At 69.7% G+C, this 406,097-nt stretch carries 367 protein-coding genes, 6 tRNA genes, 1 rRNA gene, 2 pseudogenes and 5 riboswitches (1 of these 381 cut by a window edge); of the genes and pseudogenes, 124 read left to right on the forward strand and 252 right to left on the reverse strand.

Annotated features, from left to right (window positions below):
- Window positions 1-558: the 5' portion of a hypothetical protein gene (locus CLV67_RS01990; protein WP_106315383.1), read on the reverse strand. Its footprint begins 318 nt before the window's first position; only the first 558 of its 876 coding nucleotides appear in the window; it begins with the start codon at window positions 556-558; the stop codon falls past the left edge of the window.
- Between the two features lie 141 nt (window positions 559-699).
- On the opposite strand from CLV67_RS01990, the gene cofD reads away from it, so the two are divergent.
- From cofD to CLV67_RS02005, 3 genes are read left to right on the forward strand one after another with little or no spacing between them, the layout of a single operon-like run.
- Entirely contained in the window at window positions 700-1,650 is a 951-nt protein-coding gene (cofD, locus tag CLV67_RS01995; RefSeq protein ID WP_106315384.1) for a 2-phospho-L-lactate transferase, read from the forward strand.
- On the forward strand, window positions 1,647-2,933 hold the full coding sequence (locus tag CLV67_RS53085; RefSeq protein ID WP_239166139.1) for a coenzyme F420-0:L-glutamate ligase: 1,287 nt from the start codon (window positions 1,647-1,649) through the stop codon (window positions 2,931-2,933). Before cofD ends, CLV67_RS53085 begins: the two co-directional genes overlap by 4 nt.
- On the forward strand, window positions 2,930-3,487 hold the full coding sequence (locus CLV67_RS02005) for an NUDIX hydrolase (protein WP_106315385.1): 558 nt from the start codon (window positions 2,930-2,932) through the stop codon (window positions 3,485-3,487). Before CLV67_RS53085 ends, CLV67_RS02005 begins: the two co-directional genes overlap by 4 nt.
- Before the next feature lie 1,299 nt (window positions 3,488-4,786).
- On the opposite strand, the gene CLV67_RS02010 is transcribed toward CLV67_RS02005, so the two are convergent.
- A complete protein-coding gene (locus CLV67_RS02010; RefSeq protein WP_106315722.1) occupies window positions 4,787-5,887 on the reverse strand; it encodes a mannose-1-phosphate guanylyltransferase in 1,101 nt (366 codons plus the stop codon).
- Window positions 5,888-5,927: 40 nt separating this feature from the next.
- On the reverse strand, window positions 5,928-7,073 hold the full coding sequence (locus tag CLV67_RS02015; protein ID WP_106315386.1) for a glycosyltransferase family 4 protein: 1,146 nt from the start codon (window positions 7,071-7,073) through the stop codon (window positions 5,928-5,930).
- A 182-nt stretch (window positions 7,074-7,255) separates the two neighbouring features.
- Between CLV67_RS02015 and CLV67_RS02020 the strand changes: the two genes are divergently transcribed.
- Window positions 7,256-7,981 carry a TIGR03089 family protein gene (locus CLV67_RS02020; RefSeq protein ID WP_106315387.1) on the forward strand — a complete coding sequence of 242 codons (726 nt, stop codon included), beginning with the start codon at window positions 7,256-7,258 and terminating at the stop codon, window positions 7,979-7,981.
- Here the strand turns inward: CLV67_RS02020 and CLV67_RS02025 are convergent.
- Together CLV67_RS02025 and CLV67_RS02030 are read right to left on the reverse strand one after the other, a co-directional pair.
- Entirely contained in the window at window positions 7,962-9,920 is a 1,959-nt protein-coding gene (locus CLV67_RS02025; protein ID WP_106315388.1) for an acetoacetate--CoA ligase, read from the reverse strand. The two genes, CLV67_RS02020 and CLV67_RS02025, sit on opposite strands and share 20 nt — an antisense overlap.
- A 20-nt stretch (window positions 9,921-9,940) precedes the next feature.
- Window positions 9,941-10,465: an acyl-CoA thioesterase gene (locus CLV67_RS02030; protein ID WP_106315389.1), complete on the reverse strand. Its 525-nt coding sequence runs from the start codon at window positions 10,463-10,465 to the stop codon at window positions 9,941-9,943.
- Between the two features lie 45 nt (window positions 10,466-10,510).
- Between CLV67_RS02030 and CLV67_RS02035 the strand changes: the two genes are divergently transcribed.
- Entirely contained in the window at window positions 10,511-11,659 is a 1,149-nt protein-coding gene (locus CLV67_RS02035; RefSeq protein WP_146168967.1) for a hypothetical protein, read from the forward strand.
- A 54-nt stretch (window positions 11,660-11,713) separates the two neighbouring features.
- On the opposite strand, the gene CLV67_RS02040 is transcribed toward CLV67_RS02035, so the two are convergent.
- From CLV67_RS02040 to CLV67_RS02055, 4 genes are all read right to left on the reverse strand, one after another.
- Window positions 11,714-13,555 (reverse strand): RICIN domain-containing protein, encoded by a 1,842-nt coding sequence (locus CLV67_RS02040; protein ID WP_106315391.1) that lies wholly within the window; start codon window positions 13,553-13,555, stop codon window positions 11,714-11,716.
- Between the two features lie 117 nt (window positions 13,556-13,672).
- The gene (locus tag CLV67_RS02045) at window positions 13,673-14,689 is read right to left on the reverse strand and encodes a LacI family DNA-binding transcriptional regulator (RefSeq protein ID WP_106315392.1); all 1,017 of its coding nucleotides are present in this window, start codon (window positions 14,687-14,689) and stop codon (window positions 13,673-13,675) included.
- Window positions 14,673-14,924, reverse strand: coding sequence for a hypothetical protein (locus CLV67_RS02050; RefSeq protein ID WP_106315393.1), 252 nt, complete (start codon window positions 14,922-14,924; stop codon window positions 14,673-14,675). Before CLV67_RS02050 ends, CLV67_RS02045 begins: the two co-directional genes overlap by 17 nt.
- 92 nt (window positions 14,925-15,016) lie before the next feature.
- Window positions 15,017-15,241, reverse strand: coding sequence for a hypothetical protein (locus tag CLV67_RS02055; protein ID WP_106315394.1), 225 nt, complete (start codon window positions 15,239-15,241; stop codon window positions 15,017-15,019).
- A gap of 99 nt (window positions 15,242-15,340) precedes the next feature.
- On the opposite strand from CLV67_RS02055, the gene CLV67_RS02060 reads away from it, so the two are divergent.
- Entirely contained in the window at window positions 15,341-15,715 is a 375-nt protein-coding gene (locus CLV67_RS02060; RefSeq protein ID WP_106315395.1) for a ribosomal maturation YjgA family protein, read from the forward strand.
- A gap of 93 nt (window positions 15,716-15,808) precedes the next feature.
- Window positions 15,809-16,258 (forward strand): MarR family winged helix-turn-helix transcriptional regulator, encoded by a 450-nt coding sequence (locus tag CLV67_RS02065; RefSeq protein ID WP_106315396.1) that lies wholly within the window; start codon window positions 15,809-15,811, stop codon window positions 16,256-16,258.
- A gap of 86 nt (window positions 16,259-16,344) precedes the next feature.
- Here CLV67_RS02065 and CLV67_RS02070 read toward each other — a convergent pair whose 3' ends face one another.
- Window positions 16,345-19,719, reverse strand: a complete 3,375-nt coding sequence (locus CLV67_RS02070; protein WP_106315397.1) for a CARDB domain-containing protein — start codon at window positions 19,717-19,719, stop codon at window positions 16,345-16,347.
- Window positions 19,720-20,266: 547 nt separating this feature from the next.
- On the opposite strand from CLV67_RS02070, the gene CLV67_RS02075 reads away from it, so the two are divergent.
- Window positions 20,267-21,697 (forward strand): ATP-binding protein, encoded by a 1,431-nt coding sequence (locus CLV67_RS02075; protein ID WP_106315398.1) that lies wholly within the window; start codon window positions 20,267-20,269, stop codon window positions 21,695-21,697.
- A gap of 44 nt (window positions 21,698-21,741) precedes the next feature.
- On the opposite strand, the gene CLV67_RS02080 is transcribed toward CLV67_RS02075, so the two are convergent.
- Entirely contained in the window at window positions 21,742-22,896 is a 1,155-nt protein-coding gene (locus CLV67_RS02080) for an acyl-CoA dehydrogenase family protein (RefSeq protein WP_106315399.1), read from the reverse strand.
- Window positions 22,897-23,124: 228 nt separating this feature from the next.
- Between CLV67_RS02080 and CLV67_RS02085 the strand changes: the two genes are divergently transcribed.
- From CLV67_RS02085 to CLV67_RS02110, 6 genes are all read left to right on the forward strand, one after another.
- The gene (locus tag CLV67_RS02085) at window positions 23,125-28,257 is read left to right on the forward strand and encodes an SCO7613 C-terminal domain-containing membrane protein (protein WP_106315400.1); all 5,133 of its coding nucleotides are present in this window, start codon (window positions 23,125-23,127) and stop codon (window positions 28,255-28,257) included.
- Between the two features lie 68 nt (window positions 28,258-28,325).
- Complete coding sequence (locus CLV67_RS02090; protein WP_106315401.1) at window positions 28,326-28,862, forward strand: RNA polymerase sigma factor; 537 nt, start codon at window positions 28,326-28,328, stop codon at window positions 28,860-28,862.
- A complete protein-coding gene (locus tag CLV67_RS02095) occupies window positions 28,859-29,620 on the forward strand; it encodes an anti-sigma factor (RefSeq protein ID WP_146168968.1) in 762 nt (253 codons plus the stop codon). The genes CLV67_RS02090 and CLV67_RS02095 overlap by 4 nt, the downstream gene beginning before the upstream one ends.
- Complete coding sequence (locus CLV67_RS02100) at window positions 29,617-30,360, forward strand: ATP-binding cassette domain-containing protein (RefSeq protein WP_106315403.1); 744 nt, start codon at window positions 29,617-29,619, stop codon at window positions 30,358-30,360. The genes CLV67_RS02095 and CLV67_RS02100 overlap by 4 nt, the downstream gene beginning before the upstream one ends.
- Window positions 30,357-31,652 (forward strand): hypothetical protein, encoded by a 1,296-nt coding sequence (locus tag CLV67_RS02105; RefSeq protein WP_106315404.1) that lies wholly within the window; start codon window positions 30,357-30,359, stop codon window positions 31,650-31,652. Before CLV67_RS02100 ends, CLV67_RS02105 begins: the two co-directional genes overlap by 4 nt.
- Window positions 31,649-32,221, forward strand: coding sequence for a hypothetical protein (locus CLV67_RS02110; protein ID WP_106315405.1), 573 nt, complete (start codon window positions 31,649-31,651; stop codon window positions 32,219-32,221). The genes CLV67_RS02105 and CLV67_RS02110 overlap by 4 nt, the downstream gene beginning before the upstream one ends.
- On the opposite strand, the gene purE is transcribed toward CLV67_RS02110, so the two are convergent.
- The 6 genes from purE to mca all read right to left on the reverse strand — a co-directional run bounded on the left by purE (window position 32,218) and on the right by mca (window position 40,314).
- Window positions 32,218-32,715 (reverse strand): 5-(carboxyamino)imidazole ribonucleotide mutase, encoded by a 498-nt coding sequence (gene purE / locus CLV67_RS02115; protein ID WP_106315406.1) that lies wholly within the window; start codon window positions 32,713-32,715, stop codon window positions 32,218-32,220. The two genes, CLV67_RS02110 and purE, sit on opposite strands and share 4 nt — an antisense overlap.
- A complete protein-coding gene (locus CLV67_RS02120; RefSeq protein ID WP_106315407.1) occupies window positions 32,716-33,858 on the reverse strand; it encodes a 5-(carboxyamino)imidazole ribonucleotide synthase in 1,143 nt (380 codons plus the stop codon).
- Window positions 33,859-34,102: 244 nt separating this feature from the next.
- Window positions 34,103-36,082: a thioredoxin domain-containing protein gene (locus tag CLV67_RS02125; protein ID WP_106315408.1), complete on the reverse strand. Its 1,980-nt coding sequence runs from the start codon at window positions 36,080-36,082 to the stop codon at window positions 34,103-34,105.
- Window positions 36,083-36,342: 260 nt separating this feature from the next.
- A complete protein-coding gene (locus CLV67_RS02130) occupies window positions 36,343-38,829 on the reverse strand; it encodes a bifunctional diguanylate cyclase/phosphodiesterase (protein WP_106315409.1) in 2,487 nt (828 codons plus the stop codon).
- A gap of 232 nt (window positions 38,830-39,061) precedes the next feature.
- Window positions 39,062-39,352: a hypothetical protein gene (locus tag CLV67_RS02135; RefSeq protein WP_239166143.1), complete on the reverse strand. Its 291-nt coding sequence runs from the start codon at window positions 39,350-39,352 to the stop codon at window positions 39,062-39,064.
- Window positions 39,353-39,432: 80 nt separating this feature from the next.
- Complete coding sequence (gene mca / locus CLV67_RS02140) at window positions 39,433-40,314, reverse strand: mycothiol conjugate amidase Mca (RefSeq protein ID WP_106315411.1); 882 nt, start codon at window positions 40,312-40,314, stop codon at window positions 39,433-39,435.
- Between the two features lie 116 nt (window positions 40,315-40,430).
- On the opposite strand from mca, the gene CLV67_RS02145 reads away from it, so the two are divergent.
- Both CLV67_RS02145 and greA read left to right on the forward strand, forming a co-directional pair.
- Entirely contained in the window at window positions 40,431-40,847 is a 417-nt protein-coding gene (locus CLV67_RS02145) for a DUF4307 domain-containing protein (protein WP_106315412.1), read from the forward strand.
- Between the two features lie 87 nt (window positions 40,848-40,934).
- Window positions 40,935-41,486, forward strand: a complete 552-nt coding sequence (greA, locus tag CLV67_RS02150; protein ID WP_428839477.1) for a transcription elongation factor GreA — start codon at window positions 40,935-40,937, stop codon at window positions 41,484-41,486.
- A gap of 68 nt (window positions 41,487-41,554) precedes the next feature.
- Here greA and ilvA read toward each other — a convergent pair whose 3' ends face one another.
- The 3 genes from ilvA to CLV67_RS02165 form a co-directional block, all read right to left on the reverse strand.
- The gene (gene ilvA, locus CLV67_RS02155) at window positions 41,555-42,805 is read right to left on the reverse strand and encodes a threonine ammonia-lyase (RefSeq protein ID WP_106315723.1); all 1,251 of its coding nucleotides are present in this window, start codon (window positions 42,803-42,805) and stop codon (window positions 41,555-41,557) included.
- A 68-nt stretch (window positions 42,806-42,873) separates the two neighbouring features.
- Complete coding sequence (locus CLV67_RS02160) at window positions 42,874-44,232, reverse strand: amidase (protein WP_106315414.1); 1,359 nt, start codon at window positions 44,230-44,232, stop codon at window positions 42,874-42,876.
- Window positions 44,233-44,256: 24 nt separating this feature from the next.
- Window positions 44,257-45,408: a cystathionine gamma-synthase gene (locus CLV67_RS02165; RefSeq protein WP_106315415.1), complete on the reverse strand. Its 1,152-nt coding sequence runs from the start codon at window positions 45,406-45,408 to the stop codon at window positions 44,257-44,259.
- A 24-nt stretch (window positions 45,409-45,432) separates the two neighbouring features.
- Between CLV67_RS02165 and CLV67_RS02170 the strand changes: the two genes are divergently transcribed.
- The 4 genes and pseudogenes from CLV67_RS02170 to CLV67_RS02185 form a co-directional block, all read left to right on the forward strand.
- Window positions 45,433-45,879 (forward strand): HIT family protein, encoded by a 447-nt coding sequence (locus tag CLV67_RS02170; protein WP_106315416.1) that lies wholly within the window; start codon window positions 45,433-45,435, stop codon window positions 45,877-45,879.
- 2 nt (window positions 45,880-45,881) lie between these two features.
- The gene (msrA, locus tag CLV67_RS02175; RefSeq protein WP_373873130.1) at window positions 45,882-46,496 is read left to right on the forward strand and encodes a peptide-methionine (S)-S-oxide reductase MsrA; all 615 of its coding nucleotides are present in this window, start codon (window positions 45,882-45,884) and stop codon (window positions 46,494-46,496) included.
- Between the two features lie 72 nt (window positions 46,497-46,568).
- The gene (locus CLV67_RS02180; RefSeq protein WP_239166138.1) at window positions 46,569-46,892 is read left to right on the forward strand and encodes a hypothetical protein; all 324 of its coding nucleotides are present in this window, start codon (window positions 46,569-46,571) and stop codon (window positions 46,890-46,892) included.
- A 278-nt stretch (window positions 46,893-47,170) separates the two neighbouring features.
- Window positions 47,171-47,266, forward strand: a pseudogene (locus CLV67_RS02185) (peptide-methionine (S)-S-oxide reductase MsrA); the annotation flags it as partial.
- 8 nt (window positions 47,267-47,274) lie between these two features.
- On the opposite strand, the gene CLV67_RS02190 reads toward CLV67_RS02185, so the two are convergent.
- Window positions 47,275-47,886, reverse strand: coding sequence for a hypothetical protein (locus tag CLV67_RS02190; RefSeq protein ID WP_146168969.1), 612 nt, complete (start codon window positions 47,884-47,886; stop codon window positions 47,275-47,277).
- A gap of 166 nt (window positions 47,887-48,052) precedes the next feature.
- On the opposite strand from CLV67_RS02190, the gene CLV67_RS02195 reads away from it, so the two are divergent.
- The gene (locus CLV67_RS02195) at window positions 48,053-48,382 is read left to right on the forward strand and encodes a hypothetical protein (protein ID WP_106315419.1); all 330 of its coding nucleotides are present in this window, start codon (window positions 48,053-48,055) and stop codon (window positions 48,380-48,382) included.
- A 97-nt stretch (window positions 48,383-48,479) separates the two neighbouring features.
- Here CLV67_RS02195 and CLV67_RS51660 read toward each other — a convergent pair whose 3' ends face one another.
- On the reverse strand, window positions 48,480-48,653 hold the full coding sequence (locus tag CLV67_RS51660) for a hypothetical protein (RefSeq protein ID WP_170153724.1): 174 nt from the start codon (window positions 48,651-48,653) through the stop codon (window positions 48,480-48,482).
- Window positions 48,654-48,769: 116 nt separating this feature from the next.
- On the opposite strand from CLV67_RS51660, the gene CLV67_RS02200 reads away from it, so the two are divergent.
- From CLV67_RS02200 to CLV67_RS02215, 4 genes are all read left to right on the forward strand, one after another.
- Window positions 48,770-50,191: a CYTH and CHAD domain-containing protein gene (locus tag CLV67_RS02200; RefSeq protein ID WP_106315725.1), complete on the forward strand. Its 1,422-nt coding sequence runs from the start codon at window positions 48,770-48,772 to the stop codon at window positions 50,189-50,191.
- A 45-nt stretch (window positions 50,192-50,236) separates the two neighbouring features.
- Window positions 50,237-51,178 carry a polyphosphate kinase 2 gene (ppk2, locus tag CLV67_RS02205; RefSeq protein ID WP_106315420.1) on the forward strand — a complete coding sequence of 314 codons (942 nt, stop codon included), beginning with the start codon at window positions 50,237-50,239 and terminating at the stop codon, window positions 51,176-51,178.
- A 284-nt stretch (window positions 51,179-51,462) separates the two neighbouring features.
- Window positions 51,463-52,374 carry a ribonuclease Z gene (locus CLV67_RS02210; protein WP_170153725.1) on the forward strand — a complete coding sequence of 304 codons (912 nt, stop codon included), beginning with the start codon at window positions 51,463-51,465 and terminating at the stop codon, window positions 52,372-52,374.
- The gene (locus tag CLV67_RS02215) at window positions 52,371-52,880 is read left to right on the forward strand and encodes a GNAT family N-acetyltransferase (RefSeq protein WP_106315421.1); all 510 of its coding nucleotides are present in this window, start codon (window positions 52,371-52,373) and stop codon (window positions 52,878-52,880) included. Before CLV67_RS02210 ends, CLV67_RS02215 begins: the two co-directional genes overlap by 4 nt.
- Window positions 52,881-53,257: 377 nt before the next feature.
- On the opposite strand, the gene CLV67_RS02220 is transcribed toward CLV67_RS02215, so the two are convergent.
- On the reverse strand, window positions 53,258-53,590 hold the full coding sequence (locus CLV67_RS02220) for a hypothetical protein (protein ID WP_239166137.1): 333 nt from the start codon (window positions 53,588-53,590) through the stop codon (window positions 53,258-53,260).
- Between the two features lie 157 nt (window positions 53,591-53,747).
- On the opposite strand from CLV67_RS02220, the gene CLV67_RS02225 reads away from it, so the two are divergent.
- Window positions 53,748-54,767, forward strand: coding sequence for a DUF695 domain-containing protein (locus tag CLV67_RS02225; RefSeq protein ID WP_170153726.1), 1,020 nt, complete (start codon window positions 53,748-53,750; stop codon window positions 54,765-54,767).
- Window positions 54,768-54,772: 5 nt separating this feature from the next.
- On the opposite strand, the gene CLV67_RS02230 is transcribed toward CLV67_RS02225, so the two are convergent.
- Together CLV67_RS02230 and CLV67_RS02235 are read right to left on the reverse strand one after the other, a co-directional pair.
- The gene (locus CLV67_RS02230) at window positions 54,773-56,131 is read right to left on the reverse strand and encodes a cystathionine beta-synthase (protein ID WP_106315423.1); all 1,359 of its coding nucleotides are present in this window, start codon (window positions 56,129-56,131) and stop codon (window positions 54,773-54,775) included.
- A 3-nt stretch (window positions 56,132-56,134) separates the two neighbouring features.
- The gene (locus CLV67_RS02235; RefSeq protein ID WP_106315424.1) at window positions 56,135-56,479 is read right to left on the reverse strand and encodes a YkvA family protein; all 345 of its coding nucleotides are present in this window, start codon (window positions 56,477-56,479) and stop codon (window positions 56,135-56,137) included.
- Window positions 56,480-56,622: 143 nt separating this feature from the next.
- Between CLV67_RS02235 and CLV67_RS02240 the strand changes: the two genes are divergently transcribed.
- The 3 genes from CLV67_RS02240 to CLV67_RS02250 all read left to right on the forward strand — a co-directional run bounded on the left by CLV67_RS02240 (window position 56,623) and on the right by CLV67_RS02250 (window position 59,903).
- A complete protein-coding gene (locus tag CLV67_RS02240; protein WP_106315425.1) occupies window positions 56,623-57,645 on the forward strand; it encodes an SGNH/GDSL hydrolase family protein in 1,023 nt (340 codons plus the stop codon).
- Between the two features lie 130 nt (window positions 57,646-57,775).
- On the forward strand, window positions 57,776-58,573 hold the full coding sequence (locus CLV67_RS02245; RefSeq protein ID WP_106315426.1) for an SGNH/GDSL hydrolase family protein: 798 nt from the start codon (window positions 57,776-57,778) through the stop codon (window positions 58,571-58,573).
- 88 nt (window positions 58,574-58,661) lie between these two features.
- Window positions 58,662-59,903, forward strand: a complete 1,242-nt coding sequence (locus CLV67_RS02250) for an acetyl-CoA C-acetyltransferase (protein WP_106315427.1) — start codon at window positions 58,662-58,664, stop codon at window positions 59,901-59,903.
- Between the two features lie 654 nt (window positions 59,904-60,557).
- Here CLV67_RS02250 and CLV67_RS02255 read toward each other — a convergent pair.
- The 17 genes from CLV67_RS02255 to eno form a co-directional block, all read right to left on the reverse strand.
- Window positions 60,558-60,869: a hypothetical protein gene (locus tag CLV67_RS02255; RefSeq protein WP_106315428.1), complete on the reverse strand. Its 312-nt coding sequence runs from the start codon at window positions 60,867-60,869 to the stop codon at window positions 60,558-60,560.
- A gap of 301 nt (window positions 60,870-61,170) precedes the next feature.
- Window positions 61,171-62,007 carry a Bax inhibitor-1/YccA family protein gene (locus CLV67_RS02260; protein WP_106315429.1) on the reverse strand — a complete coding sequence of 279 codons (837 nt, stop codon included), beginning with the start codon at window positions 62,005-62,007 and terminating at the stop codon, window positions 61,171-61,173.
- Window positions 62,008-62,190: 183 nt separating this feature from the next.
- Window positions 62,191-62,272, reverse strand: a tRNA-Leu gene (locus tag CLV67_RS02265).
- A gap of 56 nt (window positions 62,273-62,328) precedes the next feature.
- Window positions 62,329-63,687: an NAD(P)/FAD-dependent oxidoreductase gene (locus CLV67_RS02270; RefSeq protein WP_106315430.1), complete on the reverse strand. Its 1,359-nt coding sequence runs from the start codon at window positions 63,685-63,687 to the stop codon at window positions 62,329-62,331.
- An 87-nt stretch (window positions 63,688-63,774) separates the two neighbouring features.
- Complete coding sequence (locus CLV67_RS02275; protein WP_106315431.1) at window positions 63,775-64,341, reverse strand: hypothetical protein; 567 nt, start codon at window positions 64,339-64,341, stop codon at window positions 63,775-63,777.
- Between the two features lies 1 nt (window position 64,342).
- A complete protein-coding gene (locus tag CLV67_RS02280; RefSeq protein WP_106315432.1) occupies window positions 64,343-65,698 on the reverse strand; it encodes a DUF58 domain-containing protein in 1,356 nt (451 codons plus the stop codon).
- Window positions 65,691-66,680 carry an AAA family ATPase gene (locus CLV67_RS02285; protein ID WP_106315433.1) on the reverse strand — a complete coding sequence of 330 codons (990 nt, stop codon included), beginning with the start codon at window positions 66,678-66,680 and terminating at the stop codon, window positions 65,691-65,693. Before CLV67_RS02285 ends, CLV67_RS02280 begins: the two co-directional genes overlap by 8 nt.
- A 27-nt stretch (window positions 66,681-66,707) precedes the next feature.
- Entirely contained in the window at window positions 66,708-67,286 is a 579-nt protein-coding gene (locus CLV67_RS02290; RefSeq protein ID WP_106315434.1) for a hypothetical protein, read from the reverse strand.
- Window positions 67,283-67,984, reverse strand: coding sequence for a DUF4129 domain-containing protein (locus CLV67_RS02295; RefSeq protein WP_106315435.1), 702 nt, complete (start codon window positions 67,982-67,984; stop codon window positions 67,283-67,285). The genes CLV67_RS02290 and CLV67_RS02295 overlap by 4 nt, the downstream gene beginning before the upstream one ends.
- Window positions 67,985-68,026: 42 nt before the next feature.
- Window positions 68,027-68,704: a uracil-DNA glycosylase gene (locus CLV67_RS02300; protein ID WP_239166142.1), complete on the reverse strand. Its 678-nt coding sequence runs from the start codon at window positions 68,702-68,704 to the stop codon at window positions 68,027-68,029.
- Window positions 68,705-69,054: 350 nt separating this feature from the next.
- Window positions 69,055-70,068: an HAAS signaling domain-containing protein gene (locus CLV67_RS02305; RefSeq protein WP_203736947.1), complete on the reverse strand. Its 1,014-nt coding sequence runs from the start codon at window positions 70,066-70,068 to the stop codon at window positions 69,055-69,057.
- Window positions 70,065-70,394: a PadR family transcriptional regulator gene (locus tag CLV67_RS02310; RefSeq protein WP_106315727.1), complete on the reverse strand. Its 330-nt coding sequence runs from the start codon at window positions 70,392-70,394 to the stop codon at window positions 70,065-70,067. Before CLV67_RS02310 ends, CLV67_RS02305 begins: the two co-directional genes overlap by 4 nt.
- A 69-nt stretch (window positions 70,395-70,463) precedes the next feature.
- Window positions 70,464-71,375, reverse strand: a complete 912-nt coding sequence (locus CLV67_RS02315) for a Ppx/GppA phosphatase family protein (protein WP_106315437.1) — start codon at window positions 71,373-71,375, stop codon at window positions 70,464-70,466.
- The gene (locus CLV67_RS02320; protein ID WP_106315438.1) at window positions 71,372-71,866 is read right to left on the reverse strand and encodes an amino-acid N-acetyltransferase; all 495 of its coding nucleotides are present in this window, start codon (window positions 71,864-71,866) and stop codon (window positions 71,372-71,374) included. The genes CLV67_RS02315 and CLV67_RS02320 overlap by 4 nt, the downstream gene beginning before the upstream one ends.
- A complete protein-coding gene (locus tag CLV67_RS02325; protein ID WP_106315439.1) occupies window positions 71,863-72,366 on the reverse strand; it encodes a DUF501 domain-containing protein in 504 nt (167 codons plus the stop codon). Before CLV67_RS02325 ends, CLV67_RS02320 begins: the two co-directional genes overlap by 4 nt.
- Window positions 72,367-72,376: 10 nt before the next feature.
- Window positions 72,377-72,943 (reverse strand): FtsB family cell division protein, encoded by a 567-nt coding sequence (locus CLV67_RS02330; RefSeq protein ID WP_106315440.1) that lies wholly within the window; start codon window positions 72,941-72,943, stop codon window positions 72,377-72,379.
- Between the two features lie 100 nt (window positions 72,944-73,043).
- Window positions 73,044-74,327: a phosphopyruvate hydratase gene (gene eno / locus CLV67_RS02335; RefSeq protein WP_106315441.1), complete on the reverse strand. Its 1,284-nt coding sequence runs from the start codon at window positions 74,325-74,327 to the stop codon at window positions 73,044-73,046.
- A gap of 171 nt (window positions 74,328-74,498) precedes the next feature.
- Here eno and CLV67_RS02340 point away from each other — a divergent pair, with 171 nt between their 5' ends.
- Window positions 74,499-75,179, forward strand: a complete 681-nt coding sequence (locus CLV67_RS02340) for a hypothetical protein (RefSeq protein WP_203736946.1) — start codon at window positions 74,499-74,501, stop codon at window positions 75,177-75,179.
- Window positions 75,180-75,549: 370 nt separating this feature from the next.
- On the forward strand, window positions 75,550-76,293 hold the full coding sequence (locus CLV67_RS02345; RefSeq protein ID WP_106315442.1) for a hypothetical protein: 744 nt from the start codon (window positions 75,550-75,552) through the stop codon (window positions 76,291-76,293).
- Window positions 76,294-76,945: 652 nt separating this feature from the next.
- Here CLV67_RS02345 and CLV67_RS02350 read toward each other — a convergent pair.
- The 4 genes from CLV67_RS02350 to mfd all read right to left on the reverse strand — a co-directional run bounded on the left by CLV67_RS02350 (window position 76,946) and on the right by mfd (window position 84,131).
- Window positions 76,946-78,562: a DUF885 domain-containing protein gene (locus tag CLV67_RS02350; protein ID WP_106315443.1), complete on the reverse strand. Its 1,617-nt coding sequence runs from the start codon at window positions 78,560-78,562 to the stop codon at window positions 76,946-76,948.
- A 132-nt stretch (window positions 78,563-78,694) separates the two neighbouring features.
- Window positions 78,695-79,654, reverse strand: a complete 960-nt coding sequence (locus CLV67_RS02355; RefSeq protein ID WP_106315444.1) for a nucleoside triphosphate pyrophosphohydrolase — start codon at window positions 79,652-79,654, stop codon at window positions 78,695-78,697.
- Window positions 79,651-80,466, reverse strand: a complete 816-nt coding sequence (locus CLV67_RS02360; RefSeq protein WP_146168970.1) for a hypothetical protein — start codon at window positions 80,464-80,466, stop codon at window positions 79,651-79,653. Before CLV67_RS02360 ends, CLV67_RS02355 begins: the two co-directional genes overlap by 4 nt.
- 29 nt (window positions 80,467-80,495) lie before the next feature.
- Window positions 80,496-84,131, reverse strand: a complete 3,636-nt coding sequence (gene mfd / locus CLV67_RS02365) for a transcription-repair coupling factor (RefSeq protein WP_106315446.1) — start codon at window positions 84,129-84,131, stop codon at window positions 80,496-80,498.
- Between the two features lie 190 nt (window positions 84,132-84,321).
- Here mfd and CLV67_RS02370 point away from each other — a divergent pair, with 190 nt between their 5' ends.
- The 5 genes from CLV67_RS02370 (at window position 84,322) to ppc (ending at window position 93,709) form a co-directional block, all read left to right on the forward strand.
- A complete protein-coding gene (locus CLV67_RS02370) occupies window positions 84,322-86,097 on the forward strand; it encodes a hydrogenase maturation protein (RefSeq protein ID WP_106315447.1) in 1,776 nt (591 codons plus the stop codon).
- Window positions 86,098-86,100: 3 nt separating this feature from the next.
- Window positions 86,101-87,897 carry a glycosyltransferase family 2 protein gene (locus CLV67_RS02375; RefSeq protein WP_239166136.1) on the forward strand — a complete coding sequence of 599 codons (1,797 nt, stop codon included), beginning with the start codon at window positions 86,101-86,103 and terminating at the stop codon, window positions 87,895-87,897.
- Window positions 87,894-89,840: a radical copper oxidase GlxA gene (glxA, locus tag CLV67_RS02380; RefSeq protein WP_106315448.1), complete on the forward strand. Its 1,947-nt coding sequence runs from the start codon at window positions 87,894-87,896 to the stop codon at window positions 89,838-89,840. The genes CLV67_RS02375 and glxA overlap by 4 nt, the downstream gene beginning before the upstream one ends.
- A 4-nt stretch (window positions 89,841-89,844) precedes the next feature.
- Window positions 89,845-90,813, forward strand: coding sequence for a glycoside hydrolase family 6 protein (locus CLV67_RS02385; protein WP_106315449.1), 969 nt, complete (start codon window positions 89,845-89,847; stop codon window positions 90,811-90,813).
- 100 nt (window positions 90,814-90,913) lie between these two features.
- Window positions 90,914-93,709, forward strand: a complete 2,796-nt coding sequence (gene ppc / locus CLV67_RS02390) for a phosphoenolpyruvate carboxylase (RefSeq protein ID WP_106315450.1) — start codon at window positions 90,914-90,916, stop codon at window positions 93,707-93,709.
- A 2,909-nt stretch (window positions 93,710-96,618) separates the two neighbouring features.
- Here the strand turns inward: ppc and CLV67_RS02395 are convergent.
- From CLV67_RS02395 to CLV67_RS02415, 5 genes are all read right to left on the reverse strand, one after another.
- On the reverse strand, window positions 96,619-97,329 hold the full coding sequence (locus CLV67_RS02395) for an ABC transporter permease (protein ID WP_106315451.1): 711 nt from the start codon (window positions 97,327-97,329) through the stop codon (window positions 96,619-96,621).
- Window positions 97,329-98,279, reverse strand: a complete 951-nt coding sequence (locus CLV67_RS02400; protein ID WP_106315452.1) for an ABC transporter ATP-binding protein — start codon at window positions 98,277-98,279, stop codon at window positions 97,329-97,331. Before CLV67_RS02400 ends, CLV67_RS02395 begins: the two co-directional genes overlap by 1 nt.
- Window positions 98,276-99,133: an ABC transporter permease gene (locus CLV67_RS02405; protein ID WP_106315453.1), complete on the reverse strand. Its 858-nt coding sequence runs from the start codon at window positions 99,131-99,133 to the stop codon at window positions 98,276-98,278. The genes CLV67_RS02400 and CLV67_RS02405 overlap by 4 nt, the downstream gene beginning before the upstream one ends.
- Window positions 99,126-100,040, reverse strand: a complete 915-nt coding sequence (locus CLV67_RS02410) for an ABC transporter ATP-binding protein (protein ID WP_106315454.1) — start codon at window positions 100,038-100,040, stop codon at window positions 99,126-99,128. The genes CLV67_RS02405 and CLV67_RS02410 overlap by 8 nt, the downstream gene beginning before the upstream one ends.
- Before the next feature lie 167 nt (window positions 100,041-100,207).
- Entirely contained in the window at window positions 100,208-101,515 is a 1,308-nt protein-coding gene (locus tag CLV67_RS02415) for a glycosyl hydrolase (RefSeq protein WP_239166135.1), read from the reverse strand.
- Between the two features lie 181 nt (window positions 101,516-101,696).
- On the opposite strand from CLV67_RS02415, the gene cysC reads away from it, so the two are divergent.
- The 8 genes from cysC to CLV67_RS02455 all read left to right on the forward strand — a co-directional run bounded on the left by cysC (window position 101,697) and on the right by CLV67_RS02455 (window position 111,704).
- Complete coding sequence (gene cysC / locus CLV67_RS02420) at window positions 101,697-103,217, forward strand: adenylyl-sulfate kinase (protein WP_106315455.1); 1,521 nt, start codon at window positions 101,697-101,699, stop codon at window positions 103,215-103,217.
- A 90-nt stretch (window positions 103,218-103,307) separates the two neighbouring features.
- Window positions 103,308-105,020, forward strand: a complete 1,713-nt coding sequence (locus CLV67_RS02425) for a Wzz/FepE/Etk N-terminal domain-containing protein (RefSeq protein ID WP_106315456.1) — start codon at window positions 103,308-103,310, stop codon at window positions 105,018-105,020.
- A complete protein-coding gene (locus tag CLV67_RS02430; protein ID WP_106315457.1) occupies window positions 105,017-106,381 on the forward strand; it encodes a hypothetical protein in 1,365 nt (454 codons plus the stop codon). The genes CLV67_RS02425 and CLV67_RS02430 overlap by 4 nt, the downstream gene beginning before the upstream one ends.
- Window positions 106,378-107,607 carry a hypothetical protein gene (locus CLV67_RS02435; protein WP_106315458.1) on the forward strand — a complete coding sequence of 410 codons (1,230 nt, stop codon included), beginning with the start codon at window positions 106,378-106,380 and terminating at the stop codon, window positions 107,605-107,607. Before CLV67_RS02430 ends, CLV67_RS02435 begins: the two co-directional genes overlap by 4 nt.
- A 3-nt stretch (window positions 107,608-107,610) precedes the next feature.
- Window positions 107,611-108,489, forward strand: coding sequence for a sulfotransferase (locus CLV67_RS02440; RefSeq protein ID WP_106315459.1), 879 nt, complete (start codon window positions 107,611-107,613; stop codon window positions 108,487-108,489).
- Window positions 108,486-109,988, forward strand: coding sequence for a lipopolysaccharide biosynthesis protein (locus CLV67_RS02445; protein ID WP_239166134.1), 1,503 nt, complete (start codon window positions 108,486-108,488; stop codon window positions 109,986-109,988). The genes CLV67_RS02440 and CLV67_RS02445 overlap by 4 nt, the downstream gene beginning before the upstream one ends.
- A complete protein-coding gene (locus tag CLV67_RS02450; protein WP_106315460.1) occupies window positions 109,985-110,719 on the forward strand; it encodes a methyltransferase domain-containing protein in 735 nt (244 codons plus the stop codon). Before CLV67_RS02445 ends, CLV67_RS02450 begins: the two co-directional genes overlap by 4 nt.
- On the forward strand, window positions 110,712-111,704 hold the full coding sequence (locus CLV67_RS02455) for a glycosyl hydrolase (RefSeq protein ID WP_106315461.1): 993 nt from the start codon (window positions 110,712-110,714) through the stop codon (window positions 111,702-111,704). The genes CLV67_RS02450 and CLV67_RS02455 overlap by 8 nt, the downstream gene beginning before the upstream one ends.
- Before the next feature lie 123 nt (window positions 111,705-111,827).
- On the opposite strand, the gene CLV67_RS02460 is transcribed toward CLV67_RS02455, so the two are convergent.
- On the reverse strand, window positions 111,828-112,202 hold the full coding sequence (locus CLV67_RS02460) for a VOC family protein (RefSeq protein WP_106315462.1): 375 nt from the start codon (window positions 112,200-112,202) through the stop codon (window positions 111,828-111,830).
- A gap of 110 nt (window positions 112,203-112,312) precedes the next feature.
- On the opposite strand from CLV67_RS02460, the gene CLV67_RS53090 reads away from it, so the two are divergent.
- Window positions 112,313-113,245 (forward strand): DUF4262 domain-containing protein, encoded by a 933-nt coding sequence (locus tag CLV67_RS53090; RefSeq protein WP_249037931.1) that lies wholly within the window; start codon window positions 112,313-112,315, stop codon window positions 113,243-113,245.
- A gap of 12 nt (window positions 113,246-113,257) precedes the next feature.
- On the opposite strand, the gene CLV67_RS53095 is transcribed toward CLV67_RS53090, so the two are convergent.
- Window positions 113,258-114,253, reverse strand: coding sequence for a WecB/TagA/CpsF family glycosyltransferase (locus CLV67_RS53095; protein WP_239166132.1), 996 nt, complete (start codon window positions 114,251-114,253; stop codon window positions 113,258-113,260).
- A 71-nt stretch (window positions 114,254-114,324) separates the two neighbouring features.
- Here CLV67_RS53095 and CLV67_RS02485 point away from each other — a divergent pair, with 71 nt between their 5' ends.
- From CLV67_RS02485 to galT, 4 genes are all read left to right on the forward strand, one after another.
- Window positions 114,325-115,416, forward strand: coding sequence for a sulfotransferase (locus CLV67_RS02485; RefSeq protein ID WP_239166131.1), 1,092 nt, complete (start codon window positions 114,325-114,327; stop codon window positions 115,414-115,416).
- On the forward strand, window positions 115,416-116,330 hold the full coding sequence (locus CLV67_RS02490; protein ID WP_106315464.1) for a glycosyltransferase family 2 protein: 915 nt from the start codon (window positions 115,416-115,418) through the stop codon (window positions 116,328-116,330). The genes CLV67_RS02485 and CLV67_RS02490 overlap by 1 nt, the downstream gene beginning before the upstream one ends.
- A 106-nt stretch (window positions 116,331-116,436) precedes the next feature.
- Window positions 116,437-117,213: a DeoR/GlpR family DNA-binding transcription regulator gene (locus tag CLV67_RS02495; RefSeq protein WP_106315465.1), complete on the forward strand. Its 777-nt coding sequence runs from the start codon at window positions 116,437-116,439 to the stop codon at window positions 117,211-117,213.
- Complete coding sequence (galT, locus tag CLV67_RS02500; RefSeq protein WP_106315466.1) at window positions 117,210-118,298, forward strand: galactose-1-phosphate uridylyltransferase; 1,089 nt, start codon at window positions 117,210-117,212, stop codon at window positions 118,296-118,298. Before CLV67_RS02495 ends, galT begins: the two co-directional genes overlap by 4 nt.
- A 51-nt stretch (window positions 118,299-118,349) precedes the next feature.
- Here galT and CLV67_RS51665 read toward each other — a convergent pair whose 3' ends face one another.
- The 3 genes from CLV67_RS51665 to CLV67_RS02515 form a co-directional block, all read right to left on the reverse strand.
- Window positions 118,350-118,721, reverse strand: a complete 372-nt coding sequence (locus tag CLV67_RS51665; protein ID WP_170153727.1) for a hypothetical protein — start codon at window positions 118,719-118,721, stop codon at window positions 118,350-118,352.
- A gap of 119 nt (window positions 118,722-118,840) precedes the next feature.
- The gene (gene adhE, locus CLV67_RS02510) at window positions 118,841-121,438 is read right to left on the reverse strand and encodes a bifunctional acetaldehyde-CoA/alcohol dehydrogenase (RefSeq protein ID WP_106315467.1); all 2,598 of its coding nucleotides are present in this window, start codon (window positions 121,436-121,438) and stop codon (window positions 118,841-118,843) included.
- A gap of 193 nt (window positions 121,439-121,631) precedes the next feature.
- Entirely contained in the window at window positions 121,632-122,849 is a 1,218-nt protein-coding gene (locus tag CLV67_RS02515) for an NADP-dependent isocitrate dehydrogenase (protein WP_106315468.1), read from the reverse strand.
- A 112-nt stretch (window positions 122,850-122,961) separates the two neighbouring features.
- On the opposite strand from CLV67_RS02515, the gene CLV67_RS02520 reads away from it, so the two are divergent.
- Both CLV67_RS02520 and CLV67_RS02525 read left to right on the forward strand, forming a co-directional pair.
- Window positions 122,962-123,249: a hypothetical protein gene (locus CLV67_RS02520; RefSeq protein ID WP_106315469.1), complete on the forward strand. Its 288-nt coding sequence runs from the start codon at window positions 122,962-122,964 to the stop codon at window positions 123,247-123,249.
- A 152-nt stretch (window positions 123,250-123,401) separates the two neighbouring features.
- Window positions 123,402-124,052, forward strand: coding sequence for a hypothetical protein (locus CLV67_RS02525; RefSeq protein WP_106315470.1), 651 nt, complete (start codon window positions 123,402-123,404; stop codon window positions 124,050-124,052).
- 218 nt (window positions 124,053-124,270) lie between these two features.
- On the opposite strand, the gene mdh is transcribed toward CLV67_RS02525, so the two are convergent.
- The gene (gene mdh, locus CLV67_RS02530; protein ID WP_106315471.1) at window positions 124,271-125,221 is read right to left on the reverse strand and encodes a malate dehydrogenase; all 951 of its coding nucleotides are present in this window, start codon (window positions 125,219-125,221) and stop codon (window positions 124,271-124,273) included.
- Between the two features lie 750 nt (window positions 125,222-125,971).
- Here mdh and CLV67_RS02535 point away from each other — a divergent pair.
- Window positions 125,972-126,832, forward strand: a complete 861-nt coding sequence (locus tag CLV67_RS02535) for a DUF559 domain-containing protein (RefSeq protein WP_170153728.1) — start codon at window positions 125,972-125,974, stop codon at window positions 126,830-126,832.
- Between the two features lie 68 nt (window positions 126,833-126,900).
- Here CLV67_RS02535 and purH read toward each other — a convergent pair whose 3' ends face one another.
- The 6 genes from purH to icmB form a co-directional block, all read right to left on the reverse strand.
- The gene (gene purH, locus CLV67_RS02540) at window positions 126,901-128,469 is read right to left on the reverse strand and encodes a bifunctional phosphoribosylaminoimidazolecarboxamide formyltransferase/IMP cyclohydrolase (RefSeq protein WP_106315473.1); all 1,569 of its coding nucleotides are present in this window, start codon (window positions 128,467-128,469) and stop codon (window positions 126,901-126,903) included.
- A complete protein-coding gene (purN, locus tag CLV67_RS02545; RefSeq protein ID WP_106315474.1) occupies window positions 128,466-129,083 on the reverse strand; it encodes a phosphoribosylglycinamide formyltransferase in 618 nt (205 codons plus the stop codon). The genes purH and purN overlap by 4 nt, the downstream gene beginning before the upstream one ends.
- A gap of 318 nt (window positions 129,084-129,401) precedes the next feature.
- Entirely contained in the window at window positions 129,402-130,871 is a 1,470-nt protein-coding gene (locus CLV67_RS02555; RefSeq protein ID WP_106315475.1) for a cell division protein PerM, read from the reverse strand.
- A 106-nt stretch (window positions 130,872-130,977) separates the two neighbouring features.
- Window positions 130,978-131,859 carry a succinate--CoA ligase subunit alpha gene (gene sucD, locus CLV67_RS02560; protein ID WP_106315476.1) on the reverse strand — a complete coding sequence of 294 codons (882 nt, stop codon included), beginning with the start codon at window positions 131,857-131,859 and terminating at the stop codon, window positions 130,978-130,980.
- Between the two features lie 4 nt (window positions 131,860-131,863).
- Window positions 131,864-133,042, reverse strand: a complete 1,179-nt coding sequence (gene sucC / locus CLV67_RS02565; RefSeq protein ID WP_106315477.1) for an ADP-forming succinate--CoA ligase subunit beta — start codon at window positions 133,040-133,042, stop codon at window positions 131,864-131,866.
- A gap of 585 nt (window positions 133,043-133,627) precedes the next feature.
- Window positions 133,628-134,032, reverse strand: a complete 405-nt coding sequence (gene icmB / locus CLV67_RS02570) for a coenzyme B12-dependent isobutyryl CoA mutase small subunit (protein WP_106315478.1) — start codon at window positions 134,030-134,032, stop codon at window positions 133,628-133,630.
- A gap of 420 nt (window positions 134,033-134,452) precedes the next feature.
- Between icmB and CLV67_RS02575 the strand changes: the two genes are divergently transcribed.
- Together CLV67_RS02575 and CLV67_RS02580 are read left to right on the forward strand one after the other, a co-directional pair.
- A complete protein-coding gene (locus tag CLV67_RS02575) occupies window positions 134,453-135,193 on the forward strand; it encodes a M23 family metallopeptidase (protein WP_106315479.1) in 741 nt (246 codons plus the stop codon).
- Window positions 135,194-135,315: 122 nt separating this feature from the next.
- Window positions 135,316-136,206: a M23 family metallopeptidase gene (locus tag CLV67_RS02580; protein ID WP_106315480.1), complete on the forward strand. Its 891-nt coding sequence runs from the start codon at window positions 135,316-135,318 to the stop codon at window positions 136,204-136,206.
- Window position 136,207: 1 nt separating this feature from the next.
- Here CLV67_RS02580 and pcrA read toward each other — a convergent pair whose 3' ends face one another.
- Window positions 136,208-138,664, reverse strand: a complete 2,457-nt coding sequence (gene pcrA, locus CLV67_RS02585; RefSeq protein WP_106315481.1) for a DNA helicase PcrA — start codon at window positions 138,662-138,664, stop codon at window positions 136,208-136,210.
- Between the two features lie 136 nt (window positions 138,665-138,800).
- Between pcrA and CLV67_RS02590 the strand changes: the two genes are divergently transcribed.
- Window positions 138,801-140,642 carry a bifunctional metallophosphatase/5'-nucleotidase gene (locus CLV67_RS02590; RefSeq protein WP_106315482.1) on the forward strand — a complete coding sequence of 614 codons (1,842 nt, stop codon included), beginning with the start codon at window positions 138,801-138,803 and terminating at the stop codon, window positions 140,640-140,642.
- A 235-nt stretch (window positions 140,643-140,877) separates the two neighbouring features.
- Window positions 140,878-141,168, forward strand: a complete 291-nt coding sequence (locus tag CLV67_RS02595; protein ID WP_106315483.1) for a chorismate mutase — start codon at window positions 140,878-140,880, stop codon at window positions 141,166-141,168.
- Between the two features lie 45 nt (window positions 141,169-141,213).
- Here CLV67_RS02595 and CLV67_RS02600 read toward each other — a convergent pair whose 3' ends face one another.
- The 7 genes from CLV67_RS02600 to CLV67_RS02630 all read right to left on the reverse strand — a co-directional run bounded on the left by CLV67_RS02600 (window position 141,214) and on the right by CLV67_RS02630 (window position 149,006).
- A complete protein-coding gene (locus CLV67_RS02600) occupies window positions 141,214-142,179 on the reverse strand; it encodes an ABC transporter ATP-binding protein (protein WP_106315484.1) in 966 nt (321 codons plus the stop codon).
- On the reverse strand, window positions 142,172-143,203 hold the full coding sequence (locus CLV67_RS02605) for an ABC transporter ATP-binding protein (protein WP_239166130.1): 1,032 nt from the start codon (window positions 143,201-143,203) through the stop codon (window positions 142,172-142,174). The genes CLV67_RS02600 and CLV67_RS02605 overlap by 8 nt, the downstream gene beginning before the upstream one ends.
- Window positions 143,204-143,219: 16 nt before the next feature.
- On the reverse strand, window positions 143,220-144,110 hold the full coding sequence (locus CLV67_RS02610) for an ABC transporter permease (protein ID WP_106315485.1): 891 nt from the start codon (window positions 144,108-144,110) through the stop codon (window positions 143,220-143,222).
- Window positions 144,103-145,029, reverse strand: coding sequence for an ABC transporter permease (locus CLV67_RS02615; RefSeq protein WP_106315486.1), 927 nt, complete (start codon window positions 145,027-145,029; stop codon window positions 144,103-144,105). Before CLV67_RS02615 ends, CLV67_RS02610 begins: the two co-directional genes overlap by 8 nt.
- A 128-nt stretch (window positions 145,030-145,157) precedes the next feature.
- On the reverse strand, window positions 145,158-146,792 hold the full coding sequence (locus tag CLV67_RS02620) for a peptide ABC transporter substrate-binding protein (RefSeq protein ID WP_106315487.1): 1,635 nt from the start codon (window positions 146,790-146,792) through the stop codon (window positions 145,158-145,160).
- A gap of 244 nt (window positions 146,793-147,036) precedes the next feature.
- The gene (locus CLV67_RS02625) at window positions 147,037-147,705 is read right to left on the reverse strand and encodes a response regulator (RefSeq protein WP_106315488.1); all 669 of its coding nucleotides are present in this window, start codon (window positions 147,703-147,705) and stop codon (window positions 147,037-147,039) included.
- Window positions 147,702-149,006 (reverse strand): ATP-binding protein, encoded by a 1,305-nt coding sequence (locus tag CLV67_RS02630; RefSeq protein WP_106315489.1) that lies wholly within the window; start codon window positions 149,004-149,006, stop codon window positions 147,702-147,704. The genes CLV67_RS02625 and CLV67_RS02630 overlap by 4 nt, the downstream gene beginning before the upstream one ends.
- Before the next feature lie 86 nt (window positions 149,007-149,092).
- On the opposite strand from CLV67_RS02630, the gene CLV67_RS02635 reads away from it, so the two are divergent.
- From CLV67_RS02635 to CLV67_RS02645, 3 genes are read left to right on the forward strand one after another with little or no spacing between them, the layout of a single operon-like run.
- Window positions 149,093-150,595, forward strand: a complete 1,503-nt coding sequence (locus CLV67_RS02635; RefSeq protein ID WP_106315490.1) for a PspC domain-containing protein — start codon at window positions 149,093-149,095, stop codon at window positions 150,593-150,595.
- Complete coding sequence (locus tag CLV67_RS53100) at window positions 150,592-151,113, forward strand: phage holin family protein (protein WP_239166128.1); 522 nt, start codon at window positions 150,592-150,594, stop codon at window positions 151,111-151,113. The genes CLV67_RS02635 and CLV67_RS53100 overlap by 4 nt, the downstream gene beginning before the upstream one ends.
- Before the next feature lie 59 nt (window positions 151,114-151,172).
- Window positions 151,173-152,420 (forward strand): phosphatidylserine decarboxylase, encoded by a 1,248-nt coding sequence (locus CLV67_RS02645; protein WP_106315491.1) that lies wholly within the window; start codon window positions 151,173-151,175, stop codon window positions 152,418-152,420.
- 626 nt (window positions 152,421-153,046) lie between these two features.
- On the opposite strand, the gene CLV67_RS02650 is transcribed toward CLV67_RS02645, so the two are convergent.
- From CLV67_RS02650 to CLV67_RS02670, 5 genes are all read right to left on the reverse strand, one after another.
- Complete coding sequence (locus tag CLV67_RS02650) at window positions 153,047-153,934, reverse strand: CDP-alcohol phosphatidyltransferase family protein (RefSeq protein WP_106315735.1); 888 nt, start codon at window positions 153,932-153,934, stop codon at window positions 153,047-153,049.
- A gap of 282 nt (window positions 153,935-154,216) precedes the next feature.
- Entirely contained in the window at window positions 154,217-155,143 is a 927-nt protein-coding gene (locus CLV67_RS02655) for an NUDIX hydrolase (protein WP_106315492.1), read from the reverse strand.
- Between the two features lie 25 nt (window positions 155,144-155,168).
- A complete protein-coding gene (locus CLV67_RS02660; RefSeq protein WP_106315493.1) occupies window positions 155,169-156,116 on the reverse strand; it encodes an NUDIX hydrolase in 948 nt (315 codons plus the stop codon).
- Between the two features lie 131 nt (window positions 156,117-156,247).
- Complete coding sequence (guaA, locus tag CLV67_RS02665) at window positions 156,248-157,795, reverse strand: glutamine-hydrolyzing GMP synthase (RefSeq protein WP_106315736.1); 1,548 nt, start codon at window positions 157,793-157,795, stop codon at window positions 156,248-156,250.
- Window positions 157,796-157,832: 37 nt separating this feature from the next.
- On the reverse strand, window positions 157,833-159,653 hold the full coding sequence (locus CLV67_RS02670; RefSeq protein WP_170153729.1) for a S8 family serine peptidase: 1,821 nt from the start codon (window positions 159,651-159,653) through the stop codon (window positions 157,833-157,835).
- 131 nt (window positions 159,654-159,784) lie between these two features.
- On the opposite strand from CLV67_RS02670, the gene CLV67_RS02675 reads away from it, so the two are divergent.
- On the forward strand, window positions 159,785-160,882 hold the full coding sequence (locus tag CLV67_RS02675; RefSeq protein WP_106315495.1) for an LCP family protein: 1,098 nt from the start codon (window positions 159,785-159,787) through the stop codon (window positions 160,880-160,882).
- 16 nt (window positions 160,883-160,898) lie between these two features.
- Window positions 160,899-162,311 (forward strand): M1 family metallopeptidase, encoded by a 1,413-nt coding sequence (locus tag CLV67_RS02680; protein ID WP_106315496.1) that lies wholly within the window; start codon window positions 160,899-160,901, stop codon window positions 162,309-162,311.
- Window positions 162,312-162,571: 260 nt separating this feature from the next.
- Here the strand turns inward: CLV67_RS02680 and CLV67_RS02685 are convergent, their stop codons facing one another.
- Both CLV67_RS02685 and guaB read right to left on the reverse strand, forming a co-directional pair.
- Window positions 162,572-163,693 carry a GuaB3 family IMP dehydrogenase-related protein gene (locus tag CLV67_RS02685; RefSeq protein WP_106315497.1) on the reverse strand — a complete coding sequence of 374 codons (1,122 nt, stop codon included), beginning with the start codon at window positions 163,691-163,693 and terminating at the stop codon, window positions 162,572-162,574.
- A 27-nt stretch (window positions 163,694-163,720) separates the two neighbouring features.
- Window positions 163,721-165,208, reverse strand: a complete 1,488-nt coding sequence (guaB, locus tag CLV67_RS02690) for an IMP dehydrogenase (RefSeq protein ID WP_106315498.1) — start codon at window positions 165,206-165,208, stop codon at window positions 163,721-163,723.
- A gap of 120 nt (window positions 165,209-165,328) precedes the next feature.
- Between guaB and CLV67_RS02695 the strand changes: the two genes are divergently transcribed.
- Window positions 165,329-165,730 carry a DUF5319 domain-containing protein gene (locus tag CLV67_RS02695; RefSeq protein ID WP_106315737.1) on the forward strand — a complete coding sequence of 134 codons (402 nt, stop codon included), beginning with the start codon at window positions 165,329-165,331 and terminating at the stop codon, window positions 165,728-165,730.
- Between the two features lie 387 nt (window positions 165,731-166,117).
- Here the strand turns inward: CLV67_RS02695 and CLV67_RS02700 are convergent, their stop codons facing one another.
- Complete coding sequence (locus tag CLV67_RS02700) at window positions 166,118-166,972, reverse strand: response regulator transcription factor (RefSeq protein ID WP_106315499.1); 855 nt, start codon at window positions 166,970-166,972, stop codon at window positions 166,118-166,120.
- 231 nt (window positions 166,973-167,203) lie between these two features.
- On the opposite strand from CLV67_RS02700, the gene CLV67_RS02705 reads away from it, so the two are divergent.
- Window positions 167,204-167,590 carry a WhiB family transcriptional regulator gene (locus tag CLV67_RS02705; RefSeq protein WP_106315500.1) on the forward strand — a complete coding sequence of 129 codons (387 nt, stop codon included), beginning with the start codon at window positions 167,204-167,206 and terminating at the stop codon, window positions 167,588-167,590.
- A 159-nt stretch (window positions 167,591-167,749) separates the two neighbouring features.
- On the opposite strand, the gene CLV67_RS02710 is transcribed toward CLV67_RS02705, so the two are convergent.
- The 11 genes from CLV67_RS02710 to CLV67_RS02760 all read right to left on the reverse strand — a co-directional run bounded on the left by CLV67_RS02710 (window position 167,750) and on the right by CLV67_RS02760 (window position 180,933).
- Window positions 167,750-169,276: a molybdopterin-dependent oxidoreductase gene (locus CLV67_RS02710; RefSeq protein ID WP_106315501.1), complete on the reverse strand. Its 1,527-nt coding sequence runs from the start codon at window positions 169,274-169,276 to the stop codon at window positions 167,750-167,752.
- Between the two features lie 20 nt (window positions 169,277-169,296).
- Complete coding sequence (locus CLV67_RS02715) at window positions 169,297-170,814, reverse strand: M16 family metallopeptidase (RefSeq protein ID WP_106315502.1); 1,518 nt, start codon at window positions 170,812-170,814, stop codon at window positions 169,297-169,299.
- Entirely contained in the window at window positions 170,811-171,752 is a 942-nt protein-coding gene (locus tag CLV67_RS02720) for a hypothetical protein (protein ID WP_106315738.1), read from the reverse strand. Before CLV67_RS02720 ends, CLV67_RS02715 begins: the two co-directional genes overlap by 4 nt.
- A 21-nt stretch (window positions 171,753-171,773) precedes the next feature.
- Window positions 171,774-173,411, reverse strand: coding sequence for a peptidase M16 family protein (locus CLV67_RS02725; RefSeq protein ID WP_203737429.1), 1,638 nt, complete (start codon window positions 173,409-173,411; stop codon window positions 171,774-171,776).
- Complete coding sequence (locus CLV67_RS02730; protein ID WP_239166635.1) at window positions 173,408-174,352, reverse strand: hypothetical protein; 945 nt, start codon at window positions 174,350-174,352, stop codon at window positions 173,408-173,410. Before CLV67_RS02730 ends, CLV67_RS02725 begins: the two co-directional genes overlap by 4 nt.
- Before the next feature lie 62 nt (window positions 174,353-174,414).
- Window positions 174,415-175,593 carry an ROK family transcriptional regulator gene (locus tag CLV67_RS02735; RefSeq protein ID WP_106315504.1) on the reverse strand — a complete coding sequence of 393 codons (1,179 nt, stop codon included), beginning with the start codon at window positions 175,591-175,593 and terminating at the stop codon, window positions 174,415-174,417.
- A gap of 45 nt (window positions 175,594-175,638) precedes the next feature.
- Window positions 175,639-176,898 carry a sugar ABC transporter permease gene (locus CLV67_RS02740; protein ID WP_106315505.1) on the reverse strand — a complete coding sequence of 420 codons (1,260 nt, stop codon included), beginning with the start codon at window positions 176,896-176,898 and terminating at the stop codon, window positions 175,639-175,641.
- Window positions 176,895-177,698, reverse strand: coding sequence for an ATP-binding cassette domain-containing protein (locus tag CLV67_RS02745; protein WP_106315506.1), 804 nt, complete (start codon window positions 177,696-177,698; stop codon window positions 176,895-176,897). Before CLV67_RS02745 ends, CLV67_RS02740 begins: the two co-directional genes overlap by 4 nt.
- 116 nt (window positions 177,699-177,814) lie before the next feature.
- The gene (locus CLV67_RS02750; RefSeq protein ID WP_106315507.1) at window positions 177,815-178,921 is read right to left on the reverse strand and encodes a sugar ABC transporter substrate-binding protein; all 1,107 of its coding nucleotides are present in this window, start codon (window positions 178,919-178,921) and stop codon (window positions 177,815-177,817) included.
- A 326-nt stretch (window positions 178,922-179,247) separates the two neighbouring features.
- Window positions 179,248-179,739: a Cys-tRNA(Pro) deacylase gene (gene ybaK / locus CLV67_RS02755; RefSeq protein ID WP_106315508.1), complete on the reverse strand. Its 492-nt coding sequence runs from the start codon at window positions 179,737-179,739 to the stop codon at window positions 179,248-179,250.
- 9 nt (window positions 179,740-179,748) lie between these two features.
- The gene (locus CLV67_RS02760; protein WP_106315509.1) at window positions 179,749-180,933 is read right to left on the reverse strand and encodes a THUMP-like domain-containing protein; all 1,185 of its coding nucleotides are present in this window, start codon (window positions 180,931-180,933) and stop codon (window positions 179,749-179,751) included.
- Between the two features lie 216 nt (window positions 180,934-181,149).
- Here CLV67_RS02760 and groES point away from each other — a divergent pair, with 216 nt between their 5' ends.
- The gene (gene groES, locus CLV67_RS02765) at window positions 181,150-181,464 is read left to right on the forward strand and encodes a co-chaperone GroES (protein ID WP_014440794.1); all 315 of its coding nucleotides are present in this window, start codon (window positions 181,150-181,152) and stop codon (window positions 181,462-181,464) included.
- Between the two features lie 72 nt (window positions 181,465-181,536).
- The gene (groL, locus tag CLV67_RS02770) at window positions 181,537-183,189 is read left to right on the forward strand and encodes a chaperonin GroEL (protein WP_106315510.1); all 1,653 of its coding nucleotides are present in this window, start codon (window positions 181,537-181,539) and stop codon (window positions 183,187-183,189) included.
- Between the two features lie 11 nt (window positions 183,190-183,200).
- Here the strand turns inward: groL and CLV67_RS02775 are convergent, their stop codons facing one another.
- The 12 genes from CLV67_RS02775 to CLV67_RS02830 are packed head-to-tail and all read right to left on the reverse strand — an operon-like array spanning window position 183,201 to window position 194,406.
- Window positions 183,201-184,979, reverse strand: coding sequence for an ABC transporter ATP-binding protein (locus CLV67_RS02775; RefSeq protein WP_106315511.1), 1,779 nt, complete (start codon window positions 184,977-184,979; stop codon window positions 183,201-183,203).
- Window positions 184,976-186,700, reverse strand: a complete 1,725-nt coding sequence (locus CLV67_RS02780) for an ABC transporter transmembrane domain-containing protein (RefSeq protein ID WP_106315512.1) — start codon at window positions 186,698-186,700, stop codon at window positions 184,976-184,978. Before CLV67_RS02780 ends, CLV67_RS02775 begins: the two co-directional genes overlap by 4 nt.
- Before the next feature lie 42 nt (window positions 186,701-186,742).
- Window positions 186,743-186,997, reverse strand: coding sequence for a hypothetical protein (locus tag CLV67_RS02785; protein ID WP_106315513.1), 255 nt, complete (start codon window positions 186,995-186,997; stop codon window positions 186,743-186,745).
- A gap of 9 nt (window positions 186,998-187,006) precedes the next feature.
- Entirely contained in the window at window positions 187,007-188,059 is a 1,053-nt protein-coding gene (tsaD, locus tag CLV67_RS02790) for a tRNA (adenosine(37)-N6)-threonylcarbamoyltransferase complex transferase subunit TsaD (protein ID WP_106315514.1), read from the reverse strand.
- Window positions 188,052-188,492 (reverse strand): ribosomal protein S18-alanine N-acetyltransferase, encoded by a 441-nt coding sequence (gene rimI / locus CLV67_RS02795; RefSeq protein ID WP_106315515.1) that lies wholly within the window; start codon window positions 188,490-188,492, stop codon window positions 188,052-188,054. Before rimI ends, tsaD begins: the two co-directional genes overlap by 8 nt.
- Entirely contained in the window at window positions 188,492-189,160 is a 669-nt protein-coding gene (gene tsaB, locus CLV67_RS02800; RefSeq protein ID WP_106315516.1) for a tRNA (adenosine(37)-N6)-threonylcarbamoyltransferase complex dimerization subunit type 1 TsaB, read from the reverse strand. The genes rimI and tsaB overlap by 1 nt, the downstream gene beginning before the upstream one ends.
- A 9-nt stretch (window positions 189,161-189,169) precedes the next feature.
- Entirely contained in the window at window positions 189,170-189,853 is a 684-nt protein-coding gene (gene ung / locus CLV67_RS02805) for a uracil-DNA glycosylase (RefSeq protein ID WP_106315517.1), read from the reverse strand.
- A complete protein-coding gene (tsaE, locus tag CLV67_RS02810; protein WP_106315518.1) occupies window positions 189,850-190,299 on the reverse strand; it encodes a tRNA (adenosine(37)-N6)-threonylcarbamoyltransferase complex ATPase subunit type 1 TsaE in 450 nt (149 codons plus the stop codon). The genes ung and tsaE overlap by 4 nt, the downstream gene beginning before the upstream one ends.
- The gene (locus CLV67_RS02815) at window positions 190,296-191,366 is read right to left on the reverse strand and encodes an alpha/beta fold hydrolase (RefSeq protein WP_106315519.1); all 1,071 of its coding nucleotides are present in this window, start codon (window positions 191,364-191,366) and stop codon (window positions 190,296-190,298) included. Before CLV67_RS02815 ends, tsaE begins: the two co-directional genes overlap by 4 nt.
- A 29-nt stretch (window positions 191,367-191,395) precedes the next feature.
- Complete coding sequence (gene alr / locus CLV67_RS02820) at window positions 191,396-192,517, reverse strand: alanine racemase (RefSeq protein WP_106315520.1); 1,122 nt, start codon at window positions 192,515-192,517, stop codon at window positions 191,396-191,398.
- A gap of 50 nt (window positions 192,518-192,567) precedes the next feature.
- Window positions 192,568-194,019: an NAD(P)H-hydrate dehydratase gene (locus CLV67_RS02825; protein ID WP_106315521.1), complete on the reverse strand. Its 1,452-nt coding sequence runs from the start codon at window positions 194,017-194,019 to the stop codon at window positions 192,568-192,570.
- Window positions 194,020-194,031: 12 nt separating this feature from the next.
- Complete coding sequence (locus CLV67_RS02830) at window positions 194,032-194,406, reverse strand: holo-ACP synthase (RefSeq protein WP_106315739.1); 375 nt, start codon at window positions 194,404-194,406, stop codon at window positions 194,032-194,034.
- Window positions 194,407-194,572: 166 nt separating this feature from the next.
- Here CLV67_RS02830 and CLV67_RS02835 point away from each other — a divergent pair, with 166 nt between their 5' ends.
- Together CLV67_RS02835 and CLV67_RS02840 are read left to right on the forward strand one after the other, a co-directional pair.
- Window positions 194,573-194,860 (forward strand): hypothetical protein, encoded by a 288-nt coding sequence (locus tag CLV67_RS02835; protein WP_146168972.1) that lies wholly within the window; start codon window positions 194,573-194,575, stop codon window positions 194,858-194,860.
- Window positions 194,857-196,368: an alpha/beta hydrolase gene (locus CLV67_RS02840; protein WP_106315523.1), complete on the forward strand. Its 1,512-nt coding sequence runs from the start codon at window positions 194,857-194,859 to the stop codon at window positions 196,366-196,368. Before CLV67_RS02835 ends, CLV67_RS02840 begins: the two co-directional genes overlap by 4 nt.
- 20 nt (window positions 196,369-196,388) lie before the next feature.
- Here CLV67_RS02840 and glmS read toward each other — a convergent pair whose 3' ends face one another.
- Window positions 196,389-198,308 (reverse strand): glutamine--fructose-6-phosphate transaminase (isomerizing), encoded by a 1,920-nt coding sequence (glmS, locus tag CLV67_RS02845; RefSeq protein WP_428839478.1) that lies wholly within the window; start codon window positions 198,306-198,308, stop codon window positions 196,389-196,391.
- A gap of 146 nt (window positions 198,309-198,454) precedes the next feature.
- Between glmS and CLV67_RS02850 the strand changes: the two genes are divergently transcribed.
- Window positions 198,455-199,222, forward strand: a complete 768-nt coding sequence (locus CLV67_RS02850) for an MmpS family transport accessory protein (RefSeq protein WP_106315525.1) — start codon at window positions 198,455-198,457, stop codon at window positions 199,220-199,222.
- A gap of 13 nt (window positions 199,223-199,235) precedes the next feature.
- Window positions 199,236-200,414: a pyridoxal phosphate-dependent aminotransferase gene (locus tag CLV67_RS02855; RefSeq protein ID WP_106315740.1), complete on the forward strand. Its 1,179-nt coding sequence runs from the start codon at window positions 199,236-199,238 to the stop codon at window positions 200,412-200,414.
- A gap of 7 nt (window positions 200,415-200,421) precedes the next feature.
- Here the strand turns inward: CLV67_RS02855 and glmM are convergent, their stop codons facing one another.
- The 3 genes from glmM to rplM all read right to left on the reverse strand — a co-directional run bounded on the left by glmM (window position 200,422) and on the right by rplM (window position 202,914).
- The gene (gene glmM, locus CLV67_RS02860) at window positions 200,422-201,777 is read right to left on the reverse strand and encodes a phosphoglucosamine mutase (RefSeq protein WP_106315526.1); all 1,356 of its coding nucleotides are present in this window, start codon (window positions 201,775-201,777) and stop codon (window positions 200,422-200,424) included.
- Window positions 201,778-201,946: 169 nt separating this feature from the next.
- The gene (gene rpsI / locus CLV67_RS02865; RefSeq protein ID WP_106315527.1) at window positions 201,947-202,450 is read right to left on the reverse strand and encodes a 30S ribosomal protein S9; all 504 of its coding nucleotides are present in this window, start codon (window positions 202,448-202,450) and stop codon (window positions 201,947-201,949) included.
- A gap of 20 nt (window positions 202,451-202,470) precedes the next feature.
- A complete protein-coding gene (rplM, locus tag CLV67_RS02870; protein WP_014440773.1) occupies window positions 202,471-202,914 on the reverse strand; it encodes a 50S ribosomal protein L13 in 444 nt (147 codons plus the stop codon).
- A 650-nt stretch (window positions 202,915-203,564) separates the two neighbouring features.
- Between rplM and CLV67_RS02875 the strand changes: the two genes are divergently transcribed.
- Window positions 203,565-204,677 carry a uroporphyrinogen-III synthase gene (locus CLV67_RS02875; RefSeq protein ID WP_106315741.1) on the forward strand — a complete coding sequence of 371 codons (1,113 nt, stop codon included), beginning with the start codon at window positions 203,565-203,567 and terminating at the stop codon, window positions 204,675-204,677.
- 8 nt (window positions 204,678-204,685) lie between these two features.
- On the opposite strand, the gene CLV67_RS02880 is transcribed toward CLV67_RS02875, so the two are convergent.
- The 4 genes from CLV67_RS02880 to CLV67_RS02895 are packed head-to-tail and all read right to left on the reverse strand — an operon-like array spanning window position 204,686 to window position 208,784.
- Complete coding sequence (locus tag CLV67_RS02880; protein ID WP_106315528.1) at window positions 204,686-205,303, reverse strand: GTP-binding protein; 618 nt, start codon at window positions 205,301-205,303, stop codon at window positions 204,686-204,688.
- The gene (locus tag CLV67_RS02885; protein ID WP_106315529.1) at window positions 205,284-205,646 is read right to left on the reverse strand and encodes a DUF742 domain-containing protein; all 363 of its coding nucleotides are present in this window, start codon (window positions 205,644-205,646) and stop codon (window positions 205,284-205,286) included. Before CLV67_RS02885 ends, CLV67_RS02880 begins: the two co-directional genes overlap by 20 nt.
- 43 nt (window positions 205,647-205,689) lie before the next feature.
- On the reverse strand, window positions 205,690-206,097 hold the full coding sequence (locus CLV67_RS02890) for a roadblock/LC7 domain-containing protein (protein ID WP_106315530.1): 408 nt from the start codon (window positions 206,095-206,097) through the stop codon (window positions 205,690-205,692).
- Window positions 206,094-208,784, reverse strand: coding sequence for a sensor histidine kinase (locus CLV67_RS02895; protein WP_106315531.1), 2,691 nt, complete (start codon window positions 208,782-208,784; stop codon window positions 206,094-206,096). The genes CLV67_RS02890 and CLV67_RS02895 overlap by 4 nt, the downstream gene beginning before the upstream one ends.
- 627 nt (window positions 208,785-209,411) lie before the next feature.
- Between CLV67_RS02895 and CLV67_RS02900 the strand changes: the two genes are divergently transcribed.
- The 4 genes from CLV67_RS02900 (at window position 209,412) to CLV67_RS52600 (ending at window position 215,284) form a co-directional block, all read left to right on the forward strand.
- The gene (locus CLV67_RS02900; RefSeq protein ID WP_106315532.1) at window positions 209,412-210,929 is read left to right on the forward strand and encodes a single stranded DNA-binding domain-containing protein; all 1,518 of its coding nucleotides are present in this window, start codon (window positions 209,412-209,414) and stop codon (window positions 210,927-210,929) included.
- A 105-nt stretch (window positions 210,930-211,034) separates the two neighbouring features.
- Window positions 211,035-211,496 carry a ribonuclease domain-containing protein gene (locus tag CLV67_RS02905; RefSeq protein WP_239166637.1) on the forward strand — a complete coding sequence of 154 codons (462 nt, stop codon included), beginning with the start codon at window positions 211,035-211,037 and terminating at the stop codon, window positions 211,494-211,496.
- Window positions 211,497-211,731: 235 nt separating this feature from the next.
- Window positions 211,732-211,806, forward strand: a riboswitch (cyclic di-GMP riboswitch).
- A 15-nt stretch (window positions 211,807-211,821) separates the two neighbouring features.
- Window positions 211,822-212,226 (forward strand): hypothetical protein, encoded by a 405-nt coding sequence (locus tag CLV67_RS02910; RefSeq protein WP_106315533.1) that lies wholly within the window; start codon window positions 211,822-211,824, stop codon window positions 212,224-212,226.
- Window positions 212,227-212,335: 109 nt separating this feature from the next.
- Window positions 212,336-215,284 (forward strand): hypothetical protein, encoded by a 2,949-nt coding sequence (locus tag CLV67_RS52600; protein WP_146168973.1) that lies wholly within the window; start codon window positions 212,336-212,338, stop codon window positions 215,282-215,284.
- A 617-nt stretch (window positions 215,285-215,901) separates the two neighbouring features.
- Here CLV67_RS52600 and thiC read toward each other — a convergent pair.
- The 9 genes from thiC to CLV67_RS02960 form a co-directional block, all read right to left on the reverse strand.
- Window positions 215,902-217,431, reverse strand: coding sequence for a phosphomethylpyrimidine synthase ThiC (gene thiC, locus CLV67_RS02920; protein WP_170153730.1), 1,530 nt, complete (start codon window positions 217,429-217,431; stop codon window positions 215,902-215,904).
- A 70-nt stretch (window positions 217,432-217,501) separates the two neighbouring features.
- Window positions 217,502-218,269: a bifunctional hydroxymethylpyrimidine kinase/phosphomethylpyrimidine kinase gene (thiD, locus tag CLV67_RS02925; protein WP_106315535.1), complete on the reverse strand. Its 768-nt coding sequence runs from the start codon at window positions 218,267-218,269 to the stop codon at window positions 217,502-217,504.
- A complete protein-coding gene (locus CLV67_RS02930; RefSeq protein WP_106315536.1) occupies window positions 218,266-218,841 on the reverse strand; it encodes a thiamine phosphate synthase in 576 nt (191 codons plus the stop codon). The genes thiD and CLV67_RS02930 overlap by 4 nt, the downstream gene beginning before the upstream one ends.
- Window positions 218,835-219,581, reverse strand: a complete 747-nt coding sequence (locus CLV67_RS02935; protein ID WP_106315537.1) for a thiazole synthase — start codon at window positions 219,579-219,581, stop codon at window positions 218,835-218,837. The genes CLV67_RS02930 and CLV67_RS02935 overlap by 7 nt, the downstream gene beginning before the upstream one ends.
- Before the next feature lies 1 nt (window position 219,582).
- On the reverse strand, window positions 219,583-219,783 hold the full coding sequence (thiS, locus tag CLV67_RS02940) for a sulfur carrier protein ThiS (protein ID WP_106315538.1): 201 nt from the start codon (window positions 219,781-219,783) through the stop codon (window positions 219,583-219,585).
- On the reverse strand, window positions 219,780-220,799 hold the full coding sequence (gene thiO, locus CLV67_RS02945) for a glycine oxidase ThiO (protein ID WP_106315539.1): 1,020 nt from the start codon (window positions 220,797-220,799) through the stop codon (window positions 219,780-219,782). Before thiO ends, thiS begins: the two co-directional genes overlap by 4 nt.
- A complete protein-coding gene (locus CLV67_RS02950; protein ID WP_239166638.1) occupies window positions 220,796-221,380 on the reverse strand; it encodes a thiamine phosphate synthase in 585 nt (194 codons plus the stop codon). Before CLV67_RS02950 ends, thiO begins: the two co-directional genes overlap by 4 nt.
- A riboswitch (TPP riboswitch) is annotated at window positions 221,374-221,484 on the reverse strand. (Overlaps the previous gene by 7 nt.)
- Window positions 221,485-221,518: 34 nt before the next feature.
- Entirely contained in the window at window positions 221,519-223,165 is a 1,647-nt protein-coding gene (locus CLV67_RS02955) for an ABC-F family ATP-binding cassette domain-containing protein (RefSeq protein ID WP_106315540.1), read from the reverse strand.
- A gap of 28 nt (window positions 223,166-223,193) precedes the next feature.
- Window positions 223,194-223,811, reverse strand: coding sequence for a class I SAM-dependent methyltransferase (locus CLV67_RS02960; protein WP_106315745.1), 618 nt, complete (start codon window positions 223,809-223,811; stop codon window positions 223,194-223,196).
- 95 nt (window positions 223,812-223,906) lie between these two features.
- Here CLV67_RS02960 and CLV67_RS02965 point away from each other — a divergent pair, with 95 nt between their 5' ends.
- Window positions 223,907-224,632 carry a hypothetical protein gene (locus CLV67_RS02965; protein WP_106315541.1) on the forward strand — a complete coding sequence of 242 codons (726 nt, stop codon included), beginning with the start codon at window positions 223,907-223,909 and terminating at the stop codon, window positions 224,630-224,632.
- A 19-nt stretch (window positions 224,633-224,651) separates the two neighbouring features.
- On the opposite strand, the gene truA is transcribed toward CLV67_RS02965, so the two are convergent.
- The 56 genes from truA to CLV67_RS51675 all read right to left on the reverse strand — a co-directional run bounded on the left by truA (window position 224,652) and on the right by CLV67_RS51675 (window position 266,593).
- Window positions 224,652-225,467 carry a tRNA pseudouridine(38-40) synthase TruA gene (gene truA / locus CLV67_RS02970; RefSeq protein WP_106315746.1) on the reverse strand — a complete coding sequence of 272 codons (816 nt, stop codon included), beginning with the start codon at window positions 225,465-225,467 and terminating at the stop codon, window positions 224,652-224,654.
- Between the two features lie 82 nt (window positions 225,468-225,549).
- Window positions 225,550-226,119 (reverse strand): 50S ribosomal protein L17, encoded by a 570-nt coding sequence (gene rplQ / locus CLV67_RS02975; RefSeq protein WP_106315542.1) that lies wholly within the window; start codon window positions 226,117-226,119, stop codon window positions 225,550-225,552.
- Window positions 226,120-226,155: 36 nt separating this feature from the next.
- Entirely contained in the window at window positions 226,156-227,178 is a 1,023-nt protein-coding gene (locus CLV67_RS02980) for a DNA-directed RNA polymerase subunit alpha (RefSeq protein WP_093618743.1), read from the reverse strand.
- A gap of 95 nt (window positions 227,179-227,273) precedes the next feature.
- Window positions 227,274-227,900, reverse strand: a complete 627-nt coding sequence (gene rpsD / locus CLV67_RS02985; RefSeq protein ID WP_106315543.1) for a 30S ribosomal protein S4 — start codon at window positions 227,898-227,900, stop codon at window positions 227,274-227,276.
- Between the two features lie 13 nt (window positions 227,901-227,913).
- Window positions 227,914-228,321, reverse strand: a complete 408-nt coding sequence (gene rpsK / locus CLV67_RS02990) for a 30S ribosomal protein S11 (protein WP_014440747.1) — start codon at window positions 228,319-228,321, stop codon at window positions 227,914-227,916.
- A 17-nt stretch (window positions 228,322-228,338) separates the two neighbouring features.
- Window positions 228,339-228,719: a 30S ribosomal protein S13 gene (rpsM, locus tag CLV67_RS02995; RefSeq protein WP_106315544.1), complete on the reverse strand. Its 381-nt coding sequence runs from the start codon at window positions 228,717-228,719 to the stop codon at window positions 228,339-228,341.
- 151 nt (window positions 228,720-228,870) lie between these two features.
- Window positions 228,871-228,987, reverse strand: coding sequence for a 50S ribosomal protein L36 (gene rpmJ / locus CLV67_RS03000; protein WP_014440745.1), 117 nt, complete (start codon window positions 228,985-228,987; stop codon window positions 228,871-228,873).
- A 51-nt stretch (window positions 228,988-229,038) separates the two neighbouring features.
- Window positions 229,039-229,260 (reverse strand): translation initiation factor IF-1, encoded by a 222-nt coding sequence (gene infA / locus CLV67_RS03005; RefSeq protein ID WP_018347787.1) that lies wholly within the window; start codon window positions 229,258-229,260, stop codon window positions 229,039-229,041.
- A 238-nt stretch (window positions 229,261-229,498) separates the two neighbouring features.
- Window positions 229,499-229,924 (reverse strand): DUF1707 SHOCT-like domain-containing protein, encoded by a 426-nt coding sequence (locus CLV67_RS54675; RefSeq protein ID WP_239166639.1) that lies wholly within the window; start codon window positions 229,922-229,924, stop codon window positions 229,499-229,501.
- A gap of 34 nt (window positions 229,925-229,958) precedes the next feature.
- Window positions 229,959-230,792: a type I methionyl aminopeptidase gene (map, locus tag CLV67_RS03015; protein ID WP_106315545.1), complete on the reverse strand. Its 834-nt coding sequence runs from the start codon at window positions 230,790-230,792 to the stop codon at window positions 229,959-229,961.
- Between the two features lie 87 nt (window positions 230,793-230,879).
- Complete coding sequence (locus CLV67_RS03020; RefSeq protein ID WP_106315546.1) at window positions 230,880-231,533, reverse strand: adenylate kinase; 654 nt, start codon at window positions 231,531-231,533, stop codon at window positions 230,880-230,882.
- Window positions 231,534-231,607: 74 nt separating this feature from the next.
- Window positions 231,608-232,948: a preprotein translocase subunit SecY gene (gene secY, locus CLV67_RS03025; RefSeq protein ID WP_106315749.1), complete on the reverse strand. Its 1,341-nt coding sequence runs from the start codon at window positions 232,946-232,948 to the stop codon at window positions 231,608-231,610.
- Between the two features lie 463 nt (window positions 232,949-233,411).
- Window positions 233,412-233,861 carry a 50S ribosomal protein L15 gene (gene rplO, locus CLV67_RS03030; protein WP_106315547.1) on the reverse strand — a complete coding sequence of 150 codons (450 nt, stop codon included), beginning with the start codon at window positions 233,859-233,861 and terminating at the stop codon, window positions 233,412-233,414.
- On the reverse strand, window positions 233,862-234,044 hold the full coding sequence (gene rpmD, locus CLV67_RS03035) for a 50S ribosomal protein L30 (RefSeq protein WP_043531070.1): 183 nt from the start codon (window positions 234,042-234,044) through the stop codon (window positions 233,862-233,864).
- Window positions 234,044-234,667 (reverse strand): 30S ribosomal protein S5, encoded by a 624-nt coding sequence (gene rpsE / locus CLV67_RS03040; protein ID WP_106315548.1) that lies wholly within the window; start codon window positions 234,665-234,667, stop codon window positions 234,044-234,046. Before rpsE ends, rpmD begins: the two co-directional genes overlap by 1 nt.
- 13 nt (window positions 234,668-234,680) lie before the next feature.
- Window positions 234,681-235,076 (reverse strand): 50S ribosomal protein L18, encoded by a 396-nt coding sequence (gene rplR / locus CLV67_RS03045; protein WP_106315549.1) that lies wholly within the window; start codon window positions 235,074-235,076, stop codon window positions 234,681-234,683.
- Window positions 235,073-235,612, reverse strand: a complete 540-nt coding sequence (gene rplF / locus CLV67_RS03050; RefSeq protein ID WP_106315550.1) for a 50S ribosomal protein L6 — start codon at window positions 235,610-235,612, stop codon at window positions 235,073-235,075. The genes rplR and rplF overlap by 4 nt, the downstream gene beginning before the upstream one ends.
- Window positions 235,613-235,626: 14 nt before the next feature.
- Complete coding sequence (gene rpsH, locus CLV67_RS03055; protein WP_014440735.1) at window positions 235,627-236,034, reverse strand: 30S ribosomal protein S8; 408 nt, start codon at window positions 236,032-236,034, stop codon at window positions 235,627-235,629.
- A gap of 117 nt (window positions 236,035-236,151) precedes the next feature.
- Window positions 236,152-236,337 (reverse strand): type Z 30S ribosomal protein S14, encoded by a 186-nt coding sequence (locus tag CLV67_RS03060; RefSeq protein WP_020513598.1) that lies wholly within the window; start codon window positions 236,335-236,337, stop codon window positions 236,152-236,154.
- Between the two features lie 2 nt (window positions 236,338-236,339).
- A complete protein-coding gene (gene rplE, locus CLV67_RS03065; RefSeq protein WP_106315551.1) occupies window positions 236,340-236,909 on the reverse strand; it encodes a 50S ribosomal protein L5 in 570 nt (189 codons plus the stop codon).
- A complete protein-coding gene (gene rplX / locus CLV67_RS03070; protein WP_106315552.1) occupies window positions 236,906-237,229 on the reverse strand; it encodes a 50S ribosomal protein L24 in 324 nt (107 codons plus the stop codon). The genes rplE and rplX overlap by 4 nt, the downstream gene beginning before the upstream one ends.
- Window positions 237,226-237,594 carry a 50S ribosomal protein L14 gene (rplN, locus tag CLV67_RS03075; protein WP_093618755.1) on the reverse strand — a complete coding sequence of 123 codons (369 nt, stop codon included), beginning with the start codon at window positions 237,592-237,594 and terminating at the stop codon, window positions 237,226-237,228. Before rplN ends, rplX begins: the two co-directional genes overlap by 4 nt.
- 140 nt (window positions 237,595-237,734) lie before the next feature.
- Complete coding sequence (gene rpsQ / locus CLV67_RS03080) at window positions 237,735-238,007, reverse strand: 30S ribosomal protein S17 (RefSeq protein WP_106315553.1); 273 nt, start codon at window positions 238,005-238,007, stop codon at window positions 237,735-237,737.
- Window positions 238,004-238,237, reverse strand: a complete 234-nt coding sequence (rpmC, locus tag CLV67_RS03085; protein ID WP_106315554.1) for a 50S ribosomal protein L29 — start codon at window positions 238,235-238,237, stop codon at window positions 238,004-238,006. Before rpmC ends, rpsQ begins: the two co-directional genes overlap by 4 nt.
- A complete protein-coding gene (gene rplP, locus CLV67_RS03090) occupies window positions 238,237-238,662 on the reverse strand; it encodes a 50S ribosomal protein L16 (protein ID WP_014440729.1) in 426 nt (141 codons plus the stop codon). The genes rpmC and rplP overlap by 1 nt, the downstream gene beginning before the upstream one ends.
- Before the next feature lie 3 nt (window positions 238,663-238,665).
- On the reverse strand, window positions 238,666-239,514 hold the full coding sequence (gene rpsC, locus CLV67_RS03095; RefSeq protein WP_106315555.1) for a 30S ribosomal protein S3: 849 nt from the start codon (window positions 239,512-239,514) through the stop codon (window positions 238,666-238,668).
- The gene (rplV, locus tag CLV67_RS03100; protein WP_106315556.1) at window positions 239,514-239,957 is read right to left on the reverse strand and encodes a 50S ribosomal protein L22; all 444 of its coding nucleotides are present in this window, start codon (window positions 239,955-239,957) and stop codon (window positions 239,514-239,516) included. Before rplV ends, rpsC begins: the two co-directional genes overlap by 1 nt.
- Before the next feature lie 37 nt (window positions 239,958-239,994).
- Window positions 239,995-240,276 carry a 30S ribosomal protein S19 gene (gene rpsS, locus CLV67_RS03105; protein WP_014687760.1) on the reverse strand — a complete coding sequence of 94 codons (282 nt, stop codon included), beginning with the start codon at window positions 240,274-240,276 and terminating at the stop codon, window positions 239,995-239,997.
- Window positions 240,277-240,289: 13 nt separating this feature from the next.
- On the reverse strand, window positions 240,290-241,129 hold the full coding sequence (rplB, locus tag CLV67_RS03110) for a 50S ribosomal protein L2 (RefSeq protein WP_093618759.1): 840 nt from the start codon (window positions 241,127-241,129) through the stop codon (window positions 240,290-240,292).
- Between the two features lie 14 nt (window positions 241,130-241,143).
- On the reverse strand, window positions 241,144-241,446 hold the full coding sequence (gene rplW / locus CLV67_RS03115) for a 50S ribosomal protein L23 (protein ID WP_106315557.1): 303 nt from the start codon (window positions 241,444-241,446) through the stop codon (window positions 241,144-241,146).
- Window positions 241,443-242,090 (reverse strand): 50S ribosomal protein L4, encoded by a 648-nt coding sequence (gene rplD / locus CLV67_RS03120; RefSeq protein WP_106315558.1) that lies wholly within the window; start codon window positions 242,088-242,090, stop codon window positions 241,443-241,445. Before rplD ends, rplW begins: the two co-directional genes overlap by 4 nt.
- Window positions 242,087-242,746 carry a 50S ribosomal protein L3 gene (rplC, locus tag CLV67_RS03125; RefSeq protein WP_106315559.1) on the reverse strand — a complete coding sequence of 220 codons (660 nt, stop codon included), beginning with the start codon at window positions 242,744-242,746 and terminating at the stop codon, window positions 242,087-242,089. The genes rplD and rplC overlap by 4 nt, the downstream gene beginning before the upstream one ends.
- A gap of 10 nt (window positions 242,747-242,756) precedes the next feature.
- A complete protein-coding gene (gene rpsJ, locus CLV67_RS03130) occupies window positions 242,757-243,065 on the reverse strand; it encodes a 30S ribosomal protein S10 (protein WP_007073037.1) in 309 nt (102 codons plus the stop codon).
- 326 nt (window positions 243,066-243,391) lie between these two features.
- Window positions 243,392-244,585 (reverse strand): elongation factor Tu, encoded by a 1,194-nt coding sequence (gene tuf, locus CLV67_RS03135; protein ID WP_106315560.1) that lies wholly within the window; start codon window positions 244,583-244,585, stop codon window positions 243,392-243,394.
- Between the two features lie 119 nt (window positions 244,586-244,704).
- Window positions 244,705-246,801 (reverse strand): elongation factor G, encoded by a 2,097-nt coding sequence (fusA, locus tag CLV67_RS03140; protein ID WP_106315750.1) that lies wholly within the window; start codon window positions 246,799-246,801, stop codon window positions 244,705-244,707.
- Window positions 246,802-246,886: 85 nt separating this feature from the next.
- Window positions 246,887-247,357, reverse strand: coding sequence for a 30S ribosomal protein S7 (gene rpsG, locus CLV67_RS03145; RefSeq protein WP_045745030.1), 471 nt, complete (start codon window positions 247,355-247,357; stop codon window positions 246,887-246,889).
- A 1-nt stretch (window position 247,358) separates the two neighbouring features.
- A complete protein-coding gene (gene rpsL / locus CLV67_RS03150) occupies window positions 247,359-247,733 on the reverse strand; it encodes a 30S ribosomal protein S12 (protein WP_014440718.1) in 375 nt (124 codons plus the stop codon).
- Window positions 247,734-248,158: 425 nt separating this feature from the next.
- A complete protein-coding gene (locus CLV67_RS03155) occupies window positions 248,159-248,677 on the reverse strand; it encodes a hypothetical protein (RefSeq protein ID WP_239166640.1) in 519 nt (172 codons plus the stop codon).
- A gap of 63 nt (window positions 248,678-248,740) precedes the next feature.
- Complete coding sequence (locus tag CLV67_RS03160) at window positions 248,741-249,052, reverse strand: hypothetical protein (protein WP_106315561.1); 312 nt, start codon at window positions 249,050-249,052, stop codon at window positions 248,741-248,743.
- 100 nt (window positions 249,053-249,152) lie between these two features.
- Window positions 249,153-253,046: a DNA-directed RNA polymerase subunit beta' gene (locus CLV67_RS03165; RefSeq protein WP_106315562.1), complete on the reverse strand. Its 3,894-nt coding sequence runs from the start codon at window positions 253,044-253,046 to the stop codon at window positions 249,153-249,155.
- Window positions 253,047-253,142: 96 nt separating this feature from the next.
- Window positions 253,143-256,583, reverse strand: a complete 3,441-nt coding sequence (gene rpoB / locus CLV67_RS03170) for a DNA-directed RNA polymerase subunit beta (RefSeq protein WP_106315563.1) — start codon at window positions 256,581-256,583, stop codon at window positions 253,143-253,145.
- 600 nt (window positions 256,584-257,183) lie between these two features.
- Window positions 257,184-257,561 (reverse strand): 50S ribosomal protein L7/L12, encoded by a 378-nt coding sequence (gene rplL, locus CLV67_RS03175; RefSeq protein ID WP_106315564.1) that lies wholly within the window; start codon window positions 257,559-257,561, stop codon window positions 257,184-257,186.
- A 50-nt stretch (window positions 257,562-257,611) separates the two neighbouring features.
- Window positions 257,612-258,157: a 50S ribosomal protein L10 gene (gene rplJ, locus CLV67_RS03180; RefSeq protein ID WP_106315565.1), complete on the reverse strand. Its 546-nt coding sequence runs from the start codon at window positions 258,155-258,157 to the stop codon at window positions 257,612-257,614.
- 297 nt (window positions 258,158-258,454) lie between these two features.
- Window positions 258,455-259,153, reverse strand: coding sequence for a hypothetical protein (locus CLV67_RS03185; protein ID WP_106315566.1), 699 nt, complete (start codon window positions 259,151-259,153; stop codon window positions 258,455-258,457).
- Window positions 259,150-260,028, reverse strand: a complete 879-nt coding sequence (locus tag CLV67_RS03190; RefSeq protein ID WP_106315567.1) for an ATP-binding cassette domain-containing protein — start codon at window positions 260,026-260,028, stop codon at window positions 259,150-259,152. Before CLV67_RS03190 ends, CLV67_RS03185 begins: the two co-directional genes overlap by 4 nt.
- Window positions 260,029-260,123: 95 nt before the next feature.
- The gene (gene rplA / locus CLV67_RS03195; protein ID WP_106315568.1) at window positions 260,124-260,840 is read right to left on the reverse strand and encodes a 50S ribosomal protein L1; all 717 of its coding nucleotides are present in this window, start codon (window positions 260,838-260,840) and stop codon (window positions 260,124-260,126) included.
- An 89-nt stretch (window positions 260,841-260,929) separates the two neighbouring features.
- Window positions 260,930-261,640: a transcription termination/antitermination protein NusG gene (gene nusG / locus CLV67_RS03200; RefSeq protein ID WP_106315569.1), complete on the reverse strand. Its 711-nt coding sequence runs from the start codon at window positions 261,638-261,640 to the stop codon at window positions 260,930-260,932.
- Window positions 261,641-261,702: 62 nt separating this feature from the next.
- Window positions 261,703-262,068 carry a preprotein translocase subunit SecE gene (gene secE, locus CLV67_RS03205; RefSeq protein ID WP_106315570.1) on the reverse strand — a complete coding sequence of 122 codons (366 nt, stop codon included), beginning with the start codon at window positions 262,066-262,068 and terminating at the stop codon, window positions 261,703-261,705.
- Between the two features lie 110 nt (window positions 262,069-262,178).
- Window positions 262,179-262,251: transfer RNA gene (locus CLV67_RS03210), tRNA-Trp, on the reverse strand.
- 82 nt (window positions 262,252-262,333) lie between these two features.
- Window positions 262,334-262,729, reverse strand: coding sequence for a MaoC/PaaZ C-terminal domain-containing protein (locus CLV67_RS03215; RefSeq protein ID WP_106315571.1), 396 nt, complete (start codon window positions 262,727-262,729; stop codon window positions 262,334-262,336).
- Complete coding sequence (locus CLV67_RS03220; protein WP_106315572.1) at window positions 262,729-263,175, reverse strand: MaoC family dehydratase N-terminal domain-containing protein; 447 nt, start codon at window positions 263,173-263,175, stop codon at window positions 262,729-262,731. The genes CLV67_RS03215 and CLV67_RS03220 overlap by 1 nt, the downstream gene beginning before the upstream one ends.
- A gap of 131 nt (window positions 263,176-263,306) precedes the next feature.
- Window positions 263,307-263,474, reverse strand: a complete 168-nt coding sequence (gene rpmG, locus CLV67_RS03225) for a 50S ribosomal protein L33 (protein WP_014687739.1) — start codon at window positions 263,472-263,474, stop codon at window positions 263,307-263,309.
- Window positions 263,475-263,581: 107 nt separating this feature from the next.
- Window positions 263,582-263,654, reverse strand: a tRNA-Met gene (locus CLV67_RS03230).
- 48 nt (window positions 263,655-263,702) lie between these two features.
- Window positions 263,703-263,775 (reverse strand) — tRNA-Thr (locus CLV67_RS03235).
- Window positions 263,776-263,868: 93 nt separating this feature from the next.
- Window positions 263,869-266,397 (reverse strand): putative bifunctional diguanylate cyclase/phosphodiesterase, encoded by a 2,529-nt coding sequence (locus CLV67_RS03240; protein ID WP_106315573.1) that lies wholly within the window; start codon window positions 266,395-266,397, stop codon window positions 263,869-263,871.
- Between the two features lie 55 nt (window positions 266,398-266,452).
- Window positions 266,453-266,593, reverse strand: a complete 141-nt coding sequence (locus tag CLV67_RS51675; RefSeq protein WP_170153732.1) for a hypothetical protein — start codon at window positions 266,591-266,593, stop codon at window positions 266,453-266,455.
- A gap of 261 nt (window positions 266,594-266,854) precedes the next feature.
- Here CLV67_RS51675 and CLV67_RS03250 point away from each other — a divergent pair, with 261 nt between their 5' ends.
- Window positions 266,855-267,178, forward strand: a complete 324-nt coding sequence (locus tag CLV67_RS03250; RefSeq protein WP_106315575.1) for a hypothetical protein — start codon at window positions 266,855-266,857, stop codon at window positions 267,176-267,178.
- 1 nt (window position 267,179) lies between these two features.
- Here CLV67_RS03250 and CLV67_RS03255 read toward each other — a convergent pair whose 3' ends face one another.
- The 3 genes from CLV67_RS03255 to CLV67_RS03265 all read right to left on the reverse strand — a co-directional run bounded on the left by CLV67_RS03255 (window position 267,180) and on the right by CLV67_RS03265 (window position 269,036).
- Window positions 267,180-267,983, reverse strand: a complete 804-nt coding sequence (locus CLV67_RS03255; RefSeq protein ID WP_106315576.1) for a sulfurtransferase — start codon at window positions 267,981-267,983, stop codon at window positions 267,180-267,182.
- Window positions 267,984-268,118: 135 nt separating this feature from the next.
- A complete protein-coding gene (locus tag CLV67_RS03260) occupies window positions 268,119-268,397 on the reverse strand; it encodes a hypothetical protein (protein WP_106315577.1) in 279 nt (92 codons plus the stop codon).
- Between the two features lie 147 nt (window positions 268,398-268,544).
- Window positions 268,545-269,036: a YajQ family cyclic di-GMP-binding protein gene (locus tag CLV67_RS03265; RefSeq protein ID WP_106315578.1), complete on the reverse strand. Its 492-nt coding sequence runs from the start codon at window positions 269,034-269,036 to the stop codon at window positions 268,545-268,547.
- 147 nt (window positions 269,037-269,183) lie between these two features.
- On the opposite strand from CLV67_RS03265, the gene CLV67_RS03270 reads away from it, so the two are divergent.
- The 11 genes and pseudogenes from CLV67_RS03270 to CLV67_RS03315 all read left to right on the forward strand — a co-directional run bounded on the left by CLV67_RS03270 (window position 269,184) and on the right by CLV67_RS03315 (window position 276,413).
- A tRNA-Tyr gene (locus tag CLV67_RS03270) sits at window positions 269,184-269,264 on the forward strand.
- A gap of 430 nt (window positions 269,265-269,694) precedes the next feature.
- Window positions 269,695-270,252 carry a Uma2 family endonuclease gene (locus CLV67_RS03275; protein ID WP_106315579.1) on the forward strand — a complete coding sequence of 186 codons (558 nt, stop codon included), beginning with the start codon at window positions 269,695-269,697 and terminating at the stop codon, window positions 270,250-270,252.
- A gap of 353 nt (window positions 270,253-270,605) precedes the next feature.
- Window positions 270,606-271,055 (forward strand): annotated as a pseudogene (locus CLV67_RS03280) (replication initiator); the annotation flags it as partial.
- 18 nt (window positions 271,056-271,073) lie between these two features.
- A complete protein-coding gene (locus CLV67_RS03285) occupies window positions 271,074-271,256 on the forward strand; it encodes a helix-turn-helix transcriptional regulator (protein ID WP_106315580.1) in 183 nt (60 codons plus the stop codon).
- Window positions 271,257-271,631: 375 nt separating this feature from the next.
- The gene (locus tag CLV67_RS53105) at window positions 271,632-271,997 is read left to right on the forward strand and encodes a site-specific integrase (protein ID WP_239166641.1); all 366 of its coding nucleotides are present in this window, start codon (window positions 271,632-271,634) and stop codon (window positions 271,995-271,997) included.
- A 120-nt stretch (window positions 271,998-272,117) separates the two neighbouring features.
- Window positions 272,118-272,975, forward strand: coding sequence for a hypothetical protein (locus CLV67_RS50905; RefSeq protein WP_146168974.1), 858 nt, complete (start codon window positions 272,118-272,120; stop codon window positions 272,973-272,975).
- A 471-nt stretch (window positions 272,976-273,446) separates the two neighbouring features.
- A complete protein-coding gene (locus CLV67_RS03295) occupies window positions 273,447-273,764 on the forward strand; it encodes a hypothetical protein (protein ID WP_146168975.1) in 318 nt (105 codons plus the stop codon).
- Window positions 273,761-274,093, forward strand: coding sequence for a hypothetical protein (locus CLV67_RS03300; protein ID WP_106315582.1), 333 nt, complete (start codon window positions 273,761-273,763; stop codon window positions 274,091-274,093). Before CLV67_RS03295 ends, CLV67_RS03300 begins: the two co-directional genes overlap by 4 nt.
- Before the next feature lie 73 nt (window positions 274,094-274,166).
- A complete protein-coding gene (locus CLV67_RS03305) occupies window positions 274,167-274,835 on the forward strand; it encodes a hypothetical protein (RefSeq protein ID WP_106315583.1) in 669 nt (222 codons plus the stop codon).
- Window position 274,836: 1 nt separating this feature from the next.
- Window positions 274,837-275,145, forward strand: coding sequence for a hypothetical protein (locus CLV67_RS03310; protein ID WP_146168976.1), 309 nt, complete (start codon window positions 274,837-274,839; stop codon window positions 275,143-275,145).
- 626 nt (window positions 275,146-275,771) lie between these two features.
- Window positions 275,772-276,413, forward strand: a complete 642-nt coding sequence (locus tag CLV67_RS03315) for a bifunctional 4-hydroxy-2-oxoglutarate aldolase/2-dehydro-3-deoxy-phosphogluconate aldolase (RefSeq protein WP_203737433.1) — start codon at window positions 275,772-275,774, stop codon at window positions 276,411-276,413.
- A gap of 53 nt (window positions 276,414-276,466) precedes the next feature.
- Here the strand turns inward: CLV67_RS03315 and CLV67_RS03320 are convergent, their stop codons facing one another.
- The 15 genes from CLV67_RS03320 to CLV67_RS03390 form a co-directional block, all read right to left on the reverse strand.
- Window positions 276,467-276,973, reverse strand: coding sequence for a hypothetical protein (locus CLV67_RS03320; RefSeq protein WP_106315585.1), 507 nt, complete (start codon window positions 276,971-276,973; stop codon window positions 276,467-276,469).
- A gap of 22 nt (window positions 276,974-276,995) precedes the next feature.
- A complete protein-coding gene (locus tag CLV67_RS03325; RefSeq protein WP_106315586.1) occupies window positions 276,996-277,670 on the reverse strand; it encodes an MOSC domain-containing protein in 675 nt (224 codons plus the stop codon).
- On the reverse strand, window positions 277,667-278,509 hold the full coding sequence (locus tag CLV67_RS03330) for a GNAT family N-acetyltransferase (protein ID WP_106315753.1): 843 nt from the start codon (window positions 278,507-278,509) through the stop codon (window positions 277,667-277,669). The genes CLV67_RS03325 and CLV67_RS03330 overlap by 4 nt, the downstream gene beginning before the upstream one ends.
- Window positions 278,506-279,516: an LLM class flavin-dependent oxidoreductase gene (locus tag CLV67_RS03335; RefSeq protein ID WP_106315587.1), complete on the reverse strand. Its 1,011-nt coding sequence runs from the start codon at window positions 279,514-279,516 to the stop codon at window positions 278,506-278,508. Before CLV67_RS03335 ends, CLV67_RS03330 begins: the two co-directional genes overlap by 4 nt.
- Before the next feature lie 85 nt (window positions 279,517-279,601).
- Window positions 279,602-280,015, reverse strand: a complete 414-nt coding sequence (locus tag CLV67_RS03340) for a DUF1707 SHOCT-like domain-containing protein (protein ID WP_239166642.1) — start codon at window positions 280,013-280,015, stop codon at window positions 279,602-279,604.
- Window positions 280,016-280,064: 49 nt separating this feature from the next.
- A complete protein-coding gene (locus CLV67_RS03345; RefSeq protein WP_106315588.1) occupies window positions 280,065-281,321 on the reverse strand; it encodes an MFS transporter in 1,257 nt (418 codons plus the stop codon).
- 103 nt (window positions 281,322-281,424) lie between these two features.
- Window positions 281,425-282,291: a zinc metalloprotease HtpX gene (gene htpX, locus CLV67_RS03350; protein WP_106315589.1), complete on the reverse strand. Its 867-nt coding sequence runs from the start codon at window positions 282,289-282,291 to the stop codon at window positions 281,425-281,427.
- A gap of 278 nt (window positions 282,292-282,569) precedes the next feature.
- Window positions 282,570-284,147: an NADH-quinone oxidoreductase subunit N gene (locus CLV67_RS03355; protein WP_106315590.1), complete on the reverse strand. Its 1,578-nt coding sequence runs from the start codon at window positions 284,145-284,147 to the stop codon at window positions 282,570-282,572.
- A 46-nt stretch (window positions 284,148-284,193) separates the two neighbouring features.
- The gene (locus CLV67_RS03360; protein ID WP_106315591.1) at window positions 284,194-285,717 is read right to left on the reverse strand and encodes a complex I subunit 4 family protein; all 1,524 of its coding nucleotides are present in this window, start codon (window positions 285,715-285,717) and stop codon (window positions 284,194-284,196) included.
- Window positions 285,717-287,645, reverse strand: a complete 1,929-nt coding sequence (locus CLV67_RS03365; protein ID WP_106315592.1) for an NADH-quinone oxidoreductase subunit 5 family protein — start codon at window positions 287,643-287,645, stop codon at window positions 285,717-285,719. The genes CLV67_RS03360 and CLV67_RS03365 overlap by 1 nt, the downstream gene beginning before the upstream one ends.
- Entirely contained in the window at window positions 287,642-288,013 is a 372-nt protein-coding gene (gene nuoK, locus CLV67_RS03370) for an NADH-quinone oxidoreductase subunit NuoK (RefSeq protein WP_106315593.1), read from the reverse strand. Before nuoK ends, CLV67_RS03365 begins: the two co-directional genes overlap by 4 nt.
- Window positions 288,013-288,549, reverse strand: coding sequence for an NADH-quinone oxidoreductase subunit J family protein (locus CLV67_RS03375; RefSeq protein ID WP_106315594.1), 537 nt, complete (start codon window positions 288,547-288,549; stop codon window positions 288,013-288,015). Before CLV67_RS03375 ends, nuoK begins: the two co-directional genes overlap by 1 nt.
- Complete coding sequence (locus tag CLV67_RS03380; RefSeq protein ID WP_106315755.1) at window positions 288,546-289,127, reverse strand: 4Fe-4S binding protein; 582 nt, start codon at window positions 289,125-289,127, stop codon at window positions 288,546-288,548. Before CLV67_RS03380 ends, CLV67_RS03375 begins: the two co-directional genes overlap by 4 nt.
- 151 nt (window positions 289,128-289,278) lie before the next feature.
- Window positions 289,279-290,235 carry an NADH-quinone oxidoreductase subunit NuoH gene (gene nuoH / locus CLV67_RS03385; protein WP_106315595.1) on the reverse strand — a complete coding sequence of 319 codons (957 nt, stop codon included), beginning with the start codon at window positions 290,233-290,235 and terminating at the stop codon, window positions 289,279-289,281.
- Window positions 290,235-290,930: an NADH-quinone oxidoreductase subunit C gene (locus CLV67_RS03390; protein WP_106315596.1), complete on the reverse strand. Its 696-nt coding sequence runs from the start codon at window positions 290,928-290,930 to the stop codon at window positions 290,235-290,237. Before CLV67_RS03390 ends, nuoH begins: the two co-directional genes overlap by 1 nt.
- A 58-nt stretch (window positions 290,931-290,988) precedes the next feature.
- Between CLV67_RS03390 and CLV67_RS03395 the strand changes: the two genes are divergently transcribed.
- Together CLV67_RS03395 and CLV67_RS03400 are read left to right on the forward strand one after the other, a co-directional pair.
- Window positions 290,989-291,519 carry an RNA polymerase sigma factor gene (locus tag CLV67_RS03395; protein WP_239166643.1) on the forward strand — a complete coding sequence of 177 codons (531 nt, stop codon included), beginning with the start codon at window positions 290,989-290,991 and terminating at the stop codon, window positions 291,517-291,519.
- Window positions 291,516-292,514 carry a hypothetical protein gene (locus CLV67_RS03400; protein ID WP_106315598.1) on the forward strand — a complete coding sequence of 333 codons (999 nt, stop codon included), beginning with the start codon at window positions 291,516-291,518 and terminating at the stop codon, window positions 292,512-292,514. Before CLV67_RS03395 ends, CLV67_RS03400 begins: the two co-directional genes overlap by 4 nt.
- Before the next feature lie 3 nt (window positions 292,515-292,517).
- On the opposite strand, the gene CLV67_RS03405 is transcribed toward CLV67_RS03400, so the two are convergent.
- Window positions 292,518-293,807: a DUF2252 domain-containing protein gene (locus tag CLV67_RS03405; RefSeq protein ID WP_106315756.1), complete on the reverse strand. Its 1,290-nt coding sequence runs from the start codon at window positions 293,805-293,807 to the stop codon at window positions 292,518-292,520.
- Window positions 293,808-293,856: 49 nt separating this feature from the next.
- Between CLV67_RS03405 and hemC the strand changes: the two genes are divergently transcribed.
- On the forward strand, window positions 293,857-294,777 hold the full coding sequence (gene hemC, locus CLV67_RS03410) for a hydroxymethylbilane synthase (protein WP_106315599.1): 921 nt from the start codon (window positions 293,857-293,859) through the stop codon (window positions 294,775-294,777).
- 81 nt (window positions 294,778-294,858) lie between these two features.
- Here the strand turns inward: hemC and CLV67_RS03415 are convergent, their stop codons facing one another.
- The 4 genes from CLV67_RS03415 to CLV67_RS03430 all read right to left on the reverse strand — a co-directional run bounded on the left by CLV67_RS03415 (window position 294,859) and on the right by CLV67_RS03430 (window position 299,569).
- A complete protein-coding gene (locus CLV67_RS03415; protein ID WP_106315600.1) occupies window positions 294,859-295,386 on the reverse strand; it encodes an NADH-quinone oxidoreductase subunit B in 528 nt (175 codons plus the stop codon).
- A 4-nt stretch (window positions 295,387-295,390) separates the two neighbouring features.
- Entirely contained in the window at window positions 295,391-296,536 is a 1,146-nt protein-coding gene (locus tag CLV67_RS03420) for a Fic family protein (protein WP_106315601.1), read from the reverse strand.
- A 101-nt stretch (window positions 296,537-296,637) separates the two neighbouring features.
- Window positions 296,638-298,164: a pyridoxal phosphate-dependent decarboxylase family protein gene (locus CLV67_RS03425; protein WP_106315602.1), complete on the reverse strand. Its 1,527-nt coding sequence runs from the start codon at window positions 298,162-298,164 to the stop codon at window positions 296,638-296,640.
- A 10-nt stretch (window positions 298,165-298,174) separates the two neighbouring features.
- Complete coding sequence (locus CLV67_RS03430; protein WP_106315603.1) at window positions 298,175-299,569, reverse strand: MFS transporter; 1,395 nt, start codon at window positions 299,567-299,569, stop codon at window positions 298,175-298,177.
- 49 nt (window positions 299,570-299,618) lie between these two features.
- Here CLV67_RS03430 and CLV67_RS03435 point away from each other — a divergent pair, with 49 nt between their 5' ends.
- Window positions 299,619-301,010, forward strand: a complete 1,392-nt coding sequence (locus tag CLV67_RS03435; RefSeq protein WP_106315604.1) for a gamma-glutamyltransferase — start codon at window positions 299,619-299,621, stop codon at window positions 301,008-301,010.
- A gap of 7 nt (window positions 301,011-301,017) precedes the next feature.
- Here CLV67_RS03435 and CLV67_RS03440 read toward each other — a convergent pair whose 3' ends face one another.
- Window positions 301,018-301,941: an NAD-dependent epimerase/dehydratase family protein gene (locus tag CLV67_RS03440; protein WP_106315757.1), complete on the reverse strand. Its 924-nt coding sequence runs from the start codon at window positions 301,939-301,941 to the stop codon at window positions 301,018-301,020.
- Between the two features lie 111 nt (window positions 301,942-302,052).
- Here CLV67_RS03440 and CLV67_RS03445 point away from each other — a divergent pair, with 111 nt between their 5' ends.
- On the forward strand, window positions 302,053-302,736 hold the full coding sequence (locus CLV67_RS03445) for a TetR/AcrR family transcriptional regulator (RefSeq protein ID WP_106315605.1): 684 nt from the start codon (window positions 302,053-302,055) through the stop codon (window positions 302,734-302,736).
- Here the strand turns inward: CLV67_RS03445 and CLV67_RS03450 are convergent.
- Window positions 302,726-303,034 carry an MGMT family protein gene (locus tag CLV67_RS03450; protein WP_106315606.1) on the reverse strand — a complete coding sequence of 103 codons (309 nt, stop codon included), beginning with the start codon at window positions 303,032-303,034 and terminating at the stop codon, window positions 302,726-302,728. The genes CLV67_RS03445 and CLV67_RS03450 overlap by 11 nt on opposite strands.
- Before the next feature lie 62 nt (window positions 303,035-303,096).
- Here CLV67_RS03450 and proB point away from each other — a divergent pair, with 62 nt between their 5' ends.
- Both proB and CLV67_RS03460 read left to right on the forward strand, forming a co-directional pair.
- Entirely contained in the window at window positions 303,097-304,209 is a 1,113-nt protein-coding gene (gene proB / locus CLV67_RS03455; protein WP_203737437.1) for a glutamate 5-kinase, read from the forward strand.
- 12 nt (window positions 304,210-304,221) lie between these two features.
- On the forward strand, window positions 304,222-305,463 hold the full coding sequence (locus CLV67_RS03460; RefSeq protein WP_106315608.1) for a glutamate-5-semialdehyde dehydrogenase: 1,242 nt from the start codon (window positions 304,222-304,224) through the stop codon (window positions 305,461-305,463).
- A 539-nt stretch (window positions 305,464-306,002) separates the two neighbouring features.
- Here the strand turns inward: CLV67_RS03460 and CLV67_RS03465 are convergent.
- The 6 genes from CLV67_RS03465 to CLV67_RS03490 all read right to left on the reverse strand — a co-directional run bounded on the left by CLV67_RS03465 (window position 306,003) and on the right by CLV67_RS03490 (window position 313,814).
- Window positions 306,003-306,806, reverse strand: coding sequence for a prenyltransferase/squalene oxidase repeat-containing protein (locus CLV67_RS03465; RefSeq protein ID WP_106315758.1), 804 nt, complete (start codon window positions 306,804-306,806; stop codon window positions 306,003-306,005).
- Window positions 306,807-306,894: 88 nt separating this feature from the next.
- Complete coding sequence (gene moeZ / locus CLV67_RS03470; protein ID WP_106315609.1) at window positions 306,895-308,076, reverse strand: adenylyltransferase/sulfurtransferase MoeZ; 1,182 nt, start codon at window positions 308,074-308,076, stop codon at window positions 306,895-306,897.
- A gap of 120 nt (window positions 308,077-308,196) precedes the next feature.
- Entirely contained in the window at window positions 308,197-310,230 is a 2,034-nt protein-coding gene (locus CLV67_RS53110; protein ID WP_239166644.1) for a DUF3152 domain-containing protein, read from the reverse strand.
- 79 nt (window positions 310,231-310,309) lie between these two features.
- Window positions 310,310-311,200 (reverse strand): DUF3152 domain-containing protein, encoded by an 891-nt coding sequence (locus CLV67_RS03480; protein ID WP_106315610.1) that lies wholly within the window; start codon window positions 311,198-311,200, stop codon window positions 310,310-310,312.
- Window positions 311,201-311,205: 5 nt separating this feature from the next.
- Window positions 311,206-312,159, reverse strand: coding sequence for an alpha/beta fold hydrolase (locus CLV67_RS03485; RefSeq protein WP_106315611.1), 954 nt, complete (start codon window positions 312,157-312,159; stop codon window positions 311,206-311,208).
- Window positions 312,159-313,814 carry a Daple gene (locus CLV67_RS03490; RefSeq protein ID WP_170153734.1) on the reverse strand — a complete coding sequence of 552 codons (1,656 nt, stop codon included), beginning with the start codon at window positions 313,812-313,814 and terminating at the stop codon, window positions 312,159-312,161. Before CLV67_RS03490 ends, CLV67_RS03485 begins: the two co-directional genes overlap by 1 nt.
- Before the next feature lie 300 nt (window positions 313,815-314,114).
- Here CLV67_RS03490 and CLV67_RS03495 point away from each other — a divergent pair, with 300 nt between their 5' ends.
- The 3 genes from CLV67_RS03495 (at window position 314,115) to CLV67_RS03505 (ending at window position 317,153) form a co-directional block, all read left to right on the forward strand.
- Window positions 314,115-314,774: a TetR/AcrR family transcriptional regulator gene (locus tag CLV67_RS03495; RefSeq protein WP_043531207.1), complete on the forward strand. Its 660-nt coding sequence runs from the start codon at window positions 314,115-314,117 to the stop codon at window positions 314,772-314,774.
- Between the two features lie 40 nt (window positions 314,775-314,814).
- The gene (locus tag CLV67_RS03500; RefSeq protein WP_106315613.1) at window positions 314,815-315,039 is read left to right on the forward strand and encodes a DUF3107 domain-containing protein; all 225 of its coding nucleotides are present in this window, start codon (window positions 314,815-314,817) and stop codon (window positions 315,037-315,039) included.
- 236 nt (window positions 315,040-315,275) lie between these two features.
- Window positions 315,276-317,153, forward strand: coding sequence for a DEAD/DEAH box helicase (locus CLV67_RS03505; protein ID WP_106315614.1), 1,878 nt, complete (start codon window positions 315,276-315,278; stop codon window positions 317,151-317,153).
- A 49-nt stretch (window positions 317,154-317,202) separates the two neighbouring features.
- Here the strand turns inward: CLV67_RS03505 and CLV67_RS03510 are convergent, their stop codons facing one another.
- Window positions 317,203-317,835 (reverse strand): biliverdin-producing heme oxygenase, encoded by a 633-nt coding sequence (locus tag CLV67_RS03510; RefSeq protein ID WP_106315615.1) that lies wholly within the window; start codon window positions 317,833-317,835, stop codon window positions 317,203-317,205.
- Between the two features lie 103 nt (window positions 317,836-317,938).
- On the opposite strand from CLV67_RS03510, the gene CLV67_RS03515 reads away from it, so the two are divergent.
- Window positions 317,939-319,078, forward strand: coding sequence for a class I SAM-dependent methyltransferase (locus CLV67_RS03515; RefSeq protein ID WP_106315616.1), 1,140 nt, complete (start codon window positions 317,939-317,941; stop codon window positions 319,076-319,078).
- Window positions 319,079-319,115: 37 nt separating this feature from the next.
- On the opposite strand, the gene CLV67_RS03520 is transcribed toward CLV67_RS03515, so the two are convergent.
- Window positions 319,116-320,162, reverse strand: coding sequence for a hypothetical protein (locus tag CLV67_RS03520; protein ID WP_239166645.1), 1,047 nt, complete (start codon window positions 320,160-320,162; stop codon window positions 319,116-319,118).
- A complete protein-coding gene (locus tag CLV67_RS03525; protein WP_239166646.1) occupies window positions 320,155-320,334 on the reverse strand; it encodes a heavy-metal-associated domain-containing protein in 180 nt (59 codons plus the stop codon). Before CLV67_RS03525 ends, CLV67_RS03520 begins: the two co-directional genes overlap by 8 nt.
- A 130-nt stretch (window positions 320,335-320,464) precedes the next feature.
- Here CLV67_RS03525 and CLV67_RS03530 point away from each other — a divergent pair, with 130 nt between their 5' ends.
- From CLV67_RS03530 to CLV67_RS03540, 3 genes are all read left to right on the forward strand, one after another.
- Window positions 320,465-321,202 carry a hypothetical protein gene (locus CLV67_RS03530; protein WP_106315618.1) on the forward strand — a complete coding sequence of 246 codons (738 nt, stop codon included), beginning with the start codon at window positions 320,465-320,467 and terminating at the stop codon, window positions 321,200-321,202.
- Window positions 321,199-322,266, forward strand: coding sequence for a nucleotidyl transferase AbiEii/AbiGii toxin family protein (locus CLV67_RS03535; protein WP_106315619.1), 1,068 nt, complete (start codon window positions 321,199-321,201; stop codon window positions 322,264-322,266). The genes CLV67_RS03530 and CLV67_RS03535 overlap by 4 nt, the downstream gene beginning before the upstream one ends.
- Window positions 322,267-322,371: 105 nt before the next feature.
- Window positions 322,372-322,833 (forward strand): GNAT family N-acetyltransferase, encoded by a 462-nt coding sequence (locus CLV67_RS03540; protein ID WP_106315620.1) that lies wholly within the window; start codon window positions 322,372-322,374, stop codon window positions 322,831-322,833.
- A 344-nt stretch (window positions 322,834-323,177) separates the two neighbouring features.
- Here the strand turns inward: CLV67_RS03540 and CLV67_RS03545 are convergent, their stop codons facing one another.
- The gene (locus tag CLV67_RS03545; RefSeq protein ID WP_106315621.1) at window positions 323,178-325,346 is read right to left on the reverse strand and encodes a RecQ family ATP-dependent DNA helicase; all 2,169 of its coding nucleotides are present in this window, start codon (window positions 325,344-325,346) and stop codon (window positions 323,178-323,180) included.
- A 541-nt stretch (window positions 325,347-325,887) separates the two neighbouring features.
- On the opposite strand from CLV67_RS03545, the gene CLV67_RS03550 reads away from it, so the two are divergent.
- Window positions 325,888-326,286 carry a hypothetical protein gene (locus tag CLV67_RS03550; RefSeq protein ID WP_106315622.1) on the forward strand — a complete coding sequence of 133 codons (399 nt, stop codon included), beginning with the start codon at window positions 325,888-325,890 and terminating at the stop codon, window positions 326,284-326,286.
- A 63-nt stretch (window positions 326,287-326,349) separates the two neighbouring features.
- Here CLV67_RS03550 and CLV67_RS03555 read toward each other — a convergent pair whose 3' ends face one another.
- From CLV67_RS03555 to CLV67_RS03600, 10 genes are all read right to left on the reverse strand, one after another.
- Window positions 326,350-327,075 carry an SDR family NAD(P)-dependent oxidoreductase gene (locus CLV67_RS03555; protein WP_106315623.1) on the reverse strand — a complete coding sequence of 242 codons (726 nt, stop codon included), beginning with the start codon at window positions 327,073-327,075 and terminating at the stop codon, window positions 326,350-326,352.
- Between the two features lie 82 nt (window positions 327,076-327,157).
- Complete coding sequence (locus tag CLV67_RS03560) at window positions 327,158-329,017, reverse strand: serine/threonine-protein kinase (protein ID WP_106315624.1); 1,860 nt, start codon at window positions 329,015-329,017, stop codon at window positions 327,158-327,160.
- 276 nt (window positions 329,018-329,293) lie between these two features.
- Window positions 329,294-330,787, reverse strand: coding sequence for a fused MFS/spermidine synthase (locus CLV67_RS03565; RefSeq protein WP_106315625.1), 1,494 nt, complete (start codon window positions 330,785-330,787; stop codon window positions 329,294-329,296).
- A gap of 575 nt (window positions 330,788-331,362) precedes the next feature.
- On the reverse strand, window positions 331,363-332,370 hold the full coding sequence (locus CLV67_RS03570; RefSeq protein WP_106315626.1) for a coiled-coil domain-containing protein: 1,008 nt from the start codon (window positions 332,368-332,370) through the stop codon (window positions 331,363-331,365).
- 64 nt (window positions 332,371-332,434) lie between these two features.
- On the reverse strand, window positions 332,435-333,208 hold the full coding sequence (locus tag CLV67_RS03575; protein ID WP_106315627.1) for an SDR family NAD(P)-dependent oxidoreductase: 774 nt from the start codon (window positions 333,206-333,208) through the stop codon (window positions 332,435-332,437).
- Window positions 333,209-333,369: 161 nt separating this feature from the next.
- Complete coding sequence (locus tag CLV67_RS03580; protein ID WP_106315628.1) at window positions 333,370-334,200, reverse strand: inositol monophosphatase family protein; 831 nt, start codon at window positions 334,198-334,200, stop codon at window positions 333,370-333,372.
- The gene (locus CLV67_RS03585) at window positions 334,193-334,645 is read right to left on the reverse strand and encodes a response regulator (RefSeq protein ID WP_106315629.1); all 453 of its coding nucleotides are present in this window, start codon (window positions 334,643-334,645) and stop codon (window positions 334,193-334,195) included. Before CLV67_RS03585 ends, CLV67_RS03580 begins: the two co-directional genes overlap by 8 nt.
- On the reverse strand, window positions 334,642-336,240 hold the full coding sequence (locus CLV67_RS03590) for a sensor histidine kinase (protein ID WP_106315630.1): 1,599 nt from the start codon (window positions 336,238-336,240) through the stop codon (window positions 334,642-334,644). The genes CLV67_RS03585 and CLV67_RS03590 overlap by 4 nt, the downstream gene beginning before the upstream one ends.
- Window positions 336,237-337,436 carry a PP2C family protein-serine/threonine phosphatase gene (locus CLV67_RS03595; RefSeq protein ID WP_106315631.1) on the reverse strand — a complete coding sequence of 400 codons (1,200 nt, stop codon included), beginning with the start codon at window positions 337,434-337,436 and terminating at the stop codon, window positions 336,237-336,239. Before CLV67_RS03595 ends, CLV67_RS03590 begins: the two co-directional genes overlap by 4 nt.
- 127 nt (window positions 337,437-337,563) lie before the next feature.
- Complete coding sequence (locus tag CLV67_RS03600) at window positions 337,564-337,908, reverse strand: hypothetical protein (RefSeq protein ID WP_106315632.1); 345 nt, start codon at window positions 337,906-337,908, stop codon at window positions 337,564-337,566.
- A 75-nt stretch (window positions 337,909-337,983) separates the two neighbouring features.
- Here CLV67_RS03600 and CLV67_RS03605 point away from each other — a divergent pair, with 75 nt between their 5' ends.
- On the forward strand, window positions 337,984-340,296 hold the full coding sequence (locus CLV67_RS03605; protein ID WP_106315633.1) for a M28 family peptidase: 2,313 nt from the start codon (window positions 337,984-337,986) through the stop codon (window positions 340,294-340,296).
- A gap of 26 nt (window positions 340,297-340,322) precedes the next feature.
- Here CLV67_RS03605 and CLV67_RS03610 read toward each other — a convergent pair whose 3' ends face one another.
- From CLV67_RS03610 to CLV67_RS03620, 3 genes are all read right to left on the reverse strand, one after another.
- Window positions 340,323-340,610 carry a Smr/MutS family protein gene (locus CLV67_RS03610; RefSeq protein ID WP_106315634.1) on the reverse strand — a complete coding sequence of 96 codons (288 nt, stop codon included), beginning with the start codon at window positions 340,608-340,610 and terminating at the stop codon, window positions 340,323-340,325.
- Window positions 340,611-340,620: 10 nt separating this feature from the next.
- The gene (locus CLV67_RS03615; protein ID WP_106315761.1) at window positions 340,621-340,992 is read right to left on the reverse strand and encodes a tetratricopeptide repeat protein; all 372 of its coding nucleotides are present in this window, start codon (window positions 340,990-340,992) and stop codon (window positions 340,621-340,623) included.
- A gap of 118 nt (window positions 340,993-341,110) precedes the next feature.
- The gene (locus CLV67_RS03620; protein WP_146168978.1) at window positions 341,111-341,335 is read right to left on the reverse strand and encodes a hypothetical protein; all 225 of its coding nucleotides are present in this window, start codon (window positions 341,333-341,335) and stop codon (window positions 341,111-341,113) included.
- 254 nt (window positions 341,336-341,589) lie between these two features.
- Here CLV67_RS03620 and CLV67_RS03625 point away from each other — a divergent pair, with 254 nt between their 5' ends.
- From CLV67_RS03625 to CLV67_RS03645, 5 genes are all read left to right on the forward strand, one after another.
- Window positions 341,590-342,327: a response regulator transcription factor gene (locus tag CLV67_RS03625; RefSeq protein ID WP_106315636.1), complete on the forward strand. Its 738-nt coding sequence runs from the start codon at window positions 341,590-341,592 to the stop codon at window positions 342,325-342,327.
- Window positions 342,328-342,330: 3 nt separating this feature from the next.
- On the forward strand, window positions 342,331-343,914 hold the full coding sequence (locus tag CLV67_RS03630) for a sensor histidine kinase (RefSeq protein ID WP_106315637.1): 1,584 nt from the start codon (window positions 342,331-342,333) through the stop codon (window positions 343,912-343,914).
- Window positions 343,915-344,114: 200 nt separating this feature from the next.
- Window positions 344,115-345,179, forward strand: coding sequence for a 3-deoxy-7-phosphoheptulonate synthase (locus CLV67_RS03635; RefSeq protein ID WP_106315638.1), 1,065 nt, complete (start codon window positions 344,115-344,117; stop codon window positions 345,177-345,179).
- 228 nt (window positions 345,180-345,407) lie between these two features.
- A complete protein-coding gene (locus tag CLV67_RS03640) occupies window positions 345,408-345,764 on the forward strand; it encodes a DUF3040 domain-containing protein (protein WP_239166648.1) in 357 nt (118 codons plus the stop codon).
- A 72-nt stretch (window positions 345,765-345,836) separates the two neighbouring features.
- Window positions 345,837-347,924, forward strand: coding sequence for an MMPL family transporter (locus tag CLV67_RS03645; protein ID WP_106315639.1), 2,088 nt, complete (start codon window positions 345,837-345,839; stop codon window positions 347,922-347,924).
- On the opposite strand, the gene CLV67_RS03650 is transcribed toward CLV67_RS03645, so the two are convergent.
- The 3 genes from CLV67_RS03650 to CLV67_RS03660 all read right to left on the reverse strand — a co-directional run bounded on the left by CLV67_RS03650 (window position 347,903) and on the right by CLV67_RS03660 (window position 354,930).
- Window positions 347,903-348,487, reverse strand: coding sequence for a hypothetical protein (locus tag CLV67_RS03650; protein WP_106315640.1), 585 nt, complete (start codon window positions 348,485-348,487; stop codon window positions 347,903-347,905). The genes CLV67_RS03645 and CLV67_RS03650 overlap by 22 nt on opposite strands.
- A 229-nt stretch (window positions 348,488-348,716) precedes the next feature.
- Complete coding sequence (locus CLV67_RS03655; RefSeq protein ID WP_106315641.1) at window positions 348,717-349,928, reverse strand: vanadium-dependent haloperoxidase; 1,212 nt, start codon at window positions 349,926-349,928, stop codon at window positions 348,717-348,719.
- 148 nt (window positions 349,929-350,076) lie between these two features.
- Window positions 350,077-354,930, reverse strand: coding sequence for an ExeM/NucH family extracellular endonuclease (locus tag CLV67_RS03660; RefSeq protein WP_106315642.1), 4,854 nt, complete (start codon window positions 354,928-354,930; stop codon window positions 350,077-350,079).
- A gap of 405 nt (window positions 354,931-355,335) precedes the next feature.
- Here CLV67_RS03660 and CLV67_RS03665 point away from each other — a divergent pair, with 405 nt between their 5' ends.
- Window positions 355,336-356,400 (forward strand): D-alanine--D-alanine ligase family protein, encoded by a 1,065-nt coding sequence (locus tag CLV67_RS03665; RefSeq protein ID WP_106315643.1) that lies wholly within the window; start codon window positions 355,336-355,338, stop codon window positions 356,398-356,400.
- 11 nt (window positions 356,401-356,411) lie between these two features.
- Window positions 356,412-357,587 carry an alanine racemase gene (gene alr / locus CLV67_RS03670; RefSeq protein WP_106315644.1) on the forward strand — a complete coding sequence of 392 codons (1,176 nt, stop codon included), beginning with the start codon at window positions 356,412-356,414 and terminating at the stop codon, window positions 357,585-357,587.
- Here alr (CLV67_RS03670) and CLV67_RS03675 read toward each other — a convergent pair.
- Both CLV67_RS03675 and CLV67_RS03680 read right to left on the reverse strand, forming a co-directional pair.
- Window positions 357,506-358,570 (reverse strand): sensor histidine kinase, encoded by a 1,065-nt coding sequence (locus tag CLV67_RS03675; protein WP_239166649.1) that lies wholly within the window; start codon window positions 358,568-358,570, stop codon window positions 357,506-357,508. The two genes, alr (CLV67_RS03670) and CLV67_RS03675, sit on opposite strands and share 82 nt — an antisense overlap.
- A 3-nt stretch (window positions 358,571-358,573) precedes the next feature.
- Window positions 358,574-359,233, reverse strand: coding sequence for a response regulator transcription factor (locus CLV67_RS03680; RefSeq protein ID WP_106315645.1), 660 nt, complete (start codon window positions 359,231-359,233; stop codon window positions 358,574-358,576).
- Between the two features lie 162 nt (window positions 359,234-359,395).
- Here CLV67_RS03680 and katG point away from each other — a divergent pair, with 162 nt between their 5' ends.
- Both katG and CLV67_RS03690 read left to right on the forward strand, forming a co-directional pair.
- Entirely contained in the window at window positions 359,396-361,591 is a 2,196-nt protein-coding gene (gene katG, locus CLV67_RS03685; protein WP_106315646.1) for a catalase/peroxidase HPI, read from the forward strand.
- Between the two features lie 76 nt (window positions 361,592-361,667).
- Window positions 361,668-361,740: transfer RNA gene (locus CLV67_RS03690), tRNA-Arg, on the forward strand.
- Window positions 361,741-361,743: 3 nt separating this feature from the next.
- Here the strand turns inward: CLV67_RS03690 and CLV67_RS03695 are convergent.
- A complete protein-coding gene (locus CLV67_RS03695) occupies window positions 361,744-362,277 on the reverse strand; it encodes a LysM peptidoglycan-binding domain-containing protein (protein ID WP_106315647.1) in 534 nt (177 codons plus the stop codon).
- Window positions 362,277-362,425: riboswitch (cyclic di-AMP (ydaO/yuaA leader) on the reverse strand. Its footprint overlaps the gene before it by 1 nt.
- A gap of 206 nt (window positions 362,426-362,631) precedes the next feature.
- Here CLV67_RS03695 and CLV67_RS03700 point away from each other — a divergent pair.
- A complete protein-coding gene (locus tag CLV67_RS03700; protein ID WP_106315648.1) occupies window positions 362,632-363,846 on the forward strand; it encodes a saccharopine dehydrogenase family protein in 1,215 nt (404 codons plus the stop codon).
- Between the two features lie 1,494 nt (window positions 363,847-365,340).
- On the opposite strand, the gene CLV67_RS03705 is transcribed toward CLV67_RS03700, so the two are convergent.
- Window positions 365,341-365,943, reverse strand: coding sequence for a class I SAM-dependent methyltransferase (locus CLV67_RS03705; protein ID WP_239166651.1), 603 nt, complete (start codon window positions 365,941-365,943; stop codon window positions 365,341-365,343).
- Window positions 365,944-366,049: 106 nt separating this feature from the next.
- Between CLV67_RS03705 and CLV67_RS03710 the strand changes: the two genes are divergently transcribed.
- From CLV67_RS03710 to CLV67_RS03725, 4 genes are all read left to right on the forward strand, one after another.
- Window positions 366,050-366,655 (forward strand): GNAT family N-acetyltransferase, encoded by a 606-nt coding sequence (locus tag CLV67_RS03710; RefSeq protein ID WP_106315649.1) that lies wholly within the window; start codon window positions 366,050-366,052, stop codon window positions 366,653-366,655.
- A gap of 25 nt (window positions 366,656-366,680) precedes the next feature.
- Window positions 366,681-367,769 carry a DNA glycosylase AlkZ-like family protein gene (locus CLV67_RS03715; RefSeq protein WP_106315650.1) on the forward strand — a complete coding sequence of 363 codons (1,089 nt, stop codon included), beginning with the start codon at window positions 366,681-366,683 and terminating at the stop codon, window positions 367,767-367,769.
- Window positions 367,766-368,434: an aspartate/glutamate racemase family protein gene (locus tag CLV67_RS03720; RefSeq protein ID WP_106315651.1), complete on the forward strand. Its 669-nt coding sequence runs from the start codon at window positions 367,766-367,768 to the stop codon at window positions 368,432-368,434. Before CLV67_RS03715 ends, CLV67_RS03720 begins: the two co-directional genes overlap by 4 nt.
- Before the next feature lie 140 nt (window positions 368,435-368,574).
- Complete coding sequence (locus CLV67_RS03725) at window positions 368,575-370,215, forward strand: rhamnogalacturonan lyase B N-terminal domain-containing protein (RefSeq protein WP_106315652.1); 1,641 nt, start codon at window positions 368,575-368,577, stop codon at window positions 370,213-370,215.
- Between the two features lie 123 nt (window positions 370,216-370,338).
- Here the strand turns inward: CLV67_RS03725 and CLV67_RS03730 are convergent, their stop codons facing one another.
- The 5 genes from CLV67_RS03730 to CLV67_RS03750 all read right to left on the reverse strand — a co-directional run bounded on the left by CLV67_RS03730 (window position 370,339) and on the right by CLV67_RS03750 (window position 377,277).
- Entirely contained in the window at window positions 370,339-370,641 is a 303-nt protein-coding gene (locus CLV67_RS03730; protein ID WP_106315653.1) for a hypothetical protein, read from the reverse strand.
- A 53-nt stretch (window positions 370,642-370,694) separates the two neighbouring features.
- Entirely contained in the window at window positions 370,695-370,910 is a 216-nt protein-coding gene (locus CLV67_RS03735) for a DUF397 domain-containing protein (protein WP_106315654.1), read from the reverse strand.
- Window positions 370,911-371,029: 119 nt separating this feature from the next.
- A complete protein-coding gene (locus tag CLV67_RS03740) occupies window positions 371,030-373,027 on the reverse strand; it encodes a WD40 repeat domain-containing protein (RefSeq protein WP_106315655.1) in 1,998 nt (665 codons plus the stop codon).
- A gap of 15 nt (window positions 373,028-373,042) precedes the next feature.
- Window positions 373,043-374,998, reverse strand: coding sequence for a hypothetical protein (locus CLV67_RS03745; RefSeq protein WP_106315656.1), 1,956 nt, complete (start codon window positions 374,996-374,998; stop codon window positions 373,043-373,045).
- A 209-nt stretch (window positions 374,999-375,207) separates the two neighbouring features.
- Complete coding sequence (locus CLV67_RS03750) at window positions 375,208-377,277, reverse strand: NHL repeat-containing protein (RefSeq protein WP_106315657.1); 2,070 nt, start codon at window positions 377,275-377,277, stop codon at window positions 375,208-375,210.
- A 193-nt stretch (window positions 377,278-377,470) separates the two neighbouring features.
- Between CLV67_RS03750 and CLV67_RS03755 the strand changes: the two genes are divergently transcribed.
- Window positions 377,471-378,964 carry an MFS transporter gene (locus tag CLV67_RS03755; RefSeq protein ID WP_106315658.1) on the forward strand — a complete coding sequence of 498 codons (1,494 nt, stop codon included), beginning with the start codon at window positions 377,471-377,473 and terminating at the stop codon, window positions 378,962-378,964.
- A gap of 22 nt (window positions 378,965-378,986) precedes the next feature.
- Here CLV67_RS03755 and CLV67_RS03760 read toward each other — a convergent pair whose 3' ends face one another.
- The 5 genes from CLV67_RS03760 to CLV67_RS03780 all read right to left on the reverse strand — a co-directional run bounded on the left by CLV67_RS03760 (window position 378,987) and on the right by CLV67_RS03780 (window position 385,447).
- Window positions 378,987-379,583: a response regulator transcription factor gene (locus tag CLV67_RS03760; protein ID WP_239166652.1), complete on the reverse strand. Its 597-nt coding sequence runs from the start codon at window positions 379,581-379,583 to the stop codon at window positions 378,987-378,989.
- A gap of 87 nt (window positions 379,584-379,670) precedes the next feature.
- Entirely contained in the window at window positions 379,671-380,570 is a 900-nt protein-coding gene (locus CLV67_RS03765; RefSeq protein WP_106315660.1) for an NAD-dependent epimerase/dehydratase family protein, read from the reverse strand.
- A 132-nt stretch (window positions 380,571-380,702) separates the two neighbouring features.
- Window positions 380,703-382,709 carry a glycosyl hydrolase family 28-related protein gene (locus CLV67_RS03770; RefSeq protein ID WP_106315661.1) on the reverse strand — a complete coding sequence of 669 codons (2,007 nt, stop codon included), beginning with the start codon at window positions 382,707-382,709 and terminating at the stop codon, window positions 380,703-380,705.
- A 117-nt stretch (window positions 382,710-382,826) separates the two neighbouring features.
- Window positions 382,827-384,437: a methyl-accepting chemotaxis protein gene (locus CLV67_RS03775; RefSeq protein WP_146168979.1), complete on the reverse strand. Its 1,611-nt coding sequence runs from the start codon at window positions 384,435-384,437 to the stop codon at window positions 382,827-382,829.
- A 56-nt stretch (window positions 384,438-384,493) separates the two neighbouring features.
- Entirely contained in the window at window positions 384,494-385,447 is a 954-nt protein-coding gene (locus tag CLV67_RS03780; protein ID WP_106315663.1) for a LacI family DNA-binding transcriptional regulator, read from the reverse strand.
- 97 nt (window positions 385,448-385,544) lie between these two features.
- On the opposite strand from CLV67_RS03780, the gene CLV67_RS03785 reads away from it, so the two are divergent.
- Window positions 385,545-386,453 (forward strand): hypothetical protein, encoded by a 909-nt coding sequence (locus tag CLV67_RS03785; RefSeq protein WP_146168980.1) that lies wholly within the window; start codon window positions 385,545-385,547, stop codon window positions 386,451-386,453.
- Window positions 386,454-386,486: 33 nt separating this feature from the next.
- A riboswitch (S-adenosyl-L-homocysteine riboswitch) is annotated at window positions 386,487-386,566 on the forward strand.
- An 18-nt stretch (window positions 386,567-386,584) separates the two neighbouring features.
- Window positions 386,585-388,045, forward strand: a complete 1,461-nt coding sequence (gene ahcY / locus CLV67_RS03790; protein WP_106315665.1) for an adenosylhomocysteinase — start codon at window positions 386,585-386,587, stop codon at window positions 388,043-388,045.
- Between the two features lie 6 nt (window positions 388,046-388,051).
- Here ahcY and CLV67_RS03795 read toward each other — a convergent pair whose 3' ends face one another.
- Window positions 388,052-388,837, reverse strand: a complete 786-nt coding sequence (locus tag CLV67_RS03795; protein WP_106315666.1) for an alpha/beta fold hydrolase — start codon at window positions 388,835-388,837, stop codon at window positions 388,052-388,054.
- Window positions 388,838-388,907: 70 nt separating this feature from the next.
- On the opposite strand from CLV67_RS03795, the gene CLV67_RS03800 reads away from it, so the two are divergent.
- Both CLV67_RS03800 and CLV67_RS03805 read left to right on the forward strand, forming a co-directional pair.
- Window positions 388,908-389,483: a DUF4142 domain-containing protein gene (locus CLV67_RS03800; RefSeq protein WP_106315667.1), complete on the forward strand. Its 576-nt coding sequence runs from the start codon at window positions 388,908-388,910 to the stop codon at window positions 389,481-389,483.
- A gap of 4 nt (window positions 389,484-389,487) precedes the next feature.
- Complete coding sequence (locus CLV67_RS03805; protein WP_106315668.1) at window positions 389,488-391,134, forward strand: cation:proton antiporter; 1,647 nt, start codon at window positions 389,488-389,490, stop codon at window positions 391,132-391,134.
- On the opposite strand, the gene CLV67_RS03810 is transcribed toward CLV67_RS03805, so the two are convergent.
- From CLV67_RS03810 to CLV67_RS03850, 9 genes are all read right to left on the reverse strand, one after another.
- Window positions 391,131-392,702, reverse strand: a complete 1,572-nt coding sequence (locus CLV67_RS03810; RefSeq protein ID WP_106315669.1) for an ABC transporter permease — start codon at window positions 392,700-392,702, stop codon at window positions 391,131-391,133. The two genes, CLV67_RS03805 and CLV67_RS03810, sit on opposite strands and share 4 nt — an antisense overlap.
- Complete coding sequence (locus CLV67_RS03815) at window positions 392,702-393,595, reverse strand: ABC transporter ATP-binding protein (protein WP_106315670.1); 894 nt, start codon at window positions 393,593-393,595, stop codon at window positions 392,702-392,704. The genes CLV67_RS03810 and CLV67_RS03815 overlap by 1 nt, the downstream gene beginning before the upstream one ends.
- On the reverse strand, window positions 393,565-394,215 hold the full coding sequence (locus tag CLV67_RS03820) for a TetR/AcrR family transcriptional regulator (RefSeq protein WP_106315671.1): 651 nt from the start codon (window positions 394,213-394,215) through the stop codon (window positions 393,565-393,567). The genes CLV67_RS03815 and CLV67_RS03820 overlap by 31 nt, the downstream gene beginning before the upstream one ends.
- Window positions 394,216-394,258: 43 nt before the next feature.
- Window positions 394,259-395,158 (reverse strand): ABC transporter substrate-binding protein, encoded by a 900-nt coding sequence (locus CLV67_RS03825; RefSeq protein ID WP_106315672.1) that lies wholly within the window; start codon window positions 395,156-395,158, stop codon window positions 394,259-394,261.
- Complete coding sequence (locus CLV67_RS03830; RefSeq protein ID WP_239166653.1) at window positions 395,155-397,122, reverse strand: putative bifunctional diguanylate cyclase/phosphodiesterase; 1,968 nt, start codon at window positions 397,120-397,122, stop codon at window positions 395,155-395,157. The genes CLV67_RS03825 and CLV67_RS03830 overlap by 4 nt, the downstream gene beginning before the upstream one ends.
- A gap of 67 nt (window positions 397,123-397,189) precedes the next feature.
- The gene (locus tag CLV67_RS03835) at window positions 397,190-397,954 is read right to left on the reverse strand and encodes an ATP-binding cassette domain-containing protein (RefSeq protein ID WP_106315674.1); all 765 of its coding nucleotides are present in this window, start codon (window positions 397,952-397,954) and stop codon (window positions 397,190-397,192) included.
- Entirely contained in the window at window positions 397,951-398,964 is a 1,014-nt protein-coding gene (locus CLV67_RS03840; RefSeq protein ID WP_106315675.1) for an ABC transporter permease, read from the reverse strand. The genes CLV67_RS03835 and CLV67_RS03840 overlap by 4 nt, the downstream gene beginning before the upstream one ends.
- Window positions 398,965-398,969: 5 nt before the next feature.
- Window positions 398,970-399,992, reverse strand: a complete 1,023-nt coding sequence (locus CLV67_RS03845; protein ID WP_106315676.1) for a substrate-binding domain-containing protein — start codon at window positions 399,990-399,992, stop codon at window positions 398,970-398,972.
- A gap of 82 nt (window positions 399,993-400,074) precedes the next feature.
- Window positions 400,075-402,234, reverse strand: a complete 2,160-nt coding sequence (locus CLV67_RS03850) for a discoidin domain-containing protein (protein ID WP_106315677.1) — start codon at window positions 402,232-402,234, stop codon at window positions 400,075-400,077.
- 280 nt (window positions 402,235-402,514) lie between these two features.
- Between CLV67_RS03850 and CLV67_RS03855 the strand changes: the two genes are divergently transcribed.
- A complete protein-coding gene (locus tag CLV67_RS03855) occupies window positions 402,515-403,021 on the forward strand; it encodes a metallophosphoesterase family protein (RefSeq protein ID WP_106315678.1) in 507 nt (168 codons plus the stop codon).
- Window positions 403,022-403,157: 136 nt separating this feature from the next.
- A complete protein-coding gene (locus tag CLV67_RS03860; protein ID WP_106315679.1) occupies window positions 403,158-404,123 on the forward strand; it encodes a hypothetical protein in 966 nt (321 codons plus the stop codon).
- A 136-nt stretch (window positions 404,124-404,259) separates the two neighbouring features.
- On the opposite strand, the gene CLV67_RS03865 is transcribed toward CLV67_RS03860, so the two are convergent.
- Window positions 404,260-405,684 carry a glycine hydroxymethyltransferase gene (locus tag CLV67_RS03865; protein ID WP_106315680.1) on the reverse strand — a complete coding sequence of 475 codons (1,425 nt, stop codon included), beginning with the start codon at window positions 405,682-405,684 and terminating at the stop codon, window positions 404,260-404,262.
- Between the two features lie 20 nt (window positions 405,685-405,704).
- Window positions 405,705-405,796: riboswitch (ZMP/ZTP riboswitch) on the reverse strand.
- Window positions 405,797-406,003: 207 nt separating this feature from the next.
- Window positions 406,004-406,097, reverse strand: a 5S ribosomal RNA gene (gene rrf, locus CLV67_RS03870); the annotation flags it as partial.

Genomic DNA, 406,097 nt, shown 5'->3' on the forward strand with positions numbered 1-406,097 from the left:
ATAGGGCTGCTGCTGGCCGTAGCCGGGCGGTGGGCCGTACTGGTACGGCTGCGGCTGCGGCTGGCCGTAGACGCCCGGCTGCTGGGCCGGACGGGGGTAGACCCCGAGCCAGACCTGCAGCACCGCGTACGCCGCCAGGCCGAGCACCGCCAGCCAGGCGACCCGGACGAGCAGCGCGTTGAACGCCGCCGCCGCGTCGATGGCCGCGATCCCGCTCACCCCGAAGAGCAGGCCGAAGATCACTCCGAAGAAGGACGCCACGGCGTACTCCCCCAGCGCGACCATGGTGATGAGCTTCGCCTTCGGGTGCACCGGCTTGACACCGAGCGCCAGGATCACGGCGGCGAGCGGGAAGAAAATCGTCTCCGTGCTGACGAAGGAGCCGAAGCTGCTTCGCGTCCGCGCGGTGAAATCCTCCCCGAAGAGGCTGATCACAGCCACGAAGAGGAACACGGCCGGCGCCGCGATCAGGGCGTAGGCGGCCAGGTCGCGCAGAGGCCGCAGGTACTGCCCGATGGGCTTCTCAGCGGCCGGCTGAGGCTGCGATGGTGTGGTCACGGTTGCTCCCGGTGCGGTTCGTTCGCCAGACGGCTCTTCGTTTCGCCGGACGGCTCTTCGTTCTGTTCGTTCGCCAGACGGCTCAGAGTAAACCGGTACCCGGCAACCGTCCCTGCGGCGCGGGTGCGCGAGGATGAGGGAATGCGGATCGTGGTCCTGACCGGGGGCATCGGCGGTGCCCGTTTCCTCGTCGGCGTGCGCGCGCACGCCCGCTCCATCGGTGCCGACGTCACGGCGATCGTCAATGTCGGCGACGACGTGCGCATGCACGGCCTTCAGATCTGTCCCGACCTGGACAGCGTCATGTACACGCTGGGCGGCGCCGCCGACCCGGAACGCGGCTGGGGGCGGGTCGGCGAGACCTGGGTCGTCAAGGAGGAGCTGGCGAAGTACGGCGTGGAGCCGTCCTGGTTCGGACTCGGCGACTCCGACACCGCCACCCACCTGGTGCGCACCACCATGCTGAACGCCGGCTACCCGCTCTCCGCGGTCACCGCGGCCCTCTGCGAGCGCTGGCAGCCCGGCATCACGATGCTGCCGGCCACCGACGACCGGCTGGAGACGCACGTCGTGGTGGACGTCGACGGCGAGCGGAAGGCCATCCACTTCCAGGAGTGGTGGGTCCGCCACCGCGGCGAGGTGCCGACGCACAACTTCGTCTTCCGCGGCGCCGACGCCGCAAAGCCGGCGGCCGGTGTCCTCGACGCGATCGCGGGGGCTGACGTGGTCCTGGTCGCCCCGAGCAACCCGGTGGTCAGCATCGCGCCGATCCTGGCCGTCCCGGCGCTGAGGGAGGCCGTGACGGCCGGTCCGGCGCCCGTGGTGGGTGTGTCACCGATCATCGGCGGCTCACCGGTCCGCGGCATGGCCGACAAGTGCCTGGCCACCCTGGAGGTCGAGGTGAGCGCCGGCGGCGTCGGCCGCATGTACGGCCCACGCGCCGAGGGCGGTCTGCTGGACGCCTGGCTGGTCGACACCTCCGACGAGGGAGCCGAGGTGCCCGGTGTCCGCACCCGGGCGGTCCCGCTGTGGATGCGCGACGAGGCCGCCACAGCCCGGATGGTGGCCGACGCGCTGGAGCTGGCCCGATGATCGACGGCCTGGAGATCCTCCCGGTCCGCGGGATCGGCGACATCACGGCCGGCGACGACCTGGCCCGGCTGATCGTCAACGCGGCGCCCTGGATCACCGACGGTGACGTGCTCGTAGTGACCAGCAAGATCGTCTCGAAGGCGGAGGGGCGGCTCGTCGAGGTCCCCGCCGGCGGTCCCGAGCGCGAGGAGGCCCGTCAGCGCGTGCTGGCCTCCGAGACCGCCCGGGTGGTGGCCCGCCGCGGCCCCACAGCGATCGTGCAGACCCACCACGGTTTCGTGATGGCCGCGGCCGGCATCGACGCATCGAACGTCGACAAGACCCATCTGGTGCTACTGCCCGAGGACCCGGACGCGTCGGCCCGGCGACTCCGTGCCGACCTGCGGGTACACGGTCTGGACGTCGCCGTGATCATCTCGGACACGATGGGCCGCGCGTGGCGCAACGGGCTCACCGATGTGGCGCTCGGCGCCGCGGGCATCGACGCGCTGCTCGATCATCGGGGGCAGCTCGACCCGTACGGCAATGAATTGAGCCTCACCCAGATGGCCGTGATCGACGAGCTCTCCGCCGCGGCGGAGCTGGTGAAGGGCAAATGCGACCGCGTACCGGTCGCGGTGGTCCGTGGTCACACCCGCCTGATCACGGACGACGGGCCCGGCGCCAAGGTCCTGATCCGCGATTCCGCGGAAGACATGTTCGGATTGGGTACGGCTGAAGCGCGCGCCGAAGGCCTTCGTGCCGCAGCGTCGCTCCCGGAACTCCCACCTACCGGCGCCCACAGCCCGGCGGGCCCTCCTCCCACCCGCATGGCGACGCCGCCGGCCGCAGACCCGCCGGCCGCACCCCCAACAGCCGACCCGGGTGCCATCCCCGCGGCGGCCGACCCGGCTACCGCACCCCCAGCGGCCGACCCGCGTGCCATCCGCGCGGCGACCGACCCGGCTACCGCGCACCCAGCCGTCCACCCGGCTACCGGCCTCCCAGCGGTCGACCCGGGCACCGCACTCCCTGCGGTCGACCCGGCTGGCGGCCTGCCGGCGGCCGGCCTGGCTGCCGTGACCCGCGCGCTACTCACCCTCGGTGATCTGCTTACATCGAACCTCCGCCTCGACGACGGCATCCGCCTGACCCCCGCCCTCGACGGTCCCGCCGCCCTCATCCGCACCGGCACCGAGGCCCACCGACTGCGTGCCGCGCTCGCCGCCGAGGGCGTCCCCACCGAGGCCGTGATCGACGACGAGGGCGTCACCCTGATCTACCTGGCTGGAGCATCGGAATGACCGCCCTGTACGAGAACGCCGTCGACGTCCTCTCCACCTGGACCGCCACCTCCGACGAGGCTGAGCTGGCCCGCAAGCGCACCCTCGGCCTGCTGGCCGACGGCCCGGCCGCGATGACGCGCGGCCACCGGGCCGGTCACGTCACCGCCAGCGCCCTGGTCGTCGGCGACGACGGCCGGGTCCTGCTCTGCCTGCACGGCCGGCTCGGCCTGTGGATGCAGCTCGGCGGGCACTGCGAGGCCGGTGACGAGACGCTGGCCGCGGCCGCCTTCCGCGAGGCGACCGAGGAGTCCGGCATCCCCGGTCTGCTCCTCGACCCGACCCCGATCGACATCGACGTCCACGAGGTGCGCTGCGGCGCCGCCGACGGCGCACCCGCCGAGCCGTCGGTGCACTACGACGTCCGCTTCCTGCTGCGTGCCCCGGCCGGGAGCGTGGAGCAGATCAGCGAGGAGTCGGCGGAGTTGGCGTGGTTCCACGCCGACGCGCTGCCGTCACCGCTGGCCTCGGGAACGGTCCGGCAGATCGCGCCGGCACTGGCCCGCCTGCAGTAGCCGACCCCGCCTCGCTGTCCCGCCTCGCCCTCTGCCGCCGGGTCCCACCGCACCCGCTTCCACCGCACCCGGATTCACCGCACCCGGATTCACCGCACCCGGATTCACCGCACCCGCTTCCGCACCCGGTTCACCGCACCCGGTTCCGCACCCGGTTCACCGCACCCGGTTCCGCTCCCGGTTCACCGCACCCGGGTTCACCGCACCCGGGTTCACCGCACCCGGTTCCGCGTCCTCTCCCGCTCCTGTTTCCGTTCCCGACCCCAGCCCCAGCCCCAGCCCCAGCCCCGACCCTTGCCCAGTCGGGGCCCCGGCCCCGTTACTGCCCCGGGTCCGTTTCCGTTCCCGTTTCCGCTCCAGCTCCCATTCCGCTCCAGCTCCAGCTCCAGTTCCCGTTCCGCGATCTTGTGGGCTTCCGCCGCGCGGACAGCCGTAAGTCCACAAGATCGCGGGAAGCTCCGGAAGGAAACGCGGCAGGCGGCGAAACCGACGGCATGGGCTGTGAAATGGGCGGCGCGGGAGGCCGAACGGACGGCGCGGGAGACGCGACGCCGGCTCCCGGGCAGATCTTGCGAGCTTCGCCGCCGGACTAACCCACAACCCCACAAGATCTGTATGAGGTGCGGAAAAGCGCGGCGGAGGCGACCGAAGCGGAGCGCGACGCCCAGCGCGCGGCGCAGGCGACGCAACGCGTCCACCCCTTCACAAATCTTGTGAGCTTCCGCCGCCCGGACAACCACAAACCCACAAGAACGCGGAAAGCTCCGGCAGAAAGCGCAGCGCGAGGGAAGACGAGCGGCGCAGGCGGCGCAAGCGGCGCGCCACCCGCTTCCCCCGCAGATCTAGCGACCTACCGCCGCCCGGACAACCACAAACCCACAAGAACGCGGAAAGCTCCGGCAGAAAGCGCAGCGCGAGGGAAGACGAGCGGCGCAGGCGGCGCAAGCGGCGCGCCACCCGCTTCCCCCGCAGATCTAGCGACCTACCGCCGCCCGGACAACCACAAACCCACAAGAACGCGGAAAGCTCCGGCAGAAAGCGCAGCGCGAGGGAAGACGAGCGGCGCAGGCGGCGCAAGCGGCGCGCCACCCGCTTCCCCCGCAGATCTTGCGAGCTTCCGCCGCCCGGACAACCGCAAACCCACAAGATCTGGGAGGGGTGCGAAGTAAGCGCGGCGGAGGCGACGCTGGGCGGGAGGCGACGGGACGCGACGCCACGCACGGCAGGACGCAACGCCACGCACGGGGCCACGCACGGCAGGACGCAACGCCACGCACGGCGGGACGCGGGGCGGGGGCGCTAGATGTAGCCGTGCTGGCCGAGCTCCTTCAGGTGGTCGACCAGCTGCTTGACCTCCTGGGCACGCTCGCGCGGGCAGACCAGGACGGCGTCCGGCGTGTCGACGATGACCAGGTTGCGCACACCCATCGCGGCGACCAGCCGGCCCGAGGACGGGACGACGACGAGGCCCTCGGCCTCCCGCAGCAGGACGTTGGGCAGGTCGACGGAGCTGTCGCGCCCCACCACCACGTTGCCTGCCTGGTCGGCGGTCAGTACCTCGCCGAGGGTGTGGAAGTCGCCGACGTCGTTCCAGCCGAAGTCGCCCGGAACCGTGCCGACCCGGCCGACCGCGGCCGCGCCCTCCATCACCGCGTAGTCGACGGAGATCTTCGGCAGCGTCGGCCAGACGTCGCCCATGACCTCCTCCTGCTCGGCTGTGCCCCAGGCCTGGGCGATCCGGCTGACACCGGCCGCGAGCTGGGGCTGCTGACGGTGCAGCTCGGCCAGGAAGGTGTCGACCCGCCAGACGAACATGCCGGCGTTCCACAGGTAGGTGCCGGACTTCACGTAGCTCTCGGCCACGTCGTACGACGGCTTCTCCTTGAATTCCTCGACCTTCAGCAGCGGGCCGTCGCCGACCGCGGCACCGCACTGCAGGTAGCCGTACCCGGTCTCGGGTCTGGTCGGGGTGATGCCGAGGGTCATCAGCAGGCCCTGGGCGGCCCCTTCCATGGCCTGCCGGATCACCTCGGAGAACGCCGCCTTGTCGGCGATCAGGTGGTCGGAGGCGAACGAGCCCATGATCGCTTCCGGGTCGCGACGGGCGATCACTGCGGCGGCCAGGGCGATCGCGGCGCAGGAGTCCCGCGGGGACGGCTCGACGAGCACGTTCTCCTCGGGCATCGCGGACAGCTGACGGGAGACGGCAGCGGCGTGCGCCACACCGGTCACCACGAACACCCGATCGGGGGACGTCAGATCGTCCAGCCGATCCACGGTGGCTTGCAGAAGGGAGGCCTCGGTGCCGGTCAGCGGGTGAAGAAACTTCGGATGACCGGCACGGGACAGCGGCCAGAGACGGGTTCCGGTGCCCCCGGCCAGCACGACTCCGTACAGCACTGCCTGTTGGTCGCTCATGCGCGGAGAGTTTAGTAGATGATCAAGATGCGACCCGGTTCCACGTTGTCACATGTACCTCCGCGCTGGACTCCCAGGTGAACTCTTTCGCCCGATCGAAGCCGGCCTTGGCGAGGGTCCGGCGGCGGTCCTCGTCGTGCAGCAGGTCGGCCAGGTCTTCGGCGATCCGGTCGGGCGCCTCGGTCGTGTAGGCGACCGCGTCACCGCCGACCTCCGGCAGCGAGAGGCGGGGCGTGGTGAGCACCGGGGTGCCGCAGGCCATCGCCTCGAGGATCGGCAGGCCGAAGCCCTCACCGAACGACGGGTAGCAGGCGACGAGGGCGCCGCCGAGGAAGCCGGGCAGGTCCGCGTACCGCAGATAGCCTGGTCGAAGCAGCCGCAGGTGGGGTGGGACCTCTGCCACCGCACGATCGATGTCGTCGTCGTGCCCCTGACCACCGGCGATGACCAGGGCCGGCGGACGCGGCCAGTCGGTGACCGCCCGGGCCCAGCCGCGGATCAGGTTGGGCACGTTCTTGCGGGGCTCCTTGGCACCGAGGAACGCGACGTAGCCGGAGTCGCCCAGGCCGAGGCGGGCGCGGACACGGGCCTTCTCGTCGTCGGTCGGAGCGTGGAAGGCCGTGTGGTCGACGCCGTGGTACGCCACGTCGATCCGGGTCGGGTCGGCGTCGAGCAGCCGGATCAGCTCGTCACGGGTGGCCTTGCTGGGCACGATCACCCGGGCGGCCCGGCGCAGTGACGTCTTGATCGCGCTGCGGAAGAAGGTACGGCGGGTGCTGTCGTAATGTTCCGGCTCGGTGAAGAAGGTCGCATCGTGCACCGTGACGGTGACCGGGCATCCCACCCGCAGCGGGCACGTGTAGAACGGCGAGTGCAGCACGTCGGCGCCGACCTGCTGGGCGAGCAGCGGCAACCCGGTCTGCTCCCACGCCAGACGGGCGGGCCGGTGCACGATCGCGGCCGGACCGGGGATCACCTCGGCACCGGGAAGCATGCGGCGGTAACGCTCCGCATCCGATCGTTGGGACACGACGGCGAGGTCGACGCGGCCGGGGCTCTGCTGCCCCAGCGCACCGAGCAGCCCGTCGACGTATCTGCCGACACCACCCCGGTCGGCGGGGACACTGGTGGCGTCGACGAGCACTCGCGGGGGGCGACCGGGGGTCACGAGGCATCTCCTTGGCGTCTCTGACGTACCGATGCGGTGGTTCTGAACTACCTCTACGGCCGTGGAACCACCAACGGTTCGAGGGTACGCCGGGAACGCTTCAGGGAGGTGTCCGCGACACCTCCATCGTTGCGGACCTTCTGTGGCCGCTACTTTCCGTTATCGGCCTACGCTGTGGGGCGATGAAGACGACGATCCCCCAGGTGTTCGGCGACGCGATCCGGCGTGATCCGGCCGCACCGCTGCTGACCTGGTACGACGATGCCACCGGCGACCGGACCGAACTGTCCGGGGCAACGCTGGACAACTGGGTGGCGAAGACCGCGAACCTGCTGGTCGACGGTGTGGGCCTGGGCCACGGCGACGCGGTGGCCCTGCTGCTGCCGCCGCACTGGCAGACCGCGGCGCTGCTGCTCGGCGTGTCGGCGGCCGGGCTGGCGGCCGACCTGGGCGGCGACCCGCAGCCGGTGGAGGCACTCTTCACCACCCCGGACCTGGTCGAGAGGGCGGCCGGCTGGTCCACCCTCGACCGGTACGCGACCGGGTTGCTCCCGCTGGCCATGCCGCTGCGTACCCCGCCCGACGGGTACATCGACTACGTCACCGAGGTCCGCAACCACGGCGACCACTTCCGCGGCGCGCCGGTCGACCCCGCCGACCGCGCCCTGGCCGGCCCGATCGAGCTGAGCCACCACGACGCCCTGGCCGAGGCCGCCGACCGTGCCGCTCAGCTCGGCATCACGGCCGGCGCACGGGTGCTGATCGACACCGCGGCCCATCCGGAGGCCACGGACTGGCTGCTGGCCCCGCTGGTGGTGGGCGCCTCGATCGTTCTGTGTGCCAACCTGGACCCGTCGAAGACGGAGGCGCGCGCCGCCACCGAGAAGGTCACGCTGACGCTGGTCTGACCCGCTCGGCGTACAGCGTGGCGAAGGCGTTCAAGGAGTCGGGGTTGGCCAGGGCGCCCTTGGCCGCCGCCGACTCCACCGGGGTGCCGGTGAGGATCCGCTTCACGGGCACCTCCAGCTTCTTGCCGGAGAGGGTGCGCGGCAGAGCGCGTACCTGGTGGGCGGCGTCGGGCACGTGCCGGGGCGAGAGCGAACCGCGCAACGCAACCGCGATGCGCCCGCGCAGCGCGTCGTCGAGTTCCAGGCCCTCGGCGAGCACCACGAAGAGCAGCAGTTCGCCGTTCGGGTCGTCGGGCTTGTCCAGGTGTACGACCAGCGAGTCGGCGACCTCCGGCAGTCCCTCGACCACGGAGTAGAACTCGGCCGTGCCGAGGCGTACCCCGCCCCGGTTGAGGGTGGCGTCGGAGCGGCCGGTGATCACGCAGCCGCCGTCCGCGTCGATGGTGATCCAGTCGCCGTGCCGCCAGACGCCGGGGAAGATGTCGAAGTAGGCCTCGCGGTAGCGGGAGCCGTCGTGGTCGTTCCAGAACCCGACCGGCATGCTCGGCATCGGAGCCGTGATCACCAGCTCGCCGAGTTCGCCGACGACCGGCTTGCCCTCCGGGTCGTACGCCTCGACCCGGGCGCCGAGGCTGCGGCAGCCGATCACCCCGGCCCGGACCGGCAGCAGCGGGGCGCCGCCGACGAAGCCGGTGCACACGTCGGTGCCGCCGGACAGCGAGGTCAGCTGGACGTCCGGGCTGACCGCCTCGTACACCCAGCCCCAGCCCTCGGTGGGCAGCGGCGCGCCGGTCGAGCCGAGGCCCTTGAGCGCGACCCGCGGCGTGATCCCGGCCTTGCGGCAGGCCAGCAGGAACGGGGCCGAGGTACCGAAGTAGGTGATCCCGGCGGTGTCGACCAGCTCCCACAGCGTGTTCAGCGAGGGCCAGCCCGGGTTGCCGTCGAAGAGCACGATCGCCGCGCCCACGGCCGGTCCGCTGGCCAGGTAGTTCCACATCATCCAGCCGGTGGTGGTGAACCAGAAGAACCGGTCGCCGGGCCCGAGGTCGTGGTGCAGCGCGAGGATCTTGAGGTGTTCCAGGAGGATGCCACCGTGTCCGTGAACGATCGGCTTGGGCAGGCCGGTGGTGCCGGAGCTGTAGAGGACGTAGAGCGGATGGTCGAACGGCACCGGTTCGTACTCGAGCGGGTCGTCGCCCGAGAGCGAGTCCCAGTCGCCGCCGCCGTGCAGGTATCCGATGGTGATCACGTGCTCGATCGACGGGATGGCCTCCCGGATCGCGGCGATCTCGCCGCTCCGGTCGATGTCCTTGTCGCCGTAGCGGTAGCCGTCCGTCGCGACCAGGACCTTCGGCTCGATCTGGCTCCACCGGTCGATCACGCTGCGGGTGCCGAACTCCGGCGCGCACGACGAGAAGATCGCGCCGAGACTCGCGGTGGCGAGCATCAGCACATAGGTCTCCGGGATGTTCGGCGCGTAGGCGGCGACCCGGTCACCCTTCGCCACTCCCCGGGCCTTCAGCCCGGCACGAACTCTCCGGACCTCGGCGCGCAGGTCACCGGCGGTCAGGGTGAGAGGTTCACGACTTTGGCTGTACGAGAGAACGACCGTCTCGTCCTCGGCGATGCCGGGCATCCGCAGCACGTTCTCGGCGTAGTTGAGAGTGGCTCCGGGGAACCATCGCGCTCCCGGCATGGCGGTGTCGGCGAGGACGGCGGCCGGCGGCTCGTGCGCGACCACCTCGAAGTAGTCCCAGATCGCGCCCCAGAAGCCGGTCAGGTCGGTGACGGACCACTCCCACAGTTCCGGATAGCCGGCGAAGGAGAGACCGCGCTCGGACTCCAGCCACGTCAGAAAACGCCCGATCCGGGAGGTGTCCCGGATGTCCGCCGGCGGTTCCCACAGAACTGTGCCCGCCGTCACCTCACCTGTCGTCATCACCACACCTTAACGACGGATCAGCCGCCTGACCGCTGGTGGTCGGCGCGTGCCTTCTGGATTGCCGCGCGGCGTGCCAGGCGGTGGTCGCGGCGGATCATCGCCTCGGTGAACCGGCGCTTGTCCTCGTCGTCGGCGGGCAGCACCGGGGGCACCCGGCGCGGGTTGCCGGCCGAGTCCACACCCACGAAGACCAGGTATGCCGTGGCCACCGGCAGCGGCTCCGGGACCACCTCGTCCCAGCGCTCGGCGGCCAGCTTCACCCCGATCTCCATCGAGGTGCTGCCGGTCCAGTTGACCTGGGCGTACGCGTGCACGAGGTCACCCACACGAACCGGCTCCAGGAAGACGATCTCGTCGATCGCCGCGGTCACCACGGTCCCGCCGCTGTGCCGGGCCGCCGCCGCACCGGCCACGTCGTCGACGAACTTCATCAGCACGCCGCCGTGCACGGTCCCGTAGAGGTTCACGTCGACCGCGGTCATGATCCGGCTCAGGGTGACCCGGGACAGGTCGGTCGGCCGGCCGGGATGTAGATCTTCCATAGCCGGTACGGTAGTTCTTGCCGGTGCCGAGTACCGTGCCGGATCATGCGTCACCTCAGGTCGATCTTTTACGCACTGGTGCTGGCACCGTGCATCTGGGTGCTGCTCGCCGTGGGTTTCACCGACGACCTGAGCAGCCGTGGCAGAGACTTCTTCGCCGCCGAGTCGATCAGCGGGCTCCTGCTGCTGATCTTCTCCGGCATCCTCTTCTCGATCCTCGCCGCGGGACCGGTCTCACCGGCCGGTCCGGTGCTGGCCGGCGCCGCCTATCTCGGCGTGACCGTCTGGGCGTTCAACGCCCCCGCGTCGTATGCGTCCCTGTGGGCGCCGGAGGTCGCCAAGGAGGGCTTCGACCTCAGCCGGCCCGGCTACGGTCTGGCCGCCGTGCTGGCGGTCCCGCTGCTCGGCACGGCGCTGAGTGCCCGCCGCTGGGCCCGCTACGAGCCGCCGGTGCTGCCGATCATCGGTGAGATCGGCCGGTTCCGGGGCGCGGCGAAGGTGGCCGGCACCACGGTCGCCGCCGAGCAGACCACCGTGATCCGCACCGGGGTGCCCGCGGATCGGGCCGTCCCCCTGGGCACAGGGCTCGCCGACGACCGGACCGTAGCGATCAACAGCGGCGCGGCCCCCGCCGATCGCACCGCCGTCGTGCCGAACGCCGACCGGACCGAGCCGCTGGGCCGCAACGACCGCACCGAGGTCGTCACGAACAACGACCGCACGGTCTTCGTGACCCAGCCGCAGTCCCCCGCCGCTCCGGCCACCCCCCGCACGGCTCCTCCCGCTCCTCCGGCTGCGCCGAGGACGCCGCCGGTGCCGGTCAGCGAGTCGGAGCCGACCACGGTGCTGGCGCTCGGCGCCGACGAGCCCACCGTCGTCAGTGGCCTCGGCCTGGCCGCGCCCAAGCCCGCCGCACCCCAGCCCGCCACGCCCAAACCCGTCGCACCCCAGCCCGCCGATCCGGACATGACCCGCCCCCTTCTGATCCCGGCAAAGGCCACGGCCAAGGCGGCGAAGCCAGCGCCGGCCGACGAGAAGACCGTGCCCGCCGGAGTCACCGAGCAGACCGACGAGAAGACCGTGCCCGCCGGAGTCACCGAGTCGGCGGACGAGAAGACGACCGCGCTGAACCTGCCGACCGAACCGACCGCGGTGATCCCGGCACAGCGACGCCCACCGTCGATCGAGTCCTGAGAACGCGACGGGGGCGGGCGCCACACGGCGCCCGCCCCCGTCAGCCTTCCGGTTCTAGTTGAGGTTCCACTTCTGGTTGGCGCCGGTGGTGCAGGTCCAGATCTGCAGGCGGGCGCCGTCGGCGGAGCTGTTGCCGGTCACGTCGAGGCATTTCCCGGAGTACGTGTTGACGAGCCGCTGCGAGCTGTCGAGCGTCCACTTCTGGGAGGTGCCGGTGTGGCAGTCCCAGAGGTGCGCGGCCGTGCCGTCGGCGTTGCTCGGGCCGCTGATGTCGAGGCATTTGCCCAGCGAGCGCAGCGTTCCGTCACCCGGGCGGCTCCACTGCTGCGCGGCGGTGCCGTTGCACCCGTACAGCTGAATGGCCGTGCCGTTGGTGTTGACCGCCCCCGCCACGTCGACGCATTTGCCGCCCAGGCCGGTGATGGTCCCGCCGGGGGTCGGTGCTGACGTTCCGGACCAGGTGAAGGTCGCTGTGGTTCGGGCCGGCAGCGTGTACACGAAGGACTGACCGCCCCAGTTGACCCGCACCGACTGACTGCCGGTGCCTCCGTTGTGCGCGATCAGCGCCTTGGAGCCGTCCGGGTTGCGCCAGGCGACGTTCTGCACCGCGGTGTTGTTGGAGGCGATCCGCACCGCGCCCGGCTTGACGAACTTGGTGAGGTGGCCGGTCGTGTAGTACTCGACGGTGTAGTCGACCTGCCCGGCCCGGGAGCCGCCCTCCTGCACGGTGATCAGTCCGGTGCAGGTGCCGCAGCCGCCGTTGTGCGGTCCCATGTTCTGGTTCAGCGCCAGGCTCCACTTGACCAGGCTGCTGCTGTAGTTCCGGGCGTAGTTGACGATGTCGGCCATGTCCTCGTTGTGCTGGTTCGAGATCCAGGTGCCGCCCGAGTGCTCGGTGCTGAACTGTTTCACCGACGGGTACACGTCGTGGACCTGGGTGCCGACGACCGGGTCACCGAAGTAGCCGTGCCAGGCGATGCCACCGAACAGCGGGTCGTTGCGCACCCCGGCATCGGCGAGGATGGCCGCCCCGAAGTTCGCGTAGTCGCCGTAGTTCCAGTCGTGGATCAGCACCTTGGTGTTGATGCCGGCCGCGCGGAACGCCGGGTAGACGAAGTTCTTGGTGAACTCGACCAGGCCGGACGGGTTCCAGCTCATGCCGGGGTAGTTCATGGCGGTCGGGTTGGCGGCCTGGCAGCAGTTCGGCTCGTTCTGCACCGAGATGTAGTTGATCGGCACACCGGCGGCCTGGTAGCTCTGGACGTATTTGACCAGGTACTGGGCGTACGTGGGGTAGTGCTCCCACTTGAGCCAGCCCATCTGGTCCATCCGGCCGTTGTCCTTCATCCAGCCGGGCGCGCTCCACGGCACACCCTTGACCCGCAGTGCCGGGTTCAGCTGCCGGGCCTGCTGGGTGAGCAGGCGGACGTTGGTGTCGTAGCCGTTGGTGTTGAAGTCGTTGAGGTCGCAGCAGGTGTCGTCGAGCGAGATGTTGCCGGGCCGGGACAGGTCGGAGGCGCCGATCGGGTTGCGGACGAACGAGAGGCCGATGCCGTTGGTGGGGCTGAACAGTTTCGACATCACGGCGTCGCGGGTGGCGGCGCTGATCGGGCCGCCGCGCAGCAGGTAGGCGGTGGTGTCGGTGATCGACGCGCCCCCACCCTCGAAGACCTGGTACGTGGTGCCCTCGTCGACGTTGATGGTCTGGTTGGCGCTGCCGCCGGCCGGGCCGAAGGCGATGTTCGCCTGTTGCTGCAGGCCACGGGTCACGGTCCGGCCGCCGCTGTCCGATGTGGTGGTGAGGTAGACGTTGACGGTCTCTCCGGCGGCGTAGGCCGGTGCGCTCAGCGAGGCGGCGCCGATGACGGCCGCCGCGAGCAACGCGGTCTTTCTCATGTGGGGCTCCTGCTACGCGGGGGACAGGTAACAGGAAGGAAACCTTTAACAATTTGTACGGGTCAATGCGCTGAGGTTCCGGACTGCCGTGTTCCGGTTCCGGAACCGTGAAACACGTCAGGCTTTCGCCAGTCCGGTCGACTCCCGGACCACCAGCTCGGTGGCGAGTTCCAGATGAAGCGCGTCGAGACGGTGCCCGCCGAGCATCCGCAGCAGCAGGTGCACCGCCATCCGGCCCATCTCCTCGAGCGGCTGCCGGACCGTGGTCAGCATCGGACGGCAGGCCTGACCCAGCTCGATGTCGTCGAACCCGGCCACCGACAGATCATCCGGCACCCGCAGTCCCCGCTCGGCGGCCGCCCGCAGCGCCCCGATCGCCATCTTGTCGTTGAACGCCACCAGCGCGGTCGGCCGGTCCGGCAGGTCCAGCAGCTCGACGGCGGCGCGGTAGCCCAGCTCGGTGGTGGGCTCGGCAACGAACCGGATCAGCTCCGGCGCGGGTAGCACGCGCGCGTCGGCCAGCGGCGACAGGTAGCCGGCGAACCGGTTCTCGGAGGCCAGCCAGTCACGCGGCCCACCGATGATGCCGATCCGCCGATGTCCGAGTTCGACCAGGTGGGCGGTGAGCTGACGGGCACCGGCGAAGTGCGCCGCGGAGACCGCGGCAAGATTCCGGGGCGGAGGAGTACGGGGATCGAGCACCACGAACGGGAAGCCGCGATCACGCAGCCGGGCCAGTTCGGCGCCGGGCTCGGGCGGCAGGATCAGCACCGCCCCGGTCACGTCCCGCCGGCCGGTCAGTGTGGTGAGCACGTGCTCGCGCTGGGCGGCCACCCCGGCGTTGAGGATCACCTGCAGGCCGTGCGGTTCGAGGGCCTCGGCCACCGCGGAGACGATCAGCCCGAAGTAGTCGGTGAGCACGTAGGGGCAGCGCACGTAGATCCCGGTGGCCCGCTCACCACGCCGCCGGGGCGCCTTCTGACCCAGCTCCCCCATCGCGGCGAGAACCCGCTCGCGGGTGTGCGCCGCGACGTTGGCCCGGCCGTTCAGCACCCGCGAGATCGTCGCGATGGACAGGCCGGTGCGGGCGGCGACGTCCCGTACCGTCACTCTTGTTTCATCGCCGTGTTTCATGGCCGGAGGATACGGGCTCGCGTGTGCGCCAGCGAACCACTGACCCGTAGAGGAACATCGCCGCGAGCACGCCGGGCCCGCAGTGCACGGCCAGCACGCCGATCAGGCTTGGCCCGCCCCAGTCGCCGGAGTAGGTGGCGGGGTCAGTCATGTCGATGACGAACGGCTCGGCCACCGCACGGACGATGAAATACAGCGCGACGATCACGCCGAGCACTCTGAGCAGCAGCTTCATGCTTCGACGTTAGGAAGCGGAGGAACCGGGCCGCATCGGGATGATCCCCGATACGGCCCGTAATCCATGTGCCGGATTCAGCTGTGCCAGGTTCAGTTGCTGGCGTCGGCCAGGCCCGTGATCGACACGGCGGCCTTGATGTAGGGATTGCGCCCCAGATCTCCGATGGTCTTCACGTCGAACGCCTTGGCAAGCGCCTCGGCGTCAGCCCGGCTCACTCCGGCCAGTGCGTCGACCGGTGCGTTCGGCAGCGCGTGCAGATCCAGATCCTCGAACTTCTTGTCGAGGAGCTTGTCGAGATTCGCTGTGACGGCCATTCGGGTACCCCTTCTTCGCATCGTTGCGGTGGTTCCGGCCCGGCAGGGCCTCCCCACGTCCCTGTCGGCCGTTTCGCCCGCACCCTTACCCTCATCGGGATGCGAATCCGGTTGATCATGCTTGCCGCCGCCGCGGGCTTCCTGGTCGCCGCCCTGGCGATCCGGGCGGTGGCGCCACTCGGCAGCTGGGTGGAACAGTCCTCCGGAACCGCCCTGTACGCCTCGATGACCTGGGCCGGGGTGCGTGTCCTCGCGCCACGGCTCGCCCCGCTCGCGGTCGGCGCGATCGCCCTGACCTGGTGCTGGGGCGCAGAACTCTTCCAGCTCACCGGCATCCCGGCGGCGCTCTCCGCGGACAGCCTCCTGGCCCGGCTCGTGCTCGGCACCGCATTCGATCCGATCGACATGATCTGGTACCCGATCGGCATCGTCCCGCTGGTCGCGCTGCACCACTGGAAACACCGGTCACAGTAGTTCCGTGAAAACCGTCGGAGCCGGAATACGCATCAGGGTCCTGATAGCGTGGCCGCAGGTCTGGGGAGGTGGGCCGGCCGGGGAAGGCGAAACGTGCGGACGACTACGCGACTTCCGGTCGACCAGCGGCTGGGCAACCTGGTCAAGCGTGCCGAGCAGGTGGTCGTCGCCGGTAAGACGGCTGTCCTCCGTGACCTCGACCTGACCGTCCCGCAGTACAGCGCTCTCCTGGTGCTCGGCGAGCATCCCGGGATCTCCGGCGCCAACCTCGCCCGGCGCTGCATGGTCACGCCACAGACGATGGCCACGATGCTGGCCAACCTGGAGACGCGCGGGCTCGTGGAGCGCCGTCGCTCGGAGGACCACGGTCAGGTTCTGGTCTCCCGGCTCACCCGATCCGGGCAGGCGCTGCTGCGCAAGGCCGACGAGCGGGCCGTCGAGCTCGAGCGGCGCATCGCCGACGCCTTCACTGACACGGAACGGGACGACCTCCGGCGGTACGTGGAACGCCTGATCGCCGCAGTCGAGCCCTCCGCCCGCTGACCGTCCGTGTTCACCGACAGATCTTGTGAGGTTCGGCAGTCATCTCGACCCGAACCTCACAAGATCTGCGGCTGGTGACCTGTGGATCAGCTACCGGAGATGGTGAACTGGGAGCCCGGCTGGATGACGATGTTGCCGTCGGCCGAGTTGGTTATCTGGACGTTGGACAGGACCGCGTTTCCTCGGGCGCCGCTCATCGCCAGGATGCCGGCGCCGTTGTTGGACCTGTCGATGCGTACGTTCGTGATGGCGACGTTGGGCATGTTGCCGCCACCGTTCTTGAACTGGATGCCGTCGAAGGTCGAATCGATGATGTCGGTGTCGCGGATCGTGACGCCGGTGATGTCCTTCGTGGACGGGAACAGGGTGATCGCGCCGAACTCCTGGTCCTCGTTCCAGAACGCGCCGCCGGTGCGGTACAACCCGTTGTTGGCCAGCAGCGTGGTGCCGGAGAACGGCAGGGGGCTGTGGTCGGTGGCCAGCATGATGCCCGGGTAGTTCGCCGTGTCGTACACGAGATTGTTCTGTGCGCTGTTGTTGTATCCGCCGTAGATGGCGATGCCGTTCGCGCGCCACGGCAGCTGGACGGTGTTGTTCAGGAAGTGGTCGTTGTTGTTGATGTCGACGTTCTGGTCCTTGACGTACGGGTTGGCCCAGATCGCCAGCGCGTCGTCGCCGGTGGTCCGGAACGAGGAGTTGAACACCCGCGAGTTACGCGTGCCGTTGGAGAAGTTGATGCCGTCGGCGAACGTGTTGCGGATCCGCATCCCGGTGAACTCGAGGCCGTCGCCCGGGTTCCAGTAGGCGGGCGTGTCCGAGTAGTCGCGGCCGACCCAGGCACCGACGTTGACGTGCTCGATCCAGACGTTGCTGATCTTCGTGTTCTTGCCGAACCGGCCGTTGAGGCCGTGACCGCGGTTGGCCCGGTTCTGCGTGTTGCCGAAGATCGCGATGTCGGAGATCTGGGTGTTGTCGTCGATGTCGAAGCCGACGTTGCCCTCGTGCGGGTGGTTGATGTTGCCGCTCACCTGGTGGGGCTGGGTGTTCGTGTAGAGCTGGGAGTGCCACATGCCGGCGCCGCGGATCACGACGTTGCGGATGCCCTTCTGGTTCCACTGTCCACGGGTCGGGTCCGGCGAGAGGATCTTCTGCTCCTGGCGCCACTGACCGGCCGGGATCCAGACGCAGGGGATCACGCCGTTCTCGTCGTCGGTCACGGCACGCTGGATGGCGGCCGTGTCGTCGAGCCCGTCGTTGGCCACCGCGCCGTAGTTGGTGATCGAGACGCAGCCGGACGGCTGGCTCGACGGCCCCGCGACCTGCTCCAGGTCGATCGTGTCGATGATGTAGAAGCCCGCCGAGTCGCCCGAGTCGCGCTGCAGCTTGAACCTGGTGCCCGCCGGGTACGACTGGCCGAGCAGCGCGTTCGACTCGTCGAAGAGGCGGCGCGCGTCGGCCATCGGGCTGTTCGACAGCGACTCGGTGTCGTCGCTGGTGCCGTACAGCCAGCTGTTGCGCGAGCTGAGCGTCAGCTTCCGGTTGAAGACGTCGTTGACGTACAGACTGATGGTCCAGTCCTGACCGCCACCGCTCGCCGAGTCCGGCACCGAGTTGCGTACGACAATCGAATTGGCCTGGTTCGTCGAGGTGAACTCCACGAACTGACCGGTGCTGTTCAGGCGGACCGACTGCCGGCCGGAGGACTCGGTGGCGAAGTTGGTGTGCCCGAACGTGCGCAGCGGGTCGGCCTGCAGCAGGGTGCCCTGGTAACGAGCAGCCTCCGCCTCGTAGGAGACGTACGGCACCGCGGCGCCGCGTCCGACCACGATGGACCGGGACAGCGTGTTGTTGTTCTCGTTCGTCTCGGTGATCACGCCGGCCGAGTCGGCGGTCGCGACGGCGGTGGCTCCGCCGCTGGTCGCCGTCCAGGTGCCGCCGATCGTCACGGTCGTGGTGGCGCCGGCCGCGATCGCCGGGGTCGCCCCGGTCAGCGTGGCCGAACCGACCGACACCCGGGTGGTGCTGGCGCCCGCGGCGCTGATCCCCCGGTTCTGCACGGCGACCGTGAAGCTGACCGCCGCACCGACCGCCGGGTTCGCCGGGGTCATGTTGATCGCGGTGACCTGCAGGTCCGGACCGGGCGCCTGACCCACCACGAGAGCTGAACTCGCGGTGAAGGTGTTGTTGTCGTTGTTCGACTCGGCAACGGTGTTCGCCGGGTCGACGGTCGTCGAGACGGTGTAGCTGCCCTGCGCCCAGGCACCGGCGTTACCGGTCACGGTGGCCGAGGCTCCGGCGGCGAGCGCGGGGACATCCGCGCTTGCCACGACGGTGCCGCCGAGCTTGAAGTCCACCTTGGTCGCAGCCGCGGCCACGGTGCCGGCGTTACGGACGGCGGCGGTCAGGGTGATCGCCGACGTCTCGTCCGGCGTCGCCGGGCTCCACGTCGTCGAGGTGACGACCAGGTCCGGCGCCGGCGCCCAGGCGCCGATCACCTGAAGCTCGGCGACCTGGCCACCGGGCGCGCCGTTGTTCGAGAAGATCTGCAGCCGTACGTCCGAAGCCCGCCCGCTGACCGGAATGGTCACCGAGTTCTGGTTGCCGGACGGGCTGAAGCCGTAGTCGGCGCGGGCCTTCAGCTCGGAGAATCCGGTGGCTGACCCGGCCCGTCCCTGGACCTGGATGTTCTGCGTCCGCGGACCCCACGCCGAGTCCGGGTTCAGCTTGACCACGACGCCGGTGACGTTCGCGTCGGCGCCGAGCTTCACGGTCAGCGTCGACGGGAAGCCGGCCGACTCCCAGTAGCTGTTCAGGTTGCCGTCGTTGGCGTTGGTCGCCACGAAGTTGAACGTTGTCGACGACGCCTCGATCGCCTTGCCACCGGCCAGGTTCGTGCCGGTCGGCGGATCCGGGTCGGGATCCGGGTCGGGGTCGACCGGACCGGCCACGCCGTAGATCTCCAGCTCCGAGAGCTGTCCGGCCGGCCAGCCGGTGTTCGCGGTGATGTGCACCCGCACGTACCGGACCGTCGCGGCGGTGAAGTCGATGGTGACCGTGTTGCCGGTGGCCGGGTTGAAGACGCGGCCGGTGGAGGCCGAGAGGGTGCTGAACGTCGAGCCGTTGGTGCTGCCCTGCACGCTCAGGGTCTGCGTGCGGGTGGCCCACGCAGACGCCGGCGGCAGCTTCAGCTTGACCTGGTCGATCGCGACACTGCTGCCGAGGTCGACCTGGACCCACTGCGGGAAGACGTTGTTCGGGCTCTCCCAGTAGGAGTTCGCGTTCCCGTCGTTGACGGCGGACGCCGGCTGTGCCCCGAGGGCGCCGCTGGCGGTGACCGCCTTCCCTATCGCGAGGTTGGGGCCGCCGGCCGCGTGCGCGGCCACCGGCGAGAGGCCGAAGACGGCCAGCCCGGCCGCGAGGGCCACGCTGACCAGCCTTCGGCTGAGGATTGTCGGCTTCATTGGAGTCCGTCCTGTTCGGACCGGCGCGAGGACGCACGCCGAGGGGGAGCGGGAGGGGGGAAGGTGACTAATTCCGGCTCGCTCATGCAAAATTTCGTAACGCTGCCAAGTTTTTGCGAGCCAAGGCATTCAATGTTTCAGATATGTCATTGGTTCGTCAACGTTGTGCGTCCAGAACATGCAGGGCAGCTAGCGGCGCCCCTCGCCCGACCCGGCCGGCGCCCGCGTCGGGTAGCAGACCGGTGAATGCGGACCGGCACGGCGAACCAGAACATCGATGCCGGCGTACGCGCGCGTTGTGGCGATCGTCGCCGTGACGGCCGGCCGGATGACGACCGGTTGCACCGATACCGGCGTCGGCGAGGTCCTCGCGGCCGGCCAAAGTCTCACCCGAAATGGGCCCAGCACCGGCTCTGACGATTGGCTGCCCAGTTCGAAGCCAGGGCGGCTCCGATCGAAGCGCGGCCTGAGATCGTATCGCTGACAATACTTCTCTCGGAGGTAGTATCTTTGGCGATACCATCACACGCTATAACGGAGAGAGACCTTGGTCGCGTTCGTTGGCAGAGAGCAACAGCTCGCCATGCTCAACACCCTGTTGGCGGATGTCGAGCCCCGTGATCATGATCCCTCTCCCGGTCAGTGCCTTCTCGTCCGAGGACGGCGCCGGATCGGCAAATCCAGTCTGGTGGAGGCGTTCGTCGACCGCGCCGGCGTGCCCGCGGTCTTCTTCACCGCGTCCGGGGCGTCCGCCGACATCGAGCTGGAGGCGTTCACCGAGGCGGTCCGCTCATCCGGACTGCCGGAACGAGCGGTGTTCGACGACGCGACCCCCGGCAACTGGAGCGCCGCACTACGTCAGCTCGCCGGTATTCTGCCCGACGATCAGCCGAGTGTCGTGGTGATCGACGAGGTGCCTTATCTGATCGATCGGGTGGACGCCTTCGAGGGCATCCTCCAGCGCTCCTGGGACCGTGAGCTGAGCCGCAAACCGGTCCTGCTCGTGCTGATCGGATCCGACCTGTCGATGATGGAGGCCCTCGGCTCCTACGGCAGACCGTTCCACCAGCGTGGCAAAGAGATGATCCTCGGCCCGCTGAACCCGGCGGAGGTCGGCGAGATGCTCCGGTTGGAGCCGGCCGAGGCTTTCGACGCGGCGCTGGTCACCGGCGGCCTCCCGCTGATCTGTGCCGGCTGGCGACCGGGCGCCGATCTCTGGCAGTTCCTCGCCGCCGAACTGGCCAATCCGGTCTCGCCACTTCTGGTGTCGGCCGAGCGGTCTCTGGCCGCGGAATTCCCCGACTCCGCGATGGGCCGAACGGTCCTGTCCGCGATCGGAAGCGGCGAGCGGACGTTCACGAACATCGCCCGGGCCGCCGGAGGCATTTCCCATTCGACGTTGACGCGAGCCGCCCAGGTGCTCGTGGACAAGCGCATCGTCGCCGCAGAGCTGCCGATCTCCACCACGGCCTCGAAGGAACGACGCTATCGGGTCACCGACCCGTACCTACGTTTCTGGCTGACCTTCGTGGCACCCCACCTGGCCGAGATCGAACGCCTGCGGGGCGATCTCACCCTGAACCGCGTCAAGGCCGGATGGACCACATGGCGCGGGCGGGCGGTGGAGCCACTGATCAGGGAGTCTCTGGCCCGCCTGCTACCGGACACCGCCCTGCCCGCAGCACCGGCGATCGGCTCCTACTGGACGCGATCCAACAGCGTAGAGATCGACATCGTCGGCGCCGACCGCGAACCCGTGGCAAAGCGCCTGCTCTTCCTCGGCTCGATCAAATGGCTGGAGAACTCGGCTTTCGACGATCACGATCTGGTGGCCCTGCAGAGGCACCGCACGGCCATCACCGACGACCCGATCCCGCTGGTCGCCGTGAGCCGCAGTGGCGTGTCGGCGTCCGGCCTGAGCGCCACCTACGGCCCCGCCGAACTCCTGCAGGCCTGGCAGGAACGGCAGCGGGGCTGACCATTGATGGTCAACCCCGCCGTGAGCTGCTCAAGTGTGCGCCGTCAGCCCTTCAGGAGCTGGCGCGCCATCACGATGCGCTGCACCTGGTTCGTACCCTCGTAGATCTGGGTGATCTTGGCGTCCCGCATCATGCGCTCGACCGGGTAGTCGCGGGTGTAGCCGTACCCGCCGAGGATCTGGACCGCGTCGGTGGTGATCTCCATGGCGACGTCGGAGGCGAAGCACTTCGCGGCCGCGCCGAAGTAGGTCAGGTCGGCGTCGCCGCGTTCGCTCTTGCCGGCCGCCGCGTAGGTGAGCTGGCGGGCCGCCTCCAGCTTCATGCCCATGTCGGCGAGCATGAACTGCAGGCCCTGGAAGTCGGCGATCGCCTTGCCGAACTGCTTGCGCTCCTTGGCGTACCCCAGGGCGAAGTCGAGCGCGCCCTGCGCGATGCCGATGGCCTGGGCGGCGATGGTGACCCGGGTGTGGTCGAGGGTCTTCATGGCGGTGGCGAAGCCGGTGCCCTCCTCGCCGATGATGCGGTCGGCGGGGATGCGTACGTTGTCGAAGTACACCTCGCGCGTCGGCGAGCCCTTGATGCCGAGCTTCTTCTCCGGCGCGCCGAAGCTGACGCCCTCGTCGGACTTCTCCACCACGAAGGCGGAGATGCCGCGTGAGCGGGCCGACGGGTCGGTGACGGCGAAGACGGTGTAGTACTCCGAGACGCCGGCGTTGGTGATCCAGCGCTTCACGCCGTTGAGCACCCAGTGGTCGCCGTCGCGGACCGCGCGGGTGGTCATCGAGGCGGCGTCGGAACCGGCCTCGGGCTCGGAGAGGCAGTAGGAGAACATGCCCTCACCCGCGGCGACCTTGGTCAGATAGCGCTGCTTGAGGTCCTCGGAGGCCGCGATGATGAGCGGCATCGTGCCGAGCTTGTTGACCGCGGGGATCAGCGACGAGGACGCGCAAGCCCGGGCCACCTCCTCGATCACGATCGCGGTGGCGAGGGCGTCGGCACCTGCGCCCCCGTACTCCACCGGGATGTGCGGGGCGTGGAAGTCCGCGGAGCGTAGGGCGTCGTACGACGCCTTGGGGAACTCTCCCGTCTCGTCGGCCTCGGCGGCGTGCGGGGCGACCCGCGCGTCGCAGATCTCGCGCACGGCGGCGCGGATCGTGTCGTGGTCCTCCGGAAGACGGTAGACGTCGAAGTCAGCCATGCCCTTAACCTTCCCTAAGGTCGTCCCGGGGCAATGTTACCGGTGCGTAGCGTTCCGCGGGCAACACTCCCGCCTGTGCCGAATATCGCGGCCCTATCGAGGGCATGCTGGGAAACCGCCGGGTTCGGGGTCGTTTCCACAGATCTCCACCCGCTTGAGACTGTTCTAATGAGGTGTCTGAACGGCATGCTCTAACTACAGAGAGCGGCCGGTGGTCGAGGAGGTCCTGTGGCGCAGGCTGACGAGCCCGACGACTACGTTGACGAACAGTTGGCTCGCATCGACGCCTCCATAGCGGAACTGAAGATTCGTGACATGCAGGCCGCCGGCGAGCGGACCAAGATCGCGAGCAAACTGCAGGCCGCGCTGTTCCAACGCGACATCCTCGCGCACGCTCAGAAACAGCAGCGCCAGAAGGGCGCCAAGACCCGCCGCACCACCACCCGCCGCCGGCCCCCGGAGGACTTCCCGCCGCCACCACGGGCCGGTGCGTCACAGGCCGACCAGCCGGAGGAACGGCGGCCACCGAGGCGGCAGGCGCCTCCGCCCGACTGGGCCGAACCCGGCACCGCACACACCGGGCCGCCCGGCGTCGCGACCGACGGCGTGGCCGTGCTGGTCGACGATCCACCCCCGACGGAGCGGGTCGAGCGACCCACTCCACCGCCGCGCCGCCCGCCGCTGGCCACCATGGAGCACCCGCCGGAAGCCTCCACCCAGTCGGTGCAGAACATCCTGCTCGTCCTGGGCGCGCTGCTGCTCGGGGTGGCCGCCGTCGTCTTCGCCACGGTGGCCGTCACCAACCCGTTCGGACGGGCACTGATCCTGGCACTGTGCACCGGGATCGCCCTGTCGGCGGCCCCCGGGGTGGCCAAACGCGGACTGAGCTCGACCGGTGAGGCGATCGCCGCGATCGGGCTGATCATGCTGCCGATCACGCTGTACGCGCTCGAGGGCAGCCCTCTGACCGGCGGGGACGTGCCCACCTCGCTGTATCTCGGCATCACCTTCGCGCTGACCGCGGTGGCCGCCTTCGTCTACGCCGGAGTGACACGCCTCACCGCACCGCGGTACGCGACGGTCATCGCCACACAGCCGGTCGCGCCGCTCCTGGCGTACCCGATGATCCAGAGCCCGGCCGGCTGGGGCCTCGCCCTGACCGTCGTGGCCGTGCTCGACCTCCTGCTCCTCACCCGGGTCATCCGGGCCGGACGGCTCGTGCCGAAGTGGCCGCTGGGACGCCCGGTCGGTGCCGACCGGACGTCGCTCGCCGAGGCGGACGCCGACGCCGAGCGCTTCGCCCGGCGCGAGGGCGCGCCCGACCCGGCGGATCCGGCGGCGTACGCGGCCGACGCACCGCCCCGCCCGGAGTCCCATCCGGAAGAGCCCGACCTGATCATTCCCGGACTGAACCGGCCACGCCGCCGCTGGCTGCCGACCCGGATCTTCCCCGGTCCCCGACCGGCCGGCGCCCCGCCCGCCGGTTCGATGCCGCTGGCGCCCCCGGCCACCCCGCCGTCCGCCGACTGGCTGCGCGAGCTCACCTTCGCCCTGCTCTGCCTCGCGTGCGCGGGCGCGCTGCTCTACTCGTCGGTGGCCCTGCTGCAGGCGCAGGTTCTGGGCGACGCGCTGCGGTCCGGCCTGGTCCTGATCGCCGCGGCACTCACCGGTGTGGCCGCCGCCCGCCTGCTCAAGCAGCCGACCGCGATGAACGTGGCCGGGGCCGTGCTCACCCTCGCGGTGATCGGCGCGATGGCGCGGATCGCCGGTGTCGTGTCGCCGAACTGGAGCGTGGTGGCCGCCGCCGCGACCGTGGCGGTGGCGGGCGCGGTGATCGGCATGCTGGCGGAGAACGTGCGGCGCGGCCCGCAGTACGCCTCGACCGCCGCGCTGGTGCTGCTCGGCCTGGTCGTCGGCGTCGACGCGCTCCGCGCGGCGATCGCCCCGGTCGCCGCGGCCCGGCCGATCTGGGACGCGGACACCGCGGCGTACGCCCAGAAGCTCGCCGAGGCGGTCGGCCCGTCCGGCTGGCTGCTGGCGTTCAGCGCGCTGCTCATGACGATCGCCGCAGCGCTGGCGCTGCCCACGTCGATCCGGCACGAGGGCGCGGTGGCCGGCATCGCCCTGACCGCCCTCGCCGTGCCGGCCTCCCTGGGTCTGCCCTGGTCCGAGGCACCGTGGCCGCTGGTGCTGGCGGCCATCGGGCTCGGCGCCGCCGGCCTGTGGGCGAACACGCGGCGGACCGCGGCGGCGCACGTGGCCGCGGCCGGAGTGGTCGGCCTGTTCGGCGCCGGTGCCGCGCTCAGTGCCTCCTGGCTGACCGCGGCCGTGCTGACGGCGCTGGCCGGAGCCGGGGTGATGGTCGCGATCGCGGCCCGGCAGATCCCGGTCCGGCTGTTCGCATGGGTGATCGGCGACTGGGCCTCGGGCGCCGCGGCGCTGGCCATCCCGGGTGCCGCCGTGACCGCGGCGCTGGCCGTCTCCGACCCGGGTGGCGGCCCGCCGCCGAACGCCGGTTCCACCGTTCCGGCGCTGGCCGCCGGGTTCCTCGCGGTCGCCGGCACGCTCAGCTACGCGGCCGTCTTCCAGGTGGCCCGCCGCGAGATCAGCCTGCCGATGACCGTCGGCACCGGGCTCGGCGCGGTCGCGATGGCGCTGGCCGCGCTCTTCGCACCGGGCGCGACCGCCCCGGACGTCTGGGTCGGCGCGCTCCTGCTCGGTGCGGCGGCACTGCTCTTCTTCGCCAAATCCATCGACAACCGGGGGCGTACGGACCGCGTGCTGGACGGTCCGGACATCGCCGCAGCGGCCGCCACCGTGGCGATCTGCGGCGCCCTGGCACGTGTCGCCGCGCTCGCCTTCCCGGACGCACCGCTCGCCGTCGCCGGTGTGATGGTGCTGCTCGTCGGCATGGGCGTCACCCTCCTGCCGGACGACTGGCGCCCCGGACCGGCCCGCGGTCTCGGGATCGCCGCGCTCGTGGTGGGCGTGATCGCCGGCTGGATGGCGCTGGTCGGTGGGCTCAAGGTGCTCTCGCTGCCCGGCCGGTTGTGGGAGGCGGACCTGACCGCCTACCCGGCCGCTCCGGAGGCCGGTGCCTGGCAGGCCCCGTTCGCGCTGGTCATGGTGGCGATCACGGCCGGCATCGCGATGCCCCGGCCCTGGTCGCCGTACGCTTCCGGGCTGGCCGCGGCACTCGCCACGATCGGTACGCCGTACGCGCTCGGCATGCCCTGGTGGTCCCCGCTGGTGGTCGGCGCCGCGGTCGCGGTCGCCTACGCGCTGGGTGCCGTCGCCGCGGCCGATCCGCACGCCGCGCGGGCCCGGGCCGGTGTCGCCGCGGTGGTGATGCTGCACGCCACCTCGGCAGGCACGGCCCGACCGTGGTCGACCGCGCTCGCGCTGCTGACGATCGTCCTGCTCGGGCTGCTGGTGGCGGCCGCCGCCCGGATCCCGGTGAAGGCGCCGCCCACCACGTTCGAGGACACCGCCGAACTGGAGGAGACCCCGGACCAGGCTCCGGACGGCCTGCTGCCGGCGCACCGCGCCCAGATCGGAGGAGCCGCCGCCGCGTCGGTGCTGCTGGCTCTGCCCGGCTTCCTGGCCGCGCTCGCCGCGAATCAGGGTCACGGTCTCGAGGTGATCCTGACCGCCGCGCTGGCCGGTTCCACGCTGGGTCTCGCCGTTCTCGCCGCGGTCGGCCGCTTCCTGCCGCAGTACCTTCCCTGGGCGACCATCGGTGTGGTCCTGGGCGCCTCGATCACCGCGGTGGCCTGCATCCCGACCCACTACCCGACGGCACTGTACGCGGCCGCCGCCGCCCTGGTCGGGGTACTCGCCGAGATGCTGCGCGGCGCGGTTCCGCCACCACCGTCGCCGGTTCCGAGGGTCGCGCCGTTCGACGACAGCCCCGCCGCGAGCCGGTACATGCGCATCCGCCGCTCCGGCTGGGGTGAACGCTGGCTCGCCGACCCGGCCGCCGGTGCCGCCATGCTGGCCCTGCTGCCCACCGTGCTCGCACTGTTCTCGCTGGCACCCGCCCTGCGTGCGGCTCTGGTGGACCCGCTCGGGCAGTTGCGGGCCATCTGGGAGGGACCGATCCCGGCCCTGGTCGACCCGGCCACCGGCAACGTGGACGGCACCAGCGCGCTGGCCGCGATCCTGCTCACCGGGGCGGCCGCGCTCGCCGCCGTCGGGTTCGGCGGCAAGACCTCCGAGGCGGTCCCGGTCATCCTGCCGGGGCTCGCGCTGACCCTGCTGATCACACCGATCGCCCTGCACGCCGGGTTCCCGGCGGCCACCGGGGCGGCGCTCGTGGTGTTCACCATCTCGATGCTCGGGCTGGCGCTGACCCCTCCCCCGGTCGCGCATCGGGCGCCGCTGCTGCGCGGCACCCGCGGGATCGTCTTCGCGATCGGTCTGCTGGCCGGTGGCGCGGGGCTCGCCGGCAGCCTGGCACTGGAGTCGCTGACGCTGTTCACCCTGGGCAGCGCGGTGGGAGTCGGCCTCGTGGCGGCGCTTGCCGGGCGTACCCAATCGGCTCGGTTGTTGGGCTGGCTCTTCGCGGCGGTGATGGGCCAGATGTTCGTGATGGCGGTGGCCATCTCGGCGGGCCTGGAACGGCACTGGGCGTCGTTCGGAGTGCTGGCGGTGGGCGCGATCCTGCTGTCGCTGGAGGCGGCGCTGCCACGGCTGGGCCTGCCGCAGTACCGCGCCGAGGCGATCACCGTCGAATGGAGCGGGTACGCGTCGGCGGCCGTCGCCGGTGTGCTGGCCATCCACTCCCCCGCCCACCTGGCCGCGTTGCTCGCCGCGTGGGGCGCGGTGCTGGGCCTGACGGCGTCGCGGCCGGACCGCACCCCGAGTCAGCGGCGCACGATGTTCTGGGTCGCCGTCGGTTTCGAGATCGCCGGCTGGTGGCTGTTCATCTCGCTGGCCGAGGTGGGGCTGCCGGAGGCGTACACGCTGCCGTTCGCGGCCCTGGCCCTGGCCGTCGGCGTGGTCGAGGCGCATCACCGGCCCGATCTGAGCAGCTGGGCGGCGTACGGTCCGGCGCTGCTGGCCGCGTTCGTCCCGACGATCGGCATCGTGCTCGCCGGCAACGGCGGCGACCTGCGGGCGGTGCTGCTCCTGCTCGGGGCGGTGGCCACGCTGCTCATCGGCTCGCGCAGCCGGCAGCAGGCGCCGGTCGTGGTCGGCACGGTCGCCACCGTGGTCGCGGCGCTGGCGTTCGCGTTCACTCTGGGCGGCCCGTGGCTGATGCTGATCCCGGTCGGGGTGGTCCTGCTGTTCCTGGGCGCGTCGAGCGAGAACCGTCGGCGCACCCAGGAGTTCCGCGAGGTCCTCTCCAAGATGCGCTGAGCTCCGGCCGGGCCGCCTCTTGATCGTGAACCGGATCCGGCGGCGCTGCGTCCATACCCTTCGTGGAAGTGGAGACGAACGGGGACGACGCGGCACTGCGCCGGATAGCGGCCGGTGATCGTGCCGCGTTCCAGTCGTTCTACCGCGTGCACGCGCCGTGGCTGTCGGCGCGGCTGCGCCGGCGCTGCCACGACGCGGATCTGGCCGCTGAGCTGCTGCAGGAGACGTTCCTGGCGGTGTGGCGGGTGGCGGCCGGCTACCGGGGTGGCGCGGACGCGGCCGGCTGGCTCTGGTCGATCGCGATCAGCCGGCTGATCGACTCCCAGCGGCGGGCCGCGGTCCGGCCACGCACCGTCGAGGCGGTCGGCGACGTGGTGCACGGCCGGCATCCGTCGGCCGAGGACGAGGCGCTCACCCGGGTCTGGGACACCGCGGTGATCGACGCGCTGCGCAGCCTCTCCCCCGAGTTGCGCGCGGTGCTGCAGGCCACGGTGCTGGACGGGTTGAGCGTCCGGGAGACCGCGGTGCTGCTCGGTGTGCCCGAGGGCACGGTCAAGACCCGCGCGATGCGGGCCAGGCGTCTGCTGAGGGAGGCCCTCTCATGAGTTCCCACGTGTCCGACGCGGACCTGCGGGCCTGGTCGGAGGATCGGCTCGCGGAGCCGGCGGCCTGGTCGCTCGAGGCGCATCTGGACCAGTGCCGGGCGTGCCGGGGCCGGGTCCCGGCCGATCTGCCACCGCCGCCGGTCGATCTGCCACCACAGGGCCGGGTCCGACCACCCAGCCGGGCCCGCCGGATCCGGATGCTGATCGGGGCCGGCCCGCAGGCGCGGGTCGCCTGGTTCTCGGCGGTGGCGGTGACGGTCGTGCTGACCCTCGTGGTGGCGATTCAGCCGGGCACCGTGGTGCCGCAGTGGGTGCTGCTGCTGGCCGCCCCGGCGCTACCGGTGCTGGGTACGGCCGCGTCCTACGGACGGCACACCGATCCGCTGTACGAGATGGTCGCGTCCAGCGCGTACGGCGGTCTCCGGATCGTTCTGTGGCGGACCCTGTCCGTGCTGGCCGTCTCGCTGCCGGTGTCGGCCGCTGCCGGGTCCGCCTCGGGCCTCGGTGCTCCGGCCGTCTGGCTGCTGCCCTCGCTGGCCCTGACCGCACTCACTCTGGCCCTGGCCGCCCGGACGGGTCCGGCGGTCGCCGCCTCGATCGTTGCCGCCGTCTGGGCGGTGCTGGTGCTCGGCACGCTGTGGAGCCCGGCGAACGGCGCCCAGCTGGTCGACGCCCCGTCGGCCCCGGCCTGGCTCGCGGTTCTCGCGGCCGCGGCCGTCGTCACGCTCACCCGACGATTCCAGGAGGCACCGCGATGACGGTCGACATCGAGAAGATTCGCATCCGGTACGGCCGCCGCGTCGTACTCGACGATCTGGACCTGGCCCTGGACACCGGCGTGCACGGACTGCTCGGGCCGAACGGTGCGGGCAAGACGACCCTGATGCGGGTGCTGGCCACGGTGGCCCGCCCGGACGCCGGTGCGGTACGCCTGCTGGGCACCCCGATCGGTGATGCGAAGGCCCTGCGCCGCGTGCGTCGCCAGCTCGGCTATCTGCCGCAGAGTTTCGGGTTCTATCCCCGGTTCACGGTCCGCGAGTTCGTGGAGTATTTCGCCTGGCTCAAGGAGATGCCCGCCGAGCGGATCCCGGTGGCCGTCGACCGAGCCCTGGAGCGGGTCGGTCTGCTCGACCGTGCCGACGACCGGATGCGCACCCTCTCCGGTGGCATGCAGCGCCGGGCCGGCATCGCGCAGGCGATCGTCAACGACCCGCGGCTGCTGCTGCTCGACGAGCCGACCGCGGGGCTCGACCCGGAGCAGCGGGTCGAGTTCCGGGCCCTGCTGCGCGAGCTCGGCGTGGACGCGTGCGTGCTGGTCAGCACACATCTGGTGGAGGACGTCGCGGTGGCGTGCGAGCGGGTCAGCCTGGTCGACGGGGGCAGGCTGATCTTCAGCGGCACGCCGGAGCAGCTGGCCGCGGCCGGTGGTGACGGTGATGCCGGTGACTCGGCGATCGAACGCGGGTACACCGCCGTGCTGAGGGCGGTCCGCGCATGATCGGCCGGGTTCTCCGCTCCGACCTGCGGCACGGCACCCCGCCGCTGGTCGCGCTGCTCACCGCGATCGCGATGACGTGGATGCTGGCGGTGCATCCGGATGCCTGGGCCGGGCAGTGGACGGGGCTTTCCACGTACCTCCGCGTCTCGCTCTTGATCTTGGTTCCCCTTCTGGTCGCGGGCGGCGCCTGGCGGATCGGGCGGGAACGCCGCGCACAGCTCGACGAGCTGCTCGCCACCACACCGCGCCCGGATTGGCAACCCATGCTGGCCGCGTGGGCGGCGGTGACACTGGGCGGTCTGGCCGGTGCCGCGCTGCCACTCGCTGTGGCGATGATCCTTATCGGTCCGCAGGCCACCCATGTCGGCGCGGGCTGGTGGTGGACCGGCCTCGTCGGGCTGCTCGCTCTCGCCACCGCGGCCGCGCTCGGTGTCCTGCTCGGGCGGTTCGTGCCGCTGCGGCTGGTGGCCCCGGTCGCCGGGATAACCGTCTACCTGGGGCTCGCTGTGCCGATCTATCTGCACGAGTCGCCGTGGACGCGACTCTCGCCGGTGATCGGCCACGCCGGTCCGGCGGACGTCTGGCCGGTCGGGTATCACGCCTGGCAGGCTGCCTGGCTGCTGGCGCTCGGCGCCGTCCTGCTCGCGCTGGCGTCCCGGCGCTGGGTGGCCACCACGGTCCCGGCCCTGATCGCTGTCGGACTCCTGGTCGTGCCGGCGCGGGCCGGGGCGGACTTCGGCGAAGCCGGTACCGACGCCGGGGCGGTGGCGCTGGTCTGCACCGACCGGGTGCCTCAGGTCTGTGTGACCCGGGTGCACGGGTTCCTGCTGGACGACGTGGCGGCCGTCCTCGAACCACAGCTGCGCCGGCTGGACGGGGTGCCCGGCGCTCCGGTCCGGGCGGTGGACGCGCTCGCCGGTGATGAACGCGCCGACACGCTGCGGGTGTCGCTGACGCAACAGGCCGGCCTCTTCGGGAAGCCCGCCAACCCCGACTGGCTGCGAGCGGAGATCACCTCGATGCTGTACGACAACGACTGCCCACCAGTGCCGGACAAGGCCGACGACGCAGACGCAGCCGGCGGCGTCGACCCCGCCACCTCGGCCGGCCCCGCCGCCTCAGCCGACCCGGCCGACCAGACTCTGGGCCAGGCCTGGAACTGGTTGCAGGAACTGCCGGCTGACGGTCTCGCGGCCCTCCCCGGCGACCGGCAGAAGGAGTGGATCGGCCGGGTCCTCGCCGCCGCTCGAGCCTGCGACCGGGACGAACTGCGGAAACTGGCGCTGTCGTGATCCGGCTGCACCTGCGGGCGCGCGGTGTCCCACTCTTCGCGCTCGGGCTGCTGGTCGTCACGGTCCTCGCCGCCGCGGCCACCCAATGGCTGACCACCCGGCCGTACTTCGACCCGGTCCAGGCGCGCACCCCGGTGATCGCGGTCGCTCCGCTGCTGGCGGCGCTCCTGCTCGGCCCGACCCTGGCGGGCGCCGACGAACTGCTGGAACGTGGCACGCCGACACCCTGGCAACTGATCCGAACCGGTCACCTGGCCGCCGCGGTGATCGGCATCGGCACCCTGTTGGCCCTGGCCGGCCGATCCGACGCGCTGGCCCGCAACACGCTCGGCTGTGTCGGCCTGGTCGCCGGTGCGGCCGCTCTGATCGGCGTCCGCCTCGCCTGGTTGCCGGTGTTCGCCTACGTCTGTGCCGTCTACGCCTCGGCACCGGCCCTCGACGACCGCTGGGCGCAGATCTGGGCGTGGCCGGTCCAGCCGTCCACCGCGCATCTCTCCTGGTGGCCGGTGCTGGCCGCGTTCACGGCCGGCACCGGCGTCTACATCCTCCGCGGTGCCCGGACGACCTAACCCATCAGGCGGTCACGCAGCGCCGCGTCCTTCTCGGCGACCAGTTTCTCCAGCCCGGCCTGGAACTCGACCATCCGCTGCCTTATCTCCGGGTGTGACGCCCCGAGGATCCGGACGGCGAGCAGGCCGGCGTTGCGCGCCCCGCCGATCGACACGGTCGCCACCGGTACACCGGCCGGCATCTGCACGATCGACAGCAGCGAGTCCATGCCGTCGAGGTGCTTGAGCGGCACCGGGACGCCGATCACCGGCAGCGGGGTCAGCGCGGCCACCATGCCCGGCAGGTGCGCGGCACCGCCCGCGCCCGCGATGATCGCCCGGATGCCGCGGTCGGCCGCCGACTCGGCGTAGTCGACCATCTTCTTCACGGTCCGGTGCGCGGAGACCACACCGACCTCGAACGGGATGTCGAACTCGGCGAGCGCGACCGCGGCCGCCTCCATGGTGGGCCAGTCCGAGTCACTGCCCATGATGATGCCGACGACCGGGTTCATCTACACGCCTTCCTGAAGCCACTTGGCGGCGCGAACCGCCCGCGCCCGCACCTCGGACAGATCGTCGCCGAGCACCGTGACATGACCGATCTTGCGGCCCGGACGGACCTGCTTGCCGTAGAGGTGCACCCGGGCACCCGGGTCGGCGGCGAACAGGTGGTGCAGTCGCTCGTCGATGGAGATGCCGCCCGGCTCGCCGCCGAGCACGTTCGCCATCACGACGAACGGGGCGGTCAGCGCGGTCGAACCCATCGGATAGTCCAAGACGGCCCGCAGGTGCTGCTCGAACTGCGACGTCCGGGCGCCCTCGATCGTCCAGTGGCCGGAGTTGTGCGGACGCATGGCCAGCTCGTTCACCACGATGCCGGCGTCGGTCTCGAACAGCTCGACAGCGAGCAGGCCGACCACGCCGAGCGACGTCGCCAGGTCGATGGCCAGCTGCTGCGCCTCCAGCGCGCGTTCCTCGGACAGGCCAGGCGCGGGGGCGATCACCTCGACGCAGATGCCGTCCTGCTGCACGGTCTCCACCACCGGATAGGCCGCGACCTGCCCGAACGGCGAGCGCGCCACCAGGGCGGCCAGCTCGCGCCGCAGCGCCACCTTCTCCTCGACGATCAGCGGGACGCCGGTCGACACCAGGTCGTCGGCGGCCTCGCGGGAGCCGACCATCCAGACGCCGCGTCCGTCGTACCCCCCGCGGGTCGCCTTGGCCACGACGGGCCAGGACCCGTCCGCGAAGGCCTCGATCTCCTCGGCCGTGGTGACCCGCGCCCAACGCGGCACCGGGGCTCCCAACGAAGCCAGACGCTCCCGCATCATGCCCTTGTCCTGGGCGAAGACCAGCGCTTTCGACCCCGGGAAGATCTTCACCCCCTCGGCCTCGAGCACCTCGATGTGCCCGGTCGGCACATGCTCGTGGTCGAAGGTGACGGCGTCGCACCCCTTCGCGAACTCACGCAGAGCAGCGAGATCGGTGTGCGTACCGATCGGAACGTCAGCCGCGACCAGCGCGGCGCTGTCATCAGGCTTCTCACTGAGCACGCGCAGTGACTGGCCGAGGGAAATGGCGGCCTGATGGGTCATACGGGCCAGCTGCCCGCCTCCCACCATGCCGACTACAGGCAGACCGGTTCGGGTATCCATCGCGACGCCAGCCTAGCGACGCCGCAGATCAACCCCCAAATCAACCCCATTCCGCGGGTACGGCTCCGTCTCCCGGCACTACGACGGCCCGTCCGGCCGTCCCGTCCTGCAGCCCAACCCCGGCTGTGTCACACCGCTGTCCCGACGCCTCCGAGACAGCGGTAAGCCACAGCCGGATCTTCGCGGCTGTGTCGTACCGCTGTCCCAAACGCGGCTGGAACAGCGGTATGACGCAGCCGGGCTTTCAGGAACGGAGGCGGGCGAGCAGGTCGTCCGGGGTGGTGACCGGGCGCTCGCAGACGAACCCGCGACAGACGTAGGCGGTAGCCGCCCCATCGGTCAGCGGACGGTCGGCCAGCAGCGGCACACCGGGCTGATCCGGGGTGCCGACGACGATCACCGAACCGCCCGGCGCGTGCCGGAAAGCAGCCTCCACCAGTAGATCCGCCGGGTCCGAGGTGGCAACCGCGATCTCGTAAGGCCCGGTCAGCGCCGCCTCCCCGACGGCAGCCGCATAGCCGGCGAACCGCGGATGCCCCTCGATCAGCGGCCCGAGCGTGGCCAGCGCCGCGTCGGCCGCCTCCCGATAGGACGTCTCCCCGGTCAGCGCCGCGAACGTGACCAGCGCCGCACAGATCGCCGACGCCCCCGAGGGTGTGGCGTTGTCGGTCGGGTCGGCGGGCCGCGCGACCAGCTTCTCCGCGTCGTCAGCGGTGTCGTGGAAGCCGCCCGCACCGTTGCCGAACCGGGCCAGCGCCACGTCGAGCAACTGCCGGGCGTGGTCGAGCCAGCGCGGATCGGCGGTCAGCTGGTACACGGCCAGGAACGCCTCGGCGACACAGCCGTAGTCCTCGAGCACACCGGCCGGCTCCCCTGCCACGCCGTCGCGGGAGACCCGGCGCAGACGGCCGTCGACCAGGTGCCGGTCGGCCAGCACTTCGGCGAGCCGGATCGCGGCCGTCCGGGAGCCCGCTGAACCGTGCTCGGCCAGCGCGGTGATCGCCAGGCCGTTCCAGGAGGCGACCACCTTGTCATCACGGGCCGGCTGCGGGCGCTCGTCACGGGCGGCGAGCAGCCGCTGCCGCACGTCGTGCCAGCGCTCCACCAGCGACGGGTCGGCCTCGTCGATGTCGCGGGCCAGCACCAGGACGCTCCTGCCGTGCTCGAACGTGCCGGCGGTGGTGACCCGGAACAGGTCGGCGGCCCAGACTCCGTCGTCCTGACCGAGGACACCGACCAGCTCGGCGGGCGTCCACGCGTACGTCAGGCCCTCGACGCCTTCCGTATCGGCGTCCAGCGCCGATGCCAGACCACCCCGCGGGGTGCCGAGGTCGCGGAGCAGGAACGCGGCCGTCTCGTCGGCGATCCGGCGGGCGAGCGCGTCCCCGGTCACACGTGCCAGCTGGGTGTACACCCGGAGCAGCAACGCGTTGTCGTAGAGCATCTTCTCGAAGTGCGGCACGGTCCAGGTGGCGTCCACCGAGTACCGCGCGAATCCGCCGGCCAGCTGGTCGTAGATGCCGCCACGGGCCATCTGCTCACAGGTGTGCCGGACGATCTCCAGCGCCTCCGCCGAACCGGTCCGCTCATGGTGCCGCAGCAGGAACAGCAGGTTCATGTGCGGCGGGAACTTGGGGGCGCCACCGAACCCACCGTGGAGAGCGTCCTGCTCCCGAGCGAGACCGGAGGCCGAGGCCGCCAGAAGTGTCGCGGAGATCGGTGCGGTCGGCCCGCCTGCCAGCTGTGCCCCGCCGACCGCCTGGACCACGGCGGCGCCCTGCTTGATCACGTCGTCCCGCTGGTCCCGCCAGGCCGTCGTCACCGAGTCGAGCAGCTGGCCGAAGTGCTGTTTCGGAAAGTAGGTGCCGCAGAAGAACGGCTCACCGTCCGGGGTCGCGAAGACGGTCATCGGCCAGCCGCCCTGCCCGGTCATGGCCTGAGTGGCGGTCATGTAGACGGCGTCGACGTCGGGCCGTTCCTCCCGGTCCACCTTGACCGCCACGAACCCGTCGTTGAGCCGCGCCGCGATCGCGTCGTCCTCGAAGGACTCGTGCGCCATGACGTGACACCAGTGGCAGGCCGCATACCCGACGGAGATCAGCACCGGCACATCCCGCCGCCGGGCCTCAGCGAACGCCTCCGGCGACCACGGCCACCAGTCGACCGGGTTGTCCTTGTGCTGGAGCAGGTACGGGGAGGTCGAGCCCTCGAGACGGTTGGCCATTACCTCACCCTTTCACGACTGATGAGGACCGTACGCTGGTCGACCGACCCTGTTCGAGGGATGTGCGCCGAGAATTCGTCGTACCCGATAGGTCCCCTGACTCTCATCGAGTGGTGAGAACATCCGCTATGCGCTGCGTAAGGAAATGAACCCCCGGCCGGCCACATCCGCGATCGAGGGATGCTTGATTCTCCTGTCGCACGAACTGGTCCGCGGTGCGGTCAAGTCCGGTTCGAAGTACGAGCTCACGGACGCGCCGGCTATCCGGCGCTGCCGTCGGCGCGCAATTGGGTGACGTTGGCGGGGGCGCTGCGGGCCAGCTGGGTCAGGGCCTGCACGATCTTGTCGGCCGGCATCGGCCTGCAGAAGTGGTAGCCCTGCGCGGCCGGGCAGCCCAGGGCGATCAGCGCGGCCCGCTGCTCGATCGTCTCGATGCCCTCGGCGACCACGCGGAGGCCCAGCCGGACGCCGAGTTCGACCGCTGCCCGTACGACGGCGCCGGCCGCCGCCGAGTCGATCATCTCGTCCACGAACGACCGGTCGATCTTGATCTCGTCGACCGGCATCCGGGTGACCGAGGCCAGCGACGAGAAGCCGGTGCCGAAGTCGTCCAGCGACACCTGCACACCGGAGGACCGCAGCCGGGCCAGCACCTCGTCGACGATCTCCTGCTCGCTGACCGCCACCGACTCGGTGATCTCCAGGACCAGCCGGGACGGCGGGGTCCGGTGCCGCCGCAGCGCCTCCGTGACCTGGGCCGGGAACGTCGGGTCGGTGAGGCTGCGGGCCGACACGTTCACCGAGACCGGCACGTGGATGCCGTTGGCGGTCCAGTCGGCGGCCGCGGCCAGGGCCAGGTCGAGAACCCGCCGGGTGAACGGGATGAGCAGCTCGCTGCGCTCGACCGCGGGCAGGAACTCGGCCGGGGACAGATATCCGCGCCTCGGGTGGCGCCAGCGGACCAGGGCCTCCACCCCGGTCGGCGCGGCCGTCACCAGGTCGACCTCGGGCTGCAGGTGCAGCAGGATCTGGTCGTCGGCGGCGAACGCGTCCTGCAGGTCGGCGAGCAGTGCCAGCCGGTCGGTGCTGCTGACGTCCTGGCCACTGTCGTATGTGCCGATGGTCAGGCCCAGCTCTCTGGCCCGGCCGACCGCGATCGACGCGCGGCGCAGCAGCTCACCCACTCCGGTCTCGCCGGCCGCGCCCACCCCCACCCCCACGGTCACCTCGACGGACAGCCGGACGCCGGCCACCTCGAGCGGCAGGCGGAGCTGTTCGACGAGTTCCCGGGCCCGGCGCAGGGTCCCCGGAAGCGCCAACGTGGTCACCGGCAACAACAGGGCGAATTCATCATCTCCGGTACGGGCCACGAGCTCGGATTCCCGGGCGAGCGTGCTGATCCGCGCCCCGGTGAGCCGGAGCACCTCGTCGCCGCCGTCGTGGCCGAGCGTGCTGTTGATCTCGCGGAAGCCGACGATGTCGAGCAGCAGGAGGGCCACCTGCCGGCCCCGGTCGAGCGAGCGCAGCATCGGGTCGCCCTCGCCGGCCAGCGCGATCCGGTTGCCCAGCCCGGTGAGCGGATCGTGCAGGCGCTCGTGGACGGCGTGCGCGTCGAGCTCGGTGATGCGCTGGTGCGCGGCCGCGTCGTGCAGGGCTCCGGCCAGCGCCTCCCCGTAGGCCGCGATGGCCGCCTCGTCGCGCGGGCCCGGCAGCCCGGCGTCACCGAGCCACACGGTCAGCTCGCCGACCTGCCGGCCCGCGACGACCATGGTGCGGGTGACGGCGGGGCCGGACCGGGTGGCGGCGTGGCCCTCGAGTCCGGGGCCGTCCTGGGCGTACCGGCGGTGGCCGTGTCCAGTGCTGACCTCCAGCTCGGCCCGCTGGGCGCCGAACACGTCCAGGGCCCCGCGCAGACCGGCACGGGCCACCTCGGCCTCACCCGCGCCGGGCAGCCGGGCGGTGGCGGCGGCGAAGGCCTCCCACATCCGGCGTTCCTCGGCGGCGCGCAGGTGGAAGCGGTAGGTGCGGTGCAGCAGCCAGAGCACCGGCCCGAAGGCGAGCAGCCACAGCGGCTCGCGGATCAGCGCGTAGACCGCGGCGACGCCGACGATGACGTTGCCGATCGACATCGGCAGCTTGGCGTAGAGCACCCGGGCCGCGACCTGGCCGGGCTGGGCGTCCCGGTGCAGCATCAGGGTGAGCACGACCAGGCCGAACGTGATGACGAGGTAGGTACCGGCGCCGGCGATCAGAGCGAGCGGCAACCGGGGGCTGAGCACCGGCACGTCACCGGCCAGCAGCGAGGTGACCAGGGCCGCGCCGGCCACGCCGAGGGTCATCGAGGCCACCAGGTGCACTATCTCGGCGATGTTGCGCAGTCCGGTGAGCCAGGCGAGCAACAGCCAGGCGGCGCCGGTGCCGGCCAGGGTGGCCGCCGGCAGCCAACCGGCCGGTGCGACCACGAAGCCGACCACCACGGCCGCCTCGGCCCAGCTGACCGAGACCGCGTCCGGTCCGAGCCGGAACCGCAGACCGGCGAGCTGCGCGATGGCGGCGAGGATCGCGGCCACGCAGACGCCGTTGATCGGGGACAGCGGACGGCCGTCAGCCGTCGGGACCGGTTGGAGGGCTCCGAGGATCACGGCGGCGGCCGCGGCGATCACGACGACGGCGGTGAGGATCCGCACCGGGCGGGAGCGGCCGACCGCGCTCGTCGCGCTGGTCCTCCAGTTGCGGACTGTTCTCACGGCGACATCCGCGGGCGCACGCCACGATGCACGTGCAGATCGGTTACGGAGAGTCGGCGCCGGACAAGTGGCATGTCGGCGCCCCCTTCCGCGCAGGGTCCCAGAGGCCGAACGGCCCCCGGCGGAAGGCTAAATCAATCCCGATGAACGCAACAGGGCTTGACGAGATCGAGACGGGCACACTCGGCGCCGCGAGGGTGAAAACACCCGGGCGGGCCGAATGAGGCGATGATCAGGCGCGGGCCGCGTCACCGCGCGGGCCGGCCCCGTCCTGCTCGTCGCGCACGCCCGCCACCTCGGCATCCTCGGCGTCGGCTGCCGCCACCGATCGATCTGGCTCGACCTCGGCGGCCGGCGCTGCGCCGGATCGCCCGGCCTCGGTGTCGGCTCGGGCGATCTCTGACACACCATCGCGCTCTCCCGCAACAGGAAAACTGTCGGGAAGCCGACGGATCCGCTTGTTCATGTTGCGGATCAACAGGACCGTCACCACGCACATGAGGACGATGAGGAACAGCCCCATCGGGCCGGCCAGTCCGCCCGACCGAGTGTCACCGAAGTTGTTGACCGCTACGACGAAGTCCACGCCCTCAGCGTACTGCTTCAGTGGGTGACGACCTTCTCCCGGATGCCCGCGAACAGGTCGGACTCGGGCTGCGGGCTGTCGACGAGCGATCGGGCCAGCTCGAAGTCCTCGGTCGGCCACACCTTCTGCTGCATCTCCAGCGGGATGTGGAACCAGAACCCGTCCGGGTCGACCTGGGTCGCGTGCGCTCGCAGAGCGTCGTCACGGATCCCGAAGTACTCCCCGCACTCGACCCGGGTGGTGATCTTGTCGCCCCGGTCGTCCCGGTCGGCCCACTTCTCCAGCCACTCCGCGTACGGCGACTCGAGCCCCGCCGCCAGCATGCCCTCGTGCAGTGCCAGCATCCGGGCGCGCGTCCAGCCGGAGTTGTAATACAGCTTCAGCGGCTGCCACGGCTCGCCCAGCTCCGGGTAGAGCTCCGGGTCACCGGCCTGGTCGAAGGCCACGACCGAGATCTTGTGGCACATGATGTGGTCGGGGTGCGGGTAGCCACCGTTCTCGTCATAGGTCGTCATGACGTGCGGGCGGAACTCGCGGATCAGCTTGATCAGCGGTTTCGCCGCCTCCTGCGGGTCCTGCAGGCCGAAGCAGCCCTCGGGCAGCGGGGGCAGCGGGTCACCCTCGGGCAGGCCCGAGTCGACGAATCCGAGCCAGGCCTGGTCGACACCGAGGATCTCGCGCGCCTTGTCCATCTCGGCGCGGCGGATGTTGGTGATGTCGGCCAGCACCTCGGGCCGGTCCATCTTGGGGTTCAGGACACTGCCGCGCTCCCCACCGGTACAGGTGGCGACGACTACCTGGACGCCCTCGGCGACATATTTCGCCATGGTGGCGGCGCCCTTGCTCGACTCGTCGTCGGGGTGCGCGTGCACGGTCATGAGACGCAATTGCTCGGCCACGGTTGTTGAGATCCTCTCGACCAGGCCTGCGATCAGCGGGCCGGGATCGGCTGCGAAGATGGAACCCTGCCATTCTGGCCGATCCCCCCGACAACAAACGCACGAGAGGTCGTCAGGTGAGCGAGACGCACGCCACAGCCCCCGTCTTCCCGCCCGGCCGGTACGGCCGGCGCCGTGAGGGCGGACGCCGCCGGCTCGTGCCGATCGTCGCCACGCTGGTGTTCGGGCTGGGCCTGGCCGGCGTCACCTATGCCTACTACGACAAGTTCGGTCAGACCGACTACACCGCCGACATCATCGGCTGGGACGACCCGTCCGACACCGAGATGGTGGTCGAGTTCCGGGTGCGGGTGCCGGAGAACGGCGCCGCGATGTGCATGGTGCGGGCCCGCGACTACGACGGTTTCGAGGTCGGCCGGAAGTCGGTGACGATCCAGGCCCCGGACGGCGGTGGCTCGGTCGAGGTGCGCGAGTCGGTCCCGACCGAACGGCGGGGCTCCGTCGGTGACGTCATGGGCTGCCGCGCCGCCTAGATCCGACAACATTTCATCTTCCGGGCGGCGCGCCTACCGCTGGTAAGCTTTGTAATTCGCTGCGTTCAGATGCCGCCTCCGGGCGGCATGTTTTCGACACCCCGATCCGGCGTAATCTGCCCAGTTCCAGCAAGGAGATCGACCGTGTCCAGTTCCGAGGCGCCGAAGACCTGGCTCTCCCAGGACGCTTACGACCGGCTGCAGGCCGAGCTCGACGAGTTGATCGCCAACCGGCCCGCCATAGCGGCGGAGATCAACGCCCGGCGTGAGGAAGGCGACCTCCGCGAGAACGGCGGCTACCACGCGGCGCGTGAGGAGCAGAGTCGTCAGGAAGGCCGGATCCTGTATTTGAAGGAGTTCCTGCGCAACTCCGAGGTCGGCGAGATCAAGGCCGCCGACTCGGTGGGCCCCGGCTCGGTCGTGACGATCTACTTCGACGACGACCAGAGCGACACCGAGACGTTCCTGCTCGGTTCGCGGGAGATCTCCTCGACCACCAAGCTCAAGGTCTACAGCCCGGAGTCGGCGCTGGGCCAGGCCATCCTCGGCTCGCGCCCCGGCCAGACGGTCACCTATGCGGCCCCCAGCGGCGCCGACATCAAGGTCACCGTGGTCGAGTTCGGGCCGTTCGAGGGCTGATCCGTGTGAGCAGGCCCGCGGCGTCCCCCGCCGCGGGCCTCTTGCGTTTTCCGCCTGTGTCGGGGTCCTCAGGGCGTCGTGTCGGCCAGGATCGCCACCCGGTAACCCGCGTCCCGCAGCGCCTTGATCAGGGCCGACGAGTGGGCCGGGCCCCGGGTCTCGACCGACAGCGCGACCTCCACCTCGCCGAAGCTGAGCCGCGGGCTCTGCCGGGAGTGGTTCACGTCGACGATGTTGGCCCGCTGCTCGGCGATCTCCCGCAGCAGCCGGGCCAGCTGACCCGGCCGGTCCGTGCACCGCACAGCGAGCCGCAGGAAACGGCCCGCCGAGGCGAGCCCGTGCTCGATCACCCGCAGCAGCAGCATCGGGTCGATGTTGCCGCCGGACAGGATCGCCACGACCGGTCCGGCGTGTGGCGCGTACGCCCCGGTCATCAGCGCCGCCACGGCCGCCGCACCGGCCGGCTCGACCACCGACTTGTGCCTCTCGAGAAGCACCAGCAACGCGGCTGACAGGTCCTCGTCGTTCACCGTGACGACCTCGTCGACCAGCTTCGCGACGTGCGCGAAGGTCAGGTCACCGGGCCGCAGGACGGCGATGCCGTCCGCGATCGTCGCGCACGAGTCCAGCTTGGTCGGGGTGCCGGCGGCCAGCGAGACCGGGTACGCGGCAGCGCCGCTGGCCTGCACGCCCACGATGCGGATGTCCGGCCGCAGGGCTTTGGCAGCGACCGCCAGCCCGGAGATGAGGCCACCGCCGCCGACGGCGGTCACGATCGTCGTCGCCTCCGGGCACTGGGCCAGGATCTCCAGCGCCACGGTGCCCTGCCCGGCGATCACGTCCGGGTGGTCGAACGGATGGATCAAAATCGCTCCGGTCGTACGGGCGAAGTCGTTCGCCGCCTCCAACGCGTCATCCACGCTGGTCCCGGCATACTCGACCGCCGCGCCGTACCCCTTGGTCGCCGAGACCTTGGGCAGCGGCGCGCCCTCCGGCATGAAGACGGTGGCCCGCGCACCGAGCAGACCGGCCGCCAGTGCCACACCCTGGGCGTGGTTGCCGGCGCTGGCCGCGACCACGCCACGGGCCCGCTCGGCCGGCGACAGACGCGAGATCCGGGTGTAGGCCCCACGCACCTTGTACGAGCCGGCACGCTGCTGGTTCTCGCACTTGAGCCAGACCGGCACTCCGGTGATCTCGCTGAGCGGCCGGGAGGGGATCAGCGGCGTCTCCTTCACCACCCCGGCCAGCAGGTCGCGGGCGGCCTCGACGTCGGCGAGGGTGAGCAGATCGAGTGGGGGTGTCCCAGCGGCGGTCATGAACAGCAATCGTGCCACCCACTCCGATCGGCGCGCGCCATGCCAGGCGCCACGAGGAGGCCCGGCTCTCACACCAGTGCGTGGCGCTGCCAGGGATTCGCGACCTCGAACTGACCGGCTACCGAGAGCATCAGCAACTCGGATCCGGGCGGGCCGACCAGCTGCACGGCGAGCGGCAGACCGTCCGGACGGAAGCCGACCGGGATCACGATCGCGGGCAGCCCCGCGTAGTTCCACGGCGCCGCGTAGGGCGCGTACGACGCGTTGGCCCACATGTTCTTGCGCCAGGCCGACGCGGAGTACTGCACGGCCGGCGGCGGCGCGGTGGCCAGCGCCGGAGTCAGCAGCAGGTCGATCGACCGGTCGGCGAAGAACTGGATGGACCGTTCCCGCCAGGTCGCCCGCTGCTTCTCCCGCACCAGCCCGGCCCGGGTCATGGCCCGCCCGAGCGCGATGTGCCGGCGGGTGCGCGGCTGCAACTGCTCCAACGGCAGACCTTCGGAGTTCTTGTACGCCCCGGCGAACCAGGTCGCCAGCACACCGAGAGCCACGCCCGTCGGATAGGAAGGATCCGCGGTCACGGTGTCGTGCCCCGCCTCGACCAGCAGTTTCGACGCCGTGGAGACCGCCGAGACGTTCGGCTCGTCCGGCTTCACACCGGCGGCCGGGGAGCGCAGCGAAACACCGATCCGCAGTTTCGACGGCTCGATGAGTTTCGGCAGGGTCATCCCCGCCAGCACCGAGAACCCGAGCACGGCGTCGGCCACCGTGGTGGTGAGCACGCCGTTCTCCACCAGGCCGAACCAGTCCTTGTCCCCGAAGTCGACCGGCACCACGCCACGGCCCGGCTTGAGCCCGACCAGGCCGCAGCAGGCCGCCGGGATCCGGATCGAGCCGAGCCCGTCGTTGCCCTGCGCGATCGGCACCAGACCGGCCGCCACCGCGGCGGCCGAACCACCCGACGAACCGCCCGGGGTCCGTTCCAGGTCCCACGGGTTGCGCGTCGGGCCGTTCTCGTCGTCGGTGACGGCCCACAGGCCCATCTCCGGCATCTTCGTCACCCCGACGACCACCGCGCCGGCGCCCCGCAGCCGCCGGACCACCTCGTGGTCCTCCTCGGCGACCTCGGGGGTACGCGCGGCGGCCGAGCCGTGCCATGTCGGCAGCCCGGCCACCGCGGTGTTCTCCTTCACCGCCACCGGCACGCCGGCCAGCGGAAGGTTCGCCAGATCCTCCTGGTCGTCGACCTTCTCGGCCTCGGTGATCGCCTCGACGCCGCGGATCACCCGGAACGCGCCGAGCGCCGGGTCGGAGATGGCGATCTGTTCCAGGTGATCGGCCACGACCTGGGTGGCGGTCGCGTCACCGCGTCGCACCGCACGGGAGATCTGTTTGGCGGTGGCGCCCACCCAGGTCGTCGAGTCCATCGTGCGATATCTCCAGCGTCGGTCTTATCCGAGGGCCTGCTCGAGGTCGGCGAGCAGATCGTCAACGGTTTCGATGCCGACAGACAGTCTCACGAGATCGGCGGGAACCTCAAGCGCTGAGCCCGCAGCCGACAGATGTGTCATCTGCCCCGGGTGCTCGATCAGCGATTCGACGCCACCGAGCGACTCGGCGAGCACGAAGAGCTTCGCCCGGTTGCAGATGGCGATCGCCGCCTCCGGGCCGCCCGCCGCGCGGAACGACACCATGCCACCGAAGCGGCTCATCTGCTTGGCCGCGACCTCGTGACCCGGGTGGGTGTCCAGCCCCGGGTAGAGCACGCTCGCCACGGCCGGGTGCTCGCTCAGGTAGCCGACGATCCGCTCGGCGTTGTCACAGTGCCGCTCCATCCGTACGCCCAAGGTCTTGATCCCCCGGAGGGTCAGCCACGCGTCGAAGGGACCGTTGACACCGCCCATCGCGTTCTGATGGAAGGCCAGCTCGTCGCCGAACCCGTCGTCCGCGGTGATCAGCGCACCGCCGACCACGTCGGAGTGGCCGCCCAGGTACTTGGTGGTCGAGTGGATCACCACGTCGGCCCCGAGGGCGATCGGCTGCTGCAGGTACGGAGAGGCGAACGTGTTGTCCACCGCGAGCATCGCGTCGTACTCGTGGGCCAGACCGGCCAGCTGCGCGATGTCGTTCACGTTGAGCAGCGGGTTCGTCGGCGTCTCGGACCAGATCAGCCGCGTGTGACCGGGCCGGAAGGCGGCCCGCACCGCGTCGATGTCCTGCAGCGGGGCGGCCGTCCAGTCCAGGCCCCAGCGCTCGGCCACCTTGCTGAACAGGCGGAACGTGCCGCCGTACGCGTCATTCGGGATGACCACGTGATCGCCGGGCCGGCACACCGTACGCAGAAGGGTGTCCTCGGCCGCGAGGCCGCTGGCGAAGGCCAGCCCACGCCGCCCGCCCTCGATCGCCGCCAGGCACTCCTGCAGCGAATCCCGGGTCGGGTTGCCGGACCGGCTGTACTCGTAACCCAGGCGGGGGGCGCCGACGGCGTCCTGGGCATAGGTGCTCGTCTGATAGATGGGCGGCACCACGGCGCCGGTCCGCGGATCCGGCTCCTGGCCGGCGTGGATGGCGAGGGTGTCGAACCCGTAGCTGTTAGCCGTCATGTTGCGCAAGGCTAGTCTCACTAGATGGCGGACTGCGTGTTCTGCGGCATCGTTTCGGGTTCCGTTCCGGCATTCACGGTGGCCACGTCCCCGGCCGGCATCGCCTTCCTCGACATCCGCCCGGTGTTCAAGGGCCACGTCCTGGTGATCCCGCGCCCGCACATCGTCACCCTGCCGTCTCTTCCGGTGGAGGACGTGGCCTCCTACTTCGAGTTCGTCCGCCTCCTCGCCGCCGCCGTGCCCGCCGCGCTGGGAGCCCAGGGCACGTTCGTGGCGATGAACAACGTCGTCTCCCAGTCGGTGCCACACCTGCACACCCACGTCGTGCCCCGCACCAAGGGCGACGGCCTGCGCGGATTCTTCTGGCCACGCCGCAAGTACGACAGCGACGAGGAGGCAGCGTCGTTCGCCGACACCATCGGTAAGGAATACCTCCGTCTCAGCGTTGAGGATGGTGGACGAAGGGAGTGACCGTGTTCCTGCGGCACAAGAAGTTCGACCTGCCCACCGACACCCATACCGTTCTCGGCACACCGCTGAAGGGCCCCTGGCCGGCCGGTCTCGAGGTGGCGGTCTTCGGGATGGGCTGCTTCTGGGGCGCGGAGCGGATCTTCTGGCGACTGCCCGGGGTCCACTCGACCTCGGTCGGCTACGCAGGCGGTTTCACCGCGAACCCCACCTACGAGGAGACCTGCTCGGGGATGACCGGGCACGCCGAGGTGGTACAGGTCGTCCACGACCCGGCCAGGATCGCCTACGAGGATCTGTTGAAGGCGTTCTGGGAGAACCACGACCCCACCCAGGGCATGCGCCAGGGCAACGACGTGGGCACGCAGTACCGCTCAGCGATCTACACCACCACCGCCGCCCAGGCGGCCACCGCGGCAGCCTCCCGCGACACCTTCCAGCCGATCGTGACGGCCGCCGGCCACGGCACCATCACCACCGAGATCAAGCCGCTCACGGCCTACTACTACGCCGAGGACCACCACCAGCAGTACCTGTCCGACGCGAAGAATCCGCGTGGTTACTGCAACCACGGCCCGAACGGCATGACCTGCCCCATCGGGGTCGCGCGCACCAACTGACCGGCACCACGGGACGGGCACCTCTGCGGGAGCCCTTCCCGTGTGACGATGGTGGGAAGGAGGTGGCCTGAGATGCGCCGGTACGCCAAACCGATCGTCGTTGCGGACGATCTCAACCTGCTGCGCGGGCAGACGACGGGAGTCGTCACCCTGCCGCGTCACCTCGACTGGTCCGGCGCGGCCGACTATGACCTCGACAGTCCCGGCCGGATCGTCGATCTTTACCGCACGGTCCTGATCGAGGCCACCAAACCCGACGATCTCCACAGCTTTCTCGACCGGACGGTCCTGACAAGGCTGTGGCCGTCGATCTGGCTCCCGCCGGAACTACGCCGTACGTGGGAACAGCGCTTCCCAGAGCTTCGGCGGACCGTGCCGGAGGTCCCTGCCGCGTAAGGTCGCCGGCATGGATCCCCGTCACCGCGAGCTGGCCGAGATCGCCCTTCGCGCGGCCGGCGGCGACTATGGACTCGCGCTCGCTGGCGGCTACGCCGTTCGGGAGCACGGGATGGGTGATCGGCCGAGCGGTGACGTCGATCTGTTCACCGACTGGCAGCGCCGCGCAGACTTCCCCGCATCGACACGGAATCCCTTCGAGAGCTTCGCCAACGATTCACCGAGTGGCAGAAGCAACTACGTCACGAATGAAACGCCGGTCCGACCCGAACAGTTGCCACCAGCAGTACCTGTCCGACGCGAAGAATCCGCGTGGTTACTGCAACCACGGCCCGAACGGCATGACCTGCCCGATCGGCGTCGCCGGGAACTGAACTGCCGTCTATGCCCGTACGAGCTCGGCGCGCTGGAGCAGGCGCAGCCAGGCGTCGGTGAGTTCGCCCTTGTCGCGGCCCTTACGGATGCGGTGCTCCAACAGGCCGGGCCCGAGCACGAGGGAGACCAGCTCCGGGTAGCGCGGCCCGAAAACCCAATCGGCGAAGAACGTCACCGCGTCGGGTGCGATCGGGTGGTGTACCTCCTCGACGGCCTCCCAGTCGATGTTCTCCTGGAACCACATCCAGTCCTCGACGTAGTACACGTCACCCTTGATCGGGTCGAGGCTGACGGTCTCACCGCCGCGTACGCCGAGACGGCCCTCCGTCACCGATCGCCACGACCACATCTCCCAGCCGAGATCGATCGGCGCGGGCAGGAGCATCTCCATGCCGGGCCGGGCCTGCCACCCCTCGGCCGAACGCAGCTCGTCGGGGCAGTCGAACCGGAAGAGTGGGCCGTCGACCCATTCGAACAGCCGGAACGCGGCCACGGCGGCCGGTGGCGCGTCCTCCGGCGCCTCGTGCAAAGCGAGCGGCGGCCCGATCTCGACCGCGAGACCCGACTCGGCCGCGACGGCGCGGCACCGCTCGACTCTGCTTCGCAACTCCTCCAGCATTCCGATCATTATCGCCGATCACGGTGGCCGGCCTCGTCCGCGAGGTTGATCAGGCCGGGCCGCGGGTGGCAAGTGGACAACCCAGATTTCACGCTGCCGATCGAAAAAAATCGACATGTCCGGAAATCCCGCTCAGACTCGAAATCGAGCCAGCGGGAGGTGCACGATGTCCCCGATCTACCACCACAACGACGAGGAGCGGGCCGCCTGGGATCTCGCCGAGACCCTGCTCCAGCAGGCCCGCGCAATGATGCGCGAGGCCGAGACAGCCCTCGACATGTGGCGGACCGGCAAGGAGATGAACCGGCTGCGCTGCGCACGCCGCGGCATCAGCACCACCGATGCCGAGATCCGCTGGTCCGCGTCGGCCAACGCGAAGAACCATCTGACCAACAACAATTTTCACGTCGGCCTCGCCACGATGTACTACAACGCGGCGACCGCGAATTACGCCCGCGCCCTCTATCTCCACACCCGCGACGACGCGCGCCTCTAGACCTTGAGAGGTTGAGCCGTCACACCAACCCAAACATCACAAGATCCGCCGCGGGGAGAAGCGGCGAGACGCCAGGCGGGCGGGGTGCGGGAAGGGGCTAGCTTTCCGGCGCGTCCTCGGACTGGGTCGTAGACGGCGGCCGGGGTGGGTCGGCCTGCGCCGGAGACGCAGGCACCGCGAGTGCCAGACCGAGAACCGCACCCGCGCCGATGAGGCGCAGGCCGGCGAGTGAGGCGGCGAGTGGGATCTGGCGGCGTTCGGACTTCTCCATGCAGCACTCCATTCACTGGCCGGGTCACCATGATGACGCCGGCCGGGTCACCACGATGACAGCCGAACCTGAGACACCGCTGTGCACGGGGCCTCTCAGCAGGCACCATGTACAGGGTGGAGATCGCCACCGAGACCGAGCGCAAATACGACGTCCCCGCGACGTTCGAGCTTCCTGACCTGGTCGGGGCCGGAGCAATCGCCGGCGTCGACGGTGCCGAGATCCATGATCTCGACGCCACGTACTTCGACACCGAGGACCTCCGCTTGATGAGAAATCGGCGGACACTTCGGCAACGCAGCGGCGGCAACGACGCGGGCTGGCATCTGAAGACGCCGGGTGACGGTTCCGGTCGCACCGAGCACCGGCTGCCCGCCGAGGGTGACACGGTTCCGGACGAGCTGGTGGCCGTGGTGCGGGCGATCGTGCGGCGCCGTCCGCTGGCGGCGGTGGCCCGATTGCGGACGCATCGGGTGGAGACGCCGCTGCGCGATGCCGACGGCCGGACCCTCGCGCTGGTCGCGCAGGATCAGGTGCGGGCCGAGTCGGAGGGCGTGGAGACCACCTGGCAGGAGGTCGAGGTCGAGCTGGTCGACGGGGACGCCACGGTGCTCGACGAGGTGGAGCAGCGGTTGTTCGAGGCCGGCGCCCGCCCGGCAGAGGGCCCGTCAAAGGTGGCGCGCGCGCTCGCCGACCGGCTCGAGTCACTGAACAAGCGCAAGAAGATCAAGGGCAAGGTCAACCCCGTTCTGCGGTACGCCCGTGAGCAGCGCGACGCCATCGTCGGCTGGGACCCGGCGGCCCGTCGTGGCGAGCCGCGGGCCGTGCATCAGATGCGGGTCGCGACCCGGCGGTTGCGGAGCACCCTGAAGACGTACAAGCAATGGTTCCCCGAATCTGATCTGCGGGATGAGCTGCGGTGGCTGGCCGCCGTGCTGGGTGCGGTCCGCGACCCGCAGGTGCTGGAGGAGAAGCTGCTCGGCCTGGTCAGTGACGCGGGCGACGAGTTCGCCCCGGCCTCGATGCGGATTCGCGAGCATCTGGAGCACCGGATCGAGACGGGTCGTGCCGAGCTGGTCACGGCTCTCGACTCGGACCGCTACCTGAACCTTCTCGACCGCATCGACGAGCTGGTCGACACGCGCAAGCTGGAGATCCCGGATCCGGTCGAGCGGGCCCGGCGGGTCCTGGCGAAGGCCGACCTGAAACTGGACGAGGCGCTGGACAGCGGAGTCGAGGAGGAGATCCATGACTCGCGGAAGGGCTTCAAGCAGGCGCGCTACGCGATCGAGCTGATCGAACCGGATTGCGGTAAGCCCGCGAAACGCCTGGTCAAGGCACTGACCGCGCTGCAGGACGGTCTGGGCGCCTACCAGGACTCGAACATCGCCCGTGAGGTGCTGCGCGAGCTGGGCCAGGACAGTTTCCATTTCGGGGTGCTCTACGGCCGTCAGGAGCAGGTCGGCCGGGAGACGCTCGCCGAGGTCCCGGCTCTGGCAAGGGCGGCGCGGCGGCGAAAAGTTCGGCGAGTGTTCTGATCAAGCGGGTTGTGGTCTTGGCGTTCGCGGGTATGAATCGGGGTCATGCAATCCGAGTTCGACCTCGCCAGCACTGAGCCCTACGCCGGCCCGATCGCCGAGCTGTCGGGCTTCCGGGTCGTCGACGACGAGGACGACGACCCCCGCCTGCTCAATCCCGATGGCCATCCGGTCGACACCTGGCGCGAGGACTACCCGTACGACGAGCGCCTCGAACGTCACGAGTACGACCACGACAAGCGCCTGCTCCAGATCGAGCTGCTGAAGCTGCAGAACTGGTGCAAGGACACCGGTGAGCGTCTGCTGATCCTGTTCGAGGGCCGGGACGCGGCCGGCAAGGGCGGCACGATCAAGCGGTTCATGGAGCACCTGAACCCGCGCGGCGCCCGCGTCGTCGCCCTGGAGAAGCCGAACCAGCGCGAGAGCACCCAGTGGTATTTCCAGCGCTACATCAAGCACCTGCCGGCCGCCGGCGAGATCGTGCTGTTCGACCGATCCTGGTACAACCGGGCCGGCGTCGAGCGCGTGATGGGCTTCTGTGACCGCAAGGAGTACCTGGAGTTCCTCCGGGAGGCCCCGGAACTGGAGCGGATGCTGGTCCGGTCCGGGATCCGCCTGGTCAAATTCTGGTTCTCGGTCACCAGCGGCGAGCAGCGGACCCGGTTCGCGATCCGTCAGGTGGACCCGGTCCGGCAGTGGAAGCTCTCGCCGATGGACCTGAAGTCCCTGGACAAGTGGGACGACTACACCGAGGCCAAGGAGGCGATGTTCTTCTGGACCGACACGGCGGACGCCCCGTGGACGGTGGTGAAGAGCAACGACAAGAAGCGGGCCCGGCTGGGTGCGATGCGGCACGTGCTGAACCGCTTCAAGTACGACGGCAAGGACCTGGAGGTCGTCGGGATCCCTGATCCGCAGATCGTCGGACCGGCATCGCTGCTGGTGGAGAGCACCAACGACTCGCCGTCGATATTCCCGCGCCTGTAGTGATTCAAAATCATTGGCGCTGCCTCCGCCTGCTCGATAACGTGGCCGTACACGTGAAGGGAGGTGGTCCGAAGTTGTATAGCAACGGGACTCGTGAGGTGGCTGTCCGCTAGCCGCTGTCCTTGACAGCTCGTTTGTGTAGCACGTCGAGACCGTGTGGCAGCGGCCGCGGCGAATATCAGACAGCCACCCGACCCCTGGGGATCCGGCCTTGTCCGACCGGACCGCGTTCGTACGCGAGCGCGGAAGTCCCCAGGGGTCGCTTCATATCCAGGGGGAGTCCGGTGACGCGCGAGCTGGTGGTGCTCGGTTCGGCGAGCCAGGTGCCGACCCGGCACCGCAACCACAACGGTTACCTGCTCCGCTGGGACGACGAGGTGATCCTCTTCGACCCGGGCGAGGGCACCCAGCGCCAGCTGCTGATGGCCGGCCAGCCGGTCACCCCCATCCGCCGGATCTGCATCACGCACTTCCACGGCGACCACAGCCTCGGCCTGCCCGGCGTCCTGCAGCGCATCTCACTCGACAAGGTGCCGCACCCGGTGCACGTCCACTACCCGGCCGGAGGGCAGGAGTTCTACGACCGTCTGCGGCACGCCACGAGCTACTGGGACAACGCGGAGATCGTTCCGGGACCGGTGGGCGCCGGCTTCGCGGTGGAGACGTCCGCGGGCCGTCTCACCGCTCTTCCCCTGCGACACCCCATCGAGACGTACGGCTATCGCCTCGTCGAGCCGGACTCCAGGCGGATCGTGCCCGCGCTGCTGGCCGAGCACGGCATCGGCGGCCCGGTCGTCGGCGAGCTGCAGCGCACCGGCCGTCTCGGCGACATCACCCTCGAACAGGTCAGCGTGCCCCGGCCCGGTCAGAGTTTCGCCTTCGTGATGGACACCGGCCTGTGCGACAGCGTGTACGAGCTGGCCAGTGGCGTGGACATGCTGGTGATCGAGTCGACGTTCCTGTCCGAGGACGCGGAGCTGGCCGCCCAGGTCGGGCATCTGACCGCCGGTCAGGCCGCTGCTGTGGCGCGCGAGTGTGGCGTACGACAGCTTGTCCTGACGCATTTCTCGCAGCGATATCCGGATCCGGACCGCTTCCTGGAGGAGGCGCGCATGGAGTTCGACGGCCCGGTGGTGATCGCCGAGGATCTGGCGCGCGTGAAGGTACCGTCCCGCCGTGGTTTTCTGGTGCCATGACCGTTTCGCTACGTCCCGTCGAGGACGCCGACCTGTTCGCGGTGGGCGCGCTGCATCATCGTTCGCGCGCCGCCGCCTACGCGGATCTGCTGCCGCCCGAGACGTTCGCCGCACGCGGGCCGGACGCGTTGGGTGCCTGGTGGGAGGAGCGCTGGAAGTGGGAGCGGGACACACACCGGATGACCGTCGCCGAGTCGGACGGTGAGCTGGCCGGGTTCACCTATGTCGGCCCGAGCGAGACGGCCGGCGCCGCCGAGCTGTACGCGATCCACCTGGAACCCGGCCGGGTCGGCACCGGCATCGGCCGGCTCCTGATGATGAACGCATTGGAGCAGCTGACCGGCTTCGACGCCGAACGGGCCGTGCTGTGGGTGCTCGCCGACAACCCGGTGGCCCGCCACTTCTATGAGAAGGGCGGCTGGACGCCGGACGGCGAGACCCGGGTGGCCCCGATCAACGACCAGCCGTTCGAGCAGCTGCGCTACACGTATCCGCTGGCTCGCTAGAACCGGCTGTCGCTCACCGCTGTCTCGACGTCCATGACACAGCGGTGAGCGACAGATGAACGCTCGCCGCGGGGTGCGCGACGAGCGTTCGGCGTTACCTGCTGGTTGGGCGGGAGCACGTGATCGAGTGAATGCGGGGGAACCTGTGATCACGTGCTCCCGCCCACCGCCCCGCCCGAACCGGATGCGCCTGGCCGGAGGCGCTCGATCAGCGGAGGCGTGCCGATCTGGGATCCAGTTCAAGGACGGGTCTGGGCGCGGGATACCGGTGCGCTGGCGGGGCGCCTCGGTGTCACCGCTGGTCGACGTCGACCGGGCCGGGAAGCCGTACTTGCCGGGGGACGGTCAAGCGTGTCGGCGACGTCGTGGTCGTCGGGTCAGGCCTGATACCTCCGGTGGTCGTCGTTGCGGTGGTGCGTTCCGGCCCCGGAGTACCGGGTTCCGATCTCGTCCACACCGGCTCGTTTGCCGGGCAGGGCACGCATGCTGTTCAGGTCGTGCCGCAGCGTCCAGGCCTCGCGCCAGGGCCGCCGGGCGACCGCGTCGGCACGTTCGGCCAGGCGGCGGGCCGAGCACGGCCAGCGCCATCCGCACCAGGCACATGTGCCGTCGGCGCCGGCCGCCACATGGCGGCCGAGCATGTGCTGCGCGTCCCGCCACAGCAGGCGGTCCACGATGTCGGCGGGCGCCGCCTCGTCGACGTCGACCATTCCCTACCCCTCCGTCCGGGAGTGGCTCATAGCTCCGTCACGACACATACAACCCCAGGCGGCCATCAGTCGATCGGACTGTCTGTGCGATTGCGGCAACTATCCGTGACGATCCATGTACGTTGCCGGGACGGTTCCCGCGCAGTACGGTCCGATCGTGATCTTCAAGAGGCGGCGGAAGCCCGACCCGGCAGCCGCGATCGGGGCCTTCTGGGCATGGTGGGCGACCGCTCGGCCGCGCGCCGAGAAGCTGATCGGCGGCGCTCCGGACGACGGTCTCATCGACGAGATCGCCGGCCTGGTCTCGGCGATCCACCCCGACCTGCACTGGGAGTTCGCCGCCGGCACGTCGACCCGGCACCTGCTGGTGGTCAGCTCGGGCGGTTCGGCGGAGCTGCGCTCCCTCGCCGAACGCTGGCGACGGGCAGGGCCGCCACCGGACGAGACCTTCGGGTACGCGGCCGCCCGCCAGGGCCGCCCCGACGCGCTGGACTCCGCTCGGCTCTCCATCGGCGGTCACGACCTCGACCTGGCCGACCTGAGGTTCGGCGCCGAGCACGACGAGGACCGGGACTGCGTGGACGTGGAGGTCTGGCACCCCGCGTTCGCCGGGATGCCGGAGAACGCCGGCGGGCAGGTCGCCTTCCTCGCCCTCGACTGGCTGCTCGGCGAGGACACCGTCGAGGTGTGGATCGGTGCGATCGAGGCGGTCACCGCACCCGGCCCCTCGCTGACCGGCCCGCAGCTGACCGCCCTGGTCACCGCCGTGCAGCCGGCCGACGGCGAGCCGCGCTGGCGCAACATGTCAGGTGTCCGGTCCGGCAGGCCGATCCTCGCGATGGCACAGACCCGGCTCCGGCCGGCTCGCTGGCCGGGACACGACCTGCACATCCGCATGGACGTGCCGTACCGGGACCGGGACGACAACGGGTTCCCGACCCGCGAGGCGATGGCCGGCCTGCACGCCCTCGAGGACCACGTCGCGGGGCACGCCGACGGCACGGTCGTGGTCGCCCACGAGACCACCGACGGCGTACGCACCACGCACCTCTACGCCGACAGCCCGCTCGCCGCCGACGTGCTGAAGCCCCTGATCGCGGGCTGGCGGGACGGGCGTGTCCGGATAACCGTCACGCCCGACCCCGACTGGGGCCAGGTGGCACACCTGGCCCCCTGAAGCCGTCAGCTCAGATGCGCCAGCAGATCCTGACGGGTGAGCACGCCGGCGGGCTTGCCGTCGACCAGGACCATCGCGGCGTCCGACTTCTCCAGCAGCGCGACGGCCTCGGCCACCGGCTCGCCGCCACCGATCATCGGCAGCGGGGCCAGCATGTGCCGCTCGATCGTGTCGTGGAGGTGGGCCTGTCCGGTGAAGAGCGCGTCCAGCAGCGCCTTCTCCGAGATGGAACCGGCCACCTCGCCGGTCACCACGGGCGGCTCGGCCTTGAGGACCGGGAGCTGGCTCACGCCGTACTCCCGCATGTAGTCGATGGCGTCGCGCACCGTCTCGGTCGGGTGCACATGGATCAGCGGCGGGATCTCGGCACCCTTGCCGGCCAGGGCGTCGGCCACGCTCGGCGTGCCCTCCTGGGTACGCAGGAAGCCGTACCGCGCCATCCATTTGTCGTTGAAGATCTTCGACAGGTAGCCACGGCCGCCGTCCGGCAGGAGCACCACGACCACGTCGTCCGGACCGGCCTTGCGGGCGACCTCGAGCGCGGCCACCACAGCCATCCCGCACGAGCCGCCGACGAGCAGGCCCTCCTCACGGGCCAGCCGGCGGGTCATCTCGAACGAGTCCGAGTCGCTCACCTCGATCACCTCGTCGGTGACCTCCCGGTCGTACGCCGTGGGCCAGAAGTCCTCGCCCACGCCCTCGACCAGGTACGGACGACCGGTGCCGCCCGAGTAGACCGAGCCCTCCGGGTCCGCGCCGATGACGCGTACCGCACCCTGCTCTTTCAGATATCGCCCGACGCCGCTGATCGTGCCGCCGGTGCCGACACCCGCCACGAAGTGGGTGATCTTGCCGCCGGTCTGATCCCACAACTCGGGCCCGGTGTCCTCGTAGTGGGAACGAGGGTTCGCCGGGTTGCTGTACTGATCGGGTTTCCAGGCGCCCGGGATGTCCCGGGTCAGCTGGTCGGAGACGTTGTAGTAGGAACGCGGGTCCTCCGGCGCGACGGCGGTCGGGCAGACCACCACCTCGGCGCCGTACGCCCGAAGCACGTTCTGCTTGTCCTCGCTGACCTTGTCGGGGCACACGAAGACGCACTTGTAACCGCGTTGCTGGGCCACCAGGGCCAGCCCGACGCCGGTGTTGCCGCTGGTCGGCTCGACGATCGTGCCGCCCGGCTTGAGCAGGCCCGCCTTCTCGGCGTCCTGCACCATCCGCAGCGCGATCCGGTCCTTGACCGAGCCGCCGGGGTTCAAGTACTCGACCTTGGCCAGCACGGTGGCGCTGATGCCTTCGGTCACGCTGTTCAATCGGACCAGCGGGGTGTTGCCGATGATCTCGACCACGTTGTCGTAATAGCGCACGCTTTACTTTACGACCACGATGGGCCGCGTCCTCTCCCACTCCAGGAACCGCTCGGTCTCGGCCAGCACGGCGCCGGCCAGCCAGGTGACCGCCACGGCGTCGTCGACGAGCCCGAACACCCACAGGAACGCTTCCGGTACGGCGTCGATCGGGGACACCACGTACGCCGTGGCGGCCGCCATCAGCGCGAGACGCATGCCGCCGTCGTACTCCCCCCTGGAACTCGCCTTGATCATCCGAGGCAGCGCACCGAGTCGCTGGGCGACGGTCGGCCCGCCCCGGCTGCCCGCAGACAGCGCCCGGGCGAGCGCGGTGAACGCCGCAGCACGTTTCAACGTTTTGGCCATCTCTGTTCCCCTCTCCGCCACTCAAGCATGACGTGGGTGCGCCATGATTGCCTCTCGCCATCGCGAGTTAGCCTCGAATTCCGACCCCACCCGCCGATCATGGCCGATCCGGATGGTTCCTTCGAGCGACAGCGAGGGAGACTATGAGCAGCATCGATGTAGCCGACGTCCGGTGGCGGTGGGTCAAGACCGCCGGCCGGATCACCGGAGCAGCCGCTGGGTTGACCGCCGTCTCCGCCGGGCTGCTGTGGCATCAGGCCTCCGAGGCGCGCCGGGTGATCCCGATGGCCGAGGCGCCACCGCCGCGTGGCGACGGTCTCTACGGCGCGAAGTTCGGTGGCAAACCACTCAGCCTGGTCATCCTGGGCGACTCGACGGCCGCCGGGTACGGCGTGCACCGGCCTCGCGAGACACTCGGCGCGCTGTTCGCCACCGGCATCTCGCGCCGCCTGCGCCGCCCGGTCCGCCTGCACCGGCTGGCCGTGGTCGGCAGCGTCTCGGCCGGGCTGCCCTACCAGGTGGACGCCGCCTTCGAGTACGAACCGGACCTGGCGATCATCCTGATCGGCGGCAACGACGTCACCCACGTCTCGGCGCGGGACGCGGCCGTCCGTCATCTCGGCGACGCGGTACGCCGGCTGCGTGCCGCCGACTGCCGGGTGGTGGTCGGCACCTGCCCCGACCTCGGTGCGATCCAGCCGATCAAGCCGCCCCTGCGCTGGCTGGCCCGGCGCTGGAGCCGCCAGCTGGCCGCGGCGCAGACCGTCGCGGTGGTCGAGGCCGGCGGGCGTACGGTCTCCCTCGGCAACCTGCTCGGCCCGATGTTCGAGGCCCACCCGGCACGGATGTACAGCGAGGATCGTTTCCACCCCTCCGCCGAGGGGTACGCCAGAGCTGCGGCCGTGATGATGCCGACCGTGATGGCCGTGCTGGGCACGGACGACCGGGCGGCACTGCCGGTCGCTGAGGACGTCCGTGACCTGGCCGAGGCGGCAGACGAGGCGGTCCGCGCGCCGGGCACCGAGGTCGCTCCGGCAGGGCGGTGGGCTCGGATGCGGCGCTACCGCTGGTTCAGCACTCGCCCGGCGGCTGCGGCCCCCGTTCCCACCGGTGACCCCAGCGGCGGGGTCGTAGGGTATACACCAGAGGATCACCAGGTCGGTTGATCATCACCAGGTCGGTTGATGGCGGGGAGGCGGACATGGCCGGGTCGCCGTCACCAGGTCGGCGGATGGCGGTCGGGCAGGACATGACCGGATCGCCGTCACCAGGTCGGCGGATTCAGGGAGGCGGGACATGGCCGGGCTGCCGGAACGACTGACCAGGGCCGCGGCCACGAGCCTGCTGGCCGGGGCGGTGGGCGGAGTCGCCCTGATCGCCGGGGAGATGCTGGCCGCGAAGGCCAGGCGCTACGCGAAGCCCACCATGGGCCTGGCACTGCGCACGTCGATGGGCCCGCAGAGCGCGCCGCAGCTGCGCCTGGTGCTGCTCGGCGACTCGGCCGCGGTCGGCGTCGGCGTGGAGTGGCTGTCCGACACCGTCGGCGGCCAGCTGGCGCGCCTGCTGGCCGACGGCTCACCGGACACCGGGCAGCGGCACGTGCTGCTGTCCAGCGTCGGCGTGGCCGGCTCCCGATCCACCGACCTCGCCACGCAGGTGGCCCGGGCGCTGCTCGGCGACCGTCCCGACGTGGCGGTAATTCTGATCGGCTCCTACGACGCGGCCTCCGGGCGTGGCGTGGACGACTCGGCCGGGCACCTAGGTCAGGCGGTCCGCCGGCTGCGCTCGGCCGGCGTCCAGGTCGTCGTCGGGACCTGTCCCGACCTGGGTGCCGCCCGCTCGATGGCGCCTCCGCTGCGGCAGATCGCCGGGCTGGTCGGCCGCCGGCTGGCGAAAGCGCAGGCCAAGGCGGTGACCGACGCCGGCGGTGTGGTGGTAGATCTGGCCGCTGAGACGGGCGCGGTGTTCCGGGCCGACGCCGGGACCCTCTGCTACGACGGCTTCCACCCGTCCGCCGACGGTTACCGGGTCTGGGCCCACGCGCTCTATCCGGCGGTGGCGAAAGCGGCGATGACCGGTGTGGGAGGCTCCTGACCGGCTGCGTTTCATTGCCGGAGGGTATTTTCACGGCGTGTGACAAATTCGCGCTTCCGACCATGTTACTGATGAGTAAACTGGCGGTATGCCGGAAGCTGTCATCGTCGCCACTGCCCGCTCCCCGATCGGCCGCGCCCACAAGGGCTCGCTCAAGGATCTGCGTCCCGACGACCTCGCCACCACGATCGTCGACGCCGCCCTGAACAAGGTGCCGCAGCTCGACCGCACCCTCATCGAGGACCTCTACCTCGGCTGCGGTCTGCCCGGCGGCGAACAGGGCTTCAACATGGCCCGTGTGGTCGCCACCAAGCTCGGGCTGGACGGCCTGCCCGGCGCCACCGTCACGCGGTACTGCTCGTCGTCCCTGCAGACCACGCGGATGGCCTTCCACGCCATCAAGGCCGGCGAGGGCGACATCTTCATCTCGGCCGGTGTCGAGACCGTGTCCCGCTTCGCTCGCGGCAGCTCCGACGGTCTGCCGTCCGCCGCGCAGGACCTCGTCGGCTCCTGGCACAACCCGGCCTTCGCCGACGCCGAGGCCCGTACGATCGCCGCCGCCAAGAACCGCACCACCTGGCACGACCCTCGCGAGGACGGCCTGCTGCCCGACATCTACATCGGGATGGGCTACACCGCCGAGAACCTCGCCCAGGTCAAGAACGTCTCCCGCGAGGAGATGGACGAATTCGGCGTACGCAGCCAGAACCTCGCCGAGAAGGCCATCGCCAACGGCTTCTGGGAGCGTGAGATCACTCCCGTGACCCTGCCCGACGGCACGGTCGTGTCGAAGGACGACGGCCCCCGCGCCGGCGTAACCGTCGACGCGGTCTCCCAGCTCAAGCCGGTCTTCCGGGAGGACGGCCGGGTCACCGCCGGCAACTGCTGCCCGCTGAACGACGGCGCCGCCGCCCTGGTGATCATGAGTGACACCAAGGCCCGTGAGCTCGGCATCACCCCGCTCGCCCGGATCATCTCCACCGGCGTCACCGCCCTGTCGCCGGAGATCATGGGGCTCGGACCGGTCGAGGCGTCCAAGCAGGCCCTCAAGCGCGCCGGCATGAGCATCGGCGACGTCGACCTGGTCGAGATCAACGAGGCGTTCGCCGCCCAGGTGATCCCGTCGTACAAGGACCTCGGCATCCCGCTGGAGAAGCTGAACGTGAACGGCGGCGCCATCGCGGTCGGCCACCCGTTCGGCATGACCGGTGCCAGGATCACCGGGACCCTGCTTAACTCGCTCGACTGGCACGACAAGTCGATCGGCCTGGAGACGATGTGCGTCGGCGGCGGCCAGGGCATGGCCCTGATCGTCGAGCGCCTCAGCTGATCTCCCCACCGGTACGGGCCTGGCACGTTCGCACCACGTGCCGGGCCCGATCCGTCGTGCCCTACGGCACCACAGGTCACCACGCGAGCCCGCCCGGCACCACACCGTGGTGACCCGCGCCCACCAGCGCACCGCAACTCACCACGCGAGCCGGCCGGCACCACACCGTGGTAACCCGCGCCCACCAGCGCACCGCAACTCACCACGCAGGCGCGGCCGGCACCACAACGTGGTAACCCGCGCCCACCAGCACACCGCAACTCACCACACAGGCCAGGCCGGCACTACACCGTGGTGACCTGCGCCCACCAGCAGACCGCAACTCACCACGCAGCACGGTCCCAGGGGCAGGCGTGGTGAGTTGGGGCCCATCAGCGCGCCCGCGACTGGGCAGCAGCGCGGTTCGGCTATCGCCTGGATCGGCACCACTGGCGCATCGCAATTCACCGCGAGCGGAGCAGCATCGTGATTCGGCGCGCGGTGGCGAGCGAGTCCCGGGCCGGTGATCGAGGGCCGGGAGCGGGGCGGAGCAGTAACGGTGGACATCGCACAAGCCCGGCGGTCGCGCTATGGCCCGGTGTGGCAGCCCCGTCGCGGTGTAGTCCGGGACGGGGTGGTTCGGCGGTACTGTTACTTACGTACCAAAGAGGGGTCTTAAAGGATTTTTCGCGCCTCTTCGACCGCTGTGGTGGCGCGGTCGAGAACGTCGGCCGGCGGGGCTGCGGCCAGGAGATCGTCGGCGAGGACGCGGATCTGATCGCGAAGCACCAGGTCGTGGATGTGCGGGACCGGGCGGGCCGGACGTTTCTCGGCCTCGGCGCCCAGGTCTTCCAGCTGCTGCACGAGTCTCCGGACCTGCTGCGAGCGGGGTGCTGCCGCGTTCAGGGCCGAAGCATGCCATCGGCGCTCGTCCCAGTAGTGAATCTGGGTCAGCAGCCGCTCGATGGAGGTGGCGAAGTCGGGCACCCGGCGACGATACCCGGCCGTCGGAGCGCCGGATCCGTCCAGGCGTGGAAGGCGCGCGCGAAAGCTGTCAACGACCGCCGGAGCGCTAGATCCGCCCCGCGTGCGAGGAGCGCGAGGAAGCCGGGAACAGCCGTCGGAGCGCCGGATCCGGCCAGGTGTGGAAGGCGCGCGAGAGGAGGCCGGGAAACGGCGAACCCGCCCGGCGCGGGAGGCGCCGGACGGGCTCGCACTTCAGGTCGGGGACAACGCCCGGTCCGTGGGGAGACGGGCCGGGCGTTGCATGGCGACGGCGGACGAATCGTCAGTCGTCGCCCTGGAAGTAGCTCAGCAGGCGGAGGATCTCGATGTAGAGCCAGATGAGACTGACCAGGATGCCGAACGCCGCGGTCCAGGAGTAGCGGCGCGGCAGACCCATCCGCACGCCCTCCTCGATCTCGTGGAAGCTCAGGATGAAGCTCAGCGAGGCGACCACGATGCAGATGATGCTGAAGCCGATGCCCAGCGCGCCGTTGGACCGCAGACCGGTCTCGACGTTGAAGAGCGCCAGCACGAAGTTGATCAGCATGACCGCGAACAGGCCGGCCATGACGGCGATCATGCCGCGCACGAACTTCGGTGTCGCCCTGATCACGCGAGCCTTGTAGAGGCCCGCCATCACGAAGAAGACACCGAACGTGGCGATCACGGCCTGCAGGACGATGCCCTGGTAGCCCATGATGTCGTTGAAGAACTTGCTGATCATGCCGACGAACACGCCCTCGACGACCGCATACGCGATCACGAGAGCCGGGTTGGCCACCCGCATGAACGAGATGACCAGGCCGAGAACCAGGCCGGTGAGCGCCGCACCGATCCAGGCCGGGCCGATCAGGGCGTCCGGGATGAGGGTCCACGCGGCGGCCGCGGAGGCGCCGGTGAGGCCGAGCAGCGTGACCGTCTTGACGACCACGTCGTCGACCGTCATCGGCGCGACGGCCGGAGGAGCGGAGGGGTAGCCCGTCGCCGTGGGGTAGGGATCGCCGTAGGCCGGCTGACCGTAACCCGGCTGCGCGGCCGGCCCGTATGGCCCGTACCCGGCCGCTCGCTCCCGCTCGGCCGCCTGGCCGAGGCGCGAGAGCACCGGGTTAGATGTCTTCACTGTTTCCAGCCTCCCTTGGAATGGCGACGCTATGCCGCCTGTGCTCAAGGGTAAGCCGTCGACGCCGTCCGCGCCGTACCACGAAGCTGTGAGCAGGCTGAAAATGGGACCTTTCAGCGCAGCTCAGGGGGCATGTGAATGTGATCACGGTCGCGACGGAGTCGCCGCGACCGTGGGCACCGGTGCCCGGGGCGGGTCTCGAACCCGCACGCCTTTTGGGCAGCCGCTTTTAAGGCGGCCGTGTCTGCCATTCCACCACCCGGGCGGCCTGCGAACACCGTAACCGGTGACGCCCAGGCAGTGGAAACGGCATCGACCCGATCAGCGGGACCCGGCGCCGACCTTCTTCTCGGCGGGCAGGTCCACAGCGGGGGTCACCTCGGTGAACTCCTCACGTGGGTGGTGCAGCTGGCCGAGGGCGACGGTCTCCCGCTTGAACATGAACGCGAGCACCCAGTCGGCGACCACGCGGACCTTGCGGTTGAACGACGGGATCCGGCTGACGTGGTAGAAGCGGTGCATCAGCCAGGCCGGGTAGCCCTTGACCTTGACGCCGTAGACGTGTGCCACACCCTTGTTGATGCCGAGACCCGCGACACCGCCGACGTGCTTGTGGCGGTAGTCCTTCGGAGCGCCGCCGAGGACCACCTGGGCGATGTTGTCGGCGAGCACCTTGGCCTGCCGGACGGCGTGCTGGGCGCTCGGCGAGCACCAGGCGCCCGGGTTGGTCAGGTCGGGGACCTGGGCGCAGTCACCCGCGGACCAGGCGCCATCCCACGCCTCACCGGTCTCGTTGTCAGCCACCTGCAGGGTGGGCAGGCAGTTGACGTGCCCCTTCGGCCCCAGCGGCAGGTCGGTGTTGGCCAGCATCGGCGACGGCTTGACGCCGGCCGTCCAGACGAGCGTCTCGGCACGGAACGTGTCGCCGTCGGACAGCACGACCCGGCCGTCGACGCAGGACTGCAGGAAGGTGCTCAGGCGCAGATCGACACCCCGGCCGGCGAGCTGACGGGCGGTGTAGGCGCCCATCTCGGGGCCGACCTCCGGCAGGATCCGGTTGCTGGCCTCGACCAGGATGAAGTGGACCTCCTTGGGGTCCAGCTCCGGGTAGTACTTCAGCGCGTCCGCGACGACGTCCTGCATCTCGGCGAGCGCCTCGATACCGGCGAAGCCACCACCGACGAAAACGAAGTTCAGTGAGGCCTTGCGCACCTCCTCGTCGGGCGTCGCGGCGGCGACGTCCAGCCGGTCGAGGATGTGGTTGCGCAGGTAGATGGCCTCACCGATGGTCTTGAGGCCGATGCCCCGATCTTTGAGGCCGGGGATGGGCAGAGTGCGCGAGACCGAGCCCGGCGCCACGATGATGTGGTCGTACTCCATCTCGTAGGAGGGGCCGTCGATCGGCTGGATCACGACGGTCTTGCGAGCGTGCTCGACCCGGGTGACCTCACCGGAGACGATCCGGCACTTCTTCAGCGCCCGACGCAGCGGCACCACGGCGTGTCGCGGCGAAATGTTACCGGCCGCTGCCTCAGGCAGGAATGGCTGGTAAGTCATGTGAGGAACAGGGTCGATGACGACGATCTCGGCCCGATTGCGGTTCAGCTTCTTGGACAGGCGGAGGGCGGCGTAAAGCCCGACGTGACCTGCTCCTACGACGACTATGCGCGGCGGATTCACCGCTCTATTGTCGCGCGCGGAAGGCATTTCATGCGCCGTTCTGTGACGATCACAACGGCTGAAGTCAAGTGACGAAACACTCAGATTTCACTCGCGATGGGCGATACGGGCTAGGACCATTGTCACAGCCGTTGCCGCCACCAATCCGACGAGCGTGGCCAACTGGAATGCGTCGCCGCCCAGGTCGGCGGTCAGGCCGAGCGCCAGGACGATGACGACCGCCGAGATCAGCACGACCAGCAGGGCGCGGCCCAGCCAGAGGGCCGGGACTTCGAAACTGACCATGGCGTCGTACGGCAGGACAGCCGCCAGAGCGGTCAGGGTGTGAGCCAGGTAGAGCAGCGCGGCCAGCGCCAGCACCCGCCACAGCTCGACCGGCGAGCCGTACCCGGTGGTGTCGATCAGCCAGCCGGCGATCGCCGTGAGCGCCGCGGCGGTACCACCCCGGCCCCGCGGTGCCAGCGCCGGCCAGATCACCAGGCCCAGCGCCACCGACATGAACCGCGGGCTCGCCAGCAGCTCGGCGGGCCAGGCCACCCCGAGCGCGAGCAGGCCGGTGAACAGGATGCCGCAGCGGATGGTGAACGGCACCGCGGTGGCCCGGCCGGCCGCCTTGCGCCACCGCTCGACGCGTCCGCTCAGTCCGGTCAGCATGTCATCGCCCCCTCGGAGCAGAGGCCAGCCGGGCCACGTCGCGCAGCACCAGGTCGAGGCTGCCCGCCCCGGCCCAGGCCACCACGGGTACACCGTGCTCGCGCAGGCGGCCCAGCACGTTCTCCCGCTCGATCCGCCACAGCCGGGTGGCCAGCGGCGTCCACTGGTTCTTCACCGGCGGAGCGACGGCCGCCGGAAGCGTGTCGACCGCGACCACGTAGCGGCCCGACTGGGTGAGCTGGGCCAGCATGTCCGCGGCCCGCGGGTCGACCAGCGGGGTCAGCACCACGACCAGCGCCGACGAGGAGACCTGGTGTGCACCGAGGACGTGTTCGTACTGTTCGGTGGCTGCCGGGTCCGGACGGACGTCGAGCAGCCACTCCAGCACGGTCAGGTACTGGCGGCGTCCGGACGCGGGGCGCAGCCGGCGGGCGCTGGCGCCGTACTCCAGCAGCGAGACCCGGTCACCCCGGTGCAGGTAGTGCTCGGAGATCGCGGCCGCCGCCCGGACCGTGGTGTCCAGCACCGACGAGCCGCCGTGGACCCCGCCGGACAGGCCGATCTCGCCCAGCACGTCGAGCAGGAGCAGCACCTCGGCGTCACGGTCCGACAGGGTGGAAGCGACGTGCAGGTCACGAGTCCGCAGGGAGACCCGCCAGTCGATCCGGCGGAGCCGGTCACCGGGGGCGAACTGCCGGACACCGGCCAGCTCGCCGCCCTCCCCGGGCCGCCGGGAGCGGTGCGCGCCGACCAGGCCGGCCGCGGCAGGCATCGCCTCGACGGCGTTGAACGGCTCGGTGACCGGATAGACGCGGACACCCTGTGCCGGGGTGACGATCGGCCGGCAGGCCAGCAGCCCACCGCACGCCGCGGCGCGGGCCGCGGCCGGTCCGACGTCCTGCCGGCCCCAGCGCAGCGCCTCACCGGGCAGATCGATCGTGGCCCAGCCGTCGGCCGCCACGGTCAGCGCGAAGGGCCGATCCGAGTGCTCGAGGCGCAGCCAGGAGGAGGTCCGGGTCCGGACCACCACCAGGTCGTAGTCGATCCCGTCCGGGTTGGCGACGGTCAGACCGGCCGCCACCTCGCCGCCCTCGACCAGGTGCGACTCGTCGGCACTGATGGTGATCTCGGGTGAGGCGGACGGGGTGCGGCGCAGGTTGATCGCGGCGCCGATCGCGAACGGAGCCGCGAGCAGCACCAGGTCGACCCGGCCCAGCGCCACGCCGAGCAGCAGGAGCAGACCGGTGAGCAGCACCGACCGGCCGAGCGCACGGGTCGGCGCCCAGACCGGGCCGGACGATGCCTCGGCCGTGCCCTCGGCGGGCACGGCCGGGCGCAGGCGCAGCAGGTCAGTCATGCCGGGCGTACGTCGGGAGCGCCCCGCTGGCCGGGGCGGGCACCGCGGTGAGCACCTCCTGGACCACGAAGGACGGATTGACCTGGCGCAGCCACATCTCCGGCCGCAGCGTTATCCGGTGCGCCAGGGCGGGGATCGCCACGTCCTTCACGTCCTCGGGCACCACGTAGTCCCGGCCGGCCATCGCGGCCCGGGCCCGGGCCAGCAGCAGCAGCGCGAGCGAGCCACGCGGCGACGAGCCGACCAGAACCGCGCCGTGCTCCCGGGTGGCCGAGGCGAGCGCCACGATGTAGCGGCCGATCGAGTCCTCGACCGCGACCGACTCCAGAGCGGTCTGCATCAGCTGCAGCGTGCGGGCGTCGACCACCGGGGAGAGCGTGGCCTCCTCCTGACGGCGCGACATCCGGCGCTGCAGGACCGACCACTCCTCCTCGGCCGTCGGGTAGCCGAACGACACCCGCAGCATGAAGCGGTCCAGCTGCGCCTCGGGCAGGGGGTACGTCCCCTCGTACTCGATCGGGTTGGCCGTCGCGATCACGTGGAACGGCGGATCCAGCCGGTACGTGACACCCTCGACCGACACCTGCTTCTCCTGCATCGCCTCGAGCAGGGCGGCCTGGGTCTTCGGCGGCGTCCGGTTGATCTCGTCGGCCAGCAGCATGTTGGTGAACACCGGGCCGGCCCGGAAGGCGAAGTCGCCCTTGCGCTGGTCGTACAGGAACGAGCCGGTCACGTCGGCGGGAAGCAGGTCGGGGGTGAATTGGAGCCGGCGGAAGTCGAGCCCCAGCGCCTGCGCGAAGCACCGGGCGGTCAGCGTCTTACCCAGCCCCGGCATATCCTCCAGCAGCACGTGACCGCCGGCCAGGATGCCGGCCAGCACCAGTTCCAGCGAGTCCCGCTTGCCCACCACGATCGAGCCGACCGAGTCGAGGACCGCCCCGGCCAGCCGCCCGACCTCGTACGGGGGAAGAGCCTGCGTCACCGGCGCACCTTTCTCACAGTCGTTCTCTCACAGTCGTTCCATCGCGTCGAGATAAGTCTCGACGTCGCGGGCCTTGAGCGCCCGCCGGCCCGGTCCGGACAGCGCCGACCACAGGTCGTCGCCGAGGACTTCCCGGGCCCGGCGCGGGTCACTGGCCCGGGTGATGCCGTGCCGCAGGCGCAGCCGTTCATCGGTCAGCTCCGCGAGCACCGGCAGAACGTTACGCGCATACAGATCGGGATCCGAGTGCGCCCGGTCCAGGTTCTGTTCCCAGCGGCGCACGGCGGCCCGCAGCGCGTCGGCGGCCTGTGGGGTCCCCGACCCGATCCGCGAGCGCAACTTCGGCGCGGGTGGTGGCGCCACCGCCTTGACGGCGTGGATGAGCAGCCGCAGACCGATCAGCAGGGAGACCAGCAGGAGCAGCGAGATGCTGGTGTCCAGCGCGCGCAACCCGGCCGTGATGACCACCGCGGCAAGACCGATGACGAGCGCGTTGCCGGCCAGCGTGATGGCGATCGAGCGCCGCTTGACCTCGGCTTCCGGCTCCTCGGTCCGCTGCTGGACCTCGGCGACGCCGAAGAGGTCGTCGAGTCCGCCGTCGCTCATGTCGGTGCTCCGGTCCGGGTGGCGCCCAGGTCGGCGCGCAGCCGTTGCAGGGCGGATCGGGCCTGCTGCCGCATCTGGTCGTCGACGGTGTGCGTCGCATACCGCGCCTCGCGGTAGACGGCCAGCAGGGCGGCGAGCACTCCGGCGTCGACCCGCTGCTCGGCGAGCAGCCGTCCGACGTAGTCGGTGGGGCTGTCACCGGGATGCCGCGGCGTGCCGGCCGCGGCGGCCGCGTCCTCCAGCCGCACCCAGCAGGCGATCACGGCCCGGCGCGGGTCACGGTCGGTGTCGGACAGCTCCTCGAGGCCCGCGTCGAGTGCCGCGACCAGATCGTCGGCGGTCCGCACAGCGCGTCGGGGCTGATGCCGGCCGGTGCGGGCCGGACGGCGGCGCAGGTAGTCGCGCACCAGCGCCCAGGTCAGACCGGCCACCATCAGCACCGCGCCGACGATGAGCACCACGAGCGTGGCGGTGCCCACCCAGTCGGGCAGACCCTGTGCCGGCTCCGGGATCGAATCCTCGAATGTGGGCTGGACGGACGGCCTCGGTGGCAGCAGGGGCGGCCGGGTCGTCGGGGTCGCATCCGGCTCGATCTGGTCCAGCTGGGGCGCGGATCTGGTGGCGGCCAGCGAGATCACGAAGAGCAGTCCGAGGACGGCGGCCATCGGCCACCATCGGCGCAGTGCTGCGAGGTCCATTGCGGGCTCAGATCCGTGACTCGGGGATTGTCGGCGCTCGCATCATGCCAGGCCCGCCAAAACCTTCGCACGGCCGAACACCTCGTCGAGCATCGCCGGGGTCAGCCGGCCGGTGAAGGTGTTCTGCTGGCTGACGTGGAAACACCCCAGCAGAACGGGCGCGCCGGGCACGCTGACCTGGGCGCTGTGCCCGAATTTCGGACGCGGCACCGGAGGCCTGATCCCGTAGGCGGCGGTCATCGCCGGCCACCAGGCGGCCCAGGCGAACGCGCCGAGCGCGACGACGACCCGCAGCGTCGGCCGGATCAGCTGGAGCTCACGCTGGAACCAGGGCGCGCACGTGTCGCGTTCCTCGGGCAGGGGCTTGTTGTCCGGTGGGGCGCAGCGCACCGCGGCGAAGATCCGGGTGTGCCGCAGGGCCAGGCCGTCGTCGGCGGAGACGCTGGTCGGCTGGTTCGCCAGCCCGGCCCGGTACAGGGCTGCGAAGAGCACGTCACCGGAGCGGTCGCCCGTGAAGATCCGCCCGGTGCGGTTGCCGCCGTGTGCGGCCGGCGCCAGGCCGAGGATCGCGATCGAGGCATCGGGTGGCCCCATGCCGGGCAGGGGACGGCCCCAGTACTCCTGGTCCCGGAACGAGGCGCGTTTCACCTCGGCGATGCTGGTGCGCCACTCGACCAGTCGTGGGCAGGCGAAACAATCCGCGATCCGGGCGTCGAGCACGCTCAGCGAGGCCGTCTCGGCCGCCTGGGCGACAACTTCCCCGGGGGTACGCGGTGAGCTGTCGGACGGTTGCACGGGTCCAGCACATCACCCCGTGTCATCCGCCGCTCGGCGAGGCCCTCCGAAAGTGATCCGTTCTGGACGACGCCGCGGAGTCTCGTCACCCGCGACGGCGACCTCGCGGAGCACCGTTCCCACGACAGCGACGTCGCGGAGCGCTGTCCCGGCAACGTCGACGTCGCGGAGCACTGTTTCCCGGGACGGCGTCGTCGCGGAGCACTGTTCCCCGGGACGGCGTCGTCGCGGAGCCCCCCGTCCCCCCGCGACGACGTCCGAGTGGGTCAGCCGCCCTAAGCCGGCGGTGTGGTCGGGGCCGGACGCTTCTCGCTATCGCCCGCCGAGCCTGTGGACGAACCTGTGGACGGCTCGCCCGACGGAGCCCCGGACGGCTCGCCGGATGGGGCCGCGGTCGGCTCGGCCGACTGGAACGGCGCCTGCACCGGGCAATACGGATAACCCGGATTCGCGATCGGCACCTCGTTGCCGTGCGCGTCCCAGCAGATCGCCTCCCCGAGCCGGATCGGCTGCCCGTTCTGGTCGTAGAGCTGCACGCCGACCTGGAGCCTGCCCTGGCCGTCGTAGACGTAGACGTCGCGGATGTCGGAGTACGGGTTACCGGGTCCGGGGGTGTAGCTCACCTGGTCGTAGTAACTGTCCCGCTGGGCGGCCGAGTCGACCTCGAAGAAACCCACCACCGCGAAGATGACCAGGAAGGCCGTGCCGAACCGGAACAGCCGTCGCGGCCAGCGTGCGGCCGGCTGCCCCCGCCGGCCCAGCCAGATCGAGCCGAGGATCCCGAGAGTGAGCAGGAACACGGCCGTGAAGTCGTCGCCGCCCGCCCGTGGCAGCAGGCCCAGCGGACTGCTGTGGTCGTGCAGCATGAACGCGACCGCCATGGCCGCCAGATAGCCCCGCAGGACCCACCAGGCGGGCCGCAGCAGCGTCAGGAACTCGCTGGCGCGCGGGTAGCCCAGAACCGGGCCGACCCGCTCGTCGGCGCGGCGCAGTGCCCGGTCGATCCGGGCACGGTGCCGTGCGGCGGTCGCCGCGATGCGCGACTGGTCGCCCGGTGGCTCGATGGGCGTGCCGAGGACGAAGCCGGCGCTGGCGCTCAGCTCGGCAGCATAGGCGTCCGGTGGGCCGAGACGCTCGTGGAGCGAGCCGCCGCCCTCGGCGAGGACCTCGGCCAGGTGCTCGGGCAGGTCTTCGAGAAGCTCGTCCCGGACCGTGGCCGGGAGGCCTGCGAGCGCCTGCCGGACCCCCTCGACGTAGACGGCGATCTCATCCTGTGCCGTGAGGTTCACGCCTTCCCCCGCTCGCGAAGCAGATCTTCCATGATCGATGCGAACCCGTGCCACACCTTGCCGGAGCGTTGCAGCTCGGCGCGACCGGCCTCATTGAGTGCGTAGTACTTCCGATGCGGGCCCTCATCGCTGGGCACCACGTAGCTGTTCAGCAGGCCGCCGTTGAAGAGCCGGCGCAGCGTGCCGTAGACCGAGGCGTCGCCGACGTCCTCGAGACCGGCCGCACGCAGGCGGCGCAGGATGTCGTAGCCGTAGCCGTCCTCCTCGCGCAGCACGGCGAGGACAGCGAGGTCGAGCACCCCTTTGAGCAGTTGCGTCGCATCCACGCGGAGCACACTACTGTGCAATCCGAAGTACCGTCAACAGCACACTACCCGGAGGGCTGTCTGAGGGAGTCAGGCCAGCCCGAAGGCCATGCCGTCGAGGATGTCGTGCTCGGACGCGATGACGAAGTCGTGGCCCGAGCGCTCGCTGATGATCTTCATGATCAGGGCACCCGCGCCGATCACGTCGGCCCGGCCCGGATGCATCACCGGCAGGGCCAGCCGCTCGGCGACGGTCATCGCCAGCAGCTCGTCGGTCACCCGGGCGACGGTCGCCGTGTCGACCCGGCTGTGGTGGATGCGCGCGGAGTCGTACACCTCGAGGTCATGAGCGAGAGCAGCGACCGTGGTGACCGTCCCGGCAAGGCCGACCAGCGTCTTCGCGGATCTGCCGGACACGGCCGCCAGGGCCGTGTCGACGGCCTCGACGATGTCCGCGGTAGCTTTCGCCAGCTCCGCCGCGGTCGGCGGGTCGGAGTGCAGATGACGCTCGGTCATCCGGACGCAGCCGATGTCCATCGAGATGGCCTGCTCGACCGTGGACGTGCCGGTGACGAACTCGGTGGAGCCGCCGCCCAGGTCGTAGACCAGATACGGACCCTCAGCGTCCAGACCGCGGACGGCGCCGTCGAAGGAGAGCTGCGCCTCCTGTGCGCCGGTGATCACCTCGGGGTCGACACCGAGCACGCCGCGGACCATGTCACGGAAGTCCTGCGCGTTGGAGGCGTCCCGGCTGGCCGAGGTGGCGCACATCCGCACCCTGGTCACACCCAGTTCGGCGATCTCGGCGGCGTAACCGAGCAGCGCCTTGCGGGTGCGCTCGATCGCGGCGGGAGCGAGCATCCCGGTCCGGTCGACGCCCTCACCGAGACGGACGATCTCCATCCGGCGGCACACGTCGACCAGTTTGTCGCCGTCGACGTCGGCGATCAGCAGGCGGATCGCGTTCGTGCCGCAGTCGATGGCGGCGACACGGACACTCATAGATGCAGCAGCATTCTCGTGTTCCCCAGCGTGTTCGGTTTGACCCGCTCCAGGTCGAGGAATTCGGCGACACCCTCGTCGTACGACCGGAGCAGTTGCTCGTAGACGCCGTGCGGCACGGCAGCCCCGTCGATCTCGGTGAACCCGAACGCCCCGAAGAACCGGGTCTCGAAGGTGAGGCAGAAGACCCGGCGTACACCCAGCTCACGGGCCTGATCGAGAAGCGCGGCGACGATCTTGTGGCCGATCTTCTGACCGCGCAGGCCCGGATCGACGGCGACCGTGCGGATCTCCGCGAGGTCCTCCCACATCACGTGCAGAGCACCACAGCCGACCACGCGGCCGTCCTCGGACTCGGCCACCCAGAACTCCTGCACCTGCTCGTACAGCGTGACGGTGGCCTTGCTGAGCAGCCGGCGATCGGTGGTGTACGTGTCCACCAGGGACCGGATCGCCCGGATGTCCCCGGTCCTCGCGCGACGGATCCTCACTCGTCGGCCGCGATCCGGACGCAGGGACCGCCCGACCAGTACGGCTCGATCGCGTCGCGCACCTCGTCACCGAACGGGTTGACGCCCCGCCCGGCGGCCAGCGCGTGCCCGAGATGGACGTGCAGGCACTTCACCCTGTCCGGCATGCCACCGGCGGAGACCTCTTTGATCTCCGGCACGTCCTCGATCGTGGTGCGCCGGTCCAGATAGTCCTGGTGGGCGGCGGCGTACTTCTTCGCCAGCTCAGGGTCGGTGCTCAGACGCTCCTGCATGTCGCGCATCACACCGGCCGACTCCAGCCGGCTGCACGCGGCCGTGGCGTGCGGGCAGGTCAGATAGAACAGGGTCGGGAACGGCGTGCCGTCGTCCAGTCGCGGTGAGGTCTCCACCACGTCGGGGTTGCCGCAGGGGCAGCGGTGCGCGATCGCCCGGGTACCGCGGGGACGTCGGCCGAGCTGGGCCGCCACGATGTCGAGGTCGGCGGATGTGGGCTCTTCCATCGCTTAAGGATCAGTCCTGGGGTTCGGCGTTGGCGGTGTCTGCGTCAGCGGCTCGGACGCTGCTCCACAGCGTGTCGTACCACCGGTCGGGAGGCGCCGCCGGGGTCTGCTCGGCGGACGCGGCCTGGTCGCCCTCGTCGGGCACCACGGTGAGGGGCGTCTCGCCCGGACGCACGTAGTTGAATCGCTCCCGGGCCTGAATGCGCAGGTACTCCGGGTCCTTCCACTTCTCGAGCTTCTTGGCCGACTCGGCGATCTTCTCCCGCTGGGCGGTCAGTGCCGCCTCCATCTCGGCGATCTGGGACTCCTGCTCCAGATACACCCGGAGGGGGTACGTGTAAGCGAGCGCCAGCACGACGACGAGGGCGATGAGAACGGTCGCCCGGCTGGTCAGGGCACGAGGGCGGGGCGCGTCGGTGCGCTCGGCGGCCGCACTTCCGCCGGCTCCCGAGGAACCGCGCCGGGTGGTCCTGGTGCGGGACGGCTCGGTCCGCTTGCGGGGCGGGGTGGCGCGATTGTCACGGCCGGTGCGGCGACGGGCCGGACCCTGGCCGCTCGGTGTGCGGCGCTCCGTCATCTCCGCCCTCCCCCGCTAGCCGTCATCCATGACACCCGCCCCGAGAAACCTATGCCTCCCGGGGCGGGTGTCACAAACTCGATGATCCGCTGCCGGGCTGTCAGCCGACGCGGTAACGCGGGAACGCGCCCGCTCCGGCGTACCGGGCGGCGCTCTCCAGCTGCTCCTCGATGCGCAGGAGCTGGTTGTACTTCGCGACCCGGTCGGACCGGGCCGGGGCACCGGTCTTGATCTGGCCGGAGCCGACCGCGACGGCCAGGTCGGCGATGGTGACGTCCTCGGTCTCGCCCGAGCGGTGCGACATCATCGTCTTGAAGCCTGCCCGGTGGGCCAGATCCACGGCGTCCAGCGTCTCGGTGAGCGAGCCGATCTGGTTGACCTTGACCAGCAGCGCGTTCGCCGACTTCTCGGCGATGCCACGGGCCAGGCGCTGCGGGTTGGTGACGAACAGGTCGTCCCCGACGATCTGGATCTTGTCACCGAGCTCGGCGGTGAGCGCGGTCCAGCCGGCCCAGTCGTCCTCGCCCAGCGGGTCCTCGATCGAGACGATCGGGAAGTCGGCGGCCAGCTTCGCGTAGTACGCGATCATCTCGTCGGTCGACTTCGGGGTGCCCTCGAAGACGTACGCCCCGTCCTTGTGGAACTCGGTGGCCGCGACGTCCATGGCCAGGACGATGTCGCTGCCCAGGTTGTAGCCGGCGGCCTGCACGGCCTCGGCGATCAGCTCCAGGGCCGCGACGTTCGCCGCCAGGCTCGGCGCGAAGCCACCCTCGTCACCGAGGCCGGTCGACAGGCCCTTCTTCTTCAGCACCGACTTGAGCGCGTGGTAGACCTCCGCGCCGCTGCGCACGGCCTCACGGAAGGTCGGCGCGCCGATCGGAGCGATCATGAACTCCTGCACGTCGACGTTCGAGTCGGCGTGCGCGCCACCGTTGAGGATGTTCATCATCGGCACCGGCAGCAGCGACGCGTTCGGGCCACCGAGGTAGCGGAACAGCGGCAGCTCGGCGGAGGCGGCGGCCGCCTTCGCCACGGCGAGCGAGACGCCGAGGATGGCGTTGGCACCGAGGGAGGACTTGGTGTCCGTACCGTCGATGTCGATCATCTTCTGGTCGATCAGGCGCTGGTCCGAGGCCTCGTAACCGACGAGCTCCTCGACGATGTGCTCCTCGATGTTGGCGACCGCCTTCTCGACACCCTTGCCGAGGTAGCGGCCCTTGTCGCCGTCGCGGAGCTCGAGCGCCTCGAACGCGCCGGTGGAGGCGCCGGACGGAACCGCCGCGCGACCGACCGAGCCGTCGTCCAGGCCGACCTCGACCTCAACGGTCGGGTTGCCCCGGGAATCGAGGATCTCGCGGGCGACGATTGCTTCAATGGTGGCCATTGGTCGTGTCGCTCCCTAACGTTTGTACGAATACAGTTTCGGTCCGCGACCCTGCGGGCCGACCACACGCCAGAGCGTATCGAGTCCGGCCATGACGCGTTCGCGCGGCCGGTGAACTGCCCCGGCGGATCGCCTCAAACCTGCGGCGATCCTGCCGAACCAGTGGGCACTATGACCAGTAGCCTGTTTCCCGCCGACGGGTCGCGTGTCGAGTTGGACAACGGGGGCCGAGAGCTCCCGGATGTCCGCGTGGTCCGGGTCACCGAGACCACCGTGACGCTGTCCCTCGCCCTGTCCGACGTCGCTCTCACGGCCGGCTCCGTGGTGACCCTGCGCTGGCCGGCCGGACCTCGCGGCCGCTATTCGCAGACCGGAACCGTGCTGAAGGTCGACGAGAACCGGATCGAGATCACCTTCCTCGGCGAACCGGAGATCGAGCAGCTGCGCAACTACGTTCGCGGCGGCGGGGGCGAGAGCATCCTGCTCGTACGCGCGGGCGAGCCGCAGCGCATCGGACAGGTGCACGATTTGAGCGAACGCTCGGTGCGTGCCCACTTCAGCGACGTCGACCTGCGGCCCGGCGAGGAGATGCTGCTCCGGCTGCAGCTCGGTGACGAGGTCGTCGAGTTCCCGGCGATCGCCTACCGGGTGGCCCAGATCCGCCAGCAGGTGCCGGTCCGCGGTCCCCTGGTCACCGAGATGGTCGCCATCTTCGAGCAGGACGAACGACAGGCGAAGGTCATCCGGCGGTACGTCCTGCGCCTCCAGTCGCAGGCCCGGCGCGAGGCGGTCGCGGCCGACGCGCTCGCCGAGGAGGCCCTGGCCGAGGCCGCCGCGTCGGCCGCTCGATAACCGAGGCGGGAATCGCATTTCCGATACCGGCCGGAGGACTCCGTGAATGGAGGGCCACCGGCCGGTTAATTGTCATGCCATTGGATCTCCAATCATCGACACGGATCCGCGGATACTCGATTGCGCGGGGTTGCGTGGGTACGCCAGGGTGGTCTCCGTGCCCGCCACCCCGCGCCGCATGACCCCCCACCCGGCCGCCCACCCACCCGGTCGAAGCCCGCACACCCGACGGCTTCCACGCCGGGCACGCCCACTCGGCCGCCGGCTCTTACGCTGGGCCACCACGCTCGGCCGCCGGCTCTTACGCTGGGCCACCACGCTCGGCCGGCGTTCGCATGCCCGCCGGAATCCGCGCCGGGTTAAGTCGCTGATGGCGCTGCTGCTCGTGGTGGCCGTCGCCGGCACCGCCGCCTGCACCGACCTCGACCAGGCCAATGCTGCCGGGGCCGCCGACGAAGGCCTGATCTCCCAAACCGCCGACCGCGTAGCGGCAGCCGACGGACTGAGCTGGACCGCCACGTACCGGCTAGCCGGCGGTGAGGCCGCCCGGGTGGCACGCGCCCAGAAACCGTCCCGGATCGCCTACACGTTCCCGTCCGGCCTCGTGATCATCACGCCGGACACCGTGACCCGCTGCGCCCGGGCCACCGAGAAGATGGACTGCACCGACGGCGACCGGCGCGACGGCGAGGAGGGGCCACCGGCCTCGACCGGACTGGTCGCACCCGCCGCGATCCTGGACATGCTCGAGTCCGCCGCGATCGACCCGGACCTCGCGGTCACACCGCGGGAGACCACGATCGCGGGCCGGCACGCCTCCTGCCTCAAGCTGACCGGCGTCGACCAGTCCGCCGCATCCAACTTCGAGGTGTGTGTGACGGTCGAGGGCACGGTGGCCGCCTTCGCCGGAATGGTCGCCGGCAGCCCGGTCGAGATGACACTGACCGACTACCGCACCGGCATCGACGAGACCGACTTCACCGTCCCGTCGAAGACCGCCCCCGACCGCGGCACTACCGGCCCCGGCACACCAGACCACGGCACTCCCGGCCCCGGCACTCCCGGCCCGAGCCACACATCACCACGCAGCGCCGGGCCTACGCCTTCGCGGTGACCTACGGCTCCCGCCCTGCGGCGCCAACCACCGCTGCGTGGTGACCAGTGGTCGACCGGCGGGCACCGCCCACCACACAACCCCACCGACGCACTCGCGTGGTGACCAGTGGTCGACCAGCAGGCACCGCCCACCACACAACCCCACCGACGCACTCGCGTGGTGACCAGTGGTCGACCAGCAGGCACCGCCCACCACACAACCCCACCGACGCACTCGCGTGGTGACCAGTGGTCGACCAGCAGGCACCGCCCACCACACAACCCCACCGACGCACTCGCGTGGTGACCAGCGGCCGACCAGCAGGCACCACCCACCACGCACCGCTGGGCGCTTCCGCGTAGCGGCGGTAAGGAGCGGGAAAGGCGGGCCAGATGCCGCTGGCGCTTCGGCGCGCGGCGGGCCGCAAGAGGCGGGGAAGGGCGGCGGTCAGACACCGCTGACACCTGGGCGCCTGGCGAGTGACGAGAAGCGGAAAGGGTGGTGGTCAGGCGCCGCCGGCATGTCGGCGAACGGCGAGAGCCAAGAAGCGGAAAGGGCGGCGGTCAGACACCGCTGGCTGCGGCATGCGGCTGGCGACAAAAGGAGCGGGGAAGGCGGAGACCAGACACCGCTAGCTCCGGCAGACGACGGAGGAGCAGGAAGACGGAGGTCAGACGCCGAGGAGGGTTCGTAGGTGGCGGGGTGGGGGTGAGCCGTGCGCCAGCATGGCGTCGTGCCAGGCCTTTGGAGTGGCGCCGAACGGGCGGGCCGCGGCGATCCCGGCCACCTCGGTGTAGCCGACGAAGTAGGTGGACAGCTGCGTTGACGTGAGCAGGGCGCGCCGCCACTTGCCGGCCGCCTCGCCCTCCTCCTGGAAGCCTCGGCCTGTCATCAGGTCCATGGCGTCGGCCTCGGTCAGGTCCTCGCAGTGCGTCAGCTGGTCGATGATCGCGTTGAGGCTCATCCGTAGCTGCATCTTGAGCTGCTGCACGCGTACCGGGAGGCCGCCGAAACCGTAACCGGCCATCAGCTCCTCGGCGTAGACTGCCCAGCCCTCGACGAACGGGCCGGACCAGCCGAGCGCACGCACCCGGGTCGCGGCGCGGAAGCGCCGGGAGTGGGCGATCTGCAGGAAGTGGCCGGGCATCGCCTCGTGGACGGTGAGATTGCGCAGCATCTCGTCGTTGTACTCGCGGTAGAAGCTGGCGATCCGCTCGGCCGGCCAGTCGGCGGGGGCCGGCGCGATGCAGTAGAAGGTGGGCACGTCGGCGGTCTCGAGCGGGCCGGGCGGGTCGCAGTAGGCGACGGCCACGCCGCGGGCGAACTCCGGCATCTCCTCGATCACGCACGGGTCGTCCACGAGGGACATCAGGTCGTGCTGCCGGACGAAGTCGGTCGCCTCGTCCATCGTGACCTTGGCCAGCCCCACGATGGTGGTGTCGTCGGGGTGCCTTGCGGCGATCTCGTCGAGGGCGCGGCGGACGGTCTCGTCGTCGGCCGGGCCGCCGGTCAGCTCGGCCGCCGTGGCCCGCAGTGCGGCACTGACCCGGTCGAGGTTGGCCCAGGCCCGGCTGAGGATCTCGGCGGCGGGCAGCTCGGTGTCGAGGGTATGCCAGAGCCGGGCCTCCCACAGGCGGCGGCCGAGACGCGGGTCGCGGCCGGTGTCCTCGCCTTCCAGCCGGGTACGCAGCCAGCCGTCGAACTCGCCGAGCGCGGTCAGGGCCGCGGCGGCCGCCGGCTCGGCGGTCGAACGCATGCCGGGCTCGCGGGAGAGCAGCACGGGCAACTCGTCGCGGATCAGGCGGGCCGTGCCGGTGAACTGGCCGACCGCCGTCTCGGCGTGGATGCGGGGCACGTCGCGCAGCACGGCACGGGCGGTGGCCAGCGCGTCCGGTATCGCGGCGAGCCGGCCGGACAGGCTGGTCAGGCGCTCGTCGAGGGGCGCGAACGGCCGGGCCATCAGCCCGTGCAGCAGCGGGCCGGGGTTGTGGTCGAGCGGGTTCCACTCGTGCTCTCGGACCTCGGTCAGCTCGAACAGGGCCCGCTCGACCCGGGCCGTGAGGATCGCGTGGTCGACCTGGTCCTCGGCGTCGAGGCCGTCGGGGTCGACGCCGCTGAGTGCGTCACCGGCGTCGCGCAGCATGGCGGCCCGGGCGCTCACACCGGCGGCCGAGTGATCGGGCAGGCGGTCGTCGAACCGATGGTCACCGGCGTAGGAGGCGGTGGCGGGGTCGCTCTCCAGAAGGGCGTCGACGATGCGCTCGGCAAGCGGTACGAACTCCGGCATGCCGTGAAACCTACTCGGAAGGACTGACATTTTCCGCCGCACGCACCGCGACGGCAGAACATGGCGAGCCCTACCCGGCGCCGCCGGCCTACTCCGCCGCACGCACCCGCCACGGCGCAGTGTGCCCGAGCCCTACCCGGCGCCGCCGGCCTTCTCCGCCGCACGCACCGCGTCGGCGTAGGTCAGTGCGGCCTCGCGCAGTGCGGCCTCCGCGTCGAGACCGGCGGCCCGGGCCTCGGCGACCGCCCGCAGCAGCAGACCGCCCAGGTCGCCGCCGTCCGGCAGGGGCACGTCGATCCCGCCGCGCTCCACCCGGTGCAGGATCTTCGCGGCCAGGGACAGGGCCGGCTGGCTGAGCGCGATCCCGTCGAGCACCGAGTCGCGGGCCTTCTCCTCGCGCTTGATCCGCTCCCAGTTGGCGGTGATCTCCTCGATGTCGGTGACCTGCTCGCCGGCGAAGACGTGCGGGTTGCGCCGGATCATCTTGTCGACCAGGTCACCGGCCACGTCGTCGATGCTCCACCGGTCGCTCTCGGCGCGATTCTCGGCGAGCCGGGCGTGCAGCACCACCTGGAGCAGGACGTCGCCGAGTTCCTCGCGCAGTGCGTCCAGGTCGCCGGCGACGATCGCGTCGTACGCCTCGTAGCTCTCCTCCAGCAGGTACGGCGCGAGCGTCTGGTGGCTCTGCTCGCGCTTCCACGGGTCGCCGCCGGGCGAGGCGAGCCGGTCCATCACCTCGACGGCGTCCAGCAGCCGCGCGCCGGGCGGGTCCCACGAGCCGTACATCTGCTCGAGCTCGGCCAGCCCGGGCTCGCGGACGAGCCGCAACCCGAGCTGCCGGGCGAACGACATGTCACCGTGCGGCCCGGCGAGCCAGACCGCGGCCTTCTGCCCGGCGATCGCGTCCAGGAATCCCTGGGCGTCGGTGTCCAGGACGGTGACCGGCACACCGGCCACTCGCAGGGCCGCCGCCTGGGCGCTCTCGGCGCCGGTGTAGACGGGGTACGCCCGGACGGTGTCCCACGCCTCTGCGGTCAGGAGTCCGGCCGGCAGCCGGGGCGAGGTGACCAGCAGGACGATCCGGATGCTCAAGAGACGTCTTTCACCGGCAGCGGCTCGTAGTCGCCGAAGTCGGTGCTGAGCAGGTCGCGCTTGACGGTCTCGGTGTCGATCCGCAGCACGGACACCTGGAAGGGCGCGTAACGCGGGTTGACGGTGATGTCCAGGTCGGTGGCGACGGCCTGGATCTGGTCACGGACCTTGGCCACACCGGCGACCAGCTGCTGGTCCTCGGCGGGCAGCGCGGTCTTCCAGGCGGCGAAGTCCTGTCCGGGCTGGACGCCGCCGACCTCGACGAGCTGGTCGTAGATGGACTTCAGGTCGCCGTCGTCCGGCGTGCCGCCGGTCCCGAGCGAGCGCAGCAGCAGGCTGTGCAGGACGAGGATCTCCACCTTGATGCGCGCGTAGTCGGTGCCGACGGGCAGTTTCTGCTCGGCGGCGATGTCGTCGATCGCCAGGCCGGCGGGCATGGTGACCCCGCGCTGGTCGGCGACCCGGTCGTAGAGGTCTCGCGTGACCAGGGCGTGCACGACGTCGACCCGGCTGAACGGCATCTGCACCGGCGGCGCCGTGATGGTCGGCGCCGGGGTGACCTTCTCACCCTTGTCCTTGAGCTGCTGCTCCTTGGCCCGCTGGGCCTCCTCCGCCTCGGCGGCCTGGGCGCGCGCCTGCTCGGTCAGGCGGTCGTGCCCGTCGTCCCAGATCTCCTGGACCTGCTCCTCGGAGATCTTCTCGGTGTCACCGAGATAGGCCGCCACGGACGACTCGGTACGGCAGGCGGAGAGCCCACCCACGGCGAGGGACGCGGCGACAACGGCGGAGGCGAGCCGGCGAGCACGAGACATGGTCAACACTCTCTCACGCGCATTGTGATTTACGTCGCCCGCCCCGTCCCGGTTTTGACCGGCCCGATCGTTACCGGCTCACCCAGGACGTCCTTGAGCAGCTGAGCACACCACTCGAGCAGCGCCTGGTCGCGCAGGAGCTCGCCACCGATCCGCCGGGTGCTCGGCCGCGGGACGCTGACCTGGTCGGCGCCGGGCTTGTAGACCGAGTCCGGGTGGTACCGCTTGAGTCGCAGCTGCTTGGAGTCGGGCAGGGCCAACGGTGAGAACCGGATGTGCTTGCCCTGCATGGTGACGTCGGTCAGGCCGTACGACCGGGCCCGCTGACGGAACCGGGCCACCGCGATCAGGTTGACCACGGGAGCGGGCGGTTCGCCGTACCGGTCCTTCATCTCGCCGACCACCTCGTCCAGGCGGGCCTCGTCACGGGCCTCGGCGAGTTTGCGGTACATCTCGAGGCGCAGGCGCTCGACCGAGATGTATTCGGTGGGCAGGTGCGCGTCGATCGGCAGGTCGATCTTGACCTCCGGCTCCTCCTCCTGGCGCTCGCCCTTGAACTGGGCCACCGCCTCGCCGACCATCCGTACGTAGAGGTCGAAGCCGACACCCTCGATGTGGCCGGACTGCTCGCCGCCGAGCAGGTTGCCGGCGCCGCGGATCTCCAGGTCCTTCATCGCGACGTACATGCCGGCGCCGAGCTCCGTGTGCTGGGCGATGGTGGCCAGCCGCTCGTGGGCGTGCTCGGTGAGCGGCTTCTCCCGCGGGTAGAGGAAGTACGCGTACGCCCGCTCACGCCCCCGGCCGACGCGGCCACGGATCTGGTGCAACTGGGCGAGGCCGAGCAGGTCGGCGCGTTCCAGGATGAGCGTGTTGGCGTTCGGGATGTCGATGCCGGACTCGACGATCGTGGTGCAGACCAGGACGTCGAACTCCTTCTCCCAGAACCCGACCATCACTTTCTCGAGCTGTTCCTCGCTCATCTGGCCGTGTGCGATCGCGACCCGCGCCTCGGGCACCAGCTCGCGGAGTTTGCGGGCCGCCCGGTCGATCGACTCGACCCGGTTGTGCAGGTAGAAGACCTGACCGTCGCGGAGCAACTCGCGGTGGACGGCCGCGGCGACCTGCTTCTCGTCGTAGGCGCCGACGTAGGTGAGGACCGGGTGCCGTTCCTCGGGCGGGGTGGCGATGGTCGACATCTCGCGGATGCCGGTGATCGCCATCTCCAGGGTCCGCGGGATCGGCGTGGCTGACATGGTGAGCACGTCCACCGACGCGCGCAGGGCCTTGAGCTGTTCCTTGTGCTCGACGCCGAACCGCTGTTCCTCGTCCACGATGATCAGGCCGAGGTTGGAGAACCGGGTCGACTTGGCGAGCAGCCGGTGCGTACCGATGATGATGTCGACCGTGCCGTTGGCGGCACCCTCCAGGGTGAGGGTGGTCTCCTTCGGCGTCTGGAACCGGGACAGCTGCTTGATCTGCACCGGGAACTGACTCATCCGCTCGGTGAACGTGTTGAAGTGCTGCTGGGCGAGCAGTGTCGTGGGCACGAGCACGGCCACCTGCTTGCCGTCCTGCACGGCTTTGAACGCCGCGCGTACCGCGATCTCGGTCTTGCCGTAACCGACGTCGCCGCAGATCAGCCGGTCCATCGGGACCTGCAGTTCCATGTCGTGCTTGACCTCGACGATCGCGGCCATCTGGTCGGGCGTCTCGGTGTACGGGAACGCGTCCTCCAGCTCACGCTGCCAGGGTGTGTCCGGGCCGAACGCGTGTCCCGAGGAGGCCTGCCGGGCCGCGTACAGCTGGATGAGCTGCGCGGCGATCTCCTTGACCGCCTTCTTGGCTCGCGCCTTGCTCTTCTGCCAGTCGGCGCCGCCCATCTTGTGCAGGGTGGGCGACTCGCCGCCGACATAGCGGGAGAGCTGGTCGAGCTGGTCGGTGGGGACGAACAGCCGGTCGCCGGGCTGGCCCCGCTTCGACGGCGCGTACTCGATCACGAGGTATTCGCGCTCGGCGCCGTTGACCGCGCGCTGCACCAGCTCGATGTAGCGGCCGATGCCGTGCTGCTCGTGCACCACGAAGTCGCCGGTCTTGAGTTCCAGCGGGTCGATCGTGTTGCGCCGGCGGGCCGGCATCTTGCGCATGTCCTTCGTGGACGCGCCACGGCCGCCGGAGATGTCGTTGCCGGTGATCACCGCGAGCCGGGACGCCTCGTCGACGAAGCCGTGGTTGAGCCCGCCGCAGGTGATCAGCAGTTGACCGTCGCCGATCGCGGCCGGGATGGAGTCGACCGTCGTGACGCCCAGACCGGCGTCGCGCAGCAGCTCGGCGGCCCTCTGCGCGGTGCCCTTGCCCTCGAATACCAGCGCGACGGCCCAGCCCTGGCCGGCCCATCCGGCGAGGTCAGCGGCGAGCCGGGCGGTCTCGCCGTGGTAGAGCGGGACGGGCTGCGCGGCCAGCGCGATGGCGTCGCCGAGGTCCGGAGCGACCTCCACCCGCGGAGTTTCGAGCCAAGGCGTGTCGGATTCCGGCGAGTCCGCCGTGGCCAGGCCGAAGGGCGAGAGGGTCCACCAGGGTTGGCTGAGAACGGCCGCGTGTGCCCGTACATCCGCAAGGCTCTTGAATGCGACCGCGCCCACATCGATCGGAGCCTGACCGCCCACCGCGGCCGCCGCCCAGGAGGCCTCAAGGAATTCATCCGATGTACGGGTGAGGTCGTGTGCCCGGGTCCGGATGCGCTCCGGGTCGCAGAGAAGTACGTGAGTGCCGGCCGGCATGCAGTCGATCAGCAGCTCCATGTTGTCGGTGCCGCTCAGCAGGGCGGGCGCCAGCGACTCCATGCCCTCGACCGGGATGCCCTCGGACAGTTTGTCGAGGATCTCGGCGAGTTCGGGGTGCTCGGCCGCGAGAGAAGCCGCCTTGGCGCGTACGGAAGGGGTGAGCAGCAGCTCCCGGCAGGGCGGCGCCCACAGGTGCGGGACCTGGTCGATGGTGCGCTGGTCGGCGACCGCGAACGTGCGGATCTCCTCCACCTCGTCGCCCCAGAACTCGACCCGGGACGGGTGCTCGTCGGTGGGCGGGAAAACGTCCAGGATGCCGCCGCGCACCGCGAACTCGCCGCGCTTGGTGACCAGGTCGACCCGCGCGTACGCCATGTCGGAGAGCCGCCGGGCGACCTCCTCCAGCTCGGCCTCGCGACCGGCGACCAGCTCCACCGGCTCCAGGTCGCCGAGCCCCTTGAGCTGCGGCTGCAACAGTGATCGGACCGGGGCGACGACCACCCGCAACGGGTCGTCGCCGGGGTGGGCGAGACGGCGCAGCACGGCCAGGCGGCGGCCGACCGTGTCCGAGCGCGGCGACAGGCGCTCGTGCGGCAGTGTCTCCCAGGACGGGTAGACGGCGACCAGGTTCGGGTCGATCAGGCAGCCGAGCGCGTCGGCCAGGTCGTCGGCCTCGCGCGAGGTGGCGGTGACGGCCAGGACCGGGCGCTGGGCGCCGCCGAGGTCGGCCGGCCCGGCGACGGTCGCCACCACGAACGGCCGGAGCGAGACCGGTGCCGTGAGGTCGAGCGAGTCCGAGTCGACGAAGCCTTTGGCGGCCAGGTCGCGCGCGCGGGAAAGCCCTCGATCGCGCAGGGCGGCAGGAATCAGACCGGACAGTTGCATGACGAGTGACCCCCCGAGGGCACGACGAACAGCCCCGCTCCAGGTGGAGGACGGGGGTGTGCACCCCAGCTTAGTCCGACACCCTGACAGATCCCGCACCCTGCGTCGTATCGCACAGCATGTCCGACATATGGGCGGAACGCCCGTGGAACAGTGCCCGGACGTTCGCACGATTAAGGGGGAGGCAAACGTGCGGATCTTGCTTCTCTGCTCAGCTTTCAACGGCCTGAGCCAACGCGTCCAGTGCGCTCTGCGCGACGCCGGACACCAGGTCGGAGTGCTGCTGGCGACGAGCGAGCGGGACATCACCGACGGGGTACGGGCGGCCGGCCCGGACCTGATCATCGCTCCGTATCTGACCGATCGTGTGCCGGCCGCGGTGTGGCGCCACTGGCGGACGATCATCGTGCACCCGGGCCCGGTCGGTGACCGCGGACCGTCCTCGCTGGACTGGGCGATCAGCGACGGCATGCGCGCCTGGGGCGTGACCGCGCTGCAGGCCGTGGAGGAGTTCGACGCCGGTCCGATCTGGGCCACCCGGACGTTCCCGATGCCGGCCCAGCCGCCGCGCAAGTCGGCGCTCTACAGCGGCCCGGTCGCCGACGCGGCACTGGAGTGCGTCTTCGAGGTGGTCGCGAAGGCCGCCGACCCGAACTTCGTCCCGGTGCCGGCCGACAACGCGCCGACCGAGACCCTCGGCGCGCGGCCACGGCCACCGATGCGGCAGGCCGATCGGGCCTTCGACTGGTCGGAGCCGACCGGGACCGTCCTGCGCCGGATCCGTGCCGCGGACGGCTCCCCCGGTGTTCGCACCGAGGTGGGCGGACTCGACGTGTACGCCTACGACGCGCACCCCGGCCTGGCGCGCGGTCACCGGCCGGGCACGGTCGTGGGCCGCCGGCAGGGTGCCGTGCTGGTGGCCACCGGTGACGGCAGCCTGTGGATCGGGCACCTGCGCCCGGCGGCCCCCGGCGGGATCAAGCTGCCCGCGACCACCGTGCTCGGCGACCGGCTGCGCGGTGTGCCGCACTCGGCGGCCCCGGCCGACGTCGACCCGGAGGTGCCGGGCGTGTTCCGGCAGGTCCGCTACCGGCGCACCGGGGCGGTCGGCTGGCTGCACTTCGACTTCTACAACGGGGCGATGTCGCCGGGCCATTCACGGCGGCTGCTGACCGCTCTGCGGCACGCGATCGGGCAGGACACCCGGGTGCTGGTGCTGCGCGGCGGCACCGAGTCGTTCAGCAACGGCATCCACCTCGGCGCGATCGAGGCGGCGTCCGATCCGCAGGCGGCCGCGTGGGCCGGGATCCGGGCGATCAACGACGTGTGCCGGGAGATCATCCTGTGCACCCGGCAGGTCGTGGTGGCCGCCTACGCGGGCAGTGCGGGGGCCGGTGGGGTGATGCTCGGGCTGGGTGCGGACATCGTCGCCGCCCGGGACGGGATCGTGCTCAATCCGTACTACGACATGGGGTTGTTCGGCAGTGAGCTGCACACCTGGTCGCTGCCGCGCCGGGTCGGAGCCGACCTCGCGCAGCGGCTGATCGACGACAAACTGCCGCTGAGCAGCGCGACCGCGGCTCGGATCGGACTGGTCGACGAGGTCGGGCCGCGGCACCCGGAGGCGTACGGCCGATGGCTCACCGCCCTGGCCGAACGCCACGGTGACGTGACCGCCGCGCGCCGCCGCCGAGCCGCGAAGGCGAAGCGGCTGGCCGCCGAACGGATCCCGCTGGACGTGTACGAGACCCGCGAACTGGCCGAGATGAGCCGTGACATCTTCACCGACCGTTCCGGGTTCGCGGCCGCCCGCCGCGCGTTCGTCCACAAGCTACGGCCGGGCCGGACGCCGAGACATCTGCTGCTCGCCGCGAATGCCGGACCGGTCGTGACCACCCGGCAGCGCCCGGCCAACAGCGGGCCGATCAGTGCCCCTCTGCGTCCCGCCGTCCCGGTGACGGCCTGACCGATGAGCATCCTGCACACCCCCGACCCGGGGGCCACTCAGCCTGTCCCGCTCATCGCCAAGGTTCCGCCGCAGCGCCCGCCGACCGGCCGCACCCCGATGCCGAGCGACGAGATGAACAGCACCCATCTGCTGCCCCGGCAGTCCGCCTACAGCGCCTACAGCGTGTTGGCCGGACCGGCTCGGGAGGCGCCCGCCGACGGGGAGGCGTACCGGGTCGGCATGCGGCGCCTGGACCGCAGCCGTCCGATCCGGACGCTGCTGATCACACTGTTCGCCTTCGCCTTCGAGAGCACCTTCTTCGGCTGGCTGATCACCTCGATCGAGATGCCCGACCAGCGGCTGCACACGATCCTCTACCTGGCCACCGGCTTCATGATCGTGGCGACCGCGGCGATCGAGCTGTTTCGCCTGGTCAACGTGGTGACGCTGTGTCTGGCCACGCTCTGGGCGCGGGATCCGCAGCCGGTCGTGCCGGACACGTCGCTGCGGGTCGCGTTCCTCACCACGATCGTGCCCGGCAAGGAGCCGGTGGAGATGGTGGAGCGGACCCTGCGGGCGGCACGTCAGGTGCGCTACGACGGGCCGTACGACGTGTGGCTGCTCGACGAGGGCGACGACCCGGTGGTCAAGCTGATGTGCCGGCGGCTCGGCGTGCGGCACTTCACCCGCCGCGGTGTCGAGGCGTTCAACACCCCGAGCGGCCGGTACAAGGCGAAGACCAAGCACGGCAACTACAACTCGTGGCTGACCGCGCACGGCGGCGACTACGACGTCTTCGTCTCGGTCGACCCCGACCACGTCCCGGCGCCGAACTTCTGCGAGCGGCTGCTCGGCTACTTCCGGGACCCGGATGTGGCGTTCGTGGTGGGGCCGCAGATCTACGGCAACTACGACAACCGGGTGACCCGCTGGGCCGAGTCCCAGCAGTACCTTTTCCACTCGCTGCTGCAGCGGGCCGGGAACCGGCGTGGCATGGCCATGCTGGTCGGCACCAACAACGCGGTGCGCATCTCGGCGATCGAGCAGATCGGCGGCCTGCAGGACTCGATCACCGAGGACATGGCCACCAGCCTGGAGATGCACGCCACGCGCAACCCGGTCACCGGCAGGCGCTGGAGTTCGGTCTACACCCCGGACGTGCTCGCGGTCGGCGAGGGGCCGTCCTCGTGGACCGACTACTTCACCCAGCAGCACCGCTGGTCGCGGGGCACCGACGAGGTGGTCGTGCGCCGGTTCGCCACGATGCTCCTGCGGCTCGGACCGGCGCGGGCGCTGCACTACGGGCTGCTCATGTCGTACTACCCGCTGACCGCGGCGGCGTGGCTGCTCGGGGCGCTGAACGCGGCCTGCTTCCTGCTGCTGGGCGCGAAGGGCGTACAGGTGCCGGGTGAGGTCTGGCTGATGCTCTATGTGGACGCCGCGCTCTTCCAGGTCGGCCTGTACCTGTTCAACCGGCGGCACAACGTCAGCCCGCACGAGACGTCCGGATCGTCGGGGCTGGCCGGGATGCTGGCGTCGACGCTGTGCACGCCGATCTACGTGTCGTCGCTGATGTCGGCGCTGCTGCGTCGTACGACCGGATTCGTGGTGACCCCGAAGGGCGACTCGACCAGCCCGGACCGGTTCGCCACGTTCGCGTCCGGCCTGCGCTGGGCGCTGCTCTACACCGTTCTGCTGGCCGTCTCGCCGTTCGTCGACCACGTCGATCCGGCCATGTACGCCTGGCCCGCTCTCAACCTCGCCATCTGCCTCACCCCGGTGACGCTGTGGCTGATCTCCCGGAGGAAAACGGCATGAAGCCCCGCACGCGTCCCTCACTCGCCCGCCGGACGGTGAGCGGGCTGGTCACGCTGGTGGTGCTGGCCGTCGTGGCGATCGCGAACCGCCCGATGGTCGCCGTCGCCGGTGAGGCCCTGCACACGTACCAGATCAATCGTCAGTCCTACAAGGAACGTCACGGGCACTGGGCGCGGCTGCCGGTGCCGCACGACTTCAAGGTCAACGCGATCCATGCGGCGCTGCTGCACACCGGCAAGGTGCTGATCATCGCGGGCAGCGGCAACAACAGGGACGCGTTCGAGGAGAAGTCGTTCCGGACCGTGCTCTACGACCCCCGCAAGGACGAGTTCACCGACGTGCCCACGCCGACCGACGTGTTCTGCGCGGGCCACACCTTCCTGCCGGACGGCAAGCTGCTGGTGGCCGGGGGCACGAAGTCGTACGAGGTGCTCGAGGAGGACGTGGAGCACGCCGCCGGGGTCATGAAGATCAAGAACGAGTCGCCGGGCGGTCCGCGGGTCTTCCCGAAGAACACCAGGCTGCTGTCGGCGACCGGTGAGGCGTACCGGACGCGCGCCAAACTGACCGTCCCGGCCGCCCGGAAGATGAGCCACGGTCCACACGCGACGCTGCACGCCGGCGAGGCGGAGGTCTGGGTCGACGCCGAGGCGAAGGGCGACCGGCCTGTGGTGAAGGCCCCCGCCCAGTACTCGATCGAGGGCCTGACCGGCGCAGACGTCCGCAACCTCTACGGCATCGCCGAAAAGATCACCAGAGAGAAGCAGGAGTACGGCGGAGACCGCACCTCCTACGAGTTCGACCCGCTGACCGAACGCTACGTGCGGACCGGCAACATGCGCGACCACCGGTGGTACCCGACCCTGATCGGCCTGACCGGCGGTGACGTGATCGCGGTCTCCGGGCTCGACCAATTCGGCCGGATCCTGCCCGGACGCAACGAGCGCTACCTGCCGGCGCAGCGCCGCTGGGTGGCCGCGCCCGAGCTGAAGCGCTACTTCCCCACGTACCCCGGCCTGCACCTGACAGCCGACGGGCGGGTCTTCTACTCCGGCTCCAACTCCGGATACGGCTCGGACACCGAGGGCCGGACCCCCGGGCTGTGGAACGTCGAGCGCAACACCTTCCAGGTCGTACCCGGCCTGCGCGACCCGCAGATGAACGAGACCAGTTCGTCGGTCCTGCTGCCACCGGCCCAGGACCAGCGGGTGATGATCCTCGGTGGCGGTGGGGTCGGCGAGTCGGAGGAGTCGACCGCGCGCACCGACATCGCCGACCTGGACGAGACGAGCCCGCGGTACCGGCCCGGCCCGGACCTGCCGAAACCGGCCCGCTACCTGTCGACCGTGGTGCTGCCGGACGACACGGTGCTCACCACCGGCGGCTCGTCCGGTTACCGGGGCGGGTCCTATCGGGGTGAGCCGCGCAGCGACCTGTTCAACGCGCAGATCTACCACCCGCGGCGCAACGCGTTCGAGACGGCCGCCGAGTCGACGGTCGGCCGCAACTACCACTCCGAGGCGATCCTGCTGCCCGACGGCCGGGTGATCACCATGGGTGGCGACCCGCTCTACGACAGGACCGGCAAGAACGCCGGCACCTTCGAGCAGCGGATCGAGATCTTCAGCCCGCCCTATCTTTTCAAGGGCGAGCGTCCGGAGATCACCGACGGTCCGGTCACGGTCGATCGAGGATCAACTGCCTTCTTCGGTACGCCGGACGCGTCGCGCATCGCGACGGCCCGGCTGGTCCGTCCCAGTGCGGTCACCCACGTCACGGACGTCGACCAGCGGTCCGTCGCGCTCGGTGTGCAGCGGTCGGCGAGCGGGCTCCAGGTGACAGTGCCGGAAAAGTCCGGTCTCGTGCCGTCTGGGTGGTACATGCTGTTTCTTGTGGACGACAAGGGAATCCCGTCGACGGCCCGCTGGGTCCGGGTGCGCTGAACCGATGGCACCCCCGACGGCACAGTACCGAGCACTGCTGATCTCAGCTCTGCTCGGCGCCACGCTGGGCGGCGCGGCGCCGGCCTCGGCGCTCTCCTCCGACCTCTACGTCGACCCGGGCGGGCTGGCCGCGCGATACGTACGCAACCTGCAGGTCTCCGGACGGCACGCGGAGGCCTCGGCCCTGCGGCGCATCGCCGACCAGCCGGCCGCGACGTGGTTCACCGACGCGCGGCCCGGGTTCGCCGACCGGGCCCGGAAGCTGGTCGGCGGGGCACGGGCGGCCGGGCGGACGGCCGTCGTGACGCTGTACTTCATCCCGCACCGGGACTGCCGGCAGTACTCGGCGGGCGGGGCGCGCAACGCGCGGACGTACCGTAATTGGATCTCTTCGATGGCTCTCGCCCTGCGCGGCCACCGAACCCTGGTGATCCTTGAACCGGACGCCGTGGCCCACGCCGTCCAGGGCTGCGTGGGCCCGCGCGCCACCACCCTCCGATACGCCCTGCTGGCACACGCCGTGGACACTCTGCGAGCGCAACCGGGCGTCGCGGTCTACCTGGACGCCGGGCACCCCGGCTGGATCTCCGCCGAACGGATGGCCCCGGCGCTGCGGCGCGCCGGCGGCACCCGCGCCCGAGGCTTCTCGCTCAATGTCGCCAACTTCCGGACCACCTCCGAGAACCTGAGGTACGGGACAGCGCTGTCCCGCCTCCTCAGCGGCCGGCACTTCGTCGTCGACACGAGTCGCAACGGCAACGGGCCGGCCCGGCGGAGCAAGGGCGACCGGCACTGGTGCAACCCGCCCGGACGCCGGCTCGGAGCCGCTCCGACGCTGCGCACCGGACATGCGCTCGTCGATGCGTACCTGTGGGTGAAACGCCCCGGAGAGTCCGACGGCACCTGCGGCGCGGGAGCCCCGCCCGCAGGTCAGTGGTACCCGGCCTATGCACGGAGTCTCGTCGGGTCATGAGACTCTTGACTCATTTCACCCCCTGACCGGGGTCCGCCGATAACATCGGCGAAGTCGGGACAGCGCCGTCCTGGAGCCATCCGAGCGAAGGAGCGCCCCGATGACAGAGCAGCCTGCCCTCGACGAGCGAGAGGGATCCGACGCCGCACTACGTGCCGACATCCGCCGGATCGGCACGTTGCTCGGTCAGACGCTGGCCCGGCAGGAGGGTCGTCCTCTTCTCGACCTGGTCGAGGAGGTCCGTGCCCTGGTTCGCCAGGACGCCGTGGCCGCCGCCGACCGGCTCGCGTCGATGGACATCACCACCGGCACCAAGCTGGCCCGCGCGTTCTCCACCTACTTCCACCTGGCCAACATCACCGAGCAGGTGCACCGGGCCCGCGACCTGCGGCGCCGCCGGGCGAAGAACGGCGGCTGGCTCGACCAGGCCGCCAAGCGGATCGCCGAGAAGGGTGTGCCGGCCGACGAGATCGCCGCCGCCGCCCGCCGGCTCGCCATCCGCCCGGTCTTCACCGCGCACCCCACCGAGGCCGCCCGCCGCTCGATCCTGTCGAAGCTGCGCCAGGTCGCCGACTCGCTCGACGCCGAGTCCGCTGCCGCCGCCCTCTACGGCGCCACCGACACCACCGCCTCCACCAGGCGGTTCGCCGAGCTCATCGACCTGCTCTGGCAGACCGACGAGCTGCGTCTCGACCGGCCGGACCCGACCGACGAGGCCCGCAACGCGGTCTACTACCTCAAGGACCTGTACGCCGACGCGGCGCCGCAGGTGCTCGACGACCTGGCCGACACGCTGCGCCGCCTCGGCGTCGAGACCGCGCCGACGTCCCGGCCGCTCACCTTCGGCTCGTGGATCGGCGGCGACCGTGACGGCAACCCGTTCGTCACGCCCAAGGTCACCAGCGAGGTCCTGCTCATCCAGCATGAGCACGGCATCCAGGCCACCGAGAAGGCGATGGACAAGCTGATCGACGAGCTGTCCGTCTCCCGGCGGCTGCGCGGCGTGTCGCTCGACCTGTCCGCCAGCCTCGCCCAGGACCTCGACAACCTGCCCGAGGTCGCGTCCCGCTTCCGCCGGGTCAACGCCGAGGAGCCGTACCGCCTCAAGGTCCGCGCCATCAAGGCGAAGCTCGCCAACACCCGGGGCCGGCTCGTCAACGGCACCCCGCACGTGCCCGGCCGCGACTACCTCGGCAGCGACGAGCTGATCAGCGACCTGGAGCTGATGCGCGCCTCGCTGGCCCGCAACTCCGGCCAGCTGTCCGCCGTCGGTGTCGTGTCCACCGCCATCCGCAACGCGTCCGCCTTCGGCCTGCAGCTGGCCACCCTGGACGTACGCGAGCACGCCGAGAAGCACCACGAGGTGCTCCTGCAGATGTACGCGCAGGTCGGCGAGGTGGACGACTACGCCACCCTGGATCGCGTGTCGCGTACCAAGCTGCTCGCCGCCGAACTGACCGGGCGCCGGCCGCTGTCGAACGCCGACACCCCGCTCACCGACTCGGCCCGCAAGACGTTCGACGTGTTCCACACGATCCGCAAGGCGCAGGAACGCTTCGGGCCGGACGTCATCGAGTCGTACATCATCTCGATGACCCTCGGTGTCGACGACGTGCTCGCCGCGGCCGTGCTGGCCCGCGAGGCAGGCCTCGTCGACATCCACACCGGGCGCGCCCAGGTCGACATCATCCCGCTGCTGGAGACCCCCGCCGAGTTGGACGCCGGCGGCGACCTGCTCGACGAGATGCTCTCCATCCCGGCCTACCGGGAGATCGTCCGCGCTCGCGGCGACCTGCAGGAGGTCATGCTCGGCTACTCGGACTCCAACAAGGAGGCCGGTATCACCACCAGCCAGTGGCGGATCCACAAGGCGCAGCGCTCCCTGCGCGACGTGGCGGCCCGGCACGGCGTCCGGCTCCGGCTCTTCCACGGCCGCGGCGGCACCGTCGGCCGTGGTGGTGGCCCCACCCACGAGGCGATCCTGGCGCAGCCGTACGGCACGCTCGACGGCGCCATCAAGGTGACCGAGCAGGGTGAGGTCATCTCCGACAAGTACACGGTGCCCGCCCTGGCCCGGGAGAACCTGGAACTCACCGTCGCCGCGGTCCTGCAGGCCACCCTGCTGCACACCAGCATCTCGGTCGACCCGGTCCGCCTGGACGTGTGGGACTCGGTCATGGACACCGCCTCCGACGCGGCGTTCACCCAGTACCGTTCGCTCGTCGAGGACCCGGACCTGGCCGCCTACTTCTGGGCCGCCACCCCCACGGAGCTGCTCGGGGCCCTCAACATCGGCTCCCGTCCCGCCAAGCGCCCCAACGCGGACGCCGGCCTCAGCGGCCTGCGCGCCATCCCGTGGGTGTTCGGCTGGACCCAGACCCGCCAGATCGTCCCCGGCTGGTTCGGCGTAGGCACCGGCCTGGCCGCCGTCCGCGCCGCCGGCCTGGGCGACGAACTCGACGCCATGAACAAGAACTGGCAGTTCTTCCGCACGTTCCTGTCGAACGTCGAGATGATGCTCGCCAAGACCGACCTGTCGATCGCCCGCCGCTACGTGGAGACCCTGGTCCCCGAGGAGCTGCGCCCCATCTTCACCAAGATCGAGCAGGAGTACGCCCTGACCGTCCAGGAGGTCCTGGCGATCACCGGCGGCACCGAGATCCTGTCCTTGCAACCGGAGCTGTCCCGCACCCTCAGCGTCCGCGACACCTACCTGGAGCCGCTGCACCACCTGCAGGTGGCCTTGCTCCGCCAGTACCGCGACCTGGGCGAGGCCGGCCGCCAGATGCCGACCGCACCGGGCGCCCGCCGCGGCCCGTCCGACTCCACGGCCCTGGAGAGGGCCCTGCTGACGACGGTCAACGGTATTGCGGCCGGCATGCGCAACACAGGCTGACATCGGCCGCTGACCGATACGAGGGCCCCCGCGATCGCGGGGGCCCTCGTTCTCGTTGCACACGGGCCGGGTTCGTCGGTACGCGGATGCTCGGTCCAGCGGCCCCCGCCGTTCGCGCAACGTCTTCGTTTCTCGCCTTCCCTTCCTGCCTTCCCTCACCCTCCTGCCCTTCGCCTCCCACCGGCGCCATCCCGACGGTCTATTCCGGTCTCGCCCTCCCAACCTGTTCTCCCCCCGCCCTGCCTTCCCGGCCTCACCCTCCCTGCCCTTCGTCTTCCCCACCCGCCAACCCCGGTCACCTTCCTCACCCGCTATCCCGGCGTCGCCTTCCTTTCGCGGTTTTCCCCTATTCGTCGCTTTGTCCGGCACCGCCATCCCCGGCGCCCGCCTTCCACAGCCTCACCCTCTTGCACGCCCACCTTCCCGGCACCGCCATCCTTGGCCCGCCCTCTCCCACCCCACCTTCCCGGCACCGCTTTCCTCGGCGCCCGCCTTCCACAGCCCCGCCCTCTCCCACGCCCACCTTCCCAGCACCGCCATCCTCAGCGCCCCGCCTTCCACAGCCCCGCCCTCTCCCACGCCCACCTTCCCGGCACCGCCATCCTCGGCGCCCGCCTTCCACAGCCCGCCATCCTCGGCGCCGGCCTTTCCCGCCCTGCCTTCCCGGCCGCCATCTATGAGCCCGCCTTTCCCGCCCTGCCCTCCACGGTGCCGTTTACCTACCCCGCCATCCCGGCATGACGTCCGCAGAATCGTTCAGACCATCGTCTTGCGGATTGGCATGATCGACTGCTTACAATTCGGCGCGGTTGCGCGGAAGAATTCATTTATGGGGCAGGCTTCATTGTTCGGCAGGGCGCAGATATCGGCGATGCGCGATCGGACTGCGGCTCGTAATTACTCTCCCGCTCGGGAGGAATTCCGCCGTGAGCATGAAAGGCATCGTGCGTGGGGGTTGCGGCGCCGCCATGCTGAGAAGCTTGGCCGTCTCCGGCAGGCCGAGCCCGCGTTCGGCCACAACTCCTCAAGGCCCGCTCCGGGGGTTACGAGTCCGACCGACCGGTGCGGGGCTCCCTCATCGGCGCCGCACTCATCGTCTACATCGGCGAAGCCGACGTCAGCCGGTCACACGTCAGCAGGCCAGGCACCAGCACCTTCCCCGGCCAAGCCGACCACCGCCCGCCCGGTGTCAGCACCTCCCACGGCCAAGCCGACCACCGCCCGCCCGGTGTCAGCACCTCCCGCGACCATCGCCTGCCAGGTGTCAGCACCTCCCGCGACGAAACCGACCACCGCAGCCCGCCAGGGGCCGACTGGCCCGCAGTCCGCATCCACACAGGCGCAACGCGCAACACTCGAGCAGGCCTTGGCCCATCCGCAAGCAGCGCCCGCGCCTGGGCAGTCGGCAAAGCTCGGGCAGGCACCAACCCGCAGTTGGTCCGCACCCACATCGACGCATCCAGCAACACCCGGCCCGACGACAGTCCCTCTGAACCCAGAACAATCGATGATGCTCCTGGCAGCTGTCGCCCTCGCCACGACGCAGCCGCAGTCAGCACCCCTGCCGGCGCGGCAAGCAGGAGCCGGTCCGGCGGCGGCCCGCCGGTATTCCGCGCTCGTGTCGGCGCAGCCAGCGGTACTCGATCTGAGGCGAGCCCGCCTGCGGGTGACGGCTGCACTGAGGCAGCCTCCAGGTCCTTGCCTGCGGGCGGCTCGCTCACGAGGTATTACACCGCCTGATCTCAGGCGGTATGCGGTAGCCCACGCATTTCCCCGGCGAATACGAAATAGATGGCGGAGGCTTCGTTTACGACCAGGATATTTGGCGTGGCGGCTGGATTGCTCGCCGCGCCGATCGACTCACTCTTGGCATCTATTGATTATTTCGGTTACCGCAGGATGGCGACTAAGGCCACACTCGGCAATCTTGGATACGGCCGGGTTCGGGACTATCACCGAGCGGTGGCCGAGGTTAGATCGGACGACACTTTTTAACAAGCTTGATGCTTTGTTGTTTTGAGGCTCCTGGCTCCCATGGGGCGAAGCCCTGAATAGGTGGGTGGTCAGCTGTGGCCCTCCTCGCGGTGGCGGTTTGGTGGTGATCATTTCTGGTCGCTGCCTAATCGGTGCTGCTCAGGTCGGCCCTTCGGGGATGTTCTGCTCCTGTTCGGAAGCGCCGGGAGCACCATCGCCCCGGCGGCCCCAGCAGCCTGATCGTCCCGACGTTCCCGGTAGCCCTGATCGTCCGACGTTCCCGGATGCCTAATCTTCGCGACGTTCCCGGTAGCCCTGATCGTCGCGACGTTCCCGGTAGCCCCAATTGTCCCGGCAACCCCGATCGCCACGATGGTCCCGGTGACCCAAGTGCCCGGCAGCCCTACCCGTCCCGACGCTCCCGGTAGCCCAACCGGAAACAAACCATGGCCGGAGCTTCGTGGCGGCCGGAGTCGAAAGCAAGGGCCCGGCCGGGGATTAAACAGAGGGGGCGCGATGGTGATCAACCGTTGAGAAGGCTGGGTGTCTTGCCATGCGGATGAAGCCCGCCGCCCGCGGATGGGAGCGCGGACGGCGGGCGGGTATTGCAGGGCCAGTAGTGCAGAGCCGGTGATACAAGGCCGGTGGTACCAAGCCCGTGACGCAAGGCCGGCGATGCAAGACCCTTGCTGCAAGGCCAGCGGTGCAGGGCCGGTGATGCAAGGCCGGTGATGCAAGACCCTTGGTGCAAGGCCGGTAATGCAGAGCCCTCGGTGCAAGGCCGGTAATGCAGAGCCCTCGGTGCAAGGCCGGTAATGCAGAGCCCTCGGTGCAAGGCCGGTGATGCAAGACCCTTGCTGCAGGGCCGGTGGTACAAGCCCCGGTAGTCCGGTCGTGCAGGGCCGGGGAATCGGGGCCGGTGGTTCGGGGAGTCGTCAGCTCGTTTCGCCGGCCAGGCTGAAAGAGCCCAGGCGGTTGATGGCGGCTACGGTGCCCAGAACCGTGAAGATTGCGCTCATGACGATTGCCGTGGTCAGGCCGATCGTGGACTCCAGGATGGCGGTCGGGGCGATCTTGTCGGCGATGGTGATGACGTACTGGCCGATGGCCAGGTTCTTCGTGCCGCTGACGAAGTTTCCGAGCAGGCCCTCCCAGACCAGGATGTAGACCAGGCCGACCAGGACCGGGCGACGGCTCACCAGGCTGAAAAGCAGGAACAACGCCGAATATGCCAGCGCGCCCACGACGGCGGCCACGGCCAGGGCCGCGCCCAGTTTCACCGAGCCGGCCAGCACGCCGGTGACGAACAGGGGCACGGCCGAGACCACGGCGGTCACCGAGGCGGCCACCGCGTACTTCGCCAGGATGATCTCGCGGCGGGCCAGGGGCTTGGTGAGAATGTGGACGATCGTGCCGTCGTCGATCTCCGAGCCCAGGACGCCGGTGCCTACGATCAGGGCCACCACGGGGAGCACCACGACTAGGCCCAGGCCGACGATGACCGCCTGGCCCCACATGTCGGGCGACACGTCGTACGCCCGGCAGATCGCGGCCAGGCCGATCAGCAGGAGGGGCAGCGGCAGGAGCAGCAGTGCCCGGCGGCGGCCGAAGAGGCCGCGCGCGGTGATGAAAGCGACCGTGGACATCAGCCCTCCAGCAGGTAGGAGAAGACGCTCTCCAGGGACTCGTCGGACGGCACCACCTGGCGCAGCCGGATGCCCTGGTCGAGCGCGATACGGGGCAGCGCGCGGGTGAAGCTGCCGTAGTCGGAGGCCCGCACGGTCAGGCCGGTGGCCTCGATCTCGATGCCGGCGACCGACTTCTCGGCGATCAGCGAGACGGCAAGGCGGCGGTCGTCGGAGCTGCGCACGGCGAAGACGTGCGGCCGGTTCGTCATGAGGCGGCGGATCTTGCGGTAGTCGCCGGAGGCGGCCAGGCGGCCGGCGACGATCACCTGGACCAGGCCAGCGACCTGCTCGACCTCCTCCAGGATGTGCGAGCTGAACAGGATGGTGTGGCCGTTGTCGCCGAGGCGGTGCAGCAGCTCCATCATGTGCATCCGCTGACGCGGGTCCATGCCGTTGAACGGCTCGTCGAGCAGCAGCACCCGCGGCTCGTGCACCAGTGCGGCGGCGACCCGCGTGCGCTGGCGCATGCCCTTGGAGAAAGTCTCGATACGACGCTCGGCGGCGTCGGTCATCTCGACGAGTTCGAGGGCGCGCTGGGCGGCGCCGGCGGGGTCCCGCAGTTTCTGCATCTTGGCGCAGGCGGTCACGAACTGGCGTGCCGTCAGGTAGCCGTGGACCGACTCCCGCTCGGTGACCAGGCCGAGGTCACGGTAGACGGCCGGGTTGCGCCAGGTGGGCTTGCCGTCGATGGTGACGGTGCCGCGCGAAGGGGCGAGGAACCCCGCCATCATGTGCAGCACGGTGGTCTTGCCGGCGCCGTTCGGGCCGAGCAGGCCGGTCACGCCGGGGTGCAGCGACATGGAGATGTCGTTGACCGCGACCACGTTGCCGTACCACCGGGAGACGGTGGACAGCTCGACCACGCCGGTCGTGGTGGGCGTCTCGGCCGGGAGCGTCTGGGTGGTCACAGCGAGGCCACCTTCCGGTAGCGGGCCAGCAGGATGAGGAGGCAGGCGACGATCAGGGAGACCGCCTCGATGCCGTAGACCGGGCCGAAGCGGCCCAGCTCGATCTCGAAGTCGCCACCCATCCACTGCCCGACCGCGATGAGCAGGAACGGCGGGCTGGCCAGGAAGGCCAGCTGGTTGGCGGTGGTGGACGGCAGGGAGCTGAGCACACCCACGATCGGTGTGGTCACCAGGAACACCGCGACGATGCCACCGGCCGCGAACGCCTGCTTGCCGGTCAGGGAGGCGACCAGCAGGCTGATACCGGCGAACATCAGGGCGCAGAGGAGGCTGAAACCCCAGCCCGGCAGCAGGTCGCCGAGCTCGTTCCACACGCCCTTGAAGCCGTCCTTGGTGGTGAACGCCCCGCCGAGGAACATGATGAACTGCGGTACGCCGAGGAGCAGCCACACCGCGCTCACCATGGCCGCGTACTTGGCGATGACGTAGTCGGCGGCGCGCAAGGGCCGGCTGAAGTAGAGCGGAAGCGTGCCGGCCCGCAGATCACGGGAGACCAGCTGCGGTGCGACGATCGCCGCGAAGAAGATGATCAGGAAGTTCATCTGCACGGTGAACTGCGTGTAGGTGAGGATCGTCTCCCCGATGACGGAGCGGACCGCGGCCGCGATCACCGCGACCAGGAGCATGATGCCGAAGACCAGCCAGGGGAAGATCTTCGCCTTGGCGGATCGGCCCAGCCCGAACGCCGCGCGCAGCCCGTGCACGTAGAGCGCCTGCTGCATCGCGAACCGGCCCAGCCGCGGGCCCTCGTATCGCTGGTATCCGATGTCATGGATGACGCCGGCCTCAGACATCGGCCGTCTCCTTCGTGGTGAAGAGCTCGGCGACGCGGTGCCGACGCTGGTCGAGGCGGTGCAGGTTGAGGTCGAGGTCGGTGACGGCGTGCAGGATCCGGTCGTAGGCCTCGTCCGACTCCAGAGGCACGAGGAGCATGCGGCCGTCCCGGGTGACCACCAGACCGCGCTGCTCGAGTGCGGCGGCCAGCTCGTCGGTGCCGTCGGCGACCTCGACCGCGAGGATGTCGGACGCCTCGGTCATGGAGGAGATCCGGTCGGCGCGCAGGAGGCGGCCGCCCTCGATGGCGATGAGGGAGTCGCAGATCCGCTCGACCTCGCCGAGCAGGTGCGAGCAGACGACCACGGAGATGCCGAACTCGTTGCCGATCCGGTGGATCAGGCTGAGCATCGCGTCGCGGCCGGCCGGGTCGAGGCCGTTGGTCGGCTCGTCGAGCAGCAGCAGGTCGGGGTCGTGCACGAGTGCCTGGGCCAGCTTGACCCGCTGCTTCATGCCGGTGGAGTAGCCACCGATCTGCCGATACCGCTCCTCGTAGAGGCCGACGTGCCGCAGAGCCTCGGAGGCGCGCTCGCGGGCCGTGGTCTTCGGCAGCCCGCTCATCCGGCCCAGATGGGTCACGAATTCGGCGGCCGAGACGTCCGGCGGCAGGCAGTCGTTCTCCGGCATGTAGCCGACGCGGGCGCGGACCTGGTCGGTCTGGGTGACCGGGTCGAGGTTGAAGACCCGGACGCTGCCGCCGCTGGGCGCCAGCAGTCCGAGCATGATCTTGATGAAGGTGCTCTTGCCGGCGCCGTTGGCGCCGACCAAGCCGATGACGCCGGCATCGACGGCGACGGTCAGGTCCGCGAGGGCGGTCACCCCGCCGCCGTACGTCTTGGTCAGCCCGTCCGTAACGATGATGGTCACGCGCTCAGCCTAGAAAGCCGCCGCACTCAATCGGATCCGGATTACCCCTGAGGCTCTCTCAGGGTCTCTCAGCCTCCTCTCAGCTGACGCTCACCGAGGAAGGGAGGGAGGCGACAGACAGGCAGGCGGGAGGAAGGCAGGTAGACGGGCAGGCGGGCAGGCGGGCATCAGCTGACGCTCACCTGGAACACCGGCAGCTTGCCGAGGCGGCGGTACTCGCGTAGCGCGTCCGGCGTGCTGTCCACCGACGAGTCCTGCCCCTTGTGGTTGGCCGGGGTCTCGAAGTGGACCATCGCCTTGATCTTGGGGAACCGGCCGATCTGGTCGCCCACCTCGCGGTAGAACTCGGCCATGTGGTCCGGGTTGCGCTTGGAGAACCAGACGCCCCATTCGGCGACCATGAGCGGTTTGCCCGGATGCCGCCGGGTCACCCAGTTGTAGAAGCCCGGCCAGTTCGGCTTGCTCGCCGACCGGCGGTTGAGCAGCTCGTCGAAGTCGCCGTGGCCGTAACCGGGGTCGCTGTAGGAGTAGGTGTCGAAGCCGATCCAGTCGACCACGTCGTTGCCCGGGTACATGTGCTGGAACCAGCTCTTGGTCGTGTGCGGCACATACGCCATGTGAACCAGGACGGTCACCACGTTGTGGGCGCCCTTGGCCCGCAGCCGCTTCACCACGTGCCGGAACATCGCGGCGTAGTCGCGGGCGGTGTAGCCGGAGCCGGCCCTCTCGCGCACCTGGTCCTCGGCCTCGTGGTGGATCGCGAAGAAGAACTTCTCCCGGTAGTTCTGCCTGATGTGCGAGGCGAGCCGGTCGAGGAACTCATCGGTACGCCGGTCACCGCGGGCGATCTGGGCCCAGGTGGCGCTCTCCGGTTTCCAGTTGAGCAGCAGGATCCGCTTGCGGCCGGGTTCGCGGGAGATGGCGATCTCCTGCTCGGTGGGGAAGAGCTGCCGGATCCCGCGGTGGTAGGCGTGGAACACCGCCTGGTGGCGGCCGGTCTTGCGCTCGAACTCGGCGAGCGCCTGTACTCCACGGGCCTCGGTGCGCGCGCCGGGCGCCACTCCCCAGAGCACGCCACAGGTCGGGACGAGCTTGGAGCCGGTACGGCAGCGCCGCTCCCCGGACTCCTGCGGATGACTGATCAGCCGGTCGACCCCGGCTCCGGTGGCCATGGGCAGCGGGGTCCAGCCCGGGGTGGCGCCGGGCCGGGGCGCGAGCCCGTCGGGCAGCGGGGCCGGGGCGAACGTCCCGACCGGCGGTGCGGGTGGCGTCACGGCCGGGTCGGTGAAGCCGGTCGGGACGGCTCGGCCGGGCCGATCGGCCGGGTCGGCGGGGGCAGGGGGATCGACGAAAGCGGGTGGGCCGTACGGAACCCCGAGCTGGTCGACGCCTCCGGTCCACGCCCAGGAGAGCGTGGTTGTCACGGACATGGCGAACGCCGTGGTCAGCGCGGCGATGCGCAGGCTCTTTCTCACAATGGCCGAGTATCAAAGGATCATGCCCGAATGTCCAGTAACACCATGATTTAAACCCAAATAGGTATTTCGTGGCTTTCATCCAGACTGGGGAAAGATCACGATTCGATCGACAGCCCGACTCGACCCACTCGATCGGGCCTGGAAAACTGTCCCCCAAACAGCAGCAGGGGGATTCGAAGTGAATGGTTCGGTACTTCCCGAGGACGTTCTCCGTGACGCTCCCTCCTTCACGCCGCGCCCCTATGAGCTGGCGGATCTCGAGCTGCTGCTCTCCGGCGCGTATGCGCCGCTCACCGGCTTCCTCGGGCGCGCCGACCTGGCCGCCCTGTCCCGCACCGGCCGCCTCGCCGACGGCACGCCGTGGCCGGTCCCGGTGACCTGCGAGGTGCCCGGTGAGGTGGCGTCCGTGCTGGACCCGTCCGACCCGGGCCGCCGCGCCCTGGTGCTCACCGACATGGAGGGTGCCCCGGTCGCCGCGATCGAGGTGACCGACGTCTGGCAGACCGGCGAGAACCGGTTCGGCATCGGTGGCCCGGTCCGCCGGATGGGTGACGGCGGGCACGGCCCGTTCCAGCGGCTGCGCCGCACGCCGGAGGAGGTCCGGGCGCTGATGCCACCGGGCCGGGTGCTCGGCGTGATCGCCGACCGGCCGCTGCACCGGCCGCAACTGGCGCAGATCGCGCACGCCGCCCGTACCCTCGCGGCTCATCTCTTGATCTTGATCCCGGTCAGCGGACCGGGACCGGACGGCCTGCCTCCGGAGGCGCTGGTCCGCTCGATCTTCGCGGCTCGCGACCGGATGCCCCCGGCAACCGTGGTGGCCGTGCCGCTGCTCACCCGTGGCGACGAGATGCGTGACGCGCTCCTGCGCGCCCGGGTCGCCGGCGCGTACGGCGTGACCCACGTGCTGTCCACCGGCGACACCCTCTCCGGGGCGGGTCTGCGCGTGCTGGTCCCGCGTGAGCTCGCCTACGACAACCGGGACGGTCAGTGGCGCTGGCGCGACGACATCCCTCCGCGCAACCGCCGCCTGGCGATGCCCCCGGCCGAGATCGACGACCTGCTCGACCGGGGTTTCCCGCTGCCCGAGTGGCACACCCCGCCGGCCGTCGCCAAGGAACTGTCCCGGGTACGCCCGCCGCGCCGGCACCGTGGTCTCGTGGTGTTCTTCACCGGCCTGTCCGGTTCCGGCAAGTCGACGGTCGCCCGCAACCTGGCCGACGCCATGCGGGAGAACGGGGATCGCACCATCACCCTGCTCGACGGTGACGTGGTGCGTCGCGAGCTGACCGCCGGCCTCGGCTTCAGCAAGGCCGACCGGGACCGCAACGTGCGCCGGATCGGCTGGGTGGCCGCCGAGGTGGGCCGCCATCGGGGCATGGCGGTGGCCTGTCCGATCGCGCCCTACGACGCGGCACGGCGGGCGGCACGGCGGATGGCGGTCGAGGCGGGGGCCGGGTTCATCCTGATCCATGTGGCGACGCCGCTCGAGGTCTGCGAGAGCCGGGATCGCAAGGGGTTGTACGCCCGGGCGCGCGCCGGCCAGCTGCGTGGCATGACCGGAATCGACGACCCGTACGAGGAGCCGGCCGACGCCCAGCTGACGCTGGACACCACGACGATGACCGTTCCCGAGGCGGTCGAGATGGTGCTCGGTTACCTGGTCGAGAACGGGTGGGTGGAGCCCAAACTGACCTGACCCCATCACTCCCGGCGGGTTCGGGACGTTAGCCCTCTGGGGCGAAACGCCCAAACCGACACACCTTTCCCGGAAGGTCGCCGAAGACTGATGGAACCGTCCCGCCCCTCGTCCGATCTCTCGCACTACCTCGGTGCGTTCCGCCGGCACTGGTGGATCGCCCTGGTGGCCACGGGTGCCGGCCTGGGTGGCGGCGCGGTCCTGACCCAGGCCATGCCGAAGGTCTACGAGTCGTCCGCCTCGGTGCTCGTCGAATCGGTCGGCCAGGACACCAACGCCGAGGGTGGCCGGACCAAGGGCACCGTCAACCTGGACACCGAGGCCCAGCTGGTCGGCTCCGGGGCGGTCGCGGTCAAGGCGGCCACCCTGCTGCGCAGCGACGTGTCGCCGATCGAACTGGCCAAGTCGGTGTCGGTACAGGTGCCGGCGAACACCACCGTCCTGGTGATCACCTTCAAGGCGGACGATCCGCGGGAGGCGCAGGCCGGTTCGCACGCGTTCGCCGAGGCGTACCTGCGCAACCGAGAGGAGACCGCCCGTGCCCAGCTGGACAAGCGGATCCGCTCGCTCAACCTCAAGGTCCGGCAGCTGACCACGGTCCTGACCGGGATCAACGCGAAACTGGCCGTCGCGGCCAAGGGCAGCTCCACCGAGAGCAACCTGCAGAGCCTGCGCAACAACTCGCAGAACCAGCTCAACTCGCTGACCGGACGCCTCAACGAGCTGACCACCACGATGGTCGGTGGCGGCAGCATCATCAGCGACTCCCGACTGCCCGAGGAACCGACCAGCCCGAACGCGTGGCTCAACATCGGCACCGGCGGCATGCTCGGCCTGTTGCTCGGGCTCGGACTGGCCTACCTGCGGGAACGCTTCGACCGGCGGCTCGTCACCCCGAACGACGTCCGCGACCGGGGCCGGGTTGCGGTGCTGGCCGCGCTGGACGAACGCAGCACCCCGCACTTCGACGACGTGCTGCAGCCGTACGGGCCGGGCGGGCGGGTGTTCAACCGGCTGCGCAACGAGGTGCTCGCGGCACTGCGCGACGACGACCGGATCATCGTGGTCACCGGCACCAGCCGCGGCTCGGCGAGCACGCTGGTCGCTGCGAACCTGGCGGCGGCGCTGGCCCGTACCGGAAGTGATGTCGTCCTGATCGGCGCCCACCTGCCGGACAGCGTCATCGACGCGGCGCCGCTGGCCCGGATGTTCGGGGTCTCGGCGATGCCCGGCCTCTCCGACCTGCTGGCCGGACGGGTGAGCCTGACCCGCGCCCTGCAGCGCACCCCGCGTATCCCTTCGCTGCGCGTGGTCACCACCGGCGGTGCGGCCACCGCGGCCGGGCTGATGCAGTCGCAGCGACTCAAGGACACCCTGCAGACGCTGCGCCAGCAGGGTGGATACGTGGTCATCGAGGCGCCGTCGACCAGCAGCAGCGCGGACGCGCAGAGCCTGGCCAGCCTCGCCGACGCGGCGATCCTCGCGGTCGAGCTGCGCCGGTCCCGGCGGCCGGCCCTGGTCGACGCCACCGAGCAGCTGCAGCGGGTCGGCACGCGCCTGCTCGGCGCCGTGGTGCTGCCGCGGCTCGCCGAGATGCGCCCGGCCGATCCGATCGTGCCCGCGATCACCCTGCCCGCCCCGATCGAGGATGACGCGGACGCGGACGGCGCGGCCGCGGGCGAGGGCCCGACCCAGCAGCTCTCGTTCGCCGGCAGGCAGCGTCCGGGCGGTCAGGACGGCGGCGACGCCACCGCGGTCATCGACCTCACCAGCGCCGGCACCGCGGACGGCGACGACAAGTGACCGCGGTCGCGGCGGTGGCGCACGCCGAGCCCGCACCGCGAACCACCAAGAACCGGGCGCTGCCCGCCTGGCCGGTCGCCGGCGTCCTGCTGTTCTACCCGCTCTGGTGGGCGCTCGGCCTGGGCGTGCTGATCTTCCCGATGGCGGCCGCGGTGATGCTGTTCCTGCTGATCCGGCGGCGTGCGGCCGGACGGGCACTGCGGCTGCCACCGGGCTTCGCCTGGTGGGCGATCTTCCTGATCGCGGTCGTGGCCAGCATCGCGGCGCTGGGCGCGGACCCGGCGGGCACGGTCGCCGAACGCGCGAGCGACCGGCTGGTCGCCGTGGTCTACAAGCTTTCGATGTACGTCTCGCTGACCGTCCTGCTGATCTACGCCGGCAACCTGACCGAGGCGGAACTGTCCCGCCGCCGGCTCGTACGGCTGCTCGGCGGCATGTTCGTGCTGACCGTGGCGGGCGGGCTGCTCGGCATGGTGGCCGGGAACTTCGAGTTCACCGCGCCGATCGAGTGGCTGCTGCCGTCCGGAGTTCGCAACAAGGGCTTCGTGCGGTCGCTCGTGCATCCGTACGCCGCGCAGATCATGGACATCGTCGGCGACGCCAAACCGCGCCCGGCCGCCCCGTGGGGCTACACCAACACCTGGGGCAACAACTTCTGCCTGCTCGCACCGTGGCTCGTGGTGGCCGCCTGGTGGAGCCGCAGTTCCGGAAAGAAGTTCCTGGCCGTGCTCTGCCTGGCCGTCTCGGTGGTCCCGGCGGTCGCCTCGCTGAACCGCGGGCTGTGGATCGGTGTCGGCCTGCTGGTGCTCTACGTGGCGTTCCGCTACGTGATGGCCGGCCGGCTCTGGATCCTCGCGTTGCTGCCGATGATGGCGGGCGGTCTGACGCTGGCCATGATCGCCACGCCGCTCGGCGACACGGTGGAGGCCCGGCTCGACAACGGCAAGTCCAACGGCGTCCGCTCGTTCCTGATCGACAAGGCGCTCGACGGATTCACCAGCTCACCGGTGATCGGATACGGCGGCACCCGCAACACCCTCGGCGGGCGCAACTCGATCACCGTGGGCGAGAGCGCGGGCTGTGAGCGCTGCGGCAACTTCACGGTCGGCGGCAACGGGCAGCTCTGGCAGTTGATCTATGCGCACGGTGCGGCCGGCACCGTGGGCTATCTGGGCTTCTTCGCGTACGGCCTGTGGCGGTTCCGCCGCGACCGGAGCCCCATCGGCATCGCCGGCAGCGCGGCGCTCGTGACGTCGTTCTCCGCGATGCTCTGGTACAACTCGCTGGTCACCCCTCTGGCCTTCATGGTTCTGGCATATGCGCTGCTCTGGCGCAACTGGACAGATGGGGAGAACACTTGAGCCCGGTTAAGACCGCCCCCGCGGAACTGACCGCCGGAGACGCCGCCCTCCGGACCCAGTACCTGACCGAGGTGCTCGCACTGCTCTATCCACGGCCGTGCCGGACCGACGGCACAGCCGGCCCGCTCGTGACCGAGTACCTCGTGGTCCCGAACGCGCACCGGCCACGCCTGCTGGTGCCGACGCTCTCGCCCGCGGTCGCCGCCGCGGCGGTACGCAGGTACGCCGAACCGCAGTCCCGGATGGCCCGGCTCAAACGGGACGCCGTGGTGGCGGCCGTGCGCACCCGCGCCACCGGCTTGCTGTTCCGCGACCGGATCCGCGTGACCGGCCCGGTGTCGGCCGGCATCGACGGCTACCTGAGTGACGCCCTGCGCCGCGACCTCGCGGTGAGCATCCACATCGGTCCGGCCCGGGCCAACCGCAAGCCGGTGCTCCAGCTGCTCAGCCCCGATGGCGACACGTTCGCCTTCGGCAAGATCGGAACCGGCCCGCTGACCCGCAGCCTGGTCAAGGCCGAGACCGCGGCCCTGATCGCGCTCGCGAACAGCGGCCTGCGCAAGCTGACCGTTCCCCGGGTGCTGCACGCCGGCCAGTGGCGGAACATGCAGGTGCTGGTCCAGTCGGCGCTGCCGGTCTGGCTGCCCCGCGCGCCGCTGACCCAGCGCCGGCTCACCGCCGCGATGCTCGACATCGCCGGCTGCTGCGGGCACACCACCGGGCCGCTGACCGGCAGCGGGTACTGGCACGAGCTGAAGTCCCGGCTGGCCGCGGTCGCCGACCGGCCGGAGGGCGCCGGGCTGGCCGCCGCCGTGGACGTGCTGGCCGCGCACAGCGGGGAGACCACGCTGCGGTACGGCGCGTGGCACGGCGACTGGGCCCCCTGGAACATGGCGAACCTCGCCGACACGCTGCTCGTCTGGGACTGGGAGCGGTTCGCCACCGGTGTGCCGCTCGGCTTCGACGCCATCCACCACGAGCTGCAGAAACGTATCCAGTCCACCGGTGACGCCCGGGCCGCGGTCGAGGCGACCGTGCACCGGGCCGACGAGCTGCTCGCCCCGTTCGGGGTGGCGCCGGTGGCCCGCGAGATCACCGCCCTGCTCTACCTGGTCGACCTCGCGGTCCGTTACCTGACCGACAAACAGGCCGAGGCCGGCGCCCGGCTCGGCGTGCTCGGGACCTGGCTGCTGCCGGTGCTGATCCGGCGTGTGGAGGAGCTCTAGATCATGCGTGTACGCAATCTGCCGGCCCCGGTGAAGCGGGTCGTGCACCTGGGCTCGCGCTCGTACGGACGGCTCACCGCAGAGAGCCGGATGCTGCCGTCTTTCCTGATCTGCGGCGGGCAGCGCTGCGGCACCACCTCGCTGTACCGCGCGCTTGCGGCACATCCGGTGGTGCTCAAGGCGGTGCTGCACAAGGGCGTGCACTACTTCGACACGTCGTACGACCGGGGTGCGGGCTGGTATCGCGGTCACTTCCCGACGCTGCGCAGCGCGGAACGGATCGGCGAGAAGTACGGGGTCCGCGCGCAGACGTTCGAGTCGAGTCCGTACTACATGTACCACCCGCAGGCCGCCGCCCGGATCGCGCGCGATCTTCCGTACGCCAAACTCGTGGTCCTGGTCCGTGACCCGGTGGAACGCGCCTACTCGCAGCACCACCACGAGGTGGCCCGTGCCTACGAGTCGGAGCAGGACTTCGGGGCGGCGCTGACCCTGGAGCCGGCCCGGCTGCACCGCCAGGAGGAACGGCTCGCGCTCGACCCCACCTATTACAGCTTCGCCCACCAGCATCACGCGTACCGGGCCCGTGGCGAATACGCCCGATACCTGAGCGTGATGGCCCAGCATGTCGGCCGCGAGCGGATCCACGTGGTGGAGAGCGAGCGGTTCTTCAGCGAGCCGGAGGCCGTGTACGACGAGGTGTGCGGGTTCCTCGGGCTGCCCGTGGGACTCGACCACCCGGCGTTCGAACGGCACAACGCCCGTCCGCGGCAGGCGGAGATGGACCCCGGGCTGCGTCGTGACCTGAGCGAGTACTACCGGCCGCACGACGAGGCGCTGGCCGGCTGGCTGGGGCACACCCCGGTGTGGCGCCGCGGGTGACGGCGACTGCTGCACCGCTGGACCCGGCTCGCGAGACCCGGGGTGCGGCCCGCGGCGGACTGGCCAACATGGCCGGTTCGGTGCTGGCCGGCGGCACCGGGATCGCGGTCACCTGGATCGTGGCGCGAGCGCTCGGACCGGAGGAGGCGGGTGCCTTCTTCGCCGCGACGGCCGCGTTCGTGCTGGTCGGCGGCTTGGCGAAGCTGGGCACCGCTACCGGGCTGGTCTACTGGCCGGCCCGGCTGCGTGCCACCGGACAGGACCGTCTGCTGGGCGCCTGCCTGCGTGCCGGTATCCCTCCGGTGGTGGTGTTCTCGCTGGTGCTGGCGGTCGTAATGTGGCTGGCCGCGCCGTGGATCGCCCAGCTGACGGCCGGTGAGTCGCCGCACGTGATCGGCCGGCACACCACCGGCCTCCGGGTGCTTGCCGTCTTCGTCCCGTTGCAGGCGCTGACCGACGTGCTGCTCACGGTGACCCGTGGCTACCGGAGTATGCGGCCGACCGTGCTGCTGGACCGGGTGCTGCGCAGCGGGCTGCAGCTGCTGGCGGTCGGCGCGGCCGGGGTCGCCGCGATGTGGGCCACGGCCTCCCTGCCGGTGTTCGCGCTGGCCTGGGCCGCCCCGTACCTGCCCGTCGTGGTGCTCGCCGCCTTCGCGACGCGGAGGGCGTACCGCACCGGGTTGGATCCCTCCGCGACCACCCGGAGCGAACGACGGCGGGTGAGCCGGGATTTCTGGGTCTTCACCGCCCCGAGGGCGGTCGCCGCGGTCGCCCAGCTGGCGCTGCAGCGGGTGGACGTGCTGCTCGTGGCAGCTCTGGGCGGACTGGCGCCGGCCGCGGTCTACGCGGTGGGCGGCCGGTTCGTGGTGCTGATCCAGTTCGCCAACCAGGGCCTGTCGCAGTCGGTGCAGCCGCGGCTCGCCGAGGCGCTCAGCACCGGCGACCATGCGGCCGCCAAGCGGCTCTACCAGACCGCGACAGGCTGGCTGGTGCTGGTGACCTGGCCGATCTGCCTGCTGGTGATCGCGTTCGCGCCGCGCTATCTGGCCCTGTTCGGCGAGGGCTACGCCGCCGGGGCGCCGGTGGTGCTGGTGCTGGCCGCCGCGATGCTGCTGGCGACCGGATGCGGGATGGTCGACATGGTGCTGGCGATGGCCGGCCGCACCTCGGCGAACCTCGGCAACGTGCTGACCGCCCTGGTCGTCACGATCGGGCTGGACGTGCTGCTGATCCCGCGGTGGGGCGCGCTCGGCGCCGCGATCGGGCTGGCCGGGGCGATGGTGGTGAACAACCTGCTGCCGCTGGCGCAGGTCTACCGGAGCACCCGCCTGCACCCATTCGGACGCGGCACCCTGCTGGGTGCGCTGCTGGCGGTGGCCTGTTTCGGATTTGTCGTTGTTTTTCCGGCCGCGCTGGTGGTCGCCGTCCCGGCCTATGCCGCCGGCGTCTGGCTGCTGCGCGGACCGCTGACGCTCGGCGCATTTAGGAGGAAGTCTTGACCAGCGATTACACCGAGGTGTTCCAGGACACCGAGGCGGTCGAGAAGTACGAGACCGTGACGTACGCCCCGGACAGCTACGCGTCGCGGATCAACGACCGGCAACGGGAGTACCTGCGGTCCCTGGTGCGCCGCGAGTTCACCGAGAACCCGCCGGTGCACCACGACTTCGCCTGCGGCACCGGACGGGCGATCCGCGCGCTGCACGGCCTGGTCCGGGAGGCTCACGGATACGACACGTCGGCCGAGATGATGGCGAAGGCGGCCGAGGTCGGATCCCGCGCGTACTGGCACCGGGTGGCCGGGGAGGGTCCCGTGCCGCAGCCGGTGGCCGCCGGCTTCCCGGCCGTCGTCACGATCTTCCGGCTTCTGCTCAACGTGGACGACAGCATCCGCGACCGGGCGCTCGCGTTCGCCGCCAAGGTGCTGCCGCACCGCGGATCCGGGGTGCTCGTGGTGGAGAACCACGGCAACGCCGGCTCGGTGCGGCACCTGCGGGCACGACGGCACGACGGCGAGCGCTGGTTCGCCGAGCTCTCCCACGAGCAGGTCGAGAAGCTGCTGGCCCGGCACGGTTTCGAAATCGTGGAGCGGCGCGGTTTCTCGATGCTCACCCCGTCGCTGCACGACAGCCGGGTGGCGCGGATCGCCGACGCGGCGGCCCGCAGGCTGCCCGGCAGCGACGGGTACGCGGTGAACGTCCTCTACACCGCCCGGCGCGTCCATGCGTAGGTTCCTGCCGGCGCTCCTCGCGGCGCTTCTTCTGGCCGGCTGCTGGTCGAACGACCGCGACGAACCGGCACCGCAGCCGTCGCCCGACCTGTCCGCTCCACCGCGCGCGGTGGCGATCAACCCGGGACCGTTCGAGGCGGGGCCGTACCAGCCGCCCAAGCGCGGTGCGCTCTTCGGCGCCTGGATCAAGCCCGAGGAGCTGACCCATGTGGGACGGCTCACCGCGGTCGCGGCGCTGGAACAGTCGATGGACCGCAAGCTCGACTTCATCAACACGTACCGCCGGTTCGAGCAGATGATGGGCACGCCCTCGGACGAGGCGTTCCTGGCCGACGGCGCGTCCCTGATGATCAGTTGGGCGACCGGCGACAACCGGTCCATCCTGGCCGGTGAGCATGACGATCTGATCCGTAAGCAGGCGGTCGCGATCCGGAAGATCAAGAAGCCGGTGCTGCTGCGGATGCGCTGGGAGATGGACCGGCCCAACCTGCAGGCCACCATGTGGTCCGGCGAGGACTACATCGCCGCCTGGCGGTACGTCCGCAAGATCTTCCAGCAGGAGAAGACCGAGAACGTGTCCTGGGTGTGGTGTCCCACCGCCGAGGGCTTCATCCGTGGCGACGCTCCGGCGTTCTACCCCGGCGACGACCAGGTCGACTGGACCTGCGTGGACGTCTACGCCGGGTTCGAGTTCAAGCCGATCGGGCAGCTGATGGGACCGTTCCTGGAGTGGGCCGCGCAGCGACCGAAACCGATCGTGATCGGCGAGTTCGGCGTGGCCAAGGCGTGGGGTTCGGAGTCGCGGGCCGCCTGGATCAAGGACGCCGAGCGGACCTTCAAGGCGAACAAGCAGATCAAGGCGGTCGCCTACTTCGAGTCGGACCCGGAGGGCAACGGGCCCAATCAGCAGTTCCAGCTGACCGGCGACAAGCGTGCGTTCCGGGCCTTCCAGCGGCTGGTCAAGGACCCGTACTTCAACCGCTGAGCCGGCTCTTCAACTTTCGCCGTCAGGCGCTGAGCCGGCTCTTCAACTTTCGGCCGTCAGGCGCTGAGCCGGCTCTTCAGCTTTCGCCGTCAGGCGCTGAGCCGGCTCTTCAGCTTTCGGCCGTCAGCCGCTGAGGCGCTCGAGGAACTCCAGGCGGTTGCCATGGCCGTCGGCCGAGTAGAGCCGCCGGTGGCCCGGGAAGTGGGGATCCCACACGACCGGGTGGCCGGCGGCCTCGAGCGTGGCCGCCAGCGCGTCGAGGTCGCTGATCAGCACGCCGGGGTGCGACTTGCGAGCCGGGACGAAGTCGGGGACCGGCGACAGGTGCACCTCCCAGCCGCCCGCGCGGAACCAGCAGCCACCACGGGCGGCCAGCACCGGCGGCTTGACGATCTCGGCCATGCCGAGCACACCGCTGTAGAAGGCCCGGGCCGCACCTTCCCCGCCCGGCGGGATCAGCAGTTGCACATGGTGCAGGTCATCGATTCGAAACCCCATGCCAAAACTTTAACAGTACGATCGTACGGTTAGCCAGGCTCCGAAAATTGTCGTACGTGTGTTCCATAGTGAGCTCAGTCAGCCAGGCGGAGCCCAACGGGGGTGTCACGATGTCCTACCTCGACGACTTCTTCGACGAGCAGAGCGAGATCATCGAAAAGTTCGGCTGGGCCGTCGTGCACGTGGTCCCGACCGAGGACGACCCTCCCGACACGGTTCCGTTCGCCTACACGGTCGGCCTGACCGGGTACGGCTTTCCCGAGCTGGTCATCGCCGGGCTGCCACCGGAGACCGGGCACGTGCTGCTCAACGAGATGGCCGGGCGGGTCTGTGACGAGGGGCTGCTGCTGCGGCACGGGCACCGGATCCGCGGGCTGCTCGAGGGGCAGGACGTGCGGGTGGTCGGCGGCGAGATCTCCGAGGTGCTGTTCCCTGGCGCGGCGCTGATGCGTTACGGGGACGGGCGGGTCCGGCTGCTGCAGCTCACCTGGCCCGACCCGAAGGATCGGTTCCCGTGGCAGAGCGGCTACGACTCGGGCGACTACCCGCAGCCGACCATCGGGGCGATGCTCGTGCGGACCGGTCTGCGGTGCACGACGTTCCGCGGCGTCCCGGGCCCTCGATCGCGGCGGACCCGCGCCCGCGGCAGTTCCGGCTCCAGCTTTGGCGGCTCCGGCTTTGGCGGCTCCGGCTTTAGGGACTCCGGGGGCCCGGGTGACTCCAGCAGCTCCGGCGGCCCAGGTGGCTTCGGCGGCTTCGGTGACTCCGGCGACTCGGGCGACTTCGGCGGCCCAGGTGGCTTCGGCGGCTTCGGTGACTCCGGCGACTCGGGCGACTTCGGCGGCCCAGGTGGCTTCGGCGGCTTCGGTGACTCCGGCGACTCGGGCGACTTCGGCGGCCCAGGTGGCTTCGGCGGCTTCGGTGACTCCGGCGACTCGGGCGACTTCGGCGGCCCAGGTGGCTTCGGCGGCTTCGGTGACTCCGGCGACTCGGGCGACTTCGGCGGCCCAGGTGGCTTCGGCGGTGAGGGCGGTCAGCCTTGAGCCGGCCCCGCTTCAGCGGCGGCGGGCGCGGGCCAGCAGGCGCAGGGCGTATGGGGCGTCGTGCCGCAGGTAGCGCCCGGCCAGGCGACGGGGCTCGACGCCGAGGCGGTGCGCCCATTCCAGGCCGGTGCGCTGCATCCAGCGTGGGGCCCGCTCGATGTCGCCGGCGACGAAGTTGACGGCGGCACCGCAACCGACGAACCATGCGCCGGGCAGATAGGGCCGCAGACGCTCGATGACCAACTCCTGCTTGGGGAAGCCGAGCCCCACGAAGACCATGTCCGGTTCGGCGGCGACGACCTCGTCGCAGAGGGCACCGTATGCGCCCTCGTCCTCCTCGAAGCCGAACGGCGGACTGAGCGTGCCCGCGATCCGCAGTCCGGGACATTCTCTGGCCAGCCGGGTGGCGGCCCTCATCGCACCGTCCCGGATGCCCTTGACCCCACCCACCTTCACCGTGCCGCCGCTCCGCCCGGCCGCGCCACCTCCGACCCCGGCCGTGGCGCCTCCGACCCCGGCCGCGGCGCCTCCGACCCCGGCCGTCGCGCTCTTGATCCCGGCCGCGGCACTCTTGGTCCCGGCCGTCCTGACCGTGCCGCGTCCGGCTTCGGCCGTCCGGATCGCAGCGCTCTTGGCCCCCTTCAACGCGCCGCTCGCGATCGGGGTTCCGCCGATCACGAAGATGGAGCGGGCGTCGCGGCCGAGACCCTCCGAGAGCGACCAGATCAGGCTGCTGCCGGCAACCCGCTCGGGCAGCGGCGCACCCCCGAGACGGCTGGCCCAGATCAGCGGCATGCCGTCGGCGACGATCAGATCGGCGTCGTCGAGGTGCCGCCGGACCGAGGGGTCGGCGGAGGCCCGGCGCAGGATGTCGACGTTGGGGGTGATGATCCGGCCACCCCGGCCATAGGCCAGCGACTCCCGGACCACGGCCACGACCTCGTCCTCGGTGATGCGGTCGATACCGGTCCCATCCAGGTCTACACGGTCGAAAGCCTCGATAGTCACCTAACGCCTCCTTCTGCCTGCTTCACTCGTTACCAGAGCGAAACGAGCGAAGGCGAGCCAAAGTGGCACAAGTGCTTTTTCTGGGTGGATTAGGACGAAGTGGAACAACGCTCGTCGAACGCCTGCTCGGTGAGCTCCCCGGGATGTGCGCGCTCGGCGAGGTCGTCCACCTGTGGCAACGCGATGTCCGCGACGACGAGCGATGCGGCTGCGGCTCGCGGTTCTCCGGCTGCACCTTCTGGCGCCGGGTCGGTGACCTGGCCTTCAACGGCTGGACGAACGTCGATGTGGACCGGGTGCACGCCCTGCGCGACACGGTCGAACGGACCCGGCACATCCCCCGCCTCGCCACCGCCGGTTCCGCACCGGCCGAGGTGCGTGAATACGCCTCCTACTACGCCCGGGTCTACGCCGCGGCCGCCGAGGTGGCCGGCGCCCGGGTGGTGATCGACTCCTCCAAGCACTCGGCCCTCGCCCACGTGCTGCGCTGGGCCGACGACATCGACCTCCGGGTCGTGCACGTGGTGCGGGACGCCCGCGGCGTGGCGTACTCGTGGACCAAGAAGGTCACCCGCCCGGAGACCGACGGCACCGACGAGATGACCCGCTACTCCCCCGGCCGCTCGGCATTGCTCTGGAACGCGCACAACGCCGCCTTCGGCCTGCTCGCCCGGTGCGGCGTGCCGGTCCGGCGGATCCGCTACGAGGAGTTCCTCACAGACCCGCGGGTCGGCCTCATCCGGCTCGCCGACTTCGCGGGCGTCAAGCTGCACCCCGAGGATCTCGAGTTCCTCCGCAACGGGCACGCCGACCTGCGTGTCGGGCACAGCGCGGCCGGCAACCCTATGCGCTTCACGGTCGGCCGGCTACCGCTGCGCCGCGACGACGCCTGGGTCCGGGCCCTGCCCAGCGCACAACGCCGGCTGGTCGGCGCGGTCTGCGGGCCGATGCTCCGGGCGTACGGCTATCCGCTCAACGTCGCTCCGGAACCGCTCTACGTCACATCGGACCCGCTCAACGTCCCATCGGACGCGCTCAACAACCCACCGGACCCGCTCAACGTCACATCGGACGCGCTCAACAACCCACCGGACCCGCTCAACATCGCACCGGACCCGCTCAACGTCACATCGGACCCGCTCAACATCGCATCGGAGGCGTGATGAACTGGCCGTCCGTCGGGGTCGTCATCCCCACCCGGAACCGCCCGGAACTGGTCCGCCGGGCGATCGCCGCGGTACGCGAGCAGCGTTACCCGGGTGAACTGAAGGTCGTGGTGGTCTACGACCAGACCGAGCCCGACTACCTGCTCGCCTCGACTGACGGCGTGCCGGTGCTGGTGCTCACCAACTGGCGGTCCTCAGGCCTGGCCGGCGCGCGCAACACCGGCCTGCTCGCGCTCGACACCGAACTGATGGCGTTCTGCGACGACGACGACCAGTGGCTTCCCGACAAGCTGCGCCGCCAGGTCGCCGCGCTGCTGGCCGAGCCGGAGGCCGAGTTCGCCACGTGCGCGATCGAGGTCGAGTACGAGGGCCGCTGCACCCCGAGACTGGCCGGGCGCCCCCGGGTGACCGTCGCCGACCTGGCCCGTTCCCGGATGTCGATGCTGCACTCCTCGTCGTTCCTGATCCGCCGGGAGGCGCTGGACCCGGAGCGGATCGGCCTGGTCGCCGAGGACGCGCCCGGTAGTCAGAACGAGGATTGGGATCTTCTGCTCAGGGCGGCCCGCCGCGCGCCGATCGTTCATCTGGACGAGCCACTGGTCCGGGTGCTCTGGGGACGGACCTCGCACTACGCGTACGAGTACGCCACCAAGATCTCGTCGCTGCGCTGGATGATGCAGCGGCACCCGGAGATCAGCGGCTGCCGGCCGGGCGCGGCCCGGGTCTACGGCCAGCTCGCGTGCTGGTCGGCGGCGTCCGGCAACCGGAGCGCGGCCTGGCGTTACACCCGGGAGGCGGTTCGGGCGAACTGGCGCGAACCGCGCACCGCGATCGCGCTGGCGGCGATGACGGGGGCCGTGAAGGTGGAGAACGTTCTTTCAGCGCTGCACAAACGCGGCCGGGGTATCTGAACTCACCCTTTCAAACCGACCCGATCACAGGGTACCGTTCGGATGTGTTCGAATTAGTGCGGTATAACGACTTGGGCCGGCTCATCGACCTGGACCGGCACAGCTGATGCTGGCACAGCAGAGACAGGCCGCGATCCTCGACCGGGTCCGTGCCGCCGGAGGTGTCCGGGTCACCGAGCTCGCCACCGAGTTCGCCGTCTCCGACATGACCATCCGCCGCGATCTGGAGGCGCTCGCCGAACGCGGCCTGCTGGCGAAGGTACATGGCGGCGCGACCACCGTCAGTCCCGGATCGGCGCACGAGCCGGGTTTCACCGCCAAGTCGGTGCGCGAGCGCGGGGAGAAGGCGGCCATCGCGATGCGCGCCGCGGCCCTGGTCTCGCCCGGCGACGCCATCGCGCTCTCAGCCGGCACCACCACCGCCGAGCTGGCCCAGCGCCTCGTCGACGTCCCGGCGCTGACCGTGGTGACGAACTCGATACCGGTCGCCGACGTGTTCTACCGGGGCGGACGGGCCGACCAGACCGTGGTGCTGACCGGCGGTACCCGTACACCCTCCGATGCCCTCGTCGGCCCCGTGGCGGTCGCCGCCATCGGCACGTTGCACCTGGACATGCTCTTCCTCGGGGTGCACGGGATGAGTGAGCGGGCCGGTTACACCACGCCGAATCTGATGGAGGCCGACGTCAACCGGGCCCTGGTGGAGGCGGCCGAGCGTCTCGTCGTGCTCGCCGACCACACCAAGTGGGGCACCGTCGGCATCTCCTCGATCGTGCCGCTGTCCCGCGCCCACGTCCTGATCACCGATGACGGGCTGGACGACGACGCGCGCGAACTCCTCTCGGAAACCGTTCCTGAACTCGTGGTGGTGAACTCGCAGTGACCCCGACCCGGTCGGCTGTCCGTCTCTCCGACGGCCGTGAGCTGATCTATTTCGACGAATCCCCGGGTAGCGGCCGCGCGGGCTTCCCCGACACCCGGCAGCTGCCGCCGCCACCGCCGGCCTCCCAGCTGCGCCACGACCCGCTGACCGACGAGTGGATCGCGGTCGCCGCCCACCGCAACACCCGCACGTTCCTGCCGCCGTCGGACGCGTGCCCGCTCTGCCCGACCAGCGAGCGGTTCGCCAGCGAGATCCCGGCGCCCGGCTACGACGTCGTGGTCTTCGAGAACCAGTTCCCGTCGTTCAGCGACCGGATCGTGCCGGACGAGATCACCCAGGTCACCGACCTGGTGCCGGTGCGACCGGGCCTCGGCCGGTGCGAGGTCGTCTGCTTCACCAGCGATCACGACGCCGCCTTCGGCTCACTTCCGCCGTCGCGTGTGCGTACCGTCGTCGATGCACTTGCCGACCGCACCGCGGAACTCTCCGGCCTGCCCGGTGTCGCGCAGGTCTTCCCGTTCGAGAACCGGGGCGTCGAGATCGGCGTGACGCTGCACCACCCGCACGGGCAGATCTACGCGTACCCGACAGTGACGCCGAAGACGGCGGCCTACCTGCGCGCCGCCGCGCGGCACGCCGAGAAGACCGGTGGGCGCAACCTCTACGCCGACGTCCTCGCGGCCGAGCAGGAGGCGAAGGTACGGGTGATCGCCGCCAACGAGCACTGGACGGCGTATGTGCCGGCCGCCGCCCGCTGGCCGTTCGAGGTCCACGTGGCGCCGCACCGGCAGGTGCCCGACCTGCCCGCGCTGTCCGACGCGGAACGCGACGCGTTCGGCCCGCTCTACCTCGATGTGCTGCGCCGCTTCGACGGGCTGTTCGGCAAGCCGATGCCGTACATCTCGGCCTGGCACCAGGCGGTCGTCGGTGAGGGCCGCGAGCTGGGCTACCTGCATCTGCAGCTGTTCAGCATCCGCCGCGCCGCGGACAAGCTGAAGTACCTGGCCGGGTCGGAGTCGGCGATGGGCGCCTTCGTCAACGACATCGTCCCGGAGGCCGCGGCGCAGCGGCTGCGCGACATCTGAGAACGACGACAGGGCCGGTTCTCGGCCGGCCCTGTCGTCGTGTAGCTCTCGCTACAGCTGCTGCTCGTCGACGGTCAGGGTCTCGCCCTCGACGACCGTGTAGACCTGTGCCTCGGCCCTGTCGAGCGTGCGGGGCGACCACTGGCCGCCGGTGTGGACGTCGAACGCGAGAAGGTACCCGCCGCTCGGCAGGCTGACTTCGTAGTGGCCGGTGGTGTCCGTCCACAGATGGGTCCAGACGTCGCTGCCGTCGCCGACCCACACACTGATCATGGAATCCGCGACCGGTGCGCCGGTGACTGTGGTGAAGGTGCCCTCCAGGACGCCGGTGCCGGACGCGGCCGCGGGCGCGGCGAGCGATCCGGCGGCGAGCAGTCCGGTGGCCGCGGCCAGGGCGAGACGCCCGAGAAGTGATCTGGTCATGATTTCCCCCGTGGAAATAGATTGATCAATCCACAGAGGATCATAGACGCAGATGCATCGAGGGGGAGCCCGGGACAGGGCTCCCCCTCGACTGTCGAACGAATCACCTGGTCCGCGGGTTACGACCCGTAGTAGGCGTTCCTCATGATCCGCTTCATGTCCTCGAGCATCGGCATCCGCGGGTTGGCCGGCGCGCACTGGTCGAGGTAGGCGTTCATCGCCTGCTGCGGCAGTGCCTCGATGAACTCCTGCTCCTCCACGCCGGCGCCCTTGAACGACGACGGGATCCCGGCCGCCTCCCTCAATTTCTCCACAGCCTGGGCGTACGATTCGACGCCCTGCTCGGGGGTCTCGGCGGGCAGGCCCAGATGCCGTGCGATCTCCTGGAACCGCTCCGGCGCGATGTACCGCTCGTACTTCGGCCAGCTGTTCAGCTTCGCCGGAACGGTGCCGTTGTGCCGGATCACGTGCGGCAGCAGAATCGCGTTGGTCCGGCCGTGCGCCACGTGGAAGGTGGCCCCCAGGGTGTGTGCCATGGCGTGCACGATGCCGAGGAACGCGTTGCCGAACGACATACCGGCGATCGTCCCGGCGTTGTGCATCTTCTCCCTGGCGATCGGGTCGTCGGCGCCCTGTTTCACCGCCCGTTCCAGGTTCTCGAAGATCAGCTTGATCGCGTGGAGGGCCAGGCCGTCGGTGAAGTCGCTCGCGTAGACCGAGACGTACGCCTCGGTGGCGTGGGTCAGCGCGTCGAAGCCACTGTCCGCGGTAACCACCGGCGGCAGGTCCTTGGTCAGGTGCGGGTCGATGATCGCCACGCTCGGGGTGAGCGCGTAGTCGGCCAGCGGGTACTTCTGACCGGTCGCCGTGTCGGTGATCACCGCGAACGGGGTGACCTCGGCGCCGGTGCCCGACGTCGTCGGCACGCAGACCAGCTGTGCCAGGTTGCCCAGCGTCGGGAATTTGAAGGCGCGTTTGCGTACGTCGAAGAACTTCTCCTTCATGTCCGCGAAGTCGACGTCCGGGTGCTCGTAGAGCAGCCACATCACCTTCGCGGCGTCCATCGGCGAACCACCGCCGAGCGCGATGATGGTGTCCGGGCCGAACGAGCGCATCAGCTCGGCGCCACCACGCACCGTCTCGATGCTGGGCTCCGGCTCCACCCCGTCGATGATCTGGATGGTCACCGGCTCCGGGCGCTCGCGCAGCACGTTGCTGATCCTGTCCACGTACCCGAGCTTGGTCATGGTGTGGTCGGTGACGATGGTGACCCGCTTGACGCCCGGCATGTCCCGGAAGTAGCGGATGGCGTGCGGCTCGAAGTACATCTTCGCGGGCACCTTGAACCACTGCATGTTGTTCGTCCTACGGCCGATGCGCTTGATGTTGAGCAGGTTGAGGGCCGACACGTTGTCGGACACCGAGGTGTGCCCGTAACTGCCGCACCCCAGCGTGAGGGACGGCCGGAACCCGTTGTAGATGTCGCCGATGCCACCCTGCGAGGCCGGCGCGTTCCAGATGATCCGGACCGCCTTCATCCGCTTGCCGAAGCGCTCGGAGAGCTCGGCGTCCCTGGCGTGCACGACCGCGCTGTGGCCGAGACCGTGGAATTCCACCATCTGCTCGGCGTACCGGATGCCCTGCTCCTCGTCGTCGGCCTTGATGACGGCAAGAACCGGGCAGAGCTTCTCCCGGCTCAGCGGCTCGGCCGGGCCGACCTCGCCGATCTCGGCCAGCAGGATCGAGGTGTCCTCGGGCACGCTGAAACCGGCCTGCTCGGCGATCCAGGCCGGCGACTGGCCGACCACCGCGGCATTGAGCTTCTCGCCCACGCAGTCCTTGCCCTCGCCGTCCGGCGGGAAGATGAAGTCCTGCAGGAGCTTCTTCTCCTTGGCCGTCACCACGTAGGCGTGCAGGCGCTTGAACTCCTTCAGCGCCTGGGACGCGATCTTCCGGTCCAGGATGACGGCCTGCTCGGAGGCGCAGATCATGCCGTTGTCGAACGTCTTCGAGAGCACGATGTCGTGAGCGGCGCGGACCACATCGGCGGACGGGTGGACGTACGCTGGAACGTTGCCGGCGCCGACACCGAGCGCCGGCTTGCCGGTCGAGTAGGCGGCCCGGACCATCGCGTTCCCGCCGGTGGCCAGGATCGTGGCGACACCCGGGTGGTTCATCAGAGCGGCGGTCGCATCGAGTGAGGGCTGCTCGATCCACTGGACGCAGTTCGCCGGGGCGCCGGCCGCGATCGCCGCGTCGCGCACCACCCGGGCCGCGGCCGAGCTGCACTGCTGGGCGTTCGGGTGGAAGGCGAAGACAATCGGGTTACGGGTCTTCAGCGCCAGCAACGCCTTGAAGATCGTGGTGGAGGTCGGATTGGTGACCGGGGTGACCGCGCAGACCACACCGACCGGGTCGGCGATCTCGGTGATGCCATTGACGTCGTCGCGGTGGATCACGCCGACCGTCTTCATCCCGGCCATGCTGTTCGTGACGTGCTCACAGGCGAAGATGTTCTTGACGGCCTTGTCCTCGAAGACCCCGCGTCCGGTCTCCTCGACCGCCAGCCTGGCCAGTTCGCCGTGCTTGTCGAGCGCGGCCACCGATGCTTTCCCGACGATGTAGTCGATCTGTTCCTGGGTGAAGTCGGCGTAGGCGTTCAAAGCCCTCTGCGCGTTCTGCACCAGCAGGCCGATCGTCGCTTCCAGCTCGCCCACGGTTCGTACCTCCTCATTTCGATCCGCGGTGATCCCGCAATCTCAGTCTTCGTCAGACGACGGACCGCGCTTACCGCGTAAAGACACCGGTACTCGGGACCAAGGTCCCGAAGCGGGCGATCCGCGGTGATCGAAAGGAGTGAAACGCCAGAACCCGCCGGCTGAGAGCCGGCGGGTTCTGGGGTAAGACGGATCAGGCGCCGAGCTTGCGCGCCAGGTTCTCGTCGAGCGCGTTCATGAACTCGTCGGTCGACAGCCACGGGGCGTCCCGGCCGATGAGCAGCGCGAGGTCCTTGGTCATCTGACCGCCCTCGACGGTCTCGATGCAGACCCGCTCCAGCTTCTCGGCGAACTCGGTCACCTCGGGGGTGCCGTCCAGCTTGCCGCGGTGCTTGAGGCCACCGGTCCAGGCGAAGATCGAGGCGATCGGGTTGGTGCTGGTCTTCTCGCCCTTCTGCCACTGCCGGTAGTGCCGGGTGACCGTGCCGTGGGCGGCCTCGGCCTCGACGGTCTGGCCGTCCGGGGTCATCAGGACCGAGGTCATCAGGCCGAGCGAGCCGAAGCCCTGCGCCACGGTGTCGGACTGCACGTCACCGTCGTAGTTCTTGCAGGCCCAGACGTAGCCACCCTCCCACTTGAGCGCGGCGGCGACCATGTCGTCGATCAGCCGGTGCTCGTAGGTGATGCCGGCCGACTTGAACTGGTCGGCGAACTCGGTCTCGAAGATCTCGGCGAACAGATCCTTGAACCGGCCGTCGTACGCCTTCAGGATCGTGTTCTTGGTCGAGAGGTAGACCGGGTAGTTGCGGGCCAGGCCGTACCGGAACGAGGCGCGCGCGAAGTCGCGGATCGACTCGTCGAAGTTGTACATCGCCATGCCGACGCCACCGGCCGGGAAGTCCGCGACGTGGAACTCCAGCGGCTCGGAGCCGTCCTCCGGCGTGAAGGTGACGGTGAACTTGCCGGCCTTCGGCGCGACGAAGTCGGTCGCCTTGTACTGGTCACCGTGGGCGTGCCGGCCGATGATGATCGGCTTGGTCCAGCCCGGTACCAGGCGGGGTACGTTCTTCATGATGATCGGCTCGCGGAACACCACGCCGCCGAGGATGTTGCGGATGGTGCCGTTCGGCGACCGCCACATCTTCTTCAGGCCGAACTCGTCGACCCGCGCCTCGTCCGGCGTGATCGTGGCGCACTTGACGCCCACACCGTGCCGCTTGATGGCGTTGGCCGAGTCGATCGTCACCTGGTCGTCGGTCTCGTCCCGGTACTGGATCGACAGGTCGTAGTACTCGAGGTTCACATCGAGGTACGGCAGGATCAGCTGCTCACGAATCTGCTTCCAGATGATCCGGGTCATCTCGTCGCCGTCGATCTCAACGACCGGGTTCTTGACCTTGATTTTCGCCATCGGCCGGCGCTCCTCTCCCGAAACACACGCTTAGCAGTACGAGCGTACTGCCCACCCACCGAAGATCGCCGGGCGGCCCCGTACGACTGGCCGCCCTCTACCATCCCAGGGAATGAAGATCCGGCGCGCGGATAAGCACTACGAACCCCGCCACGGCGGTACGGGAGATCGACTCGCCGGTGTCGCTCCTGTTGCCGTCGTCACCATCGGTATCGCCGTGTCACTCGTCACCAGCTTCCTTTTCCGGGACGACGTCGCCCTCGCCGCCGAACACGTCGTCGGCGACCGACCGGCGGCTCTCGTCCTGGCCGGCTGGTCCTTCGTCGCCGTCACCGTCATCGTCATCGTCGTTTCGGTCGTCTCGCTGGCCGTCGTCCTCACCTTCGGCGGCGTTCCCTGACATCCTCGCCTTCGGCGGCGTTCCCTGACACCCTCGCCTTTTGGCGGCGTTCCCTGACACCCTCGCCTTTTGGCGGCGTTCCCTGACACCCTCGCCTTTTGGCGGCGTCCCTGGCACCCTCGCCTTTTGGCGGCGTTCCCTAACATCGAGCGATGGTCACCAATCGCTCCCGTCGCCGGCAGCCGGCGCGCACGGGGAACCAGCGCGGCGGCAAGTCGAAAGCCCGCCGGGCACCGGTCATACGCCCGGTCGCTCCGCCGCCGCGTCCGGCCGAGCCCTCGTCGCGCGCGACGGCACTGGGATTCCTGCTCGTGGCCGTCGGCGGCACGGCGTACTTCGTGCTGTTCGCCTACCAGGAGTCCTCGGCACGCGGCTGGGTCGACGGCATGCGCGCGCTCACCGGCGGCCGGTCGTGGGCCATGACGATCGCCGGGTGGCTGACCATCATCGCCATCTTCGGCCTCGCCTGGGCACTGATCCTGCTCCGCAAGCGGATCCACCGGAACTGGCTGTGGGCCATCGGCGTGGTGATCGCCGCCCTGTTGCCCACGGTTCTGGCGCTCATCCCCTACCAGGGGCACTACATCGTGCACCTGATCAGCGGGCCGGGCGGTGGCGCGTTCGTCACCGGGATGCGCTGGGCGAGCGCGGCCGGGTTCATCCCGTTCGTCGTGGTGCCGTTTGTGGTGCTCAACGAAAATCTCAAACGCCGATTCGGTACGGAGGAACTGCGCGGCAAGACAGCCGCCCTCGTCGTCCTCTTCGCGATCGTCACCCTGATCTCCGCCCTCGTGTCAGCGTGACCGTCGCCCTTTTGCGGCCCTCTTGCCGGCCTCTTGTGCCGGGCCCCTTGCGCCAGCCATCGTGCTAGCCCCTTGCGCCGGTCCCTTGCGCCGGTCCTTTGCGCCGGTCCTTTTGCCGGCCGCCCTGCACCGGCTCTCCTGCCGGCATGTCCGCCGGACTTCTGCGGGCATGAAGACGGCCGGGGCAGCGTGCCCCGGCCGTCTTCGACGAAACGGGATCAGAGACCCGCGACGTCCGCCTGCTTGGCGCGGACCGCCTCGGCGGCCTCCTTCAAACCGGCCAGCTCGGAGTCGGTGAGCTTGTCCTCGACGACCTTGCGGATACCGGTCGCACCCAGCTCGGCCTCGACGCCCAGGTAGACACCGGAGATGCCGTACTCGCCGTCGACCCACGCGCAGACCGGGACGACCTCGCCCGAGTCCTCGGCCACGGCCTTCGCCATGCGGGCGGCGGCAGCCGACGGGGCGTAGTACGCCGAACCCGTCTTCAGCAGCGCGACCACCTCGGCGCCACCGTTGCGGGTCCGAACCACCAGCTCCTCGATCTTGTCGGCCGGGAGCAGGTCGGACAGCGGCTTGCCGTCGACCGTGCAGCGCGACGGGACCGGAACCATGGTGTCGCCGTGCGAGCCCAGGGTCAGCGCCTTCACACTCTTGACCGGGACGTTCAGCTCCTCGGCGATGAAGTTGGTGAAGCGGGCGGTGTCGAGCACACCGGCCTGGCCGAACACCTGGTTCTTCGGGAACTGGGTGGCGAGCTGTGCCAGCGCGGTCATCTCGTCCACCGGGTTCGAGACCACGATGACGACGGCGTTCGGCGCGTACTTCTTGATGTTCTCCGCCACCTGGCGAACGATCTTGGCGTTGACCTCGAGCAGGTCCATCCGGCTCATGCCCGGCTTACGCGGCAGACCGGCGGTCACCACGACCACGTCGGAGCCCTCGATGGCCTCGTAGCCCTCGCCGTTCGGCCCGGTGCTCGCGCCGATGACCTTGGTCTCGTAGCCCTCGATCGCACGGGCCTGGTTGAGGTCGAGCGCCAGGCCGGCGGGCTTGCCCTCGATGATGTCGGTGAGAACCACCGTCTCGAAGATGTCGTACTCGGCGAGACGCTGCGCGGTCGTGGACCCGTAGAAACCGGCGCCTACGACGGTTACCTTCTTGCCCATAGCTCTGCTCTCCCAGTGTCCGGGCGATTTTTCGCGACCGTATCAGCCGGTTAACGCACGATTACCGGCCGGTCCGTTGAACGGGACCTAAGCCACTGAAGCCGACCTCAATGATCATGACGGATGGCGCCCCTCAACCACAGCCGCTTCCCCATTCAGCCTCACCCGATAACCACTCCACCCCATCCTCAACCCCCACGCCCCTCCCCAGCCAGCCCCACCTCCAGCCCCCTTCCCCACCCCACGCACCCATCCCCAGCCAGCCCAGACACCCAGCCCTGGCCCGCGCACCCATCCCGACGCAACTCGATCGGCCAGCCCTGCCCCGCGCACCTGTCCACAGCCAACCCGATCACCCAGCCCCGGCCCGCGCACCTCTCCCCAGGTAGTCGATCGGTGCGCCCCGGCCCGCGCACCCTTCTCCAGGCGACTCGATCGCCCAGCCCCAGCCCGCACACCCTTCTGCGCCTGGGAAGCAGCCATTCCCCAGAGCCCGCCTCCAAAAAGCGGCCTAGATGATCGTCCAGCTCAGCGATAGCGCGGTTTCCTCGCAGCACGGCTGCGGCAACACCGTTCGGCCGGCTTGTCAAGCTTGTCCACACCAGCGCTCTGTCCACAGGCACATCGGCTCGCGGCCGCGATCCGAACCATGCTGAGCCGATGCCGCGCCCACCGACGATCCCCACGCCACTCCGCAACCAGCCGTTCCACGGCTCGACCGCAATCCGGGACGGCCTGATCACCAGAGCGATGCTCCGCAGCCCGATCTGGCAACGACTGATGCACGACGTGTATGCACACCGCGACACCGACATGGATCACCTGGCCTGGTGTCGAGCCGTCGCACTGATCCTGCCGCCGGGCGCGGCGATCGGAGGCCTCAGCGCGGCACGTCTGTGGGGCGTCGAAACGGAGGGGACGCAGGTGTCAGTGGCTCTGCCCCGTGATCGCTGGCTACGCGAGGACGACCGGCTGCAAACACATCACACGACTCTCACACCGGACGACGTGACGACCGTCGACGGCATCCCGGTGACCACACCGGAGCGCACCGCCTTCGACACCGGCCGACGCCTGCGGCGCGCGGACGCACTGGTCGTCCTGGATGCGATGCTCCACCGCCATCTGCTCCACCGAGAACGGCTCCAGCCAATGATCGTGCAACGTTTCTCCTGGCCAGGCATCACGCAGCTGACGGCCCTGACCCGCTTGGCGGACCCGCGCGCCGAGTCTCCGATGGAGTCCCACATTCGTCTGCTGCTCCACGATGCCCGCCTGCCACCTCCGGTGCCTCAGTTCGAGATCCGGGACACCGCCGATCGCTTCCTGGGCCGCGCCGATCTGGCCTGGCCGGACTCCGCACTGGTCGTCGAGTACGACGGCGACCACCATCGCGACCGGCAACAGTTCCGCCGTGACGTGGCCAGGCTGAACGCCTTCCGAATGGCCGGCTGGACGGTGCTCCGTTTCACCGCCGACGACGTGTTCCGAAACGCGGAACGAGTCGCCGCCACCGTCTCAGCCGCCCTGACCGAGGCATCCAACGATCACCGTCAGCCACCCCGAAAGACGCCGGCCAAGGCACCCGATCCTCGTCGGCAGATGCAATGAAAGATGCTGGAACGCACAGCGGCGGCCGACCGCCCGCAGGCTGCCGACCGCCGCTGAACGCGAACGGATCAGTGGTAGAAGTGGCGAGTCCCGGTCAGGTAGACGGTCAGGCCGGCCGCCGCCGCGGCCTCGATGACCTGTTCGTCGCGGATCGAACCGCCCGGCTGGACGACGGCCTTCACGCCGGCCTCGATCAGCACCTGCAGCCCGTCCGGGAACGGGAAGAACGCGTCGGACGCCGCCACGCTGCCGGCCGCCCGCTCGGCGCCGGCCCGGTTGACGGCGAGGTGCGCCGAGTCGACCCGGTTGACCTGGCCCATGCCGACACCGACGGTTGCGCCGTCGCGAGCGAGCAGGATGGCGTTGCTCTTGACCCCCCGCACGGCACGCCAGGCGAAGACGAGGTCGGCCAGGTCGGCGCCGGAGAGCGCCTCGCCGGTGGCCAGCGTCCAGTTGGCCGGGTCGTCACCGGTCGCGTCGACCCGGTCCGCGGTCTGCACCAGCACACCACCGCTGACCTGCTTGATCTCGGTGGCGGGCGGGTTCCACGCGGGGGCGGCGAGCACCCGGAGCTTCTTCTTCGCCCGGAAGACCTCCAGCGCCTCGGGGGCGTAGGAGGGCGCCACGATCGCCTCGGTGAGGATGCCGTCGAGCTGCTTGGCCAGGTCGAGCGTCACCTCCTGGTTGACCGCGATCACGCCGCCGTACGCGGAGAGCGGGTCGCAGGCGTGGGCCTTGCGGTGTGCCTCGGCGACGTCGGCGCCGATCGCGATGCCGCACGGATTGGCGTGCTTGATGATCGCCACACACGGCTCGGTGAAGTCGTTGGCGCTGCGCCAGGCGGCGTCCGCGTCGACGTAGTTGTTGAACGACAGCTCGCCACCGTGCAGCAGCTCGGCCTGGGCCAGGCCGGCGGGCGCGTCCTGGTCGAGGTAGAGCGCTGCCTTCTGGTGCGGGTTCTCGCCGTACCGCAGGGTGTTCTCGAGGCGCAGCGCGAGCCCGTCGAACTCCGGCCATTCGGGTGCCGACGAGGCCAGCGCGGTCGCGGTCCAGCGGGCGACGGCCACGTCGTACTCCGCGATGTCCGCGAAGGCCCGGGCGGCCAGCGCGCGCCGCTGGGCCAGCGAGAATCCGCCTTCGGCAAGGGCGGAGACGATCAGCGGGTACGCCGAGACGGCCGTGACGACCGCAACGGACGCGTGGTTCTTGGCAGCGGAGCGGACCATGGCCGGCCCACCGATGTCGATCTTCGCGATGCAGTCCTCGACACCCGCGCCCGAGGCGACCGTCTCGGTGAACGGGTAGAGGTTGCTGACCAGCAGGTCGAACGGCTCGATGCCCAGCTCGGCGAGCTCCTCGACGTGGCTGTCCAGCCGCAGGTCGGCGAGCAGACCGGCGTGCACCTTCGGGTGCAGCGTCTTGACCCGGTCACTGAGGATCTCGGGGAAGCCGGTCAGGTCCTCGACCCGGGTCACCGGCACGCCGGCCTTCTCCACGGTCGACGCGGTCGAACCGGTGGAGACGATCTGCACGCCGGCCGCGTGCAGCGCCTGCGCCAGCTCGACGATGCCGTCCTTGTACCAGACGCTCAGCAGCGCCCGCTTGATCGGGCGGCGCCCCTCGGCAGCGGAACTCACGGAATCCGTACCTTTCTGTCCTCGATGGTCCAGCCGTCCCGGACCAGGCGGCCGACGTACTCGACCAGCTGTGCCCGCTCGGCCACCTTGATGCGCTCGGTGAGGGTCTCCTCCGTGTCGTCGTCGAGCACGGAAACCACGGTCTGCGCGATGATCGGCCCGGTGTCGACACCGGCGTCCACGAAGAAGAGCGTCGCTCCGGCGACCTTGACGCCGTACGCCAGTGCGTCGCGCGGCCCGTGGATGCCGGGGAAGGCGGGAAGCAGCGCATTGTGCGTGTTGATGTAGCGATCGCCGAACGCGTCCAGGAACTGTTTGCCGACGAGCTTCAGGAATCCGGCCGAGATCACCAGATCGGGCCTGTGCTCGGCGACGTGCTCGGTGAGCGCGGCGTCCCAGTCGTCGCGGGTCGGGTAGGCCTTCACCGAGTCGACGAACGTGGGGATTCCGGCGGCCGTGGCGTGGTCCAGTCCGGCGATCCCGTCCCGGTCGGCGCCGACGGCGACCACGACGGCCCCGTACGCCGGATCGGCGGTCGCTTCGAGAAGTGCCTGCAGGTTGCTGCCCGATCCGGAGATGAGGACGACCAGGCGGGCGGGCGCGGGGTCAGTCACCTGTGCACCCTATCCGGGCGTTTACCCGCCCGGACACGGCGGGGCTCAGCCCTGGCGGAAAGCTCACGCGGCAGAGCTGGGCCGCGGCGGATGTCCCGGAAACGGTGGACGCAACCCCGGAGGAAAGGCGAAGACACGGCGCGGTGGACGAAGCACCGCGGTGTGAAAGGCGAAGACACCGCGCGGTAGGCGAAGCACCGCGGCGTGAAAGGCGAAGACACCGCGCGGTAGACGAAGCACCGCGGCGTGAAAGGCGAAGACACCGCGCGGTAGACGAAGCACCGCGGCGTGAAAGGCGAAGACGCCGCGGGCCGGCGCTCAGCCGCGGCGGAAAGCGCGCGTCGCCGCCGCACCCAGGCTGACGGAGACCGCGACCACGATCGCCGCCACGATGCCGGTCTGCAGCGGGTCGGGGCCGATGTCGGACAGCCGGCCGGAGCCCAGCGCGCCGCCGGAGGCCCACGCGAGCACGGCCATCAGCAGGCCGGCCACCGGGCCTGCGAACAGGCTCGACGTCACCACCAGCAGCCAGGACGGCTCCGGGTCGGCAGCCGCGTTCTTGCCCTTGCGGCGGGTGGCCCGCCAGGCGCTGTCGCGGCCGAAACGCAACCGCTGGGTGAGCGTCCACCCGGCCACCGCACCGGCGATCACCGGCAGGGCGAGCAGGGTCGTGCCGGCGGCGCCCATCGGGCCTTCGGGCAAGCCCGCGATCAACGGCAGCATGGGCGGCGCTCCGAGGGTGACCTCGGTCAGCCGGACGATCGTGTCGACGCCCAGCGCGAACCCCGGCCCGAGCAGGTAGGCCGCCACCCAGATCGAGGCGTTCACCGCGTACCCGATGCTGATCAGGGTGATGCCGGCCTGGCCCGCCACGCCGGTCTGGTAGTTGGCGATGATCTCCGCGGCCTGTGCGCCGCCGAGCGCGACCGCGAGGCCACCGATCACCGCGCCGGCGCCGACGATCAGGAACGCGGCGACGAGCCCCGTCCGGATGCCGTGCCGCAGGAACGGTGGCGTCCGCCGGGCGATGGTGGCGACGGCACCGGTGCCACGCAGGGCGCCGACCAGGGCTCCGAGGACCCCGAGGACGAAGAAGTGCGACGCGGCGCGTCCGGTGGAGATCTCGGTGCCGCGGCCATCGGTCAGCTCCGCGGCGAGAACCCCGACCAGGGTGTACGCCGAACCGACCGCCACAGCGGCGAGGAGCGCCCGCGGGACCGACCCGGAGTGCCGGGCCCCGATGGCACGGGTGACGTGCAGTCCGGCCCGGTTGAGCCGCCAGACGATCAGCACCGTGAGCAGGAGTGGCGCCAGCGCGAGCGGCCCGATCGAGGTGCCGATCGGCACGCCGTGGCCGAGCAGCCAGCCGGCCAGCCCGGCGTGCGCGGCGCCGGTCAGGCCCCCGGCGCCCTCGAGTGTGCGTGCCAGGCCTATCACGGCGGCCACCGGCAGATAGGTCAGCAGGGTCGCCCACACGGTGGCGAACAGTGCCGCCACCAGCAGCGGAGCGCGCTTCACCTGCGGCGGGCGGCGCTGCGTGGGCACCCGGACGGTCTCGCGCCGGCCGAGCATCGCGTCATCGACGACGACGGTGTCGCGCCGGTCTTCCTCGGGTGGGGTGTCCCGGTCCTGCTCGTCGGGGCGAATGGCCTCGGTGTGCTGCCCCTCGGGGGCCTCGGCCGGTCTCTGCCGCTCGACGGCGGCGGTGTCACGCACCACGGACTGCAGCGACTCGGCGACCGCGAACGGGTCCTCCGAGCCGCCGGTACGGTCGGTTGTGCGGGACATCGCGCCTACTTTTCCATGCCGTGGCCACTGCGGCGAGGCAGATAGGACGGCGCGCCGCCGATCGGGTCGCTCCCCGATCGGCGGCGCGCCGTACTCACAGCGGTGCTCAGCTCAAGATGTCGCGCATGAGCTGGGCGGTCTCGGACGGCGTCTTGCCGACCTTGACGCCGGCCGCCTCGAGCGCGACCTTCTTGGCGTCGGCGGTGCCGGCCGAGCCGGAGATGATGGCGCCGGCGTGGCCCATCGTCTTTCCGGGCGGCGCGGTGAAGCCGGCGATGTAGCCGACCACCGGCTTGGTGACGTTGGCCTTGATGAACTCGGCGGCCCGCTCCTCGGCGTCACCACCGATCTCACCGATCATGACGATCGCGTCGGTCTCCGGGTCCTCCTGGAAGGCCTTCAGCGCGTCGATGTGGGTGGTGCCGATGATCGGGTCACCGCCGATGCCGACCGCGGTGGAGAAGCCGAACTCGCGCAGCTCGTACATGAGCTGGTAGGTCAGGGTGCCGCTCTTGCTGACCAGGCCGATCCGGCCCTGCGGGGTGATGTCGGCCGGGATGATGCCGGCGTTGGAGGCGCCGGGCGACGCGATGCCGGGGCAGTTCGGACCGATGATCCGGGTCTTCTCGCCCTTGGCCACGTTGTACGCCCAGAACGCCGCCGAGTCCTGCACCGGCACGCCCTCGGTGATCACCACGGCGAGCGGGATCTCGGCGTCGATCGCCTCGACGACCGCGGCCTTGGTGAACGCCGGCGGCACGAAGATGACCGACACGTCGGCGCCGGTCTCGGCGATAGCCTCGGCGACGGTGGCGAAGACAGGCAGCTCGGTGCCGTCGAAGTCCACCTTGGTGCCGGCCTTGCGCGGGTTGACACCGCCTACTACCTGGGTGCCCGCGGCGAGCATCCGCTTGGTGTGCTTGGAGCCCTCACCACCGGTGATGCCCTGGACGATGACCTTGGAGTCCTTGGTGAGCCAGATCGCCATTAGTTCACTTCCCCGCAGCCGCGAGCTCGGCGGCACGCTGGGCCGCTCCGTCCATCGTGTCCACCCGCTCGACCAGCGGGTTGTTCGCTCCGTCGAGGATGGCACGGCCGGCCTCGGCGTTGTTGCCGTCGAGGCGGACCACGAGCGGCTTGGTGACGGTCTCGCCGCGCTGGGTGAGCAGCTCCAGGGCCTGGATGATGCCGTTCGCCACCGCGTCGCAGGCGGTGATGCCGCCGAAGACGTTGACGAAAACGGACTTCACGGCCGGGTCGCCGAGGACGATCTCCAGGCCGTTCGCCATCACCTGGGCGCTGGCGCCACCACCGATGTCGAGGAAGTTGGCCGGCTTGACGCCGCCGTGGCTCTCACCCGCGTACGCCACCACGTCCAGGGTCGACATGACCAGACCGGCGCCGTTACCGATGATGCCGACCTCACCGTCGAGCTTGACGTAGTTGAGGCCCTTCTCCTTGGCTGCCTGCTCCAGCGGGTCGACCGCGGACTTGTCCTCGAGCGCCTCGTGGTCGGGGTGCCGGAAGCCGGCGTTCTCGTCCAGCGTGACCTTCGCGTCGAGCGCCAGCACGCGGCCGTCGCCCACCTTGGCCAGCGGGTTGACCTCGACCAGCGTGGCGTCCTCGGCGACGAACGCCGCCCACAGCTTGACGGCGATGTCGACGACCTGGTCGGCGACCTCGGCCGGGAACTTGGCGGCGGTCACGATCTCGCGCGCCTTGGCCTCGTCGACGCCCTTGCTCGCGTCGATCGCGATCTTGGCGACCCGGTCCGGGTCCTCCTCGGCGACCGTCTCGATCTCCATACCACCGGCGACGCTGGCGATGCAGAGGAACGTACGGTTGGCCCGGTCCAGCAGGTAGGAGAAGTAGTACTCCTCCACGATGTCGGCCGTCTCGGCCAGCATCACCTTGTGGACCGTGTGGCCCTTGATGTCCATGCCCAGGATGTCGGTCGCGCGGGCCTCGGCCTCGTCCGCGCCGTCGGCCAGCTTGACGCCGCCGGCCTTACCGCGGCCACCGACCTTGACCTGCGCCTTGACGACGACCTTGCCACCGAGGCGCTCGGCGATCGCCCGGGCCTCCTGCGGGGTCTCGGCGACACCGCCGCCCAGCACGGGCAGCCCGTGCCGTTCGAACAGGTCGCGCCCCTGATACTCGAACAGGTCCACGTGTCTCCTTTCGCTCGCGACGCCAAGCGCCGGCAAGCCGCACCATTGCGTCCCGACCTGTGTGCGCGGGGCAGCGCGGCGCGCCGCCAGCGTGAGGATCGTCCGGCCTTTCACATGTGCGAAACGGCCTTCATCCGCAGAGTAGCGACCTGAACGGCCTCGGTGAGCGCGCGGGTGCACGGTGTGCAAGACCACACACTGGAGTGACGAAACCGCAGGTCCGGGACGGTTGAGACGACTGAGCGACGTGTGACCACAGAGAACTCACTTCAACGTCGGGTGGCGATGTGGTGGCGCATGTCGCTCTCCGCCGCCGGTACGGAAAAAGTCACACGAGCGCGCGTAACCCGTCCGCGGGGGTGTCGTTGAGTGTGGTGTCGGAGCGCTACGGCGCCTCGCAAGGAAGACGGCCGATGCCCTGTCGGTCGAGGGGTGGCGGCGGGGCATCGCGCATAGAGGGGCCGGACGTGTGAGGGGTGCGTCCGGCCTCTCCCCTTGCGCCGTCAAGATCGAACCCGGCTGTGTCGTACCGCTGTCTCAGCGGCGCTGAGACAGCGGTACGACACAGCCGGTATGACCTGGGATTCAGGCGACCGGCGCCGCCACATTGGCGCGTACCCATTCGACGACGGATTCGAGTGACGTACCGGGTGTGAATAGAGCGGCTACCCCGAGTGATTGCAATTCCGTGATGTCGTCCTCCGGAATGATGCCGCCGCCGAATACGACGATGTCCGAGGCGTCACGCTCCGCCAACAGTTCCAACACCCTCCGGAAGAGTGTCATGTGCGCACCGGAGAGGACGGACAGGCCGATGCCGTCGGCGTCCTCCTGAATGGCGGTCTCGACGATCTGCTCGGGCGTCTGGTGCAGGCCCGTGTAGATCACCTCCATGCCGGCGTCGCGCAGCGCCCGCGCGATCACCTTGGCCCCGCGGTCATGTCCGTCCAGCCCAGGCTTGGCGACGACCACCCTGATCCGTGCTTGCATGCTGACCCCTTCGGGCTCTCCGACCCCGGCGTCCGGTCGCCATACCCGCCGGCCTCCGCGGTCACCTTAACGAACGGTAACCTGCCGCGCCGGACCGTGGTAGCCAGCGGTTCAAGTCGCCTGGCACAGTGAATAGTCTTCTACGTCACATTACTTAGCGCTTCTCAGTCAATTACAGAGGGTCGCTACTTCCCCGTTTGCGAAAGCCCATCAATTCGGACAATAGCTGATCAATGCTGACCAGGAACTGTCACGAAATTGGCGCTGCGACTTGTGACCCGGCGGCCGTTTCGTTACCGTGGCGACGGCTGTCACGCAGGTTCCCCCCGATAGCGACAGCCCGGTCACCCACTGTTCAACCCATTTTCCCGGGGTTCGAGCATGGAAAGCCGCCGTAATGCCACCGACGGAGGGTCCTTCGTGCGCCAGCGCTTGTCGTCTGAGCCCGATCGCTATCGCGGCCGGCGCCGCGTTCCGACCCCACCGCGCAGCCGTTACGCCGTCGTCGTCACCTCCGCCTTCGTCGGAGCCGGTGTGGTCGCCCTGGGCGCCGCGTCGAACCTCCCGGACAACAAGGCCGTCGACCCCGACGTTCTGCAGAGCCTCTCGAAGTCCTCGTCGATCACGACCGACGCCCTCGAGAACCGCACCGGCGACAAGGCCGCCTCCCGTGGTGAAAACCGCGAGGCCAACACCCAGCTCAGCGCCGAAGAGGCCGCGAAGGATCTCTACCTTCTACCCCTCGACGAGTACGAATTCACCTCCCCGTTCGGTGTCCGGTTCGGCAAGCTGCACGCCGGCATTGACCTGGCCGCCCCGGACGGCACGCCCTACAAGGCCGTGCACGGGGGTACGGTGACCGCCGCCGGTTACGCGGGTGGCTACGGCTACTCGATCACGGTCCGGCAGGACGACGGCACCGAGATCATCTACGCCCACTCCCGGCGGCTGCTGGTGCAGAAGGGCGACAAGGTCAAGGCCGGTCAGGTGATCGGCGAGGTGGGCAACACCGGTTATTCGTACGGCACTCACCTCCACCTCGAGGTGCACGTCAAGGGCACGCCGATCGACCCGATCACCTTCCTCGACGAGCGTGGCGTCAGCATCAAGCTCCAGCTCGAGTCGGTGTACGCGGGCGTCCCCGCCGACGGCGCCTCCTGACCCTTCCCGGCCACCGTGGTTGCAGGTGGGTTGAACTACCGCCAGACCCTCTCAGTGGCCCTGCCCTCGCACCGACAGACACGTGACAGCACGACGTCACGGCAGTCGGGAGGGACATCCGCGTGGGGCAGCATTCGTCATCCGGTCGAGGTGGACGTCACCGGCAGGAGAACCTGCACCGGCATCGCGCCCCGGCCTTCCCCGCGCTGTTCGCCACCCGTAGTCGTTCCGCGCTCTCGGTCACCGCGCTGAGCGCCACCCTGGCAGCAGGTGTCGGCGCCGCGAGCCTGGCCGCCTCGGCCACCCCGATGGGTGGCATGGGGACAGCGAGTGGCCTGCCCACCGCCGCACACGCTCCCGCGGCCCTGCCGATCGTGCCCCCGCCCGGTGACGAGGCCCCCGCCAAGACCCACCCCCGCTTCGAACCCGCCCCGGAGAAGGCCGGAACGGAGGAGCGTGCCGGAACGGAGAAGCGTGCCGGGACAAAAGAGACGGCCGGAACAGCGAATGCCACCACGCGAAGCGCCGAGCCGGAGAGCGTCACCCCCGGGAAGTTCGGACCGCAGAGCGCCCCGATACGCCGGAAGACCCGCCCACTGCCCAAGTCGAACTGGGTGCATCCGCTCGCGTCCGCCGAGGTCACCTCATGCTTCGGGCAGCGCTGGGGCCGCCTGCACGCCGGTGTCGACCTGGCCGCGCCGCACGGCAGCCCGGTCGTGGCGGCCGGAGCCGGTGTGGTGGTCACGGCCGGCGCGAACGGCGGTTACGGCAACGCGATCCTGATCGACCACGGCGACGGCTGGCTCACCCACTACGGGCACCTGTCGGCGATCGCCGTCGAGGTGGGTCAGGCGGTCAAGGCCGGTGAGCACATCGGCGACGAGGGTTCGACCGGGCACTCGACAGGACCCCACCTGCACTTCGAGGTGCATCGGGGACACTTCCAGAACCCGGTCGAACCGACGGCGTGGATGCACGGGCACGGGGTGGACATCCCCGGATGCTCCGATTAGGTCAGAGCTTCTCGATCGGCGCGTGCCGCAGGATCAGCCACATCGTCTGGTCACCGAAGTCGATCTGGACCCGGGTGCCCGGACCCTGACCTTCCACCGCCAGTACGCGGCCGAGGCCGTACCGCTGATGGTTGACCCTGTCTCCGGGATCCACCTTCGGTGTCTGCTTCAGATCACTGGCGGTGGCGAGTTTACTGGCGTCGATGCCGAGCCGTTCGGCGATGCGTTGCGCCTTGGGCGTACCTCCGGAGAAGCCACCGCCGCGCTGGCGGTCACCGGCGCCGTAACCGCCGCCGCGGCCGCCCACCCCGCCACCGGTCCCGGACCACGAGGTGTACGACCCACCGGTCCGCTCCCAGCGCACCAGCTCGGCCGGCAGCTCGTCGGTGAACCGCGACGGCGGGTTGTACTGAGGCTGACCCCACGCCGACCGGGTCACCGCCCGGGACAGGTAGAGCCGCTGCCGGGCACGGGTGATGCCGACGTACGCCAGACGACGCTCCTCCTCCAGCTCGGTGTTGTCGCCGAGCGCCCGCATGTGCGGGAACACGCCGTCCTCCAGGCCGGTCAGGAACACCACTGGGAACTCCAGACCCTTGGCGGTGTGCAGGGTCATCAGCGTGACCACACCCTGGTTCTCCGGGTCGTCGTCGGGAAGCTGGTCGGCGTCGGCGACGAGTGCCACCTGCTCGAGGAACCCGGCCAGCGTGGCGACCTGCTCGGCTCCGGGGTCGTCCGAGGAGTCGACGGAGGCGGCGAGAGACTCGACGCGCTCGGTGTACTCGCGGGCGACGCTCACGAGCTCCTGAAGGTTCTCCACGCGTCCCTGGTCCTGCGGGTCGAGGCTCTCCTCCAGCTCACTGAGCAGGCCGGACCGCTGCAGAACCGCCTCCAGCACCTCTTCCGGCGGGGCGGCCAGCGCGAGAACCCGCAGGTCGTCGAGGAGCTGAACAAACTCGTTGATGCTGTTCACCGCGCGGGTGGAGATGCCTGGCGCGTCCTTGGCCCGGCGCAGCGCCTGACCGAAAGAGACCCGGTCGCGCGACGACAGCGCCTCGACGCACGCCTCGGCACGGTCACCGATCCCTCGTTTCGGGGTGTTCAGCACCCGCCGGATGCTGACGGTGTCGTCGTCGTTCACGATGGCGCGCAGGTAACCCAGCGCGTCGCGGACCTCCTTGCGCTCGTAGAAGCGCACCCCGCCGACCACCTTGTAGGGCAGGCCGACCCGGATGAACACCTCCTCGAACACCCGGGACTGCGCGTTCGTGCGGTAGAAGACGGCCACGTCACCGGGGCGTACGTCATGGTTGTCGGTAAGCCGGTCGATCTCACGGGCCACCCAGTCGGCCTCGGCGTGCTCGGTGTCGGCCACGTAGCCGACGATCTGCTCACCCTGACCCTGGTCGCTCCAGAGCCGCTTGGGCTTGCGCGAGGTGTTCCGGTCGATCACGGCGTTCGCCGCGGTCAGGATGGTCTGGGTGGACCGGTAGTTCTGTTCCAGCAGGATCGTGCGGGCCTGTGGATAGTCCCGCTCGAACTCGAGGATGTTGCGGATGGTGGCGCCGCGGAACGCATAGATCGACTGGTCGGCGTCACCGACCACGCAGAGCTCGCTCGGTTCGACATCCCCTGAGGAGACACCGACCAGCTCGCGGACCAGGGTGTACTGCGCGTGGTTGGTGTCCTGATACTCGTCGACCATGACGTGCCGGAACCTGCGGCGGTACGCCTCCGCGACCAGCGGGTGCGACTGGAAGAGGTGCACAACGGACATGATGATGTCGTCGAAGTCCAGCGCGTGTGCCTCGCGCAGCCGTCGCTGGTACAGCGTGTAGGCCTCCGCGAGGGCGCGTTCGTTGGGGCCTTTCGCGCCTTTCGCGAACTCCTCCGGCTCGATCAGCTCGTTCTTCAGGTTCGACACCTGGGCGGCGAGGCTGCGAGCGGTGTAGCGCTTGGGGTCGAGGTCGAGTTCACGCGACACCAGCGTCATGAGGCGGCGCGAGTCGTCGGCGTCGTAGATCGAGAAGGTGCTCTTCAGCCCGGCATGCTCGTGTTCGGCGCGCAGGATGCGTACGCAGGCCGAATGGAACGTCGAGACCCACATCAGCCGGGCGCGCGGGCCGACCAGATGGGCGACCCGCTCCTTCATCTCACCGGCGGCCTTGTTGGTGAACGTGATCGCCATGATCTCGCCGGGATGCACGTTGCGCTCGGCCAGGAGATAGGCGATCCGGTGTGTCAGCACCCGGGTCTTGCCCGAACCGGCGCCGGCCACGATGAGCAGCGGCCCGCCGGAGTGTGTCACGGCGTCGCGCTGAGGGCCGTTCAGCCCGGTCAGCAGCGCCTCCGGGTCGAGCCGTGCGGCCGCCGGCCGGGGCGCGGGCCGGGGCGCCTCCGGAGTCCGCACCGCGGGCAGGGAGAACAGGGCGTCGGAAGGTTCTGAGGTAGGTCGCATCGCGGGAGCAAGTGTATGCCGCCCCACCGACACGAATTCCACGGTGACCGGCCCGGATATCAAGGCCCGACTATGAATCCACACCTTAGGCTGACCGGGTTGGTGAAAAAGTCTCTCCGATCGGGGGATCGATCCCATGCCACTTCCTCAACGGCGTCACCTCGCCGCACCGATAGCCCTGCTGGCCGCCGCAGCCGTGCTCACCGCGATCCCGGGCACGCAGACCGCGGCCGCCGCGCCGCCACCCGAGTTCGCCCCGGTCTCCGTCTCGTACGGCCAGGCCAAGGGCACCACGGTCAAGGGCCAGTTCCTCAGCTACAACGACTTCCACGGCGCGATCGACCCACCGACCGGCAGCGGTGCGGTGGTCAACGCCGGAGGCACCAGCACCCCGGCCGGCGGTGTGGAGTACCTCGCGACATATCTCAAGAGGCTGCGCGCCGAGGCGACGGCCGAGGGCCGCTCCACGATCACCGCCGGCGCCGGCGACCTGATCGGCGCGACCCCGCTGGTCAGCGCCGCGTTCCACGACGAGCCGACGATCGAGCTGATGAACCAGGTCGGGTTGCAGGTGAGCTCGGTCGGCAACCACGAGTTCGACGAGGGCGTCAACGAGCTGATCCGGATCCAGCGGGGCGGCTGCCACCCGGTCGACGGATGCCAGGACGGCGACCCGTACCGGGGCGCGAAGTTCACGTACCTGGCGGCCAACACGATCAGCAAGAAGACGAGGCTGCCGATCCTGCCGCCGATCGACATCCGGTACGTGAACGGCGTACCGGTCGGGTTCATCGGCATGACGCTGGAGGGCACGCCGAGCATCGTGAACCCGGCAGGCATCAAGGACGTCACCTTCACCGACGAGGTGGTGACCGCCAACCGGTGGAGCACGGTGCTGAAGCTGTTCGGTGTGAAGGCACAGGTGCTGCTGTTGCACGAGGGCGGTTCACAGGCCTCGGTCACGCCGACGCCGGGTGTCTCCGACTGCAACGGCTTCACCGGTCCGCTGGTGCCGATCGTGGCCGGTCTCAACCCGGAGATCAGCGTCGTCATCTCCGGCCACACCCACCGCTTCTATTCGTGCAAGCTCCCGAACAGCAAGGGTGCCGACACCGTCGTGACCAGCGCCGGCAGCAACGGTCAGCTGATCACTGACATCGACTACACACTGGACAGACGGTCCGGGAAGTTCACCGAGATCACCGCGAAGAACGTGATCGTGGAGAACGGTGTGCCGGACGGCAACGGCGGCTGGAAGCGAGACGCCGCCGGGGCATTCCTGAAGAACCCGGACACCGTCGACGCCGACGCCAAGAAGGTGGCCGACAAGTACCGCACCGCGGTCGCCCCGATCGCGAACCGGCTGGTCGGCAGCATCAGTACGGACATCGTCCGTACCGCGACGCCGGCCGGGGAGAGTCCACTCGGTGACGTGATCGCTGACGCCCAGCTGGCCTACACGCAGTCGGCCGGTGCGCAGATCGCCCTGATGAACCCGGGCGGTGTCCGCGCCGACCTGGACGCCGACCAGTCCAGCGGCGGCGAGCCCTACGGCCAGGTCACCTACGGCGAAGCGTTCACCGTCCAGCCGTTCAACAACCTGGTCGTCACGCAGACCTTCACCGGCGCCGAGATCAAGGACGTGCTGGAGCAGCAGTTCGTCGGCGCGTTCGGGCAGACCACCCAGCGGATCCTGCAGGTGTCGGCGGGCCTGACCTACACCTGGAGCGCGTCGGCCGCACCCGGCTCGAAGATCAGCAACCTGTCGCTGAACGGGACGCCGATCGACCCGGCCGCGAACTACCTGGTCACCACGAACGACTTCCTGGCCAACGGCGGTGACGGGTTCTCCAACCTCAACCAGGGTCCGGACGGGCGGGTCACCGCACCGGGCTTCGACGTGGACGCGCTCGTGGCGTACCTGGCCACCGGGCCGATCGCGCCGGGACCGGCCAACCGCATTTCGGTGACCGCCTGATCAGCGCAAACTTTCGTCCCAACACTCGGGCGGTTTCCTTGCGGGACCGTCCGAGACGGGGGCATACTCGGCTCGTGATCCAGCAGGCGCGATTCTTTACCTATGGCACCGGACGCCCGGCAGCCGTAGGTCGCTCCTGAACCCCAGACCTACATCAAGCCCCGGGCCGTCCAGCCCGGGGCTTGATGCTGTCCGGGCCGGATTGGCCGGGACGTCAGTACCCGAGGAGCAGGACATGACCGCCGACGTGATGGACCAGGCGACAGGCGCGGGCGAGGACGCGGCCGCCGAGAAGATCCGTGGCATCCGCGAGCGCATCAACGAGATCGACAAGACGATCATCGAGCTGTGGCAGGAACGTGCGGCCCTGTCGCAGGAGGTCGGCAAGACCCGGATGGCCAGCGGTGGTACCCGCCTGGTGCTGGCACGGGAGCGCGAGATCATCGAGCACTTCCGCGAGGCGCTCGGCCCGGACGGTACCCAGGTGGCGCTGCTTCTGCTGCGTTCCGGCCGCGGCCCGCTGTAGTCGGTGCGACGCGGGACGGGCCAGAGGAGCCCGTCCCGCGTACCGTCAATGAATTCTGTTGATCTCGGCGAAGTGGCAGGCGCTCGGGTGGGGCGACCGCTCCCGGATCTGCAGGACCGGCTCCTGCTCGGCGCAGACGGGCTGCGCCTTCCAGCAGCGGGTCCGGAAACGGCAGCCGGACGGCGGGTCGGCCGGTGACGGGACGTCGCCCTCCAGGACGATCTGCCGGCGGTGGCCACGCAGGCGAGGGTCCGGCACCGGCACGGCGGAGAGAAGCGCCTGGGTGTACGGGTGGGTCGGCTGGTTGTAGATCGCCACGTCGTGACCCTGCTCGACGATCTTGCCGAGGTACATGACGGCGACCCGGTCGGAGATGTGCCGTACCACGGAGAGATCGTGGGCGATGAAGATGTACGACAGCCCGAAGTCGTCCTGCAGCCGCTCCAGCAGGTTGATCACCTGGGCCTGGATGGACACGTCGAGCGCCGACACCGGCTCGTCGCAGACGATGATCTCCGGCCGGAGCGCGAGCGCCCGGGCGATGCCGATGCGCTGCCGCTGACCACCGGAGAACTGGTGCGGGTATCGGTTGATGTGGTCGGGGTTGAGACCGACCGTGTCCAGCAGGTCCTGCACGGCCTGCTGCCGCTTGCCGCGCGGCACCACATCCGAGTGGATCTCGAACGGCTCACCGATGATGTCGCCGACCGTCATCCGCGGATTGAGCGAGGTGTACGGGTCCTGCAGCACCATCTGGATGTTGCGGCGGGCGCGGCGCATCTCACCACCACGCAGCCGGGTCATGTCCTGCCCGCGAACCATGACCGATCCGGAGGTCGGCGTCTCCAGCCCGACCAGCAGCTTGGCCAGTGTCGACTTGCCGCATCCGGACTCGCCGACGACACCGAGCGTCTCGCCGCGGCGCAACTGCAGGTCGATCCCGTCGACCGCCCGGATTCCGCCCTTGAAGTGCTTGACCAGGTCCCTGGTCTCGAGGACGACGTCAGTCACCGAGGACCTCCCGGAAGAAATGGCATCGGGCGGTACGGCGCGGCGCGATCGCGTAGGCCGGCGGCGCCGGATCCTGACGGCACGGCTCCTTGGCGTACCCGCATCGGGGGTTGAAGGCGCAGCCTTGTGGGATGTCGGTGAGCGCCGGTGGGAGTCCGCGGATCGCGGTGAGCTGCTGGCCCTTCAGGTCGAGGCGGGGGATCGATTCGAGAAGGGCACGGGTGTACGGGTGACCCGGCGCGGCATAGATGTCGTAGACCGGCGCCTCCTCGACGACACGGCCGGCGTACATCACGGAGATCCGGTCGGCCACGTCGGCGACCACACCCATGTCATGGGTGATCAGGATGAGGCCCATGTTCCGCTGCCGCTGCAGTTCCGCCAGCAGGCCCATGATCTGCGCCTGGACCGTGACGTCGAGCGCCGTGGTGGGCTCGTCGGCGATCAGCACCTCGGGGTCGAGCGCCAGCGCCATGGCGATCATGACCCGCTGCCGCATACCGCCGGAGAACTGGTGCGGATAGTCGTTGACCCGGGACCGCGCGCCCGGAATATGGACCTGGTCGAGCAGCTCGATCGCCCTGTTCTTGGCGTCTCCCCGGGACATGCCCCGGTGCGCCCGGAACAGTTCGGCGAGCTGGAAACCAACCGTGTAGACCGGGTTCAGTGCGGACAGCGCGTCCTGGAAGATCATCGCGATCTTGTTGGCCCGGACCCGCCGGCGCTCGTCCTCCCGCAGTTTGAGCAGGTCGACACCGCGGTAACGGACCTCACCACGGGTGATGTGCCCGGGTGGGGATTCGAGAATGCCCATGATCGCCTGAGCGGTCACCGACTTGCCGCAGCCCGACTCGCCCAGAATGGCGAGTGTCTCGCCGGGGTTCAGCCAGAAACTCGCCCCGTTCACGGCCTTGGCGACGCCGTCCCGGGTACGGAACTCGACGTGCAGGTCGTTGATCTGGAGCAGGGGTGCGCGGGGATCCAGTCCGGGTAGGACGTCCACCTGCGCCTTGATGTCGGTCACACCGGTCACCTTTTCGTCACCGCAGCTTCGGGTCGAAGGCGTCGCGGATGGCGTCGCCCAGCATGATGAAGGCCAGCACCGTGGCGGCGAGGAACGCCGACGGCCAGACCAGCGGCGCCGCCGCCACCCGGGCCTGGCGCCGCGCCTCGGAGATCTGCAGACCCCAGCTCATCGCGTCGCCCTTGAGACCCACTCCCAGATAGGAGAGCGTCGCCTCGGCCGCGATGTTGGCGCCCAGCAGCAGCGTGAGCACCACCATGAACGGGGCGATCGCGTTCGGCAGGATGTGGCGGAACATCAACCGGCCCGGACCCGCGCCGAGCATCCGGGCAGCCGAGACGTAGTCCTGGCCCTTCGCCGCCACCACCGACGACCGCATCACCCGGGCCGCGGAGGTCCAGGTGAGCAGGCCGAGCGTGACGGTCACGGCGGTGACGCCGTCGTCGCCCGGCCCGGACAGGCGCGCGGACAGGATCACCGCGGCCAGCAGGAGCGGGATGCCGAGGACGATGTCGATGCCGCGGGACAGCACAGCGTCGATCGCGCCACCGTAGTAGCCGGCGGCGAGCCCGAAGAGCAGTCCGATCAGCCCGGCGGCCAGGGTGGAGAAGAGGCCGACCTGAATCGAGTCGCCCGCGCCGTACACCGTCCGGGCGAACACGTCACAGCCCTGGGAGTCGAATCCGAAGAGCGCCGCGCCGGTCGGGCCCTTGTGCTTGTTCGCCAGCGCACAGGAGGTGGGGTCGGCCGAGGTGAACAACGACGGCAGGAGCGCCATCAGCAGGATCACCAGCACCAGCACCGCCGATGCCCAAAAGATCTTGTTGCGGCGCAGATCGCTCCAGGCGTCGCCGGCGAGGCTGCGCGGCCGCTCGTCGACGGTGGCGAGCATGGTCGGGTCACTCATAGCGGATCCTGGGGTCGAGGGCGGCGTAGAGCAGGTCGACGACGAGGTTCATGACCAGGAAGAAGATCACCAGCACGCTGACGAAGCCGACGACCAGAGGTCCGTCCTCGGTCCGGACACCCTGGGCGAGTTTGGAGCCGACGCCCGGGATGTTGAAGACGTCCTCGGTGACGATCGCGCCGGACATCAGCACCCCGAGGTCGACACCGATCAGCGTGATGACCGGGATCAGCGAGTTGCGCAGCACATGCACCCAGACGACGCGGCGCGGTGCCAGGCCCTTGGCTCGGGCGGTCCGCACGTAGTCGGCACGCAGGTTCTCGACAACCGAGGTACGGGTGACCCGCAACTGGGTCGCGACGACCGTGCAGGCCAGGACGATGGCCGGTAGCAGCAGAGCGTAGAAGGTCGCGTTGCGTGACGCCGTCGCCGGGAACCAGCCGAGCTCCATACCGAAGATCCACTGAGCGACCGGAGCGAGGACGACGACAGGCATGGCCAGCAGCAGCAGCGTGAACATCAGCGTGCCGTTGTCGAAGAGGCCACCGCGCCGGATCGCGGACCAGACGCCCGCGGCGATCGCGATGACCGCGGCGATGACGATCGCCATGAGCGCCAGCCGCACGGTCACCGGCCACGAGCTCGACAGCATCTCGGAGATCTCCCGGCCGGTCAGGGAGTCACCGAGGTCACCGGTGAGCAGATTGCTCATGTAGTGCCAGTACTGACTGAGAAAGCCGTCGTCGAGGTGATAACGCTCCGTCAGCTCAGCGCGCAGAGTGTCACTGATCGGCTTCTCGCCCACCAACGCCTGGATGGGGTCGTCCTGGTTGGCGAACATCAGCGCGAATACCACGAAGGTGGCCCCGAAGAACGTCAGGATCATCTGTAGTAGGCGCCGCACGATGTAGCGGAACATACGGGTTCGAACTTCTTCCGCGGAGGGAGCGCCGGCCTCGTGAGCCGGCGACGGGAAAGGTCGGTTCACACAGTAGTGGCGTCACGGTCGCATACCCTCCGTGACGCCACTACGGTCGATCGGTCAGATCAGGCGATCGTTTCGATCTCGTACAGGTTCACCTTGCTGAACAGGTCCATTTCGACGTTCGCGACCCGCTCCGAGTGACCGAAGACGTTCTGGCCGTAGCGCAGCGGAATGACCGGCATCTCCTCGGCGAGGATGTTCTCCGCCTGCTGCCACTTCTTGATCGACTGCTCCGGCGTGGCGGCCTGCGAGCCCTGCTTCACCAGGGAGTCGAAGGTGGTGTTCGACCAGCCGTAGTAGTTCGAGCCGCCGTTGGTGCCGTACAGCGGGTTGAGGTAGTTCTCCATCAGCGGGTAGTCCATGATCCAGCCGAGGCGGATCAGGCCGATGTCCTGCTTGGCCTGCAGCTTGTCCTGCATGACCGCGAACTTCGGCTCCTGCTCACCGATGCACTTGACCTGGAGCGCCGCGCGGATCTGGTTGCAGGTCGCGTCGACCCACGACTTGTGACCACCGTCGACGTTGTACGTGATCTTGATTTCCGCCGGGCCCTTCGCCTCGCGGTACAGATCGCGCGCCTTGGTCGGGTTGTAGTCGCAGGCCTCGCCACAGCTGCCCTCGCGATAGCCGCTCACCACCGGAGAGACGAAAGACTTGGCGGCGGTACGGGACCCGAGGAACACCTGCGACGCGATCTCATCGCGGTTGATCGCCATCGAGATCGCCTTACGGACGTCGGCGCTCTTGTACTGCTCGAGGAAGGTCGGGAAGCCGATGAACTCGAAGACCGAGTTCTCGCTCTTCAGGTACCGCTCACCGAGGTCGGCCGGTGCGTTGGCCAGCGCGTCGGTCGGGATGGTGGTCTGCACGTCGAGGTTGCCGCTGACCAGGTCGGCGTAGGCGGCCATCTGGTCGCCGTAGATCTTCCAGGTCACGCCGTCGATCTTCGGGACCACGCCCTTGAAGTCGCTGTACTTCTCCACGACGATCTTGTCGTCGTGCTCCCACTTGCCCTTCATCTTGAAGGGGCCGTTACCGATCAGCTTCTCCTCGAAGCCCTTGGCGATCACGCCGGGGGACGAGAACGCCGCGTTGGGCAGCGGGTGGAAGACCGAGTACGCGATCACCGACTTGAAACTGGCGAACGGGGCGGAGAGCGTCACCGTGAAGGTCAGGTCGTCGACCTTCTTCAAACCTGACAACACGTTGGTCGTCGGCTTGGGCGCTTTCTCCGGGCCGTCCTTGTCGGGGTCGATCGGGTTCAGATCGGCGTAGCCCTCGATGCGATCGAAGAAGTAGCCACCACTCTGGGCGTTCGGACCATAAGCGCCGTAGTTCCACGCGTCGATGTAGTTCTGCGCGGTGACCGGCTCGCCGTTGTGGAAGGTGAAGCCGGGCTTGATCTTGATCGTCCAGACCTTGTTGCCCTTGGCGACCGAGATCTTCTCGGCGGCCACCTCGACCGGCTTCTTCTCCGCGTCGAAGCTCACCAGCGGGTAGAACAGAGAAGACAGCACCTGCGCGCTGCTGCTGTCTGTGGCGTTCGTGGGGAGAAGGTGCTGCGGCTCAGCAATGCTGATCACCACGGCGTTGGCGGACAGTGCCGGATCTTCCGAGTCACTGCCGGCACAACCGGCGACCAACAAGGAGATGGCGGCCGTTGCGGCCGCCATCTTCCATGGGCGTTTCCCAAGCATGGGAGAGCCTCCTTCAGGGGCGCTCACGAGGGGTGTGTGAGTGAGTGCCACTGTGACACAGAGGCACGAAAACCCGGAGCGCCGTTATCAAGCCGATATTAGCCGTCTACGTCCCGAGATGACCTCATGAGCAACCGTTTAGGAGGTTCCAACCGCCCTGAACAGGGAATACTCCATGCGGCTTCCGGGGCAGCACGGAGCGCAGCCTATATGAAAAACACTCAAGAAACCTGCCCGGAACGGCTCAGACAAGCCGACGATCGGCTGCCCATCGTGACAGTTCGTAACGGTTGCTCATCTGCAATTTACGCAGAACGTTCGAAACGTGCGTCTCGACAGTCTTGATCGAGATGAACAGCTCCTTGGCGATCTCCTTGTACGCGTAACCCCGCGCGAGCAGCCGCAGCACCTCGCGCTCCCGGTTGGTCAACTGATCCAGTTCGGGGTCGGCCACCGGCACGTCAGGCCGGGAGGCGAACGCGTCGAGCACGAAACCGGCCAGCCGCGGGCTGAACACCGCGTCGCCGTCGGCCACCCGGCGCACCGCCGCGGCCAGCTCGTCCGGTGAGATCGTCTTCGTCACGTAACCCCGCGCACCCGCCCGGATCAGCCCGATCACGTCCTCCGCGGCATCCGACACCGACAGTGCCAGGAACCGGACCTGCGGGTGGCTGCGGCGCACCGACTCCAGCACGGCACGCCCACCGCCGTCCGGCATGTGCACGTCGAGCAGGACCACGTCGGGCTGCACCGCGGCGATCCGGTTGATCGCCTCACCGACCGTGCTCGCCTCGCCCACCACGTCGACATGCTGGCCCAGCTCGGCACGCACGCCGGCTCTGAACATCGCATGGTCGTCGACCAGGAAGACATTGAGACGCCGGGTTTCCGGCTCGATCACGGGCTCGGTCATCTCACAGTCTCCTTACCAGCGGTCACACTCTCCCGCGACACGGGAAGCATGAGCCGCACCTCCGTACCGTCTCCGGGGGCGCTCCGGATCTCGGCCCGCCCACCATGACGCTGCATGCGCCCGATGATCGACCCTCGTACGCCGTGCCGGGTGTCCGCCACGCCGCCGAGATCGAAGCCGGCGCCGCGGTCCCGGACGAAGACGCTGAGCTCATCCTCCTCCACCTCGGCGTAGAGCGAAACCGTCTGCACACCCGCGTGCCGGGCAGCGTTGACGAGCGCCTCACGCCCCGCCGCGACCAGTGCGGCGACCCGGTCGTCGCACTGGGTGTCGCCGACCACCACGGTCTCCACCGTGATCGCGAAGGTGTCCTCGACCTCGGCAGCGGCCTGCTCGAGAGCGGCGGCGAACCGCTCGGTCGGCGAGCCGGTCGGCCGGTAGAGCCAGTTGCGGAGGCTGCGCTCCTGCCCACGGGCCAGGCGCTGCACCTCCTTGATGTCGGTGGAGTTGCGCTGGATCAGGGCGAGGGTGTGCAGCACCTGGTCGTGGATCATCGCGGCGAGCTCGGCGCGCTCCTGCTCACGAATGCGGCCCTCACGCTCGGCGCGCAACTGGCCGAAGGTGCGCCAGACCAGCGGGGCGACCACCACGCCGACACCCAGCAGGCCGACGAACGCGAAGATCACACCGTTGAAGACGGCCGAGAACGAGTCGGTCGGCGAGTAGACGGCGACCACGCCGATGATGCCGACCGCGACCAGGATGCCGCCGCCCAGGAAACGGAACAGGAACGCCCGCCGGTCGTTCTCCGAGACCATCGCCGCGAACCACGGGGTGGAGGCGAGGTTCTCCGAGTTGAACTCACGGCGGCTCGGGTCGGACTGGTGCCAGATCACACCGGCGCCGACCGCGATCACCGCGATCATCCAGCCGGCCGTGGTGGCCACCTGGTCCTCGAAGATCTGCGCCTGCAGCAGGACCACACCCATGCCGATCGCCGCGAACGGCAGCAGTGCGCCCAGGTCACGACGGGTCGGCTCCTCGCCGCTGCGGGCCTCCTGCGGGAGCACCGCCCAGTAGGCGGCGTAGAGCAGCAGGCCGAGGGCGTTGAAACCGAGCAGGACCACGAGCGTGATGCGGACGGCCAGAACCGGCAAGCCGAGATGGCGCGCCAGCCCGGCGGCGACCCCGGCGACGATACGCTGGTCGCGCGGACGGTACAGCCGGCGCGGCTGGTTCGCGGTTGCGGTACTCACCCTCCGATCGTCACATGCGGCGCAAGGCCCGGCCACGGGGAACATCCCCGGTAACCGGCCCGGATATCTCAGGGTGGCCTCAGGGTCACCTCCGGAAGCGCCTCGGGTCACCCCACGAGCAGGATCGGAGCATGACCGACGAACCGTCCGGTGCCGGGCCTGTGAAGGGTGACCAGGCACCTTCCGACCAGCCCGGAGGCTTCCCGCCCGGCGCCAACGTGCCGCCCTGGGTCTCCACCGCCTCCGCGGCCTGGGCCCGTCAGCAACTGGTCCGGCCCCTGCAGGGCCGATACGTGGCCGGCGTCTGCGGCGCCGTGGCACGGGCGACCAACACCGACCCGGTGCTCTGGCGGGTGCTGCTCGCCGTGCTCGGCGTCCTGGGCGGCACCGGCGTGCTGCTCTACCTCATCGGCTGGCTGATCATCCCGTCCGAGGGCGACACCGCCTCCCCGATCGAGTCGCTGCTCGGCAAGGGCCGGTCCGGCATGGCGCCGCTCTCGGTGGTGCTGCTCGGCGGCGCCGCCCTGCTGACCTTCGCCTTCATCGTCAACTCCGGCGCACGGGCCAGCATGCTCGCCGCCGCCGTTGTCCTCGGCGCGTTCCTGCTGATCAAGAGGGGCGGCACGGCCTCGTTTCCGGGTGCTCCGCCGACTGCCCCGCCGGGTGCTCCTCCTCACGCCGGCCCGTCTCCGACAGCTTCATCGCCGGCTGCAGCCGCCTCGCCGTACGCCACTGCCTCGCCGTACGCCAGTGCCTCGCCGTACGCCACAGCTTCACCGCATGCCGCTGCCGCGTCGCACGCCACCGCTGCACCGCAAGCCGCCGCCTCGTCTCAGGCCACTGAGGAGCCGACGGTTCCGTTCGTGGCGGCGCCCGCGGCCACACCGGCCGCTGAACCGGTGACCCCGCCCCCGGCGTACACCCCGCCCCCGCCGCCGGCCGGAGGCTTCCGCCCGCCGTTCGCGCCGCACGGGCCGTTCGCCGGGTACACCCCGCCTCCCCCGGCGCCGCCGGCCCCGCCCCGGCCACCGAAGCCGCCGAAGGAGCGCTCGATCCTCGGCCGGCTGACCTTCTTCGCCGTGATCATGGTGACCGGTCTGATCGGCGCCATCGACATGAGCGGCGTGGACGTGGACGTGTCCGCCTACTTCGCGGCGGCGCTGGTCACCACGGCGCTCGGCCTGATCGTCGGCGCCTGGTTCGGCCGGGCCCGCGGCCTGATCGCCCTCGCCGTGGTGCTGAGCTTCGCGCTGGGCCTTGCGTCCGGCCTCGAGGGCCTCGGCCGGGAGTGGACGCCGAGCGTCTACCGGCCCGCCACGGCCGCCGGGCTCGCCGACCAGTACGACTTCAACGTCGGCAACGTGACCCTGGACCTGCGCCAGGTCGACTTCTCCGGGCAGACCCAGCTCACCAAGATCAACATGAAGCTGGGCCAGGTGAAGGTGCTGCTCCCGGAGAAGGTCGACACCTCGGTCGAAGCCGGCGTCGAGGGCGGCCGACTGGTGCTCTTCGGCGAGGAGTTCGCCGACGGTACCTACCAGGAGCGAAGCGACCTCGGCACGGACGGCGCCGGTGGTGGCAACCTGACCCTGAACATCCGACTCGAAGCCGGAAACGTGGAGGTGGTCCGATGAAGCCGCACCGCATGGACGGGGTCTCCCTCAGCTTCGGCCTGATCTTCCTGCTGATCGCGCTCTGGTGGGCGCTCGCCCAGGTGATCACGCTCCAGCTGCCCGCGGTGGGCTGGATCGTGGCCGGTGGCCTGATCTTCTTCGGAGTGGTCGGCCTGCTCGGGGCGATCCGCTCGGGCCGCCGCGAGGTGCCCGCACCGGTTCCGGCGACCGCCTCGGTCGAGACGCCGGGCGATCTGCCGCCCGAGGTGCACGCCTCGATCGTCCGCGAACTGCTCGACGATCCGGCCGACAAGTTCGCCCGCGAGCACCACACCGACGGGCGCTCGCACGAAAGCCGCGACCACAACGCCGGCGAGCACCCGCAGGAGAGCCGCGACCACAACGCCGGTGAGCACCCGCACGAGAGCCGCGACCACAACGCCGGCGAGCGCCCGCAGGAAAGTCGGGAGCACCACGCCGGCGAGCGCCCGCGGGAGAGCCGCGACCAGCCGTCCGGCGACGGTCCGCGGGAGAGTTGAGCCACCCGATGCCCCGCCCGAGGGACGACCGTCCCCGGGCGGGGCAATATGCTCGCGTAATGACCGCGTTTCCGACCGTTTCCGTGGCGCCCGTCCCCGGCGTGGGTGACCGGGCCGCCCGAGCCCTGACCGCCGAGTTCGCCCGGCAGAACGCGGCCACGTCCGCGCTGCTGGTCGGCGCCGACCATGCCTCGGCCGTGGTGGCCGCCGCCGTCGAGGCTCTGCTCCCCGACGACACGCTCACCCTGGTTCCCGGTGTCAACAGCAGCACCGACCTGCTCCGTGGCCACATCACCGGCCTCGGCAGCTGGGTCGCCGACCGGGTGAAGGTCGTCGAGTCCCTCGACGAGGCCCAGCCGGCCGACGTGCTGATCGTGGGCGAGCCCCTGACCGGCACCGCCGAGGAGGCCCGCACCCTGATCGACCAGCTCGCGAAGTACCTCGCCGACGGCGCGGTCCTCTCGGTGGCCGTTCCGGCGGGCCCCGGCCGCACCCAGGGTGCCGCCGCCGAGCTGTTCCGTCAGGGCGCGCTCTTCGGCGTCGGCTCTGACCTCGTGATCCGCAACCAGCCGCCGCTGCGCGTGCACAAGCTACGGTTCAGCCCGGCCGAGGTGTCGACCGCCGCCAGGCTCGCCCCGGCCTTCCGCACCTCGAGCGTGCCGGTGACCCGCAGCATGCACATCGACTCGAACGGCGTCGCCGCCGCCGGCATCGCGCTCGGCCTGGCCGCGCTGGCCCGCCGGGCCCGGCCGCAGTCCAGGCTGTGGCTGATCCCGGCACTCGCCGCCGCCCCGGTCGCCGCGTTCTTCCGCGACCCGGAACGGGACGTCCCCACCGACCCGTCGGCGGTGATCTCGGCGGCGGACGGCAAGGTGCTCTCTGTCGAGCGGATGCGTGACGAGCGCTTCGGCCCCGACGAGTTCCTGCGGATCGCCGTCTTCCTGTCGGTCTTCGACGTGCACGTCAACCGGGCGCCGGTGGCCGGCCGGGTCGCCGACTACTTCGTCGAGGAGGGCGGTTACGCCAACGCGGCGACCGCGGCGGCCGAGCACAACGTCGCCGCCTACACCGTGCTCGACACCGACCACGGCACGGTCGCGGTGGCGCAGCGGACCGGGCTGATCGCCCGGCGCATCGTGCAGCGGGCGCCGGTCGGCACGCTGCTGGCCAAGGGCGAGCGGTACGGCCTGATCCGCTTCGGCTCGCGCACCGACGTCTACCTGCCCGCCGACAAGGCGGAGGCGCTGGTGACGGTCGGCGAGCGCGTCGTCGGCGGCTCGACGGTCATCGCCCGATTCAAGAGCTGATCTTCCGGTACGCCCCGGCGGGCGGCCGCCTTCAGCCGCCCGCCGGGGCGTGGTGACCCACGCCCACCAGCGCCCACCCGCAACGTGGTGACCTGCGCCCACCCGCGGACCGCACCTCACCACGCAACACCGGCACACCCACAGCGTGGTGACCTGCGCCCACCCGCGCACCACGCACACCCCACGCCCGCAACGTGGTGACCTGCGCCCACCCGCGGACCGCACCTCACCACGCAACACCGGCACGCCCACAGCGTGGCGACCTGCGCCCACCCGCGCACCACGCACACCCCACGCCCACAGCGTGGTGACCTGCGCCCACCCGCGCACCACAGATCACCACGCAACACCGGCACACCCGCAACGTGGTGACCTGCGCCCACCCGCGCACCACAGATCACCACGCAACACCGGCACACCCGCAACGTGGTGACCTACGCCCACCCGCGCACCACAGATCACCACGCAACACCGGCACACCCGCAACGTGGTCACCTACGCCCACCCGCGCACCACAGATCACCACGCAACACCGGCACACCCGCAACGTGGTCACCTGCGCCCACCCGCGTCGGCAGGCAACGCAAAAGGCCGCCCCCGAAGGGGCGGCCTTTTCAGTGCGTCTGTCAGGCGCGCTTGGCGCGCATCCACAGGACCGGGCCGCTGACCAGGTAGGTCGCGACGATCAGGACGAACGTCATGCGGGCGTCGATCAGGGCGCCCACGATCGGCAGCAGCCACAGCCACGGCGGCAGCTTCATCAGGCGGGCGAGCTTCGCGTACGGAAAGCTGGAGACCATCGCGAACGCCAGCAGCGTGACCCCACCGAGCAGGACCATACCGGGCAACGGCAGCCCGATCAGCACGGTGAGCGCCAGCACCGCGGCGGCCATCGTGGTGGGCACGCCGCAGAAGAACCGGCCGTCCTTCGGCGAGACGTTGAAGCGGGCCAGCCGGATGGCGGCGCAACCCGCCACCAGGGCGGTCGCGATCGCGGCGGCGGCCGCCGGCACCTCGTCGGCCAGGGAGGCGTAGACCACCACCGGCGCGGCGAGACCGAACGAGCACATGTCGGCGAGCGAGTCCATCTGCGCGCCGAACGGGCTGGCCACTCCGAGCTTGCGGGCGAGAGCGCCGTCCAGACCGTCGAAGATCACGCACGCCACAAGGAAGGCTGCGGCGATCCGGACCTGACCGTCCATGGCCAGGAAGATCGCCATCAGACCGAGGGCGAGGCTGGCCAGGGTGCAGGCGTTGACGAGCGCGAAGCTCGCACGGCGGGACATGGTGCGCTCACCTGGCAGCAGGGGGATGGAAGCCGGCGCCGGGTCTGGCCCGGCGACGGAAACATCCACAGGAACCCCCGGCGCGGGAATCGTAAAAGTCCGCACCGGATCGGAACCGATGTGCAGCACCTCGGCCCGGGTCGCGGTCGCGGCCCGCCCGGTATCGGCTGAGCGGCGGCCCACCCGAACCATCAGGGCCTGCCGGGCGAGAGATCCGCCGCGGCGCAGCCGGCCAGCCCAACGACGCCCAGCGGGACGGGGACTATCCGTCGTACGACGCCGGCGCCAAGGGGTACTCGGCACGTGCTTCCTCCATGGAGTTCGGTTGTTCCGCCGGGTACTCGCTAGCCCGGCGAAATTGCGGGTTACACCATCGCACAGCCGGACGGCCTTGGCGAGAGGCGAACGATCAAAGGAGTGCAACCACCAGAGCCGACCGTTTCATTCCCTGCGCGGTTTCATTCCCTGCACCGACCGACGGAACCTTCTTCGACCTTCTGTTCCCCTATTTTAGCCCGAACGGCTCAAAGCATCCCGGGCCAGCTCGGTGAGGGGCAGGTCGCCGGCCTGTTCGGGCGTGAACCAGGCGGCCTCCGCGGTGGATCCGCCGGCCGCCTCGGTGACCGCCGCGACGGTCGGTTCGCCGACCGTGACGTGGTAGACGACGCGGATGGTGTGCCAGTCGAGCGGCACCCCTTCGGGCCCGAGCGCGGACGGGTCGTACCGGTGGGAGACGCCGATCAGACCGGTGATCCGGCCACGCTGGGAGGTCTCCTCGTAGAGCTCACGGGCTAGCGCCTGCTCCGGTGTCTCGCCGAAGTCGGTGCCGCCGCCCGCAAGGTGCCACATCCCGCCGCCGGGGTATCCGGCGGCGATCCGGGTCAGCAGGATCCGGCCGTCCGGGTCGGTGGCGTGGGCGTACGCTCCGAACCGTTGAACACGTCCGGGTCTCTCCGGCGTCGGGGCGGCGTCGAAGGCGAGCCCGGCGCTGTCGAAGGCGAGCCCGGCGCTGTCGAACGCGGCATCGAAGGCGACGCCGAGAGCGCCGGCCGTGAAAGGCAGCAGCGGGCGTGCCGCCACGTCCGCCGGTGTCACCCATTCAGCGAGGTCGCTCGTGCCGACGGCCTCGTGGCGCAGCGTGCCGCCGGTCACCTCGACGTCGTACAGGATCCGGTCGGTGTGCTCGATCGAGTCGTCGGGCAGGCGGGCCAGATCGGCGAGCACGGTCCGCACCCCGGTGATCCGCACGGCGTGGCCGGTCTCCTCGGCGAACTCCCGGACCACGGTGTCGTCCGGGTGCTCGCCATGGTCGATGCCGCCGCCGGGCAGGGACCACACTCCGGGGAACGCGCCGGCGTCGGATCCGCGGGTGAGCAGCACACTGCCGTCGGCGGAGCGGCACACCCCGTACGCCGCCGCCCGTCTTCTGATCTTCACCGGCTCCAGACTAGCCAGACCGCACCTAGATCAGCCTCGCCGCCCGCAAGGCATCGGCCGTCACCTCGGTGATCAGGTCGGCACCGAGCTCGGCGACCTCCTTGAGCGGCATCCAGCGGGCCTCCGCGGTGGAGCCGCCCACGTCGTGGATGGTCACCTCGGTCGGGCGGTCGACGACGACCCGGTAGAACGCCCGGACACCGTGCCAGTCGATCGGGTAGCCCTCGGGGCCGAGCGAGGCGGCGTCCCGGTGGCTGGCCACGCCGAGCAGCTCGACGATGCGGCCCTCCTGCCCGGTCTCCTCGACGAGCTCGCGAAGCAGGGCGGTGCCGGGCTGCTCCCCGTAGTCGGTGCCGCCGCCGGGCAGGTGCCAGCAGCCGCCGCCCGGGTAGCCGTCGGAGATCCGGGTGAGCAGGAGATTCTCGTACGGGTCGGTGGCGATCGCGTAGGCCGCGAACCGCTGCGCCCGGTGCAGCCCGTCCGGCCCCTCGTAGGCATAGAAGGACGGGAAGACCGGCGCCTCCTCGGGCCGCAGGTCTCCGGCATTGGCGGAGAGCCCGAGCGCGGCCGCCGTGAACGGCCGGAGTTTCAGCTTCTCGGCCTCTTCGAGGGTGTGCCAGCGGGCCAGGTCGGTGGGGTGGCCGACCCGGTCGATGAGGTTGCCACCGCGCACCGACACCGAGTAGACGAGCCGGTCCGTGTGGATGGTGACACCGCGGTGCGGCATGGAGCGCATGTCGGCCAGGACGTCATGCAGCCCGGTGACGGTGACGGAGAGCCCGGTCTCCGCCGCTGTCTCGCGGACGACGGTGTGGTTGGGGTCTTCGCCGTGATCGACGGCGCCACCGGGCAGCGACCAGACTCCGGGGGTACCGGATTTGGACGAGGCCCGGACCAGGAGGACGCGGCCCTCGCCGTCGCGGGCGACGGCGTAGGCGGCGATCCGGCGGAGCGGTTCCAGTGCGGGGGTCACGGGCCGCAATTCTGCCCGGAATATGTTACCTCTCAAGAACTTCTGTCAAATTCCTGACAGTGGGATAGCGGTGAGTAATCGCAGCTCAGGGCGGGTTACACCGCCCTGGGCGATTGATCCACTACTGACCGTTACTCCCACTCGATGGTGCCCGGCGGCTTGCTCGTGACGTCCAGCACGACCCTGTTGATCTCACGGACCTCGTTGGTGATCCGGTTCGAGATCTTCGCGATCAGGTCGTACGGGAGTCGCGACCAGTCCGCCGTCATGGCGTCCTCGGAGGAGACCGGACGCAGCACGACCGGGTGGCCGTAGGTGCGGCCGTCGCCCTGCACACCCACACTGCGCACGTCGGCGAGCAGCACGACCGGGAACTGCCAGACCTCACGGTCGAGCCCGGAGGCCGCCAGTTCCTCACGCGCGATCAGATCGGCGGCACGCAGGATGTCGAGACGCTCACGGTCGACCGCCCCGATGATCCGGATCGCGAGGCCTGGGCCGGGGAACGGGTGCCGCTGCACCATCTCCTCGGGCAGGCCCAGTGCAGAGCCGAGCGCACGCACCTCGTCCTTGAACAGGGTGCGCAGCGGCTCGATGAGCGCGAACTGGAGGTCGTCAGGAAGGCCGCCGACGTTGTGGTGCGACTTGATGTTCGCGGTGCCGGTGCCGCCGCCCGACTCCACCACGTCCGGGTAGAGGGTGCCCTGCACCAGGAACTCGATGTGCCGCTCGGCGTCGAGTTCGCGAGCCGCCTGCTCGAACGTCCGGATGAACTCACGCCCGATGATCTTGCGCTTCTGCTCCGGGTCGGTGACACCGGCCAGGTGTCCCAGGAACTGCTCCGAAGCGTCGACGACCTTCAGACGGATGCCGGTCGCGGCGACGTAGTCCTTCTCGACCTGCTCAGCCTCTCCCGCACGAAGCAGGCCGTGGTCGACGAAGATGCAGGTCAGCTGGTCGCCGACCGCCTTGTGGACGAGAGCCGCAGCGACCGCCGAGTCGACGCCACCGGAGAGACCGCAAATGACCTGCTTATCGCCCACGACGGAGCGGATGGCCGCGACCTGGTCCTCGATGATGTTCCCGGGAGTCCAGGTGGGTGAAATGCCGGCGATGTCGTACAGGAAGCGCTTGAGCATCTCCTGGCCCTGCTCGGTGTGCGCCACCTCGGGGTGGAACTGCACACCGGCACGCTTCGTGGCCAGGTCCTCGAAGGCGGCGACGGGAGCGCCGGGCGTGGAGGCGGTGACCGTGAATCCGTCGGGCGCGACCGCGACGCTGTCGCCGTGGCTCATCCACACCGGCAGGTCGGCCGGAAGCTCGCGGAGCAGGGTGCCGCCGCGACTCTCGAGCAGCGTGCGGCCGTACTCCCGGGAGCCGGTGTGCGCCACCGTGCCGCCGAGGGCCTGGGCCATCGCCTGGAAGCCGTAGCAGATGCCGAAGACCGGCACGTCATGAGCGAACAGACCGGCGTCGAGCGTGGGGGCCCCCGGCTCGTACACGCTGGAGGGGCCGCCGGAGAGGATGATCGCGGCGGGATTCTTCGCCAGCATCTCGGCCACCGGCATCGAGTGCGGGACGATCTCGGAGTAGACACGGGCCTCGCGGACCCGGCGGGCGATCAACTGAGCGTACTGGGCGCCGAAGTCGACGACGAGGACGGGACGCGGGGTACTCACCCGGCGAGGATACCGGCGGGTGAGCACCCCGAACTTGTCAGGCCCGGTAGTACGTGCGGATCGTCGTGTACCTCACGTTGCCCGCCTTGTCGTAAGCGCGGACCCGTACCTTCATGGTCTTGCTCTGGCTGGACACCTTGAAGCTGAGCACGTAGCCCGCCTTGGTGTCGGTCGCCACCACCTTGCCGTTCACGAGCAGCTGGACCTTGCTGATCCCGGACTTGTCACTCGCTTTGGCGTACACCTTCACTGTGCCCTTGACCTTGGCCTTGTTGGCCGGAGCCTTGGTCACCGAGACGGCCGGGATGATGTTGTCGGCCGTGTACCAGCGGGCGGGCAGCCAGATGTTGTTGCCGGCCTTGTCGTACACCCGCAGCTGGACCTTGACCGGCCCGTTGCGGCCGTTGGTCCGCAGGGTCGGCGCGAACGGGGCGACGTAGTCCCAGCCGTGCCACTTGCCGTCGACGTAGATGTCGACGTTGCGGATCCCGGACCAGCCGTCGGCCAGACCCGTCGGGGTGACCGCGACGTTGCCGCGCACCTTCGCGTTCGCCGCCGGCGTGTATCCGGTGGCGGTCGGCAGGCCCGTGTCGTTGCCCTTGTTCAGCGCCGCGGCCGCGTCGACCGTGCCGAACATCGTCCAGGTGTTGTCCTTGCGGGCCGAGTACGTGAGCGCGTACCGCAGCCCCCAGCCCTGGTAGGTGGGCCGCCGCGAGGCGACAAGCGCCGCGACGCCGGAGACCAGCGGTGCCGCGAACGACGTGCCCTGCACGTGGTACCCGTACAACCGGTCCCAGCACTCGTCGCCCGCGGACGCGTTGTCGAAGCAGTAGGTCCCGTTGCGGGTCATGGCTGCCGTGATGCCCGGCGCGGAGACGTCCACCCAGTTGCCGAAGCTGGAGAAGCCGGCCCGGGCGGTGGTCCCGCCGCTACGCGTGTTGGACGCACCGACCGCCAGCACGTCGGGGTACGCGGCGGGGTACTGCCACGTCGAGGTCCCCTCGTTGCCGGCCGCCGCGACGACCAGCGCGCCCTTGGCGTTGGCCCAGGCCACCGCGTCCTTCATCACCGGCGAGGAAGCCGGGCCGCCGAGCGACAGGTTGATCACCTTGGCGCCCTGACCGGCCGCCCAGATGACGCCCTCGGCGATGTCGGAGTGCCAGCCGCTGCCGCTGCTGTCGAGCACCTTGACCGGCAGGATCTCGCACTGCGCGCAGACACCGGCCATGCCCGTGCCGTTGTTCGGCGTCGCGGCGATCAGCGAGGCCACCATGGTGCCGTGGCCCTCGTCGTCGGAGGGGTCGGAGTCGCCGCTCTCGACGAAGTCGTAGCCCGGCAGAACCTTGCCGGTCAGATCACCGACCTCGCTCACGCCGGTGTCGACGACCGCGACCTTGACCTTGGCGCCGGTCGTGGTGTCCCAGGCGGCCGGGACCCGCAACTGAGCGAGTTCCGGCTGCCGGCCCTGGACGAACAGCGGGTCGTCCGGGGCCACGTCCATCTTCTTGACCTGCGGATCGACCTGGACGTACGAGACGTTCGGGTCGAGCTTGAGGGCCGCCGTCAGGGCTGCCGCGCGACTGCTCGGCACCTGGATCGACTTGGCCCGGATCTCACTGAGCAGGCGGCGTGCGGTGCTGCCGCCGGCACTGTCGGCCTGGGCCAGGCCGAACCGGCTCAGGGTGGGAAGTGTGACATCCGCCTCGACGCCCGGCCGCAGGCCGACCAGGAGACGGACGGGAAGCTCGCGGCCGGCACCCGTGACCGAGGCGCCCGCGACCGGCGCGAGAACGCTGCCCGTGACGAGCGCAGTGGTGGCGACGAGACCGACGACGATCCGTCGGCGAGTGGATTTCATTCTTGGATTGCCTCCCCGTGGGGCGATCCGCCGCGGACCGGCGAATCGCCGCGCCAGCGTACCGGTGATCTTCAATCTGGCAATAGCCCGCGGCATTGAGCGTCACCGGCTTCTCATTTACTGTTCGCGCTATGCGGAATAGCAAGATCACCTGGTCGATCGTGGCCGGCACTGCCGTGGCCCTGGTCGCCGGAGTGGGCGTCGCCATCGCGGTCAGCCGGGACTCGTCCGGGCCCGCCGCCGCGCCGGGAGCGTCCACGAGCGCCGCGCCGGCCGTCAGCAGCACCCCGAGCGCCTCTCCCGCGCCGTCCCCCGGCGCTGACATCAAAGGGCCGCTCGACCTGGTACTGATCGGTGTGGACACCCGGGTGAGCATCCCCGGCTACGAGCCGCACGCCGACACGATCATGCTGCTCCACGTGGAGGCCGATCTGCAGTCGGGCTACTTGTACTCTTTGCCGCGAGATCTCCGGGTCGACATTCCGGCGTACAAGAAGTCCGGATTCCGTGGCGGACGACACAAGATCACCGAAGCGATGAGCCGGGGATCCCGAATGCCCGGTTCTAACAAGAAAAGCGTCGAGCAGGGTTACGAACTGCTCACGAAAGCTCTCAGTGCGTATACCGGCATCAAGACTTTCCACGGCGGGGCGATCCTCAATTTCCAGGGCCTCGACAAGCTCGTCGACGAGCTTGGCGGCATCGATCTGGTGGTCGACCAGAAGGTGAAGTCGCGGCACCGCAGGCCGGACGGCAAGATGCGGCCGTCCTCCGGCAGCAACTACTACGGGCCGCAGGCGACCTACCTGCCGGGCCGGCGGCACCTGACCGGCTGGCAGGCGCTCGACTACGGGCGCCAGCGGTACGGGCTGCCCAATGGCGACTACGACCGGCAGCGGCACCACCGGCAGCTGGTCGAGGCGATTCTCGACAAGGGACTGTCGCAGGGGCTCGAGGACCCGGCCAAGCTCCGCTCGGTCATGGACGCCCTCGGCCAGTCACTCGTCTACGTGGGCGGTCGTACCCCCTTCGAGTACGCCTACGCGCTCCGCGATCTCGACGCTTCGAAGATCACCACGGTGTCGCTGCCCGGCGAGGGCGTCGGCAGCGGCGGCGGATACCTGGGTGAGCAGCTCAAGGCGGAGGGACGCGGGTTCGTCAACGCGGTGGCCAAGGGTGATCACGTCGCGTACCTGAGGTCGCACCCGAAACTCGTCGACAAGGGCTAGACGTACCCTCGGAGTCATGAAGCTACGGGTGGGCGGGCTGGTCGTGCTGTTGGCACTCTGCGGGTGCTCGCCCGTCGAGGACGACCCGGCGCCCACCCCCACGACGAGCGCCCCCGGTTTCCGGCCAGGGGCGGACGGCGCGGGCGACCCCTACTTCCCGAAGTACGGCAACGGCGGCTACGACGTCGGCGGCTACGACCTGGCCCTGCGCTACGACCCGTCGTCCGGCCGCCTGGAGGGCACCGCGACGCTCACCGCGACCGCGACCCACGACCTGTCCCGGTTCAACCTCGATCTGGCCGGTCTGAGCGCCACCGAGGTCACCGTCGACGGGGCCGCCGCGAAGGCCACGGCCGAGGGCGCCGAGCTGATCGTCACCCCCGCCGCCGGCATTCCGTCCGGCCGCGGGTTCACCGTCGTCGTCACCTACGGCGGCACCCCCACGCCCACCAAGAACGACACCCTCGGCACCAGCGGCTGGCTCCGCGACGGCAGCTCGGGCGCGATCGCGCTGGGTCAGCCCGAGTCGGCGAGCACCTGGTTCCCGGTCAACGACCATCCGTCGGACAAGGCGACCCTCAAACTGGCGATGACCGTGCCGGACGGGGTCGAGGCGATCGCGAACGGCGTGCCCGGCAAGCACGACACCAAGGACGGCTGGACCACCTGGCGCTGGACCGAGGAGTCGCCGATGGCGAGCTATCTCTCCACCGTGGTGATCGGCCAGTACCGGATCACCGAGTCCGTCCACGCCGGACGGCCGATGGTCATCGCGGTCCCCCAGTCGATGCCAGCCTCCGACCCGGCCGTGAAGTCGCTGGCCAAGACCGGTGAGATCACCGACTTCCTGGAGACGCAGTTCGGGCCGTACCCGTTCAAGGCCAACGGCGGCGTGGTCGTCGAGGAGGAGAAGATCCGGTACGCGCTGGAGACCCAGTCGCGGCCGGTCTACGGCAACCTGTTCTTCTTCGGCGGCGAGAACACCGGGGTGGTCGCGCACGAGCTGGCCCACCAGTGGTTCGGCGACAGCGTCGCACTCGCCCGCTGGCAGGACATCTGGCTCAACGAGGGCTTCGCCACCTACGCCGAGTGGCTGTGGTCCGAGCACGACGGCGACGACACCGCGCAGGAGATCTTCGACCGCACGTACGCGAGCTTCAACTGGAACGAAGCGCCCGGCGACCCGACTCCGCGCCGGCTGTTCGGCTCGGCCGTCTACCAGCGCGGCGGCATGACGGTCCACGCGCTACGCAAGACCATGGGCGATGACGCGTTCTTCAAGCTGGTCAAATCCTGGACGGCCGAACATCGCGACGGCAACGTGACTACGGACCAGTTCATCACGGCGGCCTCATCCGCGGCGGGGCGTGACCTTGCGCCCTTCTTCAAGGCCTGGTTGACAGACCCGACAAAACCCCCAAAGCCCTAATATCGTACGGCTACGCGGAGCACCCGCCTCCGAAGCGACGTGATCCCGGCGCAAGGCCCCAACGCCGCCGCCGGGCTGTTGCCCGCGCACCCTCACCCCGGCCCTGTGACCTTCCGCCGCCCCAGCCACCCCAACCTCACAAGATCGTCGCGAGCGGGCCTGGCGGCGCGGAAGGCACGGGCCGCACGGAAGGCACGGGCGGCTCGGGGAATGAGAACGGCGAGCCCCTAGCGGGGCTCGCCGTTCGCGGGTTCGGGCGATCAGGCCCTGTCGAGCACCAGCGCGACCTTCTGGAACTCCTTGACGTCGCGGTAGCCACACTTGGCCATCGCGCGCTTCAGGCCGCCGAAGAGGTTGAGCTGGCCGTTGGGACTGTTCGCCGGGCCGTAGAGGACCTCCTCCAGCGTGCCGTCCGGCTCACCGGCGATGCAGAAGCCCCCGCGCGGAAGAGCCGGGTGCGAAGCGGCCGAGTGCCACCACGCGCCGCCGGCGGGAGCGCCCTCGGCCAGCGACAGCGGCTCGCCGAGCATGACGGCGTCGGCTCCGCAGGCGATGGCCTTGGCGATGTCGCCGCTCGTGGCGATACCGCCGTCGGCGATCAGGTGGACGTACCGGCCGCCGGTCTCGTCGAGGTAGTCACGGCGGGCGGCCGCCGCGTCGGCGATCGCGGTGGCCATCGGCACCCGGATGCCGAGGACGGTGTCCGTCGTGGACCACTCGTCGGCGCCGATACCGACGATGACGCCGGCCGCGCCGGTGCGCATCAGGTGCAGGGCCGTCTTGTAGTCGGTGCAGCCGCCGACGATGACCGGCAGGTCGAGGTCGGCGATGAACTCCTTGAGGTTCAGCGGTTCGTCCGTCGTGGACACGTGTTCGGCCGAGACCAGGGTGCCCTGGATGACCAGCAGGTCGACGCCGGCGTCCAGCACCACCGGGGCGAGCGCCAGGGTGTGCTGCGGTGACACCCGGACGGCCGCGGTGACGCCGGCCGCACGGATCTCGCGGACCCGCTCGGTGATCAGCTCCGGCTTGATCGGCTCGGCGTAGACCTCCTGCAGGCGCCGGGTGGCGTCCGCGTCCTCGTCGAGCGAGGCCAGCTCCTCGAGGATCTTGGTCGGGTTCTCGTAACGCGTCCAGAGGCCCTCGGCGTTGAGCACCCCCAGGCCACCGAGGCGGCCCAGGGCGATCACCGACTCGGGGCTCTGGGTGGCGTCCGACGGGTGCGCGACGCAGGGGATCTTGAAGGGGTACGCGTCGAGCTTCCACTCGGTCGACACGTCGTCCACGTCGCGGGTGCGACGGCTCGGAACGATGGCGATGTCGTCCAGGTGGTAGCCGCGCTGGGCGGTCTTACCGAGGCCGATCTCCACGACGTCACGCATGGCCCGGTTGTCCTATCTAGGGGAGGTCTAACGGGAGTGGTAGTTGGGGGCTTCGACGGTCATCTGGATGTCGTGCGGGTGGCTCTCCTTGAGGCCGGCCGCCGTGATCCGGATGAGCTGACCCCGCTCCTGCAGATCGATGATGGTCTCCGCACCGGCGTAACCCATCGCGAGCCGGACGCCGCCGACCAGCTGGCCGACCACTCGGGACAGCGGGCCGCGGTAGGGAACCTGGCCCTCGACGCCCTCCGGAACCAGCTTCTCCTCCGGCACGTCGTGCTGGAAGTAGCGGTCCTTGGAGTACGACTTGGCCTGGCCGCGGGACTGCATGGCACCGAGCGAGCCCATGCCGCGGTAGGACTTGAACTGCTTGCCGTTCACGAAGATCAGCTCACCGGGGCTCTCCTCGGAGCCGGCCAGCAGACCGCCGAGCATCACCGCGTTGGCACCGGCCACCAGGGCCTTGGCGATGTCGCCGCTGTACTGGATACCGCCGTCACCGATCACCGGGACGCCGGCCGGCTTGCAGGCACGGGCCGCCTCCATGATCGCCGTGATCTGCGGCACACCGACGCCCGCGACGATCCGGGTGGTGCAGATCGCGCCGGGGCCGACACCGACCTTGACCGCGTCGGCACCCGCCTCGACCATCGCCTTGGCGCCCGCGTAGGTCGCCACGTTGCCGCCGACGATGTCGGTGACGGTGTCCTTCTTGAGCCGGGCGATCATGTCGAGCACCTGGCGCTGATGACCGTGCGAGGTGTCCACGATGATCACGTCGACACCGGCGTCGATCAGGCCGCGGGCCCGCTTGTAGGAGTCGTCGCCGACACCGACGGCGGCAGCCACCCGCAGACGGCCCTGCTCGTCCTTGGTCGCGTCCGGGTACTGCTCGGATTTGGTGAAGTCCTTCACGGTGATGAGACCGCGGAGCCGGCCCGTCTCATCGACCAGCGGCAGCTTCTCCACCTTGTGGCGGCGCAGCAGGTCGAGCGCGTCCGCCTTGCTCACCCCGACCGGCGCGGTGATCAGCGGAGACTTGGTCATCACGTCGCGCACCTTGACGCTCGCGTCGGTGACGAAGCGCATGTCACGGTTGGTCACTATCCCGACGAGCTTGCCCTCGCCGTCGACCACCGGGACGCCGGAGATCCGATACTTCGCGCAAAGCGCGTCGACCTGGCCCAGGGTGTCCTCGGGGCTGCAGGTGATCGGGTTGGTGATCATGCCGGACTCGGAACGCTTCACCAGGTCGACCTGGGCCGCCTGATCCTCCGCGGAGAGATTGCGGTGCAGCACGCCGATGCCGCCCTCGCGCGCCATGGCGATCGCCATGCGCGCCTCGGTCACCGTGTCCATCGCCGCGGAGAGCAGCGGGATCGTGAGCTCGACGTTGCGGGTCAGACGCGTGACCGTGTTGACCCGGCTCGGAACGACGTCCGACTCGCCTGGCTGCAACAGCACATCGTCGAACGTGAGGCCGAGAGGAACGGTGCGAGCGCTGTCAGTTTCCACAGATCATTCCCTAGAGAAGAGGCGGAGTTCATCATCCTACCCATCCCGGACGGGGCACCCGGGCGGCGGACAGAACGTGCGGGCCAGCACACTCGCTCGGGAGGTGAGTACGGTATGGGGGTGCAAGATGAGCCCATCGACCCGTTCAACGGCGACCCGACCGACCCGGCCGCCGAGCTCGACGACCTCAACGAGGACGCCGAGTCCGAACCGCTGACCGAGGAAGAGCGGCAGGACGTCCTGGAGGACCTCTCCGACCTGGAGATCTACCAGGCGCTGCTCAGCCCGACGGGCATCCGCGGGCTGGTGATCGAGTGCGAGGACTGCCACGAGCCGCACTACTTCGACTGGGACCTGCTCAGGGGCAATCTGCGCCACCTGCTGAGCAGCGGCCGCCCACGGGTCCACGAGCCGGCCTACGACCCCGACCCCGACCACTACGTCACCTGGGAGTACGCCCGAGGCTACGCCGACGGAGTACACGACACCCTCACAGAGGGCTCAGACGACGAAACCCCCTGAAAACAAGAGGCCAAAGGCAAAGGCCGAAACCTAAGGGCTGACCCAGGCGTACGCAGTCACGCCGCCCCGCGCAGGTACCCGTACTTTTTCAGTGCGCACGGAGCCACGTAACCACCCGCAAAATGCCGCCGGTGATGAGGCAGTCGATTTGCCGACGCCCAGCGGGGTTTGCCGGGTGGCGGGAAATCGCCTGCCTCATCACCGGTTACAAGGCATTTTGCCGCTGAGCGAAGCGGAGCAATCAAGCACAGCTCGGTGACCAAGCCGCCAACCGGGCCCACCGGCCGAGCGTCCCAACACCCCCTCAGCCCCCGAGGTGACCTGCCCGGCTCACCTCCAGCACCGAGGTGACCCGGGCGCCGCCCGGTCGACCCCGCCCGCCAGTCGCTAAGCCACCAGCCCAGCCCGGAACCCCGCAGCCACGGCATGTGCCCGGTCCCGGGCCCCAAGCTTCCGGAACAGCCTCCGAGCATGTGTCTTGACGGTGTCCTCGGAGACGAACAGCTCCCGCCCGATCTCCGCGTTGCTCTTCCCGTCCGCCATCCCCCGCAGCACCTGGAGCTCGCGTTCGGTGAGCGTGAGCCGCCGCCCCGCCGGCTGCGCGTCGGCCATACCGACACCGCCTTCGTTGCCCGGCCAGGCCACCATCGGCCGCCCGGTGGCCGGGTCGATCGGTGCGTCGCCACGCTGCGACGGAACCATCGGCGCGTTGGGGCCGAGCATCGCCGGCACCGCGGCCGCGTTGTGTACACCGATGCCGCCAGGCCCCTGCTGGTACTGACCCCGGGCCGCTGGGGAGTTGTTGTTGCGCACGCCGCCGGCCACGGTGGCCGGTTGCGCGTTGGCGCCGTTGATCGGCATGCCCTGCGGGCGTACCGGCAACAGCAGCAGGAGCAGCGCCTTCGCCACGACGCTGACCAGGTCGTGCTCGACGCCGCGGATCACGCCGCGGGCACCGGCGGCGACCGCCGCCGCGGCGACCCGCGGATCTTCAGCCCCGAAGAGCACCACCTGTGCCTGCGGGGCGCGGGCTAGTACGCGCCGGGTGAAACCGACGCTGTCGGGCCGGGTCACGGCGGTGTCGGCCAGGACCACTTCGGCGGGCCGTTCCGCCAGTCGGATCATGGCCTCGGTCTCGCTGACCGCGGTCCGGACGACGCCGGTCATGCCGAGCCGGGCCGCGGTCGACGCGACGGTTTGGGCCGCCAGCGGGGTTCGGACGCACACGAGGACGGTACGCACAGTGATCCTCCTTCTCTCTCAGAGGAGATCACGCGAGGGCCGCAGCATTACGCGCTTTAGATGGAAAAAACGGGAAAGAAAGGTATGACTTGCCACCCCTTTGCCATACCGCTCGCGAAGACATCGACATGGTGCGTGTGAGCCGGGGGTTGCTTGGGTACACCGGCGAAAGGCCGTTTCCAGGCCCCTCACGACGAACGCTCCGCGGTGCCGCGCGGGAGGAGGGTGTTGATGTCGAACGTTCGCAGGCTGCCCGGTCCCATCGCCGATCTCTGGGATTGGCAGAGACTGGGCCTCTGCCGGGGCCGGGACAGTGCACAGTTCTTCCACCCCGACGGCGAGCGCGGGTCGTCCCGCAATCGCCGCGAGTCCAAGGCGAAGTCCATGTGCGGCGTCTGCCCGGTCCGGGCGGAGTGTGCCGCGCACGCCCTCGCCGTTCGCGAGCCGTACGGCGTGTGGGGAGGTTTCAGCGAATCGGAGCGGCTGCGGCTGCTCGCGGTCGGCTGGGAGGACCTTGCCGATCGTCACGGACGGGTCGACCTGCTACGGCTCGAGGCACGCCTCGGCCGGCCCCACAAGACGGCGGTACCGGCGCAACGGCAGGCGCCTGCTGCCTGACGCCGTCCGGCACGCGGCATCACCACACGGCTTCCGGCACGGTCCTCCGAAGAGGGCCGTGTCGAGTGGTTCAGCGGTTCTTCAACCGCATTGGTGGACATGCAAGCCACCGTATGAGCGACTTGCATCCGCGAGTCGGACCGAAAGTGCGGCTTTCAACTAGCCGACGTCGACTGTCACCTGGTGCAGCCCGGTGGCGCCGTCCGGCGCCGGTGGTACCTCCAGAGGTGTCTGCGTCACCCCATCGAGATCGGTCGCACGTACCCGAAGGGTGTGCCGCCCGGCGGAGGCGGCCCAGGTCAGACTCCACTGCCGCCAGGTGTCCGCGGAGACCGCCGGAGCAAGGTCCGCGGTCTGCCACGGACCGTCGTCCACCTGCACCTCGACCTTGGCGATCCCCCGATGTGTCGCCCATGCGACTCCGGCGACCGTGACCGTGCCGGCCGGCTTCCGGGCACCGTCGCGCGGGGTGTCGATCCGGGACTGGGTCTTCACCGGGGCCTGCGCCGACCAACCGCGCGGCACCCAGTAGGCGTCGAAGTCGGAGAACCGGGTCAGCTCGATCTCGGTGATCCACTTACAGGCGGAGACGTAGCCGTACAGTCCGGGAACGACCATCCGGGCCGGGAAGCCGTGCGCGACCGGCAGTGGCTCACCGTTCATCCCGATCGCGAGCAGCGCGTCCCGTCCGTCACGCAGTACCGCGGTCGGCGTGCCGCACGTCCAGCCGTCCGACGAGCGCTGCACCGCCTGATCCGCTTCGGGCAGCGGGCCGGCCTCGTCGAGCAGGGCCTTGATCGGGGTGCCCAGCCAGAGCGCGTTGCCGATCAGGTCACCGCCCACCTCGTTCGAGACGCAGGCGAGAGTCACATACCGCTCGACCATCGGTCGTTTCAGCAGCTCGGCCCAGGTGATCGTGATCGGGTTGCGAACCATCCCGTGGATCCGCAGAGTCCACGAGTCCGGGTCCACCTGCGGCGTGACCAGGGCCGTGTCGATCCGGTAGAAGCGTCGGTTGGGCGTCACGTAGGGCACCGCGCCGGGCGCGTTCACCGCGGGCGGCAGCGGCGGCGCCGACTCGGTGGCGGGCGGCAGGACGATGTCGGCGCGGGCCGTGGTCACCGTGCGGCGTGAGGCGAGCATCCGGCCACCGATCCCGGCGGCTGCCGTGGCCGCGGCAACGATCCCGAGGTCACGGACGAAACGGCGACGACCTTCCTCCATCTCGTACGTCTCCGTGCCGCTCCCGTCGATTTCGGCCGCGACCGCCCGGTCGCGCAGGTGCCGCAGCACCGCCACGGCCACCAGGGCCCCGGCGACCGACGGAACCACCGAGGCCGCCCCCGCTCCCGGACGGGTCACCGCCGCCAGCGCGCCGACCAGCCCGAACAGTGCGATCCCGCCGACCGCCAGTGCCCATCGCCGCCGGGCCAGCACGCCGACCACGTAGGCGTAGGCGGCGAGCAGCACGGCCGTACCGATGATCAGGGCGGTTTTGTCGTGCACCCCGAAGACGGCTATGCCGAAGTCCTTCACGGGAGCCGGCACATGGTCGACCACCACGCCGCCGACCGCCACGAGGGGAGCCGACCGCGCACCGGTCACGACGGCGAACAGCTCGGCGACGCCGAGCGCCACCGCGGCCGCCGCAACCCCGGCCAACCCGGGTCTGATCGTTGCCTTCACCCCACCATCGTGCACGCTTCTCAGCGTCCTCTGATCCGCCGGAACACCCGGGACAGCGCCGATCCGCTCCCCGTGTCCGTCGTGGACGCCGGTGGGCGGGGTATCCGTTCCGGATCGCGGGGCGGCATCGTGACCCGCAACTCCGGCCGGACCCGGGCGTCCAGCGCCACCACCACGGCGTGCCCGTCCGGGTAGAGGGCCGGTTCGACCCGTACCTGCACCGCGTCGTTCCCGATGAAGATCCGGCCGCCGTCCGGCCAGGCCAGGACCGCCGCACACTCGTCGAAGAGCACGGTGACGGCCGAGTTCATCCGAGTCATGCTGAGGCCCTTCTCACCGGCGGTCAGCCGCGGGGCCGAGTCGCCGATCGACCGGTAGACGATGCCGTCCACCAGGTTCTCGGACTCCGACGGCGCCTCGGCGAACCCGGCCCAGTCGGCCTCGTTGTCACCGGGGGTCATCAGCAGCCCGTCGGCGCAGGCGTCGGCGGCGATCGCGGCGACGTCACCGCGGGTGACCGCGTCCAGCTCGGCCAGCGCCTCCTCGAGACTCTGCAGCGGTCGGCCGTCGAGCAGGTTGAACGCCTGGCCCGGCAGCCGGCCACCGGCCGCGTCGGCGTGCCTCATCTCGTCCCGGCGCTGGTTGACGACCGCGGTCACCTCGGACTCGTCGATCATGCCGAGCCGGGCCGCGGCCAGCACGTCGACAAAACCGCCGAGCACGGCGTCCTGCTTCTCGGGCAGCGCGTCGGCGACCGCCATGATCACGGCCCGGCCGTCGGCGCGGGGCGTGTAGTCGGTCAGAACGTTGTACGACAGGCCGCCCTCCTGACGCAGCGAGCGGAACATCATCCGTTTCAGCACGTCGGCGAAGACCGCGGCGGCGGCACCGCGCTTCACCACGGCGTCCCAGGCGACGACGTTCGAGTCACCGGTGAAGTACGCAGGGCGTACCGGAAGAGTGGAAGAAGGAGCCGGGACCACCTGGCGCGTACCGTCCGGCAGATCGAGCCGGAGACCGGCGGGCACGCCGGGTCCGGCGATCCAGAGCACCGCGTTGCCCCGGTTGAAGTAGCGGGCAACCCAGGAGCGCAGGTCGTCGGGGGTGAGGCCGTGGAGCCCCCACTCCGGGTAACCGGGCATGCCGTGGTCGCGGGCGCCGTGCCGCCACAGGGCCAGGCGCTCGGCCGGCGACTCGCCGCGGCTGCTCTCCTCGGTGCGCAGGATCTCCTTCTCGACCGGCAGCCGGTGCATCGGCAGGTCACGAAGCCCGGAGCAGACCCCGTTGAGGAAGGCGACGATGTCGGCCTCGGCGCCCTGCATGTGGAAGTAGGTGTGCTCGACGCCGGTGGCACCGTTGTAGTGGTAGTCGGCCACACCGAACGAGTACAGCGCCAGATGCTCGATGAGGTGCGTGATCCCGCGCCGGGCCAGTGGCTCGTCGGCGAACCCGACCCGGAACGCCAGGCCGGCGTGCATCGGTCCGTTGGTCGGCGCGATCAGCGCGGGGATGCCGTCGACCTCCTGCCGAATGATCATGACTCTCCCTCGTACGCCCACGCGCGGGCCTGGAGGACCTGGACCGGCACGTCGGCCCCGACCTGGTTCCACGGGTACTCGTCGGCCAGGTCGCCGAGCGCGGTGAACACGGTGGCGGCGGACCGCCGGTCGTCGAGCATCGTGAAGATCAGGGCGAACGCGTTGAGCGCCTGGAGCCAGCCGTGGTCGCGCCGGAACTCCGGATGCCAGACCGACCGGTGTGCCGCCTCGTAGATCTCGGCCCGGATCGCGTCGTTCGACAGATAGCGGAAGACGTCGGTCCCGTCGTCGCCGAAAATGTGCTCGATGTGCGCGTGGACGACCAGCAACCCGTGCGGCGAGCCCGGCGGTGCGGCGGCCGCGGCGTCGCGGGCGAACCCGTGAACGAGGTCCCAGGTGCCGCCCCACTTCGGGCAGGCGCTCTGCAGGAACTGCAGCTGAGCGGGCAGATGGTTCGGCTGGGCGGCCAGCGCCCGGTCGAGCCGGCGCCGGGTCTCGGCCAGGCCCAGTTCCAGCCCACGCGCGGTGAGCAGTCGGGCGGTCCAGATCGCCGGGTCCCCCGGGTGCCGGGCGGCGCCGTCGATCAGGAGCAGTTCGGCCCTGCGGAGCCGGTCGCGGAACTGCTGGGCCTGGCCGCGGCTCACGTGCTCGGCGGCGTAGCCGGTGCGGATCCGCCAGCCCAGCTTGATCAGATGGTGGCCGAGCAGCGCGGTCGCGGCCGGATCCGCCGGATCGGCGTTCAGCACGCCGCGCAGGAACGGTTCGGCGTCCTGCTCGTCACCGCACTCGAGCAGCGCCGCGCTGCGGGCAGACGGCTCCAATCGGTCGATCAGCGCCCGGCAGGCCGGCCAGTCACGGCGCCGCAGCGCCGCCCGGAGTCCGGCGATCTCCGGGTACGCGGCGGCCCGGTCGAGCACCACGTCGGTGGATCCGATCATGGCGCGCACTATAGATGGCCGTCACCCGTGGTGCGGGCCCTTTCTCAGGGACCCGAGATCGCGCGCGGCGATCCAGCAGTACCGGGCGCAGAAGGCCCCGAACGCCAGGCTGCCGGCCAGCGCCAGCGCGTCCTCACGTGTGTCGCCGAGGCCGGTGAGCAGCCGGATGAGCGCCCAGACGGCGCCCGCGACGAAGAACAGTACGAACAGTCCGCTGACGGTCAGCGTGGCGTAGAGGCGCCCGGCTCCTGTCCGGGGCGCGGGCTCCGGCCGCGGGATGCGATCGCGGTCGCGGGGTGGCATCTCGATCCGCAGGCGTTGCGGTACGCGGGCGTCGGCCTCGCGCACCACCCGGTCGGCGCCACGGAAGAGAGACGGCTCGATCCGGGCCACCACGGCGTCCTCGCCGATCAGGTGCCGGGCGCCGTCCGGCCAGGCCAGCATCGCGACGCACGACTCCCAGCCGACCGAGGCCACCACGTCCGGGCCGGTCACGCTGACGCCCTCGTCGCCGCTGATCAGGCGGATCGTCCGGTTCCCGCGGCCGCGGTGCGTCCGGCCCGCCAGCACGGTCTCCGACATGGCGGGGGCAGCGGCGTACCCGGCCCAGCCCGCGGTGCCGCCGGGCGGGGTCATCAGAAGCCCGGAGTCGTACGCCTCACTCGCGACCACCGCCACGTCGGCGACGGTGACCGCGCGCACCTCGGCCAGTGCCTCCTCGAGGCTCTGCACCTCCCGCCCGGCCAGCAGACTGAACGCCTGACCGGGCAGGCGGGCGCCGCGCGACTCGGACTCGCGCAGGCCCGTACAGGTCAGCTTGACCACGGCCGCCACCTCGTCGGGGTCGATGCGCCCGGCCCGCACGGCGGCCAGCACGTCGACCAGCCCGCCGAGTGCCGCCTCCTGCTGATCCGGCGGCACCTCGGCCACCGCGGCGATCCGGGCCGTGCCGTCGCAGCGGATCACGTACTCGGTGCGGGCCCGCCCGGTGCCGCCCAGCTCGTCGAGCATGCGGCGTTCCAGGACGTTGGCGAAAACCGCGGCGTGCGGCCCACGGCGTACCACCGTGTCCCAGGCGACCACGCCGGGTGTCTCGCCCGGGAAGAAGGCCGGCGTGACGGGCAGCGTCGTGGCAGCCGCCGGAGCGGGTCGCCGCTCACCGGACGGCAGATCCAGCGCGAGGCCCTCGGGCACCTCGTCGCCGGCCACCCAGAGCGCCGCGTTCTCCCTGGTGAAGTAGCGGGTGATCCACTCACGCAGATCGTCCTCGGTGAGACCGGGCAGGGCCCATTCGGGATAGCTGGCCGCACCGAAGCCCCGGGCACCGTGCCGCCACATGGGCAGGGGGTCGCGTTCGGCACGGCCGGCCCGCTCGCGGGCGGCGGCCAGCCGTTGCGTCGGCGGATCGCGCAGCGCCTCGCACACCCCGGCCAGATACTCGGTGATCGCGGCGGCCGAGCCCTGCACGTGGAAGTAGGTGTGCTCGGGTCCGACCAATCCGCCACGACCGTTGGTCACCAGGCGTTCGACCAGCCGCGTGATACCGCGCCGGGCCAATGGCTCGTCCGCGGTGCCGACCCGGAAGACCAGGCCGGCGTGGGTCGGGCCGCTCACCGGGGCGAGCACCGCCGGCAGACCGTCGACCTCCAGCCGCCTCATGTGCCGCCTCCCCCCGCGCGTTTCCGGTACTTCACGATCGTCGGACCCGGATCGCCGAGGTAGTCCCACGGGCGGTCGGAGCCGAGATCGCCCAGCGCCGTGAACAGCGCGGCAGCCGCCGGACGGTCGTCGAGAAGGGCGAACGCCATCGCGAAGGTGCTCGTCACCCGTACCCATCCATGAGTCCGCCGGAAGGCGGGGTGCCGCACCGAACGGTCGGCGGCCTCGTTCAGCTCGTCGCGGACCGGGCCGGCGCTCAGGTAGCGGCGGCCCGCTGCGGCACTGCGCCCGTGCTCCTCCAGCCAGTGCTCGAGGTGCGCCTCGGCGACCAGGACCGGGTCGAACGATCCGGGCGGCGCGGCCGCGGCGGTCTCCCCGGCGAAGGTGTGCGCGAGCGCCCAGACACCCCCGGACTTGGGGCACAGCTGCTGCAGGAACTGCCACTGGCCGGGCAGGTGGTGCGGATCGATCGCGGCGAGCCGGTCGTAACGGCGGCGCGCCTCGGACCGGCCCAGCCGCAGGCCGCGGGCGGTGATCAGGCGGGCCGTCCAGATGGCCGGGTCGTGCGGGCTGCGAGCGGCGGCGTCGACGAGCAGCCGTTCGGCCACTTCGAGGCCTTCGGTGAAAGCGGCGAGGCGCTCGCGACTGACCTGTTCGGACCGGGCGGCGGTACGGATACGCCAGGCCGCTCCGATCAGATGCTGACCGAGCAGGGCACCTGCAGCGCCGTCACCGGGATCCCCGGTCAGCACACCGCGCAGGAACGTCTCCAGGCCCGTCTCACCGAAAGCGATCATCGTCAGCTCGGTGCGCTCCACCGGCTCGGCGGCGTCGAGAACCGACCGGCACTCCGGCCAGTCCCCGGAGTCCAGGGCGGTCCGCAGTGCGTTGATTCTCGGGTACGCCGCGGCCGGGTCCAGGACCGGTTGACGCGGGGGCATGGCGGGCAGCATAGATCTTCGCCCTCAACGCCCAATCACGACGGTCGCGATGTGGCCTCTGATCAGGACACGAGCGGATCGTCGAGCAGATTCTCGAAGGCGAGTTCGGCGGCACCGATCAGGGCCGCGTCGGCACCGAGCTCCGGGGTGCGCAGGCGGACGTGCTCCCGGCAGGCGGGCAGTCCCACCGCGTTGAGCCGGCTGCGGATCTGCGCCGCGGCACCGAGGTAGACGTCGCGCAGCGTACCGCCGAAGATCACGACCTCCGGGTTGAAGATGTTGACCAGGTTGCCGACGCCGAACCCGATCCAGTCGCCGACCTGCCGCAACGCGTGCTGGGCGGAGCTGTCCCCGCGCATCGCGGCGTCCACTACGGCGAGGACGGCCTCGCCACCGCTGCGATCGGCACGGCCGGCCAGGCGCAGCAGCGCGTGCTCGCCGATCTCGGTCTCCCAGCAGCCTCGCGAGCCACAGCTGCACGGGCGTCCGTACGGGTTGACGACCATGTGGCCGACCTCGCCGCCGTAACCGCCGTGCCCGTGCACCCGGCGGCCGCCGGCCACGATGCCGGCACCCACGCCGACGTCGCCGTACAGGTAGATGACGTTGTCCGAGCCCACCGCGGCGCCGCGGGCGTGCTCGGCGAGGGCGCACACGTCGGCGTGATTGCCGACACTGAGCGGGCCGAACTCGTCGAGCTCGGACCGCAGCGACTCACCGATCGGCTCGTCCACCCAGCCGATCGTCGGGGACAACCGGATCAGCCCGTCCTCGCGGCGCACCATGCCGGCCACGGCGACGGCGCTGCCCACGCACCGGCCGTCGTCGGGCACGCCGGAGCGCATCGTGCGGACGAAGCGGGCCAGCGGGCGGACCGCCTCGCCGGCGTTCATGCCGCGGGGGCGCTCGGTCTCGTACTGCTCCAGGATGCGGCCGCCGAGTCCGACCCTGGCGGCCCGCAGGCGGTCCACCTCGATGCTGAGCGCGTAGGCGTACACCCGTCCCGACTCGGGCCGGACGACCAGTGACGGTCGTCCGGCCCGGCCGGTTTCGCGTGGTGCCGCCTCGCTGACGAGGCCCGCGCCGATCAGGTCGGCGGTGAGCGCGCCGATGGTGCTGCGGTTGAGGCCGAGCCGGGTGGTCAGCTCAGCCCGGGACGTCGCGCCGTGCATGTGGACGTAGCGCAACAGCGTCCCGAGGTTGTGCTTACGTACCTCTTCCTGACTCGGGCCGGCCCGCATCAGCGTCCCGTCCCCCGCCTGGTCGGCAGTCTCATCGCGTTCCGGCTACCGGTTCCCGGTCGCCGCCGCGCGGCGCCGGGCCAGTGCGTCGACGCCGGCGGCGATCAGCAGGATCACACCGGTGAACATGTAACGGGTACCGGACGAGAAGTCCATGAGGAACATGCCGTTGTCGATGACCGCGATCACCGCGCCACCGATCACGGCGTGGATGATCTTGCCCTTGCCGCCGAAGAGGCTGGTACCGCCGATGACCGCGGCTCCGACCGCGTACAGCAGGGTGCTGCTGCCACCGGTGTTCGGGTCGACCGAGCCGGCCCGGCTGACCAGCATGACGCCGCCGACCGCGGCCATGAACGAGCCGATCACGAAGACCGAGATGCGGATCCGGTCGACCGGGATACCGGCCCGGCGGGAGGCCTCGGCGTTGCCGCCGACCGCGTAGACGTGCCGGCCGTACGAGGTGCGGCTGAGCACGAAGGTCCAGAGCACCAGGAAGCCGCCGATCACCGGCGCCGCGATCGGGACACCCTTCAGCGAGGCGATCACGGGGTTGATGGCCCGCTCCTGGGTCAGGATCGCGGTCGAGATCAGGATCAGCGCGGCGAGGCCGCCGACCCGGAGCAGGATGATGCCGATCGGCTCGTTGACCAGATTGCGCTTGGCCCGGCCGCGGTACCGCATGAACTGGACCAGCGCGAAGATCACCACCGCCGCGATCGCCAGGACCCAGCTCCAGGTGACCGAGAGGCTGTCCTTGTTGAGCGACTTGATGAAGCCGTCCGGGATGGAGATGTTCTTGCCCTCACCCAGGATGTTCAGCAGAACACCCTGGAAGGCGAGGAAGGCGGCCAGCGTCACGACGAAGGACGGGATGCCGACCTTGGAGACCAGGAAGCCGAGCAGCAGACCGATCACGACGCCCGAGCCGAGGGCGGCGGCGAGCGCGACCGGCTCGGAGTAGCCCTTCTCGGTCAGCAGGATCGCCATGACCGCACCGCAGACGCCGGCGGCGAAACCGGCGGAGAGGTCGATCTCGCCCAGCAGCAGGACGAAGATCAGGCCCATCGCGATCATCGTGACGCCGGCGGCCTGGTTGAACAGGTTGGCGAAGTTGCCGGCGCTGAAGAACGTGTCACTCCGGGCCGAGCCGAAGATCAGGACGAGGATGACCAGGCCCAGGACGGCGGGCAGGGCACCGAGGTCACCGCCGCGGATCCGGCCGATGTAGTCCCGGATGTGGCTGGCGACGGTCGGCTTGACGACCTTGACGCCACCGGCGGTCTCGAGGGTCGTGGTGCTCACTTCTGGACTCCCGGCGTGATGTCGACGAAGTCGGTGGGCTTCTCCGGCGGGAGGCCCAGGTTGCCGCTGCGACCGCCGGTGATCAGCTCGACGACCTGCGCGTGGGTGACGTCGCTCGCCTTCACCTGCGCGGCCATCCGGCCCAGGTAGAGCGCGGCGATCCGGTCGGACACCGCGAAGACGTCGTTCATGTTGTGCGAGATGAGCACCACGCCGAGACCGTTGTCAGCCAGCCGGCGGACCAGCTCCAGCACCTGGGCGGTCTGTGCCACACCCAGCGCGGCGGTCGGCTCGTCGAGGACGACCACGCGGCTGTTCCAGAGCACGGCCTTGGCGATCGCCACGGTCTGCCGCTGGCCGCCGGAGAGGCTGGCGACGAGCTGGCGCAGCGACTTGACGGTCCGCACGGAGAGGCTGGCCAGGGTCTCGCCGGCCATCTGCTCCATGGTCGGCTCGTCGAGCACGATGCCGCTCTTCTTCTCGCGACCGAGGAACATGTTCTGGACGATGTCCAGGTTGTCGCAGAGCGCGAGGTCCTGGTAGACGACCTCGATGCCGAGCTCGGAAGCGTCCCGCGGGCTGTGGATCGCGACCTGCTTGCCGTCGAAGGTCACCGTGCCCGCGTCGATCGTGTAGATGCCACTGATGCACTTGACCAGGGTCGACTTACCGGCACCGTTGTCACCGACCAGCGCGGTGACCTCTCCGGGGTAGACGCTGAGGCCGACATCGTGCAGCACCTGGACGGGACCGAAGCTCTTGTCGATCCCGCGCAGTTCCAGTAGGGGTGTCGCGGCCACGGATGTTTCTCCTTCGTTCGGTGACCGACCGTTTCGGGCCGTTGAATCGACTCCGGCGCCGCCCACGAGGTGACGTGAGCGGCGCCGTCGCCGGATTCAACGGTGTTGCTGAGGGATCAGCTGATGCCCGCTTCGGTGCAGGCCTTCTCGAACGCGGCGGTGCAGAGCTCGGCCTTGGTCACGAAGCCGTCGTCGACGACCGTCTTGACGTTCGCCTTGGTGATGGCCTCCGGCTTGAGCAGCACCGACTGGACCGGCTGCTTCGACTCCGGGTCGGTCACGGTCTGGGTGGCCGTGGTCGGCTTCTCACCCTTCGCCAGCGCGATGGCCAGCTCGGCGGCCGCGTTGGCCTCCTTCTTGATCGCCTTGTAGACGGTCATGCACTGGTCGCCGGCGAGGATGTTCTGCAGGCCCTGAACGGTGGCGTCCTGGCCGGTGACCGGGACGGTGCCGTTGAGCTTGTTGGTCTTCAGGACCTCGATGGCCGCGTTGCCGAGGCCGTCGTTGGCCGCGAGAACACCGGTGATCTTCTTGTCCTTGGTGAGCTGCTGCTCGAAGATCGTGCCGCCCTTGGCGTTGTCCCAGTCCGGCACCGAGTCGTCCGGGCCCTTGATGAATTCCTGGGAGTCGAACTTCGGCTTGAGGACCGAGTCGTAGCCCTCCTTGAACAGGGTGGCGTTGTTGTCGGTCGGCGAGCCGTTGAGGTAGGAGATGACCGGCTTGGTCACCTTCTTCTCGGCCAGGCAGTCGATCAGGCCCTGACCCTGGAGCTTGCCCACCTCGACGTTGTCGAAGGAGACGTAGTAGTTCGCGCCGCCGTTCAGCGTGAGACGGTCGTAGTCGATCGTCGCGATACCGGCCTTCTTGGCGTTGTCCAGCACGTTCTTGCCGGTGCCCGAGTCCAGGTTGACGATCATCAGGACCTTGACGCCGCTCTGGATCATGCCGTCGGCGATGGTCTGGAACGAGGCCTTGTCGCCCTGCGCGTTCTTGATCTCCGCCTCGACGCCCGCGGCCTTGAAGGCCTCGGTCAGGTACTTCAGGTCCGCCGTCTCCCAGCGGGCCGAGCTCTTGGTGTCGGGCAGGATCACGCCGACCTTGCCGACCGAGGACTTGCCCGAGCCGGTGTCGCCGGAGCCGCTGTCGCTCTCGGTGCCACAGGCCGCCATGGTTCCGGTGGCCAGAAGGCCGGCCGCGGCAAGGGCGAACATTCCCTTACGCATCGCTTATGTCCTTTCGGGGGGTAATCCGGAGCCTTATTCGGATTAATCAGGACAGCAGTGTCTGGGAGAACCGCTGCTGCCCGTGGTGCCGATGGATCAGGAACCGGTTTGTTGTGCCCGGCAACGTATTCCCATGGTGGCCGAGAACACAAGCGGCAACGATGGTCTATCTCGTAACGAGGGATAACAATCCGGCAACACGGCCGTTCCCCCAGGTCGCCGCAAGGCGACGCGGGATGGCCCGACGATGTCCATGAAGTAACGCTAAGTAGTCCGGGCGCCGAAAGTGGGCGGAAACCCGAAGAACAGACTTTTATCCGCCTGTACTAGGATGCGGCCGCACGGATCGGCGCGACGATCGCACTGGTCAGCCTGATCAGATCGGCCGGGGCGAGCGACACCTGGAGACCACGGCGGCCCGCTGATACGTACATCCGATCGAGCCCGGAGGCGGAGTCGTCGATCACGGTGGGGAGTCGCCTGCGCTGTCCCAGCGGGCTGATCCCGCCCCGCACGTAACCGCTGCTGCGCTCGGCCGCGGCGCGGTCGGCCAGCGCGGCCCGCTTGCCCCCGGCAGCGGACGCCAGCGCCTTCAGGTCGAGGTCGCCGGTGACCGGCACGACGCCCACCACGAGGCTGCCGTCCACCTCGGCCACGAGGGTCTTGAACAGCCGCTCGGGCGCGACACCCAGCGCCTCGGCAACCAGCGCCCCGTAGTTGGGGGAGTCCGGGGACACCTCGTACGGATGCAGGGCGTGCGCCACCCGCTCCGTGTTCAGCAAGACGGTGGCCGGCGTACCGGCCGCTTTCTTGGCCATGCGCGCAAACTACATCGCCGAGGTGGTCAGCAACGCGACCGGTGCCCCCTCGACACGCGTCAGCACGAGCCCCGCCGTGTTCGGACCGGACAGCCGCAGGTCCTTGCGGAGCTGATCGGGCACCAGCGCGGAACCCCGTTTACGGATCTCCAGCACCCCGACGCCGCGCTCGCGCAGCAGGGCCCGCAACCGTTTCAGCGAGAACGGGAGGACCTCGGTCACACCGAGTCGCCGGGCGAACGGCGTATCCACCGGGTCGTCGGTGTAGACGTAGGCGATCTGCGGATCGGCCAGCCGCCCGCCGACCGACTCGGCGAACTCGGCCACCAGATGGGACCGGACCACCGCCGGATCGGGGTCGTAGATCCACGCCCCGACCGGCCCGACCCCAGCCGATTTGTTGCCGGCCCCGGTTAAAACCGAGTTCGGACCCAGCAGTACGGCCCGTCGTGGCACCTCCGCAAGCGGGCCGCACCAGAAGGCCGCCTCGACCAGGTCGCCGCCGACACTCACCCACTCCCCCTCGGCGCCCGGCGGCAGCAGCCCGTGGTCGATGCCGGGCGCGAGCTTCAGCACCGTGCGCGGCACCCGCCGGGGCAGGGCGGCGATGAAGTCCCACGGCGGCGAGTACGCCTTCGGGTCGAACACCCGGCCACGACCGGCCTGACGCCGGGCCGGGTCGGCGAAGACCGCGTCGTAGCGCTCCACGGGCACCGTCGTGGCATCGGCGCACTCGACCGTGATCCGATCGGCGAGACCGGCCGCCTCGGCGTTCGCCGCGGCCATCGCGGCGGTGGTGGGATCGGCGTCCACGGCGTGCACCGCGATGCCGTGCCGGGCCGCGGCCAGCGCGTCGGCGCCCAGGCCGCACCCGAGGTCCGCGAGCGTCCGGACGCCGGCCGCGGCGAGCCGGGCCGCACGCCGGTCGGCGACCACGGCACGGGTCGCCTGCTCCAGACCGGCACGGGTGAAGAACATCCCGGCGGCTACCTGGCCGAACTTCATCGCGGCGCGTTCCCGCAAACTAGCCTGGGTCAAGGCGGCCGCGGCGAGTTCCGCGCCGAAGCCCCCGGCCCGCAGGGCCGAGGCCGCGGCGAGCGGCTCCCCGCCGGCCACCTCGGCCGCCGCGGCCAGGGCTTTCATCCCCTCGGGGGTACGCAGAAGTCGCAGCAACTCAGGTGTCACGTGAGGCATTCTCCCTGGCGTGACAGGTTGGCACTCTGGTTGACGGAGTGCTAGTTCCGGAATAGTCTCGGCGTTAGCACTCTCAACATGAGGGTGCCAGCCGCCCGGGTCCTCCGTGGCGGTTAGGCACCAGGCGGACCGGCACCCGCGACGACGGCCCCGCCCGGTGGCATGAGGCATTGACCGGCCTGGTTCAAGGCCGGCGAAACCTGTACCCAGGAGGGTATGCCCGTGACTACCGCGACCAAGGTTGCGATCAAGCCGCTCGAGGACCGCATCGTGGTCCAGGCGAACGAGGCTGAGACCACGACTGCTTCCGGCATCGTGATCCCCGACACCGCCAAGGAGAAGCCCCAGGAGGGCACCGTCCTCGCCGTCGGCCCCGGCCGGATCGACGACAAGGGCAACCGCGTTCCGCTCGACGTGAAGGTCGGCGACGTCGTCCTCTACTCGAAGTACGGCGGCACCGAGGTCAAGTACGCCGGCGAGGAGTACCTGGTGCTCTCCGCCCGCGACGTCCTCGCGGTCATCGAGAAGTAAGACCTAACTGATTGCGCTTGCGCCCTGTTCCGATAGCTCGGGGCAGGGCGCTGGTGCGTGAAGGGACCATTCATGGCGAAGATCCTCAGCTTCTCAGACAACGCCCGGCACCTCTTGGAGCACGGCGTCAACACCCTCGCCGACACGGTCAAGGTCACCCTCGGTCCGCGCGGTCGCAACGTCGTCCTGGACAAGAAGTTCGGCGCGCCCACGATCACCAACGACGGCGTCACCATCGCCAAGGAGATCGAGCTCACCGACCCGTACGAGAACCTTGGCGCCCAGCTCGTCAAGGAGGTGGCGACCAAGACCAACGACGTCGCCGGTGACGGGACCACCACGGCGACCGTGCTCGCGCAGGCGCTGGTCCGCGAGGGCCTGCGCAACGTGACCGCGGGCGCCAACCCGATCGGCCTCAAGCGCGGCATGGACAAGGCCGCCGAGGTCGTCTCCAAGGCGCTGCTGGCCAAGGCCGTCGAGGTCGCGGACCACAAGGCGATCGCGAACGTGGCCACCATCTCGGCCCAGGACGCCACCATCGGCGAGCTGATCGCCGAGGCGATGGACCGGGTCGGTCGCGACGGTGTCATCACCGTCGAGGAGGGCTCGGCGCTGCAGACCGAGCTCGACGTGACCGAGGGTCTCCAGTTCGACAAGGGCTTCATCTCGCCGAACTTCGTGACCGACGCCGAGGCGCAGGAGGCGGTGCTGGAGGACGCTCACATCCTCCTCACCACGCAGAAGATCTCCAGCATCGAGGAGCTGCTCCCGCTGCTGGAGAAGGTGCTGCAGACCAGCAAGCCGCTGCTGATCGTCGCGGAGGACGTCGACGGTCAGGCCCTGTCCACCCTGGTGGTCAACTCGCTGCGCAAGACCATCAAGGTCGTCGCGGTGAAGGCGCCCGGTTTCGGTGACCGCCGCAAGGCGATCCTGCAGGACCTGGCGATCGCCACCGGCGGCGAGCTGATCGCTCCCGAGCTCGGTTACAAGCTCGACCAGGTCGGCCTCGAGTCGCTGGGCAGCGCCCGGCGCATCGTCGTCGACAAGGAGAACACCACCATCGTCGACGGTGGCGGTAACTCCTCCGACGTCGCCGACCGGGTCTCCCAGATCCGCAAGGAGATCGAGGCGTCCGACTCCGACTGGGACCGCGAGAAGCTTCAGGAGCGGCTGGCCAAGCTCTCCGGCGGCATCGCGGTGATCAAGGTCGGCGCGGCCACCGAGGTCGAGATGAAGGAGCGCAAGCACCGCATCGAGGACGCCATCGCGGCGACCAAGGCGGCCGTGCAGGAAGGCACCGTCCCCGGTGGCGGCGCCGCCCTCGCGCAGATCGTCTCGGAGCTCGACGGCAACCTGGGCCTGACCGGCGAGGAGGCGCTCGGCGTCGGCATCGTCCGCAAGGCGCTCGTCGAGCCGCTGCGCTGGATCGCGCAGAACGCCGGCCACGACGGCTACGTCGTGGTGGGCAAGGTCGCCGAGCTGGGCTGGGGCCACGGCCTCAACGCCGCCACCGACGAGTACGTCGACCTGGCCGCGGCCGGCATCATCGACCCGGTGAAGGTGACCCGCAACGCGGTCTCCAACGCCGTCTCGATCGCCGGGCTCCTGCTGACCACCGAGAGCCTCGTGGTGGAGAAGCCGGCCGAGGCCGCTCCGGCCGCCGGCGGTGGACACGGCCACAGCCACGGCCACGGGCACGGCCACCAGCACGGTCCGGGCTTCTGACCGGAGAACGGCTAGGGAAAGGGCGCGCCTTCCGGGCGCGCCTTTTTCGTGGCACCGCCCTGCCACGAGTTCCACAGCCGCGCGTACGCGCCACCCGCCGCCACCAGCTCGTCGTGTGACCCCAGTTCGACGATCCGGCCGTCGGCCATCACCGCCACCCGGTCGGCGTCGTGCGCCGAGAACAGCCGGTGCGCGATCGCGACCACGGTCCGCCCGCTGACCACCGCCGCGAGCGACCGCTCCAGATCGCGGGCGGCCCGCGGGTCGAGCATCGCGGTCGCCTCGTCGAGCACCAGCGTGTGCGGGTCGGCGATCACCAGCCGGGCCAGCGCCACCTGCTGCGCCTGCGCCGGCGACAGCAGGTACCCGCCGGTGCCCACCAGCGTGTCCAGGCCGTCCGGCAGGGCGTCCACCCAAGCGAGAGCCTGCACCGCGGTGAGCGCGGCCCTGATCTCGCCCTCCTGCGCGTTCGGCCGGACCATGGCGAGGTTGTCGCGCAGCGTACCGATGAAGACATGGTGTTCCTGGGTGACCAGGGCGACCTCGGCGCGCAGCCGGTCCGGCGGCAGGTCGGCCAGCGGGACGCCGCCGACCGTGACATCGCCCGAGGTCGGCCGGTGCACGCCGGCAAGCAGGCGGCCTAGCGTCGACTTGCCGGCCCCGGAGACCCCGACGACGGCGAGCCGCTCGCCCGGTTCGAGAACGAGGTCGATGCCGTGCAGCACCTCGCGCCCGGGCTCGTAGGCGAACCGCACGTCGCGGACCTCGATCCGGTCGTCCCGTGGCCGGGAGACCTCATCGGTCGCCGGGACCGGATCCGCGGTGACGCCGAGGAGGCGGGCCAGCGCCGCCGCCCCCACCTCCAGCTCGTCGAGCCAGCCCACCAGCCGGTCGAGCGGGTCGACCAGCTGCTGCACGTAGATCACGGCCGCCGTGAGGGCGCCCAGCGTCACCCGGTCGTGCAGATAGAGCCAGCCACCGGCCAGGAGCGTGAGCACCATCGGCATCACGTAGCTGATCTCGATCACCGGCCACCAGACGGTCCGGAGGTGGAGCGTGAACCGCTCGGCACGCCAGGATCGCCGCAGGTCGATGTCGGTACGGTCGATCCGCTGCCGCTGCCGGCCCAGCGCCTCGACGGTCCGGGCACTCTCCACCGTCTCGGTCAGTCCCTCGGTCACGTCCGAGTAGGCGGCGTTCTGCCGCAGATAGCCGGCCGGCGCGTGCCGCAGGTACCAGCGTGTCCCGGCCGTCATGATCGGTACCCCGATCAGCAGCGGCACCGCGAACACCGGGCTGACCAGCATCAGAGCGCCCACCACGAGACAGAGTGTGATGACCGCGATAAGAGTCTCCGGAACCGCGAAACGGACGCATTTGGACAGTGCGTCGACATCGCGCGTGGCCCGGGTGAGCAGATCGCCGGATCCGGCAGCCTCCACCCTGGACAGTGGCAGCGCCAGCACCCGGGTGACGAACTCCTCCCGCAGCCGGGCCAGCACTCGCTCCCCCAGCCGGGCCGACGCCAGATGCGCGAACCGGATCAGCACCGCCTGGATCAGCACGAACCCGGCGATCGTCAGCGCGAGCCGGTCCAATGACGACATCGGCACGCCGTCGTGGACGCCCTGAACCAGGTCGCCGAGCAGCCGCGGACCGGCCAGACCGGCCACCGCCGCGGCCACGTGCAGGAAGATCGTGGCCCGGAACAGGGCCGGGTACCGGCGGATCAGATCGCGTGCGTAGCGGCGGGCCTGCGCGGCGCTCGCGACCGGTAGCAACCGGCTCACGACCGCTCCTCGCCGGCTTCCTCGCGCTTCTTCTCCGGCGGCTCGCTGCCGCGCAGCACCAGCCGGGCATAACCGGGTTCGGTGCGCAGCAGCCCGGTGTGCGGACCGGCCGCCACCACCCGGCCGTCCTCGACGAAGCAGACGAGGTCGGCCCGGCTGAGCAGCAGTGGACTGGTGGTGCAGATCACCGTGGTCCGCCCGGCGCGTGCCACCCGCAGCCGCTCGGCGATCCGCGCCTCGGTGTAGGCGTCCACCGCGTTCGTCGGCTCCACCAGGACCAGAACCTCCGGGTCGGCGATCAGCGCACGAGCCAGGCGCAGCCGCTGCTGCTGGCCGCCGGAGAACGACCGGCCGCGATCGGGCACCACGGTCTCGGCGCCGGACGGCAGCGCGTCCACCGCCTCGGTGGCCGCGGCGACGACGAGTGCCTCCTCGAGAGTTCCGCGGCCGTCCGGGTCCAGGTCGGAACGCAGCCGGCCGGAGAACAGACCCGCCTCGTTGTCGGCCACGAGAATCCGCTCGCGTACGTCGGACATCGCCGCCGCCGTCAGCGGGACACCGCCCAGCGTGGCGCCGTCGGCGTACCGGCCGAGACGATCGGCTATCCGGGCCGCGGCGGCGGGAGTCGTGGCGGCTATCGCGGTGAGGCAGCCGGGCGTCACCCGTACCCCCGAATCGGGATCCACCAGCTCGCCTTCCGGAAGCGGAATCGGATCCGGAGGATCCGGAAGATCACTGCGCTCACGCAGCATCGCCACCACCCGGCGGCTCGACACGTGCCCACGGGTGATCTTGTCGATCGCCTCGGTGAGCTGTCGCAGCGGCGCGACCAGGAACGCGGCATAGGCGTAGAACGCCACCAGCTGACCGACCGTGATCCTGCCGTCCGCCGCGAACCGTGCACCGAGCCAGGTGACCAGCACGAGAAAGGATCCCGGCAGCAGCGCCTGCGCCCCCTCCAGCAGCGACTCGACACGCGCGGTGTGGACACCGGCCTCACCCAGCGCACGCGACTCGGCCCGGTAGCGCGCCGCCATCACCGCCTCGCCGCCCACCCCACGGAGCACGCGCAGCCCGCCGACCAGATCAGCGGCACGCCCGGTCAGCCGGCCCTGGCTCTCCCGGTAGGCCCTCTGCCGCCGGTGCAACGGCGGGATCAGAACCCCGACGACCAACATCAGCATGGGTACGCCCAGAAGCACCACCAGCCCCAGCGGAACCGAGGCGTGCAGCAACAGGACGGTGACCGTGATCACGGCCAGCAGCGAGCCGATGCCCCGCGAGGTGATGTCGACGGCACCGCCGATGTGGGTGATGTCCGAGGTACCGATCGCGACGACCTCGCCGGCGTTCAGTCGCCTCGGCAGTGTCGAGCCGAGCCGGTTCGCCTGCCGGACCACCACCTGCACCGTCCGGAACGCGGCCGCCAGCCAGTTGGTGACCGCGAACCGGTGCCGGGCGATGCCGGTGAGAGCCTGTAGCACACCCACGCCGAACAGCACCGACGCCCAGGTCACCAGGGCCGGCCCGTCGCGCGCCACGGCGGCGTCCACGGCTCGGCCGACGACGGCGGGCACCAGCGACTGGCATCCCATCCAGGCGATCGCCAGCAGGGCCGCTGCCGCGACCGTCAGGCGGGAACGCCGGATCAGCCAGAGCAGATAACGGGTGGCGGACCGGGAGTCGGGCGTACCGGGATCGGTCACGGGCAGTCTTCGCATCAGGCCCCGACGGTAAGGGCCCAGCTGCGCCGATGCGACCGCTCAGCGATCGACGGGGTTGAAATCCCAGACGTGCGGAGCGCGTGCCACCAGGTTCTCCGGCGGGGTGCGCATGTTCTCCGGGGAGTTGCGCCATTTGGTGATGACGACGATGCGATGATCGGTGGACGAATAGACGTCACTCGACACATGTTGTGGCAGTACCTCCAGGGCAGGCACCGCCGTGTCGCAGACCCAGGCCAGCAGCTCGTCGAAGCCACTACGCGAGGCCCGCACCTCCCACATCCGCGCGATCATGAAGGCTTCCTACCCTGGCACACTGACCTCGGTCAAACGCATCGCGGAATCCGCCGGGAGATCCAGGCGGCTCGGTGCCACCCCGGCCGCGACCAGATGCGAGCCGAGTGCGGCCACCATGGCGCCGTTGTCGGTGCAGAGACCCGGCCGGGGTACGCGGACCGTGATCCCGTGTTTCGCGGCACGCTCCTCGGCCAGCACCCGCAGCCGCGAATTCGCCGCCACGCCGCCACCGATGACCAGGGTTCCCACCCCGTTCGACCGGCAGGCGTCGATCGCCTTCGCGGTCAGCACGTCGCAGACCGCCTCCTGGAAGCTCGCCGACACGTCGGCCACCGGCACCGGCTCCCCGGCCCGTTCCCGGCTCTCCACCCAGCGGGCCACCGCCGTCTTGAGCCCGGAGAACGAGAAGTCGAACCGATGCGCGACGAGATCCTTCGGCGCGGTCAGCCCCCGTGGGAAGGCGATCGATCCGGGATCGCCCTCGCGCGCCGACCGGTCGATGATCGGCCCGCCCGGGAAGCCCAGGCCCAGCAGCCGGGCCACCTTGTCGAAAGCCTCGCCGGCCGCGTCGTCGATGGTCGCGCCGAGCGGGGTGACACCGGCCGTCAGGTCGTCGACGAGCAGCAGCGACGAGTGCCCGCCGGAGACCAGCATCGCCACCGCGGGCTCGGGCAGCGGGCCGTGCTCCAACGTGTCCACCGCCACGTGCGCGGCCAGGTGGTTGACGCCGTAGATCGGCTTCTCCGCGGCCAGCGCGTAACCTTTCGCGGCCGCCACTCCCACCAGCAGTGCCCCGGCCAGGCCGGGTCCGCTCGTCACCGCGATCGCGTCGACGTCGGCGAGTGTCACACCGGCCTCGTCGAGGGCCCGCTGCATGGTCGGGACCAGCGCCTCCAGGTGCGCCCGGCTGGCCACCTCGGGCACCACACCACCGAACCGGGCGTGCTGGTCCACACTGGACGCCAGCGCGTCGGCGAGCAGGGTGTGCCCGCGCACGATGCCGACACCGGTCTCGTCGCAGGAGGTCTCGATCCCGAGGACCAGGGGTTCGTCACGCATTGCGCATCATCACCAGAGCGTCCGTGTTGCTGGGCTGGTAGTAGCCGCGCCGGATGCCGACGGGCTCGAAGTCGTAACTCGCATACAACTGCTGCGCCGGCGCGTTGTCGACGGCCACCTCGAGCAGTGTCTTCCGGGTGCCGCGGCGGGCCGCCTCGGCGAGCAGCGCCTCCAGCAGCACCCGGCCCAGACCGCGGCGCTGGGCGTCCCGGCGGACCGCGATGTTCTGCACCCACGACTCGTGTTCGTCCACGACGGACAGACCGGCGTAGCCGATCACACTGCCGTCACCGTCCCGCGTCACCAGGTAGAACTGGCCGGTCGCCAGCTCGTTCCAGAACATCGCGGCGGACCACTTCTCCGGACCGAAGAGGTCCTCCTCGATCGGCAGCACCTCCTCGATGTGCCACCAGCGGAAGCGCTCCGGGGTCATCAGGTCAGCACCGGTTTGCGGCCCGACGGCTCCACCGCGTCCGGGCGGCGCAGGTAGAGGGGAGTCAGCACCTCGCCCGGCGCGCCCTGGCGGATCCGGTCGGCCGCGAACGCGACGAGAGCGGCACCGGGCGGATAAAGCAGGTGCTCCTCGACCGGCACGGCGAAGACATCGCCGTACTTCAAGGCGCCCTCACCCGCCGCCCGGTCGACCGACGCTCGCAACAGCGCAGCCACATCGCCGGGCTTGGCCACCTCCGGGCCGGTCACCCGTTCCCCGTCGAGATAGGTCGCGAAGTAGACCTCACGCCGCCGGGCGTCGGTGGCGATCAGCACCCGGCCCGGACCCGCCGCACGTCCCAGAGCGTCCAGCGAACACACCCCGTACGTCGGGATGCCCAGCGCCTGCCCCATGCTCGCCGCGGTGGCCAGCCCGACCCGCAGGCCGGTGAACGGCCCCGGCCCGAGACCCGCGACGATCGCGGCGAGGTCGCGCGGACGGTGGCCGGCGTCGGCGAGGACCGCCGCGATCTCGGGGGCGAGTTTCTCCCCGTGGGCGCGCGGGTCGACGGTGCGCCGCTCGGCCACACCGGTCAGCCCGTCCGCGGTCACCTCGACGAGCGCGGCCGTCGACGCGGGTGTAGCGGTGTCCAGAGCGAGTACCAGCACAGCGAAACCCTAGACCGTGGCCTTCGGGTCCCAGTCGATGACCGGCCGGCCGCCGTCGGCGAGAGCCTTGTTGGCCGCGCTGAACGGGCGGCTGCCGAGGAAACCGACCCGGTTCAGAGGGCTCGGGTGGCCGGCTTCGAGGATCGCGTGCACCGGGTTGGTGACCAGCGCCGCCTTCTTCTTCGCGTAGCTGCCCCAGAGCATGAAGACGATCCGCTCGTCACGCTCGTTGAGCGCCTTGATGGTGGCGTCGGTGAACGCCTCCCAGCCTTTGTTGCCGTGCGAACCGGCCTTGCCCGCCCGGACCGTCAGCACCGCGTTGAGCAGCAGCACGCCCTGTTTCGCCCACCCGGTCAGATCGCCGCCCGCCGGCTTCGGGACGTTGAGGTCCTCGTTGAGCTCCTTGAAGATGTTGCTCAGCGACGGTGGACGACGCACACCGTCACGGACGCTGAAGCTCAGACCGTGCGCCTGGCCGGGGCCGTGGTAGGGGTCCTGTCCGAGGATCAGCACCCGGGTCTGGCCCGGGGAGCACAGCCGGTACGCCGCGAACAGGTCCTCCACGGGCGGGTAGACGGTCTGTGTCGCATACTCCTCGGCCACCCACTCCCCCAGAGCGGTGGTCGCGGCGGCGTCGAGGTGGGGGGACAGCTCGGCTCGCCACTCGGCCGGCAGCTGCTCGGTCAGGTTCACATGGTCTCCAGTCGGTGTGCCCAGTCGCCGCCGTGCGGCAGCAACTCCACGGTGCGGGTGTCGTCGTCCAGCCGATCCAGACGGATCTGCAGGTATTCGTCGTTGAGTCGTTCCACGAGACCGGCGCCCCACTCGACGACGGTGACCGCGTCGTCGGCCGAGGCGTCCAGGTCGAGGTCGTCGATCTCGGCGCGCGGGTCCGGCCGGTCGCCGAGGCGGTAGGCGTCGGCGTGCACCAGCGGCACCGGACCCCGGTGCACCCGGGCGATCACGAACGTCGGTGAGGTGATCGGCCCCTGCACGCCCAGACCGGCGCCGATGCCCTGGGTGAGGGCCGTCTTCCCGGCGCCGAGCGGCCCGGTGAGCAGCACCAGGTCGCCGGGGCGCAGCACACCCGCGAGGCGCCGCCCGAACTCACGGGTGTCCTCGACGGTCTTCAGCTTCACGTCAGTTTCTCCAGGAAGGGAATCAGCGCGGCGTTGACCTGATCGGCCTTCTCCAGCATCACCACATGACCGCTGTTCTCGATCTTGACCAGCTCGGCCTCGGGCAGATTCTCGATGATCTGCTCGGAGTGGGTCACCGGGGTGAGGTAGTCCCGGTCACCGACGACGACCAGCACCGGGACGCCACGCAGCGCGGACAGCGCCGGGATGCGGTTGTGCGTGTAGAGGGTCTGGAGGTATTTCGTCAAGGTCTCGGCCGACGTCTTCGAGTTCATGCTCTCCACGAACGTGACCAGCGACGGGCTGGGCTTCGTCTCACCGAAGCCGTAACGCCGGGTCAGCAGCCAGGCCAGGTCCGACGAGGCGACCCGGGCCCGGTCGATGGTGCCGCCGCCGAGCTGGGCCGCCTTGTCCCAGAGCGGGAAGAACGGGGCGCTCACCCGGGCCACCACGTTCGTGATGCCGAGCTTGGCCTTGTCGAAGAGCCCTGCCGAGGTGGACATCAGCACCACACCGGTCACCCGGTTGCCGAACCAGGCCGGGAACTGCTCGGCGAACGCCATGATCGTCATGCCACCCATCGAGTGGCCGACCAGGATGATCCGGCCCTCGGGAACGGCCTCGGTCAACACCGCGGCCAGCGAGCGCCCGAGCGCGGCCAGGTCGTACGTGCCGGATTTCAGCTTGCTGGACCGGCCGTGTCCCGGCTGGTCGTAGAAGACCATCCGGTGCGAACCCCGCTCGGCCAGCTCCTTGCGCTGGAAGTAGAAGGTGCCCATGTCCAGGGCGAACCCGTGCACGAAGACGATGGTCGGCTCGTCGGGCGCGCCCTCCGGCTCGATGATCTCGACGTGCAGATCGGTGCCGTCGGCCGCGGTGACTGTCAGCTCCCGGTCGAAGGGCTGGTCGCCGAACGGCTCCTCGACGAAGGGGTCGCCGGGCGCGTTGACCGAGCGGCGGACCAGCGCCCGCTCCACGGCGAACGCGGTGGCCAGACCGGCCGCGGCCACACCGACCACGGCCCCGAATATGCCGGCGTTCTTGACGACCCGCGATCGTTTCTTCACCGGGCGGCCTCCCGCGACATCTGTTTTCTTCACCGGGTGGACTCCCCGACGTAGTTGCGCGGCACGCGGCTGCTGCCGAACCGGGTGACGATCTCATAGTTGATCGTGCCGGTGGCGGCCGCCCAGTCGTCGGCGGTCGGCTCGCCGTCGTCGCCCGGACCGAACAGCGTGACCACGTCGCCAGCGCTCACCGGCTCGTCGCCCACGTCGACGACCAGCTGATCCATGCAGACCCGCCCGGCGATGCGGGCCGTCGTGCCGCCCACCCGGACCGGGCCGGCGCTGGACGCGTGCCGCGGGACCCCGTCGCCGTAGCCCAGCGGCACCACCGCGAGCGTCGTCTCCCGGCTCGTCGTGTAGGTGAGCCCGTAGGACACGCCCTGCCCGGCCGGCACCCGTTTGGCCAGCATCACCCGGGCCCGGGCCGTCATGGCGGGCCGCAGGCCGTAGGTCTCCCCCGCGATCGGCGACAGGCCGTAGGCCGCGATGCCGGCCCGGACCAGGTCGAAATGCGCGTCCGGCCTGGTCAGCAGCGCGGCCGAGTTGGCGATGTGCCGGTATCGCGGCTCGATCCCGTAGGACTCGGCCAGAGCCAGACCCTCGTGGAAGGCGGCCAGCTGACGGTCGATCGACTCGTGCCCCGGCTCATCGGCGCAGGCGAAGTGGCTCCACACGCCGACCGCCTCCAGATCGCCGGTGGCCTGTGCCTTCGCGGCGGCCTCCAGCAGGGCGGGCCACTCGGCGGCGACCGCACCGCCGCGGGACAGACCGGTGTCGAGCTTGAGATGGGCCCGGGCCGGGCGACCTGCCCGGCGGGCGGCGGTCACCAGCTCGTCGATCATGTCACTGCTCGCGGCGCCCAGGTCGATCCCGGCCCCGACCGCGTCGTGCAGGGGCAGACCGGGAGTGAGCAGCCAGGCCAGGACCGGTGCCTCGACACCCGATCGGCGCAGCGTCAGCGCCTCGTCGAGGGTGGCGACGCCGAGCCAGGTGGCGCCACCGGCCACCGCGGCCCGCCCGGCCGGCACCAGGCCGTGCCCGTAGCCGTCGGCCTTGACCGCCACCAGCACCTCGGCGGAGGTGCGGGCACGCAGCATCGCGACGTTGTCCCTGATCGCGTCCAGATCGACGCGGACTTCGGCCTGCCACATGCCTCCACCCTACTGAGGCGTATGACAATTTCGTTCGGTCAGCCCGTTCGTCAGCCCAGCAGATCGCCCACGGCCGGGCGCAGCGCGGCCGCCACGTCCGCCGCCGTCACCGGCCCGTCCCAGGCCGCCCGGCGACCGGCGAGTCCGTGCACGTAGGCGGCGGCCACCGCGGCGCGCACGGCCGGCACCCCGGCCGCCAGCAGCGACCCGAGCAGACCGGCCAGAACGTCCCCGCTCCCCGCCGTGGCCAGAGCGGGGCTGCCGGTCGGATTGGCCCAGATCTCACCCCCCGGGGTGGCGACGATGGTCCGGTCGCCCTTCAGCAGCACCACCGCGTTGGTCCATGCGGCCAGCCGGGCCGCCGCACCGGCCCGGTCAGCGCCGGGCGCCTCGCCGGCCAGCCGCTTGAACTCCCCGTCATGCGGGGTCAGCACGAGCGGGGCGTCGCGGCGCAGATCCTCCGCGTGCTCGCCGCCGACCAGCAGATTGATCGCGTCCGCGTCGAGCAGGACCGGCAGCGGGGTGGCCAGCACACTGCGCAGCTCGGTCCGTGCCTCCTCGCCGGTGCCGAGACCGGAGCCGCAGACCCAGGCCTGCACCCGGCCGGCTTCGGCGACCCGATCGGCGACGACGACCGACGGGTGGGCGCGGACGACCTCACGGTGCGCGCTGCCGGCGTACCGCACCATGCCTGTCGGCCCGGCCAGAGCGCCCGCGGTGGAGAGCAGCGCGGCGCCCGGGTAGTAGGCCGAGCCGGTGGCCAGGCCGACCACGCCGCGGGTGTACTTGTCCGAGGTCGCGCCGGGCCGCGGCCACCAGGAGGCGATGTCGGCCGCGTCCGGGACGCGGACCGCGGGATCGCCTGTCAGGGCCGGACCGAGGCCGATGTCCACCAGGTCCACCTGGCCGCAGCGCAGGGTGGCCGGACCCAGCACGTGCGCCGCCTTGAGGCAGCCGAAGGTGACCGTGACGTCGGCGGTGACCGCCTCGCCGGGCACGTCGCCGGTGTCCACGGAGACGCCGCTCGGCACGTCGACCGCCACCACCGTGGCCCGCTCACCGGTCCGGCCACGCAGGCCGCCCAGTTCCCGGACGATCGCCGCGGCTTCGGCGCGCAGTCCGCCGCTCGCTCCGATCCCGACGATGCCGTCCAGCACCAGATCGGCACGTGCCGGCAGGTCACGGGTGGTGAAGCCGCCCGCCTGGCGAAGCGCGGCCAGTCCGGCCAGGTGCACCCGTTCCGGGGTCAGCAGCAGTGCCCGGACCTGGGCTCCCCGCCGTGCCAGCGTGGCGCCGGCGTAGAGCGCGTCACCGCCGTTGTCGCCGCTGCCCACCAGCAGCAGGACACGGGCGCCGTAGACACCGCCGGCCTCCTCCAGCAACAGGGCGCAGCGCCGGGCCAGCCCGGCCGCCGCCCGCTGCATCAGTGCGCCCTCGGGAAGGCCCGCCATCAGGTTCTTCTCGGCCGCCCGTACATCGGCGACCCGCCATGCCTGCCGCATGAATCCTCCCGCTCACTCGCCCGCTTCGGCGACCACCATCGCGGAGGCGATCCCGCCGTCGTGCGACAGCGACAGATGCCACCGGGCGATGCCCCGCTCGGTCGCCGCGGCGGCGACCGTACCTGAAACGGTCAACCACGGACGCCCGTCCGGATCCGTGACGATCTCGCAGTCGTGCCAGCGCATGCCGTTCGGCGCTCCGAGCGCCTTGGCGACGGCCTCCTTGGCCGCGAACCGGGCGGCCAGCGACTCGGCCGACCGCGGGCTGCCGGAGTTGGTGTGCCGCTCGGCCTCGGTGAACAGCCGGTCGGAGAGCATCGGGGTCCGCTCCAGCGCACGGGCGAAGCGTTCCACCAGGACGACGTCGATGCCGACAGACACGATCACACCGGTCACCATATCGGCGCATCCGGTCACTTTCCCGGGCCCGCCCGTCTATCAGGACGCCACTGCGCGCGCAAGGCCTGTGGACGGTCGTCCACAGGCCCGCCCCACGGCCCCGATCCGGCCTCTAACGTCGGCGCATCCCTCGTCCCCCATGGAGGTCCGCCCGATGAATCCCGACTTCGAGGTCGATGCCGAAAGCCTTCTTCAGGACGCCACGGCGGTCACCGGGTTCGCCGGCCGGGTCGTCGGCACGGCCGCCCGGGTGCCGGTCGCCGACCCGTCCCCGCACTGGGCCGCCACCGGTGCCGCCGACCTCACGGCCGACTCGGCCCGGCGGCTGGTCGGCCTGCTCGGCCGGGACGTCGAGGAGACGGCCGAGCGGATCAGAGCCGCCGCCACGGCGTACAGGGAGGCCGACAACCGTGCCGCTGCCCGGCTCCGGACGGCCCGATGAACGCCGTCGACGCCTCCGCCGTCACCTACGCCAAGCTCCGGGCCACCGATCCGGCGCGCTGGCGGGCCACCGCTCTGGCCTGGCGGCGATGGGCCGCCCTGGCCGGGGCGCTGTGCGCCGAGTTCGGCCCACTGGTGGACCGTCTGCGGGAGTCGTGGTCCGGTTCGGCGGCCGAGGCCGCGACGGCCCGGCTCCACGCGCTGCGCGGCCGCCTGGCCTTCTTCCGGGTGCTGTGCTGGCGGGCCGACCAGGTGCTCAGCGAGTTCGCCGCAGCCCTCGGCCGGGCCCGCACGCTCCTCGATCGGGCACGCGCGGCAGCCGGGCGTTCCGGCCTGGTCATCGATGATCACGGTACGGTCCACGGCCGCCCCGAGGCGGGACCGGCGGTCAGATCCGTCGCCGCCGATCTGGGAGCCGCGCTGGCCGTGGCCGCGGAGGCCGACGCCACCGCGGCCGCCGGGCTCGGCCCGCTCGCCGACGTGCCGCCCACTCCGGTCGCCGGGTCCTACCCCGCGTGCGGAGCACCGCCCGCGGAGGTCCGGCGCTGGTGGGAGCGATGGAGTCCGGCCGAGCGGAACTGGTTGCTGGTCACCGATCCGGCCGCGCTCGCCGGCGTGGACGGCATCCCGATCGCCGACCGTGACATCGCCAACCGTCTCCTGCTCGACGACCACCGCCGGCAGCTGGACCGGCTGCGGACGGCCGGGACCGATCCCGATCGCGTACGGGACCTGCGCACCGGGCTGGACAGGTTGACCGCGCGCCTCGAGGAGGAGGGTGCGCCCCGGGCGTACCTGGTGGATCTGGGTCTGGACGGCGAGGGCCGGGCCGTGGTGGCGCTCGGCGACCCGGACCGGGCCGCCCACGTCCTGACCCACGTGCCGGGCATGACCTCCGACCTCAAGTCACTGGGTGGCGAGCTGAGCAGGGCGGAGCGGGTCGCGGTCCGGGCCGGTGAGCTGGGGCCGGGCCGGGCGACGAGCGCCGTGCTGTGGCTCGACTACGACGCGCCGGATTTCGTGCCGGAGGCCTCCTCGGCTCGTCAGGCGCGCGACGCGGCGCCGTATCTGACCCGGTTTCAGGAGGCCCTGCGGGTCACGCACGAGGGTGAGCCGGCACATCAGACGGTCCTCGGGCACAGCTACGGCTCGCTGGTGGTGGGCCGGGCCGCGTCGGCGGGAGGCCTGCCCGCCGACGCCGTGGTCTTCGTCGGCTCGCCCGGTGTGGGTGTCGACTCGGCGGCACAGCTCAGGTTCCCGGCTGAGCAGGTGTGGGCGACCACGTCGGCGACCGATCCGATCCGGGTGGCGGCCGCGCCGAAGGAGCTGTTGCTGCCGGACCTCCCCGGCAGCAAGCGGCACCTGTGGTTCGGGCGCGACCCGAGCCAGCCCGGATTCGGCGCCCGCGTCTTCCCCAGCCAGTTCGACGCGGGTCACCTGGGTTATTGGGACCAGGGCGAGCCGGCCCTCGACGCCATCACCCGGATCACGCTGGGCGGAACGCCGTGAGCCGGCGGCTCAACCCGCGATCACTCGACGGTGACCGACTTGGCCAGGTTGCGGGGCTGGTCGACGTCGTAACCGCGGGCCGAGGCGATCTCGCAGGCGAGGATCTGCAGCGGCACCGTGGTCATCAGCGGGGCGAGCAGGGTCGGCGTGTGCGGTACGTAGATCAGGTGGTCGGCGAACTGCCGGACGTCCTCGTCGCCCTCCTCGGCGATCACGATGGTGCGGGCGCCGCGGGCGCGCACCTCCTGGATGTTCGAGACCACCTTGTCGCGCATCACACCGCGCCCCTGCGGGGACGGCACCACGCAGATCACCGGAGTGCCCTGGTCGATCAGCGCGATCGGGCCGTGCTTGAGCTCACCGGCGGCGAAGCCCTCGGCGTGGATGTACGCGAGCTCCTTGAGCTTGAGCGCACCCTCAAGCGCCACCGGGAAGCCGACGTGCCGGCCGATGAAGAGCATCGTCGAGGCGGTCTTGAGATCCCGGCCCAGGGCCCGCACCTCCTCCATGCGGCCGAGCAGGTCACGCAGGTTGTCCGGGGTCCGGCGCAGTCGCGACACCACGGCGGCGACCTCGTCGGCGTACATCACGCCGCGGATCTGGGCCAGGTGCAGGCCGATCAGGTAACAGGCGACCAGCATGGTGAGGAACGCCTTGGTGGACGCGACCGCGATCTCCGGACCGCCGTGGGTGTAAAGGACGGCGTCCGACTCTCGCGGAATGGTGGAGCCGTTGGTGTTGCAGATGGCGAGAACCCGGGCCTTCTGCTCCTTGGCGTGCCGGATCGCCATCAGGGTGTCCATGGTCTCGCCGGACTGACTGATCGCGATGACCAGCGTGGACCGGTCGAGGATCGGGTCACGGTAACGGAACTCGCTGGCCAGCTCCACCTCGCACGGGATGCGCACCCAGTGTTCGATGGCGTATTTGGCGACCATGCCGGCGTGGTACGCGGTACCGCAGGCGACGATGAAGACCTTGTCGACGTCCCGCAGGTCCTGGTCGGTCAGGCGGACCTCGTCGAGGATGATCTCGCCACGCTCGGAAAGCCGGCCGAGCAGGGTCTCCGCGATCGCCTGTGGCTGCTCGGCGATCTCCTTGAGCATGAAGTACTCGTAGCCCCCCTTCTCGGCAGCAGAGGCGTCCCAGTCGATGTGGAACTCGGTGCCGGTGGCCGGGGTCCCGTCGAAACCGGTGATCTCGATGCCGGACGGGGTGATCAGGACCACCTGGTCCTGTCCCAGCTCGATCGCCTCCCGGGTGTGCTCGATGAAGGCGGAGACGTCGCTGGCGAGGAAGTTCTCGCCGTTGCCGCGGCCGACGACGAGCGGCGAGTTGCGCCGGGCCGCGACGACCGCGTCGGGCACGTCCACGTCGACGGCGAGCAGGGTGAAGGCGCCCTCGAGCCGCTTGGCCACACGGCGCATGCCCTCGGCGAGCAGGGCCGGGCCGTCCTCGGCACCGGACTCGCGCAGCGTGCGCATCTCGGCGGCGAGCAGGTGGGCCGCGCACTCGGTGTCGGTGTCGCTGCGGAACTCGACGCCGGTCGCCTCGAGCTCGGCGCGCAGGCGGGCGAAGTTCTCGATGATGCCGTTGTGGATGACGGCGACCCGGCCGTCGACGGAGACGTGCGGGTGGGCGTTACGGTCGGTGGGGCCGCCGTGGGTGGCCCAGCGGGTGTGCCCGATGCCGGTGACGCCGGCCTCGATGCCGTCGCCGACGCGTTCGGCGAGCGCCTTCTCCAGGTTGGCGAGCTTGCCCGCCTTCTTCTCGGTCTTGACCAGGCCGCTGTCGATGATGGCGACGCCCGCGGAGTCGTAACCGCGGTACTCAAGGCGGCGCAGCCCGTCGATGACGATACTCAACGCCGGACGATTACCTACGTAACCCACGATCCCACACATGACGGGCAGCGTAACCGACTTTCGCTCAGCCGTCATGCTCGGGAAGCGCAGTTATGAGCATCGCAGTTGATCGGAACCTTAGTCCAACCACGTCGGCAGCTCTCTCGCCCATACGGGTGGATGATCCCCACCGTGCGTCGCTGGCGTACCGTCGGAAAGCGGTGCCCCCACCGGGAGGAAAGATGAGCGATCCGAGCGAGCCCCGGCAACCGCCCAGGCCACCCCAGTTCACGCCACCGCCGGACTACCCGCCGACCGCTCAGTTCCCGACGGTCGACCCCAACGCCGGATACCAGCCGCCACCGCCGGGCTACGGCACTCCGCCCGGCTACGGTCCTCCTCCGCCGCCGCCCGACTACGGGCCCCCGCCTCCCGAGTACGGCCCCCCGCCTCCGGGTTATGAGCCCCGCCCGCCTCGCCGGAGCAACGCGCCGCTGATCGCCCTGGTTCTGGCCGTCACCCTGCTGCTCTGCGGCGGCGTGGTGACCGCCTCAGTGATCATGGCGAGGCAGGCGGCCGAGAAGGCCGAGGAGATCGCCGAGCCGATTCTCAACCCGACGCTGCCCGAGATCCTCCCGACCGAGGCGCCGGATCTTCCCGGCCTGCCCACCGACTTCCCGGACCTGCCGGCCGTGCCCACCGACATCCCCGGGCTCGGCGAGGGCAAGGAGATCAGCGTGACCTATGAGGTCACCGGAGACGGCACGGCCGAGATCCTCTACATGGAGAAGCTGGACGGCACACCGAAGCGGGTCGGCAACGCCAAACTCCCGTGGAAGATCACGACCACGATGAAGAGCCCGGCCGTGGTCTCGGTCATCGCCGTGCGCACCGGCATCGACAACGGTTCGATCAGCTGCAAGGCCACCGTCGACGGGGAGCAGGTCGCTCAGCAGAACGCGGAGGGCACCCTGGCGACGGCCAACTGCTACAAGATCATCATCAATTAGAGGGAGTACGGTGATCACGTCCAGCCCGGCGGACCCGCTCGTCGCACGGATGCGCCCGTTCGGCACCACGATCTTCGCCGAGATGTCGGCTCTCGCGGTCCGGACCGGGGCGGTGAACCTCGGGCAGGGCTTCCCCGACACCGACGGGCCGCCGGAGATGCTGGCCGCGGCCGCCGAGGCGCTGGCCAGCGGAGCCAACCAGTACCCACCCCTGGCCGGCATCCCCGCGCTGCGTGCCGCGATCGCCGCCCACGAACAGCGGTTCTGGGGCCTGGAACGGGATCCCGACGCCGAGGTCGCGGTCACCGCGGGGGCCACCGAGGCGGTCGCGGCGGCGATCCTGGCGCTGTGCGAGCCGGGTGACGAGGTCGTCTGCTTCGAGCCGTACTACGACTCGTACGCCGCCTCGATCACCCTGGCCGGTGCGGTCCGGCGGCCGGTCACGCTGCGGCCGGGACCCTCCGGGCGGTACGAGTTCGACCCCGACGAGCTGCGGGCGGCGTTCGGCGGGCGTACCCGTCTGGTGCTGCTCAACTCGCCGCACAACCCGACCGGCAAGGTCTTCACCCCGGCCGAGCTGGAGACGATTGCCGGCCTGTGCCGGGAGTTCGACGTCTTCGCCGTCACCGACGAGGTGTACGAGCACCTGGTCTTCCCCGACGCCGCGGCACCGCACCTGCCGCTCGCCTCGCTGCCCGGCATGCGCGAGCGCACGCTGCGCATCTCCTCGGCCGGCAAGACGTTCTCGTGCACCGGCTGGAAGGTCGGCTGGGCCACCGGCCCGGTCCGGCTGATCTCGGCGCTGCTGCGCGTCAAGCAGTTCCTGACCTTCGTCAACGGCGCGCCGCTGCAGCCCGCCGTGGCCGTGGCCCTGAACCTTCCGGACTCCTACTTCACCGGATTCACCGCCGGCCTGCGGGAGCGCCGGGACCGTCTGGTCGCCGGGCTCACCGAGGCCGGCCTGGCCGTCCTGCCGTCCGAGGGCACCTATTTCGTGACCGCCGACATCCGGCCGGCCGGCGGCACCGACGGCGCCGAGTTCTGTCGTGGGCTACCGGCCAGGTCCGGTGTGGTGGCGGTGCCGACCCAGGTCTTCTATGACCATCAGGAAGCGGGCCGGCACCTCATCCGTTTCGCCTTCTGCAAACGCCTCGAAGTCATCGACGAGGCGGTCCGGAGGCTGAAGGGCTAGAGCGCGCCTACGCTGCGGGGCTGGCGGCACGCACCTCGTCGGCGATCCGCTCGGCCACGCTGCGCGCCTGCTCCTCGGTGGCGGCCTCGACCATCACGCGGACCAGCAGCTCGGTGCCGGACGGCCGCAGGAGCACGCGCCCGGTCTCGCCGAGCTCGTTCTCGGCCAGCGCGACGGCGGCCTGCACGGTCGGAGCGGCGGCACCCGCGTCGCGGTCGCCGACCCGTACGTTGATCAGCACCTGCGGCAGCTTGTGCACGACCGCAGCCAGATCGGCCAGCGACTTGCCGGTCGCCGCGATCTGCGCCATCAGGTGCAGGCCGGTCAGCACACCGTCACCGGTGGTCGCGAACGCCGGCATGACGATGTGGCCGCTCTGCTCGCCGCCCAGTGCGAGGCCGCCGCTCGCCAGCTCCTCGAGCACGTAACGGTCGCCGACCTTGGTCTCCAGCAGCCGGATGCCGGACTGCTTCATGGCGATGCGGAGGCCGAGGTTGCTCATCACGGTGGCGACAAGGGTGTCGTCGGTGAGAGTGCCGGCGTCGCGCATGGCCAGGGCCAGGATCGCCATGATCTGGTCGCCGTCGACGACCTCGCCCGTGGCGGTGACCGCGAGGCAGCGGTCGGCGTCGCCGTCGTGGGCGAGCCCCAGGTCGGCGCCCTCCCGCAGGACCGCCTCGATGACCTTGTCGAGGTGCGTCGAGCCGCACTCCTCGTTGATGTTGAGACCGTCCGGGTCCGCGTGGATGGCGATGACCTCGGCGCCGGCCTCCCGGTAGGCCACCGGGCCGACCTCGCTGGCCGCCCCGTTGGCGCAGTCGACGACGACCTTGATCCCGTCCAGCCGGTGCGGGAGCGACTCGATCAGGTGCTTGATGTAGTACTCGGCGCCGTCGAGCAGGTCGTTGACCCGGCCGATCCCGGCGCCGGTGGGCCGCCCGATCAGGCCGTGGCCGTCCTCGACCGCCTTCTCGATGCGCTCCTCGAGCTCGTCCGGCAGCTTGGTGCCGCCGGCCGCGAACAGCTTGATGCCGTTGTCCGGCATGGGGTTGTGCGACGCGGAGAGCATCACTCCCAGGTCGGCGTTGGTCTGCCCGACCAGGTACGCCACAGCGGGCGTCGGGAGAACGCCGACCCGGACCACGTGAGCCCCGGCACTGGTCAGCCCCGCGACGACGGCGGCCTCCAGCATCTCACCGCTGGCTCGGGGGTCACGCCCCACGATGGCCAGCGGCGGATGGCTGCCGTCCGACTCGACCAGCACGCGTGCGGCCGCGACTGCGACCGACAGTGCCAGTTCCGGGGTGAGTAGATCGCCGTTCGCGAGGCCGCGAACGCCGTCCGTGCCGAAGAGTCGCCCCATGGCGGCTTCCTTTCGCCGGTAAATGCGACCTCAAGCCTGCATCAGCGTTCGGCTGGTCACGAGTACCGGAACGGCTAGTTGGGGAGGGTGTGAGTGCAAACATCGACGGCCGAGCACATCCCTCGCGTGAGGGACGTGCTCGGCCGTCGATAAAGACCGAGGCGCAAAATCAGCGCTTCGAGTACTGCGGAGCCTTACGAGCCTTCTTGAGACCGTACTTCTTGCTCTCCTTGACCCGGGCGTCACGGGTCAGGAAGCCGGCCTTCTTGAGGGCGGGACGGTCGTCCGGGTCGTTCTCGATGAGCGCGCGGGCGATCCCGAGGCGGAGGGCGCCGGCCTGGCCGGTGATGCCACCACCACGAAGGTTCGCGATCACGTCGAACTGCTCGGTGCGCTCGGCGGTCACGAGCGGCTCGCGGATCAGCTGCTGGTTGACCTTGCTGGGGAAGTAGTTCTCCAGGTCACGGCCGTTGCAGGTGATCTTGCCGTTGCCGGGCACGAGGCGCACCCGGACGATGGCCTCCTTGCGGCGGCCGACGGTCTGGATCGGGCGACCACCGGGGCGCGGGGCGCGGACCGGGGCCGGCGCGGCCGTCTCGACGACGACCGTCTCAGCGGGCTCCTCGACGGCCTCGACGGTCTCGACGACCTCGGGCTCGATGATGTCGGACATGCTGCTGCCTTCTCCCACGCTCACTGCGCGATCTGCTTGATTTCGAACGGCTGGGGCTGCTGAGCGGCGTGCGGGTGCTCAGCGCCCGGGTAGACCTTCAGCTTCTTGATGATCTGCCGCGCGAGCTTGTTGTGCGGGAGCATGCCCTTGACGGCCAGCTCGATCGCCTTCTCGGGGCGCTTGGTGAGCAGCTCCTCGTAGCCGACCTGCTTCAGACCACCCGGGTAGCCGGAGTGGCGGTAGGCGACCTTGGTCTGCCGCTTGTTGCCGGTCAGGGCGACCTTGCCGGCGTTGATGATCACAACGAAGTCGCCGGTGTCGACGTGCGGGGCGAACGTGGGCTTGTGCTTGCCACGCAGCAGGTTCGCGGTGTGGGTGGCCAGGCGACCCAGAACGACGTCAGAAGCGTCGATAATGTGCCACTGACGCTCGATCTCACCCGGCTTCGGGCTGTACGTACGCACAGAATTACCTTGTCTCGTCGTCGGTCCGGGGGCGCGCGCTGGTCGCATCAGGAAGATGCGTCAAGCAACCCCACATAGGGACCACTCGCATCAGTCGCACAACAGCAGGCAACAATACCCGGCTGCGCGGCGCGTGGTCAAAACAGGTGGTGTTCAAGGCACCAGGAACCCGGCGAAGGTTCTGGTTGCAAACCCTCAGCCCTAGTGGTACGCCAAACGAACCCAGCATACTCCGCGCGGCGGCAGTGTCCGCAGCGGGTCACCCCCGCATCATGCCCGACTTAGCAGGCTCGAAACAAACGGGACGTCCGTCCGAAATTCCCTCCCGGCACGCTTCAGGCCATGGCCAACGGTGCGCAACTCCGGACGACTCCGCCCGGTATTGACCGAGGGCGCACCATGGAGAGACCACCGTCAGGGTTGAGGACGGACCTGACGGTGTTCACCGAGCCGGCTCGCCGGTTCGGTGGGGAGGAGTCGCGGCGTGCCCCGGACGGAGGCATGGCGAGGACCGCAAGCGTGACGTGGGAGCGGGTCTACGCTGAGGACGGCGGGCTTCGAGCGTGCCCTTCGGTGGACCGTTCGGCCACGCCGCGACTTCTCGACCCGGGGATCGGATGACCGACCGGGCCCCCGGCTCCCGGCGGGCGATGCTGACGGCGGCCGCGCTCGCCGAGCCGACCGCCGTGCTGTCCGGCTACACCGTCGGCGTGACCGCCGATCGCCGTAAGGACGAACTGGCCACCCTGCTCGAGGCGCGCGGCGCCCGCGTCGTGCTGGCCCCCGCGCTGCGTATCGTTCCCATCGCCGACGACGCCGAGTTGCGCGCCGCCACCCGTGCCTGCCTCGACAACCCGCCCGACATCGTGCTGGTCAACACCGGTATCGGCATGCGGGGCTGGCTGGAGGCCGCGGAGAACTGGGGTCTGGGTGAGCCGCTGCGCGAGGTCATCTCGCGTGCCTACCTGGTCGCCCGCGGACCCAAGGCACGCGCCGCGGTCCGGTCCGCCGGCCTGCAGGATCAGTGGTCCCCCGACGGCGAGGGCTACGAGGAGGTGGTCGAGCATCTGAGCGCCCGGGGCGTGGCGGGCCTCACCGTCGCGATGCAGTTGCACGGGGAGAGCCAGCCCGAATACACCGAGGCCCTGGAGTCCGCCGGGGCCCGGGTCATCGAGCTTCCGGTCTACCGCTGGGCGCCGCCGGTCGACCCGGCACCACTGCACCGGCTGACCGATCTGATCACCGGTCGTCTCGTCGACGCCGTGACGTTCACCTCCGCGGCGGCGGTCCAGGCCGTCCTGCGCGCCGCGGGCACCGGGGCCGACGCGCTGCTCGATGCACTGCGCGACGATGTCATGGCCGCGTGCGTGGGGCCGGTCACCTCGGCTCCGCTGCGCCGGCGGGACGTGCCGGTCGTCACGCCCGGCCGTGCCAGGTTGAGCGCGCTCGTCCGTACGATCGTCGATGAATTGCCCAAGCGGGCGGTGAGTTTCCACATCGCCGGACACTCGATCACGTTGCGCGGCCACGCCGCGGTGGTCGACGGCGTGCTGCGACCGCTCGCGCCCGCGCCGATGGCGGTCCTACGGGCGCTGGCCGGATCGCCGGGCCGGGTCCTCTCGCGGGCCGCCCTGCTGCAGGCACTGCCACGAGGGGCCGACGAGCACGCCGTCGAGATGGCGGTGGCCCGGCTCCGGGCCGGACTGGCCGTGCCCGGAGTCGTGCAGACCGTCGTGAAACGCGGTTACCGCATCCCGGTCTGAGGCGTGCCTCAGCCGACCGGCGTGGCCCGCTCCTGCTCGGTCACCAGGGTCGCCATGGCGTGCTCGACCACGCCGATCAGCACGGTCTTGACCGAATCCCGGTGTCGTGCGTCACACATGATCAGCGGAACCCGGGCCGGGATGGCGAGCGCCTCCCGGACCTCCTCCGGCTCGTAGCGGGGCGCGCCGTCGAAGCAGTTGACCGCCACGAGGTACGGCAGATGCCGGTTCTCGAAGTAGTCGAGCGGCGCGAACGCGTCCGTGAGCCGTCGGGTGTCGACCAGCACGGCCGCACCGACCGCACCGCGGATCAGCTCGTCCCACATGAACCAGAACCGGGTCTGCCCCGGCGTACCGAAGAGGTAAAGAATCAGATCGTCGGCCATGGTGATCCGGCCGAAGTCCATGGCGACCGTGGTGCTGCCCTTCTCCGGCACCTTGGACGCGTCGTCGATCCCCTGGCCGGCCACCGTCATCACCGCTTCGGTGGTGAGTGGCTCGATCTCGGAGACAGCCCCGACGAGAGTCGTCTTGCCCACGCCGAAACCACCCGCGACCACGATCTTCGCGGAGGTGATCTCGGTGGGATGCGGTCGCGTCCGCTCCTCAGAGCTTGCGAAGTCCACCCAACACCCTTCCCAGCAGGTCCATCCGCTCCGTGAAGCCGGTCTTGGGAGCGGCACTGTGCAGCTGAAGCAATCCGTCGGCGACCATGTCGGCGACGAGCACCCGGGTTACCCCCAGTGGTAACCGGGTGTGCGCGGCGAGCTCGGCGAGCGATATGGCTTTCGGCTCACACAGGACTGCCATGCGGTACTTGTCGTGCCCGGCGAATCGCGCTTCCTGCACGGCCGCCGGACTCGCGACCAGGAGCGCCTCGATCGGGATGTCCCGAATCGGTTCGGTCCGGCCACGCGTGACCGCGTACGGCCGCACCAGGTTGCCCCGGGGATCGTGCGGCTGTGTCATGTCGCGGTCACCTCGTCTCCGCCGGGGCGATGAGCCCCGGCGTCTAGTGGCTGACGGCCTCGCGTGGCGCCGGCGAGAGGGCCGCGCCGACGCGTTCCACCAGCAGGGCCATCTCGTAGCCGACCTGACCGACATCGCAGTTGCGAGCCGCCAGGACGGCCATCGACGAACCGTCGCTGATGGACATCAGAAAAAGATAGCCGCTGTCCATTTCGATGATGGTCTGTTGGACCTGTCCGGCATTGAACATCCGCGACGCGCCGTCCGTGAGGCTCACCACGCCGGAGGTGATCGCGGCGAGTTGCTCGGCACGGTCGGTCGGCAGATCTCGCGACTGGGCCAGCAGCAGCCCGTCGGCGGAGACCGCGATCACGTGCGCGATGCCGGCGACGCTGTCGGCGAAGTTGCTGAGCAGCCAGCCCATGTCGTGCATGGTTGGGGGCCTGGTCACTGTTCCTTCTCCTTCGGAGCCTGTGTTACCGCGGCGGCGGTCTCGGCAACGCCGTCCGTCCGCCCTCGTTGCACTCCCCGGTGATACGCGGAAAGCAGCCCGCGAACCTCATCCGCATTGCGACGATGTTGCTGCCGCGGGGCCGTCTCCACCCCGCCGGGGACGAGCTGGGCCTGCGGGGTCCGTTTGGGCAGCCCGGATCGGGTGGTCTCGGTGATCTTCGGGTCGGAGGCCTCCATCGCGCGCTGCCAGCCCTCGTCCGCCGCGCTCCGCCAGCGTTCGTCGCCACTGGGGCGTGGCTTCGGAACGACCGGAGCAGGCTGAACGGGTTGGGCAGGCTGGGCAGCAACGGTCACCGGGGTCGGCGGTGGCGCGTATCCCGCGGTCGGCATTCCATGACTGTCCACCGGCTCGTTCTCCTCCGAGAACCAGCTGTGCTGCATCTCCAACTGGATCGGCGCAGCCTGAGGCAAGGACGGAGTCGGGGGCGGGGGCGGAGGCGACGTCGGTTCGTTGTCCACCGGCTTGGGAACCCGCGTCGGCAACGGTGGGCGGTCCGGCGTCGGCTTCAAATCCAATTCGGACATGGGTACGCCCACCTGCGGCGCCCTGACAGGCGGAGGAGCCGGAGCCGGGGCGGTACGGACAGCCGGTCGCGCGTCGATGCTGCGCGGCGTGCCCAGCGGCAACTGGGGCGGCGGCCCGGGCCGGGTCCAGCTGGCCGCGCGGGACGGCGGAGCACTCGGCGCACCCGGCATGACGACGATGTCGGCGGGCAGTACGACCTCGGCGACGATGCCGCCGTCCGGGCCGGGCCGTAGCTCGACGCGGATGCCGTGCCGGGACGCCAGCCGCCCGACGACCGCGACGCCCATCAGCCGGAACGCGGACGCGTCCACATCGGCCGGTTCGCTGAGTTTCCGGTTCAGCGTCTCCAGTTGCTCGGCCGAGATGCCGAGACCGCGGTCCTCGATCTGGACGACGGCGTGAGCTCCGTTACGTCCGCCGTGCGCCATCACGACGGTGTCCGGGGCGGAGAAGCGGGTGGCGTTGTCGAGCAACTCGGCGATCAGCCGGACCACGTCGTTGACGGCGGCCGAGGAGATCAGCACGTCGGTTTCGATGGTGCCGAACTCGATCCGGTGATAGAGCTCGACCTCGGACTGGGCGGCCCGGAGGGCGTCGATCAGCAGAGCGTCCTCGCGGCGTGGAGTGCCCACCTCGGCACCGGCCAGCACCAGCAGGTTCTCGTCGTTGCGGCGCATCCGGGTGGCGAGGTGGTCGAGTTCGAAGAGGCGGGCCAGCCGCTTCGGGTCCTCCTCCATCCGCTCGATCTGGTCGAGTTCGCCGATCATCCGGTCGACCAGCGACTGGCTGCGCCGGGCCAGGCTGAGGAACATGGTGGAGAGGCTGATCCGCAGTGCCGCCTGCTCGGCCGCGACCCGGATCGCCTCACGGTGCACCATGTTGAAGGCCTCGGCCACCTCGCCGAACTCGTCACGGTCGGCGACCTCGATCGGATCCCGGCTGTGCGCGACGATCCGGTCGACGCCGCCTTCGCCCAGGCTCTCCACGTCCTGCAGCAGGCTCACCGCTTCGGGCAGGTCCCGGCTGGCCACCGCCAGGGCGCCCTCCCGCAGGCGGCGTACCGAGAGCAACAGTGAGCGGCCCAGGTAGAAGGCGATGGTGACGGTCGCGATCAGGACCACGAGAACCGTGATGAACTCGATCGTGGCCAGGCGAGTGGTGGTGGTCCGCTCCTCCTCGGCGATCGAGACGGCCTGGAACTCCAGCTGCCGCTCGGCGCCGCGGAGCAGGACCGCCACGTCGGCGAACGCCTTGGCGAGGTCGGCCGGGTCGGCCGCGGACCGGTCGGACAGCCCGGCGGTCAACTGGTCGGCACGGGCCACCGCCTGGTCGGCCATGACCGAGTCGACCAGCGCGATCTGGTCGCGCGTGGCCACCTCACGGAAGTCGGCCAGTGCGCGGGCCCGGGTGGTCTGGGTGGCGATCAGCTCGCGCTGGCGGTCCGCGCTGAGGTCGTTGCCCGCCCGGGCGACGTACGCCAGAGCCGCCTGCTCCGAGGCCGCACTCTCCAACTCGGAGAAGGCAGCGACGGCACGCAGGCCGTCGGCGACCTCGCCCCGTTCGGCGACCTGGCTGACCAGCTCCTCGTAACCGGTCATGCCGGCCAGCAGGACGCTGTACCGCTTGGCCGTGTCGGGCAGCCCGGGACCGCTGCGCGCCCCGACCGTGGTCCGCAGGTCACCCAGCCCGTCCAGCTGACCGTCGACGGCGGTGAGGCGGGTTTCGACCCGCTCGGGTATCGAGGTGATCTCGGCGCGCGCGGCTCGGTACCGCTCCACCTGGGCGTCCACCGCCTTGGACGCCTCCCGGAAGGCGGTGTTCGGAGAATCCGGGGTGGCCAGGAACGCGATGGCGGCCATGCGCTCGTCGTGCAGCAGCCGGCTCAGGTTCGAGATGTCGGCGCCGAGTTCGGCGAGTCGTGCGACCTGTTCAGCGTCACTCATCTGCCGCCCGACCTGGAGCAGCCGCATCGAGGACACCCCGGCCACCGCGATCAGGGGAAGAACCAGCATGCCGGCGAGCCGCGAGCGGAGCCGGGCCTTCCGTGGACTCCGGAAGCCGCCACGTCGCGCAGCCAGGCCCGAGGATCCCGTGCTCACGACATCTCCTTCGCGGTCGTCCCCGCTCCGCGCCACCGCTGGAGCCGGCCGAATGAACCTTTTCCAACCCGGCATCGAGCCCGGCTTCCGATCAGGCGACCGGCCTCACGACCTGGAAAAGGCTGCGGTCCGGCCCCGTCCGGTGCCCGCAGCAGAGCCCGCGCCGTTTCCGGCACGGCGGCGATTTCATCAGAACGCCGGGTCATTTGGGAAGTCTGGATCCTCCCGCAAATGGCTCCGCTGTCCGGGTGATAACCGCGCGCGAGTGCGCCCCGTGATCGCGCTCCCGGCGTTGACGTGCACGAATACGTCACCCACAACCGTCCGTGAGGTCGCGATCACCGGGCAACATCGAGATTCCAACCACTATGTGGGAGTTCCGTCCCGCGACCTCGATGAACACGGTGGCAAGGTTTGGCGCGAAACGACGGACACGTTGTCCGTGCGCGACAGTGTCCACTCTGGACTCTCACTCTGGCAAGTAGCCCAGAGGTCGCTCGGGAGTCACCGTACGTGACCAATTATGAATCGACGGACGTCGATCATAGATGAACACGACTTTAGGCTGCCTTAAGAAGGGGACCCCGGACTGGCGCACCATGCGGAACATTCCGTAACGTGCGCGGCATGGCAATTCGGAGCTGGCTGAAGCTGCTGGCCACCACCACCACGGCCGCCGCGGTCGTCGGTGCAGGTCAACTCGGCATCGCCTACGGGCTCGGCATGGTGCGGCTGGACCAGACGCTGGAGATCACTCAGCGTGACCAATGGACAGCACAACTGGCCTGGGTCGCCTGGATCACCATGACGGCAGCCGCGATCGGCTCCGTGGTCGCGACCGGCCTGCGCCCCCGCTGGTCCCCCCGCCCGGTCGGCCCCGGAGGCGCGTTCGCGATGGGTCTGGCCGCCGGCCTGGGCGCCTTGGCCGTCCTGCCGCTCACCATGCAGCCCGCACGATCGGCCCTGGTCGCCGGAGTGCAGCCGGTCCTGGTCATCGGCATCTGCGCGGGTCTCGGCGCCGCCGCCGGCATCTTCGCCGGATGGGCCGCGGCCGCCCGCGCCGTCGCCCGCTGGAGCCTCTCCACCTTGACGGTCGCGGTGTGGGCGGTGGCGCTGATCTCGGTGGCGCCCTCTCTACTGCCAGGCAAGACCCCCGCTGCGGTACGGCTGGGAGTCCTCGAGGGTGGCCTGATCCCGGCGGCCGCCGTCGAGCACACCCAGTTCGCCACCATGCCCGTGATCGCCCTGCTCGCCGGCCTGATCGTGGGCTGGGTCGCCCGCGGCCGGAAGAAGCCGGCCCTGGCCATCGCGCTGAGCGGCCTGGCCGGCCCGGCCCTTCTCACCGTGGCCTACCTGATCGCCGGCCCCGGCGCGACGTCCGGCTTCGAGCTCAACCCGTACTGGGCGGCGATGACCGCCACCGGCGCCGGGGTGCTCGGCTCGGTGCTGGCCACGATCGTGCGCGGCGGCACACCTGAGACGGCCCCCGCACCCGCGCCCGAGGCGCCCACCACCGACTCCCCCGACGACGCCCAGCCCGAACCACCTGCTCCCGTCACGGCATCCGGCCGCGCCACGCTGCCCCGCCGCGACGTACCCGTGCAGTCGGCGATCGCCCAGGCCGCGGCCGTCGCGGCCCGGCGCCCGGAGAACGAGCTGCGCCCCTCGGATACCGGCGTCTTCGCCGTAGCGGTGGCCGACCGGCCGCACCCTCTGCAGGACCTGGCCGCGGCGGCCACCCCGCCGGCACCCGTGGCCCCGAAAGCCCAGGCGCAGGCCCCGGTCGAGCCGCGGTTCTCCGGACAGCAGCAGGCGCCCAAGACCGGCGGCTTGCGACGCGGATGGCGTACCCGCAAGTCGGCTCCTGAGCCCCAGCCCGCCGCACCGTCGCCCGCACTGACCGGCGACACCGGCTCGTTCAACGGTTTCGCGGCCGCCCAGCCCAGCCCACGCACCGGCATCGACACAGCCGAGCACCCGCGGATCAACCCCCGGGCCCCGCTCACGCCGGAGCCGACGCCGATCAGCGCCCCGCTGCCGCAGCCGACCCCGGTCGCCCCGCCACCCACCGCTCCCCCCGCCCAGAACCAGAGGCCGGCCCGCGAGGACGACTACGTCAACTGGGTCAACGGCCTGGGCAAGTAGTCACCCTTCTTCCCGCTCCTCAACCCACGTTAAGCATCGGCGAACACCGATGGAATGATGCGGTCGGGAGGTACCGCCATCGGTACCGAGCAGTAACGATGATCGATGTCCGGGTACATCCCCACCCTCGACATCGGGAGTCCGATCATGATCACCCGCATCGGCCGGCTCTTCTCCGGCCTGACCCTGATCCTCGCCCTGGCCGGCACCGCCCTCGTAGCCCCCGCGATCGTGGCGCCGACAACGACCGACGCGGCCCAGGCGGCCGTATACAACAGCTGCACGATCAGCCGCTGCTCCGCGGCCCGAACCGCGTTCAGCGGCTGGCAGTCTCTCGGCTGGCCCACCACCGCCGGCTGGTACGCCTGGCCCTACGGCAACTACAACTACACCGGCGGCCGCTTCTACAACCGCGAGGGCCAGCTCCCCTCCGCGACCTACAGCGAATACGACGTCTACTCCCGCAACCGCGGCGCCGCCCGCGACGCGTACCGCATCGTCGTCAACCGCAGCACCCGAGTCGCCTACTTCACCCCCGACCACTACGTCACTTTCTACAAGCTCTAAACCCATTTCCTCGTACGAGCGGCGGCCGTCCCACGACGGCCGCCGCGCCGCGTTTCGACCCCGAAAAGCGTCGCCACCCGCCTGCGGCAACCGTCCGGCACCCCCCTAGCACCAGGTTCGGTCTCAGGTTGAGTAATCCCGAAACTGCCTCAAGAAATCGGCCCGGTAGCTCTTAGCTGCCCCGCACCCCGACCGAACACTCATGGCGTAACCGAAACGCGAACGAGCGCCGCTCGGCCGTAAAACGCAAACCCGGTGCGAGCCGGGGACGCAAAGCCACAGGGCCCACGAGGCCGGCTGGGCTACCGACCAAGGGGAGACACATATGCGCAACATGATCCAGCTTCTGGGCGGCGTCGCCGTCGCCGGCGTCGTCGCCGCCGGTTCGACCGCCTTCACCGCGGGATCAGGGCTCACGGCTACTCCTGCCACAGCCGTCGTGGGTGGTACCGCGTCAGTTGCGGTCAGCGGTGCGAATATCGGTGCCTTGACATTTGTCCACGATGCAGACCCCAACAGCGCCGAGATCACCCTGATTCACTTGACCCTCAAGAAGGACGATGGTTCCACCGCCATCACCACCGGCACCCTTACGCTGGCTGTGACTGCGGGCGCTGGAACCGCCGCACCGACTTGTGCCTACTCCTCGGGCAACACTCGCTGGGAATGCACCCCGAGCGCCGACTGGACCACGATCACCCAGCTCGCCTTCAAGTACCTGGAGGCCTGATTCGTATCGTGACCTAAGCTCGAATGGGCTGGCCGGCGAGGTACCGCCGTGGTGGCACAGCCGACACTCATTCAGCGAGGTCGCGATCTCCAAGGCTCGACGTTTCGTGATGGCCGCCATCCTCGTGATGGCGGCCATCGGCGCGTGGGCGATCAGCACCCAACGCGTCTCCTACGTCGTCACGTATGGCGTCAGCATGCTTCCCACGTACCACCCCGACGACCTTGTCATCCTCATCAAGTCTGATTCCTACGAGACAGGGCAGATCGCCGCATATCATGGTTCGCGTGGCCGGGTGGAGGTCCTGCACCGGATCATCGGTGGTGATGGCCGGACTGGCTTTGTTTTCAAGGGCGACAACAACAAGTCGCTCGATCCAGACAAACCTGTCGCCAACGACCTGATCGGCAAAGCCTTAATACACATTCCGAAGGGCGGCGTCTGGCTGCGACCGCTCCTTAGTCCTACTGGACTGGGAATGCTTGGCTTCCTCTTCGTCGGGAGCACTGCGGCGGGCATCAAAAACCGTCGAGACATCCCACGCGGGCACCGGAAGAAGAAGGTGAGGGGCATGTCTGGCGGAGGCGGCTCCTGGGCTACTGCGGCGGCTGTATTCAAGGCGGTCAGCCGACTGCATCCAGTCCTTCGGGTGCTTGCCGTAGGGACCGCCGTCTGCGGAATCGTTGGACTCGTCTTTGGTGTGCTGGGTTGGATGAAGCCGACGACTGAAACCGTGAGTCGCGCCGGCAAAGCCGGGGAATCCATGACGTTCGCCTACTCCGCCGAGGTCCCTCGCTCGGCCGCCTATGACGGCACGACGGTCTACTCGCCGGATCCGATCTTCCGGAAGCTGGCTGACGTCGTAGACCTGCACATGAACTACCGAGGCGAACCGGGTCGCGTCGAGGTGTCCGCTCGCCTCTCGTCGCAGAACGGCTGGCACAAGACTTTGAATCTGTCCCAGCCGAGGCAGTTCACCAGTGACCGATACACCGGCAAGATCCAATTGAACCTGCCTTCATTCGATCAACTCATCGCTGAGGCCGGCAAGGCGATCGGCGCCGACATGGGTCCGACCACCCTCGCGATCACCGCCCGGGTTCGCCACGGCGACGGCACCGCGTTCGAGCCCCAGGTCTCCTTCAACCTCGCTCCCCTCCAGCTCACCCTCGCAGGTGGCTCGGAGTCCCTGGTGGTGGACCAGTCCAGCGTCTCCGCGGGCAGCTCAATTCAAGATCGACGTATCGGTGGCTTCGGCTACTACCCCCTCACCGCTGCCGAGGCCCGGAAGTACGCCGTCTATCTCCTCCTCATGGCCTTGATCGGAGCGGGCATCGTCGCGTGGATGGCCCTCGGCCATGTGCCACTGCGAACCCGCACCCAGATCCAGCGCCGCTACCCGCACCTGATCGTGCCGGTTGAACCGATGGCCAGTCCGCCCGGCAAGCCCGTCGTCATCGTCGACACCTTCCCCGCCCTGGTGAAGCTCGCCGAGAAGTACGGGCAGATGATCCTCACCTGGACCCGTCCGGATGGCGCCGACGACTTCGTGGTCCGGGACGAGGGCATCCTCTACCGCTATCGGATCGACCCGAACGTCCCCTCTCCGCAGGCCACGCCACCCGGTCCCACGCCCGATCCGACTCCGGTCGGCCGCTCGCGAAGAGCCGATTCGGCTCCCGCAACCACGCCGCCCATGGAGCCGTCCACCCCTGAGACGACGCCGGTCATGGGCCTTCCGCCGGCCCCCGAGCTCCCGTCCGAATCCGGCACGGATAGCGCCGACGACCCGACGACAGGTGCCGGGGCCGAACCCACGGAATCGCAGCCGCCCGTAAAGAAGACGACTCCACGGAAACGAGCCACCAAGACCGCGGCGACCAAGACCGCGGCAGCGAAGGCCGCAGCCAAGACCACCGGTACCAGAACCCCCGCCAAGCGAACCCGAGCCGCCGCGAAGCCGCCCCGAACTCCCGAACCCGAGACCGAAGCGCACGTCGAGCCCGCGGTTGCGGCAACCGAAGCGGATCTCGAACCCACAGCTGAAACCCACCTCGAGCCCACAGCTCCCGCAGACCGCGAGCCCTCGGCTTCCGCGAGCGAGGCCCATTCCGGGTCCTCGGCGGCCGACACCGAGAACCAGCCCGATCAGCCGGCCATAGAGACAGAACAGCAGGCCATAGAGACAGAACGTTCGACCTCGGCCGAGACACTCCTAACGGTCGACCCACAGAACAAGCCCTCAGCCGGTACGGACCAGCAGCTGCCCGGCGCCCCAACCCCGAAGACCACAACCGCCGATTCGCACGCGCCGGACGAAGAAGTCGCCGACCACAACGTGACCGCCGAACTTTCACCTGACCCCAGCGAGACGGCAGCGTCCGCAGAGACCGTAGTGCCGGACGAGACCGCAGCGGCCGACGAGACCACTGCCGTAACACTGGCTGCAGCAGAACAGGATCGGCCCGCCGATCCCGCGCCGGAATTGATCAACGAGTCGACCACGTCCGCGGAAGCCAACGGCCGCCCCGAGACACCCGAGCCTGAACCCGTGATGACCGACGAGACGGAGCCACCAGCCGTTACGGCTGAAGCCAAGCCGGACGAAGCCCTCCGGCCCGAGCCCGATCACGTTCACGCGGAAACCGAACCGCCTTCTCCAGAGGCCGCCGAGCCCGAGAAGTCCCCGTCAGCCAGGGGCCAGGAGAAGACGGCCAGGAATCAGGAGAAGACTCCCAGGAATCAGAAGCGTTCCAACCGCCGCAAGTCCCGGTCGAGGCGCACCCCGCAACCGACAGTCGACGAGCCGCAGCCCGCACCGGAGCCGATCTCCCCCACAGACGAGGCCCGCAACGCGATGAAGGACTTGGCCGAACGCAACACCCCGATGACGCCGCCGGAGCCTGGCGCGGCCCGAGATTCCCAGGCCGAACCGGTCCCGTGGCCCGGGGAACCCTCAGCACCCGCGGTACACAACGAGGAACCGATCTACGACTTCCTGCCGGCGGCCAAACGTCACCCCGCCGCGATGGACGACCTCGACGAACCGGACGCCTGAGGCTTGCTGCCGAGCTCCGAGCGACAGCCGATCGATGGAACCACCCGTTGGAGCCGATCGCGTGCCCCCAACGCCGCAACCGGCAACGCCAGGAGTCCGCGTTGCCGGTTCGTGGTCGTAAGGCGTCGTGATGGAGTCTTCTGCAAGGCTGATCGCGGCTCGCCGTCAAGCAACCGGTCGGGTGAACGCCGCAGACGGGTGCAGAGACGCGGCTTTCAGATGAATGCCCCTCCCGTGAAGTGCCCGCCGCCCGCCTCACCAACCGATTCATCCCGCTTTGCCCGGTAACGCATCGAGATCTTGTGGACTTCGGGTTGAATCCCGGGCGGAAACTCACAACATCGGCGCGGCACTCGGTCACGCCGACGAGGGATTGCACCTGCTCGCCAGCAAAGCGGAAGACTCGATGGCGACGATCGACGCACACGCATCCGTTGTGTGTGCCCGCACCGCTCCCGCCGGCCCGGCGGGAGCGGTGCTGCCCGTCTCCGGTGCCACCGGCGAGGCCGGGCCGGAAGCAGGGCCCTGACGCGATCCTGCGAACCCAACGAACAACGCACAGCGGATCCGCAAGATCGCGAAAGACCCAGGATGCCTGAGCGGAAAGCCCAGGATGCCTAAGCGGTAGGCGTGACCGGCAGATAGACGCGCCCACCGGCGTCGACGAACTCACTCGACTTGGCCTTCATGCCGGCCGCCCGGATCTCGTGACTGATCTTCATGGAGCAGAACTTCGGCCCGCACATGGAGCAGAAATGCGCCGTCTTGGCAGGCGCCGCCGGCAGGGTCTCATCGTGATAGGACCGAGCCGTCTCCGGATCGAGGGCCAGCTCGAACTGGTCCTCCCACCGGAAGTCGAACCGGGCCCGAGACAGCGCGTCATCCCACTCCTGAGCCCCCGGATGCCCCTTGGCGATGTCGGCGGCGTGTGCGGCGATCTTGTAAGCGATCATGCCCGCCTTGACGTCCTCCTTGTTGGGCAGCCCGAGGTGTTCCTTGGGCGTCACATAGCAGAGCATCGCGGTTCCGAACCAGCCGATCATGGCGGCCCCGATCGCGGACGTGATGTGGTCGTACGCGGGTGCGATGTCGGTGGCGAGCGGCCCGAGCGTGTAGAAGGGCGCCCCGCCGCAGAGCTCTACCTGCAGATCCACGTTCTCTTTGATCTTGTGCATCGGCACGTGACCGGGTCCTTCGACCATGACCTGGACGTCGTACTCCCAAGCGATGTGGGTCAGTTCGCCGAGCGTACGCAACTCCGCGAACTGGGCCTCGTCGTTGGCGTCGGCGATCGAACCGGGGCGCAGCCCGTCGCCGAGGGAGAACGTGATGTCGTACTGCCGGAAGATCTCGCACAGCTCCCGGAAGTGGGTGTAGAGGAAGTTCTCCCGGTGCTCGGCAAGGCACCAGGCGGCCATGATCGACCCCCCTCGGGAGACGATGCCGGTGACGCGTTCCGCGGCCATCGGCACGTACTCCAGGAGCACACCGGCGTGGATCGTCATGTAGTCGACGCCCTGCTCGGCCTGCTCGATGACGGTCTCGCGGAAGATCTCCCAGGACAGTTTGAGCGGGTCACCCTTGACCTTCTCGAGCGCCTGGTACAGCGGCACCGTGCCGATGGGGACGGGCGAGTTCCGTACGATCGCCTCGCGGGTCTCATGAATGTGCGGCCCGGTGGAGAGGTCCATGACCGTGTCGGCACCCCATCGGGTCGCCCAGGTGAGTTTCTCCACCTCCTCGTCGATCGACGACGTCACCGCCGAGGTTCCGATGTTGGCGTTGACCTTCACGAGGAAGCGCGAGCCGATGATCATCGGCTCGGACTCGGGGTGGTTGACGTTGGCCGGGAGCACGGCCCGGCCCGCGGCGATCTCGTCGCGCACGAGGGTGGCCGGCACGCCCTCCCGGACGGCGACGTACTCCATCTCCGGCGTGATGATCCCGGCCCGCGCGGAGGCGAGCTGGGTCTGTCCGGTCTGCCACGGTTTCCGTAGCGGGGGCAGCCCGGCGGAGGGTTCGCTGCCGGGACCGGACGTGTCGTAGAGGCGCACCGGCGGGTTGTCGCCGGTGAGCACGACCTCGGTGAACGGCACCTGGATGTCGGGGCGGGGCCCTTCGACGTAGACCTTGCGACGCACGATCAATACCTCCCCAAAGTTGTACAAAACCGGCGGCGTACGGCAGCACGGAGCCCCCGGACGATGCGCCGGAGATCTAGACGGACCAGCCGAAGTGGTCCAGCGGCCCGGGTCCGGCGCCCAGCTCCCAGCCACTGCCGCCGCGCAGGCCCCGGTTCACGTAGTCCTTCGCCGCCGCCACCGCGTCCGGCACCGGGTCACCGGCGGCCAGCCGCACCGCGATCGCCGACGAGAACGTGCAGCCCGATCCGTGGTTGTTCCGCGTCGCCACCGGCTCGCCGCGCAGCAGTGTCGTCTCGCCCTCGAAGTGCAGTACGTCGACCGCGAGCTCGCTGCCGGTCACCACGACGGCGCGCGGCCCGAGGTCCGCGAGCTCGGCTGCCGCCGAGACCATCTCCTCGAGGGTCTCCACTCGCCGTCCCAGGAGGGCTCCGGCCTCGTGCCGGTTGGGGGTGACGACGCAGGGGTACGCAAGGAGCACTCCCACCACCGCCGCCTCGCCCAACCGGCTGCCCGCGGTCGCCACGAGAACCGGGTCGACGACGAGGTTGGGCAGGTCGTCCACGCGTGACGCGAGAACCTTGGCGACGGCCGGATCCGAGATCATCCCGACCTTGACCGCGGTCACCGGCAGATCCGACAGCACCGCGTCGAGCTGAGCGGCGACGATGTCGGCCGGGACCGGATGAATGGCCGTGACCCCGAGCGTGTTCTGCGCCGTGATGGCGGTGATCACCGACGTACCGAACGCGCCGAGCGCCGCGAACGTCTTGAGATCCGCCTGGATCCCCGCGCCCCCGCCGGAGTCCGAGCCGGCGATCGTCAGCACCACAGGCGGAGTCATCGCACCCTCTCGGTCAGGAACGCTTCGGACAGCTCTCGAGCAGTTCGCTCCGGGTCTGGTGAGCGCATCACGGCACCCATCACCGCGATCCCGGACGCACCGCCGGCACCGCACTCGGCGGCCCGCTCCGGGGTGTCGACACCGCCGAGAGCCAGCCAGGGCACGGGCGCACGCATGTCGGCGGCCCCCGTGACCCCGAGCGCGGGCCCGTACCCCGGCTTGGACGACGTCGGGTAGACCGGCGAAACCGTGACGTAGTCCACTCCCGACAGATCCTCGGTTCCGTGCCACGAACGTCCGACCAGCGCTACCCCGGACGGCAACGAATCCGCGCCGGCCAGGTGCACGGCCGATCCGCCCAGAGGGTCCGGACCGGAAACGATCAGATGAGCCGGCGGTACGACCGATCGCAGTTCGCGTGCCAGGGCCGCGCGTTCGGCGTACCGCAGATCTCTCTCGCGAAGGATGACCCAGGCGGCGCCGCCGCGGACCGCCTGCTGAACCACCTCGACCAGGGACCCGGCGGCGGACCGCCGATCGGTGAGCACGACGAGCCCGCCCGGTGTCACCATTGCGGGATGCCTTCGTCCTGAGTGGACGCGACCGCGTGGAACCGCCGTGGGATACGGCCCGCCGAGCGGGCCAGGCGGCCGGCGGCGACCGCGTGCCGCATCGCCGTGGCCATCGCCGTCGGGTCGTCCGCCCTGGTGATGGCACTGGCGATGAGCACCGCGTCGCAGCCGAGCTCCATGGCTAGCGCGGCGTCCGAGGCGGTGCCGATCCCGGCGTCGAGGACCACCGGCACGTCGACGTTCTGCACGATCAACTCGATGTGGTGCGGGTTGGAGATGCCGAGACCGGAACCGATCGGCGATCCGGCAGGCATCACCGCGGCGCAGCCGGCGTCGGCGAGCCGCCGGGCCAGGATCGGATCATCACTGGTGTACGGCAGAACGGTGAACCCGTCCGCGACGAGCGTCTCGGCCGCGCGCAGCAGCTCGATCCCGTCCGGCAGCAGTGTCCGCTCATCACCGATGACCTCGAGTTTGATCAGATCCGTCTCGAACGCCTCGCGGGCCATCTGTGCCGTCTTGACCGCGTCACCGGCGGTGTAGCAGCCGGCCGTGTTCGGCAGCACCCGCACCCCGAGCCGGTCGAGCATCGGCAACAGGCCCGGCCCGGCCGCGTCGACCCGGCGCAGCGCCACGGTGACCAGCGTCGTCTCGGACGCCTCGACGGCCTCCTCGAGCGCGGCCAGGCTGTTCGCCCCGCCGGTGCCGAGGATCAGTCCGTTCTCCGGGAGGAACGTCACGTCAGCCGCCCTGCGCGGCGGTGAGGACCTCCACCCGGTCGCCGTCCGCGAGATCCACCTCCGACCAGGTCGAACGCGGCACCACGGTGCCGTTGACCGCGACCGCCACCCCGCGCTGGGCGGCGATGATCTCGGCGACCAGGGTTGCGACGGAACAGGTGCCGGTCCGGCTCTGGGCCTGACCGTTGATCGTCAGCTTCATCGGAACCTCCCGGGGGCGAACGGGTCGAGAATCGGATCCGCCGAACCGGTGAGCACCAGGTCGGCGACGAGTCGTGCGGTGATCGGGGCGAGCAGGATCCCGTTGCGGAAGTGGCCTGCCGCCACCACGACGCGGCGGTCGTCGTCGAGGAATCCGAGGATGGGGGCGTTGTCCGGGGTGCCCGGCCGGTGCCCGACGGTGACCTCGGTGAGTTCGTGCTCGGCGAGGCCGGGCACCAGATCGAGGGCGGCGCGCAGCAGATCGTGCACTCCTCCGGCGGTCGGCATCCGGTCGGCGCGTTCCTCCTGGGTGGCGCCGACGACGACCTCACCGTCCGCACGCGGGACCAGGTAGACGTGCCGGCCGTCGGCCACGCCGTCGATCACGTGCTTGAACAGGCCGGGTTCGCCGCGCAGGCGGAGGACCTGGCCTTTCACCGGCCGGATCGGAAGTCCGGTGAGCGCTGCCGTGCCGCAGCCCGCCGCGACCACGATCACGTCCGCGTTCAATTCAGACAGGTCGGAAATGCGGCGTGCAACACTCCGGCCCTGGAGATGAGCGCGCAGCGCCGCCACGATCTTGCGCGGGTCGGCCTGATGCTCTGAGCTCGCCAACGCTCCGGCCCGGACCCGCGGCGAGATCGCCGGCTCGAGATCACGCACCTGAGACCCGGTGAGCGGCGCCAGCTTCTGGTGCCTCCACTCCCGCGCCGCCTCGGCGACGTCATCGGCGGTCAACGCCAGCGAGAGCGTCCCCGTCCGGTCGTAACCGACGTCACCGAACCCGGCCACGAAGTCCGGCCACAACTCGTGCCCCGCCTCCAGCAGCCGGGTGAGGTGCGGATACTCGAAGGCCGACTCACCACCCGGCGCGAGCATCCCGGCCGCGACGTGCCAGGCCCCGTCCGTGCCCTCGGGCGAGGGATCGTGGACGGTGACGTCCGCCCCACGACCCAGCAGCTCGGCAGCGACGGCGAGTCCGATGATCCCGCCGCCCACGACAGCGACGCGTGTCATGGCAGGACCGCCAGGAACTCCGCGACCGCTCCCTTCGGATCCGCCGCGAAGGCGGACACAGCGGCGATACCGTGCACCGCGAGCTGCGGCACCCGTTCCGCGGTGATGCCACCGATCGCCAGGACCGGCGTGCCGGGCACCGACTCGGCGACAGCCGCGATGGCGGCCGGCCCGAGCGGTGGTGGCAGTCCGTCCTTCGTGGACGTGGGGAAGGCGGGACCCACCCCGAGGTAGGTCGCCCCGTCGGCAACGGCCGCACGTGCCGCCTCGGGAGCACGGCAGGTCGCGCCGATGATCAGCGAGGGCCTGCTCACCCGTCGCGCCGCGGCGACCGGCAGATCGTCGGCTCCGAGGTGGACACCGTCGGCACCGGCCGCCAAGGCGACTCCGAGCGAGTCGTTGACCAGCACCGTCGTACCCACCGGACGACAGATCTGCACCGCGGCGACAGCCAGGGCGTAGGCCGCCGCCTCGGTGGACTTGACCCGGATCTGCACCGCGACACCGGCCAGGCCGGCGACACCGCGTACGACATCGATGTCGTCGGTTATGACGTGGATGCGAGGAAACGATGTGTGCACGAGGCACTCCTCCCTGCGCCGGCATTATCCGGATCAGGTTCGACGGTCGGGGGCCGCATCAGCCCCCCTCTCAGCCCGGTGCCCGGACTCCCGTGGGGTTGTTTGTAATCGGACCCTAACCGGTCCGTGACGAGAAAACTAGCGGACGTCCCAAACCGGCTCCGGCACCTCGACCACCTCACCGTCGCTTCCGAACAGCACGAACCGGTCGAAGGACCTGGTGAACCAGCGGTCGTGGGTGACCGCGATCACCGTGCCCTCGAACGCCTTCAGCCCCTCCTCCAGCGCCTCGGCCGACGCCAGGTCGAGGTTGTCGGTCGGCTCGTCGAGCAGCAGCATGGTCGCGCCCGACAGTTCGAGCAGAAGCACCAGGAAGCGGGCCTGCTGCCCACCGGACAGCGTGCCGAACCGCTGGTCACCCTGGGCCGCGAGCTCATAGCGGTTCAGCGCCTTCATGGCCCCGGCACGGTCCATCCCGGACCGGTGCTCGTCACCCCGCCAGAGGATCTCGACCAGCGTCTTCTCGACCAGCTCGGGCCGGTCGTGGGTCTGCGAGAAGTGACCGGGCCGCACCCGCGCCCCGAGCCGGGCCTTGCCGTCGTGGGCCACGTGCGCGAGCGGCGCGCCGTCGACCGGCTTGTGCTCCACGTCGGGGTCGGTGCCACCGGCCGCGAGCAGGCGCAGGAAGTGGGACTTGCCGGTGCCGTTCGCGCCGAGGACGGCCACGCGATCGCCGTACCAGACCTCGAGATCGAACGGGAACGTCAGGTTCTCCAGTTCGAGCTGCTCACAGATGACCGAGCGCTTGCCGGTGCGGCCACCGCGCAGGTTCATCTTCACGGCCTGGTCCTTCGGCGGCAGCGGCGGTGGGCCGACCTCCTCGAACTTGCGGAGCCGGGTCTGCGCGGCCTGATAGCGCGAGGCCAGGCCGTCGTTGTAGGCGGCCTTGTTCTTGAGCATGAAGACCAGTTCCTTGATCTTCTCGTGCTCCTCGTCCCAGCGGCGGCGCAACTCCTCCATCCGCTCGTGCCGGTTCGACCGGGCCTCGTGCCAGGAGGCGAACCCGCCCGGATGGGTCCACGCGCTGCCGCCCTCGACAGCCACCACCCTGTCCGCGGTCTCGGCCAGCAGCTCACGGTCGTGCGAAACGTAGAGCACCGACTTGTTCGACTCGCGGAGCCGCTGCTCGAGCCAGCGTTTGGCGGGCACGTCGAGGAAGTTGTCCGGCTCGTCGAGCAGCAGCACCTCGTCGTTCCCGCGGAGCAGCAGGTCGAGGGCGAACCGTTTCTGCTCCCCGCCGGAGAGGGTCCGCACGACGCGGCTCTTGGCCTCCTCCCACGGCTTGCCCAGGATGGACACCGCCACCGTGTCGAACAGCACCTCGGCGTCGTACCCACCGACCTCGCCCCAGTTGGCGATCGCGTTGGCGTAGGCGATCTGGCTCTTCTCGGTCTCGTCGAGGGCGGCGGTGGCCTTTCGCAGACGCTCACCGGAAGCTCGCAGCGGCGGGGAGACCAGGGACAATGCAAGATCCTCGAGGGTACGGTCGTCGCCGATCATGCCGATGAACTGGCGCATCACCCCGAGCCCACCGGATCTGGCGACGGTCCCGTCCTGCATCGGCAGGTCGCCCGCGACCATGCGCATGAGCGTGGTCTTGCCCGCTCCGTTCGGCCCGACGAGCGCGACCTTCGCTCCCTCGCCGACGCGGAACGACACGTCGGAGAAGAGCTCCCTACCGTCCGGGAGCACGAATCCTGCGCCGGCGACATCCACGTAACCCATGGCGGCATCCTCCCTGTGACGAGGTGGTTCAGTCAGCCGATTTTCCGGTGACCCGCAGAACCCGGAAACCCTTCTGGCTCGCCATCCGCTCCACGGTCCAGCCCAGCCCGACGAGCCAGGTGTGCAGAGAATCACCCCCGAGGTTCCGGTTGATCACCAGCCAGGCCGTGCCTCCGGGAGCCAGCCGGGGCAGCCAGCGCTCCAGCAGGGCGTGCAGCTCCGCCTTGCCGATGTGGGTGGGCGGGTTGCTCCAGATCTCCGTGAAGGTGACCTCCCCGGGCACGTCGTCGGGCGCCCGGACCAGGACCCGCTGTCCCAGACCGAGTCGTTCGGCGTTCTCCGCGGCCAGATCACGGGCCCGGGCGTTGACGTCGACCGCGTACACCGTGGTCCGCGGCGCCTCACTGGCCAGCACGCAGGCGATCGGGCCGTATCCGCAGCCCAGGTCCAGGAAGGTGCCCTCGGCGCCGTCACCGGGCAGCCCGGCCTTGCGCAGCAGGACGGCGGTGCCCGGGTCGAGACGGCCGGCCGAGAAGACCCCGGAGGCGACGGCCAGCCGGTAGTCCCGGCCGGCGACGGTGAACTCGATCTCGCCGCGCCGCAGGGGCGCGTCGGGCTCGGCAGTGAAGTAGTGGTCGGCGGTCACCCGCCAAGTCTCCCGCCGAAGGGTGACCGGATCCACGCCGGGGTGGCGGACACCGTGTGCGTTCATTGATCAGTGTCCCCGCCTAGCTTGGGCGAATGCGGTACGCCAGCCCTCTCACCCTGCCGCGATCACCCACCCGAGGCCAGCACCGCCGTCCGGCGCACCGGCACCTGCGCCGCGAGCCCCTGTCGACGACCCAGCTGTTCACCCACGGCCTGGCCGGCCTGATCGTGCTCGGCATCGTGATCATGCTGGGGGTGCTCATCGTGGCCGACGAGCGCCGCGCACCGACCCGCCTGGCGTCCGCGGAGATCGACGCGCGCATCGCCTCGCGTGCGGTGGATCCGGCGCCGCTCACCGAGGCCGAGGTCTTTCCCGGCGGCTCCGCAGCCTTCGCGGTGACCGGGACCGACCTCACCGCCGACTGCTCCCTCGCGGCAGGCGGCGCCCTGCGCACGACCCTGCTGCGTCACGGATGCACGCAGGCGGTCCGGGCCGCCCTCACGGTTCCGTACGCCGACTACCGGATCACCGCCGGGATGCTGAACCTGCCCGACACGAACAGTGCGACCGCTGTCGGCGACCAGGTCCGCTACCTGGTCGAGACGGGCGACGGCAGCTTCGCCGACATGGCCGGAACCGAGACCGGGCCGGGCACGCCGATCCTGTGGCGCACCCGCGGCCACTACGTCATGTACTGCGTGATCACCGGCCCGTCCGGCGAGCCGGTCGCCGCCGACGCCCCGGCGGTCCAGCAGCTGACCAGCGAAGTCCTCGACACCCACCTGCACGACACGGTCCTGATCCGCCGAGCCTCCTGATCGCGGCTGTGCCGGATGTTCAGGCGCGGAGGCGGCGGGTGGCATCGGCGCGAGCGGCGTACTCCGTCTCCTCCGGATAACCGACCGCCACCAGGGTCAGGCCGTGCGCCGGAGCGACAGTCACCTCACTGGAGCGCTCCCGCAGCGTGAGCAGCTTGGCCGGCCATTCCGGCTCGCGCCGCCCGTCACCGACCGTCAGCATCGCCCCGACCAGGCTGCGCACCATCGCCTGGCAGAACGCGTCGGCCTGCACGGTCGCCACACACACCCCGTCGGGGTCGCGCCGCCAGTCCAGCCGGTTGATCGCCCGGATCGTGGTCGCGTGCTCCTTGCGCTTGCAGAACGCGGCGAAGTCGTGCTCGCCCAGCAGCCCGGCCGCGGCGGCGTTCAGCCGGTCGAGGTCGAGCGGCCGCATCCAGCCGAGAGTGTCGTGCCGGCGCAGCGGCTCCGGGCCCCACGGGCGGTCCACGACCCGATACTCGTAACGCCGGAACGTCGCCGAGAACCGCGCGTCGAAACTGTCCGGCACCGGAGTCACGGCACGCACCCGGGCGTCCGGCGGCATCAGCGCCGCGAGCCGCCGCAGCAGCGAGCCCTCGAGCTCGGTCCAGCGCTCGACGGGCAGTTCGACGTGGCAGACCTGCCCCGTGGCGTGCACTCCGGCGTCGGTCCGGCCGGCCACGGTGAGCCCCAGCGGCGTCTCGGCACCGATGAGGCGGGCGAAGGCTTCGATCAAGACCCCGGCGACGGTACGGCGGGCAGGCTGAGCAGCCCACCCGGAGAAGTCGGCGCCGTCGTACGACACGTCAAGGCGAAGCCGAATGGTGTCCGTCATCCGCATGCTCTCTCCAGATGAGTGAGGCCCGGCACCCCGAAGGATGCCGGGCCCCGCCCGATGTGAATTCCAGCCGTGAGGATCAGGCCTTGTCGGTGTCTTCGCCCTCGGCCTTGTCGCCGGGCTTGTCACCGGAAGCGCTGACCGGAGCCTCGGCGTCCTGGTCGTCCTTGACGTCGTCCGCGACGGTGCTGCTCGCGGGGGCGTCGTCCTCGGGCGCCAGAGCCTCGACCTTGGCCTGCTGCGCGGCGGCCTTGCGGGCCTCCTTGGACGGGCCGGTGGTGGCCGCGACCTGCAGCTCCTCGACCAGCTCGATGACGGCCATCGGAGCGGCGTCACCCTTGCGCGGGCCGATCTTGGTGATCCGGGTGTAACCGCCGGGACGGTTCGCGAACCGCGGAGCGATCTGCTCGAACAGGGCGTACACGACGTCCTTGTCCTTCACGGTGGCCAGCACCCGGCGACGGGCGTGCAGGTCGCCGCGCTTGGCCTTCGTGACGAGCTGCTCAGCCAGCGGGCGCAGCCGCTTGGCCTTCGACTCGGTGGTCTTGATCTTCCCGTGCCGGAAGAGCTCGGTGGCCAGGTTGGCCAGGATGAGCTTCTCGTGAGCCGGGCTGCCGCCGAGGCGGGCACCCTTCGTGGGCGTGGGCATTTCAGATGCTCCTAGATTAAAGGCGCAGCCGAGCTCTTAGAGCTGCTCGGTCTCGCGGTAGTCGTCGGTGTCGTAGTCCACGTCGCCGAACGAGTCGACCACGTGCGCGGGGTCGAAGGACGGCGCGCTGTCCTTCAGGCCCAGGCCCATTCCGGCGAGCTTCATCTTGACCTCGTCGATCGACTTCTGGCCGAAGTTCCGGATGTCCAGAAGGTCGGCCTCCGTACGCCCTATCAACTCGCCCACGCTGTTGATGCCCTCGCGCTTGAGGCAGTTGTACGACCGGACGGTGAGGTCCAGCTCCTCGATCGGCAGGGCCAGGTCGGCAGCGAGCTGCGCGTCCTGCGGCGACGGGCCGATGTCGATGCCCTCGGCGGTCTCGTCCAGCTCACGGCAGAGGCCGAAGAGTTCGACGAGGGTCGAGCCGGCCGAGGCCAGCGCGGTCCGCGGGGAGATCGACGCCTTCGACTCGACGTCGATGATCAGGCGGTCGAAGTCGGTGCGCTGCTCGACACGGGTCGCCTCGACGCGGTAGGTGACCTTGAGCACCGGCGAGTAGATCGAGTCGACCGGGATACGGCCGATCTCGGCGCCGGCGTTCTTGTTCTGCGCCGCGGTGACGTAGCCACGACCGCGCTCGACGGTCAGCTCCATGTCCAGACGGCCCTTGCTGTTCAGGGTCGCCAGCTTCAGATCCGGGTTGTGCACCGAGACACCGGCCGGGGGCTGGATGTCTCCGGCGGTCACGTCGCCGGGGCCCTGCTTGCGCAGGTACATGCTGACCGGCTCGTCGTGCTCCGAGCTGACGGTCAGTTCCTTGACGTTCATGACCAGCTCGACCACGTCCTCCTTGACACCGGGGATCGTGGTGAACTCGTGCAGCACGCCGTCGATCTTGATGCTGGTGACCGCCGCGCCCGGGATGGACGACAGCAGGGTCCGCCGCAGTGAGTTACCGAGGGTGTAGCCGAAGCCCGGCTCCAAGGGCTCGATGGTGAACCTGGAGCGGGTCTCGCTGAGCGACTCCTCCGAGAGGGTCGGCCGCTGACTGATGAGCACGCTGTTCTTCTTTCTGTCGGGCCACCCGCTATTTGATGGCCGTCTCTGTTCTGCTTCGAGGCGCCGGCCAGAAGGCCGGCACCTCGAAAGAGCCGCTACTTGGAGTAGAGCTCGACGATCAGCTGCTCCTGGACCTGCGTGTCGATGACAGCGCGGGCCGGGAGCGAGTGGATCAGGATCTTCATCTCGCTGGGGATGGGCTCCAGCCACGCCGGAACCGGCTTGGAGCCGGCCTGCGCCTGGGCGACGACGAAGGGCGTGAGCTCCTTCGACTTCTCCCGGAGCGTGACGATGTCCTTGTCCTTGACGCGGTACGACGGGATGTCGACCTTGACGCCGTTCACCAGGAAGTGGCCGTGCTTGACCAGCTGGCGGGCGGCGTCACGGGACGCGGCGTAGCCGGCCCGGTAGACGACGTTGTCGAGACGCGACTCGAGGATCTGCAGCAGCACCTCACCGGTCTTGCCGGGCTTGGTGACAGCCTCCTCGTAGTAACCGCGGAACTGCTTCTCGAGCACGCCGTACACGCGGCGGGCCTTCTGCTTCTCGCGGTGCTGGAGCAGGTACTCGGTCTCCTTGGTCCGACCGCGGCCGTGCTGGCCGGGCGGGAAGGGACGCGACTCGAACGGGCACTTCGGCCCATCGCACTTGCTGCCCTTGAGGAACAGCTTCATCTTCTCGCGGCGGCAGCGCTTGCAGTCCGCACCTGTGTAACGAGCCATCTCTGTATCCCCCTCAGACCCGGCGACGCTTCGGCGGACGGCAGCCGTTGTGCGGCTGGGGCGTCACGTCGGAGATCTGGCCGACCTCGAGGCCGGCGGCCTGCAGCGAACGGATGGCGGTCTCGCGGCCGGAGCCCGGACCCTTCACGAACACGTCGACCTTGCGCATGCCGTGCTCCATGGCACGACGGGCGGCCGCCTCGGCAGCGAGCTGCGCGGCGAACGGGGTCGACTTGCGGGAGCCCTTGAAGCCCACCTGGCCGGAAGAGGCCCAGGAGATGACAGCACCGGTCGGGTCGGTGATCGACACGATGGTGTTGTTGAAGGTGCTCTTGATGTGCGCCTGCCCGTGGGCGACGTTCTTGCGTTCCTTGCGCCGGACCTTCTTTACTGCGGCCCCAGCGCGTGCCTTCGGTGGCATAAGTCAGTGCGCTCCTATTACTTCCGACCGGGCTTCTTCTTACCGGCGACCGTCCGCTTCGGACCCTTACGGGTACGAGCGTTGGTCCGGGTCCGCTGTCCACGCACGGGCAGGCCCTTGCGGTGGCGGATACCGGCGTAGCAACCGATCTCAACCTTGCGGCGGATGTCCGCAGCGACCTCGCGGCGCAGGTCGCCCTCAACCTTGAAGTTGGCCTCGATGTAGTCGCGGAGCTGGACCAGCTCCTCTTCCGTGAGGTCCTTGGCGCGCTTGTTCAGGTCAATCGCGGTAGCAGTCAATGTCTCCACGGCACGGGTACGCCCGATGCCGAAGATGTAGGTGAGCGCGATCTCCAACCGCTTCTCGCGGGGGAGATCGACGCCGACGAGACGAGCCATTACTGGCGGTACTCCTCGTTCGTGATCCCGGAGGTCTGTGCCCGTCCCATCCCGCCTTCAGCAGCGGGCCCCGGCCTCCGACCGGGGGTGCAGCCGCGGTTACCCGCGGCCGGGACGAGCTTGTTCAGTGGTGCGGATCCTTGCGCTGGACTCAGCCCTGGCGCTGCTTGTGGCGCGGGTCGGTCGAGCAGATGACCATGACCCGGCCGTGCCGCCGGATGACCCGGCAGTTGTTGCAGATCCGCTTGACGCTCGGCTTGACCTTCACGGTTTGCCTTAACTCTCAGTCAGACGGGATTGGTGGTTCCCCGCGACCCGCTTACTTGTAGCGGTAGACGATTCGCCCACGGGTCAGGTCGTACGGCGAGAGTTCGACGACGACCCTGTCCTCGGGAAGGATACGGATGTAGTGCTGACGCATCTTCCCGGAGATGTGTGCCAGGACCCTGTGACCATTGGCGAGCTCCACGCGGAACATTGCGTTCGGCAGGGGCTCGATCACTCGGCCTTCGATCTCGATGGCTCCGTCTTTCTTAGGCATGTCCTCCGCTACCTGACATCGGGTTCTTGGGGCAGGCTTGCACATCGTCACATCCAGGCCCACGATGGGGCCCGAACCAGCCGCGGCTCCCCCGGTCCTCGAAGCGCTTGAGGACACGAAGGAGTGGACGCTATGCGCCAGCGAGCCAGTCTACGCGCCCGTAACAGCGACGCCAAACCGAGGGTTCCGTAACCCGCTGTCGGGCGTGTTCTGGCCGGGCAACTCGACCATATCCGTCTCAGTGGCCACGTTTACCCCTGTCGCGGAAGTGGGCCACAAGAGCCCACACCACCGGGATCAACACCCAGCCCGGCCAGAAATAGTCCGCGCCGCTCATCGCCCAGATCACGACGCAGACCAGGAACACTCCAAGGATGCCGGGAAACCCCGATCGGCCCGCTCCGTGGCCGTGACCGTGCCCATGCCTCGGCTCCGCTTTCGCGACCGGCTGATGCGGTTCGATCTGAGCGTTCTCCACGGGGATCGTGCCGGGCAGGTCGTCGAGCAGACCCTTGAGATCGCCATAGGTCTTCGCCGAGTACGCCCGCTGAACGCGCTCGTCGTACTCACTCAGATCCAGACGCCCCTGATCCAGCGCCTCACGCAGCTGTTCCGCGACCTTCTGGCGGTCACCGTCACCGGCCCGCATCCCCTCGTGCGCCATGCGTGCCAGCATGCCAGGAGCACGCCATCGCCATCTATGGCTGCCGGGCGGTGACCAGTTCGCCCAGACGTGCCCGGCCACCGTCGGGGGCCGTGGTCACCCACACGCCGTCCGCCATCAGCGCCATGGTGTGCTCCACGTGGGCGGCCCTCGAACCGTCGCGGGTCACCACGGTCCAGCCGTCCTCGAGCTCCTCGGTGCGCGGAGAGCCCATGGTGATCATCGGCTCGATCGCCAGCGCCAGGCCGACCTCCAGCTTGATGCCGCGGCCCGGCTTGCCGTGGTTGAGCACGTGCGGATCCTGGTGCATCTCGGTGCCGATGCCGTGGCCGCCGTAACCGTCGACGATGCCGTACCGTCCGGCCTTCCGGATCACCTTCTCGATGTTGAACGAGATGTCGGTCAGCCGGCCGCGTCCGTTCGCCACACCCCGTGCCGCGGCGGCGATCCCGGCCCACATCGCGTCCTCGGCCACCTCGGCCATCTTCAGCAGGGCCGGATCGGTCTCCCCCACCCCGACCGTGATCGCCGAGTCCCCGTGCCAGCCGTCCAGGATGGCGCCGCAGTCCAGCGAGATCAGATCGCCCTCCCGGAGAACCTGCTCGGCGCTCGGAATGCCGTGCACCACCTGCTCGTTCACCGAGGCGCAGATCGACGCCGGGAAGCCGTGGTAGCCCTTGAAGGACGGGATTGCGCCCGAGTCCCGGATCACCTTCTCGGCGACGGCGTCGAGATCGGCGGTGGAGACCCCCGGCGCGACCGCCGCGCGCATCGCGTCGAGTGCGGCGGCGACGACCAGGCCGGCCGCCCGCATCTTCTCGATCTGCTCGGGAGTCTTCAGCTGAATCTTCAGCTCGTGGCGGCGCATGGCGGTGAGCCTAACTCTCTCGGTCTCGACATGCCGCCGCCCCGGGGTCACCCGGGGCGGCGTCGGTCAATCGGTGCTGGGGCGGTCTCAGCCGCCGTACGACCGCAGAGCGTCGATCGCGCGGACCGTGACGTCCTCCACGGGGCCGGTGGCGTCGATGCCCACCAGCTTGCCCTGAGCGCCGTAGAAGTCCACCAGCGGCGCGGTCTTGTCCGCGTACTCCACCAGGCGGTTGCCGATCGTCTCGGCCTTGTCGTCGTCACGCTGGAACAGCTCGCTGCCGCAGCGGTCGCAGATGTCCGGCTTGCTCGTCGGGTCGAACTCGACGTGCCAGATCTTGCCGCAGCCACGGCAGGTACGACGGCCGGAGAGCCGGCGGATGACCTCGTCGTCGTCGACCACGAGTTCCATCACCAGGTCCAGCGCCGTGCCCAGGTCAGCCAGGAGCTTGTCCAGGGCCGAGGCCTGCGGCACGGTACGCGGGAACCCGTCGAGCAGGAAACCGTCACCGGCGTCCGGTTCGGCGAGCCGGTCCCGGACCATGTTGATGGTGACCTCGTCGGGGACGAGCTGCCCGGCGTCCATGTAGCGCTTGGCCTCGACACCGAGCGGCGTGCCCTGCGACACGTTCGCCCGGAAGATGTCACCGGTCGAGATCTTCGGTACGGCGAGATGGGCGGCGATGAACTCAGCCTGGGTCCCCTTGCCGGCCCCCGGAGGGCCCACCAGTACCAGCCGCACCTACATCGCCTCGCTTCGGTCCTGAGAAACCACGCCCACCGTCGACGCCAGAGCCACCCGGCCCCGCGTACCCACTACCGGAGGAACCCTTCGTAGTTCCGCTGCATGAGTTGGCTCTCGATCTGCTTCACCGTCTCCAGGCCCACACCGACCATGATCAGAACCGCGACACCACCGAACGGGAAGTTCTGGTAGGAGCTCTGGTCGAGCCAGATGAAGAAGAAGTTCGGCATGACCGAGATCAGGCCAAGGTACAGCGCGCCCGGGAGCGTGATCCGGCTGAGGATGAAGTCCAGGTAGTCGGCGGTCGGCTTGCCCGGGCGGATACCCGGAACGAAACCACCGTACTTCTTCATGTTGTCCGCGACCTCGGTCGGGTTGAACGTGATGGACACGTAGAAGTACGTGAAGAAGATGATCAAGAGGAACATCGTGCCGATGTACATGGGGCTGACCGGGTCGGCCAGGTGGTTCTGGATCCACACCTGGTAGTCGGTCAGGTTGTTCTTGTCGAAGAACTGCAGGTACAGCTGAGGCAGGTAGAGCAGCGACGAGGCGAAGATGACCGGGACGACACCCGCCTGGTTGACCTTCAGCGGGATGTAGGTGGAGGTCCCGCCGTACATCCGCCGGCCGATCATGCGCTTCGCGTACTGGACCGGGACTCGGCGCTGCGCCTGCTCGATGAAGACCACCAGCGCGATGATGACCACGACCAGCCCGATCACCAGCATGAACTTGCCGGTGCTCGTCGACTCCTTGATGCTCCAGCCCTCACCGGGGAGGCGGGCCGCGATCGAGGTGAAGATCAGGACCGACATGCCGTTGCCGACGCCGCGGTCGGTGATCAGCTCGCCGAGCCACATGACCACGCCGGTGCCGGCGGTCATCGTCATCACCAGGATGGTCAGGGTGAGCCAGACCGGGATGCCGGTGTTCTCGGGGATGATCTGGTAGGTCGGGTCGTTCTGGTCGCACAGACCGTTGAAGAGCTGCCCGGTGCGGGCCAGCGCCACGAACGCCGAGGCCTGCAGGACCGCGAGGCCGAGCGTCAGGTAACGCGTGTACTGCGTGATCTTCGCCTGGCCGGACTGGCCCTCCTTGCGGAGCTGCTCGAGACGCGGGATGACCACGGTGAGCAGCTGCAGGATGATCGACGCCGTGATGTACGGCATGATGCCCAGCGCGAAGACGGAGAGCTGCAGCAGCGCACCGCCCGAGAACAGGTTGAGCAGATTGAGAAGGTCGTTGTTGGCCGACTCGGTCAACTTGAGACATGCCCGTACGTTGGCGTAGGAGACGCCAGGACTGGGCAATGTGGCGCCGAGACGATAGATCCCAACGATCGCTACCGTGAAGAGTAGCTTCTTCCGCAGGTCAGGCGTCCGAAGCGCGCTCGTGAAGGCGGACAACAACTGATCCTCCTGCGTGGTCGCCACACTCTGGTTGCGGTATCCCCGAAAATCGGGCACACATCATTGGACAGCCATAGAGGCCGCCAGCGGAGCACTGTATCAGCAAGGCCGAGAGCGCAACCACCGGCATCGCATGGGCCGATGTCCCAGTACAACACAACTGTCCCGCTTCGTGGCTGAACCGGTTGGTTGCGCGTCGATCGGAATGCCTGTCCCACCCTACGTCACGGCGTGGAACACAGCCTGCATCCATCGAGGAGAACCACTCTCCTCGCCCGCCCGGCCACGTCAAGGCCCCTGAGACGGCCGTCACCGCGTTTTGCCGCCATTCCCTGACTCACTAGCGTCCGCAGCGCGATCAAGGCCTCACGCGGCGCACAGGGCCGTTTCCGTAACCCGGACAACGGAAGAGGCCGCGGCCCCGGGGAACACCCGGCGCCGCGGCCTCGAACCGCGTCAGGTACTACAGCTCGGTGGCGGAACCACCGGCGGCAGCGATCTTCTCCTTGGCCGACTCGCTGAAGGCGTGCGCCGAGATGGTCAGCGCGACGCCGCCCAGCTCGCCGGAGCCCAGCACCTTGACCGGCTGACCCTTGCGGACCGCGCCGGCCTGGACCAGCTCGGCCGGGCCGATCTCGCCGCCGTTGGGGAACAGCTCGGCGAGACGGTCCAGGTTGACGACCTGGAAGACGACCTTGTTGCGGGGCCGGTTGCCCAGACCCTTCACCTTCGGCAGGCGCATGTGGATGGGCATCTGCCCACCCTCGAACGACGCCGGGGTGTTCTTCCGGGCGCCGGTGCCCTTGGTACCGCGACCGGCAGTCTTGCCCTTGGAGCCCTCACCGCGACCCACACGGGTCTTCGCGGTCTTCGCACCGGGCGCCGGGCGCAGGTGGTGAACCTTGATCGCCATTTACTCGACCTCCTCGACAGTGACGAGGTGGTTCACCGCGAAGATCATGCCCCGAATCTCGGGGCGGTCCTCCTTGACCACCACATCGTTGATCCGCTTCAGGCCGAGCGACCGCAGGGAGTCCCGCTGGTTCTGCTTACGGCCGATCCCGGACCGGATCTGGGTGACCTTCAAGCGCGCCATCAGTGCACCGCCGCTTCCGCACGCGCTGCCAGCATGGCGGCCGGCGCCACATCCTCGACCGGCAGGCCGCGACGCTTCGCGACCATCTCCGGCGACTCGAGGCCCTTCAGAGCGGCCACGGTCGCGTGCACGATGTTGATCGGGTTCGACGAGCCGAGGCTCTTCGACAGGATGTCGTGGATACCCGCGCACTCGAGCACGGCACGCACCGGGCCACCGGCGATGACGCCGGTACCGGCGGAGGCCGGCTTGAGCAGGACGACACCGGCCGCCGCCTCACCCGTGATGGGGTGCGGGATGGTCGCGCCGATCCGCGGAACCTTGAAGAAGTGCTTCTTGGCCTCCTCGACGCCCTTGGCGATCGCCGCGGGCACCTCCTTGGCCTTTCCGTAGCCGATACCGACGGTGCCGTCACCGTCGCCGACGATCACCAGGGCGGTGAAGCTGAAGCGACGACCACCCTTGACGACCTTCGCGACACGGTTGATCGCGACGACCCGCTCCAGGTGCGGGGTCTTCTCGACGGGCGCGTTTCCGCGGCCGCCCTCGCGACGGTTGTCCCTGCGGTTGCCACCCTCGGTGTTACCGCCGGACCCGCCGCCTCGGCGCTGCTGACCAGGCATTGGTCAATTCCTCCTAGAACTCGAGTCCGGCTTCGCGAGCGGCGTCCGCAAGCGCGGCGATCCGGCCCGCGTACTTGTTGCCACCCCGGTCGAAGACGACCTTGGAAATCCCCGCGGCCTTCGCCCGCTCGCCGAGCAGAGCGCCGACCTTGCCGGCCTGGGCGCTCTTGTCGCCCTCGCCACCCCGGATCGAGGAGTCGAGAGTCGAGGCGGAAGCCAGCGTGTGACCCTTGAGGTCGTCGATGATCTGCGCGGTGATGTTCCGCGCGGACCGGGTGACGACCAGGCGGGGACGCTCGGCCGTACCACGGACGTTCTTGCGGACCCGGAAGTGCCGACGCGCCTTGCCGACGGCACGCTTGGCGGCAACCCCGCCGCCGTTGCGGCGCTTGAGCAGCGTGGCGGTCACTTCTTACCTGCCTTTCCAGCCTTGCGGCGGATGACCTCGCCCTGGTACTTGACACCCTTGCCCTTGTAGGGCTCCGGCGGACGGATCTTGCGAATGTTCGCGGAGATCTCACCCACCAGCTGCTTGTCGATGCCGGCGACCGAGAACACGGTCGGCTTCTCGACGGAGAAGGTGATGCCCGCGGGGGCCGGAACCAGAACCGGGTGCGAGAAGCCGAGGGCGAACTCGAGGTCCTTGCCCTTGGCGGTCACGCGGTAACCGGTGCCGTTGATCTCGAGCGTCTTCTTGTAGCCCTCGGTCACGCCGATGATCATGTTGGCGACCAGGGTACGAGAAAGGCCGTGCAGTTCCTTGGCCTTGCGCTCGTCGTTGGGTCGGTTGACGACCAGCTCGCCACCATCCTTCGAGACCGTGATCGGCTCGGCGACGGTGTGCGAGAGCTCGCCCTTGGGGCCCTTGACCTTGACGGTCTGGCCCGTGATGGTGACGTCGACGCCGGCCGGGACCGGGATCGACTTACGTCCGATTCGCGACATGTCTAAGTCTCCAGTTACCAGACGAAGGCGAGGACTTCCCCGCCCACGCTCCGCTTGCGGGCCTGCTTGTCGGTCAGCAGTCCCTGGGACGTCGAAATGATCGCGACACCGAGACCACCGAGCACGCGGGGCAGCTCGTCGGACTTGGCGTAAACCCGCAGGCCGGGCTTCGAGACGCGCTTGATGCCGGCGAGGCTGCGCTCGCGGTTCTGGCCGTACTTGAGCTCAACGACCAGACGCTTGCCGACCGCGCCCTCCTCGGGCTCCTCAGACGTCCACGACGCGATGTAACCCTCGGCCTTGAGGACCTCGGCGATGTTCGCCTTGATCTTCGAGTACGGCATGGTCACCTTGTCGTGGTACGCCTGGTTGGCGTTGCGCAGACGCGTCAGCATGTCTGCGATCGGGTCCGTCATCGTCATGGGTATTCGTCAACCTTTCTCGCCGGGGTTCCCGAGCTGGGCTCAGGCCTACGGCGAAGCGGCATTACATTCGGGTCCGCCTGATGGCCCGCCGCTGCGGGCGGGCCGGGGCGGAAGTTACCAGGAGGCCTTGGACACGCCGGGAAGCTCACCGCGGTGGGCCATGTCCCGCACGCAGACGCGGCACAGGCCGAACTTGCGGTAGACCGAGTGCGGACGTCCACACTTCTGGCAGCGGGTGTAGGCACGCACCGCGAACTTGGGCTTCGCGGCAGCCTTGAGGATCAGCGCCTTCTTCGCCATTCTCAGTTCTCCTTGAACGGGAAGCCCAGGAGCTTCAGCAGCGCCCGGCCCTCGTCGTCGGTGGTGGCGGTGGTGACCACGGTGATGTCCATGCCCCGCGGCCGATCGATCCGGTCCTGGTCGATCTCGTGGAACACCGACTGCTCGGTCAGGCCGAAGGTGTAGTTACCGTGACCGTCGAGCTTCCGGCCGTCCAGACCGCGGAAGTCGCGGATACGGGGCAGCGAGATCGACAGCAGCCGGTCCAGGAACTCCCACATCCGGTCGCCGCGGAGGGTGACCTTCGCGCCGATCGGCATGCCCTCACGCAGCTTGAACTGCGCGATGGACTTGGTGGCCCGGCGGACCAGCGGCTTCTGACCGGTGATCGTGGTCAGGTCACGGACCGCGCCGTCGATGAGCTTGGCGTCGCGGGCAGCCTCGCCGACACCCATGTTGACCACGATCTTGACAAGACCGGGGGTCTGCATCGGGTTGCCGTACTTGAACTGCTCACGGATGGCCGGCACGACCTCGGAGCGGTACTTCTGCTTGAGACGCGGCAGCGTCTTTGCCTCGGTGGCGGCAGTCATGACAGTTCCTTACCGGTCGTACGCGCGATCCGGACCTTGTTGCCGTTCTCGTCGATCTTGTAGCCGATCCGAGTCGGCTTGCCCTCGCCGTCCACGACCTGCACGTTCGAGATGTGGATCGGGGCTTCCTGAGTGACGATGCCGCCGGTCTTCGAACCGCGCTGGTTCGTACGGATGCGCTCGTGCTTCTTGACTCGGTTGACGCCCTCGACGAGGACCTTGTCCCGCGTCGGGTAGGCCGCGATGACCTTACCCTTGGCGCCCTTGTCCTTACCGGCGATGACGACGACCGTGTCGCCCTTCTTGATCTTCACGGTCAGAGCACCTCCGGCGCCAGGCTGATGATCTTCATGAACCGCTTGTCGCGCAGCTCGCGCCCGACCGGGCCGAAGATGCGGGTTCCGCGGGGGTCCCCGCCGTCCTTGATGATGACGGCAGCGTTCTCGTCGAAACGGATGTACGAGCCGTCCGGACGGCGCCGCTCCTTGCTGGTGCGGACGACGACCGCCTTGACGACGTCACCCTTCTTCACACCGGCGCCGGGGATGGCGTCCTTGACCGTGGCCACGATGACGTCGCCGATGCTCGCGTAACGGCGACCGGAACCGCCGAGTACGCGGATGCACAGGATCTCCCGGGCACCCGTGTTGTCGGCGACGCGCAGTCGCGACTCCTGCTGGATCACGTCTGTCTCCTATGTCTGCCAGTTCTCCGGGCCGCAGGCCCGAAGCTTGGCGGAACGTTCACCCTGCCTTGTTCCGCTTTACGGGCGGGTGGCGGGGTGGTTGACGGGCCGCTGGGCCGGCGTGAGCCGGCCCAGCGCACTCACTTGGCCTTTTCGAGGATCTCCACGATGCGCCACCGCTTGGTGGCGGAGAGCGGACGGGTCTCCATGATCGAAACCCGGTCGCCGACGCCCGCAGCATTCTGCTCGTCGTGCACCTTCAGCTTCCGCGTACGGCGGATGACCTTGCCGTACAGGGCGTGCTTGACGCGGTCCTCGACCTCGACAACGACGGTCTTGTCCATCTTGTCGCTGACCACGAGACCGTCACGCACCTTGCGCTGCGCGCGCGGAGTGGTGGTGTTCTCACTCATGCCGTCACCTCATCCGGCGCGACCGAGAGACCGAGCTCCCGCTCACGCATGATCGTGTAGATCTTCGCGATGTCCTTGCGGACGACCTGGAGCCGACGGTGATTGTCGAGCTGCCCGGTCGCACGCTGCACACGAAGGTTGAACAGCTCCGCCTTGGCCTCCTTGAGCTTCGCGACCAGTTCCTCTTCAGGAAGCTCGCGGAGCTCAGCGGCCTTAACGCCGGCTGCCATCAGCTTTCACCCACTTCGCGCGTCACGATGCGGCACTTCATCGGGAGCTTGTGGATCGCGCGGCGCATCGCCTCACGCGCGACCGTCTCGTTCGGGAACGACATCTCGAAGAGAATGCGTCCCGGCTTGACGTTCGCCACCCACCACTCGGGAGAACCCTTACCGGAACCCATGCGGGTTTCGGCCGGCTTCTTGGTCAGCGCCTGGTCCGGGAAGATCGAGATCCAGACCTTGCCGCCACGCTTGATGTGACGGGTCATGGCGATACGCGCCGACTCGATCTGCCGGTTGGTCACGTACGCCGGCTCCAGAGCCTGGATACCGAACTCGCCGAAGACGACCCGGTTGCCACCCTTGGACGCGCCGCTGCGGTCCGGGTGATGCGGCTTACGGAAGCCCTTTGGGGGCTTACGCGGCATCAGCATGTGTCAGCCCTCCTGCTGCGTCTCGGCCGGAGCCGGAGCCGCGGCAACCGCGGCGTCGTTCACGTTGTCGCCGTCGCCACCACGAGCCGAGGCAGCGGCACGGCCGGCCTCGGTTCCACCCGCGGTCGTGCCGGACGAACCGGAACGGCCACGACGCGGACGCTCGGGACGGTCGGCGCGGTCCCGGCGCGGACGCGCGGGCGCCTCAGCGACGGCCTCGCGACCCGGAACGGCGTCGCCCTTGTAGATCCAGACCTTCACGCCGATGCGGCCGAACGTGGTACGGGCCTCGAAGAAGCCGTACTCGATGTTGGCCCGCAGCGTGTGCAGCGGAACGCGACCCTCACGGTAGAACTCCGTGCGGCTCATCTCCGCGCCGCCGAGACGGCCGGAGACCTGCACCCGGATGCCCTTGCAGATCGGGTTCTTCATGGCCGACTGCATGGCCTTGCGCATGGCCCGACGGAAGCTGACCCGGGAGGACAGCTGCTCGGCGACACCCTGCGCGACCAGCTGAGCGTCCGACTCGGGGCTCTTCACCTCGAGGATGTTCAGCTGGACCTGCTTGCCGGTGAGCTTCTCGAGCTCGCCACGGATCCGGTCGGCCTCCGCACCCTTACGGCCGATGACGATGCCCGGCCGGGCGGTGTGGATGTCGACACGTACCCGGTCACGGGTCCGCTCGATGTCCACCTTGGAGATGCCGGCGCGCTCGAGGCCCTTGGACATCATGCGGCGGATCTTGACGTCCTCGCCGATGTAGTCCTTGTAGAGCTTGTCCGCGAACCAGCGGCTCTTCCAGTCGGTGGAGATGCCGAGGCGGAACCCGGTGGGGTGAACCTTCTGACCCATTACTCGGCACCCTCCGTGCTCTGGGACTCGGCCTTCGGCGCCGCCTTCTTGGCGGAAGCCTTCTTCGCCGGGCGGGCCGTCTGGACCGCCTCGACCGCGATAGTGATGTGGCTGGTGCGCTTGCGGATCCGGTACGCCCGGCCCTGCGCCCGCGGACGGAACCGCTTGAGCGTGGGGCCCTCGTCGACGAACGCCTCGCTCACGAGCAGGGCGTCGGGGTCGAGCCGCTCGTTGTTCTCCGCGTTCGCGATGGCGCTGGCAAGCACCTTGTAAACCGGCTCGCTGGCGGCCTGCGGCGCGAACTGCAGGACGACCAGCGCCTCCTTCGCGGGCAGACCACGAACGAGGTTGATCACCCGGCGCGCCTTGTTCGGCGAGATGCGCACGTGCCGCGCAACCGCCCGCGCGCCCGGAAGCACCGGAGCGTCGCCCTTAACTGGCATCGCTGTAGCTCCTAAATCCTCTGATCCGTGAATCTGCTTAGCGACGACGGCTCTTGCGGTCGTCCTTCTCGTGACCCTTGAACGTACGGGTCAGAGCGAACTCGCCGAGCTTGTGCCCGACCATCGCCTCGGTGACGAAGACCGGGACGTGCTTGCGGCCGTCGTGCACGGCGATCGTGTGCCCGAGCATGTCCGGGATGATCGTCGAGCGGCGCGACCAGGTCTTGATGACGTTCTTCGAGTTCTTCTCGTTCTGGACTTCCACCTTCTTGAGCAGGTGGTCGTCGACGAACGGGCCCTTCTTCAGGCTGCGAGGCATCTTTTAACTCCCGTTACCCGCGCTTGCGGGTGGCGTAGCGGCGGCGAACGATCAGCTTGTCGCTCTCCTGGCCCTTGCGGCGGGTACGGCCCTCCGGCTTACCAGCCGGGTTGACCGGGTGACGACCACCGGAGGTCTTACCCTCACCACCACCGTGCGGGTGGTCGACAGGGTTCATGGCGACACCACGGACGGTCGGGCGCTTGCCCTTCCACCGCATACGGCCGGCTTTACCCCAGTTGATGTTCGACTGCTCGGCGTTACCGATCTCGCCGACCGTCGCGCGGCAGCGGATGTCGACGCGACGGATCTCACCGGACGGCATACGCAGCGTGGCGTACGCACCCTCACGGCCGAGCAGCTGGATGCCGACGCCGGCCGAGCGGGCCAGCTTGGCGCCACCGCCGGGACGAAGCTCCACACCGTGGACCGTCGTACCGACCGGGATGTTGCGCAGGGGAAGGTTGTTCCCCGGCTTGATGTCCGCGCCCACGCCCGACTCGACGCGGTCGCCCTGCTTCAGGTCCTTCGGCGCGAGGATGTAGCGCTTCTCACCGTCGGCGTAGTGCAGCAGAGCGATGCGGGAGGTGCGGTTGGGGTCGTACTCGATGTGAGCGACCTTGGCCGGCACGCCGTCCTTGTCGTTCCGCTTGAAGTCGATGAGCCGGTACTGCCGCTTGTGGCCGCCGCCCTGGTGCCGCGTGGTGATGCGGCCGTGGACGTTGCGACCACCCTTCTTGGGCAGCGGAACCAGCAGAGACTTCTCCGGCGTCGACCGGGTGATCTCGGCGAAGTCGGCGACGCTCGAGCCGCGACGGCCCGGCGTGGTCGGCTTGTACTTACGGATTGCCATGATTCACAAACCCCTTAGCTGACCGGGCCGCCGAAGGCCTCGATACGGTCACCGTCAGCCAGCTTCACCATCGCGCGCTTGGTGGCCTTGCGCTGCCCCCAGCCGCTGCGGGTGCGCTTGCGCTTGCCCTCGCGGTTCGCCGTGTTCACGGTCAGCACGCGGACGTTGAAGATCTGCTGGATCGCGATCTTGATCTGGGTCTTGTTCGCGTCCGGACGGACCTCGAACGTGTACCAGTTCTGGTCGAGAACGCTGTAGCTCTTCTCGGAGACCACCGGGGCGACGATGATGTCGCGCGGGTCGGCGATCGTGCTCACTTGTCGCCCTCCTCGGACTTCTCAGAGCCGCCCAGGAACTCGTCGAACGCGGCCTTGGTGAAGACCACCTCGTCGGCGACCAGCACGTCGTAGGTGTTGAGCTGGCCGGCCTCGATGAGGTGGACCGTCGGCTCGTTGCGCAGCGACACCCAGTTCAGCTCGTCCTGGCTGTCCAGAACGACGAGGACCTTGGTGGTCTGTGCGACCTTGCGCAGCGTCGCCACGGCGGCCTTGGTCGACGGCTTGTCGCCGCTGACGAAAGCCTCGACGACGAACAGGCGGCCGTCGCGGGCCCGGTCGGAGAGGGCGCAACGCAGAGCGGCGGCCTTCATCTTCTTGGGGGTCCGCTGGCTGTAGTCGCGCGGCACGGGACCGTGCACGACGCCACCGCCGGTGAACTGCGGCGCGCGGATCGAGCCCTGACGGGCGCGACCGGTGCCCTTCTGCTTGTACGGCTTCTTGCCGCCGCCGGCGACCTCGCCGCGCGTCTTGGCCTTGTGCGTGCCCTGACGGGCCGCGGCCAGCTGCGCCACGACGACCTGGTGCATCAGCGGGATGTTCGCCTGGACGTCGAAGACGTTGGCGGGCAGGTCGACCGAGCCGGCCTTGGCGCCCTCGGCGTTGATCACGTCAACCGTGCTCACTTGGCACCGCCCTTCGCGGTCTTCTTCGCCGCGGTACGGACCAGGATCAGCGCGCCCTTGGGACCGGGCACCGCGCCGCGGACCAGGATCAGGTTGCGCTCGGCGTCGACGGCCTGGATGACCAGGTTCTGCACGGTGAAGCGCTTGCCACCCATGCGACCGGCCATCTTGACGCCCTTGAAGACGCGACCCGGGGTCGCGCAGGCGCCGATCGAACCGGGCGAGCGGTGCTTGCGCTCGACACCGTGGCTGGCACGGAGACCGTGGAAGCCGTGCCGCTTCATGACGCCGGCGTAGCCCTTGCCCTTGGTCTTACCGGTCACGTCGATCGGCTGGCCGGCCGCGAACGTGTCGACGGTGACTTCCTGGCCGAGCTCGTACTCGCTCGCGTCGACGGTGCGCAGCTCCACGATGTGGCGGCGCGGCGAAACGCCGGCCTTGGCGAACTGGCCGCTCTCCGGCTTGTTCACCTTCCGCGGGTCGATCGCGCCGTACGCCAGCTGGACAGCCGCGTAGCCGTCCTTCTCATCGGTACGGACCTGGGTCACGACGCAAGGGCCGGCCTGCACCACGGTTACCGGGACGACCTTGTTGTTGTCCCAGACCTGGGTCATGCCGAGCTTGGCGCCCAGGATCCCCTTAACTTGCCTGTCCATTGTCCGGTCCCTACAGCTTGATCTCGATGTCGACGCCAGCCGGAAGGTCGAGACGCATGAGCGAGTCGACCGTCTTCGGGGTCGGGTCGATGATGTCGATCAGACGCTTGTGCGTGCGCATCTCGAAGTGCTCGCGCGAGTCCTTGTACTTGTGCGGCGAACGGATCACGCAGAAACGGTTGATCTCCGTGGGCAGCGGCACCGGGCCCGCGACCTGCGCCCCGGTACGCGTCACCGTCTCGACGATCTTCCGCGCCGAGGAGTCGACGACCTCGTGGTCATAGGCCTTGAGCCGGATGCGGATCTTCTGTCCCGCCATGGTGGCTTCTGTTTCCTTCTCTCGATGCCGCTACCTGCGGAAGCGGGTAACCTCCGCATGCCCGCAGGACGGTTGATCCTGCGTTGTCCGACCCCCGCGGTCGGGCGTGTCGCGCCTCCGGGCCGATGGAGCCCAGGCAGAGCGCTATGCACTCCAGTCGATCACGGGGATCTGTGGTGTCGGGCGGCAAACGGAACACACCCGGACACCCGGCGAGGGTGGGTAACCGTAAGCGGCTACCCACCCCGCGCGGACGCAACCTGACTAGTATGCCGGATTGAATCCGACATTGCTAATCGGGGTCACCTGAGGGCCGAAACCCTCATTCACTTAGTGATCTTCGTGACCGTTCCGGCGCCGACGGTGCGGCCACCCTCACGGATCGCGAACTTCAGACCCTGGTCCATGGCGATCGGCTGGATCAGCTTCACGGACATGGAGGTGGAGTCGCCGGGCATGACCATCTCGGTGCCCTCGGGCAGCGTGACGACGCCGGTGACGTCCGTGGTACGGAAGTAGAACTGCGGCCGGTAGTTCTGGAAGAACGGGGTGTGCCGGCCACCCTCCTCCTTCGAGAGGATGTAGACCTGGCCCTCGAACTCCGTGTGCGGAGTGGAGGTGCCCGGCTTCACGACGACCATGCCGCGCTCGACGTCCTCGCGCTTGATGCCGCGGAGCAGCAGACCGACGTTCTCACCCGCGCGGGCCTCGTCGAGCAGCTTGCGGAACATCTCGATGCCGGTGCAAACGGTCTTGGTCGACTTCTCGCGGATACCGACGATCTCGACCTCCTCGTTCGGCTTGAGGATGCCGCGCTCGGCGCGACCGGTCACCACGGTGCCACGGCCGGTGATCGTGAAGACGTCCTCGATCGGCATGAGGAACGGCTTCTCGGTCTCACGCTCGGGCTGCGGGATCGCGGTGTCGACCGCGTTCATCAGCTCGAGGAGCTTGCCGGTCCACTCCGGGTCGCCCTCGAGCGCCTTGAGCGCCGACACGCGAACGACCGGCAGGTCGTCGCCCGGGAACTCGTAGGTGCTGAGCAGCTCGCGGACCTCGAGCTCGACGAGCTCCAGGAGCTCCTCGTCCTCGACCATGTCGCTCTTGTTCAGGGCGACGACGATGTACGGAACGCCGACCTGGCGGGCCAGGAGGACGTGCTCCTTGGTCTGCGGCATCGGGCCGTCGGTGGCGGCCACGACCAGGATCGCGCCGTCCATCTGGGCGGCACCGGTGATCATGTTCTTGATGTAGTCGGCGTGGCCGGGGCAGTCCACGTGCGCGTAGTGACGCGCCGCGGTCTGGTACTCGACGTGCGCGATCGAGATCGTGATGCCGCGGGCCTTCTCCTCCGGCGCCTTGTCGATCTCGTCGAACGGGGTGTACGGGTTCAGGTCCGGGAACTCGTCGTGCAGGACCTTCGTGATGGCCGCAGTCAGCGTCGTCTTACCGTGGTCGATGTGACCAATGGTGCCGATGTTGACGTGCGGCTTAGTCCGCTCGAACTTCGCCTTCGCCACTGGTGTCCTCCTGTGGACTGTGTCATTACTTGTCGCCCGGCACGCCGATAAGGCGCTCAGGACTCTGTCGACTGCCAGTGCACGTGCGGTCCTCGACGGACCGCACGTGCCTCAACGCATCAGGCGCCGGTGGCCTTAGCGATGATCTCCTTAGCCACGTTCTGAGGAACCTCGGCGTAGGAGTCGAACAGCATGCTGTAGCTAGCCCGGCCCGCAGTCTTCGACCGGAGGTCGCCGACGTAGCCGAACATCTCCGAGAGCGGGACCAGAGCCTTGACGACGCGGGCGCCGTGGCGCTCCTCCATCGACTGGATCATGCCACGCCGGGAGTTGAGGTCGCCGATGACGTCACCCATATTGTCCTCAGGGGTGGTGACCTCAACGGCCATCATGGGCTCGAGGAGAGCCGGGTCGGCCTTGCGGGCCACTTCCTTCATCGCCATGGAGCCGGCGATCTTGAACGCCATCTCGGAGGAGTCGACCTCGTGGTACTGACCGTCGACCAGCGTGAACTTCACGCCGACCAGCGGGTAACCGGCGAGGACGCCGTACTGCAGGGAGTCCTGCGCACCCGCGTCCACCGAGGGGATGAACTCCTTGGGGATGCGTCCACCGGTAACCGCGTTCACGAACTCGTACGTGGGGCCGTCCGCGTCGAGCGGCAGCGGCTCGACGTTGACGATGACCTTCGCGTACTGGCCCGAGCCACCGGTCTGCTTCTTGTGGACGTACGTGTGCTTCTCGACGGTGCCGCGGATCGTCTCGCGGTAGGCCACCTGCGGCTTACCGATGTTCGCCTCGACACTGAACTCGCGGCGCATGCGGTCCACCAGGATGTCCAGGTGGAGCTCGCCCATGCCGGCGATGATCGTCTGACCGGTCTCCTCGTCGTTGAAGACCCGGAACGTCGGGTCCTCCTCGGCGAGACGCTGGATCGCAGTGCCCAGCTTCTCCTGGTCCGACTTGGTCTTCGGCTCGATGGCGACCTGGATGACCGGCTCCGGGAAGGTCATCGACTCGAGGATGACCGGCTTGGCCGGGTCGCTGAGCGTGTCACCGGTGGTGGTCTGCTTCAGACCCTGGACGGCGATGATGTCGCCGGCCTGCGCGGTGGCGCGCTCCTCACGCTTGTTCGCGTGCATCTGGTAGATCTTGCCGATCCGCTCTTTCCGGTCCTTGGTGGAGTTGATCACCTGAGTACCGGTCTCGAGCGTTCCGGAGTAGACCCGGACGTACGTGAGCTTGCCGAGGTGCTTGTCGGTCTGGATCTTGAAGGCCAGCGCCGAGAAGGGCTCGTCGTTCGACGGCTTCCGCAGGATCACGGTCTCGCCGTCGGTCGCGGTGCCCTCGATGGCCGGGATGTCCAGCGGCGACGGCAGGAACTCGACAACGGCGTCCAGCATCGGCTGCACACCCTTGTTCTTGAACGCCGAACCGCAGAGCACCGGGTTGGCCTTGCTGGCGATCGTGGCGCGCCGGATGGCGGCCCTGATCTCCTCGACCGAGACCTCTTCGCCCTCGAGGTACTTCTCCATCACGGCGTCGTCGACGTCCGCGAGGGTCTCGATGAGCTTCTCGCGCCACTCGGCGGCCTGGTCGGCGAGGTCGGCCGGGATCTCCTCGACCGCGTAGTCCTCACCCTTCTGGGTCTCCCCACGCCAGGTGAGCGCGCGCATCTCGATCAGGTCGACGACACCGATGTGGTCGCCCTCGAGCCCGATCGGGATCTGGAGGACCAGCGGGGTGGCGTTGAGCCGGTCGATCATCATCTGCACGCAGCGGAAGAAGTCGGCACCGGTCCGGTCGAGCTTGTTGACGAAGCACATCCGGGGGACGTTGTACTTGTCCGCCTGACGCCAGACGTTCTCGGTCTGGGGCTCCACGCCGGCCACACCGTCGTACACAGCGACAGCACCGTCGAGCACACGCAGCGACCGCTCGACCTCGACCGTGAAGTCGACGTGGCCGGGCGTGTCGATGATCTGGATCGTGTGACCCTTCCACTCGCACTTGGTGGCGGCGGAAGTGATGGTGATACCGCGCTCCTGCTCCTGCTCCATCCAGTCCATGACGGCGGCGCCCTCGTGGACTTCACCGATCTTGTACGTGATGCCGGTGTAGAACAGGATCCGCTCGGTCGTCGTGGTCTTACCAGCGTCGATGTGCGCCATGATGCCGATGTTGCGTACCTTGGCGAGCGCGTCTGCGGCGGCCACTTCCATCCCTACTTTTCTTCGTCGTCGTCTCTAGGACCGGTACGACTGCCGTGGCCCGGCGGATTGCCGGGCCCGCAGCAGGGTCTTACCAGCGGTAGTGCGCGAAGGCCTTGTTGGACTCCGCCATCTTGTGAGTGTCCTCGCGACGCTTCACAGCGGCACCGAGGCCGTTGCTGGCGTCGAGCAGCTCGTTCTGCAGCCGCTCGATCATGGTCTTCTCGCGGCGGGCCTTGGAGTACTGGACCAGCCAGCGCAGACCGAGGGTGGTCTGACGCGGGGTGCGGACCTCGACCGGCACCTGGTAGGTCGCGCCACCGACACGGCGGCTGCGAACCTCGAGGGTCGGCTTCACGTTGTCCATCGCGCGCTTGAGGATGACCACCGGGTCGGTGCCACTCTTCTCGCGGGCACCCTCGAGGGCTCCGTACACGATGCGCTCGGCGAGCTGACGCTTGCCGGCGACGAGGATCTTGTTGACCAGCTGAGTCACCAGCGGGGAGTTGTACACCGGGTCAGCGACCACAGGGTGGCGCGGAGCGGGTCCCTTACGCGGCATATCAGCTCTTCTCCTTCTTCGCGCCGTAACGGCTGCGGGCCTGCTTGCGGTTGCGGACACCCTGGGTGTCGAGCGAACCGCGAACGATCTTGTAGCGGACGCCCGGGAGGTCCTTAACACGACCGCCACGCACGAGCACGATGGAGTGCTCCTGCAGGTTGTGGCCGACGCCCGGGATGTACGCCGTCACCTCGATCTGGCTGCTCAGCTTCACACGAGCGACCTTGCGCAGCGCAGAGTTGGGCTTCTTGGGGGTAGTGGTGTACACGCGCGTGCACACGCCGCGCCGCTGAGGGCTTCCCTTCAGCGCCGGCGTCTTCGTCTTGCTCGTCTTCGCCTGGCGGCCCTTGCGGACCAGCTGCTGGATCGTGGGCACCGGGTTTCTCCGCTCCCTTCGGCCGCTTCCTGTTTACGGCCGCACCGTGTATTTCTGCCTCTGTGTGCGGGCTCTCCCCGGTGGGGAGTGTCCCGCACCCGCGGTCGGGCGTGTCGTCCGGCTCACGGTCCCATCGCACGTGAAGGTTCACGTGCTCCGGATGTTGTCTGTGTGAACAAAGCCCTTCACGGCTTTGCTCGTCGTGGTGCTGTAACCCGTCGCACGTTCCGAAACGGGTGCACGCACGAGTTGCCCGGGCGAGCCCGGGCACGAGGGGAAAGACTACCCACCCTGCGCACCCAGGTCAAAATGAGCCCAGGCTCCCACGATGGACATCTCCGTATACCAGTGTACCGGGTACTCCTGCGTGCCATCCTCGCGGTGCCAGATCTCCGGTCCGGACACCCCGCCCGAGCCTCTGCGGCTCACGACAACTGCAACGCCAGTCCCAGTCCTAGTCCCACCAACGCCAGGGCAGCACCGGCGATTCCGCAGATGATTCCGCCGAGGGCCAGCCCTCGGCCGGTGAAGCGCACCCGGCCCGGCTCCGGGGCTCGCGAGATCTGCCGGCGGCCGATCAGCCCGGCCGTCACCGCCCCGGCACACGCCAGGACGCTGAGCAGGGTGAACGCGCCGGCGATCCAACCGCCCCATCCCTCCTCCGCGCCGGTGAGACCGAAACAGAAAGCCGCCAGCGCGACCAGGATCGCTCCGATGCCGGCGATCAGTGAACCGACCGCCGGACCCGATGTGATCGGCGGCACCTGCAGGTGCACCAGACCGAACCCCGTGCCGGTCACCTGATCGACCCGGTCCGGCTGCCAGCCGGCGGTGGGCGGCGGCGGTGGCGGTGCGGGCACGTAGCCGTAGGGCGGCGGAGCGCCGTACGGGACCGGGGACGGGCCGTACGGCGGCGGGTACGGCGAACGCGGGGGTTGCGTCATACGAAAAGCATGTCACCCGTACGGGCTCCGCTGCAGCCCGCCCCGGCGGCCGCCTCGACCGCCTCAGTCCGTGCCGGGGGCGAAGTCCTGCCCGGGCGCCGCGGCCAGGTGCAGAAGACCGGCGATCAGGAGCACCACCAGCGCGCCGATCGCCAGCACGAGACCGGCCCACGCGAGCCCCCGGCCCCTCCGGATCAAGGCCGACCCCGACAGGTAACCACCCGCCGCATAGGCCTCACGGGCCGACTGACGGGCCAGGAGCAGGGCCAGCGTGGCCGGGATCACCCCACCGACCAGCGGACCGGTGAGCAACCCCACGAGGCCGAGCGCGAAGACGGCACGCGCCTTCGACGACGGCACCGGTTCCGGATCCATCGGGTGGCGGGTGGGAACGGCGGGAAGAGTCACCAACCCATCTTAGGAACGCCCATGGGGCGGCCGCGCCCAGCGCGACCGCCCCATGTGGAGAAAACCCTTAGCGGTACGACCCGAAGTCGAAGTCGTCCAGCGGCACAGCCTGCCCGCTGGCCGGCCCGAAGCCGTAGTCGGTCTCGGGGTACCCGGTCATCGAGTACACCTTGGCCTTGGCCTCCTCGGTCGGCTCGACCCGGATGTTGCGGTACTTGGAGATACCGGTACCCGCCGGGATGAGCTTACCGATGATGACGTTCTCCTTGAGGCCCACCAGCGAGTCGCTGCGCGAGTTGATCGCAGCGTCGGTGAGCACCCGGGTGGTCTCCTGGAAGGAGGCCGCCGAGAGCCAGGAGTCGGTCGCCAGCGAGGCCTTGGTGATACCCATCAGCACCGGACGACCGGCGGCGGGCTCGCCACCCTCGCCGACGAGCCGGCGGTTCTCCGACTCGAAGAGCGCCCGGTCGACCAGGATTCCCGGAAGGAACTCGGTCGCACCGGAGTCGATGACCGTCACCCGCTTGAGCATCTGGCGGATGATGATCTCGATGTGCTTGTCGTGGATGAGCACACCCTGCGAGCGATAGACCTCCTGGACCTCACTGGTCAGGTGGACCTGGACCGCGCGCGGGCCCATGATGCGCAGCAGCTCGTGCGGGTCGATGGTGCCCTCGGTGAGCTTCTCGCCGACGCCGACGTGGCCGCCGTCCGGGATGCGCAGCTTGACGCGCTTGGAGATCTTGTCGTACACGATCTCCTCGCTGCCGTCGTCCGGCACCACGATGATCTTGCGCGAGCGCTCGCCGTCCTCGATGCGGACGCGACCGGGGGTGTCGGCGATGGGCGCCTTACCCTTCGGCACACGGGCCTCGAAGATCTCCTGGACACGCGGCAGACCCTGGGTGATGTCCTCACCCGCGACACCACCGGTGTGGAAGGTACGCATCGTCAGCTGCGTGCCGGGCTCACCGATCGACTGGGCCGCGATGATGCCGACCGCCTCGCCGATGTCGACCGCCTTGCCGGTCGGCAGCGAACGGCCATAGCAGGCCGCGCACACACCGAGCTTCGACTCACAGGTCAGGACGCTGCGCACCCGGACCGTCTCGACGCCGGCCGCGACGAGCGCGTCCACCATGATCGAGTTGAGGTCGTCACCACGCGACACCACGCGGTTGCCGTTGGCGTCGTCGATGTTGTCGGCAAGCGTCCGGGCGTGTACGCCGGTCTCGGCGTGCACGTGGACGACCAGCTTGCCGTCGACCCGCTCGGGGTCGGTGACCGCCATCGGGATCGCGCGCTCGGTGCCGCAGTCCTCCTCGCGGATGATGACGTCCTGCGAGACGTCCACCAGACGACGGGTCAGGTAACCCGAGTCGGCGGTACGCAGCGCGGTGTCGGCCAGACCCTTACGGGCACCGTGCGTGGAGATGAAGTACTCCAGAACGGTCAGACCCTCGCGGTACGACGAGGTGATCGGCCGCGGGATGATCTCACCCTTGGGGTTGGCCACCAGACCACGGATCGCGGCGATCTGCCGGAGCTGGAGGAGGTTACCGCGGGCGCCGGAGTTGATCATGACCCAGAGCGGGTTCTCCTGCGGCAGCGCGGTCTCCATCTCCTTGGAGATCTCGTTGGTCGCCTTGGTCCAGATGTCGATGAGCTCGCTACGGCGCTCCTCGGACGTGATCAGACCGCGCTGGTACTGCTTGTCGATCTGGTCGGCCTCGCCCTGGTAGCGCTGCAGGATCTCCGGCTTGCGCGGCGGGGCGATGACGTCGCCCATACCGATCGTCACACCGGACCAGGTGGCCCAGTGGAAGCCGGCCTCCTTGAGCGCGTCCAGGGTCGCGGCCAGGGCGACCTTCGGGAAACGCTCGGCGAGGTCGTTGACGATCGCCGACAGCTGACCCTTGCGGATCTCGTAGTTGACGTACCGGTAGCCCGGGGGCAGCGTCTCGTTGAAGATGACCCGGCCCAGGGTGGTCTCGACCAGCACCGGGTCACCCTCGACCCAGTCCTCGGCCGGCACCCAGGTCTCGCCCTTGGCACCGTTGTCGACGCCGATGACCTCACGCAGCCGGATCTTCACCGGAGCCTGCAGGTGCAGTTCGCCGGCGTCGAACGCCATCCGCGCCTCGGCGTCCGAGCTGAACACCCGGCCCTCGCCCTTGGCACCGGGCGTCATGTGGGTCAGGTAGTACAGACCGATGACCATGTCCTGGGTGGGCATGGTGACCGGCTTGCCGTCGGCCGGCTTGAGGATGTTGTTCGACGACAGCATCAGGATCCGGGCCTCGGCCTGCGCCTCGGCCGACAGCGGCACGTGGACCGCCATCTGGTCACCGTCGAAGTCCGCGTTGAACGCGGTGCAGACGAGCGGGTGGATCTGGATGGCCTTGCCCTCGACCAGCTGCGGCTCGAAGGCCTGGATGCCGAGGCGGTGCAGGGTCGGAGCACGGTTCAGCAGAACCGGGTGCTCGGAGATGACCTCTTCGAGGACGTCCCACACGACCGGGCGCTGACGCTCGACCATCCGCTTGGCCGACTTGATGTTCTGCGCGTGGTTCAGGTCGACCAGGCGCTTCATCACGAACGGCTTGAACAGCTCCAGCGCCATCTGCTTCGGCAGGCCGCACTGGTGCAGCTTGAGCCGGGGGCCGACGACGATGACGGAACGACCGGAGTAGTCGACCCGCTTGCCGAGCAGGTTCTGACGGAACCGGCCCTGCTTGCCCTTGAGCATGTCGGAGAGCGACTTCAGCGGGCGGTTACCCGGACCGGTGACCGGCCGGCCACGACGGCCGTTGTCGAACAGCGCGTCGACGGCCTCCTGGAGCATCCGCTTCTCGTTGTTCACGATGATCTCGGGCGCGCCGAGGTCGATCAGACGCTTGAGGCGGTTGTTCCGGTTGATGACCCGGCGGTACAGGTCGTTCAGGTCGGAGGTCGCGAAACGGCCACCGTCGAGCTGCACCATCGGGCGCAGGTCCGGCGGGATGACCGGGACGCAGTCCAGGACCATGCCGAGGGGCGAGTTGCGGGTGTTCAGGAACGCCGCGACGACCTTGAGTCGCTTGAGCGCCCGGATCTTCCGCTGGCCCTTACCGGTGCGGATGATCTCCCGGAGGTTCTCCGCCTCGGCGTCCAGGTCCATGTTCTGCAGCAGGGCCTTGATGGCCTCGGCGCCCATGCCACCGGTGAAGTACTCACCGAAGCGGTCGCGCAGCTCGCGGTAGAGCAGCTCGTCGGTGACCAGCTGCTTGGAGTCGAGCTTGCGGAAGGTGTCGAGCACCTCGTCGAGGCGGTCGATCTCGCGCTGCGCCTTGTCCCGGATCTGGCGCATCTCGCGCTCGCCGGCTTCCTTGACCTTGCGACGCACGTCGGCCTTGGCACCCTCGGCCTCGAGCTCGGCGAGGTCCTGCTCCAGCTTCGCGGCCCGCTTCTCGATCTCCGAGTCACGGCCGTTCTCCGACTGGCGCTTCTCGGCGAAGATCTCGTTCTCGATCGTGGACATGTCACGGTGACGCGACTCGGCGTCAACGCTCGTGATCACGTACGAGGCGAAGTAGATGATCTTCTCGAGGTCCTTGGGAGCCAGGTCGAGCAGATAGCCCAGCCGGCTCGGGACGCCCTTGAAGTACCAGATGTGCGTGACGGAAGCGGCCAGCTCGATGTGGCCCATGCGCTCACGCCGGACCTTGGAGCGGGTCACCTCGACGCCACAGCGCTCACAGATGATGCCCTTGAACCGGACGCGCTTGTACTTACCGCAGTAGCACTCCCAGTCCCGCTGCGGACCGAAGATCTTCTCGCAGAAGAGTCCGTCCTTCTCGGGCTTGAGGGTGCGGTAGTTGATCGTCTCGGGCTTCTTGACCTCGCCGTGCGACCACTGCCGGATGTCGTCAGCGGTAGCAAGGCCGATGCGCAACTCGTCGAAGAAGTTGACGTCGAGCACTTGGACTATCCCTCGTGTTTCGTTGCTCGGGTGAATTCAAGGCCGGCGGGTGCGGCCCCGGTGTGCCACTCGCGTGGGTCCCCGGGGCCGCTTCCGTCAGATCTCTTCGACGCTGCTGACGCCCTCGTTCGGGCGCCGGGACAGGTCGATACCGAGTTCCTCCGCGGCCCGGAAGACCTCGTCGTCGGTCTCACGCATCTCGAGGGCAACACCGTCGCTGGAAAGCACCTCGACGTTCAGGCACAGCGACTGGAGCTCCTTGAGAAGCACCTTGAACGACTCCGGGATTCCCGGCTCCGGGATGTTCTCGCCCTTGACGATGGCCTCGTAGACCTTCACTCGGCCGAGGACGTCGTCGGACTTGATGGTGAGCAGCTCCTGCAGCGCGTAAGCGGCGCCGTAGGCCTGCATGGCCCAGCACTCCATCTCGCCGAACCGCTGACCACCGAACTGCGCCTTACCACCCAGCGGCTGCTGCGTGATCATCGAGTACGGGCCGGTCGACCGAGCGTGGATCTTGTCGTCGACCAGGTGGTTCAGCTTCAGGATGTAGACGTAGCCGACCGAGATCGGGTCCGGCAGCGGCTCACCGGAGCGGCCGTCGAACAGCTGCGCCTTGCCGTCGCCGTTGACCAGCCGCTTACCGTCGCGGTTGACCAGCGTCGACTCGAGCAGACCCTTGATCTCCTCCTCCTGGGCACCGTCGAAGACCGGGGTCGCGACGTTGCTGTCGGCGGGGGACTCGTGGGCGTCGATCGAGCGGAGCTGACGCTTCCAGGCCTCGTCCTCGCCGTCGACCGACCAGCCGGTCTTGGCGATCCACCCGAGGTGGGTCTCCAGCACCTGGCCGATGTTCATACGCGACGGCACACCCAGCGGGTTGAGCACGATGTCGACCGGGGTGCCGTCCTCGAGGAACGGCATGTCCTCGACCGGCAGGATCTTGGAGATGACGCCCTTGTTGCCGTGACGGCCGGCGAGCTTGTCACCGTCCTGGATCTTCCGCTTCTGGGCGACGTACACCCGGACCAGCTCGTTCACGCCGGGGGGCAGCTCGTCGCCGTCCTCGCGGGAGAACGTCCGGACACCGATGACGGTGCCGGTCTCGCCGTGCGGAACCTTCAGCGAGGTGTCCCGGACCTCCCGGGCCTTCTCACCGAAGATCGCGCGGAGCAGGCGCTCCTCCGGGGTCAGCTCGGTCTCGCCCTTGGGCGTGACCTTGCCGACCAGGATGTCGCCGGGGACGACCTCGGCGCCGATCCGGATGATGCCGCGCTCGTCCAGGTCGGCCAGCATCTCTTCGCTGACGTTCGGGATGTCGCGGGTGATCTCTTCCGGGCCGAGCTTGGTGTCACGGGCGTCGACCTCGTGCTCCTCGATGTGGATCGAGGTGAGGACGTCCTGCTGCACGAGGCGCTGCGACAGGATGATCGCGTCCTCGTAGTTGTGGCCTTCCCAGCACATGAACGCGACGAGCAGGTTGCGCCCGAGCGCCATCTCGCCCTCGTCGGTGCAGGGACCGTCGGCGATGACCTGGCCGGCCTCGACGCGGTCACCCTCGAAGACGACCGGCTTCTGGTTGACGCAGGAGCCGGCGTTGCTGCGGCGGAACTTGTGCAGCAGGTAGGTCCGGCGGTGGCCGTCGTCCTGGTGCACCGTCACATAGTCGGCGCACAGGTCCTCGACCACACCGGAGACCTCGGCGACGACCACGTCACCGGCGTCGACCGCGGCGCGGTACTCCATGCCGGTACCGACGAGCGGCGACTCGGCCTTGACCAGCGGCACGGCCTGACGCTGCATGTTCGCGCCCATGAGGGCACGGTTGGCGTCGTCGTGCTCGAGGAAGGGGATCATCGCGGTCGCGACGGAGGTCATCTGCCGCGGCGAGACGTCCATGTAGTCGACCTCGGTGCCGGGCACGTAGTCGACCTCACCGCCCTTACGGCGGACCAGGACGCGGTCCTCGGCGAAGGTGTTGTCACTCGACAGCACGGCGTTCGCCTGGGCCTTGATGAACCGGTCTTCCTCGTCGGCGGTGAGGTAGTGCACCTCGTCGCTGACGACACCGTCGACGACCTTCCGGTACGGCGTCTCGATGAAGCCGAACGGGTTGACCCGCGCGAACGTCGAGAGCGCGCCGATCAGGCCGATGTTCGGGCCTTCAGGAGTCTCGATCGGGCACATCCGGCCGTAGTGGGACGGGTGCACGTCACGAACCTCGAAGCCGGCCCGCTCACGGCTCAGACCACCCGGGCCGAGCGCCGAGAGACGGCGCCGGTGGGTCAGACCCGCGAGCGGGTTGGTCTGGTCCATGAACTGCGACAGCTGCGAGGTACCGAAGAACTCCTTGATCGCGGCCACGACGGGCCGAATGTTGATCAGGGTCTGCGGCGTGATCGCCTCGACGTCCTGGGTCGTCATGCGCTCCCGGACGACGCGCTCCATCCGGGACAGGCCGACGCGGACCTGGTTCTGGATGAGCTCGCCGACCGTACGCAGACGCCGGTTGCCGAAGTGGTCGATGTCGTCCGCTTCGTAACCGTCCTCACCGGCGTGCAGCCGGCAGAGGTAGTCGACGGTCTTGACGATGTCTTCCTCGGAGAGCGTGCCCCGGACGATCGGGACGTCGATCTCGAGCTTCTTGTTGAACTTGTAACGACCGACCTTGGCGACGTCATACCGCTTCGGGTTGAAGAAGAGGTTGTCGAGCAGGGTCTGGGCGTTCTCGCGCGTCGGCGGCTCGCCAGGGCGCAGCTTGCGGTAGATGTCCAACAGGGCCTCGTCCTGCCCCGCGATGTGGTCCTTCTCCAGCGTCGTCATGAGCAGCTCGGACCAGCCGAACCGCTCACGGATCTGGTCGGCGGACCAACCGATGGCCTTGAGCAGGACCGTGACGGCCTGCCGGCGCTTGCGGTCGATGCGGACGCCGACCGTGTCGCGCTTGTCGATGTCGAACTCCAGCCAGGCACCCCGGCTCGGGATGACCTTGACGCTGGTGAGGTCGCGGTCGGAGGTCTTGTCCGGCTCCTTGGTGAAGTACACGCCCGGCGAACGGACGAGCTGACTCACCACGACCCGCTCGGTGCCGTTGATGACGAACGTCCCCTTGGGGGTCATCATCGGGAAGTCACCCATGAACACGGTCTGGCTCTTGATCTCGCCAGTGGTGTTGTTGGTGAACTCCGCGGTCACGAACAGCGGGGCACAGTAGGTCAGGTCCTTCTCCTTGCACTCCTCGATCGAGGCCTTGACCTCGTCGAAGCGCGGAGATGAGAAGGACAGCGACATGGTGCCGGAGAAGTCCTCAATGGGACTGATCTCTTCGAGGATCTCTGCGAGGCCCGAGTGGGCGTGCGGGTCGTCCGTCGTCCGGGCCTGCCAAGCCTCGTTGCCGACCAGCCAGTCGAACGACTCCGTCTGGAGGGCGAGGAGGTTGGGGACCTCTAGCTGCTCGGTGATCCGGCCGAAAGAGACCCGGCGGGGTGCGTAAGCGCTCGACGTACGGCTGGTCTTCGCAGGGCGGGAAGCTGCCAAGATGCGTCCTTCCGAGGACCGGTGCTGCTATGCGGCTGAGTTGCTGATGCAACTGGTCTGCGTGCACTCCAATGAGCCCCCAAGAGAGTTATCCACATGGATATCTCAGTCGAAGGCAAGGCAGAAGGCAGCGCAAACTAGCAGTGTAGCCGCTCGGCTAACCGCTGTCCAGCCCCGCACCCGAGGTTGCCTGCGGAACGTGTCCCCACCTCCCCTGACCTGCGCATCCGCGGTCAGGATGGTGACGGGACCGCTCAGAAACGCGGCGATCTCCTCTGGTGCCGGTCCGACGGGTATCGGTGGTGAACCCCCGTTACCCATAGGGCGGCTGTCGCAAGCGCGGAAACTTGCTGATGTCAGCGTGCCTGTCCGCCGACACACAGTCAAGGGCTGTGCCGCGGGTCGGACTGCTGCGGTCATCCGCCCGGCGCACCAAACGGACCTTAGCGTACGGTTCGCGAGCTTTGGCACCCTTTGCCGAGCAGGGCGGCAACCCTCCACGAGGGAGCCTGTGAGCTGCCGGGACAACATCAGGAACGACGATGGCGGAGACCCGTTACGGGTCTCCGCCATCGAAGCAGAACGCTGTGGAGCGTCAGATCACTTGAGGGTGACCTTCGCGCCCTCGCCCTCGAGCTTGGCCTTGGCGGCCTCGGCCTTCTCCTTGTTGACACCCTCGAGGATCGCCTTGGGTGCGGACTCGACGGCGTCCTTGGCCTCCTTGAGGCCCAGGCCGGTCAGCTCACGCACGACCTTGATGACCTGGATCTTCTTGCCACCGTCGCCCTCGAGGACAACGTCGAACGAGTCCTTCTCGGCCTCGGGCTCAGCGGCAGCGGCAGCGGGGCCGGCAACGGCGACCGGAGCGGCAGCCTTGACGTCGAAGACGTTCTCGAACTCCTTCACGAACTCGGAGAGCTCGATGAGGGTCATCTCCTTGAAGGCCTCGAGCAGGTCTTCGGTGCTGATCTTCGCCATGTTGGCAACCTTTCCTAAGAACTTTGACGTTTAACGGTTCACGCGAGGCCTCAGGCCTCGGCGGAACCGGCCTGCTCGCGCTGCGCCCGCAGAGCCTCGACCGTGCGCACCGTCTTGGTGAGGGGCGCCTGGAACGTGGCAGCGGCCTTGCTGAGGTTCGCCTTCATGGCGCCGGCCAGCTTGGCCAGCAGCACCTCACGGGACTCGAGGTCAGCAAGCTTGTTGACCTCGTCCGCCGTGATGGCCTTGCCCTCGAAGACACCGCCCTTGATGACGAGAACGGGGTGGGCCTTGGCGAAGGCGCGAAGGCCCTTGGCCGCCTCGACCACGTCACCGTTCACGAAGGCGAGCGCGGTAGGACCGGTGAACAGCGCGTCGAGACCTTCGATACCCGCGTCGGCCGCGGCACGCTTCGCGAGCGTGTTCTTGGCGACGGTGTACTTGTTCTCTCCGCCCAGCGACCGCCGGAGCTCAGTGAGCTCCTTAACGGTGAGGCCGCGGTATTCGGTCAACACGGTGGCTCCCGAAGCACGGAAGTTGTCCGTGAGTTCGGCAACAGCCGAAGCCTTGTCGGCCCGGACCGGCTTGTCCGCCATGTCCCTCCTCTCTCAGTGCTTCAGCCACTGGTCGAGAGGGTCCGCAAAGAAAAAGCAAAACGCCCCGGCGCAGAGGCACGGGGCGGATTTGAACACACGCGCACGGACGCGGTCTTAAATCACGATCCGTTCTCCCCTGCACGGGTCGCCCGCTTTCAGCGGGACCTTCGGCCGCGGCATTCGTCGTGAGGACGATTGCTGCGGCGACCAGCGGTCTATGGGTGGAACTTCGAGATGCCAGCGTACGCGGACAAGCTGTCGAAGCCAAATCGGCCCCGTCTCGTCCGTTCCGCGTGGTCAGGCCCGCCCTCGGCGCAGGCGGGCGTAAACGGTCAGGACCACCGCGCACCACAGCACCGTCCACGCGGTGAGCAGTGCCAATGTGCCCGTCGTCGGTGCCGTCCGTCCGCCCAGCGCACGGGCCGTCGCCATCACCGGCGGCACCAGCCACGGCGCGATCGAGCCGCTTAGCCCGAACACGATCGCCAGGATGGATCCGCTCACCAGGACCGTCAGCCCGGGCAGTATCCGGCGGGTCACCACGCGGGCGGCCACGGCGCCGAGAGCGACGGCGGCGAGCGCCGACAGGATGTGGGCAAGAACACCGAGGAGCACTCCGGCGGCCAGGCTCGGTGCCGGTGAACCGGGCTCCGGCGCCTCGATCGCGCGGAACAGCCAGGGTGTCAGCATCGCCGCCACGCAGACCGCGGCCGCGACGACGATGGCCGCGAGCAGGCCGGCGACGGCCTCGCGGACCGGGCCGACAGCCAGGCGCGCCAGCCTGCGCTGGGCGTCGGGCTCGGTGTCCAGCAGCAGCTTCGTCAGCCAGGCCAGGATCGGGAAGAGGCAGACGGCGGAGTACCCGTAGGCGGACGAGGCCGAGGAACGGCCGCCGCCGTAGATGACGGACAGCACCGCCATCAACGTGATCAGCGGGGCGACGGCACGGCCGCCGCGCACGAAGCCGGTCAGGCGCATACGGATCAGCGCGATCAAAACCCCTCCCCCTTCTCGGGTACGCGAGACGCGCTCTCTGCCAGGGCGGCGCGCTCCTCCCGTACCGCATCGGGCTGGGGCTCCCGGACCCCGGTGACACGGTGACCGGCCGCACGCAGCCGGTCCACCGCGGCGGCCGCCTCATGCCGCCGCACCGCCACCTCGATCACCACCTCGTCCTCGCCGGTCCCGCTTCCGGCGCCAGCCTCTCCCCCGGTGATGGAGGACGGCGGATCCGCCGGGAAGGTATGCCGGGCGTCCGTGGCCTGATCGGGCGCGGAGGCGTGCAGGGTGCCGCCGGCGACCGTCCAGTGCAGCGCGCCGGGCAGGTTGGCGATCTCGCCACGATGGTCGCTGACCAGGACCGCTCCCCCGGCGGCGGTCACCTCGGCGACGATCTGCGGGATCAGGACCCGGGACGAGGCGTCGAGGCCCTCCCACGGCTCGTCGAGGACCAGCAGACCGGGTGGGGTTAGCAGCGCCTGGGCGAGGCCGACCTTCTGCGCCGTGCCCTTGGAGAGCTCCGGGAGCGGGGTGTCCGCGTGCCCGGTCAGGCCCAGTCGTTCGATCCAGGGATCGGCGGCGCCGGCGGGCAGGCCGCGGATCTCGGCCATCGAGCGCAGGTAGCCCAGTGTGGTGAACGGCTGGGTCGCCGGGAAGCGCTCCGGAACCCAGCCGAGGACAGCCGGGCGGTCACGGATCGCACCCTCGGTCGGCCTGAGCACGCCCGCTGCCAGCTGGAGCAGCGTGGACTTACCGGCTCCGTTACGGCCCAGCACCACGATCGTGCGGCCGGGCTCGACGGTGGCGTCGACGTCGTGCAGCGTCCAGGGAGCGCGACGGGCGTACCGGAACCGGACCTTGTCGAAACGCACGGCCGACAGCCTGCCACAGACCACGGCCGCGACACAGGCCCGGAAATGCGACGAGCCCCCGGGGAGAGATCCCCGGGGGCTCGTCGGACGCTATGTCAGGCGCCGGCCTCGCCGCGCAGGTTCTTCTGCACGTTCGGGTCGATCTGGATGCCGGGGCCCATCGTGGTGGCGACGGTGACCTTCTTCAGGTACTTGCCCTTGGCCGCCGACGGCTTGGCACGAAGGATCTCGTCCAGCACGGCGGCGTAGTTGTCGATCAGCTGCTCCGGGCCGAAGGACGCCTTGCCGATGATCACGTGGAGGTTGGAGTGCTTGTCCACGCGGAAGGTGATCTTGCCACCCTTGATCTCGTTGACGGCCTTGGTCACGTCCATGGTGACGGTGCCGGTCTTCGGGTTCGGCATGAGGCCACGCGGGCCGAGGATCCGGGCGATCCGGCCGATCTTGGCCATCTGGTCCGGCGTCGCGATCGCGGCGTCGAAGTCCAGCCAGCCACCCTGGATCCGGGCGACGAGCTCGTCGGTGCCCACCTCGTCGGCGCCGGCCGCGACGGCCTCCTCAGCCTTCGCACCCTGGGCGAACACGATGACGCGGGCGGTCTTACCGGTGCCGTGCGGCAGGTTGACCGTGCCACGGACCATCTGGTCGGCCTTACGGGGGTCGACACCGAGACGCATCGCGACCTCGACGGTGGCGTCGAACTTGACCGGGCTGGTCTCCTTGACCAGGGCGATCGCGTCCTTCGGCTCGTAGAGCTTCGCGATGTCGATCTTCTCGACGGCGGCGCGGTACGCCTTGCTGCGCTGTGCCATTTCTCTTTACTCCTGTGGTAGCTGGCGGGGCCGCCCTGTGCGCTTCGAGCGCGAGGCCCCTCCCACTGATATCGCCGGGGTCCCGGCGATCAGATCTTGGTGACCTGGTTGAAGTTGAGCTCGACCGGCGTCTCCCGGCCGAAGATCGACACCAGGACCTTGAGCTTCTGCTGGTCGGCGTTGATCTCGCTGATCGAGGCCGGCAGCGACGCGAACGCGCCGTCGGTGACCGTGACCGAGTCGCCCACCTCGAAGTCGAGCACCTTGATCTCGGGCTTCGACTTCTTCTCCTCGGCCTGCACGGCCGGGGCGAGCCACTTCAGCACCTCGTCGAGGGAGAGCGGCGCCGGCCGGTCGACCCGGTCGGTGGCGCCCACGAAACCGGTCACGCCGGGCGTGTTGCGCACGCAGGAGTAGGACTCCGGGGTCAGATCCATCCGGACGAGGATGTAACCGGGGAAGACCTTGGCCTGCACCTGGTTGCGCTTGCCGTTCTTGACCTCGACCTCTTCGCGGGTCGGCACCTCGACCTGGAAGATGAACTCCTCCATGTCGAGGCTCGTGATCCGGGTCTCGAGGTTGGTCTTGACCTTGTTCTCGTAACCCGCGTAGGAGTGCACCACGTACCAGTCGCCGGGCGCGTACCGCAGCTTCTGCCGCAGCTCCTTGACGGGGTCGTAGTCCTCGTCAGCCTCGGGCGCCTGGGCCACGGCCAGAACGGCCGCCTCTACCGACTCGTCGGTGTCCAGCGACGACTGCTCGTCAGCAGACTGCGCGGTCTCGTCGTCGTACTCAGGCACGCTCGCTCACTTCCAAATAAAGTCTCTTCGGTTCGGGACGCCGGGCCTCAGCCGCGCGGGACTCAGCCCAGCGCCCAGAGGATCGCCTTACCGAATCCGTAGTCCAGACCGGCCACCAGAGACGTCATGATCACCACGAAGACGATGACAACGCCGGTGTAGGTCAGGAGCTCCTTGCGTGTCGGCCAGATGACCTTGCGGAGCTCACTGGTGACCTCACGGAAGAAGCCGCCGATCCGGCCGAGCGGACCGCGGCCGGACTTGCGAGGCCTGGGGCTCTCGTCCTTGGTGCGCTCCGCAAGGGCGGTCCCGCCGCCGGCACCCACCCGCGCGTCGTCGTCATCCGGAACGTCGTCACCGGCGGCAGCGTCGGCGAGCAGCTCGTCGTCGCCCGGGACGTCGTCACCGGGCCGGTCCTTCTCGGCCACTTCGCCCTACTTCCGTCGTCGGTGGTTCTCCGATGTTCCTTTTCAGAACCCGACCGGAAGCGGAAGCTGTGCGGACCGCGCACCGGCCGGGCACGTCGAGGAGGGTTGCGCAGGGGTGACAGGACTTGAACCTGCAGCCTGCGGTTTTGGAGACCGCTGCTCTGCCAATTGAGCTACACCCCTTTGCGGGAACTGTCGCCTCGCGACTTCAGTGCCCCACGGCGCACCAGTGTACGGGTACGCCCGGCGTTATCCCAACCCGGGCCTACCGCTTCCTGACAAGCGCCTGCGCCATGGACAGTACCTTGTCCCCGTTGCATGTCGCAGTCAGGCTCAGCCGAGTGTGCCCCTCCTCGGTGACCTCCTTGACCGCCGCGGTCACCACCACCTCGGTGCCCTCGTCGGTGTCGGGCACCGGAACGGGGCGGCTGAACCGCACGCTGAACTCGACCACGGCGTCCGCGGCACCGGCCCACGCGGTGACCGCGCGGCCCACCAGAGCCATCGTGTACATGCCGTGTGCGATGACGCCGGGCAGGCCGACGGCGTTCGCGGTGCGCTCACTCCAGTGGATCGGGTTGAAGTCGCCCGAGGCGCCCGCGTAGCGGACCAGGTCGGCCCGCGTCACCCGGAAGGTCTGCGGCTCCAGCTGTGCGGTCATCAGCCCTCTCCTCGCACGACGAGTTTCGACCAGACGGTCACGACCGGCTCGCCGGCCTCGGTGGTGACGTCGGTGCGGGTGGTGAGGAAGTCGTGCCCGCCCCGGCTGGTGATGTCCTCGACCGTGTTGACACAGACCAGCGCGTCGCCGGCGACCACCGGACGGGTGTAGGCGAACCGCTGGTCGCCGTGGACCACCCGGCTGTAGTCGACCCCCAGCGCGGGGTCGGCGACGACCTCACGGCTGGCCGGCATCGTGATCGCGACCGGGAAGGTGGGCGGGGCCACCACATCGGTGTATCCGAGGGCCCGGGCGGCTTCGGGATCGTGGTACTCAGCGTCGGTGGCGCCGATCGCCCGGGCGAACTCCCGGATCTTCTCGCGGCCGACCAGGTAGGGCTCGGTGGGCGGCCAGCTGCGGCCGACGAAGGACTGGTCAAGAGGCATGTCCACAAACTACCGGTCCGGGCCGCCGCAGTAATAGCACTATCAGTGCAGAAATATTTCCGCGTGTGTGGAGACGGCAAAACGCCGCCCGGATGCCGGGCGGCGTTTTGAGGAGCTTGTGTTACGAGAGCTCAGCGCGTCTCGCGGTGCAGGGTGTGCTTCCCGTCGCGCGGGCAGAACTTCTTCAGCTCAACGCGGTCGGGGTCGTTACGCCGGTTCTTCTTGGTGATGTAGTTCCGGTCCTTGCACTCCGTGCACGCCAAAGTGATCTTCGGACGGACGTCGGTCGCCTTGGCCACGGCGGGGTGCCTTCCTGCTAACGGTTTCTATCTGACGACGAACCAGCGTAGACGCTCGGTCCGCCGCTTCGCAAAGTGGGCCCCGGGTGAGGTCCACAGGAAAGAAGTAGCGGTGGCCGGACTTGAACCGGCGACACAGCGATTATGAGCCGCTTGCTCTGCCATCTGAGCTACACCGCCGAGCCAGGTTTACTGTCCAGCGCCAGGCAGGCGGAACGAACCCGGTAGAGCCCCCTTACGGAATCGAACCGTAGACCTTCTCCTTACCATGGAGACGCTCTGCCGACTGAGCTAAGGGGGCTTGCTTGCGATCACTCGCTCGCTTGCAGGAGTAAGACTACACGGCCCCTGACCGGGGGTGAAATCAGTACCCCCCTTCCCGGAGAATCCCAGGTCAGATCACGGCTCGGAGCCGGCGGATCTCTCCGGTGGGAGTGGATTCGGGCTCGGTCTGAGCGCTCAGCCAGGCCTCCAGACGCTCGTACGGCAACGGCCGGCTGAACAGGTAACCCTGGCCCAGCTCGCAGCCCATCTCCTCGAGCAGCTCCAGCGTGAGTTCGCTCTCCACACCCTCGGCCACGACCGTGAGCCCGAACTCACGGGAGAGCCCGATCACGGCTCGGACGATCGCGAGATCACCGGAGTCGGTCGCCATGCCCTGCACGAAGCTGTCGTCGATCTTGACCTCGTGCACCGGCCACTGCCGCAGATAGGCCAGTGAGGAGGCGCCGGTGCCGAAGTCGTCGACGCTCAGGCGGACACCCAGATCACGCAGCCGGTAGAGCGACGGCAGGACCCGTTCGATGTCACTGAGCATGCCGGGCTCGGAGATCTCGAAGGTGACCAGGCCGGGATCGACACCGTGCTCGTCGAGGAGCTCCCGGACCAGTTCGGGGAAGCGGGAGTCGAGCAGGATCCGCGCCGACAGGTTCACCGCGATGGCGAACGGCCGGTCGGCGTCGGCCCAGGCCCGGCAGCGGCGCAGGCCCGCCACCAGCACCGACTCGGTGAGCTGGGCCAGCTGGCCGGTGTGCTCGGCGACCGCCACGAAGTCCTCCGGGGCGACCTCGCCGTGCGCCGGGTGCACCCAGCGGGCCAGGCACTCGACGCCGACCACGTGCCGGTCGGCGAGCGTCACCTTGGGCTGGAAGTAGACCTCCAGCTGGTCGTTCTCGAGGGCCCGGCGCAGGTCGGCGGCGATGCCCAGGCGGCGGACCGCACGCGACTCCAGGGCCGGGTGGAAGGGCTGGACGCCGTACGGCAGGACCTTGGCGGCGTTGGCGGCCAGCTCGGCCCGCTGCAGCAGGGTCTCCGGGTCACCGCCGTGGTCGGGGTAGACCGAGACGCCGACGGCGGTGTTCACGTCCAGCGTCAGGGAACCCACCGCCATCGGGCCGCGCAACCGCTCTCTCATCCGGGTCGCGATCTCGATGGTGGCGTCGATGCTCGGCGCCCGCAGCGTGACCACGAACTCGTCGCCGCCGATCCGGCCGACCAGGGCGCCCGGGTCGGCGATGCCGCGGATCCGGTCGGCGGTCTCGACCAGCAGCTTGTCACCGGCCGCGTGGCCCATCGACTCGTTGACGTTGCGCTGGCCGTCGACGTCGAAGAGCATGATCGCGACGACCTCGTCCTCGGCGCGGACCGTCACCGACTCGGCCAGCGCGTCGACCACCCTGCGGCGGTTCGGCAGGCCGGTAAGCCGGTCGTGATAGGCGTCGTAGCGAAGCCGGTCGACCAGGCGGGAGTTCTCCACCGCGACCGCGGCGTGCGCCGCGATCGTCTCGAGAACCTGGACGTCGGCCTCGCGGAAGGTGCGGTTGTCGCCGAGCCGGTTGGCCACCTCGAGTGTGCCGATGGTCGCCTGACCCGACCGCAGCGGTACGACGATCACGTCCTTGAGCTTGGCCGCTCGCAGACCGGATCGCAGATCCTGGGTAACGACGAAACGGCCGCCGACCGCGGTGGCGGCTTGCTTCTCCAGCGCATACGCCCGCACCTCTTCCGGTATCGGTGAGATGTCGAGCAGACCGCGGTGCTCGACCCGGGCGGTGAGCAGGACCTCCGGATGCCGGCCCTGCGGGGCGAGCCAGAGGGTCGCGTATTCGGACTGCATGAGCGACCGCACCCGGCCGAGCAGGACGTCGGGAAGGCCGCTGCGCCCGCCCTCGTCGCGCATCGCTTGCGTGAGTTCGTAGACGTCGGCCAGTGTCTTGTGCCTGCGGAAGAACTCCGCATAGGAGCGCAGGATCATGACCAGGGCCGCGACCAGGATCGCCAGGAGCAGCGCGGTCCAGGCGGTGGCCTCCAGCGCGACCAGGAAGACCAGGCCGACCACGATGTTGATACCGGTGACGACCAGTGCCGACAGTCCGGCGCGCAGCGCGTCACGGCCGGTCCGCAGACCCTGAACGAGACTGAGCACGCCGACCAGGCTGAGAAGCTCGACGACCGCCACGGTCGTGGCACCGAGCGCGAGAATTCCCCAGGTGCCCGGTCCGGCGCCCCGCACATCCGGCAGGGCGGCGATGACCAGCAGTGCCGCGCAGTTGGCGGCGGCCGATTTAGCGGTGTTGAAGCACATCTTCGCCGGCTGAGCCCGCAACCAGAGTTGCTGGGCCAGGATGGCGACGCCCACCACCAGGACGACCATCACCGGCGGAAGATAGAAAAGCGCCAGTACCAGTGGGACGTCGGTGATCGCGACGGTGAAGGTACTGCGCCAGATGACGATATTGAAGAGATCGCGATAAGCGAGCAGGTATATGACCAGGAAGAGGAGTCCGGCCGGCCACTTCTTGTACCACTCGGGTTCGTCCAGCCAGAACGAGATCAGGCAGATGGTCGCAAAGACGGCCAGCGGGTTGGTGATAAGCCAGGCCCGCTGCGTGGTGGACCGCCTTACCAGGGGACGCATGACCATCGAGCTCCCTCTTCAGCCTGCAGGGTCCGCCTGGCGCGTCAGCACAACCCAGGAATCAATGCCATTCGAAGTTCAGTGTGTTCATGACCGCGGCGGTCACCTCATCCGCCGCGAAGGCCCCGGTGCTCACGCCACCGACAACGGCGGCAAGCACGAAAACCAAGCCAGCGAGGCGACTCAGCTTCCTTGCGGACATAGCTCGCTCCTCATGAAGGGGAATCTCGTAGCAGATGGGGGTCACATGATGGTGCCACACCAGGTGTGCGACAGGGAGCGTTCATCGGCGGGTCGTGGCGGCGCTCCGTCAAATCCTGGCCGAACGGTTGAGCGGACCATCAGGTCAGCCCCTGAAAAATTGATGGCTTTATGAGCGATTTAGGCGGAGATGTGAGGCGAATTCGCGACAGAACCGTCAGGCATTCTTGACGTCAAGATGTCCTGACGAAACACTGATCGCATGACCTCGCCGGACGAGTTGGAGCAGCGGCACACACTCACCACGGCGACGAACCGCTACGACGCGCTCCGCATGCGCGACGCCCTCGCCGCCATGGACCCGGAGAAGGAGCCCGCCCTCTCCACCGACGAGACCCTCGAGATGCTCGCGCTCAGCGAGGTGATCATTCGGAAGGCGGGGTACGGGCGGCAGTCGATGATCCGGTCGGCGCGGGCCTCGGGCGCCTCCTGGACCCGGATCGGTACCGCTCTGGGCACCACCAAGCAGGCCGCCTGGGAATCACATCAGCGATGGATCGACGACCAGGGCGGACGGCCCGACTAAATCAGTCGCCGACGGCCGCGGGGCGGTCCGTGTGGCTGTACTGCGACCAGGAGCCGGGGAACAGGCGGCCGGCGCCCAGGCCGGCGTGCTCCAGGGCGATCAGGTTGTGGCAGGCGGTCACACCCGAGCCGCAGTACGAGATGACGTCGGCGGAGCCGTCCACGCCGACCTCGGCGAACCGGTCCCGCAGCTCTGCCACCGGCAGGAAACGGCCGTCGGCGTCCAGGTTGCCCCGGCACGGCAGGTTGCGGGCGCCGGGGATGTGCCCCGCTCGCGGATCCACCGGCTCGGAATCACCACGGAACCGGGTCGCGTCGCGCGCGTCCAGCACCACCCCGGGGGCGTCGGCCGCCTCCGTCAGCGTGGCCAGCCGGTCGGCCGGCCAGGGGCGGGCGGTGAACGAGGCGGCCGGGCGGCCGGGGACGTCTGTCGTCAACTCCCCCGGCCAGGCGGTCAGTCCCCCGTCCAGCAGGGCGGCATCGTGTCCCGTCGCACGGAGCATCCAGACCAGTCTCGACGCCACCACTCCGCCCGCGTCGTCGTACGCAATGATCTGATCTTGATCGTTGATGCCCGCCGCCGACATGGCCGCCGCGAAGATCTCCGGATCCGGGAGTGGATGGCGGCCCTCGGCCGGCGACGCCGGACCGGCCAGCGCGGTGTCGAGATCGATGAAGACCGCACCGGGCAGGTGTCCCCGCTCGTAGGCCTCCCGGCCCGAACGCCCGTCCAGATACCACCGGACGTCGGCGAGCACCACGGGCCGGTCCCGGATCCAGGAGACGTCCACCACCGGGTCGATCACCAAAGCCCCCTACCTGCTGGACAGACCCGGCCGCACGCCGAACAGCGCGCCGGGCCGCCTGCGCCGTCGTGATCAGCATGCTCCAGAACGTCGCCGCATCGCGCAACCCGGCGCGGGTCCATCCAGGATCGCGAGTCACTCCCGGCGGCCGGCCGACGCACGCGGCCGGAACCACACTCCCGCCGCTGCCACCAGTCCGATGGAAAGTACCGTCGCGGCCATCGCCGCCACATCCGGCAACCAGGTCCCCGCCGCGAACATCAACACGGCCACACCGGACAGCAGGTGATAGCCGCCCGCCTCACGAGGCGAGCGGAACGAACGCGCCAACAGGGCGGGAACGCGGCCGGTGACCAGCATCCGCACCCCGAACACCGCCAGCACCAGCCCGACCAGGGCCGCCGCCGTGCTCATCGGCCCAGTGTGCGCCACGGGTGGCGTCTCCCGGGCCGAAACCGTCGGTGCCGGCCCCGGGGGACCAGGCCCGGACCACGTTCTCGATCGGGACCTGCTCGTGCCGTGGCTGCCTCCCCGCCCGGCGTGACCGCTGCGGGAAGGCCTCTAGCGGTAGTTGTTGAACTGCAGCGCGACGCCGAAGTCCTCCGCCTTGAGGAGCGCGATCACGGCCTGCAGGTCATCCCGCTTCTTGCCGGTCACCCGCAACTGGTCACCCTGGATCTGCGCCTGCACACCCTTCGGACCCTCGTCACGGATCTTCTTGCTGATCGCCTTGGCCTTGTCGGCCTCGATACCCTCGACGACCTTGAGATCGATCTTGTACGTCTTGCCGGACTGCCGAGGCTCGCCGGCGTCGAGCGACTTGAGCGAGATGCTCCGCTTCACGAGCTTCTCCTTGAAGACGTCCAGAGCGGCCGTCGCCCGCTCCTCCGTCTCCGAGGTGATCGTGAACGCCTCCCCCGACTTGGCGAGCGTCGTGCCCGTACCCCGGAAGTCGAACCGGGTGCTGAGCTCCTTCTCCGCCTGGTTGAAAGCGTTGTCGACCTCCTGCCGGTCGACCTTGCTCACGATGTCGAACGACGGGCTGGCTGCCATGATCAGACTCCTGCGGCTGGATGCTTGTCGATGCTTACAGCGGGCACTTGCGGGCCCGCGACATGCCGACCGTACCCGGTTGTTGATGCGGTCCGCGCTACGGCTATTCTTATGTCCGCCGCCGCGGGGAACTGCGGTGGTTGCCCAGGCGGGTTGCCCGAGCGGCCAATGGGAGCGGACTGTAAATCCGTCGCGAAAGCTACAGAGGTTCGAATCCTCTACCCGCCACAGGCAAGTAGAACGGCCCTGGTACCAGCGGAAACGCGGTCCGGGGCCGTTCTTGTTGTGATCTGGGGAGTCCGGCAAGATCCGGCCGTCTACGACGGTCCACGGGGAATATCGCGGGAACACACTCTCCTACTTGTCCCCCGGTTGGGTCGGGCTCAGGCCGTCCTTCACCCAGTCCGCCGGAAGCTCGTGAAGCGACAGCGAACCTCATCCCGTGTGTCGGTGGAAGCGACGCTGTTGAGGTAGGCAGTAAGTAGGTGAAGCGCGCGGGCGCGCCGTCGGACTCGACGTGTGCATTGGGGCGTTCAGGTGGCATGGTCACCGCCTCTGCCAGTCTCCTCACGCTTTCCAGGGCCGCCGTGCCGCATGGGGTGCCGTACCGTGGGCGGAAGCATCTTCTTGTGAGCCGCTGCTGGGGGTGACGTCGTCGATGAGCGTGGGAGTGGTTGACCACGTCGGTCCATGGACTGAGGACGAGTACTTTGCGCTCGGCGAGACGACGGACCGAATCGAGCTCATCGACGGGAGCCTGGTGGTGAGCCCCGCGCCGAGCATGAGCCATCAGCGCCTCTCCCGCCGTCTGGCGAACGCGCTGGAAGACGGCGCCGAGCCGGCCGGACTCTTCGTCTATGAGGCGATCAACGTCCGGCTGCACACCGGTCGCATCGTGATTCCCGACCTGGCCGTCGTGGACGTGGACGAGGAAGACGTCACGGCTGACGCCTCTCGGGTGCTCCTGATCGGTGAGATCGTCTCGCCGAGCAACGCCGCTATGGATCGCGTGCTCAAGATGCAGCTCTACGCTGCTGCCGGCATCGGCTGGTATCTCCTGGTCGAGCACGAGGGACCGGACTCGCTGACACTGCGGCTCAACCGCCTCGACGGTCAGCACTACGTCGAGGAAGCGGTCGTGAAGACTGGTGCGAGCCTGACCTCCGAGCACCCGTTCCGGTTCGAGCTTGACACCCGGACCCTCGTACGTCGCTGAGAGACGCTGTCACCGACAGCGCCAGGCACCTGCCGACACCACCCATTCGGTGGCAAGCCGCGAAGCGGCGCGGCAGCAACTAAGCCTCAGCCGGGGACCACCCGCATTCGACCTCGCTGCCTCAACGGACGGCGAACGGGCCGTAAGGTCTCCGCCGAGCGGGGGCCGTCGATGACGGTCCTGGGTCGAACTTCCCGGTACACCTCAGCTCAGGTGATGGCGGTCGCGTGCGACCTGATGGTGGACCACGCCCCGTAGTAGTCCTGGGCCCGCATCTCAGCCTGATTCCCTCGTGTAGCTGCTCGATCCGGCTCAAGAGATCGGCCGGTGCGCCGGCCGATGCCGGGCGGAGCCCGCCAGCAGGCCGAGCGCGTCCGGCCAGCGCCGCGCTTGCGCGGCGCCTTGACGCGATCGACGACGACCCGGACGCGGAGCCCGCGCACCCGGTCCGGTTCGGCGCCCAGGTCAAGGCCAAAGGGGTCGACCCCGGCACCCGCGATGCCGAGCGGACCATCGGCTACATCACCAAGTACGTGACCAAGTCCGCCACCGACTGCCACCAGGCCACCAGCGACCCGCAGCGTGCTCACTTGGACCGGCTCTGGCACGAACTCCGCGTCACCCCCTGCTCCGAGCGGTACTCGAAATGGCTGCTCTACGGCGTCCAACCCAAGAAGGCCCACGGACGCCTCCAACCCGGCCACTGCAAAGGACGCGTGCACCAGAAGACCACCCTCGGCATCGGCGGCCGACGCGTGCTCGTCTCCCGCGACTGGTCCGGCAAGACCCTCACCGACCACCGCACGGGGAGGAACTGATCGATGGATGAGCTGCTGACCGTTCCGGAAGTGCTCGCGAAGTTTCGGGTGCCCCGGTCGACCTGGTACCAGTGGCGGCAGACCGGCCGGGCTCCGCGGGTGTTCAAGCTGCCCAACGGTGAACTTCGGGTCCGGCGGTCGGTCTTCGAGGACTGGCTGACCGGCCTCGAAAGTGAGGCGGCGTGAAGAGCTACCAGGTACGAGTCTGGGACATCGGCAAGCGCACGATCCGCGGAAGCTCTGGTACCGGGTCCGTTGGTCCGTGGAGGGTGCGGCCCGTCTTCGGCTGCCTCTACTACGCAGGCACCCGGCCGTCCGAAGCCGCTGACCTGAAGCATCCCGACTGCGAGCTACCTGGCCGCTGCCTCGACTGCGACACCGACCTGCACGACGTGACCGCGGCTCCGACCGGGCCCTGCCACCACAGCAAGATCGAATACGGCTGGGGCCGGATCACGCTGGCCGGAACCCGCGCCCAGATCGGGGTCGGCCTGGACCGATTACGGCAAGCCGCACGAGCGGCGCGGACTCAAACACCGGGCGCGCAACGACACCCGGCCCGTGGCTGCTCCGCCGCAGCTCGTCGCCCTGCTGCCTCACCACATCACGGAGTACGCCACTGCGCCCGTCGGTCGTCTGTTCCGCGGCCTCCACGGCGGCCCTCTCTCCGAGTCGGTGTACGACCGGTGGTGGAAGCTGGCCCGTTCGGCAGTGCTCACCCTTGCCCAGGTCGCCTCTCCCCTGGCGAAGCGTCCCTACGGCCTGCGGCAATCCGCCGCGTCCCTCTGGCTCAACGCCGGTGTTCCGGCAGCCGAGGTCGCCCGCCGACTCGGGCACAGCGTCGCGGTCCTCCTGCGTGTCTACGCCAACTGCCTCGATGGCGGCGACGCCGGAGTGAACGACCGCATCGAAGGCGTCCTGAAGTGAACGCTGGATTGACCCGTCATGTTTTGCTCTACTAGCAATGCCCTCATGGCCCTCTCCTTAGGAGTTGCAGGCCAGAGGGAAACCACCCCGTACCCCAATAGTCGGGAAGGCCGAACTTTTATGACCGAGCGCGGCGAGATCATTCGGTACGCATATTGGTCCGAGCGTCGCGTCAAAGCCCTGGCTCTCGACCTGGAAATCGACCTCGAACCCAGGCAGAAGACCAAGTTCACGCTCTTCAAGTTGCCGTTCATTTCGACCAGCCTCGACCTAGAGCGTGCTCCGCGCACGCTGTACCGCAACGAGGTTTCAGCTCTGATCGAGCGTGCCGTCGGCGACCTCGCAGTCGAGGACTTCGTTACTCCACCTAAAGTTCAATTCGCGAAGGGAACTGGCGCCGTCCAGTTTTCTCACTTCATTTCACCCCAACGGGACAGGGTCGTCCTCACGGTAAGGACCAAGGCGTCCGACGGCACGGACGTAGTTGTATGCCTTTTCGGAAGCAAGGACAACCTTCCAGGATTTGTAGGGTCCGACGATCCGAGCCCTGGCGGGTGGAGTTCCTCTGCGATGTGGAGCATCGAGCATTGGCTAGCGGGCAGATGCGCAGAAAGCGGACTACCGCACGACGACGCCGAATCGATCTCCGTCGAGGCACTGAAGATCGCAACAGAGCAGGGGAATAATCCTGACTTTAAAGACAATCCGGATAAGCCATGGACCCGTGGCTACACCTTTGGGGACGCGCCTGAGGCAGAGTGGTTCGCCGAAATCTATAGCGATGTTGTCCTAGACCAGGATCGATGGTCGCTAGACGACCCGGTAGATCGGATCTTGGTCGGCGCGCCGGTCTGGGTCCGAACCCCCAAGACCCGCTTTCGCCGATTCCGCGATCTTCGCCGCGGCTTCAACCAACAAGCGATCGAGGCCCCGAGACGGGAACCTCAGAGACGGGAGGTTCTCGCTACAGGAACATGACGGAACACCAGCCGCCGTACCGCATCGATCAAAGAGAAACGCCTAATAGATAGCGGTTGATCAAGCCGAGTCGAGCGCTCCCTGTGAATCCGTCGCGAAAGCTACAGAGGCTCGAATCCTCTAGCCGCCTCAGGCAGACAGAACGGCCCCGGTACCAGCGGAAACGCGGACCGGGGCCGTTCTCGTTGTGATCTAGGGAGTCCGGCAAGATCCGGCTGCCTACGGCCCTCCACGGGAACATTGCGGGAACACGCCGAGATCCTTTCAGGCCGCCCAGCACCCCTCTCCTGACCGCCCGCTCGATCTTGACCAGGCTCAACTCTCTCCCAAAGCCTGTGACCGGTTGAACCGAAACAGGCCTGGGCCGGTATTGGAGAACAACGCTGGTCGCATCGATGGCGGCTCCAGGTCTCCACTTGCCTGACCAAGTTGGTAACCCTCGAATTCAGGTGGTCACCGGAGAGGACGGCCGTGGACAGTCCGAGACTTGATATTCAGCGCAGCGCCGGCAAGTTGGCGCTCTTCCTCGCCGGGGTCTATCTGCTGGTGCTGGTCGGCGTCGTGGTCTCCACCGTGTCGGGCAGTCCCATTCCGCTCCTCGGTTGGCCGATCCTGCTCCTACCAGCAGCCGCGTTCACCTATTCGATCATCGACGCGGTCAGACTGCACCGGACCAGCGACATCGCCGAGACCACGCGACTCTGGCGGCGGAGCTTGCTCCTCGCGGTCGTCGGAACGGGCCTGATGGTTCTGGCGGTCGTCATCACGAACAGGATCACACCGCTATGACCTTCAGAGTTGATCCCTTTCAGGTACGGGAGTACGCGCGCAAGCTCGGCGATGTCGAACGGGTCGCCGAGGAGGCCGGCCGGTACGTCTCGGCCCACGGCAGCTTCACGATCCTCGACCAAGGTCTGATGGGCTTCGTCGCTCCCGGCCATCGGCAGCTGATGGGCCAGCTGCATGACCTCTTCGCCAGGCTCGGGGATCTCGGTGCCGGTTCTCGGACGGCCCTGCGGGCTGCCGCCGACACCTACGTCTACACAGACGAACGCTCGGCTTCTGCACTGGATGCGTCCTATCCACCGGTGCACCGCAATGCGCTGTTCCGTGGCTGATCGTCGATGAGAGGGCTGGGCCGTGACTGATCCGGGTACTCACCTCGTCTCGCCCACTCTGCCGGACGAGAGCATGACCAACGGGTTCGTGAACCCGATCGACGTCCTGAACTACGCCAGCCCGACGGCGTGGATCAACAAGGGTATCGAGGCAGCAACCGGCTTCGACGTCATCGGCTCCTTCATGGAAGCAGTCAGCGGGGACTGGGAAGCGATCTGGAAGTTCAGTGAGGCGATGGGTCACCTCGCCGACTGCATGGCAGAACTCGGCATCGACGTTCAGCAGGGGATTCTCCAGCTCGACGACAGCTGGGACGGCAACGCCGCCGATGCGGCATACCTCTACTTCTCCAACCTCGCCACCGGCATCAGCGGGTCGCAGTACGACTTCCGCCAGATCCAGGAGGACTACCAGCAGGCGGCACTCGGTGCATGGCAGTTGGCCAACCAGCTCGGCAACATCCTTCAGGCGATCGTCGACGCCTGGCTCATAGGCCTTGCCGCCGCGGGCGCTGGCGCAGCTGTCTCGGCAACCGGCGTCGGAGCATTCGCCGGCTACGCCCTGGCCGGTGTACAGGCAGCTCGGATAGCCAAGCTCATCAACGATGCCTCACTCAAAATCAACACCGCTGGAACCGCCATCATGGGCATCTTCGCCACCCCCGTGACCCTGGCCAACCGCGGCGGTGACCTGTCAGACATCAAACTGCCTACCGCCGCGTACACCACTCCGGGGGCCTGAGTTGAGTGACGACCCGGTAGATCATGAACTGGAGCGGATGGCCGGAAACCGCCAAGCTGCCGCTGAAGTGAAGCGGCATCTGATCGCGCTGCGTGATGGCGCCGCCGGACCCGAACTGGCGGAGATGGCCCGAGACGTGCTCGACGGGCGGATCAGCTTCCGGGACGTCGCACGCAGCTCCGCCTACGCCGAACCGCTGATGAACGCCCAAGAGGCCTTCTTGCGCTGGCAGTCACAGGTCGAGGAGGAAGAGCACGCCAGGCTGGTGGCCGAGACGCAGGAACGCCTCTATGGCGACCAGGACTCCTGAACCGACAGCTGCCCCGGACGAAGCTCGTTACCGCATCCCGTGAGTGGAGTCCGCCTGTGGTGACCACTCGATCCGAGGGCAAGCCGCGAAGCGGTGCGGCAGCGATCGCCGGAAGCAACGACGGTGGCTGACCACGGAAGCAATCGTGACGGCCTGGAGCAGAATCAAAAACCGGCCGGAACAGGCGGATTCGGAAGTAAGAACACGCGCACCGACACCAAGATCATCCAGCGCAGCGATGTTGCGGTTGTTGCGACCCTGGCCCGCACACGCACCGGCAGATGTCGTGATCAGCCACGAACGCGCACAGACGCTGATCGGAAGGTGACCAGATCGCGGCCTGTCTGACCGCTCATGGTCTCGACGGTCACGTCACCGCGATCGTCGACCGGGCGCAGGCGCAGCCTCGGTGGATGGAGCCGATCCGGAGCCGAGGCTGGAGGCGGCATGCGTTCTCGGGGCCGATCCGGGACCTGTGGATGGTGGGCGAGTCGTTCTCCGGCGTCGCGGCCGCGCACGCTGCCGGGGTCGCCGCTGTGATTCTGCGAACCGGGAATGAAGGCCGGCGTGGTTCGGGACGTCGATGAGGGACGTTGTCTAGGTGCTGGGAAGTTCATACTCGGATCATGGACACCGATTACTCCGGGCTGCCCGTGTCCGGGCTCGACGAGTTCTTCGCCGGGCAGCGGGTGATGGTCATCCTGCGTGGGCTGGGATCGAGTGGCGCCGCCGTCGAGGCCGCCCATCGGGCGTGGGACGCCGGTGTCGAGCTCGTCGAGGTGCCCATCGGGCAGCCGGGGGACGCCGAGATTCTGGCGGCCGTCGTCGATGCCGGGCTCGGGCGGGGGAAGGCCGTCGGTGCGGGGACTGTCATCGCGGCCGATCGGGTTCGGGCCGCGGTCGAGGCCGGAGCCCGGTACACCGTCGCTCCGGGGTTCGACCCTCAGGTCATGGGGCTCAGCCGGGACGCCGGCCTGCCCCATCTTCCCGGGGTAGCCACGCCCAGCGAAGTGCAGCTTGCCTGGTCGGCGGGCTGCCGGTGGGTGAAGGTCTTCCCGGCCGGCACGCTGGGGCCGGAGTGGTTCTCGGCGATCCGGGGGCCGTTTCCGGACGTGAGCTTCCTGGCTACCGGCGGTGTCACCCTCGGTGCGGCGCGGGACTACCTCGGCGCGGGGGCGAGCATCGTCGCGTTCGGTGCGTCGGCCGTTGCGCCACGCCGGGTCGAGGCTCTGGCGGAACTGGTGCGGGAGCGGCTCGGGAGTCAGTAGCCGGGGACGCCGGTCGAGGCTCTGGCGGAACTGGTGCGGGAGCGGCTCGGGGGTCAGTGACCGCGGGCGCCGCCCGCTGCCTCACGGGCCTCAGCCTCGGCCGGGGTGTCGGCGTAGCCGGGGTAGGCGACTCCGGCGGTCTGGAAGTAGTAGCCGCTCTCCTCCTCCGGGTCGTCGTCGGCGAAGGGGCGCCACAACGCCAGGAACAGGTCGTTCGCCGCGTAGGAGCTGCCTTCCTCGTACTCGATCAGTGGGGTGTGGCTGTTGATCTTCTCGAGGACCTCGGCGGCCGGGAGGTTGAAGACGTCGATCCCTCGGAAGTGGACTCGGTCGTGTTCGCAGGAGCGCCAGACCTCGATGCCGTCGACCCGCTGGCGGGTGGGTCCGGCCACGCCGAAGCTGAGGCTGATGCGCAGGCCGTTCGGCATGGTCATGGCCACCTCGCCGAGAGCGGTCTGCTCCAGCGGGCCCAGAGTCTCGAGGGCCGCCCTGGCCTCGTCCGCGGTCATCCCGAGTCGTACGGGGCCGACGCCCTTGCCGGGTTCCAGTTCCAGGTCCATCGAGCGATCATCGCAGGCCGGGTCAGCCTGCGGTGTTGGCCAGTCGCTTCTCGATCTCGGTCCGCATCTTCGGCGGAAGTGCGTCGGCCACCAGCAGGCGGGCCAGGTGCTCCGGGGCGTGCATGTAGATGTTGAACGCCTCGGACACGGTCAGGCCGTGGCCGGGGCGTTCCAGCACCTCGATGCGGTCGCCGGAGCTGATCTCGCCCTCCTGCAGGATGCGCAGGTAGGCGCCGGTGCGGTTGGAGGCGGAGAAGCGCTTGATCCAGCGGGGCTCGGCCATCCGGTGCTGGAACGTGGCGCACGGGATGCGGCCGAAGGTGATCTCCAGGATCACCTGCTCGCCGATCTGCCAGCGCTCGCCGATCAGCGCGTCGTAGAGGTCCAGGCCCTGGGTGGTCAGGTTCTCACCGAACAGGCCGTGTGCCAGGTCACGGCCCAGTTCGGCCGACCACCAGGCGTAATCCTCGGCGGCGTACGCGTAGACCGCCTGGTCGTCGCCGCCGTGGTGCTTCACGTCGCCGATGAAGTCCCCGACCACGCCGCTGTGCAGGCCGGTCGTCTTCGGGCCGGGGCGGCGGACCGTCACCGGGTGGTCGACCGGAACCTTGCCGATGCCGGTGTCCAGGCCGGATCCCTTGGCCGGGTTCGGCTCGGCGCGGCCCACGTTGAGGGAGAGAACGACACCGCTGGTCATCGGGAGAATTCCACCACCGCTCGGTCTTCGATCGGCCGGTAACCCAGCCGTGGGTACAGGGCGTTACTGGTCGGGTTCGCCAGGTCGGTGAAGAGGACCACGTCCGTCGCGCCCGCGTCCAACGCATTTCGGGTCGCGGCGGCGGTCGCGGCGCCGCCGAAGCCCTGCCTTCGGTGCTCGGGTGGGGTCCAGACGTACTGGACACGGACCATCCCGGCCACCGGACGGGTATGGACGGCCATCGACACCGGGACACCGCCGGACTCCCAGAGGACGACGCCGCCGTGGGCCATCCGGTCGTCGACAAGCTCGTCCAGGATGTCCGACTTCTCGCCGATGTATTCGTGGAAGTCGCGGAACCAGCTGATCAGAGTCGGACGGTCAGCGACGGTGGCGCGGCGGTCGGTGCCGGGTGGGAGCGGGTCCGGCGGGGTGAGCGTCGCCAGCTGGTACAGGCGCGTGCGCATGCCGTGCTCGGCGGTGCCGCCATGCTTCGCCGTCCACGCCTCGGTGAACGCGTCGACGTCGCCGGCCAGCACGTTCGCTGCGCCCATCGGGTGCGTGCCCAGGGCTTCGACCAGCTCGGGCACGGCTTCCGGTGGCACCTGGGTCAGCGTCAGCGGGTAGGGCGGCGTCTGCACCAGGGCACCGGTGACCTCACCGGAGTCGCTCGTCCACCAACCTAGAATCGGATCATTCGCGCCGTACGCATGAAGCCCTCTCGACCGCAAGGTGCCGACCACCGTGAGCAGCGTGGTGTGCCGGACCGGGGACGAACGCAGGAATTCGCCGGCGGTCTCGGCGAAGGCCGAGACGTCGGAGGTGATGTGCCAGCTCATCGGGCCCACGCCTTCGCGATGAGGGCGAGGCTGTCGACACGGGTGGCCGGGTCGTGGACCGCTCCGGCCAGCATCAGCTCGTCTGCGCCGGTGCGGGCGGCGAGGGCGTCCAGAGCAGCGACGACCTCGTCGGCGGTGCCCGCGTACTGAGTGCCGGGCAGCGACTCCAGCACTGCACGATCCAAATCGGACAGCTCGCGCTGAGCGGCCGTCTCGGGCGACACGATCGGGCCGAGGCGGCCGGTGCGCAGGCTGAGGGCCATGACGCGGCTGGGCCCGGCCAGGAACTGCGCCTCGTCGGTCGTCGTGGCGGCCAGCACCGAGGCGCTGACCATCACCCACGGCCGCGGATAGCGTGGCGACGGCTGGAAGCTCTCCCGGTAGAGGCGCAGCGCGCCGTCCACATCGGAGCTCATGGCGAAGTGGTACGCGAAGCAGAACGGCAGTCCGAGAGCGGCCGCGATCTGCGCGCCGTAGGTGGACGAGCCGAGTATCCACACCTCGGGGAACGACTCCGCAGCCGGCGTGGCGCTCAGCCGATCGGCCGGGACGCGCTCATCACCGAGCAGGCCGAGCAGCGTCTTCAGATGCTCCGGGAACATCTCGACCGTGAGGTACGGCGAGACGCCGCGCAGCGCGGCCGCGGTCGCCTGATCGGTGCCCGGCGCCCGGCCGATACCGAGGTCGACGCGACCCGGATAGAGGGCCTCCAGCAGGGCGAACTGCTCGGCCACCACGAACGGCATGTGATTCGGCAGCATCACACCGCCCGAGCCGACCCGGATGTCACGGGTGTGCGCCGCGACCGCGCCGATCAGCACCGGCGGGGCGGTCGACGCGACGGCCGGCATGTTGTGGTGCTCGGCCACCCAGAACCGGGAGTAGCCCAGTTGGTCGGCGGCCCGGGCGATCTCGATCGTGCCGCGCAGCGCATCGGCGCTGGTGTGCCCCTCGCTGACGGTGGCCAGGTCGAGCACGGAGAGCGGGACGCGGTTCGGTGCGGTCATGCTGTGCCTCCCTGAGCATGCCCTCCCGGCCCTCGCCCGCGGCGATGCCGGCCCGGTGCCGCGGGCTGCCGCTCGGTGCAGTCGGTCATGTCTCTTCCCGGTTCTGGTTGCGAATCTTCTGCACGCCCACCGTCACGGCGCCGAGCGCGGCGCCCGGCACCAGCAGCCAGATCGGCCACGGGTGGACGAGCTCACCCATCGAGAGCGTGACCAGGACGTAGATCACGACGTTGACCGCCGCGATCGCGCCCCAGATGGTCCAGAGAACGATCAGGGCCGTCGGCAGTCGCGGTCGCTCACCGGGACGCAGCCGGGGGCGGGGCAGATCGTGAACGAGAACGCGGAGCTCGGCGTGGGTGCGGGCGGCGTAGGCGGCGGCGACGCGTTCGTCGTACTCGTGGAGGGACAAGCGGCCCTCGTCGAGTGCGAACTTCAGCCGGTCGGCGATCCGCTGGCGGTCCGAGTCCGCCGCACGCATGCTCTCGACCTCTTTGGACATCGCCGCCCCCTCGACTACACGCTTGAAGTCAGGCTATCGCGGGAGAGGCTCAGACGAGTTCAGCCGCGAGGCGCTCCCCGGCGTGCCGGTCGGCGCGGGCCATCGAGCCCTCCGGGATCGCGGCGACCGCGGCGGCCACCATCAGCACGCCGGACGCGAAGACGAACGCCCACGGCAGGCCGCCCGGCTGGTCGACGATCACGCCGGCCAGGGCGCCGCCGGCGGCGCTGCCGGCGACCGAGACGGTGACCATCCACGTGTACGCCTCGTTCAGCATGCCGGCCGGGGCGATCCGCCCGACCAGGCTGTTCTCCACGGTCAGTGCCGGCGCGATCGTCGCGCCGCCGAGCACCAACGCGGCGCCCAGCCACAGTGGGCCCGGCATGAACGCCAGCACCAGGAAACTCGTCGACACCGCGGCCAGCAGCCAGGCGAACTGCCGGGTCAGTGCCATCGCCGGGCGGCGGGTGCCGAACCAGATGCCGCCGATCGCGCTGCCGATGCCCCAGACACCCAGCAGCACGCCGCCGAGCGCCTCGCCGCCGCCGTGCTGGGACGCGTAGGCGGGGACGATCACGCCGGCCGCGCCGAACGCGGTGCCGAGCGCGGTGACGCAGAGCAGCAATGCCGGGAAGCCGCCCGCACGCAGCGGGCCCAGGCCCTTGGCGGCGGACTCCGGGTCGTGGTCGCCGTGGCCGCGCATCACCGGGAGCCGGGAGATCCACGCCGTGCCGGCGAAGGTCACCACGGCGGCGAAGATCACCGCTGCGGACGGGCTGGTGGCGATCACCAGGAACGCCGCGACCAGCATCGGGCCGAGCACGAAGACCAGCTCGAACAGCGAGGTCTCGGCGGCGATCGCGGCCGAACGCAACTCGTGCCGGCCGGTGCCCGGCGCGGTCATGTCAGTCCACGCGCGACGGATCGCGGCGGTCAGCGGCGGGTAGGTGGCGCCGGCCGCCGCAGACGCCATGAAGATCCACTCAAGGGCGTCCGCGCCGCCGCGAGCCGCCAGCAGCAGACCGGCCAGCGCGAGCGGGTGCAGCACCGAGGTGGCCAGCAGGATCGGGCCGGCGCCGATGCGGTCCGCGAGCCGGCCGGCGATCGGGCTCACAGCCGCGCCGGCCAGCGCGTACACACCACCGGCCAGACCGGCGGCCGCGTAGCGCCCGGTGGCCTGCTCGACCAGCAGGAGCAGGGCCAGCGGGGTCATGCCGATACCCAGGCGGGCCAGGATCCCGATGACCAGCAGCACCTTCGCACCCGGCAGATGCCACACGCCCAGGTACTGACGTAATGCGGTCACGAGAGGGCCTCCGGCTGCCGGTTCGGTAACGAGCGAAACGCTCACCGAGGCTAACGCCGGCAGCCGGATGGCTCATCTCATATACGGGCCGGTGTCAGCGAGGTCACCGGTGCCGGGTCAATGCCGCCTGCTCGTGCAGACGGCGGACCCGCTCCCGCATCGGCGGGTGCGTGGAGAACAGCGCGGCCAGGCCGCCGCCCGCGAACGGGTTGGCGATCATCAGGTGGGCGGCGCTGGTCAGGCGGCCGTCGGCCGGCAGGGGCGCTCTGGCCGTACCGTAATGGATCTTCTCCAAGGCACTCGCCAGGGCGAGCGGATCGCCGGTCAGGGTCGCGCCGGAAGCATCCGCCTGGAACTCCCGGTTCCGGCTGATCGCCAGCTGGATGATCGACGCGGCCAGCGGGCCGAGAATCATCATGAGCAGCAGGCCGGCCGGGTTCGGGCCGTCCTCGTCGTCGCCGCCGAACGGCAGGAAGAACGCCAGGTTCGCGAGCATCGTGATGATGCCGGCCAGGCCCGCGGCGACACTGGAGATCAGGATGTCGCGGTTGTAGACATGGGACAGTTCGTGCCCGATCACCGCCCGCATCTCGCGCGGCTCCAGCATGTTCAGGATGCCGGTGGTCACGGCGACGGCGGCGTGCTCGGGGTTACGGCCGGTCGCGAACGCGTTCGGCTGCATCGCCGGTGAGACGTAGAGCCGCGGCATCGGCTGACCGGCCGTGGTCGCGAGCTCACGCACGATCGCGTGGAGGCCGGGCAGCTCGGCCTCGGTCACCGGGCGCGCACCCATCGCGCGCAGGGCGATCTTGTCGGAATAGAAGTAGCTGACGGCGTTCACCGCGAGCGAGACGAAGACGGCGAGCACCAGGCCGGCGCCGCCTCCCAACCAGTAACCCACGGCCAGGATGAGGCCGGTGAGCAGACCCAGCAGGGCGGCCGTTTTGAGGCCGTTGTGGTGGCTGGACAACTTTCACTCCTTCGGCTTGCGGGGTTCGTGGCCCGCAATCCAAAGAACATCGGCATCCTTCGTGTTCATCCGGGTGCTCGCTGTGACTTCGCTGAACCCCATTTCTTCGGTACGCGCTCCGCAGCGCGACGAAACGCACCACGGGTAACGGGCCTACGGCGCGACGTTTGCCGGGATCCGGGCCGCAACGCGACCGCCGGGGCTGAGGCGGTGGGTCACCGGCTGTGACGCACCGCTGTCCCCGGGGCCCGGGAGACAGCGGTGAGCGACAGCCGGGGTCAGGGCAGGGCGTTGAAGAGGAGCTGGGGGAGGAAGCCGAGAACGACCGCAACCGCGGTGGTGGCCAGGAGGACGGCGGTGATCGGGCGGGCCACCCGGTGGCGGGGGTGGGTGGCGTCGTAGACCAGGCCGGGGTCGGCCACCGGGATGCCGGGGTGGCTCGGGACGGTGTAGAACAGGGCCGCTACGCGGACGTAGTAGGCCAGCGCGATCACGGCGTTGACGACCACCACGGCAGCCAGCCAGATCCAGCCCTCGCCGACCAGGGCCTCCACCACCGAGACCTTGGCGAACAGACCGGCCAGTCCCGGGGGCAGGCCGGCCAGACCAGCCATGGCCAGCACGAACGCGGCACCCAGCCAGGGGTGGCGGCGGGCCGCGCCGCGGTAGTCGTCGAGGGTCCCGCCGTCCACGTCGGCGAGAGTCGACGGGACGGAAGCCGCGACAGTGGCGGCACCGGGGGCGCCGGGAGCGGAAGCGGGGCCGGCGGCTACGGGGGCTGCGGGAGCAGGTACGGGGGCCGGGGCTATGGGCTGGGCTGGACGCAGGGCCACGACGACGGCGAAGGCGATCAGTTCGAGGACCACGAAGAAGGCGGCATAGGCGAGGGCCGCGGCGACGCCGGCAGCGCCCATCGCCAGGGCGGCCAGGATGTAGCCGGCCTGGGCGACCGAGGACCACGCGAGCAGGCGGACCATGCGGATCTGCCGGAGGGCGACCAGGTTGCCGACGGTCATCGTGAGGACGGCCAGGGCAGACATCACCGCTCCGGCGTCCAGGCGGGCGACCACGGCGGCCAGGGCCAGGACGCCGCCCAGCTTGGACGCGGTGGACAGGTAGGCGGCGATCGGGATCGGCGCTCCGTCGTACGTGGCCGGGGCCCAGGCGTGCAGCGGGACGGCGGCGACCTTGAAGGCCAGGCCGACAACCAGGAGCGCGGCACCCACGTTCGCCAGGGCGGTGAACGGGGCGGGAGCGGGGCCGAGCAGGCTCAGGTGCAGGATTCCGGTGGCGGCATGGTTCAGGGCTATGCCGAGCAGGGCGATCGCCGTGGAGACGACGCTGATCAGGAAGAACGTGACCGCTGACTGGGCCGGCCGGCTGGACGGGGTCTCCGAGGGCGCGAACCGGCGGAGGCCGACCAGGACGTACAGCGGGAGGGTGAGGGTTTCCAAGCCGACGATCAGGGTCAGCAGGTCACCGGCGTAGGCGACGGTCACGCCGCCGGTCATCGAACAGGCCAGCAGGAAGCAGAACTCGCCGGCCGGTGCCGTTCCGATCCGCAGCGACGGCTCGGACAGGGCCAGGACGCCGGCGGTCAGTCCGGCGAAGAGCGCGGCGGCCACCGCGGCCGGCCAGGTCGGCACCCAGGAACAGCCGCCGATGGCGCAGAACGTCGGATCCCACGGGCCGACGGCGAGCGCGCAGACCCCGGTGGCCAGGGCGCCGAGCGCTGTCGCCCAGACGGTCACCGCCCGGCGGCCGACGAACAGGTCGGCCAGCAGAGCAAGGACGGCGGTGCCGGCGGCCGCGTAGAGCGGCAGCAGGGCGATGTGGTCGACGGCCTGGCTTCTCATGCCTGGCCTCCCCGTTGATCGGCGGACCGGCTCGGGAACGCTGTGGTCACGGCTGCACTCCCACTCCCAGCAGAGTGATCAAGGGCTGGATGGTGTCGCCCAGGACCAGGGACGGCGCAACGCCTACGGCGAGGGTCAGCAGCACCAGCGGAGCCCAGGCCAGCCATTGAATGCCGGTCACGGCCGGTGGCAGGGTGTGCGCCTCGGGAGTGGCGGGGCCGTGGGTGACGCGGCGCAGCAGGCGGAGGAAGTACGCGGCGGTCAGCGCGCCGCCGATCGCGGCGACGACCGCCAGGGTCAGCCAGAGCGGGCCACCGCGCTGGACCGCTGCGACGACCGCGAACGCCTCGCCCCAGAAACCGGCCAGGCCGGGCAGTCCGAGAGAGGCGATCGCGGCGAAACCGAGCAGACCGGCCAGGCGCGGCGCGGTCTCCCGGAGACCGCTCAGCTGGTTGAGCGAACCGGTCCCGGCGCTGTCCTTGATCGCGCCGACCAGGAAGAACAGCAGGCCGGTGATCAGTCCGTGTGCGATGTTGCCGACCAGCGCGGCCTGGATTCCGGTGACCGACAGGGTGGCGACACCCAGTAGGACGAAGCCCATGTGACCGACGCTGGAATATGCGATCAGCCGTTTCAGCTCGGTCTGTCGCAGGCAGATCAGCGCGCCCGCGATGATCGCGACGGTGGCGAGGATGCCGAGGACCGGAGAGGCCCAGGCCGCGCCGTCAGGAGCGACGCCGACCGCGACACGGATCAGGCCGTACGTGCCCATCTTCAGCAGCACGCCGGCCAGGATCACCGAGCCGACGGTCGGTGCCTCGGTGTGCGCGTCGGGCAGCCAGGTGTGCAGCGGCCAGAGCGGTGCCTTCACCGCGAACGCGAGGGCCAGCAGGGCGAACGCGATGCACTGGGTGGTCAGGGGCAGTTCGCTGGGGCCGGTCAGGGTGACCAGGTCGCCGGTGCCGGCCTCGGTCACCACGACCAGGACGCCGAGCAGCAGCAGGACCGAGCCGGCCAGGGTGTAGAGGACGAACTTCCGGGCCGCGGCCCGCCGGTTCGCGCCGCCCCAGCCCGCGATCACCGCGTACATCGGAAGAAGCACGACCTCGAAGAACAGGAAGAAGAGGATCAGATCCAGCGCCAGGAAGGTACCGAGCACACCCACTTCCAGGACCAGGAGCAGTGCGGCAAGACCCTTCTTCTTCGTGTACGCGCAGCAGAGCAGAGTGAGCAGGCCGGTGAGCACGATCAGCGGGTAGGACACCCCGTCGACGCCGAGGTGGAACTCGAGCCGCAGGGAGGTCACCCACGGCAGGTCGAGCTCGATCCACGGCAGCATCGGCGGACCGTCGCCGGGATCGTAGGCGAACCAGCTGAACTCGTCCGGCCGCGCCAGCACCGGGAGGACCGACAACACGAACGTGACCGCGGCGAAGGCGGTGGCGACGAGCCGGGTCCGTGCGGCGGGGAGCAGCGCGACCAGGAGCGCGCCCAGCGCGGGCACGACGAGCAGGGCGATGAGCAGGATCTGCGGGGCGGACCAGGCCGGCTCCACGTAGTCGCGGTACATCAGGCTCCCCACCAGGCGATGGCGCCGAGAAGCAGGGCGGCCGCGCAGACGGCGACCGCGGCGGCGGGCAGTGGCAGCCGGTGCGCCTCCTTGAGCGCGTCACCGGCACGTGACGTCCCGGTTCCGGTGCCCATGACGGCGGCGTCGACGATCCGGGTGTCTCCGGCGGTGGCGAGCCGGGCCAGTGCCTCGGCGGGACGGACCACGAGACGGTTCTGCACGTCGTCGAGGCGGAATCCGGCGGCCAGGAACGGTCCGGCGCGGCCCAGCGCGAGGGCCGGATCGGCGCCGGGCACCGCCCACCACAGCCAGAACGCGGTACCGGCACCGGTCGCGAGCAGGAGCATCGGCAGGGCGACGGCGACGCCGAGGTGCGGGTCGTCGAGTTCCAGGGATGTCCGGAAACCGGGGGCGAACGCGGCCAGGCCGAGCAGGGCGGCCGGGATCGCGAGCAGGAGGAGCGGCCAGCGCATCGGGCCGGGCGGGTCGTGCGGGGAGTCCGGAACCTCGTAGCGGGCGTCGTCGAAGCCGACCGCCCACGCCGGGCCGTGCGGGCCGTGGGCGCGGGACGGGCCGAAGAACGCGCGCAGGAACAGGCGGGTCGCGTACCAGGCGGTGATCCCGACGGAGAGCAGCGCGGCGAGCCAGACCAGCCAGCCGGCCCAGACGGGCGCGGTCTCGCCGCCCTCGGTGGCGTGCGCGGCCGCGGTCAGCACGTTCTCCTTGGACCAGAAGCCGGACAGCGGTGGCAGGCCGGCGAGCGCGCCGAGGCCGATCGCGAACGACCAGAAGGTGACCGGCATGTGCGGGCGCAGGCCACCCATCCGGGACAGCAGGTTGGTGCCGACGGCGTGGATCACCGCGCCCGCCGCGAGGAACAGCAGCGCCTTGAACGCGGCGTGGGTGAGCAGGTGGAACAGGGCGGCGGCGGGCGAGCCGACGGCCAGGGCACCGGTCATGTAGCCGATCTGCGAGACGGTCGACCAGGCCAGGACCCGCTTCAGGTCGTCCTGGGCGGTCGCCGACAGGGCACCGATCAGGATGGTGATCGAGGCCATGACGGCGAGTACGGCCAGCGCGACGGGCGACTGGTCGTAGAGGCCGTACAGCCGGAAGACCACGTAGACGCCGGCCGCGACCATGGTGGCCGCGTGGATCAGCGCGGAGATCGGGGTGGGGCCGGCCATCGCGTCCGGCAGCCAGGTGTGCAGCGGGAACTGGGCGCTCTTGCCGGCCACCCCGGCCAGGATCAGCAGCAGCGCGGCGGTCAGAGTGCCGGCCGAGTAGTCGTGGGCGAGCACGGTCCCGAGGTAGGTGCTGTTCGCGTCGGCGATCAGGACGGCGATGCCGAGCAGGAAGCCGATGTCGCCGATCCGGGTGACCAGGAACGCCTTCACCGCGGCGGCGGGCGCCTCGGGCAGCCGCCGGTCGTGGCCGATCAGCAGGTACGAGCAGGCGCCCATCACCTCCCAGCCGATCAGCATGAAGATCAGGTCGCTGCTACTGACGACCAGGAGCATCGCGCCGGTGAAGAGGCTGACCTGAGCGGCGTAGGGGGCGTAGCGCTTGTCGTCGTGCAGGTAGGTGATCGAGTAGATCTGCACGCACAGGGCGACCACGGTGACGGCGAGCGCCACGTAGGCGGCCGCCGCGTCGACCAACGTGCTGAACCGGATCTCCAGGTCGCCGAAGATCGCGACGGTGAGGCCACCGTTCCAGGGGTCGTTCGCCGGATCGGCGGATGGCTGCGCCGGGTCGAGGACCAGGCGGAACGCGAGCAGCAGAGCGAACGCGGCCCCGGCGACCCCGAGGCCCGCGGCGATCCGCCTGCGCGTCGCGTCACCATCGCCCGGCGGCAGGAAAAGACCGATCAAACCCGCGATCAGCGGTACGAGGGGAAGCAGCGGCCCGGCAACGTCGATGCTCACCCGGCCACCCGCTCCTCGTCGTCGTCCAGCCGCACCTCGTCGACCACGACCGCCTTACGCATCCGGTAGTACTGCAGGATGATCGCCAGCCCGACGCCCACCTCGGCGGCGGCCAGCACGATCACGAAGAGCGCCAGGACGCCGCCGCTGCCGGGGGTGGCCGCACCGGGCCGGGCCCACGACTCGACGACCACGCCGGTGAGCGCCGACCGCAGCGAGACGTCCGCGGTGACCAGGATCAGGTTGACCGCGTTCAGCATCAGCTCGACGGCCATCAGCACCAGGATCGCGTTGCGCCGGCGCAGGACGCCGTAGACACCGAGACCGAAGAGCAGAGCACCGACGACGTACGGGATGACGACGTGCATCAGGCCGGCACCTCCGGCTCGCCCGCCGGCGTGTCGACCCGGGCGCCGATGTCGGGCCGGGACAGCACGATCGCACCGACCAGGGCGGACAGCAGCAGGATCGAGATCACCTCGAACGGCAGAACCCAGGCGCCGAAGATCTGCTCGCCGACCCGCTCGGCGGTGCCCGGCTCCGGTGCGGCGTAGCGAACCCAGCGGAACGCGTCGGCGAACAGGGCGGCCAGGCCCAGTCCCGCTCCCCCGCCGATCAGGGCTGCCGGCAGGGCCGGGCGGTCCAGGTCGGCGGACGGGCCGATGGGGGCGCGGGTCAGCATCACCGCGAACAGCAGCAGCACGACCACCGCGCCGACGTAGACCAGGATCTGCACCCAGGCGACGAGCTCGGCGCCGAGGACCAGGTAGAGGCCGGCGATCGCACCCAGGCTCACGACCAGGTAGAGGCCGGAGCGGACCAGGTGCGAGCTGGTCACGACCAGTGCGCCCGACCCGACGGCCAGGGCGCCGAGCGCCAGCAGGAGCACGTCGGCGACGGTCACGACTCAGCCTCGGGGGTGGGTGCCGGCTTCGGGCGTACGACAGCAGGTCTTGCGGTCTTGGCGGCAGTGGCCGCACCCGGACCGGCTGCCTTGCGCGCCGCGGTGGCCTCCTCCTTGGAAGGCTCGCCGAGCACGTCGTGCGCCGGTGGCGGAGGGACCGTGCGCATCCACTCGCCCAGCCGGTTCTTGTCGTGCAGCAGGGAGAGGACGTCGGTCTCGGCGTATTCGAACTCGGGCGTCCAGTGCAGCGCGTCGAACGGGCACACCTCGATGCAGATCCCGCAGTACATGCAGAGGGAGAAGTCGATGTCGAACTTGTCCAGCACGTTGCGCTGGCGGGCGCGCGCGGCGCCCGGGACGACGACCTCCTCCTTGTGCGAGTCGATGTAGATGCACCAGTCGGGGCACTCGCGGGCGCAGAGCATGCAGACCGTGCAGTTCTCCTCGGACAGCGCGATCACACCGCGGGAGCGCGGTGGCAGATCGGGCTGCACGTCGGGGTACTGCTGGGTGGTGGTTCGCCGCGTCAGGGTCTTCAGCGTTACGGCGAGCCCGTCGAGCAGGCCCTTGCCGGGCATCTGGCGCTCACCGTTCTCACTCACAAGGGAACATCCTGCCCGTTTGAGGGGGTCGGCGCGACCTCACCCCCAGCGAGTTCTCCGGTTCGGTGAAACTCGACGAGCCGTGGGGGATCGACATCCCGCTTGCGCGTCTGCGCCCACGCCACCTCTAAAGCAGGGATTTCACGGCGACGGTCAGGACCAGCTGGGCCAGGGAGACGGGGACCAGGATCAACCAGCAGAGGCGCTGGAGCTGGTCCTCGCGCATGCGGGGGTACGTCACTCGCAGCCAGATGATCACGAAGGACAGGGCGCCGATCTTCAGCAGCGTCCACAGCCAGCCGAGCTGATCCTCCATCGGGCCGTGCCAGCCGCCCAGGAACAGGACCGTGGTCAGGGCCGCGATCACGACGATGCCGACGTATTCGGCGAGCAGGAAGAACGCGAACCTCAGGCCGGTGTACTCGGTCATGTAGCCGAAGACCAGCTCGGAGTCGGCGATCGGCATGTCGAACGGCGGGCGGCGGATCTCGGCCAGGCCCGCGATGAAGAAGACCAGCGCGGCGGGCGCCTGCCAGATCAGCCACCACGGCTGCCACGCCTCGACGATGCCGGGCAGGCTCAGCGTGCCGGCCGCCATGGCGACGCTCGCCGCAGCCAGGACCAGGGGCAACTCGTAACCGAGCAGCTGGGCGGCACCGCGGACACCGCCGAGCAGGCTGTACTTGTTGGCCGACGCCCAAGCCGACATCAGGACCGCGATCACGCCGATGCCGAGGACGGCCAGGACCAGGAACAGGCCGATGTCCAGGCTCTGTGCGACCAGGCCGGGGCCGAGCGGGATGGTCAGGATGACCACGAGATAGGGGAACAGCGCGACCATCGGGGCCAGCCGGAAGACCGTCCGGTCAGCGTCGCGCGGCGTCACGTCCTCCTTCTGGACGAACTTCACGCCGTCGGCGACGAGCTGCGCCCAGCCGTGGAAGGCGCCGGCGTACATCGGACCGACCCGGCCCTGCATGTGCGCCATCACCTTGTGCTCGGCCTGGCCGATGACGAGCGGCAGCACCAGGAAGGCCGCCATCACCGCGGCGACCCGGATGAGGAGGTCAAGCCAGAGCGGCATCAGGAGGTCTCCTCCTCGGTCCGGGGCTGACGCGGCGGACGCACCGGGCGCTCACCCCGCGCGGGACGGGCCGGGGTCTCCGGTGGGGCCACCTGACCCTTGAGCGGGCCCCACTCGTTCGGGTCGGGGACGCCGGGCGGGCGGATGGGGGCGCGTTTGGACGTACCCCCCTCTGATTCGCCTGGTTCTTTGGCCCCCGGCCACGGTTTCGCCACGCGGGCGGCCAGCACGAAGTCCTTGCGCAGCGGATGCCCCTCGAACTCGGGTGGCAGCAGCAACGGGCGCAGATCGGGGTGGCGGGCGAACGTGATGCCGAACATCTCGAACGTCTCTCGCTCGTGCCACGCCGCACCGGGATAGAGGTCCACCAGCGACTCCACCTCGGGCTCCTCGCGCGACACCCGGGTCCGCAGCAGGACACCGTGCCGGCGGCGGGTCGACCAGAGGTGGGCGATCACCGAGAACCCGCCGTCCAGCTCGTCCACCGCGGAGAGCCAGTCGAAGAAGTCGCAGCCCAGAGCACCGGCGTCGCGGGCCGCCTCGGCGGCGAACCACCAGCGGGCGACCGGCACGTCGACCACGGCACGGGCGTGGCCGGGACCGCCGCCGGAAACCTCGGCGGTCACGGTGCCCTTCTCCGGATCGTCGGTCGCCATCAGGTGGACCAGGCGTTCACCGACCTCTTCGGGCGTCATGCAGGCCATCCTATGGTTTACGGCCGCGGTGCAACGTTCCGCCGGGCAGCCGCGTGTAGTGCTCGTGACCGCCATAGCCACACCGGAGACGCCCATCACGGACGATGCCGCTCCACCCACCTTCGACGAGGTGTACGCCGCGAGCTACACGGACCTCGCCGTGCAGTTGTACGCCTACTTCGGCGATCGTCAGGAAGCTCAGGACGTCGCCCAGGAGGCGTTCTGCCGCGCCCTGGTCCGGTGGAACACCATCGCCCGGTACGACGATCCGGTCGCCTGGATCCGCCGGGTCGCCTGGAACCTGGCCGTGAGCCGGTGGCGCCGGGCCCGTACCGCCATGAACTTCCTTCGCAAGCAGCGGCCCGCCGAACCGAGCATCGAAGGGCCCAGCCCGGAGCGGGTCGCCCTGATCGCCGCGCTCGGCACGCTGCCACCGGCCCAGCGCCGGGCCATCGTGCTGCACTACCTGGCCGATCTGCCGGTCGCCGAGATCGCCCGGCGGGAACGCGTCGCCGAGGTGACCGTCCGGTCCCACCTTCATCGCGGGCGGGCCGCGCTCGCCGTACAGCTGCACGGGGGTGCGTCGTGACCACGGACCAGTTGAAAGACCTCTTCGAAGAGCTGCGCGAGGAGGCGGTGCCGACGATCCGCCCGCCGGGCCCCGCGGCCGCCCGCCGGACCGTGCGACGACGCCGGACCACTACGGCCGTGCTCTCGGCGGCCGCCTCGGTCCTGGTCATCGCGGGCGGTGTGGCGGTACTTCATCGGCAGCCCGATCCTCCGCCGGTGATCTCCGCGTCTCCCCCTCCGGCCAGCGCCCCCGTGGCCACCGGCCCGGAGGGCCTCGCCAAGATCGCCCAGGGCAAGCTCACCGGCGAGAACCCCGCGGTCGACGTCGCCCTGCCGGTCCAGGCCGGTTACCGCGAGGAACACGGCAACTTCCTGGGTGACCTGACCCTGCAGGCGGCCTGCGCCGGGCCTGGACGGTTCGAGCTGACCGTCGACGGCCAGACGACCCGGGCGACCGAGTGGCGGCTGGTGCGCAAGATGTGGGTGACGTGCTCGGCCGACCCCATCCCGGTGAGCACCACGTTCGCCATGACCGCGCCGTACGCGTACTACCGGTTCCGGCTGGCCAACGTCGCCACGAATGCGGTCGACAACGCTAAGTCCGGGTTCGCCTACCGGATCACGAGCAACACCGGCGTGCCGATCCGCGGCGACCTCACCTACCTAGAGATCTTCAACGCCGACCGCAGACTCGTCATCAGCGGACGTGACGTGAAGAGTGCCTCGACCCAGCGGGTCCGGCGCTCGAAACCGCAGTTCAACATGTCGCCGCGGATGGCCACAGGCCAGTACAGCCTCGTGGCCAGGTGCGCCGGGACCGGCACCGCCCTCTTCGTGGTGCGCCAGGCCGGGAAGATCGTCAAGAACGTCGAGGTGCCCTGCGCGTGGCCGGGCGGTACGCAGATGGAGACACCGCTGGGGCTGCTCGACCGGACGGCGACGATCGCCATCGGTTACGAGTCGAGCACCCCGGCGGACGCTCTGGTGGCGTGGGCCCTCGTCAAGGACGGTTAGCCCTCACAGGCCGGGGAGGCGGCCGTTGCGGAAGACGTCGACGAAGTCCTGGTGGTCCTCGCGGGCCTGGGCACCGTACTTGTGTGCGAACTCGACCAGGTGCTGGACGAACCCGGCCTCGTCCTTGTCGACGACCGCGACGATCGCCTCCTCGGTGGAGAAGTCGACCAGGTCGTGGCTGGACTCGTCATCGGCGACCGAATGCATCCGGGCCACCGCACGGCCCAGGTCGGCGACCACCCCGGACAGCTCCTCCCGCTCGTTCACGTCGGACCAGTCGAGATCCTCGGCGTACGGCGACACCTCCGCCACCAGCTGCCCCACCCCGTTCAGCTCGGTGAATCCCAGCCACGGGTCGGCGTGCGCCTGGAGCGCCCGCTGCGACTCGGCGGTCCGGTGGCCCTGGTGCTTGAAGTAGCCGCGGACCCGCTCGTCGTCGATCCACCGCGCCACGGCCGGGACCTGCGCCTGCTTCATGTAGATGACGACGTCGTTCTCCAGGGCCTCGGTGTGGCCCTCGAGCAACAGGTTGTACGACGGCAGACCGGCCGAACCGATGCCGACGCCCTTGCGCAACTTGATGTCCTTGATGTGCAGCGAGATCGGCCGGGACGCCTGCGGCAGCGTGCCGAGGTAACGGTCGAACGCCTCGCGTACCTGCGCGTGGGTGTCGGCGTCGACGTCGTAGACACCGTCGCCGAGTGAGAACCGGCGCTCGTAGTCGTCGATCGTGGTCTGCTGGCTGAGCAGGTCGACCCGGGTGTTGAGCCGCGCCTCCTGCAGCACCCGGCGCAGTACACCCGTGGCGTTCTCCAGGGTGATCGACCCGATCGCGTCGTCGCCGCCGTGTGCGATCGCCCGCAACTCGGTCAGATACGACTGCGCGAACTCGGTCACCAGCGAGGTGATCACATCGTCGGACAACGCCTTCGAGTAGCCGATCAGCGCCACACTCGCCGAGAACCTTTTCAGATCCCAGCTGTACGGGCCGACGTACGCCTCGTCGAAGTCGTTGACGTTGAAGACCAGATGCCCCGACGAGTTCATGTAGGTGCCGAAGTTCTCGGCATGCAGGTCACCGTGGATCCAGACCCGGCTGGTCCGCTCGTCTAGGAAGTCCTCGTCGCGGTAGTCGCCGCTCAGATCGGCGTAGAAGAGCGAGGCACTGCCCCGGTAGAAGGCGAACGGCGACGCCGCCATCTTCCGGAACTTGCGGCGGAACGCGGCCGGGTCGAGCGCCATCAGCTCGCCGAACTCGCGGGTCAGTACCTCGATGATGAAGTCAGCCCTCATGCCGGTCACGGTACTCAGCCTGAGCATGTCTGCGGTTACCCTTTCCGCTATGTCGGCTTCACGCTTGCTGCGTATCGGCACCCGCTCCTCCCCCATGGCGTTGGCCCAGGTCGAACGGGTCCGCCGGATGCTCACCGAGCGCCGGCCAGAGGTGACCGTCGAGGTCGTGCCCCTGACCACCAGCGGAGACCGCTGGCAGGGCTCGCTGTCCGAGCTCGGCGGCAAGGGCGCGTTCACCAAGGAGGTGGACCAGGCGCTGCTCGACGGCCGGGCCGACCTGGCCGTGCACTGCGTCAAGGACGTGCCCGGCGACCGGCCGGCCCCGGCCGGGACCGTGTTCGCCGCCTACCTGACCCGCGACGACGTCCGCGACTGCCTGGTGGACCCGGCGGGGCGGCGGATCGAGGACCTGCCGGCCGGCACGAAGGTGGGCACGTCGGCCGTACGCCGGAAGGCCCAGCTCGCCCTGCACCATCCGCACCTGACCGCCGTGCCGATCCGTGGGAATGCCAACTCCCGCCTGGCCAAACTCGACGCCGGAGAGTACGACGTGCTGCTGCTCGCCGTCTCCGGCCTGCACCGGATCGGGATGCCGGAGCGGATCACCCACCCGATCGGCGTGGACGCGTTCGTGCCGGCGGTCGGCTCCGGGACGCTGGTGCTGCAGTGCCGGCAGGACGACGAGCCGGCTCTCGAGGTCGCCGAAGCGCTCGCCGACCACCGCGCCGGACGGGAGACCGAGGCGGAGCGCACGATGCTGCACATCCTGCAGGGCAGCTGCCATTCGCCGATCGGCGGTTACGCGCGCACCGAACCCGACGGGCGGATCAGCCTGCGTGCCCGGGTGATCAGTCTGGACGGCAAGACGGTGCTGGACGCGCATGAGTGGGCGTCCGACCCCGTCGTCCTCGGCACCTCGGTGGCGGCGTCCCTGCTCCGCCAGGGTGCCCGGGAGATCCTTACGCCGTAGGCGGCTTGACGCTTACGGCGCAGGCGGCCTGACGCTTATGTCACGGGCGGCCTGACGCTTATGTCGCAGGCGGCCTGACGCTTATGTCGCAGGCGGCTTGACCAGTGGAGCGGTCAGTGTCAGCGGGTCGGGCCGGTTCACGCCGCCGAGGCCGGACTGCTCGGCGGCGATCTTCTCCTGCAGCCGCAGGATGCCGTGCAGCAGCGCCTCCGGGCGGGGAGGGCAGCCCGGCACGTAGACGTCGACCGGGATGATTTGGTCGACGCCCTTGGTGACCGAATATGAATCCCAGTAGGGGCCGCCGCAGTTCGAGCAGGAGCCGAACGAGATCACATACTTCGGTTCGGGCATCTGGTCGTACAGCCGTTTGATCGCCGGAGCCATCTTGTCGGTGACCGTGCCGGAGACGACCATGAGGTCGGCCTGGCGTGGCCCGTGCGCGAACGGGATGACCCCGAGACGCATGAAGTCGTGACGGGCCATGCTGGACGCGATGAACTCGATGGCACAGCACGCCAGTCCGAAGTTGAACACCCAGAGGGAATAGCGGCGCCCCCAGTTCAGCACGAACCGGATGGGTTCCCCGAGCACACCTGGCAGACTGGCCATCCGGTCAACCTAACGCATCCGGGTACGGCTCGGTCAGAGTCACCGGCTTGCGGGCCACCTCCAGGATCCGCTCCGGGAAGTTCGGCCCCTCGATGTAGTAGCGGGCCCGAGTCCGGCCGACCGACTCCAGAAGCCCGGCAGCGACTAGGTCGCGCAGGTCTCGTTGGGCCTGCTGCAGGCTCAAGCCCTCGGCCTGCTCATAGCGGACCCTTCGCACCCGCTCATGCACCGCCACGTCATGAAGGGCGGAGACCATCCGTTCATCCAGCCCTTTGGCGGCCACGAACGAGAGGAGTAACTCCCACACCTCGGCTGATCGCGTCGCCTCGGCCTGCACCGCCTGTGCCTGCTGGTGATAGGCGGTCAGATTGAACCGGATCCAGCTCGATACGTCCTGATCCGGCCGGTAGGTGGGACCGCGGCGCTTGAGCTCCTGGTAGTAACTCCAGGTATTCAATGACCGGCCGAGCCATGCCTCGATCGACGAGAATTCGGGAGCAAGCACACCTTCCCGGGCGATCATCAGGGTCTGCAGTGACCGCGACATGCGGCCGTTGCCGTCTGGCCACGGGTGGATGGACACCAGGTGCAGGTGCGCCATCGCAGCACGGATCAACGGGTGGTCCGTGTAGTCGGCATTCAGCCAATCCACCAGGTCGTCCATCAGCGCCGGGAGCTCAGTGGCCTCAGGAGCTGTGTAAGCGACGATCCTCTGACTCCCGGCATCGGTGACGTAGACCGGGCCACGTCGCCATTGGCCGGCGACCTTGTTCCGGGTGTGTCGATGACCCTGGAGCATCCAGTGCAGTGCGTTGAGCAGGCCCTTGCTGTATTCGAAATCGGGGGCGTCGTGCAACGTCTGCACGTAGGTCATCATCCGCTGATAGGCGAGGGTCTCCTCCCGGTTCTCGTCGGAGACGTCGACGTCCTTCTCCCCCGCCATCAGGTCCTGGACGTCAACGGTGGACACGCGGAACCCCTCGATGGAGTTCGAGGCGGCCACCGCGTCCGCGGTCAGGAACTTCCGAAGGCCGAGGACCCACTTCGCCGGGTTGGCCTGCACCTGATGACGGAGGGCCTCACGCATCTCATCGACGCGGCCGAGGACCTCGTAGTCGACGGCGGTCGGTTCGGGGGTCGGATACAGCATAGGAACAATCATATGACGCAATCATTCCTTCACAACGTCATCTGATTGCAGAGTCATCTGATCGCAGAGCGTTCCAGGCACCGCCGGCGCGGGCACGGGTGTCACGCGAAGGGCGCGGCCGGCCGCTGGAGGAAGCTCAGGAAGCCGGCCAGGAGGGCCTCGCGCAGGGCCGGTGGGGCGGCGTTCAGGATCGAGTTGACGGTGGCCATCTGAGTGAAGTCGCCACCGGCCAAGCCCAGACCCTCGGCCAGGGAGGCGATCAGCTCCGGGGTGATCATCTCGGGCGTCAGGGGTGGCAGCGGGGGTACCTCGACCGGCCCTCGGGCCTTCGCCGCCGCGACCGCGTCGGCCAGGTCGGCGGCGAAGTCGGGGGCGGTCGCGTGAACGGCGGCGGTCACCGTGAGGTGGATGGTGGGTGGCATGTCACCGAACGCCATCTGCGGCTGGGTGTGCCAGCCGCGGGCGGCCAGCTCGTCGGCCAGGACGAAGAGGTCGGCGCCAGTGTCGGCACCGCCAGTGTCGGCACCGTCAGCGTCGGCACCGTCAGCGTCGGCACCGCCAGCGTCGGCGCCGTCGTCGGTGTCGGTGTCGGTGTCGGCGGTGTCGGAGGCCAGGCAGACCACGCTCGTGCCGGCAGGGGCGTAGAGCCGCACCCCGTCGGTCGCCTCGACCGCGGCGGCCAGCACCGCGACCGACTCGCGGGTCTTGCGGGCCAGCTCGAGGTAGCCGGTGTCGCCGATGGAACGCAACGTGGCGTAGGCGGCGGCGATCGGGCCGCCCGAGCGGGTCGACGAGATCACCGGGTTGATCATGGTGTAGCCGGGCCAGCCGGCGTAGGCGAAATACTGCGGGCGGCGCAGTTCCTCGGAGGCGTGCAGCAGGATCGAGACGCCCTTCGGCGCATACGCGTATTTGTGCAGGTCGACCGAGATGCTGGTGACGCCGGGCACGGAGAGGTCGAAGCCGGGCAGGTCGGCGCCGAGGCGTCGCAGGTAGGGCAGGATCCAGCCGCCGAAGCAGGCGTCGACGTGGAACCGGATGCCGTGCTCGGCGGCGATCACGGCGATCTCGGGGATCGGGTCGACGACACCGTGCGCATAACTCGGGGCGGACGCCGCGATCAGCACGGTGTCCGGCGTGATCGCCGCGGCCATCGCCTCCGCATCGGCCGTCAGACCGTGGACGGGCACGGTGTCCAGCTCGACCCGCAGGTAGTGCGCCGCTTTCGCGAACGCCGCGTGCGCGGTGGCCGGCACGACCAGCCGTGGCGAGCGGATCGCCGGATGGGCGTCACGGGCCGCCTTGACGGCCAGGATCAGGGACTCGGTGCCGCCGCTGGTGACGCTGCCGACCGTCTCCGGACCGCCGCCGAGCAGTTTGGCGGCCGCGCCGACCAGAGCGTTCTCCATCGCCAGCAGGGACGGGAAGGCCGTCGGGTCGAGGCCGTTGACGTGGGCGGAGAGCGCGTGGGCGGCGCGAGCCAGGTCGTCGAGACCGTCGAGGGCGGGGTCGTAGACGTAGGCGAAAAGGCGCCCACCGTGGGTCGGCAGGTCACCCGCCCGCAGCTCACGCAGCTCGGCGAGGATCTGCTCGCCCGGGACGCCTTTCTCCGGCAGCGCATCGATCATGCGGGGGACGCTACCCCTTCTCCGGGGCCGGGTTCCCGGTTGTCCACAGCGGCGAGTTATCCACAGGGCCACCGGCGGCGGGCGGCCGGTCGTCGTAACGTCGCAGCGCCAGCACGGCCGCTCCGACCAGCAGAGCCGGGACGACCGTGAAACCGAGCAACACCCCGAGTCGTGCGGTGTCACTCTGCACGGCCGACTCGCCGGTGGCCGACGAGACATAGCCGAAGACCTGGAGGAGCAATGCGTAGATACCGGGGCCGAGTGCCAGGCCGAGGGTCTCCCCCGCGGTCCACAGGCCGGTGAAGACGCCGGCCTGGCGGCGGCCGGTGCGTTCGGTGTCGTGTGCGATGCAGTCCGGCAGCATCGCCATGGCGAACACCTGCTGACCGGCGTAACCGGCACCGACCAGGGCGACGATCAGGTACACCGCCACCGCCGGCAACACCGGGGCGGTGAGCAGTGCCAGGGCGCCGGCCGTGAACAGCAGCGAGGCGGCGATCAGGGAGAAGAGCTTTCCCTGGCGCCGGCCGACGGCCGTCCACAGCGGCATCACCAGCAGGGCCGGGCCGACGAACGCGGCGAACAGGAAGGTCGCGCCGGACTTCTGGACCAGGACGTGGTCGGCGAAGTATTTGACGCCGGCCAGCATGGTGCCGATGCCGGCGGCCTGCACGACCCAGCAGATGAGCAGGGCCTTGAACGGCGCGTTGCCGCCGGCCACGCGCAGTTGCGCTCGGAGGGACGGCTCGGATTCACCGGCAACACGGGAGTGTGCTTTGCGCGTACCGAAGAAGGTGGCGAGGGTGCCCACGACGATGAGTGCGCCGACGAAGGCGCCGGACCACCGGTGTCCTTCGCGACCACCGCCGGTGAGCTCGACGACCAGCGGCGCCAGGGCACCGGAGACCAGGATGGCCAGGGCGAGGACGGCGACCCGCCAGGTCATCAGCCGTGTGCGTTCGGCGTAGCCGTCGGTGAGTTCGGCGGGCATCGCGACGTAGGGCACCTGGAAGAACGCGAACGCGGTGGCGGCGGCGAGGAAGGCGACCGCTACGTACGCACCGGAGGCCGCACCGCTCGGGAAGGGGGCCGCGAAGATCGCCGCGAAGAGCACGCCGAGGAACAGCCCGGCGACCAACAGGAACGGCCGTCGTGAACCGCGGCGGTCGGAGATCCGGCCGGCCACCGGATTGACCAGAACGTCCCATGCCTTCGGTAGGAGAACTAGCAAACCGGCCACTCCGGCGGCTACACCCAGCGTGTCGGTCAGATAAGGCAGAAGCAGCAAACCGGGCACCGTGCCGAAAGCTCCGGTGACCAACGAGCCAAGCGCATATCCAGCCAAAACGCCGCGCGGGAGAACACTCGTCGGGGTTACCACGGGAAGGGGACCACTGGTCGTCATCGACGCGCATCGTAACCATGATCGGGCTGCTCCGCCTACGCTCGGCCGCATGAAAAGCGTTGCGGCCGGCGTCGCCGCCAGTCATCCGGCGACGGCTCGCACCGGGCTACGAATTCTGCAGGCCGGAGGCACCGCGGCCGACGCGGCGGTGGGCGCCGTACTCGCCTGCTGCGTCGCCGAGACCGTGTACACCGGGCTCGGTGGTGGCGGCTTCGCCACCTATTTCGACGCCGGTACCCGAGAGGTCACCTGTCTCGACTTCTTCGTCGCGGTGCCGGGGCTCGACGGTGATCGGAAACCGGCACCCATGGTGTCGGTGGACGTGTTCTTCGGTGGCCTGCCACAGGTCTACTCAATCGGCGGGGCAAGTGTGGCGGTGCCCGGGGTGCCGGCCGGGCTCGGGGAGGTGCATCGCCGGTGGGGAAGACTGCCCTGGCCGCAGGTGGTGGCACCGGCTGCCGGCCTGGCCCGGACCGGGGTGCTGCTGCCGGTGGCGCACGCCCGCACGCTGGAGTCGTGTGCGCCGGCACTCGCCTACGGTGACGGCGCCGGCCCGTACCAGCCTGGCGGGCGGTTGCTGCAGGGCGACGAGCTGCTCTACCACCCGGGGCTGGCCGCCGCGATGGACACGCTGGCCGAGGAGGGCCCGTCGGTCTTCTACACGGGTGCGTACGGGAAGCTGCTGGTCGACACGGTACGGGCGGCCGGCGGGACGATCGGGCCGGTGGACCTGCGCTCGTATCGGGTCGAGTCGGTTCCGGTGGATCAGGCGCCCCTGGCCGGTTATCGGGTGCACGCCCGGCACGATCTGAACCGGACAGTCGACACGATCGGCGGGCTGCCCACCGAGCTGGCCCGGCCGGTGCGCGCTCCCGGGGTGGCCTCGGCGCTGCTCAACCGGGGTCAGCAGCGGCTCGGGGACACCACCAATGTCTCGGTGGTGGACAGCGAGGGCAACGCTTGCGTGATCACCACGACGCTCGGGCTGGGGTCGGGGGTGTGGCTGCCGGGGCTCGGCATCAACCTGAACTCGATGCTCGGCGAGGGTGAGCTGCTCACCGACGACCTGGTGCCGGGGCAGCGGATGTCGTCCTACATGTGCCCGCTCGTGGTGACCGCCCCGGACGGTGGCCTGGCCGTCGCGGCGGGGTCGGCCGGCGCCTCCCGGATCCGGACCGCGCTGGTCGACACGCTGCTCGGGGTGATTGTCGACGGGCTGAGTGTGCCGGAGGCGATCGCCCGGCCGCGCTTCCACGTGGTGGAGGACACCGTGCACGCCGAGCCCGGGTATCCGCCCGCCGAGTTGGCCGAGCTCGCGGCCGCCGGGTGGCAGATCGTCGAATGGCCGGAGATCACGCACTACTTCGGTGGGGTCACCGCCGTGGGCCGGGCCGGTGCGGCCGGCGACCCACGGCGCGGCGGCGTGGGACTGCTGCTGTGAAACCGGGTCACATGGTGCGGGCGGCGGTCGCCGCGGCGGAGGCAGCGGTCTCGCGCAGCGGCACCTCCAGGTCAGTGGCGGTGAGGCCGAAGGTGCGCTCGGTCAGCGACGAGTCGAGGACGAACGGGGCGTAGAACTGGTAATCCATCTCGGCCATCTCACGGGCCATCGGCACCACCACACCGGCCGCGCGCATCACGAACCGGGGCATGCTGCGGACCTTGAGGTGAGGCTGGCCGGTCAGGTCGCAGTAGCGGTCGGCCAGCTCGCGGATCGAGATCGGCGCCGGTGACGGCACGTGCCAGGCATGGCCCCAGGCGCGCTCGTCACGGGCCAGCTCGACCAGGGTGCGGGCCATGTCGCCGGTGTAGGTGAAGGTGTGCGGGGCGTCGATGTCAGCGGGTCCCCAGGCGGTGCGGCCCTTCTCCAGAGCGGGCAGCAGCACGCTGGAGAAGACGCCGACGGCTCCGGCGCCCAGGTAGTCGGAGGCTCGGGCCTCGATCGTGCGCACGCCACTGGCCAGGGCGTCCTCCCACATCCGGATGCGGACGCGGCCCTTGCGGCCGGTCGCGGCGAGCGGGGTGCTCTCGGTCATCAGGCCGCCGGGCTGGGGGCCGTACCCGTACAGGTTGCCGGTGATGGCGTAGACCGCGCCGGCCGACTTGGCGGCGGCGATCATCGCGTTGTTCATCGGGAACCACTTCTCGGTCCACTCGGTGTACCTCGGGTTCGCGCAGTTGTAGACGACCTCGGCGCCCTGGGCGAGTTCCGTGAGGCGCCGGGCGTCGGCGGCGTCGCCGGTGACCCGTTCGATCAGCGGATGCTCGGGGCCACTGCCGCTGCGTGTGACGATCCGGACCCGCTCGCCGCGCTCGGCGAGCAGGTTGGCGACGGTGGAGCCGATCGGGCCGGAACCGATGACCAGGTGCATGACGTTCTCCTTGCTCGCATTCGAGAGCACCGCTCTCCGTTGAGAACAACGATCGCATAGACGCTCGCGAGAAAGCAAGAGCACTGCTCTCTTTATGGCACACTGGTCCGCATGAGCGCCGCTAACCTGCGAGCCCGCGTGCGGGCCGAGATGACCGAAGAGATCAAGACGGTGGCGAAACGGCACCTGGCCACTGATGGGGCGAACCTCTCGCTACGGGCCGTCGCCCGTGACCTCGGGATGGCGTCGTCTGCGGTCTACCGGTACTTCGCCAGCCGCGACGAGCTGCTCACGGCGCTGATCATCGACGCGTACGACGCGGTCGGGGAGGCCGCCGAGCGGGCCTCCGCCGAGCAGTCGACGCCTCTGGAGAAGTGGCTGGCCGCGGGGCACGCGGCACGGGACTGGGCGCTGGCCAGCCCGCACGAGTGGGCGCTCATCTACGGCAGTCCGGTGCCGGGGTACCAGGCTCCGGAGGACACCATCGTCCCGGCCACGCGAGTGATGCTGCTGCTGGGGGCGACACTGACGGAGGCGTACACCTCGGGGGTCCTGGTCTATCGCGAACCGATCACCGGGAGGTTCATCGAAGAGCTCGCCCCGATCGCCGCCTCGATCCTCCCCGACCTGCCGGCCCGGCTGGTGGCCGACACGATCGCCGCGTTCTTCCAGATCTGCGGCGCCATCAGTGCGGAACTGTTCGGGCAGCTCAACAAGTCGGTCGAGGAGGATCGGAGAGGTTTCTTCGACTATCAGCTGCGGGCCGCGGCCGCGCACGCCGGGCTCACCGGGTAGGCATCCAGCCAGCCTCGGCCATCAGCACCCGGTCACCGCGCATCGGCACGCCCTCGGCCAGCAGCAACGCCTTGGCCCGGGCCTCGTGACCGGGTGGGAGCCGTCCGCCGCCGCTGCACACCCGGTGCCAGGGGACGCCGCCGCCGTGCAGGGACATGATCCGGCCGACCTGCCGGGGCGAGTTGCGGCCGGACCGGTCGGCCAGGGCGTCGGCAATCGAGCCGTACGACATCACACGCCCCGCCGGGATGCTCTCCACCAGGGTCAGGACCTCTTCGACGTACTCCTGCGGTGTCACAACCCGCCACGATATGGGATGTGGCAAGGATCGACACCGGCCTGCCGAGCACAATGGGCCAGGTGCGGGAAGTGGTGACCGGTGCGCGCCGGATCGTGGTCAAGGTGGGATCGTCCTCGCTGACGACCGCGGCGGGCGGCATCGACGAGCAACGGGTCGACGCCCTGGTCGATGTGCTGGGCGCGCTGGCGACCGGCGGGCGTGAGGTCGTTCTGGTGTCCAGCGGCGCGATCGCCGCCGGACTCGCACCGCTCCAGTTGCGCCGCCGGCCACGCGACCTGGCCACCCAGCAGGCCGCCGCCTCGGTCGGCCAGGGCCTGCTGATCGGGCGGTATGCGGCCGGCTTCGCCCGCCACGGGCTGACGGTCGGCCAGGTACTGCTCACCGTCGACGACGTCACCCGGCGGGCCCACTACCGCAACGCATACCGCACGCTGCGCAAACTCCTCGACCTGGGCGCGCTGCCGATCGTCAACGAGAACGACACGGTCGCCACCGAGGAGATCCGGTTCGGCGACAACGACCGGCTGGCCGCGCTCGTGGCCGCGCTCGCCGACGCCGATCTGCTCGTGCTGCTCTCCGATGTGGATGCCCTCTACACCGGCAATCCGTCCGACCCCGCGTCGGTGAAGATCCCGCTGGTCCGCGAGGACACCGACCTCTCCGCTGTCGAGATCGGCAAGACCGGCAAGGCGGGCCTCGGCACCGGCGGCATGGTCACCAAGGTCGAGGCGGCCCGGATAGCGACCGGGTTCGGCATTCCGGTCGTGCTGACCGCGGCCCCGCTGGCCGGTGCGGCGCTCGCCGGCGAGGAGGTCGGCACGCTCTTCGAGGCAGCCGGATCCCGGCCCGCGGCGCGGCTCTTCTGGCTTGCCCACGCCACCTCCCCGCGCGGCCGCCTGCATCTCGACGAGGGCGCGGTCGCGGCCGTGGTGGCCCGGCGCAAGTCACTGCTGCCGGCCGGCATCACGGCGGTCGACGGTTCCTTCGCCGCCGGCGATCCGGTGGATCTGGTCGAAGCCGGATCAGGTACGCCCGTCGCGCGCGGCCTGGTCAACTACGACGCGGTCGAACTGCCGGCGCTGCTCGGGCGGTCCACCCCGGAGTTGGCCGCGGCACTCGGGCCGGGATATGAACGTGAGGTCGTCCACCGTGACGACCTGGTGCTCCTCTAGAGAGGTTTCGTCATGAGTGTGCTGGAGCAGGCGGCCGCCGCCCGGGTCGCCTCGTTCGACCTGGCCTCGGCGACGCGGGCCGAGAAGGACGCGGCCCTGCTGCTGATGGCCGACCGTCTCGTCGAGCGGACGGACGACATCGTCCACGCGAACGGTGTCGACGTCGCCAACGCCCGGGAGAACGGCACGTCCGAGGCCATGATCGACCGGCTGACCCTGACGCCGGAGCGGGTCGCCGCCATGTCCGACGGCCTGCGCCAGCTCGCCGCCCTGCCCGACCCGATCGGTGACGTGGTGCGCGGCTCCACCCTGGCCAACGGCCTGGAGCTGCGGCAGGTCCGGGTGCCGTTCGGTGTGGTCGGCATGATCTACGAGGGCCGGCCCAACGTCACCGTCGACGCCGCCGGCATCTGCCTCAAGAGCGGCAACGCGGCCCTGCTGCGCGGTTCCGGGTCGGCGTTCTCGTCGAACGCCGCGATCGTCTCGGTGCTGCGCAAGGCGGTCGCCGACGCGGGCCTGCCGGCCAACACGATCCAGCTGCTCGACGCCACCACCCGCGACTCGGTCAAGGAGCTGATGCGCGCCCGCGGCCTGGTCGACGTGCTGATCCCGCGCGGCGGCGCCTCGCTGATCAAGACGGTGGTCGAGCAGTCCACCGTGCCGGTGATCGAGACCGGGGTCGGCAACTGCCACGTCTACGTGGACGCCGCGGCCGACCTGGAGAAGGCGCTGGCCGTCACGGTCAACTCGAAGACGCAGCGCTTCTCCACCTGCAACACGGCCGAGTCCCTGTTGGTGCACGCCGAAATCGCGGACACGTTCCTGCCCCTCGTGCTTCCGGAGCTGCAGGAACGCGGCGTCACGGTGCACGGCGACGCCCGCGTGGCGAGTTACGGCGATGCGGTGGTCGCGGCTACCGACGAGGATTGGGGTACGGAGTACCTGTCCCCCGACATCGCGGTGGCCGTCGTCGACTCCCTGGAGGACGCCCTCGACCACATCCGTCAGTGGGGCACCGGTCACACCGAGGCCATCGTCAGCGAGTCGACGACCGCGACCCGGCGGTTCGTGGCCGGGGTGGACGCCGCCGCCGTGATGGTGAACGCGTCGACCCGGTTCACCGACGGTGGCGAGTTCGGTTTCGGTGCGGAGATCGGCATCAGCACGCAGAAACTGCACGCGCGCGGTCCGATGGGCCTGCCCGAGCTGACCTCTACCAAGTACGTCGTCACCGGTAACGGCCACACCCGCTAGCCGCTGGAGGTGTTGTGAGTTTCCGGCTGTCGCCGTGACTCTCACCGTTCTTTTCTCCACTACGCGCCCTTGCTGATCACCCCGCCTAACCGCGTGGTGATTTGCGGTCTGCTCCACGCCACACCCCCTCGATGGCGTGGTGACCTACGCCCACCCGCAAGCCGCAAATCACCACGTGGCGCCCGGCCGCCCGCAGCGTGGTGACCTACGCCCACCCACAAGCCGCAAATCACCACACGGGAGCGCTCGGCAGGCACCGTGGTGACCTACGCCCACCGGCGAGCCGCAAGTCACCACACGGGAGCGCTCGGCAGGCACCGTGGTGACCTACGCCCACCCGCAAGCCGCAAATCACCACACGGGAGCGCTCGGCAGGCACCGTGGTGACCTACGCCCACCCGCGAGCCGCAAGTCACCACGCGGGTGGAGGTGGCTGGTCGCATCGGGCGGCACGACTCCGGGGACCGGGTCGCTGCCGGCTGTCGGCGGCTGGAATGGCGAGACCAGCGACATCCGGAGCGCAAGGGAGCTGGCAGGGGTCAGCGGAAGGCGCGTAGAGCCGTCAGCGTCGTGTTGACGTCGAACAGCGGGCCCTCGTTGCTGTCCCAGCCGCCGTCGACGCGCTGGGTCTCGCCGAGCCGCTTCCAAGCGCTGCGCAGCAGCCAGTCGTCACCGAGGTTGACCCGCCGCAGTGCCGCCGCCATCGACGCCACATCGGCCGGCGACATGTCCGGCAGGCGGTCGCCGAGAACCTGCTGCACCCGGGCCGACTCGTAGAAGAACTGCTGCTGGTGCAGCAGACCGGCGGCATGCCAACCGGCGGCCAGGAACGACGGCCAGGTCCCGTCCGGACGGATCTGGGTGACCACCCAGCCCGCCGCGGACCGCAGCACCTCGCTCCACGGGGTCCGGGTCTGGTACGGGTCGATCGCGACGGCCGCCGCGGTGAGCCAGAAACCCGCGACCGAGGTCTGGTAGAGGGTTGCCTCGGGATCGCCGGGAAGCGCCCAGGCCGGGGCCTCACCGGCCAGCGACTCGTGCTCCTGCCAGGTGCCGTCGCCACGCTGCGCGCTCGCCAGCCACTGCAGGGCCTGGACGGCCACCGGGCTGTTCAGCTCACCGATGCCGTCGAGCTCGGCGAGCCGGAAGCAGGTGGCGTCGATCGAGGGGATGGCGCCCTCGGCGGACGCGGACCAACCACCCTCTTCCATCTGCCCGGCAGCGATCCGCTCGACGGCCTCGGACGGGGCGGGCTGCCCGGTCCGGAGGTGCGACAATCGCGCCCGCTCGACCGGATCACCATGGGCGACCACGTAGCCAATCGCGGCGTCTATATCGATCACGGTGACGACGGTACCCGCCCGGAGGCGCGTCCCGCAGGTTCGTTCCATCCAGGGAGTCACCCGAAGGTGACTCCCTGGATCAAAAGGGTCAGTACGACGGCAGGGACGGATCGATCGTGTTGACCCACGACACAATGCCGCCCTGGACGTGAACGGCGTCCTTGAATCCGGCCGCCTTGAGCGCGGCGAGAGCCTCGGCCGAGCGCACGCCCGACTTGCAGTGCAGGACGATCTGCTTGTCCTGGGGGAACTTCGACAGCGCCTCGCCGGAGAGGATCTCGCCCTTCGGGATCAGCACCGCGCCCGGGATCCGGTTGATCTCCCACTCGGCCGGCTCGCGGACATCGGCCAGGAAGATGTCCTTGCCGCTGTCCTGCCAGTCCTTGAGCTCACGAACGGTGATCGTGGAGCCGTGCACCGCCTCCTGCGCCTCGTCGGAGACCGCGCCGCAGAAGTCCTCGTAGTCCTCGAGCAGGTCGGTGACCGTCGGGTTCTCACCGCAGAGCGCGCAGTTCGGGTCCTTCCGGACCTTGATCTTGCGGTACTCCATCTCCAGGGCGTCGTAGACCATCAGGCGCCCCACCAGCGGCTCACCGATGCCGGTGATCAGCTTGATCGCCTCGTTGACCTGGATCGAGCCGATCGACGCGCAGAGCACGCCGAGCACGCCGCCCTCGGCGCAGCTCGGGACCATGCCGGGCGGCGGGGGCTCCGGGTAGAGGCAGCGGTAGCAGGGACCGTGCTCCTCCCAGAAGACCGAGGCCTGGCCGTCGAAACGGTAGATCGAGCCCCAGACGTACGGCTTGCCGAGCAGCACCGCGGCGTCGTTGACCATGTAACGGGTCGCGAAGTTGTCGGTGCCGTCGACGATCAGGTCGTACTGGCTGAAGATCTCCTTGACGTTGTCCCGGTCCAGTGCGGTGTTGTGGATGACCACGTTCACCAGCGGGTTGACCTCGGCGATGCTGCGGGCCGCGGACTCGGCCTTGGGCGTGCCGACGTCCGAGACGCCGTGGATGATCTGACGCTGGAGGTTGGACTCGTCGACGGTGTCGAAGTCGATGATGCCGAGCGTGCCGACACCGGCCGCGGCCAGGTAGAGCAGGGTCGGCGAGCCGAGACCGCCCGCGCCGACGGCGAGCACCTTCGCGTTCTTGAGCCGCTTCTGCCCGTCCATCCCGACGTCGGGGATGATCAGGTGACGCGAATAGCGGCGGATCTCATCGACGCTCAGCTCAGCGGCCGGCTCGACGAGCGGGGGCAGAGCCACAGTTCACTCCCCGGGTTCGGTGGTTTCGTTGGTGTTGGAACGCCGCCCATTGTCGCTCGATTCGCGCACGAGCACCCATGACGTTGGCCACGGGCCCGACATGCGGGATCGCGGAATAATTCACGCCACCGGCTCACCGGCGTAACGCTTACCGTCCAGATAGGGCCACGCGTTCGGCGTACAACCCTTGAGCCCGAAGGTCTGTTGCTGCATCACCGGGGCCTTCTCGCCCTTGCCGGGGCACGCCTCGTGCCCGTGGCCGAGCTCGTGGCCCACCTCGTGGTTGATCGTGTATCGCCGGTACATCTCGAGTTCGCCGTCGTAGTCGGGCACCGCATCGGCCCAGCGATCGGCGTTGATGATCACCTGGCCGGGCACCCGGCACGAGGTGTAGCCCTCGGTGTCGAGGCCGCCGCTCGCGCACATGCGCTCCGACGTCTTCGCCGAGGCCAGATAGACGGTGAAGTCGAAATCCCCGGTCTTCGGCACCCGGCGCAACCGCAGCCGCCCGCCGTTGACCCAGCTCCGCTCATCACCCAGGGTCTCGTCGATGACCTCGGCGAACTCACCGGGCGACGTGTCCTCGACGACCTTCTCGACCGCCACCCGGAAGCGGTACAGGCGGCCGCCGTCGCCGAGCGCGGGGCCGCGGCCCTTCGCGTACCCGAACTCGCCCGTCTTTCCCTTCGCCGCGGGCTCGTCCGCGTCCGCGGCGCCGGTCTTCTGCGGCTCGGCGATCGTCGTCTGCGGTGCCTGCGGCACCGGTCCGGCCGCCGGGCCCACCTCGGCCGGTTCGGCGGCGCGTTGCGCGGCCTCCCGCCCCGGAGCGAGTGGTTGCTCGTCGTTGCGCAGCTCATGACCGACGATCAAAACCAGGACCACCACGAGGATGTACGCCACGAGCACCGCGCGCCTGCGTCGCCGGACGCGCCGGGCGCCGACCGTCTCGGAGACGGCGTGCCGTGCCTGACCACCGGTGGGCCGGGCGGACCGCGCGTGGGCCGGGACGTAGTCGTGATCCGCGTGGGTCAGCACCGCCGGCAGGAAGTCGGGCTCCGGTTCGTACTCCGGCAGAACCGTCTCCGCAGCCGGCTCCCTCTCGGGTTCGGGCTCGGGTGTGTGCGCGGGCGCCGGCGGTTCCTCGACCCGAGGCGGCACCGGCGCCGGGACGTAGATGTTCTCGGTGAGGTTGCGCTCCAGCATCGACTTCGGCGGCCACAGGTTGTCCGGCAGCTCGGCCGGCAGGCGCACGCTCGGCGGCAGCCCGATGTAGGGCCGGTTCCTGGTCAGCGGGTATTCGTCCTGCGGCCCGATCTCCGGTTCCGGGACGGCCGGCACGGGCTCGTCGACCGGTGTGCCGAGCCAGCCGTTCTCCGCCGACAGCCCGTCCCAGTGGTCCTGCTCGGGACGTGCCACCTCGGGCGGACGACCACCGGATCGGTGGGACCGCCGTCCTCCGGCGGCACGCGGGTTCACATAGGAGCCCGGTGCGGCCAGCGGGTCGCCGTCGGCCGGGGCGGCCGGTTCTGGATCCACCGTCCGAGGCGTCGAGGCGGCCAGACGTTCAGCGGCCAGCTCGAAGATGCCCCGGGTCATCGGGAGTGCCCGGAGCGGCGGTTCGGGGTTCTCCGGCTCACTCAGGGCGGGTACGAAGGGTTTCGGATCCGATTCGGGACGGCGCGTACGTGATCCGGTCGTCCGCCTGGCCACGGTCCCGTCGGCCGGCGCGGTCCGTGCCGTGCTCCGCCGCCGGGCCGGGGGCTCCTCCGGAACCGTCTCCATCGGCGCGGTGGCGGTCTTCCGGGCCGGGGCGCGCCCGGTGGAGGTCCGCGCGGACGTCGACTTGACCGCGGCCGGCTTCGCCGGTGGCTCTGCGCTTCCCGCGGCCGGTGTGGACTTCTTCCCTGCCGGTTTGCGGGCCGGCTCCTCGGTGGAGGCCGTCTTGCGGGTCGCCCGGCGGGCCGGCTCGGCCGGAGCGGTCACCGGGGCCCGTCCCGTGGTGGCGGTCGCCGCGACGGTGCGCCGCCGGGGCGACGTGGCCGCGGGGGTGCCGGTAGGGGCCGCGGGCGCGGCGTCGGCGCGGGAGCGCTCGGCTCGGCCGCGCCGGTCGGTGGCGGCGTCCGGGTCTACGGGGCCATTTGTCGCGTTTGCCATAGCAAGCGCAAGCCTGCCATGACTCCTCGCGTGTCACAGGACTTTCGCATTTCCGTACCGGATGAGCGGAAAGCGGAGGTCAGAGCCGTGGTCCGGACAGATCGCGGCCGTTGTGCCGCGGCCAGGAGAACGGGACGCAGCCACGCAGGGTCAGCGTCTGCTGCACCATCACCGGCGCCGGCCCGCCGGCTTTCGGGCAGCCCTCGTGCCGGTGCCCGAGCTCGTGCCCGACCTCGTGATTGATCACGTACTGGCGGTAGGCGGCGAGCCCGACTCCGGCCTCCAGGTAGGGCCGGGCCGACCCGCGCCAACGGTCGAGGTTGATGATGGCCTTGCCGACGGCCCGGCACGACGTGAACGGCACCCCGTTGATCCGGATGCTGGTGCCGCCCATCTCGCACATCCGGCCCGCGGTCTCCCGGGTCGCCAGATAGACGGTGAAGTCGGCCCGATCGGCGGCGGCCACCATCTGCATCCGGACGTTCCCGCCGCCGATCCAGCTCCGCTCGTCGGAGAGGATGGCCCGGACCTGCGCGGCGAACGCGGCGACGTCCTCACCGCTGCCCTTCTCCACGGCGACCTTGAACCGGCGGATTGTGCCCCGGCTGCCGGCGACCGGGCCGCGCTCGTTCGCGAAGTCGAACCCGCCGGAACCCTTGACCGGGAAGTTTCCGTCGAGCCGCAGCACGCCCTCGGCCGGGAACGGCGAGGTCGGCGTGGGGCTGGGCGAAGCGGTCGCCGGAGCGGCCAGCGCAGTGGTGGCGACCGGGGACGGCACCGGGGCCGACGACGGCGAGGCCGCGGCGGCCGCGTTGCCGGGCGGGCCGGCCTGCGGCTCGAACGGCCGTCCGACGGCGACCACCGTGAACAGCACCACGGTCGCCGCCAGGACGACCAGCCAAGCCTGACGCCACCGGTCTCCCGAGGAGAGGGATCGCGGCTCGGCCGGGGGGTGCGGCGAGGGGTTCATGGGTCTTATGTCGCGCCGACCTCGTCGAGCAGGCCGACGACGGCCCGGGCCACCAGCCGGGGGACCTCCATCTGGGCGACGTGGCCGACGCCCGGGAGGATGAGCAGGCGGCTGTCCGGGATCACCCGGGCGACCTGGGCCGGCACCCGCGGATCGACGAGCCGGTCGTTGAGACCGCCGATGACCAGCGTGGGCGCCTCGATCCGGGAGGCCAGTCGCCACTGCGAGTTGACACCGGGCAGGTAGGCCCGGAGGAAGCTGCCGACCAGGCCGCGCAACGTGCCGAGATATGCCTTCGGGTAGTGGGCGACCGTGTAGCGGAGCTGGATCTCCTCCATCGCCTCGGCACGGCGCTGCGGATGCACCTTCGTGGTGTCGCCGAAGCAGGCGGCCAGCACCTGCTCGGCCATCTGCTCGGCGGTGATCCGGGTCAGTGCCCACGCCATCAGCCGCTCGGCGCCGGGCATCGCGAGCAACGGCAGGACCGGGCCCTGCGCGGTGCGGCGCGGATCGAGGAACGGCATGGCCGGCGAGATCAGCGTGAGAGTCCGGACAAGGTCGGGGCGCAGCGCCGCCACCCGCACCGAGATCGAGCCGCCCAGCGAGTTGCCGATCAGGTGGACCGGGCCGCGGCCGGCGTGATCCAGGTAGTCGGTCAGGGTGGCCGCGAACGCCGCGATCGAATACCGCGGGCTGGGATCGCTGTACCCGAAACCGGGCAGGTCGACGGCCTGACCGTCGAGGCGGTCGGCGAGCAGGCCGGCCAGATCGGTGAAGTTCTGCGAGGAGCCGCCGAGACCGTGCACGTAGACCGCGGGCTCGGCGGCAGGGCTCTGGCCCGGCGTGTCCCGCACATGCAACATCGCACCGCTGACCGTGACCTGCCGTGCCGGCCACGGTGGCGGAACCTCACCCTCCGGCAACAGCGAACTGTCGTCGGCCAGAATCGCGCCCTTCATCAGGCCAAGAGTGCCTCAAGCCGTCGATTGACCGCGGAGAGTGTGGCGCGCACCATGGCGTGCCGGTCGTCACCCGTCACCACCGCGGAGCCTGCCAGCTGCTCGACCCAGCCACCGCCGCACGAGAGCAGCAGCACGACCACGGCGACCTGCATCGAGCCGAAGGAGACCGAGGCCGCGTGCTCGACGAAGCACCGGGCCGGGCCGTCCTGGTGCTGCGAGGTGGAGAGCAGCTCGTCGACGGCTCCGGCGGTGGCCGCCGCGCACAGGCGCAACAGGTAGCCGTCGACGGCCGGTCCGGTCGCGACGCCGGAGGCGCTGCGACCGCCGGCACGTAGGCGGACCTCCACCGTGGCGTCCGCGCCGAACGTGTTGACGTGCACGTTCTCGATGATCACGCGAGGACCGGGGGTGTCGCCGGGGTCCAGCGGGCGTGGCTTGGAGGCGTCCGCCGGAACGAGCGCGGCACCGGCGTTGACCATCTGCGGCCGGGGTTCGGCCGGGGCCGGCGCGACGGGCTGCGGAACCGCGGACACCGGCGCCACCGAGACCGGGGCGGGCGCGGGGGCCGCGGACACCGGCGCCGGGGCGACCGGGCTGGAGACCGGGGCGACCGGCACCGCGGCCCGGGCCGGGCGGGTCGGCTGGCTGGGCAGCAGCGGCGTGCTGCCACGAGGCGACGAGACCGGGGCGCCGGACGGCCGGAAAGCGGACGGCCCGTCACCGGGCATCGCCGCGTCCAGGCCCATCCGCTCCTGCAGCAGGCGGGCCACCTGACGGCTCACCTCGGCCGCGTCGGCACCGTCGGCGAGGTCGAGTCGCAGACTGTGCGCGCCGGCCGGGGTGGCCCGCAGCGAGGCGTCCCGCACACCGGGCACCTCTCGGACCGCGGCCAGGATGTCCTGGACGTCGAAGCCCTCCTGGCGCTCCTGGGCGGGGACGACGTCACCGCGGCGCAGGTGCGTCGCGATGCGGGCCAGAGCTGGCGCTTCGGCCGACGGTTCCACGGAGGGCGGCTCCGGAACTCTCGGGACGTCCGGCTGAGCCGGGACGCGCTGCGGCAGTGTCCCGCTCGGTTCGCCGTCGGTCTCGGCTTCGCCGGCGGCCGGGCCGGGGAAGCCGGGGCCCGCGACGGGCGGGGCGTAGGTCGGTGGGGCTTCGGGCACCGGGTCGTACGGCCGGCGTCCGAATCCCGGAGGATCGTACGCCGAAGCCTCGCCCATCGGCCCGTCCAGCTGCGGCAGGCCCTGCGCCAGGGTGTCGGTGACCAGTGCGTGCCGGGAGCGGCCGGGCTCCCCGGAGACCGGTGCGACCGGGGGCGGGCCCTGAACCGGTTCGGGCACCCAGTCGGGCCGGGGCGCCGGCACCACGGGCCGCTGCGGGTAGGCGTCATCGAGGTCGCCCTCGTACGGATACGGCGGGGCGCTGCTCGGCGCCTGGGTCGTCGGGGGACGGCGGTGGCTGCCGAGGATGTCGGCGAGCCTGCTCCGCTCGGCGGACCACGCCTCGGGTGACCCGGACGGGGGAATCTCGGAGCCGGGCGCCGGTGCGGGAACCCCGGATGCGGGTGCGGCCCCGAAGGGACGTTCCGCCGGAACCTGCTGCCGGCCGAAGGTGCGTCCGTCGGACGGCCGCCGCCAAGGTGGCGTGTCCACTCCCTGCTCCAATGCCGCTCCCGTGTTGGGCCACCGGCTGTCGTCGTTCGCCCAGCCGTTCACCCGTGTGCGGTCCTGCGAATCGGCCCCGTTGCCACCCGCTGAGGCTCCCGTGTCTCCGGAATGCCCTGATTCATCCACCGCGTGCTCCTCGCTCGCCCCCGCTGAGGCTACCGTGTCGTTGCAGTGGCGATAAGTTGCAGCGTCGCGACAATTGCCCGCACGACCGCGACATGCGCCGATCCGGGCAAACCGAGACGACAAACCGCGGGGACCCGACCCCCCTGGAGGTTCACAGAAATGACCGCTGCGTCCGGCGGGCCACAGACCGCACGACCCACCCGCCTGCCCCGTTCGGCGCGACGCAAGCAGTTGCTGGCCGCCGCGCAGCAGATCTTCGTCGCACACGGCTATCACGCCGCGGCGATGGATGACATCGCGGAACGGGCGGGCGTCTCCAAGCCCGTTCTCTACCAGCACTTCCCCGGCAAGCTGGAGCTGTACCTGGCCCTGCTGGACACGCACTGCGACGCGATAATCGCCAAGGTGCGCGGGGCCATGCAGGCGTCTCCCGACAACAAGGAGCGTGTGAAGGGCGCCGTACGGGCGTACTTCGACTTCATGGATCACGAGAGCGAGGCGTTCCGGCTCGTCTTCGAGTCGGACCTGCGTAACGATCCTCAGGTCCGCCAGCGGGTGGAACGGGTCGAGCAGGGCTGCATCGCCGCTGTGACCGACACCATCATCTCGGACACCGGGCTGCGTCCGGACCAGGCCGAGCTGCTCGCCTCCGGCCTGGCAGGGGCGGCCGGACAGGCAGCACAGTTCTGGCTCGCCAACGGACGTCGTACGCCCAAAGCTGAAGCCGAAGCGCTCGTAGCTGCGCTGATCTGGCGCGGGATCGCCAGCTTCCCGCTACAGGGCGGCTCAACGGCCGGAATGGCACCGGAAATCGGATAACCTTTCGGTCGGGTAGACGGATCTTTTTAGGAGGGACTCCGTGGAGGTCAAGATCGGCGTGCAGCAGTCGCCGCGTGAGCTTGTGCTCGAGAGCGCTCAGACCCCGGCGGAGGTCGAGCAGGCCGTGACGGATGCTCTGGCCAAGGACGGCGTCCTGACACTCACCGACGAGAAGGGCCGCAAGGTGATCATCCCGATCGCCAAGGTGGCCTACGTGGAGATCGCCGAGGCGTCGCACCGCCCGTTCGGCTTCACCACGCGCTGAGGTTCCGGCGAGCTTCGTTTCGCAACGGGAGGGCGTCCTGGTCTCAGGGCTCCCTCCCGTAACTCTCTCCGGGCGCGTCTGCTACCAGGTCAGGTACAGTGGCCTGTGTCGTCGTCGATCTGTCAAGTCGACGACCCCGCGTGTGGCCCGCTTTCGAGCGTGCGGCCCGCGCCTATACGAGACCGCGCCCAAAGACATCCGACGGGCGCACCACGAGAGGGCACCCGTAAAACTTCATGACCGACAATGAGCAAGCTCTAGTACCCGTAACCACACGCGCTCCGGTTCGTCCCGACAGCCCCACGTTCGCCGAGCTGGGCGTCCGGGCCGAAACCGTCGAAGCCCTGGCCAAGGCCGGCATCACGCACGCCTTCGCGATCCAGGAGTACGCCCTGCCCATCGCGCTGCGGGGCACCGACCTGATCGGCCAGGCGCCGACCGGCACCGGCAAGACCCTCGGTTTCGGCCTCCCCCTGCTGGAGCGCGTCCTGGCTCCCAGCGAGGGCGCCGACGGCCAGCCGCAGGCCCTGATCGTCGTCCCGACCCGTGAGCTGGGCCTGCAGGTGGCCCGCGACCTCGCCGCCGCGGGCAGCACCCGGGGCGTCCGCGTCCTGCCGATCTACGGCGGCGTGGCGTACGAACCGCAGGTAGAGACCCTCAAGAAGGGCGTCGAGATCCTGGTCGGCACCCCCGGCCGCCTGCTCGACCTCTGCAAGCAGAAGCAGCTCAAGCTGGGCTCGGTCCGCGCCCTGGTGCTCGACGAGGCCGACCGGATGCTCGACCTGGGCTTCCTGGAGGACGTCGAGAAGATCCTGGCGATGATCCCCGAGCAGCGGCAGACGATGCTGTTCTCGGCCACCATGCCGGACCCGATCGTCGCCCTGTCCCGGCGGTTCCTGCGCAACCCGGTCACGATCCACGCCGGGCACACCACCGAGAGCGGCCCGTCCCCGCTGACCAAGCAGGTCGTCTACCGCACCCACCCGATGAACAAGGTGGAGATGGTGGCACGCATCCTGCAGGCCAAGGACCGCAGCCTCACGATGATCTTCACCCGCACCAAGCGGGCCGCCGACCGGGTCGCCGAGGACCTCGACTTCCGCGGGTTCGCGGTCGCGGCCGTGCACGGCGACCTGGGCCAGGGTGCCCGCGAGCGTGCGCTCCGGGCGTTCCGCAGCGGCAAGATCGACGTGCTGGTGGCGACCGACGTCGCAGCCCGTGGTCTGGACGTCTCCGGCGTCACGCACGTGATCAACTACGACTGCCCGGAAGATCCCGAGACCTACACGCACCGCATCGGCCGCACCGGCCGGGCCGGTGCCACCGGTTCCGCGATCACGTTCGTGGACTGGGAGGACATGCCGCGCTGGGTGCTGATCGACAAGTCGCTCGGCCTCAGCATGCCGGAGCCGCCGGAGACGTACCACACGAGTCCAGCGCTCTACGCCGACCTGGACATCCCCTCCGACATCTCGGGGACCCTGCCGACCGCCTCACGCAGCCGGGCCGGGCTCTCCGCGGAGATCGAGGAGGATCTGGGCAGCACCGGGCGACGTGGTCGTGGCAGCCGTGACCGGGGAGACCGGGGCGGCCGTGGTCGCAGCCGCGGCGGGGACTCCGGTCCGTCGTCCGGCTCCACCTCGCCCGGCTCCAGCTCGCCCGGCTCCACCTCGCCCGGCTCCAGCTCGCCCGATTCCACTTCGCCCGGCGAGGCGACCGAGCGGCCCCAGCGGCAGCGTCGCCGGCGCCGGGTCGTCGAGGACGGCACGGGCACACCCGACACCGCGGTACCGGTGTCTGCGGAGCCTTCGGACGTACCCTCGCCGGAAGAAGCCTCAACAGTCGCACCGCGTGCACGGACCCGCCGTCGCCGGACCACCGCGGCCTCTCTCGTCTTCTCGGAAGAGGCCGCTCCCGCGGCTGAGGAGGCCCCGGCAGCCCTGGCACCCGCGTCCGACTCCGCCGGGCCCGACTCCGCCGTGTCCGACTCCGCCGCACCCGAGGAGGCGACAGCCGCTCCTCGTCGCCGCCGTCGCCGCGCCACCACGCGCTCGGCCGATGCGGACCTGTCCGGCGGTTCCGAGGCCGGTGTGGGCACCACGGCTGACGCCTGATCCACGTCGCCGGCAACGCGGGACCGGAGGACCGGTCCCGCGTTGCCCGTCAGGTCCAGTTGTCCCGGAGCTCCGCGAGCAGGTCCAGGTTCAGCCGATACGCGGTGGCGACCTCGGCGAGGAACGCGTCCTGCTGCCGCCGGGCCCACGGGGCGCTGTTGAGCCGATCCCGGTACCGCGCCCGGAACAGCGGCGGATCTATCCCCTCGAAGACGAAGAACCGGAAGCCGTCCCGGCGGAATCCGTACGCCTCCACGACCGCCTGCCTCAGCCATTGCCCGCCGGACAGATCCGCGAGGTAGCGCGTGCAGTGATGCGCCACGTATTCGGTGGCCCGGCCGAAGGCCGCACTGCGGATCCGGGTGCAGTACGTGGTGGTGGCCGGCAGCGCGTGGATCCGGCTCTGCCAGCGGGGCCCGAAGAGGAACCGCAGGTCCGTCTCGAGCGCCGGTACCCGGAACAGCTCCGGGAAGACGAAGGGCCGGGCCATCGGATCGTCGGCCATCGCGGTCGACGCCAGCTCCAGCGACTCGTAGATGAACCAGTACTGGCCGAGCAGTTCGGCGTATGCGGCCAGCGGCAACCGGCCGGACGCGAGGCTGGCGATGAATGGAATGGGGCGCGCCCCTGCACGCTCGTCCCGGGTGGCCTCCCGCAAACGGTCGGAGAGCTGTGTGGACATCGCGGGGGCACCTCGTCTTCGCTACGGCACCGATCAACTTAACCGCGCAAGGCGCGATACACAGCCCCTCGGGGCCAACCAGCCCGCCGGGCAGAATGGGACCATGCCAGAACCGCTCGACTCAGTCCTCGCCGAGGTGCGGGAGCTTCTGCTCGCACCGGGCCTCACCCGGGCCGTCGCGGCCGGCCGGCGTCGTGGGCACGTCCCGTCGGTGACGCGCGCGCAGCTACGCCCGGTGACGTTGAAGCAGGGCCAGCGGTTGCAGATCGTCACTGATGACGGCGCCCGGCCGTTCACCCGCAACGTCGACGGCGCCGATGCCGCGCAGGCCGTCGACGCGCTGCTGGCCGAGCCGTTCGGCAACTGGCACGTGGAGACCGACTCGGCGACCGTGCAGGTCCGGGTGACCAAGAAGGGCGACGCCCAGGTGCACCGCTCGTCCGCGGTCGCCGCGCCGAGAAACCCGGAGACACACGACCGTGCCAAGCAGTGGCTGCTCGACCCGGGTGACCCGCTGTTCACGGTGGTCGGTGGCACGGCGGCGAAACGCCGTCAGATCGACGCGTTCCTGCGGGCGCTCGCCGCGACCCTGCCGGACGAGCTTCCGACGCCGCTGCGCGTCGTCGACCTGGGCTGCGGCAACGCGTACCTCACCTTCGCCGCCTATCGATACCTGGCCGGGCGGGGCGTTCCGGTCCAGGTGGTGGGGGTCGACGTCCGAGAGGATCAGCGGGTACGCAACAGCGCGGTCGCCGCCGAACTCGGGTGCTCGGCCGACGTGACCTTCGTGGCCGGCACCATCGAGGCGGCGGAGCTGCCGTTCGAGCCCGACCTGGTGCTCGCGCTGCACGCCTGCGACACGGCCACCGACCAGGCCCTGGCCCGGGCGGTCGAGTGGGAGGCCGACTGGGTGCTGGCCGCGCCCTGCTGCCACCACGACATCGCGGCTCAGCTCAAGAACCGTGGCGCGCCCTCGCCGTACGCGGAGGTGACCCGGCACGCGATCCTGCGGGAACGCTTCGCCGATGTGCTCACCGACTCGCTGCGGGCCGCCCTGCTGCGCCTGCACGGGTACCGGGTGGACGTGGTCGAGTTCATCGACTCGGCGCACACGCCGCGCAACCTGATGCTGCGCGCCCGGCGGACCGGGGCCCGGCCCACCGACGAGCAGCGGGCCGAGTACGACTCCCTCAGCGGCCAGTGGGGCGTCACCCCGGCACTCGCGACGATGCTGACCCGATGACAGTGCTGACCAGATGACGATGCTGACCAGATGATGCTCAGCTGACGACGACCGTCCAGGCCGCCGTGGACACCTTCCCGGCGACCTGGAAGTCGAAGAACATCCGGTAGGTGCCCCGGCTGGGGGCGGCCAGCCAGAACTTGACCTTGCCGTCGACGGGTTGCACTTCGGGATGGACGTGGACGTAGCCGAGGTCACCCTGCCGGAGAACCACCAGGTGGCCGTAGGCACCAAGGTAGGGCTCGGGTGTCACCGGCCGTCCGGCGGCGTCGGTGACGGTCATCAGCAAGGGCTGGGTCGACTCGGTGGCGGGCGTGCCCTCGTACCCCACCGTGTAACCGTCAGCGGTCGCGGCCCGGACCGGATCGGGCACGGTGACCGGCGTGTAGGCCCCCGCGACCGTCAGGTCGTGCCCCAGCGTGGTGGTGATCTCGACGCCGCCGACCAGCGCGGTGAAGTCGGCGAACATCCGGTGGACGCCCGGCTCGGCCAGCGTGAGATCGACACTCCACGTTCCGTCGGGCGCCATCACCGGGTGTAGATGCTGGAACCCGGTCAGATCACGGCGCGCGACGATCAGATGCAGCTGCTTCTCGTGCACCACCGCATACGTGGTGATCGGCGCGCCGCCCGGCCCGCTGATCGTGAACTCGAGCCGCTGTGGCTTGCCCGCCTCGAAGAGCGTGGTGAGCGGGGTCAGGGTGAGACCTCCGCCACTGAGGGAGAGTCCGCCGACCGGAGCACCGGTGCCGCTCGCGCCTGCCGGAGCGGTCGTGCCGTGCGTGTGCGGCTGACTCTCGTCGAACGGGCTCGACGACGGGCTGGCCTGCGCCTGCGGTGTCGCGGCTGCCGGAGCGCCGGTGCCGTTGTTGAGCCGGCCGAGGCCGTACCCCGCGAAGAGGACGACGATCAGCAGGGCGCCGATCGCGGCGAACCGGAAGCCTGGTGTCGCGTTCGTGGTGTTCGTCCTCGAAAGGCCGAACTGCGGCTCGTCCTGCGGCTCGTCAGGCATCCGCTTCGCCGGGGCGGACTCCGGCTCGTCAGGCATCCGCCTCGCCGGGACGGACTCCGGCTCGTCAGGCATCCGCAAGCTCGTAGCCGGCCTCGTCGACCGCCGCACGCACCGCCTCGTCGGACACTGGGGCGTCACTGGCCACCGTCACCCCGCCGGAGGCGAGATCAACCTGCACATCGGTGACGCCGGGCAGGGCGGAGAGCTCCTGGGTGACCGACTGGACGCAGTGCGAGCAGGTCATGCCCTTCACGGTGAAAGTGCTGGTCACAGCCACAATGAGATCCTTTCGACCCGGTCTGACTCATTGGTGAGCCTACTCGCAGCCGTCCGGCCCGCTCCGGGATGTCATACCTCGCGGTTAGCGTGCGGGGGTGAGCCGATACGAGATCCATCTGACGGTGTCCGCCGATGCCTCCGACGACCGGCTCCGGTCCTGGGCGGCGGATCGCGGCGTGAAATACACCCGGATCGTGCTCGACAGGGGTTCGCACGCCAGTCAGCCGATGCTGAGCTGGCTCTCCGACGGCACCCCGGCCACCGCCGAGGCGGATGCCCGGCGCACCGCCTCCGAGCTGCGGTCGTCCGGATTTCCGGTCACGCGGCTCAAGGTCGAGGCCGCGGCGTCCGGGCGGGAGGCTCCGACGAACGCGGCCGAGGCCTCCGATCTCTACTTCGAGCATCACGTCAAGCTGCTGCTTTCCGCCGAGACAGACATTGATCTGGTACGGACGATCGCCGCCCGGCACGGCGCGCATCTGTCCCGCAATGCCCGCCGGGTGCGGGCGGACGGCGTTCAGGAGCGGTTCGTCACGCAGCGCTGTTATCGGATGGGGCGAGCTGAGGCGGCCGGGTTGCTGGCAGGTCTGCTCGACGCTTTGGCTTCTTCGGGGGTCCCTGCTCCCTCTGCATTTTCGGAAGCCTCCCCCGATGTCCCCTCCTCCGCTTCTGTGGATGCCTCCGCCGACGTCCCCACCTCCGCTTCTTCGGAGGCTTCCCCCGGCTCGGCCTTGGCGGGCGTTTCTTCCGGTGGGTGGCTCGTTGCCGAGGTCGAGGAGGAATGGGTGCTGGTCGACGACAATCCGGGGCTGGACGCCGGCTGGTTCGCATGAGCGCTCACCGGGCCGCCCTCGACCATGTGCTGACGCTGGTCGCCGAGTCCCCGTTCGCGGAGTGGCTCGTGCTGCGCGGCAGCATGACGATGCCGGCCTGGGTCGGCGACGCGGCCCGGCCACCCGGCGACCTCGACTGGATGGCCCGGCCACCTGCGCTGACCCCGCTGGACGACCTCCACCCGTACCCGTACCTCGACCGTCTCGCCCCCGTGCAGCAGTGGCCGGAGGCTGTACACGGTGCGGCCCGTAACGAGATCTGGGAGTTCGAGGAGTTCGACACCGGCGGCCGGCCGGCTCACCTGCCGCCGGAGGGCCTCAACTGGATCCCAGCTGCCGGCCTCGACAGCTTCGACGAAGAACTGTGGGACTACGAGTTCACGAATCTGCTCAGCCGAAACCCGCGGACCCTCGACGGCATCCAGTTCGACACCGAGTCGATCGACATGCGCCAGGACTGGGACTACGCGGACTACGAGCCCGGCGGTGAGAACGGTCGCCTCCGCCTCGAGCTGCCCTGGCAGTCTCCGACCGGCGAGGAGGGAACGGTCCAGGTCGACCTGTCCTTCGGCGAGCCCATGCCGGACGCTCCGGTGTGCACCGCCGTACCCCGAGCCGGCGGTCTGCCACCTCTCGGCTTGTGGACGGCCAGTGCCCAGCTCTCGCTGGCCTGGAAACTGCACTGGCTCGCCGCCGACCAGCAGACACACGGGGTGTCGGCGATGAAGGACGTCTACGACGCGGTGCTTCTGGCCGAGCTGGACGGCATGTGCCTGCGCCCCCGGCTGCGCCGCCTGGCCCTCGGGGCGGACCACTCCCTGCTGCAATCGCCGTCCGCGCCGCCACACCAGCAGCCGTCACCCCGTTCTCCCGCCCCGGCGCGTCAGCCGGGCTCCCTGGATCCGGCACTTGCGCCCCGCTTCGCAGCTCCGGCGCTTCCTTTCACACGGCTGCTGGAGCCGTCCGAGATCCGCCGGTGGAGGGTCTCCGGCACCCTTCCGGGCGTCGACGATCCGGCGTCCTGGCTGTCCCGCCTGGCCGTTGCGGTCACTGGTCTCCTGTAACTCGTGCGCTGCCATCCCACCAGCTGAACCTGCCCGAAAACCCGGACCTGCCGCTGTGACACCATGCGACCGGCCCCTTGCGGATATCTGACGAAGGAGCAGCTGATGGAAGACCTGGAACGCAATGGGTACGTGCTGACCGCGGACCCGAAACGCGTCGACTTCTCCAAGGTGCACGGGTGGCTCGCCGAGGAGTCCTACTGGGCGGCCGGCCGGTCCTACGACCTGGTGGCCCGGTCGATTGATGGCTCGCTCCCCTACTCGGTCTTCACCGCCGACGGCTCCGAACAGGTGGCCTTCGCCCGCGCGGTAACCGACGGCGCCACCTTCGCCTGGATCTGCGACGTCTTCGTGGATCAGGACCACCGTGGTCGTGGCCTGGGTAGGTGGGTGGTCGACACCATCGTCGCGGACCTCTCCGATCGCGGGATCCTGCGTTTTCTGCTGGCCACTCGAGACGCTCACGAGGTCTACCGCCGTTCCGGCTTCGAGAACCTGGCCGGCGCCCACCGCTTCATGGAGATCGACCGCCGCCCCACCAGGAACGCCATCCTCGGCAAGCCCTGAATCCACCTCCCTCCCGAGATCAGGAGAACACCGCCGGTTTCGATTTACCGCACGCGGCCACAGCGCCTTCTCGGGTCGCCCCGCCGCTTCAGATCACCCCGCTGCCAGGCCACCGCTTCGCACTGGCCCTCCGGCCAGACCTCCGAACCAGCGCCGTCCCTCCGGCCAGGCCTCCGTTTCGGATCCAGCGCCGTCCGTCCGGCCAGGCCTCCGTTTCGCATCGTCCCCTCAGGCCAGGCTTCGGATCCAGCGCCGTCCGTCCGGCCAGGCCTCCGTTTCGCATCGTCCCCTCCGGCCAGGCCTTCGAACCAACGCCGCCCCTCCGGCCAGGCCTCCGTTTCGGATCAGCCGGCGACGGCCAGGGTGAGCGGTAGGACGGCTGGGGCGCCGGCCCGGCGTAGTGCGCGGCCCGCCAGCGCCACCGTCCAACCGGAGTCGGTCAGGTCGTCGACCAGCAGGACCGGGCCGGCCAGCTGGGACAACTCGGCGGCCAGATGCGGCGGGACGACGAAGGCGTCATGCAGGGCACGGACCCGCTGGGCGCTGTTGCCGCGATGAGTGCTGGACGCGGTGCCGTCCAGATGGTCGGCGAGCTCCAGAGTGCCGAGCATCGGAAGCCGTCCGACAGTGGCGATGCGCTCGGCGAGGCTGTGGATAAGTTGTGGATGACGCTGTGAATAAACTGCCGCGACGGCAGCGGGGCGGTCTTTCCAGGCGTCGTCTCCCCTGGCCCAGGCCTTGAGGACCTCAATGACCGCGGCCGCCAGGTCATCAGGGATCGGGGCGTCGGGAGAGTCCGGTGAGACCGCGGCACGCAGGCGGTTACCCCAGCCGAGGTCGGAGAGACGGCCGACGGCCCGGCCCGGCTCGACCTGCTCGGTCTGCGCGATGCGGCCCTTGAGGGTGAGCCCGACAGCGGCCAGACCGGTGGGCCACATCTTCTTCGGCGCGATCTCCGTCCCGGGACGGCCCAGGAAGGCGTCTGCCGCGGCCAGTGAGACCGAGGACACCTCGGCGTCGAACAGCGGCTCGGCGCAGTTGTCACATCGGCCGCACGGGGCGGCCTCCGGGTCGTCGAGGCACCGGCGGAGGAACTCCATCCGGCAGGTCGGCGTCACCGCGTACTCGATCATGGTTTTCTGCTCGGCCTCACGAGCCTCGGCGACGCGCCGGAGCCGGGCCTCGTCATAGGTCCACGGCTCCCCGGTTGCAAGCCAGCCACCACGTGTGCGGCGCACCGCGCCGTCGACGTCGAGGACCTTGAGCATCAACTCCAGCCTCGTGCGACGGAGATCCACCAGGGGCTCCAGGGCCTGTGTGGACATCGGCTGGTCCGGGGAGAGCCGGGACAGCACCGCCCGGACCTGGTCCTCCGGCGGGAAGGCCAGGGAGGCGAAGTATCGCCAGATCGCGGCATCCTCTGGGCCGGGCAGCAGAACCACCTCGGCGTGCTCGACCGCGCGGCCGGCCCGGCCGACCTGCTGGTAGTAGGCGATCGGCGACGGCGGTGCGCCGAGATGGACGACGAAGCCGAGGTCCGGCTTGTCGAACCCCATGCCGAGCGCCGAAGTCGCGACCAGCGCCTTGATCTTGTTGGTCAGCAGGTCCTGCTCGGCGGCGCGACGCTCGGCGTCCTCCACCTGGCCGGTGTACGAGGCGACCTCGAAACCGCGGGAGCGGAGGAAGTCAGCGGTCTCGGTGGCCGCGGCGACGGTCAGGGTGTAGACGATGCCGGATCCCGGCAGCCGCTCCAGATTGTCGGCCAGCCAAGCGAGGCGGTGGGCCGGATTCTCGAGGCGCAGGGCCGCCAGACGCAGCGAGTCTCGCTCGAGCGAACCGCGCAGGACCAGGGCGTCACCGAGCTGATCGGCGACATCGGCGGTCACGCGGGCGTTGGCGGTGGCGGTGGTCGCGAGCACCGGCGTCCGCCCGGGAAGTCCCGCCAGGAACGTGCGCAGCCGCCGGTAGTCGGGGCGGAAGTCGTGGCCCCAGTCGGAGACACAGTGCGCCTCGTCGACCACGAGCAGTCCGGTGCTCCCTGCCAGGCCTGGCAGCACGTTGTCGCGGAAGTCGGGGTTGTTGAGCCGCTCGGGACTGATCAGCAGGACATCGACCTCGCCGGCCCGGATCTCCTGCTCGATCAGGGACCACTCGTCCAGGTTCGCCGAGTTGATGGTGCGGGCCTGGATCCCCGCGCGAGCGGCTGAGTCGACCTGGTTGCGCATGAGGGCCAGCAGCGGCGACACGATGACCGTCGGGCCCGCCGGTGGATCACCGGGCTCGGACGTGGCCCCGGATCGAAGCAGAGCCGTGGCCACGAAGTAGACCGCTGACTTGCCCCAGCCGGTGCGCTGCACACAGAGCACCCGCCGTCGGTCGACGGTCAGGGCCTCGATCGCCCGCCACTGGTCCTCCCGGAGAACGGCGTGCTCGCCGGCGAGCCGCCGGAGCACCTCCTCGGCCCGCTCCCGCACCACCGCTCGGTCGGCTGTCGTTCGCGTCGTATCAGTCACCCGGCATGTCTATCAGCCCGCGAGGGTGTGCCCGGAGTTATCCACAACCGGAAGTTATCCACAGGCCGGCGACTCGATTCGAGCGGCGCCCGGCCCGGATCGGCCATGCTGCCTCCGTCCAGCGGGATCGGAGTCCGGGAGGGTCGAAATGCAAGCGTCATGCAGGTGGACGGCTCGGCGGTCCGGGCCGCGGACCGGTGGGAGGGCGGCCGCACGCATCGTTCCCGCACGGAACGGTGTCAAGCCTGCGGAGGCCGGGCCACGGCCACCACCATGCGGGCCGGTCGCTGACCGGCCCGTCCCACAGCGGCTGCGCCTCCATTGACGGGCGTCAGCCGCACCCCGGATCGGTGGCACCCCGGTCCGGTGGCAGTCGCCACCCGGACGGGTGGCAGCCGGGCGGGTGCCACCCCGGCCGGGCGGCAACCCGGCAACCGGGGTGGCACTCGGGGCTGCTGTACGTCGTCTGCCGGAAGCACCGAGGTGGGAGCCTTCGGTGAACCCGGCGAACTACCACCACGTGGATGGAAACCTCAGAGACATGACCAAGACGATCGCCGAGAAGCTGCTGATCAAGCCGAACACCACCGTGTGGCTGAACGAACCGGCGCGGCTCCCGCTGCTCACGCCGATGCCGGAGGGGGTAAGGGAGACCGGCACCCTGGCCACCGCGAGCACAGCCGTGGTGTTCGTCGAGGACTCGGCCGGCGTACGCGAGCAGCTCGAACAGCTTCGCGCCGACCTCGACAAGCCCGGGGCGTTCTGGATCGCCTACCCCAAGGGCAACAAGGCCGACATCAACCGTGATTCACTCTGGCCGATCGTCGCCGACTTCGACATGCGCCCATGCGGGCAGGTCGCGATCGACGAGCGCTGGTCGGGTCTGCGGTTCCGCACCAACCGGCCGGGCGAGGGCCGCTTCACCGGTGATGCGGAGTAAGCCGGCCCAGGCCGATATGAGCCGGCTCTCCCGATCTGAGTCCGGCCGGTTGGTACAGCTTCTTCACCGGCCAAGAACGGAGCCGCCATTGACGTTGATGATCTGGCCGGTCACGAATCCACCGCCCGGCCCGATCAGCCACCGGACTGCCTCCGCGATGTCGTCCGGAGTGCCGGCGCGCTTGAGCACACTGGCGTCGACGCGCTTCTGATGTCCTTCGGGGGTCATCCGGCCGTTGAAGAACTCGCTGTCAGTGACGTATCCGGGGGCGATGACGTTCGCCGTGATGCCCTCGGGCCCCAGTGACGTGGCCAGGTCGAGTCCGTATCCGTGCAGGGCCGCCTTGGCCGCGGAGTACGGCCCGCCGCCACCGCGCTGGGCCGCGATCGAGCTGGTCAGGATGATCTTGCCGCCGGGACGACGCAGATGCGGAAGGAGGGCTGTGGTCATGAGAACCGCGGAGAGGACGTTCGAGTCGAGATTGGCCCGCCAGCGGTCGGCCACCTGGACGAGGGTGGCGTCATCACCACCGATGAACGCTCCCGCGTTGTTGACCAGAACGTCGAGTGGCCGTCCCGCAACGGCTTCCACCACGGCCGGCACCTGGGCCGGGTCGGTCGCATCGGCGGTCACCGCGGTGGCCTGCGGGCCGATCCACTTCACCGCGTCGGCAAGCACGTCGGCGCGACGACCCACGATGATCACGTCGAAGCCCTCGCCGGCGAGCATGCCGGCCGTCGCCTTGCCGATCCCGGTGCCACCACCGGTCACCACTGCGAGTCTTGTCATGGTCTCGACCCTATCGATGGAAGCCACCCCGGTACGCCAAGTCGTCCCGGGTCGCGTGGACTACGGCCCTTCACATGACCAGTCACATGGCCAGTGAAAAGCGGCTGGAGCCGGACAGCCGCTGGCGTTTGCGGGACGGTCCACTCCGGCGGCCTTCCTCGGTGGCGGCGGCGTCAACCGACCTGTCACCGGATCGCCCCTGGTCACGACCACGAGCCGGACCCGGCGGCCCGTCCGCCTGGTTGGAGTCGGCGCCCGCGGGGCTCTCGGGCGCGGTGCCTGACCGGCCGCCGCTCGACGAGTCGGCGTCGGTGGCTGGAGGGCGGTCATACCCGCCTCCGGTCGTACTGCCCAGGACTTGGGCTCGGCAGGGCAGGCCGTTCAGGGCGAAGGCGAGAGGAAGGGGGTTCCTGTCGCGGTAACCGCCGTGCAAGGTCACCGCGTGGGAGCGGCCACGACCGTTCACCACGACGTTGCGGCCCCGCTGGGCTACCGCTCTGGGGGTGGCGGCGAGGCGCTGCGTACCGGGGTAGGTGAATTCGACCTGCCAGTCCGAGGTCTCGGAGGTCTTCACGCTGAGCCGGGCCTCGAAGTCCGAGCCGGTGTCCCGACGGACCTGGTATCGGACGGTGCAGCGAGCCCGGTCGGGGGCTGCGGCTGCTGGGGCTCCGGCCCCGACACCGGCGTCGGCCACCGTGGTGCCGATCTGATCGGCGCCGGCGGTGCGGCGCTCGGTGTTCCAGTTCACGGCGGTCGCGGTGAGGAGCGTCAGGGTGGCTAGAGCTGCGATGGCGGGCATCCGGGTGCGGGCGCCCTGCAGGTGGTACGGGGAGAGCACGTCACGTCGGCGGCGGCCGGCTACGAACAGGCCGCCGCCCAGTGGACGGACACCGCCCAGGCGCAGGGCGGATCCGAGGCGCAGGCCGGCTCGCAGGCGCACGGTCGTGAGGGCGTTCGCGGGGCGGCCCAGGCAGGCGCGCACCACCCGTCGTACGCCCTCGCTCCGCCCGCGGGCGGCCGGAATCGGAGCCACTGCCCGGGCCGCCGGCACTGCCGGGCGCTCGCCGAGCCGTAGCGGCGGGATGATCGGCCGCACGCCGACAGTCGCGGCAAGGGCCCGGGCCATCTCGGCGGCCGTGGGCCGGTCGGACGGCCGTTTCGCCAGGCATCGCAGGCACAGGTCGGCGATGGCGGCCGGCATTCCGGGGAGTTCCGGGATCGGGTCGGGGTCGGCGTACAGATGGGCGCGCAGGGCTTCGGCGGTGTTCCCGGCGGGCCACGGCATCCGGCCGGTGAAGGCGCGGTAGAGGAGCAGGCCCAAGCCGTACACGTCGGTGGCCGGTGAGACGACGGCGCCGCCGAGGCGTTCCGGCGCCAGGTATGCGGGGGTGCCGAGCAGGCTGCCGTCGGCGGCGGCGTCTCGCTGGCCAACGACGGCGGAGATCCCGAAGTCGACGATCTTGGCGCCGGAGCCGGTGAGCATCACGTTCGCCGGGGTGACGTCGCGATGCACCAGACCGCGGGCGTGAGCCGTGGCCAGAGCGGAGGCGACCTCGGCGGCGATCGTGACGGCCTCCCGCCAGTCAAGCGAACCCTGTCTGCCGAGGCGCGCGCCTACCGACTCGCCGTCGTTCAGTTCCATCACGACGTACGGGACGGTCAGCCGCTCGGAGATCGGGGCCTCGCCGAAGTCGTGGATGCCGGTGATGTGCGGGTGGCAGAGGCGGGCGGCGGCCAGCGCCTCCTGGCGGAGCCGGTCCCGGAAGGTGCGGTCCTCGGCCAGCCGGGGCGAGAGAACCTTCACGGCGACGTCCCGGCCGAGGATCTCGTCGTAGCCGCGCCATACGACCGACATGCCGCCGGTGCCGAGCTTCTCGACCAGGCGGTACCGGCCGGCTAGACGGAGCGAGCCAGTCTGACCGTTTCGCTCCGTACGCCCCATGCGCCGATTCTCGCCCGACGGGCTCACCGCCGGTTGCCGCACTCCGAAACCCATCACAAACCGCTTCAGCGCTTCCGCCCGCCACCCCCAGTTCTTGTGAGGTCAGGGCTGCCCATCCGGCGCAAACTCACAAGATCGACTTAGAGAAGCGGCGACGACAGGCAACCGAGCTAGCGGCAGGCAGGCGCGCGAGCGGCAGGCAGGCGCGCGAGCGGCAGGCAGGCGCGCGAGCGGCAGGCAGGCGCGCGAGCGGCATGCAGGCGGTGTGGGTGGTGGTCAGCCGGCGAGGAGCTGGTCGACGGGGGCGTAGTCGTCGGTGAGTACGCGGGCGTCGTCGATGAAGGTGGCCAGCTCCGCGTCGGCGAGCAGGGTCGCCGGGGACTTGAGCGCCGCCAGCTTCGGCCGGACCGCGTCGAGGGGCAGCGGGGCCTGAGAGGCGAGGATGACGAAATTGGAGCCTCGATCGCCCGCGATGGCGTCGGGCGGGGCGATCAGCGCCACGTGGGGGAAGGCGGCGGCGACGGTTGCGAGCTCGGCACGGATGAAACGGTTCGGCGGATAGTCGATCACGTTCTGGGTGTAGACGCCGGTGGGGCGCAGGACCCGGGCGACGTCCTCGGCCATCTCACGGGTGGCCAGGTGCCAGGGCACCACCAGGTGGCCGAAGGCGTCGCCGACGATCAGGTCCGCGGAGTCCGCCGGGCGGGCGGCGAGCCGGACCCGGGCGTCGCCGACCTCGACCCGCAGGTCGGGGCCGGTCTCGAGGCCCAGGCTCCGACGGTCCAGGTCGACCAGGCCACCGTCCAGCTCCAGGACCAGCTGGTCGCTGCCGGGCCTGGTGGCGCGCAGATAGTTCGGGACGGTGAAGCCGCCGCCACCCACGTGCACGGCGTCGATCGGGCTCGCGGCAGGGGCCAGCACGTCGGCGACGGCGCCGATCCACTGGGCGTACTCGAACTCCAGGTAGGTGGGATCTTTCAGGTCGACGTACGAGTGTCGCGCCGAGTTCAGCACCAGGGTGCGGCCGCCCTCCCGCGCAGGGTCGGCCACGACACTGGCGCAGTGGTAGGCGGTTTCCACGTCACAGGGGGTGGGTGACGCCGCGCCGAGTCCGGCGCCGACCAGCCCGGCCACCGCCAGGGACGCCCGGACCCGGGACGTGCCGGGCAGTTCGCGGCGCAGCCACCAGCCGAGCGCGCCGCCCGCGAGCGCCAGCAGCACCGCCAGGCTCAGGATGATCACACTGCTCGGCATGGCCGCGACGAACACGAAACCGGTCACCAGGGTGGCGGTGATCGCGCCGAGAGTGCCGATGCTGGACAGCCGGCCGACCACGGTGCCGGCCTGCCGCAGGTCGGCGAGCTGCAGTTTCACGACCATCGGCGGGATCGTGGACAGCACCAGCGCGGGCAGGAAGATGGCGAGGGCTGCCAGCAGAAGCACGGCCGGAGCGGCGCCGCCACGCAGCAGTTCGCCACCCCAGCGGACCAGCGGCAGGGTCACTGCGGTGCCGATGGCACCGAGAATCAGTGCGGGCGCGAGGAGCGTGCGCGCGTCGAAACGGTCGGCGAGGCGGCCGCCGATCCACGCGCCGTAGGCGATGGCGGCCAGCGCGACGCCGATGACCGAGCTGCTGACCTGCAGGGTGACACCGACGTACGGACCGACAAGGCGGAGCGCGACGATCTCCAGGACGAGGACCGCCCCGCTGGCTCCGAAGGCCAGGGCGGTGGCCAGGGCCGATGGCAGGGCGCGCGGCTTCGTCTCCACGCCGGGGAATGTTACCGGCGGGGAGCTGCGAGGTAGCTGAGGCTCCAGAGCCGGGCCGGCACCAAAGCGGAACGGGAGGCAGCTGAGGCTCCAGAGACGAGCCGACAACACAGCGCACCGGAGGCAGCTGAGGCTCCAGAAACGGACCGGCACCACAGCGGAACCGGAGGCAACTTAGGCTCCGAGCCGAAAGGAGCTCTAGACACCTTTCGCAGTCGGGGTTCCCGGCCCGTCAGCCGCATCCGACTGAGCCGTGGTGGCGCCCGGTCGGCTGACGGCCTGGCGTCACCGTCGTGGGCTCCGGGCTCGCGGGGTCGGTTACCGCCGCGACCCGGTGCTGGACGATCAACTAGGGCCGTTTTCGGAGCCGGGCTCCGGGATATCGCTGCCTCCGGCCCGGTAAAGGGTTCGCCGCCCACGGCTGGGCGATCAAGCGGCCCGGGGAAGGGTTCGCCGGGCATGGCTGGGCGATCAACAGCCCGGGGAAGGGTTCACCGGCCACGGCTGGGCGATCAAGCGGCCCGGGACAGGACTGTCCCCACCAGCCCCAACCAGACCCTGACCGTAAAGGGTGTCTAGAGCATGGAGAGGTGCACGTGGTTGGTGTGCACCGCCGCCGGCCCACCACTGGCGCTGTAGGCGCGCCAGCCGGTGCTCGGCTGCCAGATCTGGCGGTACCAGATCACGTACATCACGCCCAGTTCGTCCGCGTTCTTGACGTAGAAGGCGGCGAGCCGGTCGCCGTAGGTCTTGTCGCCGCCGGTCGCCGCGGAGTTCTCGAACCCGCCCGCCGCCGCCGAGTGGTCGCAGGCCCGGCCCTTCGGATGCTCGCCGGAGGCACGCTGGCTGAAGCAGACCGTGTACCGCTTGAAGCCGGCCGCCTCCGCCTGCTGATAGGCGTGCAGCGTCCGCGGGGTGATGCAGCCGTCCGACGTCGGGTCCTTGACGGTGCACGACTCCTTCGGCCAGGAACCGTCGGAGTTGCGTGGCGCCGGTTTGGCCGCGGCCGAGTTCGGGTCGACGAAGCCGCCGGCCGCGCCGCCGCCGACCTCGGCGAGGGCCAGTTCGGCTTCCCGCTTCTTCTTCGCCATCACGTTGACCTGGCGTTGCTGCTCCTGGATCTCGGCTTCCAGGGCGGTCTTGGCCTTCTTGCTGGTTTCGATCTGCTCGCGGTAGTCGGCGAGCGTGCCGCTGTCCATCCTGGCCAGCGCGTCGAGGCTCTGCAGGCGCTCCATGAAGTTGTTCGGCGAAGCGCTGCTGAGCAGCAGGCTGACGGTGTTGACCCGGCCCATCTGGTAGACCCGGCCGGCCACCTCGTTGACCTGGGTGGTCAGTGCGGTGGCGTTCGTCTCGGACTGCTTGAGCGCGTCGGTGAGCTGTTTCTGCCGCTTCTTGGAGTTCGCCAGCTTGGTTTTCGCCGTGTCGTACCCCTTTGCGGCACTTTCCAACGCCGCGCGTAGCTTCTTGCTACCGCCCTCGGGATCGGCGGAGGCCGGGGACGCGGGCGCGACGAGCACCAGCGCGAAGGCTGCGGCGAGAAACGCGAGCAGGGCGGTGCACCGGCGCGGGAGACTGGCCGCCACAGATAACCTCCAAGTCGTGAGCGCCGGTACTTTACCGTGTCCGAGCAGGCGAAAGGGAGATCGATCAGGTGGCCGAGTATCCACCGTCGACGAAGAGTGTCTGTCCGGTGACCGCCTGACTAGCATTGCTCGCCAAAAAGACGACACAGCCGGCGAAATCCGCCGGGATACCGTTGCGACCGATCATCGTACGTCCCGCATGGGCCGCCACTTTCGTGGGATCGGCGAAAACGGGCTCGGTGAGGGGCGTGTGCACGACTCCGGGGGCGATCGCGTTGCTGGTCACACCGTCGCGCGACCAGGCCTCGGCCTGTGAGCGCGTGAGCCCGACCAGTCCGGCCTTGGCCGCGCCGTACGCGCCACTGTTGCCGTAGGCACGGAACGCCTGCTGTGAGACGACGTTGACGATCCGGCCCCAGCCGCGCCGGGCCATCGCCGGGCCGAACGCCTGGCCGAGCAGGAACGGGGCAGTCAGATTGGCGGCGAGGGTCACGTCCCAGACCTCGTCGGTGAGCTCACCCAGTGGCGGGCGCAGGTTGACGGCTGCCGAGTTGATCAGGATGTCCGGTTCGCCGTACCCATCAATGATCTTGCTGATGACCCCCTTGACGGCCTCGCGCCCGGCGAGATCCGCCGAGATCGCGTCCGCCTCCGCACCGTGTCCGCGCAGCTCGGCGACCACCTCGGCCATCGGCGCCTCACGCCGGGCCACCACCACGACCCGTGCTCCGGCACGCCCCAGTGCGAGCGCCATCGCGCGGCCGATGCCGGAGCTGCCGCCGGTCACCACCGCGAGCCGGCCACTCAACCCGAAGAGATCATCGAGGTACGACGCCATGCCCGCACCCTAGCGCCGGGGTGTGACAAACGATCACCCGGCGTCGGGCTGGAGGCAGGCACGGGCTGGAGGCAGGCACGGACTGAAGGCAGGCACGGACTGAAGGCAGGCACGGACTGAAGGCCGGCACGGACTGAAGGCAGGCACGGGCTGGAGGCCGGCTAAAGGCCGGCGTCGGGCGCCCCGGACGGGAAGAGTGTGGAGTGAACGGTGTGCCAGATGTCCTCGTTCGCGGCGGCCAGCAGTCCCCGCTGGTGCCCGTGCGGCCGGTGCTCGGCACCGTCGAGGTGACGCACCACCCCACCGGCCTCACGCACGATCAGGGCGCCCGGCACGTGGTCCCACGGCAGGATCCGCCAGAACATCGCGAACTGCTGCTCGTCGATCGCGACGGCCGGGTATTCGTATCCCGCGCAGTGCCGCCCGGCGGAGTAACCACCGAGCCGGCCGGCGTTCGCGTGCACCTGTTCGCGCATCTCGTCCGGGAAGTATTTGTGGGCGATCACGCCGCGCAGACCGGCCGCGCCGGGATCGTCGGTGCGAGCCTTGACCCGCGAACCGTCCCGGTAGACGCCGGCGCCCAGCTCGGCGACCGTGAGTTGGTCGGCGACCACGTCGAGGACCCAGGACGCGGTCGTCTCACCGTCACGGACCAGGGCGACCATCACACAGAAGGGGGTACGCCCGGACGCGAAATTGTTCGTGCCGTCGACCGGGTCGACCACCCAGACCGAACCGCTGCCACCGAGCCGATCGCGCACGCTGGGGTCGGCCGCCACGGCCTCCTCGCCGACGACGACGGAACCGGGCAGCAGCGCGGTCAGGCCGCGGGTCAGCGCGCGCTCGGACTCCTGGTCGGCGATGGTGACCAGGTCACCCGGCGACTTCTGGTGCACCTCGTCGGCGCTCAGGCGACGGAACCTCGGCAGCACGACGGCGTGTGCCACCTCACGGACCAGCTCGGCCACCTGATCAAGAACCCGATCAGGCACGCGGCGGCAGCTTCACGACGCTGACGAAGAACTCGTCGATCTGCCGGATCACGGCGATGAACCGCTCGAAGTCGACCGGCTTGGTCACGTACGCGTTGGCGTGCAGCTGGTAGCTGCGCAGGATGTCCTCGTCAGCGGACGACGTGGTGAGCACCACGACCGGGATCCGGCCCAGGTCGGCGTCCTTCTTGATCTCGGCGAGCACCTCGCGGCCGTCACGTTTCGGCAGGTTGAGGTCGAGCAGGATCAGGTCGGGCCGGACCGCCTCCGAGTACTGCCCTTCACGCCGCAGGTAGGACAGCGCCTCGGCACCGTCGGAGACGACGTTGAGCCGGTTGCGGACCTTGTGCTCCTCGAACGCCTCCTGGGTCATCAGCACGTCGCCGGGATCGTCCTCGACGAGCAACACCTCGATCGGGGTGCCGTTCTCCCGTTCCACGCTCACGCTGTGACCTCCTCAACCTCGGCGGAATCCGGCTCCTCAGCGCCCGGTAGCACCGGCAGGGTGAACCAGATCGACGCGCCCTCGGGCACATCGACGTCCAGCCAGATCCGACCGCCATGGTATTCGACGATCTTCTTGACGATCGCCAGTCCGATGCCGGTCCCCTCATAGGCGTCACGCGCGTGCAGGCGCTGGAAGATCACGAAGACCTTGTCGGCGAACTCGGCCTCGATACCGATGCCGTTGTCGCGTACGTTGATCCGCCATTCCTCTTGAGAACGGGAGGCGGTGATCGTGATGACCGGCGGCACGTCGGGGCGGCGGAACTTGAGCGAGTTGCCGACCAGGTTCACGAACAGTGTGGTGAGCAGCGGCTCCTCGCCCTCCACCGTGGGCACTCCGGACCAGGTGATCTCGGCTTCCTCGCCGGCCCGGGCCTCCAGCTGCGACTTCACGTCGCCGAGCACCTTGTTCAGGTCGACGTCGGTGAACCCGCTGGTGAGCCGGCCGATCCGGGAGAACGCCAGCAGGTCGTTGATCAGCCGCTGCATGCGCTGGGCGCCGTCGACCGCGAACCCGATGTACTGGTCGGCACGGTCGTCCAGCTGGCCGGCGTAACGGCGTTGCAGCAGCTGGCAGAAGCTGGCCACCTTGCGCAGCGGCTCCTGCAGGTCGTGCGAGGCGACGTAGGCGAACTGCTCGAGGTCGCGATTGGACCGGGTCAGTTCCTCGGCCTGGGACTGGAGCTGCTGGTTGATCCACTCGACCTGTTGACGGGCGGCGCGTACCTCGCTCAGCTCGCTCGCGATCTGCTGGCGCATCCGGTCCACGTCCTCGGCCAGCCCGATCAGATCCGGCGAACCGTACGAGGCGGTGTCGATGTGCCGGTCGTAGTCACCGGCCGCCACCTGCCGCACCTGACCGGCGAGGTGGGTGATCGGACGGCTGACCAGCCGGTCCAGCAGGATCAGCAGTATCACGCCGGTGACCAGGATGACGATCGCCGCGGCGATCTCGACGGCCACCAGGTTGCCGCTGGAGTCGCGGGCCACCGCCGCGGAGGTGTCGCGCAAGATCTGGATCTCGAGCTGGAGGGTGTCGACCGCGGCCCGGATCCGGTCGAAATCGCGGGTGTCGATCGCCTCCACCCGCTGCTGGGCCGCCTCGGTGCCCTGGGTCCGGACCGTCCGCACGAGCGGCTCGGCCACCTCGGTCCGCCATTTGGCGGCGAGCTGCTCGACCTGATCGAGGGACGCGCGGATCTTCCGGTCGCCGGGCTTCAGGAGCTTCCTGATGTCGGCGATCCGCGCCTGCGCGTCGGTGACGCCACTCTCGTACGGTTCCAGGCTCTTGGCCTGGCCGCTGATCGCATAGCCGCGGACGCCGGTCTCCTGGTCGACCAGGGCCGTGCTCAGGTTCTGACCGGCCACGCGCATCGGGCCGACCCGGTCGAGCACGACGTCCACCGCGTTGTTCGCGCCGGCCGCCGCGAACGCCGCGGCCAACCCGAGCCCGCCGAGCAGCAGACCGGCGGCCAGGCAGAGCGCGAAGATCCGGGCGCGCAGCGTCCAGCCGCTGATGCCGAACCGGCTCACCGGCCACCGCCCCGGGAGATCAGCAGCATCGCCACGTCGTCGGCGAGCGGGCCGCCGTTGTCCCGGTCCGCACGCGACACGAGCCACCCGGGCAGCTCCGGCAGCGGCAGGCCGCGGGCGTCCGGCTCGTGGAGCAGGTTGCACAGGCCGTCGACATCGAGTCGTTCCTCGCCCACGCCGGTCCGGCCCTCGATCAGTCCGTCCGTGTACATCAGCAGGGACCAGTCATGTCCGTCGAACTCCAACTCGGTCGCCGGGGTGGGAGTGGGACGTACCCCGAGCACGATCCCGGTACGCACGGCGACCGGCGCGGCCCGGCCGGCCGAGAGGACGATCGGCGGCGGATGGCCGGCCACCCGGACGGTCGCCCGGTTCGCCGGAAGGTCGACGACCGCCGAGGCGACCGTGGCGAACACCTCGCGGGCCTTGCGCTCCGACATCAGGACCTGCTCGAGCGAGGGCAGCACCTGCTCCTCGGGCACCCCGGCCAGCACCAGCGCACGCCAGGCGACCCGGAGCTCGACCCCGAGGGCCGCCTCGTCCACGCCATGGCCGCACACGTCACCGACGATCACGTGCAGCCGGTCGTCGCCGACCTGCACCACGTCGTAGAAGTCACCGCCGAGCAGGCCCATGGCCCGGCCGGACCGGTAGAACGGCTCCACCGACAGACCGAAGTCGTCCCGCTTGAGCGGTTTGGGCAGCAGACCGCGTTCGAGACGGGCCGACTCGGCTTCGCGCAGCTCCGCCTCACGCAGCCGGCGGGCGTTCTCGTCGGCGCGTTTCCGCTCGACCGCGTACCGCAGGGAACGGATCAGCAGGACTCCGTCGACCTGGCCCTTGACCAGGTAGTCCTGGGCGCCCTCGGCGACCGCCTGCACGCCGAGGTGCTCGTCGGAGCGGCCGGTCAGCACGCAGACCGCGGCGGTGCCGGCGAGCGAGAGGAGCTTGCGGAGACCGTCGATGCCCTCGGCGTCCGGCAGGCCCAGGTCGAGGAGCACGCACTCGACGCCGGTGAGCAGGCCGCGTGCCTCGCGCAGGCTGGTGGCGACGGTCAGATCGAAGGGAGCACCAGCCTCGGTGAGCAGCTCACGGACGAGGAAGGCGTCGCCCTCGTCGTCCTCGACGAGCAGAATCCGCAACCGTTCCAGCTGCTCCGTCGCGTATCTGCGGGGCGCGAGCGACCGCTCCGTCATTCCGATTCCCCACTCGACGCATAGGTGACCCGCAAATCGTGGACTACAAGGCCCGCCTGCACAACTTCTGCTGGCTGAGCTGGAACGTCATGCTCTCCCGGCTCTTGCTTCGCTGTGGTGCAGTCGATCATGACGGGGAGTCGTCATCCGCGGCGGCCACCCGCCGCGCGTGCTCGGCGATGACCTGTCCGAGGATGCCGTGCAGCTGCCCGCAGTCCCGGCAGTGCAGGTTCTCGTCGAGGTGCCGGCCACCGCAGTTGCTGCAGTTTCCGCGGTCCTCCGGGTCCCGATAGGACTCCAGCGCCCGGCACATCGCCCGGATGACATGGTCACTGAGGGTGAAGACGTCTTCGCCGAGCGCTGTGCGCACGCCGATGACGGCAACGGGAGCGACGTCCGGGTGCGGGTTGTACGGCGACACCCGGTCGATGAACTCCGCGATGACGGCGGCTGGGTCAAGCGGCGTAGTCACCCGGACAACGCTATTGCACGACCCAATGGATCTTCGGGGTACCCGCCGGGCGTGCCCGGACTGTTAGATGTCCCCATGCGTGACTCAGCTCTCGTCCGGCCGGCCCGTCGCGGTCTCGCGGCGGCCGCTGTCCTGGCCGTTCTGGTACTGGCCGGGCTCGCCGGGATCCGGTCGATCCTGCCGCCCGCAGCGCGTGCGGACACGGCGCCGGCGAGCGAGTTCAGTGCCGAAAGGGCATTTCAGACGGTACGCACCATCGCGTCCAGCCCGCACCCGGCGGGAAGCGCGGCCAACGATCGGGTACGCGAGCACCTGATCGCGACCCTGACCGCCCTGGGCCTGTCGCCCGAGGTGCAGGACGTGGTGTCCGAGCAGGGCGCCGGCCTGTCCTCGTCGGCGGGCGGCGCCGGCCTGGCGCGGGTTCGCAACGTGGTCGCGGTGGTTCCCGGCACCGCCTCGACCGGCCGCGTCTTCCTGGTCGCCCACTACGACTCGGCACAGGTCGCGCCGGGCGCCAACGACGACGGCGCGGGCACGTCGACGATCCTGGAGACGGCCCGGGCGCTGACCTCCGGGGAGCGGCCACGCAACGACGTCGTGCTGGTGCTGACCGACGCCGAGGAGGCCTGCCTGTGCGGGGCGAAGGCGTTCGTCGAGCAGCATCCGCTGGCCCGCGACGGCGGCGTGGTGCTGAACCTGGAGGCCCGTGGCAGCAGCGGCCCGGCGATCATGTTCGAGACGTCGACCGGCAACGCCCGGCTGGTGGAGACGTACGCGAAGGTGCCGTACCCGGTCGGTACGTCGTTCGCGGTCGAGATCTACCGGTTGCTTCCGAACGACACCGACTTCACCCCGTTCCGGGAGACCGACTCCTTCCAGGGACTGAACACCGCCTACATCGACGGGGCGGCCGTCTACCACGCGCCGACCGACAAGCCCGAGACGATGGACCGCGACAGCCTGCAGCATCACGGGGACAACGCGCTGGCCCTGGCCCGGGAGTTCGGTGCTCTCGACCTGGGCGCGCTGGAGCGCGGCGGCGACGCCACCTATTTCCCCGTGCCCGGTCTCCTGGTGCGCTACCCCGGTGAGCTGGTGTGGCCGCTGGCCGCGCTCGCGCTGGTGGCGGTGGCCGCGCTGGGCTGGGTGGTGCGCCGGCGCCTGATCGCCGGCATCGGCCTGGCCCTGCTGCCGATCGTGGTGGCGCCGTTGCTGGCGCAGGGCCTGTGGGCGTTGCTGGTGCTGGTCCGGCCGGAGTACGGCGGGTTGCCGATCGACCCGTACCGTCCGATGTGGTATCGCCTCGCGGTGATCACCCTGGCCGCCGCCGTGGTCCTGATCTGGTACGCCCTGCTGCGCCGCCGGATCGGCCCGGCCGCCCTGGCCGTGGGCGGCCTGACGTGGCTCGCCGTGTTCGGGATCGTGCTGGCCGCGTTCACCCCCGGCGGCTCCTACCTGGCCGCGCTGCCGGCCCTGGCCGTCGCGGTCTCCGCCCTGATCGCGACCCGTGCCCGTCCCGGGATCGCCGCCGCCGTCCTGATCGCCGGTGCCGTGGTTCCGGTCGTCATCCTGCTGCCGACCGTGCTGATGCTGTTCCCGGCGCTGGGAATGCCGATGGCCGGGGTCGGCGCGTTCCTGACAGTGCTGCTGGGCCTGTCACTGCTGCCGGTGATCGACCTGATCCACCCGGCGCCCGATGGCGCCCGCGGCATGGAGGCGCTGCGGGCCCGTCGTCTCGGCGCCCTGCCCGGCCTGGTCGCCGTGGTCGCGGCGATCGCGTGCACGGCGACCGGACTGGCCGTCGACCGGTTCGACGAGGAACACCCGGCGCTCACCCATCTGATGTACGCGCTCGACGCCGACAACGGCACGGCCCGCTGGCTGAGCGAGGAGGTCGAACCGCACGAGTGGACGGCCGGCTACGTCTCCGGGACGCCGACGACGGTCACCGACACCCTGCCGGCGTTCGGCGCCGAGGAGTTGCTCACCGGTCCGGCGCAGGCCGCGACGCTGCCGGCCCCGGCGCTGACCCTGCAGTCCGAGACGGCCAGCGGCGATCAGCGGACCATGCGGCTGCTGCTCGACCCGCAGCGGACGGCCCGGTTCACCACGCTGCACGTGTCGGCCGAGGTCGTCTCGGCCACGGTCGGCGGTCGTACGCTCGTGGGCGGTCCGGCGGGATGGGGTCTGGTCTTCCACGCGCCGCCGGAGACCGGCGTGGAGATCACCCTCACCGTCCGCCAGACCGGCAAGGTCACCTTCCGGGCAATGGACGGCAGTGACGATCTGTCCGCGCTGCCGGGTTTCCGGCCTCGGCCGGCCGGGGTGGGCGTCCTCGGTTCGCACAGCAGCGAGCTGGTCGCGGTCGCCAAGACCTACAACCTCTGAAGCCGCAAACCTCTGACGGCGTACGCCTACCGGCCGCGAGCGCGTCCACGGCCGGTAGGTGTGTTGAACCGGAAGTGGATGAAGAGCCGGCCCCAGTTGTCGCCGTCCTTCTCCACCCGGTGGTAGAGCTGCTTGATCTCTTTCTGATCCAGGAAGCGCAGGACCTTCTTCTTGAGAGCCCCGCTGCCCTTACCGGGGATGATCTCGACGAGGGTCGCCTTCTTCGCGATCGCCTCGTCGATGATCCCCCGCAGGGCGCGGTCGATCTCGTGACCCTTGTTGAAGATGTCGTGCAGGTCCAGCTTCAGTTTCACGATCCGAACCCTACGCCGCGCTGTTCTTGCCGAGCCACGTCTCGACCCGGCGCAGCGCCTCCTGGTAGTCGGTCTGCGTCTTCATGGCGGCGGCCAGCCGCAGGTGCGGCAGCGCCTCACGAAAACGGCCGGCCCTCTCCAGGGTCCGGCCGAGCACGTGGTGTGCGTAGTGATCCGAGGGATCATGCTCGATCAGTACCCTGAGCTGGGCTTCCGCCCCATTCAGCTGCGCCGAGTTGAAGTAGGCCCGGGCCAGCAACTGTCGTACCGCGGTGTTGTGCGGCTCGGCCTCGACGATCGGCTCCAGCAGCTTGGCGGCGCCGAGCGGATCGCCCGACTCGAAGAAGAAGGTGGCCCTGCGGTAGTCCTCGAGAAGATCCACGTGCACGCTCCTCACGCTCGCGCCGCGACTTTGACCAACGCTTGCACAACATCGGCCGGACATCGAGTGTTCCGCGGATCGAGGTTGCTCGACAAACGGGTGAAGATCCCCCCGGGGCTCAGCGGCGGAGCAGGAGCAGAGCCAGGCCGCCCGTCAGCAGGTAGCCGCCGATCGCGGCGAGCAGCATCGGGCTCAATCCGGCTCCGGGCAGTTCGTGCGGGCCGGCGGCGCTCTCGGGCCTGCCCGGCTCGGATCGGTCGCCCCGCACCGACGACGCGGCGGGGAGTATCAATGACAGGACGAGCGCGGCGAACACCGCCACGAGTCGGCGCCCAAGAACCATAAGTGCAGTATGTCGCTTTTGTCAGTACGGTTGCCCGCGCCACTCCGTCCGCCGGGATCCTCATGGATCTCATTCACCGTGCCGAAGACCATGACGTCCGGTCATCTGCGGAGCCCGTGACCCAGCTGTGTCGTACCGCTGTCTCAGACGGCGTCGAGACAGCGGTACGACACAGCCGGGAATGACCTTCGGGTCACAGCTGGTACACAGGAAACGGAAAGCCGGCGCTGAGCGTCAGGCACCACAGTGGGGGCATGACGATGGCGAACGCAGAACCCGGCACCGAGCTCCGGCGGCCCGACGGCACCCCGGTCCGGGTGCTCGTGGTGGACGACGAACCCACACTGGCCGAACTGCTCTCGATGGCCCTGCGCTACGAGGGGTGGGACGTGCGCAGCGCCGGCGACGGCATGACCGCCGTCCGGACCGCGCGCGACTTCCGCCCCGACGCCGTCGTCCTCGACATGATGCTGCCCGACATCGACGGCCTCGAGGTGCTGCGCCGGCTGCGCGGCGAGTCCCCCGAGGTGCCGGTCCTGTTCCTCACCGCCAAGGACTCGGTCGAGGACCGGATCACCGGACTCACCGCGGGCGGCGACGACTACGTGACCAAGCCGTTCAGCCTGGAAGAGGTGGTGGCCCGCCTGCGCGGTCTGATGCGGCGGATGGGGCATGCGCCGATGCGTACCGAGTCGCAGCTCGTCGTCGGTGACCTGACCCTCGACGAGGACTCGCACGAGGTGCGCCGCAGCGGTGACCTGATCACGCTGACCGCGACCGAGTTCGAGCTGCTCCGCTACCTCATGCGCAACCCGCGGCGGGTGCTCAGCAAGCCGCAGATCCTGGACCGCGTCTGGAACTACGACTTCGGAGGGCAGGCGAACGTGGTCGAGCTGTACATCTCGTACCTGCGCAAGAAGATCGACGCCGGCCGCGCGCCGATGATCCACACCATGCGGGGTGCCGGCTATGTCCTGAAGCCGGCCGACTGACTCATGCGTTCCGCCGCCACGACCCGACCCCAGCGTCCCGCTCGCTGGCGCAGCCCCGCGAGCTGGCCGCTGCGCACCCGGATCGTCGCCATCATGATCAGCCTGCTCACCGTACTGGGCCTGGTCGTCGGCGGCACTGCCGAGCTTTACCTCTACAAATCGCTGCACCAGCAGATCGACGCCGATCTGGTGGAACTGTCGAACAGGTTGCGGGGATTCGGAGGCAAGGGATACCCCCCGCTCGACAAGCCCGACAACATCCCGAACGGCAACAGCTCGAACGGCAACAAGCCGCCGAGCAGCCTCCGCGAGAACTCGATCATGATCTCGGTGACCGGTGACGGCACCATCACGGGCTTCCGGGTGGTGGGAACGCAGGGCTCGCCGGACAACGACTTCGAAGGACTCACCGCCACCGCCATCGAGGCGATACGCAGCGAGGTACCGAAGAACGGCGCCGCGGCCGACGTCAACCTCGGCGGCGATCTCCCCCAGTACCGGGTGATGGCCACGATGAAGTCCGACGGCGGCATCCAGTACATCGGGCTCCCGCTGGACGAGGTCAACTCCACGCTGGTCACGGTGGCGGCGTTCACCGGGTGCGTGATCGTCGGGTCTCTGCTGATCGCGGGTTGGGGTGGAGCGCTCATCGTCCGCCGTACGCTCAAGCCTCTCGATCGGGTCGCGGCGACCGCGACGCGGGTGTCCGAGCTGAAGCTCGACGCCGGGGAGGTCCGGCTCGCGCAGCGGGTACCCGAGTCCGACACCGACCCGCGCACCGAGGTCGGCCAGGTCGGCGCCGCCCTGAACCGGATGCTCGACCACGTCGGCAACGCTCTGGAGGCCCGGCACGCGTCCGAGATGCAGGTACGCCAGTTCGTCGCGGACGCCAGCCACGAGCTGCGCACCCCTCTGGCCGCGATTCGCGGGTACGCCGAGCTCAGTCGCCGCAGCCGTCAGCCCGTACCGGATGAGATCTCGCATGTCCTGAACCGGGTCGAGTCGGAAGCCAAGCGGATGACCGCTCTGGTCGAGGACCTGCTGCTGCTGGCCCGCCTGGACGCCGGCCGCCCCCTCGCCCAGGACCCGGTCGACCTCACGATGCTCGCCGTCGACGCCACCAGTGACGCGCACGCCGCCGGACCGGGCCACTACTGGCAGCTGGATCTGCCGGACGAGCCGGTCACCGTGATCGGCGACGGCGCCCGCCTGCATCAGGTGGTGGCGAACCTGCTGGCCAACGCGCGGACCCACACCCCGGAGGGTTCGACCGTGACGGTCAAGGTGGGTGCCGTGCCGAACGCCGCGGTGATCCAGGTGATCGACAACGGTCCGGGCATCCAGCCGGACGTGGTGCCGCGGATCTTCGAGCGTTTCTCCCGTGGGGACAGCTCCCGTTCGCGGGCGGCCGGCAGCACCGGTCTCGGACTGTCGATCGTGCACGCCGTCGTCACGTCACACCGCGGCAAGGTGGGCGTGCAGAGCCGTCCCGGCCAGACCGTTTTCACCGTGATGCTCCCCCTCGGCCCGCCGCCCGTCGTCCCAACAGCTGAACAGCGGCCGCAGATGCTGCATCCGGTCGGCTGAAGTCGCTATGCTGGCGGGCATGTCTCCGTCTTGGTCGTTCTATTGGTTTACGAGGCCGGCTCCCGCCGGTGCCTCGGCCATGACCGCATGACCTGAGACACCCGCCAGAGCCGGCTGAGGCAGCGACGACGTCGCTGCCTTTTTGTTTGCCCCGAGCAAACCGGCTCTGACCCAGGGCCGGTCGAAGGAGAGAAATCGCCATGACCGCCCCAGAGGTGCAGCGCGTCCGTGACCAGCGGATCGAGAAGGTCGTACCGCTGATGAGCCCGGCCCTGCTCCACCACGAGCTGCCCCTGACCTCCGAATTGCACGACACCGTGCTGGCCGGCCGTAAGCAGGTCGAGGACGTGCTGAACGGCCGAGATCAGCGCCTGATCGTGGTCGTCGGACCGTGTTCCGTGCACGATCCCGAGGCCGCCGGTGAATACGCCGACCGCCTGAAACTCGAGGCCGAACGGCTCAGCGAGGACCTGCTGATCGTGATGCGGGTGTACTTCGAGAAGCCGCGCTCCACGGTCGGCTGGAAGGGCCTGATCATGGACCCGGCCCTGGACGGCTCGGGTGACGTCGGCACCGGCCTGCGGATCGCCCGCAAGCTGCTGCTCGAGGTCGTCCAGCGGGGCCTGCCGGTGGCCGTGGAGTTCCTCGACCCGATCACCCCGCAGTACATCGCCGACACGGTGGCCTGGGGCGCGATCGGTGCCCGGACCGTCGAGTCGCAGGTCCACCGTCAGCTGTCGTCCGGCCTGTCGATGCCGATCGGCATGAAGAACCGCCCCGACGGCAGCGTCGCGACCGCGGTCGACGCCATCCAGGCCGCCGAGGCGAAACACGTCTTCCCCGGCATCGACTACTCGGGCACCCCGGCGATCCTGCACACGGCCGGCAACCCGGACTGCCACCTGGTGCTGCGCGGCGGCGGCGGCAAGCCGAACTACAGCGCCGAGGAAGTCGAGTCGTCGCTGGCGCTGCTGCGCAAGGCGGGCCTGCCCGAGCGTCTGGTGATCGACTGCTCGCACGGCAACAGCAGCAAGGACCACAACCGGCAGCCGATCGTGGCCGAGGACATCGCGCAGCAGATGGAGTCCGGCAACCGGGCGATCAGTGGCGTGATGCTGGAGAGTTTCCTGGAGCCGGGCCGGCAGGATCTGGGCGGCGAGCTGACGTACGGCCAGTCGGTCACCGATGCCTGCATGGGCTGGGACGCGACGGTGAGCGTCTTGGAGAGGCTGGCCGCGGCCGCCGCCAAGCGCCGCGCCGTGTAGAGACGGGCCGCCCTGTGGGTCCGATTCGGACCCACAGGGCCCGCACCAATTTGCAACCCTGAGCTACCGAATCGCTACTTCATGTAGCGCCGTCATCGCTGATCAACCGATCCGTTGTACCCCATGTCGAGGGATTTCTACAGGTCTTGGTGTCCGGAACGGAACGGACCGAAAAATCGGCACACAGGGCTGTATCACAGCGGCAACCCAGCGGTAACAATGGGGACTGTGATCGAGATCGCTCTCGATCACTGCTTCACCGGCGAGGCGGACCGGAAGGTGGCGGACATGCTCAGCAAAGAGGACACCCGGCGGCTTGCTCAGCTCGAACGCCAGCTCAGGCGCGACGACCCCGACTTCGCGGCCCGCATGGGCGGCGGAAACTTCAGCGTGTCACCGACCGGTCGCCCTCCGCTGCCACTGTTCATCCTCGCTGCTGTGATAACTGTCACCGCTGTCGTTCTCGGTGTGGTCGGCTGGTGGATCGCCACCTCGATCGTCGCGACCTGGGCCGTGATCACGCTGTCCACAGCCGTCTACCGGTTGCGCCGGCAGCGGGCTGAGCGCGCTTACCGTCACTCCTGAGGCCCTCATCCTCCACGTGTTTCGTCCGATGGGACAGCTCGGTAGATCCGGCGTCCTCAGGAGGAGACACCAGTGGCGACCCTGCTGTACCGGCTGGGCCGGTTCTCGTTCCGGCGCCGCCGGTTCACCCTCGCGATCTGGATGACCGTTCTGGCCCTGCTCGGCGTGGGGTCGGCGACCCTGTCCGGGCCGACCACGGGCGAGTTCACGATTCCGGGCAGCGAGTCCTCGCGGGCGCTCGATGTTCTCGCCGAGAAGTTCGGCAGCGGGTCCGGCGGCGCCGAGGCCAAGGTGGTCTTCACCAGCGGTACGGCCATGACAGCGGACGGCCTGGCCGGTGTTGTCGCCGAGCTGAAGAGGATCCCGCAGGTCGCCGCCGTGGCGGATCCGGTGTTCTCGGCCGATCAGCGGACCGCGTACGCGGCGGTCTCCTACTCGGTCGCGGCCGGCGACGTCACGACCGCCTCCCGCGACGCCCTGCTCGCGGTCGAGGCCGGCGAGGGTGTCGGTGTCGCGTTCTCCGGTGAGGCGACCCGGAACAACGAGGAGAGTCACGCCGCCGAGACGATCGGCATCGCGGTCGCCGCCCTGGTCCTGGTGATCACCTTCGGCTCCCTGGTCGCGGCCGGCCTGCCGCTGCTCACCGCCATGATCGGCGTGGGCGCCGGGATGCTCGCCATCCAGATCGCGACCGGTTTCTTCGACCTGTCCTCGTCGACGTCGGCGCTGGCCACCATGCTGGGCCTGGCGGTCGGGATCGACTACGCGCTGTTCGTGGTCTCGCGCTACCGGCACGAGCTGGCCGAGCACGACGACGAGGAGGCCGCCGGTCGCGCGGTCGGCACGGCCGGGTCGGCGGTTGTGTTCGCCGGGCTGACCGTGGTCATCGCGCTGGCCGCCCTGTCGGTCACCGGCATCCCGTTCCTGACCGCCATGGGCCTGGCCGCGGCCGGCACGGTCGCCGTCGCGGTGCTGGTGACACTCACTTTCGTGCCCGCCGTTCTCGGTTTCGCCGGTCGGCGGCTGTACCCCCGGCCCGCGCGCAAGCCGGGGGCTCCGTTCGGCGAGCGCTGGGCGCGAGGTGTGCTGCGGCACCGCTGGGTGGCCCTGGTCGTCTCGCTCGGCGTGATCGGCGCGGTCGCGATCCCCGCCACGGATCTTCGCCTCGCCCTGCCGGACGACAGCACCGCCGCCGTCGATTCGACGCAGCGCAGGGCGTACGACCAACTCGCCCTTGGTTTTGGTCCGGGTTTCAACGGACCGCTGATCCTGGTCGCCGACGCCGGTGTGGCCGCCGCCGCCCAGCAGGCCGTGAGCGGGCTCTCCGACGTCGTCATGGTCACGCCGCCGGTGGTCGCACCCTCGGGGGACACCGCGATGCTGACCGTCATCCCGGCCAGCGCGCCGACCAGTGAGGCGACCAAGCAGCTCGTGCACGACATCCGTGCGCTCGGTATCGCGTCGCTCGCCGTCACCGGCACCACGGCTATCAACATCGATGTGTCCGACAGGCTCACCTCGGCCCTGATCCCGTACCTGGCGATCGTCGTCGGCCTCGCGTTCGTCCTGCTCATGCTCGTGTTCCGCAGCATCCTGGTACCGATCAAGGCGACCGTCGGATTTCTGCTCTCGGTGGCCGCGGCCTTCGGCGCGCTGGTCGCGGTGTTCCAGAACGGGCACCTCGCGGGACTGATCGGACTGGAGTCGACCGGGCCGATCGTGAGCATCATGCCGATCTTCCTGATCGGGATCCTGTTCGGCCTCGCCATGGACTACGAGGTCTTCCTCGTCACCCGCACCCGCGAGGAGTTCGTCCACGGCGCCGAACCGAACCCCGCCATCATCAGCGGCATGCGCCACGGTGCCCGGGTGGTCACCGCCGCCGCCCTCATCATGATGAGCGTCTTCGCCGGATTCATCCTCGCCGACGACACCATCATCAAGAGCCTCGGCTTCGCCCTGGCCTTCGGCGTCGCCGTCGACGCCTTCCTCGTCCGCATGACCATCGTCCCGGCCGTGCTCAGCCTGCTCGGACGATCCGCCTGGTGGCTGCCCCGCTGGCTCGACCGGCTGCTGCCGGACGTGGACGTCGAGGGTTCGTCGCTGACCATCCGCCAGGAGGAGCCGCCGGCGGAGGTTCAGGAGCTGGCCGCGGCCTGAGACTCGAACCGGCGGACGATCCCTGCCAGGGCGCGGACCTGACGCAGGACCGCGTCCGGCTCGGTGGAGCGGTGCTGCTCACGACCGATGTCGACGATCGCGTCGGGGCGGACCCCGACCTTGTGGAGCGGGCGGCGGTACAGCGGCTGCTGGGTCGTCGCCCACTCGACGAACGACCACGACGGCTGCGGCAGGTAGACGATCCAGGCCGTGCCGGTCGCGCCGGTGCCCGGCCGGCGGAAGTCGAAGACCACGAACTCCAGGTCGTCGAGGAAACCACGCAGCACCGCGTACGCCGGCTGGCCGGCGTCGAAGTCGGGATTGTCGCCCCAGTCGGCGAGCAGGCCGGGGTCGACGTCGAGGAACCGCCAGCCGTGCCGCCGGGCCAGTTCGATCCGGTCTCCGACCCCGGTCGCCGGACGGACCGAGCGGTCGGCGAAGAACAGCAGCCACGCGGCGGCCGCGGCCAGCAGACCGCCGAGGACGATCCCGGGCAGCGCGGCCGGGTGGGTGCTCTGTTCACCGATCGCGCGAGTGACACCACCACCATCACCGTAGGTCACACACTGATTGCCCGCGCGCACCTCAGTGGCACCACACCCGGTGTCAGCACTGACAAAAAGGACCAAACCGAGAACGAGAACCGCGAGTCCGACGAAGAAAACAATCCAAGTAGATCGATTCGGCCGAGCGTCCATACGTCCTCCCCGCGGTCCGCCGGTGATCAAGATACCGGTTACACCACGTAGTACGGCCGACGCGCGGGCGCCGGCCGTATTACTGACCGAAACGTTATCCGGCAATCAGTGCGCGGGCGTTGCGGAGCGTGTTGCGGGCCACGTCCTTGCCGAGTTCGATACCGGCCTCGTCCGCGGCACGGGTGTGGATGCCGGACCAGACGCGGGCGTCCACGTTCTCCAGACTCGGCACCTTCCAGTCGGTGTAGGTGCGCGTCACACCGGGGGCGCTCGGGCTGGGAATGGTGTACGGGCTACGCGCTCTCGGTCCGAACAGCGCGGTCAGGATCTGCTCGGCCGAACCGGAGTAGGTGTTGTGCCCGCTCGGGTAGTCCGGGTGCGCCGGGGTGGTGTGCAGCGGCAGCCAGTCCGCGTCGCCGCCGGCCCGGATCGCCGTCACCGGACGCCACAACTGGTAGGCGTACTTGGCATCGGACGTGGCGATCTGAGTGTCCACCGAGGCCACATGGAACAGGGCGACGAGCCGGACCCGATCGGCCAGCGAGCCGCGCGACTGCTCGACGGCGGCCCGCAGGATCGGGGTGTAGAGCACGAACGACGAGCCGAGCCAGAACGTGGCGGTGTCGGTCTGCGCCTGGGTGCGGACCGTGCTGGTCGCGGCGCCGTACGCCTTGACCTCGGCGAGGTCGCGCTGCTGACGGGCCGAACCGAGGGCCGGCGGCGGAGCCGGACGGAACTGGCCGGCGCTGCGCAGGGCGAACGGCCGGGCCACACGGTTGCCGTACTGGGTTGCGGGCGCGAACGCGGGCGGGGTGGGCTGCCAGATGCCGGGCGCAGCGGCCGGGACCGGGTACGGCGTGTTCACCGAGGCCGTGTCGAGGCCGTCGCCGGTCCGCTCGGCGAGCAGGCGGGTCGCCGCCTCACGGCCGGCGACCAGACCCCGGGCCTTGGCGTGCCCGTCCGGGATGCCGGCCAGGTCGTTGGCGAGCGCGGTGTCGACGGCGCCGGCCTGGGACGGGGTCAGCGCGATCAGGGTCTGGTGGACCGCGCCGGCGAGGGCGGCGCGCTGGTAGGCGGCGTTCCGGGAGCCGTTCTGCGCCCGGGCGGCGGCGAGCCAGCCGATCGCCCAGGTGCGGCTGTTGGTCACCTGGGTGGCCGCTCCACCGGCGGCGACCGCGGCGGCCGTGGTGTCGTACCAGGCCAGCACGGAGTTGGTGGCGGTGACGGCCGCGGCGGGCGCGGCCGTGCCGATCGCGGTCACGGCGACGGCGCTGAGCAGCGCCGCACCGGCTCTCTTGGCGAGCATCGCATACCCTTCAGATCTATGGGAGATGTATGCGATACCCTCGCTTGCCACGAGCGGGTGAGTCAACGTACGTCAATGGATTGTATTGATCTGAACACACACGAAAGGGCCCCCGCCGGACGGCGAGGGCCCCTCCTAGCTGCTGTTGTTACCTGGTGACGCGGGCGATGTGCACCCGGACCTTGGAGTCGTTGCCGACCTTGTCCTCAGCCCAGTAGCTGATCTGCAGCTTGCCCTTCTCGACACCGGTCAGGGCGATGCTCCAGCCGCCCTTGGCGTCCGGCGCGCCGCTGAGCACCGCGGCCTTGGCCTCGGCGTCCCGCTCCGAGCTCGCCTTGGTCCACTTGCCGGCGGCGTAGTAGTACCACTTGCCGCTCCGCTCCTGGACGACCTTGGCCTTCGCGGCGTCGACACCGACACCCAGGTCGAACGCCGAGCCGGTCAGCGTCTTCCACGCCGAGGCGTACTCCTCGTCACGCGGCTCGTTCAGCCGGATCTCCGGAGCGATGCAGTCCGGCACCACGACGACGTAGCCGACGGCGACCGTCTTACCGGCGCCCGCCGGGTTCGACGGGGTGACCTTGACCTGGAAGATCCCCGCCTTGGTGTAGACGTGCGACACCGACCCGGTCGCCGGGGCCTCGACAGAGGTGCCGTCGCCCCAGTTCACCGTCAGCTCGGTGGCGCCGGTGACGCCGGCCGGGGTGAGGGCGACCGACTGCGACGCCCAGATCGCGTTCTTGTCCAGCCGGTAAGTGCCGGCCTGCGCCGCCACCACGACCGTGGACGCCCCGTCGAAGGCTGCCGCACCGCTGTTGCCGACCTCGTCGGTCAGCGTGACGGTCACCTTGAAGCTGCCCGCCGCGGCGTAGGTGTGCGTCGCGGAGGTCGTACCGGCCGCCAGTGTCTGTGCGGCGCTGCCGTCACCCCAGTTGACGACCCGGACGATCTTCGCGTTGTCGCTGACGTCGTCGTCGAGTGCGGACTCGGTCAGCGTCACCGCCTGGCCCGGCCAGATCGCGGCCGTGTTCAGGGCGTAGGTGCCCGTCGGGGCGGCGGCGTCCAGCTTGCCCGCGGTGGCCCGCGGCGCCGGGTCGGCGGTGATCGGGGTGTTCTGGGCGAAGTAGTTCACCAGCATGGTCAGGTCGTTGTCACCGGTGGTGACCACGCCGATCTTGCTGACCAGCGACGGGAAGTTGTCCCCGCCACCGGCGAGGAACGAGTTCGTCGTCACCCGGTATGTGCCGTCCGGGTCGATGACGACCCCGTTCAGCTTGATCGACGACGGGATGATGCGGCTGCCCTGCGGCTGGCTCGCGTCGAAGGAGTAGGTGAAACCCTTCGAGACGCCCAGGTGCAGGTACGGCCGCGCCGCACCGGCCGGCTGCCACTGCTCCTCCAGCGCGCCCTTGATCTGCTTGCCGGTCAGGGTCCGCGTCACCACGTCGTTGGAGAACGGCTGGACCGCGAAGGCCTGCGAGTAGGTGACCGTACCGTCGGTGCCGTACTTGATGTCGGCCCGCAGACCACCCGGGTTCATGAAGGCGATCTGAGCGCCGCCACGACCCGCGTCCTTGGTCTGGTCCAGCTGCGCGTCGGCGATGAAGTTGCCGAGGACCGACTCGGCGCCACGGTTCTCGGCGCCGGTGCTGGTGTACGCCCGCAGAATGTCCGCGGTGACCTTGCCGAGCTCGGCCTTGCCCAGCTCGGTGGCGTTGGCCTTGGCAGCGGCCACGATGCCGGCGACGGCGGTGTTCGACGGATGACCGGCGACCGTGAGCAGCTCGGCGGTGGAGGCGGTGACCTCACCGGTGGCCGGGTCGTAGGTCAGGCCGATCTTGCCGAGCTTTTCGCCGTAGTCCTCTGCCTGGACGACCGGGCGGGTCTTGCCGGGCACACCGGGAACCGGGACCTGGAAGGCGTACGGCTGGTGGGTGTGACCGCTGACGATGGCGTCGATCTCGGCGCTCACCTTGGTGAACGGCCCGAAGACCGGGTCCGCCTGCAGCGCCTCGGCCGAGGTGATGTTGTCGCTGGCGGCACCCTCGTGGGCGAGGAGCACCAGCACGTCGGCCTCGCCGTTGGCGGTGTTGCCGTCGGAGAGCTGTGCGGCCAGGGTGTTCGCCTCGGCGATCGGGTCGCGGAACTCGATCTCGCGGACGCCGTCCGGGTTGACCAGCGACTTGGTCTGCTCGGTGACGACACCGATGTAGCCGACCTTGACGCCGCCCAGCGTCTGCACGTGGAAGGCGGGCAGCGCACGCTGACCGTCCGTCTTGTAGACGTTCGCACCCAGCAACGGGAAGTCCGCCCGCTCGGTGACCCGGCCGGCCAGGTCGGCGTAGCCCAGGTCGAACTCGTGGTTGCCGACCGCGGAGACGGCCAGGCCACCCGCGTTCAGCGCGTCGATCGTCGGGTTGTCCTTGTCGATCGCTGAGATGAACGTGGAGGCGCCGATGTTGTCACCGGCCGAGATCCAGGCGGTGTTCGGGTTCGCGGCCCGCAGCTGGTCGACCAGCCCGACGAGCTGAGCGGCGCCACCGACGGCCTGGCCGTTGACGGTGGACGGCGACTCGAGCCGGCCGTGGAAGTCGTTGATGTTGAGCAGCTGCAGGTTCACCGGGCCGCCCAGCCCGGTCTCCAGGCCCACGACGACCGGGTCGTGGTCGCTGGAACGGAACGGGCCGTCCTCGTAGAACGGCGCGAAGCCGTCGTACTCGAAGGCGAACGACTCGACCGAGTTGATGTTCCAGATGTCGACACCGGTGATCCGCTTCGCGAACTCGCCGGTGACCAGGGCGTGGTCCAGCGAGCCGGACTCGCCGCCGAAGACGTACGAGGACTTGTCCGGCGCGAACGTGTTGTGCGCGTCGCTGTAGCCCTTGTCGTAGAGGACCTTGAGCGGGTCCTCCTGGCCGTACGCGTTGAAGTCGCCCAGCAGGATCACCTTGTCGGTGCCGAGGCCCTCGACGAAGGTCGCCAGCGAGTTCGCCTGCCGGATCCGGTCGCCGTTGTAGGCACCCTGCCCGTCACCGGTGTCGACGTTGTCGCCGGTCGGGGTGACCGAGGCGCTCTTCGACTTGAAGTGGTTCGCCACCACGGTGAAGTCGATGCTGCCCGAGGTGAAGGTCTGCGCGATCGGCTCGCGGGCGTTGCCCCAGACCGTCTCGTCGTTGATCGACTTCGACGCGCCCTTCGGCGTGGCCGCGGCCGGCTTGTAGATGATCGCGCTGGTGATGACGTCCTGCTGCTCCGGAGCCGGCAGCTCGGCGGGCGAGCGGACGTAGTCCCAGGTGCCCGCGCCGTCGACCGCGTTGAGCTCGCCGACCAGCGTCTTGAGCGCCAGCTGGGTCTCGACGGCCTCGAAGCGGACCGAGTTCTCGATCTCCATGAGCGCGACGACGTCGGCGTCCAGGGCGCTGATCGCCGAGACGATCTTCGCTTCCTGCTTCTCCTTGGCGGCCTCGTCGGTCGCGCCGCGCGCCTCGCCACCGAAGTGGACGAAGTAGTTCAACACGTTGAAGCTGGCGACCTTGATGTCACCGCCGACGTTCGCCGGCGCGGCGGTCCGCGCGTTGGTGGCCTTGAACGTGGTGCGCGAGATCGCCGGGGTGGTCGCGTCGACCGGGGCCGACGGCTGCAGGCGCCACTCGCTGAAGCCGTAGCTCAGCACGCTCGCGCCGAACTTCTCCACGGTGTCGCCGACCCGCGTGGGCTCGGCCTTGGAGATGTACGGCGGGGCGATGCCGGCCGACGCCAGGTTGGTGGTCTTGCCGTCGTCGAGCAGGATCCGGCCGGCCTTGTTGGCGGCCTTCAGCTGCAGGGCCGCGTCACTGCCGGGCCGAGCCACGTCGGTCGGGATCCGGGCCGGGGCGCTGCCTGCGGCCAGGATGATCTCGCCGTACCGGTTGGTGTTGTAGACGTCCGAGACGGTGAATGTGCCGACCGGGGCGACCAGCATGCCCTCGGCGGCCTCCCGCGCCTCGTCGCTCAGCGGCAGGGCCAGCGGCACCGGGGCGGGCAGGGTCGTTCCGGTCGAGCAGACCTGGACGTCGGCCTTCGCACCGATGGTGATCTGGGTGAGCGCGTTGAACTCGCTGACCGTGCCGGTGACCCGGATCGTGTCTCCGACCGCCACCACCGGGTGGTTCGCGGTGTTCGAGGTCAGGTAGACGAAGATGCCGTCCGACGCGGTGCCCGCGGTGACCGGGCGGTCGCCGCCGCTGCCGGCCGTCTGGATGTAGACGCCGTTGTAACCGCCGGTGCGGTGGTCTGCGGTGACGACGCCCTCGACGGTGACGATCGAGCCGGCCAGGCCGGTCGCCGTGCCGGTGCCCTGCACCTGGGCGATCGTGTGGGTCACCGCGGTGGTGCAGCCGGTACCGGGCTCCGGCTCCTCGGGCTCCTCCGGGGTGGTAGCGCTGTTCAGCGTGCCGAAGGTGCTCGCCTTCGGCGCCTGCCAGACGCCGTCGACCTTCTGCAGCGACTGACCGGCCGGAGTGGTGTCCGGCTCGGACACTCCGATGTCGACGCTCGTGGCGCCGGCCGCGGGGCCGTTGGTCGCGGTGAACGCGCCCTCGTAGCTGAGGAACTCGGCGACCGTACCGTCCGGCTTCACCAGGGCGAGGCCGTCCGGCGCGCCGTTCTGCAGGCCGCTGATGGCGTACGTCTGCACACCGGATGCCGAGACGACACCGCTGAGCGTGGTGATCGGCGTGTAGGTGGCGCCGCCGTTGCCGTTGTAGAGGTAGAGCTGCCAGCCGCTCAGGTCGTACCCGACCGGGGCCTCGATCTCAACGGCCTCGCCGCTGTCAGTGCCCGTGTTGTCGTAGTGGATCTCGCTGATGAACGGGACGTCCGTCGCAGCGGAGACGGGGCCGGTGAGGCTGAGACCGAGCGTGGTCGCCAGGACGGCAGCACCCAGCGCACGGAGAACCGCAGGGGTTCTCGGTACGGGGAGGAGGCGTCCGGCGTCATCCACGCTGCGTATGTAAGAACGCATCGAGGTTGACCCTCCGAAGGAAGTTGATCCGCCGCAGCGTAGATATCGCCGGTGACGAATGATTCTCAGTAAGGTAACGGAAAGGCAATGGCGGATGGTCGGGTTCGCGGCTTTCTCCGTAGCGCATTGTTCGCTTTTGTACGGTCGCGAATCGCGCAGATGCCCTGCGACCAGCAGTCCTGTTAAGAAAGTCCGTCTTGTGACCCATACTGCGGAAGCGACGTAAAGCCTGAATTGCGACCGCGGTCAATGTTTCGGGAACATTTCGCAGCACCCGACGGGGATTCGATTCCGAAGCAAGTGGCACACCGACCCTATGTGCGTTTTGTCTGATTAGCCGGATTTAAGGAAAGTATAAGGGCATCCCTGACGATCACCGGATGGGCGATGCCGCAAGATGTCAGGATGCAGAGTTCCAAGGTACGGGCCGCGGTGATCTTCGGAGGCCGGAGCTCGGAGCACGAGGTGTCGTGCCGCTCGGCCGCGTCCGTGTTCCGATTCCTCGACCGGTCCCGTTACGAGGTCGTACCGATCCGCATCGCACGGGACGGCCGCTGGCAGGTCGGATCGGACACCGGCCCGGAGACCGCCGACGCCATCGTCTCGGGTGCCGGCCTGGTCGACGAGGACGTCTCGCCGCTGGTCAGCATCTCGGCCGCGCTCGACGTGCTGAAGTCCGTCGACGTCACCTTCCCCTGTCTGCACGGGCCGTATGGCGAGGACGGAACCATCCAGGCGCTGCTCGACCTGGCCGGTGTCCCGTACGTCGGCAGTGGCGTGCTGGCCAGCGCCGCGTCGATGGACAAGGAGTTCACCAAGAAGCTCGTCGCCGCCGAGGGCATCGCGGTGGCCGACGGCGTGGTGCTGCGCGACGGTGAGAGTGAGGTCTCCCCCGCCGACCGCGACCGCCTCGGCCTCCCGGTGTTCGTGAAGCCGGTGCGCAGCGGCTCCAGCGTCGGCGTCTCCCGGGTCGACGACTGGGACGACCTGCCCCGCGCGGTCGCCCACGCCAAGGAGCACGACAGCAAGGTACTGGTGGAGGCCGCGATCGTGGGTCGCGAGATCGACCTGGCGGTGCTGCAGCGCCCGGACGGCGAGGTCGAGGTCGGCCCGGCCCTGGAGATCAACCTCAAGGGCTCCGAGGGCTTCTTCGACTTCGACGCCAAGTACACCTCCGGCCTGGCCCAGTTCACCATCCCCGCCGAGATCGCGGACGAGCATCGCGACCAGCTCGCCGACGCCGCGCGGCGGATCTTCGGGATCCTGGGCTGTGCCGGTCTGCTGCGGGTCGACTTCTTCCTGGCCGAGGTCGACGGTACGGCCGTCCCGGTGCTGAACGAGGTCAACACGATGCCCGGGTTCACCGAGCTGTCCCAGTTCCCGCAGATGTGGCGGGTGGCCGGCCTCAGCTATTCGCAGCTGCTCGACCGGTTGCTGGAAACCGCACTGACCCGCGCGAATCGGTCGTGACGTCGGCGGCCATGACCCGGGCGCTGATCGATCTCGACGCGATCGGGCACAACACCCGGCTCCTGGCCCGCGCCGCGGCGGGCGCGGGGCTGATGGCCGTGGTCAAGGCCGACGGCTTCGGCCACGGTGCGGTCCAGGTCGCCGGGGCGACCCTCGCCCACGGCGCGTCCTGGCTCGGCGTCACGTCCCTGCAGGAGGCGCTGGAGCTGCGGTCGGCAGGGATCACGGCGCCGATCCTGATGTGGCTGTACGCCCCGTTCGAGACGATGGACGAGGCGCTGCTCGCCGACGTCGACGTGTCGGCCTCCTCGATCGCGGCGCTGGAGACCCTCGGCCGGGCCGCGAAACGCGTCGGCCGGCCGGCATCGGTGCACCTCAAGGCCGACACCGGTCTCTCACGCGGTGGCGCCACCGAGGCGGAGTGGCCCGAGATGATCGAGACAGCCGTACGCCTCCGCGCCGCCGGCCTGATCGAGATCCGAGCCGTCTGGTCCCACCTCGCGAACGCCGAGGACCCGTCGGACCCGGGCCTGCACCGGCAGCTGGAGACGTTCGCCCGGATCCGCGCCAAGTCCCGTTCCGCGGACATCGACCCGCCCCTGATCCACATGGCCAACTCAGCGGCGGCGCTGCAGGTCCCCGCGGCTCATTTCGATCTGGTGCGCCCGGGCATCGCGATCTACGGCGTCGAGCCGGTGCCGGGCCGGGTCTTCGGCCTGCGTCCCGCCATGACGCTGGAGTCGACGGTCATCCTGACCAAGCGGGTCGGCCCCGGCACCGGGGTGTCCTACGGCCCCGAGCACGTCACCGACCGGGACACCACACTGGCCCTGGTCCCGGCCGGCTATGCCGACGGTGTCCCGCGGCGCACCGGCGGGCGGGGCTGGGTCTCGATCGGCGGGTTGCGCTGCCCGATCGTGGGCCGCGTCGCCATGGACCAGGTCGTGGTCGATGCCGGTGACCACCCGGTGGTGGCCGGCGACCGCGTGGTGATCTTCGGGTCCGGTGAGAACGGTGAACCGACGGTCGCCGAATGGGCCGAGTGGGCCGAGACGAACCCGCACGAGATCCTCACCGGGATCGGCACGCGGGTGCCGCGGATCCACTACTCGGTGGAGTCGCCGAAGGAGACCTCGACCCGCAGCCCGTCCCTGCCGGTGGAGTGCGCGGAGATGACCCCGTCGTGAGCCCGCGTGATCGCCCGGACGATGGCGAGGCCCAGGCCCGCGCCACCGCTGTGGTCGATCCGCGTTCCGGAGAGGCGGCGGAACGGCTCGAAGAGTCCGACCACCGCCTCCTTCGGGACGTCGTCGCCGGTGTTGACCACGGTCAGCGCCGGCCGCGCCCCGACCGTCACCTCGATCGTGCCGCCCGGCCGGTTGTACTTGACGGCGTTCTGGACCAGGTTGGTGACCAGGCGTTCGAGCAGCACCCGTTCACCGCGGACCACGCGCGGCTCGAGCGTGCGGGTGATCGTCACCTCGGCCTCGGCGGCCCGCGCCTCGTAATCGTCCAGGATCGTGTCCACGATGGTGTCGAGCCGTAACGGCACTCGGGCGGTCAGGCCGCGGTCGCACTCGCTGAGCACGAGCAGTCCCTCGATGAGGCGTTCGTTGCGCTCGTTGGTCTGCAGCAGCTGCGCGGTGACGAGGTCGAGTTTGTCCGGTGTGGTGGCTCGCCCGAGTCCGACTTCGATCAGGGTGCGCTGCACGGCCAGCGGGGTACGCAACTCGTGCGCCGCGTTGGCCGCGAAGTGCCGCTGCGACTCGTACCCCATCGCGATCCGGTCCATCATCGTGTCGATGGCGCGAGACAGCACGACGATCTCCTCGTCACCGTCGCCCGCGTTGATCCGGTAACCGAGGTTCTGCGGCCCGACGCTGGTGATCGCCGGCACCAGCTGGCGGAACGGCTGGAGCATCCACCGGGCCGCGAGCCGGGCCACCCCGAGCAGCGCGAGGAAGGTCACGACGAGCGCCGCCAGGAGTTGCCAGCCGTCGTGCCGGGCAACCGCCTCGCAGGCCGCGAACCGGTCGCCGGGGGGCCCGCACACCACCGCCCCGGCGGTCCGCAGCCAGCGCAACAGCATCTCCAGGATGCCGGGTGCCGTGACACCGGCCAGGAAGGCGATCACACAGACGACCATCGCCCGCCGGCTCGGGGCGAGCACGCGTCACCGCCCCAGCCGGTAACCCACGCGCGGCACGGTGTGGATGACCGGCGGCTCGCCCAGTTTCTTGCGCAACGTCATGATCGTGACGCGGACCGAGTTGGTGAACGGGTCGGCGTTCTCGTCCCAGGCCTGTTCGAGCAGTTCCTCGGCGCTGACGACCTGGCCGCCGGCGCGCAGGAGCACCCGCAGCACGGCGAACTCCTTCGGAGTGAGGTTGAGGGTCAGCCCGTCCCGCGACGCGAAGTGCCGGGTGGTGTCGAGCAGGACGCCGTCCTGTTCCAGCACCGGCTTGAGCGGCGCGGCCGAGCGCCGGGCCAGCGCCTGCACCCGGGCCACCAGTTCGGCGAAGGCGAACGGCTTGGTCAGATAATCGTCAGCGCCGAGGCCGAGGCCCTCCACCCGGTCCCGGATCCCGGCCGCGGCGGTCAGCAGGAGCAGGCGCGTCTCCATCCCCGAGTCGACGACCCGGGTGCACACCTCGTCGCCCGTGACGCCCGGCATATCCCGATCCAGGATAGCCACGTCGTAGCGATGAACGCTCATGCGCTGTAACGCGCTGTCACCGTCGTAGACGACGTCCACCGCCATCGCGAACTGTCGCAGCCCGTCGGCGACGGTGTCGGCCAGGATCCGCTCGTCGTCTGCCACCAGCACCCGCACGTTGTGTAACCCCCCGTCGATGGCAGCAACGATAACTACTCGGGGGCAACCCGACGCTATCCATCAGGTGGCCCCGATCACCGAAGTCTCGTTTTCTTGACTCATTCCAGAAAAGCAGGGCAGACTGCACGCCGACTGATCGCTCTTCACCCGGAGGAATTCGTGGCAGACGAACTCGCCGCCCAAGGAAAGTGCCCCGTCGCGCACGGCGGCTCCGGCTCCCACGGTGGCCGGACCAACCGGGACTGGTGGCCCAACCAGCTGGACCTGAGCGTGCTGCACGCCAACTCGCCGGCCGGCAACCCGCTCGGCGGCGACTTCGACTACACCGCGGCGTTCAACAGCCTCGACCTGGCAGCCGTCAAGGCGGACATCGCCGCGCTGCTGACCGACTCGCAGGACTGGTGGCCGGCCGACTTCGGGCACTACGGCCCGCTCATGATCCGGATGGCGTGGCACAGCGCCGGCACCTACCGGACCTTCGACGGCCGCGGTGGCGGCGGCTCCGGCGAGCAGCGCTTCGCGCCGCTGAACAGCTGGCCGGACAACGGCAACCTGGACAAGGCCCGCCTGCTGCTCTGGCCGGTCAAGAAGAAGTACGGCAAGAACATCTCGTGGGCCGACCTGATGATCCTGGCAGGCAACGTGGCCCTGGAGAGCATGGGCTTCGAGACGTACGGCTTCGGCGGCGGCCGCCCCGACGTCTTCGAGCCCTCGGAGGTCAACTGGGGCACCGAGGACACCTGGCTGGACGACAACCGGTACAGCGGCGACCGCGAGCTGTCCAAGCCCCTCGGCGCCGTGCAGATGGGCCTCATCTACGTCAACCCGGAGGGCCCGAACGGCAACCCGGACCCGCTGGCCTCGGCCCGGGACATCCGTGACACGTTCGGCCGGATGGGCATGAACGACGAGGAGACCGTGGCGCTGATCGCCGGCGGTCACACCTTCGGCAAGACCCACGGCGCCGGCCCGGCCGATCACGTCGGCCCCGAGCCCGAGGCCGCCCCGATCGAGGCGCAGGGCCAGGGCTGGAAGAGCAGCTTCGGCACCGGCGTCGGCGCCGACGCGATCACCAGCGGTCTGGAGGTCACCTGGACCTACCACCCGACCCGCTGGGACAACGAGTTCTTCCACATCCTCTTCGCGTACGACTGGGAGCTCACCGAGTCGCCGGCCGGTGCGCACCAGTGGCGCCCGAAGAACGGCGCCGGCTCGGACCTCGTACCGCACGCGTTCGACCCGGCGAAGCGGCAGGAGCCGCGGATGCTGACCTCGGACCTCGCGCTGCGGTTCGACCCGATCTACGGACCGATCTCGAAGCGGTTCCACGAGAACCCGGAGGAGTTCGGCAAGGCCTTCGCCAAGGCGTGGTTCAAGCTGACCCACCGTGACATGGGCCCCATTGCCCGCTACCTCGGCCCGGAGGTCCCGTCCGAGCCGCTGATCTGGCAGGACCCACTGCCGGCCGTCGACCACGAGCTGGTCGGCGCGACTGAGATCGCCGAGCTGAAGGCCAAGGTGCTGGACTCCGGCCTGACCGTCTCCGAGCTGGTCGCGACGGCGTGGGCGTCGGCCTCGACGTTCCGTGGCACCGACAAGCGCGGCGGCGCGAACGGCGCCCGCGTCCGGTTGGCCCCGCAGAACCAGTGGGAGGCCAACGACCCGGCGCAGCTGCGCAAGGTCCTGGGCGTGCTGGAGGGCGTCCGGGCCGAGTTCAACGCGGCCGGTGGCGCCACGAAGATCTCCCTGGCCGACCTGATCGTGCTGGCCGGCTCGGCCGCCGTGGAGAAGGCCGCCAAGGACGCCGGATTCGACGTCGAGGTGCCGTTCACCCCGGGTCGTACCGACGCGACCGAGGAGCAGACCGACGCCGACTCGTTCGCGGTGCTGGAGCCCACCCACGACGGCTTCCGCAACTACCTCGCGAAGGGCCACAACCGCCCCACCGAGGCGCTGCTGGTCGACCGGGCTCAGCTGCTCACCCTGACCGCGCCGGAGCTGACCGTGCTGGTCGGCGGCCTGCGCGTGCTGGGCGCCAACACCGGCGGCTCGCAGCACGGCGTCTTCACCGAGACCCCGGGCGTGCTGACGAACGACTTCTTCGTCAACCTGCTCGACTTCGGCACCAACTGGTCGGCCACCGACTCCGACGGCGAGACCTTCGAGGGCCGCGACCGCCGGACCGGTGAGGTCAGGTGGACCGCCACCCGCGCAGACCTGATCTTCGGGTCGAACTCGGTGCTGCGTGCCCAGGCCGAGGTCTACGCCAGCGACGACGCCAAGGAGAAGCTGGTCACCGACTTCGTCGACGCGTGGGTCAAGGTAGCGAACCTGGACCGTTTCGACCTGGCCTGATCCAGCGGCCGTTATCGCCGAGCCCGGGTCGGCCGCGCCGATCCGGGCTCCCGCGGCTGGTACCCTCAGCAACGTCGGGCTCGTAGCTCAGTGGATAGAGCAACCGCCTCCTAAGCGGTAGGTCGCGCGTTCAAATCGCGCCGGGCCCACTTCTAAACCTTCAATCGCTGCCCCACCCGCAGGTGGTGTGGGCTGTTCAGGACGTTCGCGTTCGCCCGGTACAACGCTCTCCAGCCGCCCCGGACATCGTGCCGGGCCGCGATCCGCGCCAGCGTGTCGCCTCGCCGCACCACGTAGGTACCGGTTGCCCGGTGCGTCGACGCCTTGCGCACGCCGCCGCGAGACGCCGCGGTGAAGGCGTGCCGCCGCCCGCACGTCGGCCACGCGCCGATGCCCTGCCCGCGCATCACCCGCTCGGCGATGCGGATCTGCTCGGACTTCGAGGCCTGGTTGGCCGTCGACGCGTACTTCGTGCCGCCGTAGGCACGCCACGTGCTCCTGCTGAACTGAAGGCCCCCGTAGTAACCGTTTCCGGTGTTGATGCTCCAGTTGCCCCCGGATTCGCAGCGCGCGATGGCATCCCAGTTGATGTCGGCGTGCGCCGGTCCGGCCAGGACCACACTTCCGGCGAGACCCGCGGCCACCATGCCGACCGCGCGACGAACTCGTCTTCCGATCTGAACCATGAGCTTTCCCTCCACGCCTACGAGGTCAGCTGTCGGGTTCGGGCAGAGGTGCCCGGCCGCAGTTTCGCGGCTTCACCCCGAGGCGCCGTAGCGCCGAGGAACTCTTGGGTCCCCCGCTCCATGCCTTGGGTTTCGTCGAACCGTGGTCGGCGGCTGGACTCGGCGTCTCCGGCCACGGTGCCCGCCTTCTCGCGGGCTTCCGTCCTGCCGCGCTCTGAGGTAACGCGAGACGCGGCAATGGAGTTGTAAGTCACAAATTAGCGGCTTTGATCTTCCTTTGTGTGGATATCCCGCTTCATTCGGCGCGGCGCACCGGGTGTTCAACCCTCCACGGAGGGTGCACAATCGGCAGCCATGAGCGATCAAGAGCGCGAGTTCGACATGGTTGTCTACGGGGCTTCAGGGTTCGTGGGCGCGCTCGTCGCGCGGCACCTCACCGGACACGCGCCGGAGGGCACGCGGATCGCGCTGGCCGGTCGCGACACGGCGAAACTGGAGCGTCTGGGCCTGAACCTGCCCATCGTGGTCGCCGACGCGAACGACGAGGAAGCGCTGACCACGATGGCCGGCCGTACACGCGTCATGGTGACCACCGTCGGTCCGTACGCGAAGTACGGCACGCCGCTGGCCCGCGCGTGTGCCGCAACCGGTACCGACTACGTGGACCTCACCGGCGAGGTGCTGTTCGCACGGGACAGCATCGACGAGAACCACGAGACGGCACGGCGCACCGGAGCCCGGATCATCCACTCGTGCGGCTTCGACTCGATCCCGTCCGACATCGGCGTGCACGTCCTGCATGCGCAGGTGGCCGCGGACGGCGAGGGCGAACTCACCGACACCACACTGGTCGTCGCCAGCATGCGCGGCGGTGTCAGCGGCGGCACCATCGACTCGATGCGCCACCAGGTCGACGTGATGAAGAAGGACACCCGGCTGCGGCGGGTCGGCGCCAGTCCGTACTCGCTCAGCCCCGACCGTGAATCCGAGCCGGACCTCGGCCGCCAACCCGACATGCTCAGCATGCCGGGATCCGACGTGGACACGAGCATCCGCGGACACCTCGCGCCGTTCGTGATGGCGTCCTACAACACGCGGGTCGTCCGGCGCAGCAACGCGCTGCGCGGCTGGGCGTACGGCCGCAGGTTCCGCTACCGCGAGGTGTTGCGGGTGAAGAGCAGGTTCGCGGCCACCACCGTGAAGACCGCGCTGAGCGGCCTCGTCATCGGATTCGCGGTGCCGCCGCTGCGATTCGTGCTCGACCGCGTGCTGCCCGCACCCGGTGCCGGGCCCAGCGAGGAGGTCCAGCGCAGCGGGCACTTCACCATGGACATCTTCACGACCACCACCTCCGGGGCCCGCTACCGGGCACGATTCAAGGCCAAAGGCGATCCGGGGTACGCCGCGACGGCCGTCATGCTGGGCGAAGCCGCACTCGCGCTCGTGCACGACAGGGACCGGCTCCCGGATCTCGGGGGCGGCGTGCTGACCCCGGCGACCGGAATCGGTGACGCCCTGGTCGACCGGCTGCGCGCCGCCGGGCTGGAGATCACCGCCCAGCGAATCTAGAGAGCTCGCGGACTCGGGGGCGGGCCTTCCCGCAACGGTCACGTCGTCGGACAGGGAGGCCGCATGCCCGCTGTTCGATCGGCGAGCCGTGCCTCGCGCGCCCTTCCCTGCCCGGAAGCAGCCCATAGGGCGTAGCCGGCTTTCTAGACACCTTTACGGTGAGGGTCTGTTTGGGGCCGGTGGGGACAATCCTGTCCCGGGCCGCCTGATCACCCAGCCATGCCCAGCGAACCCTTCCCCAGACCGCCTGATCACCCAGCCATGCCCAGCGAACCCTTCCCCAGACCGCCTGATCACCCAGCCATGCCCAGCGAACCCTTCCCCAGACCGCCTGATCACCCAGCCATGCCCAGCGAACCCTTCCCCAGACCGCCTGATCACCCAGCCATGCCCAGCGAACCCTTCCCCAGACCGCCTGATCACCCAGCCATGCCCAGCGAACCCTTCCCCAGGCCGCCTGATCACCCAGCCATGCCCGGCGAATCCTTTAACGGGCCGGAGGCAGCGATATCCCGGAGCCCGGCGCCGAAAACGGCCGTAGTTGATCGTCCAGCACCGGGTCGCGGCGGTAACCGACCCCCGCGGCCCCGGAGCCCACGACGGTGACGCCAGGCCGTCAGCCGGCCGAGCGCCGCCGACGGCTCAGTCGGATGCGGCTGACGGGCCGGGAACCCCGACTGCGAAAGGTGTCTAGAACCGGCCAAGATGATCGTCCAGCACAGCGATGCTGCGGTTTTCGAGACCCGGACTCGTCCCTGAATCGGCGAACGTCGGGATCGGCCACGGCTCGGGCAGAACCTGATCGGCAAGTTGTGCAGAGATCCTTCGCCGTCCAGGTCCAGCTCGCCGGCAGTAGCTGAGCCATGAATCCCCAGTGCACGGATCTTGGATCCCCCTGACCGTCTCGACCGCCTCGTCTTCGGACGTCTCCACGTCCGCTGCGTGGTGACCTACGCCCGCACATGCACCGCAGATCACCACGCAGACCGCAGTCCCCAGCAGCGTGGTGATCTACGCCCACGCACGCACCGCAAAACACCACGCAGACCGCGCTCCCCAGCAACGTGGTTACCTACGCCCGCATGTGAACCACTAATCACCACGCAGACCGCGGCCCCCCAGCAACGTGGTGACCTACGCCCACGCACACACCGCAAAACACCACGCAGACCGCGCTCCCCAGCAACGTGGTTACCTACGCCCGTATGTGGACCACGAATCACCACGCAACCGGGGAGGGGTGGCCTACCCACGCGAGCGGTTGAACCGTGATGGCCAAAACCCGGCACGCGACCGCGATGATCAAGGCTGAGGCGAGGGTTCGTCGTGTCGCTGCGCCTCGGGCTTGCGGACCGGCGGCGGGCGGCTGGCGGCTGGCGGACTGACGGCTGGCGGCTGACGGCGGGCGGACTGACGGCGGGCGGACTGACGGCGGGCGGACTGACGGCGGGCGGACTGGCGGCGGGCGGACTGACGGCTGGCGGGCTGGCGGCTCTAGGCCGACCTGGCCACGACGTGGAAGACGTGCCAGTGCTTGGGGCCGCTGAAAGCCTGGCCAGGCGCGTCCTCCACGGCCCAGTACTCGATCTCCAGGCCGTCGAACAGGGCACGCACCTCGGGCTCGCTGAAGAACGTCATGTCCGGCTGGCCGGCCCAGCTGTCGTGGTCGCCGAAGAGGTCGACCGCGATCCGGCCGCCGGGATGCAGCGACCGGCGGATCAGTGTCCACAGGCGATCGAAGGAGTCGCGCGGCTGGAACGGGAGCGAGTAACCCGCAAAGACCAGATCGGTGCCGGGTAGATCGTACAAATTATGGAACTTTGTGATCTTGATTGTTAATGCCCTGTGGCGGCCGCCGATGGTGCGCAGTAGCCGCGCTTCGGTTCCCGGCTCGCCGTCCACGGCCAGGACCCGCCAGCCGGCTTCGAGGAACTCCCTCGTCTCGCGGCCGGCGCCGCATCCCAGGTCCACGGCGACGCGGCCGGCGGCCGGGCCCGCGATCGCGATCACCCGGCGGCACAGGTCCCGGATCGGCCGCGCCGCCTGGCGTGAGTTGTACGTGGCCCAGTGCTCGTCGGAGCGCATCGGTGTCGACATGATGCCGATCATGCATCTTGCAGGGTGTCCGTGATCCGACCGGTGATCGGTAAGGAATTCTGCACGGGGTAGCACCAAAGACGGTCTTACCGGCACGATTGGACAGGTGACCGTCAGCCCGCTGCCCTACCCGCTGAGGCTGGCGGGCACCGGCGTCGTGCTGCGGGAATGGCGTGGGGAAGATCTCGACGATCTGGTCGCGCTGCTCGACGAGCCGGACATCGCCCGCTGGACGCTGATGCCCTCCCCGTTCGACGTCGAGGCCGGGCTCGCCTATCTGCGGCGGGCGCATCAGGGCCGCATCGGCGGCAGCCGCATCCAGCTGGCGATCACCGCCGACGGTGGCCGGCCGCTCGGTGAGGTGCTGCTCTTCAACGTCAGCTCCGAGCTGCACGAGGCCGAACTGGGTTATCTGGTCGGCCGGCCCTTTCGGCGCCGCGGTCTCGCGACGGCGGCGCTGTCGCTGCTCACCGGCTACGCCTTCGACACCCTGCGACTGCGGCGACTGCTTCTGCGGATCGACCGGGGCAACTCGGCGAGCACCTCGGTGGCCCGGCGATGCGGTTACCGTCCGGCGGCCGAGCCGCCCATTCAGCAGGACGGGCCGTACGGGCCGGCCACGCTGGACACCTGGGAGTACGTGGAGAGCCGCTCCGACCCGCAGGATGATCGCCGCAAAAACGTCGCCGCCCGGCGGTACGGTCGGCGATAGTGCGCTGAGCACGGAGGGAGTGCCGATGATCGACGTGGATCGTGCGCGCGTGATGGCGTACCGGATCGCCGCCCAGGGCCTGGCCGATCGCACCGGCGACCGGCCCGCCGACCTGCCCCTGCTCGATCTCGGCGTGCAGGAGTACACCCCCGACTCGACACGGGTCGCGCTCGCCGCCCGTACCACCGCTGAGCCGGATGACGAGCGGCTGATCACCGTGTGGGCCGCCCGCGGCGCGCCGCACCTGCATCGCCGCGCCGACCTCGCGGATCTCACCGGGCAGCTGTGGCCGGTGAGCGACGACGACGCCGCGGCGCGGGTCAGGAGCGGGCAGATCCCCGACGCCGCGCGGCTCGGGGTCCGGGCTTTCACCGCGACCGCCGAGGCGTTCCGCGAGGTTCTCACCGGGCCGATGCCGCGCGGCGAGGCGAGCACACAGGTCAGCCGGCGGGTGCCGGCCGAGCTGACGTACGACTGCAGGTCCTGCGCGGCCCGCCACGTCGCCGGGAACGTGTGGCAGCACGCCGGTCTGGCAGGCGGCGTCGAGGTGCTGTCCCGCGGGAAGGACGCGGCGCTCGGCCCGCTGCCGGATCCACCGCCGATCCCGGCCGTCAACCGCGGCGTCGACCGGTTGATCGCGACCTACCTGCGGTTTCTCGGTCCGGCCGGACCGGCGGAGGTGGCGAAATACCTGGGCAGCACGACCACGGTGATCAAGTCGGTGTGGCCGCCCGCCGGTCTGGCCGAGGTCCGGGTGGACGGGCGCCGGGCCTGGCTGCCCGAGGCGTCGGTCGACCTGCTGACGTCCGCTCCGGCTCCGCGCGGTGTGCGCTGGCTGCCGCCGATGGATCCGCTGCTGCAGGCCCGTGACCGTGACCTGCTGGTGCCTGGCCGGGAGCGGCAGAAGGAGGTGTGGCGGATCCTCGGCAACCCGGGTGTCCTGCTGGTCGACGGCGAGATTGCCGGGGTGTGGCGGGCGAAGATGGCCGGGCGTAAACGGGTCGACCTCACGGTGACCGCGTTCGAGAAGACGGCCGTGGACCGGGTCGAGCAGGAGGCCGCTCACGTGGCCCGGGCCCGGGGTGTTCCGGAGGCGAGGGTGATCCACGAGTGACCGTGATCGGGTTCCTGCACACGGCCGAGGTGCACGTCGCGACGTTCCGGGAGCTGTTCGCCGAGCTGGCCCCGCCCGGCCTGGACGATCTCCATCTGGTGGACGAGAGCCTGCTCGCCGATGCTCGCCGGACCGGCTCGGCTCCGGGTCTCGCGGGGCGGCTGAAGGAGCTGGTCGCCGCCGGGGCGGACCTGATCGTCTGTACCTGCTCGACGATCGGGGCCGACGCCGAGGCGATGTCCGGCGAGGTGGCGGTGCTGCGTCTCGATCGTCCGATGGCCGAGGCAGCGGTCGCGGCGGGCGACCGGATCGCCGTGGTCGCGACCGTCGAGTCCACGATGGAGCCGACGCTGGCTCTGCTGAGGGAGACGGCCGGGCGGCCGGTCACGCTGATCCCGTCGCCCTGTTACACCGCCTGGCGGCACTTCGAGGCCGGTGACCTGGGCGCCTATGACGAGGAGATCGCGGCACACGTCCGGGCGGTCGCCGCGGACGCTGACGTCTTCGTGCTGGCGCAGGCCAGCATGGCGGGGGCGGCCGCGCTGCTGCCGGGCCTGACGGTGCTGTCCAGCCCGCGGGCCGCGGTGGCCGAGGCGGTAAAGAGGGGCGGTAAAGAGGGGCCGCGGCATGGCCACCGCAGCCCCTCTTCTTTACCCCCCGAATAAGGTCAGGCACTGACCGTAGGAGCGCTCCCAAATCAAGTCAAGCCTGGTCACACGGTTGAAAATTTCTTGAAGTCGCGAGCAACCTTCTCGCGACCCGCGACCACCTATGCGATGTCTCCCCGACTTGTATAGGTGGTCGCATGTCCATCCCGTCACACCGCCGCCCCGCTTCCCGCAAGCGCCGCAGGGCACTGGCGGCCGGTCTCGCCTCGGCGGCGGTGCTGGGCGGCGCGGGTCTGCTCGGCTTCGGTCAGCCGTGGGCGAACGCGGCCGCGAACGTCAGCTTCGACACCGGCACCGGGCTGGCATTCACGATCAACGGCACCAACGGCGACATGACCTCGCTGAAGCACAACGGCACCGAGCTGGCCGCGTCCGGTCAGGCCGCCGGGCAGTTCCAGTCCGGCTGGTCGTCGGCGACCGTGACCGGCAAGACCTTCAACAGCGGCAGCTCGATCCTGGTGAGCGTGGCGAACACGTCGATCGGCGTGACCCAGTACTACTTCGCCCGCAAGAACGACAACACCGTCTACATGGCGACCGGCATCACCAAGGCGCTGAACCCCGGTGAGGCCCGCTTCATCTCCCGGCTCAAGCCGTCGGTGCTGACGACCTCACCGGCCGCGGCCAGGACCGGCGGCTTCAGCACGACGGTCGAGGGCTCGGACGTCTTCGCGAACTCCGCGGGTCGGACCGCGTCGAAGTTCTACAGTTCGCAACGGCTCATCGCGCAGCAGCCTTTCGGCGCCAGCGGCAACGGCCACGGCGCGTTCATCCTGCCCGCGTACACCGACATGTCCTCAGGTGGCCCGTTCTTCCGGGACATCGAGGTCAACGACACGGGCAGCGCGGTCAACATCACGCACTACATGTTCAGCGGGCACCAGCAGACGGAGGCGCTGCGGCTGGGGCTGCACGGTCCGTACGCGCTGGCCCTCACCGACGGCGGGGCACCGGCCGCCCGCAGCATGGACTTCCTGGCGTCGTTCATCCCCGGGATGCTCTCCAACGCGCAGCGCGGCGGGGTCAGCGGCACCGCGGCGGGCACCTGGAACGGCCTCAAGGCGACGGTCGCCCTGGCCGGCCCGAACGGTCAGTACTGGGGCCCGGTGAAGGGCGGCAAGTTCGTGATCGGCCACATCAGGCCCGGCACCTACTCGGCCACCCTCTACGCCGGTGAGCTGGCCGTCGGCGCCACCAGGTCGATCACCGTGACGGCCGGCGCGACGACCACGCTGGCGATGACCGGCAACGTCCCAGCCGCCGGCACCCTGTTCCAGCTCGGCACGTTCGACGGCACACCGGCCGGCTTCCTGAACGCCGACAGGATCGAGACGATGCACCCGTCGGACAGCCGGATGTCGGCATGGAAGTCGGGCTCCTACAGCGTCGCGAACGGTGCCGCGACGTTCCCGATGGCCGAATTCAAGTCGGTCAACTCGCCGGCCGCGCTGACCTTCGACCTGGCCTCGGTCCCGGCGAACGGCGTCAGGCTGCGCATCGCCACCACGTCGAACTTCGCCGGTGGCCGCCCGGCCGTCGCGATCGGGAGCTACACCTCACCGGCATCGGCGTCGCCCACACCGGCGAACCTGAACTCGCGCGGCGTCACCCGCGGCACCTGGCGCGGCAACAACACCACGTACACCTTCACGATCCCGGCAAGCGCCTTGAAGACTGGCAGCAATGCCCTGTCGATCTCCGTGGTGAGCGGCAGCAGCGGCGAGACGTTCCTCAGCCCCAACTTCGTCTTCGACGCCCTGGCCCTCGACCCGGTCTGATCGGCTCCGGATCTTCCGTGCCGTCCCGCCAGGCAGCACGGGGGAATCCGGTCCAATGGAAGGCGGGCCGGTCACCATGACCGGCCCGCCTTTCTCAACCCCGATGTCGTACGCCCGGAGCACTCACTTGGTGTAGGTGAAGTACGTCCGAGCGCCGTAGGTGCGGGCGTTCACGTTGTCGCCGCTCCCGCTCCAGATGTACTCGGAACGGACCCTCCACTTCGTGCCCGCCTTGTAGGTGCCGGTGAACCGCACGGTCGACGATCCGGTGCTGTCGATGACCGGCGTTCCGATCACAGGCGGCTCGATGCCGGTGTCCCACTCCTCCCTGCGGGTGACCTCCAGCGTGTGGCCGATCGGCAGGCTGTTCGCGGTTCCGGAGAGGGTCACCGGACGGCCGTTGACGACCGAGGCGGGCGCGGTCACGGATGCTATCGACCAGCTCGGGTCGGCATCGTCGCTAGGTCTCGGATCGACGCCTAGAGATCGAACTCGCCGTCGTTCACACCGCCGGTGAAGGCGTCCCACTCGGCCCGGGTGAAGAACAGGATCGTGTCCGGGTCGTTCGAGTTGCGCATGGCGACACCGCCGTCGGGCAGCCGGGCGATCTCCACGTACTCGCCACCCGGTTCACCCGACCGCATCCACTCGGCGGCCCCGGCGTCGAACGTGTCGGCGTAGGTCTTCTCGCTCATGTTCCCCAATAAACCGCAGCCCCCCCGGGTTCGGGGAGGCCACATCCAGGTGACGACACGGTCGAGCACATCGGGGGTACGGCCCTCCGGCCGTACCCCCGATGCTGTGGCCTGGTCTTTTACCGGCTGATGTAGAGGTACTGGTACGGCGTGTATGTCGTGTAGTTGACGTTGTCGCCGGAGGTGCCGTAGCGGTAGGCGGCCCGGACCCGGAACTTGTAGCCGGCCCAGCCCCGGGTGTCCATCCGGATGACGCTGCGCCCGTACCGGTCCTGGCCGACATAGCCGTCGCCCCAGGACCGCCACTTGCCCTGGTAGTAGATGTCGACCCGCACGTACGCGGCGCGGTTCGGGTACTTCGGCAGCGTCACCGTGAAGACCGGGTACGTCTTCTTCTTGTAGTGCCGGTAGGTGGTCTTGCCGATCTTGGCGGTCTTGTAGTGCTTGGTCAGCTTCAGACTGGCCGGGACCTTGGTGTACACGGTCGCGGTGACCGTGCGCGGCGACATCCGGCTGTCACCGGTGAAGACCGCCTGGACCGCGGTGTTCCGGTACACCTTCACCGACGTGTACAGATACCCCTTGCCGTCGACCGTGGCCTTCTTCAGCAGCCGCCGGCCCTGGTCGCCGCCCCACGGGTCGGCGTAGACCTCCACCACCCGGTTCTTGTAGGTGACACCCAGGTAGGCCGAGAAGTAGGCGGTGGCGCCGTAGTTGTAGACCCGGCCGTTGTTGTTCAGGCCCAGCGACGGGGTGGACCGGGCGACGTCGACCGCGTGTGTGGCGCTGACCGCCGATCGGGTCTCGTCACCGGCGTAGGCGACCCGATAGGTGACCCGTCCGCCGGACTGCGGGGTGTCGGTGAACGAGAAGTTGCCCGACGCGTCGGTCGTACGGCCGGCGAGCGTGACACCGGCCGGGGACTCGGCGTCGGTCCGGGTGACGGTCACCGGCGTACCGGCCGGCAGGGTGAGCGACGACTTGAGGTTGCCGCTCACGGTGAGCGCCTTGGCCCGGGCCGAGGACTGCGGGCCGGTCAGGGTCAGCGTGGGCTGCGACTTCCGCGGCTCGTCGAAGACCCGCAGGCTGTAGACGCCCTTGGTGTTGACGGAGATCGCGAAGAGCCGGCCACCGCCGGACTCCCAGGCCAGCGAGTTCTCGGCGATCGAATCGCCACCGCTGATCCAGTCGTCGGTGTCGCCCAGCTCGATTTCCCGGACCGTGGTGCTCGACCCGTTGGGGAAGACGAAGATGTCCGGGTCGTAGGTGCCGCCGGTGCCGGCAGCCACCGTGCCGTCCGCCGCGATGTCGACCGCGGTGGTGCCTCCCTCGATCGGCAGGACCCGCGTCATGTCCAGATCGGAGGTTCGCCGGATCCTGACCTGGTTCTCGCCCCAGACCGTGGTGGCCATGAACTCGCCGTCCGGCGACAGCGCGACGTCCTGCTTCTCGGAGCTGCTGCTGTTGCCGCCGGTCACGGCCACCTGCTTCAGCGTGCCGTCCGAGATTTCGAAGACCGCGTCCTGCTGCACGCCGGCGGCGACGATACGCGTGGTGTCGGTGGCGGCGGACGCGAGACGAGGCGCCTTGTCGTACCACGGGTCGTCCCACTTGTCGTCGCCCTGCTTGAGGGCGACCACCGGGGCGTCACCGGCCAGGTCGAGCGAGCCGATGTTCTCCTTGCCGGAGCCCCAGGGGTCAGCCGGCCGCTCGCTGTAGCTGAACCAGATCTTGCCGCCACCCGTGGTCAGGTAGTACGGCTTGATCTTCTCGCCGACCGGGTACTCGGCGACGAGGTCCAGGGTCTCGGCGTCCAGTGCCACGATCTTGAACTGGTCCGGGACCGCCGCGTACAGGCGGGCCGCGTCGCGGGTCAGGATGAGGTCGGAGACACCCGGCAGCGCGTAGGTGTCGGCCACGTCGCCGTCGTAGCCGAGGGCCACGACACCGGTCGTCCTGTCGCTGAGGAACAGCCGCTCACGGGTGCCGTCGGCGATCAGGTTGTCGGCCGCTTTGATGGGCAGGATCCTGGTCGAGTCGGCCGACGCCGGAGAGGCGGCGAGCACGACAGAGCCCAGGACCGCGGCCGCCGAGACGGCCGCGATCGTCTTTCGCATGTGGACTGTCCCCCGTTACTTGCTGATGTAGAAGTACTGGTAAGGCGTGTAGGTGGTGTAGTTGACGCTGTCGCCGGAGCCGCCCTTGCGGTACGCGCCACGCACCCGGAACTTGTAGCCGGCCACGCCGGAGCTCTCCATGGCGATGAAGGACCGGCCGTACCGGTCCTGGCCGACGTAGGCGTCACCGAAGGCGCGCCACTTGCCCTTGTAGTGGATGTCGACGCGCAGGTAGGCGGCCCGGTACGGGTACTTCGGGATGGTCACGGTGAAGAGCGGGTCGACCTTCTTCTTGTAGTACCGGTAGGTCGTACCGCTGATCTTGCCGGTCTTGTAGTGCTTGCCGAGCTTCAGCGAGACCTTCGTCTTCGCGTAGACCGTGGACGTCACGACCCGGTTCGAGTACTGGCCGTCGCCGGTGAACACGGCCTGGACCGACGTGTTGCGGTACAGCTTCAGGGACGTGTAGACGTAGCCCTTGCTGTTGACCGTGGCCTTCTTCAGCAGCCGCCGGGGCTGGTCGCCGCCGTACGGGTCGGCCCAGACCTCGACGGTCCGGTTCTTGTACGTCTTACCGAGGTACGCGGAGAAGTAGGCGGTCGCGCCGTAGTTGTAGACCTTGCCGTTGTTGTTCAGCCCCAGCGACGTGGCGTTCCGGGAGACCTCGACGACCTTGGTGGTGGACGCCGGGTAGTGGGTGGCGTCCCCGGCATAGCTGACCCGGTAGGTCACCCGGCCGCCGACGGTCGGGGTGTCGGTGAAGGTGAAGCCACCGGTCGCGTTGATCGTCCGGGTGCCGAGCGAGCGGCCCGTCGGCGACTCGATGTCGGTCCGGGTGACGGTGACCGGGGTGCCGGCCGGCAGTGCCACCGACGCCTTCAGCGTGCCGCTGATGGTCAGCGCCTTCGCCCGCGGCGCCGAGGCCGGGCCGGTCAGGGTCAGCGTGGGCCGGTTGCTCCGCGGCTCGGTGTAGACCCGCAGCGAGTACTGGTACTCCGAGTTCACCGAGATCGCGAAGAGCCGGTTCCCGCCCGGTTCCCAGGCCAGTGCCTGGGCGTCCATGCCGTCGCCGCCGCTGTTGTAGCCGGTGTTCGGGAAGTCGTACTCCCGGATCTTCTCGTTCGTCCCCGGCGAGAAGGTCGCGAGGTCAGGACCATAAGCGCTGTCCGATCCGGCGGCAACGGTCCCGTCCTCGGCGATGTCGACCGCCTCGGCGTAGTGGTCCACGCCCAGGGTCCGCACCACGGTCTGGTCGGAGACCTGCCGGACAGTCAGGATCGCGCGGGTGTCGACGGTCACGTACCTCTCGCCGTCGGCGGTGATCGCCACGTCGTACGGGGCGTCGTCGTCCTGCTCGTACCGGGACAGCGGGACCGGGGTGCCGTCGCTGATGTCGAACGAGGCGTACTGGCCGCGGGCGGTGGCGACCAGGCGGCCGTTGGTGGAGGCCGCCAGCCGCGGCGCCCGGAACAGCCAGTCACCAGCCTCGGTCGCGAGCGTGGCCGTCGGCGTCTCACCGGACAGGTCGAGCGAGCCGATCTCACCGGTCCAGCCGTCGGTGTGTCCGAACCAGACCTTCTGGCCGACCACCGCGAGATAGTACGGCGCGATGGTCTCGCCGAGCTTGTACTCCTCCATGAGCTCGAGCGTGACCGGGTTCAGTGCCACGATCTTGTTGGAGACCGGGACCGCCGCGTAGAGCGCCGACGAGTCCGGGGCCAGCGCGATGTCGGTGAGGGCGGGCAGGGAGTATTTGCCGAGCAGGGCACCGTCGTAGCCGATGGCCACGATCTCCCCGCTCTTCTGGTCGTAGAAGAAGAGCCGCTTGTTCACGCCGTCGGCGACCAGGTCGGTCGCCGACTTGACGGACAGCGTCGCGGCCGAGTCGGCGCGAGCCGGCGAGGCGCCGGACACGAGCACGACCGAGCCGAGCATCGCGGCCGCGGTGGCGGCCGCAATTCTGGTGCGCATGGAGTCTTTCCCCCGTTGAGTGCGATCACTCGGTGACGCATGGAGATGCTTCACATCGACTTGGGCAGATGGCTGCTCGGGCAGCTTAAGGGAAAAGTAAGGAAGGTTGATCAACCGAAAGGATGAGTCGCACCCGGAACGTCGCAACGGAATCGGCACGACGCGAAAGGGCCGGCCCACAGTGGAGCCGGCCCTCGTCGTAGTGGGGGTTACTTGGTGAACGTCCAGTACCTCCACGCCCCGTAGGTCGTGTAGTTGAAGTTGTCGCGGCCGTACGCCCCCGGGATGTACTCCGACCGGACCCGGAATCGCTGACCGGCCTTGAAGGTGCCCTCGAAGATCAGCTCCGACTTGCCGTTGACCAGCTCGAAGTAGCCCGAGGAGTAGTTACGCCACTTGCCGCCCGAGTACTTCTGGATGACCGTGCGCTCGATCCGCCGCGGATAGTGGGTCATCGTGTGGGTGAACTCGGGGTCCCGCTTGGTCCGGTAGACGTAGTAGCTCGTCGAGCCGATCTTCTTCGTCTTGTAGTGCTTGAACATCCGGGTGCTTACGTTGACCTTGGTGTACGCCGTCGCGGTCACCGTGCGCGGGGCGTACTGGGCGTCGCCCTTGAAGACCACGGCCAGCTTCGTGTTGTAGGTCAGCCGGTAGGAGACCGACAGCTTGCCGGCGCTGTTGACCGTGCCCTTCTTGATCAGCGAGTTCCCCTGCCAGGGACTGGCCGGATCGGCGAAGATCTCGACGACGCGGTTCTTGTACGTCTTGCCCAGCGTCACCGTGAAGGTGACCGTCGACCCGTACGCGTTGACGCTGTTGCCCTTGTCGATCACCAGGCCGGGGGTGGCCCGGGAGACCTCGAGGAACGTCCAGTTCACCAGGGCCGGGTACTGCACGGATCCGGCGTAGCGGACGCCGTACGTGACCGTGCCGCCGGCCGTCGGCACGTCGGTGAAACTCCAGGAACCGTTCTCACCGGTCTTTGCCGTGCCCACGACCTTGTCCCGGGCGTCCATGTCGGATCGCTCGATGACGACCTCGGTCCCCACGGGTGTCGACGGGGGCAGGGTGAGCGACCCGGTCAGCGTGAGCGGCTTCCCTCGGGTGGCGGTGGCCGGAGCCGAGATGAGCAGCGACGGCTCGCTCGGCTGGGTGGTGGTGGGGTTGCCCGGTGTCGGACTCGCGGGCGACGGGCTGGTCGTCGACGGAGTCGGGTCCGGCTCGACCGCATCCGGGTCGTTCAGCGTGTAGAGCCAGAACGTGTCGCCGTCGCCATCGCCGATCACGAAGAGCCGCGAGCCGCCGGGTTCCCAGGCCAGGCTGCGGCCGATCGCCTCGGGCCGGTTGTAGCTGCCCGAGACCGCCGGCAGCTTGAAGGTGAGTTCCGGCGTAGCCGCACCGGGCTGGAAGACCTGCACGTCAGCGAAGCCGTTGAAGGAAGTGCCACGGATGGCGAGCGCGACCCTGCCGTCCGAGGCCACCTCGACCCCACCGAAGTTGTCCAGGTTCGTGTAGGCCTCCTCCTTGGCCCCGTCGGCGAGCGCGATGCGGTTGGAGCCGTTGTAACCCACCTGGATGAGGTGGCCGCCGTTGCCGGAGATGGCGACGTCCGACGTGAAGGTGCCGAACACCCTGGTCTCGAGCTTGAGATCGGCGGCACCCGACGAGACGTCGTAGACGACGCTCTCACCGCTGGTCGTGTCGGTGTCGGTCAGGACGATGAGGCCGGGAGCGCCGGCGCCGGTGGAGATGGCCGGGATCGCGTAGAGGTCGACGCCGTCGGCGGACGCGTCGTGGACCGCGATCTCGGAGGTGGCCAGATCCACCGAGCCGATGGTGCCGGTCCGGCTGTTCTGGGTGGAGAACCAGAGCTTGCCGTTGATCGGACCGACGACGTCCGAGACGAACCCATTCTCGCCGACCGGATAGGAGGCCGACTCGGTGAGCGTTTCGGTGGTCAGCGCGACGACCTTGCGGGCTCCGCTCACCGCGGCGTAGAGCGTGCTCGAGTCGGCGGAGAGCTGAAGCCCTCGGACGCCGGTGAGCCCGGTCACCTCTACGGTCTCGTGACCCTGGTAGTTCATCGCGACGATCTTCCCGGCGGCGGGGTCGCTGACGAACACACGCTTGTGCACCGCGTCGACGGCGATGTCGCCGAACGACTTGATCGGCAGCTTCTCGTCGGTGTCGGCAGAGGCCGTGCCGACGGACAGTCCGAAGCCCATGGCGGAGGCACCGGCCAGGACGGTGGCCGCCAGCGCGACCCGGGATATACGCATGTCGTCCCCGTATTGATCAAGGCGGAGAAGTCCGCCAACGGATCGTAGAGACAAGATCAACGCATGGACATCCACCGAAAGTACGGGTCCGTAGCGACGCGACGTGAAGCTTCGGTGACGCTGAATGTTCACGGGTAGAGCTGTGAGATTCCTGGGTATGCGTGAACCACATCACGCATATGGAGGTGCGTCCATGGTGCAAGCCGCCCCGGCCTCCGGTTCGGAGAACTCGGGAACCATCCGCAGTCTCATACCGGCTCGTATCGACCGGCTCAGGTGGTCACCGTTCCACACCCGCATCGTCATGGCCCTCGGAACCGCCTGGGTTCTCGACGGGCTCGAGATCACCGTGGCCAGCGCGGTCGGCCCGGTACTGGCCGAGCAGGAGACGCTCGCGCTGAGTTCCACGCAGGTCGGCCTGATCGCGACCGTCTATCTGCTCGGTGAGGTGTTCGGAGCGCTGTTCTTCGGCCGGCTGTCCGACGCGCTCGGCCGCCGGAACCTGTTCATCGTCACCCTGGCCGTCTATCTCGGCGGCAACGCGCTTACCGCCCTGACCTGGGGTAACGGTCCGGCCGCACTGGTCTTCCTGTATCTCACGAGGTTCATCGCGGGAGCCGGTATCGGTGGCGAGTATGCCGCGATCAACTCGGCGATCGACGAGATGATGCCGGCGCGATATCGCGGACGTGTGGACATCGGGGTGAACGGCACCTACTGGGGTGGCGCCATCATCGGCACGCTCGGGACATACGTCTTGCTCAACAACGTCGAGCTGAACTGGGCCTGGCGGATCGCGTTCCTGCTCGGCCCGATCATCGGTCTGGCGATCTGGGGTCTGCGGCGGCACCTGCCGGAGAGCCCGCGCTGGCTGGTCATGCACGGCCGGGAGGCGGAGGCCGAGGAGAACATCGCCCGGATCGAGCGGGCCGCCGAAGCCTCCGGTCAGACGCTCGAGCCGCTGGACGAGTCGAAGGCGATCGAGATCCGGCCCACGAAGCCGCACGGTTACCTGTCGCTGCTGAAGGTGCTGTTCCGGCTCTACCCGGCCCGGTCGACGCTGGGCGCGACCCTCATGATCACGCAGTCGTTCCTGTACAACGCGATCTTCTTCACCTACACGCTGGTGCTCACCAAGTTCTTCGGCGTGGACGAGAAGGCCGCGCCGCTGTACCTGGTGGCGTTCGCGGTCGGCAACCTGATCGGCCCGCTCACCATCGGCCGCCTCTTCGACACCGTCGGACGCCGGAGGATGATCTCCGGCACCTATCTGCTCTCCGGTGCCCTGCTGGCGATCACCGCGGTGCTCTTCCATCAGGGTGTGCTCAACGCGATCACCCAGACGATCGCATGGAGCGTGATCTTCTTCTTCGCGTCGGCGGGGGCCAGCTCGGCGTACCTGACCGTCAGCGAGATCTTCCCGCTGGAGATCCGGGCCCAGGCGATCGCGGTGTTCTTCGCGATCGCCCAGTGCTTCGGCGCGATCGGGCCGGTCTTCTACGGCTGGCTCATCGGCGAGGGCGAGGACCCGGGCAAGCTGTTCATCGGCTTCCTGATCGGCGCCGCCGTGATGGCGGTCGGTGGCATCGTCGAGTGGTTCCTCGGCATCGACGCCGAGGGCAAGTCCCTGGAGGACGTGGCCACGCCGCTGTCCGCGGTGACGAGCCGGCCGCGCGCCACCGGCTGAGTGCGCCGGCGGCGCCGGCCTCTCAGACGAGGCCGGCGCTGCCGGCCACCGCTGCGGCCTCGGTACGGCTGGAGACGTGCAGCTTGCGCAGCAGTGCGGCGGTCAGGCGCTTGACCGTACGGTCGGAGACGTGCAGCAGACCGGCGATCTCGCTGGTCGACGAACCGGTCGCGATCAGGCGCAGCAGCCGCCGATCGTTGTCGTCGAGCACCGACGCCGGGGTCTGTGCGATCTGCGGGCCGGGCCGTTCCACCAGCGAGGCGAGCAGCGGAACGGGCACCACGGCCCAGCCCTCCAGGGCGGCGACGAGCGGCGGAACCACCTCGTCGCCGCGTGGGAGCACGCCGGACGCTCCCGCGCGCAGCGCTTCCAGCACGGCCGCCGGATCGCCGTCGGCCAGGGCCAGGACCCGTGCGTGTGGCGCCACGGCGCGGGCCGTCGTGACCGCGGCGACGCCGGCTGGGTGTACCAGGTCGACGAGAACCACATCCGGATCGGATCCACGCAGCAGCTCCGCGACGTCCGAGCCGTCACCCGTGCCGGCGACGGCGGCGTGGCCACCGGTCGCCTCGGGAATGCTCCGCTCCAGGCCACGCACCAGAGGCGCGTGGCCGGACACTACGACGATTTTGATCCCGTTGCGCATGGCCCCCGCATGCCCTTCCTGCGGCGATTCATGCCTCGAGTCCGGAAGCCACGTGGACTATCAGCGGGACTGGGCCGCGATGAACTCGGCGATGTACTCGTCGAGCCGCTTCTCGGCGTGCCAGCCCAGGCTGTTGGCCTTGGCGGTGTCGGCCTGACCGCGGACCCGCTCACCGCGCCGCTCCGGGATCAGCACGAACTCGGTCCCGAACATCTCGGCCACCTTGGCCAGCGGCCACTCGCAGCCGGTGCCGAGCAGGTATCCGTCGCCGGAGCCGCTCCGGGCGACCAGAACGAGCCCACGGACGATGTCGTCGATGTGGGTGAAATCTCGGGTCTGGGTGCCGGGCGAGACCACGGTGAGCGGCTCACCGGCCAGGAACTGACGCTCGAAGATGCCGATCACGGTGGCGTACTTGCCCTGGGTGATCTGGCCCGGGCCGTAGACGTTGTAGAAGTACGCGATGGCGTAGTCCAGGCCGTACCAGTTCGAGTAGTTCTTGATGTACTCGATGTTCTTGGCCTTGGTCCACGCATACGGGTTGAGGTTCTCGTCCTCGCCGTCGTTGCCGAACTTCGAGCTGGATCCGGCGTAGATCAGCTTCGCACCGTGGCCGGCCGTGAACTTGACCACCTCCTTGGTGCCGAGGAGGTTGAAGTCCCAGGTCAGGTCGTGGTCCTCGAACGACTGCGGAATGCGTGAGTACTCACCGAGGTGGAAGACAAGCTCCGGGCCCGGCAGCCCACGGTCCGCCCAGGTCTTGGCGATGTCGGTCGTCGACCCGTCGATGTAGGTGACGCGCGGGTCGTTGACGTGGTTCGCCGGGGTGCCGGTGAAGTAGTTGTCCAGCGAGACCACGGCGGCGTCCGGGAAGTCGTTCAGGAGCGAACGGATCAAGGCGCTACCGACGAATCCGGCACCACCGGTGACCAACAGGGTTCGGCTCAACGTACTTCCCATCTTCGCAGTCCTCGCAGCGCCGACCAGGCTACCCAAGCCTCGCTCCCGGCAACCAACCGCGCGCACCGTATTACCCGCAGCGGCCGTGGCGACACTCTGTGGTCGCCACGGCCGGGTGAAAGCGGATTCAGGTCACCACTCGGACGGGGCGGGCGGCGGGACGACCGGCGGGCGGTCGTCACAGGTGATGGTGTTCGGGACGAACGGGGCGAGCCATCCGCCGTCGTTGCCGCCGAGGTCGGTGAGGCCGAACTCGGAGCCGGTCGCCGGGAAGCCGAAGCGTCCGCAGTTGTTGACGCCGGCCGCGCCGACGTTGCGGGCGTCAACGTTCTCGAAGGACGCGGAACCCCCGGCGCGGGCGCTCAGGACGCTCGTACCCGTACCGTCGACTCTGATGTCCCTGAACTTGATCCCGTCGATCGAGTAGAGGTCCTTCACGCCCCACTCGGCGACCAGCATGATCGCGTTGTAGGTGCTGTCCAGGTAGTGGTCGCCGGTGACCCGGATGTCGTTGTCGAAGCTGCCCTGCAGCGAGTAGAACCAGATCGCGCCGAGACCGATCCGCCAGTTCAGCTCGAAGGTGCCGGACCGGGCCGTGGTGTTGTTCGTGAACCGCAGGAAACCGGTGAACGGCTCGGCGCCGAAGCGGGTACCGGCGTGCAGGGCGCTGCCCTCGCGGACCGGGTCGGCGATCAGGTTGTTCGACACCGTGGTGTCCCTGCCGCCGTAGATCGCGATGCCGTTCGCCAGGGTCGGCGACTGCACCGTGTTGCGGTCGAAGGTGTTGCCGCTGTTCGTGGTCTTCTCCGCCCACATGGCCAGCGCGTCGTCGCCGGTGTTGCGGACGAAGTTGTTGCGGACCAGCGAGTTCACGACCCCGGTGTGGAAGTTCAGGCCGTCGGCGATCTGGTCCACGATGATGTTGTTCGTCACCTTCGTGTTCGACATCGGGCCGTCGAACCAGAGCCCCACCTTGGTGTGCTGGATGTACAAGCCGTCGATGGTCGAGTCGCTCATCGCGCCGCCGACCCCGTTGACCTGATCGGTGTCGATCCGCTCACGCACGTCGCCCTGGATCGCGAACCCGGACAGGTGCACGTTGCGGCTACCGCCCGCGGACGCGTCCTTGCCGTAGAAGCCGACCCCGGTGTGCACCGAGCCGTCCGGCGCGGGCGTGTCCAGCGCGACCTCGCGGCCCTTGATGATCGTGTACCAGTTGCCGGCCCCGGTGATCGTCACGTCGTCGACGACGATGTGACGGTTGACCTGGAAGACGCCCGGCGGGATGTAGACCTTACGACCGACCTTCTTGGCGTACGCGATCGCGCGCTCGATGGCCGGCGCAGAGTCCCTCCGCCCGGTCGGGTCGGCGCCGAACAGCAGCGGGTTGATGCCGCTCAGGTCGACCTTCGGCAGTCCGACGAGTTCCGAGTCGAGGAGGTCGACGGTGGTCGGCACGTTCCGGGCGGTGAGCCGGATCCTGTCGCCGGCCCGGTACGTGTGCCCGAGGAGCATCCGCTGCTCGTCGTAGAAGCGGGCCGGCCGGAACGGCTTGGTGATCACCGGAGCCGGGGTGGTGGCGGCCGGCACGCACTGGCACTCGGTGATCCACCAGTCCGGGTGCAGGAGGTCTGCCTGCGGGTCGTTGGTGAACTGGTACTGGTTGTAGAGCCAGGAGTACTGCGAGGTCAGGGTCATGGTGCGGTTGCCGTGCCGGGTGCCGACGGTCAGCGGCGCGGTGATCCCGCCACCGTTCGGCGCGTCCGGGATGCTGTACCGCACGGTGATGGCGTTGGCCGCACTGGGCAGGATGAACTCGACCCACTCGCCGGGATCGAGGGTGACCGCGGAGCGTCCGGACGCCTCGGCGGGCAGCGTGTAGGCGGTGCGGTCCGGCCCGATGACGGTTCCGTTGGTGGCGGCGTGCTCGGCCTCCTGCTCGAGGAAGGCGACGGCGGCGCCCCGACCGGCGACCAGAGCCGGGTCGAGCGCGGCCCGGGTGACCTTGGTGGCCGTGACCTTGGTGGCCGTGGGAGCGGCCTGGGCGACGTGCGGGATGCCGGTGGCGCCGAGCACCACACCGAGAAGAAGGACGGACCAGCGCGGTGGAACGCCGGTCCGCCTCTCGTCAGAGGACATCGAAGGCTCTTTTCTGGAGAGGAAGGTGAGCCGACGATAGATGCACGGAGATCTAACTCACAATGCTTCGTTCATGTTTTTCGTGAATCTGCCGTCTTCTTGCAACCACTGGCAAGACTAGAGCGTGAACCGGTCCACGATCCGTCGGAGGTCACCGGACATCCCGGCCAGGTCCGTGGCGGCGCGGTCGGTCTGGGCCACGCCTGCCGTCGTCTGCCGCACCGACGACGCCACCTCGGTGATCGTGTCGGCGACCCGGGCCCCGGCATCGGCCGCCTCGGTGACGTTGCGGCTCATCTCGTTGGTGGTGACGGTCTGCTCCTCGACCGCGGACGCGATCGTGGTCTGGAAGTCGTTCATCCGCGCGATGATCTCGCTGATCTCCGCGATCGCCGCGACCGCGCCCGCGGTGTCGGCCTGGATGGCGGCCACCCGCTGACCGATGTCCTCGGTCGCCCGGGCGGTCTCCTGGGACAGCTCCTTGACCTCGCTCGCCACCACGGCGAAGCCCTTGCCCAGCTCCCCGGCACGCGCCGCCTCGATGGTGGCGTTGAGCGCCAGCAGGTTCGTCTGCTCGGCGATGGCGGTGATCGTCTTCACCACGCTGTCGATCTCCGACGAGGACTCGCCCAGCTTGGCCATCACGGAGCTGGTGTTCGCGGTGATGTCCACAGCGCGCGACGCCACCTGGGCGGCCTGGGTGGCGCTCTCGCTGATCTCGCGGATCGAGGCGCCCATCTCCTCGGCGCCGGCGGCGACCGTGTGGATGTTCGACGACATGACGGCGGCCGAGTCGGCGACCGCGGCCGCCTGACGTGAGCCCTGGTCGGCGCTGGCCGAGCTGGTGCGGCTGGTCCGGGCGAGGCCGTCGGACTCCTCGGCGAGCTTCAGCGAGTGCGCGGTCAGGTCGGTGACCGTCTGCCGCAGCGTCGCGCTGGCCCGGCGCAGCGCACTCGCCATCTGCCCGACCTCGTCGCGCTGTTCCACCTGCGGATCACCGGAGAGGTCACCGGCGGCCACCTGGTCGAGGACCCTGCCGACCCGGCGCAGCGGCTGCACGATCAGGCGGGACACGTAGAGGGCGGCGACGATCGCGGCCAGCAGCACCCCGGCCAGCACGGCGATGATCGTGGTACGGCTCCGCGCCGCCTTGGCGTCGAACTCACGACCCTGCAGCAACGCCGCGTCCGCGTAGGCGATCTCCTCGTCGAGCAGGACCTCGTAGGTCTTGCGCAGGTCCCGGTTCTCGCCGAGGGCCAGTGCGATCGCCGCCTCGGGCCGGGTCCGGTAGAGCGTGAACTCCGACTCCAGCGCGCTGAACCAGTTGTCGACGGCGGCCTGGATCGCGTCGACGCGGGCCGCGGACTCGGGCGAGTCAGCGACCGCACGGGCCGCGGCGAGCGCGGCGTCGACCTTCTCCTTCCGGCCGCGCGCGTCCTCGGCGAAACTGGCCTTGCCCTGCAGCAGGTAACCGCGCTCGTCGTTGGCCGCGGACTTCGCCGTCACGGCGGCGCCGTTGAGCTGGGTGCTGTACGGCAGCCTCGAGGCGATCTCGGAGTTCCGGTCGGTCTGGAGCTGGTTGATGCCGACGACGCTCAGCACGCCGATCGTCGCGGTCCCGGCGATCGCCACGCCGGCGACCGCGAGCACCTTGGTGGAGACCTTACGGTTGCGGCACCACTGCCCGAGCCCACCGGCCATGTCGCTGTCCTTCTCTCGTTCTCGCAACTACCGGTCCATCGGTGCCTTCGAGGCGGGAATGAGTTAAGGAAAAGTGAACAGCTTCAGAACGCTGCGGGTGGCACGTTGAAAGGCGTGATGACCTGCACCGCCGACGGGTGGGAGCGGATCGGGCCGGGCAGCACTCCCTGGGCCCGCAGGATCGCCCGGCAGGCGTGCCGCACGTCGGCCCGCAGATCCTGGTGCAGGACCGCGGAGATCCGGTGCTCCCGCAGCAGGGCGGCGTTCTCCCGGTCCAGCCCGTGCGCCACGAAGACGTCGTACTTGCGGCGCTCGGCCGCGAAGGCCGCGACCACGGCCGCGTTCCCGCAGGTCCCGGCGGAGTAGACGGCCCGGATCGTGGGGTTGGCGGCGAGGATCGCCCGCAGCGGAGCGGTGTCCGAACTCTGCGCGGTGAGCAGCCGCCGGGACGGCAGCACCGAACGGAACCCCTCCTCCCGCTCGCCCCTGCCGTTGATCAGCAACACGTCACCGGCCCGGTCCGCGAGGAGCCGCTCGACCAGGTACGCCGCCGTCGCACCGGATTCGAAGCCGTCCACCCCGACGTGCGCGATGCGTTTGCCGGCCGGCAGGTCGTGGTTGAGGGTGACGACCGGGACGCTCAGCCTGGCCACCGCGTCGGCGACCTCCGGCGTGGGCGGGGCCAGCACGATGAGACCGTGCGAACGGGATCGGCCGAGGCGTTCGAGGATCGTGGCCGGGTCGTCGGTGACGTGCGGCCGGACACGGATGGCAACCGGGGCGAACTCGGGCGTCTCGGCTTCGCAGGCGGCCCGGACCGCCGCGCTGAACCGGCGGGACGTCTGCAGCACCACGTCGATCACGAACGGGCGGCCGGACTGTGTCTGCTCCTGCCGGTCCAGATCGGCGATCGCCTGGTGCACCGCGCGGGCGGTGCTCTCCCGCACCCCGCCGCGATGGTGCAGCACACGGTCCACGGTGGCCTGGCTCAGCCCGGCGCGCGTGGCTATCTCCCGAACCCGATACGGGTGCTTCACGCCGTACAGAATGATGGTTTTCTGAGGTTCTATGGAAGGTTCTTGATGTTTTCTCGCCCCTTCGCGTGACGCTTCGAACCCGCGTTAGGCTGCCCGCGTGCGCGTGTTCTCCCGCAAGCTGGACAACGTCGTCGAGGTCTACGACACCAACCTCGATCTGGTACGCACGTTCGCCGTCCCGTCCCGGAGCACCTTCAAGGAGCCGGGCAGCGAGGGTCACGCGGTCACCAGATCCCGCGACCGGCTGATCTACGCGACCGACACCGCCGTGTTGAAGGTCGACCCGGACGGTCGCGAGGAGTGGCGTTTCGACCTGGGTGAGCGCGGGCCGAGGTGCGGCGTCTCCTTCACCGACGTCGAGCTGTCCGCCGACGACTCGCTGGTCTGGGTCTACGCGCCGAACGCGATGGCCGACCGTGACCGCGAGGACGAGTGGATCGTCCTGGACGCCGCCACCGGCGAGCTGCGTGAGCGGCACGTGCTGCCGACCGTCGGGCACGGCGGCGATCAGTACCCGCTGTCCGACGGCCGGATGTTGCTGGAGGTCGGCGAGGGGCAGGACGGCATCCAGATCTACCTGGGTACGCCGGGCGCCGCTCCGCACGACTACGGCTGGGGCGACCGCTCGCTGCACGGCGTCTCGCCGGACGAGACCCGGTTCGTCACGGTGGGTCACGACGCCGAGGACCTGGCCGTGCACGGGTTCCCCCGCGGCGAGGTCCTGTTCCGGTGCACGCTGTCGGCTTTCGGCTACCGGGACGACGAAGAGGACGTGTTCGTCGAGTGGAGTCCCGGATTCCTCGACGACGACACCGTCGTCGCGGTGGTCTCGGGGATCGACGACGAGGAGGACACCGAGTGGTGGCGGCACTTCCGGGTCGACGCCCGCACCGGCGAGGTCCTCGGTGAGCTCGAGATCACGACCCTGAACCAATACGACATGGATGTGCTCGGTGACGGAACGTATGTGATTACGGACACCGACGGAACACTCCGGCGGATGTGATCTTGCCGGGCGGGGGTTAAAGTGGTTTCCGGCTCTGCCGAGAGGCGCTGCAACGGACCCCTGAGGTCCGCCACGCTCGGCCGGGTTTCTTGACGCAAGGGCGCCTCCTGAGAGGGAGGAGCCCTCTTTTCATGAGCGACAAACTTCGATCCGTCAACGGTCTCGACTTCGCCGTGGCCGACCTGTCGCTGGCCGAGGCCGGCCGTCACCAGCTGCGTCTCGCCGAGCACGAGATGCCCGGCCTGATGTCGCTGCGCAAGGAGTTCGGCGAGAGCAAGCCGCTGCGCGGTGCCCGGATCGCCGGCTCGCTGCACATGACCGTGCAGACCGCCGTCCTGATCGAGACCCTGGTCGCGCTCGGCGCCGAGGTCCGCTGGGTGTCCTGCAACATCTTCTCCACCCAGGACGAGGCGGCCGCCGCCACCGTCGTGGGCCCGAACGGGACGGTCGACGCCCCCGCCGGTGTGCCGGTCTTCGCCTGGAAGGGCGAGACGCTGGAGGAGTACTGGTGGGCCACCATGCGCCTGTTCGAGTTCAGCGACGGCCAGGGCCCGAACATGATCCTGGACGACGGCGGTGACGCCACCCTGCTGGTGCACAAGGGCGTCGAGTTCGAGGCGGCCGGCGCCGTGCCGCAGACCACCGCGGACGACAACCACGAGTACTCGATCATCCTGGAGACCCTGCGCGGCAGCCTGGCCGCCGACAAGCAGCGGTTCACCAAGATCGCGGCCGAGATCAAGGGTGTCACCGAGGAGACCACCACCGGTGTGGCCCGGCTCTACAAGCTGGCCAAGGAGGGCACGCTCCTCTTCCCGGCGATCAACGTCAACGACGCGGTCACCAAGAGCAAGTTCGACAACAAGTACGGCATCCGGCACTCGCTGGTCGACGGCCTCAACCGCGCGACCGACGTGATGCTCGGCGGCAAGCTGGCCGTGGTCTGCGGTTACGGCGACGTCGGCAAGGGCTCGGCGGAGACGCTGCGCGGCCAGGGCGCCCGCGTCGTCGTCACCGAGGTCGACCCGATCTGCGCGCTGCAGGCGGCGATGGACGGCATGCAGGTCGTCCGGCTCGAGGACGTGGTCGGTGAAGCGGACATCTTCATCACCACCACCGGTGGCACCGACATCATCACCGTCGAGCACCTGTCGGCGATGAAGCACAACGCGATCGTCGGCAACGTCGGCCACTTCGACGACGAGATCGACATGGCCGGCCTGGCCAAGGTCGACGGCATCGAGAAGATCGAGATCAAGCCGCAGGTGCACGAGTGGCGCTTCCCGGACGGTCACGCGGTCATCGTGCTGTCCGAGGGCCGTCTCATGAACCTCGGCAACGCGACCGGTCACCCGAGCTTCGTGATGTCGAACTCGTTCACCAACCAGGTGATGGCCCAGATCGAGCTCTGGACCCGCCCGGAGGCGTACGAGAAGCAGGTCTACGTCCTGCCGAAGCACCTGGACGAGAAGGTGGCCCGGCTGCACCTGGACGCCCTGGGCGTCCGCCTCACCACTCTCACCAAGAAGCAGGCCGAGTACCTGGGCGTCGACATCGAGGGCCCGTACAAGCCGGAGCACTACCGCTACTGATCACCGTCACCGGTCGTCGAGGAACGCCGCGAGCGCGGTGTTGACGTCGAGGGGCCGCTCCATGTTCGGCATGTGGGCGGCCCCTTCCACCGGCAGCAACCGGCACCCGCGGATCCCCTCCGAGACGCGCTCGACCATCGCGAGGTGGTCGGGCGCGTCCAGCGTTCCGTAGAACGCGAGCGCCGGCACCCGGATCTCACGCAGCCGGTCCCAGGCCCCGTCGACCCAGCTCGGCGGCACCGCGCCCGGATGCGCGTGGTTGCGGACCGTGTCGGTGGCCATCTCCCGGCAGCGGTCCAGCACCGCGCGATCGACCTCGGCCGGTCCCCGGTAGGGCCCGACCACCCCCATCAGCAGAAACTCCTCCACCCAGTCGGCCACGTCGGCGCGCTCCTGGGCGGCCGCCATCCGCCGCATCACGTCCAGCATCCACGGGTCCTCGAACGTCGGCGTCCCGGTGCCGGAACCCATCACCACCAGGCTGCGCACCAGCTCCGGGTATTCGAGCGCGGTGTCGATCGCGGCGCTGCCGCCCATCGACAGCCCGACGAGATGGGCCCGCCGCACACCGAGAGCACCCAGCAATGCGGCCACGTCGTCGCACTGCCGGAACGGCTCGGTGCCGGTCGGCGAGCGGCCGTGCCCGCGGGCGTCGAACCGGATCACCCGGCGCCGCGGCGCCAGGAACGGCACCTGCTCGTCCCACATCCGCAGGTCGAGAGTTCCGCCGTGCAGCAGCAGCACCGTATCGGCACCGCCGCCCGTCTCCTCGTGATGCAGATCGGTCCCCATCCCTCATGGTGCCGTGCACCGTTCGGGGCGGCTCACGAAGTGTCCGGCTTATCCCACTTATGCTGCGATCATGTCATTCCGTCACAAGCTTTTTACTTTGAGTATGGCGGCCGTCGCGGCCCTCAGCGCCGGGCCGGCGGCAGCCGCACCGGCGGCGCCCGCGGCCACTCGCCACGCCGTCGCGGCGGCCCGCCCGGCCAGCCCCGAGGCCGAGTTCCTGATCGCCGTGCACCAGGGCAACCTGGCCCAGATCGCGGCCGGCAGGCTGGCCGCCCGCAAGAGCGAAAACCGCGTCGTCCGCAAGCTCGGCAAGCGGTTCGCGACCTATCACCGGAAGCTGGATGCCCAGGTCACGCAGGCTGCGCAGACCCTCGGCGTGAACCTGCCGACCGAGCCGAACTCCGAGCAGAAGGACCTCGCCGGGCAGTACCGGGCCGCGTCCGGAGCCGAGTTCGACGCCCTCTTCCTCAGTACTCAGTTGTCCGGTTACGAGCGCGCCGCCAAGCTCGCCCAGGTCATCCTGCAGGTCAGCACGGACCCCGCGATCCACGAGATCGTCGAGGGCGCCGGCCCCAAGATCGAGGCGAATCGGATCGCATTGTCGTCAGCCCGCGACCAACTGCTCAAGGAGCAGCCGCGACAATGATCGTATGAGCTACGAGGAGATCCTGCTGTTCGCGCTGGGAGCAGTCGCGGTGATCATCGTGGTCCACTGGGTCACGGAGAGAACCGGCCTTCCCGCCGCTGTCCTGCTGACGGTCGTCGGCATCGTCTACTCGTACCTGCCGGGGGAGAATCTGCCCCTGGAGGAGGACATCATCCTGATGTTCATCCTTCCTCCGCTGCTCTACAACGCGGCGCTCGATTCATCACTGCTCGACATACGACGCAACATGCGTACGGTGATCAGCCTCTCGGTGGTGCTGGTGCTGATCACCGCGCTCCTCATCGGTTACGGCTTCTCCCTCTGGGTGACCGGGGCGACCCTGGCGACCGGCATCGCGCTCGGTGCGGCGGTCGCCCCACCGGACCCGGTCGCGGCGCTCGCGGTCGGCCGCAAGGCCGGGCTGCCGGGCAAGCTGATCACCCTTATCCAGGGTGAGGGCCTGCTCAACGACGCGACCGCGCTCACCCTGCTCACCGTCGCGATCGCCACCTACAACAACGTCGACAGCTTCTCGTACGAGAACGCGGTCGGCAGGTTCGTCATCTCGGCGGCCGGTGGCGTGCTGATCGGTGTGATGACCGCCTACGTCGTGCGGTTCCTGAAACCGTTGCGGGCCGACCCGCTGAGCGCCAACGCACTGTCGATCATCACGCCGCTCGCCGCGTTCACCTTCGCCGAGCACTACCACCTCTCCGGTGTGCTGGCGGTCGTGGTGGCCGGTCTGATGGTCGGCCACGACACCCCGCGCTACACCACCGGGGCGAGCCGTCTGCAGACCGCCGCGGTCTGGCGATTGATCGACTTCCTGCTGGAGGGCGTCGTCTTCCTGCTGATCGGTATGCAGGTCAAGAGGGTTCTGAGCTCGCTCGACGAGTACTCATGGAGCCAGATCGCCATCGCCCTCGGCATCACGCTCGGTGTCGTGCTGCTGGTCCGCCCGTTCTGGCTGATCGTCACCCAGTTGCTGCCGCGTCAGCTCCACCTGCGTCTGGGTGGTCAGCAGGACGACGACATGGACATCCCGGAGGGCCGGACGAAGGAGGAGCCGCTCTCCGGGCGGGAGGTCACCGCGCTGAGCTGGGCCGGCACCCGCGGCGTGATCACGCTGGCGGCGGTCTTCATCATCCCGGAGAACGTCCCGAACCACGACCTGATGGTTCTCTGTGCTCTGGTGGTCGTGCTGGTGACGCTGGTGGGGCAGGGACTCACCTTCGCGCCGCTGGTGCGCTGGCTGGGCCTGCGCGCCAACAAGAAGGACCTGGCCCGGCTGCGCAACGAGGCTCGCTCGGCCGCCGTCCAGGCCGCTCTGCACCGGCTCGACGACATCCAGGAGGAGCAGCACGACGAACTCGAGGACGAGGCCATCGAGACGATGCGCAAGCAGCTCGAGATCCGCCTGGACCGTTACCGCCGCCGACTCGACCTGCTGGAGCAGGTCGAGTCGTACGAGGTGCCGCAGTCGCCGCAGTACGAGGCGGCCCTGATGGTCCGCCAGGCCGTCATCGACGCCGAACGCGAGGAGCTGCTGCGCTGGCGCGACGCGGGCCGCCTCGCCGACGACAGCCTGCGGGTCCTCAACCGCGAGCTGGACCACGAGGAACTGGTCCTGCCGAAACGGCCGAAGGACTAGCCCGGGACGTCCCGGCGGCGCAGGGCGAGCAGTCCGGCGCCGCCGAGGGCGGCCGCGATCAGGGTCAGATTCATCAGCGGTACGGCGGACAGGCTCGCGGCCGGCAGGTGCGGGACGTGGGTGAACGGTGACAGGTCGAGCACCCACTGGTCGAACTCCAGCAACGGCCCGACCAGCATGAGCAGCAGCACCACGGCGACACCCGCCCAGGCTGCGGCCGCCGCTCGCGGCGCCACCCCGATCAGCAGCATCGCCAGCCCGGCCAGCACCCAGACCGCGGGCAGCTGCACGAGCGCGACCTTGACCATCAACGCGACGTCGCCGTGCACCAGTCCGGTGAACAGACCCTCGGCGAGCAGCGCCACCGCCGGCCCGGCGAGCGCGAACAGCAGGTGGCTGCCGGCCCAGGCGACCCGGCTGACGTCGGTGCTGAGAATCGCCTCGGCGTGCCCGGTCTGCTCCTCGTCGCGGATCCGCAGGGCAGCCTGGATCGCGTAGCAGGCGGCCATGATCCCGCAGATCGGCGCGACGGTGCCGAAGTAGCCGTCCAGCACCCCGTCGGACCCGCCGATCCGGGCGAACATCTCGCCGACCCCGGCGGAGTCCTCCGCGAGCGCCACCACGCTGGCGGCCACCGCGCCGAAGATCAGGCCGAGCGCGGCGAACCCGCCGACCCAACCGAACAGCAGGCCGCGGTGCAGCCGCCAGGCGAGCGCCACCGGTGAGCGCAGTGACGCGGCCGCGGCGGCCGGTCCGAGTCGTCCGGCGAGGAGGCCTCCGCCGAGATCACGGCGGGTCAGCAGGTACGCCGAGACGACCACCGTGGCCAGCGTGACCACGACCGCCAGCACCGCCGGCCACCAGTCGTCCGCCCCGAACGGGAAGACCCGGTGCACCCAGCCGATCGGCGACAGCCACGACAGCCACGACAGGCTGCCGTCCCCGGTCGCCGAGATGTCACCGGCGAGCCGCAGCACCCAGACCACCCCGAGCACCAGCACCCCGATCGCCCGTGCTCCACGAGCAGTGCCGCTGAGCTGGGCCGCGAGCGCACCGACTCCGGCGAACATCCACACACTGATCGCGAACACCGCTCCGAGCGCCACCGAGCCACCGGCGGGAAGTCCCTGTCCGATCAGGGTGACCGTCACGATCACACCCATCACCAGGCCGGCCGCAGCGGTCGTGAGCAGGGCCGCGGCCATCGGCGCGAACCGGCCGACCACGGTGGCCCGGATCAGCTCGGTGCGGCCGGCCTCCTCGTCGGCCCGAGTGTGCCGGATCACGGTGAGCAGGGCCGCCAGGCCGACCAGCACCGGCGAGAACCCGCCACGCCACACCACCAGCTCACCGATGCTGTCGCCGTGCAACGGGCCGTAGAGGCCCACGAAACCGGCGTTGGCGGCGCTGATCCGGGCGTACTGGATGCGCTCCTGCACGGTGGCGAAAAGGGTGTCGAAGCCGGTCACGTAGATGTACGGCAGCAGGCCGAGGCCGAGCACCCAGAACGGCAGGACGAACCGGTCGCGCCGCAGCACCAGCCGGAGCAGCCGCAGTGTCCCGGTCATCAGGCCGCGTCCCGGGTGTAGTGCCGCAGGAAGAGCTCCTCCAGCGACGGCGGCTGGCTGACGAGACTACGCACCCCGGCGGCGACCAGCTGTTTCAACGCCGGGTCGAGGGCGTCCGCGTCGACGTCGAAGGTCACCCGCCCGTCCTCGGTGGTCAGGTCGTGCACACCGGCGATGCCGGCCAGCCCGTTGACCGGCCCGATCAGCTCGGCACGGATCGTGGTGCGGGTCAGGTGGCGCAGGTCGTCGAGGGTGCCGCTCTCCACCGAACGGCCGGCCCGGATGATGGTCAGCCGGTCACAGAGCGCCTCGACCTCGGACAGGATGTGGCTGGACAGCAGGACCGTACGATCGCCGCGTCTCTTCTCCTGAAGGATCACCTCCCGGAAGACCTCCTCCATCAGGGGGTCCAGCCCGGAGGTCGGCTCGTCGAGGATGAGCAGCTCCACATCGGAGGCCAGCGCGGCGACGAGCGCCACCTTCTGCCGGTTGCCCTTGGAGTAGGCCCGGCCCTTCTTGCGCGGATCGAGCTCGAACCGCTCGATCAGGTCGTCGCGGCGTTTCCGGTCGAGGCCGCCGCGCAGCCGCCCGAGCAGGTCGATCACCTCGCCGCCGGTCAGGTTGGGCCAGAACGTGACGTCGCCCGGCACGTATGCCAGCCGGCGGTGCAGTGCTGTGGCGTCGGCCCAGGGGTCACCGCCGAGCAGCCGCGCCGCCCCGCCGTCGGTCCGCATCAGCCCGAGCAGCACGCGGATCGTGGTGGTCTTGCCCGCCCCGTTCGGCCCGAGGAAGCCGTGCACCTCGCCGGTCCGGACCCGCAGGTCCAGACCGTCCAGAGCGGTGACCGCCCCGAACCGTTTGATCAGTCCTTCTGCCTCGATGGCATCCGCCATGGCTCCTTCTCTCCCTGGGAGGAATCCTTCAGCCGATCCAAGGCCTTCATCGCCTCGTCGGCCTGCTCAGGAGTGAGAAGTGGCTGGCTGAAGATCTCCAGGGACGCCCGGATCATGCGCAGGTAACCGGGCAGCACGCCGACGTCCTCGCCGAGCGCCGCGGTCAGCTGGTCGCGCATGAGGAACATGCCCATCTTCAGGGCGCCGAGCACAGCGACGAAGGCGCGCGGGTCGCTGCTCTCCAGTTTCGTCCCGGCGAACCAGCGCTCGCCGTGCTGCACCGCGGCCTCGAACATCGCGGAGCCGCGGGGCGAGCCGTCCATCAGGGAACGGACCATGTACTGCTGGAGGGCCAGCGCGTCGGGGGCCAGCGCGCCGCCGAGCGACTGCGACTCGGTGAAGGCCATCTGCAGCTGGGCGATCCGGGCCATCGCGAACTCGTCGCAGGCGTCGCGCAGCCCCTCCTTGGAGCCGAAGTGGTGCCGCAGCAGGCCCGAGGAGACGCCGGCGGCCTCGGCGATGTCCCGGATCGTGGCACCGGCGATGCCGCGCTCGGTGAAGAGCGCGATCGCGGCGTCCCGGATCCGGGCGCGGGCCGTCAGGTCGCTGTCACTACTCACGCGTGTAGCCTACTACACGCGTGTGTAGTAAAGATACCGCCTTCTATCCCGCGTTGATGGTCGCGGCCTTCACCCCGCTCGCCGACAGCTCCCAGCGGGCCAGCAGGTCGTTGTAGACGCCGGAGTCGATCAGCCGCTGCAGGGCGTCGCGCAGGCAGTCCCGCAGGTCGTCGTTGTCCCGGTCCACGGCGATGCCGAAGTGCCCGGGCTCGTACTGATGGTCCGAGGCGAGCTGGAAGAAGGCGCTGGTCCGCTGGTCGGTGGTGACGAAGGCGGCGGGCGGGTAGTCCTGGAGCACCGCGGCGACCCGGCCGGACCGCAGCTCGACCATGGCGTCGGCGTTGGTCGGCAGGCTGTGGATGGTCAGCTTCCGGGAGCCGCACTCCTTGCGGAGCCGGACCAGCATCCCCTCGTGGTAAGTGCCCTTCTCGGTGGCGGCGGCCTGGCCGCAGATGTCCTGGAGATCGGCGATGCCGTGCGGGTTGCCGCGCTGCACCAGGATCGACGTACCGGTGTAGAAGTAGTTGACGAAGTCGACCTTCTTGCGCCGCTCGGCGGTGTCGGTCATCGAGGAGAGCACCCCGTCGTACGTGCCGGCGTTGACCTCGTCCACGGCCGTGCTGAACGCGCCCACCACCATCTCGACCCGGATGCCGAGGACCTGACCGATCGCGGCCGCGAGATCCGGCTCGAAGCCGATGATCGTGCGCCCGTCCGCGGCGAAGTACTCCATCGGCGCGTAGCTGGCGTCGGTCACCAGTCGGATGAAGCCACGGGCCTTGACGTCGTCGGGCAGCAGCGCGTGCAGCGCCTCGTCCCTGGTGACGGCGGCGACCTCGTCCAACTGACCGGCCTCGGTGGTCAATGCGGCGGTGGAACAGCCGCCCGTCGCGAGGACGGCGGTGATACCGAGGACGGCGATGCCGCGGCGAATAAGCCTCATCGGACGAACCCTTCTGAGTAGTCGATCACGGGTAGGGAGAAATCCGGTTCCACCTGCGGCCACGGGACCGGACGCCCGATCAGATAGCCCTGTGCCTCGTCGCAGCCGGCCTCGATGAGCCAGCGGTACACCTCGGCCGTCTCCACGCCCTCGGCGGTGACGCGGCTGCCCAGGCCGTGCGCCAGCTCGATCACCGAGCGGACGATGGCCCGGCTCTGCGGATCGTGCGCCACGTCCTTGACGAACGCCCGATCGATCTTGATCTCCGCGACCGGCATCCCGCGCAGGTGGGAGAGACTGGTATAACCGGCGCCGAAGTCGTCGACCGAGATGCCGACACCGAGCGCCGACAGTTCCGCGATGGCCCGCTGCACGGTGTCCGTGTCACCGGCCAGAGCCGTCTCGGTCACCTCCAGCATCAGCCAGTGCGGTGCCGTACGGTGCTCGGCCAGCAGGCCGGCGACCAGGCCCGGGAAGCCGGGCACCTCCAGGTTGCGGGCCGACACGTTGACTGAGACGACCCACCGTTTCCCGGCGGCGGTCCAGCCGAGCTGGTCGGTCAGGGCCCGGCGCAGCACCCACTCGGTGAGCGGGACGATCAGGCCGGAGTGCTCGGCGGCAGGCAGGAAGTCACCCGGCGGCACCAGTCCGCGCTCCGGGTGCTGCCAGCGGACCAGCGCCTCGACCGCGCGGACCGTACCGTCGCTGACCCCCACCTTGGGCTGATAGTGCAGGATCAGTTCGTCGCGCTCCAGGGCGTGCCGCAGCTCAGCCTGTACGACCAGCCACTGGTGCGGCTGCGCGGCCTGCTCGCCCGAGTAGACGACGATGTCCATGGTGCCGCGCTTGCCCTGGTACATCGCGGCGTCGGCACGCTGCTTCAGCTCCTCCATGTGGTGGCCGTGCTCCGGGTAGAGCGCGATGCCGAAACTGGCCTCGATGCTGAGTGGCACGCCGTCCAGCACCATCTCCTCGGTGAGCCGGGCCCGGGCCTGCTCCAGCAGGGCCACAGCGTCGGTGCGGTCCCGGCCGGGAAGCAGCAGCGCGAACTCGTCACCGCCCAGCCGGGCCAGGATGTCGTCCGGGCCGAGCGAGTCCCGGAACCGGACCGACACCTCGCGCAGCAACTCGTCACCGGCGTGGTGGCCGAGCGTGTCGTTGACCTCCTTGAACCGGTTGAGGTCGACCAGCACCATGGCCCCGTGACCACCGTCGCGGGTGGCACGGTCCAGCCGCTCCTCGACCCAGGTGCGGAACGCGGTGCGGTTCGGCAGGCCGGTCAGGGCGTCGTGCAGGGCGTTGTACCGCTGGTCGGCCGCGTACCGGCGCAACGAGCGGGTGGTCAGCCAGGCCAGCAGCGCCAGCAACACGTACAGCACGGCGAGACCGCCGCCGATGCGCCAGAAGGTGTGCGACACCTGCTGCTCCAGCCGGTCGGCGATCTCCTGGTACGGCAGGTAGACCTCGACCACGCCGACCGACTGGCCGGTCGCACCGGCGAACATCGGCTGCATCACGCGGATCGTCCTGGTCCGGCCCATGATCACCCGGGCGCGTGGCTCACCGTTCGAGGCGGCCTGGAAGTCGGGGTCCGAGACGGGTACGCCGCTGCTGCTCGACCCGTCGTCGGAGAAGATCACCCGGCCGCTGAAGCCGCGCAGGCGCAGGTGCTGGACCGACCCGTTGAACACGGCCAGCCGGGTGGCCTCGCGCATCCGGTCGTGCTGGTCGGCGGTCAGACCCCGGCGGCTCAGGTCGTCGCCGCCCAGCGTGGGCGTGTCGCCACTGTTCAGTGCCGGTGCGACGACCATCTGTGTGATGACGTCGGCCTGCGCGAGGCCCTGGGCACGACCCTGCTCGGCCGCGTCCCGGGTGTAGTCCTGAAGCACGAGCGCGCCCAGGGCCACCACGGGCACGAGACTCGCCACCGCGAAGGTCGCGAACAGGCGGGAGGTACTCCGCACTCGCGGCCGTACCCGGCGTTTCCACATGTGGGCCTGATCGGTCGCAGGCCGTGGAGGGTTGAGGAATTCAGTCCGGCGGCGGCATGGCACCTGTCATGATGGCGACCGCGTCCGACATCGAGTGCGAACCCGGCGTGATCACCGCGATCCGGCGGCCCAGCCGCTGGATGTGGATCCGGTCCGCGATCTCGAAGACGTGCGGCATGTTGTGGCTGATCAGGATGACCGGCAGGCCACGATCGCGGACGTCGCGGATCAGCTGGAGCACCCGGTTACCCTCCTTGACCCCGAGCGCGGCGGTCGGCTCGTCGAGGATCACCACCTTGCTCCCGAAGGCGGCCGACCGGGCCACCGCGACGGCCTGGCGCTGACCGCCGGAGAGCGACTCGACCGCCTGGCCGATGTTCTGCAGGGTGGCCACGCCCAGCTCGCTCATGTGCCGAGTGGCCTCCGCCCGCATCTTCTTGCGGTCCAGCATCCGCAGGACCGACCCGAGCGGTCCGGGCCGTCGCTGCTCCCGGCCGAGGAACAGGTTGTCGGCGATGTCCAGGCCCGGTGCCACGGCGAGCGTCTGGTAGACGGTCTCGATCCCGGCGGTCCGGGCCTCCATCGGGTTGCGGAAGTGAACCGGCTCGCCGTCGAGCAGGATCTCGCCGCTGTCCGGGACGAGCGCACCGGACAGCGCCTTGATCAGGCTGGACTTGCCGGCACCGTTGTCGCCGATCACCGCGAGGATCTCGCCGGGGAGCAGTTCGAGGTCGCTGCCGTCGATCGCGACGACCCGTCCGTACCGCTTGGTGAGGCCCTTTGCCTGAAGAACCGGTGTCGTCACGATTTGACCTTCCTGATCCACTGGTCGATCGACACCGCGATCAGAACCAGGAGGCCGATCGCGAAGCCCTGCCAGACCACCTCGACGCCGGCCAGTTGCAGGCCGTTGCGGAAGACCCCGACGATCAGCGCGCCGATCAGGGTGCCGATCACCCCGCCGCGACCACCGAAGAGGCTGGTGCCACCCAGCACGACCGCGGTGATCGAGTCGAGGTTGTACTCGGTGCCGACGTTCGGGCTGGCCGAGGCGAGCCGGCCGATCAGGATCCACCCGGCGACCGCGTAGAGCAGACCCGCCGTGGTGTAGACCGAGAACAGCACCCGGCCGGTCCGGATGCCCGCGAGCCGGGCCGCCTCCGGGTCGTCCCCGGTCGCGTAGACGTGCTTGCCCCAGGCCGTCCAGCTCAGCGCGTACGCGAAGAACCCGAACAGCAGCAGCATGATGATCGACCCGTAGCTGAGCCGGAAGTCCCCGATCGGGATCGCCTCCCCGGTCCACGTCATCAGCCCCGGCATGTCCGCGCCGCGGACCGTCTCGCTGTTGCTGACCACCGCGTTCAGCGAGAAGAAGATCGTCAGGGTCCCGAGCGTGACGATGAACGGCGGCAGCTTGATCCGGGTCACCAGGAACCCGTTCAGCGCGCCCATCGCCGTACCGCAGGCGAAGCCGAGCAGCAGCGCGAGCGGCGCCGGCACCCCCGCATCGGTGGCGAAGAGCGCCATCAGGATCGAGGAGAACACCGCGATCGCGCCGGCGGACAGATCGATCCCTGCGGTCAGGATGATGAGTGTCTGCCCGAGTGCGAGTGTCGCGATGACGGTGACCTGCAACAACACCAGTGACAGGTTCGCCGCCGAGAAGAAGCGGGGGTTGACGATCGAGAACGCCACGATCGCCACGAGGAGCACGGCGAGCGGCCCGAGGACCGGGTTGCCGTGCAACAGGTGCTGAACACGCAGGCCGAACGAGTCGTGGCGTCGCGTCTCGAAGTCAGCGGCGGTGGTCGACATCGCAGTCACCCCCAGCAGTTCTGCTTGCCCCACGCGGAGTCCTTCGCCTCCACGCCGGCCTGCGGTTGGTCGGTGATCAGTTGCACGCCGGTGTCGACGAAGTCCTTACCGGCGGTGTTCTGCGGCTTGGCGCCGGTCTTCGCGTACTCCGCGATCGCCGCGACACCCAGCTCGGCCATCTTGATCGGGAACTGCATCGAGGTGGCACCGATGACTCCGCCGGCCACGTTGTCTACGCCCGGACAACCGCCGTCGACCGAGACGATGGTGACCTCGCGCTCCCGGCCGGCCGCCTTGATCGCCTCGTACGCCCCGGCCGCCGCGGGTTCGTTGATCGTGTAGACCAGATTTATCGAAGGGTCTTTCTGGAGCAGGTTCTCCATCGCGGTGCGACCGCCCTCCTCGTTGCCATCGGTGACGTCGTGCCCCGCGATTCGCGGATCGTTCTCATCGCCGATGCGCCCCTTGTCGGCGACATCAACCCCGAAACCCTCAAGAAAACCCTGATCACGCTGTACGTCCACGCTGACCTGATTGGCGTTGAGATCGAGCATCGCTATCCGCGCGTCCTTGCCCTCGGTCTCGAACTTCGCCTTGGCCCACTGCCCGATCAGGCGCCCGGCCTCGTAGTTGTCGGTGGCGAAGGTCGCGTCGGCCGCGTCGGCCGGCTCGACCGGGGTGTCGAGCGCGATGACCAGCATCCCGGCCTCGTGCGCCCGGTCGATGGCGGGCACGATCGCCTTCGAGTCGTTCGGGGTGATCAGGAACCCCTTGGCGCCGAACGAGATCAGGTTCTCGATGGCGAGCACCTGCGCCTCGTTGTCGCCGTCCACCCGCCCGGCGAACGTCTGCAGGTCGACACCGGCGGTGCCGGCCGAACTCTGTGCCCCCTTCTTCATGGTCACGAAAAAGGGGTTGGTATCGGTCTTGGTGATCAGGCCTACAACGGGCTCGCCGGTGCCGCGATTGCACGCGGCACCGGCGAGGACCAGTATCAGACCACTCGCGGCCACGACGAACCTGCGCATTCCTCCTCCAATACATCGAGAGGAACCGTTGTCTTGGAGTAGACGCTCAGGTCATCGGGCTGTCAACCGGAGAAGGCCTCGGTCAGGGGAAGTTGACGACATAGGACGGAACGGTCGCGGTTCCCTGCGCCGGGCCGCCCGTGGTGTTGACGACGTTGTCGATCACGCCGTTGCCGCCGAGCGAGACGGTCAGCAGGTTGTGGAGGCGGACGCCGGACTTGACCGGTACCTCGAAGCCCCGGTCCGCGTGGATCGACGGATTGACGTTGAAGTAGCAGTAGCTGCCCATCGCCCACGCCTCGTGCGTGTTCACCGAGTCGGCCACCTTGTACGCGGCGTACCCCTCGGCTCCGGTCCGCCACGCCGCCTGGGTCGGCGGGTCGTACGGCATCTCGTTCTGGAAGAAGTACGTCCGGCCGCCGTTGCCGTTCCAGATCACCTGGTACTTCTGGTAATGCTCGACGAACAGGCCGTACGCCGTGACGTCATTGCCGTTGACGATCAGACCGTGGTCGCCGATCGCCGTGTCCCAGTTGTACGTGCCCGCGTTGCCGTGGTCGGCGCGCCAGGCCCAGATGTGGTCGATGATCACGTTGTTGCTGTTCACGAGCAGGCTGTTGGTGGCCTTGCCGGCGATGTAACCACCGACCCGCAGGAACACGTCCTGCACCGACGACGGGTTCGCGGCGTGGTTCGCCGAGGAGCCGGGCTGGCCCATCACCAGCAGGTTCGGCGAGAGGGTCGTACCCGCGTCGAAGAGGATGCCGGCGACCTTCACACCGTCCACATCGGCCACCTGCATCGCGGTGACACCGTTCTCCGGGATGACCGTCGCGTAGCCGAGTCCGAGAACCACGGTGTTCGCCCGGTTCACGTTGATCGTCTGGTTGATCCGGTAGATGCCCGGCTGGAAGATCAGGTTGAGGCCCGAGGCGAGGGCCGCGTTGATCGTCGCCGCGCTGTCGCCCGGCTTCGCCACGAAGAACTGGCTCAGCGGGATGCTCGTGCCGGGCGTGTTGCCGTTCGCCCAGCTGATGCCGGTGCTGTCGGTGCGCAGGCTCGGCACGAAGACCGCGTAGTCGGAACCGGTGTGGTACAGGTACGGCTTCTCCCGTACGACCGGGGTGTTCGGGATGTTGGTGTAAGGCGGATTCGGGAAACCCGCACCCGACGGCGCACCCTGGACCCCGACGAACGCCTGGTTCCACACCGCGTTGGTGTTCGAGGCGATCGTGCTGTTGCGGGTGAGCCACTGCTGCTGCGAGTACTGGCCCAGCGAGCCGCTGATCCGCGAGTCGGCGACGTAACCGCCGGAGGCCCAGCCGTATCCGTTCGGCGCCAGGTTCAGGTTGCCGTGGATGTCCATCCGCCGGAACGGCGCTGCCTGCGAGACCGCCCAGCGGTTGGTGCCGTTCACCGGGTACACGGAGAGGTTCTCGGTGGACCGCCAGAAGTTCTGGGTGGCGTTGCCCTGGAACCAGCCGGCGTCGACCGTGATGTCACCGTTGATCCGCACGTCCTGCGGGTTCTGGCCGAGACCGACCACCGAGGTGTAGAAGCCGACCTGGATGTTCAGGTTGTTGTAGGTGCCGGGCCGGAACGCCAGGACGTAGCGCCCGGTGCCGAACTGCGCCGTCTCCTGCTCCGCGAAGATCTGGTCGGCACGGGCCTGAATGCTGGCCGACGACATCGACGGGTCGAAGACGACCACGTTCGCGCCCAGGCTGCCGCCACCCGGAATGCTCGGGCCGCCGGACTCGCCGTAGACCTTGAACTCGAACAGCGAATAGCCGTAGCCGGTCGTTCGCTGGGTGCCGTACATCCGCACGTACCGGCCGGTGCCGCTGACCGTCAGCGACTGGTTCCCACCCGCCGACGTGGTCGTCGAGTACACCGTGTTCCAGCTGGACGCGTTGTCGGAGATCTGGATCTGGAACGCCTTGGCGGCAGCGGTCTCCCAGTTCAGTTCGACCCGGCTGATCGCCTGCGAACTGCCCAGGTCCACCTGCAGCCACTGCGGGTCGGAGAAGGCCGAGGACCACCGGGTGCCGGGGTTGCCGTCGACCGCCTCGGCGGCGGCGTATGCCCCGGCGGCCTCGGTCGAGGAGGCGGTCGCGGGCTTGCCCTGCGACAGCAGTACTTCGGCGGCCGAGGCGCCGGTCGACGTGACAGCGACGTGGCCGGCGGCGAGGACGGCGACGACGCCGCCTATCACGCCGCTCCGCCAGCGGGAGCGTCTCATGGGGAACTCCTAGTGGGACGGGGAGGGAAACATGATCTTGGGAGAGCGCTCACCCGTTCCCGACGCTAAGAGTTGTCACCGATCTATGTCCAGAATGTTGCGAGGTTCCGGAACCGCACGCCGCTTTCTCCCCCGAACCCCACCTTCTGCAAGGTTTCGGCAGCTAGAACACTTCGGGACCGACATTCCTCAGCCTTCATAACCCTTTTCTGAAACCGGTTCCGGCATCGCCCGCAAGAACACCCAGGCGAACACCCACCGGACAATTAGGATCGATTGCATGCGGCTCGTCATGATCAGCGACACGCACATCCCCAAACGCGCCCGCGATCTTCCCGCCACCCTGTGGGCGGCGATCGAGACGGCGGACGTGGTCATCCACGCCGGCGACTGGGTCGACATCGGCCTGCTGAACCGGCTCGAGACCAGGGCGGCCCGCCTGATCGCCTGCTACGGCAACAACGACGGCCCGGCGTTGCGGGCTCGTCTGCCGGAGATCGCCCACGCCACCCTCGACGGGGTCCGGCTCGCCGTGATCCACGAGACCGGCCAGGCCACCGGTAGGGAGAAGCGGTGCGCGGCCATGTTCCCCGACACCGACGTACTGGTCTTCGGCCACTCCCACATCCCGTGGGACACCACCGCGCCGACCGGTTTGCGGCTGCTCAATCCAGGCTCACCCACCGACCGGAGGCGCCAGCCCGACCACACCTGGATGAGCGCCGACATCACCGCCGGAGCCCTGCACGACGTGACCCTCCACCGGCTGCCACCACGCACGGCATGACCGTTTCCGCCCACCTGCGACGCCCGCAGGGGATTCTGGGAAAACGCTCTCCAAATCTCCGGCGTACGATCTGGCGTGCTCGGCCAACCGAACGCCGCGGTCTCCGCCGAGCCCTCCCGTACGCCATGATCGTCCGGTGACCTCGATCAGCGGCCGTCTCACCGACCTCGCGCACCGCCTGTCCCGCATCGTCGACGTCCCGGCGGACGACGAGCTCGAAGGCGTGCTGATCGCCGCGGGCTGGGAGCCGTCGACGCGCCGGGACCACCGCGTCTTCCAGCTCGACGAGATGCTCGCCTACACCCGGTCGCATCACGGTGGCGCGGAGATCATCGTCGACATCCGCGACTTCGGCGACCCCCAGGACCTGGACCGCGAGGAGTACGCGGACAGCGACCACGAAACGATCAGCGCCCAGCTGTACGCCGACGCCGAAGCGCTCGCCGACAGCATCGCCGACGAACTCGACCTCCCACCGGCGGGCCCGTTCGACATCGACCCGCTCGAGGGCTGGCACTTCGACCCGTACCTGTTCCGGGCCGGGCACTGGGTCCTCGCCCTGGCCGACGTCCAGCAGGACTCCGACCTGCCCCTCATCGTCGAAGCCCACTTCGCCTGGGGCGCGGACCTCGAGGGCCGTCTCACCGCCCTCGTCGCGCCCCCGGCCCACCCACCCGCAGTCGACTGGACCACGATCACGCGGCTGCTGCCCACCGACTATCGCTGGCTCGTCGACACGTATGGCCCCGGCCCGCTGGGCGGCTACCTGGACCTGGCCGCCCCGGATCAGCTGCTCCCCACCCCCGACGTCGGCCGGCTCGTCTGGCCGGAACGCCTGACGGCGGCCACCACCGACGACGGCACCACGATCTCCTGGCTCACGCAGTCGAACCGCCCATGGGAGAACGACCCGCAAGAGCAGGTGAACAGCTGGAACCTGCTGCTCTCCCGACCCGGCCACGACCGTGAATACCACTGCTGCCTGCTGCGTTTCCTCGTGCTGGCCCTGACCGGCGCACTCCCCGAAGCGCTACCTCGCCGGCCCCGCCCCGGCCCGCTGCTCCCGAACTCCTCTGATGTCCCGCCCCGGCTCGCGCCCTGAGGAATTCCCGGAAAGCACGAACCCGCCGTGACCGACTGACGGTCGAGCGGCGGGTTCGTCGTTTCTTCCAGCTGTGTCTTACCGCTGTCTCAACACGCTGAGACAGCGGCAAGAGCCAGCCGGGTGCTGCGGCGGGTCAGGCCAGGCTGACCGACGGGTAGAGCGGGAACGGAGCGAGCAGCTCAGAAGCCTGCTTGCTGATCCGGTCGGCGAGCGCCGGGTCAAGGTTGAACTTCGCCTTCGAACCCTCGGCCGGACTGGTGTTCGCCAGAACGGTGTGGATCAGCTCGGCGATCTGGTCCATCTCGCCGACACCGAGGCCACGGCTGGTCAGAGCCGGGGTGCCGACGCGGATGCCGGAGGTGTACCAGGCACCGTTCGGGTCGTTCGGGATCGCGTTACGGTTCGTCACAATGCCGCTGTCGAGCAGAGCCTGCTCGGCCTGCCGACCGGTGATACCGAACGGGTGCACGTCGAGCAGCACCAGGTGGTTGTCGGTGCCGCCGGAGACGAGCTGCACGCCCCGCCTGAGTAGGCCCTCGGCCAGCGCCTGGCTGTTAGTGACGATCTGCTGCGCGTAGGACGCGAACTCCGGCCGGCGGGCCTCCGCGAACGCGATCGCCTTGGCCGCCATCACGTGCGGCAACGGGCCACCGAGCACCATCGGGCAGCCACGATCCACCTGGGACGCGAGCTCCGGCTGGCAGAGCACGGCACCACCGCGCGGGCCGCGCAGGCTCTTGTGGGTGGTGGTGGTCACGATGTGCGCGTGCGGAATCGGGTTGTAGTCGCCGGTGAACACCCCACCCGCGACCAGACCGGCGAAGTGCGCCATGTCGACCATGAAGGTGGCACCCACCTCGTCGGCGATCTCGCGCATCTTCGCGAAGTTCACCTTCCGGGGGTACGCCGAATAGCCGCCCACGATCACCGCGGGCTTGAACTCCTTGGCGCTCTCCCGCAGGGCCGCGTAGTCGATCTGACCGGTGGCCGGGTCCACACCGTAGCTGCGCTGGTCGAACATCTTGCCGGAGATGTTCGGGCGGAAGCCGTGGGTGAGGTGACCGCCGGCGTCCAGAGACATGCCGAGCAGCCGCTGGTTGCCGAAGGCCTGGCGCAGCTCGGCCCACTCGGCGTCGGTGAGGTCGTTGATCTGCCGCTTCTCGAACTTCTTCAGATACGGCACCTCGACCCGGTCAGCCAGGATGGCCCAGTAGGCGACGAGGTTGGCGTCGATGCCGGAGTGCGGCTGGACATAAGCGTAAGGCGCGTTGAACAGCGCCTTGGCGTGCTCAGCGGCCACCGACTCGACGGTGTCGACGTTCTGGCAGCCGGCGTAGAACCGGCGGCCGACAGTGCCCTCCGCATACTTGTCGGAGAGCCAGTTACCCATGGCGAGCAGGACCGCCGGGGAAGCGTAGTTCTCACTCGCGATCAGCTTCAGCGACTCACGCTGGTCGGCCAGCTCCTGCGCGATCGCGTCGGCGATGCGCGGCTCGACGGACCGAACCACCTCGAGGGCGGAGCGGAAAGCGATGGACTCGGCGTTCAACTCTGACATGGGACCTCCCTATCACGTAGCGAAGAGGCCCAGGCGCACGGCAGGTCGTCGTCTCGACGGGGCCGCTCCACGATGGTCAGCCCATCCGAACGCGCCAGTCACGGCCCGGCACCAGCATACCGGCTCCCCGGATGTGCCGCTGCCGTCCAGTCCTCTGCACGCCCCCGTCACGGCACAGAACTCGACGACAGCGGCCGTCCCGGTTGGTAACCCCGGTTGCGGCCGCCGGCCTTTTCGGGCGCGGAATTTCTCAGGCGCAAGAAGATCACCAAATAGAGAAAGGCCCACCCCGTGTGGGGTGGGCCTTTCATAACGTTGAGTCCGGCGGCGTCCTACTCTCCCACACCCTCCCGAGTGCAGTACCATCGGCGCTGGAGGGCTTAGCTACCGGGTTCGGAATGTAACCGGGCGTT

This window comes from Actinoplanes italicus, assembly GCF_003001815.1.
Taxonomy (GTDB): Bacteria; Actinomycetota; Actinomycetes; order Mycobacteriales; family Micromonosporaceae; genus Actinoplanes; species Actinoplanes italicus.

Coding starts and splice junctions, on each gene's coding strand:
- CLV67_RS03430 (WP_106315603.1), bottom strand. CDS start 299,569: ATGACGACCAGTGGTCCCCTTCCCGTGGTAACCCCGACGAGTGTTCTC.
- CLV67_RS02555 (WP_106315475.1), bottom strand. CDS start 130,871: ATGTCCCGCACAACCGACCGTACCGGCGGCTCGGAGGACCCGTTCGCG.
- CLV67_RS03460 (WP_106315608.1), top strand. CDS start 304,222: ATGAGTGTGCTGGAGCAGGCGGCCGCCGCCCGGGTCGCCTCGTTCGAC.
- CLV67_RS03840 (WP_106315675.1), bottom strand. CDS start 398,964: ATGTCGACCACCGCCGCTGACTTCGAGACGCGACGCCACGACTCGTTC.
- thiD (WP_106315535.1), bottom strand. CDS start 218,269: ATGACTCCGCCTGTGGTGCTGACGATCGCCGGCTCGGACTCCGGCGGG.
- CLV67_RS02730 (WP_239166635.1), bottom strand. CDS start 174,352: ATGCCCCCGCGTCAACCGGTCCTGGACCCGGCCGCGGCGTACCCGAGA.
- rplF (WP_106315550.1), bottom strand. CDS start 235,612: ATGTCGCGAATCGGACGTAAGTCGATCCCGGTCCCGGCCGGCGTCGAC.
- CLV67_RS02720 (WP_106315738.1), bottom strand. CDS start 171,752: ATGATCGGATCCACCGACGTGGTGCTCGACCGGGCCGCCGCGTACCCG.
- CLV67_RS03405 (WP_106315756.1), bottom strand. CDS start 293,807: ATGAGGGCTGACTTCATCATCGAGGTACTGACCCGCGAGTTCGGCGAG.
- rplL (WP_106315564.1), bottom strand. CDS start 257,561: ATGGCGAAGATCAGCACCGAAGACCTGCTCGAGGCCTTCAAGGAGATG.
- CLV67_RS02275 (WP_106315431.1), bottom strand. CDS start 64,341: ATGCTGACCGGACTGAGCGGACGCGTCGAGCGGTGGCGCAAGGCGGCC.
- CLV67_RS03815 (WP_106315670.1), bottom strand. CDS start 393,595: ATGGCGGATGCCATCGAGGCAGAAGGACTGATCAAACGGTTCGGGGCG.
- nuoH (WP_106315595.1), bottom strand. CDS start 290,235: ATGCCGCTCTGGCTTGACCTCCTCATCCGGGTCGCCGCGGTGATGGCG.
- CLV67_RS02535 (WP_170153728.1), top strand. CDS start 125,972: ATGCTCCGCAGCCCGATCTGGCAACGACTGATGCACGACGTGTATGCA.
- CLV67_RS02680 (WP_106315496.1), top strand. CDS start 160,899: ATGAAGCTACGGGTGGGCGGGCTGGTCGTGCTGTTGGCACTCTGCGGG.
- CLV67_RS03340 (WP_239166642.1), bottom strand. CDS start 280,015: ATGTCCAAAGAGGTCGAGAGCATGCGTGCGGCGGACTCGGACCGCCAG.
- CLV67_RS02395 (WP_106315451.1), bottom strand. CDS start 97,329: ATGTCCACGGTCGCTTTCATCACCGCGCGCGGCCTCTTCGGCCGCCGC.
- CLV67_RS02760 (WP_106315509.1), bottom strand. CDS start 180,933: ATGCCTCACGTGACACCTGAGTTGCTGCGACTTCTGCGTACCCCCGAG.
- CLV67_RS03300 (WP_106315582.1), top strand. CDS start 273,761: ATGACCTTCAGAGTTGATCCCTTTCAGGTACGGGAGTACGCGCGCAAG.
- CLV67_RS03715 (WP_106315650.1), top strand. CDS start 366,681: ATGATCGACGTGGATCGTGCGCGCGTGATGGCGTACCGGATCGCCGCC.
- rplO (WP_106315547.1), bottom strand. CDS start 233,861: ATGGCGATCAAGGTTCACCACCTGCGCCCGGCGCCCGGTGCGAAGACC.
- CLV67_RS50905 (WP_146168974.1), top strand. CDS start 272,118: ATGACCGAGCGCGGCGAGATCATTCGGTACGCATATTGGTCCGAGCGT.
- CLV67_RS03525 (WP_239166646.1), bottom strand. CDS start 320,334: ATGACCTGCTCGCACTGCGTCCAGTCGGTCACCCAGGAGCTCTCCGCC.
- rpsG (WP_045745030.1), bottom strand. CDS start 247,357: ATGCCGCGTAAGGGACCCGCTCCGCGCCACCCTGTGGTCGCTGACCCG.
- CLV67_RS02675 (WP_106315495.1), top strand. CDS start 159,785: ATGCGGAATAGCAAGATCACCTGGTCGATCGTGGCCGGCACTGCCGTG.
- CLV67_RS02490 (WP_106315464.1), top strand. CDS start 115,416: ATGAACTGGCCGTCCGTCGGGGTCGTCATCCCCACCCGGAACCGCCCG.
- CLV67_RS02910 (WP_106315533.1), top strand. CDS start 211,822: ATGCGCAACATGATCCAGCTTCTGGGCGGCGTCGCCGTCGCCGGCGTC.
- CLV67_RS02750 (WP_106315507.1), bottom strand. CDS start 178,921: ATGCGTAAGGGAATGTTCGCCCTTGCCGCGGCCGGCCTTCTGGCCACC.
- CLV67_RS03425 (WP_106315602.1), bottom strand. CDS start 298,164: ATGATCGATGCGCTGCCGGAGAAAGGCGTCCCGGGCGAGCAGATCCTC.
- CLV67_RS02050 (WP_106315393.1), bottom strand. CDS start 14,924: ATGAAGCTGCTGCTCAGAGTGCTCGGCGTGATCGTCGCGCTGTATTTC.
- CLV67_RS02965 (WP_106315541.1), top strand. CDS start 223,907: ATGCGGTACGCCAGCCCTCTCACCCTGCCGCGATCACCCACCCGAGGC.
- CLV67_RS03535 (WP_106315619.1), top strand. CDS start 321,199: ATGAGCGCTCACCGGGCCGCCCTCGACCATGTGCTGACGCTGGTCGCC.
- CLV67_RS52600 (WP_146168973.1), top strand. CDS start 212,336: ATGGCCGCCATCCTCGTGATGGCGGCCATCGGCGCGTGGGCGATCAGC.
- CLV67_RS02325 (WP_106315439.1), bottom strand. CDS start 72,366: ATGGAAGAGCCCACATCCGCCGACCTCGACATCGTGGCGGCCCAGCTC.
- CLV67_RS02340 (WP_203736946.1), top strand. CDS start 74,499: ATGACCAGTAGCCTGTTTCCCGCCGACGGGTCGCGTGTCGAGTTGGAC.
- CLV67_RS02055 (WP_106315394.1), bottom strand. CDS start 15,241: ATGGCCGTCACAGCGAATCTCGACAAGCTCCTCGACAAGAAGTTCGAG.
- rpsQ (WP_106315553.1), bottom strand. CDS start 238,007: ATGAGTGAGAACACCACCACTCCGCGCGCGCAGCGCAAGGTGCGTGAC.
- CLV67_RS03755 (WP_106315658.1), top strand. CDS start 377,471: ATGGTGCAAGCCGCCCCGGCCTCCGGTTCGGAGAACTCGGGAACCATC.
- CLV67_RS02620 (WP_106315487.1), bottom strand. CDS start 146,792: ATGCTTGGGAAACGCCCATGGAAGATGGCGGCCGCAACGGCCGCCATC.
- CLV67_RS02315 (WP_106315437.1), bottom strand. CDS start 71,375: ATGAGTGTCCGTGTCGCCGCCATCGACTGCGGCACGAACGCGATCCGC.
- CLV67_RS03260 (WP_106315577.1), bottom strand. CDS start 268,397: ATGAGCACGGCGGCGGCCCTGGTCGGGCTGGTGCTGGCGGTGTTCGGG.
- CLV67_RS03605 (WP_106315633.1), top strand. CDS start 337,984: ATGCGTGACTCAGCTCTCGTCCGGCCGGCCCGTCGCGGTCTCGCGGCG.
- CLV67_RS02135 (WP_239166143.1), bottom strand. CDS start 39,352: ATGGGGCTGTTCCTCATCGTCCTCATGTGCGTGGTGACGGTCCTGTTG.
- CLV67_RS03215 (WP_106315571.1), bottom strand. CDS start 262,729: ATGACCGCACAGCTGGAGCCGCAGACCTTCCGGGTGACGCGGGCCGAC.
- CLV67_RS02345 (WP_106315442.1), top strand. CDS start 75,550: ATGGCGCTGCTGCTCGTGGTGGCCGTCGCCGGCACCGCCGCCTGCACC.
- CLV67_RS02250 (WP_106315427.1), top strand. CDS start 58,662: ATGCCGGAAGCTGTCATCGTCGCCACTGCCCGCTCCCCGATCGGCCGC.
- CLV67_RS02715 (WP_106315502.1), bottom strand. CDS start 170,814: ATGATCATTCGGCAGGAGGTCGACGGCATCCCCGCGCTGATCGCGCCG.
- CLV67_RS03700 (WP_106315648.1), top strand. CDS start 362,632: ATGAGCGATCAAGAGCGCGAGTTCGACATGGTTGTCTACGGGGCTTCA.
- CLV67_RS02330 (WP_106315440.1), bottom strand. CDS start 72,943: ATGACGGAGCGCCGCACACCGAGCGGCCAGGGTCCGGCCCGTCGCCGC.
- CLV67_RS03275 (WP_106315579.1), top strand. CDS start 269,695: ATGAGCGTGGGAGTGGTTGACCACGTCGGTCCATGGACTGAGGACGAG.
- CLV67_RS02375 (WP_239166136.1), top strand. CDS start 86,101: ATGAGCATCCTGCACACCCCCGACCCGGGGGCCACTCAGCCTGTCCCG.
- cofD (WP_106315384.1), top strand. CDS start 700: ATGCGGATCGTGGTCCTGACCGGGGGCATCGGCGGTGCCCGTTTCCTC.
- ppk2 (WP_106315420.1), top strand. CDS start 50,237: ATGCAATCCGAGTTCGACCTCGCCAGCACTGAGCCCTACGCCGGCCCG.
- CLV67_RS03850 (WP_106315677.1), bottom strand. CDS start 402,234: ATGAGACGCTCCCGCTGGCGGAGCGGCGTGATAGGCGGCGTCGTCGCC.
- CLV67_RS02045 (WP_106315392.1), bottom strand. CDS start 14,689: ATGAAACACGGCGATGAAACAAGAGTGACGGTACGGGACGTCGCCGCC.
- CLV67_RS03330 (WP_106315753.1), bottom strand. CDS start 278,509: ATGAGCTGGCACATCACCTCCGACGTCTCGGCCTTCGCCGAGACCGCC.
- CLV67_RS02905 (WP_239166637.1), top strand. CDS start 211,035: ATGTCCGGGTACATCCCCACCCTCGACATCGGGAGTCCGATCATGATC.
- CLV67_RS02525 (WP_106315470.1), top strand. CDS start 123,402: ATGGTCACCAATCGCTCCCGTCGCCGGCAGCCGGCGCGCACGGGGAAC.
- CLV67_RS03265 (WP_106315578.1), bottom strand. CDS start 269,036: ATGGCAGCCAGCCCGTCGTTCGACATCGTGAGCAAGGTCGACCGGCAG.
- CLV67_RS03695 (WP_106315647.1), bottom strand. CDS start 362,277: ATGGTTCAGATCGGAAGACGAGTTCGTCGCGCGGTCGGCATGGTGGCC.
- CLV67_RS51675 (WP_170153732.1), bottom strand. CDS start 266,593: ATGTCCGCAAGGAAGCTGAGTCGCCTCGCTGGCTTGGTTTTCGTGCTT.
- eno (WP_106315441.1), bottom strand. CDS start 74,327: ATGGCCACCATTGAAGCAATCGTCGCCCGCGAGATCCTCGATTCCCGG.
- groES (WP_014440794.1), top strand. CDS start 181,150: ATGCCCGTGACTACCGCGACCAAGGTTGCGATCAAGCCGCTCGAGGAC.
- ppc (WP_106315450.1), top strand. CDS start 90,914: ATGACAGAGCAGCCTGCCCTCGACGAGCGAGAGGGATCCGACGCCGCA.
- CLV67_RS03520 (WP_239166645.1), bottom strand. CDS start 320,162: ATGCCTGACGAGCCGGAGTCCGTCCCGGCGAGGCGGATGCCTGACGAG.
- CLV67_RS03735 (WP_106315654.1), bottom strand. CDS start 370,910: ATGAGCGAGAAGACCTACGCCGACACGTTCGACGCCGGGGCCGCCGAG.
- CLV67_RS02160 (WP_106315414.1), bottom strand. CDS start 44,232: ATGGACTCGACGACCTGGGTGGGCGCCACCGCCAAACAGATCTCCCGT.
- CLV67_RS03595 (WP_106315631.1), bottom strand. CDS start 337,436: ATGACGGAGCGGTCGCTCGCGCCCCGCAGATACGCGACGGAGCAGCTG.
- pcrA (WP_106315481.1), bottom strand. CDS start 138,664: ATGCGACCTACCTCAGAACCTTCCGACGCCCTGTTCTCCCTGCCCGCG.
- CLV67_RS02705 (WP_106315500.1), top strand. CDS start 167,204: ATGTCGAACGTTCGCAGGCTGCCCGGTCCCATCGCCGATCTCTGGGAT.
- CLV67_RS03220 (WP_106315572.1), bottom strand. CDS start 263,175: ATGCCTCTTGACCAGTCCTTCGTCGGCCGCAGCTGGCCGCCCACCGAG.
- sucD (WP_106315476.1), bottom strand. CDS start 131,859: ATGGCGATCTGGCTCACCAAGGACTCCAAGGTCATCGTCCAGGGCATC.
- CLV67_RS02040 (WP_106315391.1), bottom strand. CDS start 13,555: ATGAGAAAGACCGCGTTGCTCGCGGCGGCCGTCATCGGCGCCGCCTCG.
- CLV67_RS03495 (WP_043531207.1), top strand. CDS start 314,115: ATGACCGCTGCGTCCGGCGGGCCACAGACCGCACGACCCACCCGCCTG.
- CLV67_RS02670 (WP_170153729.1), bottom strand. CDS start 159,653: ATGAAATCCACTCGCCGACGGATCGTCGTCGGTCTCGTCGCCACCACT.
- rpsD (WP_106315543.1), bottom strand. CDS start 227,900: ATGGCTCGTTACACAGGTGCGGACTGCAAGCGCTGCCGCCGCGAGAAG.
- rpmD (WP_043531070.1), bottom strand. CDS start 234,044: ATGGCGCGCTTGAAGGTCACCCAGATCCGGTCCGGGATCGGCCGTAAG.
- ahcY (WP_106315665.1), top strand. CDS start 386,585: ATGAGCGACAAACTTCGATCCGTCAACGGTCTCGACTTCGCCGTGGCC.
- rplJ (WP_106315565.1), bottom strand. CDS start 258,157: ATGGCGGACAAGCCGGTCCGGGCCGACAAGGCTTCGGCTGTTGCCGAA.
- rplV (WP_106315556.1), bottom strand. CDS start 239,957: ATGCCAGTTAAGGGCGACGCTCCGGTGCTTCCGGGCGCGCGGGCGGTT.
- nuoK (WP_106315593.1), bottom strand. CDS start 288,013: ATGCACGTCGTCATCCCGTACGTCGTCGGTGCTCTGCTCTTCGGTCTC.
- CLV67_RS02635 (WP_106315490.1), top strand. CDS start 149,093: ATGACCGACGAACCGTCCGGTGCCGGGCCTGTGAAGGGTGACCAGGCA.
- CLV67_RS03320 (WP_106315585.1), bottom strand. CDS start 276,973: ATGGACCTGGAACTGGAACCCGGCAAGGGCGTCGGCCCCGTACGACTC.
- CLV67_RS03630 (WP_106315637.1), top strand. CDS start 342,331: ATGCGTTCCGCCGCCACGACCCGACCCCAGCGTCCCGCTCGCTGGCGC.
- rplB (WP_093618759.1), bottom strand. CDS start 241,129: ATGGCAATCCGTAAGTACAAGCCGACCACGCCGGGCCGTCGCGGCTCG.
- CLV67_RS02630 (WP_106315489.1), bottom strand. CDS start 149,006: ATGTTCCCCGTGGCCGGGCCTTGCGCCGCATGTGACGATCGGAGGGTG.
- CLV67_RS02405 (WP_106315453.1), bottom strand. CDS start 99,133: ATGTCTGAGGCCGGCGTCATCCATGACATCGGATACCAGCGATACGAG.
- rpsJ (WP_007073037.1), bottom strand. CDS start 243,065: ATGGCGGGACAGAAGATCCGCATCCGGCTCAAGGCCTATGACCACGAG.
- CLV67_RS02170 (WP_106315416.1), top strand. CDS start 45,433: ATGGCGGACTGCGTGTTCTGCGGCATCGTTTCGGGTTCCGTTCCGGCA.
- CLV67_RS02875 (WP_106315741.1), top strand. CDS start 203,565: ATGCTGACGGCGGCCGCGCTCGCCGAGCCGACCGCCGTGCTGTCCGGC.
- rimI (WP_106315515.1), bottom strand. CDS start 188,492: ATGACCCCGGAGCGCTTCCGCTGGTGGCACATCGAGGAGGTGCTGCCG.
- rplA (WP_106315568.1), bottom strand. CDS start 260,840: ATGGCACAGCGCAGCAAGGCGTACCGCGCCGCCGTCGAGAAGATCGAC.
- CLV67_RS03445 (WP_106315605.1), top strand. CDS start 302,053: ATGAGCGCCGCTAACCTGCGAGCCCGCGTGCGGGCCGAGATGACCGAA.
- CLV67_RS02350 (WP_106315443.1), bottom strand. CDS start 78,562: ATGCCGGAGTTCGTACCGCTTGCCGAGCGCATCGTCGACGCCCTTCTG.
- CLV67_RS03575 (WP_106315627.1), bottom strand. CDS start 333,208: ATGGCGTCGTACCTCGATGATCTCTTCGGGTTGAGTGGCCGGCTCGCG.
- CLV67_RS02190 (WP_146168969.1), bottom strand. CDS start 47,886: ATGCTGGAGGAGTTGCGAAGCAGAGTCGAGCGGTGCCGCGCCGTCGCG.
- CLV67_RS03740 (WP_106315655.1), bottom strand. CDS start 373,027: ATGCGAAAGACGATCGCGGCCGTCTCGGCGGCCGCGGTCCTGGGCTCT.
- CLV67_RS53110 (WP_239166644.1), bottom strand. CDS start 310,230: ATGGCAAACGCGACAAATGGCCCCGTAGACCCGGACGCCGCCACCGAC.
- rpsK (WP_014440747.1), bottom strand. CDS start 228,321: ATGCCACCGAAGGCACGCGCTGGGGCCGCAGTAAAGAAGGTCCGGCGC.
- glmS (WP_428839478.1), bottom strand. CDS start 198,308: ATGACGGCTGAGCGAAAGTCGGTTACGCTGCCCGTCATGTGTGGGATC.
- greA (WP_428839477.1), top strand. CDS start 40,935: ATGTTTTCGACACCCCGATCCGGCGTAATCTGCCCAGTTCCAGCAAGG.
- tsaD (WP_106315514.1), bottom strand. CDS start 188,059: ATGCGTGACGAACCCCTGGTCCTCGGGATCGAGACCTCCTGCGACGAG.
- CLV67_RS03325 (WP_106315586.1), bottom strand. CDS start 277,670: ATGACCAGCGGTGTCGTTCTCTCCCTCAACGTGGGCCGCGCCGAGCCG.
- CLV67_RS03335 (WP_106315587.1), bottom strand. CDS start 279,516: ATGACCGCACCGAACCGCGTCCCGCTCTCCGTGCTCGACCTGGCCACC.
- CLV67_RS02785 (WP_106315513.1), bottom strand. CDS start 186,997: ATGATCGCGCGGATGTGGGAGGTGCGGGCCTCGCGTAGTGGCTTCGAC.
- CLV67_RS03855 (WP_106315678.1), top strand. CDS start 402,515: ATGCGGCTCGTCATGATCAGCGACACGCACATCCCCAAACGCGCCCGC.
- rplE (WP_106315551.1), bottom strand. CDS start 236,909: ATGACTGCCGCCACCGAGGCAAAGACGCTGCCGCGTCTCAAGCAGAAG.
- CLV67_RS03390 (WP_106315596.1), bottom strand. CDS start 290,930: ATGACGCCCGAAGAGGTCGGTGAACGCCTGGTCCACCTGATGGCGACC.
- rpsI (WP_106315527.1), bottom strand. CDS start 202,450: ATGTCCGACATCATCGAGCCCGAGGTCGTCGAGACCGTCGAGGCCGTC.
- CLV67_RS53085 (WP_239166139.1), top strand. CDS start 1,647: ATGATCGACGGCCTGGAGATCCTCCCGGTCCGCGGGATCGGCGACATC.
- infA (WP_018347787.1), bottom strand. CDS start 229,260: ATGCCTAAGAAAGACGGAGCCATCGAGATCGAAGGCCGAGTGATCGAG.
- CLV67_RS03745 (WP_106315656.1), bottom strand. CDS start 374,998: ATGCGCACCAGAATTGCGGCCGCCACCGCGGCCGCGATGCTCGGCTCG.
- CLV67_RS53100 (WP_239166128.1), top strand. CDS start 150,592: ATGAAGCCGCACCGCATGGACGGGGTCTCCCTCAGCTTCGGCCTGATC.
- CLV67_RS02590 (WP_106315482.1), top strand. CDS start 138,801: ATGCCACTTCCTCAACGGCGTCACCTCGCCGCACCGATAGCCCTGCTG.
- CLV67_RS03435 (WP_106315604.1), top strand. CDS start 299,619: ATGAAAAGCGTTGCGGCCGGCGTCGCCGCCAGTCATCCGGCGACGGCT.
- CLV67_RS03555 (WP_106315623.1), bottom strand. CDS start 327,075: ATGACAAGACTCGCAGTGGTGACCGGTGGTGGCACCGGGATCGGCAAG.
- CLV67_RS03250 (WP_106315575.1), top strand. CDS start 266,855: ATGACCTCGCCGGACGAGTTGGAGCAGCGGCACACACTCACCACGGCG.
- CLV67_RS03355 (WP_106315590.1), bottom strand. CDS start 284,147: ATGAGAAGCCAGGCCGTCGACCACATCGCCCTGCTGCCGCTCTACGCG.
- icmB (WP_106315478.1), bottom strand. CDS start 134,032: ATGCAAGCACGGATCAGGGTGGTCGTCGCCAAGCCTGGGCTGGACGGA.
- CLV67_RS03750 (WP_106315657.1), bottom strand. CDS start 377,277: ATGCGTATATCCCGGGTCGCGCTGGCGGCCACCGTCCTGGCCGGTGCC.
- CLV67_RS02515 (WP_106315468.1), bottom strand. CDS start 122,849: ATGGCGAAAATCAAGGTCAAGAACCCGGTCGTTGAGATCGACGGCGAC.
- CLV67_RS02195 (WP_106315419.1), top strand. CDS start 48,053: ATGTCCCCGATCTACCACCACAACGACGAGGAGCGGGCCGCCTGGGAT.
- CLV67_RS02850 (WP_106315525.1), top strand. CDS start 198,455: ATGAGCGATCCGAGCGAGCCCCGGCAACCGCCCAGGCCACCCCAGTTC.
- CLV67_RS03240 (WP_106315573.1), bottom strand. CDS start 266,397: ATGGTCATGCGTCCCCTGGTAAGGCGGTCCACCACGCAGCGGGCCTGG.
- CLV67_RS03415 (WP_106315600.1), bottom strand. CDS start 295,386: ATGGCCAGTCTGCCAGGTGTGCTCGGGGAACCCATCCGGTTCGTGCTG.
- CLV67_RS03635 (WP_106315638.1), top strand. CDS start 344,115: ATGACCGCCCCAGAGGTGCAGCGCGTCCGTGACCAGCGGATCGAGAAG.
- CLV67_RS03865 (WP_106315680.1), bottom strand. CDS start 405,684: ATGTCAGAGTTGAACGCCGAGTCCATCGCTTTCCGCTCCGCCCTCGAG.
- CLV67_RS02295 (WP_106315435.1), bottom strand. CDS start 67,984: ATGGACCTCGCAGCACTGCGCCGATGGTGGCCGATGGCCGCCGTCCTC.
- CLV67_RS02610 (WP_106315485.1), bottom strand. CDS start 144,110: ATGAGTGACCCGACCATGCTCGCCACCGTCGACGAGCGGCCGCGCAGC.
- CLV67_RS02625 (WP_106315488.1), bottom strand. CDS start 147,705: ATGACCGAGCCCGTGATCGAGCCGGAAACCCGGCGTCTCAATGTCTTC.
- CLV67_RS03515 (WP_106315616.1), top strand. CDS start 317,939: ATGCCAGAACCGCTCGACTCAGTCCTCGCCGAGGTGCGGGAGCTTCTG.
- CLV67_RS02360 (WP_146168970.1), bottom strand. CDS start 80,466: ATGTCTCGTGCTCGCCGGCTCGCCTCCGCCGTTGTCGCCGCGTCCCTC.
- CLV67_RS03540 (WP_106315620.1), top strand. CDS start 322,372: ATGGAAGACCTGGAACGCAATGGGTACGTGCTGACCGCGGACCCGAAA.
- CLV67_RS03440 (WP_106315757.1), bottom strand. CDS start 301,941: ATGCACCTGGTCATCGGTTCCGGCCCGATCGGCTCCACCGTCGCCAAC.
- CLV67_RS02595 (WP_106315483.1), top strand. CDS start 140,878: ATGACCGCCGACGTGATGGACCAGGCGACAGGCGCGGGCGAGGACGCG.
- CLV67_RS02060 (WP_106315395.1), top strand. CDS start 15,341: ATGCGAATCCGGTTGATCATGCTTGCCGCCGCCGCGGGCTTCCTGGTC.
- CLV67_RS02120 (WP_106315407.1), bottom strand. CDS start 33,858: ATGGATACCCGAACCGGTCTGCCTGTAGTCGGCATGGTGGGAGGCGGG.
- rplQ (WP_106315542.1), bottom strand. CDS start 226,119: ATGCCCACGCCCACGAAGGGTGCCCGCCTCGGCGGCAGCCCGGCTCAC.
- CLV67_RS53090 (WP_249037931.1), top strand. CDS start 112,313: ATGTCCTACCTCGACGACTTCTTCGACGAGCAGAGCGAGATCATCGAA.
- CLV67_RS51660 (WP_170153724.1), bottom strand. CDS start 48,653: ATGGAGAAGTCCGAACGCCGCCAGATCCCACTCGCCGCCTCACTCGCC.
- CLV67_RS02245 (WP_106315426.1), top strand. CDS start 57,776: ATGGCCGGGCTGCCGGAACGACTGACCAGGGCCGCGGCCACGAGCCTG.
- CLV67_RS02020 (WP_106315387.1), top strand. CDS start 7,256: ATGAAGACGACGATCCCCCAGGTGTTCGGCGACGCGATCCGGCGTGAT.
- CLV67_RS03160 (WP_106315561.1), bottom strand. CDS start 249,052: ATGGATCCGGAACCGGTGCCGTCGTCGAAGGCGCGTGCCGTCTTCGCG.
- CLV67_RS03620 (WP_146168978.1), bottom strand. CDS start 341,335: ATGGTTCTTGGGCGCCGACTCGTGGCGGTGTTCGCCGCGCTCGTCCTG.
- rpsC (WP_106315555.1), bottom strand. CDS start 239,514: ATGGGTCAGAAGGTTCACCCCACCGGGTTCCGCCTCGGCATCTCCACC.
- CLV67_RS03660 (WP_106315642.1), bottom strand. CDS start 354,930: ATGCGTTCTTACATACGCAGCGTGGATGACGCCGGACGCCTCCTCCCC.
- CLV67_RS03725 (WP_106315652.1), top strand. CDS start 368,575: ATGTCCATCCCGTCACACCGCCGCCCCGCTTCCCGCAAGCGCCGCAGG.
- CLV67_RS02215 (WP_106315421.1), top strand. CDS start 52,371: ATGACCGTTTCGCTACGTCCCGTCGAGGACGCCGACCTGTTCGCGGTG.
- CLV67_RS02835 (WP_146168972.1), top strand. CDS start 194,573: ATGAATCCCGACTTCGAGGTCGATGCCGAAAGCCTTCTTCAGGACGCC.
- purE (WP_106315406.1), bottom strand. CDS start 32,715: ATGAACCCGGTCGTCGGCATCATCATGGGCAGTGACTCGGACTGGCCC.
- CLV67_RS02165 (WP_106315415.1), bottom strand. CDS start 45,408: ATGACGGCTAACAGCTACGGGTTCGACACCCTCGCCATCCACGCCGGC.
- CLV67_RS02885 (WP_106315529.1), bottom strand. CDS start 205,646: ATGACACAGCCGCACGATCCCCGGGGCAACCTGGTGCGGCCGTACGCG.
- CLV67_RS02615 (WP_106315486.1), bottom strand. CDS start 145,029: ATGTTCCGCTACATCGTGCGGCGCCTACTACAGATGATCCTGACGTTC.
- CLV67_RS02035 (WP_146168967.1), top strand. CDS start 10,511: ATGCGTCACCTCAGGTCGATCTTTTACGCACTGGTGCTGGCACCGTGC.
- hemC (WP_106315599.1), top strand. CDS start 293,857: ATGTCGGCTTCACGCTTGCTGCGTATCGGCACCCGCTCCTCCCCCATG.
- CLV67_RS02955 (WP_106315540.1), bottom strand. CDS start 223,165: ATGGGTTACGTGGATGTCGCCGGCGCAGGATTCGTGCTCCCGGACGGT.
- CLV67_RS03315 (WP_203737433.1), top strand. CDS start 275,772: ATGGACACCGATTACTCCGGGCTGCCCGTGTCCGGGCTCGACGAGTTC.
- CLV67_RS03505 (WP_106315614.1), top strand. CDS start 315,276: ATGACCGACAATGAGCAAGCTCTAGTACCCGTAACCACACGCGCTCCG.
- CLV67_RS02520 (WP_106315469.1), top strand. CDS start 122,962: ATGAAGATCCGGCGCGCGGATAAGCACTACGAACCCCGCCACGGCGGT.
- groL (WP_106315510.1), top strand. CDS start 181,537: ATGGCGAAGATCCTCAGCTTCTCAGACAACGCCCGGCACCTCTTGGAG.
- CLV67_RS03655 (WP_106315641.1), bottom strand. CDS start 349,928: ATGCTCGCCAAGAGAGCCGGTGCGGCGCTGCTCAGCGCCGTCGCCGTG.
- CLV67_RS02495 (WP_106315465.1), top strand. CDS start 116,437: ATGCTGGCACAGCAGAGACAGGCCGCGATCCTCGACCGGGTCCGTGCC.
- CLV67_RS02930 (WP_106315536.1), bottom strand. CDS start 218,841: ATGGTGACACCGGGCGGGCTCGTCGTGCTCACCGATCGGCGGTCCGCC.
- CLV67_RS03800 (WP_106315667.1), top strand. CDS start 388,908: ATGTCATTCCGTCACAAGCTTTTTACTTTGAGTATGGCGGCCGTCGCG.
- CLV67_RS02235 (WP_106315424.1), bottom strand. CDS start 56,479: ATGGCCAAAACGTTGAAACGTGCTGCGGCGTTCACCGCGCTCGCCCGG.
- CLV67_RS02290 (WP_106315434.1), bottom strand. CDS start 67,286: ATGAGCGACGGCGGACTCGACGACCTCTTCGGCGTCGCCGAGGTCCAG.
- CLV67_RS03825 (WP_106315672.1), bottom strand. CDS start 395,158: ATGAGGCTTATTCGCCGCGGCATCGCCGTCCTCGGTATCACCGCCGTC.
- rplC (WP_106315559.1), bottom strand. CDS start 242,746: ATGGACAGGCAAGTTAAGGGGATCCTGGGCGCCAAGCTCGGCATGACC.
- CLV67_RS03060 (WP_020513598.1), bottom strand. CDS start 236,337: ATGGCGAAGAAGGCGCTGATCCTCAAGGCTGCCGCGAAGCCCAAGTTC.
- CLV67_RS03155 (WP_239166640.1), bottom strand. CDS start 248,677: ATGACGCAACCCCCGCGTTCGCCGTACCCGCCGCCGTACGGCCCGTCC.
- CLV67_RS03485 (WP_106315611.1), bottom strand. CDS start 312,159: ATGAAGGGCGCGATTCTGGCCGACGACAGTTCGCTGTTGCCGGAGGGT.
- CLV67_RS02645 (WP_106315491.1), top strand. CDS start 151,173: ATGACCGCGTTTCCGACCGTTTCCGTGGCGCCCGTCCCCGGCGTGGGT.
- CLV67_RS03665 (WP_106315643.1), top strand. CDS start 355,336: ATGCAGAGTTCCAAGGTACGGGCCGCGGTGATCTTCGGAGGCCGGAGC.
- ilvA (WP_106315723.1), bottom strand. CDS start 42,805: ATGACCGCCGCTGGGACACCCCCACTCGATCTGCTCACCCTCGCCGAC.
- CLV67_RS02030 (WP_106315389.1), bottom strand. CDS start 10,465: ATGGAAGATCTACATCCCGGCCGGCCGACCGACCTGTCCCGGGTCACC.
- CLV67_RS03560 (WP_106315624.1), bottom strand. CDS start 329,017: ATGGGGCGTACGGAGCGAAACGGTCAGACTGGCTCGCTCCGTCTAGCC.
- CLV67_RS03705 (WP_239166651.1), bottom strand. CDS start 365,943: ATGTCGACACCGATGCGCTCCGACGAGCACTGGGCCACGTACAACTCA.
- CLV67_RS02725 (WP_203737429.1), bottom strand. CDS start 173,411: ATGAGGCGGCTGGAGGTCGACGGTCTGCCGGCGGTGCTCGCCCCGGTG.
- alr (WP_106315644.1), top strand. CDS start 356,412: ATGACCCGGGCGCTGATCGATCTCGACGCGATCGGGCACAACACCCGG.
- thiO (WP_106315539.1), bottom strand. CDS start 220,799: ATGACACGCGTCGCTGTCGTGGGCGGCGGGATCATCGGACTCGCCGTC.
- CLV67_RS02900 (WP_106315532.1), top strand. CDS start 209,412: ATGGCAATTCGGAGCTGGCTGAAGCTGCTGGCCACCACCACCACGGCC.
- CLV67_RS02080 (WP_106315399.1), bottom strand. CDS start 22,896: ATGGCTGACTTCGACGTCTACCGTCTTCCGGAGGACCACGACACGATC.
- CLV67_RS03420 (WP_106315601.1), bottom strand. CDS start 296,536: ATGCTGTATCCGACCCCCGAACCGACCGCCGTCGACTACGAGGTCCTC.
- CLV67_RS03285 (WP_106315580.1), top strand. CDS start 271,074: ATGGATGAGCTGCTGACCGTTCCGGAAGTGCTCGCGAAGTTTCGGGTG.
- rplP (WP_014440729.1), bottom strand. CDS start 238,662: ATGCTGATGCCGCGTAAGCCCCCAAAGGGCTTCCGTAAGCCGCATCAC.
- truA (WP_106315746.1), bottom strand. CDS start 225,467: ATGACGGACACCATTCGGCTTCGCCTTGACGTGTCGTACGACGGCGCC.
- CLV67_RS02685 (WP_106315497.1), bottom strand. CDS start 163,693: ATGCGTGACGTCGTGGAGATCGGCCTCGGTAAGACCGCCCAGCGCGGC.
- CLV67_RS02780 (WP_106315512.1), bottom strand. CDS start 186,700: ATGCGAAGACTGCCCGTGACCGATCCCGGTACGCCCGACTCCCGGTCC.
- CLV67_RS02840 (WP_106315523.1), top strand. CDS start 194,857: ATGAACGCCGTCGACGCCTCCGCCGTCACCTACGCCAAGCTCCGGGCC.
- mdh (WP_106315471.1), bottom strand. CDS start 125,221: ATGGGCAAGAAGGTAACCGTCGTAGGCGCCGGTTTCTACGGGTCCACG.
- ybaK (WP_106315508.1), bottom strand. CDS start 179,739: ATGGCCAAGAAAGCGGCCGGTACGCCGGCCACCGTCTTGCTGAACACG.
- CLV67_RS02385 (WP_106315449.1), top strand. CDS start 89,845: ATGGCACCCCCGACGGCACAGTACCGAGCACTGCTGATCTCAGCTCTG.
- CLV67_RS02455 (WP_106315461.1), top strand. CDS start 110,712: ATGCGTAGGTTCCTGCCGGCGCTCCTCGCGGCGCTTCTTCTGGCCGGC.
- glmM (WP_106315526.1), bottom strand. CDS start 201,777: ATGGGGCGACTCTTCGGCACGGACGGCGTTCGCGGCCTCGCGAACGGC.
- CLV67_RS03795 (WP_106315666.1), bottom strand. CDS start 388,837: ATGGGGACCGATCTGCATCACGAGGAGACGGGCGGCGGTGCCGATACG.
- mfd (WP_106315446.1), bottom strand. CDS start 84,131: ATGCAACTGTCCGGTCTGATTCCTGCCGCCCTGCGCGATCGAGGGCTT.
- CLV67_RS03805 (WP_106315668.1), top strand. CDS start 389,488: ATGAGCTACGAGGAGATCCTGCTGTTCGCGCTGGGAGCAGTCGCGGTG.
- CLV67_RS02425 (WP_106315456.1), top strand. CDS start 103,308: ATGGAACCGTCCCGCCCCTCGTCCGATCTCTCGCACTACCTCGGTGCG.
- rpsE (WP_106315548.1), bottom strand. CDS start 234,667: ATGCCTGGTCAGCAGCGCCGAGGCGGCGGGTCCGGCGGTAACACCGAG.
- CLV67_RS03810 (WP_106315669.1), bottom strand. CDS start 392,702: ATGACCGGGACACTGCGGCTGCTCCGGCTGGTGCTGCGGCGCGACCGG.
- CLV67_RS02440 (WP_106315459.1), top strand. CDS start 107,611: ATGCGTGTACGCAATCTGCCGGCCCCGGTGAAGCGGGTCGTGCACCTG.
- rpsM (WP_106315544.1), bottom strand. CDS start 228,719: ATGGCTCGTCTCGTCGGCGTCGATCTCCCCCGCGAGAAGCGGTTGGAG.
- CLV67_RS03360 (WP_106315591.1), bottom strand. CDS start 285,717: ATGTACCGCGACTACGTGGAGCCGGCCTGGTCCGCCCCGCAGATCCTG.
- CLV67_RS03845 (WP_106315676.1), bottom strand. CDS start 399,992: ATGCGCAGGTTCGTCGTGGCCGCGAGTGGTCTGATACTGGTCCTCGCC.
- CLV67_RS02105 (WP_106315404.1), top strand. CDS start 30,357: ATGATCGGCCGGGTTCTCCGCTCCGACCTGCGGCACGGCACCCCGCCG.
- CLV67_RS02240 (WP_106315425.1), top strand. CDS start 56,623: ATGAGCAGCATCGATGTAGCCGACGTCCGGTGGCGGTGGGTCAAGACC.
- CLV67_RS03765 (WP_106315660.1), bottom strand. CDS start 380,570: ATGGGAAGTACGTTGAGCCGAACCCTGTTGGTCACCGGTGGTGCCGGA.
- glxA (WP_106315448.1), top strand. CDS start 87,894: ATGAAGCCCCGCACGCGTCCCTCACTCGCCCGCCGGACGGTGAGCGGG.
- CLV67_RS02025 (WP_106315388.1), bottom strand. CDS start 9,920: ATGACGACAGGTGAGGTGACGGCGGGCACAGTTCTGTGGGAACCGCCG.
- CLV67_RS03480 (WP_106315610.1), bottom strand. CDS start 311,200: ATGAACCCCTCGCCGCACCCCCCGGCCGAGCCGCGATCCCTCTCCTCG.
- rpmC (WP_106315554.1), bottom strand. CDS start 238,237: ATGGCAGCCGGCGTTAAGGCCGCTGAGCTCCGCGAGCTTCCTGAAGAG.
- CLV67_RS02280 (WP_106315432.1), bottom strand. CDS start 65,698: ATGACTGACCTGCTGCGCCTGCGCCCGGCCGTGCCCGCCGAGGGCACG.
- CLV67_RS02125 (WP_106315408.1), bottom strand. CDS start 36,082: ATGGCCAACCGTCTCGAGGGCTCGACCTCCCCGTACCTGCTCCAGCAC.
- CLV67_RS02460 (WP_106315462.1), bottom strand. CDS start 112,202: ATGGGGTTTCGAATCGATGACCTGCACCATGTGCAACTGCTGATCCCG.
- CLV67_RS02095 (WP_146168968.1), top strand. CDS start 28,859: ATGAGTTCCCACGTGTCCGACGCGGACCTGCGGGCCTGGTCGGAGGAT.
- CLV67_RS02005 (WP_106315385.1), top strand. CDS start 2,930: ATGACCGCCCTGTACGAGAACGCCGTCGACGTCCTCTCCACCTGGACC.
- thiS (WP_106315538.1), bottom strand. CDS start 219,783: ATGAAGCTGACGATCAACGGTCAGGCCCAGAGCCGGACCGGCACCTGT.
- CLV67_RS02100 (WP_106315403.1), top strand. CDS start 29,617: ATGACGGTCGACATCGAGAAGATTCGCATCCGGTACGGCCGCCGCGTC.
- map (WP_106315545.1), bottom strand. CDS start 230,792: ATGCGCCGCCACGAGCTGAAGATTCAGCTGAAGACTCCCGAGCAGATC.
- CLV67_RS03510 (WP_106315615.1), bottom strand. CDS start 317,835: ATGTCCACACAGCTCTCCGACCGTTTGCGGGAGGCCACCCGGGACGAG.
- CLV67_RS02070 (WP_106315397.1), bottom strand. CDS start 19,719: ATGAAGCCGACAATCCTCAGCCGAAGGCTGGTCAGCGTGGCCCTCGCG.
- CLV67_RS51665 (WP_170153727.1), bottom strand. CDS start 118,721: ATGACCAGATCACTTCTCGGGCGTCTCGCCCTGGCCGCGGCCACCGGA.
- rpsH (WP_014440735.1), bottom strand. CDS start 236,034: ATGACGATGACGGACCCGATCGCAGACATGCTGACGCGTCTGCGCAAC.
- CLV67_RS03305 (WP_106315583.1), top strand. CDS start 274,167: ATGACCAACGGGTTCGTGAACCCGATCGACGTCCTGAACTACGCCAGC.
- CLV67_RS03770 (WP_106315661.1), bottom strand. CDS start 382,709: ATGTCCTCTGACGAGAGGCGGACCGGCGTTCCACCGCGCTGGTCCGTC.
- CLV67_RS02825 (WP_106315521.1), bottom strand. CDS start 194,019: ATGCGGCAGGCATGGCGGGTCGCCGATGTACGGGCGGCCGAGAAGAAC.
- CLV67_RS02735 (WP_106315504.1), bottom strand. CDS start 175,593: ATGCGGGCCGGCCCGAGTCAGGAAGAGGTACGTAAGCACAACCTCGGG.
- rpsS (WP_014687760.1), bottom strand. CDS start 240,276: ATGCCTCGCAGCCTGAAGAAGGGCCCGTTCGTCGACGACCACCTGCTC.
- alr (WP_106315520.1), bottom strand. CDS start 192,517: ATGTGGCAGGCCGAAGTCCGCGTCGATCTGGACGCGATCAGGGACAAC.
- CLV67_RS02220 (WP_239166137.1), bottom strand. CDS start 53,590: ATGGTCGACGTCGACGAGGCGGCGCCCGCCGACATCGTGGACCGCCTG.
- CLV67_RS03380 (WP_106315755.1), bottom strand. CDS start 289,127: ATGCCCGGCAAGGGCCTGCTCGACGGGCTCGCCGTAACGCTGAAGACC.
- CLV67_RS03550 (WP_106315622.1), top strand. CDS start 325,888: ATGACCAAGACGATCGCCGAGAAGCTGCTGATCAAGCCGAACACCACC.
- CLV67_RS03625 (WP_106315636.1), top strand. CDS start 341,590: ATGACGATGGCGAACGCAGAACCCGGCACCGAGCTCCGGCGGCCCGAC.
- CLV67_RS54675 (WP_239166639.1), bottom strand. CDS start 229,924: ATGGCGCACGAGGGGATGCGGGCCGGTGACGGTGACCGCCAGAAGGTC.
- CLV67_RS02180 (WP_239166138.1), top strand. CDS start 46,569: ATGCGCCGGTACGCCAAACCGATCGTCGTTGCGGACGATCTCAACCTG.